Consider the following 458479-nt stretch of genomic DNA (forward strand, 5'->3'; position numbering starts at 1 on the left):
CCATGCCGACGTTCGACACGCATACCGACGCCAACGCGCACTATCAGTCGGGTTTCGCCAACGACTTCGCGACCGAAGCGTTGCCGGGCGCGCTGCCCATCGGCCGTAACTCGCCGCAGCGCGCGGCCTACGGTCTTTATGCGGAGCAGCTTTCCGGCACGGCTTTTACCGCGCCGCGCGCGCATAACCGGCGCTCGTGGCTGTACCGCATCCGGCCGGCGGCGGTGCATCGGCCGTTCGTGCAATTGACTGGCGATGCCTCGCGCGCGCGGCTCGTCGCCAATTTCGCCGATGTGCCGCCCACGCCGCCGAACCAGTTGCGTTGGGACCCGCTGCCGATGCCCGCCGCGCCGACCGATTTCGTCGACGGCTGGGTGACGATGGCCGGCAACGGCGCCGCCGAATCCATGAGCGGCTGCGCGATTCATCTGTACGCGGCGAACCGTTCGATGCACGAGCGCTTCTTCTACAGCGCGGACGGCGAATTGCTGATCGTGCCGCAAGCAGGGCGGCTCGCGATCTGGACTGAACTCGGCAAGCTCGATATCGCGCCGTTCGAGATCGCGGTGATTCCGCGCGGCGTGCGCTTTGCCGTGGCGCTGCCGGATGGCGAAGCGCGCGGCTATATCTGCGAAAACTTCGGCGCGTTGCTGCAGCTGCCCGATCTCGGGCCTATCGGTTCGAACGGGCTCGCCAATCCGCGTGATTTCCTCACGCCGCACGCGGCTTATGAGGACCGCGAAGGCGCGTTCGAACTCATCGCCAAGATGAACGGCGTGCTGTGGCGCGCGGATATCGGCCATTCGCCGCTCGACGTGGTCGCATGGCACGGCAACTACGCGCCGTACAAATACGACCTGCGCCACTTCAACGCCATCGGTTCGATCAGCTTCGATCATCCCGATCCGTCCATCTTTCTCGTGCTGCAATCGCCGAGCGATACGCCGGGCGTCGATAGCATCGACTTCGTGATTTTTCCGCCGCGCTGGCTCGCCGCCGAGGACACGTTCCGGCCGCCCTGGTTCCATCGCAATGTGGCGAGCGAATTCATGGGCCTCGTGCATGGTGTCTACGACGCGAAGGCCGAGGGCTTCCTGCCGGGCGGCGCGAGTCTGCACAACTGCATGTCTGGACACGGGCCGGACGCGGATACCTTCGAAAAGGCATCGAGAAGCGATACCTCGAAGCCCGCGAAGGTCGGCGACACACTCGCCTTCATGTTCGAGACGCGCACGCTCATCAAGCCGACGCAGTTCGCGCTCGAAACCGCGCAATTGCAGGCGCATTACTACGAGTGCTGGCAAGGGCTCACGAAACACTTCAACCCGGAGCAACGATGAACGACGCGCTTCACGCGACGCGTGCGCCGCAACTCAGAAGCTGGCTCGACTCCGCCAATGATCCGGCGAGCGACTTTCCGATCCAGAACCTGCCGTTTGGCATCTTCAGCGACCCGGTGAATCCGCGGCCGCGCGCGGGTGTGGCTATCGGCGACTGGATCGTGGACCTGGCGGCGCTCGAAGAAGCGCGTCTCGTCGATGGTCACGGCACCTTCAACGCGCCGCGTCTGAACGACTTCATCGCGCTCGGACGCGATACGTGGCGCGCGGTGCGCAGCGCGCTCGGCGGCCTGCTGCAAGAGGGCGCATCCACGCTACGCGACGATTCCGCATTGCGCCGCCGCACGCTCGTTCCGCGCGCCGATGCAACGCTCCATCTGCCCGTCGAGATTCCCGGCTACACGGACTTCTATTCCTCGAAGGAACACGCGACCAACGTCGGCTCGATGTTCCGCGATCCGAAGAATGCGCTGCTGCCGAACTGGTCCGAGATGCCGATCGGCTATAACGGACGCGCGTCGTCGGTGGTGGTGAGCGGCACGCCGGTGCGCCGCCCGAACGGCCAGTTGAAAGCGCCCAACGAAGAGCGGCCGGTGTTCGGCGCATGCCGCAAGCTGGATATCGAGCTGGAGACGGGTTTCATCATCGGGCGCGGTAATGCGCTCGGCGAACCGATTGCCTGCGCGGATGCGGAGTCGCATATCTTCGGCATGGTGCTGCTCAACGACTGGAGCGCGCGCGACATCCAGCAATGGGAATACGTGCCGCTCGGACCGTTCAACGCGAAAGGGTTCGCGACCACCATTTCGCCGTGGATCGTCACGCTCGACGCGCTCGAACCCTTCCGCACCGCGACGCCCGTGCAAGAGCCGCAACCGCTCGCGTATCTGCGGCATGAGGGCGAGCACGCGTTCGACATCGACCTGGAAGTGACGCTGAGGCCGGAGGGTGCGAGCCGCGCCACGACCATCTCGCGCACCAATTTTAGGCTGATGTACTGGTCGATGGCGCAGCAGCTTACGCATCACACGGCATCGGGCTGCAATACGCGCGTGGGCGATCTCATGGGCTCCGGCACCATCAGTGGCGCGACGCCGCAATCGTGCGGCAGTTTGCTCGAAAGCACGTGGAACGGACAACGGCCGTTGAGCCTCGTCGAAGGCGGCGAGCGCGCGTTCCTTCAGGACGGCGATGAAGTCACCTTGCGCGGATGGTGTCAGGGCGAGGGTTATCGCATTGGTTTCGGCGAGTGCGCGGGGCGCATCCTCGCGGCGCGCAATAATTTCAAGGATTGAACATGGCGAATGCGGTCGATGTGGAGAGCGCGCTTGGCCACGCGCACCGTCCCGGCTTCCAGGCGATGCTGCTCGTGTTGTGCGGACTATGCCTCGTGATCGATGGCTTCGACGCGCAAGCGATGGGTTACGTCGCGCCGGCCGTCATCGCGGACTGGCACGTGTCGAAGGCGGCGCTCGGGCCGGTTTTCAGCGCGAGTCTTTTCGGCATGCTGCTTGGCGCGCTCGGCTTGTCGGTGCTGGCGGATCGCATCGGGCGCAGGCCGGTGTTGATCGGCTCGACGTTTTTCTTCGCGGTCTCGATGATCGCAACCGCGTTCACCGACAGCTTGCCGGTGCTCACGGCCTTGCGTTTCGTAACGGGTCTTGGCCTCGGCTGCATCATGCCGAACGCAATGGCGCTGGTCGGCGAGTTCTCGACGGCCGAGCATCGCGTCAAGCGGATGATGCTCGTCTCGTGCGGCTTCACGCTCGGCGCGGCGCTGGGCGGCTTCGTGAGCGCGGCGCTGATCCCTGCTTTCGGCTGGCGTTCGGTGTTCTGGGTCGGCGGCCTGGTGCCTTTGTTGCTCGCGGTTTGGATGGTCATCGCACTGCCTGAATCGCTGCAATTTCTCGTGTTGAAGGGCCGCGAGGCGCGCGCCCGCGACTGGCTCGCGAAGTTCGATCCGTCGCTTGCCATCGATGCCTCGACGCGGCTCGTCGTCCGCGAAAAAGCGAGTTCGGGCGCGCCGGTCGCCGAACTGTTCCGCGCGGGCCGCGGGCCGGTCACACTGATCTTGTGGGCGATCAGCTTCATGAATCTCATCGATCTGTACTTCCTTCGAACTGGCTGCCGACCGTCATGCGCGATGCGGGATATTCGCCGGGCATGGCCGTGCTGGTCGGCACGCTGTTGCAGACGGGCGGCGTGGTGGGCACGCTCATGCTTGGCTGGTTCATCGAACGATTCGGCTTCGTGCGTGTGTTGCTGGCCTGCTTTCTCGTGGGCGCGGTGAGCGTGGGGATGATCGGCGGCGTGGCGCACGTGCAGTTCTGGCTATTCGTCGCGGTGTTTGCGGGCGGGTTCTGCATCGTCGGTGGACAGCCTGCGGTGAATGCGCTCGCGGGGCATTTTTATCCGACCTCGCTGCGGTCCACGGGCATCGGCTGGAGTCTGGGCATCGGACGCGTGGGGTCGGTGATCGGGCCGCTCGTCGGCGGACAGATGATCGCGCTCGGATGGAGCAATGCGTCGCTCTTTCATGCGGCGGCGTTGCCGGTGTTTTGCTCGGCGTTGCTGGTTGGCGTGCTGGCTTTCGTGCGGCGGGAGCGAAGTGGGGCGGCGCAGACGGCTTGATGTGATGGAGACTTGATTCCTCAAGCGAAGCCGGCGCCGGCGCATGATGCCGCGCCATGCCGCCGCGTGGCCTTCGGTCGGCACGATCCAGATGTGGAACGAAGGCCCGCGCGTAACGGCGTGTGCGCCATGCCTGCGAGGGCGACGCATCCGGTGGCGCGCTCGCAGCCGACGCCGACAGAAAGACGGTGCGTTGGACGTTCAGGAAACGCAATCAGCGTCATCTGTCGAAGCGCGCTTCTCCCAAGCCGCCGCGCCCAGAAACGCCGCCGCCGCGACCACCAGCACGCCAATCAGCGCATCCGGACTCACGCGATCCATCAATGTCCCCGCGATGATCGGCCCGCCGAAACTCGCCACGCTCCACGAAGCGCCGACGATAGCCGTCGCCGACACCAGCGCCGTGCCGCGAAAGCGCTCGCCGCACGCAACGATCGACAGCGTATAGACGCTGCCCGCCGCCGCGCCGGTCACGAACAGGAGCGGCCAGCACAACCACGGATACTCGACCGCCCACGGCAGCAGCGGCAGCAGCAGCGTGACCACCACGCCCGCGCCGACATGCACCTTCGTGCGCCCGATACGGTCCGCCAGCCAGCCGATGGGAAACTGCATCAACGTATCGCCGAACAGGATGGCGGAGGCGAACAGCACGCCCACGTCCGCGCCGACGCCGTGCGAGATTGCGAAGAGCGGCATCAGCGAAAGCGCGAGCGTGTCGAAGAGCGCGAAGAAACCCGTGCCGATCACGAGCGCGGGCATGCGCGGCAACACATGCCGCCAGTCGCCAGCGGTAGCGTGTTCGTCGTGCGATGCAAGCGTGTGCGGCGTGCCGCGAATCGAGGCGAGCGCGGGCAGCGCCAGCAGAAAGATCGCGCCGCAGACGGCGAAGCGCGCCGAAGTCCAGCCGCCGATGGCGCTGACGAGCACCGGCCCCGTCATCTGAAACAGAGTGAAGTTGGTCGCGTAAATGGCGACGACGCGCCCGCGCGTGGAGTCGTCGGCGAGCTGCGTGACCCATGCTTCGCCAATGGTAAATAGCAGCATCAGCGCCGCGCCGCATAGAAAGCGCAGCACGGCCCATAGCCACAGATTCACGGTGAACTGCATCGCGATGGTCGCGAACGCTGCGACGATCACCGCCCCGACAATCGTCCCGCGTGCGCCCAGCCGACTCGCAACGCGGCTTGCGAAAGGCGCGACGGCCAGCCCGCCGCCTGCCTGCATCGCCGTCATCAGGCCGACGATGCCCGTGCCGAACCCGGCTTGCGTGAGTGCAAGCGCGGTGAGCGGAATGGTCGCGCCTAGCCCGAGGCCGACCACCGCGACACTCAGGATGAGCGCGAGAAAGTCGCGAGAAAGAATGCCCTTCATATACCGCCGTGCCGCTCGCTTCGCCGAGAACCCGTGAGGATCGGCAGCAGCCTCAAGCGGCCTGCCCGAACGCAACGCGCCGCGCACGCTTGTCGAGCGTCGCGGAAAGCAGCGTGAGCGCAAAGGCGCAGCACGCCATCAGCACGCCGACCCACGGCAGCGAAGTCAGCGGCGCGCCTGCGCTGATGACGCAGCCGCCCAGCCACGCGCCCGTGGCGTTGCCCAGATTGAACGCGCCCTGGTTGAGCGTGGAGGCGAGATTGGGCGCATCGCTCGCGCGGTTCACGATCAGGATCTGCAGCGGCGGCACGATCGCGAACGCGAGCACGCCCCACAGGAAGATGGTGATCATCGCCGAGACCGGTTCGTGCATGGTGCCCGCAAAAATCGTGAGGATCACGACGATCGACAGGAGAAACGTCAGCAGCGAGCGCAACAGCTTCCAGTCGGCGAGCTTGCCGCCAAGCGTGCTGCCGACCGTGAGGCCGAGGCCGAACAACAGCAGCACGTAAGTCACGGCGTGCGGCGTGAAACCGGTGACATCCTCGAGAATCGGCGTGATGTAGGTAAAGACCGAGAACAGGCTCGCCGAAGCCAGCACGCTGATGCCGAGCACCATCAGCACCTGCGGGTTCTTGAGCACGTCGAATTCGCGCAGGATGCTGGTCTCGCGCATCTCGATGTGCTTCGGCAGGCAAACCGCGAGCGCGCCCGCCGCGGCGAGGCCGATCAAGGTCACGACCCAGAAGGTCGCGCGCCAGCCGGCCGCTTGGCCGAGCGCGGTGCCGAGCGGCACGCCGAGCACGTTGGCAAGCGTGAGGCCGGTGAACATCAGCGCGATGGCCTGCGCGCGGCGGTTCGGCGCGACCAGATCGGCGGCGACCACCGAGCCGATGCCAAAGAAAGCGCCATGACAGAACGCGGTGACGATACGCGCGCCCATCAGCACCCAGTAATTCGGCGCGAGCGCGCAAAGCGTATTGCCGACGATAAACACGCCGATCAGCCCCATGAGCGCCTTCTTGCGCGGCATCTTCGCCGTGACGACGGCAAGAATCGGCGCGCCGATGGTCACGCCGAGCGCATAGCCCGAAACGAGCATGCCTGCCGCCGGAATCGATACCGCGAGATCGCGCGCGACGTTGGGCAGCAGGCCCATGATGACAAATTCGGTCGTGCCGATGCCGAACGCGGCGATGGCGAGAGCGAGAAGGGGCAGAGGCATGGCGGAGGGTGCGAGTGCGGTGTGTCGCGCGGTGCGCGTCGTCGGAATGAGCGGCGCGAGTGTCGGCGAGTGAAGGCTCGGATTCTACCGAAAGGTCATTTTTGATGCTGGTGGAAACCCTTAGTCTGCTCGGCCCGGACAATGCACTCCCGCGAACGGATATTTTGACGAATGCCGCCTCGTCGACGGAGTTTTACCCGCGCGGCCGCTAGTTGACGTCAGATGTTTCTAGTAATGTTCTGACAGGACGCCATTGCTTGCGCGAGCGAAGTTCTGGGCGAGTGTTGGAAAAACGCAGCATCCACTGATTGACATGTCCCAACTCAAAAGTTTTTTCAGCGTCGCCTTTGCTGCCGCGCTGCTCGTCTCGGTTCACGCGCAGGCGCAAAGCAGCGCCACCGGACCCATTGCCACGTCGGCGGGCGCGCTCAATTTTCTGCGCGACGAATCGGGCTTCGCCGCCGTGCTCGGCACCGATACCTTCGACCGCTTCGACGCCAAGCGCGTCGTGCATTTCGACCAGACGGGCGCATCCGACACGCTCACGCGCTCGCTCGTGCAGACCGACGTCGGTCCCGTGCTTTACGACTTTCGTCACAAGCCGCCGCTGGTGCAGCGCATCGGCAAGAGGCTCGTCGTCAAACGCGTGTTCTGGCAAGGCGAGGAAGTCGTCATGCAGACGTCGTCCGGCTGGTACGGCTATCAGCGCGGGACATTGACCAAGCTGCAATCGTCGACGTCGACGTATCACTGACTCAGTTGCGCACGTTGAAGACGCGTTCGCCCGCCACGACATAAACCGCCTCGCCGCGCACGTCGCCGTTGACCTCGAAACCGCCAGTGAACGCGCCGAACGCGGGCAGCACGCCCGAGCGTTGGCCGAAGCGAAAGCACGGCAGCCGCACGCTGTCGGCACGCGTCGCGAGCCGGTACACAGGGTGTTCATGTCCGGCGAGCGCGTAGGCATCGTCCACGGTTTGCGGATGATGACAAAGCGCCCACGGTCCGAGCCGATACGGCTCCTTCACGAGTTCCACGCCGAACGCTTCGGGCAGCGCGCCCGCGTGCTTGTCGTGATTGCCTTCGACCAGCACGAGCCGCATTTGCCGATGCCGCATGCGCCACGCATGTAGCGCCGTGAGCGTTTCATCGGCATGCGACTCGCGCGCATGGAGCAGATCGCCGAGAAACACGATCGCTTCAGGTTTATGCGTGGCGACGAGCGTATCGAGCCGCATCAGGCTTTCCGCCGTCGTGCCGACTGGCACTGGAATGCCGCGCGCGCGAAACACGGCGTCCTTGCCGAAGTGGGCGTCGGCGATGAAAAGCGTCATCAGAATGGGATCGAAGGCCGCGCGCTCCGCCGAAAGCAGGAGCGCGTGACCGTTCACATCGACCGTCAGTGCTTCAATTGCCATTTGCATCCTATGCTTGCGCTGCTTTTTCTAGATCGGCAAGCATACGCTCCACGCGGTCCGACAGCTTTTCGGTACTCACCTTTTCACGCAGACGCGCGATGATCAGCGGAAACGCAAAGGGCGTCGGCTTCTTCGGATGCGTGAGCGCGAGACGGCTTTCGCTCATGCGTTGCAGCGCGGCGCGGATGCGGCCGAGTTCGAGTTCCTGCAACATGACTTCCTGATCGGCTTGCGTGAGCAGCAGATTGCCGCTGTCGTGCTTGCGGAACACTTCGTAGAAAAGCCCGCTCGACGCCTGCAATTGCCGCGCGCTTTTCTGTTGCCCCGGATGCCCTTGATAAATCAGCCCCGACACGCGCGCAATTTCCCGGAAGCGCCGCGCCGACAATTCCGAGGCATTGAGGCTCGCGAGAATGTCGTGCTCGAGATTTTCCGCCGAGAAAAGCCCTTCCTCGATGAGCGTCTCCCAGTCGAACGGCCGCGCCGACAGCAGTTCGAAGCCGTAATCGTTCATCGAAATGGAAAACGTGCTGGGCTGATCGCGCGCGACGCGCCAGCCGATGAGCGAGCCCAGGCCGATGTGCGCCATGCGCCCGGCGAACGGATAACAAAAGAAATGATGTCCTTCGCGCGACCGCACGCTTTCGACGACCAGCACGCCCGGTCCCGGCAGCGCGGACCATTTCGCCTGCAAGTCGAGCAGCGGTTGCACGGCGCGCATTTCGGGTTCGTCGTAGATGCCTTCGTTGGCGCGCGCGAGCATGACGAGCGCGGCCTCGGAGAGCTCGGACGAGAGCGGCATCTTGCTGCCGGCCCATTGCGGCATCGCGCCGCGCGAGGAGGTCGCGCGTTTCACGTAGGCGGTCATGTCGCGCACGCGCACGAGTTCGAGCGCGCGGCCGCCGAAGGTGAAGACATCGCCCGGTTTCAGGCGCGAGATGAACGATTCTTCCATCGCGCCGATCCGTCCGCCCGTCATGTAGGCCACGCTGATGGTCGCATTGGCGACGATGGTCCCGACATTATTCCGATGCCTGCGCACGAGGTCCTCGCGCGGCACGCGATACACGCCGTCGTCGCCATGAACGACGCGGTGATAATCCGGATACGCCGAAAGCGAAGTGCCGCCGCGTTCGACGAAGGAGAGCGCCCAGTCGAATTCGGCCTGCGTGAGATCGCGATACGCATACGCCGTGCGTACTTCGTCGAACATGTCGGCGGGCGTGAAGCCGCCGCCTATCGCCACGGTCACGAGATGCTGCACGAGGACATCGAGCGGCTTGAGCGGCATGTCTCGTCCTTCGATACGCCGCTCGCCGATGGCCCAGCGCGCCGCGGCCGCCTCCACGAGTTCGAGCGCATGCGTCGGCACGATGGTCACGCGCGACACACGCCCCGGCGCGTGTCCCGAACGTCCGGCGCGCTGCATGAGACGCGCGACGCCTTTGGGCGAGCCGATCTGAAACACTCGATCCACCGGCAGAAAATCGACGCCGAGATCGAGACTCGACGTGCAGACGACCGCTTTCAGCTGCCCGTTCTTCAGACCGAGTTCGACCCAGTCGCGCACTTCCTTGTCGAGCGAACCGTGATGCAGCGCGATGAGCCCGGCCCACTCCGGCTTCAACTCCAGAAGCGCGCGATACCAGATCTCGGATTGCGAGCGGGTATTGGTGAAGACGAGCGAACTTTGCGCGTGCTCGATTTCATCGGCGACGGGTCCGACCTGGCGCACGCCGAGATGGCCGCCCCACGGAAAGCGCTCGATGGTCTCGGGAATCAGCGTGTCGACGACGAGCGTTTTCGGCTGCGCGCCGCGCACGATGACGCGTGGCGTGCGCACGGGATGCAGCAGCGCGTCGTGCGCGAGCGCGAGATTGCCGAGCGTGGCGGAGAGACCCCAGATCTGCACCTCGGGACGCCAGCGCGCGAGGCGGGCGAACGCGAGTTGCGTCTGCGTACCGCGTTTGTTGCCGAGCAGTTCATGCCATTCGTCGACCACGACGAGCCGCACGTGCGCGAGTTCTTCGCGCGCGTTGGCGCGCGTGAGCATGAGCGTGAGGCTTTCCGGCGTGGTGACGAGCGCGGAAGGCATGCGGCGGTTCTGACGCGAGCGTTCCGTGGATGACGTATCGCCCGTGCGCAAGCCGACGGTCCACGGCACCGAGAGCGCCGTCACCGCCGTTTGCAAGGCGCGGGCGGAATCGGCGGCGAGGGCGCGCATCGGCGTGATCCATAGCACGGTGAGCGGCGCGGGGAGGGGCGTTTTGTCAGTGATGGTGGCAACGCGGTCGGCGGTCTTTGCGGTGGATTGCGCGCTGTCCTCAGGGTCCGCAACGGCAAGCGCGCGGCCTTTCTCGTCGAGCCGGGAATTGCCGGCGGTTTTGCCTTTACGCTTCGCGCCCGCTTTGGGCTTCGGCGGTCCCGCGTACGCCGCAAGCGCCCCGAGCCACACGGCCCATGTTTTGCCCGCGCCCGTGGTCGCATGCAATAAGCCGCTCGCGCCGCGTTCGATCTCCCGCCAGACTTCCCGCTGAAACTCGAACGGCTGCCAGCCGCGCGAATCGAACCAGCGCGCGATGCGTTCGTCCATCGGCTTCGCGGCTTCCTGCGCGTCGTATTGAAACGGCGCGGGTTTGAATAGCTCGGCGGCGGCATCGAGCTTGGCCTGCGCCGCCTGCGTGCGCGGCACGCGACGCGGACGCGGCGCACGGCGCCTGGAGCGCGCCGACGTGTCGGGCGTGTCGGGCGTATCGGGCGTGTCGATACCGTCCGCATCGTCGAGTTCACTCATGCCGATGCTCCGCGCGAGCTTCTCATGCCACCGCCTCGTTCAAAAACCCCTTGAGCATGTCGAGCGTATCGGCGTCCTCGATCGTCTTGTCGGTCCGCCAGCGCAGCATGCGCGGAAAGCGCACCGCGATGCCCGACTTGTGGCGTGGACTCGCCTGAATGCCCTCGAAGCCGATCTCGAACACGAGCGTCGGCGTGACGCTGCGCACCGGACCGAATTTTTCGATGGTCGTCTTGCGCACGATTGCATCGACCTTGCGCATTTCCTCGTCGGTCAAGCCGGAATAGGCCTTGGCGAACGGCACCAGCGTGCGCACGCCGTCCGCTTCGTCCCAGACCGCGAAGGTGAAATCCGTGTAGAGGCTCGCGCGCCGGCCATGGCCGCGCTGGGCGTAGAGCAAGACGGCGTCGATGGCGTAGGGATCGATCTTCCACTTCCACCAGGTGCCCGACGCCTTGGTGCGGCCAACGCCATACATCGACATGCGCTCTTTCAGCATGAGCCCTTCGACACCGCGCGCGCGGCTTTCGCCGCGCAAGCCGGCGAGCGTCTCCCAATCCGGCGCCACCACGAGCGGTGACACGCGCAAGACATCCACCGCGAGCGATGCCGCCAGGGCATCCAGCTTCGCACGACGCGTTTCCAAAGGCTCGGTGCGCAGGTCGCGGCCATCGGCTTCGAGCAGATCGTAGGCGAGCATCGCGGCGGGAGAATCGGCGAGCACTTTCTTCGTCAGCGACTTGCGCGTGATGCGCGGTTGCAGACGCGCGAACGGCAGCGGTGCGTCCGCGCCCGGTTCCCACGCGAGAATCTCGCCGTCGATCACGGTGCCGTCGGGCAGTGCGGCGCCGAGCGCGGCAAGCTCCGGAAAGCGCTCCGTGACGAGATCCTCGCCGCGCGACCAGATCCACACGCGGCCCGCGCGCTTGACGATCTGCGCGCGAATGCCGTCCCACTTCCATTCGGCGATCCAGTCCGATGGCGCGCCGAGCGTCGCCGGATCGATTTGCAACGGATGCGCGAGAAAGAAGGGAAACGGCAAGCCGATATCGCTTTCGTGCGGGGTATCGACGTCATCGCCTTCGGCTGTCGGCGCGATCAGCCGAAGATAACGCGCCGCGCTCGGGCTTTGGCGCGAGTCGGTCCAGCCGACCATGCGTTGCGCGATGCGCTTGTGATCGACGCCCGCCACTTGCGCGAGCGCGCGCACGACGAGTTGCCGCGCGACGCCCACACGAAAACCGCCGCCGATCAGCTTGGTGAGCAGGAAGCGCTCGCCCCAGTTGAGTTCGTCCCAGTAACCGAGCAGCCGCTCGCGCAACTCCGCCGGCGACACGCCACGCAAGGTCAGCACGCGCTCCTCGATCCATTGAGCAAGCCCGAGTTCCGATTCGCGCGAGGCGGGCGGGAGCACGTGCGCAATCGTCTCCGCGAGATCGCCGACGGCCTGATACGACTCCTCGAAGAGCCAATCCGGCAGACCCGCGCGTTCGCGGGCGAGTTCGGTCAAAAGGCGCGTCGGCACCGACTGGCGCGGTTTGCCGCCTGCAAGGAAGTACGACGCCCACGCCGCGTCTTCGGCCGCGGCGCCCGAGAAGTAGGCGATCAGCGCTTCGAGCTTCTCGTTCGTCGATGTGGTGGCGTCGAGCGCCGTATAAAGCGTCGCGAAGCGTTTCATTGCGGCGCCGTCTCGGCTGACGCGTCGGTCGCGGCTGGCGCAGAGACTTCGGCGGGCGCATCGGCGGCATCGGCTTCGATGGCGTCGTCGCCGTATTCGGTCGTGAACGCGCCTGCTTCGAGACCTTGCTCGGTGAGCCAGCGCACCATCGGCTCGATCTGTCCGTGCGTTACGATCACGCGTTCCGCGCCCGTCGCGCCTATCGCGAGTTGCAGGCCCGGCCAGTCCGCATGGTCGGACAACACGAAGCCGCGGTCCACGCCCTTGCGCCGCCGCGTGCCGCGCAGACGCATCCAGCCGGACGCAAAAGCATCGCTGTAATCGCCGAAGCGGCGCATCCACGTGCTGCCTTGCGCGGATGGTGGCGCGACGATCAGCGCGCCCTTGAACTCGGCCTTGTCGCGCGCGGCGATTTCACTGACGAGGCGCGTCGGCGGCAGGTCGACACCCGCATCGCGATAGGCGCGATTCAGCGGCTCGACCGCGCCATGACAGAAGATCGGCCCGATACTCCTGTCGATGCCCGCGAGCACATGCTGCGCCTTGCCGAACGAATAGCAGAAGAGCACGGAAGCGCGGCCTTCGGCGGCGTTATGCCGCCACCATGCATCGACGCCATCGAACACGGCCTTGGACGGTTCCCATCGATAGATCGGCAAGCCGAAGGTCGATTCCGTGATGAAGGTATCGCAGCGCACGGGCTCGAAGGGCGCGCAAGTCGGATCGGGCTCGACCTTGTAGTCGCCGGATGCGACCCACACGCGGCCGCCGTGCTCCACGCGCACTTGCGCCGAGCCGAGCACATGTCCGGCGGGATGCAGCGAGACGGTCACGCCATTCACGTCGATGCTCTCGCCATAAGGCAGACCTTGAACGTCGATGCCCGGAAGGCGCGACTGCAACACGCCCAGTCCCGCTTCGGCGGTGAGATAGCGCGCATGTCCGAAGCGTGCGTGGTCCGCATGCGCGTGTGTGATCACGGCGCGTTCGACCGGTCGCCACGGGTCGATATAGAAGCCGCCCGGCGGGCAAAACAGCCCTTCGGGCCGCGCGACGATCAGGTCGGAAGAGGAGTTCACGAGACGTTGAGGCATGCAGCTTGCCAATAGTGTTCGATTCCGACCACAAAAGCACGCCACGTGCCCGTCATGGTGCTTTCACGATTAACCGCTAGGGTGTAAAAGTTTAACTGACTCATCTATCGCCGCTTCATCTCGCGATACGCGCGCACGGGGCGCGCGCCGCTCGTCTTTTTGGTGCCGAACATGGATACGATCGTAGCGCCGACCGCCGCAGAAGCGGTCTGGATCGTCAGGCTGCAAGGCCATCCTCAGTACGACTTCGTGCGCCTGAAACGGGTCTTCAACGACCCGGGTTCCCGCCATCAGGTCGTACTCGTCGATGTCAGGAAACTGCTCGAATGCGCCAATCGCGACGACACCGACTACGTGCTCAAGGCCGTCACCGACTGGCACGCGGGCAAGGTGCGCGGTATCCGCGAGTTTCTCGACCCGGACAATCCGCGTGTGCCGGAGATGCCTTACGTGACCATCAGCGTGCGCCGCTCGTCGGGTTTTCTCGGCTTGCTGGGCGTGCATCGTGAGGGTGTGATCGCGTTTCGCAACGGGCAGCATCGCGCGCGCTATCTGGCTCATGCGGGCGCGCTTTGCATGCCGGTGGAAGTGCACGAGCGCGAAGCGGCCATGCTGCTTGCCATGTGCGCCGCGCCCGGCGAAGCGAGCGCGGAATACGGCGATATGTGATTGCGCCGGTCAGGCGGCGGGGGCATCGACCAGATTACGCGGCGTGCCGTTCGCCCACGCGATGAGGTTGCCGAGCGTGGTCGATGCAATCTCGATCAACGCCTCGCGCGTAAAAAACGCCTGATGCGCGGTAATGATGACGTTCGGAAACGTGAGGAGACGCGCGAGCACGTCGTCCTGAAGCAAGTGGTCCGAATGGTCTTCGAAGAAAAGACCGCCTTCTTCCTCGTAGACATCCAGTCCGAGATGCCCTAACTGGCCGCTTTTCAACGCGCCGATCAACGCATTGCTTTCCACGAGCCCGCCGCGTCCGGTATTGATGAGCATGGCGCCGCGCTTCATGCTTGCGAGCGCGCGTTCGTCGATCATGTGATAGGTCGCGGGCAGGAGCGGACAGTGCAGCGAGACGACATCGGAGTTCGCGAGCAGTTCGTCCAGGGCGACATAGCGCGCGCCGCGTTCGAGCAGGTCCGTGGCGGGCGGTCCCGGATCGTAGGCGAGCACCTGCATGCCGAAGCCCGCCATGATCTTGCCGAACGTGCGCCCGATGATACCCGTGCCGACCACGCCGACGGTCTTGCCATACAGATCGAAGCCGAGCAGGCCGTTGAGCGAGAAATCGCCTTCGCGCGTGCGCGCCACCGCACGATGCAGCCGGCGATTGAGCGTGAGGATCATGCCGGCCGCGTGTTCCGCCACCGCATGCGGCGAATACGCGGGAACGCGCGTGACGGCGATGCCAAGGCGCTTGGCCGCATGCAGATCGACATGATTGAAGCCCGCCGAGCGCAATGCGACCAGGCGCGTGCCGCCTGCGTGGAGCTTTTCGAGTACGGCGGCGTCGACGAGATCGTTGACGAACGGGCAGACGGCCGTGAAACCTTGCGCAAGGATGGCCGTCTGCGCGTCGAGATGAGCTTCGCGAAAATCGAGCTCGACGCCGAACGATTCGTTAGCCTGACAAAACGTATCGGCGTCGTACTGACGGCTGCTAAAGAGGATGAGGCGATGGGGATGGGCGCTCGACATGTTTCGTCACAGGCAAGAATCGACGCGTACCGGCCTGTGAGATAAGCCGCACGCCTTTGGGGTCAGTGGTGGGTCGCAGAGGTGACGGCAGGCGTCACGCCTGCGCCCGGTGCGGGCTTGAAGGCGGGGGGCGTCGGCCGGTAGATTTCATCTGGCTTGGACGATGCGGAAGTCACTTCCTGAGTGAGCCTTTCAAGCGCGTAGTCGATGAAAAAGCGCGTCTTGGCAGGCAGATATTGACGTCCCGGATAGACGATCGACACTTTCATCTCCGGGTCGTCGATGGTGTACTCGGGCAAGAGCCGCACGAGCGTGCCGTCTGCGATATCCCGGTTGACGATGCCTTCGGGCAGGATCGAAAAGCCCATGTCACGCATCGTCGCGAGGCGCACCATCAGCGCACTGTTGACCGAGTAGACGGGAGCGAGGGCGACTTGGTCCGCTGCTCCATGGCGGTGCCGGAAATGCCAGGAAGAACTTCGTATCTCGCTGGGTAGCCCAACGGACGGCATGGACTGTAGATCGGTTGGCGTGGTGGGCGTGCCGTGTTCGGCGAGATACGCGGGCGTGGCAACGGGCACGAGCGCGTTATTGCCGACGGGACGTTCCACGAGCGCGGTGCTCGACACCATGAACGCGGTGACGATTCCCACGTCATAGCCGTCTTCGACGAGATCGACGTGACGTTCGGCGAGCGTCAAGCGCACATTGACTTTCGGATAAAGCTTTCTGAATCCGTCGATTAACGGAGTAAGGGTTAGGAGTGAAAGCGCACTCGATGCCACCACGCGCAAAGTGCCGCTAGGTTCGCCTTCGGTATGGGTAACTGCCGACTCAAGATGATCCAATTCTTCCAGCAGAGCCCGACAGCCTTCGAGATAGCGTGTGCCGGCTTCCGTGAGAGAAAGATTTCGCGTGGTCCGGTTAATCAAACGCGTTCGCAAATGCGCTTCGAGCATGGCAATTGCCCGTGTCACCAAGGCATTTGAGACGTCTAGTTGCTGGGCGGCTCGTCTGAAGCTTTCGGTATCGGCTACCCGAACGAAAACTCGCATTGCATGGATCTGATTCATTGTGCAGCCCTCAGGTTGTACAGCGATGGAGTGAGTTAGGCGCATCCAAGGATACGACCGTTCACTTTTTGTTGACCCTCGTTTTGTTCTTTAAACGGATAATATTGACAGCACGAAAGAAATGCAATATTTAATTTTCTAAGGTAAATCGAGTAATTGCGCACGTGACGGGTTTTATTTCGGTTTTTAGAAGATGTACAGGCTTGATGGTTGATTTTTATACGAATCTGCTCGCGAAAGTGCGATATCGCACGGAACCGCGCTTATGCAAGCTGGCTAAGCCATAACGAACTTGTATGAATTATTGTGCGGATACTAAAAAGCAGCATTCTAATTAACCGTGAGATTAGTAATGCGTTAATGTTAAGAAACATACCGCCGCTCTGCCGAAATGGATAAAATCCAATCGGGATTTTCCCGGCCTACGTGTTAATAAATAAATCCCCAGGTTTGTCGACAATCAACCGGATCTACACCAACCATGCTGTGGACTCTGTTAAAGGCGCAACCGGAAATAGCCCTCTTCGCGAGTCTCGCGATTGGTTTTTTTATTGGTTCTTTCAAACTCGGGCCGATTCAGCTCGGCGGCGTTTGCGGCACGCTCATCGTCGCATTGATTCTCGGGCAAAGCGGCGCGCGAATTTCCCCCGATCTGAAAAATATCGCTTTTGCGCTTTTTATCTTTGCGCTCGGCTTCACGGGCGGCCCGCAGTTTTTCGCGAATGTCGGACGCGGCTGGCGCTACGGCATTCTCTCACTCGTGGAGGTCGTCGTAGTGGTGGCGCTCGTGCTCCTGAGCGTGCGCCTGCTCAGGCTCGATCCCGGCACGGCGGCGGGACTTCTGGCCGGCGGCGCCACCGAATCGGCCGTGATCGGCACGGCGTCCGAGGCCATCGGGCGGCTTGGGCTTCCGGCCGCGGAAATCGCGCGCTTGCAGGCGAATATCGTGACCGCGTACAGCGTGAGCTACCTGTTCGGGCTCGTCACGATCGTGCTCTTTTCGAGCCAGTTCGCGCCGCTCATCCTGCGCGTTAATCTGCGCGATGAAGCCGAGCGCGTGTGGCGCAAGCTCGGTGGCGACGGCGCGCTGTCCGAAGGGCAGACGCTTGCCGCGCCGCCTCTCGCCGGACGCGAACTGAAAGTGACGGCGGGCGCGGGCCAGTCCATCGGCGATCTTGAAAAGCGCTTCGGCAACAACATCAGCGTGCAGCGCGTGTTGCGCGACCGCTCGGTCATCAAGGCGCAGCCGTCGGTCATCCTGAAGGCGAACGACCGCGTGATGGTCGGCGGCCGCCGCGAGGCGATCGTCGAGGCACTGCCCGCCATCGGCGAGGAAGTGTTCGGCGGCGGCGTCTCGGATGTCTACGTCGAGAAAGTCGATGTCATGCTCACAGCGCGCGCGCTGCACGGCCTCACGCTTGCCCAGGCGCGCGCCCGCGCCGCGCCGGGCGAAGGGCGCGGCGTCTTCGTCGCGGCCGTGACCCGTCTGGACAGCACCATTCCCGCGTTGCCCGGCACGCAACTGCATCGCGGCGATGTGCTGACGCTCGTCGGCAACAAGGAAGATGTCGCGCGCGGCGCGTCGAAGCTCGGCTACATCATCCGCGCGACCCAAAAAACCGACTTCGTGTATCTCGGGCTCGGCGTGATCGCGGGCATCGCGATTGGGCGGTTTTCTGCGCGTGTCGGCGGCATCGACATCACGCTCGGCACGGGCGGCGGTTGTCTTCTCGCGGGTCTTCTGTTCGGCTGGATTCGTTCGCGCTATCCGTTGATCGGCTCGTTGCCATCCGCTGCCGCGCAGATTCTCAAGGACTTCGGGCTGTGCACCTTCATCGCGGCGGTGGGCTTGTCGGCGGGCGCGGACGCGCTGCGGCTGATTCGCGAATTCGGTGTCGCGCTGCCGCTTGCGGGTATCGTCATCACGCTGGGGCCCGCGCTCGCGTCGCTTTTTATCGGCAGGATGCTGCTCAAGCTCGAAGTGCCGATGCTGCTCGGCGCGATCGCCGGCCAGCAGTGCAGCACGCCCGCCATCAGCGCGCTCGTCGGCGTGACGGGCAACGCGACGCCCGTGATCGGCTACACCATCACCTATGCGATCTCGAACGTGCTGCTGCCGCTGCTCGGGCCGCTCGTCGTCGGGCTGGCAAGCAAGCTCGGCTGAAGGGGACATCGACATGGAATGGCTGCACCTCGTCTTTCAGAAGTCGCCCGAAACGGCGCTCTTTCTTTCACTCGCGGCGGGTTATCTCATCGGCCAGGTCAACTTCGGCAAGTTCCAGCTGGGCGGCGTGGGCGGCTCGCTGCTCGCGGCGGTGGCGATCAGCCAGATCGGCGTGCAGATCGACAATGGCGTGAAGGCGGTGATGTTCGCCGTGTTCATCTATGCGGTCGGCTACGACTCCGGGCCGCAGTTCTTCAACTCGCTCAATCGCAAGACGCTGCGCGAAATCGCGATGGCCGTGTTTCTGGCCGTCTCCGCGCTCGTCACGGTGATCGTCTGCGCGAAGGTCTTCGGACTGAACAAGGGACTCGCGGCCGGACTCGCGGGCGGGGCGCTGACGCAATCGGCGATCATCGGCACGGCGGGCGACGCCATCGCGCGGCTCGGCTTGCCGGCCGCCGAAGCGAAGGCGCTCCAGTCCGATGTCGCGATTGCCTATGCCGTGACTTACGTCTTCGGCTCGCTCGGCGCGATCATCGTCTGCGTGAACATCCTGCCGAAGTTCATGGGACAGAGCCTGAAGGAAGCATCCGTCGATGCCGAGCGGCAGCTTGCGGGCGGCGGCGCATCCGGGCCCGCGGCGGGCCAGGTTTCCGCGTTGCCCGCGCTCGTCGGGCGGGCGTTTCGCGTGACGGCGGCAAGCGGCGCGGCGGGCCGCACGGTGGCCGACCTCGAAATGGCCGAAGCGGACATGATCACCATCGAGCGCATCCGGCGCGGCGGCAAGGCGCTCGAAGCGCGCCCCGACGTCATGCTCTCGGCAGGCGATATCGTGCTCGTCGTCGGACGGCGCGAAGTAATGGTGAGCGCGGCGGCGCAACTCGGCGAGGAAGTCGCGGACACCGACGGCATCAGCGTCGTCATGCAGAAGCGTCAGGGCGTGTTCACCAAGCGCGGCATGAATCACACGACGATCGCCGCGCTGCGCGCGACCGTGGATCGCGACATGCGGCACGGCGTCTATATCCAGGAGATTTCGCGCGCCGGTTTGCCTATGCCCGTGTTGCCGGAAACGCGCCTCGAACATGGCGATGTGATCACCGTCTACGGCTCGCCGCAAGACACGAAGCGCGCCGTCGATGGCGCCGGTTACGAGCTTCCCTTCACCGACAAGACCGACTTCATCTACATGGGCGTGGGTATCGTGCTGGGACTGCTGATCGGGCTGATCGTGGTGCGCGTGGGCGGCATACCGATCACGCTCGGCTCGGGCGGCGGCTGTCTGCTCACGGGCCTTCTGTTCGGCTGGATGCGCGGCAAGCATCCGATGTATGGCGTCATGCCGCCCGCCGCATCGCAATTGCTGAAGGACTTCGGGCTGGCCGCGTTCGTCGCGGTGGTCGGCCTGAACTCGGGTTTGCAGGCGGTCGTGACGGTGAAGCAAAGCGGCGTGACCATCTTTCTGCTCGGCGTATTCGTCACGCTGTTTCCGCTTCTTCTCACGATGCTGTTCGGCCGATATGTCCTGCGCTACGACAACGCCGCGGTTTTCGCGGGCGCGCTGTCGGGCTCGCGCAGTGCGAATCCGGCGTTCGGCGGTGTGCTCGACAAGGCGGAAAGCCCGGTGCCGACGGCTGCGTTCGCCGTCACCTACGCGCTTGCGAACGTGCTTCTGACCTTGCTCGGGCCGCTCGTCGTCGGACTGGTCTAGCGAAGACCTGGAGTGCTCCTTGCGACATAATCGGCCTTCAGCACAAGGAGGCTTTCCATGGCGAACACACTGCCAACCGTCACGTTGCCGAACGGCGAAACCATTCCGAAGCTCGGCCAGGGAACCTGGGAGATGGGCGAACGCCCGAACACCCGCAAGACCGAGATCGCCGCATTGCGCGAGGGCGTGGAACTCGGCATGACGCTCATCGATACCGCCGAAATGTACGGCGATGGCGAAAGCGAAAAGCTGATCGCCGAAGCGCTCGGCCACCGGCGCGAGGACTTGTTCATCGTCAGCAAGGTGTATCCGCATAACGGCAATGAACGCGGCGTGCAGAGCGCGTGCGAGCGCAGCCTGAAGCGACTGGCGACGGACCGCATCGATCTTTACTTGCTGCACTGGCGCGGCGGCGAGGATCTGGAAGGCGTGATCGCAGGCTTCGAAAAGCTCAGGCGCGATGGCAAGATTCGCCACTGGGGCGTGAGCAACTTCGACACCGACGACATGGAAGAACTTTTTTCGCTCGATCACGGCGATGCCTGCGCAACCGATCAGATTCTCTATAACGTCGCGCGTCGTGGACCCGAATTCGACCTGCTGCCGTGGTTGCGCGAGCGCCGCATTCCGGCGATGGCGTATAGCCCCGTCGATCACGCGCGTCTGCCGAGGGGCGGGGCGCTGGAGAAGATCGCGGCGGCGCGCGGTGTTTCGGCGTTTCAGGTCGCGCTCGCGTGGGTACTGCAACAGCCGCAAGTCTTCGCGATTCCTAAAGCCGCGGATAATGCGCATATCCGCGAGAATCGCGCGGCGCTCGACCTTGCGTTGTCGGCGGATGAACTGGCGGATATCGATCAGCAGTTCAAGCCGCCAAAAGCGAAGCGCGGGTTGGAGATGCTTTGAGCGGGCTCAAGTGCAAAGCACGTGCAAGTCACGTGCAAGCATGATGCAAATGCACCGACCCCAGCACCGCCACTTCAGCCGGCGTGCGCTTGAGATCGGCTTCGTTCACCTGTTTCGCATCGGCGAGGAAGTCATCGACGATCGATGACACCGACGTATCCGTCAGGCACAGCGACACGCGCTTGGTGTCGCCATCCTGCAGCGATGCGCGTTGCGACAGGAACAGCACGCCGTACTGATAACCCCGCACGATGCCGCGCACGGCGCCCACGCACTGACCTTGCGCGGTGTTGTCGCCCTTCTGGGCGCATTGCTGCGCGAGCGAATAAGCAGTGAAGCTCTGGTCGATGGCGGGAGGCGCCGCCGTCTGCGCGTGAGCGGCGGCCGAACCGGAGGAACAAGCTGCGACGAGAGCAAGCGAGAGAGTGGGTTTCATCGATTGAATCCTCGTTGTTTTGAGAGTGAACCGATGAGAGGCGCAAACACGCACTTTGGTTCCGGGCGCGCGGCGCTTAAGTCACCTTTTCGGGACTTTGCAGTGCGCGCAACTCCTCGACCGGAATATGACAGTGAATGGCATGACCGTGCCCCGCATCGCGGCAAGGCGGAGCCTCGCGTTCGCAGATGTCGCCGATCTTGCGCGGACAGCGCGTGTGGAACACGCATCCCGAAGGCGGATTCGCCGCGCTTGGCAACTCGCCCGACAAGCGAATGCGCTCGTTTTGCACGGGCGCGCTTTCGAGCGCGGGCACCGACGAGAGCAATGCTTCGGTGTACGGATGCTGCGGCCCCGTGAAGACATCCGCCGCGCGGCCGATCTCCATGATGCGCCCGAGATACAGCACCGCAATCCGATCCGACAAATAGCGCACGACGTGCAGATCGTGCGAGATGAACACGTAGCTCACGCGCCGTTCGCGCTGCAAGTCCGCCAGCAGATTGAGGATGGCGGCCTGCACGGAGACATCGAGCGCGGAAGTCGGCTCGTCGCAGACGACGACGCGCGGATCGCCCGCAAAAGCACGCGCGATCGCCACGCGTTGCTTCAACCCGCCCGACAACTGGCGCGTGCGCGAGCCGAGATAGCGCTCCGGCAGACGCACGGCTTCGGTCAGCGATTGCAGGCGCTTTTCCTTCGCTTCGCCACGCAGCGACGCGAGTTTCGACAGCGAACGCGCAATCAGCCGGCGCACCGAATGCGCGCGATTGAGCGCCGAATCCGGGTTCTGAAACACGATCTGCAGCGACTTCACCTGCTCGTCGCTGCGCCGCGTGACGCGTTCGGGCAGATGCTGGCCGTCGAGTTCGAGCGTCGCGCCCTTGTCCGGCGAGACGAGGCCCAGCAGCAGCTTGGCGAGCGTGGTCTTGCCGCTGCCCGATTCGCCGACGAGTCCGAGTGTTTCGCCTTGCACGAGGTCGAGCGAGACATCGTGAACGGCACGCACTTCTTCATCGCCGACATGGAAGGTTTTGGACAGGTTGCGTGCGGTGAGCGCGAGCGTCGGTTGCGCTCGATGATCGAGTGGAGGCGCGGCGGGCGTTTCGTCGGTCGAACGCGGCAGCGTTTCCGCGCGTTCGTGATAGTGACAGCGCGCCATCTGATCGCCGTGCGCCGCACTCATCCGATATGGGGGCGGCGCTTCCTTGAGACACCGTTCGTCGGCGAGCTTGCAGCGCGCGGCGAAGATGCACCCTTGCGTCACCGATCCCGGCAGCGGCAACGAACCGGGAATGGTGTCGAGCCGGCCGTTTTCCTTGCTGCGGCCACTCGTCGGCAGACAGCGCAACAGGCCCACGGTGTATGGATGGCGCGGCTTTGCGAAGACATCGGCGGTTGCGCCTTCCTCGACGAGCTTGCCCGCATACAGCACGCCGACGCGCTCGCACATGCGCCCGATCACTGCGAGATTGTGGCTGATGAACAGCACGGCGGTGCCGAGTTCCTCACGCAATTGCGCAATGAGATCGAGCACTTCAGCTTCGACGGTGGCATCGAGACCGGTGGTGGGTTCATCGAGAATCAGCAGTTCGGGATTGCAGGCAAGCGCCATGGCGATCACCACGCGCTGCTGCATGCCGCCCGACAGTTGATGCGGGTAACTTTCCATCACCCGTTCGGGCGATGCAATACGCACACGCCGCAGCATCTCCACCGTGCGCTCGAGCGCATCGCTTTCAGAAGCGCCCGAAGCCTCGAAGGCTTCGGACACTTGCCGCGCGACGGTCAGCGACGGATTCAACGCGCGCCCCGGGTCCTGATAGACCATGGAGACGGCATCGGCGCGCATTTCGCGCAGGGCGTCGGCGGACAGCGCGGAGACATCGCGCCCGGCTATCGAGATGCGGCCCGACTTTACGCGGCCGTTCTTCGGCAAGTAGCGCAGCACCGCGAGCGCCGCCGTCGACTTGCCGCAGCCGGATTCGCCGACGAGTCCGTACGCTTCGCCACGCCGCACGCGCAAGGAGACGTCCTGCAGCACTTCGCGCTCGCGTCCGCGCGAACGGTAGGCCACCGTCAGTCCGACGACGGTGAGCGCGTCGGTCGCTTCGCCCTTGGCGGCGCCGAACGTGGGAAATGCCGATGGCGGCGGTCCGTTCATCGGTCGAGCACTCCTTGCACGGCATCCGCGACGAGGTTGACAGCGACGACGAGCGAGGCAATGGCGGCGGCATCGAACACGACCGTCCACCACGCGCCGCCCGCCATCAGCGTATAGCTTTCGGACAACGCGAGTCCCCAGTCGGCGGACGGCGGCTGAATGCCGAATCCCAGGAACGATAGCGTCGCGACCGCGAAGATCGCGTAGCCGAGCCGCACGGTGGCTTCGACGATGATCGGCGGCAGCACGTTCGGAAGAATCTCCGCGAACATGATGTAAAGCGCGTTCTCGCCGCGCAACTGCGCCGCCATCACGTAGTCGAGATGGCGTTCGCCCAGCACGGCGGCGCGTACCGTGCGCGCGGTGATCGGCGCGAAGGTCAGGCCGATCACGATGATCACCGTCGTGTTGCTCGCGCCCACGGCGGCCAGCGCCAGCAGCGCGACGATGACGAGCGGCAGCGCGAGAAGGGCGTCGATCGCGCGGCCGACGACGGCATCGACCCAGCCGTCGAAGTAGCCGACCACGAGGCCGATGGCCGTGCCCGCCGCCGTGCCGATGAGTGTCGCCAGCGGCGCGATGGTGAGAATGTCGCGCGACCCGACGATCACGCGCGCGAACACGTCGCGGCCGAGTTGATCGGTGCCGAACCAGTGATCGCCGGAAGGCGGCGCGAGCGAGTTCAAGGGATCGGAAGCGTAGGGATCGATCGGCACGGCATGCTGACCGAACAAGGCGCACAGCACCCAGAAGAGCAGGATCGACACGCCGACGACGAAGGTCGCCGAGCGCAACAACGCGAAAAGCGCCTCGAAGCGCTTCGGTTTGACGGGGGCGAGGGCTTGCGTGCTCATCGCCCGTCTCCCGACGAATCCGCCGTGCGCAGACGCGGATTCAGCACGACGTAAAGCGCATCCGCGATCAAATTCGCCGCCGTGTAGATCACGCCGATGCTGAGTACGCCTGCTTCGAGCATCGGGAAGTCCTTGGCCTTCGCCGCGTTGTAGATCAGCGAGCCGATGCCCTGATAGTGGAAGAGCGTCTCCACGACGACCAGCCCGCCGATCATGTAGCCGAGCTGCGTCGCGGCAACCGTCACGGTTGGCAGAAGCGCATTGCGCAGCACGTGCCGCCAGATCACGATACGGCGCGGCAAGCCCTTGAGGATTGCGGTGCGCGTGTAGTCGGCATCGAGCGCTTCGACGGTGCCCGCGCGTGCCATCCGCGCGATATAGCCGAAGAATACGAAGACGAGCGGCAGCACCGGCAGGATCAGATGCTGCAATTGCGTGAGGATGCCGGCATCGGCGCTGGCGCTTGCTTCTATCGGCAGCCATTGCAGCCACACGCCGAAGATGAGGATCAGCACGATCGACGAGACGAATTCCGGCACGACCGTCAGCGTGAGTCCGCCAATGCTGATGATCCGGTCGATCCAGCGCCCCGCGTGCAGCGCCGCATACACGCCGCCTGCAATGCCGAGCGGCACCACGACGATGAACGCCAGCGCGCCGAGCTTCGCCGAATTCCACAGCGCCTCGCCGATAAACGGTGCAACCGGCGCGCGAAACGCATACGATTCGCCCATGTCGCCGCGCAGGAAATGCGTGATCCACGCCGAATATTGCGTGAGAAGCGGCCGGTCCACGCCGAGCTGATGATTCAGCGCGGCGACAGCGCGCGCATCCGCGAGTGGGCCGAGAATGGCGCGGCCGACATCGCCCGGCAGCAACTGGCCGCCGGCGAAGACGATCATCGACAAAAGCCAGAGCGTGACGAGCGCGAGCAGCACGCGCACGCCGACGAAGCGCAGCACGCGGCGTGCTTTCGCGCCGCCGTTGCGCGCCGGCCCGATGCGGGTCGAGGGCGTGATCGTGCTCATCCTCGCGAACCTCCTTTAAGCCGCCGACACCGTCGCCCGGTCGAACCACATCTGCGAAATCGCATTGAAGCGCACGCCCGAAACATTGGCGCGCGTGACGATCAGCTGGTCGTAGAAGTACGGGATGATCACGGGCGTTTCATCGAGCAACAGACGCTGAATGTCGCCCGACACTTTCTTCTGCGATGCCACGTCGAGCGAGGCCACGAACTGCGCGACGAGTTTGTCGTAAGCCGGATTCTTGAAGTGCGCCGCGTTCCAGGTGCCGTCGCTCGTGAGCGGCGCGTTGAGGAACACGTTCGGCACGCCGCGATGCCCGTAGTCCGTGATGCCGAGCGGCGAATCCAGCCAGTCCGACTTGCCGAACGTGCCCGAGCCGTAATACAGATCCTGACTTTCGACCTTCAGCGTGATGCGGATGCCCACGGCCTTGGCCGCATTCTGCACGACGACCGCGAGGTCAGGAATCTCCATGTACTTTTCGGTCGTGAGCGTGATGTCGAAGCCGTTCGCCACGCCTGCCTCGCCGAGCAGTTGCTTGGCCTTCGCAACATCGAGATGGCGCTGCGGCACGGAAAGATCGCTCGACGGAAACACGGGCGCAAACGGGCTGTCGTTGCCGACGGTCGCGCGGCCCTTGAACAACCCTTTCACGATGACTTCGCGATTGATCGCCAGCGCCAGCGCCTGGCGCACGCGCTTGTCCTTGAACGGGCCGGTGTCGCAGCGCATGTGAATCTGCCGATGCGAGCTCGACTTCGCGCCCAGCACCTTGAACTGCGAGTTGCTCAGGATCGAAACGCCGCCTTGCACGGTGAAGTCGCCCATGACGTCGGCCTGGCGGCCTTGCATGGCAAGAAGCTGCGCCTGATGGTCCGCATAGAACGAGAAGTTCACGCGGTCCGGCAGCGCTTTCGCGCCCCAGTAGTCGGGATTGCGCACGAACGACGCGCCCACTTTCGGCGTGTACTTTTCGAGCTTGAACGCGCCCGTGCCCATGAAGGTCTTCTCGTACGAACCCGTGAAATTCGCCGGGAGAATGACGGCGTTGTAGTTGTCGGACGAAACGTAGTAGGGGAAATTGCCGTTGGGCGCGTCCAGATGAAACTCGACGGTGTGATCGTCGATGGCCTTCGCGGAATCCTTCGACAGCACGCCTTTTAGAACCGAGAGCGCGGCCGAACCGGCGTTCGGATCGGCCAGGCGGTTGAAGGTCGCGGCCACGTCCTTGGCGGTCATGGTCTGGCCGTCGTGGAACTTCACGTTTTGGCGCAGCTTGAAAGTCCAGACATCGCCCTTCGCATTCGACGACCACAACAGCGCGAGCGCCGGATTGAGCGCGAGCTTTTCACTGTCGTCGTCGATCAGGAATTCGCCTGTCTGATTGATGAGCGCGAGACCCGAGGCATCGGTGACGGTGAGCGGATCGACGGCGCCCGCGGGCGTCAGGTGCGCCACGCGAATGGTCGCGCCCGGCTTGGCCGCGGCCTGAGCGCGAGCGTTCGTCGCGCCGAGTCCAAGCAAGCCGCCAGCCGAAAGCGCGATACCCAGCACGCTCGCATGACGCAATAACTCGCGGCGCGTAAGCCGGCCTGCCTTGAATTCGTCGATCGCATGATTACCCAGTTCGCCCGCATGAGTGCGCGCTGCGTCGAGGTGATGTGCGTCGGTCGAGGATTTCTTCATCGGTGGTCGTTCCGTATGCGGGTTGTCGTTATGCGTTCGGCCACGCGAAAAGCGTTGCCGCGTCGTTTCGAGGAAGCAAGGAACGGGCCGCATGCCAAGGCGTGCGGCCGGTATGTCAATGATCGTGCGGATGCTTGTGGATCGGGTCGACCCAGAAGACTTCCTCGGGCGCTTCCACGGCATCGATATTCAGGTTCACGACGACGGCTTCGTTGTCGCTGCGCACGAGCACGCATTCGAGCGGATCGTCGGTGCTCGCGTTGATTTCCTGATGCGGCACGTAAGGCGGCACGAAGATGAAGTCGCCCGGACCGGCTTCGGCGGTGAATTCGAGGTGTTCGCCCCAGCGCATGCGCGCCTGTCCGCGCACGACGTAGATCACGCTTTCGAGCGCGCCATGATGATGCGCGCCGGTCTTCGCATTCGGATGGATCGTGACCGTGCCCGCCCAGATTTTCTGCGCACCGACGCGCGCCGCATTGATCGCGGCCGCGCGGTTCATGCCCGGCGTCTGCGCGGTGTTGGTGTCGAGCTGGTCGCCCTTGATGACCTTGACGCCGTGCTCGCGCCAATCGGTGTGATGTGCGTCGCTCATAGTGGTCGTGATGGTCGTGGTGATCGCGTCGGGTTTGTCGTTTTGGTCTGCGGATAAAAAAAGTCCGTTGCCGCCGCCAACAACGCGCGAGCAACGGACTTCCGATATTACACGTCTTAAGCGGCGATCATTTTCCTTTGGAATTGATGATCGCTTCGGACACGTTGGACGGCGTCTCGGTGTAGTGCTTGAACTCCATCGTGTAGGTCGCGCGGCCTTGCGTGAGCGAACGCAGCGAAGTGGAGTAGCCGAACATCTCGGCCAGCGGCACCTCGGCGCGCACGATCTTGCCGCCGCCGCCCGCGATATCGTCCATGCCCTGCACGATGCCGCGACGGCTCGACAGATCGCCCATCACGTTGCCCATGAACTCCTCGGGCGTTTCCACTTCGACGGCCATGGTCGGTTCGAGCAGCACCGGCCGCGCGCGGCGCATCGCTTCCTTGAACGCGATGGAGCCTGCCATGCGGAAGGCGTTTTCGTTCGAATCGACATCGTGATAGGAACCGAAGGTCAGCGTTACTTTGGTGTCGACGACAGGATAGCCCGCCAGCACGCCTGCCTTGAGCGTTTCCTGAATGCCCTTGTCGACCGCCGGGATGTATTCGCGCGGAATCACGCCGCCCTTGATGGCATCGAAGAATTCATAGCCCTTGCCCGGGTCCGGTTCGAGCGTGATGACCGCGTGGCCGTATTGGCCGCGCCCGCCCGACTGCTTGACGAACTTGCCTTCCACGTCAGTGACCTTGTTGCGCACCGTCTCGCGATACGCCACTTGCGGCTTGCCGACCGTCGCTTCGACGCCGAACTCGCGCTTCATCCGGTCGACGAGAATTTCAAGGTGCAGTTCGCCCATGCCGGAGATGATGGTCTGACCGGATTCCTCGTCGCTCGTGACGCGGAATGAAGGATCTTCCTGCGCAAGCCGGTTCAGCGCGATACCCATCTTTTCCTGGTCGGCCTTCGTCTTCGGCTCGACGGCCTGCGAGATCACCGGTTCCGGGAAGATCATCCGTTCGAGGATGATGACGTGGTTCGGATCGCAGAGCGTGTCGCCCGTGGTCGCTTCCTTGAGACCGACCGCCGCCGCGATGTCGCCCGCGCGCACTTCCTTGATTTCCTTGCGCTCGTTGGCGTGCATCTGCAGGATACGGCCGAGGCGTTCCTTCTTTTCCTTCACCGGGTTGTAGACCGTATCGCCGGAATTCACGACGCCCGAATACGTGCGGAAGAAGATCAACTGGCCGACGAACGGGTCCGTCATGATCTTGAAGGCGAGGGCGGCGAACGGCTCGTCATCGCTCGGATGGCGTTCCGCTTCCTGGTCGTCTTCCGTATGGCCAAGGATGGCGGGCACGTCCACCGGCGACGGCAGATAGTCGATCACCGCGTCGAGCATGGCCTGCACGCCCTTGTTCTTGAACGCGCTGCCGCAAAGCATCGGCACGATTTCGTTCGCGATGGTGCGTTGTCTGAGCGCCGCCTTGATTTCTTCCTCGGTCAGGCTTTCGTGGTTCTCGAGGTACTTTTCGAGCAGTTCCTCGTTGGCTTCGGCGGCGGCCTCGACCATCTTGCCGTGCCATTCGTGCGCGAGTTCCTTGAGGTTGTCGGGAATCTCCGCATAGGTGAACTTGATGCCCTGGCTGTCGTCGTCCCAGAGAATGGCCTTCATCTTCACGAGATCGACCACGCCCTGAAAGTGATCTTCCGCGCCGATGGGAATCTGAATCGGCACGGCCACGCCCTTCAGACGCTCGCCGATTTGCCGCTGCACGCGGAAAAAATCCGCGCCGACGCGGTCCATCTTGTTGACGAACGCAATGCGCGGCACCTTGTACTTGTTCGCCTGACGCCACACGGTTTCCGACTGCGGCTGCACGCCGCCGACCGAGTCGTAGACCATGCACGCGCCATCGAGCACGCGCATCGAGCGTTCGACTTCGATGGTGAAGTCGACGTGTCCCGGCGTATCGATGATATTGATGCGGTGTTCAGGATAATTGCCCGCCATGCCTTTCCAGAAGGCCGTGGTTGCAGCCGACGTGATCGTGATGCCGCGCTCCTGCTCCTGTTCCATCCAGTCCATCGTGGCCGCGCCGTCGTGCACCTCGCCGATCTTGTGCGTCACGCCGGTGTAGAAAAGAATGCGCTCGGTGGTGGTGGTCTTGCCGGCGTCGATGTGAGCGCTGATGCCGATATTCCGGTAGCGCTCGATGGGAGTCTTGCGGGGCACGTGAACCTCCTTTGGAGTAGTAAGCCCTGGCGGCATGCGCATATTCCGTGCACGCCGCCACACGATTGCCGTCCGGGCTCGCAACGGCATCGCGATAATCTTTTCAGGATAGCGCGTTGGCAAGGTCTTTGCAGGAAACTCGCTGGAACGCTCCTGCGGCAATCGAAAAGGCTCGGAGACGGCCATATGCGGCCGGTATGGACGAAAAAAAAGGCGCGTTCACGTGACGCGCTTCTTTATCTTTCCAGCGATTGCCGCGATTACTGTGCGGCCGGCAAGCCCGAAATCTTCGTTCCCGGCTTGATGCCTTTGGCCGTGAACCAGCCCTTGCTCATTTCGAGGGCATAAACGCCGTTGTTGCGCGGGCAATGGTTGTTCTCGGTTTCGGCTTGCATCTCGTCGATGTCGGTGACGGTGCCATCCGCGCGAATGAACGCGATCGACAGCGGGATCAGCGTGTTCTTCATCCAGAAGCAGTGGACCGCGTTTTCTTGAAACACGAAGAGCATGCCTTCGTTCGATGCAAGCTGCGTGCGATACATGAGGCCTTGCTCGCGATCAGCGTCGTTGGCGGCGACAGCGGCATCGATCACGAACATGCCGGCGGTGAGTCTTGCGCGGGGGAAATCGGAAGGCTGCTTGGCACCGGGCGGCATGGTCTGCGCTTGTGCAAGCGGCATTGCCGCAAACGGCAATAACAACGCAATAGTTAATGCTCGCACGGCGGCAAGCGCGCGGCTCGCAATGCGCGAACGCCAATTTGAATGATTCGGACCGAATGAAGACTTCAAGGCATGAAACAACGGAATCACGACGATGCTCCTTATCAAGAATCGATGCGCCGAGAATCCGGCAGGCTCACGGCAAACTCGCGAATGTTACTCGAAGCGCGTGCCATGAGGCGAGTCGATAAAACAAAAGGGCAGATGCCGTGTTGGCCATCTGCCCTTCAACGCCGTAAAGACGGCGATATTGCTCGTTATTGATTTTGCAGGTACTGCAACATCGAACTTCGCTATACCGCCTCTTACAACGAACTTACTGAGCTGCCGAAGCGGCTTCCGGTGCCGAAGCGGCAGCCTTCTTGTGCGCGTGCTTCTTCGAGCTCTTGTGCGACTTGTGGGCCTTCTTTGCCGGTGCCGACGAAGCAGCAGCCGGAGCAGCAGCTTCCGGTGCCGATGCTTGTGCGAATGCAGCCGTTGCGAACAGGCCAGCGACGAGAGCAGCGATCAGTTTGTTCATTTGTGAATCCTCTAGCTTGAGTTGATTAACCAAACGACCCGGTCATGGAGTCATGTCGGTAAACGAGCCATCCACCTTTCGGTTGACAGTCGTATCGATGATTTGGTCTTCGATACAGCTGTGAGCGCTTTGACCTTTCAAATACCCTGGAGCACACAGCATATTCAATTGGTTTATCGCTCATGCCGGATAGCTTTGTTCGGCATCTGCGGTCCTTAACGCATCGCGTGAAGACTCGGTTGACGTCGTTTCAAAGAGATTTGCGAACGCGCGGCAAAAAGTATCTCGGCGCTTTGCACGCGTGGTTACAGAACACGCCATTTAAACGCACGACGTGACGCTTATCGTCGATAAAGCTTTAAGCGCGTCGCCACGGCGCGCGCGCATTCACCTCGATGCATTCGCCCGGCGCGAGTCCGAGCGCGAAGATATCGAGTGCGCCGACAGCCACGCGCACGAGCCGCAACGTCGGATAGCCCACGGCTGCGGTCATGCGCCTGACCTGCCGGTTCTTGCCCTCGGTGATGGCGAGCTCGATCCACGTCGTGGGGATTGCCGCGCGATAGCGGATCGGCGGATTGCGCGGCCAGAGCGCGTCGCTATCTTCTTGGGCGACGAAGGCGCATTGGCACGGACGCGTCACGTAGTCGCCCAGATCGACGCCTTTCGCGAGATGCGCGAGCGCGGCATCGTCAGGGGCGCCTTCCACTTGCGCCCAATAACGCTTGACGAGCTTGTGACGCGGCTCCGCAATACGCGCCTGCAACGCGCCATCGTCGGTGAGTAAAAGCAGGCCTTCGCTGTCGGCGTCGAGCCGGCCCGCCGGGTACACGCCCGGCGTCTTTACCCAGTCGCCGAGCGAGGGACGCGTCTCGTGCGCGGAAAACTGGCAGATGGTGCCGAAGGGTTTATTGAGCGCGATGAGCGGCATCGGAGGAAGGCGCGGCGGAATTCGAAGCGGCATCTTAATGCATAATGAGCCGCCCCCAATCCTGACGCGAGCCGACGCAAGCGCGACGCCAGGCCTCGAACGGCGACCGGCTGTACTCGCGCGTGGTTAGAATGCTGTTCTGGCCATGCTCGCGGGCGCCGTCGACTTTCATGGTCCGCGAATCGTCCGCACTATCGCGCCAGCTTCCATTCGAGCCCGGCCTTCTTTGGAGTCGACCATGCCGTATCAGCACATCCAGGTTCCGGCGGACGGTGAAAAGATCACCGTCAACGCGGATTACTCGCTCAACGTCCCGGATCAGCCGATCATCCCGTATATCGAGGGTGACGGTACGGGCGTCGACATCACGCCGGTCATGATCAAAGTGGTCGATGCGGCGGTCGAGCGGGCCTACGGTGGCAAGCGCAAGATTCAATGGATGGAGATCTTCGCGGGCGAGAAGGCGACGCGCGTCTACGGTCCCGATGTCTGGCTGCCGGACGAAACGCTCGACGTGGTGAAGGAGTACCTCGTGTCCATCAAGGGACCGCTCACGACGCCGGTGGGCGGCGGCATTCGCTCGCTCAACGTCGCGCTGCGCCAGCAGCTGGACCTCTACGTTTGTCTGCGGCCGGTGCGCTACTTCAAAGGCGTGCCTTCGCCCGTGCGCGAGCCGGAAAAGGTCGACATGGTGATCTTTCGCGAGAACTCGGAAGACATCTATGCGGGCGTCGAGTGGCCCGCCGAATCGCCGGAAGCGAAGAAGGTCATCCAATTTCTGCGCGAGGAAATGGGCGTGAAGAAGATCCGCTTTCCGGACTCGTCGGGGCTCGGCATCAAGCCGGTGTCGCGCGAGGGCACCGAGCGGCTCGTGCGCAAGGCAATTCAATACGCCATCGACAACGAGCGCCGCTCGGTTTCTCTCGTGCACAAGGGCAACATCATGAAGTTCACCGAGGGCGCGTTCCGCGATTACGGCTATGCGCTCGCGCAGAAGGAGTTCGGCGCGGAACTGATCGACGGCGGCCCTTGGATGAAGGTGAAAAATCCGAAGACGGGTGGCGATATCGTCGTCAAGGACGTGATCGCGGATGCGTTCCTTCAGCAGATTCTTTTGCGCCCCGCCGAATACGACGTGATCGCCACGCTGAACTTGAACGGCGATTACATTTCCGATGCGCTCGCAGCACAAGTTGGCGGGATCGGCATTGCGCCGGGCGCCAATATGTCGGACTCGGTTGCAATGTTCGAAGCCACTCACGGCACCGCGCCGAAGTACGCCGGCAAGGATTATGTGAATCCGGGATCGGAAATTTTGTCCGCTGAGATGATGCTGCGTCATCTCGGCTGGACCGAGGCGGCGGATCGAATCATCGATTCAATGGAACAATCCATTCTGTCCAAACGCGTTACTTACGACTTCGCGCGTCTCATGGAAGGCGCGACGCAAGTTTCATGTTCGGGTTTCGGCGAAGTAATGATCGAGAATATGTGACTGCGCGGCCGCAACGAATCACCGGTATTTGCATTAAAACCCTAAGGGCTTAAAGTCTTTGGGTTTTTGTCTTTGGTAAAACGCGTAGAAACAGGCAATAAAAAAACCCGGCCTGGGCCGGGTTTCAAAGGCTTTGCGCTTCTTACGGTCAGTCCGCGTCTCAGACAGTGTCCTGGATGTTTGAAGCCTGCTTGCCCTTCGGTCCCTGGACGATCTCGAAGGAGACCTTCTGGCCTTCCTTGAGCGTCTTGAAACCGTTCATTTGAATCGCCGAGAAATGTGCAAACAGATCCTCGCCGCCTTCATCGGGCGTGATGAATCCGTAACCTTTCGCGTCGTTAAACCATTTGACCGTACCAGTAGACATTCGTACATCCCCTCTAACTCTCGTCGCAACCAGAGCACGCTCGAAAAGCTCGTCGGCCACCCCACTTTGTGAACCGCGTCCTCCTCACTAGCTCACCTCGGCTCTTTTTCTATTTCCGGAGGCCCCCGGAAAAAAGTGCCAGTTTGATTGTTGAATCTCTTAAATCGGGTGTCAAGGAAATTTTGAGATGGCCGTTAAGCTCGTTGTGTATGTCGCATTCGTAGGGTAATTCCTGCATTGCGTGTGCGCAGCCGCCCAAGCAAGCCATCTTGAAAAGTCGCATAATCGTCTCACTTGTGTGGTAACCCGGCGGCCCCCGGCACCCGGCGTGCAGTTTGTTTTTTTTGAAGCTGTGCGATACTGGTTTCAACGAGGTGCAAGCGGGCCGCGCTGACGTGATAAGCAGCGGCAGGATTGAATGGACGTTCCATCTGCGAGCGTTGCAGCCAGCAGTAACATCGACCGGGTGACCGGCGCTGGTGCGACGATTGCGATGGAGTCGGTGTTGTTTAGAATGGGTGTATGGCGACAAATCCCAACAAGCAGGACGGCACGGTACTTGAGCGGCAGGAGCAGAAGCTCAAGCAGCCGGCGATGTACAAGGTAGTGCTGCTGAACGACGACTTCACGCCGATGGAATTCGTCGTGATGATCGTGCAGGAATACTTCAATAAGGATCGTGAGACTGCGACGCAGATCATGCTGAAGGTTCATCGCGAAGGCAGGGGAGTTTGTGGGGTCTACACGCGAGACATTGCGTCGACCAAAGTTGAGCAAGTCGTTAGCCATGCACGGCAGGCGGGTCATCCGCTGCAGTGCGTGATGGAGGAAGCATGATTGCCCAGGAACTGGAAGTCAGTCTGCACATGGCGTTTATGGAAGCACGTCAGGCGCGGCATGAGTTCATTACGGTCGAGCATCTCTTGCTCGCCCTTTTGGACAATCCGACCGCGGCTGAGGTGTTGCGTGCCTGCGCAGCCAACATTGAAGATTTGCGTCAGAACCTGCGCAATTTCATTCATGACAACACGCCGACCGTGCCCGGCACGGACGACGTCGATACTCAGCCGACGCTTGGTTTCCAGCGCGTGATTCAACGCGCGATCATGCATGTGCAATCGACCTCGAACGGCAAGAAGGAAGTGACCGGCGCGAATGTGCTCGTCGCGATCTTCGGCGAGAAGGATTCGCATGCGGTCTACTACCTGCAACAGCAGGGCGTGACGCGTCTCGATGTCGTGAATTTCATTTCGCATGGTATTGCCAAGAGCAGTAGCGGCGATGCGGCCAAGGCGAGCAGCGAGGCGAATCCGGAGTCGGAAGACGCCGCGGCGCAGAAGGAAACGCCGCTCGCGCAATTCACGCAAAATCTCAACCAAAGCGCGAAGGACGGCAAGATCGATCCGCTGATCGGCCGCGAGTCCGAAGTCGAGCGCGTGGTGCAGGTGCTGTGCCGTCGCCGCAAGAACAATCCGCTGCTGGTCGGCGAAGCGGGCGTGGGGAAGACCGCGATTGCGGAAGGCCTCGCCTGGCGCATCACGCGCGGCGAAGTGCCGGACATTCTGGCCGACGCTCAGGTCTACTCGCTCGATATGGGCGCGTTGCTGGCGGGCACGAAGTATCGCGGCGATTTCGAGCAGCGTCTCAAGACGGTATTGAAGGAACTGAAAGAGCGTCCGCACGCCATTCTGTTCATCGACGAAATTCATACGCTGATCGGCGCTGGCGCGGCTTCGGGCGGTACGCTCGACGCGTCGAACCTGCTGAAGCCGGCGTTGTCGTCGGGGCAGCTGAAGTGCATTGGCGCGACCACGTTCACCGAATATCGCGGCATCTTCGAAAAGGACGCGGCGCTTTCGCGGCGTTTCCAGAAGGTCGATGTCACCGAGCCTTCGGTCGAGCAGACGGTTGCGATTCTGCGCGGTTTGAAGTCGCGTTTCGAAGAGCACCACGGCGTGAAGTATTCGTCGGGCGCGCTGTCGGCGGCGGCTGAACTGTCGGCGCGCTTCATCACGGATCGTCATCTGCCGGACAAGGCGATCGACGTGATCGACGAAGCGGGCGCGGCCCAGCGCATTTTGCCGAAGTCGAAGCAGAAGAAGACTATTGGAAAGAGCGAGATCGAAGAGATCATCTCGAAGATCGCGCGCGTCCCGCCGCAAAGCGTGTCGCAGGACGATCGCAGCAAGCTGCAGACGCTCGATCGCGACCTGAAGGCGGTCGTGTTCGGTCAGGACCCGGCTATCGATGCGCTGTCGGCGTCGATCAAGATGGCGCGTGCGGGTCTTGGCAAGATGGACAAGCCGATCGGCGCGTTCCTGTTTTCCGGCCCGACCGGTGTCGGCAAGACCGAAGTCGCGAAACAACTGGCGTTCACGCTGGGTATCGAGTTGTTGCGCTTCGACATGTCGGAATACATGGAGCGTCACGCGGTGAGCCGGTTGATCGGCGCGCCGCCGGGCTACGTCGGGTTCGACCAGGGCGGTTTGCTGACCGAGGCCGTCACGAAGAAGCCGCATTGCGTGCTGCTGCTGGACGAAATCGAGAAGGCGCATCCGGACATCTACAACGTGCTGTTGCAGGTGATGGACCACGGCACCTTGACCGACAACAATGGCCGCAAGGCGGACTTCCGCAACGTCATCATCATCATGACGACGAACGCGGGCGCCGAGGCCATGGGCAAGGCGGTGATCGGTTTCACCGCGAAGCGCGAGTCGGGCGACGAAATGGCCGACATCAAGCGGATGTTTACGCCTGAGTTCCGCAACCGGCTGGATCAGATCATCAGCTTCCGTTCGCTGGACGAGGAAATCATCCTGCGCGTGGTCGACAAGTTCCTCATGCAACTGGAAGATCAGCTGCACGAGAAGAAGGTCGACGCGGTCTTTACCGACGCCCTGCGCAAGCATTTGGCGAAACACGGTTTCGATCCGCTGATGGGCGCGCGACCGATGCAGCGTCTGATTCAGGACACCATCCGCCGCGCACTCGCCGACGAGTTATTGTTCGGCAAGCTGCTGAACGGTGGTCGCGTGACGGTGGACGTCGATGCGGAAGACAAGGTGCAACTGACCTTCGACGAAAACACGGCTCCGCCGCGTAATCCGAATCCGGAAGCGATCGAGGTAGATTGAGTTTTTTGCGGTTGAAGACAAAAACGGCGCGGATTGAATCCGCGCCTTTTTTTTTACGCGTCTCGCCCAGATTCCTAGTGATCGAGCGAGATCGGGTTATCCATGTAGACATTCAGCTTCTGTCTGGTCCACGGTTCCGGGTTGCCTATGGTCGTGACGATGCCCGTCGTCGCGCCGCCGCCGAGCAACAAGGTGAAAATGCCACGCAGTGGAAAGTCGCCGTAGAGGGGGTTGGTGATATCGAACGGCTCGGAGCGCGTGAACATGTCCGCGACCGTGTTGCCCATGTATTGCGTGAACGCGTCCGGGAAAGGCAGCGCAAGCACGGTTGCATTGACGTGGCTTGCATCCGAGCCGATTGCCGGATCGCCGAGAATGCAGCTTCCGCCCGTGCCCCAGTGCTGTGAATCGAACGGGTCCGCGACCGGGTCGTCAATGGTCGGGATGTGGCTGGCCGGAATTTGCCACGGCATCACGGGCAACTTGAGCGCACGACTGACGGCCTTGCAAAAGTCGAAAAAGCGATCCCATTCGCGTGGGCCGTAGCAATAGCCATTTTCGTAGGCGCGCTGAGTGAAGTCGTCGGCTTCATACCGGTCGATAGCCAGAAAGTCGGGCTTGTACGGCTCGTCGTAGACGCCAAGGCTCTGGACGTAGCTCGCGGTCTGCTGCGCCATTTGCGCGGGATCGACGTCAGCCTCGTAGATCCATTCCGAGTAGCCCACACCCCAAAGGTTGATCTGCCAGCCGAAAGTCACCTTGGGCGCGATGGTGCGCGTCAGCCAGTTCACGGCCAGCACATAGCCTTTGATGTCCTCCGTGACGTTTGCGGGAATCGTGGCGGTGACCTGCCAGTGATCGAGCGCGGTCTGCAGCGGCGCGCGTACCGGCATCGCGTAAGTTGGAGCATATTTACCCTGCTCGCATGAGCCGAGGAAGTCAGGATTCACGATGAATCCCGCCGGCACCGGATGCGCGCTGTCGATTGCCTCGTTCGCGATATTGAGCGCCAGAATGTAGTTCGCGAAGCTGTGTGCGTGAGCGTCCGCGTTCGCCAACTGGTCCGGCGTGTCGCCAAGCGACAAGTTGCAGGTGTAGGACACCATTACGGGCAGCACCGGCTGCACACTGCCCAAGTCGTCCTCCACTGAACGGGCAAGCGAGATCGTCGCGCGGGTCTGAGGGTCGTCCGTCAGATACGTGCTGGCGTCGCCAGCGCCGTCCGTTCCGGCATAACAGAAGATCGAAGTTGCGCGTGCAGCGACGAAATCCGCTTCATTGCTCGGCACGAGATCTGTACAGCCGCCGAACGACAGATAGTTCGGAAAGCCGGGCACGGTGAGATTGGCGGAGGTCGTAATGCTCACATCGAGATGCGCGCTCTCGTCGTTCGTCACGTTGAGCGAGGACGGTGCCTCGACGACATAGACCACGCCCGCGAGAAGGAAATCGCCCGCCGTCGTGCTATAGCTGCCTGGCTGTATCGGAACGGCGAATGCCGTCTGTTGCGACTTGGCGGATACGTTCTGCACATAGGTCATGGAACCGCCCGTCAGACGCAATTCGATCGCATGATCGACCGCATCCTGAGCCGTGATATTGATCGGCAGCTCGACATAGCCCGTGGTGGGGACGTTCGAGGTGGTGATCATCGAATCACTGATCGTCAACGTTTGCAGTGCGTTCGTCAGCGTGACGAGCGGCACCGAGAACGAGTATTCGACATTATTGAGCGCGACGTTTTGAATCGAGACTCGTGCGCTGCCCGAGGGTGGCAGCTTGCGTAGCGAAACGACGCTGTTCGTCCGGGTGTCGAATAATGCGAGCGTCGCGCCGGTCTCGATGTCGTTCACCGTCACATGAAGCGTTTCGGTCGAAAGGCCGGTAAGCGCGCCAAACGAGAGATCGAGCGAACAGTAATATTCGACCGGACCAAAGCTCGCTTTAAGCGACGAGGTTTGACCCGCCACGATCTTGACGGTCGACTGGTCCACGAGCAACGGAGCGAGGACCGTCTCATCGCCCGTGACAACAGGGTTGGCTATCACGCTATACGTGCCTTGTTCCAGTTCGGACGTACACGTCTGGTCATAGCAAAGGACGACGGTGACGGCCGCGTCCCCCTGAGTCAGCGTGAGTGTGGGAAGCACACCGGACAGAGCGGGATCGGGCGCGGCCGGACACGTGATTGACAGGGTTCCTTCGATATCGGGCGACTGGTCCGCCGCGAAGGTGAACGAATTGAGCCACGTGTCGGGGCTGGCTACCAGATTCCCATTGATGCCGATGGTGATCTGATCCGCCGGCTGCATCGTGTAGGACGTGGTGTAGTCGATCGTCACGGTGGCGTCGAAAGTGCCGTCGCCCAGTTGCGAAACGTCGGCGGTAATGTCTCCGATCACGTACACGGCATACGCTGGCGTGATTGCCGTAGCGTCGATATTGGCTGGGGAGTGAAAGTTGAACGCAAGATAGTTGTCGACCGTGACCGCGCTGTCGTCTTCATAGCGCAGGTTGGAGACGATGATCGTGCCGTACCATTCATTGGCGCCCGCACCGACGACTGCATCATATTTGATCTGCATGTTCTTGCTCCATCCGTTATTTCGGCTGGAATCATTATCAATTCGATATACGAAATAATAACGAGCCGATTTGTGAACTTACTTTATTTAAGTACGTACAACGAACTAATTGGAATGTGTCTTGTTTGTCGGCTCCTAGAACAATCAAGATATTGGGAATCTCGATAGCCGCTGCCAGCTTATCGAGGCGTGGTGCCGAACACCTTTAAATCAGTTCGACACCCGATTTATAGGTGGCGGAAATAAATGCCAGAATGGGAGAAATCCGAGATTTGCGCACCGTATCGGGGCGCGCGCCGGTGATGGCGCTCGGAATATAAAACGACTGATTGGGCCGTTGCAGCCCGACCTATGCGGCTTAGTGCTTGCCCGTGCTACCGAAACCACCCGCGCCACGCGCGCTGGCATCGAAATCATCGACGATATTGAACTGTGCCTGCACCACCGGCACGATCACCAATTGCGCAAGACGCTCCATCGGATTCAACGTAAATGCAGTGTCCCCGCGATTCCACGTCGATATCATCAGTTGCCCTTGATAATCCGAATCGATCAGACCGACCAGATTGCCAAGCACGATGCCATGCTTATGACCGAGTCCTGATCGCGGCAGAATCAGCGCCGCATAACCGGGGTCCGCGAGATGAATGGCGAGGCCAGTGGGCACGAGTACGGTTTGATGCGGCTCGATGACCATCGGCTCGTCCAGACACGCGCGCAGGTCGAGGCCCGCGCTGCCAGGCGTGGCATACGCGGGCAGGAAATCGCGCATGCGCGCATCGAGAATCTTGACGTCGAGGTTCATACGTTCTTTTGAGCGTGGCGGCCGAGTTCGAATGCCTCGGCGAGAAGTTGATAGGACCGAGTGCGCGCGGCATAGCTGCCGGCGACTGTGAGCACGATGAGTTCATCGGCGTCGAATTGCTCTTGCAGCGCATGCAGCTTCTCCGTCACGCGCTCTGGCGTGCCGATGATACTGCGCGCTTTCTCATGCGCGATCACTGCGAGCTCGCGTTCGCCGTAGACCTGCGAGATGCCCTGCGCAATCGACGGAATAGGCTGATTCAAACCATAAGCCATTTGCACGCGCCGCAGATCCACCGCGCGTTCGAGCGCATCGGCTTCCTTGTCGGTATCGGCGCAAATCACGAAAACGGCCGCGGCGAGATAAGGCTTCTCCTCGTGGCCGGCCGTGAAACGCTCACGATAAGCCTCCGCCACGCGATGCCCATACTGCGCGTTGATGAAGTGCGCAAACGCAAAGCGAATGCCGAGTTGCGCGGCGAGCAAGCCGCCGAAATCACTGGAGCCGAGCATCCACAGTTGCGGACGCGTTTCGATCTGCGGCTGAAGCAGCACGCCTTTCGCGAGTGAATCGTCGGGCAGTTCGCCTTTGAAAAGCGCGACGAGTTCGGCCACTTGTTGCGGGAAAATGTCGCCGCGATTGTATGAACCCGCGGCCACCGCCTGCGCCGTGCGCATGTCGCCGCCCGGCGCGCGCCCGACACCCAAGTCCACGCGATTCGGAAACAGCGCTTCGAGCATCAGGAACTGTTCGGCCACCTTGAACGAACTGTAGTAGGGCAGCATGACACCGCCCGAACCAATGCGGATACGCTTCGTGAGACTTCCGATACGCGCGAGCATCACTTCCGGACACGGGTTCGACACACCGTACAAACCGTGATGCTCCGCGCACCAGTAGCGCGTGTAGCCGAGGTCGTCCGCGAGTTGCGCGAGGTCGAGCGTGGCCGCGATGGCATCCGCGGTCGAGTGACCGTGGATCACAGGCGTCTGGTCTAAAACCGAGAGCTTTGTCATGGGCTTAGGAGAGGATCGAGCCGCCGCCGCGTGGCGCGCGTTTCGCTATTTCGCCGATCAGCGTGCGAGCAAGCGTCTCTTTGTCGGCGCGCGGCAAGGGTGTCGCGCCGGATGCTTCGAAGAGTACGACTTCGTTGTCGTCGCGGCCGAACGTGAGCGGACCGAGATTGCCGATCAGAAGCGGCACGTTTTTGCGCTTGCGCTTCTCTTCGCCGTGAACGTCAAGATCGCCGCTTTCCGCCGCGAAGCCGACGCAATAGGGCGGGTTCGACTGCTTGGCCACCAGCGCAAGAATGTCCGGATTCTCGACGAACTCGAATGATGGCAACGGCTGACCCGCGACCTTCTTGATCTTGTGCTCGCTGACATGATCCACACGCCAGTCCGCGACCGCCGCCACCGCGATGAAAATGTCCGCATCGGGCGTGGCCTGCATGACGGCGTCATGCATCTGCATGGCCGTCTGCACGTCTTGCCGATACACGCCCCAAGGTGTTGGCAGCGAAACGGGCCCCGCCACCAGATGCACGTCCGCGCCGGCTTGCGCCGCCGCACGCGCGAGCGCGAAGCCCATCTTTCCTGATGAACGGTTCGTGACGCCGCGCACGGGATCGAGCGGCTCGAAAGTCGGGCCGGCCGTGATGAGCACGCGCTGGCCGCGCAGAATCTTCGGCTGGAAGAAGGCGCAGATGGCTTCGAACGTGGCTTCGGGTTCGAGCATGCGTCCGTCACCGACCTCGCCGCACGCTTGCGAGCCCGAATCTGGTCCCAACACCTCGATGCCATCCCCGCGAACCTGCGCGACGTTGCGCTGCGTGGCCGGGTATTGCCACATCTGCTTGTTCATGGCGGGCACGACGAGCAGCGGACAATCGCGTGCAATGCACAAGGTCGAGAGCAGGTCGTCGCACATGCCGTGCGCGAGTTTCGCGAGAAAGTCGGTGGATGCGGGCGCGATGACGATGGCATCCGCCTCGCGCGAAAGATCGATATGCGGCATGTTGTTCGGCATGCGCGCGTCCCATTGCGAGGTGTAGACGGGACGGCCCGACAACGCCTGCATGGTGACTGGCGTGATGAACTGCGTGGCTGCTTCCGTCATCACGATTTGCACGGTCGCGCCCGCCTTGATCAAGAGGCGCGTGAGTTCCGCGATCTTGTAGCAGGCGATACCGCCGGTGAGGCCAAGCACCAAATGCTTACCCGTGAGTTCGCTAGTCAACTTGCCTCCATCGATGCGAGACGCGCGGCTCTCTGTAAAGCCGCGCCGGAAACATCAGCGCGAACCGCGCACGCGCCGCAGTTCGTCGAACACGAGCAGGACCGCGCCGACCGTAATCGCGCTGTCGGCAAGGTTGAACGCGGGCCAGTGCCACGCGCGCACGTGAAAGTCCAGAAAGTCGATCACGTGACCATAAGCGATACGATCGATCACGTTGCCGATCGCGCCGCCCATGATGAGCGCAAGCGCCGTGCAGAAGAGCCGTTGCGCCGCGTGCTTCTTGAGCAGATAGCCAATCACGACAGCAGCCACCACGCCCAGCGCCGTGAACGCCCAGCGCTGCCAGCCGCCCGCCGCCGCGAGAAAGCTGAAGGCGGCGCCGCGGTTATAGACGAGGAACAGGTTGAAGAAGGGCGTGAGCGCGTGCGGTTCGCCGTAAGCGAAAATCTTCTGCACCGCGATCTTGGTCAACTGATCGAACAGAATGACGATCAGCGCGACGCCGAGCCACGGCGCAAGTGAGCCACTACCGGAAGTTTGTTTCGACATCGTTCGAACCATTATGCCGCGCCCCGCGTTTCGCCAGCGCCGAAAAGGTTGGAGAAGCAGCGGCCGCACAGTCCCGGATGATCCGCGTGCGAGCCGACATCCGCGCAGTAGTGCCAGCAGCGCTCGCACTTGAGATAGCTCGATGCGCTCACGTCCACGCCTTCTTCCGCTTCGCTCGCCACGCGCTCGAGCGCCGCCGATGACGTGATCAGCACGAAGCGCAACGCATCGCCGAGACTGGCGAGCGCGTCATAACGCGCGCCGCTTGCGCGCACGAGCACCTCGGCTTGCAGCGACGAGCCGATCAGATTGGCCGTCCGCGCTTCTTCCAGCGCCTTCGTCACGTCGCCGCGCGCGTTGCGGATGAGCGTCCACGTATCGAGCAATTCGCCCGCGTTCGCCACTTCCGGATACGCGTGATAGACCTCGGTGAAGATGGTTTCCTGACCGGGCTTGAGCACCTTGTACGCCTCTTCCGCCGTGAACGACAAATACGGCGCGATGAGCCGCAGCAAGCCATGCGCGATGTGATAAAGCGCCGTCTGCGCGCTGCGGCGCTCGCGTGAATCGGGCTTCGTCGTGTAAAGACGATCCTTCAGCACGTCGAGATAGAAGCCGCCCAGGTCTTCCGAGCAGAACGTGGCGATCTTGGCGACGACCGGGTGGAACTCGTATTTCTCGTAATGCGCGAGCGCGTCGTCCTGCAGATTGCGCGACAGCGCGATCGCGTAACGATCGATTTCGAGCCAGTCTTCGACCGGCAACGCGTTCTTCTCGAAGTCGAAGTCGGACAGATTGGCGAGCAAGAAGCGCAGCGTGTTGCGGATACGCCGGTACGTCTCCGTCACGCGCTTCAGGATTTCCTCGGAGATCGCAAGCTCGCCGGAATAGTCCGTCGATGCGATCCACAAGCGAATGATTTCCGCGCCCAGACGGTTCGCCACCTCGTGCGGATCGACGCCATTGCCGAGCGACTTCGACATCTTGCGGCCTTCGCCATCGACCGTGAAGCCGTGCGTGAGAAGCGCGTCGTAGGGCGGGCGGCCGTCGAGCATGGATGCCGTCAACAGCGACGAATGGAACCAGCCGCGATGCTGGTCCGAACCTTCGAGATACAGGTCCGCCGGGAATTGCAGCGAGTCCTTGTGCGAGCCGCGCAGTACGTGCCAATGAGTAGTGCCGGAGTCGAACCAGACGTCGAGCGTGTCGCGGTTCTTTTCGTACATGTTGGCGTCGTCGCCGATCAGCTCGCGCGGGTCCAGCGCCTGCCACGTTTCTATCCCGCCTTGCTCGACGCGCTTCGCGACTTCCTCGAGCAATTCGAGCGTGCGCGGATGCAGTTCGCCCGTTTCCTTGTGCACGAAAAACGCCATGGGCACGCCCCACTGACGCTGACGCGAAAGCGTCCAGTCCGGGCGATTCGCGATCATGCTGTAAAGGCGCTGCTTGCCCCACGACGGATAGAACGCCGTGTTCTCGACGCCTTCCAGCGCGGTCTCGCGCAGCGTCTTGCCGCCGTCCTTCGGCGTCACGTCCATGCCTGCGAACCATTGCGAGGTCGCGCGATAGATGATCGGCGTCTTGTGGCGCCAGCAATGCATGTAGCTGTGCGTGTACTTCTCGGTCTTGAGCAGCGAGCCCGCGCCTTCGAGCGCCTCGATGATCTGCGGATTCGCGTCCCAGATCGACAGTCCGCCGAAAAGCGGCAGCGATTCGATATAGCGGCCGTCGCCCATGACGGGGCTGACGATGTCGGAGTCCGACATGCCGTGCGCCTTGCACGACACGAAGTCTTCCACGCCGTACGCTGGCGACGAGTGCACGACGCCCGTGCCGCTTTCTGTCGTCACGTACTCACCGAGATACACGGGCGCCGTGCGCTTGTAGCCCGGATGCGCCGCCGCGAGCGGATGACGAAACCGCAGGTTCGCGAGCTTCGCACCGGTCGTCGTGGCGATGACTTCGCCCGGCAAGCCGTAGTTCTGCAGGCATGCCTCGACGCGCTCTTGCGCGAGGATCAGAAGGCCCCGCGGGGTATCGACGAGTGCGTAGACGATCTCCGGATGCACGTTCAGCGCCTGATTGGCGGGAATGGTCCAGGGCGTGGTCGTCCAGATGACGATGCCGCCTTCAGCCTTCGGCAACGCGGGCAAACCAAACGCCTGCGCGGTCTTTTCGGGTTCGGCGAACGCGAACAGCACGTCGATGGTCGGATCGGTCTTGTCCTTGTATTCGACTTCCGCTTCGGCCAGTGCCGAGCCGCAGTCGAAACACCAGTTCACGGGCTTGAGGCCGCGGAACACGTAGCCCTTTTCCATGATCTTGCCGAGCGCGCGGATTTCACCGGCTTCGTTCGCGAAGTTCATGGTCTTGTACGGATTGTCCCAGTCGCCGAGCACGCCAAGACGCCGGAAACCGACCTTCTGTTTCTCGATCTGCTCGCTCGCATAAGCGCGCGCCTTCTGCATGACTTCCGTGGCCGGCAGCGACTTGCCGAACTGCTTTTCGATCTGGATTTCGATCGGCATGCCGTGGCAGTCCCAGCCCGGCACGTAGACCGCGTCGAAGCCCGCGAGATTGCGCGCCTTGACGATCATGTCCTTCAGAATCTTGTTGACCGCGTGACCCAGATGGATGTCGCCGTTCGCATACGGCGGGCCGTCGTGCAGGATGAACTTCTTGCGGCCCTTGCTGGCGGCGCGAATCTTCTCGTAGATTTTTTCGTCCTGCCATTCCTTCACCCACGCAGGTTCGCGCTTGGGCAAATCGCCGCGCATGGGGAACGGGGTGTCGAGCAGGTTGACGGGATATTTCGCAGCAGCTTTTTGTTTCTTGTCGCTCATGTGTGACTCGGTGAATTCGGTGAGACGGCGTCGCCGACGCGCGCAGTGATTCGAGAACGGGGCAGCGGGCGGCGCAAGGGCGCCGCGCGCTCACCTAATTCGGTCGGTGGCCGAAATGGCGAAGCCCGTCGCGCCGCTGCCCGCCGCGCTTGCCGGCGGCAGGCCGAAGTAGGCGCGCGCGCTGGCGACGTCCTTCGCGATGGCAACGGAAAGCGTTTCCAGGTCGACGTACTTTTCTTCGTCGCGCAGCTTCTTCAGGAATTCGACGCGCACGAGCTTGCCGTAGGCGTCGCCGTGCCAGTCGAGCACGAAGACTTCGAGCAGCACGCGGCCGGAGTCGTCGACGGTCGGGCGCAGGCCGAGACTCGCGACGGCGGGCAAGGGTTCATCGGCAAGCCCATGCACGCGCACGACGAAGATGCCGGCGAGCGCGGGCCGCTTGTGCGCAATCGGCACGTTGAGCGTGGGAAAGCCGAGATCGCGGCCAAGCTTGGCGCCATGCACGACGTGGCCGCTGATGACGTACGGACGGCCAAGCGCGAGTTGCGCGGCGTCGAGGTCGCCCGCGACGAGCGACGAGCGCACCGACGACGACGAAATGCGCGCGCCGTTCGGATGCGCGACGGTTGCCATCTGCTCGACTTCGAAGCCGTGTTTTTCCCCGGCTGCCTTGAGCGATTCGAAGTCGCCCGCGCGTTTGGCGCCGTAGCGGAAGTCGTCGCCGATCATGACCCAGCGCGCGTGCAGCCCGTTCACGATGATGTCTTCGACGAACTTGTCGGGCGGCTGGCTCGCGAACGTGTGATTGAAATGCTCGACCACCACGCGATCCACCCCATTCGTGCGCAGCGCTTCGAGCTTGTCGCGCAACATGGCGATACGCGGCGGCGCGCCCGCCGGATTGAAGAATTCGCGCGGGTGAGGCTCGAAGGTCATGACGCAGACCGGCAGCCCGCGTGCGTCCGCGGCGGCGCGCACGCGCGCGAGCAACGCCTGATGACCGCGATGGACACCGTCGAAGTTGCCGATGGTCAGCGCACAAGGCGACCGGCTTTCGGCATTGGGGAGGCCGCGAAAGACTCTCACGATAGACGTTGGTGGGTGGGCAGGGCTTGCGCCGCAAAGCGTTAGATTATAAACGCTCGCACGCATCGACGGGCGCGCGCGGCCGGATGCTGCGCGCTCGTCAATCGGATTGGCACGATTTTCGCCGTCGCCGAATGATAAAATCCGCGAATGAAAAATATCGTCATTCTGATCTCCGGACGCGGGAGCAACATGGAGGCCGTCGTGCGTGCTTGCGCGCGCGAAGGCTGGCCGGCTCGCGTTTGCGCGGTCGTTTCAAACCGGCCGGATGCCGCCGGGCTTGGCTTCGCGGCCGAGAACGGCATTCAAGGCGTGGTGGTGGATCATCGCGAATTCGACTCGCGTGAAGCGTTCGATGGCGCGCTCGCGCGGGAAATCGATCGATTCGAGCCGGATTGCGTGGTGCTCGCGGGCTTCATGCGGGTTCTGACAAATGCCTTCGTCGAACGCTATTCGGGGCGCATGCTCAATGTGCATCCGTCGCTCTTGCCGAGTTTCGCGGGCTTGCGCACGCATCAGCAAGCGCTCGATGCCGGCGTGCGCGTGCACGGCGCAAGCGTGCATTTCGTGACGCCCGAGCTGGATCATGGTCCGATCGTCGCGCAAGCCGCGGTGCCGGTCTTGCCCGGCGACGACGCCGCCACGCTCGCCGAGCGCGTGCTGGCCGTCGAACATGAGATTTACCCACGCGCGGTGCGCTGGTTCGTGGAAGGGCGTCTTGCCATCGAGGGAGAGCGCGTCGCGCTTCGTTCCTCTGAGCCACAGTGGCTCTTTGCCGACATTGCCGGGGAGGGCGCATGAGGCTGCATGGATTTTTGATTGGTCAAACCGAAACGCTGTTGGCGGACGTACTCCGCTTTTCAGGTCCCGCCGATGCCGCGACCAGCCGTTTCTTCCGCGCGCATCCGAAGCTCGGTCACAGCGAGCGCGGCGTGATCGCGGAGGCGGTGTTCGCCGTGCTGCGCCGGAAAATGGAGTTTTCGCATCTGGCCGAAAGCGGCAGCGGCAACCAGGCGCGGCGTCTCGCGCTGCTCGGACTGATGCAGACTGCCGGTCTCACCGCGCTCAAGCCGCACGTCTCGGCCGACGAATACCAATGGCTCGCGCAGGTATCGAAGATCGATCCCGCGAGCTTGCCGGTGCGCATACGCACGAACTTGCCGCAGTGGATCTACGAGGCCATGGCCAAGCGTTTCGACGCCGAGGAACTCGCCAAACTCGCGGCCGCGCTGAACTATCCGGCGCCGCTCGATCTGCGCACGAATCCGATCAAGGCGAGCCGCGATGTCGTTTTGAAAGCGCTGAGCGAAGCCGGCATCGACGCGGGCGAAATGCCGTTCGCGCCGTTCGGCGTCCGCGTGGACGGCAAGCCCGCGCTCACGCGCCTCGCGCCGTTCCAGGAAGGCTGGATCGAAGTGCAGGACGAGGGCAGCCAGTTGCTGTGCTCGCTGATGGCGCCGCGCCGTGGCGAGATGATCGTCGACTTCTGCGCGGGCGCGGGCGGCAAGACGCTGGCGCTTGGCGCAATGATGCGCTCGACCGGCCGTCTCTACGCGTTCGACGTCTCCGACCGGCGTCTCGCCAAACTCAAGCCGCGTCTTGCGCGCAGCGGGTTGTCGAACGTGAATCCGGTGCTGATCGACAGCGAACACGACGCGAAGATCAAGCGCCTCGCGGGCAAGATCGACCGCGTTCTCGTCGATGCTCCCTGCTCCGGCTTGGGCACGTTGCGTCGCAATCCCGACCTGAAGTGGCGGCAATCGCCCGCGACGGTTGCGGAACTCACGCCCAAGCAGCTCTCGATTCTCACGAGCGCGGCGCGCCTCGTCAAACCCGGCGGACGTCTCGTCTACGCGACGTGCAGCATGCTCGAAGCCGAAAACGAAGGCGTGGTGAAGCAGTTCCTGGAAGCGCATCCGAACTTCCGTGTCGTGCCCGCGCGCGATGTGCTGGCGGAACAGCGCATCGACCTCGACACGGGCGAGTTCTTGTCCTTGTGGCCGCACAAGCACGGCACCGACGGCTTCTTCGCCGCCGTGCTGGAACGCGTGCCCGACGCAAAATCGCCGAAGGCTTCCGCGGCGGAAGACGAAGCGCCTTCCGAAAGCTGATGCCGAACCGCATCCTGACGCATCTTTCCGAACGCCTGTTTCGCGACTTCGGCGAACCGGAGGTGCTGTGGCAGGTTGCGGTTCTGATCGGCCTGCTGGTCGTCGCGTGGTGGTGCGCGCGGCTGCTGCGCAAGCGGCTGGATGCGCGCCGCCAGTCGCGCTTCGAGGCGGTGCGCTTCGGCGCGGAGAGCCTGAACAAAGCGCTCTTTCCGCTGCTCGGCACGGTGTTCGTGACGGCCGCGCAACTGTTGCTCGCGCCGTTCATCCACACCGCGTTCTTGCGGCTCGCGCTGGTGCCGTTGTTGGGCATCACCGTCATCTATCTGATGTTCTACGTCGCGCGCCGCGTGTTCAGTCGCGACGGCACCGAGCACGAGGCGGGCGCGCTCCTCTTTCTGTTCGAAAAGCTCGTCACGACCATCGTCTGGGTCGTGATGCTGCTCACCGTAATGGGCATACAGGACGACGTCGTGCGCTGGATGGCGAGCGTGCGCTTCAATTTCGCCAACGCGCACATGACGTTGCTGTCGCTTGCCTCGGGCATGCTGTGGGTCTGCGTGACGCTGATCGTGGCGATGTGGGCCGGCGCGCTGCTCGACGACCGGCTGATGCGCTCCCGCTCACTCGACGCCAATCTCAAGGTCGTGCTCGGCCGCGTTGCGCGGGCACTGATGATCCTCGCGGCCATATTGGTGAGTCTGTCTATCGTCGGCATCGACATTACGGTGCTCGGCGTGTTCGGCGGCGCGCTCGGCGTGGGGCTGGGTTTCGGATTGCAGAAGATCGCGAGCAACTATGTCTCGGGCTTCATCATTCTGCTCGACCGGTCACTGCGGCTTGGCGACATGATCAACGTGAGCAACTATCAGGGCACGGTCACGCAGATTCGCACGCGCTATACCGTCGTTCGCGGACTCGACGGCATCGAAACGTTGATTCCGAACGAAAAACTCATCACCGACGTGGTACAGAACCATTCGTCGTTCCTGACGCGCGGCAACGCGAAGATTGCCGTGCAGGTGAGTTATCGCTCCGACGTGGAACGCGCGATGCTGTTACTCGTGGAGGCCACGCACGATGTCGACCGCGTGCTGCAGGACCCTGCGCCCGCCGCGTTGCTCGCCAGCTTTGGCGCTGACGGAATCAACCTGGAACTGAGTTTCTGGATCGAAGATGCCGCGAAGGGCACGGGCGGCGTCAAGTCGCAGGTAAATCGTCGTGTTTGGCGGTTATTCTGTGACAACGGCATTGAAATCCCCTACGCGCAACGCGAGATAAGGATTGTTGGCGACGCGCGCAATGCACCAGTCGACACGGTAGGAAATGCCGAAAGGCGCGGCGATGACGCCGCAGCGCCGGCCGGAGCCCCGGTTTGATGCTCGATCCGTTGATTTGGATCGACAACAGGCATTAAATCGGCGCGTGAGTTTTTGCGCGTTTTGTTACCATACAAGAAATTCTACCTTTACGACAAAGACTTGGAACGCATGCAGTAGAATGCGATCGAACTTGCGCGCGTTTCTTTCATGTGCCCAACACGGTGTTCAGCGTCATTTGCACCGGCCATTTTTTCCGAATTTCACAGCTAGATAGGTAAATTGCCTTGCTGAATTCTTCTCTCGAATTTCTCGCCAACGGATTGCTCGACTTTTCTTGGTGGCAGATCATTTTGTTCACGCTCGCGATGACGCACGTTACCATCGCTGGCGTCACGATCTATCTGCATCGCTGCCAGGCGCATCGTGCGCTCGACCTGCATCCGATCGCGAGTCACTTTTTCCGTTTCTGGCTCTGGTCGACCACCGGCATGCTGACCGGCCAATGGGCGGCGATCCACCGCAAGCACCACGCGAAGTGCGAAACCGAAGAAGATCCGCACAGCCCGCAAACGCGCGGCATCTGGAAGGTGCTGCTCGAAGGCGCCGAGCTTTATCGCGTCGAAGCTAAAAACGAAGAGACCATGCGCAAGTTCAGTCACGGCACGCCGAACGACTGGCTCGAACGCAATCTCTACACGCGTTATCCGATCCTCGGCATCAGCATCATGATGGTTATCGACGTCGCGCTGTTCGGCATCGTCGGTCTGTCGGTCTGGGCCGTGCAGATGATCTGGATTCCGTTCTGGGCAGCCGGCGTGGTCAACGGTCTTGCGCACTGGTGGGGTTATCGCAACTTCAATTCGGCCGATGCCAGCACGAACATTTTCCCGCTCGGCATCCTGATCGGCGGGGAAGAGCTGCATAACAATCACCACACGTATGCCACGTCGGCGAAGCTGTCGAACAAATGGTACGAGTTCGATATCGGCTGGCTCTATATCCGCATGTTGTCGGCCGTGGGTCTCGCCAAGGTGAAGAAGGTCGCGCCCACACCGCGTCTGGCGGACAGCAAGTCGGTGCTCGACAACGACACGCTGCAAGCCGTGCTCGCGAACCGCTACGAAGTGATGGCGCGCTACGGCAAGGCGCTCAAGCGCGCATACGCACAGGAACTGTCGAAGCTGAAGGAAGCCGGTGCGCGCGAGAAATATCAGTTGATGCGCGGTGCGCGCAAGTGGGTCCATAAGGAAGAAGACGGTCTCGACGAGCCGCAGCGCAAGCAATTGCCGGAACTGTTCTCGGACAACCAGAAGCTGCGCACGTATATCGAAATGCGCAAGGACCTGTCGGCAATGTGGGACCGCTCCAATGCGTCGCGCGAGCAACTGCTGGTGCAATTGCAGGACTGGTGCCATCGTGCGGAAGAGAGCGGCATCAAGGCTTTGCAAGACTTCGCGATGCGCCTGCGACGCTACGCCTGATATCGCGATATCCGTTAAAATTTGATGACGTCACAAGACCCCGCTCTGGCGGGGTCTTTGTTTTTGGGCGGCGGATTTCGCGTTTTGTCGCGGCGCTGGGTTTGCAGCGTGGCCGGGCAGCGCATCGATACAAGTCAGCGCCGGCACGACACTCGCGCGGACACAGGAGACAGAAACAATGGAAGCGATCAGGAGCGTCGAATACGACCGGCCGCATGGCCTGACGTGCGGCGTAGGCGAGGCGTGGGCACGTGTTCCCAACGCGCCGTCCGCCGAAGAGAAGCGCGAAATGAAGGCGCGAATCCGTGCGCTGTTGCATCGGGAAGAGGCGGTTTTGGTGGCGCACTATTACGTGGACTCCGAGCTCCAGGAACTCGCCGATGAAACGGGCGGTTGCGTCGCCGATTCGCTCGAAATGGCCCGTTTCGGCCGCGATCACGCCGCGAAGACACTGGTCGTCGCGGGCGTGCGTTTCATGGGCGAGACATCGAAGATCCTGAGCCCCGGCAAACGCGTGTTGATGCCCGATCTGGACGCCACCTGCTCGCTCGACCTCGGCTGTCCGCCGGACGAATTCTCCGCTTTCTGCGATGCTCACCCGGACCGCACGGTCGTCGTGTATGCGAACACGAGCGCCGCCGTGAAGGCGCGCGCGGACTGGATGGTCACCTCATCGATCGGACTGGAAATCGTCGCGGATCTGCACGCGCGCGGCGAGAAGATTTTGTGGGCGCCGGACCGGCATCTCGGCAACTACATCCAGAAGAAGACCGGCGCGGACATGCTCTCGTGGCAGGGTTCGTGTCTCGTGCACGACGAGTTCAAAGGCATCGAGCTGGAGCTCTTGCGCGCCGAATATCCGGACGCGAAGGTTCTCGTTCACCCGGAATCGCCGGAAGGCGTCGTGCAACTGGCGGACGTCGTCGGTTCGACCACGCAGCTGATCGATGCCGCCGTCAAGCTCGACGCAAAGCGCTTTATCGTCGCGACCGATCTCGGCATCCTGCACAAGATGCGGCTCGCGGCGCCCGGCAAAACCTTCATCGAAGCGCCGACCGCCGGCAATAGCGCCACGTGCAAGAGCTGCGCGCATTGTCCGTGGATGGCGATGAACGGCCTCGCCAATCTCGCCGATGTGCTCGAGCGCGGCCACAACGAGATTCACGTCGATGCGGCTATTGCCGGGCGCGCGCGCGTGCCGATCGACCGCATGCTCGACTTCGCCGCGCGTCACAAGAAGCCTGTGCAGGCGAGCGGCGATCTCGCGAAGGATCAAACGTTGTTCTCGAACGTGGGGCCCGCATGACGAACCATTCGCCTTTATTTGCGGAGATCCGCGCGCAGTACGGCGAAGCGTTCGATGCCGCGCTCGCCCGCAATGTCGCCGATGCGCTCGCCGAGGACATCGGCAGCGGCGATCATACGGGGCGTCTCGTGCCAGCAGACACACGTCGCACGGCGCGCATCATCGTGCGGGAAGAGGCGGTGCTGTGCGGCGCGCCGTGGTTCGACGAGGTGATGCGTCGCGTCGATCCGAGCATCGAAGTCGAATGGCGGTATCGCGAAGGCGAGCGCATGACGGCGAATACGCCGGTCGTCTTGCTGCGCGGCCAGGCGCGTTCGCTTCTGACCGCCGAGCGCAACGGCCTCAATTTCCTGCAATTGCTGTCGGGCGTGGCAACGGCGACGCGCCGTTATGTCGATGCCATCGAAGGCACGCGGGCGCGCATCCTCGACACGCGCAAGACGCTGCCCGGCTTGCGGCTCGCGCAGAAGTACGCGGTGCGCGTGGGTGGCGGCGCCAATCAGCGGCTCGCGCTCTATGACGGCATTCTGATCAAGGAAAATCACATCGCGGCGGCGGGCGGCGTTGGCGCTGCAATGGACGCCGCGCTCGCGCTCGACGCAGGCGTGCCCGTTCAGATCGAAGTGGAAACGCTGGCGCAGCTTGAAACCGCGTTGGCGCATCGCGCGGAATCTGTGTTGCTCGACAACTTCACGCTCGACGCCATGCGCGAAGCCGTGCGCGTGACGGCGGGAAGGGCGCTGCTCGAAGTCTCGGGCGGCGTGAATTTCGAGACCGTGCGGGCGATTGCGGAGACGGGCGTGGACCGCGTCTCTATCGGCGCATTGACGAAGGACGTGCGGGCAACGGATTTTTCAATGCGCTTGATCGAAGAGTAAGCTTGCTGCGCGTCGACATCTAAACCGCGCGCCGCCTCGCCGCCGGCGGCATCAACACTGTCGGAAGCGCTTTCGGCAAAGTCGCCGGCCAGTCGCGACTGAAGTGCAGCCCGCGGCTCTCGCGTCGCGAGCACGCGCTTTCAACGATCAGCGACGCCACATCCACGAGATTGCGCAGTTCCAGCAAATCGCGGCTGACCTTGAAGTTCGCGTAGTACTCGTGGATTTCGTCGCGCAAAAGCGCAAGCCGGTGCTGCGCGCGCGCCAGCCGCTTGTCCGTGCGCACGATGCCCACGTAATTCCACATCAGCCGCCGTAACTCGTCCCAGTTGTGCGCGACGACGACTTCTTCGTCCGGATCGGAAACGCGGCTTTCGTCCCAGTCGGGCAGCGGCGCATGGCAGCCCGCTGAATAACCTTCCGTCTCGATCGCCTCGGCCGTCGCGCGCCCGACCACCAGACATTCGAGCAGCGAGTTGCTGGCGAGCCGGTTCGCGCCATGCAGACCTGTGTACGACGTCTCGCCGACCGCATAAAGTCCCGCGCGATCCGTGCGGCCCGCGAGGTCCGTCACGACGCCGCCGCAGGTGTAATGCGCGGCGGGCACGACGGGAATCGGCTCCTTCGCGATATCGATGCCGAATTCGCGGCAACGCGCGAGGATCGTCGGAAAATGTTCTTCGAGAAACGCGCGCGGCTGATGGCTGATGTCGAGATAGACGCAATCGATGCCGCGCTTCTTGATTTCGAAGTCGATCGCGCGCGCGACGATGTCGCGTGGTGCGAGTTCGGCGCGTTCGTCGTGCGCGGGCATGAAGCGCGTGCCGTCGGGCAGACGCAGTACGCCGCCTTCGCCGCGCACGGCCTCGGAGATCAGGAACGACTTGGCGTATGGATGGAACAGGCAAGTCGGATGAAACTGGATGAACTCCATGTTGGCGACGCGGCAGCCCGCGCGCCACGCCATCGCGATGCCGTCGCCGGTGGCCGTGTCGGGATTCGTCGTGTAGAGATAAACCTTGCCCGCGCCGCCTGTGGCGAGCACGGTGTGCGGCGCTTGAATCGTCACGGTTCGTCCGCTCGCGAGATCCAGCGCGTAGAGACCATGACAGCGGTGCCCCGGCAAGCCGAGCCGGTCGGACGTGATCAGATCTATCGCGGTATGGTCTTCGAGAACCGTGATGTTCGGATGATTGCGCACGCGCTCGTTGAGCGTCGTGACGACTGCGTGGCCGGTGGCATCCGCGGCATGAATGATCCGCCGATGGCTATGGCCGCCTTCGCGCGTCAGATGGAAGCCGAGTTCCGCGGAGACATCGCGCGTGAAGGGCACGCCTTCCTCGATCAGCCATTCGATTGCCGCGCGCCCGTTTTCGACGATGAAACGCGTCGCCGCTTCGTCGCAAAGTCCGGCGCCCGCGACGAGCGTATCGCGCACGTGATTGTCGATGCTGTCCGCCGAATCCAGCACGGCCGCGATGCCGCCTTGCGCCCAGTCGCTCGCGCCGACACTCACCGCACGCTTGGCGATGATCGCGACGCGCCGCGTTTCGGCCAGGTTCAACGCCACGCTCAAGCCTGCGAGCCCGCTTCCCACGATCGCTACATCGAAATTCATGCTGCTCGATCTCCGTCTATGTGCTTTTTATGACTGCAAGCCGGCAAGCATAACGCGCTCGCCACCCAACCGGCACGGATAACCCGCGCGCGAACGTGTGAAAGCGAAAGAAGAAAAATCGCGCGCACAAACAAAAAGCCCCGCGTGTGCGGGGCTTTTCGTGTCTTTGTCAGGCTCTCAATATCAAGCGCTTACTTGATCTTGGTTTCCTTGTACTCAACGTGCTTGCGGACGACGGGATCGAACTTCTTGATCAGCATCTTTTCCGGCATGTTGCGTTTGTTCTTGGTCGTCGTGTAGAAGTGACCCGTACCTGCGGTCGATTCCAGCTTGATCTTGTCGCGTGCGCCCTTGGCCATGTGCGTGCTCCTTAGATTTCACCGCGTGCGCGCAGGTCTGCGAGCACGGCGTCAATACCGTTCTTGTCGATCAGGCGCAGGCCGGCGTTCGAGACGCGCAGACGCACCCAGCGGTTTTCGCTTTCAACGAAGAAACGGCGGTTCTGCAGGTTCGGCAGGAAACGGCGCTTGGTCTTGTTGTTTGCGTGGGAAACGTTGTTGCCCGACATCGGGCCTTTCCCAGTTACTTGGCATACGCGTGCCATGAGGACACTCCTAAAACACGTTGAGTCCGGAAGTCAAACGCTCGATTTTGGGGGAATCCCGCAATCGATACCTCAAATTCGCCCGATTGCCTTGAACGGGGAGTTGGCAGCACGGTTATGCCAATGAGGACGACGTAAGCCCGAAACAGGTGGGTTGAGAAAACGAATCGTGGATTCTAGCAGGAAAAACGTAGCAATATCAAGCCCGTTCGTCCTTATCTTAGTCAGCCTCGGCTGCTTCGGGTCAAATCTAAAGCCAGCCCTCACGCCTAAAGCCAGCCCTCACGCGCGAAAGAAAAAATTTCATTGCCCGCGACCACCATGTGATCGAGCAATTTCACGTCGATGAGATTCAGCGCGTCTTGCAGCGTGCGGGTGAGCTTCTTGTCGTTCGCGCTAGGCTCCACGCCGCCAGACGGATGATTATGCGCCACGATCAGCCCCGCCGCGTTCAGATGCAAGGCACGCTTCACGATCTCGCGCGGATACACCGCCACCCGCGTGAGCGAGCCGCTCGCTTCCACGTGCGCATCGATCAGTTGATGCCGCGCATCGAGATAGATGCACAGGAAAAGTTCGTTGGGCTGAGTGCCGATTCTCAGGCGCAGAAAGTCTTCCACCGCGCCCGGCGAGTTCAGCAGCATGCGTTCGCGCGCCTTCTCGATGAGCGCCCGTCGACACAGTTCCGACACGGCCAAAAGCGTGGCCGCGCGCGCCTCGCCGACGCCGCGCTCTTCCTGGAGCTGAAGCGCGGACGCGTCGAGCACGCCGCGAATCGAGCCAAAGCGCCGCAGCAGCGCACGCGCCACATCGACTGCCGTTTTGCCCGGCAATCCTGTGCGCAAAAATACGGCGAGCAACGCGGCGTCGCTCAACGAGTCGCCGCCGGACTGCAACAGACGCTCGCGCGGCTTGTCCGTCTTGTCCCACTGGGAAATTGGCAGAACGGAAACGGGCTTCGGCAGCGCGGGGCCGGCTTCCATTTCACGCATCAGAATCTCAAAATTGGCGGACATTCCTTCCCCTGAGGCCATCTTAAGGCTGTATTTTTGCGAGATACACCGCACCTACGCCGCTCGAGCGAAGCGCGGCGCTTCCCAACTCTGTCTTACAATAGCGGTTTCGGCGCGCGCTCCGCCCCGCCACGCGGCCCGAAGTATCGCGCCAGGCGCACGTCCCGCTTCCGACTGAACCGTCACAGCCAATACTCATGAGCATCATCGATATCTCCGAGGTGAAACCCGGTTCGCATGTCACGCTTCATTACCGGCTCGCACTGGCCGATGGCGCCGACATCGTCAACACGTTCACCGACAAGCCCGCGACCCTCCTGCTCGGCGCAGGCCAACTCGCGCCGCCACTGGAAGAGATTCTGCTGGGAATGAAGGTCGGCCACCATTCGACCTTTCAGCTAACGCCGGAGCAAGCGTTCGGGCCGCGCAATCCGGAGCTCGTGCAGCGCGTGTCGCTCGCGACGCTGCGCGAAAACAGCATGATCGGTGAGGATTTTTCTCCCGGCGATCTCGTCGAATTCAACGCGCCCAACGGTGGGCGCTACGCGGGCGTGCTCAAGGAAGTGGGCGAGACGTCGGCGCTTTTCGACTTCAATCACCCGCTCGCCGGCCAGTCGCTGGCCTTCGAAGTGAAAATCATCGGAATTCTGTAGCCATGAGCCTGACTGAAAGCCTCAACGAGATCGATACCGACGTCGAGATCCTGCTCGCGCAGCCGCGCGGGTTTTGCGCCGGCGTGGATCGCGCGATCGAGATCGTCGAGCGGGCCATTAAGCTGTTCGGCGCGCCCATCTACGTGCGGCATGAAATCGTCCACAACGCCTACGTGGTGTCGGACCTGCGCAAGAAGGGCGCCATTTTTATCGAGGAACTGGACGACGTGCCCGAAGGCGCCACGCTTATTTTCAGCGCGCACGGCGTGTCGAAAGCGGTGCGCGGCGAAGCCGAAGCGCGCGGTTTGCGCGTGTTCGACGCCACGTGTCCGCTCGTGACCAAGGTGCACATGGAAGTCGCGAAAATGCGCCAGGAAGGCTTCGACATCGTGATGATCGGCCACAAGGGCCATCCGGAAGTCGAAGGCACGATGGGCCAGTCGGGCGAGGGCATGCATCTCGTCGAAGATATCGAAGACGTCCTGAAGCTCGATCTGCCCAATCCTGACCGCATTGCCTATGTCACGCAGACAACCCTGTCCGTCGACGACGCCTTCGCCATTATCGACGCGTTGAAGACCAAGTATCCGGCCATCAAGGAGCCGAAGAAGCAGGACATCTGCTACGCGACGCAGAACCGTCAGGACGCGGTTAAGTTTCTCGCGCCGCAATGCGACGTGGTGATCGTCGTGGGCAGCCCGAACAGTTCGAATTCGAGCCGTCTGCGCGAAGTGGCCGAGAAGCGCGGCATCCCGGCCTATATGGTCGATTCGCCGACGCAGATCGATCCGCGCTGGGTGGAAGGCAAGAAGCGTATCGGCGTGACGGCGGGCGCATCGGCGCCGGAAGTGCTCGCGCAGGCGGTAATCGCCCGTTTGCGTGAGCTCGGTGTGCGCAATGTGCGTTCGCTCGAGGGAATCGAGGAAACCATCGCGTTTCCGCTGCCGCGCGGGCTGACCTTGCCGCAATGAGTTAGATAGTTCTTTCGAAAAAGCGCCTACGGGCGCTTTTTTTCGTTTCGCGTGGACGCTTTTGCTCAAGAACGGAACTACTTGGGCCGACATAAGACCCAAGCGGCAAGCACTATTTTGGGGTGACTTTTGTTCGGTGAGAATTTAAGGGTTTCCCCTCGCTGCAAAGGCACAAACGTCAACGCTTCGACGCGCCGAATAAACCCGTTCCCGTTATGGTGCAACTGCTGCACAAAAACGAATCGCAACCCGGTTGCGACTTGCGCGGAAAATCGTCAAAAAAAACGGGTTGCAATGCTGGAAAACCCCGCCACACAAGAATATTGCTCGTCTCATATTTAGCGTTACAATGCGCCCGTCTTGGGCTCGGAGGGGTCTCTCGGCAACGGTTTTGAAAGGCGCAGGAGACCTATTTGATGCGATTCAAGTTTGCTTACGCCGTGTCCATCGCGGCTGCGGTTGCAATGGCAACCGCATGCGGCAAGAAGGGCGAGGGCGAAGCGAGCGCACCGGCATCGGCGGCGAGCGCGGTGTCCGCACCTGCCGCAGCGTCGGCCGCGGCAGCCCCCGCCGCGAGCGAAGCAATGGTCGTCAAAATTGGTCACGCCGCGCCGCTTACCGGATTGCAGGCACATCTCGGCCGGGACAATGAAAACGGCGCGCGACTCGCACTCGAAGAGATCAGCGCGCAGGGTTTGACAATCGACGGGCGCTCCATTCGCCTCGAACTCGACAGCCAGGACGATGCAGCCGATCCGCGCGTGGGCACCGAAGCCGCGCAGCGTCTCGTCGACGACCATGTGGTCGCGGTGATCGGCCACATGAACTCCGGCGTGTCGATTCCGGCTTCGAAGATTTACAGCGATGCGGGCATCGCGCAAATTTCGCCGTCGACGACCAATCCCGAATACACGAAGCAAGGCTACAAGACGACGTTTCGCGTCGTGGCGACCGACGCGCTGCAAGGCCCCGTGCTCGCCAATTACGCGATCAAGACGCTGCACGCGAAGAGAATCGTGGTGGTCGACGACGCCAGCGCCTACGGCCGCGGCCTTGCCGATGAATTCTCGAAGACGGCGCAGGCCGGCGGCGCGAAGCTCGCCGCCCGGGAAGCCACGAGCGAAAAGGCGCGCAACTTCAAGGCGATCCTCACGAAGATCAAACGCATCCAGCCGGATGTCGTGATGTACGGCGGCATGGACGTAACGGGCGGGCCATTCGCGAAGGAAGCGGCGGCGCTCGGCATCAAGGCGAAGATTCTGGCGGGCGACGGAGTCTGCACCGGCAAGCTCGTGGAACTTGCGGGCGACGCCGTACAGAACATCGTCTGCTCGGAAGCGGGGCTCGCGCTTTCGAAGATGGATAAGGGCGCCGACTTCGCGCAGAAGTACGAAGCGCGCTTTCATGCGCCGGTCCAGATTTATGCGCCGTTCACGTACGACGCGATGTACGTGATCGTCGATGCCATGAAGCGCGCCAATTCAATCGAAGCGCCCAAGGTGCTCGCGGCGATCGCCACGACGGACTTTAACGGTCTGACCGGGCATATCGCATTCGACGACAAAGGCGACCTCAAGGCGGGCGCCATCACGCTCTACGAGTTCAAGGACAAAAGGAAGGACGTGCTGGACGTAGTCAAGCAGTAAGCGAGATGTGTGAAAGCGGCGTCGCGCGTTGAGCGCCGTTCTCATGGCTTCGTGGCAGTGGATGGGAGTAAGACTTCCGTGAAAACCGTTCGGAGACGTTTGCAGCCAGATCCGGCAGCAGGCGGGACCCGGGCGATTAACCTTACCGGTTTTTTTAATCAGTACGCGCAGTGCTGCTCCAGATTTCGCTTCACATCGGTTTATCGGCCGGTGATAAAGACGTAATCCGGTCGCACGGGGCTAAGGAGCGTTATATGGATATTTTCATCCAGCAGGTCCTCAACGGTCTGGTGCTTGGCAGCATTTACGCCATCATCGCACTGGGCTATACGATGGTGTACGGGATTCTCGGCATCATCAACTTCGCGCACGGCGACGTGCTGATGGTGGGTGCCATGGTCGCGCTGTCGGCCATCGGCGTGATGCAGAATCACGCGCCGGGCATTCCCGGGCCGATCATGCTGACCATCGCGCTTGTGATTGCCGCCGTGGTCTGCGCGGTGGTGGGCTACACGATCGAAAAGGTCGCGTACCGTCCGCTTCGTAAAGCGCCGCGTCTCGCGCCGCTGATCACCGCGATCGGCGTGTCCATTCTCTTGCAGACGCTCGCGATGATGATCTGGGGCCGCAATCCCCTCGCGTTCCCGCAGTTGCTGCCGACCGATCCGATCAACGTCATCGCCGCCGACGAAACCCGTCCGGGCGCGGTGATCTCGATGACCGAAATCGTCATCATCGTGGTCGCGTTCCTCGTGATGGGCGGCTTGCTCCTTCTCGTGCACAAGACCAAGCTCGGCCGCGCCATGCGCGCAATCGCCGAGAACCCAGGCGTTGCATCGCTGATGGGCGTGAACCCGAACTTCGTGATTTCCGCGACCTTCATGATCGGCTCGGCGCTTGCCGCACTCGCCGGCGTGATGATCGCCTCCGAATACGGCAATGCGCACTTCTACATGGGCTTCATCCCCGGTCTCAAGGCGTTCACGGCGGCGGTGCTGGGCGGCATCGGCAACCTGGGCGGCGCGATGGTCGGGGGCGTGTTGCTGGGTCTCATCGAACAGTTGGGCGCCGGTTATATCGGCAACCTGACAGGCGGCGTCTTCGGCAGTAACTATCAAGACGTGTTCGCCTTCATCGTGCTGATCATCGTGCTCGTGTTCCGTCCGTCGGGTCTGCTCGGCGAACGTGTCGCGGATCGCGCTTAACCCTCGCGTGAGGAGCTAAAAAATATGACTTCGATTCAACCGATTGAGCCGTCCACGACGCTCATTCCCGAGAAAAACGCGACCCGCAAGCTGGTGGTCGGCGTCATCACCACGGTGCTCGTGATCGCGGCGCCGATGATCATCGGCGCGGCAGGCGGCAACTACTGGGTGCGCGTGCTCGACTTCGCGATGCTCTACGTGATGCTCGCGCTGGGCCTGAACGTAGTGGTCGGTTTCGCCGGCCTGCTCGATTTGGGCTACATCGCGTTCTACGCGGTCGGCGCTTACGTCGCAGCGCTGCTGTCGTCGCCGCAACTGACCTCGCAGTTCGAGTGGATCGCGCATCTCGCGCCGGGCGGTCTGCACGTGCCGTTCCTCATCATCGCGCCGTGCGCGATGGCGCTGGCCGCGACCTTCGGTGTGCTGCTCGGTGCGCCGACGCTTCGTCTGCGCGGCGACTACCTCGCCATCGTGACCTTGGGCTTCGGCGAGATCATCCGGATCTTCATGAACAACCTCGATCGTCCGATCAACATCACGAACGGTCCGAAGGGCATCACCGGTATCGATCCGGTGACCGTCGCGGGCTTCAACCTCTCGCAGACGCACACGTTCTTCGGCATGAAGTTTCCGTCCGTGTACATGTATTACTACCTCTTCGTGCTCGGCGCGTTGCTGGTGATCTGGGTGTGCACGCGCTTGCAGCACTCGCGTATCGGCCGGGCGTGGGCCGCTATCCGCGAAGACGAAATCGCCGCCAAGGCAATGGGCATCAACACGCGTAACGTAAAGCTGCTGGCCTTCGCGATGGGCGCGTCCTTCGGCGGTCTGTCGGGCTCGATGTTCGGCGCGTTCCAGGGCTTCGTGTCGCCGGAATCGTTCACGTTCTGGGAATCGATCGTCGTGCTGGCGTGCGTGGTGCTCGGCGGCATGGGCCATATCCCGGGCGTGATTCTCGGCGCGGTGCTGCTTGCCGTGTTCCCCGAATTCCTGCGCTCGACCATGGGTCCGCTGCAGAACGCGATCTTCGGTCATCAGATCGTCGATACCGAAGTCATCCGCCAGTTGCTCTACGGTCTCGCGATGGTGCTGATCATGCTGTATCGCTCGGAAGGCCTGTGGCCGGCCCCGAAACACGAAGACAAGATCGCGAAGATCGCGAAGCGCGGCAGCAAGAAGCCAGTGCGCGCCTAAACGGGGAACTCAAAGATGAGCGAAAAGCAAACGCGACTGTCCGTGAAGGGCGTCAACAAGCGCTTCGGCGGGCTGCAGGCTTTGTCGGATGTCGGCCTCGAAATCAAGGCGGGCGAAATCTACGGTCTGATCGGTCCGAACGGCGCGGGCAAGACCACGTTCTTCAACGTGATCACGGGCCTTTACACGCCGGATTCGGGCGTGTTCAAGCTCGATGGCGAAGCCTATACGCCGACGGCGGTGTATCAGGTGGCGAAGGCGGGCATTGCGCGCACGTTCCAGAACATCCGGCTCTTCGGCGGCATGACCGCGCTCGAAAACGTGATGGTCGGACGCCATGTGCGCACGAAGCACGGTCTCATCGGCGCGGTGTTTCAGACGCCGTCCGAGCGGCGCGAAGAGCGCGAGATCAAGGAGCGCGCGCTCGAGCTGCTCGAATACGTGGGCGTGCTGCAATACGCCGATTACACGTCGCGCAATCTGTCGTACGGCCACCAGCGGCGTTTGGAAATCGCGCGCGCACTGGCGACCGATCCGAAGCTGCTCGCCCTCGACGAACCGGCCGCCGGCATGAACGCGACGGAGAAAGTGGAGCTTACGCGTCTGCTCGACAAGATCCGTAGCGACGGCAAGACGATTCTGTTGATCGAACACGACGTGAAACTCGTGATGGGATTGTGCAACCGCATGACGGTGCTCGATTACGGCAAGGTGATCGCCGAGGGTCTGCCGCAGGACGTGCAGAAGGACCCGAAGGTGATCGAGGCATATCTGGGTGCGGGGGTGCATTAATGGCGACGCCAAGCGCAATGTTGAAGGTCAAGGGTTTGCAGGTGAACTACGGCGGCATCCAGGCGGTGAAGGGTGTCGATCTGGAAGTCGGACAGGGCGAACTCGTCACGCTGATCGGCGCGAACGGCGCCGGCAAGACCACGACGATGAAGGCCATCACCGGTCTCAAGCCGTATTCGGGCGGCGACATCGAATACATGGGTCAGTCGATCCGTGGCGTGCCGACGCACGAGTTGCTCAAGCGCGGTCTTGCCATGGTGCCGGAAGGCCGCGGCATCTTCGCGCGCATGTCGATCCTGGAAAACATGCAGATGGGCGCCTATCTGCGCAACGACGCCGACCAGATTCAGAAGGACACCGACCGCATGTTCGGCTTCTTCCCGCGTCTGAAGGAGCGCGCATCGCAATATGCGGGAACGCTGTCGGGCGGCGAACAGCAGATGCTCGCCATGGCGCGCGCGTTGTTGTCGCGTCCGAAACTGCTTCTGCTCGATGAGCCGTCGATGGGTCTTTCACCCATCATGGTCGAGAAGATTTTCGAGGTGGTGCGGGAGATTTCGTCGGAAGGGCTGACGGTGTTGCTCGTCGAACAGAACGCGCGTTTGGCGTTGCAGGCGGCGAATCGCGGCTACGTGATGGACTCGGGCGTGGTCACCATGTCCGGCGACGCCAAGATCATGCTCGACGATCCGAAGGTGCGTGCCGCGTATCTCGGCGAGTAAATAGTGCTTGAGTCGTTCGAAAGCCCTTCCACGGAAGGGCTTTTTTTATAGCCGCGTTTATAGAGACGTTTATAGCCGCTTGCCGAGGCTCACGACTTCATCCATCCGATACCCGAGCTTTTCATAGAAGCCGCGTAGTTCGGTCTTGACCGCGAGTATCTGCAGATTCACTTTCGGGCATCCGCGTGCCGCGAGCGCTTCTTCGGCATGGCGCATGAGCGTTGCGCCATAGCCGCGCCGGCGTAACGCGGGCGCCACGGCCAGCGAATAAACCCAGCCGCGATGACCGTCGTAGCCGGACATCACCGTGCCGACCACGCGGTCCTCGACCGTTCCGACGAAGAACAACTCCGGCTGCGTGCTCATCTTGTTGGCGATCGACAATGCCGGATCGCGCTGCGGCCGCGATGCATCCGCGTATTCGGGGAAGACATCGCGCCACAGGGCGATCACGGCTTCGCGATCGCTTGCATCGAACGTACGGATGATCACAGCGCATCCAGCACGGTGCGCAGCATTTTCAGCATTTGGTCGATCTCGTCCTTCGTCACGTTCAGCGCGGGCATGAAGCGCAATAGATTCGGACGCGCGGCGTTGAGCAGCAGGCCGTCGGGTTGCAACAGACGCGCCTTTTCGACGATCTGCGGACCCTTGTCGCTATCGAGCAGAAGCGCGCGCAACAAACCTTCGCCGCGCTCGCCCCTGAAGCCGCGCTCGGCGGACAGCTTCAACAACTCGGACTTCAGATATTCGCCACGCTCGCGCACGCCTTCGAGAAAGCCGGGCGCGACGAGTTGCGAGATCACCGAGTAACCCACTGCCGTCATCAACGGATTGCCGTTGTAGGTGCCGCCCTGATCGCCCGGTTCGAAACATTCGATTGCCGCCGTCGAAAGGAGCGCTGCCAGCGGCACGCCACCGCCAATACCCTTGCCGAGCGTCATGATGTCCGGCTCGATGCCCGACAGTTCGTAGGCGAAGAGCGTTCCCGCGCGGCCGCATCCGCTTTGCACTTCATCGACGATCAAGAGCAGGTTGTGTTGCTTCGTCAGATCGCGCAATTGCTGCATGAATTCGCGCGTGGCCGGAATCACGCCACCTTCGCCCTGAATCGGTTCGAGCATCACGGCGACGGTCTTTTCCGTGATGAGCTTTTCCACCGATGCGATGTCGTTCAGATCGGCCTTCGGAAAGCCCGGCACTTGCGGTGCGTAGATGGTGTCCCAGCCCGGCTTGCCGCTTGCCGACATGGTCGCGAGCGTGCGGCCATGGAAACTGTGGTCGAACGTGATGATTTCATACGCGCCGTTTTTGAACTTGCGTCCCCACTTGCGCGCGAGCTTGATCGCGCCTTCGTTGGCTTCCGCGCCGCTGTTGGCGAAGAACACCTTGTCGAAGCAACTGTTGGCGGTGAGCAGACCCGCGAGCTGCGCCATAGGCGCGTTGTAGAACGCGGGCGACGGGTTGATGAGCGTGCGCGCCTGCTTTTCCAGTGCTTCGATCATGCCTTCGTTGCAATGGCCGAGCGAATTGACAGCCCAGCCCTGAATGAAGTCGAGATATCGCTTGCCGGTGTTGTCGTAAATCCAGGAGCCTTTGCCGTGCGTGAACACGATCTCGGGGCGGTTCGTGATGTACATCAGCGAATCGACGGGGTACTCATTGAAATTCATGACAGCAGGCTCCACGAAAGCAGTGACGAAGGAAAGGAAGCGAGAAGAACGGCGAGCCGAAAAAAACAAAAGCCACGGATATCCGTGGCTTCATTTCTTGCGCGTTGAACAAACCGAACCTTTGCGCGCAAATGCGTGACGAGCCAGCGGCATCCCTAGGGAAGCGGCGAGCAGCGACGTCGAAGTGCGCGAAGGTGAATCAGGATCGAGTTCATTCGCGAAGGATACGTTATCAAGTTCCCGCCTGTAAACCGTGCGCGCGAATTTTTATCCGCGCGCAGGTTCGCAGGCTGGCACCTTTGGCGATTCAGACCGGATGCGCGAGATCCGCCGCGCTCGTGAACGAGTCCGCGTAGAACTCGTCTTCCGGCAAGCGATGATGCAACGTGAAGTCGCGCTGCGCCGATTCCACCATCACCGGCGCGCCGCACGCGTACACCTGATGAGCGCTCAAGTCTGGCAGATCTTCGATGACAGCACGATGAACGAACCCCGTGCGGCCGGTCCATGCGTCGTCGGCGTCGGGTTCGGAGAGCACCGGCACGAACTTGAAGTTCGGCACTTCGCGCGCCCATTGCTCGGCAAGCGCCATCATGTAGAGGTCTTTCTTGCGACGGCCGCCCCAGTAGAGTGTCATCGGGCGATTGAGGTTCTTGAACACCGCATGCTCGATGATCGCCTTGATCGGCGCGAAGCCCGTGCCCGACGCGAGCAGCACGATGGGCTTGTCGGATTCGTCGCGCAGAAAGAACGTGCCGAGCGGACCTTCGAAGCGCAGGATGTCGCGTTCCTTCATCGCGCCGAAGACGTGGTCCGTGAACGTGCCGCCGGGCATGTGACGCACGTGCAGTTCGAGCGGGCCTTCGTGATGCGGCGGACTCGCCATCGAATAGCTGCGACGTTTGCCGTCCTTCAGAATGAATTCGATGTACTGCCCCGCGAGATATTGCAGACGTTCGTTGGCGGGCAGTTGCAGTTTCAGTTCGATGACGTCGTCGGCCTTGCGTTCGAGCGCGTTCACGCGGCAGGGCAGCTTCTTCACCTGCACGTCGCCGACACCCGCGACTTCGCGCACGTCGATGGTGAGATCGGTCTGCGCGGTCGCGCAGCAGAAGAGCGCCATGCCGCGCGTTTTTTCGTCGTTCGAGAGGGCGGACGAAGAATGCGGCGCCTGCTCGATTTCGCCCTGGACCACGGACCCCTTGCAGGAGCCGCACGCGCCGTTCTTGCACCCGTAAGGCAGACCGATACCCTGGCGCAAAGCGGCCGTCAGGACCGGTTCATCGGGTTCCACCTGAAACTGCCGGCCGCTTTGCCGGAGCGTTACATTGAAAGCCATAGATCGAATTCTTGCTGTCTCGTGAAGGAGTGTTCCGTGCGATGCCGCGAGTCATGGAGCCGTCGACAATGACTGCCGCGGATACAATGCTCGGCATGATCGCCACTCGAACTTTGCGCCGCTCGCGCGTGCTTGTCGTCGGATGCGGCGATGTCGGCATGCGCGCGTTGCCGCTTCTGCAAAACCGCGCCGCCGCGCCGCGCGTGATCGCGCTTACGCATCATCCTGAACGCGCGGGCGAGTTGCGTGCCGCGGGCGCGCTGCCCATTGGCGGCGACCTCGACGCGCGCCGGTCGCTGCGGCGCCTGGCCGGTATTGCGAAGACGGTCTTGCATCTCGCGCCGCCGCAACGCGATGGCGCCGCCGATACCCGCACGCGTGCGCTCATCGCCGCGTTGCGCGCACCGCGCCGCTCCGTCGCGCGTGGCCCGATGCAACCGGGTTCGCGCATTGTCCGAAGGTCGTTCATTGTACCCGACGCCTCTTTCGCGACGGGCACGCGCTTCGTGTACGCGAGCACGACGGGCGTCTACGGCGATTGCGCCGGCGCGCATATCGATGAAACGCGGCGCGCGCGTCCGGAGAACGAGCGCGCCCGGCGCCGCGTATCGGCGGAACGGCAACTGCGGCATGCAGGCGCGACGAGCGGCTGGCACGTGTCGATCGTGCGGATTCCGGGAATTTATGCGGCGAATCGTTTGCCCGTGGCGCGCATCGAGAAGCGCATGCCGGCGCTTCTGGCGAGCGAGGACGTCTACACGAATCACATTCACGCCGACGATCTCGCGGCCATCCTCGTGCGCGCGCTCGAACGCATGCGGCCGCAAAGAGTCATCAACGCATCCGACGATACGGACCTGCGCATGGCCGACTATTTCGATCTCGTCGCCGATGCCTACGGACTGCCGCGCGTGCCGCGCATCTCGCGCGAGGAAGCCGCGACGCAGCTCGAACCGGTTACGCTTTCGTTCATGCGCGAATCGCGACGACTCGCCAACGCGCGCCTGAAGCGCGAGCTCGGTTACGCGCTGCGTTATCCGACCGTTTCCGACTTCCTGCGCGCGACGGCAAGCGAGCGCGCGGCCCGCTAAATGAGCGCGGGCAAGGTTTCGAGCAGGATGAAGCACATCAGCGCGCCGATCAACGCGCCGATCAGATTCGGCGAATACTTGTGCCGCATGTGCATGGCGACGGCCAATGCCCCGATAAGAACAACGCTCAGTGCGGCGAACGCGATCAGCGCAACGGTGGTGTGGGCGAACATGATGCCCTCCTGCTTTTTTGATAGTCATTCTGGTGTCCGTGCTTTGAGTATATGAATACGGACGCCGGAAAGCATGCTGCGGTGCAACGCCTCGCGTTCAGGGCTTACACCGATTTGCAGGATCAATGCGCGCCGATAAACGCGGCGACATCGGCCAGAATCGGGGAATTTGCGTGTGCCGACGCGGTGAAGGCATCGACGATGCGCCCGTGGTCGTAGCCCGGATAGCGCTTGAGCTCGACGCTATCGTCGTGCGCGCGCAACGCCGCGGCGAAGCGCTCGCTGTTGCGCGGATCGACGACGTTATCGGCGGTGCCGGTGGCGAGAAGCATCGGCGGCTCGTTGCCGGAAATGAAGTCGATCGGCAGCGTTTCGGCGCGCTCCGCTGCCGGAAAGATGTCGCCCATGTGCGGCTCGGACGGAATGGCGACATACGGCCCGGCGAGCCCGATCATGCCGCGCAACGATTCCTTCGCCATGCCTTGCGCTTGCAGATAGCGGCCGTCGGTGGCTAGCATCGCCGCGATATGCGCGCCCGCCGAATGTCCCATCACGAAGATGCGCTCCGGGTCGCCGCCGAACTCATGCGCGTGATCGCGCGCCCAGCGCACCGAGGCGGCGGCATCGGCAAGGAAGCCAGGGAAGACGGTTTCCGGATATACGCGGTAATCCGGCGTCACCGCGACGAAGCCGCGTTGCGCGAGCGCGTCGGCCACGCCGCGCGAATCGGCGCGCTGGCCGGCTTGCCAGCTTCCGCCGTAGAAATACACGATCACCGGACGCGCATGTTGCGAGGCCTCTTCGGGCGCGTAGACGTCGAGCCGTTGCCGCGAAGTCGGGCCGTAGGGCAGGCCGTCGGCGAGCTCTTCGTCATCGGACGCGGCCGTGACTGCCGTTGCCCACGCGCGCGACGGACCGAAGCCCGCAGCGCACGCCGCCAGTGCCAGAGTGATGAAGCGCCGTCTCGCCGCGAGTTGCATGATGTCGTCGACCCTGAAAGTGATCGGCGCGCAGCCGATGCTATGACGTGCGTGAGTCCCGCAGCGCGGCGAGATCGGTCTCGTCGAGCCAGCGCCACGCGCCTTCGGCCAGGGACTCAGGCAAAGCATAACCGCCCACGCGCTCGCGATGCAGTTTCTCCACCCGGTTGCCGGCCGCCGCGACCATGCGCTTCACCTGATGGTATTTGCCTTCCTGCACGGTGAGTTCGAGCAGATGTTCGTCGCGTCGCGTGGCCGCAAGCGCGGCGCTCGGCTTCGTCTCGCCGTGCAACAGGACGCCTTCGACGAGGCGCGCGAGTTGTGCATCGTCGATGGGGTGACGCGTCGTCGCCAGATACAGCTTCGGCACCTTGCGCTTGGGCGACGTGAAGGCATGCACGAAGGCGCCGTCATCGGAGAGCAGAAGCAGGCCGGTGGTGTCCTGATCGAGCCTGCCGACGGGCTGCACGCCGCGCTCGATCAACTGCGGCGGCAACAGGTGAAAGATGCTCAGGTGATGTTGCGGATCGCGCGAACATTCGTAGCCGGGCGGCTTGTTCAGCGCGATGTAGGCTTTCTCGCGATACGTCCAGGCGTGCCCGTCCACTTCGAATTCGGGCGATGGCGTGAGGGAAATGCTCGCGTGGGGATCGGCGCAAACATCGCCACCGATACATACGCGGCCTTCGGCGACGAGTCCGCGGCATTGGCGGCGCGACCCGAAGCCTTGGGAGAAGAGGAGGGTTTCGAGGTCCATCGGATAGGCGGGGTTGAAGCGGCGATTCTAGCAAGCGGCGGGGGCATGCGAGCGATTGCCTCCGCCGTTGCTCAATGCGCGTCGCCGCGACCCTTCGCCACCGTCGGCACGCCCCAGCCGAAGAGCGTCGCGTTGGAACGGTCTTCCGCGAGGCTCGTCACGGGCGCGTGGTGCGATCCCACGCTCCAGCGGCCATCGAAGGTCATCGCGGGCACCGCGGGCGCCGGGATGGCCGCGCCTTGACTGAAGTAGGCGATGTTCGCTTCGTATTGCGCGGCCGTCGCGTGGCGCAGGACTGCTTGCGTTTGCGCGTTGCGCGGGTCGAGCGCCACGGCGCGCCGGGCATTGCGGACCGCGCAGGACGGGTCCTTGTTCAACGGGCACGAGCGGGCGCTTGCCACGGCGCTGTCGCGGGCGCGTTCCTGGCGGGTGACATCGGCTGCGAGTTGTTGAACTTCCGGGTTGCGCGATTGGCTTGAAGCGAGGACGCGCAGGTTGCGGCGGGCGGCAGCCAGGTCGCGATTGGCGAGCGCCTGCTGGACGGCGGCGATGTTGCGGGCCACGGCGGGTGATTCTTGCGGCGGATGGGTATCGGCGGGTTTGGCGGCGATCGATGCTGTCTTCGGTGATGGAGCGGCGGATGCGCTCGCGGCCGACGTGGTCGCGTGGTTGCGGGAAGCGTCCTGCGCGATGACGGTCGCGGCGGTTTGTGTCGATGCGAGAGGGGTCGGGGCGGGATACGCTGCGTTTCCGGCTGCCGGGCTGTGTTGGGAGGCTTCGGGCGCGTTGGCGACCGCGGTCTGCGCAGCCGGCTTCGCGCTTGGCGATGCGGTCTTTGAAGCTGCCAATGTCGTCGCGTTGCTTCGCGACGTATCCGCTGCGGTGACAGCGCCGGCTGCGGTCTGCGTCGCCGGCTTCCCGCTTGCGGTTGTTTCTGATGTTGTCGTCGTCGCGTTGCTTCGCGACGTATCGGGCGTGTTGGCGCTAGCGGCCGCGGTCTGCATCACCGGCTTTGCAGTCGTCGATGCAATGCCGTTCGATGCCGTCTTCGATGCCGCCGCGTTGCCCCGCGAAGCATCCGCCGGGGTGGCGACACCCGCTACGGTCTGCGTCGCCGGCTTCGATGACGTCGAGCCATTCTCAGGCTTCGAGTTCGCCGCCGTTTGCGTCGCAGGCGACGCGACCGCTCCAGGCGCGCTGTGAGCGGCGAGCGAAGGCGCTGCCGGTTGTGCGGCGTTCACATTCTTCTTGCCATCGGTACCGGCCGCGACTGCTTCCCGTGTGCCGATCGCATCGTTCGCGGGGGCCTTGTTCGATGAGCCGCTCGCCATCGTGGCATTGCCGGGCGATGCCGGTTTCACCGTCGATGCACCGGCGTCACCAGCACCAGCCGCATTCGACGCCAAAGCCTTGTTCTGCGATGCGCCAAGCGCGGAAGCTGCCGGCGTTTGCACGGAAACAGTGCCGCCGCCCGCCGACGGCTTGCTTTGCGATACCACTGCGCCGGTAGACACACCCGCATCGGCGATCGATGCGGTTTTCACCACCGGCATAGTCGCGGACTGCGGAGCCTGACTCGTCGATGCCAGAGCCAGAGCAGCGGATTTCGGCTCCGTTCTCAATGGGGGCTTCGCAACCGTCGAATTCCCAAGCCCGGCGTTCGTCGCACGATGATCGGCCATTGCGGTCGCCATAGGCCGATTGCCCGACGGTGTCGCCGATGCTCCCGCTGTCACGCCGGCGATCGCCACGGAACCGCCCGCAGAGGATGCATCGGGTGCCCGACGCGAACTCGCATCGGCCGAATTCGCGCGACTAGCAAGCCTTTGCGCGTCATCTGCACGAACACGTTTCGCATCGTCGTCAGCCGATGCGAGCGTGCGTGCCTGTTCCGCGACCGCTCTCGATTGGTCGAGTCCGGCACGCTTCTCGTCGCCCGCGCCGCGCGCCGCCGACGCACCATTTCCAATCGATCCAGCCGCGCTGATCACCGGCCGGTTCGACGTGACGACGCCTCCGTCCGATTGCACGTAAAGGTATCCGCCCGCGGCGAGTCCCGCGACCACGCCGCCAATGAGCACCGCCAGTCCCTTCCTCGCCGGTTTGCGCTCGGCCTCGGGCGGCAGGTCGCCCGGCTCGGCAAGACTCGGGTAGGACGTCACCATCCTGCGACGAACGAGACGCGTCAGCCAGCCCGTATCGCGCAGATCGGTGATGTCGAGTTGCCCTGGCATCGGCGCGGCGGCAGCGGCGGCCGCGGGCGCCGCGGATGCAATGGGCGCGACAGGATCGGATCGCGTCGTGAAGATCGCGCCCTGCCGATCGGACCCGCAAGAAGGGCACGTTTCTTCTTCTGCGCGCGAAACGGCGTTACAGCGGCGGCAAATCACCGAATCGAGCGTCAGCGAATATTCTGGTCGGTTCATGTCGCACCCTATTGGAGTTATGGCCCGACACATGGCGCGGGCGGGTCACGACATCGGAACTCCTAAGGAAGCCGAAAGCGGTCGCCTGCGCAGGCACGCATCCTCGCGATGCACCCTGCGCCGGAGTCCTGAATGCCGAGCGGGAGCCTATTTTTGCGACTCCCGGTGAAACGCGTCTACGCGATTGCGCACATAGGCGTAATGATCGTGTAGGGGAAAACGCGAAGTTTGAAGGCTGAATATGTGCGTTGCGCCGCATAAAACAGGTATTAGCGACCTTGTCCTGGCCGATTGGCCGACTACCCGATGCACGCGGCATCGGCGAAATTGGCGGTCAATGCAAACGAGCGGGCACGACGATGAAATCCAGCGGTTTCGAATCGACGACGCGGCAGTTGGTTCTTCTTCTGCCGATCTTCATGGGCGTGATCGAATACTTGTTACGTGTCGCGATGAGGCAGTCGGATCAGAGCGAGTTCTTTCCAATCTCGCTTGTCGCATCGGGGATCAGTTTGAATCTTGCGGTGGCCGCGTTGCCACACGACTTGCTTGAAGTGACTGCGGGACGGCAGCTATATAGGCATTTTCGGCAGGCGATATTTATTGCGAATCTGGGAATTTTCGCCTCGCTAGGCGGGGTTCTTCTGTGGATATACTTGCTACTGGCTTCATTCAGTGAGGATTTCAAAGCATTACTAAACATGAATTCCATCTTGGAAGCTTTGACCTACTATGTAATTTCCATGCATTTGACGCGCTACAAGGAAGAGGTGGAAAAATGTTGGACCTCGTGATTGGGTTTTTTAAGGAATATGGAATCGTGGTCGTAGTGTGCGGAGGTATGTATTTCACCATGCCTTACTACGAGCGATGGTTGCGCCGGAGGCTGATGGCAGAGCGTGCAAAAGCTGAACTCGAGGAAGGTATGAAGCGCTAAAGCCCCGCATCGGTCGCCCAAACGCAAAAAAGCCGCTCTAAAAAGAGCGGCTTTTTCATCAATTTTTGGTGCCCAGGGCCGGAATCGAACCGGCACGCCTTGCGGCGGGGGATTTTGAGTCCCCTGCGTCTACCAATTTCACCACCTGGGCCTTCAAAAATGCCACTCGCGAGGAGCAGCAAATCGAGTCCGCGATTATGGCGCAAAAATCCGCCGTGGGCAAGCCGGTTCGACAAGCCGCCCGCAAGCACGCCTTCACTGACTCAAATAAGTGAACTGTCCGTCCTTGATCACGCCCATCACGCTTGCGCGCTGATCCAGCCCGACGTGATCCGTCGCGCTCGTGTTCACGACGCCATTCGGTACGACGAGCTCATGCGCGTGCTCCAGTTCCGACCGCAAAGCCACGCGAAATTCTTTCGTACCCGGTTTCGCGGTCTTAAGCGCGCGCGCCACGGCATCCTGCAAACGCGGGTACACGCCCGCCGCATCGCCGGCAAATTGCGTCACGGTGCTCTTGCCGTACTTTTCTTCATAAGCGCTCACGAACGCCAGCGCCGCTTTCTTCGAAGGATGATCGGCCGGCAGCGTGCGCGCGACGACCACGGGCTGCGTCGGGAAGAGCGTGCCTTCCACATCCTTGCCGCCCAGCTTGATGAACTCCGGCGTCGCGATGCCGTGCGTCTGATAGATCGCGCCCTTGTAGCCGCGCTCGACCAGCGTGCGCTGCGGCAAAACGGTCGGCGTGCCCGCGCCGGCGATCAGCACCGCATCGGGCTTCGCGGACATCAGCTTGAGAATTTGCCCCGTCACGCTCGCGTCGGTCCGGTTGAAGCGCTCGCTCGCGACAATCTTGATGTGACGCAACTCCGCGAACTTGCCGAACTCGTTGAACCAGCTGTCGCCGTAGCTATCCGCGAAGCCGATGAAACCGACCGTCTTCACGCCATGATTCGCCATGTAGCGCGTCATCACGTCGGCCATGGCGCGGTCGGTCTGCGCCATCTTGAAGGCCCAGACCTTCTTGCCTTCCTGCGGCTCGACCACCGAAGCCGAACCGATCAGCGTGATCATCGGTGTCTGGTATTCCGCCACGGGATCGAGCGCCGCGAGCGCGGCCGGCGTGATGTTCGGGCCGACGATCACATCGACACGATCCTCGGTGATGAGCTTGCGGATGTTGCGCACGGCCGCGCCCGGGTCCGAGCCGTCATCGAGGATGATGTACTCCGCGTTCTGCCCGGCGATGGTTTTCGGCCACATCAACATCGCGTTCTTGCTGGTGATGCCGATGGTCGCGGCGGGGCCCGTGCTCGACAGGTCCACGCCTACTTTCAGTTGCGCGTGCGCGGCAGCGGCCAGCGCGGACAAGGCAACGCCGGCCATGAGCCGGCGCGTGAACATCGACAACTTCATCGAAAAGCTCTCCAGGAGGGTGATGGGTTCTTCTGCGTCTCTATTACTCAAGACTAGTGGCGATCAGAGTTCGTAGCTTTCGTGGTCGCCCGAAAGCGCCTGCTCGATCAGCTTGCGATTCATCGACGGCGACAGCAGTTCGACGAGCGTATACACATAGCTGCGCAAATACGCGCCCTGTTTGAGCGCAAGCCGCGTCACGTTCGTGCCGAACAAGTGGCCAACCGGCATCGCGCGCAAATGCTTGTCGCGCTCCGGATTGAACGCGATGTCCGCCATGATTCCCACGCCGAGCCCGAGTTCGACATAAGTCTTGATGACATCGGCGTCGATGGCTTCGAGCACGATATCCGGCGTGAGACTGCGCAACGCAAACGCCTGATTGATCTTGCTGCGGCCGGCAAACGCCGCTTCATAAGTGATGAGCGGGTACTGCACTAGATCGTCGAGCGTGAGAAGCTTGCGTTCCAGCAGCGGATGATCGGCCGGCATGACGGCCAGATGCTGCCACTGGAAGCAGGGCAGCGAAATCAGTTCTTTATAGTTGGCGATGGCTTCCGTCGCGATAGCCACATCCGCCTGATCGTGGATGACCATTTCCGCGACTTGCGTCGGGCTGCCTTGCAGAATCGAAAGATGCACCTTGGGAAAGCGCTTCTTGAATTCCGCGATAGCCGAGGGCAGCGAGTAGCGCGCCTGAGTGTGCGTGGCGGCAATGACGAGATTGCCCTGATCTTGCGCCGCGTAGTCCTTGCCGACGCGTTTCAGGCTTTCCACTTCCTGCAGAATCTTTTCGACCGATGCGAGAATGATGCGCCCCGGCTCGGTCAGCGATCTGACACGCTTTCCGTGGCGTGTGAAAATCTCGACGCCGAGTTCATCCTCGAGCTCGATGATCGCTTTCGACACGCCCGGCTGCGAGGTAAATAAAGCCTTTGCGGCCTCGGTCAGGTTGAAGTTCTGCCGCACGGCCTCGCGGACGAAGCGGAACTGGTGCAGATTCATGTAGTGCCTTCGTTTTTTGCCCTTTCGTTATTACCTGAGGGCATATCAAAGTAAGTTTTAAGTCGTTTGCAATATATAGCAGGTTTATTACTATCAGTCCAATTTTTCCAATATCCATATCTGTTTTTGTCATTAGCTAATGAATTAAGCGTCGGAACGGCGCTTGCGATGACGAATCAATATGGAATGGCTGAATTCTCAACGCGCCGCGTAACCTAGGACGCAGGCGTTCGAACTAAAACTTGGGGCCTCGAATGTACCAATACGATCAGATCGACCAGCGCATCGTCGACGAACGTGTCGCGCAATACGCCGACCAGGTTCGCCGTCGCTTGTCGGGCGAGTTGAGCGAAGAGGAATTCCGTCCGCTGCGTCTGCAGAACGGCCTGTACATGCAGCGTCACGCCTACATGCACCGCATCGCGATTCCGTACGGCAATCTGCGCAGCGACCAGATGCGCATGCTCGCCACCATCGCGCGCGAGCACGATCGTGGGTACGGCCACTTTTCCACGCGCACCAACATCCAGTTCAACTGGGTCGAGCTGGAAGAGACGCCCGAGATTCTGCGCAAGCTGGCATCGGTGCAAATGCACGCCATTCAGACGTCGGGTAATTGCATCCGCAACATCACGGCGGATCAGTTTGCGGGCGTGGCGCCGGATGAACTCGTCGATCCGCGTCCGTGGGCCGAGATTCTGCGTCAATGGTCGACGTTCCACCCCGAGTTCGCATGGCTGCCGCGCAAGTTCAAGATCGCGGTGTGCGGCTCGGAAGAGGATCGCGCGGCCACGCAGGTGCACGATCTGGGCGTCTATCTGAAGAAGAACGAAGCGGGCGAAGTCGTCGCGAGCATTCTCGCGGGCGGCGGGCTCGGCCGCACGCCGATCGTCGGAGCGGTCATCAAGGAAGACTTGCCCTGGCAGCATCTCATTACGTATTGCGAAGCCGTGCTGCGCGTGTACAACCGCTATGGCCGCCGCGACAATATGTATAAGGCGCGTATCAAGATTCTCGTGAAGGCGCTGTCGCCGGAGAAGTTCGCGAAGCAGGTCGAGGAAGAGTGGCAGCATCTGAAGGACGGCCCTTCGACCATCACGGCGGAAGAAGTCGCACGCGTGTCGCAGTACTTCGCGCCGCCTGCCTACGAAAAGCTGCCGGATACCGACGCCTCGTATGAAAAGCATCTGATCGACAGCAAGCCGTTCGCGCGCTGGGTCGAGCGCAATGTGCGTCCGCATAAGGTGTCGGGCTACGCGTCCGTCACGCTGTCGCTCAAGCCCACCGGCATTGCGCCGGGCGACGCCACCGACCAGCAGATGGACGATGTCGCCGCTATCGCCGATGAATTCTCCTTCGGTGAGATTCGCGTATCGCACGAGCAGAATCTGATTCTCGCCAACGTCAGGAAGCACGATCTGTACGCCGTGTGGGAACGCGCCAAGGCGGTGGGTTTCGCGACCTCGAACGTCGGTTTGCTGACCGATATCATCGCGTGCCCGGGCGGCGATTTCTGCTCGCTCGCGAATGCGAAGTCCATTCCCATCGCGCAAGCCATTCAAGAGCGCTTCAGCAACGCCGACTACGTGTACGACCTGGGCGACCTGTCGCTCAACATCTCGGGCTGCATCAACGCGTGCGGTCACCACCACGTCGGCAACATCGGCGTGCTGGGCGTCGATAAGGACGGCTCGGAGTGGTATCAGGTGACGCTAGGCGGCGAGCAAAGCTCGGGCGCGACCGGCGCGCATCTCGGCAAGGTCATCGGCCCGTCGTTCTCGGCGCATGAAATGCCGGATGTCGTGTCGAGCGTGATCGACACCTACGTCGACAACCGCGTGGAAGGCGAGCGCTTCATCGAGACGTATAACCGCATCGGCATGACGCCGTTCAAGGAGCGCGTGTACGCATCGCGCCAGGCGCACGCTTAAACGTCGACGAGACCGAGGACTTTGCAGATGGCTTTGATTATCAAGAACCGCTCCGTCGTCAATGACGATTTCACCGTGGTCCGTGCCGCCGAAGACGGCGCGCTGCCCGCAGTCGATGCGCTGCCCGCCGGCAAGTTGCTCGTGCCGTTCGCGTTGTGGAAGGAGCATCGTGCGGCGCTCGTCGCGGCGCATTCGAAGGACGAACTCGGCGTGTGGCTCGCGCCCGACGACGAACCCGCCGATCTCGTCGCCGATTTCGGCGACATCGCCGTGATCGCCGTCGATTTTCCCGTGTTCCGCGATGGCCGCGGCTTTTCCATCGGCCGCTTGCTGCGCGAGCGTTATCAGTGGACGGGTGAGTTGCGCGCAATCGGGGACGTGCTGCGCGATCAGTTGCTGTTCCACGCGCGCTGCGGCTTCGACGCATTCGCTGTGCGCGAAGACAAGGACATCAATGACGCGCTCAACGCGTTCAACGAGTTCACGGAGCGCTATCAAGGCGCGACCGACGATCTCGAACCGCTGTTTCGCCGTCGCAGCGCGGTTCTCGCGACGCTTGGAGCCTGAGGCATGACTCCCGAATTGCAAGCCAAGGTTGAACGCCTCGACGCGCTGCTCGATTCGATCGCAGCGCGCCATGAGCGCGTCAAGCTAGCCAGCAGCCTCGCCGCCGAAGACATGGTGCTCACACACGCCATTCTGTCGCGCGAGGTGAATATCGGCATCTTTTCGCTGAACACGGGCCGTCTGCACGAGGAAACGCTCGGCATGCTGGACACGGTCAAGGCGCGTTATGGCTACGACATCGAGCAGTTTCATCCGCGCCAAGATGCCGTCGATGCCTACGTCCGCGATCACGGCCTCAACGCGTTCTACGAGAGCATTGATTTACGCAAGAGCTGCTGCCATATCCGCAAGGTGGAGCCGCTCAATCGCGCGCTGTCGGATGTGTCGGCGTGGGTGACGGGGCAGCGCCGCGAGCAGTCGGTGACGCGCACCGAACTCCACGAGGAAGAGCACGACGCGCCGCGCGGCATCGCCAAGTTCAACCCGCTCGCGGACTGGACCGAAAGCGATGTCTGGGACTACTTGAAGGCCTTCGACGTGCCGGTGAATCCGCTGCATGCGCGCGGTTATCCGAGCATAGGCTGCGAGCCATGCACGCGCGCCGTGCGCCCCGGCGAAGATAGCCGCGCCGGCCGCTGGTGGTGGGAATCGCGCGATACGAAAGAATGCGGCCTGCACATCACGAACATCAAGATCGTCGAAGAAGCACCAAGTTCGGCTATCTGAATCATCGAGGTGCTCAAAGAGAAGCGCCCGGTACGAACACTGTCACTGAACGCGGCGTCAAAGCGCCACAAACGCATGACGCAGCCAATAAAAGGATCGACGCATATGAGCACCACGCTCGACTCTACCGTCACCGCCCCGATTACCAATCAGGCGACTCGGATGGACCATCTCGACTGGCTCGAAGCCGAGTCGATCCACATCCTGCGCGAACTCGTCGCGGAGTGCAGCAAGCCCGCGCTTCTGTTCTCGGGCGGCAAGGACTCGGTCGTCGTGCTGCATCTGGCGCTGAAGGCATTCGGTCTCGGCGCGGGCCGCAAGACCGTGCTGCCGTTTCCGCTCGTCCATATCGACACTGGCCATAACTTCGGCGAAGTGATCGAGTTTCGTGACCGGCGCGCCGCTGAAATCGGCGCGGAACTGGTCGTCGGCCACGTCGAGGATTCGATCAAGAAGGGCACTGTGCGTCTGCGTCGCGAAACCGATTCGCGCAATGCCGCGCAAGCGGTGACGCTGCTCGAAACCATCGAGCAATACGGCTATACGGCGCTGATCGGCGGCGCGCGCCGCGACGAAGAGAAGGCGCGTGCGAAGGAACGCATTTTTTCGTTCCGCGACGAATTCGGCCAGTGGGATCCGAAGGCGCAGCGTCCGGAACTGTGGAGCATCTATAACGCGCGTCTGCATCCGGGCGAACACTTGCGCGTGTTCCCCATCTCCAACTGGACCGAACTCGACGTGTGGCAATACATTGCGCGCGAGAAGCTCGATCTGCCGTCCATCTATTACGCGCATGAGCGCGAGATCGTGCGCCGCAACGGCCTGCTCGTGCCCGTGACTCCGCTCACTCCGGTGCGCGACGGCGAAACCGCCGAGATGGCGCAAGTGCGCTTTCGGACGGTCGGCGACATCAGCTGCACGTGCCCGGTTTCGAGCGATGCCGACGACGTCGAAAAGATCATCGCCGAAACGGCCGTGACGGAAATCACCGAACGCGGCGCCACGCGCATGGACGATCAGGCTTCCGAAGCCGCGATGGAACAGCGCAAGAAGCAAGGTTATTTCTGAAGCCACGCCCCCAAGGAACGAACGAAATGAGCATCTATCAAGCTGAAGACCTGGGCGTGTTGCGCTTCATCACGGCGGGCAGTGTCGACGACGGCAAGAGCACGCTGATCGGCCGCCTGCTGTACGACAGCAAGGCCGTGTTGTCGGACCAGTTGTCCGCCATCTCGCGCGCCAAGAACAAGCGCACCGTGGGCGATGAGATCGACTTGTCGTTGCTGACCGACGGCCTCGAAGCCGAGCGCGAGCAGGGCATTACCATCGACGTCGCGTATCGTTATTTCGCGACCGCGAAGCGCAAGTTCATCATCGCGGATACGCCGGGTCACGAGCAGTACACGCGCAACATGGTGACGGGCGCATCGACGGCGCATGCGGCGATCATTCTCGTCGACGCGACGCGCGTCACGTTCGACAACGGCGACGCTCAACTCCTGCCGCAGACCAAGCGCCATAGCGCGATTGTCAAGTTGCTCGACTTGCAGCACGTGATTGTCGCGATCAACAAGATGGATCTGGTCGAGTACAGCGAAGCGCGCTTCAACGAAATTCGCGACGCGTACGTCGTGCTCGCGCGTCAGCTTGGAATCGCGGATGTGCGCTTCGTGCCGGTGTCGGCGTTGAAGGGCGACAACATTGTGTCCGCGAGCGAACGCATGCCGTGGTATGCGGGCGAGCCGCTGCTCGACTTGCTCGAATCGCTGCCGGTCGCGCAGCCCGTCGATCAAGCGCTGCGTTTCCCGGTGCAATGGGTCGCGCGTCAGGACGGCTCTCAAGCCGACGATTTCCGCGGCTACATGGGCCGCGTCGAAGCGGGCGAAGTGCGTCTTGGTGACGCCATCACCGTGCTGCCGGCGAATCGCCAGGCGACGGTCGCCGAGATCATCGCGCCGGTGCCGGGCGGCGTTGCGCCGGTGGATCGCGCGTTTGCCGGCCAGACGGTGACCATTCGTCTCGCCGAGGATGTCGATGTCTCGCGTGGCGATACCTTCGTGCCGCGCGCGGAGAGCGAAGCGCAGACGGTCGAACCCGCGAAGAAGCTCGAAGCGGATCTGTGCTGGTTCGACGAAGAGCCGCTTTCGCAGCAGCGCAAGTATTTGTTGAAGCAGACGACGAACACCGTGTTCGCGCGGATCGGCGCGGTGAAGGAAGTGCTGGATGTGCATACGCTGTCGCATTCGGTCGATCGCAATACGCTCGCCATGAACGATATCGGCCGCGTGGCGTTGACCTTGCAGAAGCCGCTCGTCGCGGACTTGTACGAGACGCATCAGGGCACGGGCGCGTTCGTCTTGATCGACGAGGCGACGCATCACACGGTCGCAGCCGGTATGATTCGCGCAATCTCAGCCTGAGTGCATGCAAATGGGTAAGGTCTATCTGATCGGAGCAGGGCCGGGCGCGGCGGATCTCATCACCGTGCGCGGCATGCGTTTGCTCGAACAGGCCGACGTGGTGCTGCACGACGCGCTCGTCGAACCTGCGATGCTCGACTACGCGCCGAACGCACGCAAGATCGCGGTCGGCAAGCGTTGTGGGCAGCGTTCGACGGCGCAGCATTTCATCAGCAAGCAGATCGTCGATGCCGCTTTGGAACACGGTCTCGTCGTGCGTCTAAAGGGCGGCGATCCGATGCTTTTCGGCCGCGCGGATGAAGAGATGCGCGCGCTGGAGGCGGCGGGTATCGACTATGAAGTGGTACCGGGAATCACGGCGGCGCTCGCCAGCGCGGCGACGCTCAAGCGCTCGCTGACCTTGCGAGGCGTGGCGCGTAGTGTCGCGCTGGCGACGCATAGCCGCGCCGCCGACAGCGACGATATCCGCGAGCAGGCGCAGGCGGATTCGCTCGTGTTCTACATGGGCCGAGACAGCGCGCCGGACATTGCCCAACAGTTGATCGATGCGGGACGGCCGGGTTCGACGCCGGTGGCGATCGTCGAGGCGTGCAGCACGCCGCGCGAGCGCACGCTTACGCTTACGCTGGCGCGCATGGCGCTAGGCGAGGCGCAGGAATGGCTCGATGCATCGCAGCCGAGTTTGCTGATGATAGGCGAGGCGTTTCGGGATCGCGACGCGGTGGCGAAGCCGAAGGTGCATTTGAAGGGGATGCAGGCGGCGGCTTGAGGCGGACGGCTGAACTCTGGAACGAGCCTGGTTGCGGGCCAATCGCGTTGCCTGGAGCGGACGATTGCGATGTGCTTATCAGGCAGCGCGGCCACGCTTATGCCGCAACTCGCCGACATAAACGCTTGATGACGAACTTGCAGAACTCGATCTGGCGTTAGAGAGAACCGAAGCCGCTAACGATTTTCCGCCGGCTTGCCGGCGTGCCGCCTTCGATAAATCTAACTGCAATTCCGCAAGCAATTCCCTTCGAAGTTCCTTGTGAAGTCCATTCAACCGATCTTCTTGCTGTCGAACCAGTTGCTCGACTTGACGCCGAAGCTCCTCGGCCGACACCGGTTCCGCAACTGCCTGTTCTTCACTCAACTTGGCGACGTGTTCGCGATAAAAGTAGGCAAGCGTCTGCACTACAGCGAACGCGATAGCTGCAATGACGAGCGTGCCGTAATTCCCTTGAAGCGCAGTCAGAATATTTATCATGTCGTCAGGCGTTTGAGCTCGGACAGCGATACTGCAAAAAAATAATACACTACTGAAATCGATTTGGTCGAGCTCCAGCCAAACAGAGTGAGTCCCAGCCAACCTTTATAAATTCCGGAAAGCGACGCACCGAGTATCTGATGCCACAAAGGCATGCCGATGAGAGCCAAGGCAGCCGCCATGGCCACGAGCGTAACGTCGCACCGATATCGAAACTTTTCGGCGGCTCCTGCCGTAACTGCTGGCTCCTTGCGTGCAAGGCACAGTGAGGTGAGCAGGGCGATCGCGCTTAGCATAAGCCCGGGCGCCAAAAACGCCTCTGGATCTTTCTCTTTGAACGCCTGGTGAACGGTCAGCTCGAAGCTTCCCAGCCAGAACGGCAGTGCATAAATAAATACACGAACGAAAGAGTTATAAACGTAACGCGCCATGCAAGGAGTTGATGCGGGTTATCTCGATGTTTCGCTGAAAGCCAGAGTTGCAGGCAGCAGTCTCGTGAAGCTGACGTTGACCGTTGCCCTGAGTGGTGGAGTTGGCTGGCCAGCATTCCTGAAATCGTAGAGATCGTAGCATCGTCAGTAATGCTAGGCATTGAGTAAAAGACGAAAGCGATATGCAGCGCTTCAACTTCTCGGCAAGCCAACGATACGTGAGCCTTGAGTCTGACCGGCCCTCAAACCTGCCGCAAACAATACTCCGCGACCGCATCCAGCACCGCATCATCCTCGCCGACCGCCGTCGCGCAATGAATCGCGACAGAGGGATGCGCCGCGCGACACGTCTCGATTACCGCCGGCAAGTCACGCCTCACATGACCGCCTTGCCCGAAGAACACGGGCACCACGGTAACGGCATCGCAACCTTCTTCAGCCAACTGCGTCACCGCCGAAGGCAGATCCGGCGTCATCAACTCCAGAAACGCAAGCGCAACCGGCTCGTCGCGCCCGGCACGCAGGCGCGACGCAAGCCGTTCGAACGGCTCCGCCCAGCGTGGATCGCGTGCGCCGTGTCCGAACAGTACGATGCCGTGCTTGCCCATCATCTTCTCCCGAAGAAACTCAGTGCCGCTCGACCCACTTGAGCCCCAGCAAGCCAATCGCGAGATAGGCGAGGGCAGGCGCGGCCGCAGTAATCGGAGCCGGCCACGTATTCAAGGTCCCGATGTGCGAGAAGAGCGTATTGAATAGCTGAAAACTCATCCCGATCATGATGCCGCCGAACACCTTCACGCCGACCACGCCAGCACGCGTGTGCAAATATGCGAACGGCAGCGACAGCACCAGCATGACGAACACCGCGAACGGATAAAGAATCTTGCGCCAAAACGCAATCTCGTAACGCTGCGTGTCCTGATGATTTTCCGTCAAGTGCTGGATATAGCGAAACAGGTTGAACATCGACATGCGATCCGGCGACACCAGCAGCACCGACAGAATCTGCGGCGTAAGCTCGGAACGCAGCGAGTACTCCGGCAGCGTGGTCTGCTTCGCGTTGTAGATAGGGTTGAGCGCATCGTTGGGATTGATGGCCGCGAGCGGCGCATCGACCAGTTGAGTGTCCGTTACGCCCGTCAGCTTCCAGTGGCCCGGCGGCTCGAAGACGCCACTCTGCGCTATACGCACATTGGTGAGACGGAACTTCGAATCGAATTCATAGATACGCACGTTGGCGATCGTCGTATCCGGGTTCAACGTGCCCACGTTGACGAAGCGCGTGACTTGCTCGCCGTTCTCCTTCGCGGTCAGCGTGTCCTTCACCCACACGCCCGACTGGAAATTCGACGAGACCGACGACCCCAGCGCCTCCAGACGCACGCGCTCCGACAACTGATCCGCATAAGGCCCAACCACTTCGCCGATGATATACGTCACCAGCACGAGCGGAATCCCGATCTTCAAGAGCGAACGCAATGCCGTGCCCGTCGAGAGTCCCGACACGCGGAAGATGGTGAATTCGGACGCCGCCGCCATCTGCGCGAAGACATAAATGGCCGAGATGAGCGCAGCAACCGGAATGATTTCGTAGAAGCGCGAAGGCGTCTGCAAGGCCACGCGCAATATCGCGAGCGTGAACTTGTAGTTGCCATGCCCCACGGTGTTCAGTTCGTTGATCAGGTCGAAGAAAAAGAACAGGCCCGAGAAAGCGAACAGAATGAAGATGAACGCCAGATAGATCTGGCGCGCGAAGTATCGTTCGTAGATGCGCATTGCGTCAGGCTCCCTTCGAACGCGTGAACGTCGAGAGCGTGAAAAGTGGCCGGTTGCGCACGCGCAGCCAGAAGATGAACGCCACGAGTGCCGCCACCAGCAAATGCAGGCCCACGAGTCCCACGCCGAACGACATCTTTCCCTGCTCGATCCATGACTGGACCACGTTCAGCAAATTCGAATAGGTCAGATAGATGAGCACGGCCATCACGAGATTGATGGTCCGGCTGCGGCGCGGGTTCTGATAAGACAGCGGAATGGCGAGCAGCATCAGGTTGATGGCGATGAGCGGCAGACCCAGGCGCCACGCGAATTCCGCGAGGTTGTCCTTGCTCGGATTGGCAAGCAGGTCGGGCGTGGAGATGCCGGTGGTGGTCGGCGTGTTGACGACCTGATGACTCATTATCTTCACACCGTAGCGCTCGAACTCCGTGATGCGGAAATTCGGCTGGCCAGGCTCGCCATCGTAACGACGTCCGTTTTCCAGCACGATGAAGCGGTCGCCGTCGGGGCGCGTCTCCGTGTGTCCGTTCTTCGAGACGATGACGTTGACCTTGCCGCCTTCGGTGCTCGTGACGAACACGTTCTCCACTTGCGACTGATCGGGCGACATCTTCTCGATGAAGAACACGCGATGACTCGAAGGCGATTCGCGGAACTGGCCCGGCGCGAGCAGCGATACTTCATCGCGTTGCTGGAAGCGCGCCTTGATGAGTTTGCTCTGCTGATTCGACCACGGCCAGCCGACGAACGCGAAGAAGACGATAAGGATGATGATCGGCGTGGAAAACACCGCGATGGGCTTGATGAGCTGCGTCTGGCTCACGCCCGAGGCAAGCCACACGACCATCTCCGAGTCGCGATACCAACGCGTCAGCACGAAGAGGATGGAAACGAACAGCGTCACGATCAGCATGACCGCGAGATAGCCGATCACGGTGAGCCCGATCAGCACGACGACATCGCGCGGGTCGACCTGGCCCGATGCCGCGAAGCCGACGATACGGATCATCATCGTCGTGAGCATGATCGTGAGCAGCACCATGAATACGGCGCCGGCCGTATACGCGAGTTCGCGCTGCAGGGAGCGTTCGAAGATCATTGAATTTAGCTGAATTTAGCTGAAGGCCGGCGGCGATGCGGCGTAACGAACATGCCCTGCAACAACAAGAAGTAGATGCAGTAGCAATGCAATCGTTCCCCGAGTCAGTCGGGCTTTGCCTGTGACCGCCGCGGAAAAAATAGCGGATAATTGCGGCTTTCATCCTTCAGCCCAGATTTTATCCGAGGATAAGCGCGATGGACTTTAGCATAAAAGCCTGTGATTGGAGCAAAGGCGAGGCAAATGGTTTCCTCACCGGGAAGTCAGATGTAATCGTGCTCGGCATCTTCGAAGCACAGACGTTGACAGGCGCCGCACGCGACATGGATGTCGCCACCAAAGGGCTCGTTTCGCGCGTCGTGAAGGCCGGCGACATGAACGGCCGCGCAGGCACCACGCTCCTCATTCCCGAAGTCACCGGCATTGGCGCATCGCGCATCTTGCTCGTCGGACTCGGCAAGCAGGACGCCTTCAATCAGAAAGCATATGGCGAGGCAGTACGTGCCGCGTGGCGCGTGATCCTCGGCGCCAAGATCGTCCAGGCTACTTTTACGCTTGCGCAGTTGCCCATTCAGGAACGCAGCGGCGACTGGGGGGTGCGCGCCGCCATCCTCGCATTGCGCGAACTGACCTACAAGTTCACGCAGATGAAGAGCAAGCCCGACAACAGCGCGCGCTCGCTCAAGAAGATCGTCTTCAGTGTCGATCCCGCCGATGAAAAAGCCGCGAAGGCCGCAGCCAGGCAAGGCGTGGCGATCGCCAACGGCATGGACCTCACGCGCGATCTCGGCAACCTGCCACCGAATGTCTGCACGCCGACTTATCTCGGCCAGACCGCGAAGAAGCTCGGCCGCGACTGGAAGCTGAAAGTCGAAGTGCTCGGCCAGAAGCAGATCGAAGCGCTCAACATGGGCTCGTTCCTGTCGGTGGCGAAGGGTTCGGTGGAACCGCCGCAATTCATCGTCATCCATTATCAGGGCGCAGGCGGGACCGAGTCTGGCAAGGCGAAGGGCAAGAACGCGCCGGTCGTGCTGGTCGGCAAGGGCATCACGTTCGATACGGGCGGCATTTCCATCAAGCCCGGCGATTCCATGGACGAGATGAAGTACGACATGTGCGGCGCGGGCTCGGTATTCGGCACGCTGCGCGCGGTCGCCGAGATGGGGCTCAAGCTGAACGTCGTCGGTGTCATCCCGACTTGCGAGAATATGCCCGCGGGCAACGCGCTCAAGCCGGGCGATATCGTCACCGCGATGAACGGCACGACCATCGAAGTGCTCAACACCGACGCCGAAGGCCGTCTCATTCTGTGCGACGCGCTGACCTACGCGGAGCGCTTCAAGCCCGCCGCCGTCGTCGACATCGCGACACTTACCGGCGCTTGCGTCATCGCGCTCGGCCATCACAACACGGGCCTGTTCTCGAAGGACGACGCGCTCGCCGGCGAATTGCTCGATGCCTCGCGCGAAGCCGTCGATCCGGCGTGGCGTCTGCCGCTCGACGACGAGTATCAGGATCAGCTCAAGTCGAATTTCGCGGATGTCGCGAATATCGGCGGGCGTCCGGGCGGCAGCATCACGGCGGCATGCTTCCTGTCGCGTTTCGCGCAGAGCTATCCGTGGGCGCATCTGGATATCGCCGGGACCGCGTGGAAGAGCGGCGCGGCGAAGGGCGCCACGGGCCGTCCCGTGCCGCTGCTCTCGCAGTTCCTGATCGATCGCGCGGGCCAGTGAGCGTAAGGCCGTGACGCGCATCGACTTTCATACCAACGTGGGCGATTCGCTCGCCTACGCCTGCCGCCTCGCGCGCAAGGCGTATGCGAGCGGGCGCGCGCTCGTCGTCCTTGCCGAGCCGCGCCGTCTCGCCGAATTCGACGAGCAGTTGTGGACCTTTGCGCCGCTCGAATTCGTGCCGCACTGCATGGCGAAAAGCCCGCTTGCGGCCGAGACGCCGGTCGTGCTCACGTCGAATCTGGATGACGCGCCGCATCATCAGGTGCTCGTCAATCTCGGCGCGCCGGTGTCCGCGCAATTCGCGCGCTTCGAGCGGCTCGTGGAGATCGTCGGCAACGAGGACGACGAACTCGCGTCCGGGCGCGAGCGCTTCCGGTTCTATCGGGATCGCGGTTACGCCATCGAAACGCACAAGCAAGGCGGTTGAGCGAACATAGCGCGCCGTCGCGGGGCATTACGATTGGCGCACAACACAGGCTCATCACGCGACGGACGGAGACACCATGACCAAAACACCTGAATCCTTCGATACGTCCATCCCCGTTCTCACCGATGTCGTCGTGCCCGGCAAGCCGGAATATGCGCGCGCGGCATCGGCGGAAGCGGCATTCGAATACGATGCCGCGCTGGTCGCCGAACGCCTGCGCGCGCGCGTCACGCAGTATCTGGACACCGATGCCCGCGCGCTGATCGCGGCGCGCTGCGAGGAAGTGCTGCGCGAACATACGCAGACGCTCGTCGAGGACATCACGCGCGAAGTGGCGGTGGCGCTGGATGGACGCTTGCGCGAGTGGGTCGGAGCGGCGGTGGAAGAGGAGTTGCGGCGGCAGCGGGAAGAGTGAGCGGGACCTGCCAACGGCTCCGAACGAAAAAAGCCGCTACGAAGAACATTCGTAGCGGCTTTTTAACGCCGGGCGCTCGCCTTTCCTGGCTGGACCCACTTCAGCCCGTTACCGCCCCGCGATTGGCCGGCAACGCCAACGCCGCATACTTTGCCAGCACGCCGCGCGTATAACGCGGCGCCGGCTTCGTCCACAGCGCGCGGCGGCGCGCGATCTCCGCGTCATCCACGTTCAATTGCAGCAGCAGCTTGTGCGCGTCGATGGTGATCGAATCGCCTTCCTGCACGAGCCCGATGGTCCCGCCCGCGAACGCTTCCGGCGCGACGTGGCCCACGACCATGCCCCACGTGCCACCAGAAAACCGCCCGTCGGTGATGAGGCCGACGGTTTCGCCCAACCCCTTGCCGATGATCGCCGACGTCGGCGCGAGCATTTCCGGCATGCCGGGGCCGCCTTGCGGGCCGAGATAGCGCAGCACGACGACATCGCCGGGTTTGATCTTGTCGGCGAGAATCGCGTCCATCGCGCTTTGCTCGTCTTCGAACACGCGCGCCGGGCCCGTGATGACCGGGTTCTTCAAGCCCGTGATCTTCGCCACCGCGCCGTCTTCCGCGAGATTGCCGCGCAGGATCGCAAGGTGGCCTTCCTTGTACAACGCCTGCTCGATCGGAAAAATCACCTTCTGATCCGCGCGCGGCTTGCTCGGCACGTCCTTCAGTTCCTCGGCGAGCGTGCGGCCCGTGATCGTGATGCAGTCGCCGTGCAGCATGCCCGCATCGAGCAGGATCTTCATCACCTGCGGAATGCCGCCCGCCTTGTGCAAGTCGGTTGCGACATATTGGCCCGACGGCTTCAGGTCGCAGATCACCGGCACTTTTTTGCGCATGCGCTCGAAGTCGTCGATGCTCCATTCGACTTCCGCCGCATGCGCGATAGCCAGATAGTGCAGTACGGCATTGGTGGAACCGCCCGTCGCCATGATGAGCGCCACGGCGTTTTCAATCGACTTCTTGTTGATGATGTCGCGCGGCTTCAGATCTTTCTTCACGGCCTCCACGAGCACGCGCGCCGATTCGCCGGCGGAATCGACCTTCTCCTGATCCGGGTTCGCCATCGTCGAGGAATAGAGCAGCGACATGCCGAGCGCCTCGAACGAGGAGCTCATGGTGTTGGCCGTGTACATGCCGCCGCACGAACCGGTGGACGGACACGCGTTCTTCTCGACACCCTTGAAATCTTCCTCCGACATGCGCCCGGCCGTGAACTCGCCGACCGCCTCGAACGACGACACGATGGTCAGGTCCTTGCCCTTCCAGTTGCCCGGCCGAATGGTGCCGCCGTACACATAGATGCCCGGCACGTTCATGCGCGCGAGGCCGATCATGCCGCCCGGCATATTCTTGTCGCAGCCGCCGATCACGACCACGCCGTCCATCCACTGTCCCTGCACGGCCGTTTCGATACAGTCGGCGATGACTTCGCGCGAGACGAGCGAGTACTTCATGCCTTCGGTGCCCATCGACATGCCGTCCGAAATGGTCGGCGTCCCGAAGATTTGCGGATTCGCGTCGGACTTGCGAATGGATTCGACGGCGGCATCGGCGAGACGCTGCAGACCCGCGTTGCACGGCGTGATGGTGGAGTGACCGTTGGCGATACCGATCATCGGCTTGTCGAAGTCTTCCTCCTTGTAACCGAGGGCGTAGTACATCGAGCGGTTGGGCGAACGTGCGACGCCCTGCGTGATGTGTTTCGAGCGGCGATTGAAGGGCATGGCTGCCTCCTGAGGGGATCGTGGTTTTTGGTGTGGTGCAGGAAGAATGCAGTGTCGTCGATGTATCTGTCCAATATATTATTCAGGGTCTATTGAGTCGCAAAACATATCGATGCCAGTCGAACTCCGCCTGCTGCGCTACTTCGTGACCGTCGCCGAGGAGATGCACTTCGGCCGCGCCGCCGCGCGCCTCGCCATGACGCAGCCGCCGCTCTCGCAGGCCATCCGTGCGCTGGAAGACGCGCTCGGCGTCGTGCTGTTCGAACGCACGCGGCGCACGGTCGAACTGACGCCGGTTGGCCGCGATCTGTTGCCCGAGGTGCGCCGCCTGCTTGCCGCCGCCGACGCCTTGCGTCCGCTCGCGCAGTCGCTTTCGCGCGGCGAGGCGGGCGTGCTCTCGCTCGCGTTCGTCTCCACGGCGGATTACGGCCTTTTGCCAGCGTTACTGCGCGAATTCAATGCGCGTTATCCAGGCGTGCGTCTGCAACTCACGGAAGCCACCAGCGACGTTCAGATAGACGAACTCGTGGCCGGCCGTATCGATGCCGGTCTCGTGATTCCGCCGCTGCCGCCGCGTCACGCCATGACGCTTTCGTATCTGCCGATTGCGCGCGAGCCGCTCGTCATCGCCATGTCGACGGATGCCGCGCAGGAACTCGGGCAGGGCGCCGCCGAATGGACCGAGACGCCCGTCGATCTGCACGACTTGGCCAGCGCGCCGCTCGTCGTCTTTCCAAGGCGTCTCGCGCCGGGTTTGTATGACATCATTATGGGCTGCTACGGCGCGGCAGGTTTGACGCCGCGCATCGGACAAGAGGCGATACAGATGCAGACCATCGTGAGCCTCGTGTCCGCCGGCATGGGCGTCGCGCTCGTGCCGCAGTCGGTGCGGCATCTGCGGCGCACGGGCGTGGTGTATCGCCCGTTGCGGGAACCGGGGCCCGTGGTCGAAACCGGGCTCGTGTGGCGCGCGGCCGAAGTGAGTCCGGTGTTGAGCCGGCTCATCGAGATCGTGCGCGCGCAGGCTGCTGCCGTCGTTGCCGTATGATTCGCCTTTGAAGTTCGCCTGGCTCTTCCATTACACGATGCTCATACATCCCAATTTCGATCCCGTCGCGATCCATCTCGGACCGCTCGCCGTGCGCTGGTACGGCCTCATGTATCTCGTTGCGTTCATTTCGGCCATTGCCATCGGCAGATTGCGTCTGCGCTTGCCGCATGTCGCCGCGCAAGGCTGGACCGTCAAGGACATCGACGACATGCTGTTTTACGGCGTACTCGGAACGATTCTCGGCGGCCGCATTGGCTATGTGGTGTTCTACAAGGCGAGTTATTACTTCGCGCATCCGCTCGATATCTTCAAGGTGTGGGAAGGCGGCATGTCGTTTCACGGCGGCTTTCTCGGCGTGACGCTCGCGATGGTCTTGTTCGCGTTTCAGCGCAAGCGCACGTGGCTGCAGGTGACGGATTTTGTCGCGCCGATGGTGCCGCTCGGACTGGCGGCGGGGCGTCTCGGCAACTTCATCAACGGTGAGTTATGGGGCCGCGTGACCGACCCGGCCGCGCCCTGGGCCATGCTCTTCCAAAACTCCACCAACGACGACGCCATCTGGCTCGCGAAGCATCCGCAGTTCGATGCGCAATACAATCTCTCGGAGATTTTCTCGCGCTATCACATGCTGCCGCGCCATCCGTCGCAGTTGTATGAAATCGCGCTGGAAGGGCTCGTGCTGTTTGCGGTGATCTACCTCTTCGCGCGCAAACCGCGGCCGGTGGGCGCAGTGTCGGCGTTGTTTCTGATCGGTTATGGACTCGCGCGCTTCACGGTGGAATTCGCGCGCGAGCCGGATGATTATCTCGGACTCCTCGCGCTCGGCTTTTCGATGGGCCAATGGCTCTCGCTGCCAATGATCGTCGCGGGCATCGTCATGATGGTGTGGGCGTACAAACGTCAGAAACGCGTGTCCGGCAACGCGGCGTAAATCACGCCGCGTTCTCCGGCACAGCAGTTATCGCCCCATTTGCACCGAACCCGACACGTCGACGGTCACCGTCGTCGTGCCGGCTTCGAGCGCCATCGGCGCGCCGACCTTCGCGTCCGCGCCAAGCGAGCGGGCCTGCATCATCATCACCGGGCGCGGACCCGCGCCGCTGTGGCCCACGTTCACTTCGCGGATCGTGAAGTTGGCGTAACCGAACGCCTGACTCGCGGCCTGCGCTTCCTTGCGGAACGACTCGATGGCCTGAGTCGAGAGCTTCTGCTCGGCGGCGCGCTGCGCTTCGGGCGACAGCGAGAACGCGACGCTGCCGACTTGCATGGCGTTACTCATCTTGCCCGCGAGCTTGGACGCCGCCGCGAAGTCGTGCGATTCCAGCACGACCTCCGTGCGGCCGCGCCACGCGGAGATCTTGCCGTCGCGATCCGTGCTCGGATAAACCGTGAACGAGCCGCTTTTCGCGGTCACGTTGTCGACGCCTTTTGCTTCGCGCAATGCGGCTTCGGCGCGCTGATTGAGCGTGGTGGTGAGCGACGATGGATCGGCCGCTTCCTGCTCGTAGAACAGCGTGATGTTGACGACATCTTGCGGCACTTGCGCGCTGGCTTGCGCGGATAGCGAAAGCACGCCGGATGGCTGCGGATTGGTAATTACCGTCTGAGCGGCGGCCGAAAGCGGAAGCGTGAGCGCGGCGCTCGACATCGCGACGAAGGCGAGGGCGGCGGCGGTTTTCTTGTCGATCATCTAAGGACTCCGAGTGCAAGAGCATCGCGTGATTCGCGACCGCACTTAGGCGCTTCGTTCGTTCCCTTAGTTCCCTTGAACGATTCGCGCGCCCTAGACCAGACGCTCGGTTATGAAGCGCCACTGCGCCTCGGTCACGGGCGTGATCGACAGCCGATTACCGCGCGCGAGCACTTGCATGTCGGCGAGTTCCGCGTGTTCGCGCAATGTCGCGAGCGGAATCAACAGCGTCTTCTTGACGAAGCGCACATCGACGAGCATCCAGCGCGGCGTCTCCTGCGTGGACTTGGCGTCGAAGTACGGGCTTTTGGCGTCGAACTGAGTGGGATCGGGATAGGCCGTAGAACAGACTTTGGCGATGCCCGCAATGCCCGGCTCCGGGCAACTCGAATGATAGAAGAGCACGCCGTCGCCGACTTGCATCTGGTCGCGCATGAAGTTGCGCGCCTGATAGTTGCGCACGCCCGTCCACGGGAGGGTTTTCTTCGGCGCGTGCGCGAGATGATCGATGCTCGCTTCGTCCGGTTCGGACTTCATCAGCCAGTAGCGCATGATGGATTCGGCAACGGGGTTTTAAAACGGGCTCGACAAAAGCAAACGGCATCGGTATGAACCGATGCCGCTGGAGTAGGGTCCCCACCTCGGCCGCTAGGCCGGCATCCTGAACCTGGGTTCAAGATTGGTCGCAGTAAGCAACACTTCGGGTACATCAGACAGAGTGACGCGCGCGCCCGTGCTGCAAGTTTCCACAACCGTGCCAATGTAGCATTGGTTCAAGGAATATATGACCTTGGCGAACCAGGCAGGGAGTAGTCACTCTACACCAATCGAATGTCTAATGCAGCCTCTCGACACCAATTGCGCAGTTTCTTTTTTCGATTGACATCGCGCGACCGATTAGCGTTCGCCAAGGAGCGGCGTGGCGGCACTTCGGTCACTGCACTTCATACTGCGCGATGACAGCACCAAGCTGTTCGTTCATGGAGTGCATCGTGCGGCGAATTTCCTCGGCGGGGAAGGCCTCGCCATGACGCACGCTTTCTTGCAGCCTCAGCAATTCGGAAGCGAGTGAAAGCGCGGCCATCACCGCGATGCGGTCTTGCCCGCGCACGTTGCTTGCATTGCGCACCTTGTTCATCTCGGCGTCGACCCGTGCCACCGCTTCCCGCAGCGCGCCTTCGGTTTCCGGCGAACAGGCGAGGCGATATTGCTGGCCGAGAATGGATACTTCGATCTGCGTGGTCGTCATGCCTTCTCTCCGTGATGATGCTCGCTGTGCTCTCCCGCGTGCGCATGCTCGTGCGCGGCTTGCACATCGTGAGAACGGGCATCGAGGAGATCGAGCTGATTTTCCGTCTCGGCATGATTCGCGGACTTGCCGCGCGGCAACTTTTCGAGAATCGCGTTCAGGCGGACCTGCGCGTCGTCGATCTTGGCCGAGAGGGAATCGCGTTCGGCTTGGAGCGTGTCGCGCTCTTCGCGCATTTGCACGAGCTCTGCCTGCACGTTCGCGTAGTCGCTACGCAGTTGTTCGATTTGTGCTTCAAGCGCGAGACGCGCCTGATTGTGCCGCTCGCTGATCTGGATCAGCCGGCCGATATTTCCTGACAGTGATTCGAGTTCGTTGAGCATGTGCTGCGTCCTCTAAAGACCTCGCATTCTAGCGCGGTTCAACGGAGCTTCCGATAATTGTCTCGTTTCGAGACGTAACAGCACGCGATCATGCGTGCATCGCGATGCATTCGTGTGTGGAAAGCGCGGGCGCTGCCGATGTGTTGCGACGGCGGGTTCTAGTTGGTTCGTCGTGAGCCGTGTGTCTTGCGATGATCGGCCAGGGTCGTTTCTTGACGGTCCTGAATCGCGCTCCTACACTTGCCGCACTTTTGGTGCTCGCGTCCGCATTTCTTTTGCGGGCGCAGTCAAACGGGAAACAGGAAGCGGCGCCGCCAAGGCCACGCCAACCTGTGCTGCCCCCGCAACGGTAAGCGACCGCAACGCAAGTTGCAAGTCGTCCCTTGCGCGTTTTTCGCCGCGCCGTCGTGTGAGTTTGCTTGCGAGTCTGTCTGATTCGCAAGAATCCGCCGCTCGACGCAGGCAAGGCGAAGAACGTGTCGATGCCACTGCGCTTCATGCGTGGGAAGGCGGGACGGTGTGTCGCCAGCCCGGATACCGGCCAACTGTTCAGCGCGTTCGTCTGTTCGCATTCGAGCGCGCTCGTCGCGCATTGGCCTTGCGGGGAGCGAGGTCGCGCCAGCCTACGCATGGGAACATTTCACGCATGGTATCGCCACTTGCCCGACACGCGGGCAGACGCAAAACGATCGAACGCGCTGCGCTCGTCGCCCTCAACACATGGCTGCTCGCTCATGAAGCGCTCGCGGACGAAGCCTCGCAACCGCCGCTCGCGCCCGTCGTCGTGACCGCGACGCGCACCGCGCAACCTCTCGCCGATACGATCGCGCAGACTTCGCTCTTCGACGCCCAGGATATCGCCGATAGCAATGCCTACGACGCGCTCGGCGTCATCGGTCTTGCGCCCGGCGTGCAGGTGACGCGCAATGGCGGCCCGGGAGCGAATGCAAGCGCGTTCATACGCGGCGCGTCCTCGACGCAATCGCTCGTTTTGATCGACGGCGTGCGTGTGGAGTCCGCATCGCTCGGCTCGGCGCAGCTTGCGCAGATCATGCCGGATCAGATCGACCGCATCGAAGTCGTGAACGGCAACGTGTCGGCGCTGTACGGCTCGGGCGCGATCGGCGGCGTCGTGCAGATCTTCACGAAAGACGGCGAGGCGCATCCGCCGCGCTTCTACTTCGAGACGGAATACGGCAGCTATCACACGCAGCGGCAAGCGGCGGGCGTTTCCGGCGCGCTCGATAGAGAAGGCCGCACGACCTTCAGCTTCAACGTATCGCGCGAGAAGACCGATGGTTTCTCGTCGATCGATCCCGCGCTCGCGCCCAACGCCAATCCGAACGCGAACGGTTATCTGAACGAAAGCATCGCGGCCACGCTGCGCCACAAGTTCGGCGACAAATGGGACGCGGGCGTGCGCTTCTATCAGTCGAACGGCATCGACAGTTTCGACGATGCCTACGGCTTGCCCGGCGATCTCAACGATTCGCACAGTCGCGTGCGGTCGACATCGGTGTTTGCGAACGGCCGTATCACGGACCAGTGGACCACGCATTTCACGGTCGCGCAGGGACAGGACCGCGCGAACATCGAGCAGAACGGCATCTATACGAGCCGCTTCAATTCCGAGGATCGCCAGTATCTGTGGCAGAACGACTTTCGCCTGACGGAGGCGCACAAGCTCCTGTTCGGTTACGAGCATCTCGACCAGACGCTCGATTCGGATCAGTTCAGCGCGCCGGATCGTCACGTGAATTCGGTGTACGCGGGCTATGTGGGACGCTTCGGTCCGAGCGAAGTGCAGGCCAATCTGCGCCACGACCAGTATTCCGATTTCGGCGGCGCGAACAGCTACTATCTGGGCTATGCGTACAACATCGACACGCACTGGCGCGCGAGCGCGAGTTACGCGGCGTCGTTCCGCGCGCCGAGCTTCGACGATCTCTACTATCCGTTCAGCGGCAATCCGTCCATTCAGCCCGAGCGCAGTCATTCGGTGGAAGCGGCGCTGCAGTACGCATCGGACCAAGTGGGCGTGCTGCGCGTGACGGCGTTTCAGACGCGCTATTCGAATCTGATCGATTACGTATCGGACGGCAGCGGCTTCTATATCGCGCAGAACGTCGGACGCGCGAAGGTGCAGGGCGTCGAGGGATCGTGGGCAGGGCATGTCGGCGCCACTGATTTGCGCGCGGGCGTGACGTTCCAGAATCCCGTCGATGAAACCGGCAATCAGGACCTGACGCGCCGTGCGCGGCGTTTCGCGAGTTTCAGCGCGCATCGCTCGATAGGAAGCTGGCGCGTGGGTGGCGAGTGGATCGTGAGCGGTGCGCGCAGCGATTACGATTCGACGCTCGCGGGCTATGGCGTCGTGAATCTGTCGGCGCGCTATGACATCACGAAGTCGTGGTACGTGAGCGCGCGTGTCGACAACCTCTTCGACCGGAACTATGAACTGGCTTATTCGTACAACACGCCGAGGCGCGGCGCTTATGTCACGCTCGGCTGGCGCCCGTCGTGAGCGACACCGTTGACCTGCGCCGCGCGATGAACGCGAAACGCGCGTTAGGCATCTGGGCTGCGCTCGGGCTTGCCGCGTTGCTTGTGTTCATGGCGTCGCTCGCGCTCGGCAGCGTCGCGTTGCCCTTGCCGCGCGCCATCGCGGCGTTGCTGCACGCGCATGCGGCCGCGCCCGATATCGCCGATGACATCGTGCTCACCTTGCGTTTGCCGCGCGCGCTTGCGGGTTTCGCTTCGGGCGCCTTGCTCGCGCTTTCCGGCGCGCTGCTGCAAGTGCTGTTGCGCAATCCGCTGGCCGAGCCGTACGTGCTCGGCGTATCCGGCGGCGCAGCGACCTTCGCGCTCACGGCGATGCTCGCGTCGCTGCCGTGGTGGGGCATCGATCTGGCGGCGTGCGCGGGCGCGTTCGCATCCATCGTGCTGGTGCTCGGACTCGCGCGACGCGACCTGTGGCACGGCGACCGCGATGCCTCGCCGCGTCTTCTGCTGACAGGGGTCGTGATAGCGGCGGGCTGGGGCGCGCTCATCACGTTGATCCTCAGCATTGCGCCGGAGAATCGCTTGCGCGGGATGATCTTCTGGCTGACGGGCGACCTGAACGGCGCAGCGACGCCGTGGCCCGCGCTGATCGCGCTCGTCGTCGCGATGATCGTCGTCGTGCCGCTCGCGCCGCAACTCAACGTGCTGTTGCGTGGCGATACGGCCGCGCGTTCGCTCGGCGTGCCTGTCTCGCGCGTGCGGCTGTCGGTGTATCTCGTCGCATCGCTTGCGGCAGCGGCGGCTGTCACGACGGCGGGCACCATCGGCTTCGTTGGGCTCGTCGTGCCGCATTTATTACGGCTCGCGTTCGGCAACGATCAGCGCATGCTCGTGCCGGCGTCGGCGCTAGCAGGCGGCCTCGCGGTAATGAGCGCCGATCTCGTCGCGCGCACGGCGATCGCGCCCGCGCAATTGCCGGTGGGCGTGGTGACCGCACTCGTCGGCGTGCCGATGTTCCTGTGGATGCTGCTGGCGAGACCGCGATGACCCTGCATATCGAACACGTCAGCTTGCGCGCGGGCGCACGCACGCTCGTGGAAGACCTCACACAAAGTATCGGCGCGGGCGAGATGTGGTGCATAGCCGGGCCGAACGGCGCGGGCAAAACCACGCTCATTGGCGTGCTCGCGGGTTTGACAAAGCCGGCCAAAGGCGCGATATCGCTCGATGGCCGCGCACTCGCGTCCTGGCGCGCGGCGGATCTCGCACGCGCGCGCTCGCTGATGCCGCAAAGCTCGCACGATGCCTTCAGCGCGACCGTACTCGACACCGTGCTGCTGAACCGCTTTCCGTATGTCACGGGCTGGGGCTGGGAGAGCGCCGAAGACCGCGCTGCCGCGCATGCCGCGCTCGATGCGCTCGGTCTTCTATCGTTCGCCTCGCGCGATGTCCTGACATTGTCGGGCGGCGAACGGCAACGCGTGACGCTCGCCGCCGTGCTGTGCCAAAACACACCGCTCTTGCTGCTCGACGAACCGCTCGCGCATCTGGACCTGCATCATCAAATCGATTGTCTGCACGTACTGGCCGACGCCGCGCGCAAGTCCGGCCGCACGGTGATTTTCTCGTGTCACGATCTCAATCTCGCGCGGCGCTTTTCGACGCACGCGCTTTTGCTCGATGGCAAGGGCGGCGCGCACGCCGGTCTCGTCGCGGACGTGCTCACGCCTGAACGCGCGAGCGCCGCGTTCGGCTATCCGCTAGCCTTGATTCGCGATGGCGAGCACGAAGCGCTCGTGCCGTCCATTCCCGTTGCACGCACCTGAAGGATTGCCGATGTCAAACGCCCACGACTTGCCCACGCCCCGCGCGCCAGACCGTTCGCGCGAAGCCGAACTGCAACGCATCATCGATACGAAAACGAAGCCGCCGGGCAGCCTCGGTCGGCTCGAAACGCTCGCGCTGCAAATGGGCGCGATTCAGCGCACGACGAAGCCGCGCATCGAGCGCCCGGCGATGATCGTGTTTGCGGGCGATCACGGTATCGCGGCCGAGGGCGTGAGTCCGTATCCGCAAGAAGTGACCGCGCAGATGGTCGCGAATTTTCTGGCGGGCGGCGCGGCGATCAACGCGCTGTCGCGTTCGGTCGGCATGATGCTCGAAGTGGTCGATGCGGGCGTGGCGACACCGATTCCCATCGATAGCGGCTACGAGCGTCTGTCGCTCGGCCTCGGCACGCGCAACTTCGCGAAGGAAGCGGCGATGTCGCGCGAGACCGCGCTCGAAGGCATCGCGCGCGGCGCGGCGCGTGTGCGGCATCACGCGGCGCTCGGCACGAACGTGATCGGCTTCGGCGAGATGGGGATTGCGAACACGTCGGCGGCGGCGTGCCTGATGAGCCGTCTGTGCGGTGTGCCCATTGGCGAATGCGTCGGACGCGGCACGGGTCTCGACGATCGCGGCCTTGCGCACAAGCGCGACGTGCTTGGCCGAGCGCTCGCGTTGCATGCGGCCGAAGGCGATGCAATCGACACGCTCGCGACGTTCGGCGGCTTCGAGATCGCGATGATCGCGGGTGCGTGTCTCGCTGCGGCGGACGCGGGCATGACGATTCTCGTCGATGGCTTCATCGCGACTTCCGGCCTGCTCGTCGCGGCGAAGATCGCACCCGAGGTGCTCGACTACTGCGTGTTCGCGCATGCGTCGAACGAGGCGGGGCATCGGGGCATGCTCGCGCATCTGCATGCGGAGCCGCTGTTGCAACTCGACATGCGGCTTGGCGAAGGCACGGGCGCGGCGCTCGCGTTGCCGATCCTGCGCGCGGCCGTGGCGTTCGTCGATGAGATGGCGAGCTTCGAGGCGGCGGGTGTCACGGATAAGCGAGAGTGACGGCGATGAGCATCACCCGCAAGCGCTGCGCGAGGTCGGGGCGCGTCACTGCGTTCAAGCGCGCGGGCGTCTCGACTCGCTTGCCGCAATGACCCGTCCGCTCGACGAACTGCGCTACTTCTTCACCGCGCTCGGTTACTTCACGCGCGTGCCGGTGCCGCGTTGGGTTGGCTTCGAGCGCGCTTATTTGAACGCGGCGGCGCGTTATTTTCCGCTCGTCGGCGTGATGGTCGGCGGTATTGCCGCGCTCGTCCTGCTCGCGGCGTTGCGCGTGCTTCCGTTGGGGGTTGCCGTGTTGCTGTCGATGGCCGCCACGCTCGTGCTGACCGGCGCGTTCCACGAAGACGGTCTTGCCGATTGCGCCGATGCCTTCGGCGGCGGCTATACGCGCGATGACGTGTTGCGCATCATGCATGACTCGCGCATCGGGGCGTTCGGCGCGATTGCGCTCGTCATTGCACTGGCGCTCAAGTGGCAGACGCTTGCGAGCACGCCGCCGCTCATTGCCGCATGGTTGCTGATCGCCGCGCACGCCGCGAGCCGCGTTTTCGCCATCAGCTATCTCGTCACGCTCGACTATGTGCGCGCCGAGGGCAAGGCGAAGCCGGTCGCACAGCGCATGAGCGCGGGCTCGTTTCTGATTGCGATGATCTTCGGCGTGCCGTGGCTCTTTGTCATCGACTGGAAATTCGCCTGCCTGACGCTCGCGTTGCTCACGGTGCTGCGCTGGGCGATGGGAGGTTACTTCGTGAAGCGCATCGGCGGCTATACGGGGGATTGTCTCGGCTTCGCGCAACAGGTGTTCGAACTGGCCATTTATCTCATCGGGCTCGCATGGATCTCGTACTGATCCGGCATCCAGCCGTGCGCGTCGATGCAGGCGTGTGCTACGGCCAGAGCGATGTTCCCTTGCTGCGCGATGCGAATGCATCGGCTTGCGCTCTGAAGGCGCGCATGCTGTCGCTGAACGTGCCCGCGTGTGTCGATGGCTGGCATTCGAGCGGACTCGTGCGATGTGCATCGCTGGCCTGGGCGTTGAGCGGTGGCATCGCGCCTCACGTCGATGCGCGCCTCGCCGAGATGAACTTCGGCGCATGGGAAGGGCGCGCGTGGGATGCGATCGATCGCGCGCTGATCGATGCCTGGGCCGCGGATATCGAACACGCGAGGCCGCATGGCGGGGAGAGTCTCGTGCAGTTCGCCGGGCGCGTGGAGGCCTGGTTGCGCGATATCGAGCGTGCCGACCGGCCGGTGCATGTGATCGCGCATGCTGGCGTCATGCGCGTGCTGACAGCGCACATGCTCGGGATGGAGCGCGCGAGCGTGTTGCAATGGCCGATCGAATTCGGCGCGATCGTGCACTTCAGGCGTGTGACAGGGAAGTGGCTGCTGGTGCGGTGGAATGCCTGAGGGCAGGGCCGCTTCGGTCACTTTCCGCGACGCCCGCGCGCTTGCTCCAGATCCCTGCAAAGCTCGGCCGCGCCCAGCGCGATGCGCGGCGTCGGCCGATTGATCAGATCGCCATCGATACCGAAGAGGTTGCCGCGCGCCACCGCGGTGAGCGAACCCCAACGCTTCCATCGATCGAGTGCGGGCAATGCGCGATTCGGCGTCGTCGCGCCGGGCGTCGCGGTGACGATGGCTTCCGGGTTCGCCGCGAGCACGGCTTCGGTCGAGATGGTCGGCACGCGCGTGTCGTTCGCGGCGAAGACGTTGACGCCGCTGCACAACGCGATCACTTCGCTGAACACGTTGTCGCGGTTGAGCGTCATGAGCGGGTCGTCCCACACCTGATAAAACACGCCGACCGGCGGACGTTGCGCATAACGCGTCCGCAGACCGCCGATATCGCGCGTGAATGCAGCCGACGCCGCGCGTGCGTTCGCTTCCGTGCCGAGCAACGCGCCGAGCCGGTCGATGTTGCTCGCGATATCGTCGAGATGGCGCGGTTCGCTGAAGAAGATCGGAATGCCGAGCGCTTGCAGCCGATCCATCTGCCGCGCCGCATTGCCATGCCGCCATACGACGATCAAGTCCGGATGCAATGCGACGATGCGCTCCAGATCGAGCGCCTTGTTGTCGCCGACGCGCGGGATAGCCTGCGCTTCCTTCGGATAATCGCTATACGTCACCGCGCCGACGATACGCGACCCGCCGCCCGCCGCGAACAGCAATTCGGTGACATGCGGAGCGAGACTCACGACGCGCGTGGCGGGTGTCGCGAGCGTGATGCTGGCGCCGCTGTCGTCGGTGACGGTGATGGCGGCGAAAGAGGGCGATGCGCTCAGCGTCAATATCGTTGCGAGAAGGACATGCGGAACGGCGTGTCGAAGCGAATGCGCGGCGAACGCGCGCAGACCTCGGTTGCTTGCGCGCCGGAGCAAGCCGATTTGCGCAGCCAAGGTGCGCAAGACGAGTTCTAAGCCCACGCGCAAACCTCCGGGAGCGAGCGTTCAAGCTGCGCCCGATTGACTTCACTGCCAAGCAAGCCGATCTGTGCAGCCAAGGTGCGCCAGAAAGATTTCGACGTCACGCGCAAACCTCCGCCATCGCTCGTTCAAGCCGCGCCCATTCTCCTTCGCTGCCCGGCAAGCCGATGCGCAAACGCGGCGTCATCCCAGCCGGATCGAAGAGCCGCGTCCAGATACCGCGCGTGGCAAGCGCATGCTGCAAGCCGCTCGCATCCAATGTCTGGAACGACGTAAAAAGCGGCGTCGCACGCGCGTCGAACCCATGACGCGCGATAAGCGCCGCGAGCCGTGCGCCATCGCGCTGCAAGCGTTCGCGGGTTTCCCGTTGCCACGCGCGATCCTCGAAAGCCGCCCGCACCGCGTGACGCGCGGGGCCGCTGACGGTCCATGAACCCAGCGCATCGGCGAGCATGGCGATCACATCGGGTGCGGCAAGCACGAAGCCCGCGCGAATTCCCGCGAGCCCGAAGAACTTGCCGACCGAGCGCAGGACGACAAGCCCCGCATCCGCGCTGCGATCGGCAAGAGACTCGGCCGGATCGACATCGGCGAATGCTTCATCGACGATCAACGTACCGCCGCGCGATGCCAGCCTCGCATGCCAATGCAGCAAGACGTGGCGCGGGAGACGCTCGGCGGTCGGGTTGTTCGGATTGGCGACGATCACGTGATCGACGGCATTCGGCAACGTGTCGGCATTCACGTCGAGCGGCACGACCGAATGGCCCGCGCGCACGAACGCCGGCGCGTACTCGCCATACGTCAACGGTGCGATGGCCACCGTGCCCTTCTTCAAGAGCCACGGCAAGGCACGAATGGCGGCCTGCGAACCCGCGACGGGCAGCGCGAGCGGCGCGCCGTAATGAGTCGCGGCGAGTTCGGCGAGACCATCGGCGTCTTCGGGCAAACGGCGCCAGGCATCGGGCGGAATGGGCGGGACCGGATAGCCTAAAGGGTTGATGCCCGTCGAAAGATCGAGCCAGTCGTCGAGCGCGATGCCGTATCGACGCGCGGCTTCGCGCAGATTGCCGCCGTGACGGATGGGACGCAGTGGATCAGACATGATGGCGTGTGGAAGGCGCGAAGTGATGGACGCGTCGAATCGAAACAGAAGAATCACCCATGTCCGGACGCGCTCATCAAGGCAAAGACGAGCAGGATGGCAAGCCACAGCAAGATCGAACGCTCGACGAGCCGCAACGCCGCGACCACGTGCCTCGGCGTGGCCTCATGCCCCGCGCCGAGCGTCGGACGCGCTTCGAGCACGCCGTGATAAACCGCCGCGCCGCCAATCAGCACATTGAGGCTGCCCGCGCCCGAAGCCATCACCGGCCCTGCGTTCGGACTGTCCCACGCACGCGCCTGCGTGCGCCAGCAATGCCAGGCCATGCGCGTGTCGCCCGCGAGCGCGTAGCTCGCCGCCGTGAGGCGCGCGGGAATGAAGTTGAGCACATCGTCGATGCGCGCCGCCGCCCAGCCGAAGCGCAGGTAACGCGGCGTGCGATAACCCCACATCGCGTCGAGCGTATTGGCGAGACGAAACGCGAGCGCGCCCGGCCCGCCCGCGATCACGAACCAGAAGAGCGCCCCGAAGATCGCATCGTTGCCATTTTCGAGCGCGGATTCGACGGCCGCGCGCGAAAGGGCGTTCTCGTCGGCTTGCGAGGTATCGCGCGACACGATCCGCGAGGCGAGCTTGCGCGCGCTTTCGAGGTCGCCGAGCGAGAGGGCGCGGGCAATCGGCGCAATGTGCTGACGCAAGCTCTTGGCGCCGAGCGCGAACCACAGCAAGATCACATGCACGGCCGCGGCATACGCGGGCGGCAGCACGCTCACGAGCGCCCATGCGACCAACACCGGCGGCACGACGGCCGCAAGCCACGCAAGCATGCCCGCCGGCCGCGCCCGATGCCCCGTGTTCATGCGCGCTTCGAGCTTCGTCGCGTATCGCCCGAAGGCGACGAGCGGATGCCGCATGCGCGGCTCGCCGAACATGCGATCGACGATCACGCCGAGCACCGCGAGCAAGGACATCGAGTAGAAGGAAAGCAGGAGCATCGCCGGTCAGCCTTTCAGCGCGATCGGCAGACCCGCGACCATCAGCGTCGTGCGCGTGCTCGCGGCGGCGACGCGTTGATTCAATCGGCCGAGCTCATCGACATAAAGGCGCGTGACGGAACCGAGCGGCACCACGCCCAAGCCGATTTCGTTCGATACCACGATGACCGTGCCGCGCACGGCGGCGAGCGCGCGGTCGAAGGCATCGAAGGCATCGGTGGCCTCGCGCGGCAGTGACGCGTTCTGCGCGTCGGCGTTATCGGTTGTGAAGAGCAGATTGGCGAGCCAGAGCGTCAGGCAGTCGATGAGCACGCACGCGCCCGGCCTGTCCGCGTCGCGCACGGCATCGGCAAGACTGAGCGGCGCTTCGACGAGCGTCCAGTGCGCGGGCCGTCTTTCGCGATGATGCCGCACGCGCTCGGCGAACTCGGCGTCGCTGCCGACGCGCGCAGTCGCGATGTATGTCACGGGCAAACCGCTCTCGTTGGCAAGGCGTTCGGCGTGCGCGCTTTTGCCCGAACGAGCGCCGCCGAGAACGAAGATGAGGTCGCGTGGAGAGTGGGTCGTGGTCATCGCAATATTGTACCGGCGGGCTAAGATGCAGGCTTTCACCCGAGGACCGCATTCCATGTCTTTCACGCCGCGCGGCACGCTGATGATTCAGGGCACGACTTCCGATGCCGGCAAGAGCACGCTCGTCGCGGGCCTGTGCCGGCTCGCGCGGCGCGGCGGCGTGAAGGTCGCGCCGTTCAAGCCGCAGAACATGGCGCTCAACAGCGCGGTCACCGTGGATGGCGGCGAGATCGGCCGCGCGCAGGCGCTGCAGGCAATCGCGGCGGGCGTGCCCGCGCGCATCGACTTCAATCCGGTGCTGCTCAAGCCGACGAGCGATCGAGGCGCGCAAGTGATCATCCACGGTCACGCGCATGCAAATCTGGACGCGCGGGCGTATCACGAATACAAGCGCACCGCGTTCGATGCCGTGCTCGCGTCCTACGCGCGGCTCACGGCCGAATTCGACGCGGTGATCGTCGAAGGCGCGGGCAGTCCCGCCGAAATCAATCTGCGCGATCGCGATATCGCCAACATGGGGTTCGCGGAACGAGTCGATTGCCCGGTCGTGCTGGTGGCGGACATCGATCGCGGCGGCGTGTTCGCGCATCTCGTCGGCACGCTCGCGTGTCTTTCGGAAAGTGAGCGGGCACGAGTGCGCGGCTTCGTCATCAACCGGTTTCGCGGCGATATCGGCTTGCTGACACCGGGGCTCGAATGGCTCGAAACGCAGACCGGCAAGCCGGTTCTCGGCGTCTTGCCGTATCTGCATGGCCTCACGCTCGATGCCGAGGACATGCTGCCGTCGCAGGCGCGGTCGCGCGGCGCGGAATCGACGCTGAAGGTGATCGTGCCCGCGTTGCCGCGCATCAGCAATCACACGGACTTCGATGCGCTGCGGGCGCATCCGCAAGTCGATTTCGAGTACGTTCGGCCGGGCATGGCGCCGCCGCCCGCCGACTTGATCGTGTTGCCTGGATCGAAAAGCGTGCAGCGCGATCTGACGTGGCTGCGTTCGAACGGCTGGGAGCGGGCGATCGAGCGGCATCTGCGCTACGGCGGCAAGGTGCTGGGCATCTGCGGCGGCATGCAGATGCTGGGGCGCACGGTCGACGATCCTTCGGGCGTCGAAGGCGCGGCGGGTTGTGTCGATGGCCTGGGGCTGCTCGATCTCGCCACCGTGCTCACGCCCGACAAGCAGCTCGCAAACGTGACGGGGCGGCTTGTCATCGACGGCAAGGAGGCGCCCGTGCGCGGCTACGAGATTCATATGGGACGCACGAGCGGCGCGGCGCTCGCGCGGCCGGCGGTGGCGCTCGACGACGGCCGCTTCGACGGCGCGGTGTCGCAAGACGGGCAGATCGCGGCGACGTATCTGCATGGCCTCTTCGATACACCCGAAGCCTGTGCCGCGTTGCTCGCGTGGGCCGGCGTGAACGATGCCGCGCCGCTCGACTATCCGGCGTTGCGGGAGGCGTCGCTCGACCGGCTCGCGGATTCGTTCGAGCAGGCGCTGGATCTGAAGGCGGTGCTGGCGGCGTTCGCTTAAGGACGAGCTGCCGCGGGGCGTGCCTTTCCGCATTCAAGTTTTGCGGCAGCGGTCCGTTATCTGATTGTCGGCACGCCGTGACGAGCGGCGGCCTGTGCTCAATCCGATACCAAGAACACGCTCTCATGAAACTTCGCTCCAAGCTTATGCTGCTCGTATTGCCCGTCCTCGCTGCTTGCGGTGGCGGCGGCGGCGACGACAAGACCTGCACGACCGACCTCGGTAATCTGCAGAAATCGTGCGTAACGAATCCGTCGCATACGCTTCCTGAAGGCTTCTGGTACGGCTCGGTGAATTCCGGGCAGTCGCTCGCGGCGCAGACCATCGTCCTCGAATCGGGTCAGTACTTCAGCATCTATTCGCGAGATGGCTCGTTCGTCTGGCTGATCGAAGGCATCATGACGGCGACCGATGGCGCGTTCAGCGACGCGTCGACGGTAGGTTTCCACGAAGCAGGCGCGATCCGTGCCGGCTCGCTCAGCGGCAACTTCACGCAGAAGAGCACGCTCACCGCGACCACCTCGCTCTATGTTTCGCCCGATACCGCCGCCACCGCGTACAACGGCAACTACAACGCGACGTACGACACGCCGATCGCCATCAACGACGTGGCGCGCACTTGGACGAGCGCATCGGGTGTCTCGCCGATCTCGTCGATCACCTTCGCGGCAGACGGCACGGCCAAGGGCACGCAGAACGCCTGCACGTTCACGGGCAGCTTCAAGCCACGCTCGACCGGCAAGCATCTGCTCGATGGCACCTTGAACTTCGCGGGCGGCGCGTCTTGCACGCTCAATAACGTGTCGATGCCCGTGGAGGCCACGGTCGTCAACGGACAGCTCACCGTCGTCGGCGTCACGACGCAGCGGGATCAGGCGTTCTATCTGTCGGGACAGTGAGCCTGTTGCTGGTTTCCTAAAATCCCGGTTCCTTGCTTAGGATTTAGCCCGCCGCGCGCGGGCTTTTTCTCGTCCAGTGTGCCGTGACGCCTCGCACACGTCGCAGCACGACAACAGTTTCTGATACGACAAATACAATTTTGTACCGTCCGTTTAATAGACAATTTACAATTGTTAACGATTCGCATTTACGCGCTCAGACGGCTCAATTCACCTTTTTCGAATATCCACGCCTTATGTCACGATCGGTCACCCAGCAAGAAGTCAGTCGCCGCACTGCGGTATCGAAGGCGGTAGAACGTCTTTTCGTGGGACTGGTCGCCGCCGCCGCAATGCAGGCGAGCGCTTACGCGCAAGGCGCGCCCTCGGCGGACGGCACCTCGGCCGATAGCGCCAGTGCTGCTCAATCGACGACCTTGCCAGCCGTGATGGTCAAGGGATCGGCGGCGCCCGGCGATCTGCCCGCGCCCTATGCAGGCGGACAAGTGGCGCGCGGCGGCAGCATCGGTGTGCTTGGAACGGCGAACGTGATGGACCAGCCTTTCAGCACGACGAATTACACCGAGCAGATGATCCAGGACACACAGGCGCGGACCATCGGCGACCTCGTCGTCAACAACGCGTCGGTGCGCACGGAGCAAAGCGGCGGCGGTTTCGGCGACGTGTTCCAGATTCGCGGCTTCGACGTCCAGCCGACCGATGTCGCGCTCAACGGCCTCTACGGCATGGTCTCGGCGGCGCGCGTGCCGGTCAACCTGCTCGAACGCGTCGAAGTGCTGCAAGGCCCGGGATCGCTCATGTACGGCATGGGACCGGGCGGCAGCGTCGGCGGCGCGATCAACATCGTCACCAAGCGCGCCGACGATACCCCGCTCACGCGTCTCACCGCGTTGTATCAATCGAAGAGCCAGTTCGGATTTGCCGCCGATATCGGCCGCCGCTTCGGCGATGAAGGCCAGTGGGGCGTGCGCTTCAACGGCCAGATCAAGGACGGGCAGACCGGCATTGCGCACGGCAACCAATTGCAGGGCGACAGCGCGATTGGCCTCGACTATCGCGGCAAACAGTTGCGCTGGTCGTTCGACGCCTACAACGTCTCCGAGAACACCGACGAGTACCGCTCGCAGATCGGTTTCGGCACCGCGACCGCCGTGCCCGCCGTGCCTTCGGCATACAACAATCTCTATCCCGGCTCGAAGCTCAAGCTGCGCGATTCGGCCGTCATGACGCGCGCCGAGTACGACATCAACCAGTACGTGACCGTGTACGGCGCGGCGGGAGAGCATTACGGCACGTCGCAGCAGAACTTCCCGTATGCGGCGGGCATGACGGCGGCGGGCGAGTTCAGCGCCTATAACGGCTATTACGACCAGTACACGCGCACCAAGACCGTCGATGCGGGCCTGCGCTTTCACTTCGATACCTTCGGCGTCAAGCACACGCTGGTCACGGGCGTGACGAGCCTGAATCAGGAGATCGGCTACTTCTACGCGCTGGGATCGACCGCGGTGGCGTCCAATCTCTATTCGCCGTCGCCCCTCGCACCCGTCGATACCCCGCGCGGCGACATGCAGCGCAGCAGCCAGACGCGCCTGAACAGTCAGCAGGTCATCGATACGATGTCGTTCTTCAACGACCGCGTGCTGCTGACGGGCGGTTTCCGTCGTCAGACGATCGGCCAGGACAATTACGATCCGACCACGGGCGCGCAGCAAAGCTCGCTCGACCAGCAGGCGATCTCGCCGCTCGCGGGCATCGTAATCAAGCCGCTTTCGAATGTTTCCGTGTACGGCAACTTCACGTCGGGTCTTTCGAATGGCGGCACGGCGCCGGCGGGCACCGCGAACGCGGGCCAGGCGTTTGCGCCGTACAAGTCGAACCAATACGAAGCGGGCGTGAAGGCGGATTGGGGCCGCGTGCTGACATCGGTTTCGGTGTTTCAGATCTCGCAGCCCAACGCCGTCACCGATCCCATCACGAATTTCTACGGCTACAACGGCAAGACGCGCGTGCGCGGTCTCGAACTGGCTGCTTACGGCGAAGTGTTCCGCAGTCTGCGCCTGATGGCGAGCGCGACGTTCTACGATCCGAAGGTTTCAGGCACGGCGGGCGGCACGCAGGACGGCAACGATCCGGGCGGCGTGCCCAAGTTCGCCTTCAACCTCGGCGCGGATTACGACTTGCCGTGGGTGCCGGGCCTGAGCGTCAACGGGCGGATCATCCATACGGGCGCGCAGTACTACGATTCGAGCGATACCTTGCGCTTGCCGTCGTGGACGCGTTACGACGTCGGCGTGCGTTACGGAATGCGCATCGCGAAGAAGGACGTCGTGTTTCGCGCCAACGTCGAGAATCTCTTCGGCAGCCGGTACTGGATGCAGCAGGGCACCTACGTGACCAACGCCGCGCCGCGGACCTTGCTGATTTCCGCGCAAGTCGATTTCTGATCGCGACTTGAAAAGCCGGGACAGTCGCGCCGCTGTCCGGCTTTTCCGTCAATAAAGAATCATCTGCGTACACCGGAACATGGCGATCAGCTTTCCTTCGCCATTGGTGACGCTTGCATCCCACACCTGCGTGCTTCGTCCGGCATGCACGGCCGTCGCCCGCGCGATGATCTTCCCTTCACGCGCCGTCGACACGTGATTGCTCTTCAATTCGAGCGTCGTGAAATTCTGCGCGTTCTCCGGTAAATGAGCGATGCACGCGTATCCGCAACAGGTATCCGCCAGGCCGACGACCGTTGCCGCATGCAGAAAGCCATTGGGCGCGAGTAACTCAGGCCGGATGACGAGTTCGCCCGTCAACGCGCCTTCTTCGAGTGAAATCAGTTGCACGCCGAGCAACTCGGGCAGACGGCCCTTCTGACGGTTGCGAAGAAAGTCGAGCGTCACATCGGAACGAAGGGGCATGGCGGTCGTTTAGAAGAGAGGGGAAGAAAAGGAAAGGGTAGTCCGTTCGGCCAGCGCTTCGCGTGAGCGCCGTTTTGCCGATAATATCAACGGCTCGAAATCATGTATCGGTTCCTAAAACGAAACCGCGCGCAGGCGTATCCCGGCGAAGGGCGTCGAAATCAAGCGCGTCGAACAATCTTCTGGACAATTCATGACCGTGATCGTGGTGGCAAATCCGAAGGGCGGCGTCGGGAAAAGCACGCTCGCAACCAATCTGGCCGGGTGTTTCGCGGCAAACGGCGAGTGGGTCGCGCTCGCCGATCTGGACAAGCAGCGCTCCTCGCACGCGTGGCTTTCGCTGCGTCCGGACACGCTGCCAAGAATCGAAGAATGGAATCTCGACGTCGACGCGCCCGCCAAGCCGCCCAAGGGCCTGGAAAAAGCCGTCGTCGATACGCCCGCCGGAGTCCACGGCAACCGGCTCGCGCTCGCGCTGGATATTGCCGACAAGGTGATCGTGCCGCTGCAACCGTCGATGTTCGACATCCTCGCCACGCAAGACTTTCTGTCGAAACTCGCGAAGGAAAAGGCGGTGCGAAAGGGCGCGATCCAGGTCGGCGTCGTCGGCATGCGGGTGGACGCGCGTACGCGCTCGGCGGAACAGCTGCATCGTTTCGTGGAAAGTCTCGACTTGCCCGTGCTCGGCTTTTTACGCGACACGCAAAACTACGTGCAACTCGCCGCGCACGGACTCACGATCTGGGACGTCGCCAAAAGCCGCGTGGAGAAGGACCTGGAGCAGTGGCAACCCATCATCGAATGGGTCAGCAAAAAATAAGGTCGGCGGTCCTTTCGGAGCGCCGGCCAAGTCGCGGATGAACTCGGACGATCAGGTCCAGTTCTGCGTCGGCACGTGATCGCGGTTGCCCTTGATGCGGTTCGCTTCATCGACGAAGACGAGGTCCGGCTTCCAGCCCGCCGCGATCTCTTTTTCGTCGACAGCCGCGAAAGCCGCAATGATCACGAGGTCGCCCAACTGCGCGCGCCGCGCCGCCGAGCCGTTCAGCGAGATCATGCCGCTGCCGCGCTCGCCCTTGATGGCATAAGTGGTCAGGCGCTCGCCGTTGTTCACGTTCCAGATGTCGATCTGCTCGTTCTCCAGCAGATTCGCCGCTTCGAGCAGATCCTCGTCGATTGCGCACGAGCCTTCGTAGTGAAGCTCGCAATGCGTGACCGTCGCGCGGTGGATCTTCGATTTGAGCATGGTGCGCTGCATGATGCGTGTGGTTCCTTTACTTCAGATTTCCAGATTGTCGATGAGACGGGTGTTGCCGAGCTTCGCCGCCGCCAGCACGACGAGCGGCGCGCTCGCATCCGCTTCGCCCGGCGCGAGCAGGTCGACGCGCTTGCGCACGCTGATGTAGTCGGGTTTCCAGCCGCGTTCGGCGAGCGCGTTCATGGCCGTGCGTTCGAGCGCGGCCAGATCTTTCTCGCCCGAGAGCACGGCTTCGCGCACGCGATTCAACTGCAGCGCGAGTTGCGGCGCTTCGGCGTGCTCGGCGGCCGACAGAAAGCGATTGCGCGATGACAGCGCGAGACCGTTTTCCTCGCGCACCGTTTCGGCGGCGATGATCTCCGTGGGCAGCGCGAACTGGTGGCACATCTGCCGCACGATCATCAGTTGCTGATAATCCTTCTTGCCGAACACCGCGACGCGCGGCTGCACGCACGACATCAGCTTCATCACGACCGTGCACACGCCGGTGAAGAAGCCGGGGCGGAATTCGCCTTCGAGAATGTCGCCGAGGTTATGCGGCGGATGCACGCGATACTGCTGCGGCTCCGGATACATATCCACTTCGGTCGGCGCGAACAGCACGTAGACGTTCTCCGACTGCAGCTTTTCGATGTCGTCCAGCAGCGTGCGCGGATATTTGTCGAAGTCTTCGTTCGGCCCGAATTGCAGCCGGTTCACGAAGATGCTCGCGACCACCGGATCGCCATGCTGGCGCGCAAGCCGCATGAGCGAAAGATGGCCTTCGTGGAGGTTGCCCATCGTCGGGACGAAGGCGGTGCGGTTCTGACCGCGCAACTGATCGCGCAGTTCGTGAATTGAGCTGATGACTTTCATCGAGCGGGTGTCTCCTGGCGGGCGGCAGCAACAGGCCGCACCGAGGCAAGGGTAGAGAAAATGCTTTTAAGCGGGAGAGTACGCGAGTCTCACGTAAATGGGCGCAAAAGGCTCGGCCTGAGTGATTTCGATCAGCGATTCGCGCGACAACTCCAGCATGGCGATGAAGTTCACCACGACCACCGGTACGCCGCGCGTGGGATCGAATAGCTCGGAGAACTCCATGAAGCGCGCATGCTGCAGGCGCCGCAGGATTACGCTCATATGCTCGCGCACCGAGAGTTCTTCCCGCGAAATCCGGTGATGCTGAACGAGCTTCGCGCGCTTGATGACATCGGCCCAGGCGGAGCGCAGGTCGTTCATGTCGACGTCGGGGAAGCGTTGCGTCGACGCCTGCTCGATATAGACGTCCGCGCGCAGGAAGTCGCGGCCGAGTTGCGGCAACTGGTCGATACGTTGCGCGGCGAGCTTCATCTGCTCGTATTCCAGCAAGCGGCGCACGAGTTCGGCGCGCGGGTCTTCGGCGTCCTCGCCGGTGTCGGCCTTCTTGACCGGCAGCAGCATGCGCGACTTGATCTCGATGAGCATGGCCGCCATCAGCAGATATTCCGACGCGAGTTCGAGATTCGACTCGCGAATCTGATCGACATAGCCGAGATATTGCGCGGTGACATCCGCCATCGGAATGTCGAGCACGTTGAAATTTTGCTTGCGGATGAGGTAGAGCAGCAGGTCGAGCGGGCCTTCGAACGCTTCGAGAAAGATTTCGAGCGCGTCCGGCGGAATGTATAGATCCGTTGGCAGCTTCCAGAGCGGCTCGCCGTAGAGATGCGCGAAAGCGACGCCGTCGATGGTGTCGGGCGTCGAGTCGGTCGCAGGCTTGGCGAGCGCGGCGGCCCGTTCATCTCGCGAGTCGTCCGGGGCCTGACGGCGGGGCGACTGCGGCTCGCGGCCGGCTGTACTCACGTTCAGAAGTTCTGGTAGTAGACGTATGGCGTCTGGTTCACGCGCGCCTTTTGCTGGCGTTCGCGTTCGTCGAGGTCGACCGGCTGCTTGTCCCACAGGAGCGCGCGGCCGCGACGCTGTTCGTCTTCGAGCGTCGGCTTCTGGCTTTTCAACTGATTGATGAACTGGGTGATGTCCGACTGGTACATGATCGGTTTTCCGTTGGCTCGATGCGGTGAATAGGGACGACGCGCCCGGCAGCCTTTGCTGGCGCCGATGCCGCGCGGCACTGGGTTCGATCTCCAGGATTTTACAGCAAGCGTGAAGCGGTAACGCATGGGACTTGGGGCTGCCACGTAAGCGATTATTGGAACCCGCGGAACCCCGCGAGCGTCTGACCGTCCAAAACCGCACGACAGCGCGCCCGGCAGCGGTCCGCGGACGGCACGCGGCAAACCACACCGCCGCAAGCCGCCGTTGCACATCCGTGCTCGGTTCCCATGCGAAGCTGTGGTGAAATAGCGCCTGCGCGCCGTGACCGGCTCATCGCATTGCAGCCGCGCGTTCGAGGTTCATCTTTCAGTCTCATTCATCCAGATGCCGGAGGTCACGTTTGGCGGGGCGTTCGTTTGATCCGCTGCGCGCGTTGCGCGCCTGTCCGCCGAAACGGCCGCACATGGCGACGTCCACGTCGCCCGGAATGAAGCGCTTGCCGGCTGCCCTGCGCAGCTTCGTGGCATGTGCGCTCCTGGCGGCCGCTTGGCCTGCGTTCGCCAAGTACGACATCGACATCGATGCGCCGCGCAGCGTCAAGAAGCTGCTGAAGGACCATCTCGATCTGTCGCGCTTCGCCAAGCGCGACGACGTCAGCGACGACCAGTTCCAGTTCCTCGTCACCGCCGCGCCGAAGGACGTGCGCGACCTCGTCGCGACCGAAGGCTATTTCACGCCGGTCGTGCGCACCGACGTGACGACCGATGGCGACAAGCGCAAGGTGACCGTCAGCGTCGATCCAGGTCCGCAAACGAAGATCGCCTCCGTGCAACTGCATTTCACGGGCGCGGTGACGACCGAAGACCGCAATCAGGAGAACGCCGCGCGTTTCGCGTTTTCAGTGAACGAAGGCGATCCGTTCTCGCAAGGCGCGTGGGACGACGCCAAGAACGCCGCGTTGCGCGCGCTCCAGTCGCGGCGCTATCTCGGCGCGAAAATCGTGCGCTCGCAGGCGCGCATCAATCCGCGCGCGCACCTCGCCGATCTCTCCGTGACCTTCGACAGCGGTCCGACCTTCACATTCGGCAAGCTCGATATCAGCGGCACGAAGCGCTATCCGGAAAAGATCATCGACAACGTGAACCCGATTCATCCGGGCGAAATCTACGACGTCTCGCGCGTGAACGAACTGCAACGCCAGGTGCAGAACACGCCGTATTACGCGAGCGTAGCCATCGACGCGGACAACGACGTCAACAAGCCGCTCGAAACGCCGGTGCATCTGAAGGTGAGCGAGTATCCGTACAACAGCATTCGCTACGGTGTGGGTTATGCGACCGATACCGGCTTTCACGTGCAGGGCGCCTACAGCTATCTGAATACGTTCAACGCGGCCTATCCGTTCACCATTTCCGGCCGGCTCGATCAGACGCAGCAGTACGGCCGCGTGCAACTCGCGATGCCGCCCGATTCGCGCGGCTGGGTCAACGCGGTGTTCGGCTCCTACACCATAACCGACGTATCGAGCACGAAGATTTATAGCGGACGCGTGGGTGTGCAGCGCTCGCGTTCGACGCAGAACATCGACACGACGTATTCGCTCGCTTTCTACGACGACCGCATCACGCAGAACGAGCCGAATCCGTCGACGGCGCGCGCGCTCGTGCCCGCGTGGACGTGGGTGCGCCGCGATGTCGACGATCCGCTGTTCCCGCGTCGCGGCAACATCATTCGCGCGGAAGCAAGCTTCGCGGTGAAAGGCTTGATGACCGATCAGACCTTTGCGCGTCTCTACACCAACGCGCTGCAGTATCTGCCGATCACGAAGAACGATCTCTTCGTGTTTCGCGCGGAATTCGGCGGCGTGTTCACGAGCGGGCCGTCGAGCGGCGTGCCGGCGTCCCTGCTGTTTCGCGCGGGCGGCGCGAATTCGGTGCGCGGTTATAGCTATCTGAGTATCGGCAACAATGTGGCGGGATCGATCTTGCCGACCAAGTACATGGTGACGGGCAGCAGCGAGTATCAGCACTGGTTCACGCACGATTGGGGCGGCGCGGTGTTCTTCGACATCGGTACCGCGACGGATACCTGGAGCGAGCGCGTCTTCCAGCCGGGCGTGGGCGTCGGCGCGCGCTGGCGCAGTCCGGTCGGGCCGGTCAACGTGGACGTGGCCTACGGGCTCAAGAACAAGAGCATCAAGCCGTATCTGACGCTCGGCATTGCGTTCTGAACGGGCGCACGAGCGATGGTGGATATCAAGGGCATGACGGAATCGAGCGCACAAGGAAGCAAGGACGAGCCGCGTTGGGATGAGGCGGGCGGCGTCGTTGCGTCCGATGCTGACGCGGGCGGCGGCAATAACGGCGGCAGCGGCGGTTCCGGCGACGATAAAAAGCCGCGCCGCGGCGGCTTCAGGCGTTTCATGCGCTGGTTGGGCGTGCTCGCACTGGTCATCGTTCTGATCGTCGTGCTTGCCATCGGCACCGTGTTGTTCGTGCTCAACACCGAGCGCGGCACGCGTTACGCGTGGCAGGCGGCGACATCGCTGCTCAAGGGTCAGCTGACCGGCAAGCTCGATGGCGGCGCTATCGCCACCGGCGTGAGTCTGCGCGATGTCCACTGGAAGAGTCCCGACGGCAAGGGCACGGACATAGCGGTCGACAGCGTTTCGGGACGCTGGGCGCTCACGCGCGAGCCGCTGCGCTTTACCATCGATTATCTGCATGTCGGCACCATCGACGCGCGCATCGCGCCTTCGCAAGAAAAGTCGACGAAAACGGAATTGCCGAAGGATTTGCGCCTGCCGATCCAGCTTGCCATCCGCGACCTGAGCGTGGAAAAGCTGCGGTTGCATCAGGGTGCGACGACCACCGAATTCTCGCGCCTGCTCTTTAACGGCGGCAGCGACGGGCAGCATCATCAGGCGACGGTGCAGCGGCTCGACACGCCGTTCGGCGCGGTGACGGCATCCGCGAAACTCGACGGCGGCGCGCGTCCGTTCCCGCTTTCCGGCGATGCCGGCTACACCGGCAAGCTAAACGGCGAAGCGGTGCAGGTGGGCGCGCGGTTATCGGGCTCGCTGGAAGACCTCATTGCCGATATCGACGCCAGCGGCATGAAGCTCAACGGCCGTGCGCATGTCGAAGCGCTGCCGTTCGGCGACGTGCCGCTCAAGCTTGCCATCGTCAATGTCGATCACGTCAATCCGCAGGCGTTCAGCCCGGGCGCGCCGTTCGCCGACCTCGCCGTGAGCGCCGAAGTGAAGCCGGTCGAGAACGCGCCGGGCTTCGTGGTGAGCGGGCCGGTGTCGATCGTCAACGCGAAGCCAGGCGCCATCGACAAAAAGCTGCTGCCGCTCATCGACGCGCACGCCAACGTGCGGCTCGATGCCTCCGCGCAAAGCATCACCGATCTCAACGTGCGTCTCGTGAAAGACGCGACCGTGACGGGTGGCGGCTCGCTCAAGGGCGGCGACGGCAAGTTCGACCTCAAGGTGGCGAAGCTCGACCTCAACGCAATCGAAGCGAGCGTGCGTCCGACCGATTTCTCCGGGCCGATCAGCGTCGTGCTCGCGGGCGATACGCAAACCATCGCCGCCGACCTGAACGATCCGAAAGCGGCGATCCGCGCGCAAGCCAAGGTGAAGCTCGACCCGAAGCAGACCGCGCTCGACGAAGTCAAGCTGACCGTCGGCAAGGGTCGCGTCGAAGCGAACGGTGTGCTCAAGAAAGATACGAATTCGAGCTATGACCTGAAGGCGAAATTCATCGACTTCAATCCGCTTCTGCTCACGCAGCAGTTGCTTCAGCCGAAGCCCGCGCCCGTCAGGAAAGGCACGCAGAAGAAGCCCGCCGCGCCCGCGCGCGCGATCGAGGCGCGCGTGAACGGCACGCTGGCCGCATCCGGCAGACTCGCGCCCGAACTCACCACCAAGGCGACCTTCAAACTCGCCGACAGCATGTACGACAACTTGCCGCTCACCGGCGAAGGCACGGTGCAACTGGCGGGCATGCGGCTCTTGCCAAGCGCGGCCAAGTTGTCTGTCGCGGGCAACGATGTCGATCTGAACGGCAGTTTCGGCGCGCCCGGCGACCGGCTGCGTTTTCGCGTCGATGCGCCGCAACTCGAGCGCCTCGGCTTCGGTCTCGCGGGGACGGTGAAGGCGGACGGCGATCTGACCGGCTCGATTGCGCATCCGAACGTGGCGGCGAATTATCAGGCCGATGGCGTCGTGTTCGGCGCGAACCGCGTCGGTCATGCGGAAGGTCGCGCGGACATTCGCGATGGCTCGAACGGCGCGCTCGTCTTCACGCTGAAAGCGCGCGATGCGAGCACCTCGGGCATCGAAGTCGCCACGCTCGATGCGAACCTCAACGGCACACGCATGCATCACACGCTCGACGTGACCGCGACCGGCAAGGTTCAGGGGCAGCCGGTGAATCTCGCGCTCGGCGCGAACGGCAAGTTCACCGATGCCGCCGACGGCCCGCATTGGGACGGCACGATCACGAAGCTCACCAACAAGGGCACGCCGTCGGTCAATCTCGAACAGCCGCTCACCGTGAGCTACGGTCCGGCCAGGCTCGTGCTCGGCGCGACGCGGCTCGTCGCGGAAGGCGCGGCGCTCAATCTCAAGTCGTTCGCGCTCGATCACGGCCGCATCCAGTCGGCCGGAACGTTGACGAATCTCTCGGTGCCGCGGCTTCTGGCCGTGCGTCAGGAAATGACGGGCGAGGAGCCACCGATCCGCACCGACCTCGTCTTCGATGGCGACTGGAACTTCTCGCTCGGCGCCACGGCGACCGGCTATGCGCAGCTCAAGCGCCGCAGCGGCGATGTGACCGTGGAAGGCACCCGTGGCGTCTCGGCGCTCGGCATCAACGACATCTCGGCGCGCGCCGATTTCTCCAACGGCAATACGCTCAACGCGACGCTGCGCGCGCAGGCGACGCGCATCGGCGTGATCGATGCCAACGCGCACACGCCGCTCGCCAATCGCGACGGCATGCTGACCGTGGTCGACGAAGCGCCGCTCTCCGGCGCGATCAACGCGAATATCCCCGAACTGCGCACCACCGGCGGGCTGCTCGGCCCGAGCTATCTGCTGGGCGGCAAGCTTGCGCTCAAGTTGAGCATCGCGGGGATCGTCGCCAAGCCGAATCTGTCGGGGTCGCTGACGGGCGACAATCTTTCGGCGACGGTCGTCGATCAGGGCGTTCAGTTGAAGGACGGCATCATTCGCATTGCGCTGTCGGAGAATCTGGTGGACTTCCAGCAGGTGGAGTTCCACGGCGCGAGCGGCACGTTGCGCGCGACGGGCAAGGTGCGGCTCGATCAGGCACAGCCGGACCTCACTGCGAGCATCATCGCGGACAAGCTGGAACTGTTCGCTTCGCCCGACCGGCAATTGTCGCTTTCGGGCAGCGCGAGTATCGCGAACGCGGGATTGCAGGGCGGCATGGCGATCAACGGCAAGTTCACCGTCGATCACGCGCTGTTCGACTTGCCGGAATCCGGCGCGCCATCGCTCGGCGACGACGTGGTCATCGAACGTCCCGATGGCACCATCAAGGGCGAAAACACGACGAAGCAGACGGTGGCCGCAGCGGAAAAACCGGTTGGACCGTTCACGCCGCGCGCGAATATCGACATCGACCTGGGGCAGCGCTTTCGCTTCAAGGGCGCCGGCGCGGATCTCGGGCTTGCCGGCGTCATCAGCGTGACGAGCGCGCCGAACATGCCGCTGCGCGCGGTCGGCAATGTGCGCGTGACGACGCCGGGTTCGAGTTACACGGCGTTCGGGCGCAAGCTCAACATCGAGAACGGCTTCTTCACGTTCAACGGACCGGTGGCGAACCCCGGCATCAATGTCCTCGCGATGCGGCGCAATCAGGAAGTCGAGGCGGGCGTGCAGGTGACGGGCACGGTGCAGGCGCCCGTGGCCAAACTCATTTCCGAACCGAGCGTGCCTGACAACGAAAAGCTCTCGTGGCTCTTGTTCGGTCATGGCACGGATCAGGGCAATAACGTCGGCCAGCAGAGCGCAATGACGAGCGCACTCGCGTTGCTCGGCAGCACGGGCGGCAAGCGTATTGCGCAGACCTTCGGGCTGGATGAATTCACCATCGGTTCGAGCGAAGTGGGCCTGACCGATCCGCAAGTGGTGATGATCGCCAAGGCCATCAACGAGCGGCTGGTGATTGGTTACGAGCAGGGTCTGCAATCGGCCAGCAACGCGATCAAGGCGACACTGAGCCTGTCGCGATTCTGGTCGGTGACGGCGTATGGCGGGACGTTCCAGGGCGTCGATCTGTCTTACACACGGCGCTTCAATTCGTGGATGCGGCTCTTTTCGTCGACGACGCCCACGCGGTCGGAGCGGGCGGCGGCTTCGTCGGCCGCGGCGGCATCCGAGGTGGAGTCGACCACGGAGTAGATCGCTTTGAAGACGTAAGGGGCCAGGGGCTTGCGAGTCGATCGCATGCCCCTTTTTGTTTTTACGCCGCGCCCGTAACCGATGTCTTTCTCTGGTCCCGAGACCTGCCTCCGATCTGAGTCGTTCTCAAGGTGCGCAAAAACCCGCAAGAACATTCTCAATATGGATGCGCTACATCAACGATTTATGTAGGAAGTTTGTGGTTTTAAGCGTGTTCCTAATCGTTCGCATGGCCCGAGTCAGCATACTCAGCCTTTCGTCAGGAAGCGAGTATGAATATCTTGTTCACGACGCGACCTGACGAATTTTCAAATCGGGCTCAGTCACTCAGGTGACGACTAAGGAATACTTATTATGAAGAAGATCATTCTTCCGCTGGTCGCGGTGTCCATGTCTCTGGCAGGCGCTGCCGCGCACGCCGCACCGGCAGGTAACGGTGGCACGCTGACCATCAACGGAGAGCTGACGGCCAACACGTGCACGGTAAGCGGCAATGCCCAGGGCAACAACTTCACCGTGACGCTGCCGGCGCTTGCCGCAGCGGAACTGACGGACGCCGGCTCTTCCGCGGGCGCCACCGGTTTCAACATTGTGCTGTCCAACTGCACGCCGGCTACGGGCAACGTGCACACGTTCTGGGAATACGGCGCGAACACGCTGGCCGACGGCAACCTGAAGAACAACGGCACGGCGACCAACGTGGAAGTCCAGTTGCTGGACTACAACGGCTCGGGGCAAGCCATCGACGTGAGCAAGGCCGACGGCGCGCAGCAGTCGCAAGACGTTGCGATCACGAGCGGCAGCGCAAGCCTGCAATACGCAGCGCAGTACAACTCGCCAATGGGCGCCGCGACCGCGGGCACGGTGACGAGCCAGGTGACCTACTCGATGGTCTATCAGTAAGTCGATTCGCGAACGAGGACGCCCTCGCGGCGTCTTCGTTTAACCCTCGCACGGCGCGCGGGGTCGAGTCATCGCGTCACCGCAAATTTTGTTGAATGTCATGAGTCTCCGAAAAGTCGTTTTTAGCGCAGTGACAGCGGGTGTGCTCGCTCTCGTTGCGATCCTGCCGTTCGCAGCCAATGCGTCCGTCGTCGTCGCGGGCACGCGCGTGGTGTACAACGCCACGGATAGCGAGGTGACGCTTAAGCTGTCCAACGCGGGAAAATCGCCGGCCCTGACGCAGGTGTGGCTCGACAAGGGCGATCCCAAGGTCGATCCGGCTCAGATCGATCTCCCGTTCGTGCTCACGCCGCCGTTTGCGCGTATCGATCCGGGCAAGGCGCAGACCGTCCGTATCGCGTATACCGGCGAAGCGCTGCCGAAAGATCGCGAAACCCTGCTCTGGTTCAACATGCTGGAAGTGCCGCCGAAGCCAACCGAAGCTCAGGCCGGCGCGAACTACGTCCAGCTCGCATTCCGCTCGCGCCTGAAGTTTTTCTTTCGCCCGCAAGGTTTGCCGGGCAGCGCCGACGACGCACCGGGCAAGCTCACATGGCGGCTGTCGTCGCAAGGCGGCAAGTCCGCGCTCGTGGTTTCGAATCCGACGCCTTATCACGTGACGATCATCGACGCTCATGTGGGCGAAGGCGAACATGCCGCCCGATTCGATGAAGGCGGCATGGTGCCGCCGGGTGGCGAGCTCACGCTGCCACTGTCCGGTAAGACGACCGCGAACGGCCAGGTCTCGTTCACGACCCTGAACGACTACGGCGGTCCCACGAAGCACGAGGCAGCGATCCACTGAGACGCGCTGCATGCGGGCTATCTGACCGATTCACGAGCGACGCGAAGGATGTCGATTCCTTCGCCATCGGTCGGCCACACGCCGGGCGCGAATAGCCTGGCGTTCACGTACACCAAGACTTAATCGTCGCGAGGCAGCGAGCCCCGGATGCCGATGTTTCCCATCGGTGGGGAGCGGTGTTGCCCGCGAATCCGGCTCGATATGAATGAACGCTGCATGGAATCGAATTCGAGGTTCGCTCTCTCGCTGAGTCGGACCAGCGTCGCCGTGATGCTCGCCTTCGCCGCGGCGCATGCCAGGGCCGATGCAAACACGCCGGCTCGCACGGACACTTCGTCATCGTCCGGGGTGCGGCCGGATCGGGCTCAGGCCTCGTCCGATGTTAAGGCTGCATCGAGTGGTGCGACGGTTGCATCGACGGCGTCGACCTCGACGGCATCGACCTCGACGGCATCGGCCGCATCGACCGCATCGACCGCATCAGCCGCGCCCGAGGCCGTGGAGTTCGACCCGGGCTTCCTGCGCTTTGCTGGCGCGGCGGTCATGGACGTCAGCCGCTTCGACAAGGGCAACATCGCACTGGCCGGCAATTACCGCGCCGCACTGTACGTAAACGGCGTGTGGCTTGGCATGACCGCCATCACGTTGCGCAATGTCGGCGCGCCGGATCATCGCGCGGTCCCGGTCTTCGATCGCGATCTGCTCGCGCGCGCGGGCGTCGATACCATGCGCCTGCCCGATTCCGCGTTAGCGCAACTCGACGCCGCGAACAGCACGGGCGGCGTGGCGCTGCCGGACCTGATCCCGCAGGCGACGGCCACCTTCGACATGGGCGAACAGCGCCTCGACGTGAGCGTGCCGCAAGCGATGATGAGCCGCAACGCGCGCGGCTGGGTCGATCCGAAGCTGTGGGACGAAGGCGTGCCAGCCGCGACCTTGCAGTACAACGCCAACGTGTATCGCTCGGATGGCGGCGGCGTGTCGAACACTCAGGGTTATCTGGGCGTGACGGCGGGTCTCAACTTCGACGCCTGGCGTTTTCGCTACAACGGCAACGTCACGACATCGTCGTTTGGCGGCACGCATGCACAGAGCCTGCAGACGAATGTGCAGCGCTCGCTGATTCCGCTCAAGAGCCAGTTGACGCTCGGCGACTCCTACACCGACGGCTCGATCTTCGATTCGTTCGGCGTGCGCGGCGTGCAACTCGCAACCGACGACCGCATGTACCCGGAATCGCAGCGCGGCTATGCGCCGATCGTGCGGGGTATCGCCAATACCAACGCGAACGTTCAGGTTAAGCAAAACGGCAATCTCATCTACGAGACGACGGTCGCGCCGGGTCCTTTCGAGATCAACGATCTCTACCCGACCGGCTACGGCGGCGACCTGCAGGTGATCGTCACCGAAGCGGACGGCAGCCAGCACGTTGCATCCGTGCCGTATGCCGCGCCCGTGAATTCGCTGCGCGAGGGGCGTTGGCGCTTGAACGTGGCAGCGGGCCAGTATCGCAATTCGAGCGAATCGGGCCATCCGTATGTCGTGCAGGCCGGTGTGCAGCACGGCGTGAACAACCTGGTCACGCTATATGGCGGCTCGATCGTCGCCGAAGACTACATTTCGGCGGCGCTCGGCGCGTCGCTCAACACGTCGGTCGGTGCATTCGCCTTCGACGCGACGCAAGCCAATGCGAATCTGCCGAAATCCGGCAGCCGGAGCGGACAGAGCCTTCGCCTTTCGTTCTCGCGCAGCTTCACGCCGACGAACACCGACGTCACGCTCGCGGCGTACCGCTATTCGACGAGCGGCTTCCTCGGGTTCCGCGACGCCATGAACCTGCGCGACCTCGAGTCGAAGGGCACCGCGTTCATGAGCAACGGCATCCAGAAAGGTCGCCTGCAGCTCACGCTCAACCAGAACCTCGACAAGTGGGGCTCCATTTACGCATCGGGCTACACGCAGAACTACTGGAACAAGCATGGCAACGATACCGCGTTCCAGGTCGGCTACAACACGAACGTCGGGCGCGTCGGCGTGGGGGTTTCGGCTTCGCGCGAACTCGACACGTCAACCGCGAACTGGGACAACCGCGTGATGCTCACGCTGAGCGTTCCCCTCGATCTGGGCACGAACATCGCCAATTCGACGACGAGCTTCTCGCACGACTCGCGCGACAACACGAACCAGATTCAGGAAACCTTCACGGGCACGCTAGGCAAGGACTATGAGATGAACTACGGCGTGAGCGCGGGCCACACATCGGGTGATCCCGGCAGCCACAGCGACAGCCTTAGCGCCAACGTCGGCTATTTCTCACCTGTCGCGCAGTTGCGCGCGAATGTTGGCCGCGCCAACGGATACACGCAGGCAGGCGCGGGTGCGTCCGGTTCCGTGGTCGCGTACGGGGGCGGTCTGGTCTTGTCACCGCAAAGCGGCGACACGTTGGCGATTGTCGAGGCGAACGATGCCGCCGGAGCGCGCATTGCCAGTTCGCCCGGCGTGCGTCTGAACGGCGCCGGCCGCGCGGCCGTGGCGGGCATGCAGCCGTATTCGCAGAACGCGGTGGAGATCGACACCAAGGGCTTGCCGATGGGCGTGCAGCTCAAGACCACCGAGCAGCACTTTGCACCAACGGCCGGCGCGGTGTCGCTCGTGAAGTTCGATACCGAAGACCGAGGCCGCGCAATCGTCTTGCGCTTGCGTCGTCTGAACGGCGAGCCGGTGCCGTTCGGCGCGGACGTGCTGGATGCGAGCGGCGAATCCGTTGGCGCCGTGACGCAGGGCAGCCGCGCGATGTTGTATAGCAAGGCCGCGAGTGGCGATCTGATCGCCCGTTGGGGCTCGGCGGCCGATCAGAGTTGCAAGGTGCATTACGCGTTGCCCGAAGCCGACGGGAGCCGGGCGGCATCGACTGCCTTCGCGGATGCAGCCTGCAACTAAGCCGATATCTCCACGACATGAATCTGCAATCGACAAAGACCCGCACGAGCGGCGGCAACATGAACACGTTTGAATGACTATGCGCACACTTGGATCACTTCTGGCTAATCTCGCCGTCACCATCGCCGTCACCGCGACCGGTTCGGCATTCGGAGCGGATGCCACGCTCAACTTCACCGGCACCATCGTGCCCCCGTCCTGCACGGTGGACACCGCTTCGGCGAATCAGACGATCAATCTGGGCAGCGCCAATATCCTCGACTTTCCGAGCGTGGGATCGACGATGAATCCCACGGCGTTCAGCCTGAAGCTGACCAACTGCACGCCGGGCACCACGGTATCGATGGCCGTATCGGGCCAGTCGGACACCGTTCCGAGTGTGCTCAAGAACACCGGCACCGCGACGCAGACCGGCGTGCAACTGCTGCAGGCGAGCAGTGCGGGCGCGACCACCGGTACGGTCGTCACGCTCGGCAACACGTCCAATCGGGGCCAAGTGGACGCGACCAACGCCATGACCATTCCGATGGTGGCGCAGTTCTATCGTCTTGGAACGATGACAGCGGGCACGGTGACGACCTCCGCGACGGTCAACTTCACCTACAACTGACGCGCGCGTGACTTCGACACCCTTTGACGGAATAGCGATATGAAAGGCATCGGATTTGCCCGGCTGCGACGATATGCTTGGATCATCTTGTCGAGCGCGCTGGTTTTGACAGGCGGCATGCAGGACGCATGGGCCGACGCTTGCACGGGCGGAGGTCAGAGTGTGCAGGCCATTCTCCCCGCGACGATTTCGGTGCCGCGCGACTTGCCGGTGGGCGCCATTCTGGCGCCCTGGAGCATCACGTCGATGGTCAACTACGTGTGCACCATGTCGACGACATCCGGTTCCGGCATGTATTCGAAGTTGAATGTCGCATGGCCGAAAAGCAGCGTGACGATTGCGAGCACACCGGGTCCAGGTCTCGCGTCCTATACGGTCTTGCAGACCAATGTGCCCGGCGTTGGCATGGCCATCGCGTTCGACGGCGAGCCGAGTTCGTGTGGCGGTGTGGATTGGCTCGACGTGGTGTCGCCCTCCGTGCGGGCGCCCTACGTGGGCTGGACCTGTACCGCCGTTGGCTCCAACCTCAAAAACTATGGGCGTTGGGCAGTTGCGCTCGTGAAGACAGGCGTTGTGAGCGCGGCGGGTGTGCTGGGCGCGCAGACGCTGGCGAGCTCCAGCTCCATGATCAATTTTGTCCCGGACAGCCCGGGCACCACGCCTTTTTATCTGATCGTCCCGGCGGTGACGGTCGTCCCGCTTACCTGCCAGACCCCCGATGTGCCGGTGCCGCTCGGCACCCATTTTCCGGTGGAGATGGCGTCTGTCGGTGCGACTACCGCGGCGGTCCCGTTCAACATCAGCCTCAACAATTGTCCCTCGGGAATGAATGGCGTCCTGTATGAAATCGATCCCACGACCAGTGTGCTTAACAGTTCGCAATCCGTCGTGGCGCTCAATGGCTCGTCGTCGGCCACGGGCGTGGGCGTGCAACTACTGGATGGCTCCGGCGCGGTGTTTCCGCTGAGCACGACCAAGGCATTCTCCGGCTACAACAGTTCCACGGGTGGCAGCTATGTCATCCCGATGAAGGCGCGTTACTACCGAACCGGTACCGTGACGCCCGGTCCGGCGAACACGTCGATGATTCTCACCATGACCTATCAATAGGCATCGCCGGGCAGCGCTGCTCAGGTTGCTTGCCACGGACAGACGTCCGAAAAAAAACGCCCCTCAAGAGGGGCGTTCCTGTTTCGAGCGTCGCGGTTGTCGTTCAGCGCACCCGCATTCCCGGCGTGGCCCCGCCATGCGGTTCGAGAATATAGAGCCCCGGCTCCTTCTTCTCGTCGGCAGCGGACGCCGCCAGCACCATGCCTTCCGACAGGCCGAACTTCATCTTGCGCGGCGCGAGATTGGCGACCATCACGGTCAGCTTGCCGATCAGATCCTGCGGCTGATAAGCCGAACGAATACCCGAGAACACATTGCGCGTTTTCTCTTCGCCGATATCGAGCGTCAGTTGCAAGAGCTTGTCGGAGCCTTCGACCGTTTTGCAATCGACGATCTTCGCGATACGCAGATCGATTTTCGAGAAGTCGTCGATGGAGATGACGCCTGGCGTCTCTTCGTTCGCTTGCTTCTTGGCGGGCGCCGCGCTCTTAGCCGCACTCGCACTTGTAGCAGCGGCAGAAGCAGCGGCCGCTTCCGGCGCTGCCTGCAACGACTCGCGATTCGCCGCGAGCAAGGCCTCGATCTGCTTCGGGTCGACGCGCGTGGTCAGATGCTTGTACGCGTTCACGGCATTGGCCGACGACAGCGGCTTGTGCGCGTCCGTCCAGACGAGCGGTGCGATGCCGAGGAACGCCTCGACCGCTTCGATCAGCTTCGGCAACACCGGCTTCAGCGCAAGCGACAACAGGCGGAACGCCTCCAGACTCACGCTGCAAGTCTCGTGCAACGCGACCGAGTTGGCCGGGTCCTTCGCCTGTTCCCAGGGCTTCGCGGTATCGACGTAGCCGTTGACGGTATCGGCGAGATCCATGGTCGTGCGCAGCGCGCGGCCGTATTCGCGCGACTCGTAGAAGCCCGCAATCTGCGGAATCGCGGCGCGCAGTTGCGCAAGCAGCGGATGCTGCATCGCGCTGTCCTGCACGCGGCCGTCGAAGCGCTTCAGAAGAAAGCCCGCCGCGCGGCTCGCGATATTCACGTATTTGCCGACGAGATCGCTGTTCACGCGCGCCTGGAAGTCTTCCAGGTTGAGGTCGATGTCTTCCATCGTGCTGTTCAGCTTGGCCGCGAAGTAGTAGCGCAGCCATTCCGGATTGATGCCGGTATCGATCACGCTTTGCGCCGTGATGAACGTGCCACGCGACTTCGACATCTTCGCGCCGTCGACGGTAAGAAAGCCGTGCGCGAACACGTTCGTCGGCGTGCGATGACCGGAGTATTCGAGCATCGCGGGCCAGAAGAGCGTGTGGAAATACAGAATGTCCTTGCCGATGAAGTGGTACTGCTCGGTCTTCGAACCGGGCTTCACCCATTCATCGAAATTCAGGCCGATACGGTCCGCGAGATTCTTGAAGCTTGCGTAATAGCCGACCGGGGCGTCGACCCAGACGTAGAAGTACTTGCCCGGCGCACCGGGGATTTCAAAGCCGAAGTAGGGCGCGTCGCGCGAGATGTCCCAGTCGGCGAGCTTGGCCTCGCCCTTGTCGCCGAGCCATTCGCGCATCTTGTTCGTGGCTTCGGGCTGCGCGAGTCCGCCGACCCAGCCGCGCAGGAAGTCTTCGCAACGCGGGTCCGACAGGCGGAAGAAATAATGCGTGGAAATCTTGCGGATGGGCGTCGCGCCCGACACCACCGAATACGGGTTGATGAGTTCGGTGGGCTGATAAGTCGAGCCGCAAACCTCGCAATTGTCGCCGTACTGGTCCTTCGCGCCGCACTTCGGGCACTGGCCCTTGATGAAGCGGTCCGGCAGGAACATTTCCTTGACCGGATCGTAGGCCTGCTCGATGTCGCGCGCGTCGATCAATCCCGCTTCCTGGAGCGCGGCGTAGATGGCGTTGCAAAGGACGCGGTTTTCCTCGGCATCGGTCGAATAATAGTTGTCGAAGGAAATGCCGAAGCTGTCGAAGTCGCGCTTGTGCTCTTTCCAAACGCGTTCGATCAGCGCTTTCGGCGTGATGCCTTCTTTTTCGGCGCGCAGCATGATGGGCGTGCCGTGGGTATCGTCGGCGCCGACGTAGTAGACCTCGTGGCCATGCATGCGCAGCGTCCGAACCCAGATGTCCGTCTGAATGTATTCGACCATATGGCCGATATGAATCTGACCGTTCGCATACGGCAACGCGGACGTGACGAGGATCTGGCGAGCGCCGTTCTTGACGGCGGGCGCGGCGGTGGCGATGGCTGAAATCGGTGCTGACATAAGGCGCGGCCCGGAGGAAATGCAGAAGTTGATCGAAGAACGCAAAAAAAGCGATTTTCGATTTTAGCAGGGAGGGGAAGGAAGACGGGGAGGCGGGGAGACTTGGGCGCGGCAGCCGAAAACCATCGCACCAAAAAAAACCGGGGTCCAAAACCGGGCCCCGGAGCAACAACGACAAGAGGAGAATGGCAGGTGGCGGCCTCGCCGCGCGCCTACCGTAAAGACAGACACGCGCCGTGCGCCCAAGTTTCAAATTTTTTTCAGGCGGCTTCGCGCGCTTTGCCACGCTGCGCCGGCATCTGCCGATTCTCCTTATAAATCAGAAATTTATTGCACTTGGCCCGGCTGTGCCGTCGCGCGCAGGTAAATTTCCACGCGACGATTTTGCGCGCGGCCTGCTTCGGTCGAGTTGTCGGCGATCGGCTGGTTCTGTCCCATGCCCTGCGACGAGAGACGCTGACCGGCGACACCGTGCGTGGCGATATAGGAAGCCACGCTTTGCGCGCGATTCTGCGACAGCGTCTGGTTGTAAGCCGCCGTGCCGGTGTTATCCGTATGGCCGATCACGTTGGCGATCAACTCCGGATGCTGCTGCAACGTTTGCGTGACGGAGTTCAGAACCGGATCGAACGTCGGCTTGATCGCGTAGCTGTTGGTGTCGAAAGAAATCGAGTTCGGTATGTTGACCTTGAGCGATCCGTCTTGCTGCTCGGTCACCTGCGTGCCGGTGCCCTTCGAGTCGCCGGAAATCTTGTTGCGAATGGCTTGCCAGTTGTAGCCGGTCACACCGCCGACAGCCGCGCCTGCAGCCGCGCCGATTGCCGCGCCCTTGCCGCCGCCGAAAATCGCACCGAGGCCAGCGCCGGTCGCGGCCCCGACGCCCGTGCCGACCGCCGCATTGTTACCCTGCTCCGTCGCGCAGCCCGCGACCAGTGCGCCAGCAACGACGAAAACCGACAAACGGGTCATCAACTTCAACTTCATGTTTGATCTCCTTGAATCAACGAGCGATTCGGCGCGCCGCGCCGACAGTACGTAAGGGTCTTCGGACGTGCGTCCGGACGAACCTCTACAATTATGAGAAATGAGAGCGCGTCAGTCGCCAGTGGCGATGCATCCCCGGAAACAATTACCGCGCGCAATAGTGCAATGCGCGGGGACGCGGCGCAACGGCTCTAACAATTACTTTCACTTTCCTCAGTTTGTTGCAATGCGCCGTCGCATCAGCACAAACCATTCCATGGAGTTGCAATGAGTATCGACCGCGCGAAGATCGACGCCGCACTAGCCACACTGACCGATCCGAACACCAGCCGCAAGTTCGTCGATACCAAAAGTATCCGCAACGTTTCGCTACAAAACGGCACGGTCTCGGTGAGCGTCGTACTGGGCTATCCGGCGCGTACGCAGTTCGCGGCCACGGCCAAACTGGTCGAGGATGCGTTGCGTGCGGTTCCCGGCGTGGAAGACGTCGTCGTCGATGTGTCCTCGCAAGTCGTCGCGCACGCGGTACAGCGCGGCGTGAAGCTGCTGCCGAACGTCAAGAACATCATCGCGGTGGCGTCGGGCAAGGGCGGCGTCGGCAAGAGCACGACAGCCGCGAATCTCGCGCTCGCGCTGGCGGCGGAAGGTGCCAATGTCGGCATGCTCGACGCGGACATCTACGGCCCGTCCTTGCCGATGATGCTCGGCATCTCCGGCCGGCCCGAGTCGCCCGACAACCAGTCGATGAATCCGCTGATCGGTCATGGCATTCAGGCGAATTCCATCGGCTTTCTGATCGAGCAGGACAACCCGATGGTCTGGCGCGGCCCGATGGTCACCTCCGCGCTCGAACAACTGCTGCGTCAGACCAACTGGAAAGACCTGGATTATCTCGTCGTCGACATGCCGCCGGGCACGGGCGACATTCAGTTGACGCTCTCGCAGAAAGTGCCGGTGACGGGCGCGGTGATCGTCACCACGCCGCAGGACATCGCGCTGCTCGACGCCAAGAAGGGCCTCAAGATGTTCGAGAAGGTCGGCATTCCCATTCTCGGCATCGTCGAGAACATGAGCACGCATATCTGCTCGAATTGCGGGCACGAGGAGCATATCTTCGGCGCGGGCGGCGGCGAGCGCATGGCGAAGGAATACGGCGTCGAGATTCTCGGCCAGTTGCCGCTCGATATCGCGATTCGAGAACGCACCGATGCCGGTCAGCCGACAGTCGTTTCGCAGCCGGAAAGCCGGATTGCCGAGACGTATCGCGCGATTGCGCGGCGCGTGGCGATTGCCATTGCCGATCGTCAGCGCGACATGACGTCGAAGTTTCCGAGCATCGTCGTGCAGAACACTTGATGTGGCGCGCTTGGACGCGTTTCGCCGAAGCCTTGTGCGGTGCGGCTCGCGGTATCATGTCGCCTGCTATGGGCGGCCGCGCGGATGCACCGGGTGTCGGCGGGCCGCCGAGAGGATCGCATGAGACATAGATTCGACGGAAGGGCGGCGCACGCCGGACTTGCTTCGGCGCTCGTCGCCTGTAGTGTTCTCGTGAGCGGCTGCGGCATCATCTTCCAGAATCACGAGAAACGCGCCGACGCGGTGCTTCAGCCGACGCCTGGCAACGCGGCGCGCGGCACCATCACGCTGATCGAGCGCGCGGACGGCGTTCAGGTGTCGTATAGCCTGATCGACATGGCGCCCGACAGCGATCACGCGCTGCAGGTTCACGAGCGCGGCGACTGCATCGCCATGGACGATCAGGACGCAAGCCCGGTCTTCGCGCTGCCGGCGGAGCGCAAGCGCGCCACCGCGCGTCTCGAAGGCGAACTCGGCAACATTCACGCGGATTCCACCGGATCGGCCACGGGCTTTTTCGTGGCGACGGACGTGTCGCTCGACGGCGTGCGCTCGGTCATCTCACGCGCTATCGTGCTGCATCGCGAAGCCACCGATCCCTACGCCGCCAGTCCGCACAACGTGGGACCGGCGCTCGCATGCGGCGTCATCCGGCGCTGATCGATGAAGACGCCGCGAGTATCATCCGAATGGTCGATCACGGTCGAGCGTCGCCGATACGACGCGTCGTTCGCGTAAAATACGCGCTTTCCGTTTGGCCGCAGCGCGCGACAAAATCGCTGCCGCCATGCCCCGTTTCACCGCAGGCGTCCGGTCGCATGACCGCGAGCCGCAACGCTGGGTAGCGTCCCTATGAGCATCAAGTCCGACAAGTGGATCCGGCGCATGGCCGAAGAGCACAAGATGATCGAGCCGTTCGTGCGCGATCAGGTGCGCGTGACCGAAGACGGCCGCAAGATCGTGTCGTACGGAACGTCGAGCTACGGCTACGACATCCGCGTGGCCGACGAATTCAAGATCTTCACGAACATCAATTCCACCATCGTCGATCCGAAAAACTTCGACGAGAAATCGTTCGTCGACTTCAAGGGCGATGTCTGCATCATCCCGCCGAATTCCTTCGCGCTTGCCCGCACGGTCGAATATTTCCGTATTCCGCGCTCGTGCCTGACCGTGTGTCTCGGCAAGTCCACCTACGCGCGTTGCGGGATCATCGTGAACGTGACGCCGTTCGAGCCGGAATGGGAAGGCTACGTCACGCTCGAATTCTCGAATACGACACCTTTGCCTGCCAAAATCTACGCGAACGAAGGCGTCGCGCAGGTTCTGTTTTTCGAAAGCGACGAGATTTGCGAGACGTCGTATGCGGATCGCGGCGGCAAGTATCAGGGGCAGCACGGCGTTACCCTGCCGAAAACCTGATTCCTTCGCTTCTCAAAGAAACGCACACCGCATACGCTTGTCGAAAGACCGCTGTCGTCGAGCTTCCAGTCTCGGGCAGCGGTCGTTCCATTTGGAGATTCGCACGATGAAGTTCCGCTTTCCCGTCGTCATCATCGACGAAGACTTTCGCTCCGAGAATATCTCGGGTTCCGGCATTCGCGCGCTTGCCGAAGCGATCGAGCGCGAAGGCGCCGAAGTGCTCGGCCTGACGAGCTACGGCGACCTCGCGGCCTTCGCGCAGCAGTCGAGCCGCGCGTCGTGCTTCATTCTGTCGATCGACGACGACGAACTCCTGCCATATGCCGATAACGTCGTCGTGGAAGGCGACACGCCGGAACTGGCTTCGGCTATCGTCGCGTTGCGCGCGTTCATCAACGCCGTGCGCCGCCGCAACGCGGACATCCCGATCTTCCTGTACGGCGAGACGCGCACCTCGCGCCACTTGCCGAACGACATCCTGCGCGAGCTGCACGGCTTCATCCACATGTTCGAGGACACGCCGGAGTTCGTTGCACGGCACGTCATTCGCGAAGCCAAGGTGTATCTGGATTCGCTCGCGCCGCCGTTCTTCAAGGAACTGGTGCAGTACGCAGAAGAAGGTTCGTATTCGTGGCATTGTCCGGGACACTCGGGCGGCGTCGCGTTCCTGAAGAATCCGCTCGGACAGATGTTCCACCAGTTTTTCGGCGAGAACATGTTGCGCGCGGACGTCTGCAATGCCGTCGAGGAACTCGGCCAGTTGCTCGATCACACTGGGCCGGTCGCGGCGTCCGAGCGTAACGCGGCGCGCATCTTCAGCGCGGATCATCTCTTCTTCGTGACCAACGGCACGTCCACCTCGAACAAGATCGTGTGGCACGCGACCGTGGCGCCGGGCGATATCGTGCTCGTGGACCGCAACTGTCACAAGTCGATCCTGCACGCCATCACCATGACGGGCGCGATCCCCGTGTTCCTCACGCCGACGCGCAACCAGTTCGGCATCATCGGACCGATTCCGCGCGACGAGTTCAAGCCCGAAAACATTCGCAAGAAGATCGAGGCGAATCCGTTCGCGCGCGAGGCGCTCGCGAAGAACCCGAAGATCAAGCCGCGCATTCTGACGATCACGCAAAGCACGTATGACGGCGTGATCTACAACGTCGAGATGATCAAGGACCTGCTCGGCGACCTGCTCGATACACTGCACTTCGACGAAGCCTGGCTGCCGCACGCCGAGTTCCATTCGTTCTATCAGGACATGCACGCGATCGGCGCGGGCCGGCCGCGTACCGGCGCGCTCGTGTTCGCCACGCACTCCACGCACAAGCTGCTCGCGGGCATCTCGCAGGCGTCGCAGATTCTCGTGCAGGACAGCGAGAACAGCACCTTCGACCGGCATCGTTTCAACGAGGCGTACCTCATGCATACGTCGACGAGCCCGCAATACGCGATCATCGCGTCATGCGACGTGGCCGCGGCGATGATGGAAGCGCCGGGCGGCACGGCGCTCGTCGAGGAATCGATTGCGGAAGCGCTCGATTTCCGCCGCGCCATGCGCAAGGTCGACGACGAATACGGCGACGACTGGTTCTTCAAGGTCTGGGGCCCGGAGGCGCTGGCCGAAGAGGGTATAGGCGACCGCGAAGACTGGATGCTGAAGCCGAACGACCGCTGGCACGGCTTCGGCGCGCTCGCGGAAAACTTCAACATGCTCGACCCGATCAAGGCGACCATCATCACGCCGGGACTCGACGTGGACGGCAGTTTCGGCGACACGGGCATTCCGGCCGGCATCGTCACGCGCTATCTGGCCGAGCACGGCATTATCGTGGAGAAGACCGGGCTCTACTCGTTCTTCATCATGTTTACCATCGGCATCACGAAGGGCCGCTGGAACTCGATGGTCACCGAACTCCAGCAGTTCAAGGACGACTACGACAACAACCAGCCGCTATGGCGCGTGCTGCCGGAATTCATCGCGCAGCATCCATCGTATGAGCGCATCGGCCTGCGCGATCTGTGCGAGCAGATTCACAGTGTTTATCGCGCAAACGACATCGCGCGTCTGACTACCGAGATGTATCTGTCGAGCATGGAGCCGGCCATGAAGCCGTCCGAAGCGTTCGCTAAGCTCGCACACCGCGAAATCGACCGCGTGCCTATCGACGAACTCGAAGGGCGCGTGACGAGCATTCTGCTCACGCCGTATCCGCCGGGCATTCCGTTGCTGATTCCGGGCGAGCGCTTCAATCGCACGATCGTCGATTACCTGCGTTTCGCGCGCGAATTCAACGAACGCTTCCCAGGCTTCCATACCGACATCCACGGGCTCGTGGGCGAGGTGATCAACGGGCGTATCGAATACTTCGTCGATTGCGTGCGCGACTGAGTTGCGCCCGGCTGCGCGCTGATCGTTGCTAGAAGACGATCAGTGCCATGATGGTGTCGCGATACCTTCCAGGCGGTTTCGATTCCTGCGCCGGGACCTGGCCATAGACCACGAGCGTTTGCGGCTGGCCGGTTCCAGTATTGAAGGCCATCGTCGTGCCATTCGTGCCATCGGCCCAAGGCACCTTGTGCGTCGGGTCGATGTATAGCTGATAGTCGATGGTCTCTGTCCCTCCCTGGCGAGCGAGCTTGCGGTTGGTGGTCGTCGCGCCGGGCGTCATGCCGCGGTCCAGCGCCACCGAAAAGGGCATGCCCGAGACGCACGTCACCCGCAACGAACTCGTCGACTCGATCGGTTGGTCGAGCAGGCTCGCCTCCCGAAAGACGAGGGGCGACGCGTCTATCGTGCAAGTCGGGCCGACCGTCGCCGTAACCGTGAACGGACCGCTCGTATAGGGCGCCGTTGCCGTCTTGCAATCGGGTGGCGTGCCGGTGTATCCCACATAGACGAAGTAGGTGTCCGAGGCGCTGAACGGCATGGTGTACGTGCCGTTCGGTACGGGCTGGTTAGGCGGAATGCGTCCATAGAACGGCTCATGTTCCCAGACCTTGCCGCCCGGATGAACGGGAAGATCGAGCGTCAGCGGCACGGTGTCGGGCGCCGTGACCGATCCCCACACACCTTGATGGTCCGGATCGACGTAGAGGTTGTAGTTCAACGTTGCGCCGCTTGGGCCAATGAGCGTGCGCGAGTCGGTGTGGCCGATGTTCAGGCACATGCGAACCATCGCCGTCGAATAGCCGCTGCACAGAATGTGAATGCCGCCGACGATATCGGCGGGCTCGGTGTCCGTCACATCGATGGAGCCGAAATCCGTATAGCCCACCGAAAACGTGCAGGTTTGCGAGCGCGCCGCGCCAGAGAGCGCGCAGAGCACGAGAAACACGAGCGCGTATCTGACGGGACGAAACGAGCCGTGCGTGCGGCGAAGCGGTGCGTGCATGTCATTTCTCCTTTTGGCTCTTGCCCTTGTCCGGCTGGCAGGTGATCGGCCCGAGCTGTGGCAGGTCTCCGGCCTTCGGCGGGTCGAGCCTGAAACCGGCTGAACAGTCGCCTTTCGCCTCGTGAATCGTCACGTGGTTGTCTGAATCGAGACGGCGGAAAAATGCAACGCCGTCGTAGCCGACGATCGCCGCTTCGCCCGTGCTCGTGAGCGTCGCCACGGCGCCGGCGGGCAAGGGCGCGCCCGTGGTATCGACGAAACTCACCGACGCGCCCTGATAGCGCGACATGCCGAAGTGCGCGAGCGCACCCGAGCGCCGCTGCGGCGCGATGTCCAGTTTCGTTCTGTCGATGGATGCGTCTGGCGGCAGCGCGAGCGGGTCGATCGCGAGTTGATTGCGCTGATAGGAAGTCAGATTCGGCACGAGCAGATAGCCCTTCGAGTTCGTCACGCCGACAAAGCGGTTCTCCTGCGTGACAGGAACATTGGGGACGCCATCGGTCGAAACGAGCGCGAACGCGTCGGTGACCGTGCGCGTCGGCAAGATGGCGCCGTCCATGATCGCGATGCCGCCCGCCATGTCCGTGCTGAGCGCCGTCGTGCCGTTGAAGCGCTGCGCGGTCGCCTCGAAATCGCCGAACTTCGAGCGATAAGTCGTTCCGGCGAAGGCATGACGATAATCGGCACCGGCGCCGCCTTGAACCGACCAACCCCAACCGCCACCGTAGTCGGCGGGACGCGATGCGGTGACATCGGCGGTCGTGTGTCCACCCGACTGCGCCACCGTCGTGCTGACCGACGTATTGCCGCCGAGCGCGATGGTTATGCCAATCGAACCGCCCCATACTCCGCGCTGCAGAAAGTCGCGATACGTGCTCGCGAAAAGCGACCAGCGGCTGCCGATCTGCGCGTTGTACGCAAGCGTGACGACGCGCGCGTGTCCCGAGAACGTGTCTTCGGAATCGATGTAGCTTACTGTTGCCGATTGCGACCGCATTAACGCGACCGATACGGTCGCCTGGTAAACATGCTGAAACACAGAGGTGCCGTCGAGGGCCGCGATATCGCGATAGTTGTTGGTCGCGTGCGTGGTCTGCAGCGTCAGCGAAGCCGCAGGACTGATGTACTGGTAGCCAAGACTGAAAAGCGCGCCGGTCGCGCCATTCAGCTTGCTGCCCGCGGCCGCCGCATTGAAGACGCCGAATTGGCCTGCGCGCACGATCGCGCCCGTGCCGGCGTTGCTCAAACCTTGCCCGCCTTCCGCGTGGGCTTGCAGTGTGAGCCAGTCGGTGATGCCATACGCGGCGGTTCCGCTGAAGACGGGCGATGCCTCGTACGACCAGGAGCGCAGCGTGTAATCGTCGCGCAGAAAGCCGAATTCCGCCGAATAGCTCGACAGGCCTTTTGACAGCAGATGCGTGTCGATATAAAGCGGCACGCTCGTCGTGACGCGACGGCCGAGCGCATCGGTCACGACCACTTGCGCCGTGCCCGCGCCTGTCAGACTGGGCGCCTGCGCGATCTGGAACGGACCCGGCGCGACGTTGCCGTTGTACTGGCGCAGACCGTTGATATACAAGTCGACGGCAGAGGGCACCGCGGCCGATCCGCTGAACATCGGCAGGGGAAACGTCACGAGATCCGGGCGCAGGCTGAAATCGCGCTGTATCTGGAAGCCGCCGAATCGCACCGAGCGCGTCCACGCGAGTGAGCCGGAGATGGCGTCGCCGAACGTCATCGTCATGAGTTTGGCCGGATTCGAATAGACCCAGTTCGTGTCCAGCCGCGTGTAGCCGTTGGTTCCGGCGCCGTTGAGGTAAGTGCCGGTGTTGTCGAATACGCCCGCCGGACTGAAGAGCCGCTGTTCGTTCCAGACGCCGAACTGACCGGCCGCCATTTCGCCCAGTTGGCGCGTGTACGTCACGTCGTAGTTGAGCGCGAAGCCGGTGCCGGGCGTTGCCTTCGGTGTAACCGGAAGCCGGTTGCCGAGGCGCTGCGCGATCTGACGCGACCGGTCGACGTCAAGAAGCGCCTGCTGACGCGCGGACGAATAAGTGGCGCGCACGCCTGGAATCGATGAAACGGCGATCCATCCGTCTGCATCGGCATGTAAGTCGTCGACCCGGATGGCCGCATTCTCGAGCGTGGCGCGCTCGGCATAGAGTTGGCCGTGACGCAACTCGAAGTTGGACGGCTCGCCCAGGTTCGTGCCGTTGACGACGATCTCGAGCACGAGCGACTGCGTTTCTTGCGATTGCATGTCGAGCGAGGCGGTGCGCGGTGAGCCCGCGATATTCGGAACCTGGCTGGGCGAGCCGCCGGTGATATCGACTTGAGCAACAGCCGCTTGGGAAAACACGCCCAGTGAAATCAGGAGAGGAACACCGCGCGTCACGAGCCTTGGGCGAGTCGATCCATCCATGACGATGCACGCTGTTCCCGTGGCAACCCCGAACGATCAGGGCGCGGCCGGATTGCTCAACGATCCGTTCATGCTGGCGCCGTTCACCGTGGCGCTGACTTCGCCCGTCTTGCCGTGCATGGCGCTGGCCGCGTCGGGGAGTATCCATGAGCGCACCCGGCCTGGCAGCACGTAGCCGAGCAAACCGCCGGACACGCGCACATCCTTGTCCGATGTCTTGAGTGAAACGGTGCTCAGTTGCGCGTGAATGTCGCCATCGTTTTGCACTCGCAGATACGCCTTGCCGTTTCTTTCGACGACGGACCATTGCAGCTTCGGCGTGCTCGCCTCACCGCGCGGCGAAATGAATAGGGGTAGGGAATATCGAAAGCGAAACTGAACCGCCGATTGCTTGTCGCCGCCGTCGGGCGGCAACTCGTCGATGATCAGGCGGTATGCGCGTTCCTGTGCAACGGGTGCGGCGTTGGCGCGAATGACGCGGATGACTTGCTGACCGCCGGCGGGCACTTCGGCGATAGGCGGACTGGCGATCAGATCGCGGGTAGGCGTGAGTTTGTCTTCTTCGTCGGACTGATCCCAGACGAAGGTTCGCACTTGAGCGTGAATCGGTTCATCGCCATCGTTGCGTAACGTGACGACCTTGCCGTTTTCCGGGCCAGCGAGCTGGATTGAAACCGGAGATATCTGCAATGACGCGGCGAGCGAGGCAGCGCATTCCAAAAACAGAAAGGCTGCCCATGCTGGTTGTGTAAAGCGTGGCATCGTCGGTCTCCCGAATTACTTCCGACGATGCCAGTGATATAGCTTTATTCGAGCTCTGGCAAGCTTTGCACATGAAGCGAAGCGAGTTGCCTCAGAACACGACCGTGGCGGTAACAGTCGAGCTATAGGTGCCTGCGGCCGGGGTGGTTTGCGACGGTACGCGGCCGTACACGACGAGGCTCTGACTGTCGCCATTACCTATACCCGAAGCCGTGTCGATGCCGGTCTGCTGGCCCCAGAGCTTGGTGCGGGCTGCATCGCGATACAGGTTGAAATTGACCGAGGCGTCGCCGGTGGCGTTGGCGAGCTTGCGCTTTGCGATGAGCGAACCGGCTGCCGTGCCGGCATCGAGCGCGACGTTGTAGGGCGTTCCGGACGTGCAAGTCACTGCGAGGTTGCTGGACTGATCGACGTTGTCGGTAAGCGCGCCGGTGTCGCCGAAATTCAAGGGATTCGCCGAGATCGAGCAATCGTCTTGAACGTTGAGCGTCACGTCGAACGTCGCGGTCTTGCTGCCGGCGAAGGCGCTGGGCGTGGCGACGGCAACGGTGCTTGCAACGATAGCAATGATGGCGACATTCTTGATCAGGTTACGCATGCTTGAGACTCTCCGGTACGAATTTAAGCGGGAAGCTTTCGATTCGGCGCTGCGGTTTTCTGCATCGCCGCGACATGTATGAATCATAGGGACGGGCGCTTTAAGACTGAATGAGACGAATCTCATTTGAGATAGCGTTGTGCTGCCTTTCCCTTGCTGCATCAGGAGACGCGGCTTTATTGGGATGGATTCGTTGCGCCGTCAGATGCAAAAACGGCCTCCCAAAGGAGGCCGTTCCGTCTGCTTATCTACTCGCTTCAGAACACGACCGTAGCGGTGACAGTCGAGCTATAAGTGCCTGCGGCCGGTGTGGTTTGCGATGGTACGCGGCCGTACACGACGAGACTCTGACTTTTGCCATTACCTACGCCCGCTGTCGTGTCGGTGCCGGTCGTCTGGCCCCAGAGCTGCGTGCGGGCTGCATCGCGATACAAGTTGAAGTCGACCGTCGCGGTGCCGCCGGCATTGGCGAGCTTGCGTGTCGCGACTTGCGAACCGGTTGCCGTGCCGGCATCGAGCGCGACGTTGTACGGCGTGCCCGTGGTGCAGGTCACGGCGAGGTTGCTGGACTGATCGACGTTGTCGGTAAGCGCGCCGGTGTCGCCGAAGTTCAAGGGGTTCGCCGAAATCGAGCAATCGTCTTGAATGTTGAGCGTCACGTCGAACGTTGCGGTCTTGCTGCCGGCGAAGGCGCTGGGCGTAGCGACGGCAACGGTGCTTGCAACGATAGCGATGATGGCGACATTCTTGATCAGGTTACGCATGCTTGAGACTCTCCAGTACAAATATAAGCGGGAAGCTTTTGATTCGGCGCTGCGTTTTTCTGCATCGCCGCGACATGTATGAATCATAGAGGCGAGCGCTTTAAGACTGAATGAGACGAATCTCAATTGAGATGGCGTTATGCTGCGTTTCCCTTGCTGCATCAAAGGCTGCAGCTTTATTAAGATAGAAGCGCTGCGCGGTCAGATATAGAAACGGCCTCCCGAAGGAGGCCGCTGTCTGCTGCGATCAGGCCGCGCGGTGCGCTCAGATCAACCCTTCGGCCTTCAGCGCCGCCTGCACGCCGGCGCGCTCGCCCACGCGCGACCGATACGCCACGAGCACCGGCCATTTGCCGAGATCCAGATCGATGAACTTGGCCCAACCGAGCACCGTGAACAGATAGGCGTCGCCAATGCTGAATTCGTCGCCAAGCAAGTACGTCTTGTCTTCGAGTTGTTGCGCGGTGTAGGCGAGGCGGCGTTCGAGATTGCTCATTGCCGCCGCTTTCCAGTCGCTGCTTGCGGCCGGATTGAAGAACGGAGAGAAGTTCTTGTGCAACTCGGTGCCGATGAACGTCAGCCAGCCTTGCAGACGATAACGCGCCATGGCGTCGTTCAGCGGCGCGAGATGCTTTGCGGGCGCCTGGTCGGCGATGTATTGCATGATCGCGGGACCTTCGGTCAGCACATCGCCATTGTCGAGGACGAGTGCGGGAACATAACCCTTTGCATTGATCTTCGTGAAATCCGCGCCGCTGGCGGTGACTTTCGCCTTCAGATCGACCGCTTCGATATCAAACGGAAGGCCGGATTCAACGAGCGCGATATGCGAGGCCAACGAGCAGGCCCCGGCTTTGTAGAACAGTTTCAAAGCGAATCTCCATAAATAAGGCTCGAAAGATTATGAAGGAGAGCGCTTGCGCCAGGCACGATCCACAATGAAATTAAGTGTCTCAATCCAGTATGTAGAGCCGCGACGAAGAAGAAGCCTTGGGCGCGCGTTCGAAGGCGGGATCGGCCGACATGTCGTGCAGGACGGCTTCGAGCGTATTGCACATTGCGTTCAGGGCGAGGTCGTTTTCTTCGAGGCCGAACGGATCTTCGATCTGTGCGGCGATCGCTTCAAGCGCCATGAACGCATAGGCGACGAGCAGAGCGAACAGTGGCGTGAGCATACCGGCACCATCGACGAGACCGAATGGCAGCAGCACGCAAAAGAGATAGATGGTGCGGTGAATCATCACCGAATAGGAGAAGGGCAGGGGTGTGTTCGCGAGCCGTTCGCAGCCGCCGATGACGTCCGACAGCGCGTTGAGGTTACGGTCGATCGCGATGAGCGCGTAGCCGTCGATCGTGCCGTCGCGCTGGCGTTGTGCGAGCCATTCGCCGAACCACAGCAGGATGATGCCCGGCTTGAATTGCGCGGTCGAGACGCGAGCGTGCAACTCGGGCGTCAGCCGTGATGCGAGATCGGCGAGCGCATCGGTGCCGCGCAACTGATGCCGCAACGCATGTGCAAAGCCGCCGATCGCCGCGAGGAAGTGCCGCTGTTGTAGAGGATCGAGCGAATCGGGCATCGACAGAATCTGGCGTGCGAGCGAGCGCGCCGTGATGAAGAGTTCGCCCCACAGTTTTCGGCCTTCCCACCAGCGCTCGTAACTTGCGCTGTTACGAAAGCCGAGAAACACGGCCAGCGCGATGCCCACGAGCGCAAACGGCGGCGTGCCCAGGTTCACCGGATAGTTGCGAATGTGATCGTGCATGAACATCGCCGAGATCGACAGCACGAAGATGAGCGCGAGCCTCGGCAGCAGTTGGGGCAGCACGGAGCCGCGCCAGACGAACAGCAACCGGAACCAGTTCAGTTTTGGGCGAATGATCATGAATGACTACCTTGTGCGAAGCGTGGTCGCTGTCGTTGTCGATTGATGCAGAAACAATCAGCATGATAAGCGGGCCGTAGAAAGCGGCATCGAAACGACGCGCGCACTGCGGTGCATGCGCGTCCTGATGGCGAACATCGGCTACGCTGACAACTCCGGGATGTCGGTCCGCGCGTGCTACCGCATATCGTTTGAAGCGTCTAGAATGAAACCCAAACGAAGGGCAAGTAGATTCCTTTTAAGTTAGTAAAGCGAACTATTTCAGATGGCGTAAGCGAAACATGCGTCTAAGCCAGATGCGAAAACAGTCCGTGTGAATCCGCGCTACCAGACCCTCTCCAATTGCCTGTTTCATTTCTTCTATGCCGGGAGTGCGCACGTATCGATACGCGTGATCTTGCATAGCCGATCGAGGAGAAGCAAACAACAAGCTCGGGCACCAATGCCGTTCGAAACTGGAACGAGGCATCGAGTGACTCGACGTTCTGAAAATGAGTCCGCTTGCCGACGTGTTTCGAATCTTTATCGAGGCAATTCGGCTCGTCGTACACAAAGCGGACGCTGGCTATTGAACGAGCGTAGGAGTGTCTCTCATGTTGCGTCACAAGAAGAAGGTTTTGGCAATGCTGGTACCGCTGGCCGTTCCATGCCTTGCGTGGAGTCACGGCACGATGGAAACGCCGATCAGCCGGGTCTACGCCTGCTACAAGGAAGGGCCGGAAAGTCCGACGTCCGCGGCGTGCAAGGCTGCGGTGGCCGTCGCCGGGCCAGCGTTTCTTTATGACTGGGCGGGCGTCAACCAGCTTCCCAATGGCGATCACAAATCGTTCGTACCCGACGGGCATCTGTGCAGCGCCAACAAGTCGAATTATTACGGTCTGGATCTGGGTCGCAACGACTGGCCCACGACGACGATCTCGCCCGACCTGAGCGGCAACTACGAGTTCGTCTGGAACGCGACGGCGCCGCACGTGACGCGCTACTTCCAGATATTCATGTCGGCGGATGGTTACGACTTCAATCAACCGTTGAAATGGTCCGATCTCGACAGCAAGCCGTTCTGCGAGATAACCAGCGTCACGCTCGACAACGGCCGCTACAAGTTGAAATGCAAATTGCCCGCAGGCAAGACAGGCAAGCGCATCCTTTATGCGATCTGGCAACGCAACGATAGCGCGGAAGCGTTCTATGCGTGTATGGACGTGGTCATCAACTCGACTAAAACGAGCTGGCGCGAAGTTCGTCCAATTCCGACCACCGCGGTGGATCAGCCGGTCGGCACGAAAATCACCTTGCGGGTATTCGATAACGACGGTCACGATCTCGAATCGCTCAGTTACACGGTGACGCAGCAAACGACCGCTGCGGCCGACTGGGTGTACGCGATGGCCACGAAGATCAACACGGACTCCGGGCGCGTGCATCTCGGTCTCGTGGATAACAGCGGGAACATCGTGCCGCAGAAGGTCATGTCGGCGAACCGCATCTACGTCGATAGCGCGCAAGACTACAACTTCGCGATGGACTACACCGGAGCGCCCGCGCCAACGCCTGCTCCGTCGCCGACGCCCACGCCCACGCCCGCTCCGACGCCGACTCCCACGCCGGCCCCGACGCCGACGCCAACCCCTGCGCCTTCACCGAAGCCGCCATCGCCGGCCCCGGCGCCAACGCCCACGCCAACACCGACGCCGAGCCCGACGCCAACCCCTGCCCCGTCGCCAAGCGCGGGCGGATCGACCTGCTCGGTTGCCTGGCAAGCCGGCACGCTCTATAAGGCGAAGGAAACGGTATCGGATAGCGGGCACAACTACAGCGCGCGCTGGGAGAACTCCGATCAGCCATCGCGCAACGCGGGTAACGGCAAGTCGTGGCAGGACATGGGGACGTGCTCCGGACAGACCGCGTTGACATGCGCGCCGGCCTGGAGTTCGAGCAAGACTTACTCGACAGCCGGAACGAGTGTCAGCGTGAGCGGCATGAACTATCGCAACAAGTGGTGGAGTTCGGGCGTCGACCCGGCAACCAACTCCGACGGTGCATGGGAAAAAGTAGGAGCGTGCAAGTAGCAGTGCCAGCGTGTCGCGCCGGAGCGATTGTTCCGGCGCACACGCGGTGTGGATCGCTCATTTGAATGCGTCAGGCTTCGGCGCGAAACCTGCCCTGACGAATCCACTTGGTGGCAATCCACTTCTCGCCTTTTTCGACAGGCGTTCCGGCATGTAGCGTGCGCGCGTCGGTTTGACCGAGGTCATTGACATACTCGAAGTACAACGCGCTGCCGCGACGCGGATGAATGCGCAAGCCGACGTCCGGAAAGGTGGTATCGCCGCCTCGTTCGACTTCGTTGAGATAGAGGATGACGGTTGCAATACGCTGTCCGCCGCGCAGCATGTGGTGCCGGCTGCCGGCTTGCTCTTCGGGAAAGTAGTCGAAATGCGGACGATATTCGCCACCTATGCCGTAGCGCAGAATATGCAGGTCCTCGCCGTTCTCGATCGGTTGCCGCACGAGTTCGGCGAGCCTGCGATCGACCCTGGTGACGAGTGCATCGGTCGATGCGTTGACGAACGCGCCTTCGCTCTTGCGTTCCTCGATAGTGATCTCGTTGCCCGAGTCGGGATCGACGACCGATGACTGCTGCACGCGCGCGCGGCCGATATCGATCAGCCTCGCGCATTCGTCATCGGTCAAGACGTCGGCCAACAACGCGACTACCGGCGTCTCGCATGTGAATACCTTTAGCGCTTCGCAATCGCTCGCGCTCAGCACGCGACCGTCGGGAAGCATGGGCTTGCCGTATCGATACACGCCGGGCGGATCATCGCCGTCATCCGATGTATCGCCTGCAATGTGACGCGCGATGATGGAGCGCGCGGCGTTCGGATGGAACGCGCTGGCGACCATCGCGTCGATGAGCGATTGATGCGTGCAGCCACGGCGGATATTCTCGTCGAGCCAGTTCTTCCATGTAGCGTCGAAGCGCGGGTTCGTGCTCATCGTGGCGTCATCAAAAAGCGAGAGTTTCGATTCGTCCCGAGCGGTGCGTGACAAACCGACGCTCGGTTGAACGCTGAAAAAATCAGCTTTCATGGAAGCACAAATGCTGGCGTAAAACAACGGCATCCTTGGACAATCCGCCATTGAAGATCGTGCTAAAGAAGTGAATCGGCCAATGAATCGAAACGCTGACTGCATGGCGGTTTGGTTCGTCGGCTCGGTTCGTCGATTAAGCGTGATGGAAGGCCCGAAGCACACTATCCTTGTGAAATGTCCGCACGTTCAACTGTAGCGCTCGTCTTGAGAGCCGGCACGCGTCATTCCATATCGACGCTGCTGGCCTGCGCGCTCGTGATGTCGACGAGGCAGGCGAACGCAGCTTCCATGTTGAGATGCGAGGCGGCGGATAATTCCGTCCGCTATGCGAGCGAGAATCTCGACAACGCGAAATGCAGTCGCGTGAATCTGATCTGGCAAGCCGCCTATCCGCCGGTGGCGTCGAGCGTTGCGCCAGCCCGTGCCGCCGCATCGGGCGATCCGGGCGCGCTGGCATCGAGCGTGGCGTTACCGCGTCGTGCAAGTCTTGCGAGGCGCGAAGCCGTCACGCCTGTCTATACCTACGTGGAAGACGGCGTCAGGCATTACCTCACGAAGATGCCGGTGGGCGTGGCGCAAAACGTCGAAGTCATCAAATTGCATTTCATGGAGACGTGCAGCTTGTGCGCGCCCGAAGAAAACATCGGTATCCCCGCCTTGAAGCTCGACTTGCGTTCATATCAACGTGAAATCGATGCGGCTGCTTCGGCCTTCGGCGTCGATAGCGCATTGGTTCGTGCCGTGATTCATGCGGAATCGGCGTATCGCACGAACGCGATATCACGTGCGGGCGCACAAGGGCTCATGCAACTCATGCCCGCGACGGCGCTGCGCTTCAACGTCAACGATCCCTTCGATGCCGCGCAGAATATTCGCGGTGGCGTGAGTTATCTGGCGTGGCTGAAAACGCGCTTCAACGGCAACGTCGATCTCATGCTGGCGGCTTATAACAGCGGCGAATCGAGCGTCGACAAATACAACGGCGTGCCGCCCTACAGCGAGACGAAGATCTACGTCTCGCGCGTCAAGGAGTTGACCGAGCGTTACAAGAGCGGCAAATGACGATGGCACGGTCTTCGGAATCGGACGCACGCTACCGTCGTTCGCAGGCCGCGCGTTCAACCAGAACGAACCGTTGAACGCGTGCCCGTGGACGTTGCTATTGCGTGTTGTCTATCACGATCTGCCCGTTGTATTGAACCTTGCCGCGAAAGAAGTAGTCGGTGCAGGCCTTGTAGTCGCCGGGCGTGAGAAGCGAGAACGGCATCTGATAATCGACGAGCTTGCATCCGGTGACAGGCTTGCCGTTGGCCCACGCATAGTCCTTGTCCAGATACGCCTTGATTGCCGCGGCCGAGCCTTCCGTGAAGCCGCGCATGTTCGCGCAGCCTAGCGGTTCGTCGGCGGGAATGGTGACGCCGAGTTCGCGCGCGAACTCCTTGTACGCGTTGATGCGATTGGTGACTTGCGAGCGTTCCGCGCCGCCCTGACCGCACTCTATGCCGCCGTTGATGATGTAGATCGTCGCGCCGAAGCCAGGCTTCATGTTGTTGCCGACGTCGACGCTATTAGGCTTCCAGGTGCCGTCGATCGCCCAGGTCATCGGCGGCTTGGGCGTCTGCGGGGTCACGGCGAACCATACCGCCGAGGCGAAGTTCAGCCACGTATCCGCGACTCGGCCGGGGTCGTCGAGCAGCACGTTGGGGTCGCCGTATAGCGCCTGCGAGAACGGGCCGAAGTTGTAGTTCCAGGACAATTGCTTGGCGCCGCGCCCAAAGTAGTCGAGGTATTTGCCTGCCGCGTTCTTCGCGCACGGAAAGAAGATCCAGTTGGTCGCATGCGAGCCCGGCGCGCATTGTTGATACGCACCAACGGCCGAGCCTTCCTCGTAGCCCGACTCGCGAAGGAACCATAAAGCCTGCTGCCAGAACGGGATGGCCGTGTCTTGCGGCATTTTTGCGAGCACGGCGTTGTTGTGGTCCGCATAGCCCGAGCGCACTTGCGCCGGCGTGAGCGACGGCCAGTTGGCGCCCGTCTCCTGAACGAAGTGCGCGAAGGACGTGGCGAGCAGCTTGCGGCAGATGGCGGCGGCGTCGCGTCCGTCCGTGTAATCGCCGCAGTACGCCGGAAACTTGGCGATCCCGCGCAAGAAGCTGACGTAGGAGTATTTGATGTTGCGCACCGGGAAGAGTTGGTCGAACTTCGCTTCGCTTACGATCGACTCGACTCGCTTTACATTCGATGGATTCGCCGCGCGTCCGGGCGTGACGGCATCGACGTCGGTATCGGGCAGCACGCGCAGCGCGTCGCGGATCAAGCCGATCTGGCCGTTGGTCTGATCGACGAGTGTCTTCTCGGTCGCGTTGAACTGGGCGACGGTCGGATAGCCGGTGGGTTCGGGGATGTAGGTGATCTTCGGCTTGTAGGATGCGATTGGAGTCGGCGCTGGTGTTGGCGTCGGCGTTGGCGTTGGCGTTGGCGTTGGCGTTGGCGTTGGCGTTGGCGTTGGCGTTGGTACGGGCGCGGGAGCCGGCGTTGGTGTCGGTACGGGTGTTGGCGTCGGCGCTGGTACAGGCGCGGGCGCCGGCGTTGGCGTCGGAGTTGGTGTGGGCGCGGGCGTAGGCGTTGGCGTTGGCGTTGGCGTTGGCGTTGGCGTTGGCGCGGGCATAGGCGTAGGCGAAGGTGAGCCGCCAGAACACGCACCGAGATCTTCCCACGCACCATACGCGCCCGATTGCGCCGGGTTGTCTCCCTGGGTCCACCACTTATTTCGATAGTTGCGGCCGTTATAAGTTATGCGCGTACCCGGTGTTGCATAAGCTTGGGTAGCAGACCACGCTGCAAAGCACGATGAAGTTGGCGTTGGCGTTGGCGTTGGCGTTGGCGTTGGCGTTGGCGTTGGGGCGGGTGTTGGTGATGGCTTTGGAGCTGGCGCAGGCACAGGAGCCGGAACTGGCGCAGGAGCAGGAGCAGGAGCAGGAGCAGGAGCCCCCGCCGCCCCCACATCCTTCCAAAGCGTCGGCGTAGTCGCAGGAAACCATCCCGCGCCCGGATATGCCGTATGCGCCTGCTGCGCCTGATAAACGCGACCGCTATAAGTCACCGTGGCGCCAGCCGCATAGGTCGCGCCTTCGCGCCATGCTTCCTGCGCGGACACGATGCCGGCATGCAATAGCAACGCGGCTGGAAGCATCGCCAACTTTCTACGAACGGTCAACATCTCAGCACCTCTTTTGGAACGCGACGGCCAGCAGCTGCACATGCCGGCCCGATATGAAAACTACCTTCGATTCATGCTCATTTCCGGGTAGCTCGTGAACTTCCAGTCTTCGTAGCTCGTCTTCAACGCGAAGCTCGCGTCCTCGTCGGAGAAGCCATCCGTTTTCAGCGGCGTTTGCTTCGATGAGCTGTACACGCCGTACAGCTCGCCATTGGGGCCGCGCACCGTTTGCCATTCGCCGTTGGTCATCGGGTCGGTGTATGCATCGCGCAGGTATCGGCGCACGAAGGACGCGCGCGAGTCGCGCAACAGGTCATCGAGGCTCTTCGGAAAAGCGCCGCCAGGGTCGGCCTTGACGTACTCACGAATCGCGTTGCGGATCGCATCGCCCTTTTTCAGCATTTCGAATTCGCGGTTGCGCTGAATCTGCGTGCTCCATACGGTGCCGATCTGCATCAGATAGATGCCGATGAGCGCCACGCACATCAGCGCCCACAACATGCCGAAACCATGCTGCCGCTTGCGCGATGCAAACGCTCGACGCGCTCGATCCGAATGCCGCCCGCGCGCGCTACCAGCTGCCGTAGTCGGTGCCATCCCTGGCCTTGCCTTTTGCGCCGCTGCGCACGTTATAGACGCCGGGCGTGCCGTCGTTGGGCGGCTCGGTCGTCCAGGTCGTGCGGCTTTGCGCGACCGGGTCCATCGGCACCTCACGCAGATAGCGGCGCTCGACCAGTTCGTTGAGCGATTGCGGATAGCGCCCCTGATCGCCGCGAAAGCGGTCGATGGAATCACGCATGGCGGCGAGATTCTCCTGCAGCACGGTTTCCTTGGCTTTCTCCGCCTGCCCGAAGTAGCGCGGCACGACGAGCGTGAGCAAGGTCGCGATGATCGCCAGAACGACCAGCAATTCGATTAGCGTGAAAGCGCGCAGCATTCGTTTGTTCATGACGCTCACCACTTGCGGTAAGGGACGCCGTTAAGGCCGGTTCCTTCCGAAAGCGAGTAGACGTCGTAGACGTCGTTGCCTTCGCTCGGTGAATCGGCGGAACTCGAATAAGCGCGCTTGCCCCAGGTCTGTTCATCCGAACGGCTCGGGCAATCGCACATCGGATCGCGCGGAACACGCCGCAGGAAGAAGATGCGCGCGTGAGTCGGATTGGTCTTGTCGACTTCGCCGTCCACCAGTACGTCGAGCTTGGCGGGATAGCCCGTTTCGCCGAGCGGACGATCGAACTTGCCGGCATCGCCGGCGGCTTTGTAAGCATCGATGGCATCGCGAATACTCCATAGGGCGCGCCGCAATTCGTCTTCGCGGTTGCGTTGCGCGGTCACCTGCACGAGCGGCGCCGCGACCATCGCCAGCACCGCGATGATCGCGAGCGTGATGAGCAACTCGATGATCGTGAAGCCCTTGTCCATGGCCGCGGCTGGTTGCACGTTTCTAGGGTTGGGTGGGCGGCGGCGAGGTCGCGGCGGGTGGCTGTGGCGGCGGCGTGGGTGCGGGCAGCGCCATCACGGGCGGCGGCGCGGAAGGCGTCGGCACGGGCGGAGGCAGGGTAGGCGCGCTGCTCGCGCCGCTTGGCGGAACGCGCACGCTTGCGTTCGGTCCGACCGGGTCGCGCTCCGTCGAAATGCGCGTCTCCGTGCCCGAATCGAAGGACACGACGTTGCCCGCCGGCATGGCCTGATTGCGCACGATGCGCGGCGTCAGCATCAGCACGAGCTCCGTCTGATGCTGGTCGTTCGCGCGCGTGCCGAAGATCCGGTCCAGCAGCGGAATGCGACTCAGGCCTGGCAAACCGGAGCCGGACGCGCGCTCGTTGCGCTGCAGGAGACCCGCGAGCAGCTGCGTTTCGTTGTTGCGCACGCTCATCACCGTTTCGGCCGTGCGAGTGCCGATCTGATAGGCGACCAGTCCCGTCGTCGTCGTGATCGTGTCGGTAACGTTCGACACTTCCATGCGCAACTTCACCTGCACTTCGTCCGAGTTGACGATCACGGGCGCAACTTCCAGCGTGAGGCCCACGTCCTGATAGTTGATGCTCTCGGAGCTGAAGTTGCTGGAGAGCGTCGTCGTGACCACGGGCAGACGGTCGCCGATCAGCACCTTCGCCTTCTCGCGGTTTCTCACGCGGATGCTCGGGTTCGCAAGCGTCTTGGTCTTGCCCTGGTTCTGCAGCATGTCGATACCGACCGGCCCGATCCTCACGAGCACGTCGCTGCTGTTCAGGTTGCGCAGTTGCTGCAAGGTCAGCGTGCCCGGCGCGCGGGTCGAGGCATCGGAATTGGTCCCGTCCGGCATGAGCGCGAACTCGATACGATTCGGATAGGAAATGCCCATCTGCAGCAGATCGGATGACGATACTTCGAGAATCTGCGCGTCGATGACGACTTCCGCGGGCGTCACGTCGAGCGCGCGGATGATCCGCTCCGCGACCTTGATGGTGTCCGGCGCGTCGCGCATGATGATCGCGTTGGTGCGTTCGTCGAGCACGGCATCGCGCGTCTTGACCATCTGCTTGACCGCCGCGAGCACCTGCGCCGCCTGCGAGTTCTGCAGATAGAACGTGCGCACGACGAGGTCCTTGTATTCCGTTTCCTTGTCGGGCCGCTTCGGGTAGATCAGGATCGAGTTGCCGCTCACCACCTTGCTCGCGAGCTGGTTCGCCTGCAGGACCATCGTCATCACTTGCTTGACGGGCGTGTTGCTCGCGAAGATGGTCGTCGGCGCGGCGGCCTGCACTTCGCGGTCGAAGGTGAAGTTCAGTCCGGTAATGTTCGACATCAGCTCGAAGATACTGATAAGCGGCTGATCCCGGAACTGCACCGTGATCGGCTGATTGAGGTCCTTGTTGAGCTTCGGTTCGAGGTCTTGTCCCTTGGGCGCGAGCAGCAGGTCGCGCAGACGGATGGCGCGCGCGTTGTCGGGCTGCTTCGAGAGCACGTCGTTGAGAATCGCCATCGCCTGGTCCGGTTGATCCTGATAGATCGTTTCGGCGTATTGCACGGCGGTGTCGATGGGCGCCTGCTTCTCGATCCACGCAATCATCTCGCGCGGCCCGTCGTCGCCGGGCGCGGCGGCCTGAGCCTTCTTCGCCCACGCGATCGCCTGGGCCGAATCGCCCGCGCGATACGCGACACTTGCCCGCTGCAAGTACTCCAACGAAACCTTGCGACGCAGGCTCACATACCAGTTGTAGATTTCCAGGTCGTCGGGATACTGCGCGCTCTGCTGCGCGAGCAATTCGAGCTGCGCGTCGGGCGGCATGGTCCCCAGACGGTTCTGCAGATCCTTGCGATGCATCTCGCCCGCGCACGCCGTCAATAGCGGAATCAGGACCCAGACCGTAATGTCTTTGAGCCGGCTCATTTCAGTTCTCCGAGCGACAGCGTTTGTCGGCGCTTCAACGGCAAGTACATGAACCTCACTTCTTTACGGTTGATGTCCTCGATCTTGTAGGCGTTGAGAAGCACATCGCCCTTACGCAGGAAACCCGTTTTCTTGCAGTTGATGCAAAGCGGGAACTCGCGTCCGGTGCCGCTCAGAACGACGTAGAAGATGCCTTGCTGGTCCAGCCACAGCGAACGGACGACAAAAGGCAAGGGCGGCAAGGGCGGCGGTGGCGGCGGCTTGATGGATTCGGGCGGCGGAGGGGGCGGCGGTGGCGGCTGCCAGTTCTGCATGGGGAAGATGTTCACGGCGGCAACGCGGGTATCCGGCGCGGCGTTGGCTTGCGGCGCACTTGCCGGTGCAGGCGCGCTCGCTCGTGAAACTCGCTCCTTCGTGGCCACCGTCGGAGGACGATCCGCCTCGTCGTCGGGCGCCCCGCGAAACCATACGAACAAGATCAAGCCGAGCGTCACGACGAGCAGCCCGCTTATCGGCCACGAGATTCTCAGGGTTCGCATATCGAGCGGCTTCACTTGGCCGCCTCCACGACGAACGAACATTGCAGGCGAATTTCGAGATCGGTCACGCCGATATTCGGCCGCGACAGCGTGAGCCGCTCGCAGCGAATGCCCGGCAAGGTCCGCAACTCGGAGAAGAAAGTACGAAATTGCAGATACTGACTCGAAAACGACGTCTCGACGACAAAGCGGCGGGAGGGCGAATCCTTGTCCTGCGCGGCCATCTGATACGTGATTTGCGGCATCGAGATACCGTTCTTCGCGGCGATCGCGTGCAGGCTGTGCAGGAAAACGAAGTAACGCTGCTCCGGACTCGTCGGCGCCACGGCTTCATCCGGCATGGGCGGCGGCGGTTGTTTCAGCTTCGCGGTGCGCGCATCGAGATCGAGCTCGCGTGCGGCGATGTCGTTGCGAAGCGGCAGGATCTCGACCAGCGCGATGATCGCCGCGCTGCTCAGGAGCAGTAGCGCAAAGAGCCCGAAGGTGCCGAGCCGCCACTGCGCGCGGCGCAGTTCCCAAAGCCAGCGGCTCATCTGGAACCTCCGGCGGAAGACGCGGCCACATCCGGCGCCGACGCGCCCGTTGCCGCCTGCGTCGCGAACGGGCGCCACGTCACCTGAAGCGCGGTTTCCACGGTTTTGACGGGCGGCCCCGGCTTCTCGCTCTGCCGCTTGATCGAGACGCTTTCGGCGGCGGGCTGCGCCTGCAGCCAGTCCGCATAGGAGATCGCTTCCTGCGCCGAGCGCGTCTCGAACTGCATGTTGATGGTGCGCGATGCGGTCACGATATCGAGCGAGAGCATCGCGATATTCGGTTGCCAACCGCCTTCGATCAGACTGCGCGCCGGTTCCGCCGCATAGCGCTGCTGCGCCATCAAGGCGTCCGCGCGGGGATTGCGCGTGCCGCGATGCGCTCGGCCAATGCGCTCGAAGCGTTTCTCCTCCTGCGCGACCGACGCTTCACGTTCATCGAGCGCGGCGCCTTGCTCCTTGAGCTTGTCGCGATACTGCATCGTCACGAACAGCACGACGACGCCGAGGGCGAGCGCAATCAGCCCGGTCGCCACGCCCGGACGATTGGCCCGATGCAGGTCGATGGCGGGCGCTTTCATGGCGAAGCCTCCCATGGCGCGGCAAGCCATTCGACGAGCGTTGCATCCGCGACCCAGCGATCGGCTGCGCCCGGCCCGATGGCGTAACAGCGCTCGGGCGGCTCGGTGGCGGCGAGCACGAAGGCGTCGCGCAGCACGTCGTCGAGCGGGCCCGCCACCGGCAGCGCGATGAAGCCGCTCCAGCCGCCGCCGCGCCGCAAGCCGATATGCGCGATGGCCGCGCCGCTTGCCGCCTGCTCCAGTTCCACGACGGCGATGTTGCCGTCGCGAATGTGCCGCGCATGCTTTTGCATGGCGAAGGTAAAGCCCGGCTCGATACCGAGCAATTGCAGTCGTCGCGTCTTGCATAAGCGCTCGATGCCCGCGCACAGCGCCTCGGGCATCGCGGCGGCGAGGCGGCCTTGTTGCCACGCGCCATCGGTGACGGCGTAGCGCCACGGCTCGGCGCCCGCGCCCGCGCCCGCCTGCGCGGCCTGCATGCGCGCCATCGACACCCATTGCTCCGGCTTGGGATGCGGCCGCCACGGCAACGCGTAATAGCGCACGAACGGCGCGCCGACGACCACGCGCAGGCCGTGCAGCCCAGGTCGCGCGGGCTTCGGCGCGAGCGCCTCGATGGCCTTGAGCGCGGCCGCCGTGTCGCCCGGCGTCGTAAGGGCTTCGGTATTCACGTTGCTCGCGACGCCGGACTCTCGCACCCGTTCGCCATCGACCCATAGCGTCACGCGCGGCATGAAAGCGCCCGCGCGGGCCGGTCCCGTGCGCCTCGAAGGGCGCTTCGCGACGGCGCTCATCGCTCCGACCAGATCCGACCAACGTGACATGTTCCGTCTCCGCTATGCCGGTTCGACGATCGTGACGCGGTTGACTTCCGCGAGCGTCGTGCGGCCATCCGCGACCGCGCGCAGGGCGATCTGGCGAATCGGCACGAAACCGCTTCGATTCGCGAGTTGCTTCAGTTCGATCAACGGCCGCCGTTCCACGAAGCACTGCTTGATCGCGTCGTTCATGCGCAGCACTTCCGCAATCGGCTGACGCCCGAGATAGCCCGTCCGGCGACATGCCTCGCAGCCCGCGCCACGGCGAAAGCGCCAATGCGCGACCTGCTCGCGCGTGAGCGCCGAGGCAAGCAGCGTGGCGTCGTCGGGCACCTCGTCGTCGCGCACGCAATGCGGACAGTTCTTGCGCATGAGCCGTTGCGCGACGGCGCCGAGCAGCGCATCGACGAAGCTGTGCATGTCGACGCCCATGTGAAGGAAGCGATCCAGCACGGAGAACACGTTGTTCGCGTGCACCGAGGTCAGGACCAGATGTCCCGTGAGCGCGGCCTGCACGGCGATGCCAGCGGTTTCGCCGTCGCGGATCTCGCCCACGAGAATCTTGTCGGGATCGTGCCGCAAGATCGAACGCAGGCCGCGCGCGAAGGTGAGTCCTTTCTTGTCGTTGATCGGAATCTGCAGCACGCCCGCGAGTTCGTATTCGACGGGGTCCTCGATCGTGATGATCTTCTCGTCGCCCGTGTTGATTTCGGTGAGCGTGGCGTAGAGCGTGGTCGACTTGCCCGAACCAGTCGGGCCCGTCACGAGCAACAGGCCGTAGGGCTCGCGCGCGATCGAGCGAATCGACGCTACCGTGTCCGGGTCGTGTCCGAGTCCGTCCAGACGCAGCGTCGTGCTGTTTGCATCGCCGCGCTGCTTGTCGAGCACGCGCAGCACCGCGTCCTCGCCGTGAATCGACGGCATGATCGACACACGAAAATCGATCTCGCGCTGATTGATGAACGCCTTGAAGCGGCCGTCTTGCGGAATGCGCCGCTCGCCGATATCGAGCTCCGCCATGACCTTGAGCCGCGAGAGCACTTGCTCCGCGACATCGGTGCCGGGCGCGGACGCCGTTTCCTGCAGCACGCCGTCGATGCGGTATTTGATGACGAGACCCGTCGCGGTGCTCTCGATATGGATGTCCGAGGCGCGCGCCCTGAGCGCGTCGTACAGCGACGAATTCACGAGCCGGATGACGGGATGCACGTCCGCCGAAAGCGTGGCGAGCGTGATCTCCACGCCCGCCGCGGCGGCGTTGCCGGTCTTGCTGTCGACATTGACCTGCGTGAGCGCCTGATGCGCGGACTCGTGCAGCGCGAGGTACGCCATGAGCTCGCCCGGCACGCAAAAGGCGAACGCGAATGGCTTCTTAACGCGCTGCATCGCCCAGGCACGCAGCGGCGGATCGAAAGGATCGGCAAGCACGAACCACAGACGCGCGTCGCTGTCGGCGGCAAGCAAACAGCGGCGCGACATGGCTTCGCCGAACGGCAGGAGGTCGAAGCGCGGTTCGAGCGTTTCGAGCGCGGTGGCGTCGAAGCCGCGCAGGCCGATGGTCTGCGTGACCTTCTTCAGATAGTCGGCGCCGTCGTGTTCCGCTTCGTCCCAGAGCTGCTGCTGCTTCGGGCGCGGGTCGCGCACGGGGTTCGCCTTCGCGGGCGTATCGGTGGTCTGTTCCATGTCTTACCCCACGCTTCCGGCCAACTGAAAAATCGGCATATAGAGCAGAAAGATGATCGTCCCGACGATGCCGCCCACCACCAGCATCAGCACCGGCTCGACCACGCGCATCAGCGTGTCGATCGCGCGGTCGAGTTCCTCGTCGCAGAATTCCGCCGAGCGCGTCACCATGCCGGCCAGCTCGCCGCTCTGCTCGCCGACGCGGATCAGCCGCTCGGCCACCGGCGTCGTGAGATTCGCGGCCGGCAACGCGCCGGACAGCGACTTGCCCGCGCGCACTTCGTCCAGCGCGCGCGCAAGCGCGGACTGCATCAGCGAAGGCAGCAATTGCGCGGAAAGTTCGAGCGCCGCGACCATCGACATGCCGCCCGCGAGCAACAGGCCGAGCGTCCGGTAAAACCGTGTCAGGGCGAAGAGCCGTTGGTAATCCGCGAGCTTGGGCAGGCGCAGCACCGCGCCGAACAACCTGCCGCGCACCTTCTCGTTGCGCAGCGCCATGATCGCGCCGGCGAGCGCGGCCACGATGCCCGCGAGCAGCACGCCGCCATGCTCGGCGACGAGGTTGCCCCAGGCGAGCATCATGCGGGCGGAGAAGGGGATGTCTTTCATCGACGCGAACACCTGGCTGAACTTCGGAATCACGTAGAACGCGAGGAACAGGATGATGAACGCGCCCGTGGCGATCACGATGGACGGATACACCATGGCCGACACCACTTTCTTGCGCACCGCCGCGAGCCGCGCGTCGTAGTGGTGATAGCGCTTGAGCGCCTCGGAGAGATGCGCCGTCTGTTCCGCCGATGCCACGGTCGCGACATACAGCGGCGGGAAATGTTCGGTTTGACGCTCGAGCGCCCGCGACAACGGCTCGCCTTCGTAAAGCGCGGTGACGATGCCTTGCAGCACCGTCCGATTGAGGCCTTCCTTGCTTTTGTCGCGCAACGTCTCGACCGTTTCGACGAGACTCAGGCCCGCTTCCAGAAGCGCGATCAGTTCCTGCGTAAAGAGCGCGCGCTCGAATACGGGCTTGCGCAACGAGAGACCGCGCGTCTTCTTTTCCACGGGTGTCGCTTCGATCAGCGACAAACCCATGTCGGCCATGTTCTGCCGAAGCTGCGTTTCGTCCGCTGCATCGAGCTCCAGTTCCTGCTGGCCGCCGTCGGACTCGACCCGCACGCGATATCGCATGACTGCCGCCGAATCCATCATTTGCCGATGATGTCCGCGTCCTCGCCCGAACCGCCGGGCTTGCCGTCGGCGCCGTAGGTCATGAGGTCGTAGTCCTTGCCGTTCTCGCCGGGCGAGCGGTAGACGTACGGCTTGCCCCACGGATCGTTCGGAATGGCGCTGCTCATGTACGGACCTTCCCAGCCCGAGGTGTTGCCGACGTTGCTCATCAACGCCTGAAGTCCGGCGTCGGTGCCGGGAAAGTGGCCGGTGTCCAGACGGTATCGATCGAGCGCGTCTTCGATACCCTTTATCTGCGTCGCCGCTGTCTTGGAGCGCGCCTTGCCGACTTCACCGAAGAGCTTCGGGCCGACATAGCCCGCCAGGAGCGCGATGATGAGCAGCACCACCAGCAACTCGAGCACGGTAAAGCCGCGCCCGCGCCAGCCGAGGTTGTGCCGGGAGAGTTTCGTTTTCGACACAGCGGCCGTCGAGAACGCGGCATTCGTCAATCGATCCTGCATGGCTGCCCCCGATTCATTGCACTGCGCATCGTCTGCGCCCGGCGTCATGCACCGGGCGCAGTCGCGCGGCCGATCACTTGTTGACTTCGCTCATGACGTTCAGCAGTTCCGCGTTGGCGGCGTCGCCGTCCAGCTCCCAGCCGAAGACACCGCGCAGACTGAACTGCTTCACGTAGGCGTTCTTGACGCGGATCGTCGTGGGCGAGTCGTAGGACCAGAAAGTCGTGCCGTCGAACTTGTACGACTGCTTCGTCACCGGATGCTCGTACACCGTGCCTGCGGCGCTCTTCAGGAGCCGGTAGTCCTGGATGCCGGCCTCGTACTTCCCGGGCGCTGTCTTGGTGGCTTTCTGATAGAGCCCGTCTCCCTTCGGTCCCGGCGTGACGCCGGTCCAGCCGCGCCCATACAACGGAATGCCGAGAACGATCTTCGACGACGGCACTCCCGCTTTCAGCAAGGCCTGGATGGCGGCATCGGTGTAGTAGGTGTTGCCGGGAGCGCCCGCCATGTTCGGGCTGGCCGGGTCCGGATACAAATGCGACTGGAAGTCCGTCGGGCCGGTGCTTTCCCATCCGCCGTGATAGTCGTACGTCATCACGTTGATCCAGTCGAGCGGCTTGCTGTAGTCGCCCGGGTTGGTGCTGGCGATCTTGTCGCCACCCGCGCCGATAGCGACCGTCAGCAAATAGCGTTTGCCGTTTTGCGCGCCCATGGCGTCGAGTTGCTTGCGGAATTCCGTCAGGAGAAGCGTGTAGTTCTCCTTGTCCTTGACGTCGTACGTGTTGTAGGGCTGACCGCCGCCACCGGGAAATTCCCAGTCGATGTCGATGCCGTCGAACACGTTCGCTGCGACGCCATCTCCGCCCGCGTTGGAGGCAGCATCGAAGGGCACGTTGCCCTTGATATAGACATCGATGCACGACGAGACGAGCTGCTTGCGCAGCGCATCGGTGGCGCTGGCCTTGCTGAACCACTTCGACCAGGTCCATCCGCCGAGCGAAATGATCATGCGCACGTTGGGGTACTTGTCCTTCAATAGCTTGAGCTGATTGAAGTTACCCTTGAGCGGACCGGACTTGCCCTGGCGTGGATCGCCATAGGGCCAGTCCCATGCATCGCTCTTGCCGTTGACCGATTCGTTCGCCGAGAAGCCCTTTTGGTAGTCGGCCCAGGCGTCGCCGCCGGTGCCTGCGTCCGGGGCGTTCTCGTTGGTCGCACCCGGTTCTGCCTTGTTGATGATGCCGCACTCGTAGCCGCCGTTCTTTTGATAAACGTTGCCGAATGCGTAGTTGATAAACGTGAGCAGCTTCGCCGAGCCCGATGTGTCGACATCCTTGACCTTGTAGTTGCGGTCGTAGATTCCCCATTGCGCGAAGTACGCGCCGACTTCACGCGCGCCGGCGGGAGCGGGGGCGGGCGTTGGTGTTGGCGTGGGTGTAGGCGTAGGTGCCGGCGTAGGAGTCGGGACCGGTGTCGGCACGGGTGCTGGTGTCGGTGTTGGGACCGGTGTTGGTGCTGGTGTTGGAACCGGCGTTGGTGTCGGTGTCGGTGTCGGTGTCGGCGTTGGAGTCGGGACCGGTGTTGGTGTTGGTGTTGGCGTCGGCGTCGGCGTTGGAACTGGCGTTGGCGCCGGTGTCGGCGTCGGACTTCCCGAGCATGCGCCTATGTCTTCCCATACGCCGTATTGTCCGGACTGCGTCGGGTTGTCGCCTTGGGTCCACCACTTGTTTCTGTAATTGCGTCCATTGGCCGTGACGCGCGTACCTGTCTGTGCATAAACCTGCGATGCCGACCACGCAGCGAAGCAAGCCGAAGGTGTCGGAGTGGGAGTGGGAGTGGGTGTTGGCGTTGGAGTCGGCGTCGGGGTTGGTACGGGAGTTGGCGCAGGAGTCGGAGCGGGTGTCGGCGCAGGTGTGGGCGATGGTGCTGGCGTAGGCGTAGCCGCGCTCACATCGCGCCATAAGGTCGGCGTGCTGGCCGGAGTCCACCCAGCGCCTGGATAAGCCGTATGCGCCTGAAGAGCCTGGTATGTGCGCCCGTTGTAGGTGACGGTCGCGCCCGCCGCGTAGGTCGCACCTTCCTGCCATTCGGCGCCCAACGCATTGATTGAATAAGCGACGAGCGCAGCCAGCGTCAGCGCAGTAGTCTTCGACTTCATGCCAAGGCGATTCATGAGAACGGCCTCCTTACTCGGTTTGTTTGGTTCGTTTCGATCCGCGACTCATTTGCGCTGACTGAATTGTCGTCAAGCCCTCTCTTATAGGGCTCGTGCGATCATTGATAATCCAGCGACCAAGGCGAGGCAAGCCGAAAATCGGATATTAGGTTTCCTACGGAAAAATTTTTAAGGATAGACGGAGCGTGTTTTCCTTGACGTTTTTTTCTTGTGAGAATGACGTCGATTCGTTCAAGGAACTCGTTGAGAGAAGCGAAGCAAATACGAACGATCCAGGCGAAATTGCGAATGCAATCTCGAATCATGGCGATGCTTGCGTTACAAAGAAAGCTGCACCGTTCAGCAGATGCCTTTAGTCGGGAAGACGATGAAGCAGATGTGGTGAAGCGGTATGAACACCCAAGACCCGTCGTTTTATCTTTGTGAATTCAAATCGGGATTGTTGGGCATCTAAAGCGTGTAGGGCAAAACACTCGACCTGCATTGCATCGCTTTCCAATGAATCGAGCGTTGCCTTGCAAGTCGTGTCGTGCGCACAATCGGCGCCCCGCGAATATCAAAACTCGACGGTCACGAACTTGACCAACGGCGTGGTCTCGGAATTTGTCGCCGAAGATTGCGGTTCCGCGGCAACGCCGATCGTCTTTCGAGCATCGCCGTAAGCTGCCGTCGCGGCCTGTGCTGTTGCTTGCCTGGAGACGGCGGTGCTTGCATGCAGTTCGCTCATGACGGAAACGCCGTAGGGCGTTTGTTTTCCCGTGCAATCCACCTTGATGGACGTTCGGTCATTCGCACCGGAAAGCATCTCAATCGGATCTGCCGTTTCCGAACCGCTGACGATCGAGCAGGCATTGTGGATGGTCAACGTGACTTCTAGTTGTGAGCTTTTGCGCTCGGCATATGAGGCGGACGTGCCGGAAAGCGCTTCCGCCGCAACGAGCGCAGCCAATGCGGTACTGCGAAAATTGCGCTTGTGCATGATGATTCCCGAAGGCAAAAAAGTGTCTCTCATCATGCTTGCGAGCTACGCCAAGGCGGATAGGTTCGCTCCCATTTCATGCGCGCATTTCAACCATGCAGTGTTTCGCACGGCGTGATAAAAACCGGCGTTCCCAAAAAAATGGACCCACGAATGGGTCCGATTCGAAGCATGGTCCGGCTCGATCAGCCAAGCGCCGCGCGCGCCGCCTTGGCGGCCGCACGCACCTGATCCGGCGCGGTGCCGCCCGCATGATCGCGGCTCGCGACCGAACCTTCGAGCGTGAGATATTCGAAGACATCGTCGCCAATCAGATGCGCGACGTTCGGCAGTTCCTGCTTCATTTCATCGAGCGACAAATCGGCGATATCGCATTCGCGATCCACGCAGATGCGCACCGCATGCGCCACGGCTTCGTGTGCGTCGCGAAAGGGCAGGCCACGTTTCACGAGATAGTCCGCGAGATCGGTGGCCGTCGAGAAACCTTGCAGCGCGGCCGCGCGCATGGCCTGCGGCTTGACGGTAATGCCCGCCGCCATTTCCGCGAAAATGCGCAATGTGTCGGCGACCGTATCGACGGTATCGAAAAGCGGCTCCTTGTCTTCCTGATTGTCCTTGTTATAAGCGAGGGGCTGGCCTTTCATCAGCGTGAGCAGCGCCATCAAATGACCGTTCACGCGGCCTGTCTTGCCGCGCGCGAGCTCGGGCACGTCGGGGTTTTTCTTTTGCGGCATGATCGACGAGCCGGTGCAGAAACGATCCGCGAGATCGATGAAACCGACGCGCGGACTCATCCACAACACCAGTTCTTCGGAAAAGCGCGAGACGTGCGTCATGACGAGCGCGGCGGCCGCCGTGAATTCGATGGCGAAGTCGCGGTCGGAGACGGCATCGAGCGAATTCGCGCAGATGCCATCGAAGCCGAGCGTCTTCGCCACCGCGTGACGGTCGATCGGATAACTCGTGCCCGCGAGCGCCGCCGCACCCAACGGCAGGCGGTTCACGCGCGTGCGGCAGTCGCGCATGCGCTCGGCGTCGCGCGAGAACATTTCGACATAAGCGAGCAGGTGATGCCCGAAGGTCACGGGCTGCGCCACTTGCAAATGCGTGAAGCCCGGCATGATGGTGTCGGCGTGCTTCTCGGCCATGTCGATGAGCGCGCTTCGCAGGTCCTTCAACAGTTCGCCGATACGGTCGATCTCGCCGCGCAGCCACAGGCGAATGTCGGTTGCGACCTGATCGTTGCGCGAGCGGCCGGTGTGCAGGCGCTTGCCGGCGTCGCCGATCAACGCGGTCAGCCGCGCCTCGATGTTCAGGTGCACGTCTTCCAGGTCCAGCTTCCACTCGAACTCGCCGCGCTCGATTTCGCCCTTGATCTGCGCCATGCCGCGCTCGATGGCGGCAAGGTCGTCCGCGCCGATGATCTTCTGCGCCGCAAGCATCGACGCGTGCGCGAGCGAGCCTTGAATGTCGACGAGAGCGAGCCGCTTGTCGAAGAACACCGACGACGTATAGCGTTTGACGAGATCCGACATGGGCTCGGAGAAGCGAGCCGACCAGGCTTCGCCTTTTTTGTGCAGTTGGGACGTCATGGTGATGTGATTGGCGGTTGAGGCGAATGAGGCGGCTAAAGCGGCAAGCCGGAAGTCGAAGATTTTAACATTCGGCGCCTGCTGCCTCAGTCGTTGCCGACGAGGATCACGAGCTTCAGATCTTCGCGATGCGCGGGCTTGAAGGTGATCTGGTTGAACACGAGTCGTCCGCGCGACGGGTGATCGAACGCGCGTTCGCCGCCTTCGCGCTCGAACACGTCCTGCGACGCCCAGTAGCGCGCGAAGGCATCGCTGGCGGCGCCGAGCGTGTCGATCAGCGTGCGCGTGGGCGCGTCGTTGAGGTGACGGATGGAATCGGCGCGAAACTCGGCGGCAAGACGGCGCGCGCGCGTGTCCCAATCGACGATCAACGCGCGCGCCACCGGCGAGGTGAACGTGTAGGCGAGCAGGTTGCGGTCGTGTTCGCCGTCGAGCCAGCCGACGAACAGTTCCGACGCGTGCGCGTTCCAGCGCAGTGCATTCCACTGGCGGTCGAGCACGTAGGCCGGCGCGCCGATCAGCCCGACGCTCTGCAAGAGCGCGGCGGGCACGTCCTGCGCGGTGGGATCGGGCTCGGCGGGATCGCGTTCCTCGGCCAGTTCGAAGAGATACGCGCGTTCGGCCCGCGACAACTGCAATGCGACGGCGATACGCGCGAGCGCATCCGCCGAGGCGGAAACCGGCCGGCCCTGCTCGATCCACGTGTACCAGGTCGGGCTGACGCCGCACAACGCGGCGACTTCCTCGCGGCGCAGCCCCGGCGTGCGGCGGCGCGGCCCCGGCGGCAAACCGACGGACTGCGGCGAAAGCCGTTCGCGATGCGCCCGGATGAATTCGCCGAGCGCGCGTGCGGGGATATCGACAGCTTCCCTGGATTCGGTCTTCGGGGTCGTTTTCATGAGGCGTGGCGGGTAATGTCGATACCAGAATAAACAGTCAACTTGTACTGGTACAAGGCGGGCTCTATTGTAGCGGCAGGCCGGGCGGCTCAGGAACCGCCGGCGTCCCCAAAGAACATTCCGGAGCCATACCGATGAAACACCACGACCAGGTAGCCGATGCGTTCGGCAGCACCGCCGCCGCCTATCTCACGAGCCAGGTTCACGCGAGCGGCGCCGATCTGCAAAATCTCGCCGCGACTTTTGCCGCGACGTGCGGCAACGCGACCGTGCTGGACATGGGATGCGGCGCGGGTCACGCGAGTTTCGCGGTGGCGCCGCACGTGCGCGAGGTCGTGGCGTACGACATCGCCCGGCAAATGCTGGCCACGGTCGATGCCGCCGCGAAGGAACGCGGCCTTGCCACGATCCGCACGCAACAGGGCGCCGCCGAGTCGCTGCCATTCGCCGACGCCTCGTTCGACTGGGTGGTGAGCCGCATGAGCGCGCATCACTGGCGCGACGTGCCGCGCGCGCTGGCCGAAGTGCGGCGCGTGCTCAAGCCGGGCGGCCGGTTGAAATTCATCGATATCGCGGGCGCCGACGATCCGCTGTACGACACGCACATTCAGGCAATCGAACTGTTGCGCGATGCATCGCATATCCGCGACTATCGCGCCGACGAGTGGATCGCCATGCTCGATACCGCCGGCTTCGACGCGAACGTGACCGAGCGCTGGCGTATCGGCCTGGAATTCGATTCGTGGGTGACACGCATGAGAACGCCGCCCGAACGCGTGACGGCGATCAAATCGATGTGGGCCGCCGCGCCCGACGAAGTGCGCGAATACTTCAAGGCCGGCGACGACTTCTCGTTCGAGCTGGATGCGTTGATGATCGAAGGCAAGCGGCGCGACTGAGCGCCGCTCGAATGCCGCAAGGGCTACTTAAACAAACGTGCCACGAACACATGGCGTGATTCGTGGCACGTGAAAGATGCAATGCCCGTTGCCGGGCGCATCGATCAACCCGTATTACGCAGGCCCGCCGCAATTCCGTTGATCGTCAAATGAATCCCGCGCCGCAGCCGCACGTTCTGATCGCCCGCGCGATGCCGCTTGAGCAGTTCCACCTGCAAGTGATTGAGCGGATCGAGGTACGGAAAACGGTTCTTGATCGAGCGCGCGAGCAGCGGATTGTCAGCGAGGCGCTCGCCCTTGCCGGTGATTTCCGCGAGCACGTTGCCGGTCCGCTCGTGCTCCGCGACGATGCGATCGAACACGCGCTTTCTGAGCTTCTTGTCCGCGACGAGCTGCGCATAACGCGACGCCACCGCGAGATCGGTCTTCGCGAGCACCATGTCCATGTTCGAAAGCAGATTCGTAAAGAACGGCCACGTCTTGTGCATCTTGCGCAAGGTGCCGAGGCGCTTCGCGCGTTCCGCGTCCGAGTCGGCCGAATCGAGATAAGCCGTCACCGCGCTGCCGAAGCCGAACCAGCCCGTCAGCAGCAGGCGGCATTGGCCCCACGAAAAGCCCCACGGAATGGCGCGCAAATCTTCGATCTTGCGTTGCTTCGGGTCCTGCAGCTTGCGCGATGCCGGCCGGCTGCCAATGTTCAGTTCGGCGATCTCGGCGATCGGCGTCGAGGCGAAGAAGTAATCGGTGAAGCCGGGAGTTTCGTACACGAGCGCGCGGTACGCGGCCATCGCGGAATCGGAGAGCGTTTGCATCGTCGCTTCGAATAGCGGCAGTTGCGCGGGCGCGTTCTCGTGCGGCAGAAGCGATGCCTCGAGCGTTGCCGCCACCACCGTTTCCAGATTGCGCCGCCCGATTTCCGGATTGCCGAACTTGCTCGAAATGACTTCGCCTTGCTCGGTGAGACGGATTTGCCCATCGACCGTGCCGGGCGGCTGCGACAGAATCGCCTGATAGGTCGGGCCGCCGCCGCGTCCCACCGTGCCTCCCCGGCCGTGGAAGAGACGCAAGGTCGTGCCGCGTTGCTTGAACAGCGCGACGAGCGCCAGTTCCGCGCGATACAGCTCCCAGTTGGACGTCAAGAAGCCGCCGTCCTTGTTGCTGTCCGAATAGCCGAGCATGACTTCCTGCTCGTTGCCCTGATTTTCGATGAGCGCGTCGATGCCCGGCAGCTTGAAGAACTCGCCCATGATGACTGGCGCATTGCGCAAGTCGGCGATGGTCTCGAAGAGCGGAATCACCATCACGCCATCGCGCGCGGGATTGTCCTTGCTGCCGAGGCAACCGTGCAGCACGCCGGTTTCCTTCTGCAGCAACATGACTTCGAGCAAGTCGCTCACGGTTTCCGTGTGCGAGATGATGTAGTTGCGCACCGCGCGCTTGCCGAACTTCTCGCGAGTCACGCGTGCGCCTTCGAGCACGCCGAGTTCGCTCTTCGCGAGATCGGAGTAATCGGCATAAGGAAGACGCAGCGGACGCGGCTGCGCAAGTTCCCTGAGCAACACGGCGCGCTTGTCTTCCTCGGAAAGCGCCGCATAGTCGGCTTCGACGCCCGCGCGCGAAAGCAACTCCGCGATCACCGCTTCGTGGATATCCGAGCTCTGCCGCAAGTCGATGCTCGCCAGATGAAAGCCGAACACTTCCGAAGCGCGCGTGAGCGGCGCGAGCCGCAGCAGTGCAAGCGAGCCGCCATGATGTTGCGCGAGCGAGTCGATCAGCACATGAAGATCGCGCGTGAACTCGGAGCTATCGCCATAAGGCGTCGCGCGAATTGGCGCCGCGCCGCGTCCCGCGCTGCGCACCGCGACCACGCCTTCGCCCAGCCGCACGCGCGCGCTCGCCGCGATCCGCGTATAGATGCCGATCAGCGCGCGCCTATATGGTTCGTCCGTGCGATGCGGCGACTGGTCCGGCGAGGCATCCGCGAGCGCCTGCAAGGCTTCGCTCGATCCGGCGAGCAGATTCGACACGGACAACTCCGCGCCGAGCTTGTGCACCTGTTCCAGATAGTGTTCGAAGATGACCGTCGCTTGCCGCGTGATGGCGTTTTCCAGCGTGGCGGCGGTGACGTTCGGATTGCCGTCGCGGTCGCCGCCAATCCAGCTTCCCATCTGGAAGAACGGCGGCAGCCGCGCGGGCAGGCCGTGTTCAGCGAGCGCTTCCTCGATATCGGCGTAAAGCGCGGGAATTTCTTCCAGGAAAGTCGCGCGATAGTACGAAAGCGCGTTCTCGATTTCATCGGCGACCGAAAGGCGCGACTCGCGCAGCATGCGCGTTTGCCAGAGCGAGGTCACGCGCGCCCGCAGGACGGCTTCGTTGTGCGCGCGTTCGCGCGCTGTCAGTTCCTGATCGCGTTCGGCAAGCAGGCGCGCGATGTCGTGTTGCGCATCGAGAATGCTCTTTCGCGACACTTCCGTCGGATGCGCGGTGAGCACGGGCACGATGAGCGCGGCATCGAAGAACTTTTCCAGCACCTTGCGTGTTTTGCTGACGTTGGACTGCTCGCGCATGCGCTCGATGGCGTAGGCGATGGTGCCCGGCTGCGAAGTCGAACCGGCGAGCGCGTGAATCCGCCGCCGCCGATTGTGATGACGGTCTTCCGCGATATTCGCCAGATGCGAGAAATAGCTGAAGGCGCGCACCACGCTGACCGTCTGTTCCGGCGATAAAGCACGCAGACGCTTTTCCAGCGCTTGCGACGCTTCGTTGTCGTCCTCGCGGCGAAATTTGACGGCGGTCTGACGAATGGCTTCGACGAGTTCGAAGACGGCGTCGCCTTCCTGTTCGCGCAGCACGTCGCCGAGCAGGCGGCCAAGATAGCGGATGTCTTCGAAGAGCGGACGGTCCTTGTCGTCGCGCGTGCGGCTGGTCGGCTTCGGCCGTTCGGCGCCATTGATGGCCGTTTTTACGCTCGCCTTCTTGGGAACCGGCGCGGCCTTTGGAGCCACGCTCGCCTTCGATGCCTTCACGGCAGTGGCCGCTTTCGTCGTGCGAATGATTGGCGTCGCTGACGTCGGCATCGCTGACGACGAAGCGCCGGTTGCATGGGCCGCGCTCGATGCGTCGGCGGAAGAGTCAGGCGATAGAGCGTTGCGGCGCGCGGGGCGGGCCGATCCGGAAGTCGTCACGTCGGGTTCTCCTCAGAAGCTGCGCAGTCAGGGTAACGCGACGAAATCACCGACGAAACGAGTTCTGCACAGCCGCGCGAGGTGCGGCGCGAAGCTGCCGCAACCGCGCCGCAGCCGCTTTGCCTTCCGCTGCCGGAACGCGTGCTGAACGCTTCGAAAGGCGCGCGGACTAAGGCTCTGGCGCGCCGCGTGTCTTCAGGTCGACCCTGGCCTGCGTGCTACCATTGTTAGCTAATGTCTATTTATCCATCCCGTCATTCGATCGAGCTTCAATGAATTCCGAGACGCATTCAACGACACCGCCCGCGAGCCTCACAATCGTTTCGCGGGAAAGCCGGCTGGCGATGTGGCAAGCCGAGCACGTGCAGTGTGCGCTGCACAAATTATATCCATCTTGCGACGTCAAAATTCTCGGAATGACGACGCGCGGCGATCAGATTCTCGATCGCACGTTATCGAAGGTCGGCGGCAAGGGTCTGTTCGTCAAGGAACTGGAAGCCGCGCTCGCCGACGGCCGCGCCGATCTCGCGGTTCATTCGCTCAAAGACGTGCCGATGCAACTCCCCGAAGGCTTCGCACTCAGCGCGATTCTCGAACGTGAAGATCCACGCGATGCGTTCGTCTCTTCGCACTTCGATTCGCTCGCTGCGTTGCCGGCGGGCAGCGTGGTGGGAACCTCGAGCCTGCGCCGCGAAGCCATGATCCGCGCGCGCTATCCGCATCTCGAAGTGCGGCCGCTGCGCGGCAATCTCGACACGCGTCTAGGCAAGCTGGATCGCGGCGAATACGCGGCCATCATTCTCGCGGCGGCCGGTCTTATACGGCTTGGTCTCGAAGGACGCATCCGCGCATATCTGGATGAAACCGACAGTCTGCCGGCGGCGGGGCAGGGTGCGCTCGGCATCGAGATTCGTGCGGATCGCGCCGATCTCGTCGCGTGGCTTGCGCCCTTGCATCACGAAGCGACCGCGCTTGCCGTCGAAGCGGAGCGCGCCGTGTCGCGTGCGCTTGGTGGCAGCTGTGAAGTGCCGTTGGCCGCTTACGCGCATTGGGAGAACGATTCGCTGTACTTGCGCGGCGCGGTCTCGACGCCGGATGGCACGCGCGTCTTGAACGCGGAAGAACGCATCGCCACGCCCGATCTTGCCGCCGCGCTCGAACTGGGTTTGCGCGTATCGGCGGATCTCGAAGCGCAGGGCGCCATGGAGATCGTCAACGCGCTGACCACCATCAGCCACCCGGACGGGCCGAACCGAAGCCCCGGCAACGACGCGGCCAATCCCGACCTGATCCCGCCTTCGACGGCGGGCAAGCACTGATGGCGAGCGAGCGTCGCGCCACCATCGTCGTCACGCGGCCTGCGGGACAATCGGCTGCGCTCATCGCGCTTCTCGCCGATGCCGGTTTCGAGACGCTCGAGTTTCCGCTCATCGACATCGCGCCCGTCGCCGACGACGCTCCTTTGCGCGCGGCCCTCGACGAACTCTACGGGCCGCAACGTTACGCGCTCGTGGTTTTCGTCTCGCCGAATGCGATCGATCATGCGTTCAGCCGTCTTTTCGCGCCGTGGCCTGTGGACGTGCCGGTGGCCGTCGTGGGTCCGGGCAGCGTCGCTGCGCTGGCGCGGCAAGGCGTGAGCGCGCCGGCGTACCGCGTGATCAGTCCGTCGGCGGAAGAAGCCGATCCGCGTTTCGATTCCGAAGCGCTCTACACGGCAATCGAAGCCACGCTCGGCGAGAACGGTCTGGAAGGCAAGCGCGTGCTGATCGTGCGTGGCGATGGCGGGCGCGAGTGGCTCGCCGAGCACCTCACCGAAGCGGGCGCGCAAGTGGAGAAGGCGGCGGCGTATCGCCGCGTGCTGCCCGAACCGTCCATGCACAAGTGGGAGCGCATCCACACGCTGCTCGCGGGCAATCCGCACGCGTGGCTGCTGACGAGTTCCGAAGGCGTGCGCAATCTCGACGAACTCGCGCGCGAACATCTCACCGCCGACGAGATCACGCGGCTGCGGCACGCGCAGGTGATCTGCCCGCATCCGCGTATCGAGCAGGCCGCGCGGCAAGCGGGTTTTGATAGGATGACGGTGTCCGGCGCCGGCGACGAGCGCATCGTGCAGGCAGTCGATGCGCTTTACCCGCGCAAATCGGCTGGAATTCAGGCTGCACCTCACACCAATCAAGCACGTGAAACGCACGCGAAGCCCGCACCGGCGGATGCATCGCCGGACACGCAACCGGCCGCCGCGCCGGCCCACCAAACGGCTCAATCACGCATGACTGATTCGAACGATTCCAACAAAGCTTCACCTCAGCCCAACGTGCCACCGCCTCCGCCCAATACGCCTTTCACGCCCTACGAGCAGCAGAAGCGGCGCGGCGGCGCGGGTACGGTGTTGTTGTGGTTCGTCATCGTTATCCTCGCGATTGCTGCGGGCGCGGGTGGCTATGCGCTCAACCGCAAGTTCGAACGCAATAACCAGGCGCTCGCCCAGCGCGTCGAAGAGGCCAACGCGCAAGACGCGCAACTGCGCGCCAAGGCCGACGAAGCCGCGAGTTCGACCGCCGCGCTCAATACGCAGGTCATTCAGTTGCAGGGCAAGCTCAATGACGCCGAGGCGCACAGCCAGGCGTTGCAGCAGCAGTATCAGGACCTCGCGAGCAATCGCGACGACTGGACGGTTGCCGAAGTCGAGCAGATTCTGTCGAGCGCAAGCCAGCAATTGCAATTGACCGGCAACGTGCAACTCGCGCTTTTCGCGCTGCAAAGCGCCGACACGCGGTTGGCCGCCACGAACGGTCCGCAGGTCGTGGCGATCCGCAAGGCCGTCGCGCAGGACATGGACAAGCTCAAGGCCACGCCGACCACCGACCTCACGGGTCTCGCGATCAAGCTAGATACGGCGATCGACCGCATCGACAGCTTGCCGCTGTCCGGCGAAGCGCCGATCGATCCGGCGCGCGCTCGCGCGTCAGAACCGGGTGACAGCGCGTCGATTGCAGCGGCGACCGGCGTGCCGCGCTGGAAGGTGCTGTGGTATCAGATCACGAGCGGCATCGGGCAGCAGTTGTCGAGTCTCGTGTCGGTGCGGCGTATCGACAATGCGGACGCCATGCTCACGTCGCCGGATCAGGGTTACTTCGTGCGCCAGAACGTGAAGCTGCGTCTGTTGTCGGCGCGTCTTTCGCTGCTTTCGCGCAGTGAGCCTACGCTCAAGTCCGACCTGAAAGCCGCCGATGCCGCGCTTGCCCGCTACTTCGATCCCTCGTCGAAAGCGGTTCAGGCCGTGCGCGATCTCGTGAAGCAGGTCGATCAGGCGTCGATGGCCGTCGCCGTGCCGAACCTGGACGCGAGCCTCGCCGCCGTGCACCAGTTCAAGCGAGGCGGATGATGACGATTCGTGGACTCATCTGGATTGCACTGTTGTTCGTCGTTGCGGCGATCATCGCGACGGTCGGCGGCTTCAATGGCGGGCAGATTCTGCTCGTGCTGCCGCCATATCGCATCGACATGTCGCTCAATCTGTTTGTCGTGGCGCTGGTCGTGCTGTTTCTCGCGCTCTATGCGCTGATCCGCGCGATCCGTGGCGTGTGGAAGATGCCGTCGCGCGTGGCGGCGTATCGCACGCGCAGCAAGCTTGCGAAGGCGAACGCGTCCTTGCGCGATGCGATCGGCCATCTGTACGCGGGCCGCTTCTCGAAGGCCGAGAAAGCCGCGCGCGATGCGTTGAGTGTCGAGGACAACAAGGGCGCGGCGGGCTTGATCGGCGCGAACGCGGCGCATCGGCTGCATGAATACGCGCGTCGCGACGAGTGGCTCGCGCAAGTCGGCGGCGCGGACTGGCAGGACGCGCGCCTGATGGCCACCGCCGACATGCGCGCCGATGGCCGCGACGCGGACGGCGCGCTCGTCGCGCTGACCGAGATCCAGGCGCAGGGCGGGCGGCGCATCCATGCGCAGCAGATCGCGTTGCGCGCCCAGCAGCAGTTGAAGAACTGGGGCGAAGTGCTGAAGCTCGTGCGCATGCTGGAAAAGCGCGAGGCGCTGCATCCCGCGGTCGCCGTGCGGCTGCGGCAAGTCGCGGCGGAAAACCTGCTGCGCGATCGCCGGCATAATCCGGATGCGCTGCTCGAACTGTGGCAATCATTGTCGCCGGTGGAGCGTCAGTCGCCGCGTCTCGCCGATCTCGCCGCCGAATTGCTGATCGCGCTGGATCGTCGGGCGGAAGCGAAGAAGATTATCGAAGACGCGCTCGCCGTGAACTGGGATGCGCGGTTGTTGCGGCGTTATCCGGATTGCATCGTCGGGGGCGACGCCTTGCCGCTCATTCAGCGCGCCGAAGCCTGGCAAAAGGAACGCACCGAAGACGCCGACCTGCTTTTCACGCTCGGTCGTCTGTGCCTGCATCAGCAATTGTGGGGCAAGGCGCAGGCGTTTCTCGAATCGGCGCTGAAGCTGGCGGAAGACGAGCCGTTGCGTATTCGGACGCATCGCGCGCTGGCGCGTCTGCACGAGCAACTCGGCGATACCGAAAAGGCCGCGGAGCATTATCGCGCAAGCGCGCTGGCAATGAACGTGGTCTGACGCTTTCGTTTCGACACAAAAAAGCCGCATGCGCTTCAAACGCATGCGGCTTTTTCGTTGGCTGGCCTGAACGCTCGGATTCAGGCTCGATTCAATACGTTGGCACCGAAGGATCGACCTGACGCGACCACGCGTCGATGCCGCCGTACAGATTGAACACGTTCGTGAAGCCGCGCGACTCCAGAAACATGCCGACCTGTGCGCTGCGCGCACCGTGATGGCAGATGCAGACGATCTGCGCGTCGTCGTCGAGTTCTTCGCTACGCGCGGGGATGTCGCGCATGGGAATCGACACGATCTTGTCGAGCTTCGCGGTCTGCACTTCCCACGGCTCGCGCACGTCGAGCAAAACGGGAGCGGGGCGCGATGTGTCGGCAAGCCACGCGGCGAGTTCGGGTGCGGTCAGATTTTGCATGGAATCGAATAAGGACGATGGCGAAAGCCGGGCGGCGCCCGGCCCGAACGCACCGAATCAGAACCTGAATAGCGAAGGATGCACCGCGTTTTGCAGCGGCGCGACGAGCGTTTCGAAGACATCGGACACGCGGAATTGCTTTTCGTCGACCCGCGTGATGATCTGCGCCTTCATGACCGGCGCCGTGCCGACGAAAGCGGCGATACGCCCGCCCACTTTCAACTGTTCGAGCAATTCCTGCGGCATGACCGGCATGCCGCCCGAGACGCAGATCACGTCATAAGGCGCGCCGTCGGCCAAGCCCCGCGCGCCGTCGCCGTGAACCACATGCGCGTTCGACACACCGTTCGCCGCGAGATTCTGCTTCGCGAACTCGGCGAGTTCCGGCGAGATTTCAACCGTGGTCACGCTGCGGCCGCGATGCGCGAGGAGCGCCGCCATATAGCCCGAGCCCGCGCCGATTTCCAGCACTGTCTCACCCTTGTGAATGGCCAGTTCTTGCAGAACCCGCGCCTCGACCTTTGGCGACAGCATGCGCTCGCCGCCGGGAAGCGGAATTTCGAGGTCCGCGAAAGCGATATTGCGGTACGCGGCGGGAACGAAGTTCTCGCGCTTGATGAGCGACAGCAGATTCAGAATCTCCTGGTCCAGCACTTCCCAAGGACGAATCTGCTGCTCGATCATGTTGAAACGCGCTTGCTCGATGTTCATGTTCGTTGTGCGTCGTTGTGCGTCGTTCTGCAAGAAGGGTAGCCGCGAAGGCCGCCGGGTCAGACTTTCAGGCAGCTTCAGGCGGGTTGGAAAACTGTGCGATTGTAGCAAATAGACGGGTTTTCCCGCCCGTTCGCGCGCAGCCATTGCGGCTCGGCTCATGCAGTTCGACTAATGCGGCAGTCGGATATCGAATTTGAAGGTGACGAGCCGCGCGACCAGAATGAAAGCCGTAGACAGCAGCACGTTGTAGATCGTGTCCACTTGAAGCTGTTCAAGCCCGATATACATCCAGCAGCCCGCGAACGCGCACACTGCGTACGGCCGCGAATCGCGCAGGATCAGCGGAATCTCGTTGCACAGCACGTCGCGCATGATGCCGCCGAACACGCCGGTGGTCACGCCCATCATCGTCGCGGTGAAAACGGGCATTTGCGCATCGAGCGCGATGGAGGTGCCCGAGACGCTGAAGAGTCCGAGGCCGATCGCATCGGTGATGAGGAGCGCGCGCTGATCGAACAGACGCGTCGTCACGCGTAGAAAGAAGGGCGCGAAAATCGCCATCGCGAAGATGACGAACACGTATTCCTGATGCTCGACCCAATAGAACGGCCGGCGTGACAGCAGCACGTCGCGTACGGTGCCGCCGCCGAAAGCCGTGGCGAGGGCGACGAGGAAGGCGCCGACGGCGTCGAGCCGGCGCTTGCGCGCCTCGATGAGACCGGAGAATGCATACGCGAAAATCGCGAACGCCTCCATGATGGAAATGGCGAGAGTCAGCCTGGGATGCACGTTCTAACCCGCTTTGCGGTTCTTGTCTTGTGGATGTTGATGATGTCGCGGCGCGCTCGCCGGTTGCAGCAGCACGAGCACGGCGCCCGCGCCGCCATCGTGCGGACGCGCCTGACAGAACGCAATCACTTCGACCTTCTGCACGAGCCACGCGCGCACCTTGCCCTTGAGCACCGGCTCGCGGCCGACGGACCCGAGCCCCTTGCCGTGAATCACGCGCAGACAGCGCAGCCCGCGCTTCACGGCTTCGCGGATGAACTCCGCAAGCGCCTCGCGCGCTTCCTCGCGGCGCATGCCGTGCAGATCGAGTTGCGCCTGAACGATCCACGCGCCGCGCCGCAACTTCCTCACGACTTCCTGACTGATGCCCGGACGACAGTAGGAAAGCGTCTCGTCGATATCGAGCAGGGTTTCCGGGTCGTATTCGTCGGAGAGCGCTTCCTGCAGGACCGCTTCCTCGTCGCGCCAGCTTTGCAGCGGAAGCGGTGGCGGCGGCACGCGGGCGATAGCGATGCGCGGCGGCGTCTTCAATGGCTCGATTTCGCCGATGGCGCGGCGAAACTCATCGGCCTCGGCCAACGTTTCGCGTTCCGCACGCACGGCCGCGACGCGTTCGGCCTCGCGCTTCTCCGCCTGCGCCTTCAACGCGCTTTTCAGCGATCCGAGTCCGGCGAGCCCTTCGCGTTTCACCGCTTCGGCGACATCGGCGGGTTTCGCTTCGACAGGCGCGCTGACTTGCGGCGTGGCGGCGCGCCGGAGTTTCGGTTCGTTCGGATGAGGTTGGTTTTTCGGCATCGTTCGGCCAACGGATAAGCGCGGGACGGTCAAACGCAGCGCGCCGATTGTGCCACGCGCGGCGCCATGCACCTGCACGCAACGGCGCTCGCGAAAATAAAAACGGGCCGGCGGCGCGAACCGTGGCCCGTTCTTCAGTCTGGTTCAACCCTCGATGCGGCTGAACTCAGTGAGCAGTACGCTGCGCGCCGGCAACCATTCTAACGGTCCGATGCGCGCGCGGTCGCTCAACGATCCTTTTCGTGGCTCATCGAGTGCGGCGTGGGCGTTTCGTCGATGGTTTCCAGATAACGTTGCGCATCCAGTGCCGCCATACAACCGGTTCCGGCGCTCGTGATTGCCTGACGATACACGTGATCCTGCACGTCGCCCGCCGCGAACACGCCGGGGATGCTGGTGGACGTTGCGTCGCCCGTCGTGCCGCCCTTCGTGATGATGTAGCCGTTCTTCATTTCGAGCTGGTTGGTGAAGAGATCGGTGTTCGGCTTGTGACCGATTGCGACGAACACGCCTTGCAGCTTGACATCGGTGGTATCGCCGGTTTCGGTGCTCTTCACGCGCAGGCCGGTCACGCCGGTCGCGTCGCCGAGCACTTCGTCGAGCACGTGGTTCCACTTGATATCGACGACGCCTTCCTTTTCCTTCGCCAGCAAGCGGTCGATGAGAATGGGCTCGGCGCGGAACTTGTCGCGACGATGGATCACCGTGACCTTGTTCGCGATGCCCGCAAGGTAAATGGCTTCCTCGACCGCCGTATTGCCGCCGCCGATCACCGCCACTTCGCCGTTGCGATAGAAGAAGCCGTCGCAGGTAGCGCACGCCGACACGCCCTTGCCCATGAACGCTTCTTCGGAAGGATCGCCGAGATATTGCGCCGATGCGCCCGTCGCGATGATGAGCGAGTCGCACGTGTACTCGCCCGAGTCGCCGATCAACCGCAGCGGACGCTCGTTGAGCTTCGCCGTATGGATGTGATCGAAGACGATCTCGGTGTTGAAGTTGCGCGCGTGTTCTTCGAGGCGCTGCATGAGTTCCGGACCCTGCACGCCCGTGGGATCGCCCGGCCAGTTTTCGACGTCGGTGGTGGTCATCAACTGACCGCCCTGAGCTAAGCCGGTGATGAGCAGCGGCGACAGATTCGCGCGCGCGGCGTAGACGGCGGCCGAATAGCCGGCGGGGCCGGAACCGAGAATCAGCACTTTGGCGTGTTTGGTCGATGACATGGCGTTTGGTCCGTTATTGATGGCCGTCGGGTTGTGGCGCGGCAACTTCGACGCCCGGCGCGAGAAGCGGCTCATGACCGCGACGCGCCATGCAGCCCCGACGAACTCTAGTTGGGTGCAAGGGATCAATTATAAAGGCCGTTGCAAAAGCCTTCCGAGTGAACCTTTCAATCGGATTGATAGCCGAGCGTCGCAGGAATCACGAAAAAATCGTTGCTTAATCGTGGCTTAAACCACGACGGTTTGCGTGTGACGAGTGTTACAGGTTGCAAGCACGGACGCCTTTTTGCGCCGTTCACCGCAATGCAGCGTTTACAATAGGCCACCTTATATGCGGCACTTTATAAGCCGCGACAAGCGACTCCGAATCAATGGCCAAAGCATCCTATTCCGCGAGCCCGCAGGCGCTGCCGCACCGCATGTCGCGGCTCTTCACCGAGATTCGCTGGATTCTCCAGGTTGCGCTCGGACTGTTTCTCGTCATGGCGCTCCTTTCCTATAGCCAGAAAGACCCGAGCTGGATGCACGCCATCAGCGTGGATCACATTTCGAATTGGGCTGGGCGCGTCGGCGCCAACACGTCCGATATCCTGCTGCTCGCGTTCGGGCTCTCGTCGTACTGGTTTGTCGTGCTGCTCGGGAGGCGGATCGTCGCGAATTACCGGCGCATCACGCAACCCGCGCTCGCCGACGACGACACCCCGCGCGATCGCACCTGGCTCGCCGAGGCATTCGCGTTCGTGCTCGTGCTGCTCGCAAGCGATGGCATCGAGGCGTTGCGCATGTGGTCGCTCAAGGTGCCGCTGCCGCGCGCGCCGGGCGGTGTGGTCGGCGACATGGTCGCGCGCCATGTTTCCCACGCGCTCGGCTTCACGGGGGCGACGCTCTTTCTGCTGATCGCGCTGGCCATCGGCTTGTCGCTCTATTTCCGCTTCTCGTGGTTGTCCGTGTGCGAAAAAATTGGCGACGGCATTCTCACCGCGATCACCGGCGCGCAACTCCGGCGCGAAGCGGGCCGCGACCGCAAGCTCGGCGAGGAAGCGGCGACCAAGCGCGAAGGCAAGGTCGTGCGCTCGCGCGTGAAGCAGGAAGATCACGAGCCGGTCGTGATCGTGCCGCCGGTCGCCACGCCGCCGCGCTCCGAGCGCGCGGAGAAAGAAAAGCAGGTGCCGCTCTTCAAGGACCTGCCGGGCGATTCCACCTTGCCGCCGCTCGCGTTGCTCGATGCGCCGCCGAAAATCCAGGAAACCATTGCTGCCGACACGCTGGAATACACCTCGCGTCTCATCGAAAAGAAGCTGAAGGACTTCGGCGTGGAAGTGAGCGTGGTCGCGGCGTATCCGGGGCCGGTCGTGACGCGTTACGAGATCGAACCGGCCACGGGCGTGAAGGGCAGCCAGATCGTCGGGCTCGCGAAGGATCTGGCGCGCTCGTTGTCGCTCGTGTCCATCCGCGTCGTCGAAACCATTCCGGGCAAGAATTTCATGGCGCTCGAATTGCCGAACCAGCGCCGCCAGACCGTGAAGCTCTCCGAGATTCTCGGCTCCGAGGTCTACGCAGCCGCCGCCTCGCCGCTAACAATGGGCCTTGGCAAGGACATCGGCGGCAATCCGGTCTGCGCCGATCTTGCCAAGATGCCGCACTTGCTGGTCGCGGGCACCACGGGTTCGGGCAAGTCCGTCGGCATCAACGCGATGATTCTTTCGCTCCTCTACAAGGCAAGCGCGGATCAGGTGCGGCTCATCCTCATCGACCCGAAGATGCTTGAAATGAGCGTCTACGAAGGCATTCCGCATCTGCTGTGTCCGGTCGTCACCGACATGCGGCAGGCGGGTCACGCGCTCAACTGGGCGGTCGCGGAAATGGAGCGGCGCTACAAGCTCATGAGCAAGATGGGCGTGCGCAATCTCGCGAGCTTCAACAGCAAAATCGACGAAGCGAAGAAGCGCGACGAAACCATTCCGAACCCGTTCAGCCTCACGCCGGACGAACCCGAGCCGCTCGCGCGTCTGCCGCATATCGTCGTAGTCATCGACGAACTGGCCGATCTGATGATGGTCGTCGGCAAGAAGGTCGAGGAGTTGATCGCGCGGATCGCGCAGAAGGCGCGCGCGGCGGGCATCCATCTGATTCTCGCGACGCAGCGGCCGTCCGTCGATGTCATCACGGGCCTCATCAAGGCGAACGTGCCGACGCGCATGGCGTTCCAGGTGTCGTCTAAGATCGATTCGCGCACGATTCTCGATCAGCAGGGCGCGGAATCGTTGCTCGGCATGGGCGACATGCTTTATCTGCCGCCAGGCTCGGGTCTGCCGGTGCGCGTGCATGGCGCGTTCGTGTCGGATGAAGAAGTGCATCGCGTGGTCGATAAGCTCAAGGAGCACGGCGAGCCGAACTATATCGAAGGCATTCTCGAAGGCGGACTGGCCGGCGAGGGTGAAGAAGGCGCGCCCGGCGCAGGCGGCGCGACCGATGGCGAGTCCGACCCGCTTTACGATCAGGCGGTGGAAGTGGTCATCAAGAACAAGCGCGCTTCGATCTCGCTCGTGCAGCGGCATCTGCGCATTGGCTATAACCGGGCGGCGCGGCTGCTCGAACAGATGGAGAACTCCGGGCTCGTTTCGTCGATGTCGTCGAACGGCAACCGCGAGATTCTGACGCCGGCGCGCGATTCCGACTGAGCGCCGACGTGTTTTGAATGGAGAACAAAAGCATGAAGCAACACACGGGGAAGAAGGTATTCGGCGCGGCGCTGCTGTCCGCGTCGATGCTGTTTGCATCGCACGCGTACGCGAGTGGCACGGAGCAGCTGAAGGCCTTCGTTTCGCAAGTCCACGCGGCACGCGGCGAATTCACGCAACAGGAAGTCAAGGCGCCGGGCAAGGTCAACAACGGCGCAAGCTCCACGACTACGCCGACCAAGGGCGTGACCTCCAGCGGCACATTCATGTTCGCGCGGCCGGGCAAGTTCATCTGGTCGTATGAAAAGCCGTACTCGCAGGTTTTGCAGGCGGACGGCGACAAGCTCTACGTCTATGACAAGGACTTGAACCAGGTCACCGTTCGCACGCTTGGCGGCGCGCTTGGCGCAAGCCCCGCCGCCATCCTTTTCGGCAGCAACGACCTCGACAAGAACTTTACCTCGCGCGATGCGGGCGAGAAGGGCGGCATCGACTGGCTGGAACTCACGCCTAGAGCGAAGGACACGCAGTTCGAACGCGTGGGCATCGGCTTCAAGGACGGCAATCTGCAAGCCATGGAACTGCACGACGTGTTCGGCAACGTCACGCTTCTTACGTTCTCGAACATTCAGAAGAACCCGCCGATCAAGAGCGATACCTTCAAGTTCAACGTGCCGAAGGGCGCGGACGTGATCAACGGGTAAGGTTGGGCGCCCGGCTTATTGATATTCGGTGACGACTGTCACGAGCGCTGTCGATGGCGCTGACATGGACAGCACGCCGCCTGTCGCGCCGACGTGAAACGTGCCATCGCTGCCGCGTGCTGTCTGACGTCCGGCGCCATCGGCGAAATGCGCGTACACGCTGCCGGCAATGGCGACGCGTGCGTTCGGCGCGTCGGTTGGCGGCGGCGTGAAGTGCACCGAGACCGTCTGGTCGCTCGCATGGTTCGTCGCCGAAAAGGTTGCGGACGTTGCCGCCGTCGATGTCGATACGCCAAACGGCGGCGCCACCAACGCGCCCCGGAATGTGATCGTGCCACCGGGCATCGTGTACACCGGGGCGGATACCGCATAGGCGCTCATCACGGCGAGCGCCGCTGCCAATCCCACCCGGCGTGTTTCTCTTAGCTTTGCTTGGTCCATCTTTTCCCCCGTTGAAAAGTCCGTGTTTCGCGCGACGTGATTAAGCACATCCGATCATTCGGCTTATTTTTGAGATAACGCGATTAGCTTGGATATTAGGAGAAATCGTGTCGGTCGAGTGATTGGCTTTTGCTAATTGCTCGCGGAAATCGATGCTTGTCGAATAAGCATGCGTACTGCTTATTTAGCTGCGTCTAAGCAGTGTGAGCGGCGGTCATGTCCTCGATGAATGCATCGACGATATCGTTCTTCGCATTGCGCGAGCCGCGTCCGCGCTCGGCGCGCACGACCATGTGAAACGCCACGCGATAACGCATGAACTCGGGATTCAACGCGGCGAGCAAGCCGTCTTTCACATAAGGCGCGGCGAAATGCTCCGGCAGATAACCGAGATGCCGCCCGGATAACACGAGCATGGCGACGGCTTCCATGTTGTCCGCGACCGCGCCGATAGTGCGCGGCGTGAGCGCGCCTGCTTCGGGCAGCGGATAGCTTCGCCACGCCCACGCATGCTCGGCGGCATCGTCCGGACTCACATTGCCCGCGTGTATAAAAAGCGGATGCTCTCGCGCGCAGTACGCGAACTGATCTTCGGCAAAGATCTGCGTGTATTCGAGCGACGGCACGCGATGCCAGAAGTAGCCGATCGCCATCTGAATGCGGCCGGCAAGCAGCATTTCCTCGAGTTCGCCTGGCGAGCGGACGAGCACGGATAGGCGCACCGATTCGTCGCGTCGCCGGAAGCGCGCGATCGCCTCGCTGATGCGCGCATTCGCGCTCACCGGCGTGTTGCCGATCATCCCGAGCGTCAGCGTGCCGACGAGTTTTCGGCCGACATGGCGCGCGGTGGAATCGAACGTTTCGACAGCGGCGAGCAACGCTCTGCATGCATCGACGAATTGCTCGCCGCGCGAAGTGAGTGCGAAACCGCCGCGTCCGCGCTCGCAAAGCCGGTATCCGAGGCGCGTTTCGAGCGTCGCGAGTTGCGTGCTGATGGTCGACTGGCCAACATTGAGCGTGGCCTGCGCGGAGGAAACGCCGCCTGCATCGACGATGGCGAGAAACACGCGTATGAGCCGCAAATCCAGGTCGGAAAGATGAGTGAACACGCGCGCCGCCCATACATCGATTGGAATCGATGTGAAGTTGTTTTCGTCGCCATTTTAGCTTGGGTCAAAAGCGGGTACTAATACGCCATCTTTGGCTCAACGGGAACATTTGACACCATGAATACGTCTTCGCTCTTTACGCCTGCCGAACACTTCGACGCCGAACGTCCGCAACCGCTTTCCGGCAATCAGATGCCGCGCTGCGGCGGCATCACCACGATGATGCGTCTGCCGAACGTACCGACGGCCGCCGGTCTCGACGTGTGTTTCGTCGGCGTGCCGTTCGACCTCGGTACGTCGAATCGCACGGGCGCGCGTTTTGGCCCGCGCCAGGTGCGCAGCGAATCGGTGCTGCTGCGCCCGTACAACATGGCGACGCGCGCCGCGCCGTTCGACTCGCTGCGCGTGGCCGATATCGGCGATGTCGCGATCAATCCGTACAACCTGCTGGATTCGATCGACCGCATCGAGCGCGCATATGGCGAGATCCTCGCGCACGATTGCAAGCCGATCACGCTTGGCGGCGATCACACCATCGCGTTGCCGATTCTGCGGGCGATCCACGCGAAGCACGGCAAGGTCGGGCTCATTCACATCGACGCTCACGCCGACGTCAACGACACCATGTTCGGCGAGAAGATCGCGCACGGCACGCCGTTTCGCCGCGCGGTGGAAGAGGGCTTGCTCGATTGCGGGCGCGTCGTGCAGATCGGCCTGCGCGGCACAGGCTACGAGGCGAGCGATTTCGACTGGTGCCGCGAACAGGGCTTTCGCGTCGTGCAGACGGAGGAGTGCTGGAACAAGTCGCTCGCGCCGCTGATGGCCGAAGTGCGCGAACAAATGGGCGACGGGCCGGTGTATATCACCTTCGACATCGATGGCATCGATCCGGCGTTTGCGCCCGGAACCGGCACGCCGGAAATCGCGGGTCTGACGGTGCCGCAGGCGCTGGAGATCGTGCGCGGCGCGTGGGGCTTGAATATCGTCGGCGCGGATTTGGTGGAGGTTGCGCCGCCGTACGATCCGTTCGGAACCACGGCGCTGCTCGGGGCGAATCTCGCGTTCGAATTGTTGTGCGTGTTTCCGGGCGTCGAGCGGCGCGCGTGAATCGGGCGAGACGTTACGAAGCCAACGCCGCCCGCCGCGTCGAAACCAGCAGCAAGTAGCAGACGGCGCCCAACGCAAGCGATGGCAATGTCGCGCCCAGATTCGGCAGCCACTGGTTGATCGCGTGATAGGCCGCGATTCCGATCGCCCACGCGACAAAGGCGCTCACGTGCCAGCCGCCCGAATAGCCATAGCGGCCGACGGACTGGCCGAGCGCGGCGAGATCGACGCGGCGTTTTCTCACGATGAAGTGATCGGCCAGCACCACGCCGAAGAGCGGCGCGAACACCGAACCGATCAGCAGCAGGAAGTTCTGATACTTGCCCATGGCAACGGCGAGCGCGACCAGCGTGCAGAGCGCGCCGAACGCGGCGGAAAGCACGGGTACGCTCACGCGCGCCCAGAACGTGCCCGTCGAGACGGCGGCGGAGTGGATATCGGCGAAGGCGTTGTCGATTTCATCGATGAGAATCAGGAGCAGCGCAATGCCGCCCCCCGCTTGCGCGAGCGCGATGGTGAGGAGCGCATCGCCGCCGCCCGCGGCCAGCCCGTACACCGCGCCGAGCGCGTAGAACCACAGGTTCGCGATGCCGTAGCCGAGCAGCGTGCCACGAAACGAGCCGCCCGCGCTGCGGGAAAAGCGCGTGTAATCGGCAATCAGCGGCAGCCACGAAAGCGGCATGGCAACGACTAGATCGATCCCCGCGCCGAACGCCAGCTCGCCGGTGCCAGGACGCGCCAGCAGCGCGGCCAGATCCTGCTTGGCCAGCAGATTCCACGTGAGCCAGCCCGCGCCCGCGAGCAAAAGCCAGATGCCCCAGGTACGCAGAAAGCGCCGCACGAAGGACAGCGGACCGCTCACCGCGAGTAGCGTGGCGAGCACGCCGAAGATCAAGGTCCAGACGAGCGGCATCGACAGATTGAAAGATTGTTTGGCGAGCGCGTCCGCGGAATCGCGCATGACGATGATTTCGAACGAGCCCCAGCCGACCAGTTGAACGGCGTTGAGCACGGCAGGCACCGACGCGCCGCGCACACCGAGCGTCGGGCGCAGCGAGGACATGGCGGCGAGCCCCGTGTCCGCGCCGACCACGCCCGCGAGCGCGAGCAGCACGACGCCGATCACCGTGCCGATGACGATTGCCACGAGTGCGTGCGGCAGCGACAGACCCGGCACGAGCAGCGCGCCCGCCTGCGCGACTAGCAGGCCGATGCCGAGCGAGAACCACAGCGCGAAGGCGTCGCTGGTGCCGAAGGCGCGCCGTTCGGGCGGCACGGGAATGAGCGGGGCGTAAGTCGACGTGTCCTCTTGCTGCATCGGATTTGATCCTTATCTTGTCTGTTCGCGGTTTGTCCGAAGCCGTCGCTCGCGCGCGAGCATCGGCTGTCATAATGACCCGGATTTTGCGGCCACGCGGAGCAATGCGCTAGCTCTGCCGTTCGGCATAGGCAAAAATGCGTCCGGTGACCCGGCCGTCAGCGCCTCACCTCACTCAGCAAGCACATGTTCGAAGAAAACCGTGGCACCGTCCCGCTCGCGGAACGCCTGCGCCCCCGCACCATCGACGACGTGATCGGGCAGAAGCATCTGCTCGGTCAGGCGAAGCCGCTGCGCGTCGCGTTCGAATCGGGCGAGGCGCATTCGATGATCCTCTGGGGCCCGCCCGGCGTCGGCAAGACCACGCTCGCGCGCCTCATGGCCGCTGCCTTCGACGCCGAGTTCATCTCGCTTTCGGCGGTGCTCTCGGGCGTGAAGGATATCCGCGAGGCGGTCGAGACGGCGCAGATTCATCGCGCGAACGGGCACCAGACGCTCGTGTTTGTCGATGAAGTGCATCGCTTCAACAAGAGCCAGCAGGACGCGTTCTTGCCGCACGTGGAGTCGGGCCTGTTCGTGTTCGTCGGCGCGACGACCGAGAATCCGTCGTTCGAGGTGAACAGCGCGCTGTTGTCGCGGGCCGCCGTCTATGTGCTGAAAAGCCTTGACGCCGGCGAGTTGAGAGAACTGCTGGAGCGCGCAAGCACTGAACTCGGCGGCCTGACCTTCACCGATGAATCGCGCGACGCGCTGATCGGTTCCGCCGATGGCGACGGCCGCAAGCTCCTGAATAACCTGGAAATCGTCGCACGCGCGGCCGCGCAGCAGAAGCAGACGCACGTGGATGGCGCGTTGCTCGGCAGCGCGCTCGCCGAAAATCTGCGCCGTTTCGACAAGGGCGGCGACGCGTTCTACGACCAGATCAGCGCGCTGCACAAGTCGGTGCGCGGCAGCAATCCGGACGCCGCGCTGTACTGGTTCTGCCGCATGATCGACGGCGGCGCGGACGCGCGTTATCTGGCGCGGCGCATCGTCCGGATGGCCTGGGAAGATATCGGTCTTGCCGATCCGCGTGGCGCGCGCATCGCGCTCGATGCCGCCGAAACTTACGAAAGGCTCGGCTCGCCCGAGGGCGAACTGGCGCTCGGGCAGGCGCTCATTTATCTGGCGGTCGCGCCGAAATCGAACGCGGGCTACAACGCGTATAACGAGGCACGACGCTTCGTCGGCAAGGATCAGTCGCGCGGCGTGCCGGTGCATCTGCGCAACGCGCCGACGAAGTTGATGAAGGAGCTCGGCTACGGCCACGAGTATCGCTACGCGCACGACGAACCGGACGCCTATGCCGCCGGTGAAACCTATCTGCCGGACGGCATGCGCGATCCGCACTGGTATGTGCCGACGCCGCGCGGGCTGGAAGGCAAGATCGGCGACAAGCTGTCGCGTCTCGCGGAACTCGATGAAGCCTGGCGGCGCGAGCACAAGGATGAGAAGAAGCGGTAAGGGGTGCTGCACGCCGGCGGGTGCTTCGTTTCACTCGCACCGCCCGCCTGTTTCATCGAGCGAATCGAAGCGGCACGCGCCGGCCGTAACCGGTGCGTTAGACTTCACAGCTACTGGCGGCGCGCCTTGCCGCAAATATCGGCGGTGCATGATCGCCTGAACGCCAGCCACGGCCGCGCCCGATGCGTGCGCTAAAATCGTCGTTTTCGAATACTTAACAAAAGCATCCCCGACATGCTCGACATTCAACACCTCCGTAAAGACCTGGACGGCGTCGCGAAGCGCCTCGCCGACCGAGGCTACACGCTCGACGTCGCCGCCTTCGCCGCGCTCGAAGCCGAGCGACGCGACATCCAGACCCGCACCGAAGAACTTCAGGCGCGCCGCAATAGCCTGTCCAAACAAATCGGCGCGATGAAAGGCCGTGGCGAGGACACGTCGGCGGTGATGGCGGAAGTAGGCGGCATCGGCGACACGATGAAGGCATCGGCGACGCAACTCGAAAACGTGCAGAAGCGTCTGTCGGACCTGATGCTGACCGTGCCGAATCTGCCTCACGAAAGCGTGCCTGTGGGCAACGACGAGAAGCAGAACGTCGAACTGCGCCGCTGGGGTTCACCGCGCGCGTTCGATTTCGAGGTCAAGGATCACGTCGATGTCGGCGCGCCGCTCGGCCTCGATTTCGAAACCGGCGCAAAGCTTTCGGGCGCGCGTTTCACGCTCTTGCGCGGGCCTATTGCGCGGCTGCATCGCGCGCTCGCGCAGTTCATGATCGACACACACACCGAACAGCACGGCTATACAGAAGCGTACACACCGTACATCGTGAATCCTGAGATTCTCTACGGTACCGGACAGTTGCCCAAATTCGCCGACGACATGTTCCGCGTCGAGAAGGGCGGCGACGAAAACACGGTCACGCAGTACCTCATCTCCACCTCGGAGATATCACTCACGAACACCGTGCGCGACAGCATCCTAGAAGCGGGCGCGCTGCCGGTGAAGCTGACGGCGCATTCGCCGTGCTTCCGTTCCGAGGCGGGCTCATATGGACGCGACACGCGCGGCCTGATTCGCCAGCATCAATTCGATAAGGTCGAGATGGTGCAGGTCGTCGCGCCCGAGCACTCGTACGCCGCGCTCGACGAGATGGTCGGGCAGGCCGAAACCATTCTGCAGAAGCTCGAATTGCCGTATCGCGTAATCACGCTTTGCACGGGCGACATGGGCTTTTCGGCGGCGAAGACCTTCGACCTCGAAGTGTGGTTGCCGGCGCAAAACACCTATCGCGAGATTTCGAGCTGCTCGAATACCGAGGCCTTCCAGGCGCGACGCATGCAGGCGCGCTTTCGCAATGCGCAAGGCAAGCCGGAGTTCGTGCATACGCTCAACGGCTCGGGTCTCGCGGTGGGACGCACGCTGGTTGCCGTGCTGGAAAATTTCCAGAACGCGGACGGCTCGGTGACCATTCCCGCGGTTTTGCGCCCTTACATGCGTGGCGCGGAGCGTATCGAGGCGCCGGCTGTGGTCTGACGTTTATTTTTAAAAAGGGTCTTGGAAAGCTCGAACGACTTCGTTATACTTTCGTTCTTCGCTTGGCAACGACCCGCTTCGCGAAGGCCGGCAAAGCCTTTAAGGCCCAGTCTGGTAGACGGAAAGGTGGCAGAGTGGTCGAATGCGCTGGACTCGAAATCCAGTGTACAGTTTTGCTGTACCGTGGGTTCGAATCCCACCCTTTCCGCCAAGATACTAAACCCCGCAAGTCGTGAGACTTGCGGGGTTTTTCGTTGGGGGCCCGGTTTCGTTCAAGGCCTTCGCATCACGTCGGCATCAAGTCGTGCATCGCGCCACATCGAACCTCAGTTCGGGCTCCGGCAACCCGCTGTAGTCATCCACGGATCGCTGCACCTTCACCTCTGTTCCATACGCGGATGGCGTCAAGGTCACGAGCCACGCGTTCGGTCCGACGACGAGCTCCGTCGTTCCTTGATTGCGCACCGTCTGCACCGAAGGCAACCTGCCTTCGAGACAGCCCGATATATCCGACGCACGCCGCGCCGATGAAACATGAATCACGGGCTTCGACGCTCTCAGCTCCGGGCCACTCGTCGAACTGCAGGCAGCCAGCACGGACAAGACCGCGGTAACGGTACAAACGGCATAGACGGAATAAACGGCACGAGCAGCATTCAGGCGATGCAGGTTCATATCTTCAGGCTCGGGTTCTCAAGTGCGAATGCGGGTCACTAGACCACAATCGCGCATCGATCACAAGACCGCATGGCACGATCGCAAACGCCCGGTGTCGCCACGAAACGCAGCACGCATGCGCCTTTCCAAAGAGAGAGGGCCGCACGAGAGTGCTATCATCGGCCCCAATGTCCTCGTGCACGGCGCGCCCCAAGCGGCGTTTCTCGCGCCACGCACGCAGGCGCGACGAACACATCTGCCAATGGCCATTACGCTCAAGACACCCGCTGACATCGAGAAGTTACGCATCTCCGGCCGCATGGCCGCCGAAGTCCTCGCCATGATCGGGGAACACGTGCGCCCCGGCGTCACCACGGACGAACTCGACGCCATCTGCAACCGCTTCATCGTCGATGAACTGAAGGCCGTTCCGGCGAACGTCGGCTACATGGGCTTTCCGAAGACGGTCTGCACGTCGGTGAATCATGTCGTCTGTCACGGTATTCCCGGCCCGAAAGAACTGAAAGACGGCGACATCATCAATATCGACGTGGCCATCATCAAGGACGGCTACTTCGGCGACACGAGCCGCATGTACTACGCCGGCACGCCGAACAAGGAAGCGCGGCGCCTCACCGAAACGACCTACGAAGCCATGGTCGCGGGCATCCGCGAAGTGCGTCCGGGCGCGACGCTCGGCGACGTCGGCCACGCAATCCAGACGGTCGCGCACCGTGAAGGCTTTTCGGTGGTGCGCGAGTACTGCGGTCACGGCATCGGCCGCGTGTATCACGAAGATCCGCAAGTGCTGCATTACGGCCAGCGCGGCGCGGGTCTGCGGCTCAAGGCCGGCCTCGTCTTCACCATCGAGCCCATGATCAACGCGGGCCGTCCCGCCACGCAGCAGTCGCGCGACGGCTGGACGGTGACCACGAAGGACCGCTCGCTGTCAGCGCAGTGGGAACACATGGTCGCGGTAACGGAAGACGGCTTCGAGTTGCTTACGCCCTGGCCGGATGGCGTAGGCGCCTACGCCGCGCCGTAAAGAAGCGCGCGGGTACCGTTTGCGCGCGCCGTCATGGTGCGTAAGCGGCGAGAGCGCGTCTGCATGTGCGCTGTAAAGCACTATCCGAGAAGAAAGAATTGACGGGTACGCCCGTTCGGTTGAAGCTACGCGAATGGCCCGAATACCGGAAAGGCCCGAGCGCCTTCGAGGCAGAGAAGCCAGAGAGCCAGAGAGAATTTGCCTGCATGAGCCCCGCATGAGTCCCTCACTGACCGTCAACCGAATCGCCTCGCAACAGGGCGCGGTATTGCGCGAGCTGCGCACGTCATCGCTGCGCGAAGCGCCCTATGCGTTCGGCGAGACGCTGGAAGATGCGCTGCGCGTCGAACCGCAATCGTTCGACGACACCGCCGCCGAGCACGCGCATTCGCCTCGCGTCGCGACCTTCCTGCTCTACACGGAAGGGCATCCCTGCGGGCTCGTGCATGCGTATGTCGAGGAAGCCGGATCGGCGCGGGCCTTCGTGGCGGCGCTCTGGGTCGCGCCGGCAGTGCGCCATCTGCGTGGCGGCGAGTTGCTCGTGAACGCCGCGTCGCACTGGCTCGCGGCGCAGGGCGCATCGGAAGTGCATGCGTGGATCGCCGACGAAAACCGCACCGCAATGCGCTTCTACGAACGTCTGGGCTTCGGACCCACGGGCGATCGCCGTACGATGTCGTCGCACGAACAGGAGCACGAACTGCTCTACGTGCGCCACGTTCAGCGCGAGACCGGCGCGTAAGTCTCGCTTCACCCTTCCTTCGCGCGTACTCATCGTTTCCGATAGCTGAAACGGGCCGTAAAAAGTATGGCCGCGCGCCCACACGCCTGTAAAATACGCAAAAATTTTGGCCGTTCCTATGTCGCTCAACAAAACGCCCTTCTTCGAACTGCGCAGCGGCTCCGTCGACACGCTCTACTTCGTCGTCAAGACTCCAGACCTCGATGCCCTGCGCACTGAACTCACGCGGCGCTTCGAGGCGACTCCCGAATTCTTCGCGGGCGACGTGGTCGCCATCGACGTGCGCCGGCTCGCCGAGAAAGCCGAAGGCGGCGAAGGCGAGCGCGTCTCGCTCGCGGAATTGGAGACGCTCCTGAAGAGCGTGCGCATGCGGCCCGTGGGCATCGTCGCGTTGCCGGTGCAGCGCTGGGCAATTCAATGGGCAAGCGAGGGCGGCTTGCCGGTCCTCGAAGCGCGCGACCGGCGTGGCGCGCCGAAGCCTTCGGTCGATGAGGCCAAGCCTAACGTCGAGGCCGCCGCGGCGATCGAAGCAGCAGTCGCCATCACGCCGCCGCCCGCGCTGCCGCAGCCGTCGACCATCATCGACCGGCCGTTGCGCTCGGGTCAGCAGGTCTACGCGAAGGGCGATCTCATCGTGCTCGGGCTTGTGTCGTACGGCGCCGAGGTGATCGCGGAAGGCAATATCCATATCTATGCGCCATTGCGAGGCCGCGCGCTCGCAGGCGTGCACGGCAATCACGACGCGCGGATCTTCTGCACTTGTCTCGAACCGGAACTCATCTCCATCGCGGGAATCTACCGGACGACCGAGAATCCGCTCTCGCCCGATGTACAGAGCAAGCCGGTGCAAATCTGGCTGGACGAAGAAAAACTGATGATCGAACCGCTGCGGCTGACCTGACGCCGCGCGCCCGATGCCCCTTGGCGCGCGCTCGATTAAGGAACGCGACGGACCTATTTGACGAACACAAGGTACTTGTATGGCAAAAATCATTGTGGTGACTTCGGGGAAGGGCGGCGTCGGCAAGACGACCACCAGCGCGAGCTTCGCATCGGCGCTCGCATTGCGCGGCCACAAGACGGCCGTGATCGACTTCGACGTCGGTCTGCGCAACCTCGACCTCATCATGGGTTGCGAACGCCGCGTGGTGTACGACCTCATCAATGTGATCCAGGGCGAGGCGAACCTGCATCAGGCGCTCATCAAGGACAAGAAGCTCGAGAACCTTTACATCCTTCCGGCGTCTCAGACGCGTGACAAGGACGCGCTCACGCTCGAAGGCGTGGAGAAGGTGATCGACGAACTGAGCAAGATGGACTTCGAGTACATCATCTGCGACTCGCCGGCGGGTATCGAGTCGGGTGCGCTCATGGCCATGCACTTCGCGGACGAAGCGCTCATCGTGACGAACCCGGAAGTGTCGTCCGTGCGCGACTCGGACCGTATCCTCGGCATTCTCGCTTCGAAGACCAAGCGCGCGATCGAAGGCAAGGACCCGGTCAAGGAGCATCTGCTGATTACGCGCTACAACCCGAAGCGCGTCTCCGAAGGTGAGATGCTGTCGTTGAACGACATCCAGGAGATCTTGCGGATCGAGCTGATCGGCGTGATTCCGGAGTCGGAAGCGGTGCTGCATGCATCGAACCAGGGCTTGCCCGCGGTGCATCTGGACGGCACCGACGTTGCGGAATCGTACAAGGACGTGGTGTCGCGTTTTCTCGGCGAGGAAAAGGCGCTGCGCTTCACGGATTATCAAAAGCCAGGGCTGCTGCAACGTATCTTCGGCACCAAGTAAGGGGACGCAATGTCGATTCTTTCGTTTTTGCTGGGCGAGAAGAAAAAGTCCGCTGCGGTCGCGAAGGAACGCTTGCAGTTGATCATTGCGCACGAGCGCGCGGGTGGCAAAGCCGCCGCCGATTACCTGCCGGCGTTGCAACGGGAACTCGTTGCGGTGATTTCGAAGTACGTGAAGATTACTGACGACGATATTCGAGTGAGCCTCGAACGTCAGGACGATCTCGAAGTGCTGGAAGTGAAGATCGAGATACCGCCGGCATAACGCCGGACTTGTGTATCGAGATGAAGGTATGAAGCCAGGATCGGGCGATCCTGGCTTTTTTCATGGCGACGTTATCGTTTGCGCGCGGCTTCAAATGCGCGTGGCTTTCATCAATATTCGGTTGCACTTCGGTCATCTCGTAATCAGACGTTTGTCTTCCTTTTGACCACGTCGCGCATTGAACGGACATCGGCAGCAAGGTTGCGTTGCCGACATGAAAATCCGCGCCACCCGGCGCGTTCAATGTCCTGGAATACGAGGTCCAAGCATGAAAACTTCCGTTCGCCATTTGCTCGCTTCAACCGCGCTTATCGTCGCTGGCGCGCTCACCGTGACCGCGGCATCGGCCGAAATCGTGATCGTGGCGCCTAGCGCGCCGCCCGCGCCGCGCCATGAGCCGGTGCCGCCCGCACGCGCGGGTTACGTGTGGGATCAGGGTCACTGGAACTGGGAACACGGCCACTATGTCTGGGCGGGCGGCCATTGGGAAGCCGAGCACGTCGGCCACCACTGGGTGCCGGCCGTTTGGGTGGAAGATCACGGCCAGCATCGCTATGTGGCAGGGCACTGGGACTGATCGGCGCGTAAGGCTGATTACTTTTGCGGGGCCGCGTCTTTCTCGACGACGGCCTCGTCTGCTTCCGGCACCTCGGGCGAGGCCGCCGGTTGTGGCAACGGCGCCATATAGCGCTCGGACAGCGCCTCGTATAAAGGCGGCGCGAACAAGCGCGACACGCGGCTCGACACCAGCGCGGTCGCCATCAGCGAGATGACGAGCGCGTGGCCGTTGATCATCTCCATCACGATGACGAACGCCGTAATCGGCGATTGCGTCACGGCTGCGAGATAGCCGACCATCGCGAGCGTGATCATCATGGGCAGCGACATCTGTCCGAACAGCAGATGCAACACGTTGCCGAAGCCCGCGCCAATCGACAGCGACGGCGCGAAGATGCCGCCCGGAATGCCCGGCAGATACGAGCCGATCATCGAGATCATTTTCAATAGCGGGTAGAACACCGAAAGATGTTCGCGGCCTTCGAGTAGACCGCGCGCTTCCGCATAGCCGCTGCCGAAGGTCGTGCCGCCCGACACGAGCCCGACGATCGCGATGACCAGTCCGCACAGCGCGGCGAACACGACCGGCCGCGACGCATGCAAATGCCGCAAGGGCGCGGGAATCCACCTCGACGTGTTCAGAAGGAGCCAGCAGAAGACGCCGCCCGCCATGCCCGTGACGACGGCGGTCACGATCACCGCGACGGCCAGCATGTTCGAAAAGTGCGTGCCGACGTCGATGGTGCCGAAATACGTGTAGTTGCCGTTGAGCCCGAGCGCCACGATCCCCGCGATGATGATGCCCGTGATCAGCACGCCGCTCGTGCGCACTTCGAAGCTGCGCGTGAGCTCCTCGATGGCGAAGACGATGCCCGCGAGCGGCGTGTTGAACGCCGCCGACAGACCGGCCGCCGCACCTGCCAGCACGAGTTGCCGTTCGATCAGCGAGTTCGAGCGCGGGTAGAAGCGCCGCATGTTGAACATGAGCGCCGCGCCGACTTGCACGGTCGGACCTTCACGGCCGATGGTGAAGCCGCCCAGTATCGCGATGAACGATACGGCAATCTTGCTCGCGAGAATCCTGAGCGTAAGCAGCCGTCCGCCGGCTTCCGAAGTCGGACTGTTGAGTACGGCGATGACCTGCGGGATGCCGCTGCCTTCCGAGCCGCGAAAGAACCTGCGCGTGACGAAAACGCATAGCGCGGCGGCAGCCGGTGTGATGACGAGCGGCAGCCAGGCGTGCGCGGCGCGCGCATCGAGAAAAAGTCCGTAGCCCCAGTCGATCAGCCGCGCATAGTAGACGGCGATCAGTCCGACGGCGATTGCGCCAAGCCAGAAGATACCGTAGCGACGCCACAGGCCGCGTGTGCGTCGCGCGGTGCGAAGAGAAAGAGAACGTAGCGCTCGGATCATGCGGTCGCTTCGGCCAAAGGGCAGAGTATAGCGAGCGTCCCAAGCATGCGGCAGGTTACGCCTGACGAAGCAGACCCCGGAGCCAGAAAAAAGAACAGGCGCGAGGCTTTCGCCAGGCGCCCAAGAAACGCTCCCGATAACGGGAGCGGAGAGGAGAAGGTTGCCGCGCATGCACGGCACTCCTGAAAAGACTTTTGCCCGTGACGAAAGTTCAATCGGCTTGAAAAATCTTGGTCAGTCGAAAACTGGACACGTTTTCAGCCGGTAAGCATCTCGAAAGCGATCACCGCGCCGATGGCTCCGATATTCGCAATGAGCGCCTCGCAAACGACGCCGCGCCATGTGAGCGGCCGGAACTTCATCGCGAGGAGCAAGGCCGTCACCAAGGCCAGTGCGATGACCACGACGAGATGCGAACTCTGCAGATGAAAAGGCATTTCAGCCTCCTGTCGATTGAAACGGCATTTCTTCCCGCGACCGGCGTTTTATCGAGTATTAGGTATTGGCATAGTTACTGCAACACCCAACAAAATAGTCATTTTGCCGCCAGCTTCCCGACTGTCTTCAAGTGTTAATTTAAATACGCGTTGATTCAGGGAATTTTCTTTTAAGGCTAGGTACAAACCCCGTATGCGCGCGAACGCCATGTTGGCCGTGCGCCCGACCGCAGTGCGTGGAGCATTCGTCCAATGAGTTCCCCGACCCAACGTTCTCTCGAAGTCGATTTCTTTCGAGGCGTCGTGCTACTCATTATCGCGGTCGACCATATATCGGGAAGCGTGCTGTCGCACTTTACGCTGCATCAATACGCGTTCTGCGATTCCGCGGAAGTATTCGTCTTCCTCGGCGGTTATGCGTCGGCGGCGGCATACACGGCGCTTGCGACTCGCCGTAGTGCACAAGCCGCCCGCCGACGCTTTTTCAAGCGCAGCTGGGAGATCTATCGCGCCTATCTGCTGACCGCGGTTCTCATGTTGATCGGCGGCGCATTGCTGATGCTACTCAAAATCGATTCGCCGATGCTGCGGTACACCGAATGGCCGACTTTCCTTGTGCGTCCGGTCGGGCTCTTGTTCGACATCACGACCTTGCGCCAGCAGCCGTATCTTTCGTCAGTCTTGCCGATGTACTCCATCTTCGCGCTCGCGGTGCCTTTCGTGGTTCCGCTCGCCGAGAGGAAGCCCGTTATCGCCATGTTCGGCAGTCTGCTCGTGTGGCTCGCCGCTCTTCCCTTGGCGCGCGCGCTGCCCTCGACCTACGCCGAAGCGTGGTCGTTCAATCCGTTCGCGTGGCAGCTCATGTTCGTGATGGGCATCCTTGCGCGCGTGCAGCCTGTCAGCAACGACTTCCACGCAAGCCGTACTGCGCGTTGGCTGACGTGCGGAGCAATCGCGATCGCACTGACCTTCGCATTCTTCAAGCTCTTCCTGGAAACGCAAGCGCCGCCGGGTTACCTCAAGCAGAACCTGGCGACGTTGCGTATCGTGAGTTTCGCGGCCGTTGCGTGGGTGATCGCACGCGCGGTCTACGCGGGATGGATCAAGGCGCTCGCAGCTAAATTGCCGGGCGTGGTGACCATCGGGCAGCAAGGGCTCGTGTGCTTCATCGCGGGCACGTGTGTGTCGCTCGTGCTGGATTCGGCGTTGCGCGCCATCGGCATGACGCACTATCAGTGGATTGGCGGTCTCGCCGCCGATGCGCTCGCTGTCGGCACGCTCCTATGGCTCGCGCACTTCTGGGCCGAGCGCAAGCGCACGCGCGTCGAACGGGAACGCAAGCGCGTGCCGCTCATCAAGGGCCAGCCGGTGCCCGCACATGCCGTGAACCAGCGCGATCGTTGAACGCGCCGGTATCGTCATCGAAGTCATTCGAACGCTATTCAAGTGCGATGTCGCGCGTCTCGCGCATGCACAACACGGCGATGAGGCTCACCGCCGCCGCCGCCGATACGTACCCGCCGACCCACGACAGTCCGCCGCGATTTGCGAGCAATTGCGCGATATAAGGCGCGACCGATGCGCCCAGAATGCCACCCAAGTTGTACGCGACGCCCGCGCCGGTGTAGCGCACGCTCGTCGGGAACAGCTCGGGCAGGAGCGCGCCCATCGGCGCGAAAGTCACGCCCATCAAGAACAATTCAATGGTCAGAAAGAGCGCGACGTAGACCGTGTTGCCGCTGCCGAGCAGAGGCAGCATTGCGAAGCCGGAGAGGATCGCCGCGAGACAGCCGACGATCAACACGGGCCGTCTGCCGAAGCGGTCGCTGGCGATGGCCGAGATCGGCGTCGCAATTGCCATGAACAGCACGGCAAAACACAAGAGACCGAGGAATTTTTCGCGCGAGAAATGCAGCGTGGAGACGCCGTACGACAGCGAGAAGACCGTCGAGATGTAGAAGAGCGTGTAGCAGACGACCATCGCGAAGGCGCCGAGCAAGGTCGGCGCGAGATAACGGCCGAGCAGCGTGGCGATGGGAACGCGCACGCGCTCGTGACGCTCGACGGCCGTGCGGAATGCGGGCGTCTCCGCGATTTTCAGGCGCACGTAAAGCCCGAGCCCGACGAGCACCGCGCTCACGATGAACGGCACGCGCCAGCCCCAACTGCGGAACTGTTCGTCGGAGAGTGAGAGCGCAAGGCCGAAGAACAGGCCGTTGGAAGCAAGAAAGCCGATCGACGGCCCGAGCTGCGGGAACATGCCGAAGAGGCCTCGCTTGCCCTTGGGCGCGTATTCCGTTGCAAGCAGCGCCGCGCCGCCCCATTCGCCGCCGAGCCCGATGCCTTGCCCAAAGCGCAGGATGCACAGGAGCACGGGCGCGAGACTGCCGATGGAATCGTAGCCGGGCACGAAGCCGATGAGCGTCGTTGAAATGCCCATGACGAGCAGCGACGCGACGAGCGTCGATTTGCGTCCGACGCGATCGCCGAAGTGCCCGAAGATGAACGAGCCGATAGGCCGCGCGACGAACGCAATGCCGAACGTGACGAAAGCCGAAAGCGCTTGCGCGGCCGGCGATCCGTGTGGAAAGAACACCGGCCCGATGACGAGCGCGGCGGCTGTCGCATAGACGTAGAAATCGTAGAACTCGATTGCGGTGCCGATGAAGCTCGCGAAGATCACGCGCGAGGTGCTTTGGGCGCCGTCGCCTGGCTTGGCGGCGGAAAGCGTGGGTGATGACATGGTGTCTCCGTTGTCGTGTCGCTTTTGTGGTGCTTATGGTGGCGCATTCCTGCTCGATGGGCGAGCAAGGCGTGAGAGCGCACGCAAGACGCTTGTTGGGGGTGGGCGGTAAAACGGTCGAGCGGCTCGCAGGAGTAGAGCGCGAACCGGACAAAGACTTTCAACGGACGCGAGGGGTAGGCGCGGTCTGAAAGCCATGCCGGAAGCGGGTCCGGCCGGGATGTCAAAAATTATAACGAGCGTGCCGCGAGAGCGCCAATCAATCGATGGTCGTCGCTTGTGGCGAATGCGACGTTTGCAACTGGAAGTGGCCGTCGTCGTTGAACATCCAGCCTTCGAAGAGTTCGAGCTGGCCGTTGCCGTTCAGGAGGCGCGCGGGCGGAACGGGCAATGGCGACGAGCGCCGCAGCGAGGCGAGCGCGGTGGCTTCGGCTTCGTCGTCGCCGTTGGTGCGATACACCGACGAATTGACGACGCGCCCGTTGCGATCCACGGTGAAGGACACCAGCACGAACGAGCGCAGCATGGCTTGCGGCGTGCCCTTCAGCACGTACGACGGATTGCGTTCGAGGATACGTTGCGCGACGCGCTCCTTGTAGTCGCCAAGCGATGCGCGAGACGGTGCGGTTGCGGCGGAGCGTGCTTCGATGACGCTCGGTGGCGGCGTGATCGTGCACGCGGCCAATGTCCCGGCAAGCACGATGGCGACAAGCGTGGCTGACGGCAGAATCGGTGCTCTAGGCATCGCGAGTAGCATCTGATGACGATGGATCGATGGTAGCCCGTGTCGGCGCCGCAGTGTTTGCGATTCTGCGTGCGCTTTTGGATGCGCTTCTTACAGGCGCAGGATTTGCTGACGATGCTTACACCCAAGGCAAACAGGAGGAGCCATGACTAGCGAAGCGAAGCCGGCCGAAGCACAACCCGCCGAACACAGCGACAACGAGAAGAGCAAGCTGCCCGAACGCGATGACGAAGGCCGCAAGCAGTCGCCAAACGATCGCCCAGGGAAGGAAACAGGCGAGGGCGAAGCGCCGGTAGGTTGATCAATCCACGAAGGGTTTGACGAGTTCCGCACAGCGCAATGGCGCGGCGGTTCTCGTCGTTCCCGACTCGGCGCTGCGCGTTTCGACGCAACGAAATACGCTATTGTTTTTCTGCAGCACGTAAGTATCCGCAGGCAAACCGGACGCGCGTTCGGCGATGCTCGTCACGGCTACGATTCCGTAGCCGTTTTGAATCAGATCGAAAAACGAGGTTTCTGCCTGACGCCATTGAGTGTTGGGTTGCGGCTCTGCATGCGCTGTTATGCCTGTCATGGCGATGCAACCCAAAGCTACTTGCGCGATACGGCTTGGCTTCATCAGGCTTGTCTCCGCTTTATCGATCGATGAGGCGGTTAGATGGTAATTAAGCCGCCTTGTTCATGCGGATTGTGGCAGATGGGGTTTGGGCGCTGCTCGTTGCCGTTTGCAAGTGCACGTGCGCGGCAGGCAAAAAAAGACCTCGCGCGAGGCGAGGTCAAACACTTCGAACGGCTTCCTTATCGCGAAAAGGCGTTTAACGCGACGAGGAAGCAAGGTCAAGGATAGGGATCGGGCGATGGCTCATATATCGGAGGAATCCGATTGATTGTTGCATTTAGGCATGATTGTCGGTTAGAAAGTTGGCTATTTGATCTTCTTGCTGCTCGGCTCAATGAGCGGTCAATGTCCAGTGCAAATGGTCGCTTACAGGCAGCGTGACCAACGCGCATCGCGTTTCGCGCTTTGCGGGAAGCGTCCACCGTTTCGTGTATGCGCCGGGACCGCGTTACGCGGCTGCCTCGCAATGCGCTCTCACGCTCACTGGACACCTCGAATAATCTGCGCTAGGGCTATGCTGAACAAATACCGGTTTTTGAAAACGACCACGTAGCGATGGAGTTTGCGGGCGTCAGAAGGACTTAATCAGCGTAGCCGTAGTCTGATAACGTAAAGAAGTCCATTAGCGTGCTGCGATTTGGCATGACGTTGAGGATGTTTCCAATTTTTGCGGAACCAGCATCGCTGATGCCGTGTTTGCAGAAATACCTCTTCCACACCGCTCACCTCCCATCGCGCCATCGCCCGCGACAAGCAGCGGCGGTGCCTGTATAGCTCGTCTGTTCAGATCGAACAGCAGCTCGTTTCAAGATTAATTCGATTTGCGATAGCCGTCGCTGGGCTCCATGCGCTTCTTGCTGCCGTCCGATTCACGCCGATGATCACCAGCAGGAACTCCCCGTCTGAATTTAAGCGGCCGACAGGACCTGGAGGAACATCCGCGGCGTCGACAAAGTCGAAGCGCTTCTGAAGGGCATTCCCCTCAAGGACGGCATTCGGCGATTAACGGCATTCGGCGATTAAGAGCGCAACGGCTCCTCAAGCACTGGCCGCTTGATCATGCCGTTCCGCCCGCGACCAGTCTTGACGACTGCCCCGGGCACCATGCGTTGTGCGCAAAATGCATTGCGTGGGATGGGGTAGTATTGAAATCCTCATCCCAGTGCGGATAAGCGGAGGTTAAAAACCCTCCGCTTATCCCACTAGCTCACTTTGAAATACTTTCTAAAAAGCGAGCGTCACTTGTGATTAATGATGCGACGATGCGAAAAGAGCCGAGTTATCTTGCGTCTGCATCAACAGGGTAGAGGAGACACCGGTGGAAGCGCTTGAGTAAGACGCCATCGCGGACACCAACTGACTAGCTTGCGTAGCTGATACTGTGTCCGTGAGTGTGCTCCAGCTTGCCTTGCCCGACCCATCGATGTATTCGATTTGCGTGCCGGAACTTACACCGCTCATCGTTGCAACGTTCCCGTTACCCAGTTGCAGCGACAAATTCCCACCTGCTAATGTCCCGGCAGCAGCGCTGCCGGTCAGAACCAGTACATTGCCATTCACCGACACAGAACCCGTTGTGGTTTGAACCGCCGCTCCATCGTCCAGATGAACCGTATTGTTAGAACCGTTCAGATTGAGCGTGGCATTTCCCGAGGTCGGCATAACGTTAATATCGTTACCGTTACCTCTGACCGTGGTTAAACCCACGCCTTGAAAGTACACAGAGTCGTTATTGCCATAGATGGTTTCGCCACTGCTATTGACCATAATCAAGTCGCCGCCCTGCATGGCGTAGAATGTTGAGCCGGTACCATTTGCCATTATTCTCACGTTCGCGCCAACAGTAACCGTATTCGCGCTACCAAATTCCTGGACGGAGAAGGAGTTAACACCAACAACACCAACGCCCGTTGCTGTCACAGTATTGTGCGTGCCACCCACCGAGACATTGTCCCATCCCCCCACAGTGGCGGAGACATAGTTGTTGTCGCCCGTTATCCAAACGGCCCTTCCGCTAGGAGAATCTGCTCCGTTCTCTAGAAAGACTGTGTTCGACGAGCCACTTAGCCTAAGCGATGCGCCGCCAAGGACGTCAAAATAGGAATTGCTCATTATCGCGCTCTGGGTATTCGTCACGCTGTACATATTGCCACCCATCGACACCAGATTCGTGTCCATGAGTGTGGTCCAGGTCGCCTGGCCCGACGCATCGATGTACTCGATTTGCGTACCCGAACTCACGCCTGACAGCGTTGCAACATTCCCGTTATCCAGTTGCACCGACAAATTCCCATCTGTCAATGTTCCGGCGACAGCGCTGCCCTTCAGAACCATTTCGCTACCGCTGAAGTTCACCGACACCGAGCCCGTTGTGGTTTGAAGCCCGGCCAATCCCCAGCCCGTCGTATACGGCTGGTAGGATGGGGCCACGTAATCAACGGCCATCTCAACCGTATTATTTGAGCCGAACAGATTAACCGTTTCGTTTCTTACCTCAAAATCGGACGTCCTTTGAGGGTTGTCACTGATATATGCAGCGTTAATATAGTTGTGCGAGCCGAGCTGGGGGTAATTCTCGACATCGGTCGCCGAGTTTTCACGCACGCCTTGCCAGGTAGCCGACACCGTCGGCAGATAAGCCGCCCTCGCGACACCCACGCCCGCCGCCTGCGCTTTCACGGCGGCCCACGCGTCACGCGTCTTCGGGTTGTTGCACAAGGCTCGTTCAACGGTTTCCGACAGCCTCAATGGCTTGCCAGGCGCCTCCGCGAATTCGCAGGTCGTCACCAGCGAACCGGCGGGCGTCACGGAAACGTCCTGTTCGGCGCGCAATACGTCGAACGCGTGAGCGGCGCCGCCCAGAAACATCGACCCGATAAGCAACGCGATTCGCGTCATATGTTTAGCGTTCACGCATACTCTCCTGTGCCGTGCGCAGCAGTGGATCAAAGAAGTAACCAATTACGCTGCGCTTGCCCGTGCAAATGTCGGCCGTTACGACCATGCCTGGGGTCAATGTGATCCAGCGTTTGTCGACGTGAATGCGATTCGTATTTAGATGGATGCGCACCGCAAACGTGGGACCGAGCTTCTTGTCCTGCACGGCGTCGTTGGAAACCGATGTGACGGTGCCGTTCAAATAGCCGTAACGCGTATACGGAAACGCCTCGATCTTCACCGCCGCGTGCTGGCCGACTTCGACAAACCCGATGTCCTTGTTTTGCAGTCTTGCTTCGACCTCGAGCGCGTCGTCGGGCACGATCTCCATTAGCGATTGCGCCGTCGTCACCACACCGCCCAGCGTGTAAACGGCAAGCTGCTGCACGGTGCCCGCAACCGGCGCTGTCAGGCTTAACAGCGACTGCCGCGTTTGCGCCTTGGTGTCGTCGTTGCGGCTCTGCGCGATCTGCTGGGTGTCCTTTTCGAGTTCATCGAGCAGGGCACGACGAAACTTCGATACGGTCGCCTCGATCTGCGCCCGTTGTCCCTCGATGCCCGCAGCCAGTTCGTTCGCATGGCTGCGCTGGGCGCTCAGTTCGTGCTCCTTGTCGAGCGCGTCCTGTTCCTTTTGCAGATAGTCGTTGCGCGCAACGTACTTCTGGTCGACCAGCGCGCGATACGAATCGGCCTGCTGGCGCGCGAGAGGCGAGGTCTGCGCAAGCTTCGCGATCTCCGCACGCGTGGTGTCCAGCGACGCTTGCTGCTTGAGCAGTTCCGCGTGCGCACCATCGTACTGCGCGCGATATTCAAGCCACGCGCCCTCGGCCTGGCGCTGCGCGTCCTGCATGCGCGCGTCGGGTGCGCCCTCGACGTGTGCCACCACCGGCATCCGGTTCTCACGTTGCGAACTCAGCAATGCATTCGCGCGAGCCGCAGCGAGTTGGGCATCGAGCCAGGTCGAATGCGCCTTATTGGCATCGGCAGCGGCGAGCGTGGTGTCCAGCTTCATCAGCAACTGGCCCGCTGCAACCCGTTCGCCATCGCGCACTTTGATTTCACGCACGACACCCGTAATCGCCGGCTGGATTGTCTTGACGCGCGCATTCGGAATGAATTGACCGTTGGCCGTCACCACGATGTCGAGTCGTCCGATCAAGCCGATCAGCAGTACGATCACGCTGAGGAGGATCAGCACGCGCATCGCCCAGCGCGGCGCCGGATGGACTGGCGTCTCGACGAGTTCCAGTTCGGCGGGCAGGAAGGCGAGCTGGTCGGCCGCACGCGGCGGGCACTCCAGTTGCGCGCGGACGTCCCACACCGCGCGCCACACGGCGGCGTAACGTCGAATCAGATCGACGAACGCCTGAAGTTTGGCTGATCGCATCATTGGTTATCCTGAATCGAGACGAGATGCGCGTAGTAGCCCGCATGCTGCAACAGCGCGTCGTGATTACCCTGTTCGACGACGCGTCCACCGTCCATCGCGATGATCTGGTCCGCGTGACGCACCGCGCTCAACCGGTGCGCGATGATAATGACCGTGCGTCCCGCGCAGATCGCTTTCATGTTGTCTCGGATCACGCGTTCGGTTTCGAAGTCGAGCGCACTCGTTGCTTCATCGAAGATCAGGATGCGGGGATTGGTCAGCAGCGCGCGAGCGATCGCAAGGCGCTGGCGCTGGCCGCCCGACAGGTTGCTGCCGTGCTCGCCGACCACCGTGTCGTAGCCCTCGGGCAGCTCGCAGATGAACTGGTGCGCACCGGCGATCTGAGCGGCGCCCATTACCGCTTCGAGCGGCACGCCAGGGTCGGACAGCGCAATGTTTTCGCGCACCGAACGGTTGAACAGCAGGTTTTCTTGCAGCACCACGCCAATCTGTCGGCGCAGCCAGACGGGATCGGCGAGCGCGAGGTCGATGCCGTCGATACGCACTGTCCCTTGCTCGGGAATGTAAAGCCGCTGCAGCAGCTTCGTGAGCGTGCTTTTGCCCGATCCCGAACGGCCAACGATTCCGATGACCTGACCCGCGCGGATGTCGATCGACACGTTGTCGATCACCGGACGCCCGTCCGGGCGGTAGCGAAAGCGGATGTTCTGGAACTGGACGTCGCCGCGAATGGCCGGCAACGCTTGGCGCGTCGTGGGCAGTTCAGTGCGCGTGTTGAGGATGTCGCCCAAACGCAGCATCGAGATGCCGACTTGCTGGAAGTCCTGCCACAGCTGCGCGAGACGCAGCACGGGGCCGCTCACGCGCTGCGACATCATGTTGAAGGCGACCAGTTCGCCCACGCTCAAACGTCCCTCGATGACGAGGCGCGCACCGATGAAGAGCGTCGCTAACGTGACGAGCTTGCCGACCAGCTGGATCAGTTGCTGCCCGATGTTGCCGAGCTGGTTGACGCGAAAGCCCGCGCTAACGTATGCCGCCAACTGCGATTCCCAGCGCCGGATGAACTGCGGTTCGACGGCCATCGCCTTGAGCGTTTCGACGCCTGAAACAGATTCCACTAGAAACGATTGATTATCCGCACCGCGCGCAAACTTCTCGTTAAGCCGAGAACGAAAGGCCGGCACGAGCAGCGCGGAAATGGCGCCGCACACGGGCAGCGAGGCGATCACGATAAGCGTGAGCGGTACGCTATACACGCACATCACGCCGATAAAGACGACAGAGAAGACGAGATCGATGATCGCCGTGAGCGCCTGTCCGGTCAGAAAATTGCGGATGTTCTCCAGCTCGCGCACCCGCGCGACGGTGTCGCCGACCCGGCGTGCGCCGAAGTAAGCGAGCGGCAGCGCCACCAGATGCCGAAACAGGCGCGCGCCGAGCTCGACGTCGATGCGATTCGTTGTATGAGAGAACACATAGTTGCGCAGGCCTGTGAGCAGAACCTCGAAGACGGACGCGACGAGCAACGTGATGCACACGACATTGAGCGTGCTGAACGTGCGGTTGACCAGCACTTTGTCCATCACCACCTGGAACATCATCGGCGACACGAGGCCGAACAGTTGCAGCACGAGCGACACGCCAAGCACTTCAATCAAAAGCCTGCGATATCGGACGATTGCCGGGATGAACCACGAGAAGTCAAAGCGCGCGAGTTCGCCCGCGAGCGAAGCGCGTGAGGCAAACAGCAACATCTGGCCACTGCATCTTTCGACAATTTCCTCGAGAGGCTTGACGACGGGCGCTGCGCTGCCCGGTTCGAGGATCAGCGCGGTCTTGCCATCTGTTTTAGCGAGAATGAAGTGGTTGCCGTCGCGCTCCAGAATCAGCGCGGGGAGGGGAGCCGTCGTCAGTTTCTCGGGGCGAAAGGGAACACTGCGCGTCTTAAGGCCGAGGCTGCGCGCCGCGAGTATCAGATCTTTATCAGTGAACTGCCCTGTGGTGATTGCGGCTTCGTGCTTGAGCTGGGCTGCGTCGGCCGCAATGTTGTGGAAGCGGGCGATGGTGACGAGGGCTGCGAGGCCTGGGTCTTCTAATGCTCTTACTTCGTTAAGTTGATAATTGTTCATTAAGAGATGCTGAACTTCAATAATACATAGAGTTTTATATGTACTCGCTTGCCTTGTCGACGGCGACGCCGTTGAGATGATCGGCCTTAGGGCTGTCGAATTATTGACAACAGGCAGATATTGTAATCGATTACAAAACGGAGAGAAGAAGAAATTGATCAACAAATGTAGAGATAGGCGAAACAAATTGCAGATAAGCGCCTAGCCACGCACTTAATCGACGAAATGATTTTGTATGTATATGTTATTTAATAGTAAGAAATACATTTGAAAGGCAGCGAAACAATATCGACTTCAGCGCGCCAAACCTCATCTCGCAGGCCGGCGTGACGAAGATTGGCGTGAGAAATATTTAGCGAACCTGAACGCCATTCCCCGCCAGATCGAAGAGATTCTTGATCGCGCTCGCGCTGATTGTGGCGCTGGCCGAGCAGGCATTCTGTCGCGACGTCCAGAAAATTGAACGCAATGCGAGCAGGCATGGCGGCGAGACGGTCGAGATCATCTTGTCGACATTCATGAAGTCATCGCAAACTTCGCTTGCCGGCGAAATTCGCGCGATCCCCCGATGCGGCGATCGTCGCGCGCACGCATGCAAAACACCGACGCCCGGTTGACTCATCGTCACCCGGCGTCGGTGTTCGTTCCCGGGTTTCGCAAACGCAAAATGCCCGTGCCTAAAGCGACCCACGCTGACCCGCCGCTAACCGTTCAAACCTTCTTCTGTTAGCTGACCACATCGCGCAATCGCGGTAATCAAAACCCTTGTCTGTGCTGCGCCAATTTTCAGGACCGCTCACGCGGATGCCAACCATCGCCCTGAACTATTCCGCGAGCAGTCATCAAAGACTGGTGTACGCGGGCGGAACGGCGTGATCAGGCGGCCAGCGCTTAGGGAGCCGGTGCGCTTTCAATCACCGGAATGCCGTCCTTGAAGGGAATGCTCTCAGAAGCGGTTCGATCTTGTCGACGCCGCGGATCTCCCTCCAGGGCCTGGTCGGCCGATTCGATCGGCTTGAACGCCATCGAGTAAGGCCGAGCACGACAAACAGTTGCGCATGCGACTCGTGCGATGGCGCACTGTGCAAATGTCGATTTGATCGGATTCGTGGTCCCGCACATGCTGCCAGTGCTCGGCAGGGATGTAATAGAACGAGCAAGGCGTCGCTATCCTTCGTGAGACTTTCGACGGCCTTGGGGTACTTGGCCGCGTACATGTATCTCCGTGATGTGCGTCCGGTTGATGTGCCGGACCATCAGCTCGCCACAGCGTAGGCGTAGGTCGACAGGGTGTTGCGCCTGGTCGCCGTGCTTGGGGTTCCGCCACTCGGATTCCTTCGCGTCCATGAAACGCTTAGCCGCGTCCTCGAACGTGATTTCTGTTGCGCTCTCGGCGCGCAGACGGTCTCCTTGCGCGCCAGTACTGTATCGACGCCGTTTCGATACTGATTCGAGCGGCCTGCGCGCTCGTGCGCGTCCTTCAGGGTGACGGCCGAGTATGGACACCCCAAGCCTATCTCATGTCCCGGACCTTACCCGCCACGGTGGCGCGCAGTATTCACGAAAGCGCGCCCCTGGCGCTGACCTGTGGACGCAGACCCGGAACCTTGCCGACCGGATGGACACCCGGCGTGGTTATTCGAAATACCGCCAGCGCTCCAGCTCCTTCGCAATTCTCGACATTCTTTCCTACCTCCGAACTAGCCCCCGAAGAACGTTACGACTAAACGGATATAGGCGATCACAAGTAGCGAAAAGGGGTTTCGGGCGGAGAGCCTTTTCGGGCGGAGAGCCTTATATGACGGGCGTTTGGGGGATTGATTCAGAGAAGTACAGACGAGCGGGGACACAGGGGGTGGCGGAGGCGGTGAGATTCGAACTCACGGAAGGATCACTCCTTCGCCGGTTTTCAAGACCGGTGCCTTAAACCGCTCGGCCACACCTCCAGCAAGGCGCGTATTGTAGCGCACTCAAACGCGCTTCGGAACCATCAGCCTTCGAGCGAGCGCGTCGCTTTCAAGGCGGGAAATAGTTGCATCCATAGAAGCGCCACGGCAATCGTTCCGAGTCCGCCGATCAACACCGCCGGCACCGCGCCGAACAAGCCCGCAGTCATCCCCGATTCGAATTCGCCGAGCTGATTCGACGTCCCGATGAACAATGAATTGATCGCGCCGACGCGTCCGCGCATCTCATCGGGCGTCTGCAACTGCACGAGCGACATGCGCACGACCACGCTGATCACATCCGATGCGCCCAGCGCCGCGAGCGCCACCAGCGACAAATAAATGTTGCGCGACAAGCCGAACACGATCGTCGCAATGCCGAACGCAATCACGCCACCGAAAAGCGCCGTGCCCGCACGCTGCCGCAACGGAAAATGCGCCAGCCAGATCGAGCCGGTAAGCGCACCCACGGCCGGCGCCGCGCGCAAGACACCCAAGCCCCAAGGTCCGGTATGCAGGATGTCGCGCGCGAACACCGGCAAGAGGGCGGTCGCGCCGCCGAGCAGCACCGCGAACAAATCGAGCGACAACGCGCCAAGGATCACCGGCTTCTTGCGGATGAAGGCGATGCCCGAAAACAGCGCCTCGAACGACAGCGGCGCGCGCATGCGGACAGCTTCATCGATCCTGATCGCCGCCACGGCAAACGCCGCGCCGAGAAACGCGACGGCTACCGCGCCATACACCGTCAACGCGCCGAGGCCGTAGAGGAGGCCGCCCATCGCCGGGCCGAGAATCTGCGCCGTCTGATTTGCCGAGGTGGACCACGCCGTCGCGTGCTGCAATTGCGAACGCTGGACGAGATTGGGCAGCAACGCCGCCATCGATGGCGATTCGAACGCGCGCGCCGCGCCCGTGATCGCCGCGATCGCGTAAATGGGCGCAACGCTTTGCCAGCCATGCCACGCGCCCGCGCACAGACAGAGCGCCGCGGCGCCCTCGATGCCCTGACAAACCCACGCGATCGTGCGCCTGTCGTAACGATCCGCCACATGGCCGACGACGAGCGTGAGCACGAACATCGGCAGGAACTGCGCGAGTCCGACGAGCCCGAGCGCGAACGCGCTATGCGTGATCGAATAAACCTGCCATCCGATCGCCACCGACATCATCTGAAATGCCACCGACGACATCACCCGCGCGCTCCAGAAAAGCGCAAACGGACGATGCCGCATCACCGAGTCCGATCCCAACGTGGGCGCGCTCAATTTTGCGAATCCTTCAAGAACAGCTCCTGTAGATCGTTGAGAAAGCGCTGGCCGAGCTCGGTCGGCGCAATGCGTTCGAAGTCGCGCGTGATGAGTCCGCGCTTCTCCGCTTCGACGAGCGCGGGTTCGATAGCCGACATCGACAAGCCCGTGCGCTCGATGAACGAATGCACCGGAAAGCCTTCCACCAGACGCAGCGTGTTGAGCATGAATTCGAACGGCAGATCGCGCGGTCCGACTTCGCGCTCGTCCTGAATCGCGCTCTGGCCGGGCGAAAGCGCCTGGTCCATGAATGTCGCCGGATGCTTGAAGCGCGCCTGCCGCAAGATTTTTTGCGGAAACGAGAGCTTGGTATGCGCGCCCGCGCCGATTCCAAGGTAATCGCCGAAGCGCCAGTAATTCAGGTTATGTTTGCTTTGCCGATGCGGCTTCGCATACGCCGATACTTCGTAATGCTCGTAGCCGGCATCGCGCGTGCGTTCGTGAATCCAGTCCTGCATGTCGGCAGCGGCATCGTCGTCGGGCAGCGTGGGCGGGTATTTCGCGAAGAGCGTGTTCGGCTCCATGGTCAGGTGATACAGCGACAAATGCGGCGGCGCAAAGCCGATCGCGGTGTCGATATCGCGGCGGCATTCGTCGAGCGTCTGCTTCGGCAACGCGAACATCAGGTCGAGATTGAAATTGTCGAAGTGTTTCGACGCGATTTCCACGGCTTTGCGCGCCTGCGTTGCATCGTGAATGCGGCCGAGCGCCTTCAGATGCGTTTCGTCGAAACTCTGAATGCCGATCGACAAGCGGTTCACGCCGCTCGCACGAAACTGCGCGAACTTCGCGGCTTCGAATGTGCCGGGATTGGCTTCGAGCGTGATCTCGGCGTCGGCGTCGATGGGCAACAAGGCGCGCGCGTCCGAAAGCAGCCGGTCGAGTCCTTTCGCGGACAAAAGGCTCGGCGTGCCGCCGCCGATGAAAATGGTGTGTACCTGCCGTCCCCACACGAGCGGCAGCGCGCTTTCGAGATCGGCACGCAAGGCGTCGAGGTAACGGTCCTCGGGGAACGCATCGCCGTTCCACTCGTGCGAGTTGAAATCGCAATACGGACACTTACGCACGCACCACGGGAAATGCACGTAAAGCGCGAGCGGCGGCAACGACTTGAGCCGGATGCTTCCCGGCGACGTGAATGCCTGCACGACATTGATTGTCTTCGGACCGGAACTCACGCAAGTTCCTTGAGATGTTGCAGCAGTTCACGCAGCGCCAGCGCCCGATGCGAAAGCGCGTTCTTGCGTGCCGGATCGAGTTCGGCAGCCGTCGCGTTGAGCGTCGGCAAAAAGAAGTGCGGGTCGTAGCCGAAGCCATGTGCGCCGCGCGGCGTGTCGATGACTTCTCCGTGCCAGCGGCCTTCGGCGATGAGCGGTTCTGGATCGTTCGCGTGACGCACGAGCACGAGCACGCAGAAGTAATAGGCGCGGCGGTCGGCTTTGTCGGCGAGTTCGGAGACGAGGTGCGCGTTGTTGGCCGCATCGCTTTTCACGCCGCCGTGCATCGAGGCGAAACGCGCCGAATACACGCCGGGCGCGCCGTTCAGCGCGCGTACGCAAAGGCCGGAGTCATCGGCCAAAGCGGGCAGGCCGGTAAGCGTCGCGGCGTGGCGCGCCTTGGCCAGCGCGTTTTCGACGAAAGTGGCGTGCGGTTCGTCGGCTTCCGGCACGCCGAGTTCGCCCTGCGCGATCAATTCGATTCCCGCCGCATCCAGCAGCGATGCGAATTCGCGCAGCTTGCCCGCGTTGTTCGACGCGAGCACCACGCGTCCGAGTGTTGCCGTATCAGACACCTTCTATCCCCAGTGCAGCTTTCTGCTTCGCGATCAGGCCTTTTATGCCGCTGTCCGCGAGGTCGAGCAGCGCGTTCATTTCGTCGCGCGAAAATGGTGCGCCTTCCGCCGTGCCCTGAACTTCGACGAAACCGCCCGCGCCCGTCATCACGACGTTCATGTCGGTGTCGCACTGCGAGTCTTCCTCGTAGTCGAGGTCGAGCACGGGCGCGCCCTGATAGATGCCGACAGAAATGGCCGCGACGAAATCCTTGATCGGCGATTGCGCGATACGGCCATTCGCGACGAGCTTCGTGACGGCATCATGCGCGGCGACGAACGCGCCCGTGATGCTCGCCGTGCGCGTGCCGCCGTCGGCCTGGATGACATCGCAGTCGATATTCAGCGTGCGCGGACCGAGCGCGTTCAGATCGAATACGGAGCGCAGCGCGCGGCCGATCAACCGCTGGATCTCCTGCGTGCGGCCGGTCTGCTTGCCGCGCGCGGCTTCGCGGTCGTTGCGCGTATGCGTGGCGCGCGGCAGCATGCCGTATTCGGCGGTGAGCCAGCCTTGGTCGCGCCCGCGCAGGAATTCCGGGACGCGCTCGGCGATACTCGCCGTGCAGATGACCTTGGTATCGCCGAACTCGACGAGCACCGAGCCTTCCGCATGCTTCGTGTAGTGCCGCGTGATGCGCACGTCGCGCAATTGATTCGCGCGGCGGCCGCCCGGACGCGGAACGGAAGGTTTCAGCAGGGGAGAGTCGGTCATGGATGGGCCAGAGTGGAGTTGAACGCGTAATGAAAGTGCCGGCGCTCGATAAAGACGCGGGAATAACGCGAAAGCGCGGCGTGTGCGCGATTTTATCGTTAATCCAAAGCCGGCGTTGTCGCGCGCGGCAAGCGCCGCGAGGCGTCATATCGGCGGGCGCGGCAGTAAAAATGGGATAATGCGGGTTCCTCGCCCGGCGGCCATACGCGTGCCACTGAAGCGCACCCTCAAGCGCGCCGGGCGCTCGTATCGAAACGGCCTTCGCAACGAAGGCTCACATCGCGAGACGTACCATGATCTACAGCATGACAGGCTATGCCAGCGCGACCCGCGAAGTCGTCGCGGATGGCGCGGGACCCAATGGCGCGGGCGGTTCAGGCGTCGGTGTATCGGTGGAATTGCGCACGGTGAATTCGCGCTTCCTCGATCTGAACTTCCGCATGCCCGAAGACGTGCGCGCAAGCGAGCCGCAATTGCGCGAAATGCTGATGAGCAAGCTTTCGCGCGGCAAGGTGGATATCCGCATCAATTTGAATCGCGTGGAGCAGACGGCCAACGCGGGCGCGCTCAATCGCGAAGCGCTCACGCAACTCGCCGCGCTCGAACGCGCCGTGCTCGACGTGTTTCGCGACTCCGAACGCATGCGCACTGGCGAAATTCTGCGCTGGCCTGGCGTGCTGAAGGAGAGCTCGGTGTCGCAAGACACGTTGCGCGAAGCCGTGCTCGCGTGCGGCAAGCAGGCAATCGCCGATCTCATCGACGTGCGCGCGCGTGAAGGCGCGGCGCTGGGCGCGGTGCTCATCAACAACGTGACGGAGATGGAAGCCATCGTCGCGCGCATCACGCCGCTCGTGCCGGAATTGATCGCGAAGCATCAGCAGAAGATCGTCGAACGCTTGCAAGACGCGCTCGGCATTGCGACGAACGACGGCGCCACATCGGCGAGCGTGCCGCGCGAGGAAATTGCCGAGCGCATTCGCCAGGAAGTGACGATGTACGGTATTCGTATCGATATCGCCGAGGAATTGCAGCGGCTCACCGCGCATCTGACCGAAACGCGCCACGTGTTGCAAAAGGGCGGCAAGGTCGGCAAGCGCCTCGACTTCATGATGCAGGAGCTCAATCGCGAAGCAAACACGCTCGGCTCGAAGGCCGCGGCGAAGGAACTCGCGGATGCATCGATGACGCTGAAACTGCTCATCGAACAAATGCGCGAGCAAGTACAGAATCTGGAGTAACGCAACATCATGCCGAACAACACGCACCGCTCGCACAGCAACTACACGGGCATTTATCCGGGCAACCTGTTCATGGTCGTCGCGCCTTCGGGTGCGGGCAAGTCCACGCTCGTGAACGCGCTGCTTGCACAGGACGAAGCTATCCGCCTGTCCGTTTCCTATACGACGCGCGACCCGCGCCCGAAGGAAAGCAACGGCGTGCAGTATCACTTCGTTTCCGTCGATGAATTCATGGAACGCCACAAGGCAGGCGAATTCCTCGAAAGCGCCGAAGTGCACGGCAACTACTACGCGACCTCGAAGGTGTGGATCGAGGATCAGATGCGTAACGGCAACGACGTGCTGCTCGAAATCGACTGGCAGGGTGCGCAGCAGGTGAAGAAGCAGTTCCGCAATGCGGTCGAGATTTTCATTCTGCCGCCTTCGCTGGACGCGCTCGAAGACCGTCTGAAAAAACGCGGCCAGGACTCGGAGAAAGTGATCGTGCGGCGTCTGCTTGCAGCCGGCAGCGAGATGGCGCATGCATCGGAAGCGGAGTACGTCGTGATCAACGAGAACTTCGATCGCGCGCTCGCCGAGTTGCAGTGTCTCGTCAAGGCGACGCGGCTGCGCTTCACCTCGCAATACGCGCGTCATACGGAGCTATTCGTGGAGCTCGGCATTCACTCCGCGCAGGCGCAATGACGCGAAGTAGTGGCCGGGTCATGCCGGTCACATAAGGTAGAATAAAGTACATATCGAGAAGGAAACAAACATGGCCCGCATCACCGTCGAAGACTGCCTGAAACAAATTCCTAACCGCTTCGAGCTCGCGCTTGCAGCGACCTATCGCGCGCGTCAGCTCGCACAAGGCCATACGCCGAAGATCGAAAGCCGCGACAAGCCTACGGTCGTTGCGCTGCGCGAAATCGCGGCCGGCCAGGTCGGCGTCGAAATGTTGAAGAAGGTGCCGGTTTAATTGCCTTCGCCTTCGTAACAGCCCGTGTGATCCTCATCACGGGCGCTGTTTTTTGCATGGCGTTTCAACTCTCCTAACCGGACGACATTGCGCGTCACTTACCCACGGAGGCGAACATGAGTCAAGCACCGTTGCCCGTCTCCGCCTCCGTGGAACCCGACATCGAAATCGATCAGGATGCGGTGCTCGACGCGGACAAGCCGCAAGCGGCGCGCAGATATATCGATGCGGTCCTCGAACAGTCGTTTCGCCATCTGTTCGGGCCCACCGCCACGCCGGAACAGCCGCGCAAGCACGACGTCGTTTCCATCGCGAAACTGACGAACACGCTTGCAGGCTATCTTTCGCCGGAAGAGATCAAGGAAGTCAAGTCGGCTTTCCATTTCAGCGACGAAGCGCATCTCGGGCAGTATCGTCAAAGCGGCGAGCCCTACATCACGCACCCGGTTGCCGTTGCGGAAATCTGCGCGGGCTGGAAGCTTGATGCGCAATCGATCATGGCGGCGCTGCTGCATGACGTGATCGAGGATCAGGGCGTCACCAAGACGGAGATCGCGGAGCGCTTCGGCGCGAAGGTCGCCGAACTGGTCGACGGCTTGTCGAAGCTCGACAAGATGGAATTTCGCAATCGCGAGGAAGCGCAGGCGGAAAATTTCCGCAAGATGCTGCTGGCCATGGCGCGCGATGTCCGCGTCATCCTCGTCAAGTTGTCGGACCGGCTGCACAACATGCGCACGCTCGGCGCGGTGCCGCCGGAAAAGCGCCGTCGCGTCGCGCGCGAGACGCTCGACATCTATGCGCCCATTGCGCATCGGCTGGGTCTGAACAATACGTATCGCGAGCTGCAGGATTTGAGCTTTGCGAATTTCAATCCGACCCGTTACGCCACGCTTGAAAAAGCGGTGAAGGCGGCGCGCGGCAACCGGCGCGAAGTGGTCGGCAAGATTCTCGAAGCCGTTCAGCGCACCATCGCGGACGCCAAGATCAGCGCCGAAGTCACCGGCCGCGAAAAGACGATCTTCAGCATCTACAAGAAGATGCGCGACAAGCAGTTGTCGTTCTCGCAAGTGCTCGACGTCTACGGTTTTCGCGTGGTCGTGGAAAGCGCGCTCGAATGCTATACGTGCATCGGCGCGCTGCATGCGCTCTATAAGCCGGTGCCGGGCAAGTTCAAGGACTACATCGCCATTCCGAAGGTCAATGGCTATCAGTCGTTGCATACCACGCTGGTCGGTCCGTTCGGCGCGCCCATCGAGTTCCAGATTCGCACGCGCAAGATGCACGAGATCGCCGAGGCGGGCGTTGCGGCGCACTGGCTCTACAAGAACGGTGGCGCCGACCTCAACGACGTGCAAAAGCGCGCGCATCAGTGGCTCAAGTCGCTGCTCGACATTCAGAGCGAAGCAGGCGATTCGAGCGAGTTCCTTGAACACGTCAAGATCGACCTGTTCCCGGACGCCGTCTACGTTTTCACGCCGAAGTCGAAGATCATGCCGCTGCCGCGCGGCGCGACCGCACTCGACTTCGCGTATTCGATCCACAGCGACCTCGGCAATCAGTGCGTCGCGGTGAAGATCAACAACGAATTGCTGCCGCTGCGCACGGAGTTGAAGAGCGGCGATATCGTCGAAGTCATTACCGCGCCGTACTCCAAGCCGAATCCCGCGTGGCTCGGCTTCGTGCGCACGGGTAAGGCGCGCTCGGCCATTCGTCACTATCTGAAGACAATGCGCCTGAACGAGTCCGTGCAGCTGGGCGAACGTCTCGTCGATCAAAGCCTCAAGGGCTACGGTCTGGCGCTTTCGGATGTCACGCCGGAAGTCTGGGAAAAGCTCGTGCAATGGACGGGCAACAAGACGCGTCAGGAGATTTTCGCGGATATCGGTCTTGGAAGGCGCGTGGCGGCGGTCATGGCCAAGCGCATCGAAGTGCTGATGAACGGCCGCGACGACGACGATCACTCGCCGCGCGATCACGTCAATACGAATACGGCGCCGCCAGTTGTCATCACGGGCACGGAAGGCATGTCGGTGCAGCTTTCCGCGTGCTGCCGGCCGATTCCCGGCGACGACATCATGGGCTATATCGGCATCGGGCTCGGCATGGCCATTCATACGACCGAATGTCGCGTGGCGCAGCGAATTCATCGGCGCGATCCGGGCCGCTGGATCGACGTCGCGTGGGCGCCGCAGCCGGGACGTTTGTTCGATGTCGCGGTGAAGGTGCTCGTCAGAAACACGAAGGGCGTTTTTGCGCGCGTCGCGGCGGACATTACGTCGGCGGATGCCAACATCGTCCATATCGCCATGGATGAAGACGTCTCGCAGGAAGCCAAGATGCTGCGCTTCGTCATCCAGGTCAGCGACCGCGTGCATCTCGCCAACGTAATGCGGCGTGTGCGGACCAATCCGGACGTCATGCGTATCGCGCGCGAACGGCCTAGCGACGAGCCGTATCATCGCAATCAGGAAGGCGGCATGCGCATCGACCGCGAACGCGCCGACTATTGATCCACGGCGCGGGCACATCGCGTGCATGCCTGTACGACTACAGGAGAAGCGCCACATGCAAACATCCGACCTTGACGGTCAGGCACTCGACTACTGGGTAGCGCGCGGGCTGCACGACTTCATTCGCGAAATCCACTTCACCGACAGCGGCCAGACGCTCTCCATTCGCGGCAACGATCGCGGCCGGCCTTGGGACGGTCGCTTTCTGCCATCGACTTCGTGGGAAGCCGCTTCGGTCGTTCTCGAGCGCGCGTGCCGGCTCGAAATGAGCGATCACGGACGCGGCGAGGTGGTCTGCAGCGTGAGCTTCGGCAAGGACGCGGACACAAGGGAAGGGCGCGGACCGTCGCTGCGCGTGGCGCTTCTGCGTGCGTTCGTGCGTCACTCTTTCGGCGATACCGTGGACGACGAATTCCCGCATCGCTCGCAAATGCTGATGGGCGAGCGAGCCGAGGCGATTGGCGAACCGAGCGCGGTGGCATCGGTTGAAGATTTGCCGATACCGGACGAGCGTATAGGCGATATCGGCTCGTTGCCGCGGCAGTAGAGTAACTAGCGACGAGGCAAACAAAAAGGGCCTTCCGTGTGGAAGGCCCTTCGAAAGGTGGTGCGGCTGGCAGGATTCGAACCCACGACCCCTTGGTTCGTAGCCAAGTACTCTATCCAACTGAGCTACAGCCGCACGCAAAACGGTACTGCTTCAAACGGTACTGCTTGTTTATTACATGCGCTTTTGGTTAAGCGCTTGATGCTGTTTTCCGTCCGAAGGCGGGAAACCTGAATAAAGTGGTGCGGCTGGCAGGATTCGAACCCACGACCCCTTGGTTCGTAGCCAAGTACTCTATCCAACTGAGCTACAGCCGCACGCAGAAGCGGAATTATAGCCAAGCCTGTTTGAAAAAGGAAGGGGCGTTGACCAAATTATCGCTTTAGATGCGTCCGCCACGCTCAACGCGCGTGGTAAGTTGTTGGTTTGGGGGCAGAGAAGCCCCGGAAATTCGAACTTGGTCTGTGCGATGAACAAGGCATTTGTCAAAGAGTCGGACGAAAGTGACGACGATCTCGAACTCGGTCAGCCGGACATTCCGGCGGGGACCAAGAACTACATCACGCCAGCGGGCCACAAGCGCCTGCGCGATGAGCTGTTGCAATTGCTCGATACCGAGCGCCCCGAAGTGGTCAGGCTCGTATCGTGGGCGGCGTCAAATGGCGACCGCTCGGAGAATGGCGATTACATTTACGGCAAGCGTCGGCTGCGAGAAATCGACCGGCGTATCCGCTTTCTCGGCAAGCGTCTCGATCTCGCGGAAGTGGTGGACAGCAGCAGGCAGGAGAACGTCGACCAGGTGTTCTTCGGTGCGACCGTCGACTATTCCGGCGACGATGGCGAGGTGCATACGGTAACGATCGTCGGCGTGGACGAGGTCGACCTGGACGTCGGTCACGTGAGTTGGATCTCGCCGGTGGCGCGCGCGCTGCTCAAGGCGAAGATCGGCGATACGGTGCCGTTGCATACGCCCGCAGGCGTGCAGCAGATCGACATCCTCGACGTGCGCTATCCGCGCTAAAAGTTTTGAAGGCGCTTCGGTGCCCGGAACGTTGGACGAAAAAAGGCCGCTCCGAAGAGCGGCCTTTTTCATACTGATGAAACCAGTCCAGCTTAGAAGCGGTGACGCAGACCAACCGTTGCCGAGACTTGGTTCGGCGTCGACGAAACGCCTACGCCGTTGATCGTCGCGCCCAGACCCGTGCCATCCAGATCCGAAACGTGTTGGTATTCGCCTTGCAGATACACGTCCGTACGCTTGGAAAGCGCGTATGCCGTTTGCAGGTCGACTTGGTGGAACTTCGGCTTCACGCCATCGATGCGGCTGTCGGTGTACGTGTAGTTCGCTGCGAGCGACAAAGCCGGCGTCAGGTTGTAACGGCCGTTGACTTCGTAGTTCGTGAAGCGAACGTGGCCGTCCGTCAGACCAACCAGGCCAGCGCCTTGCGAACCCGTGTTGCTGATGGCCGTTGCGTTGTCCAGCATCGTCTGCGTGAACACGAAGCCAACCGTTGCCGGGCCGAAAGCGTAGTTCACGCCGCCGCCGAAGATGCGTTGACGGCCAGCCACGAACGGGTTATCGCCGCTGATTGCGCCACCGGTGTTCAGCGAACCGGCGTTGTTCAATTGCATGTACGCGCCAGCGATGTTCAACGGGCCGTAGTTGTACGATGCGCCGACGCTGTATTGACGGTTGTCCGAGAAGCCGCCTGCTTCGTTCGAGAAGCCATACTGCGCGCCAAGCTTGAAGCCGGCGTAGTTCGCGCTCGTGTACTTGACCGAGTTGTTCACGCGGAACGTGTTGTCGAGGTTGTCGTTGTCGAACGGGTGGGCGAACTGCGTGCCGCCGTATTGCGTGCCCGTCAGAGCCAGAGGCCCGAGGAAGTCGACCACGGAGTCATATTGACGACCGAGCGTGACCGTGCCGAACTGTTCGCTCGACAGACCAACGTACGCTTGACGGCCGAATTCGCGGCCACCCTGGCCCAGCGTGCCGTTAGCGATGTTGAAGCCGTTTTCCAACGTGAAGATTGCCTTCAGGCCGCCGCCGAGGTCCTCAGCGCCGCGCAAGCCCCAACGGCTGCCGTTCACCGAACCGCTGGTTTCCTTGAAGTTGCTGTGGCCGTTCTGATTGTTCGTGTAGGTGATGCCTGCATCGATCAAGCCGTACAGCGTGACGCTGCTTTGGGCGTGAGCTGCAGTGGCGAAGACACCCGAGAGGGCTGCGACGATGAGAGTCTTTTTCATCTTTGTAACTCCGAGAGCAGATTGGGCCCTAGACCCAGGCTTTGAGGAAACCTCGTTCCGGCGCGCTGCGAGAGGCGCTGTCGGAGGAGTCATGCGTCACGAAGCGACACATGTGTTTCCGGACCAGACGAAGTGTAAAGACGGCGTTACAAGCGGGGCGTTCCAATTTCCGCAATAAATCATTCTTCTATCAGCAATGATCGAGGAACCGCTTATTCTTCTTTTAATACAATGCTTTAAGCGCGAATAAAGTCGTAAGGGCGGAAGTGTCAACCAACTCGCGTTGCGCAAGCGCTACATATAAGTTGGCGCAAAGCAACAGGCGCTTTCCGAAAATACGGATTGTTGAGCCAAGTGAAACAGAAGATTGCTTTTTTCGAGGGTAATTATTGCTGCAGCCGTGGCTATACTGAGGGCTCTGCTTTCCGAAGCAGACTTTTTCGTTGACGGAAAAGATCTCCAAACTTTGTCAGCGCGATCTTCGGGTCGCGCTTTTTTTTGCTTGAAATTCGCGGGCTCACCGGGCCGCGATCAGGCCGTGGCTTTCTCCTCTTCCTGCTCGACGACGTCCGCTCCGAGCGGCACTGCCCAGTCCTCCATCACGTAGCGGCGGGCGTCCATGGGCGATGCAAGCAGGTTTTGCCAATGATCGCCGTGCCAGGAAGGATCGATTTGGAGCAAGCCGGCCGATGACGCCTCCGGCGCAATCGTCGGAGCGAATGCCAGTTTCAACCAATGCGCAATACGCTTGAATTGGATTATCACAGCGTCCTCCTTTACAACTGGTTGCGAGTTAGTTTCCATAATCCTTAATTGCAGAGAATTGGGCAAGACGAGTAAACACTTACGATTTTAATAAATCGGTTACGGGCGCGGTAATTTTTCTACTTAATAAATGCGTCACTGCCTGTTGCTTAGAATAACGATGACGGAAAGCAGTAATCAGGATTAGTCTGAATTACAGATTAGTTAATGTACAACAGCGGTCGCCGTATTATCTTCCGGGCTCGATAACGATTATCGACCTCGGACTTGTGAGACCGGAGATTCGCAGGATGCACCCCATCGCGGTAGCTCGCGGCGCGCCCATCGCCGGTTGACGGCCAGCTGAAGCGGCCTCGGGCGGCGTATGGACGCTGACTGAGCCACCATGACCAAAATCCATAAGTAATCAGGGTTATCCGCCATTGTGTCAAAATTCGTGTTTAAGGCTGTCGCCGCAAAATATTTTAATTGCGACAACTCAAGGGTCGTAGATCGTAAATCCGGGTAATCACGTAAACCGACAAGATATTCCCTTAACCAGAATTACTTACCGATTACCGCGGCAGCTCGGCGATCAAAGCCCCGGTCACCCCGCTGCGTTAGAATGGGCAATCTCATCCCATCGCTTACTCCCGCGAATTCCGCAATCTCCCGCCGTCCGATAATGCATTTCGATCAACCCGCCGAATTCAAGCTTCCCACCGATCCCATCGTCTTCGTCGATCTCGAAACGACGGGCGGCACGTTCGGCATTGATCGCATCACGGAGATCGGCATCGTCGAGGTCGGGCCAAACGGCGTGTCGCAGTGGACCACGCTCGTCAACCCGCAGAAGCCGATTCCTGGCTTCGTCCAGCAATTGACGGGCATCACCGATGCCATGGTGCGCGACGCGCCCACCTTCGAAGCGCTCGCGCAAGACCTGCTCGAACGCATGAACGGGCGGCTTTTCATCGCGCACAACGCCCACTTCGATCACAGTTTCCTGAAGGGCGAATTCCGGCGGCTCGACCTGCGCTTTACGCCGGATGTGCTGTGCACCGTGCAACTTTCGCGCGCCGTGTATCCCGCCGAAAGCCGCCACGGACTCGATGCGCTCGTCGAGCGTCACGCGCTCGTGCCGTCCGCGCGTCACCGTGCACTCGCCGATGCCGATCTGCTTTGGCAGTTCTGGCAGCATCTGCATCGCTCGCACGCGGCCGATTTACTGAGCGCGCACGTCGAACGCGTGACGCGGCGCTTTCAGATCGCGGCTCATATCGATGAAGACACGATCGAGCGCATACCGGTTGGCTGCGGCGTCTACGTCTTTCGCGGCGACGACGATGCCCCGCTATATGTCGGCCGAAGCGTGCGCTTGCGTCAACGTGTGCGCTCGCATCTGGTTGGGCCACGCCGTTCCGCGAAGGATTTGCGGTTGTCCGCGCTCGTGCGGCGCGTCGAGTGGCGCGCGACCGGTGGAGAAATCGGTGCGTTGCTTGCCGAAGCGCAACTGGTGGCGGCACTGCGGCCGGCGCATAATCGCGTGCCGAAGGCGCGTACCGGCGACATGCGTGGCGCGCCGTGGCCCTATGCGGGTCCAATCGCAATCGAAGAACGCGATCCGGCGGTGGCCGAACGCGTCTGGCATGTCATCGACCGATGGCAATATCTCGGTTCGGCTCGGAGCATCGTCGACGCGCGCGCCTTGTCGGCGATTGCTTCGGCGCCCGTCTTCGAACTCGCTACCTATCGCATCCTCGGCGAGCGCCTCGCGCGCGGACTGGCTTTCGTCGCACTCGAATGCGCGCCAGCAGCTGTCGCGAATCAGGTCACCAGCTAGCCAACCGCGCCCACGCCGCCCGCCGCGCACACATGCGACAACGCGTGTGAGAGCGGATCGTTCATCGACGAGTCATAGCGCGTCAAATGCTTCCAGCGCGCCACGCTTTGTGCAAGACGCAGCGGACAATCGTCGGCTTGACGTAGCGGTTCGACGCGCGCGAGCGCGGTCATGAGCGACTGCGTCAGGCGATCGAGCTTCGGGCGCGTGTCATGCGCGAGATCGGGCGGCGTGCCTTCTGGCGCAGCCTTGGCCGCGCGCCAGTTGGCGAAGAGCGCGTTCTGCACGTCCTTGCTGGCATCGATCTGATCGCGAAAGAACTGGCGCGCGAACGCGGGATCGACCTGCGCGGCGCTGGCTTTATCTTCGACTTGCTTCAGGAGCGCGGCTTCGCGCGGTTCATCGGTGATCGGTTCGTGACGCGCCCACTTCCAGCGCGCGACGGGTTCGGCAAGCGCAAGCCGTTGCGAAACGAGAGCAATGAGATTGGTGAAGGCGGTGTCGTCGCCATCGGCGCTAACGGGCGCCGACAACGTGAAGAGCAGGGCGGCGACGCCAGTCGACGCGAGCACGCGAGATGAAGCGAGAAGAGAAGTCAGAGATCGGCTGCGCATGGGCTCGATGCAAAAGCGCCAGCATAACGCACCGCTGTGAGAGTTCATCCTGGATAGGCGAGTCTTGCCGCACGACTCCCCGCTGCCGTCAAAAGGATAAGGCGCGACTTCGCCTGGCTTCTGCCATGAAGAGACCGTGAGGTCCGTGCGCGCCGTGCGCACCGGGCGTCGTTTTCACGACGACGGCGTGACGATCCAGCGCGCCCGCCTATTTCGAGCCGGTCGAGTTGCGCTGTTCGTCGAAGAACGCGCGAACATGCTCGGGCAACTCGGTGGCGAGAAATTCGACGGCAACCGGGTCCGGGTCCGGACTGTTCACTTTGTCGGGGGTCGGGATTTTCGTCGGTCTGGCGTCCATGATGCTCTCCTCTGTGTCGACAACGATTACTTACTAGCCATTCCGCGACGCAAGCCATGTTTCATGGCTTTTGCAGCGCCGCATCCGGCCTTGCGAATTCATTACTGCGTTCTGTGTGAATGCGTTATCGGAACGCCGGCAGTCCGACTTGAGCGATTTATCCAGTACGAACGGTTTTAAATAAGCGTGTGGTCACGAATTACCGAACCTAAAATCGTCCAACGCAAAAATTACTTAAAAAGCCAGATAATCGGTAGCTCCGGAAGCCGCGCCCAGCTTGGCTCGGCGACCGTGAGGTCATCGCGCACTAATAGTTTAGCGATTCCTCTATGGATATAACGATACCGGGAAACCAGCGTTGACGCTCGATTGTGCGCAGCGGAAAATAGCTCGTTGTTGTACGAAAGCGCACATAAAGAATCAATCATCGAAGTGTGACGCCCGAATGTGAAATCGGTGTGGTGATTTCGCTGTTAATACGCAAGCGTGTCGGATCGAAACCGCACTGTTGTAATCGCACACTGAAAGCGTCTTCGTGGCGTCACGCGAATCAGCTTGCGTTGCCAAACAGTTGCGCCACGACGGATCGCAGCCAGCGGTTGCCTGCTTCGTGGTGGTATCGCGCATGCCAGTGCTGACGCACGGCAAATCGATCGACGGGAAAAGGGCAGGGGTGAACGGCGACGTCGTTGACTCGCGCCAGCGTCTCGCCGATATTGCGCGGCAGCGTGGCGATGAGGTCGGTGGTCTTGATGATCGATCCGAGGCCGAGAAAGCCCGGCAGTTCGAGCACGACATCGCGCTCGATATGCTCGCGTAGCAGCGCCTGCTCAAGCAACTGCGCGCCCGTGCCGGCTGCGATCGCCACATGTCCCTCGGCGCAATATTGCTTTCGGCTGAGCTTCGCGCGCAGCCTCGGGTGGCTGCGGTTGGTCAGGCAAACCCAATCCTGCATATATAACTGCTGCTGGTAGATTCCTCCGCCAAGCCAGGGCACATGTCCGATCGCCAGATCCGCCTCGCCGGATTCCAGGGCGCGTTCCGTGTTGCCGTCGATTCGCGCCGCATCGAGACGCACGCCGGGCGCCTGCGCGCGCACATGCGCCAGCATCCGCGGGAGCAGCGTGATGTGACTGGCGTCGGTCATGCAGATTCGAAACCGCCGCTTGGCGGTCGATGGATCGAACGCAATTTCCCATGCAGCGAAGCGTCGCAGCGATTCGAGAATCTCCCGGCATGGACCGATCAGCGCGTCGGCCTGCGGCGTGGGCGCCATGCCGCTCGGCGTACGAATGAAAAGCGGGTCCTGCAGATGCGCTCGCAAGCGTCCGAGCCAGATGCTGATGGTCGGCTGGCTCTGTCCGAGCTGCTCTGCGACGCGCGTCACGCTGCGCACGTCGTAGAGCAAATCGAAGAGTTGCAGCAGCTTGAGGTCGGGAAGTTCGATCGGTTCCATCGGCCTATTGTCACGGAACAAGCCGCGCGAGTGATATTGCCAAACGCAATGTGGTCATTGAATTCATTGCATTGCCGATATGACCCGTGAGCCGTATCTTGGTCGCAGATCAGGGGGACGGCTGTGAAAATCGCGATTCTGGGTGCCGGTGCGCTCGGCTGCGCCATCGGTGCGGCGCTGACCGAAGGTGGCAACGAAGTGTGGTTGCTGAACCGCTCCGCCGCGCACGTGGACGCCATGCGCCGCGACGGCCTGCTCGTCGACGACGCCACCGGCTCGCGTCGCGTCACCGTGCGCGCCACGACGCAAGCCGCCGAGGCCGGCGCGGCCGATCTCATCATCGTGCTGGTCAAATCTTTTCATACCGATGCCGCCATGCGCGGCGCGCTCGAACTGATCGGTCCCGAAACGGTGGTGCTGTCGCTGCAGAACGGTCTCGGGCATGAAGACGTGCTGGCGGGAATCGTCGGACGCGAACGCGTGCTGGCCGGCAAGACATACGTCGGCGGGGTCATGCGTGGCGCGGGGCATATCGAGTCGGGCGTGGCCGGCAAGGCGACCATCGTGGGCGAACTCGACGGCCGCGTTACCGCGCGCGTTGCGGCCATCGCCGACACCTTCAACGCGTCCGGGCTCGCCACGACGGTCAGCGACAACATCCTCGGGACGATGTGGGACAAGCTCCTCGTCAACGTCGCCACCGGCGCGCTCACGGGCATCACGGGCCTGACTTACGGCCAGTTCTATGAAGACGCGCATCTCAAGGCCACGTCTCTCGCGGCGGTTGCCGAAGCGATGGCCGTGGCGAAAGCGGCGGGCGTCGCGCTTTCCGTCACCGATCCCGAACGGCCGTGGATTCTCGCGGGCGAAGGGCTCTCGCCCGCCTTCAAGACGTCGATGCTGCAAAGCCTGGAAAAAGGCTCCGCTACCGAGATCGATTTCATCAACGGCGCGGTCGTGCGCTGGGGCGAGCGGCACGGCGTGCCGACTCCCGTCAACGCGACGCTCGTCGCCTGCATCAAGGGCATCGAGCGGGCCATGACCGACCGAAAAGAATAAGGAGACAACCGCATGAACGGCAGCAAGGCATATCTGGAACACGTCGCCATCTGGGTGAAGGACATCCACTGGCACATCCGTTTTTTCGAGGACGTGCTCGGCATGACCATGCGCGAAGTCGACGGCACGATCGACAAACCGCGCCAGTACTGGACGCTCGGCGGACTGCAGTTCATCCACAAGCCGGACCATGACGCGCCCGAAGGCCGGCTCGGCCATCTGGGCGTGATGTGCGAGGACCTGGAAGCGGCGCTTCGAGCCGCGCAGCGCCACGAAGTCACTGAAATGCCGCAGGGACGCAACTGGATTCGCCTGCCGGACGGCCTTGCCGTCGAGCTGATTCAGGCCAAGCCCGCGTCGTGCGTGGCACGGGCGCTTTCCATCGATCCGCGTTCGGAGGCATGAGATGACGATTGTCGATAAATACTGGGACGACGCCCGCGAAGGCGACGAGTGCACGAGCCCGACCTACACGGTCACGAAAGCGCGCATCCTCGCTTACGCCGACCTCACGGGCGACCACACGCCGGTCCACGTCGATGAGGACTGCGCCAACGCGAGCCACTTCGGTTCGATCGTCGCGCATGGACTCTTCGGCTTGTCCATCGCGGACGGCCTCAAGACGCAGAGCGACTACCGCTTCCTGCCGGGCATGTCGCTTGGCTGGACGTGGGACTTCAACCTGCCGATCAAGGTCGACGACGTGCTGCACGTGAGGTTTCGCATCGGCTCGATGCGTGCCAGCAAGAGCCGTCCGGACTGGGGCATCGTCATCTTGCCGTCGGAGTTGATCAATCAGCACGGGCAGGTCGTCCAGCATGGCGAGCATCGTCTGATGGTGCCGCGCCGACCGGGAGCAAAGTAATGCAGGCACGTCCTCTGGAAGGCATGCGCGTCGTCGATTACAGCCACTTTCTTGCCGGTCCCTATGTCGGACGCTGTCTCGCGGCGCTCGGCGCGGAAGTCATCAAGGTCGAACGTCCGGTCAGCGGCGATGCGGGCCGTCAGCATGCAACCGTGCTCGACGACGAACAAAGCGCCTACTTCCTGCAACTCAACATGGGCAAGCGCGGCGTCAGCGTCAACATGCGCGATGCGCGCGGTAAGGAATTCATGCAGCGCCTGTGCGACTCGGCGGACGTGTTCGTCGAGAACTACCGGCCGGGCGCGCTCAAGAAGCTCGGCCTCGGTTACGAAGAGCTGTCCGCGCGCAATCCGGGTCTCGTCTATTGCTCGATCTCGGCTTACGGCCACACGGGACCGGACGCGCATCGCGCGGGCTTCGGGCTGATCGCGGAAGCGAAGAGCGGCATCATGCAGATGATCGGCAATCCCGGCGAGCCGCCGCCCCTGATGCGTATCTCGCTCGGCGACATGTACACCGGCATTCACGCGGTCGCGGCGATCAATGCGGCGCTGCTCGGCCGCGTGAAGAGCGGGCGCGGGCAGCATATCGACATGGCGCTCTACGACACGCTCGTGTCGATGCACGAATACGCGGTCCAGTGCTACACGATGCAAGGCGTCGTGCCCGAGCAAACCGGCCATGACATGCCGACATCGACGCTCTATGGCGTGTTTCGCGCCGCCGACGGCGACCTCGTGATCGCGGCGCAAGTGGACGATGCATGGAAGCGCTTCGCCGCGCTGCTCGAAGCGCACGGCGCACCGGCGGGCTTCGGCGCCGACGCGCGCTTTCACACGCTCAACGGGCGCAATGCGAATCGGCTCGACATTCTCGCGGTGGTCAAGCCCTGGGTCGCATCGCGGCCCGTTGCCGACGTGCTTGCGTTGCTCGACAGCATCGACGTGCCGTGCGCGAAGGTGCAGCGGATCGACGAAGTGCTTGCGGACCCGCAGATCATCGCGCGTGGCATGGTGATCGAGCAGGAGCATCCGCGCTTCGGCACGCTGCGTCTGCCGAACCTGCCGTTCCGGTTCTCCGATTGCGATACGACCATTCGCGAAGTCGGGCCGGACCTCGGTCAGCACAACGCGGAAGTCGCGCAGTCGCTGGGGTTCGACGCGGCGCAGATCGACGCCATGCAGACCGACGGCGTGCTGTATTCGAAAGCGAGGCCGCGATGAGCGATCGGTACGCGGTGATCGGCAACCCGATCGGCCACACGAAATCTCCTTTGATCCACGGCCTGTTCGCGGAAGAAACGCGGCAGGACATGCGCTATACGGCAATCGAAGGACCGCTCGAACCGCACGACGCCTTTGCCGATACGGTGCGCGCGTTCATCGCGGACGGTGGCAAGGGCATGAACGTGACCGCGCCGTTCAAGCTCAAGGCATTCGCCATGGCCGATGAACGCAGCGAGCGCGCAACCCTTGCGGGCGCTGCCAACGCGATGAGCTTCGAAGACGGCAAGGTCGTCGCCGAGAACTTCGATGGCGTCGGCCTGGTGCGCGACATCGAGATGAATCTCGGTTTGCCGATGGCCGGCAAACGCGTGCTTCTGCTCGGCGCGGGCGGCGCGGTGCGCGGGGCGCTGCTGCCGTTTCTCGATGCGCGGCCCGCCGAAGTCGTCATTGCGAACCGAACCGTGCCGAAAGCCGAAGCGCTGGTGCGCGAAGTCGGCGCGCAAGCGTCGTTGACGGCCTGCGGATACGACGCGCTCGAAGCCATGGGCGGCTTCGATCTCGTGGTCAACGCGACCTCCGCGAGTCTCACGGGTGACTTGCCGCCCGTGCCACCAAGCGTGTTCGATCCCGACGGCGCTGCCTACGGACTCGTCTACGGCAAACGGTTGACCCCGTTCCTTCGGCTCGCGCGCAATGCCGGCGTAAGGGAAGTAGCCGATGGCGTCGGCATGCTGGTGGAACAGGCAGCGGAAGCCTTCGAATGGTGGCGCGGCGTGCGTCCGCGGACGCGCGCGGTAATCGATCGGCTCACCGTTCCGCTCGACTGACGAGGCATCCATGACACCCGAAACGGTTCGATTCTGCCGCTACGAAGTCGAAGGCCCGCTCCTCACCTTGACGATCGATCGTCCCGAGGTGCTCAACGCGCTGCATCCGCAGGCGCATCGGGAACTGGCCGAAGCGTTCGATCGATACGCCGCCGATGCTTCATTGCGCGTCGCCATCGTGACCGGTGCGGGCGAGCGCGCATTCTGCGTCGGCACCGACCTCAAGGCGCTGGCGGCGAGCGGCGACCATACGAAGCCCGCGACGGGTTTCGCGGGCATCACGCATCGCTTCGATCTTTACAAGCCATTGATCGCGGCGGTGAACGGCCTGTGTCTCGGCGGCGGCATGGAGATTCTCGCGGCATGCGACCTGGGTGTCGCCGCCGATCACGCGCAATTCGGTTTGCCCGAGCCGCGCGTGGGACTGGCCGCGCTGGGCGGCGGTCTCTTGCAGCGCTTGCCAAGGCAGATCGGCATGAAGGACGCAATGGGCCTCGTGTTGACCGGCAATCGCATCTCGGCGGATGAGGCGCGCCGCATCGGTCTGCTCAATGAAGTCGTGCCGGCGGCTGAACTGATGAAGCGCGCGCGCGCCCTGGCAGAAGACATTCTCGCGTGTGCGCCGCTGGCTGTTCAGGCATCCAAGCAAGTGATGCTGCAAAGCCTAGCGCAAGCGAATCTCGCCGCGACCCTGCACGAAGACTATCCGCTCGCGCGGCGCATGCTCGATAGCGACGACGCCCGCGAAGGACCGAAGGCGTTTGCCGAGAAGCGCAAGCCGAACTGGACCGGACAGTGAAGCGCCGCGTTCTAAGCGGTGCTTGCGTAGGAAAACCGGAAGAGCGCGCGGTCGCAATCCACCGCCGATACTCCGAGCGCGTCTTGCATGGCCGCCGCGCCGCGTTCCAGCGCATTGCGCGTCAATGCGCCCGCGAAAAGCAGATGACCGAAGCCGCCCGTATCCTCCGTTCCACGCATGCGCTTTTCCTCGGTCTGCCGGCCGCTGAGCGCGTCGTGGACGCGGCCGAGCCGCACGCGCGTGAGCGCATGTGCGTCGCGAAGCTCGCGAATGGTGTCGCCGATATCGACGCCTTGCTCGAGATCGAAGCGCATGCACCATTGAAAAGGCGCCAGGCCGCCGCCCACATCCACGAGCGTCTCGCACAACGCGCGCTGAACATTCCGGTAATGCGGCATCAGCTTGCGGGTCCACTCGGTCGGTGCGTCGAGTCTCGCGAGATAGGCCGGCGATTCGAGATCGCGCGCGGAATCGACGTCGATCACGCACAGATAGCGCGGCCCGTCGCCACTGATACGTTCCCATCGCTCCGCATGCTGGAAGCCGGGCAGGGCGAGCCGTTCTGGCAGATGCTCGAACGAATGCCAGCGCAGATATTCATCGACCGTGTCCGCGTCCACGTCGTGGCGGATAACGACCATGGCCTGCGTGCGCGTCGTCATGAGCGTTCCCCGTGGAAGAAGTCGTCGAAACACGAGCATGCGCGCGTCATTGCCGTAATGCAATTACCGATTGAAATACCTTTCCAAAATCGATACGCTTTCTAAGAACATAGACGGCCGCGATTAGACGGCTGCATCGAGCGAACTGGCATCGGAGAGAGACACATGGCTTTCATCAGATACGCCGCAATCGGCTGCAGCGGCATGGGACGACGACATCTGCACGGTCTCGCGCAACTGAAGCGCAGCGGACTTGCGAACATCGAGCTTGCGGCCGTCTGCGATCTCAACGCCGAGAGCGCGCGCAGCATGGCCGACGAAGCCGCCGCGCTCTTCGGCGTGCGGCCCGCCGTGTACGCGGACATTGGCGAAATGGCGCGCGAGAATCCGGAGATCGTTGCCGCCGATATCGCCACGGACGCCGGCTCGCACATGAGCGTCGCGTTGCAGTGCTTCGCGGCCGGCCTTCACGTGCTGTGCGAAAAGCCGCTCGGCATCACGGTGTCAGAGTGCCGCAGGATCGTGAATGCGGCGAGGGATGCCGGGCGCGTGCTCTCGGTCGCGGAAAATTTCCGGCGCGATCCGATCAACCGGCTCGTGAAGGCGCTGCTCGACGATGGCGCCATCGGCACGCCGCGCCTGATGCTGGAAACGAGTATCGGCGGGCGCGATGTGATGGTGCAGACGCCGTGGCGGCATCAAAAGCCATCGGGCATGGTGGTACTCGATTCGGGCGTGCACAACGCGGACATCATCCGCTTCTACATGGGCGGCGTGGCGAGCGTCTACGGTGAAAGCCGGCTGCACGAGAAGACGCGCCGCGTGGCCGCGCGCGCAGGCGGTTCGGCATCCGAGACGGACAAGTGGTGGCGCGCGCCGGGCGGCATGCCAACGGAATTCGAAGCGAGCGGCGACGACGCCACGTATTCGCAACTGCGCTTTACTTCGGGCGCCATCGGCCAGTGGGTGAACGATCGCGCGGGACATGGCGAGCATCGCGAGAGCCGCGTCATTCACGGCTCGAAAGGCTCCATCGTGGCGCCGGGCGACCGCAATGGCCGTCCTGTCACGCTTCATCTCGACGATGGCTCCGTCATCGCCGATGCGCGCATTCTCGAGCACGCGCCGAGCTATCGCCTGGGGCCGGTTGCTGCCGCGCTTTTCGGCGATGCGCGTCCGTGGACCTATTCGTTTGCCTTCGACGAAGTGGACCAGCGCATTCTCGCGCTTCAGCTTCACGAACTCGCCGATTGTGTGATGCACGGCAAAGCGCCCGAAGTGACCGGCGAGGAAGCGCTTGCCGATGTCGCGCTCGCGTATGCGCCGATCGAATCGGGCAGGCTCGGCCGCAGCGTGAGCCTCGCCGAAGTGATCGATGGCGAGGCCGCACCCTATCAGGCGGAAATCGACGAGATGCGCCGCCGGTCCTGACACGTCGACTTCGGGAGCGAAGTTTGAATCCACATCACGTACAGCCGCTTGCCGCCGACCGCGCGCCCGCAGCGCGCGCGGGCGTCTCCACGCGCCGTCTGAACCAGATCGGCATGTTCGCGCTGCTCATCGCGGCGCTCGCCGTGCTGATCGTCCTGCCGCTCGGCGCGTTGATCCTGCGCGGCTTCGTGCGTATCGACAATGGTCATGCCAGCGCATCGCTTGCCGCTTTCGGCAAGGTATTCGGCGATATGAGCTACTGGATCGCGATGGGCAACACGCTCGTCATCGCGCTCGGTTCCATGCTGCTCGCGACCGCGCTCGGCGTCATGCTCGCGTGGTGTCTCGTGCGCACCAACGTGCCGTGGCGCGGCTTTCTCGAACGCGCCGCCGCCATGCCGATCTTCATTCCGCCGTTCATCGGCGCGTTTGCGTGGATTCTGTTCGGCGCGCCGCGCATCGGCATCTTCAACGTGGCGGCGAAGTGGATGAGCATCGGCCAGCCGTTCAACGTGTACTCGTATCTCGGCATCGTCTGGGTGATGGGCATCTACATCGCGCCTTACGTGATGATGATCGTCGCCGGCGCGCTGCGGAACATGGACCCGAGTCTCGAGGAAGCCGGGCAAGTGGCCGGCCTCAGCCGCTTTCGCACGATGCGCGTCATCACGCTGCCGGTGGTCGGTCCGTCCATTCTGTCGGGCGCGGTGCTCGCGTTCGTCATCAGTCTCGGGCTCTTTGGCACGCCTGTGCTGCTTGGCATGGCGAAGGAGATTTATCTCGTCACCACGCGCATCTACCTCGAATTGCAGCAGTTTCCGCCCGATGCGGGCATCGTTGCCGTGCTGGCGATCTATCTCATGGTGCTTTCGGTCGCGGCCAATCTCGTGCAGCAATGGATGCTGCGCGGCCGTTCCTTCGTCACCGTCACCGGCAAGGGATTCAGGCCGCGCCTGATGAAGCTCGGCGCGAGCCGTCATGCGATCGCCGCCGCGATCTGGTGCTATCTCGCGCTCACGGTCTTCGCGCCGATTGCGATCATCGCGGCGGCGGCGTTTTCGACCTACGCGTGGTCGGGACACTTCACCTGGAACAACCTGCGCTTTCTCTGGACCACGGTGGACGTGCGCACGACCTTCGTCAACAGCCTTCTCATCACGATCATCGCGGCGAGCGCGACGACGGTTCTGGGCGTCGCGGTGTCGTGGTTCACGACGCGCTCGAAGATGCGCGGCCGTCAATGGATCGAAGCCATCGTCCTTTTGCCGATGTCGGTGCCGAGTCTCGCCTTCGCGCTCGGCGTGTTCTTCTTCTGGGTCGCCATGCCGAAGTGGGTCGGCGTGTACGGCACGGTGTGGATCATCATCATCGCGCTGGTGGGGCGCTACATCAGCTACTCGGTGCGCGCCATTTCCAGCAGTCTCGTGCAGATTCATCCCGAACTCGAAGAGAGCGCGCGCATCTCGGGTTACGGCTGGACGCGCGCGCTGTCACGCATCACGTTGCCGCTCATCATGCCGAGCGTGATTTCGAGCTGGGTGATGATCTACAGCATCTTCGTGTCCGAGCTTTCCATCGTGCTGCCGCTTTATACCGCCGAGACGCGCACGCTTTCCATCCTCAGTTTCGATACCTGGTCGATCGGCCAGTTCTCGCAAGTGGCCGCGCTTTCGCTGCTGCAACTGATGATGGGCGTGGGTGTCATGGCGGCGGTCGCCGTCATCACGCGCCGCCGCGAGAGTTCGATTGTCTGACGCGCGCCATACGATCACCCGATACGAGAGTCCACGCCATGACCGTTGCCATTCAGTCCCTCACCAAGCGCTTCGGCGGCGTGCACGCCATCGACGATCTCACGGTGCAGTTCCGCCCGAACGCCATCACGGTGCTGCTGGGCGCGAGCGGCTGCGGCAAGACCACGACCTTGCGCTGCATCGCCGGGCTGGAGCAGCCGACGAGCGGCGAGATCGAGATCGACGGGCGCACCGTGTATTCATCGACGCGCAACATCGACCTGCCGCCCGAGAAACGCGAACTCGGCATGGTGTTTCAGTCGTATGCCATCTGGCCGCATTTGAGCGTGATGGAAAACGTCGCGCTGCCGCTGCGGGCGCGCGGCACGGCGCACGCGGCCATCGACACGCGCGTGCGCGACACGCTCGCTTCGGTGGGGCTCGGTCAGCAAGTGGATCGCAGCGCGATGCAACTCTCGGGCGGCCAGCAGCAGCGCGTATCGATTGCGCGCTGTCTCGTGGCCGATCCGCGTCTCATCCTGATGGACGAGCCGCTCAGCAATCTCGACGCGAAACTGCGCGTGGAGATGCGTCACGAGATTCGCAATCTGCAGCGGCGCATCGGCGCGACCATCTTGTTCGTCACGCACGATCAGGAAGAAGCCATGTCGCTCGCCGATGAAATCTTTCTCTTCGATCGCGGACGTATCGTGCAGCGCGGCGCGCCCGAGGAACTGTATTTCCGGCCGGCGGTGCGCTATGTCGCGGAGTTTCTCGGCAAGGCCAATCTCTTTCCGGTTGCGCTGCGTTCGCACGCGGGCGAAACGGAAGTCGTGGCGCAATCCGGGCAGATCGTCGTGAAGGGCGATGTGACGGGCGCCGCCAACGGCAACGAAGCGCTCTGCATGGTGCGGCCCGAAGCGTGGCGCGTGCAGGCGCGCTCGCACGCGGGCGTGCCGGGCCGCGTGCGTGAAAGTTCGTTCGTCGGCGACCGGCGCGAGTTGCGCGTGGAAACGCCGCTCGGCGATCAGACCGTGGTGACGCCCGGCTTCGAACGCTACGCCAACGGCGATGAAATCACCCTGAGCGTCGCGCCCCAGCATTTGCACCTGATGAGAGGAGAGCTTCAATGATCGCTGTCGGCACCGGTCTCTTTACCATGTGGAACGACATCCCGCCCGCCTACGGCCGCGAGTTTGCGCTGATGCACACGCGCGACCACGTGCCCGAGCACATGGCCTATCTCGGCGATGACGGCATCCGCTGGGCGCGGCGCTGTATCGACGGACAAGGCGACATGCCGCGCTTCTTCACGTTTTACGGGCTGACGAGTCTTGACGTGCTCACCGACGAGAAGCACGCGAAGTGCAAGGTGACGGAGACCGCCTGGTTTCTGAAGATGCGCCCGCATTACCGCGACCGCATTGCGTATCACTGCTGGGTGCTGGCAAGCGCGGGCGGCGGCACGGGCGGCACGGTGGCGACGCTCTTGATCGACTTCGCCGACGATGCACGGCAGGATGCGCCGCGTCTCGCGGCGCTCGTGGATGACCTCACGCGTTTGTCGCCCGTGGTCGGCGCGCATCTCGCCGCGCCCGAATGGAACGTGCCGATCCGCGTCGGCGAAGCATTGCCGGCCGGGCGCGAGGGCAACGAAGCGGTGGGCGTGGTGATCCTCGAAGGTTTCGATCGATACGAACTGGCCGCGTGTCTCGAAGACGTGCGCGAGCAACTCGTGGCGAGCGGCGTCGCGGCACGCGTGCGTTCAGCCGGGCATTACGCGCAGGCGTACCGGCTGGACTATGACGAGCTTGCGCATCTCGAACACTTCCGTCGCGACGACGCGCTCATCACCGAACGCTTCGACCTGAAATAGCCGAACGACTACAAATCATCAGGAGACAACATGACCACTTCGATAAAACGGCGCCGCCTCGTCCAGACACTCTCGCTCGGAAGCGCGGCGCTCGCGCTCGGCATCTCGCCGCTGATCGCGCACGCCGAGCCCGACAGCACGCTGATCGCGGAGGCGAAGAAGGAAGGCAAGCTCGTGGTGTATGGCGATCTCTTCACGGTGCAGATCATCGTCAAGGGATTCACCGCGAAGTATCCAGGCATCGACGTGACGACCGCGACCGGCGACGCCTGGCAGATCTATAACCGCTTCATCGGCGAACAGCAGGCGGGACGTCCGGTGATGGATGTGTTCTATCAGGCCGAGGACACCATCATCACGGCGGGCGCGTCGGGCACGCTCGCCGATGTGTCGTATGGCGACAAGGGCGTGCTCTTGCCCATCGCCACGCCCGCGCAGGGCACGACGTATCTGCGCGGCAACGGCCAGCTGTGCCTCTTCGCCTACAACAAGCAGTCGATCGGTTCCGCGCCCATTCCCGCCGACTGGCAGGACTACGCGAAGCCGAAGGACGAATGGGACGGACTCGTGGCGACGACGAATCCGGCGTCGTCTTCCGCGACCTTCGCGGTGATCGCGAGTCTTTATCAGCATTACGGACCCGAAGCCGGCGGCGCGATCCTCAAGGGCGTGCGCAAGACCAACGCGGAACTGGTGGCCTCCATGGGCGTGATGACGACCAAGCTGCAAACCGGCGAACGTCCGCTCGATTTCTTCACCAACACGACGGCCGCGACGGGTCTCATCGCGCAAGGCGTGCCGGTTGAAGTGAGAGTGCCGGCATCGGGCGCGGTGGCGCAGTTCAACGCGGTGGCGATCAGCAAGACGGCGCCGCATCCGAACGCGTCGAAGCTCTTTCTGGATTACGCATTGAGCGCGGAGACGCAGACGCGGCTCGCTGCGGCGGGCGCGTATCCGGTGCGCAAGGACGTTGCCGCGCCGAAGGGCTTGCCCGCGCTCACGAACGTCAAGCTGCTCAAGCTCGATTTGCCGCAGGCGCTGAAGGATCGCGACACGATCCTCAAGTGGTGGTCGGCGAGCACCGGTTTCAATACGCGTTGAGGAGAAACGATGATCGAGGAAGTGAATTTGCATGACGTGTCGGTGGCGAACCTGACCGTGGCGGGCGGCGCGCCCGTTGCGCTGATCGAGGCCGCCGCGGCGGCGGGACTCGGCAAGGTCGGCTTGCTTTTGCGCACGGCGACGCCCAAGCCGCTCGCGCACGAAGTCATCGGCCGGCCAGACGTGGTGCGCGAGATCAAGGCGGCGTGCCGTGCGAACGACATCCGCGTGTTCGACGTGGAAGCGTTCATTCTTTCGCCCGCCGCCGATATCGACACTTATCGCGCGGCGCTCGCCACCGGCGCGGAGCTGGGCGCGACGCATATCTCGGCGGTCGGCACGGAACTGCTGACCAACGACGCGTTTTTATCGGCGCCGGAACGCATCGAACTGTTCGGCCGCTTGTGCGATGCCGCCGCCGAATACGGCCTGCATGTGGGCGTCGAATTCATGCTGTATCGCGACGTGCGCACGCTTGGTGAAACGCTCGAGTTGCTGAATGCGGCGGGGCGCGCCAACGCGGGCGTGATCCTCGATGTGCTGCATTTTCATCGTAGCGGCGCGCGCCCGGAAGAACTCGACGCGGTGCCGGCCGAACGTATTGCCTACGTGCAGTTGTGCGATGCCGTCGAACGAAGTCCGTCGCTCGACGGGCTCGCCAACGAAGCCCGCACCGCGCGCCTGCATCTAGGCGATGGCGTGATTCCGCTCGATGCGATTCTCGACCGCTTGCCCGCCGACGCGCAACTCGTGATCGAGACGCCGGTTGCGGCGGATGCCGATCTATCCGATGCACGCAAGGTAGCCCATTGCACCGATGCCGCGCGTCGTTTTTTCGCGCGGCGCGCAAGCCAGCGAGGTTGAACATGACGATCAGCCAGGCATTCGAAGGACGCGTCGCCCTCGTGACGGGCGCTGCATCGGGAATCGGGCTCGCGTGCACGGAGCGCTTGATGTCGGAAGGCGCGACGGTGGTCCTATGGGACATCGACCAGAAGCGGCTCACCGCGTGCCAGGAACGTCTGGGCGAGCGCGCGATTGCGCAACGCGTCGACGTCACGAACGAGGACGAAGTACGCGCCGCGCTCGAAGCGGCGGTGGCGCAGACGGGCAAGCTCGATATCGTGGTCAATAGCGCGGGGATCGTCGGATCGAGTGCGTCGGTGTGGGAGATGCCGCTCGATGCGTGGAACAAGGTGCTGCTGCTGAACCTGACCGCGACGTTCATCGTCTGCAAGGCGGCCGTGCCGTATCTGCTCAGAAACGGTTATGGACGCGTGGTCAACATGGCGTCGATTGCGGGCAAGGAAGGCAATGCGAACCAGTCGGCGTATTCGGCTTCGAAGGCGGGCGTGATCGGCCTTACGAAGTCGCTCGGCAAGGAACTGGCTCAGCGCAATATCACCGTCAATGCAATTGCGCCGGCATCCGTGCAAAGCGAGTTGCTCGCGCAGATGCCGCCCGAGCAGATGAAGATGCTGCAAGCCAAGATTCCGATGGGACGTCCCGGCACCGTGCAGGAAATCGCCGCCCTGATTCGCTGGTTGAGTAGCGAGGAGAGTTCGTTTTCCACAGGCGCGGTGTTCGATGTCTCGGGCGGGCGGGCGACTTACTGACGCTTCAATGCGTCGGCGTCGGCACGCGGTTCAGGTCGAGCGGCAAAACGAGATCCTCCTGCACCGCGTTTTCGTCTTCGTAACGATGGATGCCCGCCGCATGCCGGCCCGCGACATAGCCGAAGGTCATCGCGGGACCGAGATTGATCCCGCCTGACGGATAGAATCCGCCCATCACGCTCGCCATGTCCGTGCCCACGGCGTAAAGGCCGGCGATCGCCTGGTCGTGCAAATCGAGCACTTGCGCCGAGCCGTTCGTCTTCAATCCCGCGAAGGTGCCGAAGCTGCCCGGGTACACCTTCACCGCGTAGAACGGACCGTGTTCGATAGGCGCCACACATGGGTTCGGCCCCTGATGCAACGGGTCGCCCATCTTGCGGTTATAGGGCGTCGAACCGCGTCCGAATTCCGGGTCCTCGCCGCGCCGCGCGTGGTCATTGAACGCGATGACGGTTTTAACCAGCGCATCGGAATCGATACCGCAGCGGGCGGCCAGCTCTTCCAGCGAATAACCGCGTTGCAGGTAGCCGTTGCGGATGAAGCGGCGCATCGGAACTGGGAAGGGCCGCACGTAGCCCAGGCCGTATCGGCGCAAGAATTGGTGATCGCAAATCAGCCATGACGCGACTTCCTTACCGTCGGGCGCGCCCGCGACCATAGCGGCGGTGTAGTCGTAATAGCCATCGGCTTCGTTGACGAAGCGCTTGCCGTTCGACAGCACGCCGATCACACCGGGCTTGCCGCGATCGATGATGTGCGGAAAGTGCCCGATGCTGCCATCCGAATGCGTGACGCGCGACACCGGCGCCCATGCGGCGGGCGAAGCGACATCCGTCACGAGCGAGCCGCCCGCCGATTCGCCCAGGCTGATGCCATCGCCCGAGCAGCTTTCAGGCGGCAGCGCCAGATGCTCGCGGCCTGTCGGCGTGCGCGGGAAGAGCGCCTTGCGGCGCGTGAGGTCGTTCGGAAAGCCGCCGGCGGCGAGCACCACGCCCTTCGCCGCGCGAATCGTGACTTCGCCTCTCTTCGTCGATACGACAGCACCATGCACCGCGCCATCCTCGACGATCAGACGCTTGGCAGGCGCGGACTCCATCAAGGTCACGCCGAGATCGTCGGCGGACTTGGCAAGACGCCCGACGAGCGCCACGCCATTCACGAGATGCATTGCGCGGCCGTGAAAAGCGAGGTCGCGCAAATGACGCGTGAAGCGCTTCGTCACGTGGATGAACGAGCCGAACGAGCGTGTCATGCTCAGAAAGGCCATGAGGTCGGCGCCCGCCATGATCGGCATGCCCATGAACGAAGTTTCGCGCATGGTCTTGCGCAGGCGCTTGTTGAGCGGACCGATTTTTCGCGCATCGTAGGGCGCGGCGATCACCTGATGCCCTTGCGTCGCGGCGCCTTCGACGTGGCCATGCACATCGGGAATCTGATTTCCGTCCACGAACCGGAGCGCGGTGTGCTCGTGAAAGAAGCCGACCATGTGCGGACAATTGTCCAGGAAGGCATCGACGCGTTCGGGATCGTAACGATCTCCCAACTCGTTCCTTAGATACGTGCGCGGCTGTTGCGGATCTTCGATGATGCCCGCGCGTCGAGCGAGCGGATTGCCCGGCACCCACATCCAGCCGCCCGACCATGCCGTGGCGCCGCCGAAGACGTCGTCCTTCTCCACGACGACCACTTTGAGCCCGTGCCACGCCGCGGTAACGGCGGCAGCGAGACCCGAGGCGCCGGAGCCCACGACCAGCAGGTCGCAGTCGATTTGATTCGGAGTATTCATGTGCCAGGCCGGTTCGTGGTGTTCGATTGTGGCTGCTTCAGTTTCGTCGACAGCGCATCAAACCCTGACGCGCACCGGAATGTCCCGCAGCCCGACCACGAATTCAGGATCGGCGACGGGCACGGCGCGCGCCGCGAATTTCGCGACACGCCATCCGAACACAAGTGCGGGTCCGAGCGTCGTTCCCGGCCCCGGATAAGTGCCACGAAAGATCGATGCGAGGTCGTTGCCGCATGCGAAGAGTCCGGGAATGGCGTTGCCGTGGTTATCGAGTACCTGACCGTCAGCGTTGCCAGACAGCCCCGCGCTGCATGCCAGATCGGCGGGCCACACCGTGACGGCGTAATACGGTCCCGCGCCGATGGGCCGCACGCAGGGATTGGGCTTCTGCGATGCATCGCCATTGAAGCGGTTCATCGCGCTTGCGCCGCGCTTGAACTGCGGGTCTTCGCCGCGCGCCGCGTCGCGGTTGTACGCGGCGACCGTGCGCTCCAAGCCGCTGGCATCGACCTCGAGCTTCGTCGCCAGTTCGGCCAACGTATCGCCCTTGATGAGATACCCCGCCTTCACGAAGCTGGCAATGCGCGCCTGGCTGCGTTTCTTCATCACGAGTCCGAGGCCGTAATCGCGCAGGAACGCGGCATCGACGATCAAATGCGCCGGCACGCTCGTGCCCTGGCCATTGTCGCGCAGCATGCCCATCACGAAGTCGTGATAAGAATCCGATTCGTTGACGAAGCGCTCGCCACGCGCGTTCACGGCGATGAGTCCCGGCTTCGCGCGATCGAGAAGAATGTGCGGCCAGACGCTATCGGGCTTGCCTTCGCGACGCAGGATGGAGCAGGGCATCCACAGGCCGGGGCTTTCGCAGCCATCGTCGAGCCTGGCATCGAGATCGAGCGCGCGCTCGATGCCATCGCCCGTGTGCGTTTGCGGCGAGAGCGACAACGGTTGTGCGGCAGCGGGGAACAACTGCTTGCGCAACGCCGGGTTGCGCGTGATGCCGCCCGTTGCGAGCACCACGCCCCGGCGCGCGCCGATGCGCTTTTTCGAGCCGCCTTTCTGCCCGACCACGGCGCCCGTCACCATGCCGTGCTCGACGACGAGTTCCAGCAACGGCGTCTCGAAACGCACTTCCACGTTTTGCTTGCGCAGGCTGTAGAAGAGACGCGCGGCGAGTGCGTTGCCCATGACGAGATTCGTGCCCCGCTTGTGGCGCAGACGGTCGCCGACATAACGTCCGACCACCGACAACGTGCGTGTGAAATTTTTCTTCGACGCGAACGGTTCGAGCAGCGCATCGAGGTCCGTGCGCGCGACCATCATCCCGCCTAAGCCCATGAACTCGGGGCGCGGCGGCCTTACGCGGGCGAAGTCATCGCCGAGCAGCCGGCCATCGAAGGCCACGGGCGCGAGCGCGCGTCCGCCGAACGCCGCGCCGGGACCGCTGACGTAATCGGGATGTGCCGCCGCGGCCACGAATTTGACCTCGCTGATGCGCTGAATTTCCTCGATGGCCTGCGGGCCGCTCGCCAGGAACGCCTCGCGTGCTTCGTCGCCGCCGCGATCGCCGACCACCGACGCGAGGAAGCGCCGCGCGTCGTCGGTTTTATCGGGAACGCCCGCGCGCACGCTGTCGCTCGTGCCGGGCACCCAGGTCGTGCCGCCCGAGGTCGAGGTAATGCCGCCGACCGCGTCGGTCTTCTCGCAGATGAGCACCTTCAGACCTTCGTGATGCGCGACGAGCGCCGCGGTCATGCCGCCCGCGCCCGCGCCGAACACGAGCAGATCGACTTCGTCGTCCCAGGGTTGAGTCATCGAATTCATGCGCTTTGTCTCCTGTCTCATGCCGTGCGGCCGATGCGCGCTTCGGCCGCTGTTGCGACCGCCACCGGCGTTCTCGATGCGGCCGCGCGATGCACCGCGAATGTCGTCGCGAGCGTGCGCGTTGCGTCCTCGCCTGAACAGACCGGCGCTTCCTTGCCGTCGATCACCGCCGAGAAATGCCGCAGCTGCTCGTGATACGGATCGCCGCGATGCGGTGTGCTTCGTTCGACGGTCAGCGGGTCATGCCAGCCTTTGCCGCTGCGGTAATCCCAGACATCGAGCAAGGGCAGCGTGAGCGATCCATCGGCGCCCGTCAGAAAATGCGTGTTGACGTTCTGACGCGGGTAGTGCGCCGCTTCGCCCGCGGCGAGATCCCAGTTCCAGGGCGATGCCGCGCAATCCGAGACCGCGAGCGTGCCGAGCACACCGCTCGCAAACCGCAGCAGCACGGCGGCCGTGTCCTCCACTTCGAAGCCGCGCACCGCGTTGGATGTCTGCGCTTGAACTTCGATCACTTCGCCGAGCAGAAACCGCATGATGTCGATGTCGTGGATCAGGTTGATGAGCACCGGACCGCCGCCTTTTTCGCGGCGCCACGCCATCTCGAAGTAGCTGTCGGGTTTATAGAACGTGGCAAGCGCCATGGCCGCAACCGGCGTGCCGAGGCGGCCGGATTGGACGATCTCGCGCGCGCGCCGCAGGATCGGGTTATGCCGCCGATGATGTCCGACGATGAGCGGCACTTGCGCTTGCGACGCCGCGCGGGTCAGTTGTTCGGCTTGCTCGACGGTATCGGCGATAGGCTTTTCCATCAGCACCGCGACGCCCCGTTCGATGCACGCCAGTCCGACTTGCAGGTGCGTCGCGTTCGGCGTCGCGACGATCGCGCCTCGCGGTTTGACCTCGTCGAGCATGGCGGTGTAGTCGGCGAACCAGCGCAGGCCTTCGGCGCGTGCGAACGCTTCGGCCGCCGGCGACGGATCGGCCACGGCCACGATCTCGCAATCGGGATGCAGCCGCGCGCGTTCCACATGCATGCGCCCGATCGCGCCGGCGCCGATGAGGGCAAGGGTCGTCCTGCTCATTCGTGTCTCCTGTTGTGGTGTCTCGCGCCGCGCATGTTGCGTGAAGCGTTTGACGGCACGCAATATCCTGCTACCGCGAATACGAAGCTATTTCGGAATAGTATTCCAACTTCAAAGTTTATTCCACACCAAATTGGATCGTGATGCCGGAGGCAAACCGTGCCTCGCGCGCAGGCTCGCGAACCGAGCCGTCGATGAAGCGGAATGTGTAGCGGAGCCTACGTAGCCGACGTCTTTGGAGTTCGAATCGGCGGTGACGCGGCTTTTAGCGAGCATCGACGGACGGCCAGCGACCGAAGGCGTCGCGAAGCTAGTCTGAACGCGTTGAACGCCGCGACGTGGATAGACGAAGCGCGCTTTATCCGTGCGTAAAGCGACGCCAACGTGATGCGTGCCCTGTTTCATCGCCTTCAGTTTTCCCGCGAGACAGCCGATAAAAAAGCGATCGGCGCACATTGCGCGTAAACCCTCGAATTGAAGACTCTCGATGAAGCTCAGCCTCAAGATCCCGCTCGCTTTTGCCGCCGCGCTCTTTTTTATGTTCGCGGGCGCGTTGTACGGTATTTTTGCCCTCAATCAATCCATCGACACCTATCGGACAGTGGTTGCGGATAACGTCGCGAGCGAACGCATGGTGTCCGCGACGCTGGTCGCCTTCAAGTTGCAAGTGCAGGAGTGGAAAGACACGCTCTTGCGCGGCAAGGACCCCGAGAAACTGCAGAAGTACTGGTCGGCTTTCCAGACTCGCGAAGCGACCGTGCACAAACTGGCCGATGAACTCAAGCGCACGCTTCCCGCGGGCGAGAGCCGCGATTTGATCGACCGCTTCGCTTCCGCACACGCCGCAATGGGCGATGGCTACCGGCGCGGCTTCGATGCGTTCAAGGCCGCGGGCTTCGAATCGTCCGCTGGCGATAACGCCGTAGCGGGCGTCGACCGCGAACCGGCCGCGCTGCTCGAACAGGCGGCCCAGAAGATTGCCGCCGATAGCGCCGAAGTGTCCGCGCACGCCGATAGCGCCGCGCGGCAAGCGTCGTTCATCAGCGTCACGCTGATGCTCTTCGTGCTGGCGCTCTCGTTGATCGGCGGATATCTCTTCAGCCGCACGGTGTCCGGTCCGCTCGTCCGTGCGCTCGGTTGCGCGCGCGCCGTGGCGAAGGGCGATCTCTCGCACGAGTTCGAAACCGACGGCAAGGACGAAATCGCCGAATTGCTGGTGGCGCTCAAGCATATGCAGACGAGTCTCGCGACGGTCGTGAGCAAGGTGCGCCAAAACGCGGAAGGCGTGGCGACCGCGAGCGCGGAAATCGCATCGGGCAATCTGAATCTGTCTTCGCGTACCGAGGAGCAGGCGGCGTCGCTCGAGGAAACGGCGGCAAGCATGGAAGAGATCACCGCGACGGTGCGTCAGAACGCGGATAACGCGGTCGCGGCTTCGTCGCTTGCGGAGAATGCATCGCAGACCGCCACGCGCGGCGGCCAGATGATGGAAAAGGTCGTCGAGACCATGCACGGCATTTCCGAGAGCGCGGGCAAGGTGGGCGAGATCATCGCCGTGATCGACGCCATCGCGTTCCAGACGAACATCCTTGCGCTGAACGCAGCCGTCGAAGCGGCGCGCGCGGGCGAGGAAGGGCGCGGTTTTGCGGTCGTGGCATCGGAAGTCCGCTCGCTCGCTCAACGCAGCGCGACGGCCGCGAAGGAGATCAAGGAGCTGATCGAGCAGTCGGCCGGCCGCGTAGAGACGGGCTCGTCGCTCGTGCGGGACGCGGGCAGCATCATTGCGGATATCGTCGGCTCGGTCGAGCGCGTGACCGATGTGGTCGGCGCGATTTCGTCGGCGTCGAAGGAACAGACCACCGGCATCGAACAGGTCAACATGGCCGTCACGCAGATGGACGAGGTGACGCAGCAAAACGCCGCGCTGGTCGAGCAGGCATCGGCGGCGGCTCAGGCGCTGGCGGAGCAGGCGAGGTCGTTGCGTGACGTGGTGGCGATTTTCAAGCTGCGGGGAGATGGTATGGGGACGATGCGGGCCGCGTAGGTGTCGGTTTCGCAGCTTGGCCGCGCGCGATGCGGGTCGTAAATGAGACCGATGCCCGCGTATGCGCCGCCGCCTTCAGCACGGTGTCGCCCTGTCAGTAGCCGTAGCGATTGTTGAAGGGCTTGCAGTGGTCGAGATCGGCATAGCGCAGGCCACGAACGCGACGCCATGCCAATGAGCCGGTCGATATGCGCGATAAGGCGGGCGAAGTGCCACGGCCGATGTGCGGCCGACGCGCGTGACGTCTTTCGGGATTGACGAGCTCGTTCGTGTCGCAGTTCGGCTTTATTTTCCGCGGCCGTTCTTACGCTTATGACTGACGAGTTTCACGATATCGTTCGTTGGCGTGCTCGTAATGAGCCGTGGAATGTCTTCGAGATTCACCCAGCGGCATCGCGAAATTTCATTGCTCGGACGCGGCTTGGCCCGAGCGGAGATATCGCAATAGAAGACGTGATGGTGCTTTTGCTTGCCTCTGAAGTCGAAGAGATACTTGGCCGACTTGCCGGAGAGTTGTGTTTCTTCCTTGAGTTCTCGAAGCGCGGCGTCAGGGAGATGCTCCCCGCGCTTGAGGATTCCGCCTGGCAGGGCCCATTTCGATTGGCGACGTGCCACTAGAAGAATGCGTTTTCCCTTTCGACAGATAACAGTGGCGCGCTTCTTCAATTGAACTCCACTTTGTTCTTTTGGATGCGATGGCTCATGTCTCATCCACCTTCGTCGTCGGATGGCTTCAGCTCTTGGCGTCAGCTGTGAAGAGCCGCTGACGGGGCAGAAACGTGCGCTAATGCTATTACAAGAAAGCGGCCTTTTGTGATCGATTTCATAAAAACACACGAACGAGAAAATCGGCGGCTTGACACAAAAGTTTCATTGAGCAGATGCGCGTCGTAGGTGCCTTGCGCGTCTTCAATGTCGATGACGCTGCCAGCGACGGTTGCACTGGCAGCGGAGCGTTCTTCGACGTTGTTAGGAGTTTCGCGATCGAGCGGCGGTCAGGCGTTTGCAGGACGGCCGGTCTTGACGGTTTCGAGCGCCTTGATCGCGGCGACGATGCGCTTTTCCGGCGCGGCGTCGAGCACGGCGAGTGCGGCGCGCAGCAGTTCGCTCTTCTTTACGCGGATGCCGTTGTCGAGGCACTTCTGCTTGAGCGATGCAATCTTCGCGTAGTCCGCTTTTGGCATGGTGAAGCTGTCGCGCACGACTTTATCTTTCTTCGCTCGCTTGGCTTTCGCTGCGGGTTTGGTCGTCGCGGCGGGTTTGGCTGTATCGGCAGGGGCGCGCGCGGTCGGTTTCTTTTCCCTGGCTTCGGTTGCCTTCGTCTTCGGCTTCGTTTTCGACTTCGTCGCAGGAGCCGAGGATGCGCCGGCTATGGGCTTGGCAACTGCTTTCTTCGCGGGCTTTTTCACTCCACCCGATGCGGGCGCCGCAGCCTTCGACCGGGTTTTCGTTGCGGTCTTCGTGGCCGGCTTCTCGTCTTTTGCGACGGCGTTCTTGGGAGCATCGACAGCCTTGGTGGCGGGGGCATCGATTTTGGGTGTGCTCATTTTCTCTCCTCTTGATGTGGAGAAAACAGTATATACGGTTTTATCTCGTGACGAATGTCGTCGTGGGTCGAGGACATGGGCTGATGTCTACCGAGGTAGTTCATGTCGATGAGCGGATGAGTCAGCGTGGCATGCGACTCATGTTCTGCGACGAGCGTGGAGGAGGGAGGCTGAACTTGCTTCGCGGCGCGTTCAGCAGTTCGCCATTCTCAGCGGTGCTTCGGAAAACTTAGACGCACTGAGTTTTGTGGTTGCTTGATTGCCGCGCTTCGAGACTCTGCGACCGGCGTTTGCATGAAGCGCGTTTCGAGGAGCTGTGAGCATAGCAGGAGCGTGACGCGGGACGATCTTCGACCTTTTCGTCAAAGTGACGCAAGGTGATGTTTCGGAAGAGCGAGCAACATGTCCCGCGTTTGCTGTCGCGCTTTGTTGGCGGATTGTTGGGTCAGTCTGGCGCGTTATCAGGCGCGCAGAGATTCATCGACTTTATCGGGCGGGCTCCCGGCAGATTCTCCTGCGGAATGAGCGAAAAGGCTTTCCAGTCCGATTCGTTGACGTAAGCGACACCGCCCTTACAACGCATATGCGCTTGTTTATGGCGGCCGTCGCACCATGCACCATCGATCACGCAACGTTGCCATTGCGGGATAACGCCGTCAGCCTTTGACTCGCCCTCTTTGGCGTTGGTGTACGTTTGCACGTTGCGCGTCGCGATCGCCATGTACATGAAATCGAAGTCCGCAACGACAGGTCGGGCGGATTCGGCATCGCGATATCGGCTTTTCAACTCGGAGATGTAGCGAATGCCAGAGCCGAGCAACGCGGCGAGAACCATTGCCGTCAAGATTGCAACGACGCGATAAAGCTCGAACTTGACCAGACGCGAAAGCAAATACCCAGCAACCGGGAAGACCAGAATCGTCAATAGGCTACACAACAACGCGAGGTTGAGCGTTGCGCTCGGGCAGTCCAGACCGCACCCGGGGTTCTTGTCGAACGTGAGCAAGATGCACAGAACCGCTAAAGCGGTTAGGCATCCCGCGACCGTGAACAGCGTCAGCACTGCAAGCCTTCTCACTTGATTTCCCAAAACGAGATCGACTTCGAACCTGCCAAGTCGGACCAGCTTATATTCGAAGCAATGGCGGCTCCTTGTCGGAAGGACGTGATGCCAAAGCGGCGGCCTATGGTTGCGAGGGCGTCGGGGGCACTGCTTATCGTAAGCCTCGATCCGTTCCAGAGATCAATGTGTCCGCCGCTCGCATTAGCCGCACCCTCACCTTCGCGAGTCCAGTAACGAGAGAACTGAATGATACCTGTACGACCTTTTACTCTCGCTTCCCAATTAGCGCCTGTCACGTCTTCAGGCTTTGGGAGACCTGCGAACGGTTGTAACTTCAGCCATTGCCCCATTTCGTCGGCGCGTGTTGCCGTTGGTTCGCCGTCAAGCAGGATTCGTCCGAGCTTTCCTCCGTTCATTGGATGAATCAGCTTCTCGGAGAACGACTTCATGCCGATCCCGACGCGATGAAGCGTGACGCTCATGCGAATGGCGCATTGATTTTCATATGTGGAGTTGTCGTATGGATTGCCGCTCGGATAGTTCGCCCATAATTCGGCGAACGTCACGGCATTCAAATGCACTTCTTTAATTGAACCGGGCGTCTTGTTGGTTTGTACAACCGTTTTCTTATTCGGCATTACTGCCATCCTTCATGTGCCAAGGCTTCGTCGCCCCAGTGGATCGCGTAGGTGTCTGCGCGGTCGGCATAGATGCGAGGCAAGCAGCGAGTGCTGTCTGTGCGTCCGCTTATAGTCTGTCCACCTGTTGTCTCGATCAGGTAAGGGTAGCCCACGGCTAGGGCAGGAGCGGCATTGGCTCTCACTTGTTCGTCGTAACCACTGGCCGATGCTTGGGTCGCGGATCGCGCGACCGCGGGAGTTCCGAGACTCGACAGGGCAGTGATTCGAGATGCCTCACTGTTATCGATAATTTCGAAGTTTCGACCATACGGAACATGGATTCGCGGTTTCGCGGAGCAGTTGCAATTAACAAGGTCGCCACCTACGGCTTGGTCTCGACCCATGCAATCGGTGCGGCCTCCCGGTCGAATGCGAACCCCGTAAGTTACTTCACCGATGCTTTGACAGACGGAACAAAATGCCTCGTCTCCTATCACGATCATGCGTCGAGGCCCGGCCCCCTTGCCGTCGTCGATCGTGGCCCAAAAGTGCTTTGCGATGGTATAGCTCCCATCGCCGGTTGTAAGCGGGTCACCTTCGACCGCTGCATAATAAACAGCCATTACCAAATCCTTCCTGTTTGCAAATTTTGCATCAGAGTTCCGATTGAAGGACCACCGGAGCGGGTTCAAATGCCAAAGCGCTTGCCTAAAGAGCGAAGGAAAGGAAAGCGCCGAACATCGGCGGAAGGAACTTACTGGCCAGAAATTTTAGGATGAACTAGGGATTTTACGTAGGACAAAACAACTGTCAGACGGCAGTCAAATGTCAAAGCTTAGGGTTATTAACAGATAGCGCCTGGCGGTGAGGCGCATTGCCTATCGGTAACATGCTCGAGCGCTTTCATGGTTGCCAGTTGATAGGCGTAAGCCGCCCTGCGAATTTATGTCTCGGCGGTCGAACGCTCCGAACGTCGGCCGACGGAACGAAGCGAGGCTGTACTGATGTCCTTGCCACCCGCTGCTGGCTCGCGCGCTTTGCCTGCGCGGCTGGCTGGCGCAAGGTGGCATCGGCGAACTGGCTTGCGACCGCGGTACTGTACGCGGCACAAATGTCAAATGGCTAAGCCTTTTGGAGCCGTGATGCGTACGAATGCACTTCATACAGTGAAAAGCAGTGACGCAGCCGCGTCTGCGAAGGTTCATGCAGGTTGCTTGCACAACGCCTGAACGGAGCGTCACAACGCAAAAAGCCCAGTCAACTTGACTGGGCTTTTTGCTTGATACGTTTGGTGCCGGAAAGAGGAATCGAACCCCCGACCTTCGCATTACGAATGCGCTGCTCTACCGTCTGAGCTATTCCGGCATCAGAGAAACGAGATTATAGAGACTCCTTTCCCAATTTGGCAAGACCCTGAATCAAACTTTCTTTTCCGAGTGATAACGCGTCACGCGATCGACCTCGCTCTTCGAGCCGAGAAACACCGGCACGCGCTGGTGCAGGCTCGTTGGAACGATATCCAGAATGCGTTGCTCGCCATCCGTCGCGGCGCCGCCAGCCTGCTCGACGATCAGCGCCATCGGGTTCGCTTCGTACATCAGACGCAGCTTGCCCGGACGGTCCGGCGTGCGCTTGTCCGCGGGATACATGAAGATGCCGCCGCGATTCAAGATGCGATGCACATCCGCCACCATCGACGCGATCCAGCGCATGTTGAAGTCGTCCTTGCGCGGGCCGTCCTTGCCGTCGTTCAACTCGCCGATATACCTCTGCACCGGCTCATACCAGTGACGGCTGTTGGACGCGTTGATCGCATACTCGCGCGTTTCGGTCGGAATGCGCATGTCGCTCTGCGTCAGCACCCACGAGCCCAGCTCGCGGTCCAGCGTGAAGCAGTTCACGCCGTTGCCGGTCGTGAGCACGAGCACGGTTTGCGGGCCGTACACCGCATAGCCCGCGGCGACCTGCGCCGAACCCGGCTGCATGAACGCTTCCTCGCTCGGCTCCGCGCCGTCCGGACAGCGCAGCACCGAAAAAATGGTGCCGATCGACACGTTCACGTCGATGTTCGACGATCCATCGAGCGGATCGAAGGTCAGCAGATAGTTGCCTTTCGGATAACGATTCGGGATCGGGAAGATCTTTTCCATCTCTTCCGATGCCATCGCGGCCAGGTTGCCGCCCCATTCGTTGGCTTCGAGCAGAATTTCGTTGGACAGCACGTCGAGCTTCTTCTGCACTTCGCCCTGCACGTTTTCGCTGCCGGCCGTACCGAGCGCGTCGCCGAGTGCGCCCTTGCTCACCTGATAACCGATTTGCTTGCATGCACGCGCGACGACTTCGATCAGAAGACGCAAGTCGGCCGGCAGATTCTGGTGTTCGCGCTGCTGCTCGATCAGGTATTTCGTGAGCGTAGTGCGGCTGGAGATGGACATGCTGGGCTCCGTGAGCGTTTGACGAATCTCATGATTCTAACCGCTTGCCCCATGCGCTCCGTATGACAGAGGCCGCTGATGCCCGACATAAGCAAGAACGGCCACCGCGCTAAACAACACGCAGTGGCCGCTAAACAGTAAAAAAGTGTGATGAATCAGTGATTAAGCGGCGAGCGCCTTTTCGACGACTTCGCGCACATCGCGCGATTTCGCTTTCGACGCCACTTCGGTCAACGCCGCATGCATCTTCTCGCGCAACTGTGGCGTGAAGCGGCGCCACAATTCGAGGCCGCGCGCGAGGCGGGCGGCGACTTGCGGATTGAGCGCATCGAGCGCGATGACCTGTTCGGCCCAGAACGCGTAGCCGGAACCGTCGGGCGCGTGGAATTGCGCCGGGTTGCCGCTGCAGAAACTGAAAATCAGCGAGCGCGCGCGATTCGGGTTCTTCAGCGTGAACGCCTGATGCTGCATCAACTGGCGCACGATCTCGATGATCTTGCGGTCCGGCCCGCCACGCTGCGTCGCCTGCAGCGCGAACCACTTGTCGATGACGAGCGCCTCGTGCTCGAAGCGGCGATAAAAGTCGTCGAGCGCGGTGTCGGCGACGGTGGGATCGGCGCCCGCTGTCGCGCTTGCCAGGAGCAGCGCGGAAAGCGCCGCCGAACGATCCGTCATGTTGTCGGCCGAATCGTACTGAGCCTCGGCAAGCCTGATGGCTTCGCTCGGGTCGTCGAGCTGGCTCAGGTAGGCAAGGGCGAGGTTCTTCAGGCCGCGCTTGCCCGCATCTTCCGGCGTCGGACGATATTCGCCCGGCGTGCGGTTCGCCTCGTAAGCGGCGAGCCACTTGTCGCGCAGTCCTGCCGCGAGCTGGCGGCTCATGAACACGCGCGCCGCGTGCACGGCGGCGGGATCGGAGACGGACATCTGCTCGGCGAGATAGCTTTCCGATGGCAGCATCATTGCGAGTTCGCGGAAAGCGGGCGTGAGCGTGGTGTCGTCGAGCACGCGGGAAAATGCCGCGATGATGTCGCTATCGAGCGTGAGCGTTTCGCCCTTGGCCGCGCGCGCGGCGAGCGCCAGCAGTTCCCGCGTGGCGAGCCGCTGACCGGCTTCCCAGCGATTGAAGGGATCGCTGTCGTGGGCCAGCAGAAACGCCAGTTGTTCGTTCGTGTAGTCGAATTCGACGATCACCGGTGCCGAGAAATTGCGCAGCAGCGAGGGCAGCGGCGCTTCGCTCACATCGACGAAAGTGAACGACTGTTCGCGCTCCGTGAATTCGAGCACGCGCGTCGTGCCGTTCGGCTCTTTTTCGCCTTCGAGACGAAGCGGCAAATCTGCGCCATTCGCGCCGATCAGACCGACCGCGAACGGAATCAGGAGCGGGCCTTGTTGCGTGGCGCGCGCGGCTTCGTTGCCCTCGGCGTAGCCTTGCGCGAGCGTCAGCGTGTAGCGCTTGGCGGCGGCGTCGTAAGAAGCGCGCACCGACACGCGCGGCGTGCCCGCCTGGCTGTACCAGCGCTCGTATTGCGAGAGGTCGCGGTTATTAGCGTCGGCCATGGCGTGACGGAAGTCGTCGCAAGTCACGGCCTGGCCGTCGTGGCGCTGGAAGTACAGGTCCATGCCCTTGCGAAAACCCTCGCGGCCAAAGAGTGTCTGATACATCCGCACGACTTCCGAGCCTTTCTCGTAGACGGTCATCGTGTAGAAATTATTGATCTCGACGTAGCTTTCCGGGCGCACCGGATGCGCCATCGGGCCGGCGTCCTCGGCGAACTGCATCTGACGCAAGACGCGCACGTCCTCGATCCGCTTGGTCGCGCGCGCGGCCGCGCTCGCCGCGCCATCCACGTCGCCCGCGGCCATATCGGCGGAAAATTCCTGGTCGCGGAAGACAGTGAGGCCTTCTTTCAGGCTCAACTGGAACCAGTCGCGGCAAGTCACGCGGTTGCCGGTCCAGTTATGGAAGTACTCGTGTCCGACGACCGCTTCGATGTTGGAGAAGTCGATATCGGTCGCGGTTTCCGGATTGGCCAGCACGTACTTCGTGTTGAAGATATTGAGGCCCTTGTTCTCCATTGCGCCCATGTTGAAGTCGCTGACCGCGACGATCATGAAGCGGTCCAGATCCAGTTCCAGCCCGAAGCGCTTCTCGTCCCAGCGAATGGAGTGGATGAGCGAATCCATGGCGTGGCGCGTCTTGTCGAGATCGTGCGGCTCGACCCAGACCTGCAGCAGCTTCTCTCGCGAACCGGACTGAATGCGCTCTTCTATCCTCACCAGCTTGCCGGCGACCAGCGCGAAGAGATAGCTCGGCTTCTTGAACGGGTCTTCCCAGACGGCGAAGTGGCGGCCGTCGGGCAGGTCGCCTTCATCGATCAGATTGCCGTTCGAGAGCAGCACCGGATACGCGGTCTTGTCGGCGCGCAGGGTCACGGTGTAGGTTGCCATCACGTCCGGACGGTCGAGGAAATAGGTGATGCGCCGGAAACCTTCCGCCTCGCACTGCGTAAAGAAGTTGCCGCTCGACACATAAAGCCCGGACAGCGTGGTGTTCGCGGCAGGATTGCAGACGCTTTCAATGACGAGTTCGAACACGTCGCCCGGAATATTGCCGATGGACAGACCGTTATCGCTTACACGGACGTCCGTATGCGGCTTGCCGTCGATGGTCGCGCTAACGAATTCGAGTTGCTCGCCGATCAGTTCGAGCCGCGCGGTGTTGTCCGCCGCGTCCGGGTTGCAATGCAGACGCATGCTGTTTCTGACAACGGTCCGCGAGGGCACGAGGTCGAACTCGAGCGCGACGGAATCGATCAGGAACGCGGGTGGCGTGTAGTCCTGGCGGCGGATCACGGTGGATGCGGTCGTTTCGGTCGTGGTGGACATGGCAAGATCTTGAGTGAGTTGAGCGGCGCGGTCGCGCTCGTGAGCCGGGTGGTTTCGGGCACAAAAGCGGGCGCGGCATGTCGAACCATTGTACTGAACGACCGCCGATCGTGAAGCCGGACGGTCAGCAAGGCGTCCGCGGCCACAGCAAGAGCGGCTCAAACCGGAACGACATTGAACGAAGCGAGGAAGACCATGATTTCCCGGATCGAAGGCAGCGGCCCGTGGCGCATGCTGGCCCGCGCGGCGCTCGCGCTTGGCGTGCTCTGGCTTGCCGGCTGCACGACCTACGTGCAGACGCAGGTCACCGCGTTCTCGGATTGGAGCGGCGGCAGCGACGCCACCCGTACCTACGCCTTCGCGCGCAACAACGATCAGCAGAACAGCATCGAGCAGACGACTTACGAGACGCTCGTCGCCACCGAGCTTTCGAAGTATTCGTTCCGTCAGGCGCCGGAAGCGAGCGCGAACTACAGGGTGGCGCTCAATTATTCGGTACGCGGCGATTTGATGACGGTGCGCCAGCCCGTCTATTACGACCCCTGGCCGATGTACGGTCCGTGGGGGCGCCCGGGCTTTGGACCATGGGGCGGCGGCTGGGGCGGCTGGGGCGGCTATGGCTACGGCGGTGGCCCGTGGGGCCCAACGGGCTACGTCGATCAAAGCTTCCCGGTTTATATCCACGCGCTGCAAATTCGCATGAACGAGCGTGCTTCCGGGCGTGAAGTCTATAAGGTGACGGCGGTCAATTCCACGGAAGATCCGTCGCTCTATCACGCCATGCCGTATCTCACGCGCAGCGCGCTGGCCGACTTCCCGCTCGGCAACGGCACGGTTCGCACGGTCACCATTCTTGTCGACAAGAACGGCGGCATGTCGAGCGAAACCACGGCATCCATCGGCAACGAGCGCAGCGTACCCATACCACCGCCCAATGCGCCACCGCCTCCGCCGCCGCGCAACGCGCCGCCGCCCGCGACCATTCAGTGATCCGCAAGCGCCCCGAATCGAAACGGGGCGCCTGTTCCGTCAAAACGAATCGGAAATATTTTCTTCGGGGCGAATCGCGACAATCGTTTGCGGCGAGCGGGCATGGATCAAAACACGCGTCCGCCCCCGCTAAACAAGGTTCCGACGCCGTCGGAATGAGTCGCAATATATGCAGCTTGCGCGAAATAGCGATATATTCGCGTGATGACAAAATCGTGTCCGCCCAGCCCGAAAGCCGTTCCCGAACCATCGACATGGGACGCGCGCATTGCCCGCCGTCTCGTCACGCCACTCGTCGGAACGCCGGTAACGCCCAATCACCTTACGACACTACGGCTCGCCATCGGTCTTGGCGGCGCGTACTATTTGTCGCTCGGTTCGTTCTGGCTTTGCACGCTCGGCGCGTTGCTGATCGCACTGTCGAATCTCGTCGATCACACCGACGGCGAGCTCGCGCGTATCAGCGGTCAGTCGAGCAGGATCGGCCACCTGTACGACCTCGCGTGCGATGCGCTCGTCACCGTGCTGCTGTTCGCGGGCATCGGCTTTTACGTGAGCGTGCATCATCCGGCGTGGCCCGTTTCGGCGCAGTGGCTCGGCGGCATCGCGGGCATTGCCGTTGCGTTGATCTTTTTCCTGCGCATGCGGATCGAGTCGACGGTCGGCAAGGCCGCCACGAAGCAGGCGTCGATGGCGGGCTTCGAAACCGAGGACGTGCTTTACCTGCTGCCGGTGATTACCATCCTGAACGGCATGACGCCGTTTCTGATCGCGGCGGCCATCGGCGCGCCGCTTTTCGCGATCTACGTGGCGGTGGATTATCAACGCGTGATGCGTCGCGAGCGTCGCGCAAAGAGCTCGAGCGCGAGCCAGGCGCAAACGCGTAGCGAGAACGGCAAGGACTTCCAGGCGGTGAGATGAGCGATACGGCAACCCCACTTCACGACAAGCTCAACGAAACGAGCAACGGGACCAGCAAAGCCACGCCGAGCGCGCGCGACATCGACACGACGTTGTCCGCGCGCATCTCGACGCTGCCGACGCCGCAATTGCGCCAGGACTACGACAAGCAGGGCGCGTTTCTCTACCTCGAAGACTTTCTGCCGCGCGATTACACCGAACGCCTGATCGACGCCGTGCACGATGTCCTGCCCGCCGTGAATCGCAATTACTTGCCGGGGCACAAGGCGGGCGGCAGCGTGAGCCGTCATACGCTCGACAAGCTCGCGCCGTTCATCGCGGACCTGTACCGCTCGGAAGCCCTCATCGAGTGGCTCGAAACGCTGACGGGCGACAAGCTGCAACTCTCGCCCGAAGACGACGCGCACGCCTACGCGCTGTATTTCTATACGCGGCCAGGCGATCACATCGGCTGGCACTACGATACTTCGTATTACAACGGCCGCCGTTACACGCTGTTGCTCGGTGTCATCGACGACTCCTCCTGCCGTCTCGACTACGAACTGCACACGCGCACGCCCGAGATTCCCGATCAGCCGGGCTCCGTGCAGTATCCGCCGGGCGCGCTCGTCTTCTTCGACGGCGACAAGCTGCGTCATCGCATCACGCCGCTCGGCGAAAATGAAATGCGCGTCTCGCTTACGTTCGAATACGTGACCGACCCGAACATGAAGCCGTTTCAGCGCTTCATCTCGAACATGAAAGATTCGATCGCGTACTTCGGTTTCAGGCAGGTCTTTCGCCGCAAGGGCGGCAAGAACGGCGCCGCATGAGTCGCGCTGGCACTTTCCTGCTGTCGGCCGGCGTGGTTCTGTTCGTCGCGCTGCTCGGCTGGCAAGGCTTCGGCTCCGTGGCCTCGACGCTCGCCGCGGCGGGCTGGGGACTCGTCGCCGTCGCGGCGTTCCATTTCGTGCCGCTTTTCATTGATGCAATCGCTATCAGCACTCTCTTCTCGAACAAGGAACGCGACGTCTCCTTGCGCGATGCCTTGCTCGCGCGCTGGACGGGTGAATCGGTCAACAGCCTGATGCCCGCCGGGCAGATCGGCGGACCGATGCTCATGGTCCGCTATCTCACGCAGCGCGGCATGCGCGCCCGCGACGCCGCCGCGGTCATTACCGTCAGCACAACCATGCAGACGGTCGCGCAATTGCTTTTCGCGCTGGTCGGCGTCGTGCTCCTCACCGGTTACGCGACGGGCGGCTCCGCTTCCACCGTACGGATCGCGGTGCTCGCGGTCATCGGCGTGATCGGCGCGATGATTCTCGGTTTCTATCTGGCGCAGCGGCGCGGTCTCTTCGGTCGCGCCATGCGCTTCGCCTCCGGCATCGCGGCGCGCTTCTCGAAGAAGCACGACTGGTCCTCGCTCGTCACACGCGCCGAAGCGGTCGATACCGCCGTCCACGAGATGTATCGCGAACGCGGCAAGGTGGCGGCGAGCTTCGGCCTGAGCCTCGTCGGCTGGGTGGTTGGCACGGGCGAAGTGTGGCTCGCCCTGAGTCTGCTCGGGCACCCGGTCGGCTGGACCGAAGCGCTGCTGCTCGAAAGTCTCGGCCAGGCCATTCGCGGCGCGGCGTTCGCCATTCCCGGTTCGCTCGGCGTGCAGGAAGGCGGCTATCTGCTGCTCGCACGTCTGGTCGGCCTGCCGCCCGAAGCGGCGCTCGCGCTGTCGCTTGTGAAACGTGCGCGCGAGTTGCTGCTTGGCGTGCCGGGCATCGTCTATCTGCATTTCGTTGAAAAAGGCTGGCAGCGCCGCCGTCTCGCGCGTGTGCCGGAAATCGACTGAACCACCCTCGAAGGGAATCACACCATGCGCGCAATTATCCTTGCGGCCGGGATGGGCTTGCGCCTCGTGCAGCCCGAAGGCCAGCAAAAGCCGAAGTGTCTCTTGCGTTTCGGCGACGCGTCGCTCCTTGAGCGCCATCTGCACTTGCTGAAGGCAGCCGGTGTCGATGAAGTCGTCTTCGTGACGGGCTTCAAGCACGAACAGATCGAAGCGGAACTGGCGGGCATCGACTGGAAGCCCAAGACGGAAACGGTGATCAACGCCGACTTCTCGCTTGGCAGCGTGCTCTCCGTGCATACCGCGCGCGACGCCATGACACGCGGCGGCGATGTCCTCCTGATGGACGCCGACGTGCTCTACGACGAACGCATTCTCGCGCCGCTGGTGGCGGGCGGCTCGGCGAACCGTCTTTTGATCGACCGCGACTTCGAAGCCGGCGACGAGCCGGTGAAGCTGTGCGTGGCGCACGGCGTGCCGGTCGAACTGCGCAAGCAAGTGGCGGCGGGCTTGGATTACGACACGATCGGCGAATCGGTGGGATTCTTTCGCTTCGATCAGAAGACGGCGCAGCGCCTGGCCGAAATCGTCGCGGATTATGTGGAAACCGGCCGCGCGAACTTGCCGCATGAAGAAGCGGTGCGCGACCTGTTGCTGGAAAAGCGCCACGCGTTCGATATCGCCGATGTCACCGGCGCACCGTGGATCGAAATCGACTTTCAAAACGACGTGACGCGCGCGGCTCTCGACGTGCTGCCGCAATTGAACGCCCTCAGTCAGTTTGCCGGAGCCCTGAAATGAACGCACCCTCGCAACTTCCCGTCGGTTTTTCGCGCACGCTGCGCCTGCGCGAGATGCTGCAAAGCAATCGCCTCGAATTCCTGATGGAGGCGCACAACGGCATTTCCGCGCGCATCGCCAAGGAAGCGGGCTTCAAGGCGATCTGGGGCTCGGGCCTGTCGATCTCCGCGCAGTTCGGCGTGCGCGACAACAACGAAGCAAGCTGGACGCAGGTCGTCGACAACCTTGAATTCATGGCGGACGCCAGCGACTTGCCCATTCTCCTCGACGGCGACACCGGCTACGGCAACTTCAACAACGTGCGCCGGCTCGTCAAGAAGCTGGAGCAGCGTGGCATCGCGGGCGTGTGTATCGAAGACAAGCAGTTTCCGAAGACCAACAGCTTCATCAACGGCGAAGCGCAGCCGCTCGCCGATATCGACGAATTCTGCGGCAAGATCAAAGCCGGCAAGGACTCGCAGAGCGACCCGAACTTCTCCATCGTCGCGCGCGTGGAAGCGCTGATCGCGGGCTGGGGCATGGAAGAAGCGTTGAAGCGCGCCGAGGCGTATCGCCAGGCGGGCGCGGACGCCATCCTGATTCACAGCAAGCTCTCGAAGCCCGACGAAATCCTGACCTTCGCGCGCGAATGGGCCGGGCGCGGGCCGCTCGTCATCGTGCCGACGAAGTACTACAGCACGCCGACCGATGTGTTCCGTCAGGCAGGCATCAGCACGGTGATCTGGGCGAATCATCTGATTCGCGGCGCGGTCTCGGCCATGCAGGCCATCGCGAAGGAAATCCACGATAGCGAGACGCTCATCAACGTGGAAGACCGCATTGCGTCGGTCAACGAAATTTTCCGTCTGCAGGATGCCGACGAATACTCGGCCGCCGAGAACATCTATCTGAGTTCGGCCAACGCGCAACGCAGCGCCGTGGTGCTGGCGGCAAGCCGCGGCGCGGGCCTCGAAGCACTGACCGCCGAGCGTCCGAAAGTCATGCTGCCGGTCGCGGGCAAGCCGCTCTTGCGCCATCTGGCCGAGGCGTTCAAGAAGGAAGGCATCAACGACATCACGGTGGTCGGCGGTTATCGCGCCGATGCGATCGATGCGTCCGGTATCCGTCTCGTCGTCAACGCGGAGCACGAGACGACGGGCGAGTTGGCATCGCTCGCGTGTGCCGTGAAGCATATGAGCGGCGACACCGTGCTTTCGTACGGCGATCTTTTGTTCCGCAGCTATATCCTGCGCGATCTGGTGGAATCGGATAGCGACTTCTGCGTAGTGGTGGATTCGTCGCAGGCGCCGCAAGCGGGCGCGAGCGGCACCGACTTCGCGTATTGCTCGCACGCCGACGACCGCTCGCTCTTCGGCCAGAAAGTCTGGCTGCAAAGCGTGGTCGGCGCGGGCCAGAACCTGACCGATGGCCGCGCACCGCAAGGCCGCTGGATCGGCCTCATCAACGTGCGCGCCAACGCGCGAGAAGCATTGCAAACCACGCTCAAGCAATTGCAGCAACGCGCCGACTTCGACAAGCTCGACATGGCCGCGCTGCTCAATGCACTGGTCGCGGCGGGCAAGAAGGTCGAAGTGCAATACGTGCACGGCCACTGGCGCGGCGTGAACGACCTCGACGACTTCCGTCGCGCCGGCGATTTCGCGCACGGTCAAATGCCGGTCGGCACGGAGAACGAGCGTGATTGAAGCTGCCGGGTTCGTCGAAGCGGCGCGCACGCGTGGCTTCGACTGGTACGCGGGCGTGCCTTGCTCGTATCTCACGCCGTTCATCAACTACGTGCTGCAGGACGACTCGCTGCATTACGTCTCGGCGGCGAATGAAGGCGACGCCGTCGCGCTGATCGCGGGCGTCGCGCTCGGCGGCGCGGGCAAACGTCGCGGCATCGCCATGATGCAGAACTCCGGCTTGGGCAATGCGGTGAGTCCCCTGACGTCGCTCACGTGGACGTTTCGCCTGCCGCAGTTGCTGATCGTGACGTGGCGCGGCCAGCCAGGCGTCGCCGATGAGCCGCAACACGCGCTCATGGGTCCCGTGACGCCGCAGATGCTCGAAACGATGGAGATTCCGTGGGAACTGTTTCCGACGGAAAGCGAAGCCATCGGTCCGGCGCTCGACCGCGCGACGGCGTATATGGACAAGACGGGCCGCCCGTATGCGCTCGTCATGCAAAAGGGCAGCGTCGCGCCTTTCGAGCTCAAGAAGACCGGCTTGTCGGGCGTCAAGTCGAACGCCACGCCTGCCGCCGTGCAGCGCTTCGAAGGCGAGCGCGTGACGCGTCATGCGGCGCTCGAACGCGTGATCGCGAACACGCCTGCCGGCGAAACGGTCGTGCTGGCATCGACGGGATTTTGCGGCCGCGAACTCTATGCAATCGATGACCGCGCGAACCAGCTCTATCTCGTCGGCTCGATGGGCTGCGTCACGCCGATGGCGCTCGGCCTCGCGCTGTCGCGCCCGGACCTGACCGTGGTCGCGCTCGACGGCGACGGCGCCGCGCTCATGCGCATGGGCGTGTTCGCCACGCTCGGCGCTTACGGGCCGCCGAACCTCGTGCACTTGCTGCTCGACAACGGCGCACACGAATCCACCGGCGGTCAGGCGACGGTTTCGCGCGGTGTCGATTTCGCGTCGATCGCTTCCGCCTGCGGCTACACGCTCGCGCTCGATGGCGACGACATCGGCGTGATCGACCGCCTGCTGCAAGCGCGCGACGTGAATGGCGCGCGCTTTGCCCGGCTGTCGATTCGCGCCGGCACGCCGGGCGACTTGCCGCGTCCGAAGATCACGCCCGAAGACGTGCGCGCGCGTCTGCAACGACACATTGGAGACCGCTGATGCTGCTGCTCAATCCTGGTCCCGTCACGCTGTCCGAACGCGTGCGCAAGAGCCTTTTACAGACCGACTTGTGCCATCGCGAGCCGGAGTTCTTCGACCTTCAGGACGAAGCGCGCAAGCGTCTCGTCGCCGCTTACGAACTCGATCCCGCGAAGTGGAGCGCCGTGTTGATGACCGGTTCGGGCACGGCGGCCGTCGAGAGCATGATTGCGGGCATCGTGCCGGAAGGCGGGCGGCTTCTGATCGTCGAGAACGGCGTGTATGGCGAGCGCATCGCGCAGATCGCGAAGCAGTACCGCATCGACCATGAAGTCGTGAAATACGAGTGGATGCAGGCGCCGGATACCGATGCGATCATCGCGCGTCTCGATGGCTTCTCGCATGTCGCGATCATCCATCACGAGACCACGACGGGGCGCCTGAACCCGCTCGACACGCTGTCACGCGCGTGCGCCGAACGCGGCATCGGGTTGCTCGTCGACGCCGTCAGCAGCTTCGGCGCCGAGGCGATCGACTTCGACGGCGGCGGCATCGTCGCGGTGGCGGCGACAGCCAACAAATGCCTGCACGGCGTGCCGGGCGCGGCGTTCGTCATCGCGCGGCGCGATGCCTTGCAGAACGCCGCGAGCCGCACGTACTACCTTGGCATCGCGCGTCTGGCCAAACTGCAGGACGAGCGCAATACGCCGTTCACGCCATCGGTGCATGCGTATTACGCCCTCGTCGAAGCACTGCGCGAGTTCGAGGAAGAAGGCGGCTGGCGCGCGCGGCATCGGCGTTATGCGACGCTCGCCGAGCAGGTGCGCGCGGGTTTGGCTGCGCTCGGCATCGAGAGCGCGTTGCCGGCGCAGGAGTCGTCGGTGGTATTGCGGGCGTATCGCCTGCCTGCTGGCGTGAATTACGAGAAGCTGCACGACGCGTTGAAGGCGAAAGGTTTCGTCATCTACGCAGGGCAGGGCGGCTTGTCGAAGGAACTATTCCGTATCTCGACGATGGGCGCGCTGGATTCAAACGACATGCAGCGCCTGCTTTCGTCGGTCGCGGAATTGCTGCGCTAGGAACGCTTGCAAAAAATCGCCGTGATGAAGGGCGCGACGTGGTGCACGACCGCGTCGCTGCCCGCATCGCGCACCTTCTTCAGCACTTCGTCGTCGCCGCCCCAGACGACGGCGCCGTAGGATGAATCGCCGATCGGGTCGCCCTTGCCTTCCTTGAAGATCGGATCGTTCTTCTGATATCCCACCACCGCGTAAATCTTGAATCCGTAAGCCGTGAGATTCACGCCCTTGACCGGCCGGAACGCGTTGATCGAATTCGGCTCGACGCGCATGGGCTTGGTTTCGATGAGATTGGTTTCCAGGAGCGGCGCGATGAAATCATGCGCGTTGGAATGGCAGTCGAGCGGGCCTTCGATTCCAAAAGCCTGACAGAGCGCAGGCAGCGCGAGCAATGAAACGAGAGCGGTCTTGACGGCGATGCGGGAAGTGCGCGCGGTGTGCTTCATGGAGGCCATTGCGAACGAATGGTTGAACGCGGAGGCTCCACTTTATCCGCTATGCACACGCCATGCTCGAATGGCGTCCATCGTTCTAAAAAGAAACGGGCTACTGGCTGCCGGTTGGCAATCAGTAACCCGAACTTCGCGGAACTACGCAGCGTAATGTTCGACTACGCCGCCAGTTCCAGCGCCGCCGTCTGCCGACGCTCGCGCGAATGCACGCGCTTGCCGGCCGCATACGTCTCGTACACCGCACGATCGTCGCCGAGAAGCGCGAACGCGAACAGCAGTTCCTCAAGCGTATTCACGCGCTGCGTGCGGCGTGCGAGCAGCGGCGTCGCAGCCGGGTCGAGTACGACGAAATCCGCTTCGCTGCCGGGCGCGAGCGTGCCGATCTTGTCGTCGAGTTCGAGCACTTGCGCCGCGCCCGTCGTCGCGAGCCAGAACATGCGCGTCGCCGTCAGATGATGCCCCGTCAGACGCGCGACCTTGTGCGCTTCGTTCATGGTCTGCAGCATGGAGAACGAGGTGCCGCCGCCGACGTCCGTTGCGAGCGCAACCGGCATGTTCGAGGCGCCGGCCTTGTCGAAGTCGAAGAGGCCGCTGCCGAGAAACAGGTTCGACGTGGGACAGTGTGACGCCACCGCGCCCGTTTCGGCCATGCGCTGACGGTCGGCATCGTCGAGATAGATGCAGTGGCCGTACACCGCGCGGCGTCGCAACAGACCGTAGTGATCGTAAATGTCGAGATAGCTACGGTGTCCCGGAAACAGGCTCTCGACCCACTTGATCTCGTCGGTGTTCTCCGCCACGTGACTCTGGATGAACACGTCCCGATGCTTCTGCGCGAGCACGCCGCAGGCTTCGAGCTGCGCTTCCGTCGAGGTCGGCGCGAAGCGCGGCGTGAGCGCATATTGCTGGCGCCCGCGGCCATGCCAGCGCCCGATCAGTTCGTCGCTGTCGTCGTAGCCCGACTGCGCGGTGTCGCGCAGGAACTCGGGACAATTGCGGTCCATCAGCACCTTGCCCGCGACCATGCGCAGGTTGCGCGCTTCGCTTTCGGTGAAGAAGGCATCGGCGGATTGCTTGTGGACCGTGCAATAAACGAGCGCGGTGGTCGTGCCGCTGGCCAGCAGTTCGTCGATGAAGAAGCTCGCCGTTTCGCGCGCGACCGCCGGATTCTCGAAGCCGCGTTCCGTCGGAAACGTGTACGTGTTGAGCCACGGCAAGAGGCCCGGCGCGGGCGACGCGATCATGTCCGTCTGCGGATAGTGGATGTGCGAGTCGATGAAGCCCGGCACGATCAGCTTGTCGCGCAGCGTATGCACGGTGGCGTCCGCGGCGAGCTTGTCGCGCACCGACGCATACGAACCCGCCGCGACCACCTTGCCATCTTCGACGATCAAGAGGCCATCGGCCTCATGGACCGCGCCGTCGGCGGCATGCGCGGGATCTTCCCGGAAGGTGAGCAGCTGGGCGCGGTAGGCGGTTTGAGTCATGATGCAACGTCTCCAATCTTCGTGGTTTTCAAAGCTGTGAAAGCAGCACTAACGAAAAGCCCGCGATGATCCACATCGCCGGCTTGATTTCCTTCGCGCGTCCTGTCGCCGACTTGAGCACGACGAACGCGAGAAAGCCATACGCGACACCGTCCGTGATCGAATACGTGAGCGGAATGAGGATCATCGCGAGGAACGCGGGAATGGCTTCGTCGAAGCGCTGCCATTCGATCTTGGTGATGGCTTCCATCATGAACACGCCGACGAGCACCAGCGCGGGCGCGGTGGCGATGGCGGGCACGAGCGACAGAAGCGGCGAGAGAAACAGGAACGGCAGGAAGCACAGGCCCGCGACGACGGCGACGAGTCCCGTGCGCCCGCCCGCCGAAATGCCCGCCGCCGACTCGATATACGCGTTCGCCGGACTCGTGCCGAGCGGCGCGGAAACGAGCGCGGAGAAGGCGTCGACCATCATCGACTGGCGGATGTTGCGCGGGTTGCCGTCCTTGTCGTAGAGCTTGCCGGCTTCGGAGATCGCCATGAAAGTGGAGAGCGCGTCGAAGAAGGAGGTGAACAGCATCACGAAGATGAACGGCCAGTAGGCCACCTTCAGCGCGCCGATCAAATCGAGCTGGCCGAGTGCGGAAAAGTCCGGCGCGGACACGAACCCGTTCCAGTTGACGAGCGTTTTCGTGGCGATGGCGGCGGGCCAGTAAGCGGTGCCGTCGCCCCAATAGCGGCCGATGGGAATCGCGATGATCGTCGTGAACACGATGCCGAGCATGAGCGCGCCGGTGGTCTTGCGCGCCACCAATATGGTCGTCACGGCAAGCCCGATCAGGAACGTGATGACCACCGGATTGAGCGATGCCGAATGCACGATGGTCACCGGATCGCCCACGACGAACTTCGCGTTCACGAGCCCGATGAGGCTGATGAACAAGCCGATGCCGCACGAAACCGCGTGCCGCAGATTGTCGGGAATGGCATCGACCACGAGCTTGCGCGCGTTGAAGATCGCGAGCACCGCGAAGATCACGCCGGCCCAGAACACGCAGCCGAGCGCGGTCTGCCACGGCATCTTGCCGCCGTGAACCATGACGAACGCAAAGAGCGCGTTCATGCCCATGCCCGGCGCGACGAGCACCGGATTGCGCGCGTAAAGGCCCATCGCGCAACTGCCGAGAAAACTGACGATGACGGTGGCCGTGAGCGCCGCCGGAAACGGCACGCCCGCCTGCGAGAGAATGCCCGGATTGACGACGATGATGTACATCGCCGTGAGAAACGTCGTGATGCCCGCGACGACTTCGGTTTTGACGAGCGAGCCCGCCGCGCGCACGCCGAAGAAGCGTTCGAGCGCGGTGGCGTCGCGTTGAGTTGTTGCCGTGCTTTCCATTTCTTACTGCTTCCAGTGCGTGTCCAGGCGCGCGATCATCGCGGCGCGTTCTTCATCGGTGACGAACGAGGCTTCGAGGCTGTTGCGCAAGAGCGTGTAGACCTCGTGATCCGAGAGCTTCAGGGCATCGACGATGGCGAAATAGTTCGCGTTGACGTAGCCGCCGAAGTAGGCGGGATCGTCCGAATTCACCATGACCGCGACGCCCTGATCGAGCAGGTCCTTGAGCGTGTGCTTCGCCATGTCGTCGAACACGCAGAGCTTGATGTTCGAGAGCGGGCAGACCGTGAGCGCAATGCGCGAGTCGGCGAGACGCGCGACGAGCGCCGCGTCTTCGATGCTGCGCACGCCGTGATCGACGCGATCCACCTTGAGCAGATCCAGCGCTTCATAGACATACGACGGCGGGCCTTCCTCGCCCGCGTGCGCGACGAGCTTGAGGCCGCGTTCGCGCGCCCTCGCGAACACGCGCTCGAACTTCGACGGCGGATGGCCGCGCTCCGACGAATCCAGCCCGACACCGATCAGCCGATGCGCGTACTGGTCGAACAGCGGCAACGCGGCATCGAAGGTGGCGAGCGCGTCTTCCTCGGAAAGATGGCGCAGGAAGCACAGGATGATCTTCGACGTGAGACCACGCTTTTCGCCTTCGGCGAGCGCGCGCTCGATACCGGCCACCGCCGTGTCGATGGAAACGCCGCGTTCGGTGTGCGTTTGCGGATCGAAGAAGATTTCCGTATGCGTGACGTGGTCCGCGAGCGCGCGCTCGACGTAGGCCATCGTCATGTCGTAGAAGTCTTCCTCGTGCAGCAGCACGCTCGCGCCGGCGTAGTAGATGTCGAGGAACGACTGCAGATCGGTGAAGGCGTAGGCCGCGCGCAAGGCGTCGATGGAATCGTAGGCGAGCGTCACGCCGTTGCGTTTCGCCAGCGCGAAAATCAGCTCGGGTTCGAGCGATCCTTCGATATGGATATGCAACTCCGCCTTGGGCGCGCGCGCAATCTTGTCGGCGAGTGTGGGATTCATGGGCTTGTCTTTGTTGGGGCTGGGACTTCCGCCTGCGGCTAGTCAGGCGGTCTGCTGCGACGACGCAGAAGTGCTGGCGTTGGCTTCGACCGCTTGCAGCAGTTGGGCTGCCGCTGCAACGGCGATCACTTCCGGCGCTTTGTCGACGATGCCGTCGATACCGATCGGACACACCATCCGGCCGATACGCGCGGGGTCGATCCCGCGCGCCGCGAGCCGGTGCTCGAACTGCTTGCGCTTGGTATGCGAGCCGATCATGCCGAAGAACGCGAAATCGCCACGCGCGAGAATTCGTGCGGCGAGTTCGAGATCCACCGTATGGTTGTGCGTCATCACGATGAAGTACGTACCGGGCCGCGCCTGGTCGATGGCTTCGTCCGGCGCGTCGTTCGGCTCGATGCTCACGTTATCCGGCACGAACTGCGCGGCGGGGAAGGCCGCGTCGCGTTCGTCGACCCAAGTGACGTGACACGGCAAGGTCGCGAGCACGCGCACGAGCGCGGCCCCGACATGGCCCGCGCCGAACAGCACGACCTGGAAGTCGCGCGGCGCGATGGTCTCGGTGAGCAGCGCGCCGCTTTCGTCGAAGCCCGCGCCATCCCATAGGAGACAGTCGGTGTCTTCGGCGCCCGGTTCGGGGTCGGAGAGCATGACGGCATCGGGCATCGGCGCGAACGAAACGCTGCGCACGGTCGAAAGACCTTGCGCCGTGCGCTTCGCGAGCGACGTCACCCAGTTGAGATCGCCGACATCGAGCCGCTCGAACGACAGAACGACCGCACCGCCGCAGCACTGGCCGAGGCTCGGACCGAGCGCGAAACGCTCGAGCCGCCGCATGTGCGGACGGCGCTGGCCGTCCTTCAGCACTTGCCGGGCGGTTTCGATCGCCTTCCATTCGAGATGGCCGCCGCCGATGGTATAGCGGGCTTCCTCGCGCGTGACGATCATTTTCGTGCCCGGCTCGCGCGGTGCGGAGCCTTCGACACGCGCGACCGTCACGAGCACGACGGCATCGCCGTGCGCGAGCAGGTGTTGCAGGTCGGTCAGCCAAACTTGCATCGAGGGGCTCCAGAGTCTTTTGCGTTGTCGCAGGCGTTAGTTTACCGGGGCGGCGGCCGCGCTTTGTGTTACGGATGCATCGAGCGCGTCGAGGATCGCTTCGGGCGTCGCGGGCGCGCGCAACGGCGGTGCATGAGCGGCATCGGCCGTATTGGCGGCGATGGCCGCGCGGATTGCCAGCAGCACCGAAAACGCCAGCAGCAAGGGCGGTTCGCCGACCGCTTTCGACCGGAAAATCGTCGGCTCGGCGTTGTCGTTGCGATAAAGCGTGGTGTTGAACACGGGCGGCGTATCGCTGATCGCCGGGATCTTGTAAGTGGAAGGCGCGTGCGTCATCAGGCGTCCGTCGCGGTTCCACCAGAGCTCCTCGGTCGTGAGCCATCCCATGCCCTGAATGAAGCCGCCTTCCACCTGACCGACGTCGATAGCCGGATTGATCGAGCGCCCGGCGTCGTGCAGCAGATCGGCGCGCAGAAGCTTCCATTCGCCGGTGAGCGTATCGATGACGACTTCGGACACCGCCGCGCCATACGCGAAGTAATAGAACGGATGGCCTTGCAACGTCCGCGCGTCCCAATGGACTTTGGGCGTGGCATAGAAGCCGTCCGACCACAACTGCACCCGCGCGAGATACGCGGCCGACACGAGTTGCTCGAACGGCATCTGCCCGCCGTTGACCTGCACCACGCCGCCATGAAAGCGCACGTCCGCGGCCGCGCCGCCGAGCTGCTTCACCACGAGTTCCGCCAGACGCGCGCGGATGGTGAGCGCCGCCGCTTCCGCCGCCTTGCCGTTCAGATCGCTTCCCGTCGATGCCGCCGTCGCCGATGTATTCGCTATCTTCGATGTATCCGTCGCTGTCACGCGCACGCGCTGCAAGCCGATACCGAGCACGCTCGCCACCACCTGCGCGACCTTGGTGTTGAGCCCCTGGCCCATTTCCGTGCCGCCGTGATTCACGAGCACGGAGCCGTCCTTGTAGACGTGCACGAGCGCGCCCGCCTGGTTCAGAAACGGCACGTTGAACGAGATGCCGAACTTGACCGGCGTGAACGCGATACCGCGCTTGAGCACCGCGCTTTTCGCGTTGAACGCGGCGATCTGCGCGCGGCGCGATTCGTATTCGCTCGTTGCGATGAGTTCGTCCGTGAGCGGCGCAATCACGTTATCCGCGACCGGCTGACCATACGGCGTGACATTGCGCTCGTCGATGCCGTAGTAATTCGCGCGTCGCACGTCGAGCGGATCGCGCTTCAACGCATATGCGACTTCGTCGAGCATGACTTCCATGACGAGCGCGCCTTGCGGGCCGCCGAAGCCGCGAAACGCCGTGTTCGACTGCGTGTTGGTCTTGCAGCAGAAGGCGCGGATATCGACATCGCCGAGAAAGTAGGCGTTGTCGAAATGACAGACGGCGCGCGTCGCGACCGCGCCCGACAAGTCCGCCGAATAACCCGCCCGCAGCGCGATTTCCACGCGCGCGCCGGTGATGCGGCCGTCGTCGTCGAAGCCGCATTCGTATTCGTAGACCGCGTCGTGGCGCTTGCCGGTGATCATGAAGTCGTCGTCGCGATCGGCGCGCAGCTTCACCGGACGCTTGAGCAGATGCGCCGCGAGCGAGGCGACGCACGCGAAGACGGCCGACTGCGATTCCTTGCCGCCGAAGCCGCCGCCCATGCGCCGGCATTCGCACAACACGGCGTTGGTCGGCCAGGCGAGCATGTGCGCGACGACTTGCTGCATCTCGCTCGGATGCTGCGTCGAACTATGCACGAGCATGCCGTGCTGTTCTTTCGGGATGGCGTAAGCGACTTGTCCTTCGAGATAGAACTGTTCCTGTCCGCCGACTTCGAATTCGCCAGACAGCCGATGTTTGGCTGCCGCGATTCGTCCGTCCGGGTCGCCGCGCCGCAGATGCAGCGGCGGCAGCACGAACTCCTTGCGCGCTTTCGCTTCGCGCGGCGTGAGCACGGCTTCGAGCGGCTCGTAGCGCACGACGTCTTCGCTTTTCGCGAGCGCGGCGGCGCGGCGCGCGAGATCGTGCGTCTCGGCAATGACGGCGAAGACCGGCTGGCCGAGATACTGCACTTCGTCGACCGCGAGGATCGGGTCGTCGTGCAGAACGGGGCCGCAATTGTTCTCGCCGGGAATGTCGGCGGCGGTGAGTACGGCGACGACGCCGGGCGCGGCGCGCACCGCGTCGAGATCGAGCGAGACGATGCGCGCGTGCGCATGACGCGACAAGCCGAGCGCCGCGTGCAGCGTGCCGCGCAATTCGGCGATGTCGTCGGTGTAAATGGCTTCGCCGCTCACATGCAGCGCCGCGGACTCGTGCGGCAGCGAGGCGCCGGCGGCGTCGAGCGCGGCATCGAGCTGGATAGGTTCGCTGGCCTTGTTCATCGCGGGTCCTTTTGGACGCTGGCGCGCAGTGGCGTGTTCGCGGCGATCGGGATCGGGAAGGGCCGCGTCATGACGCCTCGATCCCGTGTGCGCCGAACGCAAACGCGTTGAGTTCCGCGAGCGCGAGCGGCGCGTCGCGGCGCGTTTCCAGATAGAAGCGCCACAGCACGTTGCGCGCCACCTTCGCCCGATACGCGCTCGACGCGCGCATGTCGCTGAGCGGCTGAAAGTCGGTATCGAGCGCGGCCATCGCGGCGCGGACGCTGGCTTCGGACCATTCGCGGCCGGTCAGCGCGGCTTCGGCGGCGGCCGCGCGCCTGGGCGTCGCGGCCATCCCGCCGAACGCGATGCGCGCGCTTGCAACGCGGTTGTCGTCGGCCAAACGAATGGCGAACGCCGCGCACACGGCGGAGATGTCCTGGTCGTAACGCTTGCTGACCTTGTACGTGCGAAACCGCAAGTCGGCCGATGCGCGCGGCACGCGAATCGCCGCGACGAATTCGCCCGCTTCGAGCGCGGTTTTTTGATAGCCGAGGTAGAAGGTATCGAGCGGCATCGTGCGCGTACGCTCGCCTTTTTGCAGCACGATTTCGGTATTCAGCGCGATGAGCGCGGGCATGGAATCGCCGATCGGCGAGCCGTTCGCGACGTTGCCGCCGAGCGTGCCCGCATTGCGGATAGGCCGCGAGGCGAAGCGCGTCCACAGTTCCGCGAGTTCGGGGTAATCGGCGGTCAGCGCGGCGTAAGCCTCTTCGAGCGATACGGCCGCGCCGATGGTCAGCGTCTCGGCGTCACGCTCGATGTGCTTCAGTTCATCGACGTTGCCGATAAACAGCACGTCGCCGAGATCGCGAAATTGCTTCGTGACCCACAAGCCGACATCCGTGCTGCCCGCAAGCAGACGTGCATTCGGATTCGCTGCACGCAGGCGCGCGAATTCAGCGCGCGTGACGGGCGCGGTGAACGCGGGCGTGCCAAAAGCCGCGCCGCGTGCGTCAGGCGCGCGATATTCGAACGTAGCCGAACGGCGCAGCGAAGCCAGCGCGTCTTTGAGCGCGGCACGATCGAAGGTGGGACGCGGATAGTCGAACATGCGCTCGGCGGCATCCACGATCGGCCGATACCCCGTGCAGCGGCACAGATTGCCCGAGAGCGCGGCGTTGATCTCATCGCGCGAAGGCGGCCCGGCTTCGGGCGGATGCGCGTGATACAGCGCCCACAGCGACATGGCGAAGCCCGGCGTGCAGAAGCCGCACTGCGAGCCGTGGCAATCGACGAGCGCCTGCTGCACGGGATGCAGCGCGCCGTCCTCGGCGCGCAGGTTTTCGACGGTGAAGAGCGCGCGCGAATCGAGCGTCGGCAGGAATTGAATGCAGGCGTTGACCGCCTTGAGCGCGAGTTCGCCGCTGGCGTCCAGCTCGCCCACGACGACCGTGCAGGCGCCGCAATCGCCCTCGGCACAGCCTTCCTTGGTGCCGGTGCAAAGGTCTTCCTCGCGCAGATGCTGAAGCACCGTGCGCGTGGCGGGCGCGTCGCCGATTTCACGAACGGCGCCGTGGTGAAGGAAGCGGATGGTTTGCGTTGTCATGAGCGACTCGGGGACATTGCGGACCGGGCGCGCGTTACGCGGTTTCCGCCTGCTTCATGGGTTGCCGTCGAATTCGACGCTGGCTGCCTTTGAACAAACGGACTGCGCGCACGTAGATCGCCATCCAGTCACGACCTTAACATCCCAATATCTCAAAAAGATTGTCGGGACCGTATCCAGATTATGCGGGTGTGCTGATGCAAGGAAGAGGCAAGACGCGCGGGCCGTGTAGAAGCCCGCGCCGGGGAAGGGGGATAAAACGTGGCGGAATTAGCGCGCGGCGGCGCGCAGCTTGCGTTTCAGACGCAGACTGCCGCCGACGAGCAGGAAAATCACCCCGAAGGCGATCAGCGACCATTGCGGCAGCGAGATCCCGAGAATGGGCGGATAAGGCGTCTCGCACAGGCCCGCGACCTTGAACACTTGCGGCAGCCAGCGTGCGGGCGGCAGGTTGTCGACGATGGGCTGAAGCGCGTCGAAACCGCAACTGAAACCGGGATGCGACTGCACGTAGACATGGCGCAGCGCCGTCGCGACGCCGCCGAGCGCGGAGATCACCACCAGCAATTCGAGCAGCGCGACGCCGCGCCAGCCGCGCATTCCCGCGCCGAGAAAGGCGAACACGGCGATCAGCACAAAGAAGTAGCGCTGGATGATGCAAAGCGGGCAAGGGTCTTCGCCCTGGAAGAACTGCAGATACAACGCTCCGCCAACGAGCGCGAGACTCACGAACCCGAGCAACACGAGCAAGCGCTTCTCGCGGCCGAGGGAGCGGTCGTCCTGATGCATCGTAAAGTGATTTAGATGGTTGTTCATTTGTTTCGCAACGATTCGAGAAAGAAGCACCTGAGTTGCGGGAGATCGCGGAGGAATTCTAGCGCGAACGTCCGGCGCGAAACATTAGCGCGTCGTATCGAGCACCGCTTCGACTGCCCGGCCGATGGAGAGCAGCGTGTCGTCCGCGTGCGGCGCGCCCGCGAGCATGAGCCCCACGGGCGCCTCGCCACGCCGATGACAGGGCAGCGACAGCCCGCAGGCATCCAAAAAATTGAAGGTCGTGGGATTGCGCAGGATGAGCGCGTTCGTGCGCGTGAAGAGATCGTCGTCCTGTTCCAGCTCGGCGATACGCGGCGGCAGAACCGGTACCGTCGGGCAAAGAATTGCGTCGAAACGCTGCCACAGTGTCGTGCGCGCTTCGTCGATCATCGCGGCGCGCGCTTCGCACAGGTCGATGTAATCCGCCGCGCTCGCCGACTCGGCGCGCAGCAGACGAGCGAGCACGCGCGGATCGTACTCGGCGGCGTGATCGGCGAGCAGCTTGCGATGCCACGCATATGCTTCGATGGCGACGAGACTGAAGCGGCTGATGTCCGGCAGACGATCTAGCGGCCCGAAGCGCACGTCTTCCACGAGCGCGCCCGCCGCCGACAGATGATTGATGGCCGCATCGACGGCGCTGGCAACGGCGGGATCGAGGCCGTCCGTGACGTAATTGGTGAGCACACCGAGGCGCACGCCTTCGAGCGGACGCGTGGCGGGCACATCGGGTTCGCGGCCAACGAGAATGCGATCGACTAGCGCGCAACACGCGACCGAGACGCCTATCGGCCCGAACGAATCGAGCGATTTGGACAGCGGCACGCCGCCTTGCCTCGGAATGCGGCTGGCGGTGGGTTTGAAGCCGGTGAGGCCGCACATCGTGGCGGGGATGCGGATGGAGCCGCCGGTGTCGGTGCCGAGCGCGATGGCCGCCATGCCGTCCGCCACCGATGCCGCCGCGCCTGACGACGAGCCGCCCGCGATGCGTTCGTCGCCCGGCACGTTTGCGCGATACGGCGAGTGCGGCGTGCCGAAGTGCGGATTCAGGCCAAGCCCGGAGAACGCGAACTCGCTCATGTTGGTGCGCCCGACGATCACGCCGCCTGCGCGGCGCAGGCGCGCGACGCTCACGGCATCGGCTTGGGCGGGCGCGGTGCTGGCGAGCGCGCGGGAGCCGGCGCGCGTGACTTGCCCTTCGATATCGAAGAGATCTTTCACGGAAACGGGGATGCCCGCGAGCGGCGAAAGCACGGTGCCGGCGCGGCGCAGCGCGTCGAGGGCATCGGCGGCGGAGCGGGCGTGGGCGGCATCGACATGCGTGAAAACGATGGAACCTTGACCGGCCGGATTGGCGATACGTTCGAGCGCGGATTCGACGAGTGCGCGACTGGTGGTGCGACCGCTTTTCAGATCGGCGGCGAGATGGGCTAGCGGGGCAAACTGCGGCGAAGTGGTTGGCATGGCGTCGGGCAGTGGCATTGCCGAATGCGAAACGCGCGTGACGTGCGATGCGCGCTTGAGGCACTCGGGCGGCGCGACGATGGGCTTCTTGTGCGGAGGTCCATCGGCGAGTGAATGGATGGGCGGTGGGGGCCCGGGGTGGGTGTCATTCTAAGCCAGGGTGGGGGGAAATACTTGGGGGATGGTTTGTTGAGGCGCGGGCAGGGGGTTTGACGGTAGGTGGTCGATAGATGGATGTGGGCGTGGAAGTTGGAGATTTTTTGCTGACAGTGTTTGAAATTCGAGGTGTCTTTTGATTGGCGCTTTGTGAGAGACGCTTTGCGACCCTTAGTTGCCGCTCAGCGATTCCCGAGATCGGCGGCCGTTTCCGGATGTTCATCGGACATCAGGCGCCGTCGACTGCCGACATCGTGTCGTGCGATCCGGCGCATCGCACGACACGATCCTAGCCTGTGACCGCCTTCCGGACCTACATCAAGTCCGAACGAATCGGCGCGTCGCTCGTTCGTCATTCAAAAATCGGCGCCGCGCAATCGTCTATTGACCGAGGCGCGCACCACGCAATCGATGGAGCTCGCCGCGTTCAAACTCAACGGGGCCAGGAACAGACCATGACCGGCAGGGACATCTCCGAACAGACGTTGGCGCTGAGCGCATGGCGCTGCACCTCCAGTCCGCACGAGGCCGCACCGGGATTCGCGATCGGGGAACTGGTCGGCCTGCTCAACGATGGACTCACGGCCGTTCTGGCGTTCGACCTCGAAGGCCAGCCAACCACGACACTCGCGAGCACGATGGCCGACTTGCGCGGCGAGCATATCGGCCGGCGCGTGGCAGCGCTGTTCGAAGGCGGCGATCCGGCAAAGGCCGTCGTGATCGGCGTGATGCGCGACGCCGCCACTCACGTCAAAGCGGCCGGCGAGCGCGTCGAAGTGAGCGCGGACGGCGAGCAGTTCGTGCTGCGCGCCAGATCGCGGCTCGTCCTGCGATGCGGCGACGCGAGCATCACGCTCACGCGCGACGGCAAGATCGTCGTTCAGGGCGAATGCGTGGTCCACCGGGCGCGCGGCGCGGTGCGCATCAAGGGAGCCGTCGTTGAAATCAACTGAAGCCGCCGCGTCGCCGCGAGTCGCCAAACCGGAGCAAACCGCGCCGCCTTGCATCGCGTGGATCGTCGGACAGCACGTCGAAGAAGCCACGATGTTGCGTGACACGCGAACCCGGCTCACGCGCGCATCCACTGCTCGTCTTGGAGATATTGGGCGATTCGACGAACGCATCGCCGCGCATCTCGACGGCATTCTGACGGCCGGCCAAGCCGGTCTTGCGGCCTGCCGCGCCGCGCTGGAAAACCCCGGCGCGGGCGAAGTCTTTACCGCCGCCGTCGTGGCGCTGGAAACGCAGGACGGCATCGAGATGAAGCGGCTCTTCGCGCTGGTCGACGCCGTTCCGGCGAGTGCGCGTGGCATCCTTTCCGCGTTCGGTTGGGCGCGCCCGGCAAAGCTACGCGGCATCGTGCGGCATCTGCTCGCATCGAATCGGCCGTTTCAGCAGCAGGTCGGACTATTCGCCTGCGCCGCGCACGGCGCCGATCCGGGCCCGGCGCTCGATGCCGCGCTCGGCTCCGGCAACGCGGCCTTGCGCGCTCGCGCCTTGCGCACGGTCGGAGACTGTCGTCGACATGATTTGCTAAACGCGTGTATCGATGCCCTCGACGAACCAGGCGCGGACGACGAGAACGACGCGTGCCGTTTCTGGGCCGCACGCTCGGCCGCGCTGCTCGCGCAACACGACCGCGCTGCCGACGCGCTGATGCGCATGGCGCTCGCACCCGGCCCGATGCGGCCGCCCGCGCTCGACTTCGCGATGACGCTGGCGATGCCCGCTCGCGCCGACGAACTGCTGCAGTCGCTGGCGCTCGACCGGGACCGCTCGCGCGACCTCATTTGCGCAATGGGCATGAGCGGCCAGGCTCGCTTCGCGGAGCAACTGCTGCACATCCTGAGCGATGCGGACAACGTGAGCCACGCGCGTATCGCAGGCGAATCGTTCAGTCTCATCACGGGCTTATATTTGTCGGCGGACGCCGCGCGCGCGAGCGCCACTCCGCCCGACGAAGAAGCAAACACCGACGCCGATTTCCCCCTCCCCGATCCCGAGGCCGTGCGGCGCTGGTGGGACCGCAACGCAAGCCGCTTCGCGCCCCGCCAGCGTTTTTTCTCCGGCGCGGCGTTGAGCGTGAAGCAATGCATCCAAGTGATCGACAGCGGCGTGCAACGGCGGCGGCGTCTCGCGGCCGAGCATCTGCGGCTTCTCGAACCCGATACGCGCCACTGCGACATGCGTTCGCCGGCCTGGCGGCAGCGCCGGTGGCTCGCGCAGCGCGGCGCGCGAGCCTGATCAAGGGCGGCGAGGATTTCCGGCATGTGGTCCCTCACGAACGAAACGCCCTTCGCCGCCGAGCGCTGCTGGGTGCGCGATCGCAACGGCGCGGAGGTGTGGATCGTCGCGGTCAAGGGAACGTTCGGCATCGCGCCGGATGGCACCGTGGCGCCGCTCGACAAGCAGGAGCCGATGTGCCTCGAACCGGCGTATCGCGGCGAGCCTGGCGTATCGAGCCTGCTTTACGACTCAGACCTGTATCCGGCGAAGAAGAACACGGACATCGTGGTGAACGGCCAGGCTTTCGCGCCGCGCGGCCGTCCTACTCAGTTCGTCGATGTGACGGTGCGCGTGGCGAACGTCGACAAGACCTTGCGCGTGTTCGGCAACCGGATGTGGGCGCCGGGCATCGTCGGCCTGCGGCTCACGGACCCCGTGCCGTTCGTCAAGATGCCGCTCACCTACGAACGCGCGTTCGGCGGACGGGACCGCGCGCCCGACGGAACGCCGCTGACGATGTGGGACGAGCGCAATCCGGTGGGCGTCGGCTTCGCGTCGCGGCGCGCGCATCAGAGCGGAAGGCCTGCGCCGAACGTCGAATGGCCAGATCGGCTGATCCATTCGTGGGACAGCCGCCCCCAGCCCGCCGGCTTCGGCATGATCGCGTCGCACTGGAAGCCGCGCGTGGCGCTGGCCGGCACCTACGACGAAGCGTGGGCGCGCGAGCGCCAGCCCTTGCTGCCCACGGATTTCGACGACGCGTTCTACCAGTGCGTGCCGCCCGATCAGCAGACGCGCGGGTTCCTCACGGGTGGCGAGCCGGTCGAGGTCGTCAACATGACGAACTCGGGCACGCTGCGCTTCGCGCTGCCGCGCCTGTCGCTCGGCTTCATGACCTATTTCGAGGATCGCAGCCGCGAGCTGCATCGCGCGAATCTCAGCACGGTCATCATCGAGCCCGAACGCCGCCGCGTGCTGGTGATGTGGCAGACGCAACTGCCGTGTCATCACAAGGTGCTCAAGCTGAAGACGACGCGCGTTCTTGTGAAGGCGCGTGCGAGCGCGGCGCGGCGGACATCATGAGTCGCGGCGCCCCGGCAGGTGCGGAAGATGCAGACATCGTGCTCGTTGGCGTGGGCGCCGCTACGCCGCTGGGCCGCACGGCTGAGGCGTCGGTCGCGGCGGCGCGCGCTGGCATCGCCGGTTTTAATGCGCATCCCTACATGATCGACAGTCGCGGCGATCCGTTCGTCGCCGCGATGGCGCCGTATCTCGAAGCGAGCCTCGGATGCGACGCGCGCATGGCCCGTCTCGTGGCGACAGCCGCGCGCGACGCGGTGCGCAGTCTGCCGGACACGATTCGCGAGGCGGCGCACCTCGCAGTGCTGATCGGCTTGCCGGAGCCGCGTCCGGGCGTCGGTGCGACACTTGCGGACGACCTTTCGGCGAGCGTAACGCACGCGCTGCTTGCGGAGGGCTGGCGCGGACCGTGGGTGAAGACGTTGCCGCGCGGCAACGCGGCCGGACTCATGGCGCTGGAGATAGCGTGCGCGGCCCTGCGAACCGGGCGCGCGACGTTTGTCCTCGCGGGCGGCGCGGACAGTCATATCGAGGCGGACACGCTCGAATGGCTGGATGCATCGGAACGTCTGCACGTGCCGATAAATGGCTGGGGCTACATTCCGGGCGAAGCGGCCGGATTCTGCCTGCTGTGCACAGCCGATACCGCGCGCGCGCACGGCCTGGCGACGCTGGGCGTGCTCGGCCCGACGGCGAACGCGATCGAGCCGAATCGCATCTACACGGAGACGGTCTGCATCGGCGAAGGGCTGACGAAGTGCGTGCAGCGGGCGCTTGCCGGCCTGCCCGCCGATGCGCGCATCGATGACACGATCTGCGATCAGAACGGCGAGGCGTATCGCGCCGATGAGTTCGGCTTCATGCTGGCGAGAACATCGCAGCGCTTCGCCGACCCTGGCGACTTCCAGGCGCCGGCGGATTGCTGGGGCGATGTCGGCGCGGCGTCGGGCCCGCTGTTCGTCGCGCTCGCGGCATTCGCCGCGCGCAAGGGCTACGCCAAAGGGCCGCGCACCTTGCTGTGGGCCAGTTCGATCGGCGGAGACCGGAGTGCCGTGGTGTTCAGCGCGCCGGTATCTCCCGACGGAGAACGCTGATGGCGGAGACCATCCATCTCAACGGAACGAGCCTGTCGCTTGCGCACAAGGGCTGTTCGGGCATCACGAAGAACACGGTGCCCGATGTCTGCAAGACGCCGTCGCCCGGGGGCCCGGTGCCGGTGCCCTATCCCGTCATCATCTCGAGGTCGGACAGTCTCGACAAAGGGACGTCCACCGTGCTGGTCGACGGCGGCAATTCCGCCGCGATCAAGGGCTCCGAATATTCGACGTGCAACGGCGATGAGGCCGGCACCGCCGGCGGCGTGAAGTCCAGCACGAACATGAAAGAGGCGACCTGGATTCTCTATTCTTTCGACGTGAAGCTGGAAGGAAAGAACGCCTGCCGGCTGAGCGACAAGATGATGATGAATCACGGCAACACGGCGTGTCTCGGAGGGACGCTGCATGCTCCGGTGCCGGATCTCGATCAGTGCAGCGCCGTCGGTTTGAGAAAGCTCGCGCAAGAGTGCAACAAGCGGATCAATTGCTCGAAGGAGGATGGAGGAACTTGCCCCGATGAAATTCCCAGCGGGCAGACGTGCACGACGCTCGGAACCAAAAAGCACCAGTGCTGCGAAGAAGCGATAAAAGAACATACCAAGAAATATCCTAGTTGTGGATTTCGGTCCGAGGTCGGATTCCCCGCAGGTTCGAACGACGATGCACGGAATCTGGCAGCCAAGGATTACCAGAAAGCAATCAGAAAGTGCCGCAAAAAGGGTTTTAGCTTGTTGCAGGCGCGCGCCGCCTGCAACAAGGCCAAGGTCTATATAAAGTCATACTACGCGAACGGCGGAGCGCGTTTTCGCGCAGATGTTCTGACAGGCGATCCGCCCAGCGCCGCGTACGATTTCAAATTCAACTGCAAGAAAAAGGGAAGAATTTCGCGAACGCAGAAAAAGAACTACTTCAAATACACGGGGAAGTATCCCGAGATGATTCATCATGACGGCGGCACATGCAGCGGCTGCCAATGATCGCGAGGACTCGCCATGTACGAACCTGTCATGAAGCGCGCGGCCGAAGGTCACTGTATCGCGAGAGACAATGCGGTGGTCGCCCTGCTCAGCCAGTGTCCGTTCGCCGATATCGTCGACGGCGCAGCGTATTGCCTGTCGCGCTTCCTGAACACGATCCCGGTCGAGCGGCTGAAATGGTCTGTCGTCGGCAGCGCCTCGGGCGACTTCAAGCCTCTCAACGCGAAAGTCATGGCCAAATGTCAGTCCATGCTGACGCCGGAAGCGGCCGCGAAAAAAGAAATCTTCTTTCAACTCATGGGACCGGAGCAGTATGGTCCGGACTATTCGTTCCTGGTAGGCGGCGTGCCGCGCCCCGAGATCGGCGGATTCATGAACGAGACGAATGTGCTGGAAATGCGCTTCCCCAGTGCGTTCTTGTCGGAGCACGGCGAAGACGCATTCGTCGAGATGGTCATGGATTGGTTCGCGTATCTGCGCTGCGATTCAGGCTATGCCGCGATCGGACTTTGCGCCGATGACGACTCCATGCTGCGCGACGCCGGTCTCGTGATCGCGCCGCTCGCGTTTCGCTCGCACGGATTCGATATCGCGGATGCGCCGCTCGTAAGCATGGCGCTCGGCGCTCGCAGCCGCGGCGCGCGATGGCTCACTTTACTATCCCACAAGCTCGTTGGCAAACTCGGCGGCCAGGCGGAGCTCGAACGCAAGCTTCCCAGCGAAGTGACAATTCTCGGCGGACCCCATGGCCTGCTCCTGCGCGCCGGCGCCACGCCCGAAATCGGCGACGTGAACCGCAACCAGCACACGCCCTTGCTCGCAGCGGTCGCCCATGCGATCGAAGGCGTCACCTATTTCGGCGACAACGGCCTGCTTTCCTTGTTCGGGCAGGATACCGACCGCCGCGACGCCTGGGAACGCCGCTTCTGGCCTTGACCGCCGACGAGGCCGAACATCATGCTCACCACGCAATATCGCCTGCCGTTTCGCCTCGTCTACCAGAACGAACTGGCGTCGCCGGGGCACGACATCCTGCTGCGCCTGCACCTGGACAACACGCCCACGCAGGACGCGGCCGACACATTCAATGCAAGCGTTCTGCCCCTCATGCTGGCGATGACGACCGGCGCATTCGCGGGCAACGCCATTGCGCCGTGGACCTCGACCGTGCGGAACTGGGGCGAACCGACCATCGATGGAAACGTCGTGCAATGGACACTCGAAGCAGTGAACTGCGATTTGCGCGCGTGGATCGTGCTCGCGCAGCATTTCATCGAGGACGCGGCGAACTATCCCGTGAACAAGATGGAAGTGCTCGATGCGCATCAAGTTTTCGGACTCGTCGGCGCTGTCAGCAGTTCACTCGGCGCCAATCCGTATCCGGCCCGTTGGTCGGGCATCGATTTCCTGGTCGACTTCGACGCCGATCTCTCCAAGTTCTTCACCGTGCGCGTGGTGTTCGCGCACGAGCCGTCGCCCGAGGAGCAGGAGATGATCGTCGAGGACCTGTACGGATGGGCGCCCGCGCTGATGAACGGGTTCTACGCCGTTGCGCCGCTCAGCCGCGACGACTGCATTGGGATTCCAGACGAGGACATCGCTTTCATCGGCAACGAACTGGAATGGACGATCGGAAGTTTTCGTGCGGACCCGGCGGCGATCGACGGCCTGATGAATGTGTTCATGTCGATCTCGCGCAAGATCGACCCGGTTCTCGAATTTCACGTCGAGTGACGTTCGAATGTCGCATCGGCACGGACGCGCTGTCGCGGCAGCTATGTGCGCTTGCGGAACGAGTTCACCACGTGTTCTAGCATGTCCATCTAGCGCAGTGAGAACGCGAAGCAGACGTTCACGAACGGCTGAATGTCGCTGATCGAGCTGAACCAGTCGTTCAAATGACCATTGCCTGGCTCAGGCGAGCGGCAGAAACTGGCCGATCGCAGCCGTTCCCGCTAAATCACCCAGTCGATCCCGCATAGTCAAACCGGGATTCAAATATGCGAGGTTCGCAAGAACACGGCCGTTTTCCTGAATTGCTTGTTCTGGATTCTCGTTTTCGATTGCCGATAATGCCCACTCAAACCATCCGCGAAAACCGCTTCACACTCGCCTGCCCGAGATAAGCATCAAACACAGAAGCCACGTTCCGCACCAGCATGCGTCCCGCAGGCAACACCCGAATCCCGTCGCGTCCAATCTCAACAAGCTCATCATCAACCATAGCCTCAAGCCGCGCGAGTTCATCGCCGAAAGTGCTTTCAAACGCAATGCCATGCACCCGCTCGATCTCATCGAACCGCAGCCCACCACCGCACATCAACCGCATGATGACATCACGCCGCAGAAGATCATCAGCCGACAGCCGCACCCCACGCGCAATGGCAAGCCGTCCATCGTCGATAGCAGCCGCATACTCATCCACACCACGCGCATTCTGTGCGTAGACATCGCCGATCCTTCCAATCGCCGAAGCCCCGATCCCAATCAAATCACAATCCCCACGCGTGCTATATCCCTGAAAGTTCCGCTGAAGCGTCCCGTCTGCAAGCGCGCGAGAGAGTTCATCACCGGGTAACGCAAAATGATCCATGCCGATATAAACATACCCCGCGTCGCTCATGCGCTCGATCACGCGCCCGAGAATCGCAAGCCGCACGGCAGGCGAGGGCAGCGCGGATTCATCCATCTGCCGCTGCATCTTGAACAGCGCCGGCATATGCGCATAACCAAACACCGAGACACGATCCGGCGCGAGCGCGATCATCGCATCGAGCGTGCGCATAAAACTCTCGACGCTCTGATGCGGCAAGCCATAAATCAAATCGACGCTAATCGACTTGAAGCCATTTCGCCGCGCCGCCTGCATGACGCCTTCGGTCATCGCATAAGGCTGCACGCGGTTGATCGCCCGCTGCACACGTTCGTCGAAATCCTGCACGCCCAGACTCAGCCGATTAAAGCCAAGCTCACGCAACACACCGATCGTTTCCGCCGATGCCTCGCGCGGATCGACTTCGATCGAATACTCGGCGCGATCGTCGGATACGAGGTTGAAGTGCTCGGCGGTCGCGGCCATCAACTCCGTCATCTCGGCGTGCGAGAGAAACGTGGGCGTGCCGCCGCCCCAATGCAGTTGCGTCACGGGACGGCGGGTATCGACGAGCGCGGCGTGCATCGCAAGTTCGCGCTTCATGCGGTCGAGATACGGCCGCGCGTGCGCGCGATTTTTCGTCGCGACCTTGTTGCAGCCGCAATAGAAGCAGACGGTGTCGCAGAACGGAATGTGGAAGTAGAGCGATAGATCGGCGGCCGGATCGGCTTTCATTGCCGCCTGGCAGTAATGCTTCGGGTCGAAGGAATCGATGAACTGGACGGCGGTCGGATAGGACGTGTAGCGCGGACCGTGCGCGTCGTAACGTTCGAGGAGATCGGGGCGGAAGAAGGTATTCGAGGATGTCATAACGGACCTTGGGCTTGCGCACGAGTGTAAAAGCGCGAGGCGCGTGGCAATTGCGAGATAAGGTCGCAGTACGGCTTCCCGGGTTTGACGAAACGCAAACTTCAGGCGTGGGACAATGCGGTTTTACGCTTTTGAGCCAATGTCATGTCGACTGCTTCGAGCGCGCCGCATGCGTGCCGCGAAGGGTGCGGTGCGTGCTGCATCGCGCCTTCCATCACGAGTCCGATTCCGGGGATGCCAAACGGCAAGCCAGCCGGCGAACGTTGCGTGCAACTCGGCGATGATCTGCGTTGCGCGATTTTCGGCGATCCGCGCAGACCGGCTTGTTGCGGCGGGTTGCAGGCTTCGGCGGAGATGTGTGGGGAGACGCGGGAGTTTGCGCTCGCGTGGATCGCCAAACTTGAAGTCGACACGCAACCGCATTGAAGTTCAGTGGTCCAATGACCCGTTTCAGCCTCACTGCATTTCACAGTTCAGCCCCCGGAGACTCCCGCATGTCCAACCCCGTCGCGCTAACCCGGCGCCGGTTCCTGCTTGCCACGCTCATTGCCTTGCCGGCGCTTGGCACGTCATCGGTGACGCAAGCAGCTTCGAATTCCATCTTCCCGTTCATTCCGGATCACTACACGTTCTCTCAGCAGCAAGTCCAGGAAGCCGTCGCGCGCAAGTTTCCCTTGCAACGCACGATCTCGCAGATCGTCGATGTCGTGTTGAGCAATCCCGTCATCGGCATGGCGCCGGATCGTAATCGCGTAACCGTGCATGTCGATGCGCGCTTCATCACGCCCTTCATGCCCAACCCCGTCAACGGCGCATTCACGCTCTCGACGCAACTCGGCTATGACGCGCAAAGCCGCTCGGTGATTCTCGTCTCGCCAAGCGTCGATGATTCGCAGTTCTCAGGGGACGCCGCGCAATACAACCAGCAGATCGCAGCCGCCGGCGCCATGCTCGCGGCGCAATTGCTCGAACGGTATCCCATCCACACCTTCAAGCCCGAAGAACTGCAGTTCGCCGGCGTTTCTTACGAACCCGGTACAATCACAGTCCTTACAAACGGCATACGTGTTCAGATCGTCGAAAAATAAGTCGAAATCTTGGCGCGGGGTGCTCCACACGAACGGCGATAACAGCGAAAAAGGGCTGACGGATGGACTGGATATTGATGGTGAAGGCGCTCGTTCTGGGCGTCGTGGAAGGGTTGACCGAATTTCTGCCGGTCTCGAGCACCGGACATCTGATCGTCGCAGGCAGTCTCCTGAATTTCACCGACGCGCAGGCTAAAACCTTCGATGTCGTCATTCAGTTCGGCGCGATTCTCGCCATCTGCTGGGAATATCGCAAAAAAATCGGCTCGGTAGTCACCGGTTTGCCGTCACGGCCGGACGCGCGGCGCTTCACGCTCAACGTGATCATCGCGACCATTCCGGCCATTGCCCTCGGTCTTTTGTTCGAGAAAAGCATCAAGGCGGTGTTGTTCTCGCCGGTGCCGGTTTCGGTGGCGCTGATCGTGGGCGGCATCGTCATTTTGTGGGCGGAAGCGCGTCAGCGTGACCGCGCCGCCGCGCCGCGCGTGACTTCCATTGACGACCTCTCTTACTCCGACGCCCTCAAGGTCGGATTAGCGCAATGTTTCGCGCTGATTCCGGGCACGTCGCGCTCGGGAGCGACGATCATCGGCGGCATGCTGTTCGGGCTCGAACGCCGCGTCGCCACGGAGTTCTCATTCTTTCTGGCGATTCCGATCATCTTCGGCGCAACGCTCTACGAAATGGCGAAGTACTGGCGCACGCTGACCGTGAACGATCTCGGGCTCTTTGCAATCGGGCTCGTGGCGGCGTTCGTGAGCGCGTTTATTTGTATTCGGTGGCTGCTGCGTTACGTCGCCTCGCACGATTTTTCGGCGTTCGCGTGGTATCGCATCGGCTTTGGCTTGTTGATTCTGATTGTCGGTTATAGCGGCGGTTTGAGTTGGGCTGACTGAAAGTCACGCACGCTTTCTGGCGGGAGTTGAACCCCACGTCTTTTCGAAGCGTGGGTTTTGTTTTTTGGACGTGACTAAATGTCCGCGTTTCGATTCAAGGGCAGATTGATCGTCTTCAAACGCGGCGGAACAGCAAGTCCCAAACGCCATGACCGAGATTTAATCCGCGTTTCTCGAATTTGGTCACCGGACGATAATCCGGGCGCGGCGCATAACCATCGGCGGTATTTTGAAGCGCGGGTTCGGCGGACAGCACTTCGAGCATTTGTTCGGCATAGTTTTGCCAGTCGGTCGCGAGATGCACATAACCGCCCGGTTTCACGCGCGACACGAGCAAAGCCACGAACTTCGGTTGAATCAGCCGCCGCTTGTGATGCCGCGCCTTGTGCCACGGATCGGGGAAATAAATGTGTACGCCATCCAGACTAGCCGGCGCGATCATGTGTTCGAGCACTTCCACGGCGTCGTGCTGAAGAATTCGCAGGTTGCCGAGCCCTTGTTCGCCAATCAGCTTCAGCAAGGCGCCCACGCCCGGCTCGTGCACTTCCACGCCGATGAAGTCGTCGCCCGGACGCTTGGCCGCGATTTCCGCTGTTGTCCCGCCCATGCCGAAGCCGATTTCCAGCACGCGCGGCGCTTCGCGTCCGAACACGGCTGACCAGTCGGCGACTTGCGCGTCATACGGCACGATGTAACGTGGTCCGAGTTGATCGATGGCGCGCTGCTGGCCCGGCGACACGCGGCCCGCGCGCGTCACGAAGCTGCGGATACGGCGATGGCGCAGCGTGGAGGTTTCGTCGGCGGGAGCGCTGGACGACGTGGCGTCGTCCTGGGAATCGTGATTCATGGCGAGAGCAGAGTGCGTGACTAACGCGGCGCGGCTGGCGAATCCGCACGCGTGCAGAGCGTGGAAACTAAAAAGCCGCCCGGACAACGACAGGCGGCTTTCTCGGCGATGCTGGAGCGGGCGATGGGAATCGAACCCACGTCTGTAGCTTGGGAAGCTACGGTAATGGCCATTATACGACGCCCGCGTGAGCCCGCTATTTTAAGCGGCGGCGCGGCACAGCGCAATTGCTGCCCCGGCGCCGGCCACCATGCGGAACTCGTTCAGATGCCGAACAAGGTCATCGAAACGGCGAGACGCGTGACCACCATCAACAATACCTGCACGATGACAAACAGCAGGATCGGTGACAAATCGATGCCTCCCAAGCGCGGCAAAATGCGTCGCAGGGGATCGAGAAACGGCGCGGTGATCTGAAACAAAAGCGGCATGGCCGGCGATTGCGGATTGAGCCACGAAAGCAGCGCCATCAGAATCGTCATCCAGATGATGAGGTTCAGCGCCCACTTCACGACGGTGAGAAGGGCGACGAGCAGGATCATCGGCATCATGAGCGTCGGATCGACGTTGGCCAGCACGACCATCAACGTCACGTAGACGAGCGAAGCGATGAACGCGGCGAGAATGCTCGCCCAGTCGATCTTGCCGCCGGGCAGGATCTTGCGCAGCGGCAGCACGATCCAGTTGGTTGCCTGCATCACGCCGTTCGAGACCGGGTTATAGGGCGGCATGCGCACGACCTGCATCCATGCGCGCAGCAAAAGCGCCGCGCCGAACAGAGTGAAGACGGTATTAAGCAGAAAACGGGCGATCTCGCCGAACATCTCGGTTCCTCGATGAAGCCGCACAGGGTTCGAACCTGCGCTGGATAGGGTGAGCGAAGCTAAGGGAAGGCGACGGCCGGGCCACTCGCCGCGAAAAGATGCGCAGGTGCGTAATCGATAAGTCTTGCGCCGCGCGATAACCCGCCAACAAGCGAAGCGTCGATGCCGACCTTGATCGTCGTTCGTTCTCGACTGACTCGTCCTGCGGACACGGCGGCTTTTCTGCGCCTTGCTTCCCCGCCCACCGGATAAGCTCGGTGGGGCGCCGGACGTCACCTTAACATGGCTTGACGGCGGCTTGGGCGCGTTGTCGCACAAGGCGCGGCCGTTTGAGGTTCCGCGGCTTGAAAGGCGCATGCAAGGAGCGTTCGCGAACCTATAGGAAAGGGTTTCTCGCGACGGAAAACCCTAGTGTTGTCAATTCGAGACGATCGCAAAAGGCGCGTTTTACGTAAAACTGGCAGGATGGGGAAACGAAAAGCGAAACCGGTTACATAGAAAAGTTGGGGGATTTATCTGGCAACGAGGCGTAAAGGTGGCCGAAAAAACACAAGTAGCCGAGGCCTTCGGAACCATTTCCCGCTTTTGTCTGAAAGCCCGCGAGTCTTTACGCCGAATGTGGTTCAACACACACCGATCGAAAGGCTTGGGTTCTTTCCCGCACATTGATGCACGGACAGGGCGCGAATACTAAAGAAAATACGGATCAACAGGGAAAAAGGTGGCGCGAGAAAGCGCACGGTTTTCCGTGAGGTTTAATCGCTACGTTCGGAGGTCGCTGTGAGCATTTTCTCTTATCGAAAACATTTGCGATTCTTGAGCCAGGCCCAGCGGCGTCGCTGGTGGGATCAGAAAAAGCGTCTAACGCCTCGGGTGGTCATCAGCGGGGCATACGTGCCGCCGAATGTCTCGCGCGAATTCGCTTATGTGAAGGTGGGTTGAAGCGTCGTCGCTATTCGAACTTTGTGTTGGTAAAGCCCCGCCTGATCGACTGCCCGGCGGGGTTTTTCTTTGCATTTGTAAATGTCGTTACTTGTTGGGCGGCGAAAGTCCCATCGCAGAACTCTCGCTGATCGAAAGGCACGCCGGACGGCCGACTCGCGTTGGCGAGCACGTTCAAGCCTTTCCAGAAGCGTAAGAAAACTTGCAATTTGCAACATATGGTTCCAGCGGCATTTGGCCTTTTTCGATAGATTGAAGCCATACCGTCGTTTGTCGTGCCGTACGGATCGGCAGCAGGCGGCGAGGAGAACGAAGGTGAAAAGGCCCGCTTATTGGATGGTTGCAGGGGCGCTGGGTGTCGGCATTGCCGGCGCTGCACAGGCGCATGTTTCGGTGGGTATCGGGATCGGGGTTCCCGCGTATCCGGTTTATCAGGCGCCGCCGCCGCCGGTTTATGTCGCGCCGCCCGCGCCGGTGTACGTAGCGCCGCAGCAGCCGGTGTATGTTGCGCCGCCGCCGCCCGTGGTCTATGCGCCGCCGCCTCCGGTCGTCGTCGGAAGTTATGGTTACGGCTACTACGGTCGCCCTTACTATCATCACGGCTACTACCGGGGCGGTCCCGGCTACTATCGTGGCGGTCCGGGCTACTGGCACCGCTAATCGACAATTCGGCTGTCGAATCTCCTGGCGATGCATGTCCCCAAGCGGACCTGCATCGCTTTTTTCGTTGCGGCATCGCTTTTCAGAAGCGCGTCATAACTGGGACAATGACAGCTCTCCTCACCCCTCGTCCTCGTCCCATGTCCTCACTTCCCGCACCTACCTTCGAAGACGTCGCCGATGCCGCTCGCCGCATCGAAGGCGTCGCGCATCGCACGCCGGTTCTCACGTCCACCACGGCCGACGCCATGTCGGGCGCGTCGCTCTTCTTCAAATGCGAAAACTTCCAGCGCATGGGCGCGTTCAAGTTTCGCGGCGCCTATAACGCGTTGTCCCATTTCGACGATGCCCAGCGCAAAGCCGGCGTTATCACGTACTCGTCGGGCAATCATGCGCAGGCCATCGCGTTGTCGGCGAAGCTCTCGGGCATCCGCGCGACCATCGTCATGCCCGAAGACGCGCCTGCCGCGAAGATGGCCGCGACGCGCGGCTATGGCGGCGAAGTGATCACCTACGATCGCTATACGCAGAACCGCGAGGAAATCGGCCGCGCGCTCGCAGAGGAACGCGGCATGACCCTGATCCCGCCATACGATCATCCACATGTGATCGCGGGGCAGGGCACGGCGGCAAAGGAATTGATCGAAGAAACCGGACCGCTGGATTACCTGTTCGTCTGCCTCGGCGGCGGCGGGCTGATCGGCGGATGCGCTCTCGCCGCTGCCGCGCTCAGCCCGTCGTGCAAGGTGATCGGCGTTGAGCCGGAAGCGGGCAACGACGCGCAGCAGTCACTCGCGCGCGGCGAGATCGTGCATATCGAAGTGCCGCGCACGATCGCCGATGGCGCCGCTTCCACGCATGTCGGCGAATACAACTTCCCGATCATCCAGCGTCATGTGGACAGCATCGTCACCGTGAGCGACGCCCAGTTGATCGACACGCTGCGCTTTTTCGCGCAACGCATGAAGATGGTCGTCGAGCCGACCGGCTGTCTGGCCGCCGCGGCGGTGCTGCAGAAAGTGGTGCCGGTGGAAGGCAAGCGCGTGGGTGTGATCGTGAGCGGCGGCAACGTCGATCTGGCGCGTCTGGCGGAATTCGTCGCCTGACGTGAGCTCGCTCATCGCGCGAACGTCATGCGTCGCTCAAACCGGCGCGTGCACGATCAGATCGCGGTAACCATTGACGATTACGCTGTACGCGAAATAAGCGAATAGCACGGCCGAAAGCACATGACACGCGCGCAGCAGGCTCGTGCCCGCGCGCTTGCGGCCGTGGCTCGCCAGCGTGCAGACGAAGAGCGTCCAGCCGAGTCCGCCGCAAAAGAAGCCGATCAGGAAAACGGACGCGCTCATCGCGCTGGTCGCGCCGGCCTTGGCGATCAACGCGCCGCCCACGGCCGCGAACCACAGAATCGCACTTGGCGACGACACCGCGAGCAAACAGCCACGCACGAAACTCTTCGCATGACTTTGGCGTGGCAGACGGTCGTCGGCTTCGCCTTCGACAGGCGGCGCGGATGCGGGATTCAGCGACTCGCGCGCCATCTTCCACGTGAGGAACAGAAGCACGATCGCCCCGCCGATCCACACGACCCATCGCACGGCCGCGAATTGCAGAAGCGCCGACATGCCGGCCAGCGCGAGCGCCGCGTAGAAGAGATCGCCGAAACAGGTCCCGAGGCCGAGCACGAATCCTGGTTTGAAGCCGTGCGACAGCACGAGCGAAATGATCGCGACATTGGCAATGCCAATATCCAGACACAGCGACAACGACAAAAAGAAGCCGTCGGACAGCAGGGACCACGAGTGCATCGTCTTTTTTTTAGTGATCGCGTAGCGCGAAGTGGATGTCGAGGCGGCCGGTCGGTACGCCGACCGTGTTGCGCATTGGCGGGTGGCGAAAGCGTGCGAGCGCGCCAAGCTGCTCGTCCGTGCCTATGCCAAGCCGTTCGAGTACATGCACGACGACCGCGTTGAGCACGCCGGTGTTGCCGTCTTCCACCTTCACCGCGATGCCGAGTGTGCCTTCGGGGCGCCGCACGCCAATGGCGTAGCACGCGTCCGCGCCGGTCTTGCCGACGAGCGTGCCGCCGAAGGTTTGCATCAGCAGCGTACAGAAGCGGCCTTCGCCGGCGACGAGTTCGGGATGCGCCGTCATCGCCTTATAGATACGCGCGAGCGGCGTACCGTCCGGCGCATCGGCGATCTTTGCGAAGAGCCGCGCGAGGCAATCGAGCGGGAAGGCGGGCGTTGGCAGATTGCAGCCGTCGATGGCCCATTGCACTTCGTCGTCGGCGAGATCAACGACGCGCGCCATCGTCCGCTTGACCCACGCCTGCAGCGGATGCGCGGGCAGATGATAACCGTCGAGCGGCGCATTCATGGCGCGCGCGCCGGCCAGCATGCCGGCGTGCTTGCCGGAACAATTGCTGCACACGGGCGTCGGCGTGAAATCGCGTTTGATCCAGTCGCGGAAGACGGCATCCGAAATGGGCGGATGGCCGCCGCAGCGAAGATCGGCTTCGCTTGCTTCGGCTTTCGCGAGCATCGCCCGCGCGCGCTCGATATGACGCGGCTCGCTGTTATGCGACGCGCACATCAGCGCCAGATCTTCTTCGCTGAAGCCGAAGCGTTCGAGCGCGCCGGTTTCGAGCACGGCCAACGCCTGCGCGGGTTTCGCCGCCGAGCGCGGCAAGGTCACGCGATATGGATCGCCGAACGAATGCAGCACGCGCCCGGATGCATCGACCACCGCGACATGCGCCGCATGCGTGTTCTCGATGACATCGCCACGAAAAACCGTCGCCCCGATCATGCTTTTATCGCCGATGGCGACGTGTCGAGGCCGAGTTCGCTCCACAACGTATCGACGCGGCGCTTGACGGCTTCGTCCATGACAATCGGGCGGCCCCATTCGCGCGTGGTCTCGCCGGGCCATTTGTTGGTCGCGTCGAGTCCCATCTTCGAGCCGAGCCCCGCCACGGGCGACGCGAAGTCGAGATAGTCGATCGGCGTGTTGTCCACGAGCACGGTATCGCGCACGGGATCCACTCGCGTCGTGATCGCCCAGATGACTTCCTTCCAGTCGCGCACGTTCACGTCTTCATCGACCACGACGATGAACTTCGTGTACATGAACTGCCGCAGGAAACTCCATACGCCGAACATCACGCGCTTGGCGTGGCCGGGATAGCTCTTCTTCATCTGCACGATGGCCATGCGATAACTGCAGCCTTCTGGCGGCAGATAGAAGTCCGTGATCTCGGTGAACTGCTTCTGGAGGAGCGGCACGAAGACTTCGTTGAGCGCGACGCCGAGCACGGCCGGTTCGTCGGGCGGCTTGCCGGTATAGGTCGAATGGAAGAGGGCGTCGCGCCGCATGGTGATCTTTTCGACGGTGAAGACCGGGAACCACTCCTGTTCGTTGTAGTAGCCGGTGTGATCGCCGTATGGACCTTCGAGCGCGTGTTCGTATTTCGCGGATGCCCCCGCGGACGGACGCGGCGGCGCGCCCGCGGGCGCAGGCGGCGGCACGCCGTCTTGCGGATGGATGAAGCCTTCGAGCACGATCTCCGCGCGCGCCGGTACTTGCAGCGTGTCGACGCCAGGCGTCAGGCACTTCGCCAGTTCAGTGCGCGAGCCGCGCAGCAGCCCCGCGAACTGATACTCGGACAACGAATCGGGCACCGGCGTGACGGCGCCGAGGATCGTCGCGGGATCGGCGCCTAGCACGACCGCCACGGGATACGGCTTGCCGGGATTGGCGAGCGCGAATTCGCGAAAGTCGAGCGCGCCGCCGCGATGAGCGAGCCATCGCATGATGAGTTTGTTGCGTCCGATCAGCTGTTGCCGATAAATGCCGAGATTCTGCCGCGACTTGTTGGGGCCGCGCGTGACGGTGAGGCCCCAGGTGAGCAGCGGGCCGGCGTCGCCGGGCCAGCAGGTTTGGATCGGCAAGCGCGCGAGATCGACATCGTTGCCTTCCCAAACTATTTCCTGGCAAGGCGGCGAATTCACCGATTTCGGCGCCATGTCCCAAACGGCCTTGGCAAGCGACAACAGCTTGCCCGCGTCCTTCAAACCCTTGGGCGGCTCGGGCTCCTTGAGCGCCGAGAGCAGCCGGCCGACATCGCGCAGCGAGCCGAGCGCGGCGGTGTCGCTGCCGAGGGCCGTATCGTTGCCGCTCTGCGCTTGCGTTTCGATACCCATGCCGAGCGCCACCCGGCGCGTCGTGCCGAAGAGGTTCGCAAGCACGGGCATGGAATGTCCCATTGGCGTTTCGAACAACAGGGCAGGGCCGCCCGCGCGCAATACGCGATCGGAAATTTCGGTGATTTCGAGAACGGGGGAAACGGGCTGCCGAACACGGCGCAGTTCACCTAGCGCTTCGAGGCGGGCGGTGAAGTCGCGCAGATCTTTGTATTTCATCGATGATCAGAAAGGGACTCGAGGACGGCCCAGAAGGGCGGAACGGCTGCGCGCCAGACGATTGTCGATTTTACATGCGCTCGCGTCGGTGCGTTCGGAGACATTCAGCAAATTCCGCTTCCAATGCCCCAACTGGCGCGGTTTTCGGCAACTGAACACTGTTCGTTATTACTGTAAGTAATTGAAACGGAAGTCTATAGCATTGACGGATGATTAAAGCCTGCTAGAATCCTTTGCCATCCTTTGCGGGCTTTGAAACTTTTTACCGCTGCCTCAGGTCTTTCAGACGCACATGCGTCGCCTGCGCCGAACCTGCCCGGCGATTCATGGCTGTTGGTTGTCACGGCCGGCGTTACAAGCGCCGGTTTTTCGCGTGGAAAGCCTCTGCGCATTCATGGCATGCAGTTCGTGCCGCGCACTCCGGTCAACTTTTTTACCGGCGGCTTTCCAGACGGCTCCATGCCGTTTCCCCGATGCCGTTTGTGCTTGCCGAGAGCGAGCGGTGTCTGATTTACGCATTGAATTCGCGTTTTATTCGTATTCATCTGCGTTAAATCAAGCAACATTGGGAGCATAGATGAACGCTTCGGTTTTCTGGGGTTCCGACACCCGCGCAGCGCAGATCGTGCGCATTGCGCTGCGTCGTGGACGCCGTTTGAGTCAGCATCTCTTCAGCCTCGTCGGCGGCGCCGCCGTCATCACGGCTTTCGCACTTTGGCTCCTGCCATCCTGGCGTACGACCTTCGCCGCACGAATCATGCCGTTCGTTTCGGCGGCCGTGCAGGCCGGTCCGGCTCGTTTGCTCGCGGGGCAGCCGCTGCCGCCGTTCACGGCGGTGCATCGGCCGCCGGTCGAGTCGAATCTGGCTGTCAATCTCGTGTCGAAGGCACGGGCCGCGGATGCGCGCGAAGTGCCCGCAACCGCCGCTCCGTCGCTCGGCGCCGCGACCTACGACGACGCCAGCGCCCGCCAGCTTACGGGCGGCATCAGCCTCGCCGTATCGCCTAACGGGCTCGATCCGCGCACCATGCCCTCCGTCGGCATGCTCGCGAGTCTGATTCCCGCCCAACGCGTCGTCGCCGATGCCCGCGACGACCGCGTCCTCATCTCGACGCGTGAGCAGCAACTCGTCGCCAGCTTCATCGCGCGGCGATATCGCGTGGCGCAGGACCCGGTCAGCGAGCTCGTGCGCGCGGCCTTCGATACCGGCCGCGAAGTGGGCCTCGATCCGTTGCTGTTGCTTTCGGTAATGGCGATCGAGTCCGGCTTCAATCCGTATGCCGAAAGCGGCGTGGGCGCGCAGGGTCTGATGCAGGTGATGTCGAAGGTTCATTCCGACAAATTCCAGTACTTCGGCGGTTCGCACGCGGCGCTCGATCCGCTCGCAAATATCAAGGTCGGGGCGCTGGTGCTGAAGGACTGTATCGCGCGTGGTGGTTCGGTCGCGGGCGGTCTGCGTTATTACGTGGGTTCGTCGACGCAGGACGACGGCGGGTACGGCGCGAAGGTGCTGGCCGAGCGTTCGCGTCTGCGCGATGTCGCGCGTGGCCGCAATGTGCCGATCAACTCGCCGCAAGCGCCCGTGCAGGCGGCGCCGAAGCAGGTTCTCGCTTCTACGTCGGCCGCCACGGCGGATGGCAGCAAGCGCGTGCATGCGACCATCGACAATCAGAAGAAAGCGGAATCGCAGGACGAAACCGATAGTGAAGCGAAGCATGTTGCTTCGGCCGAGTTCGGCGCCTGAGTTTTTTTGGTCGAGTCGTAAAAAAGGGCACCCTCGGGTGCCCTTTTGCTTTTCTTCGCTGCAAATTTATCGGCTGAAAAGCGAGCCCAGGCGATGAACCGCTTCCTCCAGCTTTGCGTACGCCGTCGCGTATGAAACCCGGATATAGCGCTCCGGCGCATGAAAGCCGAAATCGGCGCCTGGTACGAGCACGACGCCTGCATCGTGAAGCATCGATTGCGTGAGCGCGCCACTGTGGCCGGCTGCGGGGTGCGCGACGCTCATCGTGTCCGCATAGACGTAGAAGGCGCCGTCGGGCGTGACCGGCACGCCAAAGCCCAGCGAACGCAACGCCGGCACGATGTAATCGCGCCGGCGCTTGAATTCGAGGCGGCGCGCTTCGTAGATCGCGATTGTCTCCGGCTCGAAGCAGGCGAGCGCCGCGTGCTGCGCCAGCGCCGATGCGCAGATGAAAAGATTCTGCGAGAGCTTCTCGACTGCCGGAACCATTGCGTGCGGCACGACCAGCCAGCCGAGCCGCCAGCCGGTCATGCTGAAATACTTCGAAAAGCTGTTTACGGTAACGACATCGTCGCCGAAGGAGAGCGCCGAGATGGGCTTCGCGTCGTAGCTCAAGCCCTGATAGATCTCGTCGACGATCGTGAAGCCGCCGCGCGCGCGCACCGCATTCACGATGCGCTTCAGTTCATCCGGCGCGATGGACGTGCCCGTCGGGTTCGACGGCGACGCCAGCAATACGCCGCGCGTTTGCGGCCGCCAGTATTCCTCGACGTGAGCCGCCGTCAACTGAAAGCGCTCGGCCGGACCGCTTGGGATCAGCACGGGCTTGCCGTCCGCCGCCGACACGAAATGCCGGTTGCACGGATAGCACGGGTCGGGCATCAGCACTTCGTCGCCGTGATCGACGAGCGTCATGCACGCGAGCAACAGCGCCGCCGATGCACCCGCCGTCACCACGATGCGCTGCGGGTCGACCGTGAGGCCGAACGCATCGCGATAGTGCTGCGAGATCGCCTCGCGCAACGCGGTCACGCCGAGCGCATTCGTGTATTGCGTGACGCCGCGCTGCAAGGCATCCGCGGCGGCGCGCGTGACCGGTTCGGGCGCCGTGAAATCCGGCTCGCCGATACCCATATGGATGATGTCGCGCCCCGCGCGTTCCAGCGCCTGCGCGTCCTTCATCAACTCCATCACGTAGAACGGCTCGATCGCGTCGACCCGTGACGCAAGCCGCACCAGCGGATCGGTGGCGGTGTTCATCTGCGCGCCTGCGCCTCGGTCGGACGCAAGGCGACCGCGAGCTTGTCGAGCACGCCGTTCACGTACTTGTAGCCATCCGAACCGCCGAACGTCTTGGTCAGCTCGACCGCCTCGTTAATCACCACGCGATACGGAATGTCCAGGTGATGCTTGAATTCGAACGCGGCGACCAGCAGAACCGCGCGCTCCACCGGCGACAGTTGCTCGATCGGCCGGTCGAGACACGGCTGCAACTGCTCGGAGAGCACGTCGGCTTCCTTGATCACGCCGTGCAGAATGGCATCCAGATGCTCATGGTCGGCCTTGTCGAAGCCCTGCGCATTGCGCAACTGCGCGTCGATCTCGCCGCCGGGCGCACCCGACAGCAGCCATTGATAAAGCCCTTGCGTCGCGAGTTCACGCGAGCGGCGTCGAGCGCTCTTCATGCGCGGTCCTCGTCTTCGTCTTCTTCGTCGTCGCCGCCGAGCTGTTCCAGCGCGACGGAAAGATTCGCCATTTCAACTGCCACGCGTGCCGCATCGCGGCCTTTTTCCGTCATGCGCGCGACGGCTTGTTCGTCGTTTTCGGTCGTCAGCACGGCGTTCGCCACCGGCACGCCGAAGTCGAGCGCAATGCGCGAAATGCCCGAGCCGCTTTCGTTCGAAACCAGTTCGAAGTGATACGTCTCGCCGCGCACCACGGCGCCGAGCGCGATCAGCGCGTCGAACTGGCCGGATTCCGCGAGTTTTTGCAGCGCCAGCGGAATTTCGAGCGCGCCCGGCACGGTGACGAGCAGCACGTCTTCGCCGATCACGCCGAGGCGTTCCAGCTCTTCGATGCATGCATCGGCAAGGCCATTGCACACGGGTTCGTTGAAGCGCGACTGCACGATGCCGATGCGCAGACCGTCACCGTCGAGATTCGGCTGGTATTGTCCGATTTCCATGAATGAGTTCCGTTGGTTTGGAATGAGTTGATGCGTTCAGGCAGAGCGCAGATGCGAGACCGGCGTGTCCGCGGGCGCAGCGGTCGCGGGGCAGCCGGGCATGGCGATGAAGCCGGTCACTTCGAGCCCGTAGCCCGACATGCTGCCGAGCTTGCGCGGATTCGCGAGCACCTGCATCTTGCCGACGCCCAGGTCGCGCAAGATCTGCGCGCCGATGCCATAAGTCTTGAAGTCGATGGGACGGCGCTTCAGTTCGAGCGCCTTGTCCTTCTCGTCGAACGCGCGAAACACGTCCACGAGTTGTTCCTTGGTGTCGCCGCAGTTGAGCATGACGATGGCGCCGAGATCGCGCGCGGCGATTTCCTTCATGGCCGCGTCGATGGTCCATGAATGCGTGGAGGAATCGATCTCGAGCAAGTCGAGCACCGAAAGCGGCTCGTGCACACGCACCGGCGTTTCGCGGTCGGGCGAGGGCGTGCCGCGCACGAGCGCGATATGCGGCGAACGCGTCGGCTCGTCACGATACAGCACCGCGCGAAACGAACCGTGAGCGGTCTGCATGATGCGCTCGCCGACCTTTTCGATGATGGATTCCGTCCGGCTGCGATAGTGGATCAGGTCGGCGATGGTGCCGATCTTGAGCCCGTGCTGATCCGCGAATTCCATGAGGTCGGGCAGGCGCGCCATCTCGCCGTCGTCCTTGATGATTTCGCAGATGACGGATGCGGGCGTGAGGCCCGCTAGCGCGGTCAGATCGCAGCCGGCTTCCGTGTGGCCGGCACGCACGAGCACGCCGCCTGGCTGCGCCATGATCGGGAACACGTGGCCCGGCTGCACGATGTGCTCGGCGCGCGCGTCGTGCGCGACCGCCGCCGCGACCGTGCGCGCGCGGTCGGAAGCCGAAATGCCGGTGGTCACGCCTTCGGCCGCCTCGATGCTGACCGTGAACGCGGTGCCGTACTGCGTGCCGTTGCGGTGGGTCATGAGTGGCAAATTCAGTTGCTTGCAGCGCTCTTGCGTGAGCGTGAGGCAGATCAGGCCGCGACCGTGCTTCGCCATGAAATTGATCGCTTCCGGCGTGACGAAATCGGCTGCGACGAGGAGGTCGCCTTCGTTTTCGCGGTCTTCCTCGTCGACGAGGATCACCATCCGCCCGGCTTTCAGTTCAGCGATGATCTCTGGAGTGGTGGCGATCGGCATGATGGCGTCCCGAAGGGGTCCGGATTGGGAAAGGGCGTATTTTACGCCACCGATGATGGACAGTCGGTGAAATCGCGGCGTCGCCTGCACAGGCGATTTTTCCTATTCCTTCCGGACGACTGGCGCGGCCTCATGCGGCCTGAGATGATACGAATTCCTTATCCTTTGCGAGTGTGAATTCTGTACCATGTTGAGTACGTTAAATAGCACGGAGCCTAAAATGGCTTTTACCCCCAAAGACGTCATCTCCCTTTCGCAGGCGCGTGCGAATTTGTCGGAGCTCATTGACGAAGTGCAGAAGGGCACGGACAAGATCATCACGAAGAACGGCGAAGCTAGCGTCGCGTTGATCAGCACGGAGAAGCTGGAGCACTACTATCGCGCGGAGCGGGCGCGGATTCATTTGCTGTTGCTGGAGGACGCCAAGGAAGCGATCGCGGCGTGGAAGGCAGGGGAGCCGACGGAGGATGCGGGCGAGTATTTCGCACGCACTCGGGCGCGCTTGCGCGCGGAGCGCGAGGAACGCGAAAGAAAAGCGCAGGAAGGGGGCAATGCCGATGCCGAATGATGGACGCAGGCGTGCGACGGTCCGCATCTCGAGCAAATTCAAGACTCGAATCGCGGATATCGAACGCTACTGGATTCGTTTGGACCTGCCTGAGAGCTTCGAGCGAATGTTCGAAGCGCTGGAGACAAAGGCAAAGCCTCTGCTCGAGCGCTTTCCGGCAATTGGCCGAGTCTTCCTCAACACCGACCCCGATACCTATCAGGCAATACTGGCCTGCGAAGAACTTATCGAAGAAACCGAGGAAGCCAAGAAGCGCGCCGAACTACGCGAACACGTGTTCGAAGACTACGTGCTTCTGTACCTTCTGATTGGCGACACGGTGCTGCTCACGTCCATTCGCCACACCAAGGAAGTCTCCTTCGACTTCGATCACATCTGGGGCCCCGAGCGCTGAGCCGCGCCGCGCCAAAGCTCCAAGACCGGAAAGCATCACGACGCGTTCATCATCCGCTCGACATAGCGCGCGATCAGGTCGATCTCCAAATTGACCTTCACGCCCGGCTTGAGCGCTTTGAGCGTCGTGACTTCGACGGTATGCGGAATGAGGTTGATGGAGAATTCGCAGCCATCGGCGCGGTCGCTGACCGAGTTGACCGTGAGGCTCACGCCATTTACCGTAACCGAACCCTTGTAGGCCAGGTACTTGCCGATCTCCTTCGGCGCGACGACGCGCAATTCGTGCGATTCGCCCACGCGTTCGAAACGCGACACTTCGCCAAGGCCATCCACATGGCCCGAGACCAAGTGGCCGCCCAGCCGGTCATGCGCGCGCAACGCCTTTTCCAGATTCACTTCGTCGCCCGCGTGGCCGAGTCCGACCGTCTTGTTGAGGCTTTCGCGCGAGACATCGACATCGAAGGCATTCGCGGTCTTTTCGATGACCGTCATGCACGCGCCCTGAATGGCGATGCTGTCGCCCAGTTCGACATCCGCGAGATCGAGACCGCCTGCCGTGACCGTCAGGCGCACGCCCGCTTCCGGCTCCGCGCCAAGCGGCGTGACTTGGTCGATACGGCCTACCGCGCTGACAATTCCTGTGAACATCGACTGCTTCCTTTAACTTGACGAGCTGACTTGGCCGGACCCACGCGGATCAGCACGCGTCGGTGGTGACATTTGCCTCGGCGAAACGCGCAAGAATGCGCAAGTCGTCGCCGAGCCGGTCTATACGATGAAACTTGAGATGCGCGCGCGCATCCAGCGTGGCGGGCGGCGCGAAGTCGAACATGCCGGGCGCGCTGCCGAGAAGGCTTGGCGCGAGATACACCAGCAGTTCATCGACACAGCCTTCGCGCAATAGCGAGCCATTGAGCTTGTGCCCGGCTTCGACGTGCAATTCGTTGATGCCGCGATCCGCAAGCGCGATGAGCACGGCGGGCAGATCGACCTTGCCCTGTTCGTTGGGCAGTTCGATCAGCTCCGCGCCCTTCGCACGCAACGCCGCGACGCGCGCGGGATCGGCGTTGGCCGAATGGAAGATCCACGCTGGCGGGCCTTCCAGCATGCGTGCATCGAGCGGCACGTCCAGACGGCTGTCGATCAGAACGCGCTGCGGCTGGCGCGGCGTTTCGACCGCGCGCACGGTCAGTTGCGGGTTGTCCTCGCGCACCGTGCCTATGCCCGTGAGGATGGCGCAGGCGCGTGCGCGCCATGCGTGGCCGTCGGCACGCGCGTCCTCACCCGTGATCCACTGGCTTTCGCCCGAGGGCAAACCCGTGCGGCCATCGAGCGTCGCGGCCACTTTCATGCGCACCCACGGCCGCCGCCGCGTCATGCGCGACACGAAGCCGATGTTCATCTCGTGCGCCTCGTGCGCGAGCAGACCGCAGCGCACGTCGATGCCCGCATCGCGCAACATCACGAGACCGCGCCCGGAGACGGTCGGGTTCGGATCTTCCATCGCGGCGATCACTTTTTCCACGCGCGCGTCGATGAGCGCCTGCGCGCACGGCGGCGTGCGCCCGAAATGGCTGCACGGTTCGAGCGTGACGTAAGCGGTTGCGCCACGCGGGTCCTTGCCGCGCGAACGCGCGTCCTTGAGCGCGCGGACTTCGGCGTGATCCAGACCGGCCGGTTGCGTGAAGCCCGTGCCGATCACTTCGCCGTTCTTGACCAGCACGCAGCCGACGCGCGGATTGGGCGTTGTCGTGTACATGCCGCGCGAGGCGAGCGCGAGCGCGCGCTCCATGTGCGTGAAGTCGGTTTGCGAAAACATCGCGGTCGCCGCGCCCGAGGTTTAAGCCGCGAGCGACGCGAATGCGCCGCGCGCCGCTTCGAGGGTTGCGTCGATCACGGCGTCGTCGTGCGCGCTGGAGACGAAACCGGCTTCGAATGCCGATGGCGCGAAGTACACGCCGGCATCGAGCATGGCGTGGAAGAACGCGTTGAAGCGCCGCGTGTCGCCCTGCGTGACTTCGGCAAAGCTCACCGGCACCTGCTCGGCGAAGTAAAGGCCGAACATGCCGCCGATGGAGTCGGCCGAGAAGGACACCTTGGCATCGCGCGCGGCGGCGCTCAGGCCATCGACGAGCTTGCGCGTCTGCTTCGCGAGGTCGTCGTAGAAGCCGGGGCGCTGGATCAGCTGCAAGGTCTTGAGCCCGGCCGCGACCGCGATGGGATTGCCGGACAGCGTGCCTGCCTGATACACACCGCCGAGCGGCGCGAGATGCGCCATGATGTCCCGGCGTCCGCCGAAGGCCGCGGCCGGCATGCCGCCGCCGATCACCTTGCCGAGGCAGGTCAGGTCGGGCTTGATGCCATAGACCTGCTGCGCGCCGCCGAGCGCGACGCGAAAGCCGCACATCACTTCGTCGAAAATCAGGACCGAGCCGTACTCGTCGCAACGCGCGCGCAGTGCGTTCAGGAACTCGGGCGTCGCGCGCACGAGATTCATGTTGCCCGCGACCGGCTCCACGATCACCGAGGCGATCTCCGCGCCGAACGCCGCGAAGGCTTCGTTCAGTTGCTCGACGTTGTTGTACTCGAGCACGGTGGTGTGCTTCGCGATATCCGCGGGCACGCCCGCCGAAGTCGGATTGCCGAACGTGAGCAGGCCCGAACCCGCCTTCACGAGCAAACTGTCCGCGTGACCGTGATAGCAACCCTCGAACTTGACGATGCGGCTGCGGTCCGTGAAGCCGCGCGCGAGACGCAGCGCGCTCATGGTCGCTTCGGTGCCGCTCGACACCATGCGCACCTGTTCGATCGACGGCACGAGCTTGCAGATTTCCTCGGCGATCTCGATTTCCGCCTCGGTCGGCGCGCCGAAGGAGAAGCCGTGGGCGAGCACGCGCTGCACGGCGTCGAGCACTTCGGGATGCACGTGGCCGAGAATCATCGGGCCCCACGAGCCGATGTAGTCGATATAGCGCTTGCCCTCGGCGTCCCAGAAGTACGGGCCTTCCGCGCGCTCGATGAAGCGCGGCGTGCCGCCGACCGAGCGGAACGCGCGCACCGGCGAATTCACGCCGCCGGGAATGGTTTGCTGAGCGCGTTCGAAGAGGGCTTGATTCTTGGACATGGATGAGGCCTGCACGGTTGTGGATGCGAAATACGCAACGGACTGGACGCTCCGCTCAAAGCGGCAAAAGCGCGGCGCACGGTTGATGCCGACGCGCGGTCCGGTGCGAAAAACATGCTTCAAATTGTACCGGAGTCGTCATATTCGAGCGGGTTCGGCCGCCCGCGTCGCCCGGTGCGCGCAGTCCACAGCTTTTCGAGCGCGCCTTCCGCCATCGGCTTGATGATCGTGCCGGAACTCTGCGCGTCCCACGTCTGCACGGAAAGCGGATGCGCGCGCAGTTCGTCGCGCGTGACGACGACTTGCTCGTTCGCATCGACGAGCCAGTCGTACACGAAATCGATGCACAGCCGGTATCCGCGCTTCGAGTGCGCATCCGGCACTTCGTAAGGCGCGCGCGTCACATAGCCCGATGCGAACACGCCCTTCGGCTGCTGCGTCACGCGATGCACGAACACGCGGTCACCCGGCAAGAGGCCGCGCGCGGTGCCGCAGCCCCAGACGTCGGCGACGGCTTCGCCTGCGGCCACGCGTCGCGCACAGTCGGGCAGTTCGGGCCACGGCCATTTCTTCGGGCTCCAGATCAGGAGAAACGCGGTCATGGGTCTGACGAGAATTAGTGGATGGCTCAAAGCCGGAGCTTAGCGGATCGACGCGTACAATGGCCTCGCCCGGCGCCGATGCAGCACGCGCGCGGCATCCGCTCTGCACCCTTCGTCTTTTCCGAGTCCAATGCCTGACACCACTGCCCGCCGGCCCGATGGCCGGCTGATTCTGTTGCTCGGCGCGCTCGCCGCCTGCGGTCCCTTGTCGATCGACATGTATCTGCCGAGTCTGCCGTCGCTCGCCGCCGCGTTCGGCACGACGCCTGCCGCCGCGCAAAGCACGCTCACGAGTTTCATGTTCGGCTTCTCGTTCGGCATGTTGCTCTATGGCCCGCTTTCCGACGCCTATGGCCGCCGGCCGGTGTTGCTCGGCGGCATCGCGCTGTACGCGCTTGCGAGCGTCGCGTGCGCGGTGGCGTGGTCCATCGACGCCCTCGTTTTCGTGCGCTTCCTGCAGGCGCTCGGTGCGGGCGCGGCTTCCGTGCTCGCGCGCGCCATCGCCCGCGATGCCCACGCGCCCGCCGATGCCGCCCGCGTGCTGTCGATGCTGTCCATCGTTACGTCCATTGGTCCGCTGCTCGCGCCGTTGATCGGCGGGCAATTGCTGCTGTTGGGCGGTTGGCGCGTGGTCTTTGCCGCGCTCACGCTCTTCGGCGTGGCGTGCTCCATCACCGCTTTTCTGCGCGTACCCGAAACCTGGCCGAAGGAAAAGCGCGCGGGCTCCGCGCTCGGCGCTTCGTTCGCGGCTTACGGGCACTTGTTGCGCGACCCCGTCACCTGGGGCCACATGATGTGCGGCGGCATGGCGTTCGCGTCGATGTTCGCGTATATCACGGCGACGCCCTTCGTCTACATCGACTATTTCCATGTGAAGCCGCAGTATTACGGGCTGCTGTTCGGGCTGAATATCGTCGGCATCATTGGCGGGAACGTGTTGAATACGAAGCTCGTCGGCCGCCTCGGCGCGATGAAGATGATCTCCGGCGCGGCCTTCGTCAGCGTGATCGCGGCGCTTGCCGTCGCGCTCGTTTCGCTGACGGGTTGGGGCGGGCTGTGGTCGATCGTCGTGTGTCTGTTCTTCGTGGTCGGCGTGGTTGGCCTGCTCGCGGCGAACTGCACGACGGAACTGATGCACCGCTATCCGCGCAACGCGGGCGCGGCCGCCGCTGTCTTCGGTGCGATGCAGCTTGCGCTCGGCGCGCTATCGAGTCTTGCGGTCGGGTTGTTCCACGATGTGTCGCCGCATGGCATGGGCATCGTGATCGGGGTTTGCGGCGTGCTGACTTTTCACGGGCGTACGTTGGTGCTTCGTTCGCATGCCGCGCCGGTCAAGGTTTGAGGCGCGTTGCGCGATTAAAAAACCTCGCCGCCTGGCGAGGTTTTCGGACTTCGTTCGCGCGTCAACGGTTCGACTTATCACCCGAGCGGCCCAAGCTTCACCGCCAGGAACGTAAATGCCGCCGCTTCCGCCTGCGCCACGGCTTCCGGCTCCACGCCCGCGCCGTGTCCGCCTTCGCCGGTTTCCTGATACCAGACGTTTTCGTGCCCTTGCGCCTGCATCTTCGCGGCCATCTTGCGCGCGTGACCGGGATGCACGCGGTCGTCCGCCGTCGATGACGTAAACAACGACGCCGGATAATCGACATCCGCCTTCACGTTCTGATACGGCGAATACGCCAGCAGATGACGCAGGTCGTCGGCATCGTCGGGATCGCCGTATTCGTCGATCCACGATGCGCCTTGCAGCAGCAAATGAAAACGCCCCATGTCGAGCAGCGGCACTTCCGACAGCACCGCGCCGAAAAGCTCGGGCCGCTGCACCATGCACGCGCCGGTGAGCAAACCGCCGTTACTGCCGCCGCGAATGCCGAGCTGCCTGGCCGTGGTCACGCCGCTCGCGATCAGCGCTTTAGCCACCGCGATGAAGTCGTCGAACGAGACTTGCCGCTTTTCGCGCAGCGCCGCCTGATGCCATTGCGGCCCGAACTCGCCGCCGCCGCGAATGTTCGCGATGGCCAACAGCCCGCCGCGCGCGAGCCACGCAATGCCAGTGGTCGAATCGTAATGCGGATCGAGCGCGACTTCGAAGCCGCCATAGCCGTAGAGCAGGCAAGGCCGCGCATCGGTCGACACATCCGCGCCACGACCGATCAGCCAGTACGGAATGCGCTCGCCATCTTTCGCGATCGCGTGATGACGCACCGCCGACATGCCGCTCGCGTCGAACTGCGCGGGCAAACGTGCGAGCAGTTGCCAGGGCGAGTCGCTCGCAAGATCCGCGAAGTAGAGCGACGGCGGCATCAGAAAATGCTCGACGTGAATGAGCACCGTGTCGTCGCGTTCGCTGTCGATGGAATCGACGTAAGACTGGCTCGCTTCGGGCAGCGCGAAATCGCGCGCGTTCCACGCCGTCTTGTGATCGGCGGGCGGCGCGAGGAGCGTGACGCGCGGCGTGCCGTCGTCCATTTGGCTTGCGATCAGCCAATGCTTCGTGAAGTCGATGCCCGCAAGCACGCGCCTGTCCGATGGCTTGAACAGCACCGTGAAATCGCGCGCGCCTTCGAGAAACGCGTCACGGCGGATGACGAGCAAGGTCCCGCCTTCGTGACGCACGCCGCCCGTCTTCCACACTTCGCGCGGCGTGACGAACAGCCAGCCGTTCCAGTGCTCGACTTCGACGTGCGTCGGCAGATCGTATTGACGCCACGCGTTGGCGGTTTCATCGAGCCAGAAGTGCAGCGTGTCGTAGAACGTGACCGCGCGCGAGGCGAGATGCAGCTTTTCGAGCGGATCGTAATCCGCGCCCGCCGAGACATCGCGACGCTGGCCCTCGAACACCACGGGTGCATCCGCGAGCGGCGTGCCGCGCTTCCAGCGACGCGCCTGGCGCGGAAAACCCGATGTCGTCAACGCGGGTTTCTTGTTGTGCTTGCTGTCGTCCCAGCCGACGTAGCAGGTATCGCGATCGATCCACGAAATGTCGTGCTTGCCGACATCCGGCAGCACGAAGCCATCGTCGATAAAGCTGCGTGCTTCGATATCGAACTCGCGGACCATGCACGCGTCCGAGCCGCCGGGCGACAAGCTGACGAGCGCGCGATCGTAAGTCGGGTAGAGCATGTCGAAGTCGGCGAGCGCCCAGCGCGTGTCGTCGGTTTCGTCGGTATTGAGATCGAGCGCGTCGACGTCGAGGATGATCTGCCACTCGGGCGTGCCCGCGAGCCACGCGCTCCACGGCGTGCGCCGCACGATGCCAAGCGGATGCGCTTCGTCCTGCCACGTGTTGTAGCCCCACTCGCCATAGCGCGAGCATGTGACGATGCGGTCCTTCGAGGTGTACGACTTTTCGAGCTGCGAGGCGAGGGCGCGCGCCTCGGGCGTGTTGCCGAATGCGGCTTCGGTGCGGCGGTTCTGGGCATCGACCCAGATTTGCACCTTGGGATCGTCGAGCGATTCGAGGCCGATGAACGGATCGGATTGCTGACCCGAAGGCCAGGCGAGAGCGGGTTGCGACGAAAGCAGACTCATGTACGGTGCAGAGAGGTTTTCATATGCCGATTGTGCCTGCTTCTGGCATCGCCCATGGAAATCGGGCTGAAAATCAGCAAAAACAAAAAAGCCGCGCATGTCGCGCGGCTCTCCACGAACGAAGACGAAGCCTGAAACTCAGGCCAGCCGGTCTTCCGTCTGCGGGTCGAACAACACAGCCTTCGACACATCGAACAGCAAAGTCATGTTCGAAGCCGGTTGCGGGTTCGATGCCGGGTGCACGCGCGCCACGATACGCTTGCCGTTCACTTGCGCGAAGAGCAGCGTGTCCGGACCGGTCGGCTCGATCACGTCCACCAGCACGTCGATGGGCTGCATGCGCGCGTCGTCCGCGTTGTGGGCGTTACGCGCGTCGGTGATACGCTCCGGGCGCAGCCCAAGAATCACGTCCTGGCCAACCTTGCCGCGCAGACGGCTCGCTTCGAACGGCAGGTTCAGCACCTTCTTCGTCACGCCCGTGTCGATCTGCAGGCCGACGCCCGAACCCGCTTCCACCAGTTTGCCGGTGATGAAGTTCATCGGAGGAGCGCCGATAAAGCCCGCGACGAACAGGTTCGAGGGCGAGTCGTAGATTTCCTGCGGCGCGCCGAACTGCTGCACGATGCCGTCCTTCATCACCGCGATACGGTCGCCGAGCGTCATCGCTTCGATCTGATCGTGCGTGACGTAGACGATGGTCGTGCCCAGACGCTGATGCAGCAGCTTGATCTCCGAGCGCATCTCGATACGCAGCTTCGCGTCGAGGTTGGACAGCGGCTCGTCGAACAGGAACATGACGGGATCGCGTGCGAGCGCACGGCCCATTGCCACGCGCTGACGCTGACCGCCCGACAACTGACCGGGCTTGCGGTCGAGCAGATGACCGATCTGCAGCGTTTCCGACACGCGGTCGACGATCTTCTTCTGCTCGTCCTTCGGCACCTTGCGGATATTGAGGCCGAACGAGATGTTCTCGCGCACGCTCATGGAAGGGTAGAGCGCGTAGGACTGGAACACCATCGCGATGTCGCGGTCCTTCGGCGATAGATTGTTGACCGTCTTGCCGTCGATCATGATGTCGCCGCGCGTCACGGTTTCGAGACCCGCGATCATGTTGAGCAGGGTCGATTTGCCGCAACCCGAGCCGCCGACGAGAATCAGGAACTGTCCGTCCTCGATGTCGATGTTGACGCCCTTGAGAACCGGCACCCCGTTCGGGTAGGTCTTGTACACGTCACGGATGGAAAGGCTTGCCATGTGAATCCTCTATGTTTGTCTTGGCCGGAAAGGGATCGCGAAAATGGCGATCAACCCTTCACCGCGCCGGCTGTCAGGCCGCGCACGAAATAGCGTCCCGCGATCATGTAGACGAGAATCGTCGGCAATGCCGCGATGATCGCGCCCGCCATGTCGACGTTGTATTCCTTCACGCCCGTGGATGTGTTCACGAGGTTGTTGAGCGCCACCGTGATCGGCATCGAATCGACGCCCGAAAACACGATGCCGAACAGGAAGTCGTTCCAAATCTGCGTGAATTGCCAGATCAGGCACACCATGAAAATGGGCAACGACACCGGCAGCAGGATCTTCGTGAAGATGGTGAAGAAACCCGCGCCGTCGATGCGCGCCGCCTTCACGAGTTCAGCCGGAATGCTGACGTAGAAGTTGCGGAAGAACATGGTCGTGAACGCAATGCCGTAGATCACGTGCACGAGCACGAGGCCCGAGGTCGTGTTCGAGAGGCCGAGCATGCCTTGCAGCCGCGCCATCGGCAGAAGAATGGCCTGGAACGGGATGAAGCAGCCCACGAGCAGCATGGTGAAGAACGCATCCGCGCCACGGAAACGCCAGTGCGTGAGCACATAACCGTTGAACGCGCCGATGATCGACGAGAGCAGCACGGCCGGAATCACCATGCGCACCGAGTTCATGAAGAACGGCTGCATGCCGTCGCAACGCACGCCGGTACAGGCTTCCTGCCACGCCTTGACCCACGGCGCGAAGGTGAAGTGCGTGGGCGGCGTGAGCAGGTTGCCGGTACGAAGCTGATCGAGGTCCTTGAAAGACGTCGAGAGCATGACGTAGATCGGGAACAGGAAGTAAAGCGCAAACAGAATCAGCACCGCATAAATGACGGTGCGGCTGATCGTCATCTTAGGCTGCATTGCGGGTGCTCCTCGATTCCAGATACATGAGCGGCACGAGCACGGCGACGACGGTGGCGAGCATCATCATCGACGAAGCGGCGCCTACGCCGAGTTGGCCGCGATTGAACGAGAACGTGTACATGAAGATGGCGGGCAGCGACGACGACGTGCCAGGACCGCCCGCCGTCAACGCGACGACCAGGTCGAACGTCTTGATGGTGATGTGGCAGAGAATCAGCAGCACGGAGAAGAACACCGGGCGCATGCTCGGAATCACGATCTTGCGGTAGATGGTCGGCAAGCCCGCGCCGTCCATCTGCGCTGCCTTGAAGATTTCGCTGTCCACGCCGCGCAGGCCGGCGAGGAAAAGCGCCATCACGAAGCCGCTCGACTGCCACACCGCCGCGATCACGACGCAAAAGATCGCCTTGTCCGGATTGCCGAGCCAGTCGAACGAAAAGCTCGTCCAGCCCCAGTCGTGCAGCACTTTCTCGATGCCGAGGCTCGGGTTCAAAATCCACTGCCACGCCGTGCCCGTCACGATGAACGAGAGCGCCATCGGATAGAGAAAGATCGCGCGCAGCGCGCCTTCGTTGCGGATTCTCTGGTCGAGCAGGATGGCCAGAAAGAGACCGAGTCCGACGCAGATTGCGATGAACGGAATGCCGAACCAGCCGAGATTGGCGGCGGACGTCCACCAGACGTCGTTGTCGAAGAGTTGCCGGTATCGGTCGAGGCCGGAGAACTCGTAGCGCGGCATGAGCCGCGAATTCGTGAGCGACAGATAGCCCGTGATGAGGATGAACCCGTACACGAAAATCAGCGCGATCAAGATGCTGGGAGCAAGCACCAGCTTCGGAATCCATCGATCGGCAAGCGCCGCCGTCGCGGACGCGCGGCGAGGCTGATGCGGACGTTTTTCCGCGGTACCGCTTAGGGAGGCAGTCACAACTCGACTCCTGGTAATGCGCCGGCGTTTGGATACGCTTGTTTGTGCGCGTGAGCCAATGGCTTTGCTTCGTATGGCGTTTGAGCGCGTTCGAATGCTTGAAGCGGCCCGCGCGCAGGTGCGCCACGGGCCGCCGTTACGGCTTGCTTACTTCGTCTTCGCTGCGTTCGAAAGCGCTTGCACCGCGCTCTTCGAGTCTTGCGACGAGTTCATGAACTTCGTGACGACGTCGGTGATGGCGCCGGCGGTGGCATCGCCCTGAGCCATGCCGTGAGCCAGCGACGGCACGTAGCCGCCACCCTTGATCGCCGCTTGTTCATCCGAGTACGACTTCTTCGCGCAGTCGTCGAACTTGTCCATGTTCACGCCGAGACGAACCGGAATGGAACCCTTGTTCAGGCTGAACTGCTCCTGGAACTCCGGCGTCATGATGGTCTTCGCGAGCGCGAGCTGGCCCGGCGTCGCGGCCTTCTGGCCCTTCTGCTGGAAGAACACGAACGAGTCGACGTTGAAGGTGTAGGCCTTCTCCGTGCCTGGCACCGCGGCGCAGATGTAGTCCGTACCCGACTTCTTGTTGGCGCCGGCGAATTCGCCCTTCGCCCAGTCGCCCATGAACTGCATGCCCGCCTTGCCGTTGATGACCATGGCCGTGGCGAGGTTCCAGTCGCGGCCGGTGCGGCCGTTATCGAAGTAACCCTGAATCTTGCGCACGGTGTCGAACACCTGAACCATCTTGTCCGAGGTCAGCGTCTTCTGATCCAGATCGACGATGGCCTTCTTGTAGAAGTCCGAGCCTTGCGACAGCACGACGTCTTCCCACAAGGTCAGGTCTTGCCACGGCTGACCGCCCATGGCGATCGGCATGATGCCCGCGGCCTTCATCTTGTCGGCGACCTGGAAGAACTCGGCCCAGGTGGTCGGCACCTTGCCGCCCGCCTTGTCCAGCGCAGCCTTGTTGATGTAGAGCCAGTTCACGCGATGCACCGAGAAGGGAGCGGCGACATAGTGGCCGTCTGCGTGGATGATCTTGTCGATTTCAGGCGGCAGGTTCTTCTTCCAGTCGCCGGCAATGGAATCGATCGGCACGAGCACGCCTTGCTCCGACCATTCCTGGATCAACGGACCCTTGATCTGTGCCGCCGACGGTGCGTTGCCCGAGATCACCTGGGTCTTGAGCGCGGTCATCGCGGCAGCGCCCGCGCCACCTGCGACGGCGAAGTCCTTCCAGGTGTAACCCTGCTTCGTCATGTCGTCCTTGAGCACGCCGACTGCCTTGGATTCGCCGCCCGACGTCCACCAGTGCAGCACGGAAACCGCTTCGGCAGCTTGAACCGCCGACGCCGTCGCGCCGCACAGAAGACCTGCGGCGCACAGCGCGCCCATGAGCTTACGGACTTTCATTGTTTATCTCCTCCAGACACCTAACAAGAAACGATTGGCTCCTGATGTCGCCAGGAAGCGCGGTTGGAAAAACGGGCAAAACGTGGATGACCGGGGAATCGGCGGTGTCGCAGAAGAACGCGCGTGCAGCGGTGAACGAGGACGCGCGAAAGCCGGCGGTACCGATTGACGGCCGCACGGCTCTCAAGAGACGAGTGGGTTGAATCGCAACGACAGTCTCCTCTTTTGATTTTTGCTGACAGACAAAACGCGCTCGGGCCATTGAAAGCAGCGATGCGCGGAGTCCGTTAACATGCGCTCAGAGACGCCCTAGGGAAAACACTCATCTTCTGATTGACAAGCCATTTTTTTCCCGGATGACATTTCCTCTTGATTTGAATTGTAGTTAAACTACAATTCAGTGTCAAAAAAAATTTTATCGGACTACGGGCGCCTTCGTGCGCTTCCTCACCGACATCAGTGAACCGGCCTGGAGACTCATGCAAAGCGACTCGAATTTCACTTTCGTTCTCTTCGGCGGGACCGGCGACTTGTCGATGCGCAAGATTCTCCCCGCGCTCTTCGAGGCGCATCGCGCGAACATGCTTGCGCCCGCCGGCAGAATCGTCGCGGTGGCGCGCGGCGCGCAGGAACCGGGCGAATATCTCGCCTGGGTCGAAGAGCACGTGAAGCCGCATGTATCGAAGAACGGTTTGGACGAAGCCGCGTGGCGCAGTTTTCTCGAGCGCATTCAATACGTGCAGCTCGACCTCGGGCGCGCGGAAGACTTCGTCGTATTGCGCGATGTCATGGCCCAGTACGAAGGCACGCGCGTCTTTTATCTGGCCACCGGACCGTCGCTGTTCGTGCCGATCTGCCGCGCGCTCGCGGACGTCGGCCTGAACCAGAACGCGCGCATCGTGCTCGAAAAGCCGCTTGGCTACGACCTCGAGTCGTCGAACGCAATCAACGACGCCGTCGGCGAAATCTTCCAGGAAGAGCAGATCTACCGGATCGACCATTACCTCGGCAAGGAACCGGTGCAGAATCTGCTCGCGCTGCGCTTCGGCAATGCGCTCTTCGAGCCGCTGTGGCGGCGCGAATGGGTCGAAAGCATTCAGATCACCATTGCGGAAGAACTGGGCGTGGAGGCGCGCGGCGACTTCTACGACAACACCGGCGCTCTGCGCGACATGGTGCAGAACCACTTGCTGCAACTGCTTTCCATCGTGACGATGGAACCGCCGCACTCGATGGATTCCGACTCCGTGCGCGACGAAAAGCTGCGTGTGCTGCGCGCACTCAAGCCCGTGGATGAACGCGACATCAGCCGCGTCGCGGTGCGCGGTCAGTATCACGCGGGCGTGATACGCGGTGCTGCCGTGCCGGCGTATGCAACGGAAAAGGGTGTGCGCCCGGACAGCACGACGGAGACCTTCGTCGCGCTGAAAGTTGAAATTGAAAACTGGCGCTGGGCAGGCGTGCCGTTCTTCCTGCGCACGGGCAAGCGGCTCGCGGACCGCGTCGCGGAAATCGTCGTCAACTTTCGCGCGGTGCCGCATTCGGCGCTCGGCACGAACGCCTTACGCGCGGGCGCGAACCGTCTCGTCATCCGCTTGCAACCGAACGAAACCATCAGACTATATTGCCTTGCCAAGCAGCCCGGCGAAGGCATGAATCTCGCGAGCGTTCACCTCGACCTCGCCTTCGATCAGTTCTTCAAGGAAGGGCAGATGGAGGCGTATCAGCGTCTTTTGCTCGATGTGATCCACGGTCGCCTCGCGCTCTTCGTGCGGCGCGACGAGCAGGAAGCGGCGTGGCGCTGGGTCGAACCGATCCTGAACGCGTGGGCCCAGCCGATGAGCAAGCCAAAGCCTTACGCGGCTGGCACGTGGGGACCGGCGGCATCGAGCGCGATGCTGGCGCAACATGGCACGTGCTGGCTCGAAGAAGAGAATTGATGGCGTCGCGCGGTCGCCTGGCGGCAGCGCGAAACAACATAAGCAAGCTATAAGCAACCGCTCGGGGCATCGAAAAAGAGCGGGTCGACAAACCAGACAAGCAGGAGGAGCAGTGATCGAGCTTCGCACTTTCGACGAACCGCGCGCCCATTCGGACGCGCTGGCGAACGCCGTCAGCGACGCGCTGAAGGCAACGCTCGCGGCAACCGCGGCCACGCAAACCCCTCACGCAACGCTCGCCGTTTCCGGCGGTTCGAGCCCGCGCCCGTTTCTCGCGGCGCTTTCGCACGAGCCGCTCGACTGGGCGCATATCGACGTGACGCTCGTCGACGACCGCTGGGTGCCCGACACCGATCCCGACAGCAATTCGCGCTTCGCGCACGAAACGGTGCTGCAGAACGCGGCGGCGGCGGCGTATTTTCTGCCGCTCGTGGATGTCTCGAAGCCGCTCGAAGCGCATGTCGCCGAACTCAACGCCGACCCGCGCCGCCATCTGCCCGATGTCGTCGTGCTCGGCATGGGCGAGGACGGCCACACGGCATCCATCTTCGCCGACGCGCCCGAATGGGACTTCGCCATTTCGACGCAGGACCGCTTCGTCGCGGTGCATCCGGGCAAGGCGCCGCACGCGCGCGTGAGCCTGTCGATGTCCGCGCTCAAGCAGGTGAAGCAGTTGTATCTCTTCATCTCCGGCCAGAAAAAACTCGACGTCTTGAACGCGGCGCTTGCCGCGCCGCAAAAGAACGCCATCTCGACCCTGGCCAACGCAGAAGGAGTGAAGCTCGATGTCTACTGGTGTGCATAGCAAGGCCGCGCCCGCCGCGAACCAGCACGCCGACGGACCGAGATTGCTCGCCGACATCGGCGGCACCAACGCGCGCTTCGCGCTGGAGACGGGCCCCGGCGAGATCGGGCAAATTCGCGTGTATCCGGGCGCGGATTACCCAGGCATCGCGGAAGTAATGCAGCAGTATCTGAAGGACACGAAAGTCGCACGCGTGAATCACGCGGCGATTGCGATCGCCAATCCGGTCGACGGCGATCACGTGAAGATGACCAATCACGACTGGAGCTTTTCGATCGAAGCGACGCGCCGCGCGCTCGGTTTCGATACCTTGCTCGTCGTGAACGATTTCACCGCGCTGGCCATGGCGCTGCCCGGTCTCACCGATGCGCAGCGCGAACAGGTCGGCGGCGGTTCGCGCCGGCAAAACAGCGTGATCGGTCTGCTCGGGCCGGGCACGGGCTTGGGCGTGTCGGGCCTCATTCCCGCCGATGACCGCTGGATCGCGCTCGGCAGCGAAGGCGGTCACGCCACGTTTTCTCCGTTCGACGAGAACGAAGACCTCGTCATGCGCTATGCGCGCCGCAAGTTTGCGCATGTCTCGTTCGAGCGCGTGTCGGCGGGGCCGGGGCTGGAGCTGATTTACCGCGCGTTCGCGGAGCGCGATGAGATAGATGTCGCCGAAGATTTCACGAGCGCCGAAGTCACGAATCGCGCGCATGCCGGCGAAGCGCTCGCGCTCGAAGCGGTCAACTGCTTTTGCAGCATTCTCGGCACGTTCTCGGGCAATATCGCGGTGACGTTGGGCGCGCTCGGCGGCATCTATATTGGCGGCGGCGTGGTGCTCAAACTCGGCGAACTCTTTCACAAGTCGCCGTTTCGCGCGCGCTTCGAGTCGAAAGGGCGTTTCTCGCAGTATCTGTCGAGCATTCCGACTTACATCATCACGGCGGAATATCCGGCGTTTCTCGGCGTCTCGGCTATTTTGTCCGAGCAGTTGTCGAACCGTGCGAATAGCGGTTCGTCGGCAGTGTTCGAGCGCATTCGCCAGATGCGCGACGCGCTCACGCCGGCCGAGCGGCGCGTGGCGGATCTCGCGCTGAACCATCCGCGTTCGATCATCAGCGATCCGATCATCGATATCGCGCGCAAGGCGGACGTGAGCCAGCCCACGGTGATTCGTTTTTGCCGCTCGCTCGGCTGCCAGGGGCTGTCGGATTTCAAGCTCAAGCTTGCGACCGGGCTGACTGGCACCATTCCGATGAGCCACAGCCAGGTGCATCTCGGCGACACCGCCACCGATTTCGGCGCGAAGGTGCTCGACAACACCGTGTCGGCCATTTTGCAGCTGCGCGAGCATCTGAACTTCGAGAACGTGGAGCGCGCAATCGAGATTCTGAACGGCGCGCGGCGTATCGAGTTCTACGGGCTCGGCAATTCGAATATCGTCGCGCAGGACGCGCACTACAAGTTTTTCCGTTTCGGCATCCCGACTATCGCTTATGGCGATCTGTACATGCAGGCGGCGTCGGCTGCATTGCTCGGCAAGGGCGATGTGATCGTGGCCGTGTCGAAATCGGGCCGCGCGCCCGAACTGCTGCGCGTGCTGGAAGTGGCGATGCAGCAAGGCGCGACGGTCATTGCGATCACGTCGAGCAACACGCCGCTCGCCAAGCGCGCGACGGTGGCGCTGGAGACGGATCACATCGAGATACGCGAGTCGCAACTCTCGATGATCTCGCGCATTCTGCACCTCGTGATCATCGATATTCTCGCTGTCGGCGTGGCTATTCGCCGTGCCGCGCCGCAACCGGGCGCGACACTGAGCGAGACGGTGGCGAAGGCGCGTGAATCGAGTGATGACGATGCGGCGGCCGTGCTGGATTGGTTGAGCCACGGGGCATCGGGCGCGGCGCGGGAGTAGGGTGCGTCTTGTTCGATTGAAAAAAGGCGCCGAAGAATGAACTGCACCCCAAAAGTTGGACATCGATCCAGCCTTTGGGGTGTTTTTCATGGAGGCGCTTTTTCGTATGCGGCTTTGTCGGCTTGACGCTGCGAACTCCATTTTCAAAAGCGTCGCGAGGCTAGCCGAAGCGCTCGAAGCCGTACGGCGCTCTTTTTGAGAGTGCGCGCGGAGTCGCTTTCTCACATACAAGACGATGCAAGGCTAGCTCGCCTTTTCAGGACGATGCGATGCTTTTTTACGGCACCGCATCTTAGCTTTTCACTCAGAACGAGTGCTGAATTCCCGCATACACGCCAGTTTGACTGCGCCCGGGCAGCGGGTTGTCCGTTCCAGGCGACGACCCGAAGTCGTTGGCATTCAAGCCGTAGTTCGCTGTCTTACTGTTGCGCACGGTGGCCACTTGCAGATCGAGCAACGTGCGTTTGGACAAGCTATACGAGCCGCCCAGCGAATACATGGTCGCATTGCCCGCACCGTTGTTGCCGTTCACGTGATACACCGCCGCGATCAACGCCGCGGCTGGCGTGGCTTGCCACGTCACACCGCCCCATTCGTGATCGAGCGTGGTCGGCTGACCGGGCAACTGGCCCGTCATGCCCGACGAACGGATTGCCTGATACGCGCCCTGAATCTTGAACTGGCCGAGGAACACGTTGACCATCGCCGTGTACTCGCGCGAGTAGGAGTAGACGCCGTTGCTGTCCGCGTAACTTCCGCCAAGCGTGCCGTTAGCCGGATTGCGGATTTCATCGTACAGACCGCGAATCTGGAAGAGCGGGGCCGTATAGGTGATCGCGGCACCGGCCTCACGTCCCTGCTTCGTCGAACCGTTGCCGTTCCAGCTAGTGGCGTTCGACAGCGCGTACTGGCCGTAAAAGTCGAACCCCGCGATCTTCGGCGACTGATACGAAACGTTGTTGCTCGATTGCGGCCAGTTGCGACTGCGCACCAACGATGCCGACGACCAGTTCGACTGGCCGAACGGATCGAAGTCCCACACGCTGTTCGAGATGAACAGTTCGCGGCCGAGCAGGAAGGTGCCGTATCGATCGTTCTCGACACCGATCGTCGCCCAGCGATTGAAGATGCCGGCGGTCGAACCCGACCCGTTCATGGTGTTGAAGCTGCCTTCCAGATGGAACACGGCGCGATTGCCGCCGCCGAGATCCTCTGCGCCCTTCATGCCCCACAGGCTCGTGCCCCAGTCGCCGCTTTCGGCCCTGAAGCGATTGGCCGATCCCGTGCCGGCGGCGTTTTGCACGCCATTCATATATTCGAGGCCCGCGTCCAGACGGCCAAACAGCGTGACACTGCTCTGCGCGAAACTCACGGCGCTAAACGACAACAAGGCGGCAGCCGCGATCAAAGACTTCTTCATCATCCCCCAACACTCCTTTTTGAATTCAAACTACAGAACCGAGCAACCGATCCTCACCTGTTGCATGAAGATCAATCGTCAGACGTTTGAATTTTGAAGGAGAACTACTTTTTTCGAATCCAGCTTTTTGTCGTTTTGTTTGTCAATCTGATACTTAATGTCGCGGAGCCAAACGCATTCATCGCCCCAATAAAAAACGGTGCGATACCCTTTCGGGCACCGCACCGATACGCGCCTCTCGCAGCAGCGTGAAAACTCGATGAAGCTTTTTTCTTTGTTCAGCCTCGTTGCTTAGAACGAGTGCTGGATGCCTGCATACACGCCAGTCTGGCTGTGTCCCGGCAGCGGATTGTCCGTTGCCGTTCCCGTGCCGTAGTTGTTGGCGTTCAGACCGTAGTTCGCGGCCTTGCTGTTTTGCGCCGTTGCCACCTGGATATCCAGCAAGGTGCGCTTGGACAGGTTGTACGAGCCGCCGATCGTGTAGATGTTCGCGTTGCCGGCGCCGTTGTTGCCGTTCACGTGATACACCGCCGCGATAAGGGCTGCGGCCGGCGTGGCTTGCCACGTCACGCCACCCCATTCGTGGTCGAGCGTGGTCGGCTGGCCGGGCAACTGACCCGTCATGCCGGACGAGCGGATAGCCTGGTAAGCGCCCTGGATCTTGAACTGACCGAGGAACACGTTGAACATCGCCGTGTACTCGCGCGAGTAAGCGTAGACGCCGTTGCCGTTGCTCTGATCCGCGTTTGCCGCGCCGCCGTTGACCGCGTTGTACGCACCGCCGAGCAGACCGTTGCCTGGGTTGCGGATTTCATCGTACATACCGCGAATCTGAAACAGAGGCGTCGTGTAGGTGATGTAAGCGCCACCTTCGCGGCCTTGCGGCGTCGTGCCGTTACCGTTGAAGTTCGTCGCGTTCGACAGCGCGTACTGACCGTAGAAGTCAAAGCCCGCGAACTTCGGCGACTGGTACGAAATGTTGTTGCTCGATTGCGGCCAGTTACGACCACGCACCAGCGATGCCGATGACCAGTTCGACTGGCCGAACGGATCGAAGTCCCACACGCCGTTCGCGATGAACAGTTCGCGGCCCAGCAAGAGCGTACCGAACTGGTTGTTGGCGACGCCGACGGTTGCCCAGCGATTGAAGATGCCGTTGTTGCCCGGGCCCTGACCCGTCATGGTGTTGAAGCTGCCTTCCAACTGGAACACGGCGCGATAGCCGCCACCCAGATCTTCGACGCCCTTCATACCCCACAAGCTCGTGCCCCAGTCGCCGCTTTCCGCGCGGAAACGGTGGGTGGAACCGGTGGCCTGGCCTCCGGGACCTGTGCCTGTCGGCACGCCGTTCATATATTCAAGCCCTGCGTCCAGGCGACCATACAGCGTCACGCTGCTTTGAGCCTGAGCCACCGCGCTGAACGTCAGCAGTGCTGCTGCCGCGAGCAAAGCTTTCTTCATCATCTCCTCCAACCCTGTCAATAAATGGAACCCAAGTGCTGCCGTGTGGTTCGATGCGAGCGCATCCAACCGGAAATCGTTTTTGGAGGAAGGACACGCAAGGGCGATGATCCTCGTGGGCGAGTCGCGCTTCGTGTGCGCGATGCCGACGCCGATCCGTCGATGGGCGTCTGCCTCCGTTTTCTTATCTTTTGAAGTAAAACTACTTTTTTTGCGATTCGTTTTGTTACTTTGAGTAGCAATTTATCAAAATACGTTTTGACCGCCAAAGAAATTTGACGTGTTGCGAAGGATTGTGTCAAAAATGCAATGCCCATGTGGTAGGAATGCTACCCATAGCTTGGGAAATAGCCCGCGAAGCCTTGTGGCATAAGGCTTCGATTGCGGGGCCTTTCTGGAGTCGGGTTTCACGCCTATTGACGGACGTTCAAGGCAGCGCTAGGCGCGAGAAAAGCTTACCGATAAGGCATGACCCGCTTGGCGAGGGCGAAAAAAAAGCGCCTCGCGGGCGCTTTTAGAAAGAAAGGGAAGGGGAAAGGACTTACTTGAGACTGCCAGATAGAAACTGCTTGAGCCGCTCGCTCTTCGGGCTGCCGAACACGATATCCGGCTGGCCTTCCTCCTCGATGCGCCCTTGATGCAGAAACACCACGTGATTCGACACATTGCGCGCGAAAGCCATTTCGTGCGTTACGACCACCATCGTGCGGCCTTCCTCGGCAAGCGTCTGCATCACCTTCAACACTTCGCCTACGAGTTCCGGATCGAGCGCGGAAGTGGGTTCGTCGAAGAGCATGACATCGGGATGCATGGCAAGCGCCCGCGCAATCGCCACACGCTGCTGCTGGCCGCCCGACAAATGCGACGGATACTGCTTCTCCACGCGCGGCGCGAGGCCGACCTTCTCCAGATAAGTCCGCGCGCGATCCTCCGCTTCCTTCTTCGTGAGCCCGAGCACGTGCACCGGCGCTTCCATGACGTTCTCGAGCACGTTCATGTGCGACCACAGGTTGAAGTGCTGAAACACCATCGACAGCTTGGAGCGCATTTCGCGCAATTGATTCTGGTCGGCTACCTTCAGCGCGCCGTGCTTGTCCTTCAGCGTGCGCAGCTCGGCGCCATCGACGAAAATGCGCCCTTGGTTTGGCTGTTCAAGGAAGTTGATACAGCGCAGCATCGTGCTCTTGCCGGAACCCGACGAGCCGATGATGCTGATGACATCGCCCGCATTCGCCTTGAGGGAAACGCCTTTGAGCACTTCATTGCTGCCGTACTGCTTGTGGATGTCGTCGACGAAAAGCTTGTGCATCTTGGAATTCATGAACGGGTCCTTGCGGCTCAACAGCCCACTTATTTGCCTTGAGGCCGCAGGTACGCGAGCCAGCGATACTCGGCGCGGCGAAAGAGCCACACGAGCGCGAACGAAATGACGAGATAGAGCAGGGCCGCAATGCCGAACGCCTCGAACGACTGATACGTCGCCGAGTTCACATCGCGGGCAATCTTGAGAATGTCCGGCACGGTCGCCGTGAACGCGACGGTGGTCGCGTGCAGCATGAGGATCACCTCGTTGCTGTAGTACGGCAGCGCGCGGCGCAGCGCCGAAGGCAAGATCACTCGCCGATACAGCGTGAACGACGACATGCCATACGCGCGCGCGGCCTCGATCTCACCGTAGGGCGTCGCCTTGATCGCGCCGGCGAAGATTTCCGTGGTGTACGCGCAGGTATTGAGCGTGAAGGCGAGCAGCGTGCAGTTCATGCCGCTCTTGAAGAAGTCGGCGAGCAGCATGTGATCGCGCACGACCTGCAGGCTGTATAGGCCCGTGTAGCAGAGCAGCAACTGCACGTAGAGCGGCGTGCCGCGAAACACGTACGTATACAGCCACACCGAACGCGAGAGCAATTTGTTCTTCGAGACGCGCGCGACCGACAGCGGTATCGAAAGACAAAAGCCGAGGCCGATGGAGATGACCAGCAGCCACATCGTGATCGCGAGACCGGTGATGCGGTAGCCGTCTGTGAAGAGGTAGTTCTTCCAGTATTCCTGGATGATTTGGATCATGGATTCCGCCGTTCTTTTTTAACCGACAGGCTCTATCAGAGGTCAGCCTTGCGCACGCCGATGGAATAGCGCCGTTCGAGCCAGATCAGCACGAAATTGGAGATCGTGGTGATGGCCAAGTAGATCGCGCCGGCGAGCAGCGTGAAGAAGAAGAAACGCATCGTGCCCTTGCCGGCGTCCTGCGAGGCCTTGACGACATCCGCGAGACCGATGATCGACACGAGCGCCGTCGCCTTGACCATCACCTGCCAGTTATTGCCGATGCCGGGCAGGGCGAAGCGCATCATCTGCGGAAACATGATGCGCGTGAACGTCTGCCAGGGCGTCATGCCGTAGGCCGCGCCCGCTTCGAGCTGGCCGCGCGGCACCGAGAGAAACGCGCCGCGAAACGTCTCCGTGAAATACGCGCCGTAGATGAACCCGAGCACGAGAATGCCGGCCAGGAATGGATCGATATCGATTTGATCCCAGCCGAGGGCATCCGTCAGCAGATTCAGCCAGATCTGGATGCTGTAGAAGAGCAGCAGCATGAGCACGAGATCGGGCACGCCACGAATCAAGGTCGTGTAGACGGTGCCGACGCCCGAGGCGATTCGATTCTTCGACAGCTTCGCCGCCGCGCCGATCAGCCCGATCACGAAGGCGAACGCGAGCGACAACACCGCCAGCTTGACGGTCTGCCAGGTGCCCGCGAGGATCAGCGGACCGTAGCCTTGCAACATGGTGGTTCCTTGTAAAGGTGCCCGACGTGCCGGAAACTGCGAACGTGACGCGCGCCGCGCGCGGGGTTCGGGCTCCGGGAGATGACGCCTTTGGTGCGCGTATTCTAGGTGGCCAAAATTGGCGGTCGCCGTTGGCGGACGCCGAAAGACGCGCCTTCACGGGCTTTCCCGACCGGCTCTGGCCACAGGGCCGCCTGAAAAGCGCGGTATTTTACCCGAAGCCGGAAGATGCGCGGGTGAGAAGCGGAGGCATCCGATTACCCTCATGCGCGAGACGGTGTAGTGCCCGCGTGCCCGTTGTTTGACGGGGTGGACACCCTTACATTCTGTCCATCGCATTTCAACGTATTCAACGGGAGCACACATCATGTTCGAGATTCGCCGCAGCAGTGAACGCGGTCACGCCAACCACGGCTGGCTCGACTCGTACCACAGCTTCTCCTTTGCCGACTACCACGATCCGGAGCACGTCCACTTCGGCGCGTTGCGCGTGATCAACGAAGATCGCGTCGCGGGCGGACAGGGTTTCGGGACGCACGGGCATAGGGATATGGAGATCGTGAGCTACGTGCTGGAAGGCGCGCTGGCGCACCGCGACAGCATGGGCAACGGTTCGACCATCCGCCCGGGCGACGTGCAACGCATGAGTGCGGGAACGGGCGTGCGGCATAGCGAGTACAACGGTTCGCCCAGCGAGACGGCCCACTTTCTGCAAATCTGGATCATTCCGGATGCACAAGGCAACGCACCGGGCTACGAAGAAAAGCGTTTCGGCGATGAGGAAAAGCGCGGCCGTCTGCGTGTGATCGCCTCGCCGCAAGGCGATGAAGGCTCGGTGAAAATCGGCGCCGACGCGCGCATCTTCGCGGGCCTTTTCGATGGCGCCGAGCGCGCGGAGTTCGATGTTCCCGCTGGCCGGCGCGTGTACGTGCACGTGGCGCGCGGCGCGGTTTTGGTGAACGGCGAAGCGCTGAAAGCAGGAGATGCCGCGAAGATCGAGGATGTGTCGAAAGTCACGGTCGAAGGCGGTGAAGGCGCGGAAGTGCTGTTGTTCGATCTGGCTTGAGGTCTAAGAAGGGCGATCGGGCGCTGCGGATGCTTCGCGCGGACGTTAAGTGCCCGAGAGCCGTTGAACAGAAGATCCATGCAGCGCAAAACCGCGAAGCGCGCAAAGCGCCTCGCGGTTTTTTTCAACGTGCAACACCGTGTCTCAAGCTAAGAGCAGCATGATGCTGCCAGCTCGCGCGAACGCAGAGCTTGAACATAAGCGCCCGCCGTCCGTATCACGACGGCGGGCATCGCTCCTCGAAACTCAGGGCTTCGTCGTACCCGAAGCGCCAGCCGGCGCGCCGGCGCCCGGGCCGCCGTGCTGACCATCACGCTTGCCCCAGCGTTCGTGCATCTTGTGCTCGTGCTCGCGCATCTTCGCAAAGTGCTTCTTGAGCGCCGTGCTCACAGTGGTCTTCTGCTGATCGTTGAGCGAGTTATAGAAGTTGAGCCATGCGGTCGTGGTGCCTTCGCGCAACTGCTGGTTCTGCTGCTCGATCTTCTGATGCGCCGCGTTCATGGCGTTCAGGTCGAGAATCGGCTGCTGCTCCAGCGACTTCATCTGCTCGTGCATCTGACGGTGGCTCTCGCGCATCGCCTGACGGTTCTGCTTCATGGTGTCCTGCGCGGTCTGCCAGAGCTTTTCCTGATCTGCGTTGAGCTTGAGCTGACTATGAAGCTGCTCCATCTGCTTCTTCATGCGCTCTTCCATGCGATGACCGCCAGGACCGCCAGGACCGCCGGGGCCACCCATCATGGCGGGACCGCCGGGCGGCGGCGCGGGAGGCGCGTCGCTGGTGGCGGCATAAGCCGTGGCGCCGAATGTCAGTGCAATTGCAGTGGCGGCGGCAGTAAGAATGCGATATTGCTTGCCCATTGTGAGACTCCCTGATTGATTGTCGATGCCGAAACGTCGAAGCCGCTTGCGACGGTATTTCCGAGAAGGTCGTCCAGGCTTTTGCGCTTGTCGGTGAGACACAGCGTAGAGGCTTGCGCCGCGTGGCGTGTTACGACGCGGTCGCTGCTTATTACGCAGGTTTACGCGATGCTTTCGCGGTAACACCCCGTAACCCTTTACGGCATCCTTGCGGGCAAACGGTTACGTCTCACGCGCTAAACTTCAGCCATGACTACGCAAATACTTGTCGTCGACGACGACGCCGAACTGCGCGACCTTCTGCGCGACTATCTGGTCCGGCAGGGCATCGAGGTTTCGGTGCTGCACGACGCCGGTTCGCTGGAACGCCGGCTGGAGCGCGAGCGCCCCGATCTGATCGTGCTCGACCTGATGATGCCGGGCGTCGACGGCCTGACCGCGCTCAGAAAGCTGCGCGCATCGGGCGACGACATCCCCGTCATCATGCTGACCGCGCGCGCGGACGACGTGGACCGCATCGTCGGTCTCGAACTCGGCGCGGACGATTACCTCGGCAAGCCGTTCAATCCGCGTGAATTGCTTGCCCGCGTGCAAGCCGTGCTGCGCCGCCGCCGCACCATTCCATCGGCCGCGCCGGAACAGCGCGAGCCGTATTCGTTCGGGCGCTTCAGGCTCGACTTCCAGTCGCGCACGCTGCAACAGGACGACAGGCCGATCACCTTGTCCGGCAGCGAATTCGCGCTTCTGAAGATTTTCGTCAACAACCCTATGCGCACGCTGACGCGCGAGCGTCTGCTCGAACTGCTGCACGGGCCGGAATACGACGGCACCGACCGCGGTATCGACGTGCAGGTGTGGCGTCTGCGGCGCATTCTGGAAAGCGATCCATCCGCGCCGCGTTTCATTCAGACGGTGCGCGGGCGCGGCTACGTGTTCGTGCCGGACGGCGAGCAAAATGCGCCGGGCAATTGACACGCTGTTCGGGCGGCTGGTCGTCATCGTCATCGGCATGCTGGTGCTGTCGCATGTCGCTTGGTTCGCCATCATCCGCTTCGAGCGCGACAACGTGCAGACGCGTTTTGCCGTCGAGGAAACCGCATTTCTCGTCGATGCCGTGCGTCAGCACATGGCCAACACACCCGATCAACCCTTGCCGCCGCGCGTGCGCATCTTTCCGCTCAACAGCCCGGAAGTGCCCCGAACGCCCGACGAAGACACGCCGCCGCCGCTCGCTCATTTCATCGAAGACCTGAAAGACCGTCTGCCGGATGGCACCGATATTCGCCTGAACGAACCCGGCGCGCCGCCGAGCGTGTGGGTGCATGGCGCGAAGGACGCCGGCTGGATCGTCGTGCCGGTGCAGCCGTTGCGGCCGCCGCGCTCGCGCGACCGCATGCTGCTGTGGCTCGCGCTCATTTTCTCGACTGCCGTGCTCGCCGCGCTCTTCGGCGCATGGCAGTTGCAATATCCATTGCGCTCCCTGGCGCAAGCGGTCGGGCGTTTCGGTCGCGGTCAGCCGACGCCGCCCGTTCCCGAACGCGGCCCGCGTGAGCTGCGGCAACTGACGCACGGCTTCAATCAGATGGTGCGTGAGGTCTCGCAAACCGAGAACGATCGCGCGGTGATGCTCGCAGGCGTCGCGCACGATCTGAAGACACCGCTCGCGCGTTTGCGTCTACGCGCCGAGATGATGGACGACGCCAAGGTGCGTGATGGCGTAGTGCGCGATGTCGATTCCATGGCGCATATCGTCGATCAATTCCTGGTGTTCGCGCACGACCGGCCAGATGGCAGCGAGCCCGTTTCGGTCGATCAGCAGTGCGAGAAAATCGCGCGGACGTATCGCGCGGTGTCGCCGACCGCGGAACCGGTTCGGCTCGACCTGGAAGCCGGGCCGAATTTCGTGCTGCCCGCGGCAACGCTCGACCGGCTCTTGTCGAATCTCCTCGATAACGCGCATGCCTACGGCGCGGCGCCCATCGTCATTGCGACGCGGCGCGCGGCAAAGGGCTGGGTGTTGACCGTCTCGGACCACGGCAAGGGTATCGCGCCGGACGATCTCATCAAGGCGAGCCGGCCGTTCGTGCGGCTCGATCCGGCGCGCGGCGGCAGCGGACATAGCGGCCTTGGACTGGCTATCGTCGAACGGCTCGCACGGCGCGCGGGCGGGGAATGCGAGGTCGGCAACCAGCCTGCGGGCGGGTTGCAGGTGGTCATGACCTTCCCGTTCGATGTCGCCACGCAGCCGATGAGCGAAAGGCGCGTGGGAGCGCAGCATGAGGAGCGTGCTTCTCTTTGAACCGCGCGCGTCGGCTTTCGTCGCGCTGAAAGCAAAACGCCTCCGCATCGAAACGGAGGCGTTTTGTTTTGCGCCAATGTCAATGGAACGATGTTTCAGTGTCGGGCCTGTTCGTGTGTAGCTCGAAGGAGGCCAGACGATGCTCAACGTCCGAAGCGTTGAACCTACATCGAGAAAGCGAAATCGCCTTCGAGTCGAAGTCCGGAGGCGTCTTTACTAAACCCGCGTCAATGGAACAACGTTTCAAGGCCAGGCGGCATTAATCCATGCCCCACGTCAATCAAACAACGTTTCCAGCGCCGAGGCCGCTTCACTATCCACCGTGTTGTAAGTCACCGTCGAAGCCTCGAAGATGTAATGCGTGGTGTATTTGCCAAGCCGCGCGAGAATTTCCTCCTGAATGACTTCCGGCGCAAGCGCGATCTTCAGAAACCATGTGGTCGAAGAAAGGCGCGTCTGGAACGAGCCGTACTCGGCCAGCAATTGGTCGAACGTTTCAGCGTCCTGATCGCGGCACACGATGACCAGATTTCCCTTCATGCATTTCTCCCGTGACGGCGGTGTCATTCGATATCGAACGTCGATGATACCTGCCCGCCGTCGAGCGCGACGAGATGCCTTCCCAAGCCATGCCGCGCTTACTTGCCCATCAGCGAGTTCTCGGGATAGCGCGCGGGCGGCGGGGGATCGGCCGGGCGCACTTCGCTGCGGTCGCGACCACGCGATTTCGCCTCGTAGAGCGCGAGATCGGCGCGAGAGAGAATCCATTCGAGCGCATCGTCGGCAGCGAGTTCGGTAATCCCGATGCTTACCGACAACACCGCCTCGTCGGGAAGATGCGCGCAATGCTCGTGATGAAAGCGCTTGCGCAGCCGCTCCAGCACGGCCTGCGCGTCCGCCAGCGCGGTCTGCGGCAGCAGGATGCCGAATTCCTCGCCGCCGAGCCGACCGACTGCATCGCTCGGACGCAACTGCGCGCGGCACACTTCGGCGAAGTGTTCGAGCGCGCGGTCGCCGGACGCGTGTCCGTAACGGTCGTTGATCTGCTTGAAGTGGTCGAGGTCCGCGATGGCGAGCGACAACGGCGTGCCGACCGAGCGCGCGAGTTCCACTTCGTGGCGCAGCGTGTCGAGAAAGTAGCGGCGCGAGAGGGCGCCGGTGAGCGCGTCGTGGCGCGCTTCGGCCGACAAGAGCGTATTGGCCGATTGCAACTGCTCGGCGAGATCGCGCGTCGCGCGATGCAGACGGCGCTCGCGTGAATACGAGATGGCGATCACGATAGCGAGTGTCACGACGCCGAGCATCGTCAGGAACACCAGCACGCGGTCGCGGCTGTGGTTGCGGCTGATCTCCGGCCAGCTCGTGAGCGGATGGACGATGTGCGCCGACAGCCCCGAATTCAGCCCGGTGCGCTCGTCGTAAAGCGCGGGCACGCTGCTGCCGTTGGTCGCATAGAAGGTTTCCGCGAGCGTCGGCGCGAGCCAGTGCTCGGCCGCGCGCATCTGATCGCCGACATGCGCGACGCGCAACGGCGGAAAGTCCTCGCGCCGGTAATGTTCGAGCCGCTCGCGCGGCGTCATTTGGGCGACGGGCGCATCGGGCATGGCCTGATACTCGAGCGCGCCGTCGTGCGCCATCACCACGACGCCGTTTTCATCGGTGACGAAGGTGCCGGCCCGCGACACCCAATGCCGCAACCGGTCGATGCTCACCTTGGCGATCACCGCGCCCACGAGGATGCCGTCGTCGTAGATCGGCGCGGCGATGTAGATGCCCGGATCGCCCGAAAGCCGCCCGACGCCGTACATCTCGACGAAGCCGCCGAGCAGCGCCCGCGCGACATAGCCGCGCGCGCTCATCTTGTAGCCGATGAAACTGTTGTCGTCCGCCGAATTGCTCGATGCAATGCAGTAGCCCTGGTCGTTGATGAGCCAGATGGAATCGAGGCCGGAGAAGCCCTGCGCGTCATGGAGGAAGCGGTTGACCTTCGCGAGATTGGGGCGCGCGGTCCATTCGGCGCGCCGTTCGCTTTCCGAGCCCGCGGGGTTCGAGGCATAATCCCGCGATTGCGCGAGCGCATGCTGCATGAGCTCGACCTGTGCGAGCGTGGCGGGAATGGCGCGCGACATCGCGAGATCGCTTGCAATGACCTGCGCCATGTTGTCGACGATGGATGCCGCCATTTGTCGTTCGGTGCGCACCGTGCCCGTCATTTCCTGCTGTACCATTCGGTCCGACAGCAAGCCGGCCGCGATCCAGCACGCAAGGCCGAGCAGCGCGAATCCGAGGAGCGCGATCAGTCGGTGCAGGAGGGTCTTGTTCATCGCGTTCTCGGCTACGCTGGCTCACGCCGCGCGCGGATTCAAGCGAGAACAGCCGGGCAGACGGGCGTTCGGCTTCGGGGCGGCGTAGTGCATTGCATCGGCGCTCATTATTGTTAGTGATAGCCACGATTGGACGATGTTTTTCGCCGCCCAGCAAGCGCCTTGTCTCCACAGACGGCGTCTACCCAACACAGGGTAAGCACGGGCGGTTCGGTTCTTGCGTTATGTGTTGCCTTCGTCGCTGCTCAAACGCACTCCCGGCGTGGTTTTGGTCGGCCTGCTCGTCGGCTTGGGGCAGAGGTTAAGTCGAAAGAAAGCCAGACCATTCAAAATGCGGATGCGACGGCGGCCAAGCCTTTATTTTGCCTCCGTGGCGCCGAAGAGCAAATAGAAACATCACACGAATGACGTGCCTGAGCGCCGAAAGATTGTGACTGTCACGAAACTTGGTGTAGTGTCGCTCGGTTCCGCACAGCCGGTACGCACTGGTTAAAGAGTGACGGCTGCCTGACGTTATCCATTTGCTGGTTTTCTGTGTCGTCTGTCAGCTTTTGGACGGGCAGATACGTTGAGCATGCGGGTAGCGCGACGGATTCCACGAGAGTCGACGATCAGGCAGTCATCGATCACGAAGGCGTCTTGCCCGCGCGACGGCTTGCCGTCATGAGCACTATCACGCGCCTTGCGCGGTTGGAACAAAGCCTTACGGGGAGGGCGTTGCATGGAATTTGGTTTCAATCTGAACCGCACGGCGAACGCGTCGGTATGGCGGATCTTGCCCAATCGCTGGGACTTCGTCGCGTTCCCGATGATCATCTGCATCATCGCGCTTGCCGCTGTCGGTTTCCACGAGACGCTCGCGCCTATTTCCACCCTGCAGACGCAGGCGATCTCGCTCGACCCCGGCAATCTCCCCGAATACGCGCTGCGCACGACCTTGCGCATGCTGCTCGCCATGGTCGCCTCGCTCATCTTCACGCTGGTCTACGGCACGCTCGCGGCGAAGAGCCGGCGCGCGTCGGTCGTGCTGGTGCCGGTGCTCGACATCCTGCAATCGGTGCCGGTGCTCGGCTACATCTCGTTTACCGTCACGTTCTTTCTCGCGCTTTTTCCCGGACGCGTGATCGGCGCGGAGTGTGCCGCGATTTTCGCCATCTTCACGAGCCAGGCGTGGAACATGACCTTCAGCTTCTACCAGTCGCTGCGTACGGTGCCGCGCGATCTGGATGAAGTCTCGCGCGGCTTTCACCTCACCAACTGGCAGCGCTTCTGGAAGCTCGAAGTGCCGTTCTCCATGCCCGGCCTCATCTGGAACATGATGATGTCGATGTCGGGCGGCTGGTTCTTCGTCGTCGCCTCCGAGGCCATCACGGTGGGCAACCGGAGCATCGTGCTGCCGGGCATCGGCGCGTATCTGGCCGCGGCGATCGGCGAGCGCAATCTCTCCGCGATCGGTTGGGTGATTCTGGCGATGACCGTCGTTATCCTTGCCTACGATCAACTGATGTTCCGTCCGCTTGTCGCGTGGGCAGACAAATTCCGCATGGAGAACACGAGCTCGGGCAACGCGCCGGAATCGTGGCTGCTCGATCTGATTCGCCGCACGCGGCTGATCCACCGGTTGCTGGTGCCGGCCGGATGGCTGTTCGCGAAGGCCGCGCGCTTCCCGATTCGTCTGCCGTCGCTGCAAGGCGTGAAGCTGCCGTTGCGCGCCACCGTGCCGTCCACGCGCACCGGCGATATCGCCTGGGGCGCGGCCGTGCTGCTCGTCACGGCGTTCGTCACGTGGAAGGTGGTCTCGTTCGTGTCGACGGGCGTCGGCTGGAGCGATGTCGGTCACGTGTTCGTGCTCGGCTTCATCACGCTGATTCGCGTGGTCGTGCTGATCGGCATTGCGTCGGTGGTGTGGGTGCCGGTCGGCGTGCTGATCGGGTTGCGCCCCGCGCTCGCCGAGAAGATGCAGCCCGTCGCGCAGTTTCTCGCGGCGTTTCCGGCGAACCTGCTGTTTCCGGTGTTCGTCGTCGCCATCGTGCGCTGGCATCTGAACCCGGATATCTGGCTTTCGCCGTTGATCGTGCTTGGAACGCAGTGGTATATCCTTTTCAACGTGATTGCCGGGGCATCGGCGTATCCGAACGATTACCGTGAGGCCGCGGCCAACTTTCAGATTCGCGGTTGGCAATGGTGGAAAAAGGCCATGCTGCCGGGCATCTTCCCGTACTACATCACCGGCGCGATCACGGCATCGGGCGGCGCGTGGAACGCGAGCATCGTCGCGGAGGCGGTGTCGTGGGGCAAGACGAGCGTCGTCGCGCACGGGCTCGGCGCGTATATCGCGCAGACCACTGCGGATGGCGACTATCCGAAGATCATCCTGGGCATTGCCGTGATGTCGCTTTTCGTCACGCTGTTCAACCGATTGTTGTGGCGCCCGCTGTACGCCTACGCCGAAGCAAGACTTCGACTGGATTGAGGACGAGTTCCGATGCAGAACACCAAGAACACGCAAAACCCCAACACGCCGGGCGCATCGCGCACGACGGGCACGCCAGCGCCCAGCGTGCCCGGCACGCCGCCGCGCCTGGGCGCGGAAATCCTGCGCGTGCAGAACGTGAGCCGCGGATTCAACAAGACCCAGGGCGAACTGCTCGTGCTCGACGACGCCAACCTCTCGCTGCGCGAAGGCGAGATCGTCGGTCTGCTCGGACGTTCGGGCTCGGGTAAATCGACGCTGTTGCGCATCATCGCCGGACTGATCGAGCCGACTGCCGGCGACGTCACTTATCTGAACGAGCCCTTGCGCGGACCGGCGAAGGGCGTCGCGATGGTGTTCCAGACGTTCGCGCTGTTCCCGTGGCTGACCGTCATGCAAAACGTGGAAGCGGGTCTGGAAGCGCAGGGCGTGGCGGCGCGCGAGCGACGTGAACGGGCGTTGGCGGCCATCGACCTGATCGGGCTGGACGGTTTCGAGAATGCCTATCCGCGCGAATTGTCGGGCGGCATGCGGCAGCGCGTGGGCTTTGCGCGCGCGCTCGTCGTCGATCCGACCTTGCTGCTCATGGACGAGCCATTTTCCGCGCTCGACGTGCTGACCGCCGAGAACTTGCGTACCGACTTGCTCGACTTGTGGACGCAAGGGCGTATGCCGATCAAGTCGGTGCTGATCGTCACGCACAACATCGAGGAAGCGGTGTTCATGTGCGACCGCATTCTGGTGCTGTCGTCGAATCCGGGCCGCGTGATGGCCGAGATCAAGGTGCCGTTCAAGCATCCGCGCAATCGTCTGGACCCGGCGTTCCGGCGTCTCGTCGACGACATTTACGCGAAGATGACCGCGCGGCAACTGGATGAATCGAAGAAGAAGGGACTCGAGCTCGGAAGCTGGCTGCCGTCGGTGTCGACCAATCTGATGGCGGGTCTCATCGAAACGCTCGCGGCGGAGCCGTATCACGGTCGCGCGGACATGCCGGAAATCGCGCGCACGCTGCATCTCGAGGTCGATGAACTCTTTCCGGTGGCCGAAGTGCTGCAGCATCTCGGTTTCGCCGACGTGCGCGAAGGCGATATTTTCCTGACGCCGCAGGCGCGCGTGTTCGCCGAATTCGGCACGCAGGAGCGCAAGATGATGTTCGCCGAGCATCTGCTGCGGCACGTGCCGCTCGCGGCGCGGATCAAGAAGGTGTTGAACGAGCGTCCGGGGCATCGCGCGCCGCGCGTGCGCTTCGAGCAGGAACTGGAAGACTTCCTCTCCGACAAGGCCGCGCAGGAAACGCTGGATGCGGTCATCGACTGGGGTCGTTATGGCGAGATCTTCTCGTACAACGATCAAACGGAGATGCTGAGTCTGGAAGACGTGGAGGCTTGAGGCTATTGGTGGTTTTTTGCGGGAAAGGCGCGGTGGCCGGTCAGGACGCCGCGTTTTTCTTTGGGGCTTTGATCATGACGTCGTGCTGGAGGCAAGTGAGAACGCTGAAGGTCGAGGCAAGGAGAAGCGAGGACTCGTCACGCCTTTTTCGAAAGTAGCAGGCGCACGGCAACGGTCAACGAACGGCGCGGCAGGCTCGCACTGCACTGGCCCGCCAACATCAAGCCATCGCCAGAATCGAAGCCAACAAAAAAGCGCGGACTCGCCGCGCTTCTTGTTCGAAGCCTCGAAGCAAAAAAGCGGTTCCGCTGCCTCTCCGCCTACTGCAGATTCCCCCACCGCTCGACCGCCGGTTCCGCCGAAGCCCACTTCCATCCCTCGGTCTGCTGACACGCCGTCGCGATGAACCAGTCTTCATGCGAACTCGGATCGTCGCCATCCGCCACGGAGAACGCGAATTCCTTGCAGCTCGCAAGCGCGCTCTTGACCTCGCGCAGCACTCGCACCTGGCCGTGGCCATTTTCCACCGGCAAGGTGTGCTTGACCTTCCAGGGTCGCGTCTCGCCGATGTCCGACATGCCCGCCGTCACCGCGATGGCAACCTGCTGATCCTGATGCAGAGACTTCGTCACGCGCTTCACGACTTCGTCGGTCGCGGCCTGCACCGCAATGCCGACGCCCAGGCCGATAGCCGGATTGGTCGTCACCGCGCCCGTCGCCACGCCCGCGAGCGCACCGCTTGCCGCGCCAATCGACGCGCAGCCGCTCATCGCGACGCACGCCGCCGCGAAAGCCGCGATGCAGCCAAGGCGCAGCGTCATGGATACCGCCACGCGCTCCGTCATTGCAGCGAGCCCCAACGCGGCGTCGCCGGTTCGGCCGATGCCCACTTCCACTTGTCGCCGTCGCGGCACACGGATGCCACGTAGAACGCGCTGTCGGCGGCACGGTCTTTGGTCGCGTCGCGATCGACGGAAAAGACGATTTCCTTGCAGTCGAGCGTACCGCTGCTGATCTGGCGGCTCACTGTCACGCGGCCTTTCTCGTCGTCTTCGATAGGCACCGAATGCACCGAGATCCACGGCGCCACCGAGCCGACGTCGAGCGGGCCGGCGACCGACGCGATCTTGTCCTGCGTGTCCGTATGCACGATGCGCTGCGAGTACTGCACGCCCGCCCGCGCCGCCGCCACCGCGCCAAGACCGATACCCGTGGCGACCGCGGCGTTGCTCGTCACCTTGCCCGCGATAGCCGCACCGGCGATACCGGCGCCAGCCGTCGCGCCTTCGCTGTAGAGGGAATTGCAGCCGCTGAGACTCACGCAGGCGATAGCGCCCGACACGATCGCGGCAAGCGCGGCGGCGCGCTTGCCGCGCCATTCAACCCTGATCTGCATGTTGCTGGTTTCCTTCGTCTGCCCAGGCGCCGTGAGCCAGGCTGCGAATCTCCTTGAGGAATCGCCGCCAAAGCCCCGCCACGTAAGAATGCGCGACACGTGCATGTCGCGAGCTTCGCGCATTTTGAAGCATGCTTCTAATTACCGGTTCGAGAAAATTGCAAGAAATTGCAAGCAGCGGGAACGCGTAGCTCAACGCTCCATAAAAAAGGCGAGAACGCTTTCACGCACTCGCCTTTCGTTCGTCCGTGACAGACGGATGCTCAACTTTCGTTGCTGCCGCCGGAAGGGGCTTCGCCTGATTCGGTGTCCTCGTTTTCATAGGCGCCAAGGCGGTTGTAGAGCGTCTTGAGACTCACGCCCAGCGCTTTCGCCGCACGACGCTTGTCGCCGCCGCAATGCTTGAGCGTGCCGAGGATGATCTGCTTCTGCGCATCCGCGAGCGGCGTGCCGACCCAGACGTTCATCGCATCGCCCTGAGTGACGGGCTTCTTCACGCGCGATGCCAGATGCGGATGCGCGATCTCCACCGTCTTCTCCGCGAGAATGAACGCGCGATACACCGTGTTCTTGAGTTCGCGCACGTTGCCCGGCCACGAGTAGGTGCGCAGCACGTCGAGCGCGCGCTTGCTGAAGGCCTTGCTCGTGCCCTCCTGCGCGTTCATTTCGGACAGAAAATGCTGGGCGAGCAGTTCGCGGTCCGAATCGCGTTCGCGCAAAGGCGGCGCGCGCAGCGGAAACACGGCGAGCCGGTACATCAAGTCCTCGCGCAAGCCGTTTTCCTTCACGGCGGCAATCGGATCGCGGTTCGTCGCGGCGATCACTCGAACGTCGGAGCTGATGAGATCGTTGCCGCCGACCCGAAAGAACGTGCCGGTTTCGAGCGCGCGCAAGAGCTTCACCTGCCGCACGGGCGACATCTCCGTCACTTCGTCGAGAAAAAGCGTGCCGCCATTCGCGTGTTCGAAGTAGCCGATACGTCCCGATACCGCGCCCGTGAAGCTGCCTTTTTCGTGACCGAAGAGTTCGGCTTCGATAAGGTTGTCGGGAATCGCGCCGCAATTCACGGCGATGAACGGTGCGTCCTTGCGCGCGCTTTTATCGTGGATGGTCCGCGCGACGAGCTCCTTGCCGGTGCCCGACTCGCCGATGATGAGCGCGGTCGCATCGGTGCCGGCGACGCGTTCGATCTGCGTGTACAACTCCTGCATCACGGGTGATGAGCCGTACAGCAGTCCGTACGATCTCAAGCCCGGCACTTCCCCCGCATTGCGCTTTTTCTGCGCGGCTGTATCGCCGACGGCGATGGGCGGGTCCAGATCGGTTGTCGCCATGTGTGCTGATATGTCCTGAGTTCTGCCAATATGGTTGAGCGGATGGCGGCCAGGCATCGGTCAAGCGTGGTGGCGCATGTCGATGCGCGAGAGCGGCGCCAAGCATGCGAACCGGCCGCGTTAGCTGAGTTTCGGCTCGATGCCGCCAGTTTCGGGCGTTTCCTGGCAGCAACACGTCGCTTGGTTTGACGGCAAGCAAGCTCGCGATCCATTCGTACGATCGCTCGTCAGGCGGGTCGATGTTTTCCGTAGACGGACAAGTCCATCTCATAAACGCTATTTAACCATTCGCAACGACTTTGCGGCAACGTGCGGCGTTCGGCATCGCCCAATTTGTCTGATTGGCACATGTGCGTCGCGTGACTTCCGGCAAGGTTCTCGCTCCGCTCAGGGAATTTACACGTCCACAGCGTAATACTTACCCGGTTTCGTGATGGCTTGCGCGGACCACTTCGGGCAGAACATTTCCTGGACGCCGTCACCGACGGCTGGCATGAAAGCTGCAAGTATGACGCCATCCTTATTCGAACAAGCTCGCAGCAAGCGGTCGGTGTGCATCGCGACTGCGAGCGGACGGCAGCGAGAGAGGTAACACGCATCATGGACGATACGCTCGACTTCGACACCGCCACGCGCGACGGCAATTCGGTCGGCAACTTCGGTGGCAACGCCAGCAAGCCCGTGCGGCCGACGCGCGGCGGACAGGAACTCGCGGTGCGCGAGCCGATCGACATTTACCATTGGGCTCTGGTCGCGCTGGTGACCGCGCTCATGTGTGCCGTGCTCGGTTACGCGGCGGGCACGCCTGCGCTCTCGCGTGCGGCGAACGTCACGAGCGCCGTGTTCGGCGTGCTTGGCGTCGCGTTGATGGCCGGCGGCGTCCTGCGCAATCTGCGCATGCGTTTCACGATGCACGGTGTGGCCAAGGCGCTCGCGGGCGCTGAAACGCATTGAGATACACAAAGCTTCAGACTTCACCCCCACATTTCTAAGGCAAGGACCTGATTTCATGACTGAGACGACTGTCCAGCTTGCGTTGGGCAAGCAGAAAATTATCGAAGACATCAAGGTGCTGCTCAACGACTCGGAAGAGTTGTTGCGGCTCTCGGCGTCGCTGCCGGGCGAGGGCGTCGATGCCTTGCGCACGCGCCTTCGCGATCACGTCGATTCGGCGCGCTCCGCGCTCGAAGACGCGCAAACAAGCGCGCAGACGCGTTACAAGACCAGCGTCGAGTGCACCGAAAAATATGTGCGCGAAAATCCGTGGCAATCGCTGGGTATCGCGGCGGGCGCGGGCTTTCTCATCGGGCTTCTGGTTGTCCGCTGATCGAAGCGCGCTAAGTAGTCAAGAGCGCGCATCGGCGAAATCAAGGCACAAACAGCGATTTAGATAACCAAGGGAGAAAACGAGATGGCACGTCCTTCAATCGGAATTTTCGGGGCGCTGTTCGCGGTGGGCAGCGTGCTTGCATGGAAATGGGCGCAATCGCGCGATGCCGCCACACGGCGCACGGCCCGCGATCTGCACCGCTGGGAAGACGAGGGCGGCAAGGTGCTGACGCCGTCGAGTCGCCTGCCCGCGCCGCACGAGGTGAATGGTCACGGCGTAGGCGGCACGGCGGACGCCTGGAATTTCCCGCGAAGCTGACGCGCAGTAGTCCACAACCGTCGTTCCATTGCGAACGACGGAGTGCTGCCGGAAGGCGCTTTCATCACCGCCGCGCTCGAACGAACTCCACGCACGCCCGACCGGCGTGCGTTTTTATGTCGATAAACCTTTATAATCAACGAATATCCGCCATAAGTTGCCTAAATGGAAAAACTTACGGCTGAGAGACCCAAGCGTACAGCGCATCGGAAATTATTCTATTTCTCGCGCTTTTTGCGTCATGCACTTCAAGCTCGAGCCACAACGGGCGCATGACCGAAAGCCGCACCGGCCCGGGCAGTCCACCGTGTCATCGCCCGGAGAAGACCACGCCGCACCTGGCGTGTGACCCTGAAAACGCTTTGGAAATATCGAGACGCAATGCCACATGTATTGATTGTCGATGACGATCCCAGTACCCGCGAGGCGCTAGCCGCGATCATCGGCGAAGACGGACTGACGACAGCCACGGCAGGCGACTTGCGCGAGGCGCGCATCCAGCTCGTGCGGCAGACGCCGGACGTCGTGTTTACCGACCTCAAGCTGCCCGACGGCACCGGCGTCGATCTGTTCGAGGATCTGGACCCGCGCTCGGGCGTCGAGTTCATCGTCATTACCGGCCATGCGACCGTCGAGTCCGCGGTCAGCGCACTCAAGATGGGTGCGGCGGATTATCTGGTCAAGCCCATCAACATGCAGCGCGTGAAGGCGATCCTTTCGCGCCTGCCGCGCGCCGGCGACCTGAAAGCGGAAATCGGCACCTTGCGTGGCGAGTTGCGCCGCATGGGCCGCTTCGGGCTGATGCTCGGCAATTCGCCAGCCATGCAGACGGTCTACGATCAGATCGGCCGCGTGGCACCGACGGCAGCGTCCGTACTGCTGATCGGCGAGTCCGGCACCGGCAAGGAAGTCGCCGCGCAGACGCTGCACGAGCTGAGCCTGCGACGCAAGCACGCGTTCATCGCGGTGAATTGCGGCGCCATTTCGCCGAACCTGATCGAATCCGAAATGTTCGGCCATGAACGCGGCTCGTTCACGGGCGCGGACCGGCAGCACAAGGGTTATTTCGAGCGCGCGAACGGCGGCACGCTGTTCCTCGACGAAATCACCGAGATGCCTATCGAGCTTCAAGTGAAGCTGTTGCGCGTGCTCGAAACCGGCATGTTCATGCGCGTCGGGACCACGAAGGAACTCGAAACGGACGTGCGCCTGATTGCCGCGACCAATCGCGATCCCGAGCAGGCTGTGCTCGAAGGCAAACTGCGGCTCGACCTGTATCACCGCCTGAACGTGTTTCCGATCAACCTGCCGCCGCTGCGCGAACGCGGCACGGACGTCGAATTGCTCGGGCAGGCGTTCCTCGACGAACTCAACTCGCGTTACAACACGAAGAAGGTGTTTCCCGCCGCCGTGCGTGAAATGCTCGCGTCCTACAACTGGCCCGGCAACGTGCGCGAGTTGAAGAACTACGTGCAGCGCGCGTACATCATGTCGGGTACGGATTCGGATAGCACGGCCACCGTGCCGCTGCAGATTTCACTTTCGCGTCCTTCGGCGGGCACGGCCGTGACGATTCCCTTCGGCACGTCCCTCGCGCAGGCTGACCGGCAGCTCATTCTCGCGACGCTCGAACAATGCGGCGGCGTGAAGACGCGGGCGGCGGAAATTCTCGGCATCAGCCTAAAGACGCTGTATAACCGGCTCGTCGAATATGGCGAGGATGCCGCTGGCAAGGCAGCCGTCGGAGAAGGCGGAGACCTTTCTGACGCGGATAGCGAAAATACCTGAACGTCGCTTATCTTTAGACAAAACATTGCCCGCTGCTTGCAAAAGCGCGGGCTTTTTTATTTGTCGCATGCGGATTCAGCGCCGATAATGAAGCGAAGTCCTGGCGTGAGGTAGGCGTAAATTGGAAGAAACAAGGGCATAGGCCTTGCTGATCTCTGACTGCCATCCACGCGCGGGAAACCGTAAGAAAAAAGGAGCGTGGATGCGGCGATTACGATCACAAGACCGCAAGGAGCCTGACATGCCCGATTTCGCATCCGATAGCGCTCGAATCAGCGCGCAGACGCCCCAGCCGCCGGACCCGCCCGTGACGCCGCCCGATCAGCCGCCGCCCACGCCGATTCCGCCCGACACGAATCCCGATCCGACTCGCGAGCCGCCCGAACAACCGATGCAGCCCATTGGCGACCCGCCGCCCGGACCGAACGAAGCGCCGCACGTGCAATAAGCGAATTGGCGGACTTTCGACCATTCACTGAATCTGTGCAAGCTTTGAATAAGTTTCCATCTCGAAGGTAGGGATTACAACGTAGCCAGCAACGATGACCGGCGCTGCAATCAGTGTCCGGTCGATTTTTCTAGCAAAGATGCATCGCGACAAGATCGGTCCGACGCCGCCGACGTCATTTTCGACGGCCTTCTTCTCTGGAGGCATTGATGAGGCATCCCGCACTCCGACGCTCCGCGCGTCACTCTTCCAAGCGCGAAGCACGCGCCGAGGCGGCTAAAACGGCTGGTGGCGAAGCCGCGCCGGCACCGCCGATCGAACACGATCCCGCCAGCCAGAACCGCCCCGCACCTGACGCTCCGCCCGACGGCGAGCACAATCAGGGCGGCGTGCGCCGCGAGGGAATCGATTATCAGCGCGACCTGGGTTCGGAGCAGGATTCCTGATTTCACCGCCTTCGTTTCCTTCGACGAAAGAGCAAAAACTTCTACGCGGCGACGGCTTACCGCGTGTCCGATTTCGTTCGTAACACTTGGATACGAATTTTCATCCTGCCCGTGTCTCAAAAAGGCACGACTCTTGCATATCTTCAGCCGCCAATTCGAGCAAGCAACGACAACTGAGAGGTGATGCTGTAATGAGCAGATTGATCGTGGTTTCGAATCGCGTCGCGCCGATTCAGGAAGGCAAGCCCAGCGCGGGCGGCCTTGCTATCGGCGTTCTGGATGCGCTCAAGGAGACGGGCGGCGTATGGTTCGGTTGGAGCGGCGAGATCGTCGGTGAAGCGGCTGACCCTGTCATAGAGAAAAACGGCAATGTGACGTATGCCACCGTCGGCCTGACGCGCCGCGATTACGATCAGTATTACCGTGGTTTTTCGAACGCCACGCTGTGGCCGACTTTCCACTACCGCAACGACCTGTCGCGCTTCGATCGCGAGGAATACGCGGGCTACATGCGCGTGAACGCGGGACTCGCCGCGAAGCTCAAGACGCTCATCAAGCCGGATGACATCATCTGGGTACACGACTATCACTTGCTGCCGTTCGCGCAGGAGTGCCGCAAGATCGGCATCCAGAATCCGATTGGCTTCTTCCTGCACATTCCGTTTCCGGTGCCGGAAGTGATGCGAACCGTGCCGCCGCACGAGGAACTGATTGCCGGCATGTGTCAGTACGACGTCGTGGGCTTTCAGACCGATGCCGACAAGCAGTCCTTCACCGATTACGTCGAACGTAGCGGGCGTGGTCATCTGAGCGAAGACGGCATGTTGCAGGCGTTCGGCCGCATGCTGAAAGTGGGCGCGTATCCGATCGGCATCTATCCGGACGCCATCGCCAAGGCAGCGGATCAGTTCTCCAACCGCAAGCAGGTCAAGAGCCTGCGCGACAGCATGCGTGGCCGCAAGCTCATCATGAGCGTCGATCGGCTGGATTATTCGAAGGGCCTCGTCGAGCGCTTCCAGGCTTTCGAGCGCCTGTTGCTCAACGCGCCGGGCTGGCATGGCCGCGTTTCGCTCGTGCAGATCGCGCCGCCGACGCGCTCGGACGTGCAGACGTATCAGCGTATCCGCCAGAACCTGGAAGGCGAAGCGGGGCGTATCAATGGCCGTTTTGCGCAACTCGACTGGACGCCGATTCAATATCTCAACCGCAAATACGAACGCAATCTGCTGATGGCGCTTTTCAGGCTTTCGCAGGTCGGATATGTCACGCCGCTGCGTGACGGAATGAATCTCGTGGCGAAGGAATATGTCGCGTCGCAAGACCCGGCCGATCCGGGCGCGCTCGTGCTGTCGCAATTCGCCGGCGCGGCGGATCAACTGCCGGGCGCGCTCGTCGTCAATCCGTTCGATCTGTCGCAGATGTCCGAAGCGCTCGAACGTGCGTTGTCGATGCCGCTCGCCGAACGCCAGGCGCGTCACGCCGACATGATGGCGCCGCTGCGCGAGAACAATCTGTCCGTGTGGCGCGATTCGTTCCTGTCGGATCTGCGCAGCGTCGCAACCGCGACTTCCGTCACCGAGCAGACCGTCAAGACGGTGCGCCAGGGCGCGAGTACATCGACGCAGGCAAGACGGCCCTCCGCCAAGGCTTGAACGTGTAACCAGAAGACCCCGCGCCTCGACAAGGCGCGGGGTTTTTATTTGTGCGCGCCATTGGACACCAAGAGGCTTTCGCGGAACGCTCCTTGCGCTTCAACCTTCGACACGAAACGAAGGAGGTCACGATGAGCGGAAGCACTCTGAATCCCAATGAAGAAGGCGAGATCGAAGTTGGCAAGGGGCACGGCACAGGCGCGTTAGGTCCGAGCGATTCCTCGGATAGCGGTTCCGACGTGCAGGGCGAAATGCGTCATCCGGGCGACATCGAAGACGAACTCGATGCCCACGCGCTCGGCCAGTCCAAAGCCGAACTCGCGAGCGATACCGACCGCTACGGCACGGGCGAGGCAGCATCCGCCGATGGCGACCACAATCTCGAACCGGACGCGGACATTCTGCCGGACGACATCGAGGACGAAACGCGCGGCCTGCTCGACGAAGACGCGGACCCCGCGGACGACGAAGACAAGGTCTGAGCACGCATTAACGATCGATACGGCGTGCCGCGTTGCACTTGCGGCGCGCCGTTTTACGCACGTCTTTCGAAGCGGCGTTAACATCGGCGATTGATAACCGCCAAGCTCACGCCGATGACCCGAGAAGTTCCGACCTCTTCCACGCCTGTCGCTGTCGGCCGCACGTCGCGTTTCGGCTGGGTTGCGTGGTTCGTCGATCCCGTCAGGCAATGGATTCAGGACCATTGCCTGATGTTCTCCGCATCGATTTCGTTTTTCGCGGCGTTCTCGTTGGCGCCGACGCTCGTCATCGTCATCGCGGTCGCGAGCGTTTTCTTCGGCGCGGATGCCGTGCAAGGCAGACTCTTCGATGAAATCAGCGGCGTGGTCGGCCCCGATGCGGCGCACGCGCTCGAAGCCATCGTCGCCAACGCGTGGCACGCGGATATCGCGCGCAGCACGGCGCTGCTTTCGGCGGGCGGCGTGCTGATCGGCGCGTCGGCGACGTTTTCATCGCTGCATAGCGCGCTCAACGTGATCTGGCCCACGCCTATCGTGAGCGCGAAGGAAAGCATCGTCTCGCTGCTGCGCGTTCGGCTGATGTCTTTCGGCCTGGTCGTCGGCTCCGGCTTGTTGGTGGTTGCGTTGCTCGTGCTCGATGCGCTCGTCGAAGTGCTCGGCCATTGGGCTTTCGGCGACGGCAATCCGTTCATCATTCTGTCGAGCGTCACGCAGCGCGCGATTTCACTTGGCATGCTCATGCTCGCGTTCACGCTTCTGCTCAAGTTCTTGCCGACCACGCGCATGATGTGGCGCGACGCCGCGTTGGGCGCAACCGCGGCGGCCATGTTGTTCGAGGCGGGCAAGCGACTGTTTGCGTTTTATCTCGCGCATGCGGGCACGGCGAACATGTTCGGCGCGGCGGGGTCGCTCGCGATCATCCTCATGTGGCTCTACTATTCGGCGGCGGTTTTTCTGCTCGGCGCGGAGCTGGCGGCAACGGCGGCACGCAGGCGCACGCATCGGGAAGCAGGCTGGCGTTAGCGCGTCGACTAAACGCGGCGATTCGGCCGCGCATAAAAAAACCGCCCGTTGAAAGGGCGGCTGCATGCTGAGGCTACGAGGCGACTCTCTTGACCGGGTCGTCGCCCAATGCGTCAGCGCGTGAAATCTGCGTGCATTCAGGCTTGGCGGCGCAGCTCGGCGGGCGGCACCTTCATCAGATGACGATACTTCGCCACCGTGCGGCGCGCGACGATCACGCCCTGATCCGCGAGCATCTTGGCAAGGCTCACGTCCGATAGCGGGTCGCGCGAGTTTTCCTTCGAGATCATTTCCTTGAGCAGCGCGCGTACGGCGGCAGCCGAGCACGTACCGCCGCTTTCCGTGCTGAGTTCACGCGGGAAGAAGTGTTTGAATTCGAAGATGCCGCGCGGCGTCGACATGTACTTGTTGCCCGTGGCGCGCGAAATGGTCGACTCGTGCAGGCCGAGTTCGTCGGCGACATCGCGCAGGACGAGCGGCTTGAGCGCGATTTCGCCGTAATCGAAGAACGCCTTCTGATGCGAGACGATACATTCGGCCACGCGTTGAATCGTCGTGAAGCGCTGCTGCGCGTTGCGGATCAGCCAGCGCGCTTCCTGCAACTGTTGCGCGAGCGGCGAACGGCTTGCGCCAGCGGACTGCGCGAACAATTCCGCGTACATGCGGTGGATGCGCGCGCGCGGCAGCACGGCCGGATTGATCGTGACAACCCAGCTTTTCTTGACCTGACGCACGATGACGTCCGGCACCACGTAGTTGTCTTCGCTCGCGCCGTAGTTCTCGCCCGGCTTCGGATCGAGACGACGCACCAGCGCACACGCTATACGCAGTTCTTCCGCGCTGCAGCCGATCTTCTTTTGCAGTTCGGCCTGCTCGCGACGTGCAAGCCGTTCCAGATGATGTCCCACGATCTCGCGTGCAACGGCGCGGCCCGGCGTGCCTTCGGGCATCGCATCGAGCTGCAGGGTCAGGCATTCCGAGAGATTGCGCGCACCGACGCCCGGCTTGTCGAGCGACTGCACGAGCTTGAGTGCGATAGTGAGTTCGTCTTCGGTCAGCGCCGGTTCGATATCGACCACATCGGCGAGTTCGCTCAGTTCCTGACGCAGATAGCCGTCGTCATCCAATGCTTCAATGATGAGCTGGGCAATCGCGCGGTCGCGCTGGCTGAGTTGATAAAGGCGCAGCGTATCGTGCAAGGTCTCATGCAGCGACGGCTCGATGCGTACCCAGTCGGCGGGATCGGAACCTTCGCCATCGCCGCTATTGCGCGTCGAACTGCGGCCGAACGGATCGGACGAGTAGTCGCTCATGGAGTCGTCGCGCGAATTGTTGTCGCCGCCGGAGTCGCTGTCCATGCTGCTTTCGGAGGCCATCGGCGCTTCGGTTGCATTGTCGGACGAATTCGAGAGCGGCGAGTCGCTCATCGAATTGCCGTTATCGGCGGAAAGGGCGTTGTCTTCGGTTTGCGACTCGTCGTATTCGAGAAACGGATTCGTGTCCAGCGCGTTACGCAACTCCTGTTGAAACTCCAGCGACGACAACTGCAGCAGGCGTACCGACTGCTGAAGACGCGGGGTGAGTGCGAGGCTTTGCTTGGTGCGAAGTTCGAGTGTAGGCGGCATTGCTTGCTAATCCTCGTTATTCTGGACTGAGAGGTGTTCGTGACGAGGACTTAAGCAATGGTTATGCCAATGCGCATCGGATGCCTGCTGCATCTACGTTTCGATCTTTGTCCACGGCTTGTTTTCACTTGGCGAAGCGATGCTTTCGCGCACTTTTTACACGCACTCAGACAAAAGCGCCGCGCCCTCCCGGGCTTATGGATCGGACTTGAGCGGTCGATGCCGCGCTTGCCGAGGACGACTTCGAGAAGCGCCAAGCCCTTTGATTCGTCGGGCTTTTTTGCTACGTGCGGAGACCCACTAAGCACTTTTGACGGGGCACGGCACGCAAGTTGCGGTAGGGGGGACACGATTCGTGCAACACGCGGCGAACGTGATCGAGCATCACTAAAAGCAGCACCCACGGGGCGTTCCGCAAACAGGCTCAAAGCCGCGGACGCGCAGTATCGAAAATCGAAAAAATGGAGTATTGCCATGAAGACGACTCAATTCCTCAAAGCTGCTGGCGGTATCGCATGTGTCGTGTTCGCGCTGAACGTGAACGCGCAGACCACGACGACGAACTCGGGTTCGACGGACACGTCCGTTGGCCAAAAGGTCGATGACAGCGCAGTGACGACCAAGGTCAAGGCCGAACTGCTGCAAGCGAAGAACGTCAAGTCGACGCATATCCACGTCAAGACGCGCGCCGGCGTCGTCTCGCTGACCGGCACGGTGCCGTCGGCGGAAGACAAGACCGCCGCCGAAGAAACCGTTAAGCAGGTTTCCGGTGTTGCTTCCGTGAAAAACCATCTTAAAATCGCTGCCAACTAATGGCATAGTGCATATGCCCGGCTCGCCACGGCGGGTCGCGGTGTAGCAGTCGCAGTACCGGAACCCGCGCGGAAGTTTGGCGAATCGCTCTCTTGAACGATGAAGCCAGGCTTCTAGCGCGGGTTCTTGCATGAGCAGCGTGGAGAACGTGCGCGCGGCCATGCGAAAGTCGCAGACAGGCATGACACGCAATACCCTCGCAGCATCTTTGCTACCTTAAAAACGAAGTACGTCCGTTCGAGGACGTTACGCAAAGCCGGCCTGCGAATGCTTCCTTCGCGATGCATCCAAGGGCCACGGCAAATGGAGCTCTTATGAAGACGAAAAAGATGGCCTTGATTGGCGCGCTGGCACTCGCATTCTCGACGACGGCATTCGCGCAAGCGGCTTCCGACGCCGCTGCCGCTCCGGCGAAGAAGCAGAAAGGCACGTATCTGCATCAGCAAGACAAGGCGCACAAGCTGAAGGGCGCATCGGCGGCCGCTGCGGCTTCCGCGCTCGGGACGAACGACAAGGGTCAGCCGCAGTAAGCCTTCGTCGTTGCCTGCTGCTTAACTGAAACGGCCGCGCAAGCGGCCGTTTCTCTTTGAGCTTTCGTTTCCACGCGCGCGCGCTGCAATAAAAAATCGCCGCGCACGTGGCGCGGCGACTGTCGCATCACGAGCCGCCAACCTCGCGGCTTCGACGCTAAACCGAATCAGGACTTCGCTGCGGCGTGCTGATCGCGCAGATCGCGGATACGGTCGTGGTTCTCGAGCACGCCCTGATACTGGCGTTCGACCACGGCACGCACATCGGCGGGCAGATCCTTGTCGAGTGCTTCGCGATAGTTTTTCTTGGCGGAATCTTCACCGCGCTCGCATTCGGCGAGAATCGCGTGATCGCCGTGACCGGTGACGGCCGATTTGACATCGACCCAGCCGCGATGCAGCGCGCCTGCAACCGAGCCGCCCGTTTCCGGCGTGCCGCCCAGACGCTGAACGATTTCCTGCAACTCGCGTGCGCCGGTCGTGCAGGCTTGCGCGCGGTCCTGGAATAGCAGCTTGAGGCTTGCGTCACGCGTCTCTTCGGCGGCCTTGAGGAAACCCTTTTCGCCGTCCTTCGACGTTTCGATGAGATCGTTGAGTACCGATACGACGTTCGTGCTCATATGACACCTCCTATTAGTTTGGATCTTGCCATCGTGCAACATCCGGCACGTTGGCTCTGGTACGAGTAGACGCACGCGGCGTGCCCGGCAGACCGCTTTCCGCGGTCATTCGCTTCAGGCACGATGTTCCGCAAACTTTTCCACCGGCTTCGGCGGCTTGGACGGATCGAAGTCGCTCCACTTGCCTTGCTGCCAGCGGCCCGACGCGCGTTCGACATCGACGCCGCCTGCATCGCGCAAGATGGTGGCGGCATCGTTCGAATTCTCCGGCGACACATGCACCGCGACCAGCACGCCCGCATGACGCGGCGCCGCTTCGGTGTGAGCCGATTCCTTGGTCTTGGTATGCGACATCGCGCCCGCCAGCGAGCCAACGTAAGCGCCGACACCCGCTGCAATGGCCGAGACGATCAGCGGCGCCTTGAAGATGGCGAAGAGCGCCGCGCCGACGATAGCGCCCACGACCGCACCGATGGTCACGCCCTTACCCGCGCCCTTGGGCGAGGAGCGCGCGCCGACGTCGGTGCCGACATCGCCACCCAGCGGATGCCGCGCATGTTGACCGCCCGGATTCACGAAGAACAGGGTGACGTCTTCTTCGATGAAGCCGCGTTCGAAGAGGCGCTGTGCCGCGGCTTCGGCCGCGGGAAAAGTCTGGAAGCGACCCGCGATGATCAGGGACATATTCCCTCCTTCTTTTCAGTGTTGCGTAGTTCGGCCCGGGCGCGTGCGCTCGCGGGACAAAGGATTAACGATGTAAGTCCTGCTCAATCCGGTTCGAGTCCCGCGACGCGGAACAAGCCGCTACGCAGCACGACGGGCACGCCGCCGTTGTCATCGAGCACTTCGGCGCATACCGCGCGAATGCGCGCCTCGCCGCGCTCGAATGCGGGAAGCAGATCGTCCTCGCGCGCGGATGGAGCGCCGAAATGATCTTCCAGCGCTTCGGCGCTGATCGAGCACACGACGGGTTCGGAATCGACGAGCGCGGTGAAGTGAAGGGCGAGGTCGTCGCCATCGAACACGGGTTTTTCGTCTGCAAAGGTGATATGCATGGTCGAATCCTCATAGGCCGGACGATGTCTTGCATGCGCGTCCGCTACGGCGCGGGTCAGCCGTGTTGCAGGGCTGTCGGATACATCGATGACTTCCATGAATTGAAAGACGCTCATGACGCCGCCTTTGCCTTCGCCAGTTGTTGCGCCATGGCGTAGTGATGGCCGATAACGGGCAACGCCTTCGCTGCGACTGCCTTCAACGCGGCGTCATTGCCTTGCTCGCTTTCTTGCTTGAACAACTCCATGGCCTTGCGATGCCCATCGACGGCTACCTTTTGGATATAGGCATCGTCGAATGCATCGCCCTGAAGATTTTGCAGGCTGCCGATCACCGACGAATCCGCGCTCGGTGGCTCGCTCATGCCGTGGTGTTTTGCGATTCCATCCAGGCTGTGCGCGAGCTTCGTATGATCCGCGATCATTCGCTGTGCAAAGTCCTTTACCTGCTTGCCGCTTGCATGCGTGAGCGCGAGCTTGCTGGCCGCGATTTCGGTCGCGCCCGCGGTGCCGGCGTCTTGCACGAACTGCTGGTCGACGCTCGACAGCTTGGCGCTTGCGGCGTCGACGGTCTGCGCGTGAGCAGCGCAGGCAACGGCCAGCGTTATCGCACTTGCGCAGCCTGCGAACAACGATCGCGGCATCATCGGCTCGACTCCGTTTTGGTCGTTGATTCTTGTTGAATACGGTGGCCCCGTCGCTTCTTGTTTCAGGCGGCGCGCGTCTTGCCGAGCGCGTCGATCAGTGCCTTGTTGAAAGCGGGAATGTCGTCGGGCTTGCGGCTCGTGATGAGATTGCCGTCGATCTGTACTTCCTGATCGACCCAAGTGCCGCCCGCGTTGCGAATGTCGTCCTGCAGGCTCGGCCAACTCGTCATCGTGCGGCCTGCAATGATGCCCGCCGAGATCGGCAGCCAGCCGCCATGGCAGATCACGGCGATGGGCTTCTTCGCCTGATCCGCTTCCTTCACGAAGCTTTGCGCCTTGGCGTCCAGGCGGATGGCGTCGCCGTTGACCACGCCGCCCGGCAGCACGACGGCGTCGTAATCGGATGCGTTGGCAGCGTCGAAGGTCTGGTCCACATCGACCTTGTCGGCTTTGTCGACGTGTTTGAAGCCCTGGATCTGTCCGGGCTTTTTAGAAATGACATCGACCTGCGCGCCGGCTTCCTTGAGCGCGCGCTGCGGCTCGATTAGTTCGGCTTGCTCGAAGCCGTCCAATGCAAGAATCGCGACCCTGTAACCGTCGAGGGAAATTGCCATTGCTTCACTCCTTCATTGCTCGAATTTTGATGCACCGCAAGAGGCGGATACCTGATTCGAAAAGGAGCAAGGGGTGTGCCCAAGTGGGGGATGGGGCGCGTCGGTGACCGGCCAAATCGTGGCTAAAGCCGAACCGTCAAACGGTCTCGACGCTACGCTTCCCCGTCAGCCGCAAAAGACTAACCAAAGCCGCCGTCGCCGCGAAACCAGCACCTACGGCAAGCGCGATCAGCGGCCCGTGCTGCGGCTCGACGCCAAAGATCAACGCGACGATAGCCGCGCCGAGTGTCTGCCCCGTCAGCCGCGCCGTGCCAAGCATGCCGCTCGCGCCGCCGCTGCGATGCCGTGGCGCGGAAGAAATGATTTGTCGGTTGTTCGGAGACTGGAACAGCCCGAAGCCAAGCCCACAGACAGCCATGCGCCAGCCGATATCGAACGCATTCGGATGCGGGCCTGTCGTGGCGAGCAGCGCAAGACCCACGGTCAGAACCGCCAGCCCGATGCCGCCCAGCAGACCAGCGGGATAACGATCCGCGAGCACGCCCGCGAGCGGCGCGACGAACACGATCACGAGCGGCCACGGCGTCATCAGGAAGCCAGTTTCGACCTGACTCATGCCGAAGCCGTTCTGCAGCAGAAAAGGCAGCGACACGAACGCCAGCATCTGCGCGCAGAACGAGCACACCGACGCGCCAATCGATAGCGCGAACACCGGAATGCGCAACAGATCGACGGGCAAAAGCGGCGCGCTTTGACGCAATTGCCGGCGCACGAAAAAGTAGCCGATGACCGCCGTCACGATGAACTCGCCGATCACATACGGCCGATGCTCGCCGTGCCCGAGCCCGTCGACCGCGACGATGGCCAGCCCGAAGAAAAGCGCGTTCATCAGCGCGCTGATGTAGTCGTAAGGCCGGCGATGCCCGTCCATGCGCGGCAGCGCCTTCGTGCCGATGGCAAGCGCTACGAGTCCTATCGGCACGTTGATGGCAAAGAGCCACGGCCAGGTTGCGACCGAGAGCACGCCCGAGGCGACCGTCGGACCGATCACCGATGAAATCGCCACCACGGTTGCATTGATGCTGATGCCGCGCCCCAGATGCTTTTGCGGATAGATCATGCGCACGATCGCGGTGTTCACGCTCATGATTCCCGCCGCGCCGAATCCCTGCACGATGCGCGCTAGCGTCAACGTGAGCAGCGAACCGGACATCGCGCAGGCCAGTGACGAGACAGTGAAGACCGCGAGGCCGGCCATATATACGCGACGGTAGCCGATACGGTCGCCGAGCGAAGCCAGCGGCAAAAGCGAGATGGTGATGGTGAGCTGATACGCGTTGACGATCCAGATGGAATCCGCGGGCGAGGCCAGCAGATTGCGCGCGATGGTCGGCAACGCGACGTTGGCGATGGCGCCGTCGAGTACCGCGAGCGTAATGCCGAGCGCGACCACCGCGATGGCCCAATAACGCTGCGGCAGGGGAAGACCTTGTTCGGAATCCATCGGTAGGCGAGAGGTAGGAGCGGCGCGCTCAACGGCCGGACGATGCGTGCATCGTCCGGAGAAGAAGCGTGGTGCTTATTTCAGCTGATAGAGACCGGTGTACGTCGCCGAGTCGATCTCGTTGAGATGAGTCATGAAGCGCGCAACGGCATTGGTCGCGTTGGCGTCGAGCGGCAGTTGATCCGCCTTCAGCGCGTGAATACGGAAGATGTAGCGATGCGGCTTGTCGCCACGCGGCGGCGCGGCGCCACCGAAGCCAACCGTGCCGTAGTCGTTGCGCATTTGCAGCGCGCCCGCCGGCAAGAGGCTGCCATCCGCCTTGCCCGCGTTACGCGGCATCGAGCGGACATCGGCGGGAATGTTGACCACGACCCAGTGCCAAAAGCCGCTGCCGGTGGGCGCGTCGGGATCGTAGACGGTAAGCGCGAGGCTTCGCGTGTCAGCCGGCGGGTCTTCCCATTGCAGCGCCGGGGAAAGGTTGTCGCCCGAGACGCCGAAAGCCTGCTGATCGAACTCGTGCTCGCGCGTCAAGTAACCATTGGCGGGAAATTCGTCGGACCAGATGCGGAAATCAGCCATGAGAGTCATGCCTCCTTGTCGCGTGTTGGGAGTTGGCGGACTGAAAGGGTCCGCGGACGTGTGTCGATGCACGCTTGAATACGGCAGCACGCAAAAACCGATTGCAGCAAGCATGCCTACGATCGGGAGTTGAACTTGCGGCGCGTTATTCGATCGAGTGTAGCATCCGCCCCTCAATTGAGCCGGGCGTCGCTCCCGATTCGGGAAAATCGCCCGGAATCCGCTCGCTTATCAGCGGATGGGACGTAAAAGCGGCGCGCTACAATATTGAGACAAATCGTGCGATGAATAGCGCTCCGACGCGAGCCGAAGGGATTTTTATGCCAAACGATCCGCGCCCAATCACTGGACAGTTCACCCCCGCGAGCGTGCCGGAAGACGATGCCGACATGTTCGACCTCGCTCCGGTCTCGCTCTGGCTCGAAGACTTTAGCGCCGTGCGCGAGCAGTTCGAGCGCTGGCGCGCGGCGGGTGTCACCGACTTGCGCGCGTTCCTCGAAGAAGACCCCGCGCGCATCGTCGAATGCTCTTCTCGCATTCGGGTGGTGAAGGTGAATCGGCGCACGCTCGGCTTGTTCGGCGCGAAAGACCTCGATCATCTCGTGCAAAACCTCGAACGCGTGTTTCGCGACGACATGCTGACCACGCACATCGACGAACTGGAGCAACTCTGGTCCGGCGAACCGCGTTTCGTAAGCCGGACGGTCAACTACACGCTCGACGGCAAGCGTCTCGACGTGCTTCTCAAGGCCGCGATCTTGCCGGGGCACGAGAATACGTGGAGCCGTGTGCTCGTCACCATCGAGGACATCACGGAACTCGAAACCATGCGCCGCCAGACCGCGGCGAGCAGCCTTTATGCGCGCGGCCTTTTCGAGCACTCGCCGGTTTCGCTGTGGGTGGAAGACTTCAGTTCCGTGAAAGACTTGCTCGACGATGTACGCGAACGGGGTATCGTCGACTTCCGTACCTTTACGAGCGTGCACCCCGAATTCGTCGAACGATGCATGCAGGAGATTCACGTCCTAGACGTGAATCAGCACACCTTGCGCATGTTCGCCGCGCCCGACAAGGCGACCTTGCTCGCGCGTCTGCCGGAAGTGTTTCGCGACGACATGCAGCAGCACTTCCAGGAGCAGTTGATCGAGCTATGGGAGCACAAGCTCTTTCATCAGCGCGAGGTGCTGAACTATTCGCTCGATGGCAACGAGGTGCACGTGCACCTGCAATTTTCGGTGTTTCCGGGGCACGAGAAGCGCTGGGATCTCGTGCTCGTCGCGCTCACGGACATCACCGCGCGCAAGAAGGCCGAGGCGTATCTGGAGTTTCTCGGCAAGCACGACGTGCTCACCAAGCTCAAGAATCGCTCGTTCTATGCGGATGAAATCAATCGGCTGGAGCGCAAGGGTCCGTTCCCCGTGACGGCCATCGCGGTCGATGTGAATGGCCTCAAGACCGTCAACGATCAGCTCGGCCACGCGGCCGGCGACGCCTTGCTGCGCCGCGCGGGCGAAGTGCTCTCGAAGGCGGTGGAGAAGCCGTTCCAGGCGGCGCGGATAGGCGGCGACGAATTCATGGTGCTGCTGCCCGGCACGGACGAACGCGGCGGCGAGGCGCTGATGGACGGCATTCGCCAGTTGCTCGAAGTGAACAATCAGTTCTACTCGGGCATGCCGCTCAGTTTCGCGATGGGCGCCGCGACCGCGCACGAAGGCGAGCGCATCGAGCCGATGCTGCAACGCGCCGATGCCGCGATGTATGTCGAGAAGCGCCTGCACTACGCCAACGCGCAACGCAAATAGGGCGCTTCGGACGACGGCTTATTGAGCCTGTGCCGTCGCTTCATCGATACCCTTGTTCAGCGCCGGGCAGGCTTCGTCGATCTGCTTTTGGTATTGCGCCGGATTGCTCGTCTGCAGCTTGTTGATGCGATCCACCGTCGGTTGCGCCTGCGCGAGCCCGAGCTTCCACTCGGCGTCGAAATCGGGCGCATCGGGGAAGTTCTTGCGTGCCATGTCCTTGAAACGCGCCACCTTGGCAGCGTCGATATGACACACGTCGGCTGCGCCGCGCGCGATGTTCGCGCTCGTCATCACGCCTTCGGCGGCCAGCAGTTGCGGCGTGGCGGGATGACCGGGAGGCAGTTGCGTCTGCGCCGCCGCGTGCAGGGCGCCAAGACCCAGCAAGGATGCGGCAAGTACCTGAAGGTGCTTCATTCGATTCTCGTTTGATTGATGCGGACCACGCATCGGGGACCGAAAAATTATAGGTTAAGCCTTTGAAAACAAATGCCGCGCATAGGGATGAAGCGCATAAGACGCTTGGAAACCCCATGCTAGAATCGATTTTCGATGCCGTTCTCAGACAGAAAAATGAAGAAAGGAAGCAAGGCCGCCAGTGCTGCGCCCTCGTCGTCCTCGGAAGGGCGGCGCAAGTACGATCCTGAGGAGACCAAGCGGAACATCCTTGACATCGCGACGCAGGAATTCTCGGCAATGGGTCTGACCGGCGCGCGCGTCGACGCAATCGCGGAGCGCACCAACACCACGAAGCGCATGCTGTATTACTACTTCGGCAGCAAGGACGGTCTCTATGAAGCCGTGCTGGAGCAGGTGTATGGCGACATCCGCGCGCTCGAACAAGAGCTCAGGCTGGAAGAGCTGGACCCGGAAGAGGCCATGCGCGAGTTCATCGGCTTCACGTTCGACTATCACGACAAGCATCGCGATTTCGTGCGTCTCGTGACTATCGAGAACGTGCATGGCGCGAAGTACATCGAGCAGTCGAAGACCTTCAAGGCGCGTAACTCGACCGTCATCAAGACCATCGAAGACCTGATTGCGCGCGGTGTCGCGGCGGGGCGTTTTCGCGAGGACATCGACCCGATCGATCTGCATCTGATGATCAGTTCGTTCTGTTTTCATCGCGTGGCGAATCGGCATACATGGGGCGCGGCGTTCGGGCGCGATCCATCCGGGCCGCGTTCACGGGCGCGGCATCGCGAGATGATCATCGAAGCGGTGCTGCGCTTCGTGCGCCGCGAAGACTGAAGCCAAGACGAGCCAAGACAAAACGGCGGCACTTCTGCGAGTGCCGCCGTTTTGGTTTCGAGGGCGCCGAAGGGCTCAGCGTTCCAGCAAGGTCTGGAAATGCGCGAACATGCGCTCGGCATCCGGTTCGAGGCCGGTAAAGATGCGCAACGCATCCACGGCCTGACACACCGCCATGCCGCCGCCGCTCACCGTGCGGCAGCCGAGCGCGCGGGCTGCTTTCAGCAACTCCGTTTCGAGCGGGAAATAGACGATTTCCGCCACCCACAAGTCCTTGTGCAGAAACTCGGCGGGCAAGGGCAGGCCGGGCAGTTTCGCCATGCCGGTGGGCGTCGCATGAATCAGGCCGTTCGCCATCTGCAACACGTCGCGTAGATCGCCGCCGCTCTTGACTTCGCGATCGGGAAAACGCGCGGCGAGTTCGCTTGCGAGCGCGGCCGCGCGAGCGTCGTCCGAATCGAATAGCGTGAGCGATCGCGCACCCATGGTCAGCGCGGCATGGGCCACCGCCGCGCCCGCGCCGCCCGCGCCGAGTTGCACCACGCGATCCATCGGCACACCCGGCAAACCGCGTTCGAACGCCCGCGCGAAACCCGACCAATCGGTGTTGTAGCCGATCCGCTTGCCATCCCTGAAGACAACCGTATTGACCGCGCCGAGCGCGCGGGCGTCGGGGTCGAGGTCGTCGAGCAAGGGGATCACGCTCTGCTTGCACGGATACGTGATATTGAGCCCGTCGAAGCCCATGCGTTCGGCGGCATCGAGCAGATCGGGCAGCGCGGACGGTTCGAGCGCGAGCGCCTGCAAGTCGATCCGTCGATACACATAGTTGAGCCCGAGCTTGCCGCCTTCTTCCTCGTGCATCGCGGGCGTGAGCGAGCCGCCGATACCCGAGCCGATCAGCCCGACGAGATAGGAACGGGGAGACGCTTTGCTGGTCATGCGCAATACTCCAGTGCAAATAATGTAAGCGCAGTGTGACGGGCGCTCGGTGCCGTGTCCTTCGGTGTTTTCACGTATTTGTACGGTCTAGTTAGTTTGTTATGCTTGCGCACAATGACGTGGATTGCGTGCGCGCCGCTCCGTTTCCCGCAAGCGCCGCGAACGTCCTACACTGACGGGACTGCACCGATCCACCCGCATCATCTGAATGCAACGAGGAGGCAGCGATGCTGCGTTCAATCCGGACATCCATTGCGACGGTATCCATCAGCGGCACCTTGCCCGAGAAGCTGAAGGCAATCCGCGCGGCAGGGTTCGATGGCGTCGAGATTTTCGAGAACGATCTGCTGTACTTCGACGGCACGCCCGCCGACGTGCGCCGCATGTGCGCGGATCTTGGCCTCGCCATCTATCTGTTCCAGCCGTTTCGCGACTTCGAGGGCGTGAGCGCCGAGCGTCTCGCGAAGAACGCCGAGCGCGCGAAGCGCAAGTTCGAGCTGATGCACGAGCTCGGCGCGGATCGCATGCTGGCGTGCAGCAATGTGTCGCCGGACACCATCGGCGACGACGCGCTGATCGTCGATCAACTCGGCAAGCTCGCGCGCCTCGCGGAAGAAGCGGGCGTGATCGTCGGATACGAAGCGCTTGCGTGGGGGCGTCACGTCAACTCGTACAAGCACGCGTGGAAACTCGTCGATGCCGTGAATCACGCAAGTCTCGGTATCGTGCTCGACAGCTTCCATACGCTTTCCATCCGCGATTCGGTGGAGGAGATCGCGCGGATTCCGGGCGACCGCATCACCTTCGTGCAAATCGCCGATGCGCCCGTGCTCGCCATGGACGTGCTCGAATGGAGCCGTCACTATCGCTGCTTTCCGGGGCAAGGCGCGTTCGATGTCGCGGGCTTCACGGCGCGCGTGTTCGAAGCGGGTTATGCCGGCCCGCTCTCGCTCGAAATTTTCAACGATGGTTTTCGCGCCGCGCCCACGGCCATCACCGCCGCGGACGGGCATCGCTCGCTGCGCTTTCTGGAAGAGCAGACGCGCGCATTGATGGGCGACCAGGCGCCAGCCGAACTCTTCGATCCGCCCGCGCCGCCCGCGCATATCGGCTTCCAGTTCCTCGAATTCGCCGTCGATGCCGCCACGCGCGAACATGTCGCCGGCTGGCTCGGCAGGTTGGGCTTTCGGCTGGCGGGCAAGCATCGCTCGAAGGATGTCTCGCTGTACCGGCATGGCGCGGGGTCGATCGTGCTCAACGCGGAAGCCGATTCCTTCGCGAGCGCGTTCTTCGAGCAGCACGGCTTGTCGCTGTGCGCGTCCGCATTTCATGTCGATGACGCGAAGCTCGCGTTCGAACGCGCGGCCGCTTATGGGTCGAAGCCGTTTTCGGGGCAGGTCGGACCGAACGAGCGCGTGGTGCCGGGCGTGCAGTCGCCTGACGGCAGCCTCGATTATTTCGTCGATGAGGAACCGGACGGTCCCACGCTGTGGGAATCCGATTTCATTTTGACGGACATCGACGGGCCTTACGAAGTGGGTCCGCTCGAACGTATCGACCACGTGTGTCTGTCGCTGCCCGCCGACGCGCTCGACACCTGGGTGCTGTTTTTCCGCAGCGCGTTCGGCTTCGAGGTCGAAGCAAGCGTGACCGTGCCGGACCCGTACGGTCTCGTGCGCAGCCGTGCGGTACGCAGCCGCGACGGGTCGGTGCGCATTGCGCTGAATGCGTCGATGGACCGGCATACCGCGGTGGTGGAGTCGCTGACGACCTATCGCGGTTCGGGTTTGAATCACGTGGCGTTCAGCACGTCCGATATCTTCGATGCCATTCCTCGACTCGAAGCCGATGGCGTCAAATTCCTGCGCATTCCGCGCAACTACTACGACGATCTGGTTGCGCGCTACGGCCTGGCCGACGAACTGATCGACGCCATGCACGAACACAACATTCTTTACGATCGCGACGAGCGTGGCGGCGAGTTTTTTCATGCGTACACCGAGCAGCTCGATCAGCGCTTCTTCCTGGAAGTGATCGAACGGCGCGGCGGTTACGATGGTTACGGCGCGGCGAATGCGGCCGTGCGGCTCGCGGCGCATGCGCAACAGCAGCGGGCGCGGCAGGGGGCTTCGGCGGGCGGATGATTGGCTGGCCGCGCGTGACTGCGCGTCCTATCATGAAGACATGGCGGCAATTCAAAGGAGGGCGCCATGTTCGACTTACCGATGTTTCTAGTGGGCCTTGCGGCGCTTGCCGCCATTAGCATCGTCTTGCTGGCCGACGATTGGCGCGATGCGCGGCGCGAGCGCATGGCGCGACGTGAGCTCGAGCGAGCGGCGCATCATCCGCTGCGGGAGTGGTGGCTCAGGCATCGGCACTGAGCGGCGCGCCGGGTTCGATATCGGCGGCATCGGCCAGGCGCTTGGCTTCGCGTGCCTCCGCGGCGGCTTCGAACCGGTCGACATACAAATACAACCGATGCACCGTCTGCAACTGCGTGTGAGACAGATGCGCCTGCCGCGTGATGGCCGCGAGACGCTCGCGCCAATACGAAGGCGGCAGCGCGTACCCGCCCGCGTCGCGCGACAATGACTGCCGCAACACCCGCTCGAGATGAGTCAGGTCCTGGTCTGCCAGCAATGCCGAGAACGCGCCTTGTGGCTTGGTATCGGGGATAGGGTCCATTATTGCGATGGCGGCCGTTTCTGATCCAACTTGATAGGGATAAACCCTGAACGTACGCCGTTGGCGTCAGCGTGATGAATTTTCCGCGCGACGTCCCGATTAGCGCGAGTGGCGTTTGCTATACTCTGCGCTCGCTTGGCCGTCTCGCAACGGCGAGCCGTGCGCCTCGATGCTGGCGCGCTCCCCGTAGTTCAATGGATAGAACGAGTGCCTCCTAAGCGCTAGATGCAGGTTCGATTCCTGCCGGGGGGACCATCCTAGGTGCCGACATCACCTAAGAAAACCCCATCGCCGTCTCAAAAACGCTAATCGGCAGGGCGCGCTCATGAGCGGCAAGCGCCCGTCGAATGGATACGCCTCGGCTCGGGCGTCTTGCATCCTGTCGCAAAGCGCGGCCACCTCATGGATTCCCCAGTCCTCGTGTGCGGGACGTCAGTCATTGGTTAACGCACCCATTTGAGGTGTCCACTACGGCTTGAGTCGATCAAGTCTGCCGAGACGCTGCGCCACCTACGACGAACCCCAAAGCGCGTTCGCAACCACGCCGGAATCGTTGCAAGCGCTTGGGATAGAGTTCAAGCCGACGCTGTAGCCAGCACGCATATCCAACATTGCCCCTGAGCGTCTTCCGCCATGAGATGCGCCCGTCGACTAAGCGTGCCTCAATCAAATCGATCTTCATCGCCTGTTTAATTTTTTCCTTCCAGTGCCGTTAATCCAGAAAGTTCGCGCTTAGGGAAAAGGTTAAGTGATCGTCGAATTCGATCCATGAGACAACTTCGTTCCAACCTGCCATCAGCGCATATCGCCGCAACTTCTACTGGCGGGTGACAATGCATAACAATCCGGTGAAATTCTCCTTTACTCCGGCCGATCAGGAAGCGCTGGAAAGAAGCCTCGGGCGGATCGCCTTCGCGCCCGACGGCAGCATCCTTCGTGTCAACGAGCGCTTCCTGGAGCTCTTCGACTACAAGGGCTGGGAGCTCGTCGGACGCAATCGCAGCATCTTCAGGCCGCTCGCGACAGGCGCCACCGCGCCGGACGAGATCGATACGGTCTTCGCAACCGCCAAAGCCTTCTTCGGCGAGATGCAGCAGTTGAAGCGCGATGGCACGTCCTTCTGGACCGAGGTTTCCTGCATACCGGTCGCAACCGAAGACGGCGCGGTCGGCGAGACCGTCATGCTGGTGCGCGACGTCACTGACCGCATGATGTCGGCCGCCGACGTCGCCGGCCAGATCGCCGCCATCAACACTTCGCAGGCCGTCATCCATTTCGCGATGGACGGCACCATTCTTCATGCCAACGAGAAGTTTCTGGAGGCCACCGGCTACCGGCTCGATGAACTCGTCGGCAAACATCATCGAATGTTCGTCGCCACCGACGAGGCCAGGGACCCGTCCTATGCCGCCTTCTGGGAACGGTTGCGGCAGGGTTTGCACGCTTCCGGCGAATATCGGCGATTCCGCAAGGACGAAAAGGCCGTCTGGCTTCGGGCAACCTACAATCCGATCCTCGACCTCGAAGGACGTCCGTTCAAAATCGTCAAGTATGCGGTCGACGTCACGTCGGAGAAGAAGCAGAACGCCGATTTCGAAGGCCAGATCGCCGCCATCGACAAGTCGCAGTGCATGGTGACCTTTTCGCCCGACGGCACCATTCTCGACGCCAACCGCAACTTCCTGGAAGCGGTCGGCTACACGATGGAGGAGCTCGAAGGCCGTCATCACCGCATGTTCGTCGATCCCGCGTACGCGCACAGTCTCGACTACGAGATCTTCTGGAGCGATCTGGCCGCCGGCCGTCATCGCAGCGGCGAGTTCCGGCGGATCGGCCGCGACAAGCGCGAAATCTGGCTGCAGGCAATCTACAGCCCGGTGCTCGACCAGGACGGGCGGCCCTTCAAGATCGTCAAATACGCGACGGTGGTCACGCGTGAAAAGCTTCGCCAGGCGGACCACCAAGGCCAGATCGCCGCGATCCACAAGTCGCAGAGTGTCGTCGCCTTCAATGTCGACGGCACGATCCTCGACGCCAACGACAACTTCCTGGACCTGACGGGCTATCGGCTGTCCCAGGTCATCGGTCGCCATCATTCGATGTTCGTCTCGGCCGAGGAGCGAGAAAGCGAAGCTTATGGGAAGTTCTGGCAGACGCTCGCCGCGGGCGAGTATCAGGCAGGCGAGTTCAAGCGGCTCGGCCGCGATGGCCGCGAGATCTGGCTGCAGGCTTCCTATAATCCGATCCTCGACATGAACGGGCGTACCTTCAAGGTCGTCAAGAACGCCGTCGACGTCACCGGGCAAAAGCTGCGGCAAGGTGATTACGAAGGACAGATCGCCGCGATCAACAAGTCGCAAAGCGTCGTCTCGTTCGACATGGACGGCAATGTGCTCGAGGCGAACGACAACTTTCTTACCCTGATGGGCTACGCGCTCCCGGAAGTCGTCGGCCGGCACCATCGCATGTTCGTCGACAAGGAAACCGTCGCGCATGCCGATTACGCACGCTTCTGGAGCGATCTGCGCGCGGGCAAGTTCCTGTCCTCGAAGTTCAAACGCATCGCCGCGAACGGGGCGGAAGTGTGGATTCAGGCGTCCTACAATCCGATCTACGACCTGAACGGCAAGCCCTTCAAGATCGTCAAGATCGCCGCCGACATCACCGCCGACGTCTCGCTCGCCGCCGATCTCTCGCGCGCCCAGAAAGAAGTCCAGCACGATCCGGCGACGGGCCTTCCGAACCGGCTCGGCCTGCGCAAGTTCATGCGTCAGGTGCTTTCGGCGACCGACAGCGAGCTCGCGCTCTTCTATCTCGATCTCGATCACTTCAAGCCGATCAACGACACGTTCGGCCATGAAGTCGGCGATCTCGTCCTGCGCACCGTTGCCGCCCGTCTGACGGGCGAGTTGACAGAAGGGCAGCTCGTGGCGCGGATCGGAGGAGACGAGTTTGTCGTCGCGGCCACGAATCTCACGCGGCCGCAGATCGTCGAACTCGCGGAGCGCCTCATCGAGTCCGTGTCGCAGCCGATCGCTCATGGCGAGCGGTGGCTGGAGGTCGGTCTTTCGATCGGTATCGCGCTGACGCCGCAAGACACGCTGGAGGAAGACGAGCTTTTCCGCTTCGCCGACGTTGCGCTCTATCGTTCCAAGGGCAAGCAGCGTGGCACCTTCACCTTCTACGCCGAGGATGCGGAAACCTCCGCCGAGACCGAGCGGCATCTGGCGCACGACATGCTGATCGCGATCAAGGCGCGTGAGTTCGATCTTGCCTGCAGCGTGCGTGTTTCTGCAAACGACGCAATCGCCGTCGAGATTCAGCCGTGGTGGAACCACCCGACGCTCGGCCGCCTCGGCACCGAAACCTACCTGCGCGTCGCCGAACAAAGCGGTCTCGTCGTTCCTCTCGGCGACTGGATCTTGCGCGAGGCCTGCAAGCTCGCCACGGACTTGCCCGAGATTACCGTTTGCGTGCCGGTCTATCCGAAGCAGCTCCTGACCAGCGACTTTGCGCAGACGCTGACGCTGGCGCTGCGAGAGAGCGGCGTGGACGCGAGCCGCCTCGAACTGCGGCTCGAACGCGGCACGGCGCGCGTCAACACGGAAAGCCTTCGCTCCGATGTCGCAAAGCTCAGGGCGATGGGTCTCGAAGTCGTCGCCGATAGCGTGCTCGCCGGCGAAAACGCGCTTTCGAATCGCGCCTACTGGAGCATGGACCGGGTGATGGTCGACGCGCGCCTCGGCGCCATTCTCAAGAGACAGGCTCATCCGCTCGCAACCGAGATTGCCGAGATCGAAGCTCGCGACGCCAAGGCGAAAATTTCCGGCAAACGCTGCTTCGAGATCGACGCCAGGGCGGCGCTACACAGCTTCGTGGTGCTCGATACGATCAAACCGGCCGAGCTCACGGCCGCGCTTCGCGAGACGAGTAAGAGCGCGGAGGATGCGCAGGCCGAAGACGACGGGATGATCGCGAACAAAGAGAACGTCGCGTGAGAGTCGGTTCTACCGATCTTCGTTGTCGTTGAGCGGAGCCAGCGCCGGGCGCTTCGTTCTCCGACTTCGCCAAAACTTTGTGTGACGGCGCAGACGTGTGGGTGGCGCTTCATCGGCGCGACCCGTGCCCCGATAATGGACAATGGCCGAATCCGCCAGTCGCTTCAAGTCGCTCGGTTCGAACTCGCCGATATTGCGAAGCCGCGCCGGACGCGGATAACGCGGATTGACGTCCATCCATCGGTAGAGCGCCGGAACGATGCGCGACATGCTGCCCGCGCTCGCGGCCTTTCGAAGCGCCCGCCAGGCGGCGAACTCGCCTTCCGCGCGTGCTTTGCGCCACGCCGCCCACCGGCGCCAGCCGCGCTCGATCAGTACACGCATGCGCGGATAAAACCAGATCGCGAGCGCCATAGCCGCCAGAGCGACACACGCATACATGACATCTCTCTCATCGAGGTAGATCACCGTATGCCGCGCCAGGCCGCCCGGAATGTCCCAAAGCGGCCGTTCGCTCGCTGCATGCGCGCGAAAGCTAAGCGCCGGAAGATGAATCTTTTCGCGCGCGCGAGTGGTCGTGTTCCACCATTCGATATCGATTGCCGGCAGCGTGTACGTTCCCGGACGCTCGACAAGATACGCGACCGTATCCGTGCGCTCGCCCGCGACGAATCCCGAACGGTCCTGCGTGATATTGCGGGTTACCGGCGGCTTCGAATAACGGCGCAATCCGGCGATGTCCGCAAAAGCGAGCGGTGGAATAAGCATCGACTCGGTGCCTTCCGCGCGCTCCGTGACAGCACGCGTCAAGGTGCCGCCGACTTCCAGCTTGCCGTCCGAAGGTTCGATCCTTTGCGTCACGGTAAGCTTTGGCGTGGGGAAAAACGACGCCATGTCTTCGGCCCCCGCCGGCACGCTTGCGACTAACTCCAGCCGGGGCGTCGTAAGCGTGACCGGTCCGTCGGCGCCGCCGGGATGCAGCGTGATGGCGAACGGCGGCACATCGAAAGTGCCCGCCGCGCGCGGCACGATTCGATAGACGCGCCGTACCCCGAACCAGCGCACGCCGTCCATGGTCTCCGAAAGGTTCTGCGCACTCTCGTCAGGCAACGTGACGAACGCATCGTGCACGTCGAACAGCGGCCAGTCCGGCGCGGCCGTGAACCATGTGGTCGTGAGCGCATCGACGACGAGTTGCGCCGCGCTGCCCGCCACTACCTTGCCAGCCGGTTCGAGATGCGCGCGCAACATGGTTCGGGGCGCATCGTCCGCGTGAGCGATCGAAAGCACGTTCGAGAGAATGACGAACCCTATCGCGAGGAGCAATCGCATCACGGGCTCGCTCCTGCTTCCTGTTCGAAGCGCTGATGTAAAAACGCCGCGGGCGATGTATTCAGATTACGCATCCACGTTTCCTCCGATGGACGCTGTTGCTCGACCAGCACGCGCTGGCCGCCTTTGATCTTCTTCTTGTCCGTCTCGACCTGATCGGGCTTCTGCGTGGTCGATTCGTCACTCTGCTCGTCGTCCTCGATGAGCATCTGTACCAGCTTCCGATTTGCACGCGCCTCCGCGAACCCCGCGCGATGCGCAATTGCGGTGTCGTAAGCCTTCATCGCGCCCGCGTAATCTTTCATCCGCGCGAGCGTGTTGCCGACATAGAACAACGCGTCCGGCGTGTCGAGTCGGGTGAACGTATCGAGTGCGCCGGCAAAGTCGCCGGCAAGATACTGTGCGCGGCCTTTCCACATGGGATCGTCGAAACGCGCGGCGGCACGCTTGTAGTCGCCATGTTCGAAGCTGTAGCGACCCTGCTGATCGTGCGTTGCGAAGAGATCGAGCCACTCGAACGACGCGGCCTGCGCCTGCCTGGGAGAGTAAGCCATTGAAAGCGCAACCAGTATCATCGGCAGCCACTTCACCGTCCAGCCGCGCCTGAAGCAATACAAGGCGATGACGAGAATCGGCGCGAGCAGCCAGTAGCCCGATTCCCTCCAGCGCGGCACGATCTTCGAATCTTGCGCCGCTTCGAGATACACCTGCGCGCGGTGCTGCACCCATTGCACGTCGTCATCGTCCGCGCGCATGCTTGCAAGCGGAATCGAAGCCGCTTGCGTGATTCTGCGGATGGCGGCTGCATCGAACGTGCCGGTGACAGTGCGGCCCGCTTCGTCAGTCGCGATTTCGCCGTTCGCTCCCCGGATCGCGCCGCCGCGTTCCGTGCCGACCGCGAGCCAAAGCAACTGGTGGCGCGATTCCTTCGCCATCCGAACGAAATCATCCGTATGGCTTTCATCGAAACCGTCGCTCATGAAGACGATCGTACCCGCTGCGTCGTCGGCCTTCTGCAAGACACGCTCCGCAAGCGCCAGCCCCGCAGCGGCGTTCTTGCCGTCATGCGGCATCAATTCGGGCGCGAGCGCAGGCACATAAAGCCCGAGCAAGGCGGGATCTTCCGTGGGCGGCACGACGAGATGCGCGCTCGCCGCGAACACCAGCAGCCCGGTGCGCGCGCCTTTGCGCGCTGCCGCGAGATCGAGCACCTTTTGCCTTGCGCGTTCGATACGGCTTGGCGCGACATCGGTTGCATCCATCGAACGCGCGAGTTCGAGGACGATCATGAGCGGCGCCTTGTCCTGATCGAAGGGCGGACGTTCCTGTTGCCACGTCGGCCCCGCCACGGCAATGGCGGATAAGGCGATCAGCGCGGCCAACGAATGGATCGGCTGCAAACCACGCTTCGCACGCTCGCCGACGATCAGATGCTCCAGCAAATGCGGCGCGATGATGTTGCGCCAGCGTGAACGCACATCGTTACGACGCAACCACGCAAACGGTAATAGCACGGCTGGAATGAGCAGCAAGAGCCATAGCGGGCGCAGGAAGTGAAAAGCCGTCAGATCGATAGCCATATCAAGCTCCGATCTCCCCGGGCACGCGACGCGGCGCGCGCAAGAGCGCAACGAGACAGGCAATGCCGTGATACAGCGTGAAGAGCGACACCGCGAGCGCGAGCGCCAGCCAGTAGAACTCCCGGCGCGGTCTGTACACCTCGCGCGTGATCTTTTCCGGCGTCATCTTGTCGATCTGCGCGTACACGGACGCGATGTCTTCCGCGCGGCCCATCGCATGGAACGACGTCCCGCCAGTCGTCCGGGCAATGCGCGTCAGTGCGTCGAGATCGACCTTGTCCTCGCCTTCGGTCTGCGGATCGCCGATACCGATGGTGTGCACCACGATGCCGTGATGCTTCGCAATCTGCGCGGCCTGCGTGGGCGCGATGGCGCTTGCGGTGTCGTTGCCATCGGTGAGCAGAATCAGCACCTTTTCCTGCGCGGGCGTGTTTTCCATGAGTCTGACCGCCAGCCCGATCGCGTCGCCGATAGCCGTGCGCGGTCCCGCCATGCCAATGCGCATGGCGTCGAGCAGCATCAGCACGCTGTCGTGATCGAGCGTGAGCGGCGCTTGCGGATAAGCACCGTCGCCGAACACGATCAGGCCGATGCGGTCGCCCTTGCGCTTCGCAATGAAATCGGCGACTACGCGCTTGACCGCGCTCAGGCGATCGAGCCGTTCTCCGGTCGCGCCATCGATGAAATCGCGCTCGCTCATCGATTGCGACAGGTCGATCGCAAGCAGCAAGTCACGCGCGGGCAACTCGTGCGTGACGGGCGGTTCGAGGAACACCGGCCGCGCCGCCGCAATCAGCAGCAAAATCCAGAGCACGGGCATGAGCAAGCGCTGCAGCCAGTTGCGGCGCAGACGCACGCCGCCGGGCGCGGGTTTCTCGCCGGCAGCATGGGCCATTTCCTGAAAGAACGGCATGCGCACGGCTGTCGATGTCGTGCGATACGCGGGCGCCAGCCACCACACGAAGAGGGGCAAGGGCAGCAGCGCGAACATCCACACGTACTCAAACTTCCACATGATGATGCTCGATCCAGTCGCGCGCCGCGTGAACGAGACGGTCGGCGTCCTGTCGCGTGATGGCGGCGAGTCGCGCTTGCGGCGCATATGTCGCGGTGAAAAGCAGCGCGCCGCTCGCATCGTCGAAGTGACCGTGCGTGGCGCGCAGAAATGCAAGCCAGGTTGCGCCGGTGAGCGAGGCCACTTGCCCGCGCGGCGCGGCGGCAAGCGCGGTACGTTTGATGAGCGGCGCGATCTCGGCAAGCGCGGCCGCACGGCTTGCTTCGTCGGCAAGCTTCGCTTCGATGCGCGCCAGTTCGGCAAGCGCCTCGCGCCGGTAGCGGCTCCTTTCATGCCGACGCCAGGCGAACCATCCGGCGAGCGCCGCCAACGCCGCGAGCAAGACAAGCACGATAAGCCAGCCGATGGTCCGTGGCATATACGACACGGGCTCGGGCAACGGTAACTCGCGCAGCGCCTGCAACGCGGCGGGCGTGTCGGCGGGCATGAGCGGCGTGGTCATAGGCCGCCTTGCGCCGCGCGACGCACGCGCTCGCCGAATAAGCGCCGCACCTGATCGACGACCGGTTCGGCGGTCGATAACGCCATCAACGGCACGCCGCTCGTGCGCAACAGCTCCGCAATCGCTGCCGCGCGGCCCTTGAAGAGGCTGGCGAGCGGCGCACGCACGCGTTCGTTTTCCATGCGCAGCTCCACTTGCAAGCGTCCTTCGCTCACCACCAGCGCGCGATGCTCGGGCATGCCTTGCCAGAGCGGATCGAAGACGAGCGCCGCGATCACGTCGTTATGCGCGGCAATCTGCCGGAGCAGCCGGCGCGTGCGTTCATCGGCGCCTGCAAAGTCGCTCATGATGCACACCAGAAAGTCGTGCGATGCGATCTGCAACACGCCTTCGAGCGCCGCATTGAGTTGCGCGTAATTCGTTCGCGCGAGACTCTCCGCATGCAACGACGCGTTCATCCGCGCGATGGCGCCGAACAGCAAGTCGATGCGCGCGCGACTTCGCAACGGACGCACGCGGACCACTTCTTCGTCGCCGAACACGACGCCGCCCACGCGATCCCCGGCGGCAAACGCCATCCACACGGCGAGCGCCGCCGCTTCGGCCGCGACCACGGACTTGAGCGCACGGCTCGATCCGAAGAACATGTTCATGCGCTGATCGACGATGACCAGAAGCGGCCGATCGCGCTCCTCGGTATAGACCCGCACATGCGGCTTGCCCGTGCGCAGGCTCACGCGCCAGTCGAGATGGCGTATGTCGTCGCCGGGCAAATAGCCGCGCAGTTCCTCGAAATTCAGGCCGCGTGCGCGCATGCGCGACGCTTGCCGTCCCGACAAGATGCTCGTTACGGGCGCGGGCGCGACGAAGCTCAAACCCCGCGCGCGGCCTTCGAGCCCGGCGAGATGCGCGGCATCGACATAAACGCTGCCGATGGCCGAAGGGGGCGGGCCATGAACGTCTGCTGCGTCGTGCGGCATCGCGGGTTTCCTCCAGGCTCAAGCTGGCACGGCCACTTTCTCCACTAGCCGGTCTATCACGTGGTCGGCGCCGACCTTGTCGGCGGTCGCATCGTAGGACAGCAACAAACGATGCCGCAGCACCGGATGGATGACCGCGCGCACGTCGTCTGGCGTGACGAAATCGCGCTCGTCGAGCCATGCATGCACGCGGCTCGCCCGATCCAGTCCGATCGCGCCGCGCGGGCTCGCTCCGACTTCGATCCATTTGCCGAGGTCGGCATCGAGCGCGCCGCCGTGACGCGTCGCGTTGACAATCGATACGATGTATTCGTCGATGGCCGGCGCCACCGCGACGCGCCGGACGGCTTCGCGCGCAGCGAACACATCTTCCTGCGTCAGCGTTTCCATGGCGGCCGGCGCGCCCTCGCTTTCGCGACGCAGCAAGCGCAGCATGTCCGCCTCGCTGCCGGGCGACGCATAACCGATCAGCACCTTCATGAGAAAACGGTCCATCTGCGCTTCCGGCAGGGGATAAGTGCCTTCCTGTTCGATGGGATTCTGCGTCGCCATCACGAGGAAGAGCTCGGGCAGCGGGTACGTCTTGCCGGAGATTGAAATTTGCCGCTCTTCCATGGCTTCGAGCAGCGCGGATTGAACCTTGGCGGGCGCGCGGTTGATTTCGTCCGCGAGAATCAGATTGCCGAAGATGGGACCCGGCTGGAACGAGAGCGTGCGTTCGTTGCCCGATTGCAGAAGCGTCTCGCCGCCCGTGATATCCGAGGGCAGCAGATCGGGCGTGAACTGGATGCGCTTCATCGTGGCGGCCAGACGCGCCGCGATGGCCTTGACGGTACGTGTCTTTGCGAGACCCGGAAGGCTCTCGAGCAGCACGTGCCCATCCGCGAAAAGCGCAATGAGAATCTGGCGCACGACGGCCTCCTGGCCGATCACCGCTTGCCCGATGCTCGTCTCGAATCGCCGGATGAGGTCTTGCATGGCTCGCTCGCTAAGAGTGCAACGCGCACGCGTTGCTGATGCGATGATCCCGAAGCTGTCTGAACACGTGCTGCACAAGTTACTAAAGCAAGGCGGTTTCGTCAAAGCCGTGTCGGCCCTTTCGCAAGGATGCCTACCGTTTGCGGCATCGCTCGAAAAAAAGATTGCTAACATTTATTCGTTCGTATATTGGTGGCTCCATTGTGTTGGCTCCCATGCGACACGGTCGGGGTGACGGCAATGGCGAACATACCGGTGAATCACAACGCGGCCGGGCGAAGCTCGGAATTCAACGCAAGGCGCATGGCGCTGTGGGCCGTGCTCGTGCTGCTATGTCCGGCGCTCGTCGGATTCGCGGTGAGCCGCGCGCTGCGCGAGCCTGCCAGGCCGATGGTCCATGCCGTCCTCGGTGACGGCGTGAGCGGCCCGAAAGGCATGGCGTGGATACCTGGCGGCGAATTCCAGATGGGCAGCGACAGCAAGCTCGCGCAAGCCAACGAACGTCCGGCGCATACGGTGCGCGTTCACGGTTTCTGGATGGATGAGCATCACGTGACGAACGCCGAATTCGGCGCGTTCGTGGCGGCCACGCACTACATCACCACCGCTGAAAAGAAACCCGACTGGGAGACGCTCCGGGTGCAGTTGCCACCCGGCACGGCGCGTCCGCCGGACAGTGCGCTCACGCCGGGCGCAATGGTGTTCGTCGGCACACGGGAACAGGTGTCTCTGCAAGACTATTCGCGCTGGTGGCGCTTCGTGCCGGGCGCGGACTGGCGGCATCCCTCGGGGCCGTCGAGCAATATCGATGGCAAGGACGATCATCCCGTCGTGCAGGTTTCCTACGAAGACGCCGAGGCCTATGCCAAATGGGCGGGCAAGCGCCTGCCCACCGAAGCCGAATGGGAATTTGCCGCGCGCGGCGGGCTCGATCAGGCGACCTATTCCTGGGGCAACCAGTTCGCACCCGACGGCAAGCAAATGGCCAACGTCTGGCAAGGCCAGGAAAAGCAGCCGTTCCCCGTGGTCAACGCGAAAGCGGGCGGCGCGGCCGGGACGAGCCGCGTGGGGAGTTTTCCGGCCAACGGCTACGGACTCTCCGACATGACCGGCAACGCGTGGCAATGGGTAGCCGACTGGTACCGGGCCGATCAGTTCAGGCGCGAGGCATCGATAGGCGGGGTGGTCAACGAGCCCGCGGGCCCGGCCAGTTCATGGGACCCGGCCGATCCCGGCGTACCCGTGGAAGCGCCCAAACGCGTTACGCGCGGCGGTTCGTTTCTGTGCAACGAAGACTACTGCCTGAGCTATCGGCCAAGCGCGCGGCGCGGCACCGACCCCTACAACAGCATGTCGCACCTCGGTTTCAGACTCGTGGTGGATAAGGACGTCTGGCAAGCGGCGCATGGCGCATCGCCGGCGAATCCGACTCGGACCGCCGCTCGCTGAACGCATCGGCGCGGCAACACATTGCTTTCGCGAAAGGAGAGTCGAGTGCGGCGGGGACTTCGACACATTCTTGCTGGCGTGCGGGCCGCGCTGCTGACTGCCGCGTTCGCGGTGCTCCTGGCGGGCTGCGCGCGCTCCGGCAACGACGCGTCCGCGCAGGCCAGCGCTGGCGTAAGCGCCAGCACCGCGCAGACGGCGCAAGGCGTTCTGCCGTCGTGGCGCGGCGGCCGCGCTCGGCAAGCGCTCATCGACTTCGTGCAAACCGTCACGCGCGAAGGATCGCCAACCTATTTGCCGCCCGCGCGACGTATCGCCGTGTTCGACAACGACGGTACGTTGTGGAGCGAACAACCTATCTATTTCCAGTTTGCCTTCATGCTCGATGAAGTGAAGGCGGCCGCGCCGAACCATCCGGAATGGCGTGGCGACCCGGCGTTCAAGGCGTTGGCATCGGGCGACAAGGCCGCGCTCGCGGGCCAGCAAAAAGCATTGCTGAAACTGCTCGCGGTGGCGAACAGCGGCATGACGGTCGATGAATACGACAGCGCCATTCGCGCGTGGCTCGCAACATCGAAGCATCCGACGCTCGGGCGTCCGTACACCGCGCTCGTCTATCAGCCGCAACTCGAACTGCTCGACTATTTGCGGGCGAATGGCTTCAAGACTTTCATCGTGTCCGGAGGAACGATCGAATTCATGCGCGTGTTCGCCGAACAGGTCTACGGCATTACGCCCGAACAGGTGATCGGGTCGAGCCAGCTCGTGAAGTACGTCGTGCGCGACGGCAAGCCCGCACTCGTGCGCGAACCGAAGCTCGATTTCGTCGACGACGGTCCCGGCAAGCCCGTCGGCATCTACCGGAACATCGGCAGAAAGCCCGTGCTCGCATTCGGCAACTCGGACGGCGACTTGCAGATGCTGCAATACACGGCCGCGCAGGACGGGCCGCATCTCGAACTGATCGTGCATCACGACGACGCGGCGCGCGAATTCGCCTACGACCGCCAGTCGAAGATTGGCAAGCTCGACCGCGCATGGGACGAGGCGCTCGCGCGCGGGTGGATCGTCGTGAGCATGAAGAACGACTGGAAGGCGGTTTATCCGGCAAGCGCGCCATGACGGGCGACGCGCGAAAGACGTATGGCGCTCAAGGAGAATCACAATGACCAAGCCGCAACTCCGACGCTTCCGCTATATCACCGGCGCGCTCGCCGCGCTCGCGGCGATCTGCGTGCTGATCGTCCCGCCGATCGTCTCGACCGCGCAGACGCCGAACGCGGCGAAACCCGCGAAACCCGCGCCGGCTCCCGCGCCCGCCGCCGCGCAGAACAATAATCAGAATGGGAAGAAGCCCAACATTCTCGTGATCTTCGGCGACGATATCGGGCAGACCAATATCAGCGCATATAGCAAAGGCGTGGTTGGCTACGAAACGCCGAACATCGATCGCATAGCCAACGAGGGCATGCTCTTCACCGACTACTACGCGGAGAACAGCTGCACGGCGGGCCGTTCGACCTTCATCACGGGCGAAGTCACCTTGCGCACGGGGCTGTCGAAAGTGGGCATTCCCGGCGCGGACGTCGGCCTGCAGGCGCAGAACATCACCATTGCCGAGGCGCTCAAGCCGCTCGGCTATGCGACCGGCCAGTTCGGCAAGAACCATCTCGGCGACCGCGATCAGTACTTGCCCACCAAGCACGGCTTCGACGAGTTCTTCGGCAACCTGTATCACCTGAACGCCGAGGAAGAACCGGAGCGTCCTTATTATCCGAAGAACGACACGGCGTGGGTCAAGGCGAACGCGCCGCGCGGCGTGATCCATTCGTTCGCGGATGGCCGCGTGCAGGACACGGGTCCGCTCAACACCAAACGCATGGAGACGATCGACGACGAAACGACGAGCGCCGCCATCGACTTCATGCAGCGCCAGAACAAGGCCAACAAGCCTTTCTTCGTGTGGATGAACACGACGCGCATGCATTTGTTCACGCACGTGCGGCCATCCATGCTCGGTCAAAGCGGCATGCCGGGCAACGAATACGCCGACGGCATGATCGAGCATGACAACGACGTCGGCAAGCTGCTCAAGGCGCTCGACGACATGAAGATCGCGGACAACACCATCGTCGTCTATACGACGGACAACGGGCCGAACCAGTTCTCATGGCCGGATGCCGCCACCACGCCTTTCCGCAGCGAGAAAAACACCAACTGGGAAGGCGCGTTCCGGGTGCCCGCGATCATCCGCTGGCCCGGCAAGATCAAGCCGGGGACGGTTTCGCGGCAGATGATCTCGGGCCTCGACTGGTTCCCGACGCTGGTCGCCGCCGCGGGCGACAACGGCATTGCCGACCGCTTGCTCAAGGGCGCGGCGATCGGCGGCAAGAACTTCAAGGTGCATCTGGACGGCTATAACTTCGTGCCGTATCTCACTGGCCAGACGAAGGACGCGCCACGTCACGAGTTCTTTTACTTCAACGACGATGGCCTGCTCGTCGCAATGCGCCAGGACGACTGGAAGGTGGTCTTCTGCGAGCAGCGCCAGCCGGGCGGCTATGAAGTGTGGGCGAACCCGTTCACGTGTCTGCGCGTGCCGAAAATCTTCAATCTGCGCATGGACCCTTACGAGCGCGCCGATATCGTCTCCGACCAGTATTACGACTGGACCACGAAGAACGTGTATATCGCGCAATACGCCGTCTCGAAGGTCGCGCCGTTCCTCGCGACGTTCAAGCAATATCCGCCCGCTCAACGGCCCAGCAGCTTCAGTATCGACCAGATGACCGACAACTTGATGAAGAGCATCGAAAGCGCGGGCAAGTGATCCGGGAGCCGAGAGACGATGACAGATCTGAGCGCCGCGATCAAATCCGCCCGGACCAAGGCAAGCCGCCGCGCACCGGCCAGCGCCGATGCGCATCACGCGAGCACCATGCGTCTCGCGTGGCCTGCGTTGCTGTTGTTTGCATCGGGCGGCGCGGCGCTGATCTACCAGGTGTTGTGGGTGCGGCAACTCACGCTCGTGGTCGGCATCGAAGTGCAGGCCGTGACCGTTGCGATCAGTGCGTTCTTTGCGGGACTCGCGCTCGGCGGATGGCTCTTCGGCAAGCTCGCCGACCGGAGCATGCGGCCTTGGTTGCTGTACGCGGGACTGGAACTCGCCGTGCTTGGCCTCGGTCCGGGCGCGACGCACGCGCTGGCGCACTCGGCCGCGCTCTTCGCGACGCTGCAAGAGCGCGCCGGGCCGCTTGCGTGGTTCTTGCCGTTCGCGCTGGTCGGCGCGCCTGCCATCGCGATGGGCGGCACTTTGCCCGTCCTCATGCGTGCAACCGGCGCGTCGCGGCAAGACATCGGTAGCGCGGGCGGGCGGTTGTACGCGGCCAATACCGCGGGCGCCATCGCTGGCGCGTTGCTGCCGGTGTTCGTGCTGATTCCTTTGCTAGGCGTGCAGGGCAGCGCCTATGCGGCCGCGCTTCTCAACGCCTGTGCCGCGATCGGTGCAATGTTGCTCATGCGCCGCGCCGCCGTGCAGAACGGTTCGCTCGATGATCCCGCCGCGCGCGCCAGCGCCGGTTCCTCCGGCTCGCGCATCGCCATTGCGCTTTATGCCGTCGCGGGTGGCATCGCGCTCGGCTACGAGGTGATCTGGTCGCAGGCCATCGGGCAATTCGTCAGCACGCGCAGCTTCGCTTTTTCCATCGTGCTCGCCACGTATTTGCTCGGTCTTGCGCTCGGCAGCGCGATCGCGGCGCGCCATGCCCAACGGATACGCGACCCGTGGAGCGCATTCGGCGTGCTGATCGCGTCGGCGGGTCTGGCCGCGTTCGCGGGCGTCGCATGCGTGGGCGACTGGCTTTCGCTCGCCCAGCGTCATGCAGCCGACTTCGGCCTGAGCGTGACGGGCAACATGCTCGCGTCGATGAGCGCGGGCTTTGCGGTTGCCGCATGCGTGATCGTGCTCGTACCGACGATCTTGCTTGGCGCGGCGTTCCCTTTCGCGCTCGCCATGGCCGCCGATGGGGACACCGCGCAACGAAGCGGCATCGCAAGCCGGGTAGGGCGCGTCGTCGCGATGAATACCGCGGGCGGCATCGGCGGGACGCTGTTTGCGGGTTTCGTGCTGATTCCGTCGCTCGGTCTGATCCGCTCGCTCGGCTTGCTTGCGGTCGCGGCGAGTCTGATCGGCTTGTCGGCGGCACTGAGCGCGCGCTCCGCACAAAAGGCCGGCATCTGGGCGAGCGCGGGCATTGCGGCGATCTCGGTTGCCGTCGCGATCGTCGTGCCGTCCGACCGGCTTGGCGTGCTGCTCGCCAAGGCGCATCACGGCAGCCTTGCCTATTACGAGGAAAGCTCGGGCGGGACGGTCGCCGTGCTCGAACAAGGCCCTGAGGCGCAACGGTTCCGCCGTCTCTACATTCAAGGTGTCTCGAACTCGGGCGACGCCATGACGTCGCTGCGCTACATGCGTCTGCAAGCGCTGCTGCCGCTCATCGTGCATGCCGGTGCGCCGCGTTCCGCGCTCGTCATCGGACTCGGCACGGGTATCACGGCGGGCGCGCTGCTCGCGTGGCCGGGCCTCGAAAAACGGGTGGTCGCCGAATTGTTGCCGGCGGTCGTGCGCGCGTCGCCGGCGTTCGCGGGCAATTACGACGTGAGCGCCGATCCGCGCATCGAACTTCGAGCCGGAGATGGCAGGCGCGAACTACTGTCGCGCGATGACCGCTACGATCTCGTGACGCTCGAACCGCCGCCGCCATCGGCGGCGGGCGTGGTGAACCTGTATTCGACTCAGTTCTACCGGCTCGCGGCGGCGCGGTTGAACGAGCGCGGTATCGTCGCGCAATGGTTGCCAATCGCGACGCAAAACGAGCAGGAAACGCGCTCGCTCATCCGCAGCTTCATGCAGGTGTTTCCGCATGCCGCGCTCTTCACGACCGAGTTCCACGAGATGATGCTGATCGGCTCCAGGGAGCCGTTGACGCTCGACGTGCCGCGCATTCGCGAGCGCTTGGCACAGCCCGACGTAGCGCGCGCGTTGAACGAGGTGGGCATCGGCTCGGCGGAAGCGCTTCTTGCAACTTATGTCGCGGACGGCCCCGCACTTGCCTACTATGCCGCCGATGCCCGCCCCGTCACCGACGACGATCCGCGCATCGAATACGCGCCGTGGGTCGAGCCGACGGATTTTCCGGCGACGCTGACGCGCTTGCTGGCGTTGCAGAGCGAACCGCCGCTCGCAAACGGCGACGCCGGATTCACCGACGCGCTGCACAGCGAGCGCGACACACTGCATGCGTTTTACCGGGCGGGACTCGATGCGTATCGTGGCGACCGCAACGCATGGGCGGGGGAAATTCGCGCGGTGCTGAGCGCCGACCAGGCGAACCCGTATTACCGCTGGGTGCTCGGCGCGCACGACTGAGCGCCGCATCTTGCTTGCGTGAAATCGTTGTTTTTTCTAGAGGCGATGAACCGGCATGACGTTACCGACACACCACCTCATGCATGCTTTCCGAGTCCATTGGCATCGCCTCGCCGTGGCGCTTTTCGTGGTCGGCGTCTGCCTGCTGCCTTTATCCTCGCGTGCGACCGAGGGCGCGTTGGGGCGGCCCGTTGCGGGCATGAGCGTGCTGTCCGGAATCGGCATTGTTCCGCCAGAGCCGCTGACGCTGGTGAGTCTGCAGCAAATTTATATCGATGGTTCCATCAGCGGCAACCGTCAGGTCCCGATTGCCGGCAAGACCTCGCTCGGGATCGACGGGCAAGTCGCCTTCACGCTCGCGACGGTGCTCAAGGTATGGGGCGGCTTTGCGGGATGGGACTTCGCATCGGGAATCACGGTTCCGTACGTATGGACCGAAGTGACGGCATCGTTTTCGGCGGGGCGTTTCGGAACGACGAGCAGCGACCGCGCGTCGAATCTGTTCGACCTCTACTTCACGCCTATCGTGGCCGGGTATCACTTTTCCCAGACGGCGCATATCGCGCTCAGCTTCAATTTCTGGGCGCCCACCGGTCACTACGATGCGAACGCGCTCGCCAATCCCAGCCTGAATAACTGGACCTTCGTCCCGCAGGTCGCGTTCACCCAGTTGATGCCGAAATACGGACTCGAATTCGACGTCGTGGCCGGTCTCCAGTTCTATACGCGAAACACCGCAACCGATTATCAGAACGCGCCATTGTTCACGCTGGATGCAATGGGACTGAAGAAGTTCTCGAACGGCCTGGGGGTTGGCCTCGTGCTCGGAACGGTTCAGCAGTTGGGCAACGACTCGGGACCGCTCGCGGACAGGCTGAACGGCTTTCGGGGGCACGACTTTTCGATGGGTCCGATCGTCACCTACGACACCAAGATCGACGGCAAGCGCCCGTTGTCGGCGAGCTTGCGATGGGTGCCGTCGATTGCAAGCACGAACCGGTTGAAGAGCACGGCGAGCGTGATGGCGACCATGTCCGTCGCTTTCTAGGCCGCGGCCGCCCTTCGATCGACGAGTCGAAACGCTGCGTCCCCGGCGTTTTTTCAACTGCACCGCGCCTGCTCTCTGGTCGATAATGCGGCGAACCGTTGCGCCGCCGCGCCCACGACCCATGCGCTCATGACTGAAGTCGAATCCGCCGTCCTCGTTTTCGCGTTGCTGCTCGCAAGCACCGGCTTGGGCGCGATCGTCCGGCCGTTGCTGCCCGAGGAGCACAAGGCGCAGGAGACCGTGCAACTCGTGCAACTGCTGGTCGGCATGCTGGTGACCTTCGCGGCGCTCGTGCTCGGCTTGCTGACGGCATCCGCGAAAACGGTCTTCGATACCACCAACACCGACTTGCGCAGTTACGCGACATCGATCATCGAACTCGATCACACCATGCGCGATTACGGCGCCGGCCTTGAGCGCGCACGTGCGCTCTTGCGCTCGTACACCGCGGCGGCGATCGCCAGCACCTGGCCCGACGAAGCGCCGCCCGTGGGCGATTATCCGGCGGTCGGCACATCGCTTGGCGGAGCCGACAATCTCGCGAGCCGCACGCTCGGCGAATTGCTCAATCGTGGCCAGCATGAAGTGCGCGTGCTCGCACCGGGCGATGCCTACCACCAGCGCCTCGCCGACGAATGCGCGACGCGCTTCGAAGACCTCATCGCGCTGCGCTGGAAGCTCGTCGAGGAAGCGCATGGGTCGATCTCCTATCCGTTCGACCGGATTCTCGTGGGCTGGCTGCTCATCATCTTTCTCTGCTTCGGGCTGATCGCGCCGCGCAACGCGCTGTCGCTCGTGACGATCACGCTGGGCGCGCTGTCGATCGCCTCGGCGGTGCTCGTGATCCTCGATCTCGATACGCCGTTCTCCGGTCCGATCATGGTGCACAGCCAACCGATGCGCGACGCGCTGGCTTATCAGAGCCGCTAATCTCCGGTTACGCTGATGCGTGCTTCGTCGCGCTCGCCGACGAGAAGCGCTAATCTCCTGTTACGCTGAGCGGCGCTTCGTCGCGCTCCATCACTCGTTCGCCTACAGAGCCGCTCATGTCCAGTTACGCTGATCCACGCATCGTCGCGCTCTACGACGCGCTCAATCCCGCCGCCGCCGATACCGCGTTTTATCTCGCGCTAGCCGAATCGGCGGGACATATCGTCGATCTGGGCTGCGGCACGGGCTTGCTCGCCTGCGAATTGGCGATGCGTGGCTACAAGGTCACGGGCATCGATCCTTCCGCGCCCATGTTGCGCGTTGCGCGCGCGCGTGCGCATGGCGAGCGCGTGACGTGGATCGAAGGCGACGCCTCCGCCTTGCCGTTCGTCGCCCCTGCCGATCTCTTGTTGATGACGGGTCACGTCGCGCAAGTCTTTCTCGACGACGCTACCTTTCTCGCCACGCTCGTGGCCGCGCGCCGGGCGGTGCGTAGTGGCGGACGCATCGCCTTCGAAAGCCGCAATCCCAATGCGCGCGCGTGGGAGCGATGGACGCCGGAGCATTCGCGACGTCGCGTGAGCGGGCCGGATGGACGCGGCGTCGAAGTGTGGCAGGAACTTCACGAGACCCCCGATCCGCTAATCAGCGCACGCGCGGCCTTCACGACGCACTATCGTTTCGACGATGGCGAGACGCTATCCGCAAAGAGCGAGTTGCGCTTTCGCTCGCGCGATGAGTTGGCGCGCCTGCTCAATGACGCGGGTTTTGCGCAGATCGATTGGTATGGAAACTGGGATTGTGCGCCGGTGACGGACGAGAGTCCCGAGTTGATCGCCGTGGCGTCGTGATCGCTCGGACGCGAGCGCGCCACGTTGGCGTGGCGAGTAGCCACGACAAGTTCACGACACGCGGTGTATCCTTGGTCGCGGCCTCGGCGCGAAGGCTCGCGCAATCGGCCGGTTTATCGACAAGGAGAACACGATGCTTAAGAAAACGCTCTCGAAAGCGCTATTGCCCGGCGCATTCGCGCTCTCGATGCTCGCTGGCGCGGCACATGCGCAATCGTCGCGCGTCTACTTCGTGGAGCCGAAAGACGGCGCCACCGTCACGAGCCCCGTGCATGTGAAGTTCGGCGTGGACGGCATGAAGATCGCGCCAGCCGGCACGATGACGGAAGGCACCGGACATCACCATCTGCTCATCGACAGCGGTCCTTTGCCCAAGGGCACCGTGATTCCCGCGAACGATACCTCGCTGCACTTCGGTAAAGGCCAGACGGAAGCCGATGTGAAGCTGCCGCCGGGCGATCACACGCTCACCATGCAGTTCGGCGACGGCCAGCACAAGTCGTATGGGCCGGAGATGAGTTCCACCATCAAGGTTCATGTGAAGTAACGTGATGGCGGCGGGGGCAGCGGCGATTCCTTGCGGAATGGCCGAGGCTGCCGCCGCGATTCTTTTGTACCTACCGGCACGCCGCATCCGCATCCAGCCGACGATTGCATCAGCCGCATCGACGTCCCATGCGTTTCGGACCAGCCACGCCGCCGCGGCCTCATCCATACGGCCAGGGCCTTCGCCGACGACCGCGCGCGCACGCCGCGTTTCCGACTCGCCATCCTCGTCCATTCAGCCAGCGCCCCAACCCTCGGGCCTAACATCGGTACAATGGCCGCTTCCCCGGTATCGCACTGTTCGCATCCATCCCCATGTCGCTTTATTCCATTACGGACGCGCAGCTCGCGTTCGGTCACGTCGCATTGCTCGATCACGCGGATTTTTCGCTCGAAGCGGGTGAACGCGTCGGTCTGATCGGCCGCAACGGCGCGGGCAAGTCGTCGCTACTCAAGATCGTGGCGGGGCTTGCCGCGCCCGACGACGGTCTCGTCACGCGTCAGAACGAACTCTCCACGGTCTATGTGCCGCAGGAACCCGAATTCGATCTCGACGCCACCGTGTTCGATGTCGTCGCCTCCGGCCTGACCGAAGCACGCGCGCTCCTCGACGAATACGACGCCGTCGCCCACGAACTCGCGGATACCCCCGAAGGCGCGCAGCACGACGCCTTGCTCTCGCGCATGAACGCGCTGCAATCGGCGCTCGATTTGCGCGATGCCTGGAACTGGCGCAATCGCGTCGCGACCACGCTCGCGCAGATCGGTCTCAACGGCGACGCGCGTTCGGGCGCGCTGTCCGGCGGCATGAAAAAGCGTGTCGCCCTGGCCCGCGCGCTCGTCGTGCAGCCCGATGTGCTCTTGCTCGACGAACCGACCAACCATCTCGACTTCGACGGCATCCGCTGGCTGGAAGACCTGCTCGTGACACTGCGTACGGGGCTGCTGTTCATCACGCACGATCGCGCGTTTCTGGATCGCGTGGCTACACGCATCGTCGAACTGGATCGCGGGCGGCTCTTGTCGTATCCCGGCAACTTCAGCGCGTACCAGACGAGAAAGGCGCAGCAACTCGAAGTCGAACAGGTGGAAGCGGCGAAGTTCGACAAACTGCTCGCGCAGGAAGAAGTGTGGATTCGCAAGGGCGTGGAAGCACGCCGCACGCGCAGTGTCGGACGCATTGCGCGGCTCGTCGAGATGCGCAACGAGCGCGCCGAACGCCGCAACGTGCAAGGCAACGTCAAGCTGGATGTCGGGCAGGGCGAGAAATCCGGCAAGATCGTCTCCGAACTGACCGATGTAACCAAACGCTTTGGCGGGCGCACCGTCGTCGATGCCTTCACGGCCACCGTCATGCGCGGCGACAAGATTGGTTTCGTCGGGCCGAACGGCGCGGGCAAGACGACGCTGCTCAAGCTGATTCTCGGCGAATTGCAGCCCGACGAAGGGCGCGTGCGTACCGGCACGAACATTCAGGCGGCGTATTTCGATCAGATGCGCGCACAGCTCGACCTCGACAAATCGCTCGCCGACACCATCAGCCCCGGCAGCGAATGGGTCGAAGTGAACGGCGTGAAGAAGCACGTGATGAGCTATCTCGGCGACTTCCTGTTCGCACCGGAACGCGCGCGCTCGCCGGTGCGCTCGCTGTCGGGCGGCGAGCGCAATCGGCTGCTGCTTGCGCGGCTCTTTGCGCGGCCCGCCAACGTGCTCGTGCTGGATGAGCCGACCAACGACCTCGACATTCCCACGCTCGAACTGCTCGAAGAATTGCTCGCGGAATACGACGGCACCGTGCTGCTCGTGAGTCACGACCGCGCATTTCTCGACAACGTGGTGACGTCCGTGTTCGCTGCGGAAGGCGGCGGCAAGTGGCGCGAGTATGTCGGCGGCTTCTCGGACTGGCAGATTCAGCGCGAACGTTCGGAGCGTATCGCCGAGGAAGCCGCGCGTCAGAGCGCGAAGGAAGCGACGAAGGACGACGCGCCGAAGGAAAGCGCGGCCGGTCGCAACGCGCAACGCAGCGTCAAGATGTCGTTCAAGGAACAGCGCGAGCTGGAAGCGCTGCCGGTGCGCATCGCGGAACTGGAAGAGGAGCAAAAGCGCATCGGCGAGCAGCTGGAAGACGGTTCGATCTTCGCGAAGGACGCCAAGGAAGGCGCGCGTCTTTCGGAGCGGCACGCAGCGATCGACGAGGAACTCATGGTTGCGCTCGAGCGCTGGGAAGAGCTCGAAGCCAAGCGCAAGTAACACACGCATTTCAGCATGCCTGGCCGCGACCGCGCGAAATCGGCGCGGTCAGGGCTGGCCTTTTATTCGTCCGATGTGGGCGGCGCGGACGAAAACCGCTATTCTCCTAGCGCGGCCAAGGATCGGCGGGCGGGGCGAGCGCTCCGCACGAGCACATCCGGCCAGGCAGATAACGTTTCGAGCAATCGATCAAGCATTCGCCGGCACTTCGGGCGCATGTCGTGGCATTCCCGCGAGCACGCACGATGCCGGGTCAACGTTCAACTATGACCACGAAAAAATCCAGCGCGGCCGAGTCAGGCACGCAACACCGCGCAGCGCAACGAGCGCGCGCGATGAGCGCGAAAGCGGCCGGCTACAGCGAAGCATCGATCAAGGTTCTCAAGGGGCTCGAGCCGGTCAAGCAGCGGCCCGGCATGTACACGCGCACAGAGAACCCGCTGCATATCATTCAAGAAGTCATCGACAACGCGTCCGACGAGGCGCTCGGCGGCTACGGCAAGCAGATCACCGTCACGCTTCATACGGACAACTCCGTGTCCGTCGAGGACGACGGCCGTGGCATTCCGTTCGGCTTGCATCCGGAAGAAGGCGTGCCGGTGGTCGAAATCGTGTTCACGCGTTTGCACGCGGGCGGCAAGTTCGACAAGGCCGCGGGCGGCGCCTACACGTTTTCCGGCGGGCTGCACGGCGTGGGCGTTTCGGTCACGAACGCGCTTGCCACGCGCCTCGAAGTCACGGTCTGGCGCGACAACAAGATCGCGCAACTGGCGTTCGCCAATGGCGACGTCATCGAGCAACTCGTCACGCGCCCCGGCGACCGGGGCGCGAAAAAGACGGGCACGCGCGTGCGCGCCTGGCCCAATCCCAAATACTTCGATTCCCCGAATTTCCCGCTCGGCGAACTGCAGCGCCTGTTGCGCTCGAAAGCCGTCTTGCTGCCGGGTGTGGAAGTGGCGCTCGTCATCGAGAAAACGGGCGAACGGCAATCGTGGCGATACGAAGACGGTTTGCGCGGCTATCTGCTCGAAGGCATGGGCGGCAGCGACTTGCTGATCCCGCTTTTCGAAGGCGAACGTTTCGCGGAAAGCTCGCGTTCCAGCGAGGAAACCTTCGCCGAAGGCGAGGGCGCGTCGTGGGTCGTCGCGTGGAGCGAGGAAGGGCCGCTTCTGCGTGAGTCCTACGTCAATCTGATCCCGACGCCCGCGGGCGGCACGCACGAATCCGGCCTGCGCGACGGGCTCTTTCAGGCGGTTAAAAGTTTCGTCGAGCTTCATAACCTTCAGCCGAAGGGCGTGAAACTTCTCGCCGAGGACGTGTTCGCGCGCGTGTCGTTCGTGCTCTCTGCGAAAGTGCTCGATCCGCAGTTCCAAGGCCAGATCAAGGAACGCCTGAACAGTCGCGATGCCGTGAAACTCGTTTCGTCGTTCTCGCGTCCGGCGCTCGAATTGTGGCTCAACCAGCACGTGGAATACGGCAAGAAGCTCGCGGAACTGGTGATTCGCCAGGCGCAGGCGCGTACACGTGCCGGGCAGAAGGTCGAGAAGCGCAAGAGTTCGGGCGTCGCGGTGCTGCCGGGCAAGCTGACGGATTGCGAATCGACGGATATCGCGCGTAACGAACTCTTTCTCGTCGAGGGCGATTCGGCGGGCGGCTCCGCGAAAATGGGCCGCGACAAGGAGTTCCAGGCCATTCTGCCCTTGCGCGGCAAGGTGTTGAACACGTGGGAAACGGAACGCGACCGGCTTTTCGCGAACAACGAAGTGCATGACATCGCCGTGGCGATCGGCGTCGATCCGCATAGTCCGGACGACAAGATCGACCTGTCGAATCTGCGCTACGGCAAGATCTGCATTCTCTCGGACGCGGACGTCGACGGCTCGCACATTCAGGTGCTCTTGCTCACGCTCTTCTTCAAGCACTTCCCGCAACTGATCGAACGCGGTCACGTGCATGTGGCGCGTCCGCCGCTCTTTCGTGTCGATGCCCCTGCGCGCGGCAAGAAGCCCGCGCAGAAACTCTACGCGCTCGACGAAGGCGAACTCGAAGCCATTTTAGACAAGCTGCGCAAGGACGGCGTGCGCGAAACCGCATGGACCATCAGCCGCTTCAAGGGCCTCGGCGAAATGAGCGCGGAACAGCTCTGGGACACGACCATGAACCCCGACACGCGCCGTTTGCTGCCGGTCGGCCTGGGCGATCTCGGCTTCGATCTCACCGTCTCGCGCATGACCATGCTGATGGGCAAGGGCGAAGCCGCGTCGCGCAGAAGCTGGCTCGAAGAGAAGGGCAACGAAGTGGAAGCGGACATCTGAGCCTCGCAATCTGGCCCATAGCGCCCGCATGCAACGCGCCCTGAACGCATAACAACGGATATTCGATGGGAATCACAGACGATCTCTTCGCCGATCAGCAAGCAGCACCGGAAGGCGAACAACTCACACTCGGCGATTACGCCGAACGCGCTTATCTCGACTACGCGGTGAGCGTGGTCAAGGGCCGCGCGCTGCCCGACGTGTGCGACGGGCAAAAGCCCGTGCAGCGCCGCATCCTCTACGCGATGAGCGAGATGGGGCTCGCCTCGGGCGCGAAGCCGGTGAAGTCGGCCCGCGTGGTCGGCGACGTGCTCGGCAAGTATCACCCACACGGCGACCAGTCCGCCTACGACGCGCTCGTGCGTCTCGCGCAGGACTTTTCGATGCGCTATCCGCTCATCGACGGTCAGGGCAATTTCGGCTCGCGCGACGGCGATGGCGCGGCAGCCATGCGCTACACCGAAGCGCGTCTCACGCCCATTGCGCGCCTTTTGCTCGATGAAATCGATCAGGGCACCGTCGATTTCATGCCGAACTACGACGGTTCGTTCGAAGAGCCGAAGCTCTTGCCCGCGCGTCTGCCGTTCTTGTTGCTGAATGGCGCATCGGGCATTGCGGTGGGTCTCGCGACCGAGATTCCCTCGCACAATCTACGCGAAGTGGCGCAGGCCGCCGTCGCGATGATCCGCGACCCGAAACTCGGCCATGCCGGCGTGATGGAAAAGCTGAACGGCCCGGACTTTCCGGGCGGCGGGCAGATCATCTCGAGTCACGCGGAAATCTCGACGGCCTACGAGACCGGACGCGGCAGCCTTAAAGTGCGCGCCCGCTGGAAGATCGAGGAACTCGCGCGCGGTCAGTGGCAACTCGTCATTACCGAATTGCCGCCGAGCACGTCCGGACAGAAGGTTCTCGAAGAAATCGAGGAGCTCACCAACCCGAAGATCAAGCTCGGCAAGAAGACGCTCACGCCCGACCAGTTGCAGACCAAGCAGACACTGCTCGGCTTGCTCGACACCGTGCGCGACGAGTCCGGCAAGGACGCGCCCGTGCGGCTCGTATTCGAGCCGAAGTCGAGCCGTATCGACCAGACCGAATTCGTGCATTCGCTGCTCGCGCATACGAGCCTCGAATCGAACGCGGCGATCAACCTGGTGATGGTCGGCGCGGATGGCCGGCCGCGGCAAAAGGGCATCGTCGAAATCTTGCACGAGTGGGTCGGCTTCCGCTTCGTGACGGTGACGCGCCGCACGCAGCATCGGCTGAACAAGGTGAACGACCGCATCCATATTCTCGAAGGGCGGATGATCGTCTTCCTGAATATCGACGAGGTCATTCGCATCATCCGCGAGGCGGACGAGCCGAAGCAGGCGCTGATCCAGCGCTTCAACCTGTCGGACCGGCAGGCGGAAGACATCCTCGAAATCCGCTTGCGTCAGTTGGCGCGGCTCGAAGCGATCAAGATCGAGCAGGAGCTGGCCGACCTCGGCACCGAGAAGACGAAGCTCGAAGAGTTGCTCAATAGCGATGCCGCGATGAAGCGTCTGCTCATCAAGGAAATCGAGTCGGACGCGAAGCAATATGGCGACGATCGCCGCACGCTGATTCAGCAGGAAAAGCGCGCGACCTTCGAAGTGCGCGTGGTCGACGAACCGGTGACGGTGGTCGTCTCGCAGCGTGGCTGGGTGCGCGCGCTGAAAGGCCACGGACTCGATCCGGCGGGTTTCACCTTCAAGGCGGGCGACAGTCTTTACGCGGTGTTCCAGGCGCGCACGCCGGACACGCTCATCGCTTGGGGCAGCAACGGGCGCGTGTATTCCGTGGCGGTCGCGTTGCTGCCGGGCGGCCGTGGCGACGGCGTGCCGGTCACGTCGCTGATCGAACTGGAGTCGGGCTCGCACTTGCTGCATTACTTCGCGGCGACGGCGGAGCAGCCGTTGCTGCTGGCATCGAGCAATGGCTTTGGCTTCATGGCGAAGCTCGGCGACATGGTGAGCCGCAACAAGGCGGGCAAGGCGTTCATGACGATCGACGAGGGCGCATTGCCGCTTGCGCCGATGCCGGTCGTGCCGGGCGCGAACTATGTCGCGTGTTTATCTAGCACGGGGCGACTGCTCGTGTTCGGCATGGACGAGATGAAGACGCTCTCGGGCGGCGGACGCGGCGTGATTCTGATGGCGCTCGATCCGAAGGAAACCTTGCGTCAGGCGCTTGCCATCGATGCACGCGGCGTGGTGATGATCGGCACCGGACGCGGCGGCAAGCCGAAGGACGAGAAGCTGTCGGGCTCGCAGTTGCAATTGCATCTGGGCAAGCGGGCGAGAAAGGGCAGGACGCCGGATGGGACGTTGAAGGTCGCGGAGTTGAGGCCGGTGTTCGAGTGAGGGCAGAGGAAGTTGCGCGATGCCTTAAGCGATACGTCGCGCACATGTCTGACACGCCTCGTCGCGATCATGCGTCGGGGCGTTTTCTTTTCGTTTGTCGACCGCTGTCCGGAACTGACACTGCGGCGCTCAAGTCGAATGCCCAATTCAAGAACAGTTGGAATCCCATGACCCACGCCATCGAAGCCGCCCTTTTCCTGCACCTGCTCGGTGTCGCCATATGGATAGGCGGGATGGTCTTCGCGCATTTCTGCCTGCGCCCGGCGCTCGGCGATCTCACGCCGCAATTGCGCCTGCCGCTCTGGGAAGCCGTGTTCGCACGCTTCTTCAACTGGGTCGCGGGGTCGGTGCTCGTGATTCTGCTCACGGGCGGCTTCCTGCTGTGGCAGTTCGGCGGTGGTCACGCGGCGTGGCCGCTGCACGCCATGGCAGGGCTCGGCATCGTGATGATGCTGATCTTCGGGCACATCCGCTTCGGCGTGTTTCCGCGCATCCGTCGCGCGGTGCAGGCGCAGAACTGGCCCGATGGCGCGCGCGCCGTGGGCACGGTGCGGCGCCTCGTCGTGATCAACCTGGTATTGGGCGTGGTGACGATCGGTACTGCCGTCTTGTCGCGCGGCTTTTGAGTCTCAAACGCCGCGTTCGTCGCTCAGCGCGGGACTCGGCGGCTCTTGACCCGCATGGCCCGCATCTTTCTCCGAGCGTGGCATGACCTCTCGTGTCAAGCCGCATACGCCAAAGCGGTCGAGCAAGGCCTGCACGCCATCCGCCGGGACGGGCCGCGAGAACAGGAAGCCTTGCGCTTCCACCGGACCGAGCGCCGCGAGCCACACGATCTGCTCTTCGCGTTCCGTGCCTTCCACGACCACCGTCAGGCCGAGTGAACGCGCGAGATTCACGATGGCCGACACCATCACGCACACGCTGCGGTCTTCGGGAATCGCCTGGATGAAGGAGCGATCGACCTTCAAGGTATCCACCGAAAAACGGTTCAGATACGACAGCGACGAATAGCCCGTGCCGAAGTCGTCCAGCGCGATACGCACGCCAAGACGCTTCAACGCCATGATCTTTTCCTGCACGAGCTCGGGGTATTCAACCATCACGGTTTCGGTGATCTCGAGTTCGAGCTTGTCCGACGGAATGCCGCTCGCCTCGATGGATCGCGCCACCGTCTCAAGCAAGTCTCCCCGCCAGAATTGCACGGCCGATATGTTCACCGCGAGCGACAAGCCGGTGTAGCCCTCGCGCTGCCATTGCGCGAGCTGCATGCAGGCCGTGTGAACCACGAAGTCGCCCACCGCGACGATCAAGCCGGTCGACTCCGCAACCGGAATGAATTCGTTGGCGGGAATCAGCCCATGCTGCGGATGATTCCAGCGCACGAGCGCCTCGAACCCGGTAATGCAGCGCCTCGCCAGATCGATCTTCGGCTGATACACGAGAAAGAGCTGCTGCTCCGTCAACGCGACGCGCAACTGCTGCTCCCACTTCATCAGATGATCCGCGCGATGCGACAACTGCGGCGAATAGAACTGATAGCAGTTCTTGCCCGCGTCCTTCGCGCTGTACATCGCGAGATCGGCCTTCTTCAGCAGATCGATCTCGCTTTCGTTCGATACCGAAAAGAGCGCAATGCCGATGCTCGCGTGCAGCACGAACGCACTGCCGCGCACATCGAACGGCGTGGCGAACATGGTCGAGATGTCGTCGGCGAGCGTGATCGCGCGCTGCTCCACTTCCTCGCCCTTGACGACCACCACGAACTCGTCGCCGCCGATACGCGACAGCGTGCCGCTTTGTCCGACGGTTTCGGCGAGACGCGACGCCGTCATCTGCAGGACGATATCGCCCGCGTTGTGGCCGAGCGTGTCGTTGACGGTCTTGAAGTTGTCGAGGTCGATGAAGAGCAGCGCAAGCCGCCCGATGTTCTCGGTGTGCGCCACGTCCTGCCGCAGCCCGCGCAGAGTCGAATAGCGATTACGCAAGCCTGTCAGCAAATCGTATTCGACGAGATGCGTCATCTCGCGCTCGCGCCCGAGCAGCTTGCCGATGAGACCCGTGGCGACCGCGAAGAAGCCCAGCATCGCGAGCGAGATGAAGCCCGCCATCAGCAGATACACGTTGCGCGTGTGATTGAAGTCGACGAGTTCCTCGCGCTCCGAAAGGCCGACGAGCACGCCGAGCGGATAGCCGTCGATATGCCGGTAAGACACGATGCGCCTCACGCCGTCGATCGGATCGACATAGATGCCCGACGCGTGCTCCGAGGTCGGATACACGCCGCTCGCACTGAACTCGCCGTGGACGGGGCCGCTCGCGTTGCGCGCGCCGCTGCCCTTGGCCACGGCGTTCGGCGCGCGTGCGTCGGAGGCCGCAGACGAAGCGCCAGAGGCGCCGGATACGCCAGCTACGCCAGAAGTGCCCGCGCCGCCGCCCGTACTGCGCGCGAGCACCGAGCCGTTGTCGGACACGACCGCGATCACGCCTTCATGCCCGATGGAGGCGACGTTATAGAAATCGCTCGTGAAGTACGCCGGGTCTTCCGAAACGACGACCACGCCCGCGAACGAGCCATCGGAGTGATTCAACCGCCGCGTGATCTGCAGCGTCCAGATGCCGGAGACGCGTCCGCGCACAGGCCGGCTGATATAGAGCAGGTCGTCGTTGGAGTGGACGTGAACCTTGAAGTGCTCGCGATCCGACAAGTCGATGGGCTTCGGATGCGGATCGGCCGTCGTGGCGATGAGCGCGCCGTGTTCGTCGATGAGCGAGACTTGCACGAGCGTGTCGCTCTGCACGACGCCTTTGTCCACGGTCGCGATGAGATCGAACTCGCTGGGCGACTTCTCGTATTCGTACTTGACGAAGCGCGTGATCTGATCGACCTGATGGATCGCCTTGATCGTGTGCTGTTCGAGCGCGGAGGAGAGGATGGCGGCGGACGCCATGGATTCGTGCGTGGTGGATTCACGTTCCACCGAGAGCCGCGTGAAGATCACGGCCCACAACGACACCAGCACCAGTGTGCCGAGCACGGGAATGAGCAGCAGTGCGCGCCGCCGCCGCGCGCCCGGTGTCACGGAGCGCGCGGCGCTGGCCTTGATGCGCGAGCGCTTCATGGAAGGCGTGGGCCCGCGAGGGCATGCAACGCTTCGGCTGACGAAGAGCACGAGAGGTTGCAAGCTGCCGAGCGCGCGATGTGTATGAAGCGGACCATGTCTTCTTGCGTTGAGGCGAAACGAGCCACTATACCGCGCGAGTTGGGCGACCACGCTTCGAACGACGATGCATGGCGAATCTGGCGCCATGCGCTTCGCGTGAAAAGCGTTCGGCGCCCGGCGGTTACTTGAAGCCGTGCGGCAACTGAAGCAACTACAACACGGATTTGACGATGAGGGTGCGACTTATCTGACAGCATACGTTTGCGCCGAAGCGCAAGCGGCTGAATACGACACGAATCGCGCTCGAGCTTTTGTGGTCCCCGATTGTTCAGATATTAGCGAACAGACCCGAGTTCGGAAAGGGGCGTCGCCAAGGGGTATACGCGTGGCACGACTTGCCGATGAACCCACGTCCCGCAAGCAAAATGTGCCATCGAATATCGTAACGAAATGGCTGCCGATGCCTGCCGACGAATCGTTTCGGCAGGCGCGAATGCATCGGCGAGGCGCTTTCGCCGCGCATGCGTCTTCAGCCGTTCTTGGCAAGTGTGCAAACAAAAAACCCGGCGCCTGATGACGCCGGGTTCTTGCAATGTTACGGCGGCGAAGGCGAAGGCGAAGGCGAAGGCGTCAGGCCACTTCGGCGATCAGTTCGATTTCCACGCATGCGCCAAGCGGAATCTGCGCCACGCCGAAGGCCGAACGCGCGTGCTTGCCGGCATCGCCGAAAATATCCGCGATGAGTTCGGACGCGCCGTTGGTGACGAGATGCTGCTCGGTGAAGTCTGGCGTCGAATTGACGAGGCTCATTACCTTGACGATACGGCGCACGCGGTTAAGGTCGCCCACATGCGCGTGCAGCGTCGCGATCAGGTCGATGGCCACGTTGCGCGCGGCGGCCTTGCCTTCTTCGGTGGAAAGCGTGTCGCCGAGCTTGCCCGTATAAACCTTGCCGTCTTTCTTGGCAATGTGTCCCGACAGATAAACCGTGTTGCCGCTCTGCGCGCTCATCACGTAGGCGGCGGCGGGCGCGCCCGCGGTGGGCAGGTCGATACCGAGTTCCTTCAGCTTGTCGTAAACGTTGGATGCCATCGATGACTCCTGGAGTGAATTGAAGCGCGACGCCAATGAAGCGCCGCGCGTGGATCAGACGCTCGCGCGCAGCAGTGCGCCGAGCCTGGCGACGCCTTCGTCGATCTTCGCGGGCGGCACCGTCACGAACGAAAGACGCAGCGTGTTGTGCTCGGCGTCGTTGGCGAAGAACGGACCGCCCGGCACGAACGCCACGTTCTCCGCGATGGACTGTTCGAGCAGCTTCATCGAATCGATATGCTTCGGCAGCTTCACCCACACGAACATGCCGCCTTCGGGCCGGTTCCATTCGACACCGGCGGGCATGTGACGTTCGAGCGCGTCGAGCATGGCCTGACACTGGTCGCGATACAGCGCGCGGATGGTCGGCACATGTCGATCGAGAAAGCCGTCCTTGATGACTTCATGAACGATACGTTGCGTGAGACTCGGCGTATGCAGATCGGTTGCCTGCTTGGCCTGCACCAGTTTGAAGTGCAGCTCCTCGGGCGCGATGATGTAGCCCACACGCAGACCCGGCGCCAGCACTTTCGAGAACGAGCCCAGATGGACGATGTGATCGGGCGCCATCGAGAGCAGCGTGGGCAGCGGAGCGCCGGCGTAATCGAGCGCGCCGTAGGGGTCGTCCTCGATGATCGGAAACGCGGCGCTTTGCGCGAACGCGGCGAGCGCGCGGCGGCGTTCCAGCGGCAGACGGCGACCCGTCGGATTCTGGAAATTCGGCTGTGCGTAGAGCAGGCGTGCATCGGCGGTGAGCGCGGCGCTCAGTCCTTCGGGGATGAGGCCGGCTTCGTCCGTCGGCATCTGCACGTAATGCGGCTCGAACATCGAAAAGGACTGCAGCGCGCCGAGATAAGTCGGCGTTTCGACGAGCACGCGGCTGCCGGGATCGACGAGCGTCTTGCCGAGCAGATCGAGCGCTTGCTGCGAGCCCGTTGTGATGAGCACCTGCGTCGGACGAATGGTCACGCCGTCTTTCGAATAACGCGCCGCGATCCATTCGCGCAGCGGCATGTAGCCTTCGGTCGCGCTGTACTGAAGCGCGGCGGCGGGCTGATCGCGCAAGATGCGTTCGGACGCGACGCGCATTTCCTCGACGGGAAACGTCTGCGGCGAGGGCAGGCCGCCCGCGAAGGAGATGACTTCGGGCCGCTCCGTGACTTTGAGGATTTCACGAATCGCCGAGCTGGTGAGCTTGCGGGCGCGTTCGGAAAGTTGCCACGGCGTGGCGCGCAGATCGGCTTGATTCATGGAATGTCTCGCTTGGGGTTTCCGGGGTTGACTACAACTGGCTGAAGCTGATCCTGAATCCGGCGGCAAAGTGCACGGCCGCCTGAAATGTCGATTATCGCCCAAGCGAACTTGCGTGCACGGTCTCGGGCTTTCGGCCTGGGTGCTTATCTTGCGCTGTTCGGGCTTGCCGCCGCAACCGGCAGCGGCGCCGCGCGCACCGCCGTCTTGCGCCCGAGCACGACTGTCACGATGACGGCGGTCGCGTAGAGCCACGTCGTCGCGCTTACCTGTTCGCCGAAGAAGAGCGCGGAGAATGCCATCGTGAAGAAAATCTGCAGCAATTGCACTTGTCCGACACGCGCGATGCCGCCCATCGCGAGGCCCGCGTACCACGCGAAGAAGCCGATGAACTGCGAGAAGAGCGTCACGTAACCGAACGCGAGCCACGTGCGTAAAGCGAGCGGCTCGGGATGAGCCGCGTGATGCGCCCACGCGAGCCAGCCGACCGGCAGCACGAGGAAGGGCGCCGATAGCACGAGCGCCCAGCAGATCACCTGCCATCCGCCCATCTGTCTGGCGAGCCGCGCGCCTTCCGCATAGCCGAGCGCGCCGATGCCGACCGCGACGAGCATCAGAAGGTCGCCTGCCTGCACGCCGCCGCCGCCCGTCTGCAAGGCGAACGCGATGACGATCGCGCTGCCCGCGATAGCGCTCACCCAGAAGAGTTTCGATGGCCGCTCGTGCGAGAGCCACGCGGCGTAGATCGCGACGCACAGCGGCTGCAAGCCATTGACCACGGCGCCGTGCGACGCAGGGACGGTTTTCATCGCCCAGGCGGAAAACACCGGAAACGCGACGATCACGCCAAGAGACACGACCGCGAGGCTCTTGATCTGCGGCCAGGACGGCCGCTTTTCGCGGCACCATGCAAGCAGCAAGGCGGCGGGCAGCGCGGCGACGAGCGCGCGCCCGAGCCCGTTCAGAAGCGGATGCACTTCCTGCACGACGATGCGCGTCATCGGCAGCGTGAGGCTGAAGATGACGACGCCGATCAGGCCGAGCAACATGCCTTCGGTTTCGCGGGTTCTCATCGTTCCATGTCTCCTTTGGGGCGGGCTCTTGGGCTCGCTGGTTAGTCGTCGTTGTCTTTGTCGTTGTCTTTGTCGTCGGTCGGTGCGGCTTCGGCTTTGACTTGCTCATTCGTCTCGGCTTGCAGTTCGCGCGGATCGCTTTGCATGCTGGATGCACCGCCTTCTTCGGCAGACGAATCGCCATCCGCCGCAACCGCCGCAGCCTTGTCCCGCACACGCCTTCGCTTGCCTGCCGCCTGCCGCGCCTGCTCGTTCGCAAGCCGCGCCGCCTCCACCGATTCCGCCGATTCGCCGAGCGTCACCATCGAGCCATCTGGCAGCTCGAAACGCGCGACGAGAGCGGGCGCGCCACGCGTTGGCTCGACTTGCATCAGATGCGCCGCGCCGAGCCATTCGAGCTGTTGCGCCACCGCATCCGCGTTCGGATGAAACCCCGTGAGCGATGCCAGCGCAATGCCCGTTTGCGGCAACGTATCGCTCGGATGACGCGGCGTATCCCATTGGATCAGCGCGGGCAACACGCCATCGCCCGCGCCTTGCCACGCGGGGAACGCGCCGTCGTCCGGCACCGTCAGCCCCCACGTATTGCCGGAGCGCGACATTGCCACCACGGGCGCGATGCGTTCCGGATACTGCTCCTGCCAGCGCACGAGCGACTTCGGCCGATCCACACGAAGCACCCAGTGCACGAGCTGCGGACCGTCTTCGAGGCGACGCTGCAATGCCGGGTCGTCGAGCGCGAAGAGGCGCGGGCGCGATGTGGCGGGCGAAGGCGCGTCCGGATCGATTGCGATCACTTCGATATAAGCGCCGCCCCACAGGCTCAAGAGCCGGTTGTGAGTGCGCATGAGCGGATGCGCGCCACCGGGCGCGGTCTCCACGCCGAACTTCGCGGCGATAAATGGCGCGCCCTCGGCAAGCGTGCGCGCGGCGATCACGAGATGGTCGAGTTTCAGCGGATGAGCGGTCATGGCACAAGCCCGAAGCGTCAATACAGGGGCCGATAGCATAACCGCTCGCCCGCGCCGCCCGAAGCGCACGGTTAGGAAAGGATGCGCCATCCAGTGCAGCCCGAATGCAGAATGTAGCTGCTGCCACCAGAACAGTAACGGTACAATCGGCGGAATACTGTTCTGTACAGTTTCGAGCATTTTGAACACTTCGCCTGAACCGCATATCCGCCACGGAGGCCCGCATGTCCGTCCCGCTCGATCAGATTCCCGCTCCGCACGACGCCGCGCAGCTAACGCTCGTCGATCAGCTCGTGCAGTGGGGACGCCGCCGCATCGACGAACGGGTGTTCCGGCCGGGGATGCGCATGCCGTCCATCCGCAAGCTGGCGGTCGATAAAGGCGTGTCGCGCTTCACCGTGGTCGAGGCTTATGAGCGGCTCGTCGCGCACGGCTATCTCGATTCGCGGCGCGGGTCGGGCTTCTACGTGCGCGACCGTATCGTGGCCGTCGCGAGCCCGGCGCCGGAGCAGGCGCCCGTGCAGAACGCGATCGACGTGGTCTGGCTTCTGCGCAACATGCTGCACAGTTCGAGCCCCGAGAAGGGGCCGGGGCTCGGCTATCTGCCGAACCGGTGGCTCGACGGCGAGCTCATCACCAACGCGCTGCGCTCGATGAGCCGGATGTCCGGCGCGCAGATGCTCGGCATGGGCACGCCGCATGGTTTTCTGCCGCTGCGGCTGCAGTTGCAGACGCGTCTCGCGGAACTGGAGATCGGCGCGACCGAGCAGCAGATCGTGATGGTGTCGGGCATCACGCAGGCCATCGACCTGATTTCGCGCCTTTACGTCAAGCCGGGCGATGCGGTGATCGTCGGCGATCCCGCGTGGTTCCAGATGTTCGGCCGTTTCGCATCGCAGGGCGCGCGGCTCGTCGGCATGCCGTACACGCCGGATGGGCCCGATCTCGACGCGCTCGAATCGCTCGTCGCGACCTGGCGGCCGAAGATGCTGATCATCAACTCGGTGCTGCAGAACCCGACCGGCACGTCGCTCACGGCGGCGCAGGCGTTCCGCATCCTGCAACTCGCGCAGCAGTACGACTTCATGGTCATCGAGGACGATATTTACGGCGATCTGTGTGCGCCTTCGTATCCGGCAACGCGCCTTGCATCGCTCGATCAACTCAAGCGCGTGATCTTTCTCGGCAGCTTTTCGAAAACGCTCGCCGCGAATCTGCGCGTGGGTTATGTCGCGGCATCGGCGGAAGTGGCGAAGGCGCTCGCCGATCAGAAGATGCTCGTCGGCATGACGACGCCCGAACTCAACGAACGCGTGCTTTACAAGGTGTTGACCGAAGGGCATTACCGGCGGCACGTCGAACGGCTGCGCGGGCGGCTCGACGCCGTGCGTGACAAGACCGCCCGCATGCTGGAAAAGACCGGTCTGAAGCTGTTCACGACGCCATCGGCCGGCATGTTTCTTTGGGCCGACACGGGTGTCGATTCGGAAAGTCTCGCGGCGGCGGGGCACGAAGCCGGCTTTTTATTGACGCCGGGCAGCCTGTTTTCGCCGAATCAGTCGCCGACTACGTGGATGCGCTTCAACATCGCCAACTGCGGCGATCCGGCGTTGCCGGAGTTGCTGGCGAGTCATCGGGAAAAGACGGCGCGGCGGGGTTCCTAGGCGAGCGGCTTGGCTGAATGGTGTCGTGGAAAACCGCGCACCCCAGCGGCACGTCAACTCTCCCGACGCCGCCGTTTCCGAAGACGCGGCAAATGCCGCCGGTCCGATGGCGCATTCAAAAACCCCGCCAGCACGTGTTCGAAGAGCGCAAGCGCACCCGGCATCAACCGATACCGATGCTCATAGAGCCGCGCCTGTCCGCCGCAAAACTTAAGCGCGTAATAGTCGGCAAGCAGGTTGCCTTGCGCTTCCATGTTGTAGTCCGCGAGACCTTTGTCGGCCGCAAGCGCATAGCGATAAGGCAGACCGATACGAATCGCCCCGCGCAGCCTCACCCAATAGCCGAGCTGGAACTGCCACACATGCGTCATCTCGTGGATGAACCACATGCGCTCACCGAGGTCGCAGGCGGAGAAGTCGTGCTGGTAGCATGCGCGTGGAAAATAGAGGTTGCCGTTCGGCGCCATCGCGGTGTGTCGCGGTTGCAGTCCGAACGGCAGATAGCCGCGAGCGTGAACGCGGACCGTCGAATAATCGATCGAAGCGCCGAACACGCACCGCGCCAGCGCGATCTCACCGGGCGTGAGCGGCCGTGCGCGTATCAAGGGCTTCGGCGTGTGAAACATGGTCGGGCGATCGGTCGTGCTAAAGCGTCATCCTAACCGGCTTTTCACCGGCTCTTGAAATAGCCCGTCCCGCCCATATATCGGACGAATTCTGCGTGTGTTCGCGGCGCATGCCATGCAAGTGGCTTAAGATCGCACGCCGCGCATTCCGAACCGCATCTATAAAACTCAACCAGAGGACCCGACCATGGCGCAAGAAACCATGAGCTTTCAGGCGGAAGTGAAGCAGCTTCTGCAACTGATGATTCATTCGCTCTACAGCAACAAGGAAATCTTCCTGCGCGAGCTGATCTCGAACGCATCGGACGCGGCAGACAAGCTGCGCTTCGAGGCAATCGAAAACAGCGCGCTCTACGAGAACGATCCGGACCTGCGTATCCGCGTGTCGTTCGACAAGGCGGCGCGCACCGTCACCATCGACGACAACGGCATTGGCATGAGCCGCGAAGAAGCCATCTCGCATCTGGGCACGATCGCGCGCTCGGGCACGAAAGAGTTCTTCTCGAAGCTCTCCGGCGACCAGCAAAAGGACGCCGCGCTCATCGGACAATTCGGCGTGGGCTTTTACTCGGGCTTCATCGTCGCCGACAAGATCACGGTGGAATCGCGCCGCGCCGGTCTGCCGGCATCGGAAGGCGTGCGCTGGACGAGCGCGGGCGAAGGCGAGTTCGAAGTCGAGAATATCGAGCGCGCGCAACGCGGCACGACCATCACGCTGCATCTTCGTCCGGAAGAGGACGAACTGCTTTCGAGTCACAAGCTCAAGTCGATCATCCAGAAGTATTCGGATCACGTCGCGCTGCCCATCCTCATGAAGAAGGAAGAATGGGACGCCGAGAAGAGCGAGATGGTCGAGAAGGACGAAGACGAGACCGTCAATCAGGCAAGCGCGCTGTGGACGCGTAACAAGAGCGACATCACCGACGAGCAATACAAGCAGTTCTACCAGCATATTTCGCACGATCACGACGACCCGCTCGCGTGGACGCACAACCGCGTGGAAGGCCGCAGCGAATACACGCAACTGCTGTATGTGCCGAAGCACGCGCCGTTCGATCTGTGGAACCGTGAGCATCGCGGCGGCCTCAAGCTCTACGTGAAGCGCGTCTTCATCATGGACGATGCCGAGCAATTGCTGCCCGCGTATCTGCGCTTCGTGAAGGGCGTGGTCGATTCGGCCGATCTGCCGCTCAACGTCTCGCGCGAGATCCTGCAGGAAAGCCGCGACGTGAAGGCAATTCGCGAAGGCGTGAGCAAGCGCGTGCTGTCGATGCTGGAAGAAATCGCATCGTCATCGGCCGAAGCAACCGACGAAGCCGACCGAGAAAAGTACACGAATTTCTGGAAGGAATTCGGTCAGGTGCTGAAGGAAGGCATTGGCGAGGATTTCAGCAACCGGGATCGCATCGCGAAGCTGGTGCGTTTTGCGTCGACGCATAACGACTCCGACGTGCAAAACGTCTCGCTCGCCGATTACGTCTCGCGCATGAAGCCCGAGCAGACGAAGATCTATTACGTCACCGCGGACAGCTGGCAGGCCGCGAAGAACAGTCCGCATCTGGAAGTGTTTCGCAAGAAGGGCGTGGAAGTGCTGTTGCTGACGGATCGCGTCGACGAATGGATGCTGTCCTTCCTCAACGAATTCGACGGCAAGCCGCTGGCGAGCGTCGCGCGTGGCGACCTCGATCTGGGCGCGCTGAACGACGAGGAAAAGCAGCAGCAGGAAAAGGTCGGCGGGGAATTCAAGCCGCTCGTCGAGAAGATGAAGGAAGCGCTCGAAGGCAAGGCCAAGGACGTGCGCCTGACCTTCCGCCTGACCGACTCGCCGAGCTGTCTCGTGGCCGACGAAGGCGACATGAGCGGCTACCTGCAACGCATGCTGAAGGCAGCGGGGCAGAACGCACCGAAGATGGAGCCGATTCTCGAAGTGAACCCGGAACATCCGCTGGTGAAGGCGCTGCAGACCGATGGCGCGAATTTCGCGGATTGGTGTCATCTGCTGTTCGATCAGGCGTTGCTGGCCGAAGGCGGATCGCTGGAAGATCCGGCGAGTTTCGTGAAGCGGACGAATGCGTTGTTGTTGGCGCGTTGAGGTCGAGGGTTGGTTGTTGAGGTGAAGGACGCGCCGTTGGGGTTTCGACGGCGCGTTTTTTTGCGGCTACGACTTCTTGGCCCGCTCTGGCACGGAAGCGGACTAAAGCGTTGTCGTTAGCGCGCTTGAAGTCTCGACCTTTGGATGCGCGCTGCCGGAACGGACCGGCAGCGCGTATTTTTACTTGCGCTCCTTGTTGGACTGGGCGAGCACGGAAGCAGCTAGCGTCTTCGTTTCCTTCGAATACTTCGCGCTTTTCAGCACTTCGCTTGCCTTGTGCTCCATCGCGCCGCTTGTTTGCTTCGCGCTATGGGCCTGTGATAGAGCCGACGCGGCAAGACTCTTTTTGATCTCCGATGCTTTCGGATCATGAAGCGTCTCGGATGCCAAATGCGCCACCTTGTTCGACGTCTGCTTTGTGTTTTTAGACATTTAGATATCCTTTTATAAATGCGCTGATCGTGAAATCCACGGTCTGCAATTCAGTGTGCTGCGTTGCGCGCCGCCATTCCATACGATTTGTCCGAAGGGCAAGCACGGTTTTATAATCAACGCCATGCTGACCTGCACCGATCCCGTCGACCGCCATTGGCGCAGCGCGCCGCTCGCATCGCTTACGAGGCATCAAAAAGACTGGCTCACACGCGGCGGCTCCCTGACCGCGCACTTGCGCGCTAGGACAAGTCACTGTGGAAGTGACGCGCGAATGCGTCGCCGCGCCGTGGCTTGACGAATGGCAAGCGCTCGGCGTCACGCCGCGCACGCCGGTGTGGACGCGCGAAGTCGCGTTGAAGGTCGATGGCGTCGCAGTTGTAGTCGCGCACAGCATCGTCGCGCTGTCGCACAGCACGGGCATCTGGCAATCGATGCGCCGCCTGCGCACCCGCCCGCTCGCCGAACTTCTCTACAGCGACAGCAGCGTGTCCCGTTCCGTACTCGCAAGCCGCGTCGTCACCGCGCGGCATCCGCTGCATGCGCTGGCCTTGCGCGAAACGCCGCCCGGACATGCCCTGCACGCGCGCCGCTCGGTATTCCTGCGCCACGGCGCGCCGCTCATGGTCACCGAATGCATGCTCGATGCGCTCTGGGCCCGGCTCGCGGAATCGGCGAGACCGCGGGGTGTTCATCATCGTGAGCATGCGCGGGCGTTCGAGCACCTGAGTTCGCATGCGAAGCGCGTCGCGGACGAGAAAGCCCGATGACGCTGACCGGATTCGCGCCCGTGGCCGACCGCGCCACGCATACGCTGATTCTCGGCAGCTTTCCGGGCGTCGCATCGCTGACGGCGACGCAGTACTACGCGCATCCGCGCAATCAATTCTGGCGGCTCGTGGGCGCGGTGATCGGCGAACCGCTGCATGAATTCAGCTACGAGGAACGTCTGCAACGCCTGCTCGTTCATCGGATCGGCTTATGGGACGTGCTCGCCGCATGCGAGCGCCAGGGCAGCCTCGACAGCGCAATCCGCAACGCCGCCGCAAACGACTTCGACGCATTTCACACGCGCTTTCCCGCGCTCGGGAAAGTCTGCTTCAACGGCAAGACTTCGGGCCGCTTCGAAGCGCAGGCGAGCGCCGCGGGTTACGCGACGCTCGTGCTGCCTTCGTCGAGCGCGGCCAATGCTATGCTCTCGTTCGACCAAAAACTGCGCGTCTGGCGCGACATTCTCAGCACACAATGAAGAATCTGATCAAGCGCGCATCCGCCGAAGCACGCGCGTTCGGCCGCAACAAGGACGCGGCGAAACAGGACCGCCGCCGCATCAAGGGCGATGACGACGATCTCGCCAACGCGCCGCGCATCGACGCGCCGCGTAAGCCGCGCTTCGCGCCCGTGACGTTCTCGGAAGAGGGCGGCGTGCGTTATCTGCACTTCGGCACTGAATGGATCCAGGGCGCGATGCGCATCAAAAAGCCCGATCACCTCGAACTCGAATACGCGCAGCAGATGATGGCGTGGCTGCTTTTCATCGAGACGCCGGCGCGCATCGTGCAACTCGGGCTCGGCTCGGCCGCGCTCACCAAGTTCTGCTATCGCTTCCTGAAACGCGCGCAAGTCGAAGCGGTCGAGTTGAATCCGGCGGTCGTGATCGCCGCGCGCGCCATGTTCGAGCTTCCGTACGACGACGCGCGCCTCACCGTCACCGAACGCGACGCGTGGGAGTTCGTCAACGACCGCGCGAACCACGGCACCATCGGTGCGCTGCAGATCGATATCTACGACGCCAGCGCGCGCGGTCCCGTGCTCGACAGCGTGTCGTTCTATCGCGCGTGCCGGGCGTGTCTCACGCCGGATGCGGGCGTCGTCACGATCAACCTGTTCGGCGATCACCCGAGCTTCGTGCGCAACATGCGGCATCTGAACGAGGCATTCGCCCATCGCGTGATCGCGCTGCCGGAAGTACACGACGGCAACCGTATTGCGCTCGCCTTCGCCGGTCCCACGCTCGACGTGCCGTTCGCCGCGCTCGAAGCCCGCGCCAGGCTGATCGAAGCGCAACTCGGCCTGCCCGCGCGCAAGTGGGTAAAAGGCCTGGCCGAAATCGCGAAGCTGCCGATGACCGGTTCGTTCACCATCTGATCCTCGGATCCGCTCCAGCCAATCCAGCCAATCCAGGCAGGCCATCCCGGCGATTTTTACGATCTCATTTCTTATCAGGGGATTAGTCGGGATTCCCCCTGCTTGACCCGCGTTTTTCGGTCCATATACTCCTCCTGTTATTTCGGGGCGCTTTCAGCGGCGTGCCATGCAAGATGGCAACCGGCCTTTCGAGCGAGCGACCGACCGTCCTCGCCTGGCCGCGCCCAAAGCGAATGCTCAAAACAATAGGGAGACCGTCATGGCTCACGAAGCTGCGACCGGCACAGGACAACCACGCAACAAGCATTGGCTCTGGCTTCTGATCCTTCCGTGGATCGGCGTGGTTTGGGTGCCGTTTTACAACAAGATCGAGCCGGTTCTGTGGGGCTTTCCGTTTTTTTACTGGTATCAGTTGCTGTGGGTGCTGATCAGCGCGGTCATCACGGCCGTCGTCTATAAGAAGACCAAGGCGCTGTCCTCGGGTCGTGCCACGCCCCGACAAGGAGCCCCGCGATGATGAATCTCACCGCGACTTTCGTCTTCGTCCTGTTCTTCGTCGGCGTGACGATTCTCGGCTTCATCGCCGCGCACTGGCGCAAGGGCGATCTCGGCCAGCTCGACGAATGGGGCTTGGGCGGCCGGCGCTTCGGAACCGTCGTCACGTGGTTCCTGCTCGGCGGCGATCTCTACACCGCGTACACCTTCGTGGCCGTGCCGGCGCTCGTGTTCGGCGCGGGCGCGACGGGCTTCTTCGCGCTGCCTTACACCATCCTGATCTATCCGTTCGCCTTCGTCGTGTTTCCGAAGCTGTGGAGTATCGCGAAGCGGCACGGCTACGTAACCGCCGCCGACTTCGTGCATGCACGCTACAACAGCCGCATGCTCGCGCTGGCGATCGCCGTGACGGGTATCGTCGCGACCATGCCGTATATCGCGTTGCAACTCGTGGGCATCGAAGTGGTGATCGGCGCGCTCGGCTTTTCGACACAAGGGTTGCTCGGCGACATGCCGCTCATCATCGCGTTCGCGATTCTCGCGGCCTACACGTACACCTCGGGCCTGCGCGCGCCCGCGATGATCGCCGTGGTGAAGGACGTCCTGATCTACATCACCATCATCGCCGCGATGATCATCATTCCCGCGCAGCTCGGCGGCTTCGGGCACATCTTCGGGGTCGTGCCGCCCGCCAAGCTGCTCTTGAAGGCGCCCGATACCGCGAGCCTCAACGGCTACAGCGCGTACGCGACGCTTGCGGTGGGTTCGGCGCTCGCGCTGTTCCTGTATCCGCACTCGGTGACGGCGATTCTTTCGTCGAACTCAGGCAACACCATTCGCCGCAACATGGCACTGTTGCCCGCGTACTCGCTCGTGCTCGGGCTGCTCGCGCTGCTCGGCTACATGGCGCTTGCCTCGGGCGTGAAGGACATGCCGGAATACGCGTCGTACTTCAAGGCCTATGGCGCGAACTTCGCCGTGCCGGCGCTCTTTCTGCATTACTTCCCGTCGTGGTTCGTGGGCGTGGCGTTCGCGGCCATCGGCATCGGCGCGCTGGTGCCCGCGGCGATCATGTCGATCGCGGCGGCCAACCTCTACACGCGCAATGTGCATCGCGAGTTCGTCAACCGGTCGATGACGCCCGAGCAGGAAACCAACGTCGCCAAGCTCGTCTCGCTGATCGTGAAAGTGGGCGCGGTGGTGTTCATTCTCGCGCTGCCGCTCACTTATGCCATCCAGTTGCAACTGCTCGGCGGCATCTGGATCATCCAGACGCTTCCCGCGCTCGTGCTCGGTCTCTATACGCGCGTGCTGGATCATCGCGGTTTGCTGATCGGCTGGGCGGTGGGTATCGGCACGGGTACGTGGATGGCCGTGTCGCTGCAGCTCAAGGGCTCGATCTTCACGGTGCATATGTTCGGCTACGCCGTGCCGGGCTATGCGGCGGTGTGGGCGTTGATCGTCAATCTCGTGGTGTCCATCGTCGTGAGCCTGCTGGTACGCGCGCTCGGCCTCAAACGTTCGGATGACCGTACACGTCCGGAAGATTATCTGGACATCGTGGAAGGTTGATCGCGCGATTCCTCCGCGTTTGATACCCTGAACGCCCGTAACCGCCTTCCGGCTGTTGCGGGCGTTTCGACTTCGGACCACGAGCGACCATGCCCTTACAGACTTCCGTGTCACCCCGGCGCATGCAGGCAAGGCGGCTCATGCACGGGCTCGCTTCGCCGTATTTTCGATACCGGCATGCGAACGTGATCCACGCGGTGCGCGTCGCGCTCGGCATGGCAACCTCGTTTCTGGTGACGACCGGCATCAACGTGCCGCATGGCGTGTGGGCGTCGGTGTCGCTGCTGGTCGTGATCGGCGGCTTGCAGCACTACGGCAATATCCGCAAGAAAGCGGTCGAACGGGCACTGGGTACGGCGCTCGGCGCGGGCATCGGCCTCTTTCTAATCCTCGTGCATGCGCTGTTCGGCTCGCTCCTGCTGTTTTTCTTTCTAATGTCCCTGTTCGCGGGCGCGTGCGCCTACTACGCAATCGGCAAGGCGGGCTATGTCGCGCTGCTGACCGCGATCACAATGGTCATCGTCTCCGGTCATGGCGATCTTTCCTTCGATGTCGGGCTGTGGCGCACGGCCAATGTGATGATCGGCATTGCCATCGCGCTGGCGTTCTCGTTCGTGCTGCCGCAGTACGCAACGTATTCGTGGCGCTATCGGCTGGCGGACAACCTGCGCGAATGCGCGCGGCTTTACGGCACATTGCTCGATGGCAAGCCGCTGTTGCCCGAGGAAACCACGCGGCGCTTGCTCGCGATGAGCCAGCGTCTCGTGCAGGCGCGCGGCTTGATGGAATCGGTCGCAAAGGAAACACATGTGCCAATTGCGCGGCTAGAGGAGATTCAGCGCCTGCATCGTTCGATCCTGGCGGCGCTGGAGATGCTGGCTTCGTCGGCGGTGGAGAATTTCGGCATCGACTGCACGCCGCGTGAGCAGGAGGCGCGGCACAAGCTGCTGCGCATGTCGCGCGCGCTGCGTTTCGGGCGCGTGGGTCTTTTGCACCGACGCGTGGACCTGACCGTATTCACGCCGATGCCAGGAGAAGCGAACGAAAGGGATTTATCGACGCAGGGCATGCACTGGCTCGCCATGCGTTTTGCGGAGCAGGTGGAACGCCTGCGCTTGCGACTGAGTGAGATCGAGCGGCAGTGGAACATAGAAGGCGCACGGCCGCTCAACGATTGACTGTGCTCGTCTCGCGCCTTCAGTGAGTGAGCTGTCACGCCTGCGCGGGTGCTTCCTCGGTGGTATTGACCACGTTGATGAGCCAGGGCACGCCAAAACGATCCTTCAGCATGCCGAAGCCTGCCGTGAAGAACGTGGCCTGCCACGGGGTCAGCACTTCGCCGCCTACGACGAGCTGGTTGAACATGCGCTCGCCGGAAGCCGCGTCGTCGGCGGCGATGGACAGCGTGAAGCCCTGATAAGCCTTCGACGGCTGACCGAACTGGCCGTCCGACACCATGATGGCGTTAGGTCCCACGCTGAAGAGCGCGTGCATGACCTTGTCCTGCCATTCGGGCGGAACGCTCGCGCTGTCGGGCGTGTCGCGAAAGCGGATCAGCGCATGAATCTCCGCGCCGAGTGCGGTTTGGTAGAGAGCGAGCGCGTCCGCGCAGTCGCCGTTGAAGAACACATAAGTATCGAGTTGCATGACTGACTTTTTAAGCTCTTACGTTTTGCCTCAGAGCCTCGCAGTCTATTGCAACGCGCGTTTATGGAAACTGGGAAAAGGTCAATTTAGGTCAAAATAAACGGGAATAGTGCGTTTACAGAAACACTGACCCATGACAACAAAATGGCGCAGTGTGAGTGCGCCATTTTGTTGTACTGCATGCGGGGAAGCGCCCGGCTTATTGAAGCGCGGTAATCAGCTTTTCGAGCTTTATTGCATCGGCAGCGAACGCGCGGATACCTTCCGCGAGTTTTTCGGTGGCCATGGCGTCGTCGTTGACGAGGAAGCGGAAGGTCGGCTCATCGACGCTGATCTTCTCGACGTTCTCGTTCTTGACCGAATCCGCGGAGAGCTTGCGCTCCACCTTCTCGTCGCTGTCGGCGAGTTTCTTCAGGAGATCGGGGCTGATGGTCAAAAGATCGCAACCCGCGAGTTCCGTGATCTGGCTCACCGTGCGGAAACTCGCGCCCATGACTTCCGTCTTGTAGCCGAACTTTTTGTAGTACGCGTAGATGCGGCGCACCGACTGCACGCCCGGATCGTTCGCGCCGCCCATTTTCGCTTCGTCCCATTCGGCGCCCGCGGACTTCTTGTACCAGTCGTAGATGCGGCCGACGAACGGCGAGATCAGTTGCGCACCGGCTTCCGCGCACGCGACGGCTTGCGCCAGCGAGAACAAGAGCGTCATGTTGCAGTGGATGCCTTCCTTTTGCAGCACCTCGGCCGCGCGGATTCCTTCCCACGTGGACGCCAGCTTGATCAGCACGCGGTCCTTCGAGATGCCCGCTGCGTCGTACAGCTTGATGATTTCGTGTGCCTTGTCGATCGAGCCTTTGGTGTCGAACGAAAGGCGTGCGTCGACTTCGGTCGATACGCGGCCCGGAATGATCTTCAGAATCTCGGTGCCGAACGCGACGAGCAGATTGTCGATGATCTGACCCATCGGCTTGTCCTTGTGCTCCTTGACGGTCTTCTCGAGCAGCGGCTTGTAGTCGTCCTTCTGCACGGCCTTCAGGATCAGCGACGGATTGGTCGTGGCGTCCTGCGGCTTGAACGCGACGAATTGCTGGAAGTCGCCGGTATCGGCGACGACGGTGGTGTATTGCTTGAGCTGGTCGAGAGCGGATGTCATGTCGAGTTGTCGGCGCAATGCGCCTTGTCAATTGCGGTGGCCCGCGGTTTGCCCTTGAACGCGACGCCGCATGCGATGCTTCGGCTGCGGCGCGCCCCTGATTTCTGACTTCATCATTCTAGTCCCGCGCACGGGTTTCACGCTTGAAAGCGCGCACGCGGCATGCCCGGCTTCGACCGGAGCTGCACGGCGCGGTTCCTTACAGCGCGGTCACTCGATGCTGTACGCCAGCTCGTGCCAGCGCCGCACCGTGCCTGAACCGATCTGCCCGCGTGGAAAGCGCATGGCGCGTACTTCCTTGAGGGCGCGCGCGTCCTTGGTCGTATCGCCGCAACTTTTTTTGAGCACGACATCCTGGACGGTGCCGGTGTCGTCGAGCAGGACGCGAACGATCGTCTTGCGCTTTGTCGCGCCGGCGGAGATGCCGCGCGCCAGTAATTTGTCGATCAGAGACATGACGGTGATGCAGAAGTAGTTGCAATGTCTCGGCCAGATAATGCCGGCCGATACCGTCATTTTAGGCGCTCGGCCGGCGCGCATTAAGGATCAGATGCGTCACGACGCCCGCGATTAAACCCCAGAATGCGGAGCCGATCGACAGCAGGGTCAGCCCGGAAACCGTCACCATGAACGTGACGAGCGCCGGCTCGCGCTGGCGCACGTCGTGCATGGCGTTGGCGAGCCCGCTCATGATCGAACCGAAAAGCGCGAGCGCCGCGACCGAAACGACCAGCGCTTTCGGGAACGCCGCGAACAGCGCCGCGATGGTCGCACCGAACGTGCCCGCGACGAGATAGAAGACGCCGCACCAGACCGCCGCCGTATAACGCTTGTCGCGATTTTCATGCGCTTCGCGGCCGGTGCAGATAGCGGCTGTGATCGCCGCGAGATTGACGCCGTGCGAGCCGAACGGCGCGAGCAGCAAGGAAGCGATGCCGGTGGTCGAAATGAGCGGCGCGGAAGGCGTGTCGTAGCCGTCGGCGCGCAAGACGGCGATGCCCGGCACGTTTTGCGAGGCCATCGCCACGATGAAGAGCGGAATGCCGATGCTCACGATTGCCGAGACGGAGAACGACGGCATCGTGAAAACGGGGTGTGCGAGCGCCACATGGAAGCGCGAAAAGTCGAGCAGTCCGAGCGAACCCGCGACGGCGATTCCGGCGATGAGCGTCGCCGGAATGGCGTAACGCGGCGCCAGGCGCTTGGCGATGAGGTACGTGAAGAACATCACCAGCACGAGCGCCGTCTGCATTTGCGCCGCTCGAAAAATCTCGATGCCGATTTCGAACAGAATGCCCGCAAGCAAGGCTGCGGCGATGCCCGACGGAATGCGCTTCATGAGCGTGTCGAACCAGCCCGTCACGCCGACCGCGGTCAGGAGCACCGCGCACACGATGAACGCCCCGATCGCCTCGCCATACGCCACGTTCGGCAGCGACGAGATGAGCAAGGCCGCGCCCGGCGTCGACCACGCGACGACGATAGGCGCGCGATAGCGCAGCGACAAGCCGATCGTGCACAGCGCCATGCCGATGGAAAGCGCCCAGATCCACGACGAAATCTGCGCGTCCGACAGATGCGCGGCCTGGCCTGCCTGGAACATCAGCACGAGCGAACTGGTGTAGCCGGTCATCATCGCGACGAAGCCGGCGACGATGGCGGAAAGGGAGGTATCGGCAAGCGGGCGAAGCGGGGCGGGCGTGGAGGAAGAGACGTTCATGCGTGGTGGATGGTTATTTGGACAGCGCGCGCATCGCGCTTTCAAGGCCTGCCATGGTGAGCGCGTACATGCGGTTGCCGAGGACATGGCGGATCGCGGAAACGGACTGGCGATATTCCCACAGCCGCTCGGGCTCCGGGTTCAGCCACGCATGATGCGGGAACTGATCGGCAAGACGCCGCAGCCACACCGCGCCGGCTTCGGCGTTGTTGTATTCGACCGAGCCGCCCGGTTGCAGCACTTCGTAGGGACTCATGGTGGCGTCGCCGACGAAGATCAGCTTGTAGTCCGGCGTGAACTTGTGCAGCACGTCGAAGGTCGGCGTGCGTTCGGCATGCCGGCGCCGATTGTTCTTCCACAGATAGTCGTACACACAGTTGTGGAAGTAAAAGAACTCGAGATGCTTGAACTCGGCCTTCGCCGCCGAAAAAAGCTCTTCGACGCGCTTGATGTGATCGTCCATGGAGCCGCCGACATCGAGCAGCATCAGCACTTTCACTTTGTTGTGGCGCTCCGGCACCATCTTCAAATCGAGCCAACCGGCGTTGGCTGCCGTGCTGCGAATGGTGTCGGGCAAATCGAGTTCGTCCGCCGCGCCTTCGCGCGCGAAGCGGCGCAAGCGTCGCAAGGCGACCTTGATGTTGCGCGTGCCGATTTCCACCTGATCGTCGTAATCGGCATAGGCGCGCTCGTTCCACACCTTGACGGCGCTGCGCTCGCCGGGCGAATCGCCGCCAATGCGGATGCCTTCCGGGTTGTATCCGCCATGTCCGAATGGCGACGTGCCGCCCGTGCCGATCCACTTGTTGCCGCCTTCGTGGCGGTCCTTTTGCTCGTCGAGCAGTTCCTTCAGGCGCTCCATTAGCTTGTCGATACCGCCCATTGCCTCGATGCGCTTTTTCTCTTCCGGCGTGAAGTCGCGTTCGAGCCGCTTCTTGAGCCAGTCGAGCGGAACCTCGAAGGCTTCGTCGGGCAATTCGGTGATGCCATGAAAGTACGCGCCGAACGCGCGGTCGAACTTGTCGAAGTACTTCTCGTCCTTGACGAGCGCCATGCGCGCGAGGAAATAGAACTCGTCGAGCGAGGGCGAGATGACCTGGGCCTTCAGCGCTTCGAGCAAGGTCAGGTATTCCTTGACCGAGACGGGCAGCTTCGCGTCGCGCAGCGAGTAGAAAAAGTCGATCAGCATGGCGCGCTCTCCATAGCGAGGTGAATCAGCGGTCGAGCCGATACTTCAGATGCGCGCGCACCGCGGGCCATTCCGACTGAATGATCGAGAACACGACGGTATCGCGCAACACGCCGTCGCGTCCTATCTGATGGTTGCGCAGAATGCCGTCCTGCTTCGCGCCAAGCCCCGCAATGGCTGCACGCGAGCGGTGATTCATGAAATGCGTGCGGAACTCGACGGCGATCGCATCGAGCCTTTCGAAGGCATGCGTGAGCAGGAGCAGCTTGGCTTCGGTGTTGAGCGCGGTGCGCTGCACGCGCTTTGCATACCACGTATGGCCGATTTCCAGCCGCCGATGCGTTTCGTCGACCGCGAAATAGCGCGTGGAACCGACGACATCGCCGGTCTTCGCATCGATCACCGCGAAGGGATGCGCGCCAAGACGGTCGCGCATGTCGAGCGCCGTGTCGATATATGCGCGCGTCTTGTCGGGCGAGGGCACGAAGGTGTACCAGAGTTTCCACAACTCGCCGTCGGAAGCAGCGGCCGTGAGCGCGGCTTCATGTTCGACGGTGAGCGGCACGAGCTTGACGTGCTCGCCTTCGAGCGTGACGGGTTCGATCCAGCGGCTCATGCGTGCTTTTTCCAAGACTTGGTTAGCGGTTGTTGCGGTTCATGAACAGAAGCCGCTCGAATAGCGCGACGTCCTGTTCGTTCTTCAGAAGCGCGCCGTGCAGCGGCGGCACGATCTGCTTTTGATCAGTCGAGCGCAGCGCTTCAGGCGGGATGTCGTCGGCGAGAAGCAGCTTCAGCCAGTCGAGCAGCTCGGAGGTGGACGGCTTTTTCTTCAGGCCCGACACGTTGCGCAGTTCGAAGAAACTCTGCATCGCGGCGGCGAGCAACTCCTGCTTGATGTCCGGGTAATGCACTTCGACGATTTCTTTCATCGTCTGCGCATCCGGGAACTTGATGTAGTGGAAGAAGCAGCGGCGCAGGAACGCGTCGGGCAGTTCCTTCTCATTGTTCGACGTGATGATGACGAGCGGCCGATGCCGCGCCTTCACGAGTTCCCGCGTCTCGTAGACATAGAACTCCATGCGGTCGAGTTCGCGCAGCAGGTCGTTCGGAAACTCGATATCGGCCTTGTCGATCTCATCAATCAGGAGCACCGTCTGTCGATCCGCTTCGAAGGCCTGCCACAGCACGCCCTTGACGATGTAGTTGCGGATGTCCTTCACGCGCTCGTCGCCGAGTTGCGAGTCGCGCAGGCGCGAGACGGCGTCGTATTCGTAGAGGCCTTGCTGGGCCTTGGTGGTCGACTTGATATGCCATTGCAGGAGCGGCATGCCGAGCGCGCTTGCCACTTCCTCGGCAAGCATGGTCTTGCCGGTGCCGGGTTCACCCTTGATGAGGAGCGGGCGTTGCAGCGTCACCGCGGCGTTCACCGCGAGTTTGAGGTCGTCGGTCGCGACGTATTGCGATGAGCCTTCGAAACGCATGACGAAGTCCGGTGAGGAAAAAAATCCCAGTATAAGTCAGAAGACCTTTTGGCATCGGGGCTTGCCGGGGTATCGTGTGAGCCGCTTCAGGCACGCCGGAGCACGCGCGCCGGCCCTGCATCCGAAGTCGGGCGAAGTCAATCGGAATGTTTGTGCAGGGACCAATTGTCGCAGGCGGGTTGGCTGCTTTTCAGCCGATTCCCCTTGTCAGCAGGGCTTTCGCGCGATCTCCCCTTGTGGACGGTGGGGAGGTCGCGCGGTACAATTAGCCCGATTTTTTTGGCCTGCGTGGCTAAATAGCGAAAACAGTCCCGAGAAGGTTGTGATGCGCTCGGCGCGGCCTTGGCCCCAAGCGGTAGAAGCGCGCCGGATTTCCCCTCATGCTAGGTTAGAAGCTATGAACAATTTTGTCGGCAAATGTGCCGTGATTGCAGCGCTGTCGGGTCTTGCCGGCTTCGCGACCCAGGCGTCGGCCGACGTCGTGGGCAACGCAAAGGCCGCTGAGGGCAAGGTCGCGATGTGCATCGGCTGCCACGGCATACCCGGCTATCGCACGGCGTATCCCGAAGTTTATGAAGTGCCCATGCTCGGCGGCCAGAACGCGCAGTACATCGCCAACGCGCTGCATGCCTACAAGAAGGGCGACCGCCACTTCGACACCATGCGCGCCATCGCGACTACCTTGTCCGATCAGGACATCGCCGATATTGCCGCGTACTACGCCGCGCAAACTCCCCAATCGAAGAACAATCCCGACAAGTGATCCGTGCTTTTTAGCGTTTGACTCGATGCGACGCGCGCGCACTCATGCGCCGACGCCGATACGGCAATCCGGTATTGCATGGACACAGGAGAATTCATGATGCCCTCTCAGGCACTCCACACAAGCTTCAAGGCGGCATGCGCGGCAGCGGCGCTCATCGGCATGGCGGCGTTGAATGTTGCGCACGCGGCGGACGTCGGCAACGGCAAGGCACTGTCCGAGAGCCACAATTGCTCGGCCTGCCACGGCCCTAACCTCAATAAACCAGTGAGCGGCGAGTATCCGCGTCTCGCGGGTCAGCATGCGAGCTATATCTACTGGGCGCTCCGGCAGTATCAGATTGGCGGCGGAAATCCGAATTTCGGCCGCAACAACGCCATCATGGCGGCGCAGGTGCAGAACCTGTCGCAGAGCGACCTGAAGGATCTCGCGGCTTATATCGAATCGCTCGATGGCAACCTCGTGCTGAAGAAGTAAGCGCGCTTCGGTTCGTTCGCGTCAAACGAAACACCCCGCATCGAGCGGGGTGTTTTGCTTTGTCGCGCGGCTTCGAAGATGTTTAGTCCGGCGAAGTTAGTCCTTTGAAGCTCGACGCTCGATGAGCGCGAGGTATGCGTCGGTATCTGGCGGCGTGTTGCTGCGCTGCGCTTCCCAGATCACCTGCCCGAGGCATTCCATGATGGCGTGCTGCGCATCGTGCGTGGAGCCGAGCCGCGCGGCCAGTCGCTCGTGCGCTCGACGAATGCCAGGCGGCTGATCGATCGACATCTGTTCGGTGATCGCAAGATGCATCGACAGATGCAGAAACGGGTTGCTCTGGCCGCGATCGGGTGAATAGTCCGCGCCTTGTGCTTCCGGATCGATGAGCGCGTCGTGATATTCCGGATGCTCGCGCATCCAGTCGGCGGCCATGCTTTCGAGCGGCGTGAGAATCTCGCTCGCGCGCTCCTTGCGCCAGGTTTCGGTGAAGAATTGACGAACTTCGTCGCGGCTAGGGTTGAACATAAGGTATTGATTCGATTGCGGGATTCAGACCGCTATTGTAGAGCTAGGGGTAGGAGTTCTGCTTGAGCGCTGGGGCAATTGGCGCTTGGCTGCCCGGCGATTCAAACCACCGGCGCCGGCGTCTTCGGCCGATATTCGCAAAGCGGCTCGATCGCGCAATGCCAGCACTCCGGCACGCGCGCCTTGCAGACGTATCGCCCATGCAGGATTAGCCAGTGATGCGCGTGCTGCAAAAATTCAACCGGGACATACTTCTCCAGCGCGGTTTCGACCGCCCGCACGTCCTTGCCCGGCGCCAGTCCCGTCCGATTGGCGACGCGAAAGATATGCGTGTCGACGGCAATGGTCGCTTGCCCAAACGCAATATTCAGCACGACATTCGCTGTCTTGCGTCCGACGCCTGGCAGCGCTTCGAGCGCCTCGCGATTGTCGGGCACCTCACCGCCGTGTTGCTCGATCAACATCCGGCACGTTGCGATCACGTTCTTCGCCTTGGTCCGATACAGCCCGATCGTGCGGATATAGTCCGTCACGCCTTCCTCGCCGAGCGCAAGCACCTTTCCGGGCGTGTTGGCGACGGGGAACATCTTGCGCATCGCCTTGTTGACGGAGACATCGGTGGCTTGCGCCGAGAGCATCACGGCGATCAACAGTTCGAATGGCGTCGTGTATTCGAGCTCCGTCTTCGGCTCCGGGTCGATGCTTTGCAACGTTTCGAAGATGGCGCGGCGCTTTTTGGCGTTCATCGTGAGTTCGGGGGATCGTTGTTCGCGTCTTCCTGCATGGCGAGCCGCCGGCGGCGCTCCTCGGCGGCATCGATCTGCGCTTGCACGGCGGGGCTCACGTTGTCCGTGTTCTTCGGGCCGGTGCCTGCGCGCGCCATCTCTTCCTTCTTCTTGCGTGCGCGGTCGAGCGCGGCCTGAATGATCGCGCGTTTCCTGGCTTCGGGGTCGTCGGCTTGCGCGGCGGCGCTTGCGGCTGCTTCAGGCCGTGCGGAAGATCCCGCCGCTTGCGCCCGACGCGCCGATGCACGCGCTTCGGCCGCCGCGCGCTCACGTTCGTCGCGCGCCACGCGCCGGTCATGACGCTCGCGCGCCGCGTCGGCTTCCGGTTGAGACCACGCATTCCAGCCGGTGGCGTCGCCGGTCACGGGAATCATCGTGATGCAATCGACGGGGCAGGGCGGCACGCATAGATCGCAACCCGTGCACAGTTCGGGGATGACCGTATGCATCTGCTTCGCCGCACCGACGATTGCATCGACAGGGCACGCCTGCATGCAAAGCGTGCAACCGATGCACACGTTCTCGTCGATCACGGCAACGGGACGCGGACGTTCGACGCCATGCGTGGTGTCGAGCGCAATCACGGGCTTGTCGAGCAATCGAGCGAGCCGCGCGATACCTTGTGCGCCGCCTGGCGGGCACTGGTTGTAGTTTGCATCGCCCGCGGCGATGGCTTCCGCATAAGGCCGGCAGGCGGGATAGCCGCACTTGGTGCACTGGGTCTGCGGCAGCGAATCTTCAATGCGCTCGGCGAGCGTCTTTGAAACGATAACGGTCACGAAGGGGTCGCGGTATGGCTTGGGGAGTCGAGGCAGGGAGGAGCGCAAGAACGGCTCGACCACAATCAAACACGTATGACGGTTGCTCGCTGCCTGCATTCGGCGCGCTTATTCCGCTTTTGACGACGGTACGCGCTCGGGTTTAGGCGTCATTATCGCCGAAGTCGCAAATAGTCGTGCTGCGAACGCTTAATCCCAATTGCCAATGACGTGGCGATGTGCGCATAATCAAAGCGCTTTACCGTTTGACCGCAGGACGGTGTTCCCCAATAACCATGGGCAGCGCCCGTTCACGTCATGTACCCAAACGCGGGCCGCGTGACGCTCATCCGGACAACGCGGCTCCTGAATCATGCCACCATGAATCAGCCGAAAATCAAAAGAGATCCTGAAGGCACCCGTCGCCGTATCCTGCTGGCTGCTGCAGAAGAGTTTGCAGCGGGAGGACTGTTCGGCGCGCGCGTCGATCAGATCGCGCGCCGGGCCGAAACCAATGAACGCATGCTCTATTACTACTTCGGAAGTAAGGAGCAGCTTTTCACGGCAGTGCTTGAACACGCCCTCGGCTCGCTCGTGGAAGCCGAGCGCACGCTCGACCTCGACGGCGTGGCGCCCATCGAGGCCATCACGCGCCTTGCCCATTTTGTCTGGGATTACTACCGCGATCATCCGGAATTGCTGAGGCTGATCAACAATGAAAACCTGCACGAGGCGAAATACATCAAGAGCTCGAATCGCACGCGCGAACTGATCTCGCCCATGCTCGAAACGGTCACCGCAATTCTGGATCGCGGCCAAAAAGCCGGGCTTTTTCGAAACGATGTCGACCCGTTGAAGTTCTATATCACGCTGTCGGGGCTCGGCTACTACATCGTATCGAATCGATTTACGCTCGAAGCTACATTTGGACTCGACTTTAGCGAAACGTCGCAGCGCGAACAAATGGTGCGGATGAATACGGAATTGCTGCTCGCGTTTTTGACGCGTCGTTAATCGTCTGACACGCGGCCAATAAAAAAGTCGCGCCTGGAAACAGGCGCGACTTTTTGTCTTTTACGGAACCGGTTCTATAAACCGGCGCGTAGTCGAACTCGGTCACTGAATCTCAGGCCGGCACGGCTTCCTTCTTCGGCGCCTTGTCGTGTTCGAGAATGAACTCGCGCAGTTGCGGATACACCATCGTGCGCCAGCGGCGTCCGGAGAAGATGCCGTAGTGACCAGCTTTTTCCGCCGTGAAGTGCCGCTGATTCTGCGCGGGAATGCCGGTGCAGAGATCGTGCGCGGCGCGTGTCTGACCGCTGCCGGAGATGTCGTCCAGTTCGCCTTCGATAGTGAACAGGGCCGTCGCCGTGATGTCTTGCGGGCGCACGCGCTCGCCGTTCACGTCCCACGTGCCTTCGGCAAGACGGAACTCCTGGAACACGATACGGATGGTCTCCAGGTAATACTCGGCGGCCATGTCGAGCACGGCGTTGTACTCGTCGTAGAAACGGCGATGCTGCTCGGCGTCGTCGTCGTCGCCGCGAAGAAGGTTCTGATAGAAGTCCCAGTGCGCGGTAAGGTGGCGCTCTGGATTCATCGCGACGAATCCCGCGTGCTGCAAAAAGCCCGGATACACCATGCGGCCCACGCCCGGATAATTCGCCGGCACCGTATAGATGACGTTGTTCTCGAACCACTCGTACGAGTGCTCGTTGGCGAGCGAATTGACTGATGTCGGGCTGCGGCGCGCGTCGATCGGGCCGCCCATCATGGTCATGGTGCGCGGCGTGTCTTCACCGCGGCTCGCCATCAGCGAAATGGCGGCAAGCACCGGCACGGTCGGCTGACACACCGAAATGACATGCAGGTCCTTCGCACCGATATGGCGGATGAACTCCTGAATGTATTCGACGTAATCGTCCAGATGGAACGCGCCATTTTCGACCGGCACCATGCGCGCGTCCAACCAGTCGGTGATGTACACCTTATGGTCTTGCAAAAGCGTGTTCACGGTGTCGCGCAAGAGCGTTGAATGGTGCCCGGAGAGCGGCGCGCACACCAGCACGATAGGCTCGTCCTTCAGCTTGGTGACGGTGGCGCTGTCGTCGGCGAAGCGCTTGAAGCGCAGCAGACGGCAAAACGGCTTTTCGACAACCGTCTGCTCGACGATCGGGATGTTATGGCCGTCCTTCACGATCTGATGAATGTCGAACTGCGGCTTTTCGTAGTCTTTGCCGAGCCGGTACAGCAATTCGTAGCCGGCGGCAAAACGGCTCGCGCCGGGAACATAGGAAAGCGGGCTCGCCGGATTCACAAACGACTTCGATGCGGCCTGGGCCCAGGCGGTGAGGGGCGACAACATGGCCCGCTGAACTTCGTGGATTTGGTAGAGCATGGTTGCCCCGTGAAAAACCGGTCTGCGTGTCGATCCCGGCAAGACTTCCGGCGATCAGGCTCAACGACGCTCGATAATCCCCGCGTGCGGCGGGCTGTCGCCGCACGCGAGGCACTGTCTCTTCCCTTACTACAAACGTCTGATGCTTGATACTGGGCAACTTCTGGGCATTTAACGACACGCCCGGCTCGGAGCTTGAGCCGAAGCAGAATTTTCTGCGCAACAAACGCACAATTCCACTAAACGCTTATAAATACCAGCTTTTGCTTCGCTACGCGCAACAGTTAAATTTTGTGCGTTGCACCAATCTTAACTGCATAGCATTCGTATTCCAAACACGACTTTGCCTATTTCTTGGCCATCGCGGCTTCTAGCGCTGGATTTGCCTTGAGATTCCCGTCTTTCGAGTCACCCGCAGGTTGACCTGTCGCTTCGGCCATCTCTTCCTCGTGCCGCATCAGATTCATGCCGGTGTGCACCAGCGCCACGTGCGTGAACGCCTGCGGAAAGTTGCCAACCATGCGCTTCGCTATCGTGTCGTACTCCTCGGCCAGAAGGCCTACGTCGTTGGCGAGGCCGACGAGACGCTCGAACATCTGATGCGCCTCATCGAGCCGCCCTTGCAGCGCGAGGTTGTCGACCAGCCAGAAGCTACAAGCCAGAAACGTGCCTTCTCCAGGCGGCAGACCATCGGCGACTTCGGTCGTGTGATAGCGCTTGACCAGTCCATCGTGCGTCAGAGTGGTTTCGATTGCATGTACGGTGCCGGCCACTCGCGGATCATCAGGCGGCAAAAAGCCGAGCAACGGGATCAGAAGGAGGCTCGCATCGAGCGCATCGCCGTCATACGTCTGCGTGAACGAATTGATTTGCGGATTCCAGCTTCTCGCGCAGACGGCGGCATGCACGCGCGCGCGCATCTCGCGCCAATGATCCACCGGACCTTCCAGATCGAACTTTTCCGCCGATTGAATCGCGCGGTCGTAGGCCACCCACGCCATCACCTTGGAGAACGTGAAATGCTTGCGGCCGCCGCGCACTTCCCAGATGCCTTCGTCGGGCATCTCCCAGACGGTGTCCAGGTGCTGAAGCATGGCGCACTGGATCGACCATGCGGTTTCGTCGCTTTGCAGGCCACCGACGCGCGCGAGATGCAACGCGTTCATCACTTCGCCATAGACGTCGAGCTGCAACTGATTGACCGCGCCATTGCCGATGCGCACCGGTTGCGCGCCTTCGTAGCCCGGCAGCCAGGGAATCTCGTATTCGGGAAGACGCCGCTCGCCCGCGATGCCGTACATGATCTGCACCTGATCGGGCGAACCCGCCATCACGCGCCCCAGCCACGCGCGCCAGGCGCGGGCTTCGTCGTAGTAGCCGCCGCGCATCATCGCGAGCAGCGTGATGGTCGCGTCGCGCAGCCAGCAATAGCGATAATCCCAGTTGCGCGTGCCGCCGAGCTGCTCGGGCAGCGACGTTGTCGGCGCGGCAACGATGCCACCGGTCGGCTCATACGCCAGCGCCTTGAGCGTAATGAGCGAACGGCGTATGGCGCTGGCCCACTTGCCCTTGAGTTCACTTTGGCTAGACCATTCGCGCCAGTAATTTTCGGTGCGTGCGAGTTGCGTGTGCGGATCGTGCGCGGGCGGCAGCCGCAAATGCGATTGCGAATAGCACAGCGAAAAGGGCACGCGTTCGCCCGCGCCAACGTCGAAGTACGCGGTCGTGCGCATGTTCTCGCCGACGAGATCCACGGGCGTGCGCAGCACGGCGAGATCGGGACCGGCAATCGCGCGAATGCCGCTCGCATCGGGCAGACGGCTGACCCACGGAATCGCCGAGCCATAGTCGAAGCGCAGCACCAGTTCCATCTTCATGCGCACCGAGCCGCGTTTGCCCACGACGATGCGCACCAGTTCCGAATGACCGTTGCGCGAAGGCATGAAGTCGACGATCGTCACCGCGCCATCGGGCGTCTCGAAGTCGGTTTCGAGGATCAGCGTGTCTTCGCGATAACGACGCCGGATGACCGGCGCTTTACCGTCGGGCATTTCCGGCGCGAGCAGCCATCGGCCATGTTCGGGTGTGCCGAGCAACGCCGAAAAACACGAGGCTGAGTCGAAGCGCGGCCAGCAGAGCCAGTCTACGGAACCGTCACGGGAAATAAGTGCTGCGGTGTGGCCGTCGCCGACCATGGCGTAATCTTCGATCAATGCTGGCATGCGGACATCTTCCTGCTGGCGGCGCCCGAGAGCGCCGAGGGTTGGAATGAGAACGACACAGACATGTAAGACGCAAAACGCAAACCTTTGGTCTGGCCGCATTCTGCCGCATTCGTTCACGGTGAGCAGGAAACCGGGCGAACGCTCCTTTATCGCGGCGGCAACGGCGCGCCCCGCCGGGCTGGCGGAAACGCCCGCGCGACTCGCCGATGAACACTTGCCGGAACGATCGGCCAATGTTTAAATGAAGTCTTACGAACGGCCTTCAGGTCGCGTCGTCCAACTGCGCGTCGGGGCAATGTCGCGCTGTCATCGACCTTCTTTCGCACCACGGTCTCACGCTTCGCACGTCGCATACCGGTTCATCACGTCGTGATTTCGGGGAACAGAACACCATGCACAATCCGTCGAAAGCTGACTGCATCGCCATTCTTTCCGCAGCAAGCCGGTTGAACGAGCCGGACACTTTGCTCGCGCTCGATCCCGGACATCTCGGTTTGTCGCGCAACGCGATGGAAACCGCCGCTGTCTTTCTCACCGAGCGCGGCTGCTTCAGCGGCTATTCCTTCGACGCGGCGGGCGTCGCGGTAGGCGCGCTGTCCCTGCAAGGCCGCTTGCGGCTGGATCAACTCGCCAACGGTTGAAACGCGAAGACTTTCGCGTCCAATCCTAGGACATGCGCGCGGTTCAAGCCGCGCGCATGCGTTCGTCAGAAATGCGCCGAGCCCATGCCGAATAGCCCGATCAGTCCAATCACGATCAGATAGATCGCGACGATGAAGTTCAGCAGTCGCGGCATCACGAGGATGAGAATCCCGGCGATCAGCGACACCAGCGGCCCAAGGCTTACGTGAATGTTCATCGCAGCAACTCCTTTTTGTTGTTGGTTCGAATGGTTGGGTTTAGCCTGTTGCGGTTTGCCCGGTGGCACGGTGGGAGCAAAACTTGCTCGCGCCACGCCAGCCAGACGATGCCGCAGCCGTTCGCGCATCGCCCTCGATAACAAGCATCAGAAGACGATGAGGAGCTTTCATGCACCCGAGCCATCCGTTGCCGGAACGGTTGTCCGCCGTCGCGGCGAGACGCACGTCGCAAGTGCCGCGCCCGCTACAGAATACGCTCACGAGTTCGCTCTTGGCTTCATTCAAGCCGCATAAGTGGGTTCGGGGTTTCGCGTTGATCCTGTCGATCGCGGCCACGCATGCCGTGGCGCAGACGCCCGCAAGCGCGACGCCGGCCGCGGGCGCCAGTGGCGCTGCGGTTTCATCGGGCGGCGAGGTGCTCGATCTGCTCATCGGCACTTACACGGGCGGCGGCAAGAGCGAAGGCATCTACGTTTATCGCTTCGATACCGGCAATGGCGAGCTGACGCGCGTCGCGTCGGCGCAGACGGTGAACCCGTCGTATCTCGTCGTGAGTCGCGATCACAATTACGTGTATGCCGTGAACGAACTGCCCGGCGACAACGGCCCGGCTTCGCAACGCGGCGGCATCAGCGCGTTTCGCTTCGATCGCGCAACCGGCCAGTTGAGCTTTTTGAACCGCGTGTCGGCGGATGGCAACGACCCGTGTTACCTCGCGCTCTCGCCAGATGGCAAATATTTGCTGACAGCCAATTACTCGGTGGCGGCCAATCCCGGCGGCAGCTTTGCGGTGTTTCCGATCAACGCCGATGGTCACGTCGGCACCTCCGTGCTGACGGTGCATCACGAAGGCAACGGGCCCGTGAAAGGGCGGCAGGACAACTCGCACGTCCACTCGACCGTGTTCTCGCCCGATGGCAAATATCTCTTCACGCAAGACCTGGGCGTCGACAAGGTGTTCGCGTACCGCTACACGCCCGATGGCAGCCGCGGCCTGTTCGGTCCGACCGATGCGCGTTACACGCCGATCAAGGCTGGTTCGGGCCCACGGCATCTTATTTTCGATGCCGGCGGCAAGCATGCGTATCTCACGACCGAAATGAACGCGTCGGTGCTCGTCTTCAACTATCGCGACGGCAAACTCAGCGAAACGCAGAGCGTGCCGATGACCGCGCCCGGCTTCAAAGGCAAGATCGGCGGCGGCGCGGTGCATCTGTCGCCCGATGGACGCTTTCTGTATGCGACCAATCGTGGCGACGCGAATGAGCTCGTCGCGTTCGCGGTCGATCCGAACAACGGCCATCTCAAGCTCTTGAAACGATATCCGACGCTCGGCAAGACGCCGCGTGAGTTCGCGATCGACCCGAGCGGGCGCTGGCTCATCGTCGGCAATCAGGACAGCGACAGCGCGTTCTTCTTCCGGCGCGATCCGGCATCGGGCGAACTGGCATCGGATCCGAAGCGGCTTTCTATCGGCTCGCCGGTCGATTTCAAGTTCGTCTCGCCGTCTTGAGAAGTTTTGCGCGGTGCGTTGTCGATCGCGGCAATGGTCCGTTCCAGGCTTTCGTCACGTGACCGACACGCGAAGCCGTCACGGTTTCATCTCTGTGCACGGTCTTCGCGCTTCTCATGCGGCCCGTGCAACCGATGGCCACGGCGGCGTTGTGTTTTTCCGGGTCCGCCACGAGTTCGAGTACGATGCTGCGTCGGCTCGCGAAGCCTGGCATTCGGAACCGAAAGGTATCCTGATGAAATCGAAAGACAACGGAAATTGCAGGGAAAGCAAGATTGAACACGACTTACACTTCCGGCCGCGCCGGGCGTCCCGAACCGGGCCCGCAGCCTGACAAGAACGAAGCGGCGCCGCCCGGCTTTATCAGCGCGTTTCGCTTTGCGGGCGGCCAGGCGCTGCGGCTTTCGTGGGACGAAGCGCGCGATGCGATCACGGGCGACGGACCGACGTGGCTCCATCTCTCGGCCAACGACGATACCGTCGAAGGCTGGCTCGAAGGCGTGAGTTCCATGCCCGATGTCGCGCGCGAATTTCTGAACGGCGAGGACAAACGTCCGCGCGTGCACATGGGACCGAATTTCATGTACGGCGTCGTCGCCGACTTGGAGCTCGTCGCGGCGACGCCCGCGGGCGCGGAGCCGGGCGCACGCGAGGCGATTCGCGCGACTGGCGCGTTGCGCTTTTACGTCGACCGCAACCGCATGATTACGGTGCGCGCGCGTCCCTTGCAGTCGACCGACCGGCTGCGTCATGCCGTGCTCGAAGGCGCGATGTTCCGCGATACCGTCGATCTTTTCGCGGGTCTGATCCGCGCGCTCAACGAGACCTTCGCGGACCGTATCGATGAAATCGGCGACCGTCTCGACGATGTCGAAGAGGGCGTGCTCGAAGGAGGCCATTCGAACTGGCGCGTCGAACTCGGCGTGGTGCGGCGGCGGCTGGTGGAGGTCAAGCGCTTTATCGACCCCGAGCGTAACGCGCTTACGCAACTCGTGACGCGCCGGCTTGAATGGGCCGAACCGCGCTCGATGGAAGCGCTCGTGCAAGCCATTCAGGTGCTCAACGGATTGGGCGGCGGGCTCGAAGGACTTTACGAGCGCGCCAAACTCTTGCAGGACGAAATCGCCGCGCTGCTTTCCGAGGACATCAACCGCAAGCTCTTGTGGCTCGCGATCATGTCCGCGTTGTTATTGCCCGCCACGCTCGTGACGGGCATCTTCGGCATGAACGTCGCGGGCTTGCCGGGCACGCACAATCCCGCTTCGTTCTGGGTGGTGGTCGGCGTGATGGCGGGATGCGCCGCCATCACGATCTTCCTGTTGCGCCGCTTGCGGCTCTGGTAAAAACGCTTAGTCGGCCGGGCCCGGCGGTGCGAGCACTTCGCGATTGCCGTTGCTGCCCATCGAGGAGACGAGCCCGGCCGTTTCCATCTGCTCGACAAGCCGCGCCGCGCGGTTATAGCCAATACGCAGTTGCCGCTGCACCGACGAAATCGACGCGCGCCGTGTGCGCAACACGAACGCGACGGCTTCGTCGTAGAGCGGGTCGGCTTCGGCCTCGGGCGTTTCGCCGAACAGGTCTGGCGACGCGCCTTCGGACGTCGGCCCGGACAGAATGCCTTCCTCGTATTCCGGCTCGCCAAACTGCTTCAAATATTCGACCACGCGATGCACTTCGTCGTCCGCGACGAACGCGCCGTGTATGCGTTGCGGGTAGCCGGTGCCGGGTGGCAGGAACAGCATGTCGCCTGCGCCGAGCAGCGATTCCGCGCCCATCTGATCGAGAATCGTGCGCGAATCGATCTTGGACGACACCTGAAACGCCACGCGTGTCGGAATGTTGGCCTTGATGAGACCCGTGATGACATCGACCGAAGGCCGCTGCGTCGCGAGAATCAGGTGGATGCCGGCCGCGCGCGCCTTCTGCGCAAGACGCGCGATCAATTGTTCGATTTGCTTGCCCGCGACCATCATGAGGTCGGCCAGTTCGTCGATGATCACGACGATGAGCGGCAGCGTCGATAGCGGCTCGGGTGCATCGGGCGTCAGCGAAAATGGATTCGTGAGCTTCTTGCCGGCCGCTTCGGTGGCGCGGATTTTTTGATTGAAGCCCTGCAGATTGCGCACGCCCACCGCCGACATCAGCCGGTAGCGCTTTTCCATTTCGCCGACACACCAGTTGAGCGCGTTCGACGCGAGCTTCATGTCGGTGACGACGGGTGCGAGCAGATGCGGAATGCCTTCGTAGACGGACAGTTCCAGCATCTTCGGGTCGATCATGATGAGGCGCACGTCCTCAGGCGTCGCCTTGTAGAGCAGCGAAAGGATCATTGCGTTGATCGCGACCGACTTGCCGGAGCCCGTCGTGCCCGCGACCAGCATGTGCGGCGCTTTGGCAAGGTCGGTGACGACCGGATTGCCGACGATGTCCTTGCCCATCGCGATGGTGAGATTCGACTTCGACGCGCGGTACACGTCCTGTTCGAGAATCTCGGAAAGACGGATCATCTGGCGTTTCGCGTTCGGCAGTTCGAGGCCCATGCAGGTTTTGCCGGGAATCGTTTCGACGACGCGGATCGACGTAAGACCGAGGCCTCGCGATAGATCCTTCATGAGGCCGACGATCTGACTGCCGCGCACGCCGAGCGCCGGGTCCACTTCGAAGCGCGTGATGACGGGGCCAGCGGATGCGCCGACGACCGTGACGGGCACCTTGAATTCCTGCAGCCGTTGTTCGATTAGCTGGCCGGTTTCGGCGAGTTGCTGTTCGGAGACGGGTTCGGCGTCTTCGGATGCGGGTTCGAGCAGGTCGAGCGTGGGCAATTCAACTGCGGATGCGTGCGGCGCGTGGAATTCGAATTCGGTGGGCGCGAAACCGCGTACCGGCGGGCGCGGGGCGCTTGCTGGCGACGTTGTTGCGGCGGGTGGCGCTTCGGCTTCGGCCTCTTGCAACGGGACGGCGACGGAGAAGCGCACGATGTTCGATGGCTTTTCCGGCGCGTCGAGGGCTTCCTCGCGCGCGGTCTCGTGGACGGGAGACGTCGAAGCGCTTTGGATCGAGTCATCTCGAAGCGACGCGGGCGCGTGCCGCACGGTGCCGTCGCGCGGCAATGCGGGTGCGCTTTGGCCGGTTTCGTCGCCAGGCAACGTGGATGTGCTTCGGAATGTGTCGTCGGGAGGCAATGCCGTCGCGTTTCGCACGGGATCCGCACCAGACGGGGCGGGCTGGTCGCGAGCATCGTCGAATGCGTCCACGAGCGGCGGCGGCTCGTCCATCGGCAGGAACGACGGCAGCGGAGGTGGCTCGTATCTCGGCGACGATGACGGCTCGTCCAGCCACGGCGGTGCAGGCGTTTCGGTGTGACGCGTTGGCTCGACGAAGTCAGGCTCGATGCGCTCCGGCGTGAACTCGCGATGACTCGGTGGCGTAGCGGGCGTTGCGGGCGCTTCCAGCGAAACCGCTGCCGGTGCTTGCGACGCGACATTGGCTCCCATGCGTGAGAAAACGAGCGTGCTTGCCCCAACGGAGGTGGCATCGTCTGAAATGGCGCTGTCCGCGTTCAGTCCGCCATCGATCAACGTGTCCGCTGGCTTCGGAGAGAAGTCGACAGGTTCCGTACTCGTTGGCGCTCGCGTCACGGCGTCGCTCGCAGATTGCGATGCGACTTGCGAGCCAGACGCTGCGGCCATATCCGCCACGATCGCTTCAGGTTCACGCGCGAGCCCCGTTCCGGCGAGCGACGTCCATAACGCGGCGTTCTCCTCGATAGATCGCAGCGTCGCCTGAACGGACTCGGGCGGCGGAGGTGGTTCGAGCGGCGGAAGTGCCGAACGCGCCAGCGCGTCGGCGGGCGTTGGCAGCGAACGCCCAGCAAAGTCACGCGTGGCCGGTGTTGCGGTCGGACGAGCGGGCGGCGTGCGCCGCACGAGCCCAGGCGAAGTCTGCCCCGCACGACTTTGTGCGGGCATCGGACCGCGTGCATTGCCTCCTGCCGATACTGAAGCGGTGCCGCCCCGGGCCAGTGCAGCCGATGCAGCCGGAGCCGCACCCGCCCGAGAAATATTCCCGCGCGGCTCGACCGCAACCGATGAGGCAGTACTGCGCGACGCAGAAGCCGCAGCCATTCCCGCGGAAGCTCGCGCCGACGCTGTCGTGCCATTCGCGCCTTGTGCCGGCCGCGCGCCTGGCGACACCGAGGCACGCGGCTGCGTGGACGGATTCAACCATCCACCGGGCGCGACCGGCTCGATGGGCATCGGCCGACCGGACGCGCTCTCCGCTTCGAACGAGGATCGGCTGAGACGCACGGCGGCATAGTTGGTCGATGCGGTATTCCTCGCTGACGCCTGATCGCGATTCGCGCCGCTCTTGCCGATCGAAGGCGGACGCCACGCAGTAGGCCGCCGATAGCGTCCGCGTTGCTTGCCGGTTGGCAAACCGAGCGTGGGCTCATCTTGCGCCACGCGCACGGACGAGGCATCGAAACGATCCGCGCCGATGCCGCGCACGGGGATCTCGCGCGCCGTCTTGGTCTTGTCGCGCGCACGACGCTCGAACCAGCCGGATGCATCGCGTCGCCCACGGCGTTCCTTCTTCGGCTGCGGTTCGCGCTCGTTTTTTTCGGGTGGTGTCAGCCAGCTCTTCGGCAAATCGAAGCCGAACGCTTCATCGAACCAGATCAGCACCGAGCGCCACGAGAACTCGACGAGCCACGGCGCGAACATTGCCAGCACGAGGGCCGCAACGGCAATCGCGCCAGCCGGATAAGCCAGATTGACGAGAAGCAAGGCAAGCGCCCGACCACCGCGATTGATATTCGCCTGCGTTTCGACGCCACTTGCAAGCAGGCCTTCGAGCACGCTGCTCGACAGCAATACGCAGATAAAGCCGACCCACAGCCGGATCGTGCCGGGGCCGCGCAGTCCGCTGCCGCTCGGGAGCACCGATTTCACGATGCGCCAGAGGAGCGGAAGGATCCAGACGACTGATGCACCGAACCAGCCGAGAACTACCATTTGCATGCTAGAGATAGAACCAATGTTGGGTGAGACGTATGAGACAGGACCAGACTCGCTGCCCGCTTCGGACGCGTGCGCGTTCAACCAGGCAGTTTAACGGTTGCGGCGTGCGCCGATAGGTATGGCGCAAGCACGCAACACCTCGCGCTTACTTTGGCCGCGGCGCGAACGTGAGCACCTGTCCATCGACGAGCGTCAGTTGCAACGCTGGCGGCGGGTTCATCTGAACGCCGCTTCTGGCGACATGTGCGAGTCCATCCAGATACGGCTGCTCCAACGCACCGCCCGTGCCGGAGACGCAAGCCATGCGCGTACCGGCAAGCGGACCGAACGTGAGCTTGCCGTCTTTCAGGTCATAGGCGCCCGCGAAGCGGTTGCAACCGGAAAAGCCGCTCGCGCGCCGATGGCCGCTCGCCGTCGAAAAGTCGAGCGTGATGGGCTGTGCGCCGCTCGCGTCCTGAGGAAGCGCACGCGGCTTGCCGCTTGCATCGGTCCAGCGCGTGAGCTGCCATTGCGTGTCGTCGAGCAATTGCGTGGCGGCGGGGTTGTAGGGATCGGTGGGCGGCGCGCTCGCGTCGGGATGCTTGGGGAGCGCGCAGCCGGCGATGAAACCCGTGGCGAGCAGCAGCACACCGGCGCGCCGCGATGCACGTGTGAGCCACGCCGGCGCTCCCCGAAAAAGCGGCGACGAAGACGGTGTGCGGATGAAGTGCGTGGGCATCGGGGAGTCCTGAACTGGCGAAACCGTAAGGGTATCGCACTCGTCCTACGATTTGTCCAGCGCTCGATGCAACAAAATGATCGGCAGCGCTTTCCTCCCGTCGACGATCTTCGAAAAGCACGCGAATGCCTTGCAACTGAGCAGCGATACCGCTTGTCATACTGCTCTTGGCGCCTGTCAATAGACCGAATGGCAGAGCTGTTGCACTAAGCGGTGCGTGTTAACATCCGGGCCATTCTCGCCTCATCGAATGTTCGAGCAACAGGCGCCACCGAATCCGATTTCTGGAGCACTCATGCACACCGACTCGCAACGCGACCCCGCTACCGGCACGAATGCAGCGACCGACGTCGAGCGCCGCATCGGCACGCCGCTTTCGGCGCATGCCACGCGCGTGATGTTGCTCGGCGCGGGCGAGCTCGGCAAGGAAGTGATCATCGCGTTGCAGCGGCTCGGCGTCGAGGTGATCGCGGTGGATCGCTATGCGAACGCGCCGGGGCATCAGGTCGCGCACCGGGCGCATGTCATCGACATGACCGATGCCGTGGCGCTGCGCGCGCTCGTCGAGCAAGAGTCGCCGCATCTGATCGTGCCCGAGATCGAGGCAATCGCCACCGACGCGCTCGCCGACATCGAAGCCGCTGGCATTGCCACCGTGATTCCGACCGCGCGCGCCACGCAGTTGACGATGAATCGCGAAGGCATTCGCCGCCTGGCCGCCGAGACGCTTGGCTTGCCGACCTCGCCGTACGCGTTCGCGCAGTCGCTCGAAGAGATGAAGGCGGCGATCGCGAAGATCGGTTTTCCGTGCGTGGTGAAGCCCGTCATGTCGTCCTCGGGCAAGGGACAATCCGTGCTCGGAAGCGACGCGGATGTCGAGCCCGCCTGGAACTACGCGATGGCGGGCGGGCGCGTGAACCACGGGCGTGTGATCGTGGAAGGGTTCATCGACTTCGAGTACGAAATCACGCAACTCACCGTGCGCGCGGCCGACCCCGCGACCGGCGAGACGGCGACCTTTTTCTGCGAGCCTATCGGCCACGTGCAGGTGGCGGGTGATTACGTCGAATCCTGGCAGCCGCAGGCGATGAGCGCCGTCGCGCTCGCCCGCTCGCGCGATGTCGCGGCGAAGGTGACGACCGCGCTCGGTGGACGCGGCCTCTTCGGCGTGGAACTCTTCGTGCGCGGCGATGACGTATGGTTCTCGGAAGTCAGTCCGCGTCCGCACGACACGGGTCTCGTGACGCTCGCCACGCAGCGTTTCTCCGAGTTCGAACTGCACGCGCGCGCCATTCTCGGCTTGCCCGTCGATACCGCGCTGCAAACGCCGGGCGCATCGGCGGTGATCTACGGCGGCCTCGACGAAGCGGGTATCGCCTTCGAAGGCGTGGCCGAAGCGCTTGCGGTGCCGGGCGCGGATCTGCGCCTCTTCGGCAAGCCCGAGAGCTTCGCGAAACGGCGCATGGGCGTCGCGCTCGCTACTGGCGTCGATACCGGCGAAGCGCGTGAGCGCGCGAAGCTGGCGGCGTCGAAAGTAAAGCCCGTATCGAGTCGACCGGGCTGACCATCGCCTGCAAATGGCAGGGAGAAGATAGTGAAGCGAATCATCATGGCCGCGTTGATCGTGGCGTGCGCGGGACTTTCGGGTTGCGGGCTGGCCGCGGCTCCGTGCCGGATCGCGTCAGCGGGTTTGAAGATCGTGCCGGTGGTCGGCCATGTCGCGGCCGCGCCCACGGACGCCTGCGCGGACGTGATCGATCCATGATCTTCGGGCCATCCATCAAGGCTCGCCGAGCCGCTTCCCACGATTTCCGGACTCGATGATGAAACGATCTCTCGTACTTTCGGCCGCGCTTCTTATGGCGTCCTCGATCGCCACGACCGCGCGAGCGATGCCGCTCACCGTGCCGCAAATCCAGACCGCCTCGACGCAGACCACGCGCTACGACTGCAAGGACGGCAAGAGCGTGTCGGTGCAATACACCAACGCACGCAATCACCAGAGCTTCGCGGCATTGACGGTGGATGGCCGCAAACTGCTGTTCGTCAACGTGATCGCGGGTTCCGGGGCCAAATACGTCGCGGATCAATATACGTGGTGGACCAAGGGACCGCAGGCCAATCTCTATGACGAGATGGCGGCCAAGGACTCGCCGCCGCTGCTGGCCGATTGCGAGGCGCACAACAAGTAAGCGCGGCCCACGTCGTGCGCCTCTGTCTCATGAAGCGCGGAAAGGGGCGGATCGACGCCGGATGCTACAATGTGCGGCTTTCCGGCTAAGATTTTTGCCCTGCAGCGTCGTGGTTCGCATCGGCTCGCGTGGCCTTCCACTTGAGCGTGCGTCGGCCGCCTTGAAGGCGTCATCGAAGCCGTGTTCCATCGCAGCGGGCCTTGTGCCCGAACCTGCGGCGTTCCGCAGGCCGCGACCATCGGCCGAATCTGCGTCAGGCGCTCGTTTTCCTGCCCGGCGCGCTTCAAGTGCATGGCAAGCGCCGCGCACAAATGCTTGCGCGGACAACCCTCCGCGTCACCGAAATACTCACGCGTAATCGACCGAACGCCCGCTTACGCACCGCTTCAAGCGGATTTTTAGCGAAAGCCCAATAGTCACCATGTCAGATTCCGTCGCCACGAACCCGTCCACCGCGCCTACGTTCGATCAGTTCGGCCTGGCCGCCGACATCCTCAAGGCAGTGAGCGAGTCCGGCTATACCACGCCCACGCCGATCCAGGAGCAGGCCATTCCCGTCGTGCTCGCGGGCCGCGATGTGATGGGCGCGGCGCAGACCGGCACGGGCAAGACCGCGAGTTTTTCGCTGCCGATCATCCAGCGTCTTTTGCCGATGGCCAATACGAGCGCCTCGCCCGCCCGCCATCCCGTGCGCGCGCTGATGCTTACGCCCACGCGCGAACTCGCCGATCAGGTTGCCGCCAATGTGCAGACCTACTCGAAGCACACTGCATTGCGCAGCACGGTAGTGTTCGGCGGCGTCGACATGAATCCGCAGTCGGATGCACTGCGCCGTGGCGTGGAGATTCTCATCGCGACGCCGGGACGTCTGCTCGATCACGTTCAGCAGAAGACGCTCAATCTCGGCCAGGTGCAGATGCTCGTCCTCGACGAAGCCGACCGCATGCTCGACATGGGCTTTCTGCCGGACCTGCAGCGCATTCTGAATCTGCTGCCTAAGGAGCGTCAGACGCTGCTGTTTTCGGCGACGTTCTCGCCTGAAATCAAGAAGCTCGCGGCAACTTACTTGCGCAACCCGCAGACCATCGAAGTCGCGCGCAGCAACTCCACCGCGACCAACGTGCGGCAGATCGTCTTCGAAGTGCACGAGAGCGACAAGTCGGGCGCCGTCGCGCAACTGATCCGCCAGCGCGGATTGAAGCAGGTCATCGTGTTCTGCAACAGCAAGATCGGCGCGAGCCGGTTGGCGCGCGTGCTGGAACGTGATGGCATCGTCGCCACCGCGATTCACGGCGACCGTACGCAAGGCGAGCGCATGCAGGCGCTCGACGCGTTCAAGCGCGGCGAGATCGAAGCACTCGTCGCAACCGACGTGGCCGCGCGCGGGCTCGACATCGCCGAATTGCCGGCGGTCATCAACTTCGACTTGCCGTTCAGCGCGGAAGATTACGTGCACCGTATCGGTCGCACGGGGCGCGCGGGTGCGTCGGGCGACGCGTTGTCGCTGTGCAGCGCGAACGAACGCAAGCAGCTTGCCGACATCGAGAAGCTGATCAAGCGTCCGCTCGAAGTGATGACGCTCGAAGTAACGACGCCAGTGCGCCGTGAAGGCGCGCGGCGCGACGAGCGGCCGGTCCGCCCGGAGCGCAGCGAACATCGGCATGGCGCGCGGGAAGAAGCGGGTCCGCGCCGGCGCACGTCGGGGTCGTCGTATGATCGGCCGCGCGGGCGTCAGCAGCCGGTGGACGAATTCTTCCTCAAGCCCTACGAGCCCTCGCCCTCGGCGGTGAAGCGGCATGAGGAAAGCGTCGAGCCGGAGCGCAAGAGCGCGCCGAAGCAGCCGTTGGCCGCGTTGCTTGGCGGGTTGGGTGCGTTGCGTAAGTCGACTTGAGTTGGCGCGTGAAGCTCTAAGAAACGGTGGTCTCTGCGACTGCCGTTGAACCGTTGGGAACGGTACGTGTGGGATGAAAAGGGCAACCGGTTAGGTTGCTTTTTTTTGTGCCGCTCTTTGACCACTTAAAGGCCGCAGCCAAAGTCCTGACGCGACAAAAGGCCCAATCTCGTACCGCACTCGTCAGTCGAACGCTTACGCGGCGCGAGCTATTCGCCCCTCAAAAGCGAACGCATGCCGCTAAGTAATCCCGAACCGACGCGCCCACTGCGCGGTCGCATCCGCATAAAACGACTCGAGCGAACCGGCGGCGGCCACGTCGATACTCAAATGCCGCGCCGCCTGCACCAACGCATCCAGCGGCGCGTCACGACCAAGCGGCGCCGCGCCCGTCTGCTTGCTGAGTTTCTCGCCCGCATCGTTGCTGACGACAGGCACATGCAGATACGACGGCGTCGGCACATCGAGACATTGCTGCAGATAAATCTGCCGCGCGGTCGAATCCAGCAGGTCTGCGCCGCGCACGACATGCGTAATGCCGGCCGAAGCGTCGTCGACGACGACAGCCAGTTGATACGCCCACAGCCCATCCGCACGCTTCAAGGCAAAATCGCCGACTTCGGCCGCAAGATCTTGCGTTTGTATTCCCTGCCAGCGATCCACGAAACCGACGCGCCCCGCGTCGCCGCCCGGCACGCGCAGTCGCCACGCGCGCGCGGGACGGCCATGCAAGCCGCTTCGACAAGTACCGGGATAAGCGAGCGTCGCGTGACGCGCATGCGCATGAACGAGCGAGTCGGCGATCTCGCGTCGCGTGCAGCCGCAGGGATAAACGAAGCCGGCGGCAAGCAAGCGCTCGAATGCATCTTGATAAGCCGCGTCGCGTTGACTTTGCCAGACCGGCGGTTCGTCCGAATGCATGCCGAAATGCGCGAGCGTTGCGAGAATCTCGTCGGCCGCGCCGGCCACCGTGCGCGGTGCATCGACATCTTCTATTCGCACGATCCAGCTACCGCGATGCGCCCGCGCATCGAGAAGACTAGCAAGCGCGCTGACGAGCGACCCCGCGTGCAGCGGCCCGGTGGGCGAGGGCGCGAAGCGGCCACGGTAAGTCATCTACAGGGCTCGTTCAAGGTTTAGGCGGCCTTCGCATCCGGATGACACGCGGGGCACGTGGCGCCCGGCACGTACAACGGCGACTGCTGATCTTCCACGCTGACCACCGCGCGGCAGCCGAAGCATTGCGAAGTGGAGGTCTGCTGCAGGTTCGGATCGAGCGCCGTGCGGTAGTCGAACACAAAACATTCGCCCGAGTAATGCGCGCCGCCCACTTCCTCGAAATATTTGAGGATGCCGCCCTCGAGTTGATAGACGTGATCGATGCCCACTTCCTTCATGTGAATCGCAGCTTTCTCGCAACGAATTCCGCCCGTGCAGAACGACACCACCGTCTTGCCTTCCAGATCGGCACGGTTTTGTTCGATCACCTCGGGAAACTCGCTGAATTTCGTGATGCGGTAGTCGAGCGCGTGGTCGAACGTGCCGACGTCCACTTCGAAGGCATTGCGCGTGTCGAGCATGACGACCGGACGGCCTTCGTCGTCGTGACCACGGTCGAGCCAGGCCTTGAGCGTCACCGGATCGACGGCGGGCGCGCGGCCGAGTTCGGGCTTGATCGCGGGCTTCTTCATGGTGATGATCTCGCGCTTGAGTTTCACCAGCATGCGGCGAAACGGTTGCTTTGCGGAGAGGCTTTCCTTGAATTGCAGATCGGCGAAGCGGTCGCCGAAGAGCGCGTCGCTCCGAATGTAATCGATGAACTCGCGCACCTCCGCGACCGGCCCCGCGATGAAGAGGTTGATGCCCTCCGGCGCGAGCAGAATCGTTCCCTTCAGGCCAAGCGCGCTGCAGCGTTCGGTGACGAGCGGGCGCCACGCGGCGCTGTCGTCGATGGAAACGAATTTGTAGGCGGAGAGGTTCAGAATGCTCATGATCGGATAACGGGGCAAAGCCGGTAAAAAGGGCGGCAAAAAGCGGATGCTGGGACGCCGCGCAACTCCGTATTATCCCGCAAATGGCGCAGGTCTTTTCGCAGGCGCGGGCCGCCGCGTTCGCGCCGTTTGCGCCAGCGCAATTTCGAGAATCGCCGAGGGCTTGTCCGTTCGGCTAACGCGCGCCCCTTAGCCGTTTTCGCGATGGGCCGCATGTACAATATCGTCATGTCAGATCCCCGCTTCGTTCATCTTCGCGTCCACTCCGAGTTCTCGATTGCCGACGGCATCGTGCGGCTGGACGACGTCGTCAAATCCGCCGCGAAAGACGGTCAGGGCGCACTCGCGCTGACTGATCTCGCCAACGCGTTCGGCCTCGTGCGCTTCTACAAGGAAGCGCGCAGCAAGGGCATCAAACCCATTGCCGGCTGCGATGTCTGGATCACCAATCCCGCCGATCGCGACAAGCCTTCGCGGCTGATCCTGCTCGTGCGCGACAAGACCGGCTATCTCAACCTGTGCGAACTGTTGAGCCGCGCGTGGCTGACGAATCAATATCGCGGGCGCGCGGAAGTGCTCGTCGAATGGCTCGAAGAAGGGCTGGCTGAAGGTCTGCTCGCCATTTCCGGCGCGCAGCAGGGCGACATCGGCATGGCGTTCGCGGCGGGCAACGCGGCAAGCGCGCAACGCAACGCCGAACGCTGGTCGGCGCTCTTTCCGAACGCGTTCTACATCGAACTGCAGCGCGCCGGTCAGCCGGGCGAACAGGCTTATTTTCAGGAGGCCGTCGCGCTCGCCGCAAAGCTCGGGCTGCCTGTGGTCGCCACGCATCCGCTGCAATTCATGACGCCCGACGACTACACCGCGCACGAAGCGCGCGTGTGCATTTCGGAAGGCGATATCCTCGCCAATCCGCGTCGTCAGAAGCGCTTCACGACCGAGCAGTATTTCCGCACGCAAGACGAAATGTGCGCGCTTTTCGCGGATATTCCTTCCGCGCTTGCCAACACGGTTCAAATTGCGAAGCGCTGTAATCTCACGCTCGAACTCGGCAAGCCCAAGCTGCCGCTTTTCCCCACGCCGGACGGCCTCACGCTCGACGACTACCTCGTGCAGTTGTCGAAGGAAGGCCTCGAGGTGCGGCTCGCGCAGCTTTATCCCGATGAAGCCGAACGCGAGGCACAGCGCGAGACTTATTACGCGCGGCTCGAATTCGAGTGCGGCACGATCATCAAGATGGGCTTTCCGGGCTACTTCCTGATCGTCGCCGACTTCATCATGTGGGCGAAGAACAATGGCGTGCCGGTGGGTCCCGGCCGCGGTTCGGGCGCGGGCTCGCTCGTCGCTTATGCGCTCGGCATTACCGATCTCGACCCGCTGCGCTACAACCTGCTGTTCGAACGCTTCCTGAATCCCGAACGCGTGTCGATGCCCGACTTCGACATCGACTTCTGTCAGGAAGGGCGCGACCGCGTCATTCAGTACGTGAAGCAGAAATATGGCGCGGACGCGGTTTCGCAGATCGCCACCTTCGGCACCATGGCGGCGAAGGCGGCGGTGCGCGACATCGGCCGCGTACTCGATCTCGGCTACATGTTCACCGACGGCGTCGCCAAGCTCATCCCGTTCAAGCCGGGCAAGCACGTGACCATCGCGGACGCGATGAAGGAAGAGCCGACCTTGCAGGAGCGCTTCGACAACGAAGACGAAGTGCATCAATTGCTCGAACTTGCGCAGCGCGTGGAAGGGCTCACGCGTAACGTCGGCATGCACGCGGGCGGCGTGCTGATCGCGCCGGGCAAGCTCACCGATTTCTGTCCGCTCTACACGCAGGGCGAAGACGGCGGCGTGGTCAGTCAGTACGACAAGGACGACGTGGAAGCCGTCGGTCTGGTCAAGTTCGACTTTTTGGGCCTGACTACGCTCACCATCCTGGACTGGGCCGAGCGCTATATTCGCCGGCTCGATCCCTCGAAGAAAGACTGGAATCTCTCGCAGGTTCCGCTCGACGACCCGGCTTCGTTTTCGATCCTCAAGAAAGCGAATACCGTCGCCGTGTTCCAGCTGGAAAGCCGCGGCATGCAGGGCATGCTGAAGGACGCGCAGCCGGACCGCTTCGAGGACATCATCGCGCTGGTGGCGCTGTATCGTCCGGGCCCGATGGACCTGATTCCGAGCTTCTGCGCGCGTAAGCACGGGCGCGAGATCGTCGAGTATCCGGACCCGCGCGTCGAGCCCGTCCTGAAGGAGACCTACGGCATCATGGTCTATCAGGAGCAGGTGATGCAGATGGCGCAGATCATCGGCGGCTATTCGCTCGGCGGCGCGGACTTGCTGCGTCGCGCGATGGGCAAGAAGAAGCCCGAAGAGATGGCCGTGCATCGCGAGTTGTTCCGCGAAGGCGCGGCGAAGAACGGTCTCACCGCGCAGAAGGCGGACGACACCTTCGACCTCATGGAGAAATTCGCGGGCTACGGCTTCAACAAGTCGCACGCGGCGGCTTACGCGTTGCTCGCTTATCACACGGCGTGGCTGAAGGCGCACCATCCGGCGGAATTCATGGCGGCCAATATGTCGCTCGCCATGGACGACACCGACAAGGTCAAGATTCTCTTCGAGGACTGCATCGGCAATGGCATGGCCGTGCTGCCGCCGAACATCAATCAGTCGGCGTATCGCTTCGAACCGGTCGCCGAAGCGGACGGCAAGCGCTCGAAGACCATTCGCTACGGTCTGGGCGCGGTGAAGGGCAGCGGCCAGAACGCAATCGAGGAAATCCTGCGTGCGCGTGAAGACGGGCCGTTTGCGGATCTCTTCGACTTCTGCGAGCGGATCGACCGGCGCGTCGTGAATCGCCGCACGGTCGAAGCGCTGATCCGCGCGGGCGCGTTCGACTGCCTGCACGAGAACCGCGCGCAACTGCTGGCCTCCGTGCCGCTCGCCATGGAAGCCGCCGATCAGGCCGCCGCCAACGCCATGCAAGGCGGTCTCTTCGACATGGGCGACGCGCCGCTCGAAAAGCATCGGCTCGTCGATGAACCCATGTGGTCCGACAAGAAGCGCTTGCAGGAAGAAAAAACCGCGCTCGGTTTCTATCTGTCGGGCCATCTCTTCGACGCCTACAAAGGTGAAGTGCGCCGCTTCGTGCGGCAGAAAATCGGCGAACTGAAGGAAGGGCGCGACAAGCTCGTCGCGGGCGTGATCTCGACCACGCGCACGCAAATGACCCAGCGCGGCAAGATGCTGATCGTCAATCTCGACGACGGCACCGGCCAGTGCGAAGTCACCGTGTTCAACGAGCAGTTCGAAGCCAACAAGGCGCTCTTCAAGGAAGACGAGTTGCTCGTGGTGCAAGGTCAGGCGCGTAACGACGCCTTCACCGGCGGCATTCGCTTTACCGTCGATACCGCGATGGACCTCGAACGCGCGCGCAGCCGCTACGCGCAGTCGGTAAAGGTCGAGATGAACGGCAACGCGGATTCCTTGCGTCTGCGCCGCGTGCTCGAAGCGCATGCGGCGGGTGCGGAAGCGCCGGCGGCCGTGGCGCCGGCCGCGCGCGAGAACGGCAGGCAGCGCCAGTCCGCACCCATCCCGAACGGCTTGAACGTGAGCATCGTTTATCGCAGCGAGCATGCGGAAGGCGAAGTGCGGCTCGGCGATGCCTGGCGCGTCAAGCCCACCGACGAACTCATCACCGCGCTGCGCGGCGAGTTCGCGGGCAGCGCAATCGAAATCGTCTACTGATGCGCATCGGTATCTCGGCGAACGCGCTCAAACTGAGCGGCGGGCTCGAACGCTACGCCATGGACCTGGTGCGCGGTCTTGCCGCCGCCGGCTTCGAGGGTCGCCAAAAGCCCACGTTCTTTGCCCGCAAGATCGACTCGTCGTTGCCGGAGAGCAAGCTCGTCGAGGCGCATCGCATCAAGGTGTCGTTTCTGCCGGGCAAGCTGCGCGACGTGTATTTTTCGTGGGCGCTCAAGCGCGCGCGCAATAAGGCCAGGGTCGACGTGCTGATCGGCTGCAATCGCGTGGAAGGCTCGGAGATTGCCATCTGCGGAGGCACGCATATCGGCTTTCTGCGCGCAACCGGGCGTCGCGAAAAGCGGTCGGATACGCGGCAGATCGCGCTCGAACGCAGGCAGTATCGGGACGCGCGCGTGATCGTCGCGCACTCGGACATGATGCGTAACGAGCTTCGCGGGCTTTACGGCATCGACGAACGGAAGATTCGCGTGCTTTATCCGCCCGTGGATGGCGCGCGTTTCGCCTTAGCCGATGAAACCTCGCGCGCCCGTCTGCGCGAACGGTTCGGTTTCAAGGAAGACGAAATCGTGCTGCTCTTTCCTTCGAGCAGTCACGAGCGCAAGGGTTTGCCGCTGATCGAGAAGGCGCTCGGCGGCGCGGGCTTGCCGATCGTGATCGCCGTCGCCGGGCGCGCGCCCGAGAAGAGCGCGCCGAACGTGCGCTATATCGGCTACGCGAAAAATATCGAGGACGCTTATCGCGCGGCGGACTTCACCATTCTCGCGTCGAGCTACGAGCCGTTTGGGCTCGTGGGCATCGAATCGGTCATGTGCGGCACGCCGGTGATCTTTCCGGCCTGCATCGGCTGTGGCAATGCCATCGACGAAAGCGCTAAGCACGTTTTCAAATCTGGCGATGCGGACGACCTGCGGCGCGTCGTCGCTGCGGCAATTGCTTCACGACGCCGCGTATCCGGCAATGCCGTTCGTTATGACGCGAGCGTCGCGTCGCATGTGAATGCGCTGCTGGCGCTGGCGGAAGAAATCAGCGGCGGTCGTTGAAGCCGCTGAGCCAAGCCGTGGCGCCTATCGTCTCTCGTTCAGATGCTCGAGCTTCAAGAACCGGTAATACACCGTCTGCGCATTGAAGAGCGCGATCATGAAGCCCGTGCGCCCATCCAGAAAACCGCGGCGCAGAAAATAGGTTCGCAAAAAAGCCCACGTGCCGCGTGTAAGCGCAACCCCGAAACCACCGCGCTTGCTTGCCGCATGACGCTGCACGGCGCCAGCGGTCGAATAAGCGTCCAGCTTGCGCAGCACGGTCTCGAAGTCTTCGTATGAGTAGTGCATCAGCCGGCCATTGAGCCTGATCGCGGGCTCGTTCGTGGAAAATACCAGACGCTCGTGCACGAGATCCGACGAGAAGCGCGCCGCGCCCCGCTTGAACAGCCGGGGAATCCAGTCCGGATACCAGCCGCTATGTCTCACCCACGTTCCGCAAAAACTCGATAACCGGTCGACCGAATAGACATCCGCTTGCGGGCGAGCGATGGCGGCTCGAATCGATGCGGCGAGTTCGGGCGTCACGACTTCGTCGGCATCGATAGACAAGACCCAGTCGGTGGCGAGCGCGTCCAGCGCGCGATTCTTCTGCGGCCCGAAGCCGGGCCAGTCGCGCGCTTCGATCACGCGCGCGCGATGCGCCTGGGCGATACCCACGGTGGCGTCGGTGCTGCCGCCATCGACGATGACGATGTCATCCGCGAACGAAACCGAGTCGAGACATTGCGCGAGCCGCGCGGCCGCGTTGTAGGTGATGATGGCGATGCCAAGCGTTGGCGATTTCATGTTGCCCGAGTCCGGCCTCTGATTCTTGTCGTGGTCACGTTCGATTGGAAAAGCCTAGCCGCGCAAATGCCATTTCACGAAGAAGAACGGCGAAAGCAGCCACGGGCACGTCGCATACACGAACATCTTGATGCGAAATCCCGGACTGACTTCATTCGATCCAGCCAGCAACGCGACCTTGCGCGCCAACGACGCGTCGCCGAACACGGCGCTCACGTAGCGCTCGCGCGCCGACTTTCGCGCCAGCATTGCGCGCATCCGAGCGCCGACGCCGACCTTGTCCGCGTCGCTTTCGAGCTGACGCGTCTCGCCCGATCCGTTGATATTCGCAAGCTTGATACGCGCGACGAAATCCGCCGGCGTGCGCCATTTGCGCTTGCTCGACAGCCCGCCGCGCCGGTACAGCACGAGCGGTTCGTGCAGCGTATGCGCGCCGTGACTCATGATCGCGCGAAACGCCATGATCTGGTCTTCGCCGTAGATGCCAGGCGCGATCGGCCCGAACTCCTCGAAGAGACGCCGCGCCCACGCATGCGCCGCGCCGACCAGATGAGGCCGCCGTTCCATCCAGTCGTCGAAGCTGCGATAGTCGTCGAGGTCCGTTACGCGCAGGATGTCGTGCGTATTGCCTTCGGCATCGAGGTCTTGCAGGTCGGTCGCGATGAGGTCGTGGCGCTTGCCGCTTGCGAGCCACACTTCCATGACGCGCGTGACGCGTTCCGGTCGCGAGATATCGTCGCCCGCCGCGATAAAAAGCATCTCGCCCGATGCGCGCGCCGCGAGCGCACTGAGATGCGCGCTGATACCCGTGTTCTTCTCGTTTCGATACAGCCGCACCGTATGCGGCCCGCGATATTCGCGCACACAGCGCTCGGCGACGGCGTAAGTGGCGTCGGAGGAGGCATCGTCGGAAATGAGGATTTCCAGCGGCGACCAGGTTTGCGCGAGCGCCCCGGCAATCGCGTCGGCAACGGTTTCCTGCTGATTGAAGCTAATGAGCAAGAGACTCGCGAGCGGCGCGTTCTGCTCTGGCTGTGATATTCCTGACATGTACGATTCTGAGTGCTTCGAAGGCCCGGCGCGTCTTGGCTACGGCGTTGCGCGCTCGCGGAGAGCGAATCTCATGCCAGACGGCAGCGGCTATAATAACCCGCGATTTGGGGATAGGCGACCGGGCCGGCCGGTCAATCCCGCTTAAGGTTCATCGATTTGGAAAAAACTCTGCGCTACATGATCGCCAGCATGGTCTTGCTGGCGCCCGCAAGCACACTCGTCGTGCGAGGAGGGACGGGCTACTGCTTCTTCGTGTTGCTTGCCATCGCGCTCTTCGCGGGGTTCAGCAAGCCGTTTCGTCTGAGGCTCGGTCTGCTCGTCAACGCGTTCCCGCTCTATACGGTGGCCATGCTGTGCTTCATGGTTTATCTGCCGTTGCAGCAAGCCATCGAAGGTTATTATCTGCCGCGCGAATTCGACGGCATGTCGCGCTTCGCACTCGCGTTGCCGATTTTCCTGCTGCTCGTCAACGTGCCGATTCGGCAACTGAAGGCGCTCGGCTGGGGCTGCGCGCTGGGTGCCATCGGCGCGGGTTTCTGGGCCGTGGACAGCGCCATCCACATGACGGTGACAGAACTCGATCGCCTCGGCAACGATTTCACCAATCCGATTCCCTATGGCAATACCGCGCTCCTGCTCGGCTTTCTTTCGGTGATGTCGATCCGCTGGGATCGTTATCCGAACGCGCTGGCGAAGCGCCTCGGCATTGCACTGAAGCTGCTCGGACTGGTGGGCGGCATTTACGCGTCGTATCTGTCGGGCACGCGCGGCGGCTGGCTTGCCATTCCGCTCTTTCTCGTACTGTGCCTGCTCAACTTCGGCTGGATCAAACACCCTCGTCACTGGCTGACCGCGCTCGGCGTCGCCGTTCTGGCGATGGCGCTCTTGCTCGCCTCGCCGATCGGCCGCGAACGTGTGCAGGCGACGCGCTCCGACATCGCGCGCCTGTCGCACGGCGCGGCGGCGGACAGTTCGCTCGGCGCGCGGCTGCAGTTGTGGACCGCGTCGATTCATCTGTTCGAGGCGAATCCGGTCTTCGGCGTCGGCAAGGGACATCTGAAGAATTCGCTCAAGGGCATGGCCGATGCCGGCGAGGTATCGCCGCTCGTCGTCAATCAACGCGCGCACAGCGAGTTTTTCTCGACGATCGCGGAATTGGGCGCGTCGGGCGTGGTCTGTCTTGCGTTGCTGTATTTCGGGCCGCTCGTGTATTTCCTGCGCTACCGGAAGTCGCCGCATCCCGATGTGTCGACGGCGGCGTATTGCGGGATCGCGGTCTCGGGGTCGGTTATCATCTTCGGACTGAGTATCGATGTATTCACGGTCGTGATGAGCACGTCGCTCATCGCGCTCTTCTGGGCCGTGCTGCTTGCGGTCATCACGCACGACGCGCGCGAGCCGCTTGGCAAGCCGGGGCGCGGACCGATCGGCTGAATTCGGGCCGGCCGGTTTCATTCTCCGGCTGACGAGAAATCACAAAAGTAACCAACGAGCGCCGCGGGAAGAGCTGGAAAGCGCCGGGCGAAGTGGAGATACGCTCTTGAAACGAGAAGGTAGTTTGCGCAAGCCGATTGGCGGCGCGGAAAGTTCGTCGCCGACCGCGGTCATGCGGCGCCTGTGGCCCTACATCCGCCCGCTCATGGGCATGGTGTTGCTCGGGCTCGGGACGATGGGTATCGTCGCCGCGACCGAAGCCGGCATCCCGATGCTGCTCAAACCGTTGCTCGACCACGGTTTTGGCTCCAAAAGCAGCGATCACGCGAAATGGCTCGTGCCGGCCGCGGTGATCGGACTCGCGCTCGTACGCGGCGCGGCGCAGTATGCGTCGGGCTATTTTCTGTCGTACGTGTCGAACAAGATCCTGCTGCAACTTCGCCTGCAGATGTTCGAGCGCATGATCCACACGAGCGCCGGCTTCTTTCAGCGCGAGACGGCCAGCACGGTCATCAATGCAGTCGTGTTCGAGGTCAACCAGATTCTGAGCGTGCTATCGAGCGTCGTCGTCACGCTCGTGCGCGATTCGCTCACGGTCGTCTTTCTGCTCGGCTATCTGTTCATCCTCAACTGGCGGCTCACGCTGATCGTCGCGGTCATCCTGCCGGTGATCGGCTGGCTCGTGAGCAAGATCAACCGCCGATTGCGGCGGCTCAATCGCGAGCATCAGACGCTGACCAACGAGTTGTCCTATGTCGTCGAGGAAACCGTCGCGGGCTACAAGGTCGTCAAGGTGCATAACGGCGAACCGTACGAAATGGACCGCTTCACGGAGATGAGCCAGCGCCTGCGCGGCTACTCGATGCGCATGCAGGTGTCCGGCGGCCTCGCGCAGCCGCTCACGCAGTTTCTTGCGTCGATCGCGCTCGCGGTGGTCATCACGATTGCGGTCGTGCAGTCCACCAACGATCAGACCACGGTAGGCGGCTTCGTTGCCTTCGTCACGTCCATGTTGCTCGTCATCTCGCCGCTCAAGCATCTGATTGACATCAATCAGCCGATGCAGCGTGGCATGACGGCGGCGGAGCTGATCTTCGGCCTGATCGACGAACCCGAGGAGCCGAAGGGCGGCGGGCGGCGTCTGGAACGCGCGCAAGGCGAAGTCGAGTTCCGCGATGTCACGTTCAGCTACGGTTCGCTGGACCGCATGATTCTCGACCGCGTGTCGTTCAAGGTTGCGCCCGGCGAGATGGTCGCGCTCGCGGGGCCGTCAGGCAGTGGCAAGACCACGCTCGTGAATCTGCTGCCGCGCTTCTTCGATCCACGCGGCGGGCAGGTGCTCGTCGATGGCGTGCCGATCACCGACTACGACCTGCACGACCTGCGCGGCCAGATGGCGATGGTGAGCCAGGATGTCGTGCTGTTCAACGACTCCATTGCGGCGAACGTTGCTTATGGGCAGAAGCCCGATCGCGACCGCGTGTTCTCGGCGTTGATGGCGGCGAATCTCATCGATATGGTGCAGGCGCTGCCTGATGGCATGGATACCTTGATCGGCGGCAACGGCATGCGCTTGTCCGGTGGACAGCGGCAGCGTTTGGCGATTGCCCGCGCGATCTACAAGGACGCGCCGATCCTGATCCTGGACGAGGCGACATCGGCGCTTGATTCCGAATCGGAACGCTACGTGCAGGCCGCGCTCGAAACGCTGATGAAGGGACGCACGACGCTCGTGATCGCGCATCGCTTGTCGACCATCGAGCGCGCGGACCGCATCCTCGTCATGGAAGGCGGGCGAATTGCGGAGCAGGGCAGCCATGCCGAACTATTGCGCAAGGAAGGACTGTATGCGCATCTGCACCGGATTCAGTATCAGCAACAGCCGGCTTGATCGGCTTATTGACCATCGGCGCTTGTTCCCGACTTCGGTCAACTATTGATACAAACGCTTCGATTAGCCTTGATATGATCCGCGGCCCAATCCGTGGGACCGGATCATTGAAAGAGAAGCGAAGATGATGTTGCAGTTCGTTGTAGAAGCAAAAACGCGCAGCCGGCCGAGCCTTGCGTCGATGGCTGCGGTGGTTCTCATCAGCACCGTTCTTGCTGCCTGCTCGGGCGGCGGCTCTAGCGCTCCCTCGAAAGATTCGACGGATACCACGGGTACGACGGACCCGTCGGGCAAGAGCGCAACGACCGCGGCCGCGCTGCCGGCCATGTCCATTAATACGGATGGCCGTGTTCCGATCGTCAATAAAGATGTTTATCTCGGCGCCGATCTCGGCATCACCGGGCCGGACGATGTCGATCCCTTCACAGGCAGGACGAGCATCAAGGGCCATGGCAACAGCACGTGGACGGCGGACAAGAAGCCATATCGCTTGAAACTCGACAGCAAGGCAAGTTTTTTTGGGCTGCCGAAGGATAAGAACTGGATTCTGCTCGCGAATTACTTCGACAAGACGCTCTTGCGCAATCGCACGGCGTTCGAACTCGGCAGGCGTTTTGGCATGGCGTGGACGCCGCATGACGTTCCCGTCGAACTCACGCTCAACGGTCAGTATGCGGGCGTGTATGACGTGGTCGAGTCGGTGCGGGTGGACAAGAACCGCGTGAATATCGCCAATAGTGACAACGCGGTCGCGCCCGAGCGCACAGGCTTCCTGGTCGAAATCAACGAGCGCATGGACGAAGACATTTGCTGGCGCACGACGCACGGCATTGCGCTTTGCATCGACAGTCCGGATTCGGCACGGACGCACAGGTCGCTTTTATCAAAGACTATATGCAGCAGGCCGAGGACGCGTTGTATTCAAATTCGGGGAATTACGAGCAGTACTTCGACGTCGCATCGCTGATCGACTGGTATCTCGTCAACGAGATTTTCAAGAATCAGGACGCGCGGGATTTTGCGAGCATCTACCTCTATAAGGATGCCGGCGGCAAATTGAAGTTCGGGCCGTTGTGGGACTTCGACATTGGCGCGGGCAACATTAACTTTTCTGACGCGCAGTATCCGGAAGGATGGTGGGTTGCAAATGGTCAGTGGATTTCACGCATGAAGCAGATCGATCCGAGCTTCGAGACACGTGTTCGGGCACGGTGGGATCAACTGAAGGCATCGCAAATCGATACGATCGTGAGTTATGTCGATGAGAACGCGCAGGCGCTTCAGGCAAATGGCGCAGCTAAGCGCAACTTTGATAAATGGCCGGTGCTTGGGAAGAAGCTTTGGCCGAATCCGGTGGTGACGGGTTCTTATCAGGGTGAGGTGGCTTATCTGAAAGATTGGCTCACGCGGCGGATTGCCTGGTTGGATGGGAATCTTTGAGGGTGGAATTGCAGGAGCGTCACGCGCTCCTGTTTGCTATTTGCTGTTTGCTGTTTGCTGTTTGCAGCATCGATACAGAAGAGCCGCTCGGCTCAGTCGTCTGGAAAACCATACCAGCCATCCATTAAGGCGCTGATTTCGATGTCGATAAATTCTGGTCTGCCTTCCAACCACCGACGCATGATTTCACGTTGCGAGTCGGTTGCAGAACCTCGCAAGCGCTCGGATTGGACATAGAAGGCCAGGCCATCCTCGTTGATGCCTCCGGAGGCTAGCATGCCGTTTGCCTCGACACATTCCTCCAAAAAAGTATCGATCAGGATGTCGATCTGCTCGGCATCGAGGGCTTGAACCAGCTGCGCGCGAGCCCTGAAAACCAGTTCCTGGAACTCGCCAAGATGCAATTTCTTGCGTTGTCGACGATTGTAATTCTTTGCCAAGTTGTTCTCCAATCAGAACCGCGCAGTGTAGCGCGCGCTGCTTGAGCGTCGGCCTGATCGAATAAATTTTTCCAATTAGCTGCAGGTTGTTCGGCCGTCGGCGCAGTCACGCTGCTCTAAAGCAACTAATCTCTTTCGACGTAAGTGAATGAAGCTTCGTAATTACGAAGGGCCGCTATTCGGCCCTCGTTGCTTATTTATGCGTCGATGAACAAAAGGTTCGAACGCGCGCCCCTGCGTGTTTCTTTAGAGGTTGTATGAGTTAGTCCTACATCAACACAATGTCATACTGCTCCTGACTCAAATTCGACTCCACCTGCAACGAAACCGGCTTGCCGATAAAGTCCATCAACATCGCCAGATGCTGTGACTCTTCTTCCAGAAACAGATCGATCACCTGCTGAGAAGCCACCACGCGAAATTCGCGCGGATTGAACTGCCGCGATTCGCGCATGATCTCGCGCAACACGTCATAACACACGGTTCGCGGCGTCTTCACCTGCCCCTTGCCCTGACAAGTGGGACACGGCTCGCACAACACATGCGCAAGAGATTCCCGCGTGCGCTTGCGCGTCATCTCCACGAGCCCGAGTTGCGAAAAGCCATTGACCGTGACGCGCGTACGATCCCGCGACAGCGCGCGCTTCAATTCGCTCAGGACCTGATCGCGATGCTCGACGTTCTCCATATCGATGAAATCGATGATGATGATTCCGCCCAGATTCCTCAACCGCAATTGCCGCGCGATGGTGTGCGCCGCTTCGAGGTTCGTCTTGAAGATGGTGTCGTCGAAATTACGCGCGCCGACATAGCCGCCCGTATTCACGTCGATGGTCGTCATGGCCTCGGTCTGATCGATCATCAGATAGCCGCCCGACTTCAAATCGACGCGCCGCGACAGCGCCCGCAAAATTTCCGCCTCGATGTTGTACAGGTCGAAAAGCGGCCGCTCGCCCGTGTAGTGATGCACGCGCGATGCCACCGCCGGCGTGAACTCCGCCGCAAAATCCGCCAGCATCTGATACGTCTCGCGCGAATCCACTTGAATGCGCGTGGTCTCGTCATTCACGAAGTCGCGCAACACGCGCTGCGCCAGATTTAGATCCTGATAGAGCAAAGTGGTCGGCGGTACGCGCTGCCCTTGAGCAATTATCGTCGCCCAGGTCTTGCGCAGATACGAGACATCGGCGGCAAGCTCTTCACTCGATGCATCTTCGGCAATCGTCCGCACGATATAGCCGCCTTTTTCATCGGCGGGCAACACGGCGGTGAGACGCGCGCGAATAGCTTCGCGCTCCGTCTCGCTCTCGATCTTCTGCGAAATCCCGATATGCGGTTCCTGCGGCAGATAAACCAGCGTGCGCCCCGCAATGCTCACCTGCGTGGAAAGCCGCGCGCCCTTCGTGCCGATAGGGTCCTTCACGACCTGCACCATTAGCGCCTGTCCTTCGAAGACGATCTTTTCGATAGGCACATGCGGCGACGATCCATGCGGCTCGCCCGCCACGCGCGGATGCCATATATCCGCAACATGAAGAAACGCGGCGCGTTCCAGACCAATGTCGATGAACGCCGACTGCATGCCCGGCAACACGCGCACGACCTTGCCAAGATAGACGTTGCCGACGCGGCCGCGCGAGAGCGTGCGTTCGACGTGAAGCTCCTGAACGGCGGCTTGCTGAACCAGTGCGACGCGGGTTTCTTGCGGTGTGACGTTGATCAGGATTTCTTCGTTCATGGCCTGTTTAGAATTCGACGCGTGCCACGCGCAAGAGTGCTGCGGTTTCGAAAAGGGGCAAACCCATGATACCCGAATAGGACCCGTCGATTCGCTCGATAAATGCTGCCGCGCGGCCTTGAATGCCATAGGCGCCGGCCTTGCCCAAAGGCTCGCCCGTCGCGGCGTATCGTTGCAGCGCAGCACGGTCGACCGGCGCGAAACGCACCGTCGAGCGCGAGAGCGCGGCGTGACATGCGCCATCGGCATCGACGACGGTCAGCGCCGTCAGCACTTCATGTTCGCGACCCGCGAGCTTCGTCAGCATCGCGACCGCGTCTTCTTCATGCGTGGGCTTGCCAAGTATTTGTCCGTCGATGGTCACGGTTGTATCCGCGACGAGAATGGGCGCTGTCCCATGATTGCCCGCGACGAGACGTGCGCGCGCCGCATGCGCCTTCAGCATGCAGACACGCTGAACATAGGCATGCGCTGCTTCGCCGGGCAGCTCGGCTTCGAGGGCTTCGGCGTCTTCATCGGGACGAGGCAAGAGGAGTTCGAACCGCACGCCCAGTTGCCGCAGCAACTCCTGGCGGCGCGGGCTTTGAGACGCAAGATAGACGAAGGGATAAGTAGACATTCGATAGCGGGTCTCGACAAGCGCGCCGGCCTTCGACACCACCACGGAAATATCAGGGCATCTGCCGTTACGCGCGATGATAAGGATGATTCTGCGTGATGCTCCACGCACGGTAAAGCTGTTCGGCAAGCAGCACGCGCACCATGCCGTGCGGCAGCGTGAGACTCGAGATACGCAGCATGAGTTCGGCGCGCGCCTTCACTTCGGGCGCGAGGCCGTCCGCGCCGCCGATCACGAACGCGACATCGCGGCCGTCCTGTTGCCAGGCGGGCAGGGCGTTCGCGAGTTGCATCGTGGTCCAGTCGCGGCCGCGTTCATCGAGCGCAATCACGCGGGCGTTCTTCGGCAGGGCAGCTTCTATTCGCTGCTTCTCGGCAGCCATCACGCTTTCGGCATTGCGGCCGGACGAGCGCTGCTCGGGCTTGATCTCTTTGAGCTCGATGCGCAATTCGGGCGGCATGCGCTTCGCGTATTCGTCGAAGCCATTCGTGATCCAGTCGGGCATCTTGTGTCCGACTGCGAGAATGACGAGCTTCATCGACGCGCTGCGCTTTAGGCCTGCTTGCGCGCGGTCTTGCGGGCGGGACGCTTGACGGCCGGTGCGGCATCTTCCTCGTCTTCGTCCTCGTCGGCTTCGACGTTCGCGCCGCCGAACATGCTCGGCTTGCTCAGTTTCACGCGCACGGGTTTGTCGCCCCAGACTTCTTCGAGGTTGTAGTACTGGCGCAGCGCCGGTTGCAGGATATGGACGACCGCGTCGCCGCAGTCGACCAGCACCCATTCGCCGATCTCTTCGCCTTCCGTGCTGATGATGTCGCCACCGGCTTCCTTCACCCGTTCGCGCACGCTGTTGGCAAGCGCCTTGGTCTGCCGGTTCGACGTGCCGCTCGCCACGACCACGCGGTCGAACAGCGACGTCAGGTGAGTGGTGTTGAACACTTTGATGTCTTGCGCCTTGACGTCTTCGAGACCGTCGATGATCGCGCGTTGAAGCTTTTGAATTTCCATGATTACCGTTGATACAAATGATGTTGAACAATGTAGTCCCATACGGCGGATGGGACCTGCGCGCGGACTTCGTCTTGCGACGCGCCTCGTGCGCCTTCGTGTGATGCGCTCGCTTCCTCGCGGATCGCCGTGGCGGATACGTCGATGAGAAGCGTGGTGTCGATCAGCATGTGACCGTGCGTGCTGGCCTGCAAGACTTCCGGGGATGCCTCGCGTGCTTCGAATTCGGCGGCGACGGGCGCGGGCAGCAACGCGACATCGAAGCCGGGACGCGTCTCCACGCAGACATGCGCGAATTCGAAGAGCCGTTTCCAGTCGCGCCAGGTATTGAGCTTGACCAGTTGATCCGCGCCGATCAGCAACGCAAGCGATGCCTCGGCGCCTTCCTGCTCGCGCCAGCGGGCAAGCGTCTCCACCGTGTAGGTCGCGCCTTCGCGCTCGACTTCATCGGTGGCGACGGTGATCTTCACGCCCTCGATGTGCAGCGACCGCGCCGCCGCGCGCGTCATCGCCAGCCGGTGATGCGGCGCCGATACGCCTTCCTTCTGCCACGGCTGACCCGCGGGCAACAGCACGAGTTCGGTCAGGCGCAAGAGCGCGGCGAAGCGGCGCGCGAGCGCCAGATGCCCTTCGTGAATCGGATCGAAGGTGCCGCCCAAAATGCCGACGCGCTTTTTGCAAGGTGTGCCCGGCGCGATCACAGCCATTGCCGGCGCACCAGGAAGTCGGAATAGAGTCGCGCTTCCGGCGTGCCGGGCTCGGGCGCCCAGTCGTAGCGCCAGTTCGCGACCGGCGGCATCGACATGAGAATGGATTCGGTGCGCCCGCCGCTTTGCAGACCGAAGTGCGTGCCGCGGTCGAACACGAGGTTGAACTCGACGTAACGTCCGCGCCGATACGCCTGAAACGCGCGTTCGTGCTCGCCGTAAGGCGTGTCGCGGCGCTTGTCGATGATCGGCAGATACGCTTCGAGAAACGCGTCTCCGACGCGCCGCATCATCGCGAACGAACGCTCGAAGCCGGGCTCGGAGAAATCGTCGAAAAAGATGCCGCCGATACCGCGCTGCTCGTCGCGATGCTTCAGATAAAAGTACTCGTCGCACCACGTCTTGAAGCGCGGATACAACTCCACGCCGAACGGGTCGAGCGCGTCGCGGCAGACGCGGTGGAAATGCCGCGCGTCGTCCTCGTAGCCGTAAATGGGCGTCAAGTCCATGCCGCCGCCCAACCAGAAGATCGGCTCTTCGCCGGGCTTGACCGCCGTGAGCATGCGCACGTTCATGTGCACGGTTGGGCAGTGCGGATTTCTCGGATGCATCACCAGCGACACGCCCAGCGCCTCGAAACCGCGCCCGGCGAGTTGCGGACGCGCGGCGCTAGCGGAGGGCGGCAGCGCGTCGCCCGCCACGTCCGAGAAGCCGATGCCGCCGCGCTCGAAAAACTCGCCGCCTTCGAGAATGCGCGTCACGCCCCCGCCACGCAGATGCGCGCCGGGCTCGCGAGTCCAGGCATCGGTCGCGAACGAACTGCCGTCGAACGCGCCGAGGGCATCGGCAATACGCGTCTGCAAGCCCGTCAGGTATTGACGGACGGCGGCGATATCGTGGGCTGCGTCGTGCTGGTTCGTTTCACTCATCGATTGCTGCAATGCGCCATGACAGGCGTTATGTGGATTCTCTAAAAACGCGCTGCCGGACGCGGAGGTCCGGCAGCGCGGGAAGAACGGCTCGATTTCAGGCGATAAGCCTTATCCGTGCTTGCGATTCACCGCCCGGTAGCCTATGTCCCGGCGATACTGCATGCCATCGAACGAAATCTGATTCACTGTATCGTAGACCACGGACTGCGCGCCGCGCACGGAATCCGCCAGACCCACGACACACAACACGCGCCCGCCTGAAGTGGTGAGCTTGCCGTCCGTGAGCGTAGTGCCCGCATGGAACGTGACGGCGTTGTCCGTTTCAGGCGGAATGCCGTTGATGCGGTCGCCCTTGCGCGGCGTCTCCGGGTAGTTGTGAGCCGCGAGCACGACGCCCAGCGCCGTGCGCCGGTCCCAGTCGAGCTCCACGCTGTCCAGCTTGCCGTCGATGGCCATCTCCACGACCTTCGAAAAATCGCCCTTGAGGCGCGCCATGATCGGCTGCGTTTCGGGGTCGCCCATGCGGCAATTGAATTCGAGCGTCTTGGGCGTGCCGTTGGCGTCGATCATCAGGCCCGCGTACAGAAAGCCGGTGAAGCGGATGCCGTCGTTTTCCATGCCGCGCACGGTCGGCAGGATGATCTCGCGCATCACGCGCGCGTGCAGTTGCGGCGTGACGATCGGCGCGGGCGAATACGCGCCCATGCCGCCGGTGTTCGGGCCCTTGTCGCCGTCGAGCAGACGCTTGTGGTCTTGGCTGGACGCGAGCGGCAGCACGTGCTTGCCGTCCACCATGACAATGAAGCTCGCTTCCTCGCCGGAAAGAAATTCTTCGATCACCACGCGCGCGCCTGCGTCGCCGAGCTTGTTGTCGGCGAGCATGGAGTCGATCGCGTCGTGTGCTTCCTCTGCGCTCATCGCGACCACCACGCCCTTGCCGGCAGCAAGGCCATCCGCTTTCACGACGATCGGCGCGCCTTTCGTGTCGATGTAGGCGTGCGCGGCGGCGGCGTCGGTGAAGGTTTCGTAGTCGGCCGTCGGAATGTTGTGGCGCTTCATGAACGCCTTCGCGAAGTCCTTCGAGCTTTCGAGCTGCGCGGCTTCCTTTGTCGGCCCGAAAATCTTGAGCCCGCGCGAACGGAACAGATTGACGATGCCCGCGGCGAGCGGCGTTTCCGGTCCGACGACGGTCATCGCGACATGCTCGCGTTCGACGAAATCGGCGAGCGCCGAAGGCTCGGTGATGTCGATATTGCGCAGGCGCTCGTCCTGCGCGGTGCCGCCGTTGCCGGGCGCCACATAGACGATCTGCACGCGCGGCGACTGGGCGAGCTTCCAGGCCAGCGCATGTTCGCGACCGCCGGAACCAACGACGAGTAACTTCATTTGAATCCCCGAAAAGCTTGAGTGAAAGCAGTAGCCGCGCGCTGACGCCGGGCGGACCAGGCCAATGCCGGAGCCCACGCCGTCACCGGCATGACAGGTCGAAGGCGGCTCGCGCGGACTTCAGGCTGCGTCACCTGCCTTCTCATCAAGCGAAAGCCGTTCCAGCATCGCGGCCCGCCGAGCGCGGCGGACGGGCGCAACGGCGGCGCTTATTCGTCGTTGATGGCGGCGTTTGTATAGACTTCCTGCACGTCGTCGAGATTTTCGAGAGCGTCCAGCAGTTTTTGCATTTTCAGGGCGTCGTCGCCGCTGAATTCCACTTCGCTTTGCGGCTTCATGGTCACTTCGGCGAGTTCCGCCTTGAAGCCGGCGGCTTCGAGCGCGTCCTTCACCTTCTGGAAGTCGTTGGCGGGGCTGATCACTTCGATGCTGCCGTCGTCGTTCGTCACCACGTCGTCCGCGCCTGCTTCGAGCGCGGCGTCCATCAGCTTGTCCTCGGGCGTGCCCGGCGCGAACAGGAACTGGCCGACATGGTCGAACATGAACGATACCGAGCCGTCCGTGCCCATGTTGCCGCCGAACTTCGAGAACGCGTGGCGCACTTCCGCGACCGTGCGGGTGCGGTTGTCGGTCATGGTGTCGACGATGATCGCCGCGCCGCCGATGCCGTAGCCTTCGTAGCGGATTTCCTCGTAGCTCGCGCCATCGACGCCGCCGACACCGCGCTGGATCGCGCGGTTGATGTTGTCCTTCGGCATGTTGGCGTCGTACGCCTTGTCGACCGCGAGCCGCAGCCGCGGGTTCGAGTCGACTTCGCCGCCGCCCATGCGGGCCGCGACCTGGATTTCCTTGATGAGGCGCGTCCAGACCTTGCCGCGCTTTGCATCGGCTGCGGCCTTTTTATGCTTGATGTTGGCCCATTTCGAGTGACCCGCCATTACCTTTCTCCATCGCGCGCGGACGTCGTGCCGCGCCTTGGTTTGCTGTGATGCTGTAGATGTCTGTTCGATGCGCTGCCGCGTCTTTTTAAACGGCAGCCGGGTCGTGCGTCGGGCGCGGCCCGAAGGCAAGCCAGTCAAGCTCGCGGCAAGATCCGCTTAGGAACAGACCGAAATTTTATCATGCTGGGATGGCTTGGCAGGCGGCTTGCGTCGATTGGGGAAAACGAGCGGGCGAAGGCGGATTCGGGGAAAGTGCGCCGCGCAAAAGCCATCGCACAATAAAAAACCGCCGCGCATGTCGCGCGGCGGTCTCGAGACTTGATCTGCGAAAACGGGTTGCGATCAGTTCTTCGTGCCGAACAGCCGGTCGCCTGCATCGCCGAGACCGGGAACGATATACGCATGATCGTTCAGATGCGAATCCAGCGAGGCGACGTAGAGCTTCACGTCCGGATGCGCGTCCTGGAAAACCTTCACGCCTTCGGGTGCTGCCACCAGCGCCACGAACACGATATTTTCGGACAGCACGTTGCGGCGCTTCATTACGTCGACGGCGTGGACGGCCGAGTAGCCGGTCGCGACCATCGGATCGCACAGAATGAAGACGCGCTCTTCCAGGTCGGGCGGCAGGCGCACGAGATACTCGACCGGCCGGTGATCTTCCGCGCGATAGACGCCGATATGACCGACGCGCGCCGAGGGGATCAGGTCGAGCAGCCCGTCCGACATGCCGATGCCCGCGCGCAGCACCGGCACGATGGCGAGCTTTTTGCCCGCGATCACGGGCGCGTCGATCTCGACGAGCGGCGTTTCCACGCGCTTGGTCGTGAGCGGCAGATTGCGGGTGATCTCGTAGCCCATCAGCAAGGTGATTTCCCGCAGCAGTTCGCGAAACGTGCGCGTGGACGTGTCCTTGTCGCGCATGTGGGTGAGCTTGTGCTGGATCAGCGGGTGATCGGTGATGAAGAGATTGGGAAAACGGCTGTCCTGTTTCATGGGTCTCGCGCGTTCGCGCGTCCTGCGGGTGTGCTGCTCGTGTGATGGGGTGCCGTCATGGGCGATGCGTGAGCGCCGGCGCTCATGCCGCGCGCCGGGCGGACAGTGGCGACAGTTTACCGAAAACCCCGCCGTTGCCTAAGAACATTTGCCGCGTTCATCGGCAAGCCGCATGGCCCGCCCGACGTTGCCGCCCCGATTCTCTTAGAATTGCGCGGAAGGCGTGACGGTCATCTCACGCGCTCCGAACCGAAACAGTCGAGACAACCTCTGGAGGATGGACGATGGACATGGGAATCGCAGGGCGCACCGCGCTCGTCTGCGCGGCAAGCAAGGGACTCGGGCGCGGTTGCGCCGAGGCGCTCGCAGCCGAGGGCGTCAATCTCGTCATCACCGCGCGCACGGCGGAAACGCTCGAAGCGACGGCCGCCGCCATCCGCGCGGCCTATGGCGTGGACGTGAAGACCGTGGCCGGCGACATCGCCACGCCCGAGGGCCAGGCCGCCGCGCTCGCCGCGTGTCCGCAGCCGGACATCCTAGTCAACAACGCGGGCGGGCCGCCGCCGGGCGACTTCCGCAATTTCACGCACGACATGTGGATCAAGGCGCTCGAAGCCAATATGCTCACGCCGATCGAACTCATCAGGCAGACCATCGACGGGATGATCGGGCGCGGTTTCGGACGCATCGTCAATATCACGAGCTCGTCGGTGAAGGCGCCGATCGATGTGCTCGGGCTCTCCAACGGCGCGCGCTCCGGGCTCACGGGCTTCGTCGCGGGCGTGGCGCGCAAGGTGGCGTCCACGGGCGTGACCATCAACAATCTGCTGCCCGGCACCTTCGACACCGACCGCGTCGCCGTGACGTTCGAAGCGCAGGCAAAGGCGCAGAACATCAGCATCGACGAGGCGCGCAAGCGTCGCGCGGACGCGCTGCCCGCTGGACGCTTCGGCGAGCCGGACGAGTTCGGCCGGGCCTGCGCGTTCCTGTGCAGCGCGCATGCGGGCTACATCACCGGGCAGAATCTGCTGATCGATGGCGGCGCTTATCCGGGCACGTACTGAACGCAGCCGCGCCGCACGCGCATCAGCGCGAACGGCGCACTTGATTCTCGACACATGGCGAACTGAACCGACGGAGACATTCAAGCGATGACCAAGGCAATCCGATTCGACAAGACAGGCGGCCCCGAAGTCATGAAGTGGGTCGACGTGAACGTGGGCGAGCCGGGCAAGGGTGAAATCCGCGTGAAGCATCACGCGGTCGGGCTCAATTTCATCGATGTGTATTTCCGCACCGGGCTTTATCCGATGCCGCTGCCCAACGGGCTCGGCATGGAAGGCGCGGGCGAAGTCACGGCGGTGGGCGAGGGCATTACGCAATTCAAACCGGGCGATCGCGTGGCGTATGCGTCGCGTCCGCCGGGCGCTTATGCCGAGGAACGCGTGATGGCGGCGGATTTCGTCGTCAAGCTGCCGGATGCGCTCAGCTACGAAGATGCCGCGTCGATCATGCTGCAAGGACTGACCACGCAATATCTGCTGCGCCGGACCTATCGCGTGAAGGCGGGCGAAACGGTGTTGATCCACGCGGCGGCGGGCGGCGTCGGCCTGCTCGCGGTGCAGTGGGCGAAGGCGCTCGGCGCGACGGTGATCGGCACGGTCGGTTCGGACGAGAAAGCGGAGATCGCGAAGGCGCATGGCTGCGATCACGCGATCGTCTACACGCGCGACAACTTCACTCAGCGTGTGCGCGAGATCACCAACGGCGCGGGCGTGCCGGTGGTCTACGATTCCATCGGCAAGGACACGTATATCGCGTCGCTCGACAGCCTCTCGCCGCTTGGATACTTCGTGAGCTTCGGCAATTCGTCGGGTCCGGTGCCGCCTATCGATTCATCCGAACTCGCCGGGCGCGGTTCGCTTTACTTCACGCGTCCGACGCTTTTCAGCTATATCGCCAAGCGCGCCGATCTGGATGCCATGGCGGCGGAACTGTTCGAAGTCGTGTCGTCGGGGAAGGTCAGGACGAACGTGCGGCAACGTTATTCGCTGGCCGACGCGCCCCGCGCGCATGAAGACCTCGAGGCGCGCAAGACGACGGGCTCGACCATTCTTTTGCCTTGAGCCTTTCCCGCGTGACGGATTCTCACTGAAACTAAGAAATAGAACAGCATCGATATGAGCGAGCCGTCCGTCACCGTCGTCCTGATCGAGGACGAAAAGCAGATTCGCCGCTTCGTACGCGTGTCCCTGGAAGCCGAGGGCATGACCGTGCACGAAGCGGAAACCGGCCAGCAAGGTCTGATCGAAGCGGCGACGCGCAAGCCCGATCTCGTGATCGTCGATCTGGGTCTGCCGGATACCGATGGCCTCGACGTCATTCGCGAACTGCGCGGCTGGACCGAATTGCCGGTGATCGTGCTCTCGGCCCGCACGCAGGAAGCGGAAAAGGTCGCCGCGCTCGATGCCGGCGCCGACGACTATCTCACCAAGCCGTTCGGCGTTTCCGAGTTGATGGCGCGTATTCGCGCGCATTTGCGGCGGCGCAATCAGTCGGCGGGCAGCGAGACGCCGGCCGTGCGTTTCGGCGATGTCACCGTCGATCTCGCGTTGCGGCGCGTCACGAAAAACGGCGAGAGCGTGCATCTGACGCCGATCGAATATCGCCTGCTTGCCACGCTCGTGCGGCATGCGGGGCGCGTCTTGACGCATCGGCAATTGCTGAAGGAAGTGTGGGGACCGTCGCATGTGGAGAGTCCGCATTATCTGCGCATCTATATGGCGCATCTGCGGCAGAAGCTCGAGCGCGATACGGCGCAGCCCGAGCATATCGTCACGGAAACGGGCGTGGGATATCGGCTCGTGGGAGTCGTGTGACGTGCGTCGTTCGAATTACGCGGTGACCGCGGCGTAGGTATCGAGCACGGCGTCGAGCGGTTCGTTTCCGCCGACGAAGCCGATGACCCGATCCCGCACGCCAAGCGCCACGCAACGCAGCGCAATGCGCGCGACATCCTCGCGCGACACGTCGGGCATCTCGACCGTGGTCTCGTCCGCGAGCGCAATCGTGCCGCGCGCGGGTTCGTCGGATAGCGGGCCAGGACGCAGGATCGCGTAAGGCACGCCGCGCCGCATGACGTAGGCATCGGCTTCGCGTTTCATGCGCGAGTAATGACGCAGGGAAAGCGGATTGCGCTCCGGATGAAACGCGGTCAGCGCGCTTACGACGACGAGTTGCCGCACGCGCCGGCGCTTTGCGTAATCGGCGGTGCGCATGACGGCGTCGCGATCGATCGCGCGTTCCTCGTGCACGCCTTCGCTCTCGGACGACCCCGCCGCGTAGATCACGTGCGTGATGTCGTCGAAGACATGCGAGAAGTCCTGATCGAGATCGCCGAGCACGATTTCCGCGCCCAGCGCCGCGAACTCGCTCTTGTGCGCGGATTTGCGAAGCAGCGCCCGAAAAGGCGCGGCGTGGTCATGAAGACCTTGCGCGATAAGCCGGCCCGTGCGGCCGTGCGCGCCGATCAGCAGAACTTTCATCGTCTTCATTGAGTTCGCTTCCTTGCGGTGGCCGGCTCGACAATCAAAGTAGGCGATTTCGGCGCCTTGTGCTATCCGTGCTTGCGCGGCCTCGCGTCACTCCACCGCGCTCGCCGGCCGCGCATTGCCACGCCGCCGCGCGCGCCGTTCCTCTGCGCGCACGCGGAAGCGGTCCATATACAGATAAACCACCGGCGTCGTATAGAGCGTCAGCATTTGACTCACGATCAGCCCGCCGACGATTGCAATGCCAAGCGGCGCGCGCATCTCCGATCCTTCGCCAGTTCCGAACGCGAGCGGCAGCGCGCCGAGCAGCGCGGCGGCGGTCGTCATCATGATCGGGCGAAAGCGCAAGAGACACGCTTCCTCGATGGCATCGCGCGAAGTCTTGGCGCCGTGCCGCGTGGCCTCGATAGCGAAGTCCACCATCATGATCGCGTTCTTCTTCACGATGCCGATCAGCAAGATGACCGCGATCAACGCGATGATGCTGAATTCCGTCTTGAACAGCAGCAGCGCAAGCAGCGCGCCGACGCCCGCCGACGGCAGCGTGGAGAGAATCGTGATCGGATGGATATAACTTTCATACAGAATGCCGAGCACGATATACACGGCCGCGAGCGCCGCGAGAATCAGGATGGGCTGGTCGTTCATCGACTGCTGGAACGCCTGCGCCGTGCCCTGAAAACTGCCGTGGATGGTCTGCGGCACGCCGATTTCCGCCATCGTTTCGTAAATCGCGGCGGTGGCCTCCGAGAGCGACTTGCCCGGCGGCAGATTGAACGAGATGGTGGAAGCCACGAACTGGCTCTGGTGATTGACGGAAAGCGGCGTATTGCCCGGCCCGAATTTCGCGATGGCCGAAAGCGGCACCATCGTTTCCTGCGATGTGGAAACCGCCGCGCCTGACGACGAACTCGACTTGCCGCTCGCCGCGATGGCGTTGGTCGCCGAATTCTTGACCGAAGCGAGCGCCAGCGCGGCGGCTGTGTCGGAACTGCTGGTGGACGAGCCGCCCGCGCCGGTCGAACCGGTCGCCGAGGTGGACGCCGTCGAGTTGGCGCCGGAAGTGGTGGTCGAATTAGTCGATGACGTGCCGCTCGCCGTGCCGCCCGACGTGCTGATGTAGATCTGCTTGAGCATCTCCGGGTCCTGCCAGTATTTCGGCGCGACTTCCATCACCACGTGGTATTGCGACAGCGGGTTGTAGATGGTCGAGACCTGGCGCTGGCCGAAGGCGTCGTAGAGCGTGTTGTCGATCTGCGCTGGCTTGATGTTCAGACGCGCGGCCGTGGCGCGGTCGAAGGTCACCATCGCTTCGAGACCGCCTTGTTGCTGGTCGGAATTCACGTCGGTGAGTTCGGGGCGCTTGAGCAGCGCCTCGGTGAGCTTGGGCGCCCACGTGTAAAGGTCGCTCGTGGTGTCGGACAGCAGCGTGAATTGATACTGCGCATTCGACTGCCGCCCGCCCACGCGAATATCCTGAACGGCCTGCAGGAAGGTGCGCGCGCCCGCGACATCGGCAAGCGGCTTGCGCAGACGGTTGATGACCTGATCCGCCGACACCTTGCGTTCGCTCTTCGGCTTGAGCGAGATGAACATGAAGCCGGAATTGGTCGTGCGCCCGCCCGTGAAACCGGCGACGCTGTCCACGGCCGGGTCCGATTCGACGATTCGCATCATCTCCGAGAACTTGCCTTTCATCGCCTGAAACGAGGTGCTCTGGTCCGCCTGAATGCCGCCGACGATACGCCCCGTGTCCTGCTGCGGGAAAAAGCCCTTCGGCACGATGATGTACAAATAGACGTTCAGCCCGATGGTCGCGAGCAAAATGAGCAGGATGAGCCGCGGGTGCCCGAGCGCCCAGCCAAGCGTTCGCGCATAGCCGCGCTGCATGCGCTCGAATTGGCGTTCGAGCCAGAGCGCGAGCCGGCCTTCTTTCTTCTTCTGATGCGGCTCTTGAAGCAGACGCGAGCACATCATGGGCGTGACGGTGAGCGACACCACGAGCGATACGGCGATCGCCAGCGACAAGGTCAGCGCGAACTCGCGGAACAGGCGCCCGACGATACCGCCCATCAGCAGGATGGGCAGGAACACGGCAACGAGCGAAATGCTGATGGACAGCACCGTGAAGCCGACCTCGCGCGCGCCGAGTATCGCGGCCTGCATGCGCGGCACGCCGTTCTCGACATGCCGCGAGATGTTCTCCAGCACGACGATGGCGTCGTCCACCACGAAGCCCGTCGCGATGGTCAGCGCCATCAGCGAGAGATTGTCGAGCGAGAAGCCGAGCAAATACATCGCCGCGAAGGTGCCGATGATCGATATCGGCACGGCGACGCTTGGAATCAGCGTTGCGCGCCAGTTGCGCAGGAACAGGAACACGACCATCACGACGAGCGCCACCGCGATCACGAGCGTGAGTTCGGTGTCGTGCAGCGAGGCGCGGATGGTGGTCGAGCGGTCCGCTGTCGGGGTGATCAGGACATCGGCGGGAAGGGCGGCTTGCAGTTGCGGCAGCATGCCCTTCACGCGGTCGATCGTCTCGATGATATTCGCGCCCGGCTGACGGTACAGAATGACGAGCACCGCGTGCTTGTTGTTGATGAGGCCGAGATTGCGCAGGTCTTCCACGGAATCGACCACTTCGCCGACGTCCGAAAGATGCACCGCCGAGCCGTTGCGATAGGCGACGACCAGATCCTTGTATTGCGACGCCTTGCTCGCCTGATCGTTGGTGTAGAGCTGGACGTGGTTGTCCTTGAATTCGATTGCGCCCTTCGGACTGTTCGCATTCGCCGATGCCAGCGCCGCGCGCACGTCTTCCAGCCCGATGCCGTAGTGAAACAGCGCGCCCGGTTCGAGCTCCACGCGCACGGCCGGGTTTGCCGAGCCGCTCACGTCCACTTCGCCGACGCCCGGCACGGTAGAAAGCGTCTGCTGCAGCACGGTCGCCGCGGAGTCGTAAAGCGCGCCCGCGGTTCGGGTAGGCGAGGAGAGCGCGAGCACCAGAATGGGCGCGTCGGCCGGATTCACCTTGTGGTAGGTCGGGTTGCTGCGCAGCGCGGTTGGCAAGTCGGCGCGCGCGGCGTTGATGGCGGCCTGCACGTCGCGCGCGGCGCCGTCGATGTCGCGGTTCAGGCCGAACTGCAGCGTGATGCGCGTGGTGCCGACCGCGCTTTGCGAAGTCATCTCGCTGACATCGGCGATGGAGCCGAGATGCCGTTCGAGCGGACTCGCCACGCTCGTCGCGACGGTTTCGGGACTTGCGCCCGGCAACTGCGCCTGCACGGAAATGGTCGGAAAATCCACTTGAGGCAGCGGCGCGACCGGCAGCTTCACGAACGCGAACATGCCGGCGAGCGCGATGCCCACCGCGAGCAGCGTCGTCGCAACGGGCCGGTCGATGAAAATGCGCGACATGTTCATGGCTTACTCCGCGTCGGCGGCGGGCCGCGGCTCGTGCATGCCGCCGCCGAAGCGCGCGCGCAACCGGCGGCCGAGCGAATCGAAGGCCAGATAGATCACGGGCGTGGTGAAGAGCGTGAGCAACTGCGAGACGATCAGACCGCCGACAATCGCGATACCGAGCGGATGCCGCAGCTCCGAACCCGCGCCCCAGCCGATCATGAGCGGCAGCGCGCCGAGAAGCGCGGCCATCGTTGTCATGAGAATCGGGCGAAAGCGCAGCAGACACGCCTGGAAGATCGCGTCGCGCGGCGACTTGCCTTGATCGCGCTCGGCTTCGAGCGCGAAGTCGATCATCATGATGGCGTTCTTCTTCACGATACCGATCAAGAGCACGATGCCGATGATGCCGATGATGTCCAGATCGTGCCCGGTGACCATCAGCGAAAGCAGCGCGCCGACGCCTGCGGACGGCAGCGTCGAGAGAATGGTGATCGGGTGGATGAAGCTCTCGTACAGCACGCCGAGCACGATATACATCGTGACGATGGCCGCGAGGATCAGGAACAGTTCGTTCGAAAGCGAAGCCTGGAACGCGAGCGCCGCGCCCTGAAAGCGAATCTGGAACGACGCGGGCAGGCCGATGTCGTTCTTCGCCTGCTCGATGGCCTTGACCGCCGCCCCAAGCGATTCGCCCTTGGCCAGGTTGAAGGAAACGGTCGTCGCCGGGAATTGGCCCAGATGCGTGACGAGCAACGGCGCCGCGCGCTCGTGGAACTTGGCGATGGTGTTGAGCGGCACCTGCCCCGTCGTCGAAGTGGACGACGGCAGATAGATGCCGTTCAGGATCTCGCTGTAGTGCGCGTCCGAAGGCTCCGATTCAAGGATCACGCGATACTGATTCGACTGCGTGAAGATGGTCGAAATGATGCGCTGGCCGAAGGCGTCGTAAAGCGCGTTGTCCACCGTCGCGGGCGTGATGCCGAAGCGCGCCGCCGTCGGCCGGTCGATTTCGATATACACCGACTGGCCGTTTTGCTGCAGGTCGGTCGCCACATCCGTGAGAATGGACGTATGTTGCAGCCGCTCGACGAGCTTCGGCACCCATTCCGCGAACTCGGACGGGTTCGGGTCGGTCAGCATGAACTGATATTGCGTCGGACTGACGGTGGAATCGATCGTCAAGTCCTGCACCGGCTGCATATACAGCTTGATGCCAGGAATGTCCGCGACGTCGCTCTGAATGGAACGGATCACGTCGCTCGACGTGTTGCTGCGGTCGTCGCGCGGCTTCAGGTTGATGAGCATGCGCCCGCTGTTCAGCGTGATGTTGGTGCCGTCCACGCCGATGAACGAAGTCAGGCTTTCGACATCCGGGTTCTGCAGAATCTTCTGCGCGAGCGCCTGCTGCTGCTCGGCCACGGCCTGATACGACGCGGCCTGCGGCGCTTGCGTGATCGCCTGGATCACGCCGGTGTCCTGCGTGGGAAAGAGGCCCTTCGGAATGAAGATGTACAGCACGGCGGTCAAAACGAGCGTCAGCAGGGCGACGACGAGCGTCGCGGCTTGCCGCTCCAGCACCCATTCGAGCGCGACGGCGTAGCGGCCGATCACGTAGTCGATGAACTTGTGGGCGCGCGCCTCGAAGCGCTTGCTATCTTTGGGCGGCGTGTGGCGCAGGAGTTTTGCGCACATCATCGGCACGAGCGTGAGCGAGACGATAGCCGAGATCACGATGGTCACGGCGAGCGTGATCGCGAACTCGTGGAACAGACGGCCAACCACATCGCCCATGAAGAGCAGCGGGATAAGCACCGCGATCAGTGAAACCGTCAGCGAAATGATGGTGAAACCGATCTGCTTCGAGCCTTTCAACGCTGCTTCGAGCGGCGGGTCGCCTTCCTCGACATAGCGCGCGATGTTTTCGATCATGACGATGGCGTCGTCGACGACGAAGCCCGTCGCGATGGTCAGCGCCATAAGCGAAAGATTGTCGAGTGAAAAGCCGCACAGGTACATGATCGCGAGCGTGCCGACCAAGGACAGCGGCACGGAAAGACTCGGGATGATGGTGGCGTAGACGTTCGCGAGAAACAGATAAATTACCAGCACGACCAGCACGACGGAGAGCGCGAGTTCGAACTGCACGTCGCGCACCGACGCGCGGATGGTGGTGGTGCGGTCCGTGACGATGCGCACGTCCAGCGCCGCCGGCAGCGATTGCTGCAAGCCTGGCAGCAGCTTCTTGATGCCGTCCACCACTTGAATGACGTTCGCGCCCGGCTGACGCTGCACGTTGAGGATGATGGCGGGCGTCGCGTCGACCCACGCGCCGAGCTTGGTATTCTCCGGACCTTCGACGACCGTGGCGACATCGGTGAGCATGACCGGCCGGCCGTTCTTGTATGCGACCACCGCGCTTTGGTACGCGCTTGCATCGGTCAACTGGTCGTTCGCATTGATGGTGTAGTTACGCGACGGGCCGTCGAAATTGCCCTTCGGCGTATTGACGTTGAGGTTGGCGATAGTCGTGCGCAAGTCGTCGATATTCAGCCCGTACGAGGCCAGCGCGCGTGTGTTTGCCTGAATGCGCACGGCGGGGCGGTTGCCGCCGCTGATCGACACGAGACCCACGCCTGCGACTTGCGAAATCTTCTGCGCGAGGCGCGTATCGGCGAGATCCTGGACCTTGGTGAGCGGCAGTGTCTTGGAACTGATCGCGAGCGTGATGATCGGCGCGTCGGCGGGGTTCACTTTCGCGTAGATCGGCGGGGCGGGCAGGTCGGACGGCAGCAGATTGCCCGCCGCGTTGATGGCGGCCTGAACTTCCTGCTCGGCGATATCGAGCGGCAAATCCAGACTGAACTGCAAGGTGATGACCGACGCACCCGCCGAACTCTGCGACGACATCTGGTTCAGGCTCGCCATCTGCCCGAACTGCTTTTCGAGCGGCGCGGTGACGCTGGAGGTCATCACATCCGGCGACGCGCCGGGGTAAAACGTCTGCACCTGGATGGTCGGATAATCGACCGCGGGCAGCGCGGACAGCGGCAGAAAACGTAGCGCGACGAGGCCGACCAGCATGATCGCCGCCATCAGAAGCGCCGTGCCGACCGGACGCAGGATAAAAAGGCGAGATGGATTCATGCGGCTCTGGTTGCTCTTGGCTTAACTGTCACTGCTGCGGTTGCTGACGACGATGCCCGCCATGCCGCGCACCCGAAGCTGCCGACGCGGAAGCCGCCGCCGATGCACCTGAAGCGCCGGATGCGCCCGAAGCACCCTTGGCCTTGTCCGCCGGAATCGTGATCTTCGCGCCTTCCTTGAGCCGGTCGGAGCCGTCGATCACCACGCGCTCGCCGGCCTGCAGACCGGTTTTGATGCTGGTGCGCTCGCCATCGACGGGACCGGTTTTCACGTTGCGCACCGTCACCGTATTGTCCGGCTTGACGACATACACGAACGATCCCGACGAGCCGTTCAGCACCGCCGAAGTCGGAACGATAAGCGCGTCCTTGATGACATCGACGAGCAGCTTTGTGTTCACGAACTGGTTCGGAAAGAGCCCGAGTCCTTTGTTGTCGAAGGTCGCGCGCAGCTTGACGGTGCCGGTGGTGGTGTCGATCTGGTTGTCGAGGGTTTCCAGATAGCCCGATTCGAGCGCAACCGTATTGGCGCGGTCATATGCCGTCACCGACATCTTCGTGCCCGCGTGCAGCGGCTTCAGGATGGCGGCAAGGTTGTCTTCCGAGGTGGTGAAG

The 458479-nt window shown here is 62.7% G+C and carries 402 protein-coding genes, 8 tRNA genes, 1 other RNA gene, 7 pseudogenes and 1 riboswitch (1 of these 419 cut by a window edge); of the genes and pseudogenes, 189 read left to right on the plus strand and 229 right to left on the minus strand.

Going from position 1 to position 458479, the window contains the following annotated elements; genetic code table 11:
* Positions 1-2: 2 nt before the first annotated feature.
* The 3 genes and pseudogenes from hmgA (at position 3) to LDZ28_RS02650 (ending at position 3971) form a co-directional block, all read left to right on the plus strand.
* Positions 3-1340: a homogentisate 1,2-dioxygenase gene (hmgA, locus tag LDZ28_RS02640; protein WP_244827186.1), complete on the plus strand. Its 1338-nt coding sequence runs from the start codon at positions 3-5 to the stop codon at positions 1338-1340.
* Entirely contained in the window at positions 1337-2635 is a 1299-nt protein-coding gene (fahA, locus tag LDZ28_RS02645) for a fumarylacetoacetase (protein ID WP_244827187.1), read from the plus strand. Before hmgA ends, fahA begins: the two co-directional genes overlap by 4 nt.
* Before the next feature lie 2 nt (positions 2636-2637).
* Positions 2638-3971 (plus strand): annotated as a pseudogene (locus tag LDZ28_RS02650) (MFS transporter).
* Between the two features lie 201 nt (positions 3972-4172).
* On the opposite strand, the gene LDZ28_RS02655 reads toward LDZ28_RS02650, so the two are convergent.
* Positions 4173-5345, minus strand: a complete 1173-nt coding sequence (locus LDZ28_RS02655) for an MFS transporter (RefSeq protein WP_244827188.1) — start codon at positions 5343-5345, stop codon at positions 4173-4175.
* 52 nt (positions 5346-5397) lie between these two features.
* On the minus strand, positions 5398-6570 hold the full coding sequence (locus LDZ28_RS02660) for an MFS transporter (RefSeq protein WP_244827189.1): 1173 nt from the start codon (positions 6568-6570) through the stop codon (positions 5398-5400).
* Positions 6571-6883: 313 nt separating this feature from the next.
* On the opposite strand from LDZ28_RS02660, the gene LDZ28_RS02665 reads away from it, so the two are divergent.
* Complete coding sequence (locus tag LDZ28_RS02665; protein WP_244827190.1) at positions 6884-7324, plus strand: hypothetical protein; 441 nt, start codon at positions 6884-6886, stop codon at positions 7322-7324.
* 1 nt (position 7325) lies between these two features.
* Here LDZ28_RS02665 and pdeM read toward each other — a convergent pair whose 3' ends face one another.
* Genes pdeM through LDZ28_RS02685 form a run of 4 tightly spaced genes read right to left on the minus strand, consistent with a single transcriptional unit; the run spans position 7326 to position 13554 of the window.
* Positions 7326-7988: a ligase-associated DNA damage response endonuclease PdeM gene (gene pdeM / locus LDZ28_RS02670; RefSeq protein WP_244827191.1), complete on the minus strand. Its 663-nt coding sequence runs from the start codon at positions 7986-7988 to the stop codon at positions 7326-7328.
* A 7-nt stretch (positions 7989-7995) separates the two neighbouring features.
* Positions 7996-10782 carry a ligase-associated DNA damage response DEXH box helicase gene (locus tag LDZ28_RS02675; RefSeq protein ID WP_244827192.1) on the minus strand — a complete coding sequence of 929 codons (2787 nt, stop codon included), beginning with the start codon at positions 10780-10782 and terminating at the stop codon, positions 7996-7998.
* Between the two features lie 22 nt (positions 10783-10804).
* Positions 10805-12460 carry an ATP-dependent DNA ligase gene (locus LDZ28_RS02680; RefSeq protein ID WP_244827193.1) on the minus strand — a complete coding sequence of 552 codons (1656 nt, stop codon included), beginning with the start codon at positions 12458-12460 and terminating at the stop codon, positions 10805-10807.
* Entirely contained in the window at positions 12457-13554 is a 1098-nt protein-coding gene (locus LDZ28_RS02685) for a ligase-associated DNA damage response exonuclease (protein ID WP_244827194.1), read from the minus strand. Before LDZ28_RS02685 ends, LDZ28_RS02680 begins: the two co-directional genes overlap by 4 nt.
* A 171-nt stretch (positions 13555-13725) precedes the next feature.
* Between LDZ28_RS02685 and LDZ28_RS02690 the strand changes: the two genes are divergently transcribed.
* Positions 13726-14223 carry a hypothetical protein gene (locus LDZ28_RS02690; RefSeq protein WP_244827195.1) on the plus strand — a complete coding sequence of 166 codons (498 nt, stop codon included), beginning with the start codon at positions 13726-13728 and terminating at the stop codon, positions 14221-14223.
* A 9-nt stretch (positions 14224-14232) separates the two neighbouring features.
* Here LDZ28_RS02690 and LDZ28_RS02695 read toward each other — a convergent pair whose 3' ends face one another.
* Positions 14233-15252: a 2-hydroxyacid dehydrogenase gene (locus tag LDZ28_RS02695; RefSeq protein ID WP_244827196.1), complete on the minus strand. Its 1020-nt coding sequence runs from the start codon at positions 15250-15252 to the stop codon at positions 14233-14235.
* 62 nt (positions 15253-15314) lie between these two features.
* Positions 15315-16325, minus strand: coding sequence for a LysR family transcriptional regulator (locus LDZ28_RS02700; protein ID WP_370652124.1), 1011 nt, complete (start codon positions 16323-16325; stop codon positions 15315-15317).
* 481 nt (positions 16326-16806) lie between these two features.
* Here LDZ28_RS02700 and aspT (LDZ28_RS02705) point away from each other — a divergent pair, with 481 nt between their 5' ends.
* Genes aspT (LDZ28_RS02705) through LDZ28_RS02715 form a run of 3 tightly spaced genes read left to right on the plus strand, consistent with a single transcriptional unit; the run spans position 16807 to position 21103 of the window.
* Positions 16807-18489, plus strand: coding sequence for an aspartate-alanine antiporter (gene aspT, locus LDZ28_RS02705; RefSeq protein WP_244827197.1), 1683 nt, complete (start codon positions 16807-16809; stop codon positions 18487-18489).
* 13 nt (positions 18490-18502) lie between these two features.
* On the plus strand, positions 18503-20200 hold the full coding sequence (gene aspT, locus LDZ28_RS02710; protein ID WP_244827198.1) for an aspartate-alanine antiporter: 1698 nt from the start codon (positions 18503-18505) through the stop codon (positions 20198-20200).
* 57 nt (positions 20201-20257) lie between these two features.
* On the plus strand, positions 20258-21103 hold the full coding sequence (locus LDZ28_RS02715) for an aldo/keto reductase (RefSeq protein WP_244827199.1): 846 nt from the start codon (positions 20258-20260) through the stop codon (positions 21101-21103).
* A 28-nt stretch (positions 21104-21131) separates the two neighbouring features.
* Here LDZ28_RS02715 and LDZ28_RS02720 read toward each other — a convergent pair whose 3' ends face one another.
* From LDZ28_RS02720 to LDZ28_RS02765, 10 genes are all read right to left on the minus strand, one after another.
* Complete coding sequence (locus LDZ28_RS02720) at positions 21132-21539, minus strand: hypothetical protein (protein WP_244827200.1); 408 nt, start codon at positions 21537-21539, stop codon at positions 21132-21134.
* 76 nt (positions 21540-21615) lie between these two features.
* Positions 21616-23703: an ABC transporter ATP-binding protein gene (locus tag LDZ28_RS02725; protein WP_244827201.1), complete on the minus strand. Its 2088-nt coding sequence runs from the start codon at positions 23701-23703 to the stop codon at positions 21616-21618.
* The gene (locus tag LDZ28_RS02730) at positions 23700-24557 is read right to left on the minus strand and encodes an ABC transporter permease (RefSeq protein ID WP_244827202.1); all 858 of its coding nucleotides are present in this window, start codon (positions 24555-24557) and stop codon (positions 23700-23702) included. The genes LDZ28_RS02725 and LDZ28_RS02730 overlap by 4 nt, the downstream gene beginning before the upstream one ends.
* On the minus strand, positions 24554-25585 hold the full coding sequence (locus LDZ28_RS02735) for an ABC transporter permease (protein ID WP_244827203.1): 1032 nt from the start codon (positions 25583-25585) through the stop codon (positions 24554-24556). Before LDZ28_RS02735 ends, LDZ28_RS02730 begins: the two co-directional genes overlap by 4 nt.
* Positions 25586-25600: 15 nt before the next feature.
* Positions 25601-27271, minus strand: coding sequence for an ABC transporter substrate-binding protein (locus LDZ28_RS02740; protein ID WP_244827204.1), 1671 nt, complete (start codon positions 27269-27271; stop codon positions 25601-25603).
* Positions 27272-27386: 115 nt separating this feature from the next.
* Positions 27387-27866, minus strand: a complete 480-nt coding sequence (locus LDZ28_RS02745) for a cupin domain-containing protein (protein ID WP_244827205.1) — start codon at positions 27864-27866, stop codon at positions 27387-27389.
* A 127-nt stretch (positions 27867-27993) separates the two neighbouring features.
* Entirely contained in the window at positions 27994-30099 is a 2106-nt protein-coding gene (gene fusA, locus LDZ28_RS02750; RefSeq protein ID WP_244827206.1) for an elongation factor G, read from the minus strand.
* Positions 30100-30359: 260 nt separating this feature from the next.
* Entirely contained in the window at positions 30360-30902 is a 543-nt protein-coding gene (locus LDZ28_RS02755; protein ID WP_370652125.1) for a DUF192 domain-containing protein, read from the minus strand.
* A 235-nt stretch (positions 30903-31137) separates the two neighbouring features.
* The gene (locus tag LDZ28_RS02760; RefSeq protein ID WP_244827208.1) at positions 31138-31341 is read right to left on the minus strand and encodes a hypothetical protein; all 204 of its coding nucleotides are present in this window, start codon (positions 31339-31341) and stop codon (positions 31138-31140) included.
* Between the two features lie 358 nt (positions 31342-31699).
* A complete protein-coding gene (locus LDZ28_RS02765; RefSeq protein WP_244827971.1) occupies positions 31700-32272 on the minus strand; it encodes a pseudouridine synthase in 573 nt (190 codons plus the stop codon).
* A 238-nt stretch (positions 32273-32510) separates the two neighbouring features.
* Between LDZ28_RS02765 and icd the strand changes: the two genes are divergently transcribed.
* A complete protein-coding gene (gene icd, locus LDZ28_RS02770) occupies positions 32511-33767 on the plus strand; it encodes an NADP-dependent isocitrate dehydrogenase (RefSeq protein WP_244827209.1) in 1257 nt (418 codons plus the stop codon).
* A 160-nt stretch (positions 33768-33927) separates the two neighbouring features.
* Here the strand turns inward: icd and LDZ28_RS02775 are convergent, their stop codons facing one another.
* Positions 33928-34134 carry a cold-shock protein gene (locus LDZ28_RS02775; RefSeq protein ID WP_244827210.1) on the minus strand — a complete coding sequence of 69 codons (207 nt, stop codon included), beginning with the start codon at positions 34132-34134 and terminating at the stop codon, positions 33928-33930.
* Positions 34135-34656: 522 nt separating this feature from the next.
* On the opposite strand from LDZ28_RS02775, the gene clpS reads away from it, so the two are divergent.
* Together clpS and clpA are read left to right on the plus strand one after the other, a co-directional pair.
* Complete coding sequence (gene clpS / locus LDZ28_RS02780) at positions 34657-34971, plus strand: ATP-dependent Clp protease adapter ClpS (protein ID WP_244827211.1); 315 nt, start codon at positions 34657-34659, stop codon at positions 34969-34971.
* Positions 34968-37271, plus strand: a complete 2304-nt coding sequence (gene clpA, locus LDZ28_RS02785; RefSeq protein ID WP_244827212.1) for an ATP-dependent Clp protease ATP-binding subunit ClpA — start codon at positions 34968-34970, stop codon at positions 37269-37271. Before clpS ends, clpA begins: the two co-directional genes overlap by 4 nt.
* A 74-nt stretch (positions 37272-37345) precedes the next feature.
* Here the strand turns inward: clpA and LDZ28_RS02790 are convergent, their stop codons facing one another.
* The 7 genes from LDZ28_RS02790 to LDZ28_RS02820 all read right to left on the minus strand — a co-directional run bounded on the left by LDZ28_RS02790 (position 37346) and on the right by LDZ28_RS02820 (position 47377).
* Positions 37346-39856, minus strand: a complete 2511-nt coding sequence (locus LDZ28_RS02790; RefSeq protein WP_244827213.1) for a hypothetical protein — start codon at positions 39854-39856, stop codon at positions 37346-37348.
* Positions 39857-40214: 358 nt separating this feature from the next.
* Complete coding sequence (dut, locus tag LDZ28_RS02795) at positions 40215-40661, minus strand: dUTP diphosphatase (RefSeq protein ID WP_244827214.1); 447 nt, start codon at positions 40659-40661, stop codon at positions 40215-40217.
* Positions 40658-41677: an LLM class flavin-dependent oxidoreductase gene (locus LDZ28_RS02800; protein ID WP_244827215.1), complete on the minus strand. Its 1020-nt coding sequence runs from the start codon at positions 41675-41677 to the stop codon at positions 40658-40660. Before LDZ28_RS02800 ends, dut begins: the two co-directional genes overlap by 4 nt.
* A 4-nt stretch (positions 41678-41681) precedes the next feature.
* The gene (gene coaBC / locus LDZ28_RS02805; RefSeq protein WP_244827216.1) at positions 41682-42899 is read right to left on the minus strand and encodes a bifunctional phosphopantothenoylcysteine decarboxylase/phosphopantothenate--cysteine ligase CoaBC; all 1218 of its coding nucleotides are present in this window, start codon (positions 42897-42899) and stop codon (positions 41682-41684) included.
* 54 nt (positions 42900-42953) lie between these two features.
* Positions 42954-43460 carry a signal peptidase II gene (gene lspA, locus LDZ28_RS02810; RefSeq protein ID WP_244827217.1) on the minus strand — a complete coding sequence of 169 codons (507 nt, stop codon included), beginning with the start codon at positions 43458-43460 and terminating at the stop codon, positions 42954-42956.
* Positions 43460-46291, minus strand: a complete 2832-nt coding sequence (gene ileS, locus LDZ28_RS02815) for an isoleucine--tRNA ligase (protein ID WP_244827218.1) — start codon at positions 46289-46291, stop codon at positions 43460-43462. Before ileS ends, lspA begins: the two co-directional genes overlap by 1 nt.
* Before the next feature lie 90 nt (positions 46292-46381).
* Positions 46382-47377 (minus strand): bifunctional riboflavin kinase/FAD synthetase, encoded by a 996-nt coding sequence (locus tag LDZ28_RS02820; RefSeq protein ID WP_244827219.1) that lies wholly within the window; start codon positions 47375-47377, stop codon positions 46382-46384.
* A gap of 150 nt (positions 47378-47527) precedes the next feature.
* On the opposite strand from LDZ28_RS02820, the gene purN reads away from it, so the two are divergent.
* From purN to nadC, 6 genes are all read left to right on the plus strand, one after another.
* Positions 47528-48178: a phosphoribosylglycinamide formyltransferase gene (gene purN / locus LDZ28_RS02825; RefSeq protein ID WP_244827220.1), complete on the plus strand. Its 651-nt coding sequence runs from the start codon at positions 47528-47530 to the stop codon at positions 48176-48178.
* Positions 48175-49488, plus strand: coding sequence for an RsmB/NOP family class I SAM-dependent RNA methyltransferase (locus LDZ28_RS02830; protein ID WP_244827221.1), 1314 nt, complete (start codon positions 48175-48177; stop codon positions 49486-49488). Before purN ends, LDZ28_RS02830 begins: the two co-directional genes overlap by 4 nt.
* The gene (locus LDZ28_RS02835) at positions 49488-50864 is read left to right on the plus strand and encodes a mechanosensitive ion channel family protein (RefSeq protein ID WP_244827222.1); all 1377 of its coding nucleotides are present in this window, start codon (positions 49488-49490) and stop codon (positions 50862-50864) included. The genes LDZ28_RS02830 and LDZ28_RS02835 overlap by 1 nt, the downstream gene beginning before the upstream one ends.
* Positions 50865-51091: 227 nt before the next feature.
* Positions 51092-52288 carry an acyl-CoA desaturase gene (locus LDZ28_RS02840; protein WP_244827223.1) on the plus strand — a complete coding sequence of 399 codons (1197 nt, stop codon included), beginning with the start codon at positions 51092-51094 and terminating at the stop codon, positions 52286-52288.
* Between the two features lie 178 nt (positions 52289-52466).
* Complete coding sequence (nadA, locus tag LDZ28_RS02845; protein ID WP_244827224.1) at positions 52467-53594, plus strand: quinolinate synthase NadA; 1128 nt, start codon at positions 52467-52469, stop codon at positions 53592-53594.
* Positions 53591-54472 carry a carboxylating nicotinate-nucleotide diphosphorylase gene (nadC, locus tag LDZ28_RS02850; RefSeq protein ID WP_244827225.1) on the plus strand — a complete coding sequence of 294 codons (882 nt, stop codon included), beginning with the start codon at positions 53591-53593 and terminating at the stop codon, positions 54470-54472. The genes nadA and nadC overlap by 4 nt, the downstream gene beginning before the upstream one ends.
* 19 nt (positions 54473-54491) lie before the next feature.
* Here nadC and nadB read toward each other — a convergent pair whose 3' ends face one another.
* The 4 genes from nadB to radC form a co-directional block, all read right to left on the minus strand.
* Positions 54492-56090 (minus strand): L-aspartate oxidase, encoded by a 1599-nt coding sequence (nadB, locus tag LDZ28_RS02855; protein WP_244827226.1) that lies wholly within the window; start codon positions 56088-56090, stop codon positions 54492-54494.
* Between the two features lie 191 nt (positions 56091-56281).
* Positions 56282-56449 carry a 50S ribosomal protein L33 gene (rpmG, locus tag LDZ28_RS02860; protein ID WP_007180630.1) on the minus strand — a complete coding sequence of 56 codons (168 nt, stop codon included), beginning with the start codon at positions 56447-56449 and terminating at the stop codon, positions 56282-56284.
* An 11-nt stretch (positions 56450-56460) separates the two neighbouring features.
* Entirely contained in the window at positions 56461-56694 is a 234-nt protein-coding gene (gene rpmB, locus LDZ28_RS02865; protein WP_008351171.1) for a 50S ribosomal protein L28, read from the minus strand.
* A 269-nt stretch (positions 56695-56963) separates the two neighbouring features.
* Positions 56964-57710 (minus strand): DNA repair protein RadC, encoded by a 747-nt coding sequence (radC, locus tag LDZ28_RS02870; RefSeq protein ID WP_244827227.1) that lies wholly within the window; start codon positions 57708-57710, stop codon positions 56964-56966.
* Between the two features lie 194 nt (positions 57711-57904).
* Between radC and LDZ28_RS02875 the strand changes: the two genes are divergently transcribed.
* The 7 genes from LDZ28_RS02875 (at position 57905) to LDZ28_RS02905 (ending at position 64890) form a co-directional block, all read left to right on the plus strand.
* A complete protein-coding gene (locus LDZ28_RS02875; protein ID WP_244827228.1) occupies positions 57905-58360 on the plus strand; it encodes a peptidylprolyl isomerase in 456 nt (151 codons plus the stop codon).
* Between the two features lie 2 nt (positions 58361-58362).
* Positions 58363-59331, plus strand: a complete 969-nt coding sequence (gene ispH / locus LDZ28_RS02880; RefSeq protein WP_244827229.1) for a 4-hydroxy-3-methylbut-2-enyl diphosphate reductase — start codon at positions 58363-58365, stop codon at positions 59329-59331.
* Between the two features lie 416 nt (positions 59332-59747).
* Entirely contained in the window at positions 59748-60977 is a 1230-nt protein-coding gene (locus LDZ28_RS02885) for a branched-chain amino acid ABC transporter substrate-binding protein (protein WP_244827230.1), read from the plus strand.
* A 254-nt stretch (positions 60978-61231) separates the two neighbouring features.
* Positions 61232-62182 (plus strand): branched-chain amino acid ABC transporter permease, encoded by a 951-nt coding sequence (locus LDZ28_RS02890; protein WP_244827231.1) that lies wholly within the window; start codon positions 61232-61234, stop codon positions 62180-62182.
* A gap of 24 nt (positions 62183-62206) precedes the next feature.
* Complete coding sequence (locus LDZ28_RS02895; RefSeq protein WP_244827232.1) at positions 62207-63376, plus strand: ABC transporter ATP-binding protein; 1170 nt, start codon at positions 62207-62209, stop codon at positions 63374-63376.
* A 15-nt stretch (positions 63377-63391) separates the two neighbouring features.
* Positions 63392-64168 (plus strand): ABC transporter ATP-binding protein, encoded by a 777-nt coding sequence (locus LDZ28_RS02900; protein WP_244827233.1) that lies wholly within the window; start codon positions 63392-63394, stop codon positions 64166-64168.
* Positions 64169-64185: 17 nt separating this feature from the next.
* A complete protein-coding gene (locus LDZ28_RS02905; protein WP_370652081.1) occupies positions 64186-64890 on the plus strand; it encodes an ABC transporter ATP-binding protein in 705 nt (234 codons plus the stop codon).
* 69 nt (positions 64891-64959) lie between these two features.
* Here LDZ28_RS02905 and LDZ28_RS02910 read toward each other — a convergent pair whose 3' ends face one another.
* From LDZ28_RS02910 to LDZ28_RS02920, 3 genes are all read right to left on the minus strand, one after another.
* Positions 64960-65382 (minus strand): GNAT family acetyltransferase, encoded by a 423-nt coding sequence (locus LDZ28_RS02910; RefSeq protein WP_244827235.1) that lies wholly within the window; start codon positions 65380-65382, stop codon positions 64960-64962.
* Positions 65379-66563 (minus strand): acetylornithine transaminase, encoded by a 1185-nt coding sequence (locus LDZ28_RS02915; RefSeq protein ID WP_244827236.1) that lies wholly within the window; start codon positions 66561-66563, stop codon positions 65379-65381. Before LDZ28_RS02915 ends, LDZ28_RS02910 begins: the two co-directional genes overlap by 4 nt.
* A 307-nt stretch (positions 66564-66870) precedes the next feature.
* Complete coding sequence (locus tag LDZ28_RS02920) at positions 66871-67902, minus strand: CDP-6-deoxy-delta-3,4-glucoseen reductase (RefSeq protein ID WP_244827237.1); 1032 nt, start codon at positions 67900-67902, stop codon at positions 66871-66873.
* Positions 67903-67997: 95 nt separating this feature from the next.
* Here LDZ28_RS02920 and LDZ28_RS02925 point away from each other — a divergent pair, with 95 nt between their 5' ends.
* Positions 67998-68993, plus strand: coding sequence for an NAD-dependent epimerase/dehydratase family protein (locus LDZ28_RS02925; protein ID WP_244827972.1), 996 nt, complete (start codon positions 67998-68000; stop codon positions 68991-68993).
* Here LDZ28_RS02925 and LDZ28_RS02930 read toward each other — a convergent pair.
* The 4 genes from LDZ28_RS02930 to LDZ28_RS02945 all read right to left on the minus strand — a co-directional run bounded on the left by LDZ28_RS02930 (position 68990) and on the right by LDZ28_RS02945 (position 73329).
* Positions 68990-69166 (minus strand): hypothetical protein, encoded by a 177-nt coding sequence (locus tag LDZ28_RS02930; protein WP_244827238.1) that lies wholly within the window; start codon positions 69164-69166, stop codon positions 68990-68992. The genes LDZ28_RS02925 and LDZ28_RS02930 overlap by 4 nt on opposite strands.
* A gap of 122 nt (positions 69167-69288) precedes the next feature.
* Positions 69289-70146 carry an alpha/beta hydrolase gene (locus tag LDZ28_RS02935; RefSeq protein ID WP_244827239.1) on the minus strand — a complete coding sequence of 286 codons (858 nt, stop codon included), beginning with the start codon at positions 70144-70146 and terminating at the stop codon, positions 69289-69291.
* Between the two features lie 40 nt (positions 70147-70186).
* On the minus strand, positions 70187-70903 hold the full coding sequence (locus tag LDZ28_RS02940) for a pseudouridine synthase (protein WP_244827240.1): 717 nt from the start codon (positions 70901-70903) through the stop codon (positions 70187-70189).
* Between the two features lie 71 nt (positions 70904-70974).
* On the minus strand, positions 70975-73329 hold the full coding sequence (locus LDZ28_RS02945) for a hypothetical protein (protein ID WP_244827241.1): 2355 nt from the start codon (positions 73327-73329) through the stop codon (positions 70975-70977).
* A gap of 278 nt (positions 73330-73607) precedes the next feature.
* Between LDZ28_RS02945 and LDZ28_RS02950 the strand changes: the two genes are divergently transcribed.
* Complete coding sequence (locus LDZ28_RS02950) at positions 73608-74123, plus strand: hypothetical protein (RefSeq protein ID WP_244827242.1); 516 nt, start codon at positions 73608-73610, stop codon at positions 74121-74123.
* Positions 74124-74332: 209 nt separating this feature from the next.
* On the opposite strand, the gene LDZ28_RS02955 is transcribed toward LDZ28_RS02950, so the two are convergent.
* The 3 genes from LDZ28_RS02955 to LDZ28_RS02965 all read right to left on the minus strand — a co-directional run bounded on the left by LDZ28_RS02955 (position 74333) and on the right by LDZ28_RS02965 (position 76687).
* Positions 74333-74417, minus strand: a tRNA-Leu gene (locus LDZ28_RS02955).
* 104 nt (positions 74418-74521) lie between these two features.
* Positions 74522-75682 carry an ABC transporter substrate-binding protein gene (locus tag LDZ28_RS02960; RefSeq protein WP_244827243.1) on the minus strand — a complete coding sequence of 387 codons (1161 nt, stop codon included), beginning with the start codon at positions 75680-75682 and terminating at the stop codon, positions 74522-74524.
* Between the two features lie 63 nt (positions 75683-75745).
* The gene (locus LDZ28_RS02965) at positions 75746-76687 is read right to left on the minus strand and encodes a CysB family HTH-type transcriptional regulator (protein WP_244827244.1); all 942 of its coding nucleotides are present in this window, start codon (positions 76685-76687) and stop codon (positions 75746-75748) included.
* Positions 76688-76941: 254 nt separating this feature from the next.
* On the opposite strand from LDZ28_RS02965, the gene LDZ28_RS02970 reads away from it, so the two are divergent.
* The 6 genes from LDZ28_RS02970 to cobA all read left to right on the plus strand — a co-directional run bounded on the left by LDZ28_RS02970 (position 76942) and on the right by cobA (position 83100).
* On the plus strand, positions 76942-78618 hold the full coding sequence (locus tag LDZ28_RS02970) for a nitrite/sulfite reductase (RefSeq protein ID WP_244827245.1): 1677 nt from the start codon (positions 76942-76944) through the stop codon (positions 78616-78618).
* A 27-nt stretch (positions 78619-78645) separates the two neighbouring features.
* Positions 78646-79185, plus strand: a complete 540-nt coding sequence (locus LDZ28_RS02975) for a DUF934 domain-containing protein (protein WP_244827246.1) — start codon at positions 78646-78648, stop codon at positions 79183-79185.
* A gap of 3 nt (positions 79186-79188) precedes the next feature.
* Positions 79189-79911 carry a phosphoadenylyl-sulfate reductase gene (locus LDZ28_RS02980; protein WP_244827247.1) on the plus strand — a complete coding sequence of 241 codons (723 nt, stop codon included), beginning with the start codon at positions 79189-79191 and terminating at the stop codon, positions 79909-79911.
* 105 nt (positions 79912-80016) lie between these two features.
* On the plus strand, positions 80017-80979 hold the full coding sequence (gene cysD, locus LDZ28_RS02985) for a sulfate adenylyltransferase subunit CysD (protein ID WP_244827248.1): 963 nt from the start codon (positions 80017-80019) through the stop codon (positions 80977-80979).
* Positions 80980-81005: 26 nt separating this feature from the next.
* Positions 81006-82331 (plus strand): sulfate adenylyltransferase subunit 1, encoded by a 1326-nt coding sequence (locus tag LDZ28_RS02990; protein ID WP_244827249.1) that lies wholly within the window; start codon positions 81006-81008, stop codon positions 82329-82331.
* Between the two features lie 10 nt (positions 82332-82341).
* On the plus strand, positions 82342-83100 hold the full coding sequence (cobA, locus tag LDZ28_RS02995) for a uroporphyrinogen-III C-methyltransferase (RefSeq protein WP_244827973.1): 759 nt from the start codon (positions 82342-82344) through the stop codon (positions 83098-83100).
* A 78-nt stretch (positions 83101-83178) separates the two neighbouring features.
* On the opposite strand, the gene LDZ28_RS03000 is transcribed toward cobA, so the two are convergent.
* From LDZ28_RS03000 to lptF, 5 genes are all read right to left on the minus strand, one after another.
* Positions 83179-83580: a hypothetical protein gene (locus LDZ28_RS03000; protein ID WP_244827250.1), complete on the minus strand. Its 402-nt coding sequence runs from the start codon at positions 83578-83580 to the stop codon at positions 83179-83181.
* On the minus strand, positions 83577-84011 hold the full coding sequence (locus tag LDZ28_RS03005) for a hypothetical protein (RefSeq protein WP_244827251.1): 435 nt from the start codon (positions 84009-84011) through the stop codon (positions 83577-83579). Before LDZ28_RS03005 ends, LDZ28_RS03000 begins: the two co-directional genes overlap by 4 nt.
* A 242-nt stretch (positions 84012-84253) precedes the next feature.
* Complete coding sequence (locus LDZ28_RS03010) at positions 84254-84619, minus strand: sirohydrochlorin chelatase (RefSeq protein ID WP_244827974.1); 366 nt, start codon at positions 84617-84619, stop codon at positions 84254-84256.
* Between the two features lie 19 nt (positions 84620-84638).
* Positions 84639-85787 (minus strand): LPS export ABC transporter permease LptG, encoded by a 1149-nt coding sequence (lptG, locus tag LDZ28_RS03015; RefSeq protein ID WP_244827252.1) that lies wholly within the window; start codon positions 85785-85787, stop codon positions 84639-84641.
* A gap of 4 nt (positions 85788-85791) precedes the next feature.
* Positions 85792-86889 carry an LPS export ABC transporter permease LptF gene (gene lptF / locus LDZ28_RS03020; RefSeq protein WP_244827253.1) on the minus strand — a complete coding sequence of 366 codons (1098 nt, stop codon included), beginning with the start codon at positions 86887-86889 and terminating at the stop codon, positions 85792-85794.
* 197 nt (positions 86890-87086) lie between these two features.
* Between lptF and LDZ28_RS03025 the strand changes: the two genes are divergently transcribed.
* From LDZ28_RS03025 to LDZ28_RS03035, 3 genes are all read left to right on the plus strand, one after another.
* Entirely contained in the window at positions 87087-88622 is a 1536-nt protein-coding gene (locus LDZ28_RS03025) for a leucyl aminopeptidase (protein ID WP_244827254.1), read from the plus strand.
* A 10-nt stretch (positions 88623-88632) separates the two neighbouring features.
* Positions 88633-89049: a DNA polymerase III subunit chi gene (locus tag LDZ28_RS03030; RefSeq protein WP_244827255.1), complete on the plus strand. Its 417-nt coding sequence runs from the start codon at positions 88633-88635 to the stop codon at positions 89047-89049.
* A 76-nt stretch (positions 89050-89125) separates the two neighbouring features.
* Positions 89126-89464: a DUF2486 family protein gene (locus LDZ28_RS03035; RefSeq protein WP_244827256.1), complete on the plus strand. Its 339-nt coding sequence runs from the start codon at positions 89126-89128 to the stop codon at positions 89462-89464.
* Positions 89465-89564: 100 nt separating this feature from the next.
* Here the strand turns inward: LDZ28_RS03035 and ilvD are convergent, their stop codons facing one another.
* A complete protein-coding gene (gene ilvD / locus LDZ28_RS03040; RefSeq protein ID WP_244827257.1) occupies positions 89565-91238 on the minus strand; it encodes a dihydroxy-acid dehydratase in 1674 nt (557 codons plus the stop codon).
* A 112-nt stretch (positions 91239-91350) separates the two neighbouring features.
* Here ilvD and LDZ28_RS03045 point away from each other — a divergent pair, with 112 nt between their 5' ends.
* Both LDZ28_RS03045 and lgt read left to right on the plus strand, forming a co-directional pair.
* On the plus strand, positions 91351-92286 hold the full coding sequence (locus LDZ28_RS03045) for a LysR family transcriptional regulator (protein WP_244827258.1): 936 nt from the start codon (positions 91351-91353) through the stop codon (positions 92284-92286).
* Between the two features lie 37 nt (positions 92287-92323).
* Positions 92324-93220, plus strand: a complete 897-nt coding sequence (gene lgt, locus LDZ28_RS03050; RefSeq protein WP_244827259.1) for a prolipoprotein diacylglyceryl transferase — start codon at positions 92324-92326, stop codon at positions 93218-93220.
* A 27-nt stretch (positions 93221-93247) separates the two neighbouring features.
* On the opposite strand, the gene LDZ28_RS03055 is transcribed toward lgt, so the two are convergent.
* The 5 genes from LDZ28_RS03055 to LDZ28_RS03075 all read right to left on the minus strand — a co-directional run bounded on the left by LDZ28_RS03055 (position 93248) and on the right by LDZ28_RS03075 (position 95611).
* Positions 93248-93979, minus strand: a complete 732-nt coding sequence (locus tag LDZ28_RS03055) for an SIMPL domain-containing protein (protein ID WP_244827260.1) — start codon at positions 93977-93979, stop codon at positions 93248-93250.
* A 93-nt stretch (positions 93980-94072) separates the two neighbouring features.
* Positions 94073-94531: an EVE domain-containing protein gene (locus LDZ28_RS03060; protein ID WP_244827261.1), complete on the minus strand. Its 459-nt coding sequence runs from the start codon at positions 94529-94531 to the stop codon at positions 94073-94075.
* A 77-nt stretch (positions 94532-94608) separates the two neighbouring features.
* Positions 94609-94791, minus strand: a non-coding RNA gene (ssrS, locus tag LDZ28_RS03065) — 6S RNA.
* Between the two features lie 122 nt (positions 94792-94913).
* Positions 94914-95228, minus strand: coding sequence for a cell division protein ZapA (locus tag LDZ28_RS03070; protein ID WP_244827262.1), 315 nt, complete (start codon positions 95226-95228; stop codon positions 94914-94916).
* Complete coding sequence (locus LDZ28_RS03075; protein ID WP_244827263.1) at positions 95225-95611, minus strand: ATPase; 387 nt, start codon at positions 95609-95611, stop codon at positions 95225-95227. The genes LDZ28_RS03070 and LDZ28_RS03075 overlap by 4 nt, the downstream gene beginning before the upstream one ends.
* Positions 95612-95846: 235 nt before the next feature.
* A riboswitch (cobalamin riboswitch) is annotated at positions 95847-96172 on the plus strand.
* Positions 96173-96257: 85 nt separating this feature from the next.
* Between LDZ28_RS03075 and LDZ28_RS03080 the strand changes: the two genes are divergently transcribed.
* The 6 genes from LDZ28_RS03080 (at position 96258) to cobC (ending at position 102412) form a co-directional block, all read left to right on the plus strand.
* Positions 96258-98135, plus strand: a complete 1878-nt coding sequence (locus LDZ28_RS03080; RefSeq protein ID WP_244827264.1) for a TonB-dependent receptor domain-containing protein — start codon at positions 96258-96260, stop codon at positions 98133-98135.
* Between the two features lie 26 nt (positions 98136-98161).
* Positions 98162-99160, plus strand: a complete 999-nt coding sequence (locus tag LDZ28_RS03085) for an iron ABC transporter permease (protein ID WP_244827975.1) — start codon at positions 98162-98164, stop codon at positions 99158-99160.
* On the plus strand, positions 99157-99939 hold the full coding sequence (locus LDZ28_RS03090; RefSeq protein ID WP_244827265.1) for an ABC transporter ATP-binding protein: 783 nt from the start codon (positions 99157-99159) through the stop codon (positions 99937-99939). The genes LDZ28_RS03085 and LDZ28_RS03090 overlap by 4 nt, the downstream gene beginning before the upstream one ends.
* A gap of 10 nt (positions 99940-99949) precedes the next feature.
* Positions 99950-101002 (plus strand): nicotinate-nucleotide--dimethylbenzimidazole phosphoribosyltransferase, encoded by a 1053-nt coding sequence (cobT, locus tag LDZ28_RS03095; protein WP_244827266.1) that lies wholly within the window; start codon positions 99950-99952, stop codon positions 101000-101002.
* Positions 101003-101090: 88 nt separating this feature from the next.
* Positions 101091-101852 carry an adenosylcobinamide-GDP ribazoletransferase gene (locus LDZ28_RS03100; RefSeq protein ID WP_244827267.1) on the plus strand — a complete coding sequence of 254 codons (762 nt, stop codon included), beginning with the start codon at positions 101091-101093 and terminating at the stop codon, positions 101850-101852.
* Positions 101837-102412: an alpha-ribazole phosphatase family protein gene (cobC, locus tag LDZ28_RS03105; protein WP_244827268.1), complete on the plus strand. Its 576-nt coding sequence runs from the start codon at positions 101837-101839 to the stop codon at positions 102410-102412. The genes LDZ28_RS03100 and cobC overlap by 16 nt, the downstream gene beginning before the upstream one ends.
* 17 nt (positions 102413-102429) lie before the next feature.
* On the opposite strand, the gene LDZ28_RS03110 is transcribed toward cobC, so the two are convergent.
* The 4 genes from LDZ28_RS03110 to cobU form a co-directional block, all read right to left on the minus strand.
* Positions 102430-103299 (minus strand): cobalamin-binding protein, encoded by an 870-nt coding sequence (locus LDZ28_RS03110; RefSeq protein WP_244827976.1) that lies wholly within the window; start codon positions 103297-103299, stop codon positions 102430-102432.
* Between the two features lie 232 nt (positions 103300-103531).
* A complete protein-coding gene (cobD, locus tag LDZ28_RS03115; RefSeq protein WP_244827269.1) occupies positions 103532-104536 on the minus strand; it encodes a threonine-phosphate decarboxylase CobD in 1005 nt (334 codons plus the stop codon).
* Positions 104537-104589: 53 nt separating this feature from the next.
* The gene (cbiB, locus tag LDZ28_RS03120) at positions 104590-105531 is read right to left on the minus strand and encodes an adenosylcobinamide-phosphate synthase CbiB (protein ID WP_244827270.1); all 942 of its coding nucleotides are present in this window, start codon (positions 105529-105531) and stop codon (positions 104590-104592) included.
* Positions 105532-105537: 6 nt separating this feature from the next.
* Positions 105538-106104 (minus strand): bifunctional adenosylcobinamide kinase/adenosylcobinamide-phosphate guanylyltransferase, encoded by a 567-nt coding sequence (gene cobU / locus LDZ28_RS03125; RefSeq protein WP_244827271.1) that lies wholly within the window; start codon positions 106102-106104, stop codon positions 105538-105540.
* A 55-nt stretch (positions 106105-106159) separates the two neighbouring features.
* Here cobU and LDZ28_RS03130 point away from each other — a divergent pair, with 55 nt between their 5' ends.
* The 3 genes from LDZ28_RS03130 (at position 106160) to LDZ28_RS03140 (ending at position 110978) form a co-directional block, all read left to right on the plus strand.
* Positions 106160-107632, plus strand: coding sequence for a cobyric acid synthase (locus tag LDZ28_RS03130; protein WP_244827272.1), 1473 nt, complete (start codon positions 106160-106162; stop codon positions 107630-107632).
* Positions 107633-107757: 125 nt separating this feature from the next.
* Positions 107758-108531 (plus strand): hypothetical protein, encoded by a 774-nt coding sequence (locus LDZ28_RS03135; protein ID WP_244827273.1) that lies wholly within the window; start codon positions 107758-107760, stop codon positions 108529-108531.
* A gap of 236 nt (positions 108532-108767) precedes the next feature.
* Positions 108768-110978, plus strand: coding sequence for a TonB-dependent siderophore receptor (locus LDZ28_RS03140; protein WP_244827274.1), 2211 nt, complete (start codon positions 108768-108770; stop codon positions 110976-110978).
* Between the two features lie 48 nt (positions 110979-111026).
* On the opposite strand, the gene LDZ28_RS03145 is transcribed toward LDZ28_RS03140, so the two are convergent.
* Positions 111027-111443, minus strand: coding sequence for a PaaI family thioesterase (locus LDZ28_RS03145; RefSeq protein WP_244827275.1), 417 nt, complete (start codon positions 111441-111443; stop codon positions 111027-111029).
* Positions 111444-111636: 193 nt separating this feature from the next.
* On the opposite strand from LDZ28_RS03145, the gene LDZ28_RS03150 reads away from it, so the two are divergent.
* Positions 111637-112263, plus strand: coding sequence for a ParA family protein (locus LDZ28_RS03150; protein WP_244827276.1), 627 nt, complete (start codon positions 111637-111639; stop codon positions 112261-112263).
* Positions 112264-112314: 51 nt separating this feature from the next.
* On the opposite strand, the gene panD is transcribed toward LDZ28_RS03150, so the two are convergent.
* The 4 genes from panD to LDZ28_RS03170 all read right to left on the minus strand — a co-directional run bounded on the left by panD (position 112315) and on the right by LDZ28_RS03170 (position 114713).
* A complete protein-coding gene (gene panD / locus LDZ28_RS03155) occupies positions 112315-112701 on the minus strand; it encodes an aspartate 1-decarboxylase (protein WP_244827277.1) in 387 nt (128 codons plus the stop codon).
* Between the two features lie 21 nt (positions 112702-112722).
* The gene (gene panC / locus LDZ28_RS03160) at positions 112723-113556 is read right to left on the minus strand and encodes a pantoate--beta-alanine ligase (RefSeq protein WP_244827278.1); all 834 of its coding nucleotides are present in this window, start codon (positions 113554-113556) and stop codon (positions 112723-112725) included.
* Between the two features lie 66 nt (positions 113557-113622).
* Positions 113623-114408 carry a ScpA family protein gene (locus LDZ28_RS03165; RefSeq protein WP_244827977.1) on the minus strand — a complete coding sequence of 262 codons (786 nt, stop codon included), beginning with the start codon at positions 114406-114408 and terminating at the stop codon, positions 113623-113625.
* Positions 114409-114524: 116 nt separating this feature from the next.
* The gene (locus LDZ28_RS03170) at positions 114525-114713 is read right to left on the minus strand and encodes a DUF3460 family protein (RefSeq protein ID WP_244827978.1); all 189 of its coding nucleotides are present in this window, start codon (positions 114711-114713) and stop codon (positions 114525-114527) included.
* Between the two features lie 488 nt (positions 114714-115201).
* Between LDZ28_RS03170 and LDZ28_RS03175 the strand changes: the two genes are divergently transcribed.
* From LDZ28_RS03175 to LDZ28_RS03205, 7 genes are all read left to right on the plus strand, one after another.
* On the plus strand, positions 115202-116944 hold the full coding sequence (locus LDZ28_RS03175) for an autotransporter assembly complex family protein (RefSeq protein ID WP_244827979.1): 1743 nt from the start codon (positions 115202-115204) through the stop codon (positions 116942-116944).
* A gap of 15 nt (positions 116945-116959) precedes the next feature.
* Entirely contained in the window at positions 116960-121150 is a 4191-nt protein-coding gene (locus LDZ28_RS03180) for a translocation/assembly module TamB domain-containing protein (RefSeq protein WP_244827279.1), read from the plus strand.
* Positions 121151-121504: 354 nt separating this feature from the next.
* On the plus strand, positions 121505-122053 hold the full coding sequence (locus tag LDZ28_RS03185) for a fimbrial protein (protein ID WP_244827280.1): 549 nt from the start codon (positions 121505-121507) through the stop codon (positions 122051-122053).
* 100 nt (positions 122054-122153) lie between these two features.
* Positions 122154-122897: a fimbria/pilus periplasmic chaperone gene (locus LDZ28_RS03190; RefSeq protein WP_244827281.1), complete on the plus strand. Its 744-nt coding sequence runs from the start codon at positions 122154-122156 to the stop codon at positions 122895-122897.
* A 216-nt stretch (positions 122898-123113) separates the two neighbouring features.
* A complete protein-coding gene (locus LDZ28_RS03195) occupies positions 123114-125837 on the plus strand; it encodes a fimbria/pilus outer membrane usher protein (RefSeq protein WP_244827282.1) in 2724 nt (907 codons plus the stop codon).
* Between the two features lie 73 nt (positions 125838-125910).
* Positions 125911-126447 (plus strand): fimbrial protein, encoded by a 537-nt coding sequence (locus LDZ28_RS03200; RefSeq protein ID WP_244827283.1) that lies wholly within the window; start codon positions 125911-125913, stop codon positions 126445-126447.
* A 39-nt stretch (positions 126448-126486) separates the two neighbouring features.
* Positions 126487-127557, plus strand: coding sequence for a fimbrial protein (locus LDZ28_RS03205; RefSeq protein ID WP_244827284.1), 1071 nt, complete (start codon positions 126487-126489; stop codon positions 127555-127557).
* Positions 127558-127660: 103 nt separating this feature from the next.
* Here LDZ28_RS03205 and metG read toward each other — a convergent pair whose 3' ends face one another.
* Together metG and LDZ28_RS03215 are read right to left on the minus strand one after the other, a co-directional pair.
* Complete coding sequence (gene metG / locus LDZ28_RS03210) at positions 127661-129817, minus strand: methionine--tRNA ligase (protein WP_244827285.1); 2157 nt, start codon at positions 129815-129817, stop codon at positions 127661-127663.
* A 327-nt stretch (positions 129818-130144) separates the two neighbouring features.
* Entirely contained in the window at positions 130145-130801 is a 657-nt protein-coding gene (locus LDZ28_RS03215) for an OmpA family protein (RefSeq protein WP_244827286.1), read from the minus strand.
* Positions 130802-131068: 267 nt separating this feature from the next.
* On the opposite strand from LDZ28_RS03215, the gene apbC reads away from it, so the two are divergent.
* The 4 genes from apbC (at position 131069) to LDZ28_RS03235 (ending at position 135971) form a co-directional block, all read left to right on the plus strand.
* Complete coding sequence (apbC, locus tag LDZ28_RS03220; protein ID WP_244827287.1) at positions 131069-132157, plus strand: iron-sulfur cluster carrier protein ApbC; 1089 nt, start codon at positions 131069-131071, stop codon at positions 132155-132157.
* 120 nt (positions 132158-132277) lie between these two features.
* Positions 132278-132817, plus strand: coding sequence for a superoxide dismutase family protein (locus LDZ28_RS03225; RefSeq protein ID WP_244827288.1), 540 nt, complete (start codon positions 132278-132280; stop codon positions 132815-132817).
* Between the two features lie 192 nt (positions 132818-133009).
* Positions 133010-133579 (plus strand): dCTP deaminase, encoded by a 570-nt coding sequence (gene dcd, locus LDZ28_RS03230; protein ID WP_086972352.1) that lies wholly within the window; start codon positions 133010-133012, stop codon positions 133577-133579.
* A 106-nt stretch (positions 133580-133685) separates the two neighbouring features.
* Positions 133686-135971: an arginine/lysine/ornithine decarboxylase gene (locus LDZ28_RS03235; RefSeq protein ID WP_244827289.1), complete on the plus strand. Its 2286-nt coding sequence runs from the start codon at positions 133686-133688 to the stop codon at positions 135969-135971.
* A gap of 28 nt (positions 135972-135999) precedes the next feature.
* Here the strand turns inward: LDZ28_RS03235 and LDZ28_RS03240 are convergent, their stop codons facing one another.
* The 7 genes from LDZ28_RS03240 to LDZ28_RS03270 all read right to left on the minus strand — a co-directional run bounded on the left by LDZ28_RS03240 (position 136000) and on the right by LDZ28_RS03270 (position 143403).
* On the minus strand, positions 136000-136974 hold the full coding sequence (locus tag LDZ28_RS03240) for a spore coat U domain-containing protein (RefSeq protein ID WP_244827290.1): 975 nt from the start codon (positions 136972-136974) through the stop codon (positions 136000-136002).
* 1 nt (position 136975) lies between these two features.
* Positions 136976-139396, minus strand: coding sequence for a fimbria/pilus outer membrane usher protein (locus LDZ28_RS03245; protein WP_244827291.1), 2421 nt, complete (start codon positions 139394-139396; stop codon positions 136976-136978).
* A 36-nt stretch (positions 139397-139432) separates the two neighbouring features.
* A complete protein-coding gene (locus LDZ28_RS03250) occupies positions 139433-140158 on the minus strand; it encodes a molecular chaperone (RefSeq protein ID WP_244827292.1) in 726 nt (241 codons plus the stop codon).
* A 91-nt stretch (positions 140159-140249) separates the two neighbouring features.
* Positions 140250-140756: a spore coat U domain-containing protein gene (locus LDZ28_RS03255; protein WP_244827294.1), complete on the minus strand. Its 507-nt coding sequence runs from the start codon at positions 140754-140756 to the stop codon at positions 140250-140252.
* Between the two features lie 257 nt (positions 140757-141013).
* The gene (locus tag LDZ28_RS03260) at positions 141014-141520 is read right to left on the minus strand and encodes a spore coat U domain-containing protein (RefSeq protein ID WP_244827295.1); all 507 of its coding nucleotides are present in this window, start codon (positions 141518-141520) and stop codon (positions 141014-141016) included.
* Between the two features lie 265 nt (positions 141521-141785).
* On the minus strand, positions 141786-142391 hold the full coding sequence (gene gstA, locus LDZ28_RS03265) for a glutathione transferase GstA (protein ID WP_244827296.1): 606 nt from the start codon (positions 142389-142391) through the stop codon (positions 141786-141788).
* 82 nt (positions 142392-142473) lie between these two features.
* Positions 142474-143403, minus strand: a complete 930-nt coding sequence (locus LDZ28_RS03270) for a bestrophin family protein (RefSeq protein WP_244827297.1) — start codon at positions 143401-143403, stop codon at positions 142474-142476.
* A 593-nt stretch (positions 143404-143996) separates the two neighbouring features.
* On the opposite strand from LDZ28_RS03270, the gene LDZ28_RS03275 reads away from it, so the two are divergent.
* A complete protein-coding gene (locus LDZ28_RS03275) occupies positions 143997-145472 on the plus strand; it encodes a lytic polysaccharide monooxygenase (RefSeq protein WP_244827298.1) in 1476 nt (491 codons plus the stop codon).
* Between the two features lie 70 nt (positions 145473-145542).
* On the opposite strand, the gene LDZ28_RS03280 is transcribed toward LDZ28_RS03275, so the two are convergent.
* Positions 145543-146403 carry a 2OG-Fe(II) oxygenase gene (locus tag LDZ28_RS03280; protein WP_244827299.1) on the minus strand — a complete coding sequence of 287 codons (861 nt, stop codon included), beginning with the start codon at positions 146401-146403 and terminating at the stop codon, positions 145543-145545.
* A 384-nt stretch (positions 146404-146787) separates the two neighbouring features.
* Here LDZ28_RS03280 and LDZ28_RS03285 point away from each other — a divergent pair, with 384 nt between their 5' ends.
* Complete coding sequence (locus tag LDZ28_RS03285) at positions 146788-147561, plus strand: lytic transglycosylase domain-containing protein (protein WP_244827300.1); 774 nt, start codon at positions 146788-146790, stop codon at positions 147559-147561.
* A gap of 97 nt (positions 147562-147658) precedes the next feature.
* On the opposite strand, the gene LDZ28_RS03290 is transcribed toward LDZ28_RS03285, so the two are convergent.
* The 19 genes and pseudogenes from LDZ28_RS03290 to LDZ28_RS03365 all read right to left on the minus strand — a co-directional run bounded on the left by LDZ28_RS03290 (position 147659) and on the right by LDZ28_RS03365 (position 164580).
* Positions 147659-149296: a glycoside hydrolase family 19 protein gene (locus LDZ28_RS03290; RefSeq protein ID WP_370652126.1), complete on the minus strand. Its 1638-nt coding sequence runs from the start codon at positions 149294-149296 to the stop codon at positions 147659-147661.
* Between the two features lie 270 nt (positions 149297-149566).
* A pseudogene (locus LDZ28_RS32805) lies at positions 149567-149761 on the minus strand (carbohydrate-binding protein); the annotation flags it as partial.
* Positions 149762-149779: 18 nt separating this feature from the next.
* A complete protein-coding gene (locus LDZ28_RS03295) occupies positions 149780-150316 on the minus strand; it encodes a type II secretion system protein (protein ID WP_244827302.1) in 537 nt (178 codons plus the stop codon).
* Positions 150291-150668: a type II secretion system protein gene (locus LDZ28_RS03300; protein ID WP_244827303.1), complete on the minus strand. Its 378-nt coding sequence runs from the start codon at positions 150666-150668 to the stop codon at positions 150291-150293. The genes LDZ28_RS03295 and LDZ28_RS03300 overlap by 26 nt, the downstream gene beginning before the upstream one ends.
* 5 nt (positions 150669-150673) lie before the next feature.
* Positions 150674-151141 carry a type II secretion system protein gene (locus LDZ28_RS03305; protein WP_244827304.1) on the minus strand — a complete coding sequence of 156 codons (468 nt, stop codon included), beginning with the start codon at positions 151139-151141 and terminating at the stop codon, positions 150674-150676.
* A 22-nt stretch (positions 151142-151163) separates the two neighbouring features.
* Entirely contained in the window at positions 151164-153092 is a 1929-nt protein-coding gene (locus LDZ28_RS03310; RefSeq protein ID WP_244827305.1) for a secretin N-terminal domain-containing protein, read from the minus strand.
* Positions 153089-153631 carry a hypothetical protein gene (locus tag LDZ28_RS03315; protein ID WP_244827306.1) on the minus strand — a complete coding sequence of 181 codons (543 nt, stop codon included), beginning with the start codon at positions 153629-153631 and terminating at the stop codon, positions 153089-153091. Before LDZ28_RS03315 ends, LDZ28_RS03310 begins: the two co-directional genes overlap by 4 nt.
* Before the next feature lie 11 nt (positions 153632-153642).
* A complete protein-coding gene (locus LDZ28_RS03320) occupies positions 153643-154164 on the minus strand; it encodes a hypothetical protein (protein ID WP_244827307.1) in 522 nt (173 codons plus the stop codon).
* Entirely contained in the window at positions 154161-154742 is a 582-nt protein-coding gene (locus LDZ28_RS03325; RefSeq protein WP_244827308.1) for a hypothetical protein, read from the minus strand. Before LDZ28_RS03325 ends, LDZ28_RS03320 begins: the two co-directional genes overlap by 4 nt.
* Positions 154739-155566 carry a hypothetical protein gene (locus tag LDZ28_RS03330; RefSeq protein WP_244827309.1) on the minus strand — a complete coding sequence of 276 codons (828 nt, stop codon included), beginning with the start codon at positions 155564-155566 and terminating at the stop codon, positions 154739-154741. Before LDZ28_RS03330 ends, LDZ28_RS03325 begins: the two co-directional genes overlap by 4 nt.
* A 12-nt stretch (positions 155567-155578) precedes the next feature.
* A complete protein-coding gene (locus tag LDZ28_RS03335; protein ID WP_244827310.1) occupies positions 155579-157243 on the minus strand; it encodes a GspE/PulE family protein in 1665 nt (554 codons plus the stop codon).
* Positions 157244-157246: 3 nt separating this feature from the next.
* A complete protein-coding gene (locus LDZ28_RS03340) occupies positions 157247-158431 on the minus strand; it encodes a type II secretion system F family protein (RefSeq protein WP_244827311.1) in 1185 nt (394 codons plus the stop codon).
* Positions 158432-158448: 17 nt separating this feature from the next.
* Entirely contained in the window at positions 158449-158934 is a 486-nt protein-coding gene (gene gspG / locus LDZ28_RS03345; protein WP_244827312.1) for a type II secretion system major pseudopilin GspG, read from the minus strand.
* Between the two features lie 73 nt (positions 158935-159007).
* Positions 159008-160414 (minus strand): glycoside hydrolase family 18 protein, encoded by a 1407-nt coding sequence (locus LDZ28_RS03350; RefSeq protein WP_305038167.1) that lies wholly within the window; start codon positions 160412-160414, stop codon positions 159008-159010.
* Entirely contained in the window at positions 160323-160592 is a 270-nt protein-coding gene (locus LDZ28_RS32765; RefSeq protein WP_305038168.1) for a hypothetical protein, read from the minus strand. The genes LDZ28_RS03350 and LDZ28_RS32765 overlap by 92 nt, the downstream gene beginning before the upstream one ends.
* 74 nt (positions 160593-160666) lie before the next feature.
* Positions 160667-161107, minus strand: a pseudogene (locus tag LDZ28_RS32810) (carbohydrate-binding protein); the annotation flags it as partial.
* Positions 161108-161666: 559 nt separating this feature from the next.
* Positions 161667-162089, minus strand: a complete 423-nt coding sequence (locus LDZ28_RS03355; RefSeq protein WP_244827314.1) for a hypothetical protein — start codon at positions 162087-162089, stop codon at positions 161667-161669.
* A gap of 185 nt (positions 162090-162274) precedes the next feature.
* Positions 162275-163681: an argininosuccinate lyase gene (gene argH, locus LDZ28_RS03360; RefSeq protein ID WP_244827315.1), complete on the minus strand. Its 1407-nt coding sequence runs from the start codon at positions 163679-163681 to the stop codon at positions 162275-162277.
* 86 nt (positions 163682-163767) lie between these two features.
* Positions 163768-164580 carry a helix-turn-helix transcriptional regulator gene (locus LDZ28_RS03365; RefSeq protein ID WP_244827316.1) on the minus strand — a complete coding sequence of 271 codons (813 nt, stop codon included), beginning with the start codon at positions 164578-164580 and terminating at the stop codon, positions 163768-163770.
* Between the two features lie 134 nt (positions 164581-164714).
* Between LDZ28_RS03365 and LDZ28_RS03370 the strand changes: the two genes are divergently transcribed.
* Positions 164715-165479 (plus strand): class I SAM-dependent methyltransferase, encoded by a 765-nt coding sequence (locus LDZ28_RS03370; RefSeq protein ID WP_244827317.1) that lies wholly within the window; start codon positions 164715-164717, stop codon positions 165477-165479.
* 104 nt (positions 165480-165583) lie between these two features.
* Here LDZ28_RS03370 and ppc read toward each other — a convergent pair whose 3' ends face one another.
* Entirely contained in the window at positions 165584-168664 is a 3081-nt protein-coding gene (gene ppc, locus LDZ28_RS03375) for a phosphoenolpyruvate carboxylase (RefSeq protein ID WP_244827318.1), read from the minus strand.
* A 272-nt stretch (positions 168665-168936) separates the two neighbouring features.
* Here ppc and hemC point away from each other — a divergent pair, with 272 nt between their 5' ends.
* Genes hemC through LDZ28_RS03390 form a run of 3 tightly spaced genes read left to right on the plus strand, consistent with a single transcriptional unit; the run spans position 168937 to position 173245 of the window.
* On the plus strand, positions 168937-169983 hold the full coding sequence (gene hemC, locus LDZ28_RS03380) for a hydroxymethylbilane synthase (RefSeq protein WP_244827319.1): 1047 nt from the start codon (positions 168937-168939) through the stop codon (positions 169981-169983).
* A complete protein-coding gene (gene hemDX / locus LDZ28_RS03385; RefSeq protein WP_244827320.1) occupies positions 169983-172052 on the plus strand; it encodes a fused uroporphyrinogen-III synthase HemD/membrane protein HemX in 2070 nt (689 codons plus the stop codon). The genes hemC and hemDX overlap by 1 nt, the downstream gene beginning before the upstream one ends.
* A complete protein-coding gene (locus tag LDZ28_RS03390) occupies positions 172052-173245 on the plus strand; it encodes a heme biosynthesis protein HemY (RefSeq protein ID WP_244827980.1) in 1194 nt (397 codons plus the stop codon). The genes hemDX and LDZ28_RS03390 overlap by 1 nt, the downstream gene beginning before the upstream one ends.
* Before the next feature lie 91 nt (positions 173246-173336).
* On the opposite strand, the gene LDZ28_RS03395 is transcribed toward LDZ28_RS03390, so the two are convergent.
* The 5 genes from LDZ28_RS03395 to trxB form a co-directional block, all read right to left on the minus strand.
* Positions 173337-173660 (minus strand): rhodanese-like domain-containing protein, encoded by a 324-nt coding sequence (locus LDZ28_RS03395; protein ID WP_244827321.1) that lies wholly within the window; start codon positions 173658-173660, stop codon positions 173337-173339.
* Positions 173661-173717: 57 nt separating this feature from the next.
* Positions 173718-174371 carry a protein-L-isoaspartate O-methyltransferase gene (locus LDZ28_RS03400; RefSeq protein ID WP_244827322.1) on the minus strand — a complete coding sequence of 218 codons (654 nt, stop codon included), beginning with the start codon at positions 174369-174371 and terminating at the stop codon, positions 173718-173720.
* Between the two features lie 171 nt (positions 174372-174542).
* Entirely contained in the window at positions 174543-175163 is a 621-nt protein-coding gene (locus tag LDZ28_RS03405; protein WP_244827323.1) for a trimeric intracellular cation channel family protein, read from the minus strand.
* Between the two features lie 3 nt (positions 175164-175166).
* The gene (locus LDZ28_RS03410; protein ID WP_244827324.1) at positions 175167-175958 is read right to left on the minus strand and encodes a Smr/MutS family protein; all 792 of its coding nucleotides are present in this window, start codon (positions 175956-175958) and stop codon (positions 175167-175169) included.
* Between the two features lie 227 nt (positions 175959-176185).
* The gene (trxB, locus tag LDZ28_RS03415) at positions 176186-177181 is read right to left on the minus strand and encodes a thioredoxin-disulfide reductase (RefSeq protein WP_244827325.1); all 996 of its coding nucleotides are present in this window, start codon (positions 177179-177181) and stop codon (positions 176186-176188) included.
* 371 nt (positions 177182-177552) lie between these two features.
* Here trxB and LDZ28_RS03420 point away from each other — a divergent pair, with 371 nt between their 5' ends.
* Together LDZ28_RS03420 and lolA are read left to right on the plus strand one after the other, a co-directional pair.
* Positions 177553-179862: a DNA translocase FtsK gene (locus LDZ28_RS03420; protein WP_244827326.1), complete on the plus strand. Its 2310-nt coding sequence runs from the start codon at positions 177553-177555 to the stop codon at positions 179860-179862.
* A 32-nt stretch (positions 179863-179894) separates the two neighbouring features.
* Entirely contained in the window at positions 179895-180566 is a 672-nt protein-coding gene (gene lolA / locus LDZ28_RS03425; RefSeq protein WP_244827327.1) for an outer membrane lipoprotein chaperone LolA, read from the plus strand.
* A gap of 15 nt (positions 180567-180581) precedes the next feature.
* On the opposite strand, the gene LDZ28_RS03430 is transcribed toward lolA, so the two are convergent.
* Together LDZ28_RS03430 and LDZ28_RS03435 are read right to left on the minus strand one after the other, a co-directional pair.
* Positions 180582-181007, minus strand: coding sequence for a hypothetical protein (locus tag LDZ28_RS03430; protein ID WP_244827328.1), 426 nt, complete (start codon positions 181005-181007; stop codon positions 180582-180584).
* A gap of 194 nt (positions 181008-181201) precedes the next feature.
* On the minus strand, positions 181202-182116 hold the full coding sequence (locus tag LDZ28_RS03435; protein ID WP_244827329.1) for a LysR family transcriptional regulator: 915 nt from the start codon (positions 182114-182116) through the stop codon (positions 181202-181204).
* Positions 182117-182233: 117 nt separating this feature from the next.
* Here LDZ28_RS03435 and speB point away from each other — a divergent pair, with 117 nt between their 5' ends.
* A complete protein-coding gene (speB, locus tag LDZ28_RS03440) occupies positions 182234-183223 on the plus strand; it encodes an agmatinase (protein WP_244827330.1) in 990 nt (329 codons plus the stop codon).
* 13 nt (positions 183224-183236) lie between these two features.
* Here speB and cytX read toward each other — a convergent pair whose 3' ends face one another.
* Complete coding sequence (cytX, locus tag LDZ28_RS03445) at positions 183237-184541, minus strand: putative hydroxymethylpyrimidine transporter CytX (RefSeq protein WP_244827331.1); 1305 nt, start codon at positions 184539-184541, stop codon at positions 183237-183239.
* A 186-nt stretch (positions 184542-184727) separates the two neighbouring features.
* Between cytX and LDZ28_RS03450 the strand changes: the two genes are divergently transcribed.
* The 3 genes from LDZ28_RS03450 (at position 184728) to LDZ28_RS03460 (ending at position 187788) form a co-directional block, all read left to right on the plus strand.
* Positions 184728-186044 carry a replication-associated recombination protein A gene (locus LDZ28_RS03450; RefSeq protein ID WP_244827332.1) on the plus strand — a complete coding sequence of 439 codons (1317 nt, stop codon included), beginning with the start codon at positions 184728-184730 and terminating at the stop codon, positions 186042-186044.
* A gap of 234 nt (positions 186045-186278) precedes the next feature.
* The gene (gene serS / locus LDZ28_RS03455) at positions 186279-187577 is read left to right on the plus strand and encodes a serine--tRNA ligase (protein ID WP_244827333.1); all 1299 of its coding nucleotides are present in this window, start codon (positions 186279-186281) and stop codon (positions 187575-187577) included.
* Positions 187578-187697: 120 nt separating this feature from the next.
* A tRNA-Ser gene (locus tag LDZ28_RS03460) sits at positions 187698-187788 on the plus strand.
* Positions 187789-187874: 86 nt separating this feature from the next.
* Here LDZ28_RS03460 and LDZ28_RS03465 read toward each other — a convergent pair.
* Complete coding sequence (locus tag LDZ28_RS03465) at positions 187875-188252, minus strand: hypothetical protein (RefSeq protein ID WP_244827334.1); 378 nt, start codon at positions 188250-188252, stop codon at positions 187875-187877.
* Positions 188253-188496: 244 nt separating this feature from the next.
* Between LDZ28_RS03465 and map the strand changes: the two genes are divergently transcribed.
* From map to LDZ28_RS03495, 6 genes are all read left to right on the plus strand, one after another.
* Entirely contained in the window at positions 188497-189279 is a 783-nt protein-coding gene (gene map, locus LDZ28_RS03470; RefSeq protein ID WP_244827981.1) for a type I methionyl aminopeptidase, read from the plus strand.
* 217 nt (positions 189280-189496) lie between these two features.
* Positions 189497-190021, plus strand: a complete 525-nt coding sequence (locus tag LDZ28_RS03475) for a GNAT family N-acetyltransferase (RefSeq protein ID WP_244827335.1) — start codon at positions 189497-189499, stop codon at positions 190019-190021.
* A 118-nt stretch (positions 190022-190139) separates the two neighbouring features.
* Positions 190140-190922, plus strand: a complete 783-nt coding sequence (gene minC, locus LDZ28_RS03480; protein ID WP_244827336.1) for a septum site-determining protein MinC — start codon at positions 190140-190142, stop codon at positions 190920-190922.
* A gap of 79 nt (positions 190923-191001) precedes the next feature.
* Positions 191002-191817: a septum site-determining protein MinD gene (gene minD, locus LDZ28_RS03485; RefSeq protein ID WP_244827337.1), complete on the plus strand. Its 816-nt coding sequence runs from the start codon at positions 191002-191004 to the stop codon at positions 191815-191817.
* A gap of 9 nt (positions 191818-191826) precedes the next feature.
* On the plus strand, positions 191827-192081 hold the full coding sequence (minE, locus tag LDZ28_RS03490; protein ID WP_244827338.1) for a cell division topological specificity factor MinE: 255 nt from the start codon (positions 191827-191829) through the stop codon (positions 192079-192081).
* Between the two features lie 268 nt (positions 192082-192349).
* Positions 192350-192658 (plus strand): YXWGXW repeat-containing protein, encoded by a 309-nt coding sequence (locus tag LDZ28_RS03495; protein WP_244827339.1) that lies wholly within the window; start codon positions 192350-192352, stop codon positions 192656-192658.
* Positions 192659-192675: 17 nt separating this feature from the next.
* Here LDZ28_RS03495 and LDZ28_RS03500 read toward each other — a convergent pair whose 3' ends face one another.
* Entirely contained in the window at positions 192676-194052 is a 1377-nt protein-coding gene (locus tag LDZ28_RS03500) for a chloride channel protein (RefSeq protein ID WP_244827340.1), read from the minus strand.
* Between the two features lie 257 nt (positions 194053-194309).
* Positions 194310-194489, minus strand: a complete 180-nt coding sequence (locus LDZ28_RS03505) for a hypothetical protein (RefSeq protein ID WP_244827341.1) — start codon at positions 194487-194489, stop codon at positions 194310-194312.
* 252 nt (positions 194490-194741) lie between these two features.
* On the opposite strand from LDZ28_RS03505, the gene LDZ28_RS03510 reads away from it, so the two are divergent.
* Positions 194742-195893 carry an OpgC domain-containing protein gene (locus LDZ28_RS03510; RefSeq protein WP_244827342.1) on the plus strand — a complete coding sequence of 384 codons (1152 nt, stop codon included), beginning with the start codon at positions 194742-194744 and terminating at the stop codon, positions 195891-195893.
* 34 nt (positions 195894-195927) lie between these two features.
* Here LDZ28_RS03510 and LDZ28_RS03515 read toward each other — a convergent pair whose 3' ends face one another.
* Positions 195928-197232, minus strand: a complete 1305-nt coding sequence (locus LDZ28_RS03515) for an MFS transporter (protein ID WP_244827343.1) — start codon at positions 197230-197232, stop codon at positions 195928-195930.
* Between the two features lie 259 nt (positions 197233-197491).
* The gene (locus LDZ28_RS03520; RefSeq protein WP_244827344.1) at positions 197492-197977 is read right to left on the minus strand and encodes a TonB family protein; all 486 of its coding nucleotides are present in this window, start codon (positions 197975-197977) and stop codon (positions 197492-197494) included.
* A gap of 145 nt (positions 197978-198122) precedes the next feature.
* Here LDZ28_RS03520 and LDZ28_RS03525 point away from each other — a divergent pair, with 145 nt between their 5' ends.
* Positions 198123-198278 carry a hypothetical protein gene (locus LDZ28_RS03525; RefSeq protein WP_244827345.1) on the plus strand — a complete coding sequence of 52 codons (156 nt, stop codon included), beginning with the start codon at positions 198123-198125 and terminating at the stop codon, positions 198276-198278.
* Here the strand turns inward: LDZ28_RS03525 and LDZ28_RS03530 are convergent, their stop codons facing one another.
* The 5 genes and pseudogenes from LDZ28_RS03530 to LDZ28_RS03550 form a co-directional block, all read right to left on the minus strand.
* Positions 198279-198551, minus strand: a complete 273-nt coding sequence (locus tag LDZ28_RS03530; protein ID WP_244827346.1) for a hypothetical protein — start codon at positions 198549-198551, stop codon at positions 198279-198281. It lies immediately after the preceding gene.
* A gap of 683 nt (positions 198552-199234) precedes the next feature.
* Positions 199235-199505 (minus strand): annotated as a pseudogene (locus tag LDZ28_RS03535) (transposase); the annotation flags it as partial.
* Between the two features lie 339 nt (positions 199506-199844).
* Entirely contained in the window at positions 199845-201509 is a 1665-nt protein-coding gene (locus LDZ28_RS03540) for a hypothetical protein (RefSeq protein WP_370652085.1), read from the minus strand.
* The gene (locus tag LDZ28_RS03545) at positions 201499-202920 is read right to left on the minus strand and encodes an HlyD family type I secretion periplasmic adaptor subunit (protein WP_244827983.1); all 1422 of its coding nucleotides are present in this window, start codon (positions 202918-202920) and stop codon (positions 201499-201501) included. The genes LDZ28_RS03540 and LDZ28_RS03545 overlap by 11 nt, the downstream gene beginning before the upstream one ends.
* Positions 202920-205055, minus strand: coding sequence for a type I secretion system permease/ATPase (locus tag LDZ28_RS03550; RefSeq protein WP_244827347.1), 2136 nt, complete (start codon positions 205053-205055; stop codon positions 202920-202922). Before LDZ28_RS03550 ends, LDZ28_RS03545 begins: the two co-directional genes overlap by 1 nt.
* Before the next feature lie 395 nt (positions 205056-205450).
* On the opposite strand from LDZ28_RS03550, the gene LDZ28_RS03555 reads away from it, so the two are divergent.
* Positions 205451-205672: a hypothetical protein gene (locus LDZ28_RS03555; RefSeq protein WP_244827348.1), complete on the plus strand. Its 222-nt coding sequence runs from the start codon at positions 205451-205453 to the stop codon at positions 205670-205672.
* A gap of 1239 nt (positions 205673-206911) precedes the next feature.
* Here the strand turns inward: LDZ28_RS03555 and LDZ28_RS03560 are convergent.
* The 5 genes from LDZ28_RS03560 to rph all read right to left on the minus strand — a co-directional run bounded on the left by LDZ28_RS03560 (position 206912) and on the right by rph (position 210854).
* Positions 206912-207001, minus strand: a tRNA-Ser gene (locus LDZ28_RS03560).
* 44 nt (positions 207002-207045) lie between these two features.
* On the minus strand, positions 207046-208236 hold the full coding sequence (locus LDZ28_RS03565; protein WP_244827984.1) for an MFS transporter: 1191 nt from the start codon (positions 208234-208236) through the stop codon (positions 207046-207048).
* 29 nt (positions 208237-208265) lie between these two features.
* Positions 208266-209489, minus strand: coding sequence for a radical SAM family heme chaperone HemW (hemW, locus tag LDZ28_RS03570; RefSeq protein WP_244827349.1), 1224 nt, complete (start codon positions 209487-209489; stop codon positions 208266-208268).
* Positions 209486-210103, minus strand: a complete 618-nt coding sequence (gene rdgB, locus LDZ28_RS03575; protein WP_244827350.1) for an RdgB/HAM1 family non-canonical purine NTP pyrophosphatase — start codon at positions 210101-210103, stop codon at positions 209486-209488. Before rdgB ends, hemW begins: the two co-directional genes overlap by 4 nt.
* On the minus strand, positions 210096-210854 hold the full coding sequence (rph, locus tag LDZ28_RS03580) for a ribonuclease PH (RefSeq protein ID WP_244827351.1): 759 nt from the start codon (positions 210852-210854) through the stop codon (positions 210096-210098). Before rph ends, rdgB begins: the two co-directional genes overlap by 8 nt.
* A gap of 293 nt (positions 210855-211147) precedes the next feature.
* On the opposite strand from rph, the gene LDZ28_RS03585 reads away from it, so the two are divergent.
* The 5 genes from LDZ28_RS03585 to LDZ28_RS03605 all read left to right on the plus strand — a co-directional run bounded on the left by LDZ28_RS03585 (position 211148) and on the right by LDZ28_RS03605 (position 216107).
* Entirely contained in the window at positions 211148-212092 is a 945-nt protein-coding gene (locus LDZ28_RS03585) for a YicC/YloC family endoribonuclease (protein WP_244827352.1), read from the plus strand.
* Between the two features lie 9 nt (positions 212093-212101).
* The gene (gene gmk, locus LDZ28_RS03590) at positions 212102-212776 is read left to right on the plus strand and encodes a guanylate kinase (RefSeq protein WP_244827353.1); all 675 of its coding nucleotides are present in this window, start codon (positions 212102-212104) and stop codon (positions 212774-212776) included.
* 70 nt (positions 212777-212846) lie between these two features.
* On the plus strand, positions 212847-213050 hold the full coding sequence (rpoZ, locus tag LDZ28_RS03595; RefSeq protein WP_006025620.1) for a DNA-directed RNA polymerase subunit omega: 204 nt from the start codon (positions 212847-212849) through the stop codon (positions 213048-213050).
* A gap of 116 nt (positions 213051-213166) precedes the next feature.
* Positions 213167-215560 (plus strand): bifunctional (p)ppGpp synthetase/guanosine-3',5'-bis(diphosphate) 3'-pyrophosphohydrolase, encoded by a 2394-nt coding sequence (locus tag LDZ28_RS03600; protein WP_244827354.1) that lies wholly within the window; start codon positions 213167-213169, stop codon positions 215558-215560.
* Positions 215561-215615: 55 nt separating this feature from the next.
* Positions 215616-216107 (plus strand): phage protein NinX family protein, encoded by a 492-nt coding sequence (locus tag LDZ28_RS03605; protein ID WP_244827355.1) that lies wholly within the window; start codon positions 215616-215618, stop codon positions 216105-216107.
* A 58-nt stretch (positions 216108-216165) separates the two neighbouring features.
* Here the strand turns inward: LDZ28_RS03605 and LDZ28_RS03610 are convergent.
* Positions 216166-216242, minus strand: a tRNA-Arg gene (locus LDZ28_RS03610).
* Between the two features lie 105 nt (positions 216243-216347).
* Positions 216348-216424, minus strand: a tRNA-Arg gene (locus tag LDZ28_RS03615).
* A 152-nt stretch (positions 216425-216576) separates the two neighbouring features.
* Between LDZ28_RS03615 and greB the strand changes: the two genes are divergently transcribed.
* On the plus strand, positions 216577-217128 hold the full coding sequence (gene greB / locus LDZ28_RS03620; protein WP_244827356.1) for a transcription elongation factor GreB: 552 nt from the start codon (positions 216577-216579) through the stop codon (positions 217126-217128).
* A gap of 92 nt (positions 217129-217220) precedes the next feature.
* Here the strand turns inward: greB and LDZ28_RS03625 are convergent, their stop codons facing one another.
* A complete protein-coding gene (locus tag LDZ28_RS03625; RefSeq protein WP_244827357.1) occupies positions 217221-218354 on the minus strand; it encodes a porin in 1134 nt (377 codons plus the stop codon).
* Between the two features lie 531 nt (positions 218355-218885).
* Positions 218886-219119, minus strand: coding sequence for a hypothetical protein (locus tag LDZ28_RS03630; protein ID WP_244827358.1), 234 nt, complete (start codon positions 219117-219119; stop codon positions 218886-218888).
* Positions 219120-219783: 664 nt separating this feature from the next.
* Between LDZ28_RS03630 and LDZ28_RS03635 the strand changes: the two genes are divergently transcribed.
* Positions 219784-220941: an exonuclease domain-containing protein gene (locus tag LDZ28_RS03635; RefSeq protein ID WP_244827359.1), complete on the plus strand. Its 1158-nt coding sequence runs from the start codon at positions 219784-219786 to the stop codon at positions 220939-220941.
* Here the strand turns inward: LDZ28_RS03635 and LDZ28_RS03640 are convergent.
* From LDZ28_RS03640 to LDZ28_RS03650, 3 genes are all read right to left on the minus strand, one after another.
* Positions 220938-221555 (minus strand): chorismate mutase, encoded by a 618-nt coding sequence (locus tag LDZ28_RS03640; RefSeq protein WP_244827360.1) that lies wholly within the window; start codon positions 221553-221555, stop codon positions 220938-220940. The two genes, LDZ28_RS03635 and LDZ28_RS03640, sit on opposite strands and share 4 nt — an antisense overlap.
* A 208-nt stretch (positions 221556-221763) precedes the next feature.
* A complete protein-coding gene (locus tag LDZ28_RS03645) occupies positions 221764-221913 on the minus strand; it encodes a hypothetical protein (RefSeq protein ID WP_244827361.1) in 150 nt (49 codons plus the stop codon).
* Between the two features lie 550 nt (positions 221914-222463).
* Positions 222464-223369, minus strand: a complete 906-nt coding sequence (locus tag LDZ28_RS03650) for a LysR family transcriptional regulator (protein WP_244827362.1) — start codon at positions 223367-223369, stop codon at positions 222464-222466.
* A 123-nt stretch (positions 223370-223492) separates the two neighbouring features.
* Between LDZ28_RS03650 and LDZ28_RS03655 the strand changes: the two genes are divergently transcribed.
* The 6 genes from LDZ28_RS03655 to LDZ28_RS03680 are packed head-to-tail and all read left to right on the plus strand — an operon-like array spanning position 223493 to position 228145.
* Positions 223493-224428 (plus strand): ketopantoate reductase family protein, encoded by a 936-nt coding sequence (locus LDZ28_RS03655; RefSeq protein ID WP_244827363.1) that lies wholly within the window; start codon positions 223493-223495, stop codon positions 224426-224428.
* Between the two features lie 12 nt (positions 224429-224440).
* Positions 224441-224833, plus strand: coding sequence for a VOC family protein (locus tag LDZ28_RS03660; RefSeq protein WP_244827364.1), 393 nt, complete (start codon positions 224441-224443; stop codon positions 224831-224833).
* Between the two features lies 1 nt (position 224834).
* Positions 224835-225293: a MaoC family dehydratase gene (locus tag LDZ28_RS03665; protein ID WP_244827365.1), complete on the plus strand. Its 459-nt coding sequence runs from the start codon at positions 224835-224837 to the stop codon at positions 225291-225293.
* Positions 225293-226516, plus strand: coding sequence for a CaiB/BaiF CoA-transferase family protein (locus LDZ28_RS03670; protein WP_244827366.1), 1224 nt, complete (start codon positions 225293-225295; stop codon positions 226514-226516). Before LDZ28_RS03665 ends, LDZ28_RS03670 begins: the two co-directional genes overlap by 1 nt.
* Positions 226513-227346 (plus strand): shikimate dehydrogenase, encoded by an 834-nt coding sequence (aroE, locus tag LDZ28_RS03675; RefSeq protein WP_244827367.1) that lies wholly within the window; start codon positions 226513-226515, stop codon positions 227344-227346. The genes LDZ28_RS03670 and aroE overlap by 4 nt, the downstream gene beginning before the upstream one ends.
* 10 nt (positions 227347-227356) lie before the next feature.
* Positions 227357-228145, plus strand: coding sequence for an enoyl-CoA hydratase-related protein (locus LDZ28_RS03680; protein ID WP_244827368.1), 789 nt, complete (start codon positions 227357-227359; stop codon positions 228143-228145).
* 11 nt (positions 228146-228156) lie between these two features.
* Here LDZ28_RS03680 and LDZ28_RS03685 read toward each other — a convergent pair whose 3' ends face one another.
* Positions 228157-228807 (minus strand): DUF4286 family protein, encoded by a 651-nt coding sequence (locus tag LDZ28_RS03685; RefSeq protein WP_244827369.1) that lies wholly within the window; start codon positions 228805-228807, stop codon positions 228157-228159.
* Between the two features lie 165 nt (positions 228808-228972).
* Here LDZ28_RS03685 and LDZ28_RS03690 point away from each other — a divergent pair, with 165 nt between their 5' ends.
* From LDZ28_RS03690 to LDZ28_RS03720, 7 genes are read left to right on the plus strand one after another with little or no spacing between them, the layout of a single operon-like run.
* Positions 228973-230238: a Gfo/Idh/MocA family protein gene (locus tag LDZ28_RS03690; RefSeq protein WP_244827370.1), complete on the plus strand. Its 1266-nt coding sequence runs from the start codon at positions 228973-228975 to the stop codon at positions 230236-230238.
* Between the two features lie 23 nt (positions 230239-230261).
* Positions 230262-231992 (plus strand): iron ABC transporter permease, encoded by a 1731-nt coding sequence (locus LDZ28_RS03695; protein WP_244827371.1) that lies wholly within the window; start codon positions 230262-230264, stop codon positions 231990-231992.
* A 38-nt stretch (positions 231993-232030) separates the two neighbouring features.
* Positions 232031-233104: an ABC transporter ATP-binding protein gene (locus LDZ28_RS03700; RefSeq protein ID WP_244827372.1), complete on the plus strand. Its 1074-nt coding sequence runs from the start codon at positions 232031-232033 to the stop codon at positions 233102-233104.
* Positions 233101-233847: a hypothetical protein gene (locus LDZ28_RS03705; RefSeq protein WP_244827373.1), complete on the plus strand. Its 747-nt coding sequence runs from the start codon at positions 233101-233103 to the stop codon at positions 233845-233847. Before LDZ28_RS03700 ends, LDZ28_RS03705 begins: the two co-directional genes overlap by 4 nt.
* Before the next feature lie 30 nt (positions 233848-233877).
* Positions 233878-234948: an ABC transporter substrate-binding protein gene (locus LDZ28_RS03710; RefSeq protein WP_244827374.1), complete on the plus strand. Its 1071-nt coding sequence runs from the start codon at positions 233878-233880 to the stop codon at positions 234946-234948.
* Between the two features lie 9 nt (positions 234949-234957).
* Complete coding sequence (locus LDZ28_RS03715; protein WP_244827375.1) at positions 234958-235812, plus strand: sugar phosphate isomerase/epimerase; 855 nt, start codon at positions 234958-234960, stop codon at positions 235810-235812.
* 2 nt (positions 235813-235814) lie between these two features.
* Positions 235815-236564 carry an SDR family NAD(P)-dependent oxidoreductase gene (locus LDZ28_RS03720; protein WP_370652087.1) on the plus strand — a complete coding sequence of 250 codons (750 nt, stop codon included), beginning with the start codon at positions 235815-235817 and terminating at the stop codon, positions 236562-236564.
* Positions 236565-236568: 4 nt separating this feature from the next.
* On the opposite strand, the gene LDZ28_RS03725 is transcribed toward LDZ28_RS03720, so the two are convergent.
* Genes LDZ28_RS03725 through LDZ28_RS03735 form a run of 3 tightly spaced genes read right to left on the minus strand, consistent with a single transcriptional unit; the run spans position 236569 to position 241262 of the window.
* Positions 236569-238350, minus strand: a complete 1782-nt coding sequence (locus LDZ28_RS03725; protein WP_244827376.1) for an FAD-dependent oxidoreductase — start codon at positions 238348-238350, stop codon at positions 236569-236571.
* A gap of 57 nt (positions 238351-238407) precedes the next feature.
* Positions 238408-240177, minus strand: a complete 1770-nt coding sequence (locus LDZ28_RS03730; RefSeq protein WP_244827377.1) for an FAD-dependent oxidoreductase — start codon at positions 240175-240177, stop codon at positions 238408-238410.
* A gap of 17 nt (positions 240178-240194) precedes the next feature.
* Entirely contained in the window at positions 240195-241262 is a 1068-nt protein-coding gene (locus tag LDZ28_RS03735) for a Gfo/Idh/MocA family protein (protein WP_244827378.1), read from the minus strand.
* Positions 241263-241749: 487 nt separating this feature from the next.
* Here LDZ28_RS03735 and LDZ28_RS03740 point away from each other — a divergent pair, with 487 nt between their 5' ends.
* The gene (locus LDZ28_RS03740; RefSeq protein WP_244827379.1) at positions 241750-243306 is read left to right on the plus strand and encodes a methyl-accepting chemotaxis protein; all 1557 of its coding nucleotides are present in this window, start codon (positions 241750-241752) and stop codon (positions 243304-243306) included.
* Positions 243307-243591: 285 nt separating this feature from the next.
* On the opposite strand, the gene LDZ28_RS03745 is transcribed toward LDZ28_RS03740, so the two are convergent.
* Both LDZ28_RS03745 and LDZ28_RS32815 read right to left on the minus strand, forming a co-directional pair.
* Positions 243592-243972, minus strand: a complete 381-nt coding sequence (locus tag LDZ28_RS03745) for an NUDIX hydrolase (protein WP_244827380.1) — start codon at positions 243970-243972, stop codon at positions 243592-243594.
* A 329-nt stretch (positions 243973-244301) separates the two neighbouring features.
* Entirely contained in the window at positions 244302-244490 is a 189-nt protein-coding gene (locus LDZ28_RS32815; protein WP_370652088.1) for a hypothetical protein, read from the minus strand.
* On the opposite strand from LDZ28_RS32815, the gene LDZ28_RS32820 reads away from it, so the two are divergent.
* Complete coding sequence (locus LDZ28_RS32820) at positions 244489-244965, plus strand: hypothetical protein (protein WP_370652089.1); 477 nt, start codon at positions 244489-244491, stop codon at positions 244963-244965. The genes LDZ28_RS32815 and LDZ28_RS32820 overlap by 2 nt on opposite strands.
* Positions 244966-245298: 333 nt before the next feature.
* Here the strand turns inward: LDZ28_RS32820 and LDZ28_RS03755 are convergent, their stop codons facing one another.
* The 5 genes from LDZ28_RS03755 to pepN all read right to left on the minus strand — a co-directional run bounded on the left by LDZ28_RS03755 (position 245299) and on the right by pepN (position 251857).
* Positions 245299-245916 (minus strand): hypothetical protein, encoded by a 618-nt coding sequence (locus tag LDZ28_RS03755; RefSeq protein ID WP_244827382.1) that lies wholly within the window; start codon positions 245914-245916, stop codon positions 245299-245301.
* Positions 245917-245927: 11 nt separating this feature from the next.
* Positions 245928-246554, minus strand: coding sequence for a type VI secretion system amidase effector protein Tae4 (locus tag LDZ28_RS03760; RefSeq protein ID WP_244827383.1), 627 nt, complete (start codon positions 246552-246554; stop codon positions 245928-245930).
* A 1271-nt stretch (positions 246555-247825) separates the two neighbouring features.
* Positions 247826-247901, minus strand: a tRNA-Thr gene (locus LDZ28_RS03765).
* Positions 247902-247954: 53 nt separating this feature from the next.
* Positions 247955-248971: a class 1 fructose-bisphosphatase gene (locus LDZ28_RS03770; protein WP_244827384.1), complete on the minus strand. Its 1017-nt coding sequence runs from the start codon at positions 248969-248971 to the stop codon at positions 247955-247957.
* Positions 248972-249133: 162 nt separating this feature from the next.
* Positions 249134-251857, minus strand: a complete 2724-nt coding sequence (gene pepN / locus LDZ28_RS03775; RefSeq protein WP_244827385.1) for an aminopeptidase N — start codon at positions 251855-251857, stop codon at positions 249134-249136.
* A gap of 195 nt (positions 251858-252052) precedes the next feature.
* Between pepN and LDZ28_RS03780 the strand changes: the two genes are divergently transcribed.
* The 8 genes from LDZ28_RS03780 (at position 252053) to LDZ28_RS03815 (ending at position 260284) form a co-directional block, all read left to right on the plus strand.
* Positions 252053-252847, plus strand: coding sequence for a DUF4136 domain-containing protein (locus LDZ28_RS03780; RefSeq protein ID WP_370652090.1), 795 nt, complete (start codon positions 252053-252055; stop codon positions 252845-252847).
* Between the two features lie 204 nt (positions 252848-253051).
* Positions 253052-253768: a CDP-alcohol phosphatidyltransferase family protein gene (locus LDZ28_RS03785; protein WP_244827987.1), complete on the plus strand. Its 717-nt coding sequence runs from the start codon at positions 253052-253054 to the stop codon at positions 253766-253768.
* Entirely contained in the window at positions 253765-254580 is an 816-nt protein-coding gene (locus LDZ28_RS03790) for a 2OG-Fe(II) oxygenase (protein ID WP_244827386.1), read from the plus strand. The genes LDZ28_RS03785 and LDZ28_RS03790 overlap by 4 nt, the downstream gene beginning before the upstream one ends.
* A complete protein-coding gene (locus tag LDZ28_RS03795) occupies positions 254577-255593 on the plus strand; it encodes a flippase-like domain-containing protein (RefSeq protein ID WP_244827387.1) in 1017 nt (338 codons plus the stop codon). The genes LDZ28_RS03790 and LDZ28_RS03795 overlap by 4 nt, the downstream gene beginning before the upstream one ends.
* Before the next feature lie 24 nt (positions 255594-255617).
* Positions 255618-256391, plus strand: a complete 774-nt coding sequence (locus LDZ28_RS03800) for an NTP transferase domain-containing protein (RefSeq protein WP_244827388.1) — start codon at positions 255618-255620, stop codon at positions 256389-256391.
* Positions 256388-258076, plus strand: a complete 1689-nt coding sequence (gene aepX / locus LDZ28_RS03805; protein ID WP_244827389.1) for a phosphoenolpyruvate mutase — start codon at positions 256388-256390, stop codon at positions 258074-258076. Before LDZ28_RS03800 ends, aepX begins: the two co-directional genes overlap by 4 nt.
* Positions 258069-259226: a phosphonopyruvate decarboxylase gene (gene aepY, locus LDZ28_RS03810; protein ID WP_244827390.1), complete on the plus strand. Its 1158-nt coding sequence runs from the start codon at positions 258069-258071 to the stop codon at positions 259224-259226. The genes aepX and aepY overlap by 8 nt, the downstream gene beginning before the upstream one ends.
* The gene (locus tag LDZ28_RS03815; RefSeq protein WP_244827391.1) at positions 259226-260284 is read left to right on the plus strand and encodes a 2-aminoethylphosphonate aminotransferase; all 1059 of its coding nucleotides are present in this window, start codon (positions 259226-259228) and stop codon (positions 260282-260284) included. Before aepY ends, LDZ28_RS03815 begins: the two co-directional genes overlap by 1 nt.
* On the opposite strand, the gene LDZ28_RS03820 is transcribed toward LDZ28_RS03815, so the two are convergent.
* The 9 genes from LDZ28_RS03820 to LDZ28_RS03860 form a co-directional block, all read right to left on the minus strand.
* Positions 260281-260730, minus strand: coding sequence for a hypothetical protein (locus LDZ28_RS03820; protein WP_244827392.1), 450 nt, complete (start codon positions 260728-260730; stop codon positions 260281-260283). The genes LDZ28_RS03815 and LDZ28_RS03820 overlap by 4 nt on opposite strands.
* Before the next feature lie 164 nt (positions 260731-260894).
* Positions 260895-262223, minus strand: a complete 1329-nt coding sequence (gene guaD, locus LDZ28_RS03825) for a guanine deaminase (RefSeq protein WP_244827393.1) — start codon at positions 262221-262223, stop codon at positions 260895-260897.
* 28 nt (positions 262224-262251) lie between these two features.
* Positions 262252-263622 (minus strand): NCS2 family permease, encoded by a 1371-nt coding sequence (locus tag LDZ28_RS03830; RefSeq protein ID WP_244827394.1) that lies wholly within the window; start codon positions 263620-263622, stop codon positions 262252-262254.
* Positions 263623-263625: 3 nt separating this feature from the next.
* Entirely contained in the window at positions 263626-264648 is a 1023-nt protein-coding gene (locus LDZ28_RS03835) for an adenosine deaminase (protein WP_244827395.1), read from the minus strand.
* 42 nt (positions 264649-264690) lie between these two features.
* A complete protein-coding gene (gene xdhC / locus LDZ28_RS03840) occupies positions 264691-265707 on the minus strand; it encodes a xanthine dehydrogenase accessory protein XdhC (RefSeq protein ID WP_244827396.1) in 1017 nt (338 codons plus the stop codon).
* A 36-nt stretch (positions 265708-265743) separates the two neighbouring features.
* Complete coding sequence (xdhB, locus tag LDZ28_RS03845) at positions 265744-268107, minus strand: xanthine dehydrogenase molybdopterin binding subunit (protein ID WP_244827397.1); 2364 nt, start codon at positions 268105-268107, stop codon at positions 265744-265746.
* Between the two features lie 67 nt (positions 268108-268174).
* Positions 268175-269695 (minus strand): xanthine dehydrogenase small subunit, encoded by a 1521-nt coding sequence (gene xdhA / locus LDZ28_RS03850; protein WP_244827398.1) that lies wholly within the window; start codon positions 269693-269695, stop codon positions 268175-268177.
* Between the two features lie 270 nt (positions 269696-269965).
* Positions 269966-270484 carry a disulfide bond formation protein B gene (locus LDZ28_RS03855; RefSeq protein ID WP_244827988.1) on the minus strand — a complete coding sequence of 173 codons (519 nt, stop codon included), beginning with the start codon at positions 270482-270484 and terminating at the stop codon, positions 269966-269968.
* Positions 270485-270595: 111 nt separating this feature from the next.
* Positions 270596-271993, minus strand: coding sequence for an amidase (locus tag LDZ28_RS03860; RefSeq protein ID WP_370652091.1), 1398 nt, complete (start codon positions 271991-271993; stop codon positions 270596-270598).
* Positions 271994-272586: 593 nt separating this feature from the next.
* On the opposite strand from LDZ28_RS03860, the gene LDZ28_RS03865 reads away from it, so the two are divergent.
* From LDZ28_RS03865 to LDZ28_RS03895, 7 genes are read left to right on the plus strand one after another with little or no spacing between them, the layout of a single operon-like run.
* The gene (locus tag LDZ28_RS03865; protein ID WP_244827399.1) at positions 272587-273084 is read left to right on the plus strand and encodes a DUF6484 domain-containing protein; all 498 of its coding nucleotides are present in this window, start codon (positions 272587-272589) and stop codon (positions 273082-273084) included.
* The gene (locus tag LDZ28_RS03870; protein ID WP_244827400.1) at positions 273071-274375 is read left to right on the plus strand and encodes a TIGR02270 family protein; all 1305 of its coding nucleotides are present in this window, start codon (positions 273071-273073) and stop codon (positions 274373-274375) included. Before LDZ28_RS03865 ends, LDZ28_RS03870 begins: the two co-directional genes overlap by 14 nt.
* Before the next feature lie 24 nt (positions 274376-274399).
* Positions 274400-275440, plus strand: coding sequence for a DUF2169 domain-containing protein (locus LDZ28_RS03875; protein WP_244827401.1), 1041 nt, complete (start codon positions 274400-274402; stop codon positions 275438-275440).
* Positions 275437-276531 (plus strand): beta-ketoacyl synthase N-terminal-like domain-containing protein, encoded by a 1095-nt coding sequence (locus tag LDZ28_RS03880; RefSeq protein WP_244827402.1) that lies wholly within the window; start codon positions 275437-275439, stop codon positions 276529-276531. The genes LDZ28_RS03875 and LDZ28_RS03880 overlap by 4 nt, the downstream gene beginning before the upstream one ends.
* A complete protein-coding gene (locus LDZ28_RS03885; protein WP_244827403.1) occupies positions 276531-277511 on the plus strand; it encodes a DUF4150 domain-containing protein in 981 nt (326 codons plus the stop codon). The genes LDZ28_RS03880 and LDZ28_RS03885 overlap by 1 nt, the downstream gene beginning before the upstream one ends.
* A 15-nt stretch (positions 277512-277526) precedes the next feature.
* Positions 277527-278447: a type VI immunity family protein gene (locus LDZ28_RS03890; protein WP_244827404.1), complete on the plus strand. Its 921-nt coding sequence runs from the start codon at positions 277527-277529 to the stop codon at positions 278445-278447.
* A 21-nt stretch (positions 278448-278468) separates the two neighbouring features.
* The gene (locus tag LDZ28_RS03895; RefSeq protein ID WP_244827405.1) at positions 278469-279245 is read left to right on the plus strand and encodes a hypothetical protein; all 777 of its coding nucleotides are present in this window, start codon (positions 278469-278471) and stop codon (positions 279243-279245) included.
* Between the two features lie 346 nt (positions 279246-279591).
* Here the strand turns inward: LDZ28_RS03895 and hemN are convergent, their stop codons facing one another.
* Positions 279592-280974, minus strand: coding sequence for an oxygen-independent coproporphyrinogen III oxidase (gene hemN, locus LDZ28_RS03900; protein ID WP_244827406.1), 1383 nt, complete (start codon positions 280972-280974; stop codon positions 279592-279594).
* 144 nt (positions 280975-281118) lie between these two features.
* On the opposite strand from hemN, the gene LDZ28_RS03905 reads away from it, so the two are divergent.
* From LDZ28_RS03905 to LDZ28_RS03915, 3 genes are all read left to right on the plus strand, one after another.
* Positions 281119-281400, plus strand: a complete 282-nt coding sequence (locus LDZ28_RS03905) for a YkgJ family cysteine cluster protein (protein WP_244827407.1) — start codon at positions 281119-281121, stop codon at positions 281398-281400.
* A gap of 68 nt (positions 281401-281468) precedes the next feature.
* Positions 281469-282062, plus strand: a complete 594-nt coding sequence (locus LDZ28_RS03910; RefSeq protein ID WP_244827408.1) for a DUF1439 domain-containing protein — start codon at positions 281469-281471, stop codon at positions 282060-282062.
* A gap of 62 nt (positions 282063-282124) precedes the next feature.
* Positions 282125-282958, plus strand: a complete 834-nt coding sequence (locus LDZ28_RS03915; protein ID WP_244827409.1) for an undecaprenyl-diphosphate phosphatase — start codon at positions 282125-282127, stop codon at positions 282956-282958.
* Between the two features lie 115 nt (positions 282959-283073).
* Here LDZ28_RS03915 and trmB read toward each other — a convergent pair whose 3' ends face one another.
* From trmB to LDZ28_RS03930, 3 genes are all read right to left on the minus strand, one after another.
* Positions 283074-283805: a tRNA (guanosine(46)-N7)-methyltransferase TrmB gene (trmB, locus tag LDZ28_RS03920; RefSeq protein WP_244827410.1), complete on the minus strand. Its 732-nt coding sequence runs from the start codon at positions 283803-283805 to the stop codon at positions 283074-283076.
* A 112-nt stretch (positions 283806-283917) separates the two neighbouring features.
* A tRNA-Gly gene (locus tag LDZ28_RS03925) sits at positions 283918-283992 on the minus strand.
* Positions 283993-284068: 76 nt separating this feature from the next.
* The gene (locus LDZ28_RS03930) at positions 284069-284629 is read right to left on the minus strand and encodes a YggT family protein (RefSeq protein WP_244827411.1); all 561 of its coding nucleotides are present in this window, start codon (positions 284627-284629) and stop codon (positions 284069-284071) included.
* 1278 nt (positions 284630-285907) lie between these two features.
* Here LDZ28_RS03930 and LDZ28_RS03935 point away from each other — a divergent pair.
* Together LDZ28_RS03935 and LDZ28_RS03940 are read left to right on the plus strand one after the other, a co-directional pair.
* Entirely contained in the window at positions 285908-286231 is a 324-nt protein-coding gene (locus LDZ28_RS03935) for a hypothetical protein (protein WP_284503767.1), read from the plus strand.
* A gap of 140 nt (positions 286232-286371) precedes the next feature.
* Positions 286372-287337 (plus strand): threo-3-hydroxy-L-aspartate ammonia-lyase, encoded by a 966-nt coding sequence (locus LDZ28_RS03940; RefSeq protein ID WP_244827413.1) that lies wholly within the window; start codon positions 286372-286374, stop codon positions 287335-287337.
* Between the two features lie 36 nt (positions 287338-287373).
* On the opposite strand, the gene LDZ28_RS03945 is transcribed toward LDZ28_RS03940, so the two are convergent.
* Genes LDZ28_RS03945 through LDZ28_RS03955 form a run of 3 tightly spaced genes read right to left on the minus strand, consistent with a single transcriptional unit; the run spans position 287374 to position 290658 of the window.
* Positions 287374-288042, minus strand: a complete 669-nt coding sequence (locus tag LDZ28_RS03945; protein ID WP_244827414.1) for a LysE family translocator — start codon at positions 288040-288042, stop codon at positions 287374-287376.
* Positions 288043-288052: 10 nt separating this feature from the next.
* Positions 288053-289045, minus strand: coding sequence for an asparaginase (locus LDZ28_RS03950; protein WP_244827415.1), 993 nt, complete (start codon positions 289043-289045; stop codon positions 288053-288055).
* Positions 289042-290658, minus strand: coding sequence for a UbiD family decarboxylase (locus LDZ28_RS03955; protein ID WP_244827416.1), 1617 nt, complete (start codon positions 290656-290658; stop codon positions 289042-289044). The genes LDZ28_RS03950 and LDZ28_RS03955 overlap by 4 nt, the downstream gene beginning before the upstream one ends.
* 577 nt (positions 290659-291235) lie before the next feature.
* On the opposite strand from LDZ28_RS03955, the gene LDZ28_RS03960 reads away from it, so the two are divergent.
* A complete protein-coding gene (locus LDZ28_RS03960; RefSeq protein ID WP_244827417.1) occupies positions 291236-292402 on the plus strand; it encodes a lytic transglycosylase domain-containing protein in 1167 nt (388 codons plus the stop codon).
* 66 nt (positions 292403-292468) lie between these two features.
* Here LDZ28_RS03960 and LDZ28_RS03965 read toward each other — a convergent pair whose 3' ends face one another.
* The 4 genes from LDZ28_RS03965 to ribBA are packed head-to-tail and all read right to left on the minus strand — an operon-like array spanning position 292469 to position 295787.
* Positions 292469-293662 carry a pyridoxal phosphate-dependent aminotransferase gene (locus LDZ28_RS03965; protein ID WP_244827418.1) on the minus strand — a complete coding sequence of 398 codons (1194 nt, stop codon included), beginning with the start codon at positions 293660-293662 and terminating at the stop codon, positions 292469-292471.
* Complete coding sequence (gene nusB, locus LDZ28_RS03970) at positions 293659-294087, minus strand: transcription antitermination factor NusB (protein ID WP_244827419.1); 429 nt, start codon at positions 294085-294087, stop codon at positions 293659-293661. The genes LDZ28_RS03965 and nusB overlap by 4 nt, the downstream gene beginning before the upstream one ends.
* Positions 294084-294587, minus strand: coding sequence for a 6,7-dimethyl-8-ribityllumazine synthase (ribH, locus tag LDZ28_RS03975; protein ID WP_244827420.1), 504 nt, complete (start codon positions 294585-294587; stop codon positions 294084-294086). Before ribH ends, nusB begins: the two co-directional genes overlap by 4 nt.
* Before the next feature lie 36 nt (positions 294588-294623).
* Positions 294624-295787, minus strand: a complete 1164-nt coding sequence (gene ribBA / locus LDZ28_RS03980; RefSeq protein WP_244827421.1) for a bifunctional 3,4-dihydroxy-2-butanone-4-phosphate synthase/GTP cyclohydrolase II — start codon at positions 295785-295787, stop codon at positions 294624-294626.
* A 220-nt stretch (positions 295788-296007) separates the two neighbouring features.
* On the opposite strand from ribBA, the gene LDZ28_RS03985 reads away from it, so the two are divergent.
* Both LDZ28_RS03985 and LDZ28_RS03990 read left to right on the plus strand, forming a co-directional pair.
* Entirely contained in the window at positions 296008-296355 is a 348-nt protein-coding gene (locus LDZ28_RS03985; protein WP_244827422.1) for a type II toxin-antitoxin system Phd/YefM family antitoxin, read from the plus strand.
* The gene (locus tag LDZ28_RS03990) at positions 296339-296749 is read left to right on the plus strand and encodes a hypothetical protein (protein WP_244827423.1); all 411 of its coding nucleotides are present in this window, start codon (positions 296339-296341) and stop codon (positions 296747-296749) included. Before LDZ28_RS03985 ends, LDZ28_RS03990 begins: the two co-directional genes overlap by 17 nt.
* Before the next feature lie 35 nt (positions 296750-296784).
* On the opposite strand, the gene LDZ28_RS03995 is transcribed toward LDZ28_RS03990, so the two are convergent.
* From LDZ28_RS03995 to LDZ28_RS04010, 4 genes are all read right to left on the minus strand, one after another.
* On the minus strand, positions 296785-297399 hold the full coding sequence (locus LDZ28_RS03995; protein ID WP_244827424.1) for a riboflavin synthase: 615 nt from the start codon (positions 297397-297399) through the stop codon (positions 296785-296787).
* A 49-nt stretch (positions 297400-297448) separates the two neighbouring features.
* On the minus strand, positions 297449-298570 hold the full coding sequence (gene ribD / locus LDZ28_RS04000; protein WP_244827425.1) for a bifunctional diaminohydroxyphosphoribosylaminopyrimidine deaminase/5-amino-6-(5-phosphoribosylamino)uracil reductase RibD: 1122 nt from the start codon (positions 298568-298570) through the stop codon (positions 297449-297451).
* Positions 298571-298591: 21 nt separating this feature from the next.
* The gene (hemL, locus tag LDZ28_RS04005; RefSeq protein WP_244827426.1) at positions 298592-299875 is read right to left on the minus strand and encodes a glutamate-1-semialdehyde 2,1-aminomutase; all 1284 of its coding nucleotides are present in this window, start codon (positions 299873-299875) and stop codon (positions 298592-298594) included.
* Between the two features lie 119 nt (positions 299876-299994).
* A complete protein-coding gene (locus LDZ28_RS04010) occupies positions 299995-300477 on the minus strand; it encodes a hypothetical protein (RefSeq protein WP_244827427.1) in 483 nt (160 codons plus the stop codon).
* 130 nt (positions 300478-300607) lie between these two features.
* On the opposite strand from LDZ28_RS04010, the gene LDZ28_RS04015 reads away from it, so the two are divergent.
* A complete protein-coding gene (locus LDZ28_RS04015) occupies positions 300608-301819 on the plus strand; it encodes a Bcr/CflA family multidrug efflux MFS transporter (protein WP_244827428.1) in 1212 nt (403 codons plus the stop codon).
* A gap of 77 nt (positions 301820-301896) precedes the next feature.
* Here LDZ28_RS04015 and LDZ28_RS04020 read toward each other — a convergent pair whose 3' ends face one another.
* The 5 genes from LDZ28_RS04020 to LDZ28_RS04040 form a co-directional block, all read right to left on the minus strand.
* On the minus strand, positions 301897-304008 hold the full coding sequence (locus LDZ28_RS04020; protein WP_244827429.1) for a prolyl oligopeptidase family protein: 2112 nt from the start codon (positions 304006-304008) through the stop codon (positions 301897-301899).
* Between the two features lie 138 nt (positions 304009-304146).
* Positions 304147-305265, minus strand: coding sequence for an ABC transporter ATP-binding protein (locus LDZ28_RS04025; RefSeq protein ID WP_244827430.1), 1119 nt, complete (start codon positions 305263-305265; stop codon positions 304147-304149).
* A gap of 50 nt (positions 305266-305315) precedes the next feature.
* Complete coding sequence (locus LDZ28_RS04030) at positions 305316-306173, minus strand: carbohydrate ABC transporter permease (protein ID WP_244827431.1); 858 nt, start codon at positions 306171-306173, stop codon at positions 305316-305318.
* The gene (locus LDZ28_RS04035; protein WP_370652092.1) at positions 306163-307104 is read right to left on the minus strand and encodes a carbohydrate ABC transporter permease; all 942 of its coding nucleotides are present in this window, start codon (positions 307102-307104) and stop codon (positions 306163-306165) included. The genes LDZ28_RS04030 and LDZ28_RS04035 overlap by 11 nt, the downstream gene beginning before the upstream one ends.
* A 147-nt stretch (positions 307105-307251) precedes the next feature.
* Positions 307252-308505, minus strand: coding sequence for an ABC transporter substrate-binding protein (locus LDZ28_RS04040; RefSeq protein ID WP_244827432.1), 1254 nt, complete (start codon positions 308503-308505; stop codon positions 307252-307254).
* 479 nt (positions 308506-308984) lie between these two features.
* Here LDZ28_RS04040 and zwf point away from each other — a divergent pair, with 479 nt between their 5' ends.
* The 3 genes from zwf (at position 308985) to LDZ28_RS04055 (ending at position 313153) form a co-directional block, all read left to right on the plus strand.
* A complete protein-coding gene (gene zwf / locus LDZ28_RS04045; protein WP_244827433.1) occupies positions 308985-310445 on the plus strand; it encodes a glucose-6-phosphate dehydrogenase in 1461 nt (486 codons plus the stop codon).
* Positions 310446-310557: 112 nt separating this feature from the next.
* Positions 310558-311250 (plus strand): 6-phosphogluconolactonase, encoded by a 693-nt coding sequence (gene pgl / locus LDZ28_RS04050; RefSeq protein ID WP_244827434.1) that lies wholly within the window; start codon positions 310558-310560, stop codon positions 311248-311250.
* Complete coding sequence (locus LDZ28_RS04055; RefSeq protein ID WP_244827435.1) at positions 311231-313153, plus strand: bifunctional transcriptional regulator/glucokinase; 1923 nt, start codon at positions 311231-311233, stop codon at positions 313151-313153. Before pgl ends, LDZ28_RS04055 begins: the two co-directional genes overlap by 20 nt.
* 304 nt (positions 313154-313457) lie before the next feature.
* Here LDZ28_RS04055 and LDZ28_RS04060 read toward each other — a convergent pair whose 3' ends face one another.
* The 5 genes from LDZ28_RS04060 to LDZ28_RS04080 form a co-directional block, all read right to left on the minus strand.
* The gene (locus tag LDZ28_RS04060) at positions 313458-314573 is read right to left on the minus strand and encodes a porin (RefSeq protein ID WP_244827991.1); all 1116 of its coding nucleotides are present in this window, start codon (positions 314571-314573) and stop codon (positions 313458-313460) included.
* A gap of 291 nt (positions 314574-314864) precedes the next feature.
* Positions 314865-316034 (minus strand): porin, encoded by a 1170-nt coding sequence (locus LDZ28_RS04065; protein ID WP_244827992.1) that lies wholly within the window; start codon positions 316032-316034, stop codon positions 314865-314867.
* A gap of 541 nt (positions 316035-316575) precedes the next feature.
* Positions 316576-317355 carry an ABC transporter ATP-binding protein gene (locus LDZ28_RS04070; RefSeq protein ID WP_284503036.1) on the minus strand — a complete coding sequence of 260 codons (780 nt, stop codon included), beginning with the start codon at positions 317353-317355 and terminating at the stop codon, positions 316576-316578.
* A 29-nt stretch (positions 317356-317384) separates the two neighbouring features.
* Positions 317385-318098 carry an ABC transporter permease gene (locus tag LDZ28_RS04075; RefSeq protein ID WP_244827436.1) on the minus strand — a complete coding sequence of 238 codons (714 nt, stop codon included), beginning with the start codon at positions 318096-318098 and terminating at the stop codon, positions 317385-317387.
* A 35-nt stretch (positions 318099-318133) separates the two neighbouring features.
* Positions 318134-318820: an ABC transporter permease gene (locus LDZ28_RS04080; protein ID WP_244827437.1), complete on the minus strand. Its 687-nt coding sequence runs from the start codon at positions 318818-318820 to the stop codon at positions 318134-318136.
* A gap of 367 nt (positions 318821-319187) precedes the next feature.
* Between LDZ28_RS04080 and LDZ28_RS04085 the strand changes: the two genes are divergently transcribed.
* On the plus strand, positions 319188-319886 hold the full coding sequence (locus tag LDZ28_RS04085) for a pirin family protein (RefSeq protein WP_244827438.1): 699 nt from the start codon (positions 319188-319190) through the stop codon (positions 319884-319886).
* A 246-nt stretch (positions 319887-320132) separates the two neighbouring features.
* Here LDZ28_RS04085 and LDZ28_RS04090 read toward each other — a convergent pair whose 3' ends face one another.
* Positions 320133-320744, minus strand: coding sequence for a periplasmic heavy metal sensor (locus tag LDZ28_RS04090; protein WP_244827439.1), 612 nt, complete (start codon positions 320742-320744; stop codon positions 320133-320135).
* Positions 320745-320993: 249 nt separating this feature from the next.
* On the opposite strand from LDZ28_RS04090, the gene LDZ28_RS04095 reads away from it, so the two are divergent.
* Both LDZ28_RS04095 and LDZ28_RS04100 read left to right on the plus strand, forming a co-directional pair.
* Positions 320994-321716: a response regulator gene (locus LDZ28_RS04095; protein WP_244827440.1), complete on the plus strand. Its 723-nt coding sequence runs from the start codon at positions 320994-320996 to the stop codon at positions 321714-321716.
* On the plus strand, positions 321700-323043 hold the full coding sequence (locus tag LDZ28_RS04100; RefSeq protein ID WP_244827441.1) for an ATP-binding protein: 1344 nt from the start codon (positions 321700-321702) through the stop codon (positions 323041-323043). The genes LDZ28_RS04095 and LDZ28_RS04100 overlap by 17 nt, the downstream gene beginning before the upstream one ends.
* Positions 323044-323319: 276 nt before the next feature.
* Here the strand turns inward: LDZ28_RS04100 and LDZ28_RS04105 are convergent, their stop codons facing one another.
* Together LDZ28_RS04105 and LDZ28_RS04110 are read right to left on the minus strand one after the other, a co-directional pair.
* A complete protein-coding gene (locus LDZ28_RS04105) occupies positions 323320-323583 on the minus strand; it encodes a hypothetical protein (protein WP_244827442.1) in 264 nt (87 codons plus the stop codon).
* Between the two features lie 98 nt (positions 323584-323681).
* Positions 323682-325367 carry a diguanylate cyclase gene (locus LDZ28_RS04110; RefSeq protein WP_244827443.1) on the minus strand — a complete coding sequence of 562 codons (1686 nt, stop codon included), beginning with the start codon at positions 325365-325367 and terminating at the stop codon, positions 323682-323684.
* Positions 325368-326088: 721 nt separating this feature from the next.
* On the opposite strand from LDZ28_RS04110, the gene LDZ28_RS04115 reads away from it, so the two are divergent.
* A complete protein-coding gene (locus LDZ28_RS04115) occupies positions 326089-327840 on the plus strand; it encodes an ABC transporter permease subunit (protein WP_244827444.1) in 1752 nt (583 codons plus the stop codon).
* A 12-nt stretch (positions 327841-327852) separates the two neighbouring features.
* Positions 327853-329232 (plus strand): AAA-associated domain-containing protein, encoded by a 1380-nt coding sequence (locus tag LDZ28_RS04120; protein WP_244827445.1) that lies wholly within the window; start codon positions 327853-327855, stop codon positions 329230-329232.
* Between the two features lie 320 nt (positions 329233-329552).
* Here the strand turns inward: LDZ28_RS04120 and LDZ28_RS04125 are convergent, their stop codons facing one another.
* The 3 genes from LDZ28_RS04125 to LDZ28_RS04135 all read right to left on the minus strand — a co-directional run bounded on the left by LDZ28_RS04125 (position 329553) and on the right by LDZ28_RS04135 (position 331962).
* Positions 329553-330077 carry a hypothetical protein gene (locus tag LDZ28_RS04125; RefSeq protein ID WP_244827446.1) on the minus strand — a complete coding sequence of 175 codons (525 nt, stop codon included), beginning with the start codon at positions 330075-330077 and terminating at the stop codon, positions 329553-329555.
* On the minus strand, positions 330074-330628 hold the full coding sequence (locus LDZ28_RS04130) for a hypothetical protein (RefSeq protein WP_244827447.1): 555 nt from the start codon (positions 330626-330628) through the stop codon (positions 330074-330076). Before LDZ28_RS04130 ends, LDZ28_RS04125 begins: the two co-directional genes overlap by 4 nt.
* Positions 330629-330891: 263 nt before the next feature.
* Complete coding sequence (locus tag LDZ28_RS04135) at positions 330892-331962, minus strand: sigma-54-dependent Fis family transcriptional regulator (RefSeq protein ID WP_244827448.1); 1071 nt, start codon at positions 331960-331962, stop codon at positions 330892-330894.
* A 600-nt stretch (positions 331963-332562) separates the two neighbouring features.
* Here LDZ28_RS04135 and LDZ28_RS04140 point away from each other — a divergent pair.
* The 5 genes from LDZ28_RS04140 to LDZ28_RS04160 all read left to right on the plus strand — a co-directional run bounded on the left by LDZ28_RS04140 (position 332563) and on the right by LDZ28_RS04160 (position 335846).
* The gene (locus LDZ28_RS04140) at positions 332563-332916 is read left to right on the plus strand and encodes a hypothetical protein (RefSeq protein ID WP_244827449.1); all 354 of its coding nucleotides are present in this window, start codon (positions 332563-332565) and stop codon (positions 332914-332916) included.
* 55 nt (positions 332917-332971) lie between these two features.
* Entirely contained in the window at positions 332972-333289 is a 318-nt protein-coding gene (locus LDZ28_RS04145) for a YqjD family protein (protein WP_244827450.1), read from the plus strand.
* A gap of 84 nt (positions 333290-333373) precedes the next feature.
* Entirely contained in the window at positions 333374-333610 is a 237-nt protein-coding gene (locus LDZ28_RS04150) for a hypothetical protein (RefSeq protein WP_244827451.1), read from the plus strand.
* 381 nt (positions 333611-333991) lie between these two features.
* Positions 333992-335398 carry a sigma-54 dependent transcriptional regulator gene (locus LDZ28_RS04155; RefSeq protein ID WP_244827452.1) on the plus strand — a complete coding sequence of 469 codons (1407 nt, stop codon included), beginning with the start codon at positions 333992-333994 and terminating at the stop codon, positions 335396-335398.
* Between the two features lie 241 nt (positions 335399-335639).
* Complete coding sequence (locus LDZ28_RS04160) at positions 335640-335846, plus strand: hypothetical protein (protein ID WP_244827453.1); 207 nt, start codon at positions 335640-335642, stop codon at positions 335844-335846.
* Between the two features lie 24 nt (positions 335847-335870).
* Here LDZ28_RS04160 and LDZ28_RS04165 read toward each other — a convergent pair whose 3' ends face one another.
* The gene (locus LDZ28_RS04165; protein WP_244827454.1) at positions 335871-336053 is read right to left on the minus strand and encodes a hypothetical protein; all 183 of its coding nucleotides are present in this window, start codon (positions 336051-336053) and stop codon (positions 335871-335873) included.
* A gap of 2 nt (positions 336054-336055) precedes the next feature.
* Here LDZ28_RS04165 and LDZ28_RS04170 point away from each other — a divergent pair, with 2 nt between their 5' ends.
* From LDZ28_RS04170 to LDZ28_RS04185, 4 genes are all read left to right on the plus strand, one after another.
* The gene (locus LDZ28_RS04170) at positions 336056-336292 is read left to right on the plus strand and encodes a hypothetical protein (protein ID WP_244827455.1); all 237 of its coding nucleotides are present in this window, start codon (positions 336056-336058) and stop codon (positions 336290-336292) included.
* A 191-nt stretch (positions 336293-336483) separates the two neighbouring features.
* The gene (gene otsA / locus LDZ28_RS04175; RefSeq protein ID WP_244827456.1) at positions 336484-337944 is read left to right on the plus strand and encodes an alpha,alpha-trehalose-phosphate synthase (UDP-forming); all 1461 of its coding nucleotides are present in this window, start codon (positions 336484-336486) and stop codon (positions 337942-337944) included.
* Between the two features lie 131 nt (positions 337945-338075).
* Positions 338076-338426 (plus strand): chemotaxis protein, encoded by a 351-nt coding sequence (locus LDZ28_RS04180; protein ID WP_244827457.1) that lies wholly within the window; start codon positions 338076-338078, stop codon positions 338424-338426.
* 114 nt (positions 338427-338540) lie between these two features.
* On the plus strand, positions 338541-339449 hold the full coding sequence (locus LDZ28_RS04185; protein WP_244827458.1) for a YihY/virulence factor BrkB family protein: 909 nt from the start codon (positions 338541-338543) through the stop codon (positions 339447-339449).
* Positions 339450-339586: 137 nt separating this feature from the next.
* Here LDZ28_RS04185 and LDZ28_RS04190 read toward each other — a convergent pair whose 3' ends face one another.
* The gene (locus tag LDZ28_RS04190) at positions 339587-341074 is read right to left on the minus strand and encodes an RNA polymerase factor sigma-54 (RefSeq protein WP_244827459.1); all 1488 of its coding nucleotides are present in this window, start codon (positions 341072-341074) and stop codon (positions 339587-339589) included.
* Between the two features lie 474 nt (positions 341075-341548).
* Here LDZ28_RS04190 and LDZ28_RS04195 point away from each other — a divergent pair, with 474 nt between their 5' ends.
* Positions 341549-341887 (plus strand): BON domain-containing protein, encoded by a 339-nt coding sequence (locus LDZ28_RS04195; RefSeq protein WP_244827460.1) that lies wholly within the window; start codon positions 341549-341551, stop codon positions 341885-341887.
* Between the two features lie 314 nt (positions 341888-342201).
* Positions 342202-342417, plus strand: a complete 216-nt coding sequence (locus LDZ28_RS04200) for a hypothetical protein (RefSeq protein WP_244827461.1) — start codon at positions 342202-342204, stop codon at positions 342415-342417.
* 167 nt (positions 342418-342584) lie between these two features.
* Here LDZ28_RS04200 and LDZ28_RS04205 read toward each other — a convergent pair whose 3' ends face one another.
* The 7 genes from LDZ28_RS04205 to LDZ28_RS04235 form a co-directional block, all read right to left on the minus strand.
* Entirely contained in the window at positions 342585-343037 is a 453-nt protein-coding gene (locus LDZ28_RS04205; RefSeq protein ID WP_244827462.1) for a PA2169 family four-helix-bundle protein, read from the minus strand.
* A gap of 114 nt (positions 343038-343151) precedes the next feature.
* Positions 343152-343721 (minus strand): hypothetical protein, encoded by a 570-nt coding sequence (locus LDZ28_RS04210; RefSeq protein WP_244827463.1) that lies wholly within the window; start codon positions 343719-343721, stop codon positions 343152-343154.
* A gap of 83 nt (positions 343722-343804) precedes the next feature.
* Positions 343805-344092 carry a DUF1488 domain-containing protein gene (locus LDZ28_RS04215; protein WP_244827994.1) on the minus strand — a complete coding sequence of 96 codons (288 nt, stop codon included), beginning with the start codon at positions 344090-344092 and terminating at the stop codon, positions 343805-343807.
* 113 nt (positions 344093-344205) lie between these two features.
* On the minus strand, positions 344206-344739 hold the full coding sequence (locus LDZ28_RS04220) for a DUF4142 domain-containing protein (RefSeq protein ID WP_244827464.1): 534 nt from the start codon (positions 344737-344739) through the stop codon (positions 344206-344208).
* 62 nt (positions 344740-344801) lie between these two features.
* Positions 344802-345353 (minus strand): type 1 glutamine amidotransferase domain-containing protein, encoded by a 552-nt coding sequence (locus LDZ28_RS04225; protein WP_244827465.1) that lies wholly within the window; start codon positions 345351-345353, stop codon positions 344802-344804.
* Positions 345354-345489: 136 nt separating this feature from the next.
* Positions 345490-346857 carry an MFS transporter gene (locus LDZ28_RS04230; RefSeq protein ID WP_244827466.1) on the minus strand — a complete coding sequence of 456 codons (1368 nt, stop codon included), beginning with the start codon at positions 346855-346857 and terminating at the stop codon, positions 345490-345492.
* 75 nt (positions 346858-346932) lie between these two features.
* Positions 346933-347436, minus strand: a complete 504-nt coding sequence (locus LDZ28_RS04235) for a YbhB/YbcL family Raf kinase inhibitor-like protein (protein ID WP_244827467.1) — start codon at positions 347434-347436, stop codon at positions 346933-346935.
* A gap of 320 nt (positions 347437-347756) precedes the next feature.
* On the opposite strand from LDZ28_RS04235, the gene LDZ28_RS04240 reads away from it, so the two are divergent.
* Positions 347757-349238: a sensor domain-containing diguanylate cyclase gene (locus tag LDZ28_RS04240; protein WP_244827468.1), complete on the plus strand. Its 1482-nt coding sequence runs from the start codon at positions 347757-347759 to the stop codon at positions 349236-349238.
* Positions 349239-349256: 18 nt separating this feature from the next.
* Here LDZ28_RS04240 and LDZ28_RS04245 read toward each other — a convergent pair whose 3' ends face one another.
* Entirely contained in the window at positions 349257-349652 is a 396-nt protein-coding gene (locus LDZ28_RS04245) for a hypothetical protein (RefSeq protein ID WP_244827469.1), read from the minus strand.
* A gap of 156 nt (positions 349653-349808) precedes the next feature.
* Here LDZ28_RS04245 and LDZ28_RS04250 point away from each other — a divergent pair, with 156 nt between their 5' ends.
* On the plus strand, positions 349809-350486 hold the full coding sequence (locus LDZ28_RS04250) for a TetR family transcriptional regulator (RefSeq protein ID WP_244827470.1): 678 nt from the start codon (positions 349809-349811) through the stop codon (positions 350484-350486).
* 75 nt (positions 350487-350561) lie between these two features.
* Here LDZ28_RS04250 and LDZ28_RS04255 read toward each other — a convergent pair whose 3' ends face one another.
* A complete protein-coding gene (locus LDZ28_RS04255; RefSeq protein ID WP_244827471.1) occupies positions 350562-351428 on the minus strand; it encodes a shikimate dehydrogenase in 867 nt (288 codons plus the stop codon).
* A 239-nt stretch (positions 351429-351667) separates the two neighbouring features.
* Here LDZ28_RS04255 and LDZ28_RS04260 point away from each other — a divergent pair, with 239 nt between their 5' ends.
* Positions 351668-353572: a bifunctional sugar phosphate isomerase/epimerase/4-hydroxyphenylpyruvate dioxygenase family protein gene (locus LDZ28_RS04260; RefSeq protein WP_244827995.1), complete on the plus strand. Its 1905-nt coding sequence runs from the start codon at positions 351668-351670 to the stop codon at positions 353570-353572.
* 66 nt (positions 353573-353638) lie between these two features.
* The gene (locus tag LDZ28_RS04265; RefSeq protein WP_244827472.1) at positions 353639-353809 is read left to right on the plus strand and encodes a hypothetical protein; all 171 of its coding nucleotides are present in this window, start codon (positions 353639-353641) and stop codon (positions 353807-353809) included.
* Here LDZ28_RS04265 and LDZ28_RS04270 read toward each other — a convergent pair.
* Positions 353793-354113 carry a hypothetical protein gene (locus tag LDZ28_RS04270; RefSeq protein WP_244827473.1) on the minus strand — a complete coding sequence of 107 codons (321 nt, stop codon included), beginning with the start codon at positions 354111-354113 and terminating at the stop codon, positions 353793-353795. The genes LDZ28_RS04265 and LDZ28_RS04270 overlap by 17 nt on opposite strands.
* Positions 354114-354293: 180 nt before the next feature.
* On the opposite strand from LDZ28_RS04270, the gene LDZ28_RS04275 reads away from it, so the two are divergent.
* Together LDZ28_RS04275 and LDZ28_RS04280 are read left to right on the plus strand one after the other, a co-directional pair.
* Positions 354294-354368 (plus strand) — tRNA-Arg (locus LDZ28_RS04275).
* A gap of 578 nt (positions 354369-354946) precedes the next feature.
* Positions 354947-358111 carry a PAS domain S-box protein gene (locus LDZ28_RS04280; protein WP_244827474.1) on the plus strand — a complete coding sequence of 1055 codons (3165 nt, stop codon included), beginning with the start codon at positions 354947-354949 and terminating at the stop codon, positions 358109-358111.
* A 9-nt stretch (positions 358112-358120) separates the two neighbouring features.
* Here LDZ28_RS04280 and LDZ28_RS04285 read toward each other — a convergent pair whose 3' ends face one another.
* Genes LDZ28_RS04285 through LDZ28_RS04310 form a run of 6 tightly spaced genes read right to left on the minus strand, consistent with a single transcriptional unit; the run spans position 358121 to position 364498 of the window.
* Entirely contained in the window at positions 358121-359443 is a 1323-nt protein-coding gene (locus tag LDZ28_RS04285) for a hypothetical protein (RefSeq protein WP_244827996.1), read from the minus strand.
* The gene (locus LDZ28_RS04290; RefSeq protein ID WP_244827475.1) at positions 359443-361023 is read right to left on the minus strand and encodes a VWA domain-containing protein; all 1581 of its coding nucleotides are present in this window, start codon (positions 361021-361023) and stop codon (positions 359443-359445) included. The genes LDZ28_RS04285 and LDZ28_RS04290 overlap by 1 nt, the downstream gene beginning before the upstream one ends.
* Position 361024: 1 nt before the next feature.
* Positions 361025-362038: a VWA domain-containing protein gene (locus tag LDZ28_RS04295; protein ID WP_244827476.1), complete on the minus strand. Its 1014-nt coding sequence runs from the start codon at positions 362036-362038 to the stop codon at positions 361025-361027.
* Positions 362025-362540 (minus strand): DUF4381 domain-containing protein, encoded by a 516-nt coding sequence (locus LDZ28_RS04300; RefSeq protein ID WP_244827477.1) that lies wholly within the window; start codon positions 362538-362540, stop codon positions 362025-362027. The genes LDZ28_RS04295 and LDZ28_RS04300 overlap by 14 nt, the downstream gene beginning before the upstream one ends.
* Positions 362537-363520, minus strand: a complete 984-nt coding sequence (locus tag LDZ28_RS04305; RefSeq protein WP_244827478.1) for a DUF58 domain-containing protein — start codon at positions 363518-363520, stop codon at positions 362537-362539. Before LDZ28_RS04305 ends, LDZ28_RS04300 begins: the two co-directional genes overlap by 4 nt.
* 18 nt (positions 363521-363538) lie before the next feature.
* Positions 363539-364498: a MoxR family ATPase gene (locus LDZ28_RS04310; protein ID WP_244827479.1), complete on the minus strand. Its 960-nt coding sequence runs from the start codon at positions 364496-364498 to the stop codon at positions 363539-363541.
* A gap of 240 nt (positions 364499-364738) precedes the next feature.
* Between LDZ28_RS04310 and LDZ28_RS04315 the strand changes: the two genes are divergently transcribed.
* From LDZ28_RS04315 to LDZ28_RS04370, 12 genes are all read left to right on the plus strand, one after another.
* The gene (locus tag LDZ28_RS04315; protein WP_370652093.1) at positions 364739-365947 is read left to right on the plus strand and encodes a formylglycine-generating enzyme family protein; all 1209 of its coding nucleotides are present in this window, start codon (positions 364739-364741) and stop codon (positions 365945-365947) included.
* 45 nt (positions 365948-365992) lie between these two features.
* A complete protein-coding gene (locus LDZ28_RS04320; RefSeq protein WP_244827480.1) occupies positions 365993-367066 on the plus strand; it encodes an HAD family phosphatase in 1074 nt (357 codons plus the stop codon).
* Positions 367067-367109: 43 nt separating this feature from the next.
* On the plus strand, positions 367110-368774 hold the full coding sequence (locus LDZ28_RS04325; RefSeq protein WP_244827481.1) for an arylsulfatase: 1665 nt from the start codon (positions 367110-367112) through the stop codon (positions 368772-368774).
* A gap of 18 nt (positions 368775-368792) precedes the next feature.
* Positions 368793-371372 (plus strand): fused MFS/spermidine synthase, encoded by a 2580-nt coding sequence (locus LDZ28_RS04330; RefSeq protein ID WP_244827482.1) that lies wholly within the window; start codon positions 368793-368795, stop codon positions 371370-371372.
* A gap of 79 nt (positions 371373-371451) precedes the next feature.
* Positions 371452-372420: a transporter gene (locus tag LDZ28_RS04335; RefSeq protein ID WP_244827483.1), complete on the plus strand. Its 969-nt coding sequence runs from the start codon at positions 371452-371454 to the stop codon at positions 372418-372420.
* Between the two features lie 129 nt (positions 372421-372549).
* On the plus strand, positions 372550-373350 hold the full coding sequence (locus tag LDZ28_RS04340; protein WP_244827484.1) for a hypothetical protein: 801 nt from the start codon (positions 372550-372552) through the stop codon (positions 373348-373350).
* A gap of 116 nt (positions 373351-373466) precedes the next feature.
* Positions 373467-374201, plus strand: a complete 735-nt coding sequence (locus LDZ28_RS04345; RefSeq protein WP_244827485.1) for a bifunctional 2-polyprenyl-6-hydroxyphenol methylase/3-demethylubiquinol 3-O-methyltransferase UbiG — start codon at positions 373467-373469, stop codon at positions 374199-374201.
* Between the two features lie 187 nt (positions 374202-374388).
* On the plus strand, positions 374389-374748 hold the full coding sequence (locus tag LDZ28_RS04350) for a DUF4399 domain-containing protein (protein WP_244827998.1): 360 nt from the start codon (positions 374389-374391) through the stop codon (positions 374746-374748).
* Between the two features lie 314 nt (positions 374749-375062).
* Positions 375063-376997 carry an ATP-binding cassette domain-containing protein gene (locus LDZ28_RS04355; RefSeq protein ID WP_244827486.1) on the plus strand — a complete coding sequence of 645 codons (1935 nt, stop codon included), beginning with the start codon at positions 375063-375065 and terminating at the stop codon, positions 376995-376997.
* A 335-nt stretch (positions 376998-377332) separates the two neighbouring features.
* Positions 377333-379312, plus strand: a complete 1980-nt coding sequence (locus LDZ28_RS04360; RefSeq protein ID WP_244827487.1) for a DNA topoisomerase IV subunit B — start codon at positions 377333-377335, stop codon at positions 379310-379312.
* Positions 379313-379377: 65 nt separating this feature from the next.
* A complete protein-coding gene (gene parC / locus LDZ28_RS04365) occupies positions 379378-381696 on the plus strand; it encodes a DNA topoisomerase IV subunit A (RefSeq protein WP_244827488.1) in 2319 nt (772 codons plus the stop codon).
* A gap of 167 nt (positions 381697-381863) precedes the next feature.
* Positions 381864-382322 (plus strand): CopD family protein, encoded by a 459-nt coding sequence (locus LDZ28_RS04370; protein ID WP_244827489.1) that lies wholly within the window; start codon positions 381864-381866, stop codon positions 382320-382322.
* A 3-nt stretch (positions 382323-382325) separates the two neighbouring features.
* Here the strand turns inward: LDZ28_RS04370 and LDZ28_RS04375 are convergent, their stop codons facing one another.
* The 5 genes and pseudogenes from LDZ28_RS04375 to LDZ28_RS04395 form a co-directional block, all read right to left on the minus strand.
* The gene (locus tag LDZ28_RS04375; protein WP_244827490.1) at positions 382326-384818 is read right to left on the minus strand and encodes an EAL domain-containing protein; all 2493 of its coding nucleotides are present in this window, start codon (positions 384816-384818) and stop codon (positions 382326-382328) included.
* Positions 384819-385490: 672 nt separating this feature from the next.
* On the minus strand, positions 385491-385952 hold the full coding sequence (locus tag LDZ28_RS04380; RefSeq protein WP_244827491.1) for a RidA family protein: 462 nt from the start codon (positions 385950-385952) through the stop codon (positions 385491-385493).
* Between the two features lie 54 nt (positions 385953-386006).
* On the minus strand, positions 386007-387203 hold the full coding sequence (locus LDZ28_RS04385; RefSeq protein ID WP_244827492.1) for a PLP-dependent aminotransferase family protein: 1197 nt from the start codon (positions 387201-387203) through the stop codon (positions 386007-386009).
* A 146-nt stretch (positions 387204-387349) separates the two neighbouring features.
* On the minus strand, positions 387350-388276 hold the full coding sequence (locus tag LDZ28_RS04390; protein WP_244827493.1) for a DMT family transporter: 927 nt from the start codon (positions 388274-388276) through the stop codon (positions 387350-387352).
* Positions 388277-388584: 308 nt separating this feature from the next.
* Positions 388585-389247 (minus strand): annotated as a pseudogene (locus LDZ28_RS04395) (VOC family protein); the annotation flags it as partial.
* Positions 389248-389471: 224 nt separating this feature from the next.
* Here LDZ28_RS04395 and LDZ28_RS04400 point away from each other — a divergent pair.
* Positions 389472-390911, plus strand: coding sequence for a PLP-dependent aminotransferase family protein (locus tag LDZ28_RS04400; RefSeq protein WP_244827494.1), 1440 nt, complete (start codon positions 389472-389474; stop codon positions 390909-390911).
* 53 nt (positions 390912-390964) lie between these two features.
* On the opposite strand, the gene LDZ28_RS04405 is transcribed toward LDZ28_RS04400, so the two are convergent.
* Positions 390965-391537, minus strand: a complete 573-nt coding sequence (locus tag LDZ28_RS04405; RefSeq protein WP_244827495.1) for a Rhs element Vgr protein — start codon at positions 391535-391537, stop codon at positions 390965-390967.
* A 187-nt stretch (positions 391538-391724) separates the two neighbouring features.
* Here LDZ28_RS04405 and htpG point away from each other — a divergent pair, with 187 nt between their 5' ends.
* Positions 391725-393629: a molecular chaperone HtpG gene (gene htpG, locus LDZ28_RS04410; protein ID WP_244827496.1), complete on the plus strand. Its 1905-nt coding sequence runs from the start codon at positions 391725-391727 to the stop codon at positions 393627-393629.
* Positions 393630-393809: 180 nt separating this feature from the next.
* Here the strand turns inward: htpG and LDZ28_RS04415 are convergent, their stop codons facing one another.
* Entirely contained in the window at positions 393810-394061 is a 252-nt protein-coding gene (locus LDZ28_RS04415; protein ID WP_244827497.1) for a hypothetical protein, read from the minus strand.
* A gap of 124 nt (positions 394062-394185) precedes the next feature.
* Here LDZ28_RS04415 and LDZ28_RS04420 point away from each other — a divergent pair.
* The 6 genes and pseudogenes from LDZ28_RS04420 (at position 394186) to LDZ28_RS04445 (ending at position 399454) form a co-directional block, all read left to right on the plus strand.
* Positions 394186-394831, plus strand: a pseudogene (locus LDZ28_RS04420) (chorismate lyase).
* Complete coding sequence (locus tag LDZ28_RS04425; RefSeq protein WP_244827498.1) at positions 394828-395310, plus strand: DNA-deoxyinosine glycosylase; 483 nt, start codon at positions 394828-394830, stop codon at positions 395308-395310. The pseudogene LDZ28_RS04420 and the gene LDZ28_RS04425 overlap by 4 nt, the downstream one beginning before the upstream one ends.
* Entirely contained in the window at positions 395307-396209 is a 903-nt protein-coding gene (locus tag LDZ28_RS04430) for a spermidine synthase (RefSeq protein ID WP_244827499.1), read from the plus strand. The genes LDZ28_RS04425 and LDZ28_RS04430 overlap by 4 nt, the downstream gene beginning before the upstream one ends.
* A 259-nt stretch (positions 396210-396468) precedes the next feature.
* A complete protein-coding gene (locus LDZ28_RS04435) occupies positions 396469-396726 on the plus strand; it encodes a DUF3311 domain-containing protein (protein ID WP_244827500.1) in 258 nt (85 codons plus the stop codon).
* Complete coding sequence (gene mctP, locus LDZ28_RS04440) at positions 396726-398276, plus strand: monocarboxylate uptake permease MctP (protein ID WP_244827999.1); 1551 nt, start codon at positions 396726-396728, stop codon at positions 398274-398276. The genes LDZ28_RS04435 and mctP overlap by 1 nt, the downstream gene beginning before the upstream one ends.
* A gap of 89 nt (positions 398277-398365) precedes the next feature.
* A complete protein-coding gene (locus tag LDZ28_RS04445; RefSeq protein ID WP_244827501.1) occupies positions 398366-399454 on the plus strand; it encodes an FUSC family protein in 1089 nt (362 codons plus the stop codon).
* A 34-nt stretch (positions 399455-399488) separates the two neighbouring features.
* Here the strand turns inward: LDZ28_RS04445 and LDZ28_RS04450 are convergent, their stop codons facing one another.
* The 7 genes from LDZ28_RS04450 to LDZ28_RS04480 all read right to left on the minus strand — a co-directional run bounded on the left by LDZ28_RS04450 (position 399489) and on the right by LDZ28_RS04480 (position 405466).
* Entirely contained in the window at positions 399489-399923 is a 435-nt protein-coding gene (locus tag LDZ28_RS04450; RefSeq protein ID WP_244827502.1) for a VOC family protein, read from the minus strand.
* Positions 399924-400122: 199 nt separating this feature from the next.
* Positions 400123-401076 carry a transaldolase gene (tal, locus tag LDZ28_RS04455; RefSeq protein WP_244827503.1) on the minus strand — a complete coding sequence of 318 codons (954 nt, stop codon included), beginning with the start codon at positions 401074-401076 and terminating at the stop codon, positions 400123-400125.
* A gap of 210 nt (positions 401077-401286) precedes the next feature.
* The gene (locus tag LDZ28_RS04460; protein ID WP_244827504.1) at positions 401287-401592 is read right to left on the minus strand and encodes an energy transducer TonB; all 306 of its coding nucleotides are present in this window, start codon (positions 401590-401592) and stop codon (positions 401287-401289) included.
* 1 nt (position 401593) lies between these two features.
* Positions 401594-402796 (minus strand): benzoate/H(+) symporter BenE family transporter, encoded by a 1203-nt coding sequence (locus LDZ28_RS04465; protein ID WP_244827505.1) that lies wholly within the window; start codon positions 402794-402796, stop codon positions 401594-401596.
* Between the two features lie 13 nt (positions 402797-402809).
* Positions 402810-403985 carry a VWA domain-containing protein gene (locus tag LDZ28_RS04470; protein WP_244827506.1) on the minus strand — a complete coding sequence of 392 codons (1176 nt, stop codon included), beginning with the start codon at positions 403983-403985 and terminating at the stop codon, positions 402810-402812.
* A 25-nt stretch (positions 403986-404010) separates the two neighbouring features.
* The gene (locus tag LDZ28_RS04475; RefSeq protein WP_244827507.1) at positions 404011-404601 is read right to left on the minus strand and encodes a GNAT family N-acetyltransferase; all 591 of its coding nucleotides are present in this window, start codon (positions 404599-404601) and stop codon (positions 404011-404013) included.
* A gap of 22 nt (positions 404602-404623) precedes the next feature.
* On the minus strand, positions 404624-405466 hold the full coding sequence (locus LDZ28_RS04480; RefSeq protein ID WP_244827508.1) for a MoxR family ATPase: 843 nt from the start codon (positions 405464-405466) through the stop codon (positions 404624-404626).
* A 397-nt stretch (positions 405467-405863) separates the two neighbouring features.
* Between LDZ28_RS04480 and LDZ28_RS04485 the strand changes: the two genes are divergently transcribed.
* Positions 405864-406229: a c-type cytochrome gene (locus LDZ28_RS04485; RefSeq protein ID WP_061121774.1), complete on the plus strand. Its 366-nt coding sequence runs from the start codon at positions 405864-405866 to the stop codon at positions 406227-406229.
* A gap of 96 nt (positions 406230-406325) precedes the next feature.
* A complete protein-coding gene (locus LDZ28_RS04490; protein ID WP_244827509.1) occupies positions 406326-406706 on the plus strand; it encodes a c-type cytochrome in 381 nt (126 codons plus the stop codon).
* 96 nt (positions 406707-406802) lie between these two features.
* On the opposite strand, the gene LDZ28_RS04495 is transcribed toward LDZ28_RS04490, so the two are convergent.
* The 3 genes from LDZ28_RS04495 to rsxB form a co-directional block, all read right to left on the minus strand.
* Complete coding sequence (locus tag LDZ28_RS04495) at positions 406803-407234, minus strand: DUF1841 family protein (RefSeq protein WP_244827510.1); 432 nt, start codon at positions 407232-407234, stop codon at positions 406803-406805.
* 101 nt (positions 407235-407335) lie between these two features.
* Positions 407336-407980 carry an endonuclease III gene (gene nth, locus LDZ28_RS04500; RefSeq protein ID WP_244827511.1) on the minus strand — a complete coding sequence of 215 codons (645 nt, stop codon included), beginning with the start codon at positions 407978-407980 and terminating at the stop codon, positions 407336-407338.
* Positions 407977-408798, minus strand: coding sequence for an electron transport complex subunit RsxB (gene rsxB / locus LDZ28_RS04505; RefSeq protein ID WP_244827512.1), 822 nt, complete (start codon positions 408796-408798; stop codon positions 407977-407979). Before rsxB ends, nth begins: the two co-directional genes overlap by 4 nt.
* Before the next feature lie 360 nt (positions 408799-409158).
* On the opposite strand from rsxB, the gene LDZ28_RS04510 reads away from it, so the two are divergent.
* On the plus strand, positions 409159-409791 hold the full coding sequence (locus LDZ28_RS04510; protein WP_244828000.1) for a TetR family transcriptional regulator: 633 nt from the start codon (positions 409159-409161) through the stop codon (positions 409789-409791).
* A gap of 112 nt (positions 409792-409903) precedes the next feature.
* On the opposite strand, the gene LDZ28_RS04515 is transcribed toward LDZ28_RS04510, so the two are convergent.
* Together LDZ28_RS04515 and LDZ28_RS04520 are read right to left on the minus strand one after the other, a co-directional pair.
* On the minus strand, positions 409904-411175 hold the full coding sequence (locus LDZ28_RS04515; protein ID WP_244827513.1) for a polyhydroxyalkanoate depolymerase: 1272 nt from the start codon (positions 411173-411175) through the stop codon (positions 409904-409906).
* 347 nt (positions 411176-411522) lie between these two features.
* The gene (locus tag LDZ28_RS04520) at positions 411523-413397 is read right to left on the minus strand and encodes a glycoside hydrolase family 15 protein (protein WP_244827514.1); all 1875 of its coding nucleotides are present in this window, start codon (positions 413395-413397) and stop codon (positions 411523-411525) included.
* A gap of 395 nt (positions 413398-413792) precedes the next feature.
* On the opposite strand from LDZ28_RS04520, the gene LDZ28_RS04525 reads away from it, so the two are divergent.
* Complete coding sequence (locus tag LDZ28_RS04525) at positions 413793-414041, plus strand: hypothetical protein (RefSeq protein ID WP_244827515.1); 249 nt, start codon at positions 413793-413795, stop codon at positions 414039-414041.
* 65 nt (positions 414042-414106) lie between these two features.
* Here LDZ28_RS04525 and LDZ28_RS04530 read toward each other — a convergent pair whose 3' ends face one another.
* Positions 414107-414259 (minus strand): DUF3096 domain-containing protein, encoded by a 153-nt coding sequence (locus tag LDZ28_RS04530; protein ID WP_244827516.1) that lies wholly within the window; start codon positions 414257-414259, stop codon positions 414107-414109.
* Positions 414260-414429: 170 nt separating this feature from the next.
* Here LDZ28_RS04530 and LDZ28_RS04535 point away from each other — a divergent pair, with 170 nt between their 5' ends.
* A complete protein-coding gene (locus LDZ28_RS04535) occupies positions 414430-415773 on the plus strand; it encodes a lactonase family protein (protein ID WP_244827517.1) in 1344 nt (447 codons plus the stop codon).
* A 275-nt stretch (positions 415774-416048) separates the two neighbouring features.
* Positions 416049-417116, plus strand: coding sequence for a transporter (locus tag LDZ28_RS04540; protein WP_244827518.1), 1068 nt, complete (start codon positions 416049-416051; stop codon positions 417114-417116).
* Between the two features lie 6 nt (positions 417117-417122).
* Here LDZ28_RS04540 and LDZ28_RS32825 read toward each other — a convergent pair.
* Together LDZ28_RS32825 and LDZ28_RS04550 are read right to left on the minus strand one after the other, a co-directional pair.
* A pseudogene (locus LDZ28_RS32825) lies at positions 417123-418727 on the minus strand (DNA translocase FtsK); the annotation flags it as partial.
* A 2212-nt stretch (positions 418728-420939) separates the two neighbouring features.
* The gene (locus tag LDZ28_RS04550; RefSeq protein ID WP_244827519.1) at positions 420940-421512 is read right to left on the minus strand and encodes an META domain-containing protein; all 573 of its coding nucleotides are present in this window, start codon (positions 421510-421512) and stop codon (positions 420940-420942) included.
* A 295-nt stretch (positions 421513-421807) separates the two neighbouring features.
* Between LDZ28_RS04550 and purT the strand changes: the two genes are divergently transcribed.
* The 4 genes from purT (at position 421808) to LDZ28_RS04570 (ending at position 425595) form a co-directional block, all read left to right on the plus strand.
* On the plus strand, positions 421808-423076 hold the full coding sequence (purT, locus tag LDZ28_RS04555; RefSeq protein WP_244827520.1) for a formate-dependent phosphoribosylglycinamide formyltransferase: 1269 nt from the start codon (positions 421808-421810) through the stop codon (positions 423074-423076).
* Positions 423077-423121: 45 nt separating this feature from the next.
* A complete protein-coding gene (locus LDZ28_RS04560; protein WP_309845184.1) occupies positions 423122-423277 on the plus strand; it encodes a DUF6726 family protein in 156 nt (51 codons plus the stop codon).
* A 94-nt stretch (positions 423278-423371) separates the two neighbouring features.
* A complete protein-coding gene (locus LDZ28_RS04565; RefSeq protein WP_370652096.1) occupies positions 423372-423704 on the plus strand; it encodes an MliC family protein in 333 nt (110 codons plus the stop codon).
* Positions 423705-424125: 421 nt separating this feature from the next.
* Entirely contained in the window at positions 424126-425595 is a 1470-nt protein-coding gene (locus LDZ28_RS04570; protein WP_244827521.1) for a DEAD/DEAH box helicase, read from the plus strand.
* A 240-nt stretch (positions 425596-425835) separates the two neighbouring features.
* Here the strand turns inward: LDZ28_RS04570 and gluQRS are convergent, their stop codons facing one another.
* Together gluQRS and LDZ28_RS04580 are read right to left on the minus strand one after the other, a co-directional pair.
* Positions 425836-426711 carry a tRNA glutamyl-Q(34) synthetase GluQRS gene (gluQRS, locus tag LDZ28_RS04575; RefSeq protein ID WP_244827522.1) on the minus strand — a complete coding sequence of 292 codons (876 nt, stop codon included), beginning with the start codon at positions 426709-426711 and terminating at the stop codon, positions 425836-425838.
* A gap of 20 nt (positions 426712-426731) precedes the next feature.
* On the minus strand, positions 426732-427586 hold the full coding sequence (locus LDZ28_RS04580) for a sulfurtransferase (protein ID WP_244827523.1): 855 nt from the start codon (positions 427584-427586) through the stop codon (positions 426732-426734).
* A 213-nt stretch (positions 427587-427799) separates the two neighbouring features.
* Between LDZ28_RS04580 and dnaE the strand changes: the two genes are divergently transcribed.
* Both dnaE and LDZ28_RS04590 read left to right on the plus strand, forming a co-directional pair.
* Positions 427800-431330 (plus strand): DNA polymerase III subunit alpha, encoded by a 3531-nt coding sequence (gene dnaE / locus LDZ28_RS04585; protein WP_370652097.1) that lies wholly within the window; start codon positions 427800-427802, stop codon positions 431328-431330.
* Positions 431330-432391, plus strand: a complete 1062-nt coding sequence (locus tag LDZ28_RS04590) for a glycosyltransferase family 4 protein (RefSeq protein WP_244827525.1) — start codon at positions 431330-431332, stop codon at positions 432389-432391. The genes dnaE and LDZ28_RS04590 overlap by 1 nt, the downstream gene beginning before the upstream one ends.
* A gap of 24 nt (positions 432392-432415) precedes the next feature.
* On the opposite strand, the gene LDZ28_RS04595 is transcribed toward LDZ28_RS04590, so the two are convergent.
* Both LDZ28_RS04595 and LDZ28_RS04600 read right to left on the minus strand, forming a co-directional pair.
* Positions 432416-433177 carry a glycosyltransferase family 2 protein gene (locus LDZ28_RS04595; RefSeq protein WP_244827526.1) on the minus strand — a complete coding sequence of 254 codons (762 nt, stop codon included), beginning with the start codon at positions 433175-433177 and terminating at the stop codon, positions 432416-432418.
* A gap of 54 nt (positions 433178-433231) precedes the next feature.
* Positions 433232-434227 carry a glycosyltransferase gene (locus LDZ28_RS04600; protein WP_244827527.1) on the minus strand — a complete coding sequence of 332 codons (996 nt, stop codon included), beginning with the start codon at positions 434225-434227 and terminating at the stop codon, positions 433232-433234.
* A 159-nt stretch (positions 434228-434386) separates the two neighbouring features.
* On the opposite strand from LDZ28_RS04600, the gene LDZ28_RS04605 reads away from it, so the two are divergent.
* The 4 genes from LDZ28_RS04605 (at position 434387) to LDZ28_RS32660 (ending at position 438995) form a co-directional block, all read left to right on the plus strand.
* Positions 434387-435664 (plus strand): O-antigen ligase, encoded by a 1278-nt coding sequence (locus tag LDZ28_RS04605; RefSeq protein ID WP_244827528.1) that lies wholly within the window; start codon positions 434387-434389, stop codon positions 435662-435664.
* Between the two features lie 172 nt (positions 435665-435836).
* Positions 435837-437555 (plus strand): lipid A export permease/ATP-binding protein MsbA, encoded by a 1719-nt coding sequence (msbA, locus tag LDZ28_RS04610; RefSeq protein ID WP_370652127.1) that lies wholly within the window; start codon positions 435837-435839, stop codon positions 437553-437555.
* Positions 437556-437679: 124 nt separating this feature from the next.
* On the plus strand, positions 437680-438522 hold the full coding sequence (locus LDZ28_RS32655) for a CotH kinase family protein (RefSeq protein WP_255784591.1): 843 nt from the start codon (positions 437680-437682) through the stop codon (positions 438520-438522).
* Entirely contained in the window at positions 438450-438995 is a 546-nt protein-coding gene (locus LDZ28_RS32660; protein WP_255784592.1) for a CotH kinase family protein, read from the plus strand. The genes LDZ28_RS32655 and LDZ28_RS32660 overlap by 73 nt, the downstream gene beginning before the upstream one ends.
* Before the next feature lie 92 nt (positions 438996-439087).
* Here the strand turns inward: LDZ28_RS32660 and LDZ28_RS04620 are convergent, their stop codons facing one another.
* The 10 genes from LDZ28_RS04620 to upp form a co-directional block, all read right to left on the minus strand.
* Positions 439088-439435, minus strand: coding sequence for a YggL family protein (locus LDZ28_RS04620; RefSeq protein ID WP_244827530.1), 348 nt, complete (start codon positions 439433-439435; stop codon positions 439088-439090).
* A gap of 268 nt (positions 439436-439703) precedes the next feature.
* Positions 439704-441173, minus strand: coding sequence for a ribonuclease G (rng, locus tag LDZ28_RS04625; RefSeq protein WP_244827531.1), 1470 nt, complete (start codon positions 441171-441173; stop codon positions 439704-439706).
* Between the two features lie 7 nt (positions 441174-441180).
* On the minus strand, positions 441181-441792 hold the full coding sequence (locus tag LDZ28_RS04630) for a nucleoside triphosphate pyrophosphatase (protein ID WP_244827532.1): 612 nt from the start codon (positions 441790-441792) through the stop codon (positions 441181-441183).
* Positions 441793-441859: 67 nt separating this feature from the next.
* Complete coding sequence (gene rlmH, locus LDZ28_RS04635) at positions 441860-442330, minus strand: 23S rRNA (pseudouridine(1915)-N(3))-methyltransferase RlmH (protein ID WP_244827533.1); 471 nt, start codon at positions 442328-442330, stop codon at positions 441860-441862.
* Positions 442331-442344: 14 nt separating this feature from the next.
* Positions 442345-442800 carry a ribosome silencing factor gene (rsfS, locus tag LDZ28_RS04640; protein WP_244827534.1) on the minus strand — a complete coding sequence of 152 codons (456 nt, stop codon included), beginning with the start codon at positions 442798-442800 and terminating at the stop codon, positions 442345-442347.
* 2 nt (positions 442801-442802) lie between these two features.
* Positions 442803-443507, minus strand: a complete 705-nt coding sequence (locus LDZ28_RS04645; RefSeq protein ID WP_244827535.1) for a nicotinate-nucleotide adenylyltransferase — start codon at positions 443505-443507, stop codon at positions 442803-442805.
* The gene (gene hemF / locus LDZ28_RS04650) at positions 443498-444436 is read right to left on the minus strand and encodes an oxygen-dependent coproporphyrinogen oxidase (protein WP_244827536.1); all 939 of its coding nucleotides are present in this window, start codon (positions 444434-444436) and stop codon (positions 443498-443500) included. The genes LDZ28_RS04645 and hemF overlap by 10 nt, the downstream gene beginning before the upstream one ends.
* A 111-nt stretch (positions 444437-444547) precedes the next feature.
* Positions 444548-445825 carry a phosphoribosylamine--glycine ligase gene (purD, locus tag LDZ28_RS04655; protein ID WP_244827537.1) on the minus strand — a complete coding sequence of 426 codons (1278 nt, stop codon included), beginning with the start codon at positions 445823-445825 and terminating at the stop codon, positions 444548-444550.
* A 209-nt stretch (positions 445826-446034) separates the two neighbouring features.
* Positions 446035-446763: a YebC/PmpR family DNA-binding transcriptional regulator gene (locus LDZ28_RS04660; protein WP_244827538.1), complete on the minus strand. Its 729-nt coding sequence runs from the start codon at positions 446761-446763 to the stop codon at positions 446035-446037.
* A gap of 345 nt (positions 446764-447108) precedes the next feature.
* Positions 447109-447762, minus strand: coding sequence for a uracil phosphoribosyltransferase (gene upp / locus LDZ28_RS04665; RefSeq protein ID WP_244827539.1), 654 nt, complete (start codon positions 447760-447762; stop codon positions 447109-447111).
* A gap of 284 nt (positions 447763-448046) precedes the next feature.
* Here upp and LDZ28_RS04670 point away from each other — a divergent pair, with 284 nt between their 5' ends.
* The 3 genes from LDZ28_RS04670 to kdpE all read left to right on the plus strand — a co-directional run bounded on the left by LDZ28_RS04670 (position 448047) and on the right by kdpE (position 450641).
* Positions 448047-448826: an SDR family oxidoreductase gene (locus LDZ28_RS04670; RefSeq protein WP_244827540.1), complete on the plus strand. Its 780-nt coding sequence runs from the start codon at positions 448047-448049 to the stop codon at positions 448824-448826.
* Positions 448827-448913: 87 nt separating this feature from the next.
* Positions 448914-449888, plus strand: coding sequence for a quinone oxidoreductase (locus LDZ28_RS04675; protein WP_244827541.1), 975 nt, complete (start codon positions 448914-448916; stop codon positions 449886-449888).
* A gap of 54 nt (positions 449889-449942) precedes the next feature.
* Positions 449943-450641 (plus strand): two-component system response regulator KdpE, encoded by a 699-nt coding sequence (kdpE, locus tag LDZ28_RS04680; protein ID WP_244827542.1) that lies wholly within the window; start codon positions 449943-449945, stop codon positions 450639-450641.
* 15 nt (positions 450642-450656) lie between these two features.
* On the opposite strand, the gene LDZ28_RS04685 is transcribed toward kdpE, so the two are convergent.
* From LDZ28_RS04685 to LDZ28_RS04700, 4 genes are all read right to left on the minus strand, one after another.
* The gene (locus LDZ28_RS04685) at positions 450657-451316 is read right to left on the minus strand and encodes an NAD(P)H-binding protein (protein ID WP_244827543.1); all 660 of its coding nucleotides are present in this window, start codon (positions 451314-451316) and stop codon (positions 450657-450659) included.
* A gap of 87 nt (positions 451317-451403) precedes the next feature.
* The gene (locus tag LDZ28_RS04690) at positions 451404-454739 is read right to left on the minus strand and encodes an efflux RND transporter permease subunit (protein ID WP_244827544.1); all 3336 of its coding nucleotides are present in this window, start codon (positions 454737-454739) and stop codon (positions 451404-451406) included.
* A gap of 3 nt (positions 454740-454742) precedes the next feature.
* Positions 454743-457865: an MdtB/MuxB family multidrug efflux RND transporter permease subunit gene (locus tag LDZ28_RS04695; RefSeq protein ID WP_244827545.1), complete on the minus strand. Its 3123-nt coding sequence runs from the start codon at positions 457863-457865 to the stop codon at positions 454743-454745.
* 28 nt (positions 457866-457893) lie between these two features.
* Positions 457894-458479: the 3' end of an MdtA/MuxA family multidrug efflux RND transporter periplasmic adaptor subunit gene (locus LDZ28_RS04700; protein WP_244827546.1), read on the minus strand. It continues 788 nt past the right edge of the window; 586 of the gene's 1374 nt are visible here — the last part of the coding sequence; the start codon falls outside the window, past its right edge — the gene reads right to left on this strand; its stop codon occupies positions 457894-457896.

The sequence above is a fragment of the Caballeronia sp. TF1N1 genome (assembly GCF_022878925.1).
Lineage (GTDB): Bacteria > Pseudomonadota > Gammaproteobacteria > Burkholderiales > Burkholderiaceae > Caballeronia.

Excerpts from the sequence above, each read along its gene's own strand:
- hmgA (WP_244827186.1), top strand. The coding sequence starts at position 3 with ATGCCGACGTTCGACACGCATACCGACGCCAACGCGCACTATCAGTCG.
- fahA (WP_244827187.1), top strand. The coding sequence starts at position 1,337 with ATGAACGACGCGCTTCACGCGACGCGTGCGCCGCAACTCAGAAGCTGG.
- LDZ28_RS02655 (WP_244827188.1), bottom strand. The coding sequence starts at position 5,345 with ATGAAGGGCATTCTTTCTCGCGACTTTCTCGCGCTCATCCTGAGTGTC.
- LDZ28_RS02660 (WP_244827189.1), bottom strand. The coding sequence starts at position 6,570 with ATGCCTCTGCCCCTTCTCGCTCTCGCCATCGCCGCGTTCGGCATCGGC.
- LDZ28_RS02665 (WP_244827190.1), top strand. The coding sequence starts at position 6,884 with ATGTCCCAACTCAAAAGTTTTTTCAGCGTCGCCTTTGCTGCCGCGCTG.
- pdeM (WP_244827191.1), bottom strand. The coding sequence starts at position 7,988 with ATGGCAATTGAAGCACTGACGGTCGATGTGAACGGTCACGCGCTCCTG.
- LDZ28_RS02675 (WP_244827192.1), bottom strand. The coding sequence starts at position 10,782 with ATGAGTGAACTCGACGATGCGGACGGTATCGACACGCCCGATACGCCC.
- LDZ28_RS02680 (WP_244827193.1), bottom strand. The coding sequence starts at position 12,460 with ATGAAACGCTTCGCGACGCTTTATACGGCGCTCGACGCCACCACATCG.
- LDZ28_RS02685 (WP_244827194.1), bottom strand. The coding sequence starts at position 13,554 with ATGCCTCAACGTCTCGTGAACTCCTCTTCCGACCTGATCGTCGCGCGG.
- LDZ28_RS02690 (WP_244827195.1), top strand. The coding sequence starts at position 13,726 with ATGGATACGATCGTAGCGCCGACCGCCGCAGAAGCGGTCTGGATCGTC.
- LDZ28_RS02695 (WP_244827196.1), bottom strand. The coding sequence starts at position 15,252 with ATGTCGAGCGCCCATCCCCATCGCCTCATCCTCTTTAGCAGCCGTCAG.
- LDZ28_RS02700 (WP_370652124.1), bottom strand. The coding sequence starts at position 16,325 with ATGAATCAGATCCATGCAATGCGAGTTTTCGTTCGGGTAGCCGATACC.
- aspT (WP_244827197.1), top strand. The coding sequence starts at position 16,807 with ATGCTGTGGACTCTGTTAAAGGCGCAACCGGAAATAGCCCTCTTCGCG.
- aspT (WP_244827198.1), top strand. The coding sequence starts at position 18,503 with ATGGAATGGCTGCACCTCGTCTTTCAGAAGTCGCCCGAAACGGCGCTC.
- LDZ28_RS02715 (WP_244827199.1), top strand. The coding sequence starts at position 20,258 with ATGGCGAACACACTGCCAACCGTCACGTTGCCGAACGGCGAAACCATT.
- LDZ28_RS02720 (WP_244827200.1), bottom strand. The coding sequence starts at position 21,539 with ATGAAACCCACTCTCTCGCTTGCTCTCGTCGCAGCTTGTTCCTCCGGT.
- LDZ28_RS02725 (WP_244827201.1), bottom strand. The coding sequence starts at position 23,703 with ATGAACGGACCGCCGCCATCGGCATTTCCCACGTTCGGCGCCGCCAAG.
- LDZ28_RS02730 (WP_244827202.1), bottom strand. The coding sequence starts at position 24,557 with ATGAGCACGCAAGCCCTCGCCCCCGTCAAACCGAAGCGCTTCGAGGCG.
- LDZ28_RS02735 (WP_244827203.1), bottom strand. The coding sequence starts at position 25,585 with ATGAGCACGATCACGCCCTCGACCCGCATCGGGCCGGCGCGCAACGGC.
- LDZ28_RS02740 (WP_244827204.1), bottom strand. The coding sequence starts at position 27,271 with ATGAAGAAATCCTCGACCGACGCACATCACCTCGACGCAGCGCGCACT.
- LDZ28_RS02745 (WP_244827205.1), bottom strand. The coding sequence starts at position 27,866 with ATGAGCGACGCACATCACACCGATTGGCGCGAGCACGGCGTCAAGGTC.
- LDZ28_RS02760 (WP_244827208.1), bottom strand. The coding sequence starts at position 31,341 with ATGAACAAACTGATCGCTGCTCTCGTCGCTGGCCTGTTCGCAACGGCT.
- LDZ28_RS02765 (WP_244827971.1), bottom strand. The coding sequence starts at position 32,272 with ATGCCGCTCATCGCGCTCAATAAACCCTTCGGCACCATCTGCCAGTTT.
- icd (WP_244827209.1), top strand. The coding sequence starts at position 32,511 with ATGCCGTATCAGCACATCCAGGTTCCGGCGGACGGTGAAAAGATCACC.
- LDZ28_RS02775 (WP_244827210.1), bottom strand. The coding sequence starts at position 34,134 with ATGTCTACTGGTACGGTCAAATGGTTTAACGACGCGAAAGGTTACGGA.
- clpS (WP_244827211.1), top strand. The coding sequence starts at position 34,657 with ATGGCGACAAATCCCAACAAGCAGGACGGCACGGTACTTGAGCGGCAG.
- clpA (WP_244827212.1), top strand. The coding sequence starts at position 34,968 with ATGATTGCCCAGGAACTGGAAGTCAGTCTGCACATGGCGTTTATGGAA.
- LDZ28_RS02790 (WP_244827213.1), bottom strand. The coding sequence starts at position 39,856 with ATGCAGATCAAATATGATGCAGTCGTCGGTGCGGGCGCCAATGAATGG.
- dut (WP_244827214.1), bottom strand. The coding sequence starts at position 40,661 with ATGAACCTCGACGTCAAGATTCTCGATGCGCGCATGCGCGATTTCCTG.
- LDZ28_RS02800 (WP_244827215.1), bottom strand. The coding sequence starts at position 41,677 with ATGACAAAGCTCTCGGTTTTAGACCAGACGCCTGTGATCCACGGTCAC.
- lspA (WP_244827217.1), bottom strand. The coding sequence starts at position 43,460 with ATGGTTCGAACGATGTCGAAACAAACTTCCGGTAGTGGCTCACTTGCG.
- ileS (WP_244827218.1), bottom strand. The coding sequence starts at position 46,291 with ATGAGCGACAAGAAACAAAAAGCTGCTGCGAAATATCCCGTCAACCTG.
- purN (WP_244827220.1), top strand. The coding sequence starts at position 47,528 with ATGAAAAATATCGTCATTCTGATCTCCGGACGCGGGAGCAACATGGAG.
- LDZ28_RS02830 (WP_244827221.1), top strand. The coding sequence starts at position 48,175 with ATGAGGCTGCATGGATTTTTGATTGGTCAAACCGAAACGCTGTTGGCG.
- LDZ28_RS02835 (WP_244827222.1), top strand. The coding sequence starts at position 49,488 with ATGCCGAACCGCATCCTGACGCATCTTTCCGAACGCCTGTTTCGCGAC.
- nadA (WP_244827224.1), top strand. The coding sequence starts at position 52,467 with ATGGAAGCGATCAGGAGCGTCGAATACGACCGGCCGCATGGCCTGACG.
- nadC (WP_244827225.1), top strand. The coding sequence starts at position 53,591 with ATGACGAACCATTCGCCTTTATTTGCGGAGATCCGCGCGCAGTACGGC.
- nadB (WP_244827226.1), bottom strand. The coding sequence starts at position 56,090 with ATGAATTTCGATGTAGCGATCGTGGGAAGCGGGCTCGCAGGCTTGAGC.
- rpmG (WP_007180630.1), bottom strand. The coding sequence starts at position 56,449 with ATGGCCAAGGGCGCACGCGACAAGATCAAGCTGGAATCGACCGCAGGT.
- rpmB (WP_008351171.1), bottom strand. The coding sequence starts at position 56,694 with ATGGCACGCGTATGCCAAGTAACTGGGAAAGGCCCGATGTCGGGCAAC.
- radC (WP_244827227.1), bottom strand. The coding sequence starts at position 57,710 with ATGTCCGCCAATTTTGAGATTCTGATGCGTGAAATGGAAGCCGGCCCC.
- LDZ28_RS02875 (WP_244827228.1), top strand. The coding sequence starts at position 57,905 with ATGAGCATCATCGATATCTCCGAGGTGAAACCCGGTTCGCATGTCACG.
- ispH (WP_244827229.1), top strand. The coding sequence starts at position 58,363 with ATGAGCCTGACTGAAAGCCTCAACGAGATCGATACCGACGTCGAGATC.
- LDZ28_RS02885 (WP_244827230.1), top strand. The coding sequence starts at position 59,748 with ATGCGATTCAAGTTTGCTTACGCCGTGTCCATCGCGGCTGCGGTTGCA.
- LDZ28_RS02890 (WP_244827231.1), top strand. The coding sequence starts at position 61,232 with ATGGATATTTTCATCCAGCAGGTCCTCAACGGTCTGGTGCTTGGCAGC.
- LDZ28_RS02895 (WP_244827232.1), top strand. The coding sequence starts at position 62,207 with ATGACTTCGATTCAACCGATTGAGCCGTCCACGACGCTCATTCCCGAG.
- LDZ28_RS02900 (WP_244827233.1), top strand. The coding sequence starts at position 63,392 with ATGAGCGAAAAGCAAACGCGACTGTCCGTGAAGGGCGTCAACAAGCGC.
- LDZ28_RS02905 (WP_370652081.1), top strand. The coding sequence starts at position 64,186 with ATGTTGAAGGTCAAGGGTTTGCAGGTGAACTACGGCGGCATCCAGGCG.
- LDZ28_RS02915 (WP_244827236.1), bottom strand. The coding sequence starts at position 66,563 with ATGAATTTCAATGAGTACCCCGTCGATTCGCTGATGTACATCACGAAC.
- LDZ28_RS02920 (WP_244827237.1), bottom strand. The coding sequence starts at position 67,902 with ATGGCTTTCAATGTAACGCTCCGGCAAAGCGGCCGGCAGTTTCAGGTG.
- LDZ28_RS02925 (WP_244827972.1), top strand. The coding sequence starts at position 67,998 with ATGATCGCCACTCGAACTTTGCGCCGCTCGCGCGTGCTTGTCGTCGGA.
- LDZ28_RS02930 (WP_244827238.1), bottom strand. The coding sequence starts at position 69,166 with ATGTTCGCCCACACCACCGTTGCGCTGATCGCGTTCGCCGCACTGAGC.
- LDZ28_RS02935 (WP_244827239.1), bottom strand. The coding sequence starts at position 70,146 with ATGCAACTCGCGGCGAGACGGCGCTTCATCACTCTGGCACTGGCGGCG.
- LDZ28_RS02940 (WP_244827240.1), bottom strand. The coding sequence starts at position 70,903 with ATGGACCTCGAAACCCTCCTCTTCTCCCAAGGCTTCGGGTCGCGCCGC.
- LDZ28_RS02945 (WP_244827241.1), bottom strand. The coding sequence starts at position 73,329 with ATGAACCGACCAGAATATTCGCTGACGCTCGATTCGGTGATTTGCCGC.
- LDZ28_RS02960 (WP_244827243.1), bottom strand. The coding sequence starts at position 75,682 with ATGAAGTTGTCGATGTTCACGCGCCGGCTCATGGCCGGCGTTGCCTTG.
- LDZ28_RS02965 (WP_244827244.1), bottom strand. The coding sequence starts at position 76,687 with ATGAATCTGCACCAGTTCCGCTTCGTCCGCGAGGCCGTGCGGCAGAAC.
- LDZ28_RS02970 (WP_244827245.1), top strand. The coding sequence starts at position 76,942 with ATGTACCAATACGATCAGATCGACCAGCGCATCGTCGACGAACGTGTC.
- LDZ28_RS02975 (WP_244827246.1), top strand. The coding sequence starts at position 78,646 with ATGGCTTTGATTATCAAGAACCGCTCCGTCGTCAATGACGATTTCACC.
- LDZ28_RS02980 (WP_244827247.1), top strand. The coding sequence starts at position 79,189 with ATGACTCCCGAATTGCAAGCCAAGGTTGAACGCCTCGACGCGCTGCTC.
- cysD (WP_244827248.1), top strand. The coding sequence starts at position 80,017 with ATGAGCACCACGCTCGACTCTACCGTCACCGCCCCGATTACCAATCAG.
- LDZ28_RS02990 (WP_244827249.1), top strand. The coding sequence starts at position 81,006 with ATGAGCATCTATCAAGCTGAAGACCTGGGCGTGTTGCGCTTCATCACG.
- cobA (WP_244827973.1), top strand. The coding sequence starts at position 82,342 with ATGGGTAAGGTCTATCTGATCGGAGCAGGGCCGGGCGCGGCGGATCTC.
- LDZ28_RS03000 (WP_244827250.1), bottom strand. The coding sequence starts at position 83,580 with ATGATAAATATTCTGACTGCGCTTCAAGGGAATTACGGCACGCTCGTC.
- LDZ28_RS03005 (WP_244827251.1), bottom strand. The coding sequence starts at position 84,011 with ATGGCGCGTTACGTTTATAACTCTTTCGTTCGTGTATTTATTTATGCA.
- LDZ28_RS03010 (WP_244827974.1), bottom strand. The coding sequence starts at position 84,619 with ATGGGCAAGCACGGCATCGTACTGTTCGGACACGGCGCACGCGATCCA.
- lptG (WP_244827252.1), bottom strand. The coding sequence starts at position 85,787 with ATGCGCATCTACGAACGATACTTCGCGCGCCAGATCTATCTGGCGTTC.
- lptF (WP_244827253.1), bottom strand. The coding sequence starts at position 86,889 with ATGATCTTCGAACGCTCCCTGCAGCGCGAACTCGCGTATACGGCCGGC.
- LDZ28_RS03025 (WP_244827254.1), top strand. The coding sequence starts at position 87,087 with ATGGACTTTAGCATAAAAGCCTGTGATTGGAGCAAAGGCGAGGCAAAT.
- LDZ28_RS03035 (WP_244827256.1), top strand. The coding sequence starts at position 89,126 with ATGACCAAAACACCTGAATCCTTCGATACGTCCATCCCCGTTCTCACC.
- ilvD (WP_244827257.1), bottom strand. The coding sequence starts at position 91,238 with ATGCCCTTCAATCGCCGCTCGAAACACATCACGCAGGGCGTCGCACGT.
- LDZ28_RS03045 (WP_244827258.1), top strand. The coding sequence starts at position 91,351 with ATGCCAGTCGAACTCCGCCTGCTGCGCTACTTCGTGACCGTCGCCGAG.
- lgt (WP_244827259.1), top strand. The coding sequence starts at position 92,324 with ATGCTCATACATCCCAATTTCGATCCCGTCGCGATCCATCTCGGACCG.
- LDZ28_RS03055 (WP_244827260.1), bottom strand. The coding sequence starts at position 93,979 with ATGATCGACAAGAAAACCGCCGCCGCCCTCGCCTTCGTCGCGATGTCG.
- LDZ28_RS03060 (WP_244827261.1), bottom strand. The coding sequence starts at position 94,531 with ATGCGCTACTGGCTGATGAAGTCCGAACCGGACGAAGCGAGCATCGAT.
- LDZ28_RS03070 (WP_244827262.1), bottom strand. The coding sequence starts at position 95,228 with ATGACGACCACGCAGATCGAAGTATCCATTCTCGGCCAGCAATATCGC.
- LDZ28_RS03075 (WP_244827263.1), bottom strand. The coding sequence starts at position 95,611 with ATGCTCAACGAACTCGAATCACTGTCAGGAAATATCGGCCGGCTGATC.
- LDZ28_RS03080 (WP_244827264.1), top strand. The coding sequence starts at position 96,258 with ATGGTATCGCCACTTGCCCGACACGCGGGCAGACGCAAAACGATCGAA.
- LDZ28_RS03085 (WP_244827975.1), top strand. The coding sequence starts at position 98,162 with ATGAACGCGAAACGCGCGTTAGGCATCTGGGCTGCGCTCGGGCTTGCC.
- LDZ28_RS03090 (WP_244827265.1), top strand. The coding sequence starts at position 99,157 with ATGACCCTGCATATCGAACACGTCAGCTTGCGCGCGGGCGCACGCACG.
- cobT (WP_244827266.1), top strand. The coding sequence starts at position 99,950 with ATGTCAAACGCCCACGACTTGCCCACGCCCCGCGCGCCAGACCGTTCG.
- LDZ28_RS03100 (WP_244827267.1), top strand. The coding sequence starts at position 101,091 with ATGACCCGTCCGCTCGACGAACTGCGCTACTTCTTCACCGCGCTCGGT.
- cobC (WP_244827268.1), top strand. The coding sequence starts at position 101,837 with ATGGATCTCGTACTGATCCGGCATCCAGCCGTGCGCGTCGATGCAGGC.
- cobD (WP_244827269.1), bottom strand. The coding sequence starts at position 104,536 with ATGTCTGATCCACTGCGTCCCATCCGTCACGGCGGCAATCTGCGCGAA.
- cbiB (WP_244827270.1), bottom strand. The coding sequence starts at position 105,531 with ATGCTCCTGCTTTCCTTCTACTCGATGTCCTTGCTCGCGGTGCTCGGC.
- cobU (WP_244827271.1), bottom strand. The coding sequence starts at position 106,104 with ATGACCACGACCCACTCTCCACGCGACCTCATCTTCGTTCTCGGCGGC.
- LDZ28_RS03130 (WP_244827272.1), top strand. The coding sequence starts at position 106,160 with ATGTCTTTCACGCCGCGCGGCACGCTGATGATTCAGGGCACGACTTCC.
- LDZ28_RS03135 (WP_244827273.1), top strand. The coding sequence starts at position 107,758 with ATGAAACTTCGCTCCAAGCTTATGCTGCTCGTATTGCCCGTCCTCGCT.
- LDZ28_RS03140 (WP_244827274.1), top strand. The coding sequence starts at position 108,768 with ATGTCACGATCGGTCACCCAGCAAGAAGTCAGTCGCCGCACTGCGGTA.
- LDZ28_RS03145 (WP_244827275.1), bottom strand. The coding sequence starts at position 111,443 with ATGCCCCTTCGTTCCGATGTGACGCTCGACTTTCTTCGCAACCGTCAG.
- LDZ28_RS03150 (WP_244827276.1), top strand. The coding sequence starts at position 111,637 with ATGACCGTGATCGTGGTGGCAAATCCGAAGGGCGGCGTCGGGAAAAGC.
- panD (WP_244827277.1), bottom strand. The coding sequence starts at position 112,701 with ATGCAGCGCACCATGCTCAAATCGAAGATCCACCGCGCGACGGTCACG.
- panC (WP_244827278.1), bottom strand. The coding sequence starts at position 113,556 with ATGAAAGTCATCAGCTCAATTCACGAACTGCGCGATCAGTTGCGCGGT.
- LDZ28_RS03175 (WP_244827979.1), top strand. The coding sequence starts at position 115,202 with ATGAAGCGCTTGCCGGCTGCCCTGCGCAGCTTCGTGGCATGTGCGCTC.
- LDZ28_RS03180 (WP_244827279.1), top strand. The coding sequence starts at position 116,960 with ATGGTGGATATCAAGGGCATGACGGAATCGAGCGCACAAGGAAGCAAG.
- LDZ28_RS03185 (WP_244827280.1), top strand. The coding sequence starts at position 121,505 with ATGAAGAAGATCATTCTTCCGCTGGTCGCGGTGTCCATGTCTCTGGCA.
- LDZ28_RS03190 (WP_244827281.1), top strand. The coding sequence starts at position 122,154 with ATGAGTCTCCGAAAAGTCGTTTTTAGCGCAGTGACAGCGGGTGTGCTC.
- LDZ28_RS03195 (WP_244827282.1), top strand. The coding sequence starts at position 123,114 with ATGGAATCGAATTCGAGGTTCGCTCTCTCGCTGAGTCGGACCAGCGTC.
- LDZ28_RS03200 (WP_244827283.1), top strand. The coding sequence starts at position 125,911 with ATGACTATGCGCACACTTGGATCACTTCTGGCTAATCTCGCCGTCACC.
- LDZ28_RS03205 (WP_244827284.1), top strand. The coding sequence starts at position 126,487 with ATGAAAGGCATCGGATTTGCCCGGCTGCGACGATATGCTTGGATCATC.
- metG (WP_244827285.1), bottom strand. The coding sequence starts at position 129,817 with ATGTCAGCACCGATTTCAGCCATCGCCACCGCCGCGCCCGCCGTCAAG.
- LDZ28_RS03215 (WP_244827286.1), bottom strand. The coding sequence starts at position 130,801 with ATGAAGTTGAAGTTGATGACCCGTTTGTCGGTTTTCGTCGTTGCTGGC.
- apbC (WP_244827287.1), top strand. The coding sequence starts at position 131,069 with ATGAGTATCGACCGCGCGAAGATCGACGCCGCACTAGCCACACTGACC.
- LDZ28_RS03225 (WP_244827288.1), top strand. The coding sequence starts at position 132,278 with ATGAGACATAGATTCGACGGAAGGGCGGCGCACGCCGGACTTGCTTCG.
- dcd (WP_086972352.1), top strand. The coding sequence starts at position 133,010 with ATGAGCATCAAGTCCGACAAGTGGATCCGGCGCATGGCCGAAGAGCAC.
- LDZ28_RS03235 (WP_244827289.1), top strand. The coding sequence starts at position 133,686 with ATGAAGTTCCGCTTTCCCGTCGTCATCATCGACGAAGACTTTCGCTCC.
- LDZ28_RS03240 (WP_244827290.1), bottom strand. The coding sequence starts at position 136,974 with ATGCACGCACCGCTTCGCCGCACGCACGGCTCGTTTCGTCCCGTCAGA.
- LDZ28_RS03245 (WP_244827291.1), bottom strand. The coding sequence starts at position 139,396 with ATGGATGGATCGACTCGCCCAAGGCTCGTGACGCGCGGTGTTCCTCTC.
- LDZ28_RS03250 (WP_244827292.1), bottom strand. The coding sequence starts at position 140,158 with ATGCCACGCTTTACACAACCAGCATGGGCAGCCTTTCTGTTTTTGGAA.
- LDZ28_RS03255 (WP_244827294.1), bottom strand. The coding sequence starts at position 140,756 with ATGCGTAACCTGATCAAGAATGTCGCCATCATTGCTATCGTTGCAAGC.
- LDZ28_RS03260 (WP_244827295.1), bottom strand. The coding sequence starts at position 141,520 with ATGCGTAACCTGATCAAGAATGTCGCCATCATCGCTATCGTTGCAAGC.
- LDZ28_RS03270 (WP_244827297.1), bottom strand. The coding sequence starts at position 143,403 with ATGATCATTCGCCCAAAACTGAACTGGTTCCGGTTGCTGTTCGTCTGG.
- LDZ28_RS03275 (WP_244827298.1), top strand. The coding sequence starts at position 143,997 with ATGTTGCGTCACAAGAAGAAGGTTTTGGCAATGCTGGTACCGCTGGCC.
- LDZ28_RS03280 (WP_244827299.1), bottom strand. The coding sequence starts at position 146,403 with ATGAGCACGAACCCGCGCTTCGACGCTACATGGAAGAACTGGCTCGAC.
- LDZ28_RS03285 (WP_244827300.1), top strand. The coding sequence starts at position 146,788 with ATGTTGAGATGCGAGGCGGCGGATAATTCCGTCCGCTATGCGAGCGAG.
- LDZ28_RS03295 (WP_244827302.1), bottom strand. The coding sequence starts at position 150,316 with ATGGCACCGACTACGGCAGCTGGTAGCGCGCGCGGGCGGCATTCGGAT.
- LDZ28_RS03300 (WP_244827303.1), bottom strand. The coding sequence starts at position 150,668 with ATGAACAAACGAATGCTGCGCGCTTTCACGCTAATCGAATTGCTGGTC.
- LDZ28_RS03305 (WP_244827304.1), bottom strand. The coding sequence starts at position 151,141 with ATGGACAAGGGCTTCACGATCATCGAGTTGCTCATCACGCTCGCGATC.
- LDZ28_RS03310 (WP_244827305.1), bottom strand. The coding sequence starts at position 153,092 with ATGAGCCGGCTCAAAGACATTACGGTCTGGGTCCTGATTCCGCTATTG.
- LDZ28_RS03315 (WP_244827306.1), bottom strand. The coding sequence starts at position 153,631 with ATGCGAACCCTGAGAATCTCGTGGCCGATAAGCGGGCTGCTCGTCGTG.
- LDZ28_RS03320 (WP_244827307.1), bottom strand. The coding sequence starts at position 154,164 with ATGAGCCGCTGGCTTTGGGAACTGCGCCGCGCGCAGTGGCGGCTCGGC.
- LDZ28_RS03325 (WP_244827308.1), bottom strand. The coding sequence starts at position 154,742 with ATGAAAGCGCCCGCCATCGACCTGCATCGGGCCAATCGTCCGGGCGTG.
- LDZ28_RS03330 (WP_244827309.1), bottom strand. The coding sequence starts at position 155,566 with ATGTCACGTTGGTCGGATCTGGTCGGAGCGATGAGCGCCGTCGCGAAG.
- LDZ28_RS03335 (WP_244827310.1), bottom strand. The coding sequence starts at position 157,243 with ATGGAACAGACCACCGATACGCCCGCGAAGGCGAACCCCGTGCGCGAC.
- LDZ28_RS03340 (WP_244827311.1), bottom strand. The coding sequence starts at position 158,431 with ATGCGATATCGCGTGCGGGTCGAGTCCGACGGCGGCCAGCAGGAACTG.
- gspG (WP_244827312.1), bottom strand. The coding sequence starts at position 158,934 with ATGCAGGATCGATTGACGAATGCCGCGTTCTCGACGGCCGCTGTGTCG.
- LDZ28_RS32765 (WP_305038168.1), bottom strand. The coding sequence starts at position 160,592 with ATGCTCGGGAAGTCCGACGCCGACACCGGCGCCAACGCCAGTTCCAAC.
- LDZ28_RS03355 (WP_244827314.1), bottom strand. The coding sequence starts at position 162,089 with ATGCACAAGCGCAATTTTCGCAGTACCGCATTGGCTGCGCTCGTTGCG.
- argH (WP_244827315.1), bottom strand. The coding sequence starts at position 163,681 with ATGACGTCCCAACTGCACAAAAAAGGCGAAGCCTGGTCGGCTCGCTTC.
- LDZ28_RS03365 (WP_244827316.1), bottom strand. The coding sequence starts at position 164,580 with ATGAAAACGACCCCGAAGACCGAATCCAGGGAAGCTGTCGATATCCCC.
- LDZ28_RS03370 (WP_244827317.1), top strand. The coding sequence starts at position 164,715 with ATGAAACACCACGACCAGGTAGCCGATGCGTTCGGCAGCACCGCCGCC.
- hemC (WP_244827319.1), top strand. The coding sequence starts at position 168,937 with ATGAATTCCGAGACGCATTCAACGACACCGCCCGCGAGCCTCACAATC.
- hemDX (WP_244827320.1), top strand. The coding sequence starts at position 169,983 with ATGGCGAGCGAGCGTCGCGCCACCATCGTCGTCACGCGGCCTGCGGGA.
- LDZ28_RS03390 (WP_244827980.1), top strand. The coding sequence starts at position 172,052 with ATGACGATTCGTGGACTCATCTGGATTGCACTGTTGTTCGTCGTTGCG.
- LDZ28_RS03395 (WP_244827321.1), bottom strand. The coding sequence starts at position 173,660 with ATGCAAAATCTGACCGCACCCGAACTCGCCGCGTGGCTTGCCGACACA.
- LDZ28_RS03400 (WP_244827322.1), bottom strand. The coding sequence starts at position 174,371 with ATGAACATCGAGCAAGCGCGTTTCAACATGATCGAGCAGCAGATTCGT.
- LDZ28_RS03410 (WP_244827324.1), bottom strand. The coding sequence starts at position 175,958 with ATGCCGAAAAACCAACCTCATCCGAACGAACCGAAACTCCGGCGCGCC.
- trxB (WP_244827325.1), bottom strand. The coding sequence starts at position 177,181 with ATGTCATCGACCAAACACGCCAAAGTGCTGATTCTCGGTTCCGGCCCC.
- LDZ28_RS03420 (WP_244827326.1), top strand. The coding sequence starts at position 177,553 with ATGGCCAAAGCATCCTATTCCGCGAGCCCGCAGGCGCTGCCGCACCGC.
- lolA (WP_244827327.1), top strand. The coding sequence starts at position 179,895 with ATGAAGCAACACACGGGGAAGAAGGTATTCGGCGCGGCGCTGCTGTCC.
- LDZ28_RS03430 (WP_244827328.1), bottom strand. The coding sequence starts at position 181,007 with ATGGACCAAGCAAAGCTAAGAGAAACACGCCGGGTGGGATTGGCAGCG.
- speB (WP_244827330.1), top strand. The coding sequence starts at position 182,234 with ATGAATACGTCTTCGCTCTTTACGCCTGCCGAACACTTCGACGCCGAA.
- cytX (WP_244827331.1), bottom strand. The coding sequence starts at position 184,541 with ATGCAGCAAGAGGACACGTCGACTTACGCCCCGCTCATTCCCGTGCCG.
- LDZ28_RS03450 (WP_244827332.1), top strand. The coding sequence starts at position 184,728 with ATGTTCGAAGAAAACCGTGGCACCGTCCCGCTCGCGGAACGCCTGCGC.
- serS (WP_244827333.1), top strand. The coding sequence starts at position 186,279 with ATGCTCGACATTCAACACCTCCGTAAAGACCTGGACGGCGTCGCGAAG.
- LDZ28_RS03465 (WP_244827334.1), bottom strand. The coding sequence starts at position 188,252 with ATGAACCTGCATCGCCTGAATGCTGCTCGTGCCGTTTATTCCGTCTAT.
- map (WP_244827981.1), top strand. The coding sequence starts at position 188,497 with ATGGCCATTACGCTCAAGACACCCGCTGACATCGAGAAGTTACGCATC.
- LDZ28_RS03475 (WP_244827335.1), top strand. The coding sequence starts at position 189,497 with ATGAGTCCCTCACTGACCGTCAACCGAATCGCCTCGCAACAGGGCGCG.
- minC (WP_244827336.1), top strand. The coding sequence starts at position 190,140 with ATGTCGCTCAACAAAACGCCCTTCTTCGAACTGCGCAGCGGCTCCGTC.
- minD (WP_244827337.1), top strand. The coding sequence starts at position 191,002 with ATGGCAAAAATCATTGTGGTGACTTCGGGGAAGGGCGGCGTCGGCAAG.
- minE (WP_244827338.1), top strand. The coding sequence starts at position 191,827 with ATGTCGATTCTTTCGTTTTTGCTGGGCGAGAAGAAAAAGTCCGCTGCG.
- LDZ28_RS03495 (WP_244827339.1), top strand. The coding sequence starts at position 192,350 with ATGAAAACTTCCGTTCGCCATTTGCTCGCTTCAACCGCGCTTATCGTC.
- LDZ28_RS03500 (WP_244827340.1), bottom strand. The coding sequence starts at position 194,052 with ATGATCCGAGCGCTACGTTCTCTTTCTCTTCGCACCGCGCGACGCACA.
- LDZ28_RS03505 (WP_244827341.1), bottom strand. The coding sequence starts at position 194,489 with ATGCCTTTTCATCTGCAGAGTTCGCATCTCGTCGTGGTCATCGCACTG.
- LDZ28_RS03510 (WP_244827342.1), top strand. The coding sequence starts at position 194,742 with ATGAGTTCCCCGACCCAACGTTCTCTCGAAGTCGATTTCTTTCGAGGC.
- LDZ28_RS03515 (WP_244827343.1), bottom strand. The coding sequence starts at position 197,232 with ATGTCATCACCCACGCTTTCCGCCGCCAAGCCAGGCGACGGCGCCCAA.
- LDZ28_RS03520 (WP_244827344.1), bottom strand. The coding sequence starts at position 197,977 with ATGCCTAGAGCACCGATTCTGCCGTCAGCCACGCTTGTCGCCATCGTG.
- LDZ28_RS03525 (WP_244827345.1), top strand. The coding sequence starts at position 198,123 with ATGACTAGCGAAGCGAAGCCGGCCGAAGCACAACCCGCCGAACACAGC.
- LDZ28_RS03530 (WP_244827346.1), bottom strand. The coding sequence starts at position 198,551 with ATGACAGGCATAACAGCGCATGCAGAGCCGCAACCCAACACTCAATGG.
- LDZ28_RS03545 (WP_244827983.1), bottom strand. The coding sequence starts at position 202,920 with ATGCGATCAGCCAAACTTCAGGCGTTCGTCGATCTGATTCGACGTTAC.
- LDZ28_RS03550 (WP_244827347.1), bottom strand. The coding sequence starts at position 205,055 with ATGAACAATTATCAACTTAACGAAGTAAGAGCATTAGAAGACCCAGGC.
- LDZ28_RS03565 (WP_244827984.1), bottom strand. The coding sequence starts at position 208,236 with ATGCGGCATCGTCCGTTTGCGCTTTTCTGGAGCGCGCGGGTGATGTCG.
- rph (WP_244827351.1), bottom strand. The coding sequence starts at position 210,854 with ATGACCGACTCTCCCCTGCTGAAACCTTCCGTTCCGCGTCCGGGCGGC.
- LDZ28_RS03585 (WP_244827352.1), top strand. The coding sequence starts at position 211,148 with ATGATCTACAGCATGACAGGCTATGCCAGCGCGACCCGCGAAGTCGTC.
- gmk (WP_244827353.1), top strand. The coding sequence starts at position 212,102 with ATGCCGAACAACACGCACCGCTCGCACAGCAACTACACGGGCATTTAT.
- rpoZ (WP_006025620.1), top strand. The coding sequence starts at position 212,847 with ATGGCCCGCATCACCGTCGAAGACTGCCTGAAACAAATTCCTAACCGC.
- LDZ28_RS03600 (WP_244827354.1), top strand. The coding sequence starts at position 213,167 with ATGAGTCAAGCACCGTTGCCCGTCTCCGCCTCCGTGGAACCCGACATC.
- LDZ28_RS03605 (WP_244827355.1), top strand. The coding sequence starts at position 215,616 with ATGCAAACATCCGACCTTGACGGTCAGGCACTCGACTACTGGGTAGCG.
- greB (WP_244827356.1), top strand. The coding sequence starts at position 216,577 with ATGAACAAGGCATTTGTCAAAGAGTCGGACGAAAGTGACGACGATCTC.
- LDZ28_RS03625 (WP_244827357.1), bottom strand. The coding sequence starts at position 218,354 with ATGAAAAAGACTCTCATCGTCGCAGCCCTCTCGGGTGTCTTCGCCACT.
- LDZ28_RS03635 (WP_244827359.1), top strand. The coding sequence starts at position 219,784 with ATGCATTTCGATCAACCCGCCGAATTCAAGCTTCCCACCGATCCCATC.
- LDZ28_RS03640 (WP_244827360.1), bottom strand. The coding sequence starts at position 221,555 with ATGCGCAGCCGATCTCTGACTTCTCTTCTCGCTTCATCTCGCGTGCTC.
- LDZ28_RS03645 (WP_244827361.1), bottom strand. The coding sequence starts at position 221,913 with ATGGACGCCAGACCGACGAAAATCCCGACCCCCGACAAAGTGAACAGT.
- LDZ28_RS03650 (WP_244827362.1), bottom strand. The coding sequence starts at position 223,369 with ATGGAACCGATCGAACTTCCCGACCTCAAGCTGCTGCAACTCTTCGAT.
- LDZ28_RS03660 (WP_244827364.1), top strand. The coding sequence starts at position 224,441 with ATGAACGGCAGCAAGGCATATCTGGAACACGTCGCCATCTGGGTGAAG.
- LDZ28_RS03665 (WP_244827365.1), top strand. The coding sequence starts at position 224,835 with ATGACGATTGTCGATAAATACTGGGACGACGCCCGCGAAGGCGACGAG.
- LDZ28_RS03670 (WP_244827366.1), top strand. The coding sequence starts at position 225,293 with ATGCAGGCACGTCCTCTGGAAGGCATGCGCGTCGTCGATTACAGCCAC.
- aroE (WP_244827367.1), top strand. The coding sequence starts at position 226,513 with ATGAGCGATCGGTACGCGGTGATCGGCAACCCGATCGGCCACACGAAA.
- LDZ28_RS03680 (WP_244827368.1), top strand. The coding sequence starts at position 227,357 with ATGACACCCGAAACGGTTCGATTCTGCCGCTACGAAGTCGAAGGCCCG.
- LDZ28_RS03685 (WP_244827369.1), bottom strand. The coding sequence starts at position 228,807 with ATGACGACGCGCACGCAGGCCATGGTCGTTATCCGCCACGACGTGGAC.
- LDZ28_RS03690 (WP_244827370.1), top strand. The coding sequence starts at position 228,973 with ATGGCTTTCATCAGATACGCCGCAATCGGCTGCAGCGGCATGGGACGA.
- LDZ28_RS03700 (WP_244827372.1), top strand. The coding sequence starts at position 232,031 with ATGACCGTTGCCATTCAGTCCCTCACCAAGCGCTTCGGCGGCGTGCAC.
- LDZ28_RS03705 (WP_244827373.1), top strand. The coding sequence starts at position 233,101 with ATGATCGCTGTCGGCACCGGTCTCTTTACCATGTGGAACGACATCCCG.
- LDZ28_RS03710 (WP_244827374.1), top strand. The coding sequence starts at position 233,878 with ATGACCACTTCGATAAAACGGCGCCGCCTCGTCCAGACACTCTCGCTC.
- LDZ28_RS03715 (WP_244827375.1), top strand. The coding sequence starts at position 234,958 with ATGATCGAGGAAGTGAATTTGCATGACGTGTCGGTGGCGAACCTGACC.
- LDZ28_RS03720 (WP_370652087.1), top strand. The coding sequence starts at position 235,815 with ATGACGATCAGCCAGGCATTCGAAGGACGCGTCGCCCTCGTGACGGGC.
- LDZ28_RS03725 (WP_244827376.1), bottom strand. The coding sequence starts at position 238,350 with ATGAATACTCCGAATCAAATCGACTGCGACCTGCTGGTCGTGGGCTCC.
- LDZ28_RS03730 (WP_244827377.1), bottom strand. The coding sequence starts at position 240,177 with ATGAATTCGATGACTCAACCCTGGGACGACGAAGTCGATCTGCTCGTG.
- LDZ28_RS03735 (WP_244827378.1), bottom strand. The coding sequence starts at position 241,262 with ATGAGCAGGACGACCCTTGCCCTCATCGGCGCCGGCGCGATCGGGCGC.
- LDZ28_RS03740 (WP_244827379.1), top strand. The coding sequence starts at position 241,750 with ATGAAGCTCAGCCTCAAGATCCCGCTCGCTTTTGCCGCCGCGCTCTTT.
- LDZ28_RS32820 (WP_370652089.1), top strand. The coding sequence starts at position 244,489 with ATGGTGAAGCTGTCGCGCACGACTTTATCTTTCTTCGCTCGCTTGGCT.
- LDZ28_RS32815 (WP_370652088.1), bottom strand. The coding sequence starts at position 244,490 with ATGCCAAAAGCGGACTACGCGAAGATTGCATCGCTCAAGCAGAAGTGC.
- LDZ28_RS03760 (WP_244827383.1), bottom strand. The coding sequence starts at position 246,554 with ATGCCGAATAAGAAAACGGTTGTACAAACCAACAAGACGCCCGGTTCA.
- LDZ28_RS03770 (WP_244827384.1), bottom strand. The coding sequence starts at position 248,971 with ATGTCCATCTCCAGCCGCACTACGCTCACGAAATACCTGATCGAGCAG.
- pepN (WP_244827385.1), bottom strand. The coding sequence starts at position 251,857 with ATGTCCACCACGACCGAAACGACCGCATCCACCGTGATCCGCCGCCAG.
- LDZ28_RS03780 (WP_370652090.1), top strand. The coding sequence starts at position 252,053 with ATGATTTCCCGGATCGAAGGCAGCGGCCCGTGGCGCATGCTGGCCCGC.
- LDZ28_RS03785 (WP_244827987.1), top strand. The coding sequence starts at position 253,052 with ATGACAAAATCGTGTCCGCCCAGCCCGAAAGCCGTTCCCGAACCATCG.
- LDZ28_RS03790 (WP_244827386.1), top strand. The coding sequence starts at position 253,765 with ATGAGCGATACGGCAACCCCACTTCACGACAAGCTCAACGAAACGAGC.
- LDZ28_RS03795 (WP_244827387.1), top strand. The coding sequence starts at position 254,577 with ATGAGTCGCGCTGGCACTTTCCTGCTGTCGGCCGGCGTGGTTCTGTTC.
- LDZ28_RS03800 (WP_244827388.1), top strand. The coding sequence starts at position 255,618 with ATGCGCGCAATTATCCTTGCGGCCGGGATGGGCTTGCGCCTCGTGCAG.
- aepX (WP_244827389.1), top strand. The coding sequence starts at position 256,388 with ATGAACGCACCCTCGCAACTTCCCGTCGGTTTTTCGCGCACGCTGCGC.
- LDZ28_RS03815 (WP_244827391.1), top strand. The coding sequence starts at position 259,226 with ATGCTGCTGCTCAATCCTGGTCCCGTCACGCTGTCCGAACGCGTGCGC.
- LDZ28_RS03820 (WP_244827392.1), bottom strand. The coding sequence starts at position 260,730 with ATGAAGCACACCGCGCGCACTTCCCGCATCGCCGTCAAGACCGCTCTC.
- guaD (WP_244827393.1), bottom strand. The coding sequence starts at position 262,223 with ATGACTCAAACCGCCTACCGCGCCCAGCTGCTCACCTTCCGGGAAGAT.
- LDZ28_RS03830 (WP_244827394.1), bottom strand. The coding sequence starts at position 263,622 with ATGGAAAGCACGGCAACAACTCAACGCGACGCCACCGCGCTCGAACGC.
- LDZ28_RS03835 (WP_244827395.1), bottom strand. The coding sequence starts at position 264,648 with ATGAATCCCACACTCGCCGACAAGATTGCGCGCGCGCCCAAGGCGGAG.
- xdhC (WP_244827396.1), bottom strand. The coding sequence starts at position 265,707 with ATGCAAGTTTGGCTGACCGACCTGCAACACCTGCTCGCGCACGGCGAT.
- xdhB (WP_244827397.1), bottom strand. The coding sequence starts at position 268,107 with ATGAACAAGGCCAGCGAACCTATCCAGCTCGATGCCGCGCTCGACGCC.
- xdhA (WP_244827398.1), bottom strand. The coding sequence starts at position 269,695 with ATGACAACGCAAACCATCCGCTTCCTTCACCACGGCGCCGTTCGTGAA.
- LDZ28_RS03855 (WP_244827988.1), bottom strand. The coding sequence starts at position 270,484 with ATGCATCAGGACGACCGCTCCCTCGGCCGCGAGAAGCGCTTGCTCGTG.
- LDZ28_RS03860 (WP_370652091.1), bottom strand. The coding sequence starts at position 271,993 with ATGCCACTGCCCGACGCCATGCCAACCACTTCGCCGCAGTTTGCCCCG.
- LDZ28_RS03865 (WP_244827399.1), top strand. The coding sequence starts at position 272,587 with ATGACCGGCAGGGACATCTCCGAACAGACGTTGGCGCTGAGCGCATGG.
- LDZ28_RS03875 (WP_244827401.1), top strand. The coding sequence starts at position 274,400 with ATGTGGTCCCTCACGAACGAAACGCCCTTCGCCGCCGAGCGCTGCTGG.
- LDZ28_RS03880 (WP_244827402.1), top strand. The coding sequence starts at position 275,437 with ATGAGTCGCGGCGCCCCGGCAGGTGCGGAAGATGCAGACATCGTGCTC.
- LDZ28_RS03885 (WP_244827403.1), top strand. The coding sequence starts at position 276,531 with ATGGCGGAGACCATCCATCTCAACGGAACGAGCCTGTCGCTTGCGCAC.
- LDZ28_RS03890 (WP_244827404.1), top strand. The coding sequence starts at position 277,527 with ATGTACGAACCTGTCATGAAGCGCGCGGCCGAAGGTCACTGTATCGCG.
- LDZ28_RS03895 (WP_244827405.1), top strand. The coding sequence starts at position 278,469 with ATGCTCACCACGCAATATCGCCTGCCGTTTCGCCTCGTCTACCAGAAC.
- hemN (WP_244827406.1), bottom strand. The coding sequence starts at position 280,974 with ATGACATCCTCGAATACCTTCTTCCGCCCCGATCTCCTCGAACGTTAC.
- LDZ28_RS03905 (WP_244827407.1), top strand. The coding sequence starts at position 281,119 with ATGTCGACTGCTTCGAGCGCGCCGCATGCGTGCCGCGAAGGGTGCGGT.
- LDZ28_RS03910 (WP_244827408.1), top strand. The coding sequence starts at position 281,469 with ATGTCCAACCCCGTCGCGCTAACCCGGCGCCGGTTCCTGCTTGCCACG.
- LDZ28_RS03915 (WP_244827409.1), top strand. The coding sequence starts at position 282,125 with ATGGACTGGATATTGATGGTGAAGGCGCTCGTTCTGGGCGTCGTGGAA.
- trmB (WP_244827410.1), bottom strand. The coding sequence starts at position 283,805 with ATGAATCACGATTCCCAGGACGACGCCACGTCGTCCAGCGCTCCCGCC.
- LDZ28_RS03930 (WP_244827411.1), bottom strand. The coding sequence starts at position 284,629 with ATGTTCGGCGAGATCGCCCGTTTTCTGCTTAATACCGTCTTCACTCTG.
- LDZ28_RS03935 (WP_284503767.1), top strand. The coding sequence starts at position 285,908 with ATGGTTGCAGGGGCGCTGGGTGTCGGCATTGCCGGCGCTGCACAGGCG.
- LDZ28_RS03940 (WP_244827413.1), top strand. The coding sequence starts at position 286,372 with ATGTCCTCACTTCCCGCACCTACCTTCGAAGACGTCGCCGATGCCGCT.
- LDZ28_RS03945 (WP_244827414.1), bottom strand. The coding sequence starts at position 288,042 with ATGCACTCGTGGTCCCTGCTGTCCGACGGCTTCTTTTTGTCGTTGTCG.
- LDZ28_RS03950 (WP_244827415.1), bottom strand. The coding sequence starts at position 289,045 with ATGATCGGGGCGACGGTTTTTCGTGGCGATGTCATCGAGAACACGCAT.
- LDZ28_RS03955 (WP_244827416.1), bottom strand. The coding sequence starts at position 290,658 with ATGAAATACAAAGATCTGCGCGACTTCACCGCCCGCCTCGAAGCGCTA.
- LDZ28_RS03960 (WP_244827417.1), top strand. The coding sequence starts at position 291,236 with ATGAACGCTTCGGTTTTCTGGGGTTCCGACACCCGCGCAGCGCAGATC.
- LDZ28_RS03965 (WP_244827418.1), bottom strand. The coding sequence starts at position 293,662 with ATGAACACCGCCACCGATCCGCTGGTGCGGCTTGCGTCACGGGTCGAC.
- nusB (WP_244827419.1), bottom strand. The coding sequence starts at position 294,087 with ATGAAGAGCGCTCGACGCCGCTCGCGTGAACTCGCGACGCAAGGGCTT.
- ribH (WP_244827420.1), bottom strand. The coding sequence starts at position 294,587 with ATGGAAATCGGACAATACCAGCCGAATCTCGACGGTGACGGTCTGCGC.
- ribBA (WP_244827421.1), bottom strand. The coding sequence starts at position 295,787 with ATGCCGATCGCCACCACTCCAGAGATCATCGCTGAACTGAAAGCCGGG.
- LDZ28_RS03985 (WP_244827422.1), top strand. The coding sequence starts at position 296,008 with ATGGCTTTTACCCCCAAAGACGTCATCTCCCTTTCGCAGGCGCGTGCG.
- LDZ28_RS03990 (WP_244827423.1), top strand. The coding sequence starts at position 296,339 with ATGCCGATGCCGAATGATGGACGCAGGCGTGCGACGGTCCGCATCTCG.
- LDZ28_RS03995 (WP_244827424.1), bottom strand. The coding sequence starts at position 297,399 with ATGTTCACAGGAATTGTCAGCGCGGTAGGCCGTATCGACCAAGTCACG.
- ribD (WP_244827425.1), bottom strand. The coding sequence starts at position 298,570 with ATGTTTTCGCAAACCGACTTCACGCACATGGAGCGCGCGCTCGCGCTC.
- hemL (WP_244827426.1), bottom strand. The coding sequence starts at position 299,875 with ATGTCCAAGAATCAAGCCCTCTTCGAACGCGCTCAGCAAACCATTCCC.
- LDZ28_RS04010 (WP_244827427.1), bottom strand. The coding sequence starts at position 300,477 with ATGACCGCGTTTCTCCTGATCTGGAGCCCGAAGAAATGGCCGTGGCCC.
- LDZ28_RS04015 (WP_244827428.1), top strand. The coding sequence starts at position 300,608 with ATGCCTGACACCACTGCCCGCCGGCCCGATGGCCGGCTGATTCTGTTG.
- LDZ28_RS04020 (WP_244827429.1), bottom strand. The coding sequence starts at position 304,008 with ATGAGTCTGCTTTCGTCGCAACCCGCTCTCGCCTGGCCTTCGGGTCAG.
- LDZ28_RS04025 (WP_244827430.1), bottom strand. The coding sequence starts at position 305,265 with ATGGCAAGCCTTTCCATCCGTGACGTGTACAAGACCTACCCGAACGGG.
- LDZ28_RS04030 (WP_244827431.1), bottom strand. The coding sequence starts at position 306,173 with ATGCAGCCTAAGATGACGATCAGCCGCACCGTCATTTATGCGGTGCTG.
- LDZ28_RS04040 (WP_244827432.1), bottom strand. The coding sequence starts at position 308,505 with ATGAAAGTCCGTAAGCTCATGGGCGCGCTGTGCGCCGCAGGTCTTCTG.
- zwf (WP_244827433.1), top strand. The coding sequence starts at position 308,985 with ATGCAAAGCGACTCGAATTTCACTTTCGTTCTCTTCGGCGGGACCGGC.
- LDZ28_RS04055 (WP_244827435.1), top strand. The coding sequence starts at position 311,231 with ATGTCTACTGGTGTGCATAGCAAGGCCGCGCCCGCCGCGAACCAGCAC.
- LDZ28_RS04060 (WP_244827991.1), bottom strand. The coding sequence starts at position 314,573 with ATGAAGAAGTCTTTGATCGCGGCTGCCGCCTTGTTGTCGTTTAGCGCC.
- LDZ28_RS04065 (WP_244827992.1), bottom strand. The coding sequence starts at position 316,034 with ATGAAGAAAGCTTTGCTCGCGGCAGCAGCACTGCTGACGTTCAGCGCG.
- LDZ28_RS04070 (WP_284503036.1), bottom strand. The coding sequence starts at position 317,355 with ATGAATTCCAAGATGCACAAGCTTTTCGTCGACGACATCCACAAGCAG.
- LDZ28_RS04075 (WP_244827436.1), bottom strand. The coding sequence starts at position 318,098 with ATGATCCAAATCATCCAGGAATACTGGAAGAACTACCTCTTCACAGAC.
- LDZ28_RS04080 (WP_244827437.1), bottom strand. The coding sequence starts at position 318,820 with ATGTTGCAAGGCTACGGTCCGCTGATCCTCGCGGGCACCTGGCAGACC.
- LDZ28_RS04085 (WP_244827438.1), top strand. The coding sequence starts at position 319,188 with ATGTTCGAGATTCGCCGCAGCAGTGAACGCGGTCACGCCAACCACGGC.
- LDZ28_RS04090 (WP_244827439.1), bottom strand. The coding sequence starts at position 320,744 with ATGGGCAAGCAATATCGCATTCTTACTGCCGCCGCCACTGCAATTGCA.
- LDZ28_RS04095 (WP_244827440.1), top strand. The coding sequence starts at position 320,994 with ATGACTACGCAAATACTTGTCGTCGACGACGACGCCGAACTGCGCGAC.
- LDZ28_RS04100 (WP_244827441.1), top strand. The coding sequence starts at position 321,700 with ATGCGCCGGGCAATTGACACGCTGTTCGGGCGGCTGGTCGTCATCGTC.
- LDZ28_RS04105 (WP_244827442.1), bottom strand. The coding sequence starts at position 323,583 with ATGAAGGGAAATCTGGTCATCGTGTGCCGCGATCAGGACGCTGAAACG.
- LDZ28_RS04110 (WP_244827443.1), bottom strand. The coding sequence starts at position 325,367 with ATGAACAAGACCCTCCTGCACCGACTGATCGCGCTCCTCGGATTCGCG.
- LDZ28_RS04115 (WP_244827444.1), top strand. The coding sequence starts at position 326,089 with ATGGAATTTGGTTTCAATCTGAACCGCACGGCGAACGCGTCGGTATGG.
- LDZ28_RS04120 (WP_244827445.1), top strand. The coding sequence starts at position 327,853 with ATGCAGAACACCAAGAACACGCAAAACCCCAACACGCCGGGCGCATCG.
- LDZ28_RS04125 (WP_244827446.1), bottom strand. The coding sequence starts at position 330,077 with ATGACGGAGCGCGTGGCGGTATCCATGACGCTGCGCCTTGGCTGCATC.
- LDZ28_RS04130 (WP_244827447.1), bottom strand. The coding sequence starts at position 330,628 with ATGCAGATCAGGGTTGAATGGCGCGGCAAGCGCGCCGCCGCGCTTGCC.
- LDZ28_RS04135 (WP_244827448.1), bottom strand. The coding sequence starts at position 331,962 with ATGGCGACAACCGATCTGGACCCGCCCATCGCCGTCGGCGATACAGCC.
- LDZ28_RS04140 (WP_244827449.1), top strand. The coding sequence starts at position 332,563 with ATGGACGATACGCTCGACTTCGACACCGCCACGCGCGACGGCAATTCG.
- LDZ28_RS04145 (WP_244827450.1), top strand. The coding sequence starts at position 332,972 with ATGACTGAGACGACTGTCCAGCTTGCGTTGGGCAAGCAGAAAATTATC.
- LDZ28_RS04150 (WP_244827451.1), top strand. The coding sequence starts at position 333,374 with ATGGCACGTCCTTCAATCGGAATTTTCGGGGCGCTGTTCGCGGTGGGC.
- LDZ28_RS04155 (WP_244827452.1), top strand. The coding sequence starts at position 333,992 with ATGCCACATGTATTGATTGTCGATGACGATCCCAGTACCCGCGAGGCG.
- LDZ28_RS04160 (WP_244827453.1), top strand. The coding sequence starts at position 335,640 with ATGCCCGATTTCGCATCCGATAGCGCTCGAATCAGCGCGCAGACGCCC.
- LDZ28_RS04165 (WP_244827454.1), bottom strand. The coding sequence starts at position 336,053 with ATGCCTCCAGAGAAGAAGGCCGTCGAAAATGACGTCGGCGGCGTCGGA.
- LDZ28_RS04170 (WP_244827455.1), top strand. The coding sequence starts at position 336,056 with ATGAGGCATCCCGCACTCCGACGCTCCGCGCGTCACTCTTCCAAGCGC.
- otsA (WP_244827456.1), top strand. The coding sequence starts at position 336,484 with ATGAGCAGATTGATCGTGGTTTCGAATCGCGTCGCGCCGATTCAGGAA.
- LDZ28_RS04180 (WP_244827457.1), top strand. The coding sequence starts at position 338,076 with ATGAGCGGAAGCACTCTGAATCCCAATGAAGAAGGCGAGATCGAAGTT.
- LDZ28_RS04185 (WP_244827458.1), top strand. The coding sequence starts at position 338,541 with ATGACCCGAGAAGTTCCGACCTCTTCCACGCCTGTCGCTGTCGGCCGC.
- LDZ28_RS04190 (WP_244827459.1), bottom strand. The coding sequence starts at position 341,074 with ATGCCGCCTACACTCGAACTTCGCACCAAGCAAAGCCTCGCACTCACC.
- LDZ28_RS04195 (WP_244827460.1), top strand. The coding sequence starts at position 341,549 with ATGAAGACGACTCAATTCCTCAAAGCTGCTGGCGGTATCGCATGTGTC.
- LDZ28_RS04200 (WP_244827461.1), top strand. The coding sequence starts at position 342,202 with ATGAAGACGAAAAAGATGGCCTTGATTGGCGCGCTGGCACTCGCATTC.
- LDZ28_RS04205 (WP_244827462.1), bottom strand. The coding sequence starts at position 343,037 with ATGAGCACGAACGTCGTATCGGTACTCAACGATCTCATCGAAACGTCG.
- LDZ28_RS04210 (WP_244827463.1), bottom strand. The coding sequence starts at position 343,721 with ATGTCCCTGATCATCGCGGGTCGCTTCCAGACTTTTCCCGCGGCCGAA.
- LDZ28_RS04215 (WP_244827994.1), bottom strand. The coding sequence starts at position 344,092 with ATGCATATCACCTTTGCAGACGAAAAACCCGTGTTCGATGGCGACGAC.
- LDZ28_RS04220 (WP_244827464.1), bottom strand. The coding sequence starts at position 344,739 with ATGATGCCGCGATCGTTGTTCGCAGGCTGCGCAAGTGCGATAACGCTG.
- LDZ28_RS04225 (WP_244827465.1), bottom strand. The coding sequence starts at position 345,353 with ATGGCAATTTCCCTCGACGGTTACAGGGTCGCGATTCTTGCATTGGAC.
- LDZ28_RS04230 (WP_244827466.1), bottom strand. The coding sequence starts at position 346,857 with ATGGATTCCGAACAAGGTCTTCCCCTGCCGCAGCGTTATTGGGCCATC.
- LDZ28_RS04235 (WP_244827467.1), bottom strand. The coding sequence starts at position 347,436 with ATGGCTGATTTCCGCATCTGGTCCGACGAATTTCCCGCCAATGGTTAC.
- LDZ28_RS04240 (WP_244827468.1), top strand. The coding sequence starts at position 347,757 with ATGCCAAACGATCCGCGCCCAATCACTGGACAGTTCACCCCCGCGAGC.
- LDZ28_RS04245 (WP_244827469.1), bottom strand. The coding sequence starts at position 349,652 with ATGAAGCACCTTCAGGTACTTGCCGCATCCTTGCTGGGTCTTGGCGCC.
- LDZ28_RS04250 (WP_244827470.1), top strand. The coding sequence starts at position 349,809 with ATGAAGAAAGGAAGCAAGGCCGCCAGTGCTGCGCCCTCGTCGTCCTCG.
- LDZ28_RS04255 (WP_244827471.1), bottom strand. The coding sequence starts at position 351,428 with ATGACCAGCAAAGCGTCTCCCCGTTCCTATCTCGTCGGGCTGATCGGC.
- LDZ28_RS04265 (WP_244827472.1), top strand. The coding sequence starts at position 353,639 with ATGTTCGACTTACCGATGTTTCTAGTGGGCCTTGCGGCGCTTGCCGCC.
- LDZ28_RS04270 (WP_244827473.1), bottom strand. The coding sequence starts at position 354,113 with ATGGACCCTATCCCCGATACCAAGCCACAAGGCGCGTTCTCGGCATTG.
- LDZ28_RS04280 (WP_244827474.1), top strand. The coding sequence starts at position 354,947 with ATGCATAACAATCCGGTGAAATTCTCCTTTACTCCGGCCGATCAGGAA.
- LDZ28_RS04285 (WP_244827996.1), bottom strand. The coding sequence starts at position 359,443 with ATGCGATTGCTCCTCGCGATAGGGTTCGTCATTCTCTCGAACGTGCTT.
- LDZ28_RS04290 (WP_244827475.1), bottom strand. The coding sequence starts at position 361,023 with ATGGCTATCGATCTGACGGCTTTTCACTTCCTGCGCCCGCTATGGCTC.
- LDZ28_RS04295 (WP_244827476.1), bottom strand. The coding sequence starts at position 362,038 with ATGTGGAAGTTTGAGTACGTGTGGATGTTCGCGCTGCTGCCCTTGCCC.
- LDZ28_RS04300 (WP_244827477.1), bottom strand. The coding sequence starts at position 362,540 with ATGACCACGCCGCTCATGCCCGCCGACACGCCCGCCGCGTTGCAGGCG.
- LDZ28_RS04305 (WP_244827478.1), bottom strand. The coding sequence starts at position 363,520 with ATGCCGCACGACGCAGCAGACGTTCATGGCCCGCCCCCTTCGGCCATC.
- LDZ28_RS04310 (WP_244827479.1), bottom strand. The coding sequence starts at position 364,498 with ATGCAAGACCTCATCCGGCGATTCGAGACGAGCATCGGGCAAGCGGTG.
- LDZ28_RS04315 (WP_370652093.1), top strand. The coding sequence starts at position 364,739 with ATGGCGAACATACCGGTGAATCACAACGCGGCCGGGCGAAGCTCGGAA.
- LDZ28_RS04325 (WP_244827481.1), top strand. The coding sequence starts at position 367,110 with ATGACCAAGCCGCAACTCCGACGCTTCCGCTATATCACCGGCGCGCTC.
- LDZ28_RS04330 (WP_244827482.1), top strand. The coding sequence starts at position 368,793 with ATGACAGATCTGAGCGCCGCGATCAAATCCGCCCGGACCAAGGCAAGC.
- LDZ28_RS04335 (WP_244827483.1), top strand. The coding sequence starts at position 371,452 with ATGCATGCTTTCCGAGTCCATTGGCATCGCCTCGCCGTGGCGCTTTTC.
- LDZ28_RS04340 (WP_244827484.1), top strand. The coding sequence starts at position 372,550 with ATGACTGAAGTCGAATCCGCCGTCCTCGTTTTCGCGTTGCTGCTCGCA.
- LDZ28_RS04345 (WP_244827485.1), top strand. The coding sequence starts at position 373,467 with ATGTCCAGTTACGCTGATCCACGCATCGTCGCGCTCTACGACGCGCTC.
- LDZ28_RS04350 (WP_244827998.1), top strand. The coding sequence starts at position 374,389 with ATGCTCGCTGGCGCGGCACATGCGCAATCGTCGCGCGTCTACTTCGTG.
- LDZ28_RS04355 (WP_244827486.1), top strand. The coding sequence starts at position 375,063 with ATGTCGCTTTATTCCATTACGGACGCGCAGCTCGCGTTCGGTCACGTC.
- LDZ28_RS04360 (WP_244827487.1), top strand. The coding sequence starts at position 377,333 with ATGAGCGCGAAAGCGGCCGGCTACAGCGAAGCATCGATCAAGGTTCTC.
- parC (WP_244827488.1), top strand. The coding sequence starts at position 379,378 with ATGGGAATCACAGACGATCTCTTCGCCGATCAGCAAGCAGCACCGGAA.
- LDZ28_RS04370 (WP_244827489.1), top strand. The coding sequence starts at position 381,864 with ATGACCCACGCCATCGAAGCCGCCCTTTTCCTGCACCTGCTCGGTGTC.
- LDZ28_RS04375 (WP_244827490.1), bottom strand. The coding sequence starts at position 384,818 with ATGAAGCGCTCGCGCATCAAGGCCAGCGCCGCGCGCTCCGTGACACCG.
- LDZ28_RS04380 (WP_244827491.1), bottom strand. The coding sequence starts at position 385,952 with ATGGCATCCAACGTTTACGACAAGCTGAAGGAACTCGGTATCGACCTG.
- LDZ28_RS04385 (WP_244827492.1), bottom strand. The coding sequence starts at position 387,203 with ATGAATCAAGCCGATCTGCGCGCCACGCCGTGGCAACTTTCCGAACGC.
- LDZ28_RS04390 (WP_244827493.1), bottom strand. The coding sequence starts at position 388,276 with ATGAGAACCCGCGAAACCGAAGGCATGTTGCTCGGCCTGATCGGCGTC.
- LDZ28_RS04400 (WP_244827494.1), top strand. The coding sequence starts at position 389,472 with ATGTCCGTCCCGCTCGATCAGATTCCCGCTCCGCACGACGCCGCGCAG.
- LDZ28_RS04405 (WP_244827495.1), bottom strand. The coding sequence starts at position 391,537 with ATGTTTCACACGCCGAAGCCCTTGATACGCGCACGGCCGCTCACGCCC.
- htpG (WP_244827496.1), top strand. The coding sequence starts at position 391,725 with ATGGCGCAAGAAACCATGAGCTTTCAGGCGGAAGTGAAGCAGCTTCTG.
- LDZ28_RS04415 (WP_244827497.1), bottom strand. The coding sequence starts at position 394,061 with ATGTCTAAAAACACAAAGCAGACGTCGAACAAGGTGGCGCATTTGGCA.
- LDZ28_RS04425 (WP_244827498.1), top strand. The coding sequence starts at position 394,828 with ATGACGCTGACCGGATTCGCGCCCGTGGCCGACCGCGCCACGCATACG.
- LDZ28_RS04430 (WP_244827499.1), top strand. The coding sequence starts at position 395,307 with ATGAAGAATCTGATCAAGCGCGCATCCGCCGAAGCACGCGCGTTCGGC.
- LDZ28_RS04435 (WP_244827500.1), top strand. The coding sequence starts at position 396,469 with ATGGCTCACGAAGCTGCGACCGGCACAGGACAACCACGCAACAAGCAT.
- mctP (WP_244827999.1), top strand. The coding sequence starts at position 396,726 with ATGAATCTCACCGCGACTTTCGTCTTCGTCCTGTTCTTCGTCGGCGTG.
- LDZ28_RS04445 (WP_244827501.1), top strand. The coding sequence starts at position 398,366 with ATGCCCTTACAGACTTCCGTGTCACCCCGGCGCATGCAGGCAAGGCGG.
- LDZ28_RS04450 (WP_244827502.1), bottom strand. The coding sequence starts at position 399,923 with ATGCAACTCGATACTTATGTGTTCTTCAACGGCGACTGCGCGGACGCG.
- tal (WP_244827503.1), bottom strand. The coding sequence starts at position 401,076 with ATGACATCCGCTCTCGACCAGCTCAAGCAATACACCACCGTCGTCGCC.
- LDZ28_RS04460 (WP_244827504.1), bottom strand. The coding sequence starts at position 401,592 with ATGACGGTATCGGCCGGCATTATCTGGCCGAGACATTGCAACTACTTC.
- LDZ28_RS04465 (WP_244827505.1), bottom strand. The coding sequence starts at position 402,796 with ATGAACGTCTCTTCCTCCACGCCCGCCCCGCTTCGCCCGCTTGCCGAT.
- LDZ28_RS04470 (WP_244827506.1), bottom strand. The coding sequence starts at position 403,985 with ATGCTGATCGACTTTTTCTACTCGCTGCGCGACGCGAAGCTGCCCGTC.
- LDZ28_RS04475 (WP_244827507.1), bottom strand. The coding sequence starts at position 404,601 with ATGAGCCGCTGGATCGAACCCGTCACGCTCGAAGGCGAGCACGTCAAG.
- LDZ28_RS04480 (WP_244827508.1), bottom strand. The coding sequence starts at position 405,466 with ATGCGTTTCGAAGGCTCATCGCAATACGTCGCGACCGACGACCTCAAA.
- LDZ28_RS04485 (WP_061121774.1), top strand. The coding sequence starts at position 405,864 with ATGAACAATTTTGTCGGCAAATGTGCCGTGATTGCAGCGCTGTCGGGT.
- LDZ28_RS04490 (WP_244827509.1), top strand. The coding sequence starts at position 406,326 with ATGATGCCCTCTCAGGCACTCCACACAAGCTTCAAGGCGGCATGCGCG.
- LDZ28_RS04495 (WP_244827510.1), bottom strand. The coding sequence starts at position 407,234 with ATGTTCAACCCTAGCCGCGACGAAGTTCGTCAATTCTTCACCGAAACC.
- nth (WP_244827511.1), bottom strand. The coding sequence starts at position 407,980 with ATGAACGCCAAAAAGCGCCGCGCCATCTTCGAAACGTTGCAAAGCATC.
- LDZ28_RS04510 (WP_244828000.1), top strand. The coding sequence starts at position 409,159 with ATGAATCAGCCGAAAATCAAAAGAGATCCTGAAGGCACCCGTCGCCGT.
- LDZ28_RS04515 (WP_244827513.1), bottom strand. The coding sequence starts at position 411,175 with ATGCTCTACCAAATCCACGAAGTTCAGCGGGCCATGTTGTCGCCCCTC.
- LDZ28_RS04520 (WP_244827514.1), bottom strand. The coding sequence starts at position 413,397 with ATGCCAGCATTGATCGAAGATTACGCCATGGTCGGCGACGGCCACACC.
- LDZ28_RS04525 (WP_244827515.1), top strand. The coding sequence starts at position 413,793 with ATGCACAATCCGTCGAAAGCTGACTGCATCGCCATTCTTTCCGCAGCA.
- LDZ28_RS04530 (WP_244827516.1), bottom strand. The coding sequence starts at position 414,259 with ATGAACATTCACGTAAGCCTTGGGCCGCTGGTGTCGCTGATCGCCGGG.
- LDZ28_RS04535 (WP_244827517.1), top strand. The coding sequence starts at position 414,430 with ATGCACCCGAGCCATCCGTTGCCGGAACGGTTGTCCGCCGTCGCGGCG.
- LDZ28_RS04550 (WP_244827519.1), bottom strand. The coding sequence starts at position 421,512 with ATGCCCACGCACTTCATCCGCACACCGTCTTCGTCGCCGCTTTTTCGG.
- purT (WP_244827520.1), top strand. The coding sequence starts at position 421,808 with ATGCACACCGACTCGCAACGCGACCCCGCTACCGGCACGAATGCAGCG.
- LDZ28_RS04560 (WP_309845184.1), top strand. The coding sequence starts at position 423,122 with ATGGCCGCGTTGATCGTGGCGTGCGCGGGACTTTCGGGTTGCGGGCTG.
- LDZ28_RS04565 (WP_370652096.1), top strand. The coding sequence starts at position 423,372 with ATGGCGTCCTCGATCGCCACGACCGCGCGAGCGATGCCGCTCACCGTG.
- LDZ28_RS04570 (WP_244827521.1), top strand. The coding sequence starts at position 424,126 with ATGTCAGATTCCGTCGCCACGAACCCGTCCACCGCGCCTACGTTCGAT.
- gluQRS (WP_244827522.1), bottom strand. The coding sequence starts at position 426,711 with ATGACTTACCGTGGCCGCTTCGCGCCCTCGCCCACCGGGCCGCTGCAC.
- LDZ28_RS04580 (WP_244827523.1), bottom strand. The coding sequence starts at position 427,586 with ATGAGCATTCTGAACCTCTCCGCCTACAAATTCGTTTCCATCGACGAC.
- dnaE (WP_370652097.1), top strand. The coding sequence starts at position 427,800 with ATGTACAATATCGTCATGTCAGATCCCCGCTTCGTTCATCTTCGCGTC.
- LDZ28_RS04590 (WP_244827525.1), top strand. The coding sequence starts at position 431,330 with ATGCGCATCGGTATCTCGGCGAACGCGCTCAAACTGAGCGGCGGGCTC.
- LDZ28_RS04595 (WP_244827526.1), bottom strand. The coding sequence starts at position 433,177 with ATGAAATCGCCAACGCTTGGCATCGCCATCATCACCTACAACGCGGCC.
- LDZ28_RS04600 (WP_244827527.1), bottom strand. The coding sequence starts at position 434,227 with ATGTCAGGAATATCACAGCCAGAGCAGAACGCGCCGCTCGCGAGTCTC.
- msbA (WP_370652127.1), top strand. The coding sequence starts at position 435,837 with ATGCGGCGCCTGTGGCCCTACATCCGCCCGCTCATGGGCATGGTGTTG.
- LDZ28_RS32655 (WP_255784591.1), top strand. The coding sequence starts at position 437,680 with ATGATGTTGCAGTTCGTTGTAGAAGCAAAAACGCGCAGCCGGCCGAGC.
- LDZ28_RS32660 (WP_255784592.1), top strand. The coding sequence starts at position 438,450 with ATGCAGCAGGCCGAGGACGCGTTGTATTCAAATTCGGGGAATTACGAG.
- rng (WP_244827531.1), bottom strand. The coding sequence starts at position 441,173 with ATGAACGAAGAAATCCTGATCAACGTCACACCGCAAGAAACCCGCGTC.
- LDZ28_RS04630 (WP_244827532.1), bottom strand. The coding sequence starts at position 441,792 with ATGTCTACTTATCCCTTCGTCTATCTTGCGTCTCAAAGCCCGCGCCGC.
- rlmH (WP_244827533.1), bottom strand. The coding sequence starts at position 442,330 with ATGAAGCTCGTCATTCTCGCAGTCGGACACAAGATGCCCGACTGGATC.
- rsfS (WP_244827534.1), bottom strand. The coding sequence starts at position 442,800 with ATGGAAATTCAAAAGCTTCAACGCGCGATCATCGACGGTCTCGAAGAC.
- LDZ28_RS04645 (WP_244827535.1), bottom strand. The coding sequence starts at position 443,507 with ATGGCTGTGATCGCGCCGGGCACACCTTGCAAAAAGCGCGTCGGCATT.
- hemF (WP_244827536.1), bottom strand. The coding sequence starts at position 444,436 with ATGAGTGAAACGAACCAGCACGACGCAGCCCACGATATCGCCGCCGTC.
- purD (WP_244827537.1), bottom strand. The coding sequence starts at position 445,825 with ATGAAGTTACTCGTCGTTGGTTCCGGCGGTCGCGAACATGCGCTGGCC.
- LDZ28_RS04660 (WP_244827538.1), bottom strand. The coding sequence starts at position 446,763 with ATGGCGGGTCACTCGAAATGGGCCAACATCAAGCATAAAAAGGCCGCA.
- upp (WP_244827539.1), bottom strand. The coding sequence starts at position 447,762 with ATGAAACAGGACAGCCGTTTTCCCAATCTCTTCATCACCGATCACCCG.
- LDZ28_RS04670 (WP_244827540.1), top strand. The coding sequence starts at position 448,047 with ATGGACATGGGAATCGCAGGGCGCACCGCGCTCGTCTGCGCGGCAAGC.
- LDZ28_RS04675 (WP_244827541.1), top strand. The coding sequence starts at position 448,914 with ATGACCAAGGCAATCCGATTCGACAAGACAGGCGGCCCCGAAGTCATG.
- kdpE (WP_244827542.1), top strand. The coding sequence starts at position 449,943 with ATGAGCGAGCCGTCCGTCACCGTCGTCCTGATCGAGGACGAAAAGCAG.
- LDZ28_RS04685 (WP_244827543.1), bottom strand. The coding sequence starts at position 451,316 with ATGAAGACGATGAAAGTTCTGCTGATCGGCGCGCACGGCCGCACGGGC.
- LDZ28_RS04690 (WP_244827544.1), bottom strand. The coding sequence starts at position 454,739 with ATGAACATGTCGCGCATTTTCATCGACCGGCCCGTTGCGACGACGCTG.
- LDZ28_RS04695 (WP_244827545.1), bottom strand. The coding sequence starts at position 457,865 with ATGAATCCATCTCGCCTTTTTATCCTGCGTCCGGTCGGCACGGCGCTT.